The following is a 461,373-nucleotide window of genomic DNA, read 5'->3' as shown; positions in this document are numbered from 1 at the left end:
GCGGTACTGTGCCTCGGGCGAACTGTCGGGCGCCTGCCACGCTGTGTGATAGTGCTCCGCCCAAGAGCGTTTAAAGCTGTCGCTCCAGCCGGCATCTGCCCAGAACTCGGGCTCTTCAAGGTACACGGCTTGTGCACCAGCATCGAGTGCCGCAAGCACGCCACTCGACAGGTAGCGACCGTACGCTTCGCTCGGTGCAATGTAAGGCACCTCTCGCCCGCTATGCAGGATGAGCTTGCCACTTTTCTCCTGCTGCGTTTCGTCCCAATGCTCTTTGCCGTCGAAGTCGCCGCGCAGGTAGGGTGCATACCGGCCCCAGGCCACTCCGGTCATCACGGCTGTTCTGTAGCCGTGCGCCTGCCATGTCCTGATGCGCTGCGCGAGCGTTGGGTCGATGCCATAGACGAGAACAGTGTCGGCACCGATGTTGGTTCTTGGCGACCAGGCGTGGTCTGTCTGGAACAGCAGCGTGCTCGGTGCGTCCTGGGCAGAGCCGCTGAGTGCTCCGGCAAACAAAACAAAGCTGGTAACCAGGCTTGCGCCCCACGTCTTCATACGTGGAAGTTTACCCGCAAGGCTTTCCGGCAAGGTTTTATAGACGGGCAACAAGCGTACCGCAGTGGCAGACTGCCCGCGGCTGGAGCGCTCCGAAGTCGATCCTGCCGAGCCACGAGTGCGGCTTCCTGCGCATTGACGCATCGCTTCTAGCCCGTTAAAGTTGATATAGCTGGATGGTTCCCTTGACGACCGCCAGGACGCCTGTACAGAGCTTTGTACGTGGCGTGTGCCAGCCGGGATCCCATAGCTGGGGGTTACATCGTCCCTGCAAGCCAGCCACGCGCGGCTCCTTTTCTTTCAGTCCATTACTCGAACTGGCCATGTCTACGGTGCGACCGCAGCAGGCTAAAGGAATCTCATGTCCCCATTTCGTCGACCCGGTCGCCCCTCCTCGGCTCGCTTCGTATTTGTTTGCGCGCCCATCCTGATGCTTGCCGCGATGGAAGCGCAGGCACAAACCGCAACCCTGAGCGGAGTGGTTCGGGACCCGGATCAGTCCGTGGTCGGCGGAGCCACTGTGACGCTGGTCGATGGTTCGGGCAAAACGGTGCAGTCCACATTGACCGCAGCCACCGGGACCTACACGTTTTCAGGCGTAGCGTCGGGAACTTACCAGCTGATGGTCCGCAAGGATGGATTCTCCAACGTGACCGTGTCTTCGCTCAACATTGCAGCGGGCCGAAGCATGTCGCAGGATGTGGCCCTGGCGCTCGGCAATGCCAACACGACGGTGACGGTATCCGGCAATGTCCTGGGCACGGCAGAGAACGGCTACTTCGTAGACAGGATGCAAACGGGAGTGATGGGCAATGCGCCCATCGTGAACCTGCCCTACACCGTGACTGTGTTGCCGAGTGAGGAAATTGCGAATACCCAGGCGCGCAGCCTTCGGGATGCCATCAAGTATCTGCCGCTGGTGGCCTTTCAGGAGCAGCAGGGCGACCAGATCCTGCGGCCGGAGACACGCGGGATCCAGGGCAGTGTCGCGCAGAACACGCGCATGGATGGACTCGCGATCGACATCACGGGCGCCAACGCGATGGAACAGTACGACCAGCTCGAAGTAGAAAACGGGCTGGGTGCCTCGATGTATGGACCGGCCAACCCATCTGGCATGTTCAACTTCGTGCTGAAGCGGCCCACCGACGAGCGCACGAATAATATCTCTCTCGACTACGACAACAAGACGATCGGCACGGTGTACGGAGACTTCGGAGGCCGCCTTGGCCCGCACAAGATCTTCGGCTATCGCTCCAACCTGCTGATTGGCGAGGGTGCATCGTATGTGGACGGAAGCTTTCTGCGCCGCAGGCTTGCCGAGTTCGCCTTCGATGTAAAGCCAACCGACAGAACCACTTTGGACGCGCACTACAGCGTCTACGACATAGTTGAGCGCGGATACCCGGGCTGGTTCACTTACGGACTTAACAACGCTGCGGCAAAGGTGAACGGTGTCACACCCACCTTCATCCTGCCTGCCGCGCCTGACCCAACCGTGGTTGGTTTTGGACAGCGCTATGCAGGTGTGAACCTCACCACGCAAAGCGCAAGCGCGCGCGTACTGCACGACTTTTCTCCGGACTGGCATGCGATGGCCGGCGGTCTGTGGCAGAACGTCGAGCGGTTTATCTCGACGGGCGTGAACAACATCACCAGCAACACGGGCAATTACAGCACATCCCTTGCTGACAGCTTCGCGCCGCGCTTCGGCATTGCAAGCGATCTTGGCTACATCACGGGTACCGTGCGCAAGTGGGGGATCACGCAGGACGTTGTTGTGGGCAGCGAAGGCTACAGCTTGGTGCAGTACTCGAATGGCACCCTGCCGCCGGCAGCGAACCTGACACTGGGCACTGCCAGCTTTGCAGCTCCGCGCGTTTACCCATTCCCGGTCCACGGCATCTATCAGAACTCGAACGAGTACCAGTCCGCCGTGATGCATCAGCAGGGCTTCAATCTCGGCGATATGCTGACGCTGCCCAGGCACTTCATTGTCCGGCTTGCGGCAAGCCAGGACTGGATCGGCGTGGATAACAACACCTATCCCGGCCAGGTGCGTGCCAGCGGGTCCAACAAGAACGGGATCAGTCCGTCGGCAAGCGTGCTGTACAAGCCGACTGCCGCGACCACCTTCTATGGAACTTTTGCGAGCAGCCTGCAACAGGGAGACGTCGCACCGGGTGGCGCGGTCAACAAGAACCAGGCGCTCGCGCCGTACCGCAGCAAGGAGTGGGAGGTCGGGTTCAAGAGCCAGGCTGCCGGCATCAACCTGACGACAGACCTGTTCCGGATCCAGCGGCCGTTCGCGAACACAAATGCGGCAAACGTCTTCGAGATCACTGGCCTGCAGGTGAACTACGGGGCCGAGATACAGGCGCAGGGCACGCTTTTTCATCGCTGGCTGGTGGACGGCGGCTTCCAGGCGCTGAACCCGCGCCTCAACGACACGGGCATCGCGGCGACCAACGGCAAGCGCTTTGTGGGCACGCCTGACTATAAGACCAACGTGCTGAGCGAGTACCGCTTGCCGAAGCTCGCGAACCTTGTCGTGACCGGAAACTGGCAGTTCGTGGGCAGGCGTCCGCAGGATGATGCCAACCTGCACTACACGGACGGCTACAACACCTTCGACTTCGGGCTGCGCTATGAAGAACGAATCTTCGGCAAAGCATCGATTTGGAGAGTCACGGCGAACAACGTCACCAACGAACACTATTACTCAACGATTGGACCTGGAGATATCACGGGCACTAACGCAAGCAGCAACACGGCGTTCCTCGGACTACCTCGTGTGTATGCAGCGTCGGTGCAGTTCGGCTTCTAAGTGCTTCGCAGTACCTGACACAAATGCCACCTACTCGGTGGCATTTGTTGTTTGTCGCCGCCAGGTTTGTGGTTTGCTTTCGACACTTTCATCGAATGCGGTGCACGCAGTGTTTACAGGGCTAAGTACACGGCAGCAGCCTAGCCTCGCTGTACTTATGCGTGCAGAGGTCTACACATGTAGGAATGACATGGTAGGCAAATATTACCTACCCGCACTGCCACGAGTTAGACACTTTCCCGAAGCACGGTACCTTGGGGTGGATTCGTGTGTGCATGTGCCGACCGTAATCTTCCTGCATGATTTTGCGCTCAGTACAAAGAGGGAATGAAAGTACCTCTTGTCGCCGCGCTTCTATGCACTGCTACTGGCGCTCTTGGCCAGTACACAACACAAACCCTGCCGAGCATGCCGCTGAGTCAGTTTGAAAGCATGCAGGGCGTCAACGTTCACATGGAGTATGGAGATGGCCTGTACTCGAACTACAAGCAGGTACTCTCCGATCTTCAATATCTGGGCATTACACATATTCGCGATGGAGTGAACTCGCCGGGCTATACCGCCGGGCTTTACTTTCCGGATATCGAGTATCTCCTGGATAATGGCATCTTCGCCGACATGATTATTTCCACGCAGGGGCCTGAGTGCGGCAATCCCTCCAACTCAACCGCCGCGTGCGCACTCCCCCTGAACATGCAGGCGGTCGACACCCTGCTGCAGCACAAGGCGGGCAGTGTTACCTCAGTCGAAGGCTTGAACGAGATCAACAACGAAGCCGGCGTGACCGAAGCGGAAGCACAAGCAATGCAGACCGGCACATACAGCGCGACCAAGGCCGATGCGGGGCTGGGCAAGAGTGTGCCCGTACTCGACTTTACGGGCTTAAACCTGCATCCAGCTGTCTCTCCGGGATCCTTCGACCAGGCGAACATCCATCCCTATCCGAAGCAAGGTGCGGAGCCCGAAGCCACGTTTGAAGAAAACATGACTTATCTCTACAGCGGCAATCCCACGGCAAAAGCGATCACCGAGTTCGGCTATCGCAGTGTTCCGGATGGTGGAGATGGCGTCAACGAATTTGCCCAGGCGGACATGACGTTGAACGGCATTATGGACGCGGCAGCGGATGGTTACTCGTCTATCTACCTGTATGAACTACTGGATGCCTACGCAGGACAGTACTATGGTCTCTTCCACTATGACGATGGCGGCCCGAAGCTGGCTGCGACCTACATCCACAACCTGAATACGGTGCTGCCCAGGGATCGTGCTTCCAACCCGGTGGTCGTGAAGGCGATTGAAGTAGGGTTGCCGGGCACGGCGCGGCAGGTGGCGCTCACGGCGTCGAATGGCGACGTGTACGTCTTCACCTGGAACGAAGTGAACTCGTGGAACGTGGCCCAGCAAACGTACACCAGCCCGGCCATGCTCGGTTTCTACGAGCAGGTCCAGGGGACGTGGTCTTCTGTCACGCTCTTCTCGCCCGCGCTTTCTGGCACGTACGAGGTTCCAATCGCCGCGGCAGGACAGTACCAGGGCAGCAACTACTATTTCGGCTTGTACACCAACACCCCGGTCTGCATGCACTTCCACAAGTAGCCACTCAGCGCCATACGCGCGAGCTCCCCGAAGCAGGGAGACAAGCGATACGACACCTTTGAGAGGCCTGGTGCCTGCGAGCGCTCAGGCCTCTTCCTCCAGCACTGCACAGTCTTCAGGTGGCAGCTTCCCTTCCAGCCTGTCGAGCCATCCCCTGGATCGACTAAGCGGCCACAGGGTCCAGCGTTGCGGCGAGGTTTCCGACAGGAACTCGCAAAAAAGCACCAGCTCTTCGCTGTCGCCACGCAAAGGTACAAGCTTCTCCGCTTCAAGATCCACGCGGGTAATCTCGTACCCTTGATCATCCAGGATGCCGAGATACCAGAAAGCTGGATCATCCAGCGCGCCCGCGGGCAGTGCATTTCGTGGCACCGTCACCTTGGCGATCCACGGAAGGATGCGTTCGGCCCAGTCGACAGGCGGCTCCGCATTTGGCGGCTCCAGCCCGCGCACAGTGGGCAGTTGCGCCTTGCAGAGCCTGAACGAAAGTCCGGCGTACTGCTCATAGTCGGCAAGCGAGCGCTTTGTGCCCAGGCCGAAGCTGTCGACTGGGTTGCCCCGTAGAAGCAGCTGCACCTTGTTTCTGCTGCGCTTGTCTCTGTCGCTCCATCGGCTGCCTACCGTGTTCGCTGCAAAGTTCTCTTCGTTGTGATCGCCCCAGTGCTTGCGCGCATCGTTGCGCAGGTAGTCATGCCATACCAGCGACTCATGCGGGTGGAACAGGTCGTAGCCAGTAGTGAACGCGCGCACCGTCATGGACGATTCTTCTCCCATGAAGTACAGCTCCGGATCATAGGGTACTTCTTCCACGAAGAGGCCCAGGGTGAACAAGAAGCCCGCAGAGAGAAAGCGCGCCCGCACGGGTGCAGAAGGCTTCTCTCCTGCCGGGAACTCTGCCGGCTTGAGCTTGGGGAGACCGTCCGAAGTGAAGGACTGAAATGCGATCATGAGCGGGCTGCCCGCCAGTACTTCCTGCCTGCCGGGAACAAAGGGAGCGGCGTACGTCGTGAGGATGGGGCGCTCGCTGTTCGTTTGCACCATCTCCTCGAGCAGCCGCGTGTCCCAGTGCGTGGCGAAGCGGCAGTGTGAATCAATTTGCAGGAACCAGTCTTCGCCCTGCCACAGCTTCATGATTTCGGCGCGCGCCCAGCAGGCGCCCTGGCTCTCTCGCCAGTCCACATCGAGCACTCGAAAGCGGGGATCGTCGCTATAGGGAAAGGCCGGTTCGTCCGGCCCATGCTGCCAACAGACGCCGAAGCGCAGCAACTCAGGATTGCTGGCTTTCTGCAGGCAATCCTCCACTGTGGGCACCAACTGCAGATCCCGATAGGCAGCGATCGAAACGAAGATGAGGCTGTCTTCATTGTCCATGGCGTGAGCTTCCTTTGCGCTTTCAGGCTAGCAGTTCAAGACGGCCACGGTCCCGTGCCAGGCGACTGCGGGTCAGGTTTCAAGCCGATGAAAGCCCACCGCGTGGATCGCGTGAAGCAGCTCCGGATTGCGCATCGAGAGCGAGCGCACGGTGCCGCCTCGCTGATTCTCGGCCATGAGCATCGTGAGCGCGAGGTCAGACGCAATCACGTCTGAATCGAACCAGTCTGCACGGCCCTCCCCGCCGGGAAGAAAGGCATTGACGAAACCGTAGCGCTGAAAGCATGGCGGATGATGTTCCCGCATTGCTTTGAGTACTACGATGGACTCCTCTGGCAGAAGTGCAAGCGAGCCGCCGGCTGCATGGGGGGCGAGCGTGCCATCCCAGTCGCCGACAACCGGTGGCGCCGCCCATGCGGCATATGCGTGCTGAGCCGTGTCAGAAGCGGAGAAGCCCCAGACCCGTTCATCGACCCAGGGGTAGCGTCCATGTTGCAGCATGCACCAGGTTTTGTGGGCGCGCACGGCGGCAACGGAGTTCTCGAAGTAATTGGAGTGCCCGTCACCGAGGCCGCGCAGGTCGGTCCAGATGTGCAGATATTGGTGAATAAAGAGCGCGCCAAAGCTCGAGATGAAGCGAATGCCTCCATAGTCGAAGGTGTTGCGCTGAATGCCCTGCCATACCCCTGCGGGAATGGGATGGGACGGGGAGCCGATCGCGAGCAGGTACATCAGCATGCATTCGGAGTACGAGTCCCAGCGTGCCTCGAGAAAGCCGGAACCAGGAAGCCAGCCCATGGAAAGCGTTGCAGGCGCACCATGTGCGCGAGTGCGTTGTTGCGGGTAGCCATTGAGCATCCACGACCAATCGACTCGCTCGTAGATGGTGGCAACCAGTGCATCCACCCTGGCCGAGTTGAGGAACTGGCGAGCATGCAGCGCACCGGCAATCAGCAACGCAGTGTCGATCGAGGAGAACTCCGAGTTCGCGGCAGCAACACCGGTAGCGGCATGCAGGTAGTGCGGCAGAAAACCGTGCTCATGCTGCACCTGGTGCGCGATGAAGGCGAGCGTCTGCGCGATGCGCTGCTCGCAGGCAGCGGGTGCAAGATAGCCGTGCTGTGCCGCGACGCAAAGCACACTCAGGCCGAAGCCGGTGGCGGCGATGGAGCCCGTTGTGTATTGAAGGCCGGCGCCGCTTCCGTTTGCCGGCGCACGATCAAACACGATGCCTGTGTCCTTGTGCGCGCGCTCGATGAAGTAGTGCGCACACCGCTCTGTCACCTCATCGAGCAACGTGTGCGCGTGGCTGTCGAAGTTTGTCGGTTGATTTTTAACAGGGGATGCAGGCATGCGCGGCTGTGTGGGCAAGCGGCGCGCCTGCTCATGCGGATTGTGGTTGCATCCCGTTTGCAGGAGGAATGCCGGCGTGGCGGCAAGAGCGGGGAGCGCGCCCAGGGCGCGGAGAACGTCACGTCGCTTCATCAGTCAGTTAGACGCAACCTTGGGCGGGTACGGCCTCAGCGTCGCTCTTCCTGCTGGCGAGTAGATGCACTTTGGTACGCAGCACGATGGGTGGCGTGCGCAGGTGGATCACCTCAGTAATACGCGGACGCGGTAAAGAGATGGCGCCGGCGTGGATGTGGTCGTAATGTGTGGGCATGTTTCCCACAAACCTGTTCTGCCCCAGGCCGCCTGTAGGCGGCGCCATGCGCGCATGGCGCGGCGCCGGCGGTGCCCTCGTGCTGTTGTTGCTGATCGGTGCCCTGCTTGCGATCCCCGGCGTGATGCATGGGGAGAAAGACCCGGACGCAAAAAAGCCCAAGCCAGCGAAACCGCCCCGGGTGCATTCGGTGGTGCTGGGCGGAGCGAAGAAGGTGCCGTACTCGCGCGAAGGCGACCCTGCGGGCGCGCGGGCGGGTGAAAGCGAGTTGAAGCTTCGCCCGCTGGTGGTGGATGGGCGCGTCAAGGAGTGGACCACCGGCGAGGCACATGACGTCACGGACCGATCGTTCGCGGTGCGACGTGCGCTGCGCATCAACGACGCGCTGCCGACCGACAAGAATGAGCACTGGGTGTGGCAGAAGGGGCCGTGGCTGCTGATCGATCGCACCGCCGGTCACATGGTGCCGTTGAAGCTGCCCGACTATGATCCGGCTGTTTCCGAGGTGAGCTGGTTTCGCGACTATGCGGCGTATTGCGGGCTGACCTCGACGGGGAAACAACTGTATGCGGTGGTAGCACAGGTAGCAGCGAGGAAACCGCTGGTGGTTCGCAAGCTTGCGCCATGGGACGGAGCCGCGCCGCACACGGCGGCGGCCTGCGAGCCTGCGACGTGGCAGCGGGATCCGCTGCGCATCACCTTCCAGGCTACCGGGGCGCAGCCTGCTTCGTTTGACCTGGTGGGTGCCTCGGCGGTGCTGGCCGAAGGCGGCGATGCAATTGAGCCGACGGCACCAGGGGATAAAACGCCATAGACGGCGGCTTTCGCATGGTGCGGGTAGGCGCTGTGTTCGCGCGACCGTGTTGTGGGTGGGGCTTCGAACGCGAAGGAGGATGTGCCTCCATTCGGCTGGACCCGGTTCCCTGTTTCATGCGTATCTTTTCATCCCGCTGGAGAGTTTGCCATCCCGCGCAAACCGGGGCGCTGCGCATCTATTGATGCATGCGCTTTTGCCATTGCTGTTGGATCGTCTGCGTGATGAGCGCTGCTGCTGTAACGTCAGGCACGGTACACGCGCAAACCGGTACGATGCCTGCGTCGCGAGAGAGCAGCGGCGGTGGCGCATTGCCGACCGCGCCTAGGGATTCGTCGACTTCCGTAGCTTCGTTTGCCTCACCCGCACGCGCGGGGTTCTTTGCACGATGGGCGGCGTATTACAAAGCAGACTGGCATCCTTCAACGAGCGTGGCTGCTGCGCCTGCACCGGCGCGACGAGGGGCGCCGTCGCCGCTGGACTCCCCGCCGTTTCCAAGCTCCGACTGGTCGTATGGAGGCTCACCGACGATCGGCGAGCCGGACACGCAGAGTTATCCCCTGATGACGGCGATCAACGGAGCACGTTCGAGAACCAAGGCGTATGGATGGGTAGAGCCGACGGTGAATGGAAGCACCTCGTCGGACTCCAATGCGCCGGTGGCGAATGATCCATACGCAAACCGTTTCGAGCTGAACCAGTTCGTGTTGTACGTGGAGCGATTGCCGGACACGGTGCAGCGCGCACACGTGGACTGGGGCTATCACCTGACGGCGCTGTACGGCACGGATTATCGCTACACAACCGACAAGGGCTACCTGTCGCAGCAACTGCTGGACGATCACCATCAGTATGGATTTGACCCAGCGCTCGAGTATGTGGATGTGTATTTTCCGCACGTGGCACAGGGAATGAACGTGCGCGCGGGCCGGTTCATTTCCATCCCGGGGATCGAGGCGCAGCTGGCCCCGAACAACTACGTGTTTTCGCACTCACTGTTGTACGCGGTGGACCCTTTTACCGATACCGGCATCCTGGCGACGATCAAGCTTTCAGACCGGTGGCTTGTGCAGCTGGGACTTACCGCGTCGCATGACGTGGCGCCATGGACACGCGACGCGAAGCCGTCGCTGGACGCGTGTGTGAGTTATACGACGCACTCGGTGAACGACAACATCTACGCGTGTGCGAATGGCATCAACGACGGAGAGTACGCATACAACAACATGCAGCAGTACGACGCGACGTGGTATCACCGGTTCTCAAAGTCGGTGCACATGGCGACGGAAGCGTACTCGATGTCGGAGCGGGACGTGCCGGCGGCCGGGGGTTCGATCGCACCGGAGAAAGGAACCAACGGAGCGGCGTGCCGACCAGGCGCGCAGCGTTGTTTTGCGCCGGAGTATGCGCTGGCCAACTATGTGCAGCGGGAGTTCTCGCCGCACGACTACGTGTCGTTTCGCTCGGACTTTCTGAATGACAAGAAGGGGCAGCGCACGGGAGTGGCCACGCGCTACTCGGAGAACACGCTGAGCTGGACGCACTGGTTTGGATCCACCGTGCAGTTGCGGCCCGAGGTGCGTTTTGATCAATCGTGGGACCGGGCTGCGTACAACAACGGCGCGCGCAGCAGTCAGTTCACCGCGGCATCCGATTTGATCTTCCATTACTGAGACTGGTTGCGAACACGCAGGCGCGAAGGCCGCAATTTACCATCAACATATGGAAGCGATGGAACTGTTGTTGGCAGATGCGGAAAAGGCCCATGGACACCTGTGCGCGGGGCAGATCCTGGGCGTGCGCATGGCGATGCTGGGATGTGCGCGGCTGGGCATCGAAGAACCGCGTGGACGCGACCGCAAGCGGCTGGTGTGCTTCATCGAGATTGATCGCTGCGCCACCGACGCGATTGGCGTGGTGACGGGCTGCCGCGTGGGCAAGCGTGCGCTGAAGCTGCGCGACTGGGGCAAGATGGCCGCAACGTTTGTGGACCTGGCGGACGGCAGGGCCCTGCGCATCGTGGCTACCGAGACCTCGAAGCAGAAGGCGCGCGAGCTTTACCCGGAGATCGAGAACAAGAATCAGCAGCAGATGCGGGCGTATCGCGAGATGCCGGATGCGGACCTGTTCCTGGAGGAGTGGGTCGCGGTGCGGATCGATGCCAAGGAGTTTCCGGGGTACAAGGGCGAGCGGGTGGCGTGCTCGCAGTGCGGAGAGGGTATCTCATACGAGCGCTGGGTGGAGCGGGACGGACAGCGGCTGTGTATGGGTTGCGCTGAGCCAGAGGCGCGCTACTATCAACCGCTTGCGTCTGGCGACGATGTTGGGCGGGGCGATGCGAGCGCGGTAGGCGCACAGCCGGCAGCCGTGCCGGTGCTGGTGCCTCGCTGCGAATGTCCCTAGTGGAGTGAGCGCGGTTTGCGGAAGCAGCCGCCCGCTCTTTGCAACAACCACGGTTTCCAATGAGGCTGTGGCGGAAACCTTGATTCAAGCTTTGTGCGACCCGGAACCAGGACGCGGCTTGCGGACGGCGAGAGGTTTCCGAGGGCTGCTGCAAGCCTGCTGGATATGCACTTCACATGGTGCAGTCAAGAAGGCGCAAAACAGGCGCAAATGTGGCCAAAAATGTGCGCAAATGAGCCCGTTTTGGCGCGTTGCTTTAAACAACGCGAATTCATACTTATGCACCTTTTTCGAGGTTGGTGCATAAGTATGCAGAAAATAACGGATGAGCACTGGGTGAGTCATTTCGGGCGGTGCATATTTATGCGCTGCACAGGATTGCCGCGCCAGGGCGTATAGTGGCGCCCTGCATCGAACGCATGATGGGGTAGGGTGGCAAGCGGCGGGGTGCACGCCGCTGCGGGGTGAGACACGACCGGCCCGGCAGGGTCACGGGATGACCCTGCCGGGCACCGCCTAAGCCCGGGTGGGGGTGGCGGGGGTGTGCGCGGTCCGAGCGACCAGCGCCGGCAAGCCGAAGACTGCGCCCACGACGACCAGGGTGGAGAGCAGGTCGTTGCGATAGAACGGAAGGGCCAGGGTGTAGCAGGCCTCAAGCCCGGCCAGCGTGTGCGGGTACCAGGAGCCGGGCGCAGCCCAGACAGCATAGTTGCTGACCGCGAAGAACGAGGTCGAAGCGAGCACGGCAGAACCGGCGACGCGCGCAAAGCCGGGACGGCCGCGCAGCAGAAGGTAGCCAAGCACGATCACCAGTGCATACCAGGCCCAGGTAAGCAGGTAGCTGTTGAGGTGGAATGGGAAGCCATAAACGACGCGTGTGAGGTAGTAGTCGCCCGCGGCGAGCAGCGCGACGGGCAGGAGGGCGGAAGGCCAGAAGAGACGCGCGGGTCGGCGGCCACCCCAGACGAGCAGCGACGCACCCACGGCGGTGAAGTTCCACCAGGGATGGGGCAGCACGTGGCTGCAGAAAGCAGCGAGAAGAAGGATTACGGGTAACATGGCAGCTCCAGAAGTGGCACCTTCCATTGTCCGGGGTTAGAGGGGGCGGGTCAAGCGTGGATACCACGTTGCCTGGGCGGAAAGGAGGATTGTGGGAACGCTGGTCCACTTAGCGAGCGGGTGGGGCGAGTAAGTACCGGCACTTAGTTGGGAGTGGAGAACGGTAAGGTTGTGTGTGCCCGGGTCGCTCGGTTGGGGGTGCGGGCCGTTGCGTCGCCCACGTCTCCGAAGCGAGACACGGGGCGCACGCGGTGGTGAGGGTGCATAGAAAAGGCGACCCGTGGGCCGCCTTTTCTGCTGACTGCCTGATGCCTGGTGGTCAGGCGGAGGGGCGGATGATGGTTGCAGTGGCTGCGGTATTGGTGGCGCTGCCAGTGGGGCCGACGAGATTGGACTCCGGGGCTTCAGGAGCGCGATGCATGCGGATACGCTTGGCGAGGATGCGCAAGGTGGCCGTGACCGGCACGGCAATCAGGGCGCCCACGACACCGGCTGCTTCGCCGCCGACCAGCACGGAGAAGATTTGCAGGAGGGGGTTGATCTCGAGCGACTTGCCCATGATGCGGGGGGCGCTGATGTAGTCCTGCACGAGGCGCCAGATGCCCAGAAACAGCACCAGCCAGATGGCGTGCGGGTAGCCGGAAAGGATCGCGATGACCACGATGCCGGCAGAACCGACAGCGGGACCGACGACCGGGATGAACTCGAGGAAACCCGCAACCGGGCCAAGGATGAAGGCGTAGGGAACGCGCAGCACGCTGAGCACAACCGTGTAGGCGACGAGGGTGAGGCAGGCCAGGATGATCTGCGCGCGGATGTAGGAGCCGAGCATGACATTGATGTCGGTGACAAAACCTTCGATGAAGGTGCGCTCGTCGCGTGAGCGCCCCAGCGAGATGACGCCTTGCGCGATCTCCTCTCCCTGCCGCAGGAAAAAGATGCTAAGGATGGGGATCAGGATCAGCCACCAGATGTGCTGGGCGGGTTCGGCGATCTTGGAGCCGATGACCTTGCCATAGCCGAGGATGTCGGTGCGATGGCTGACCAGGAAACCCTGGATCTGGTTGACCACGGCGGGACGCAAATGATGCGCCTGGCCGAACTGCTGGATGAGCTGGCCGGAGCCGAGGCGATCCAGGAGAGATGGCAGGCTCATGGTGAGCTCGCGGCTCTCGTCGCCGATGGCCGGACCGGCGATGAAGCCCACGCCGACGAGCACGCCGATCAAGACGGCATACACAACGAGAATGGCGCGGCCACGGCCACGCAGGGGCTTCTCAAGACGCGATACCAGCGGTGCCAGGAAGTATGCGAAGAGGATCGCGAACAGGAACAGCGTCAGGGTTTCGCGCGCGGCGTGCACGAAGGCCAGAACGATCAGAAAGATCAGCGTCGTGGAAAGCACGCGCGCGACGCGGGGGTCCCACAGGTCGTCAAGGAAGGTATGGGTCGTGCTCGGAGTCACACGGTCTTGCAAGGGCATGGAGGATCTCGGGGGGAGCGGGAGTGAAGGCAGGCTGTGGGGAACAGCCCGCCGGGCTACGACTGGTGTGACAAGCGCGACGAAGCCTAGCTCTTGAGGTTGGAGACTGCGTCGGAGACTGCATGCGCGGCCTGGCCGACGCCATCCTTGATGTTGCCTACGGCTTCGTCGACGTAGCCTTCGCTCTCGGTCTGTTCGTCGCCGGTGAGCTTGCCGAAGCCCTGCTTGAGCTTGCCACCGAGCTTGCTGCCGGTACCTGTGACTCGCTGCTTTGTGCCCCAGCTTCCGATGTTGTTGCCGAACTCATCCACATCGTCGCCGGCGTATTGGGGTCCCGGGGTGAGCTGATTGGAATACAGAACATAGGCGGTTGCGCCCAGGAAGGTAACACCAAGAATCCACATGAACTTAGACATTTCGATATGCTCCGTGCGGGTGTGATGCGGCAGCGGCAAGGCTAGATGGCCATGAGCCGCGTGCAATCGGGGATCAACGCTGCCGGCGGCCGTTGATCCATTGCGCAAGGATGGCGCCGTCGCTGCCAACCACCACATAGCCAGACAGAGGCGGAGCGTCGGAGGCGAGCGGGCCGAGGGCAGCGCGGGAAAAGCGCAGGTCGGAGAAGACCACGGTATGCGCGCCTGGCGGGAGTGGTTCGGGGTTGTCGGGCGGTGGGGCGTCGCCGATGTCTTCGATCACGGGCCAGGAGGACCAATCGCCGTACACGCGGCCGAGATAGGAGGCGCGCGCGGCGGTGATGGCCGGGGTGAGGCGCGGGATGGCTGTGACCTCCGCGGGGTCAAGCAGGCCCTCACGCGTGTGCGCGGTGGCGGACTGGTGGGTGGTGGCGGTTGCCGCGATGGTGTGCCAGGTGAAGGGGTTGACCATGACGGGCTCGGCGGCGACGCGGAGCAGGGGCTCATGAGGAGTGGCGGAGTCGTCGCCGCGGGCGGCTGCGTGCTGGGCGTGAACCATGGCAATGGCGCGGGTGTGCTCGTGGGAGCGCACAGCGTAGAGGAGCACCACGAAGCAGAGCGCGGCGATGGCCCATGCGGGACTGCGTGGAGTCGATTGCGGGGCGCGGCGGACCTCGTTGTCGATGAGGCCGAACAAGGCGGGCAGCACGAGTGCGAGCAGCAGGGCGGCGAACAGCAGCGGCTCGAAGATAAAGACGATGCTCCAGGCGTACCAGTGCGGGTTGAAGGGCGCGAAGGGGCGGATGCCGTAGTTGTTGGTGAAGTCGAGGAGCAGGTGGGAGAAGTCGGCCAGCAGCGCGAGAAAGAAGAGCAGCAGCCAGCGCACGGGTTGGGCGGGGGGCTTGCGGCCCAAGCGGCGGCCCAGGGCGGCGAGGCACCAGACGACGCCGACCACGGCGAGGGCCATAAAGGGTGCGCCGACGAGGGTGTGGGTGATGCCGCGGTGGTGGGCGAAGCCGGTGACAGGGCCGCCGAGCGAGAAGAGGACGTCGATGTCGGGCGCCTCGGCGGCGAGGCACATGGTGAGGGTGGCGTAGGCGGTGCGGCGGTTGAAGCCGGAACGGCCAAGGCAGGCGCCGGTGAGGAAGTGGGTAACGGGTTCCATCGTGTGTGCCTCTAAGGATGCACTGCCCGCGCGTGGAGCGGGGGCAAAAGAGTGGGTCGGAGTCGGTAGGATGGGCGAGGAGAAAAAGACCGTGGCGAAATCGGCGGCAAAGGCGGCACAGCAGGTGGGGAGCGACAAACACACAAACACGCACAGTGCGCAGGAGCGGGTGGGCGCGTTGCGCGAGCTGCTGCGACACCACGAGTACCTGTACTACGTGATGGACGCGCCGGAGATCGACGACCTGCAGTATGACGCGCTGATGCGCGAGTTGCAGGGGCTGGAGGGTGAGCACCCAGAGTGGGTGACGCCGGACTCGCCGACACAGAGGGTGGGCGGCAAGGCAGCGGACGGGTTCAGCAAGGTGGCGCACTCGCGGCCGATGTTGTCGCTGGACAACGTGAACAGCGAGGCGGAGCTGCGGGAGTGGGACCGGCGCGCGCGGGAGCTGGCGGGGCCGAGCGCGGATGTGAGTTATGTGTGCGAGTACAAGCTGGATGGCTTGTCGATGGCGCTGCACTTTGGGCCGGGTGAGGAGGGGCAGGAAGAAGGCGGCGCGGTGCGGCTTTTGCGCGGGCTGACGCGTGGGGATGGGTCGGTGGGCGAGGACGTGACGAGCAATGTGCGCACGATCAAGTCGGTGCCACTGGTGATCAGTGCGAAGCAGCGCGAGAAGGCGGGGCTGCCGGAGCGGTTTGAGGTGCGGGGCGAGGTGGTGATGCCGCTCGCCGGGTTTCTGGCGATGAACGAGGAGCGCGAGTCACTGGGGCAGGCGCCGGCGGCGAACCCGCGCAATGCGGCGGCAGGGACGATTCGCACGCTGGAGCCGAACGTGGTGGCGCAGCGGCGGCTGGATTTTTACGGCTACTTTCTGCTGGACCCGGAAGGCGCGCCGCTGCTGCCGACACAGAGTGCTGCGCTCGATGCGCTGACGGCAGCGGGGTTTCGCGTGAACCCGCACCGCGAGGCAATTCGCGAGTTCGACAAGCTGCTCGCGTTTATCGAGAAGGCCGAGGCGAACCGGACGGGGCTGGGCTACGAGATCGATGGCGTGGTGATCAAGCTTGACCAGACCGGGCTGCAGCGTCGACTGGGGTACACGGGCAAAGCACCGCGGTGGGCGGTGGCGTACAAGTTCGCGTCGCGCTTCGCGGTGAGCGTGGTGGAGGACATCAAGGTGCAGGTGGGGCGCACGGGCAAGCTGACGCCGGTGGCGGTGCTGCGCCCGGTGGGCATCGGCGGGATCACGGTGACGCGCGCGACGCTGCACAACGAGGACGAGATCGAGCGGCTGGGGCTGCTGATCGGGGACTCGGTGCGCGTGGAGCGCGGCGGCGATGTGATTCCCAAGGTCGTGGAGGTGGTGGGCGCGGACGGAACGGACAAGGATCACCCGCGGGGAACGCGGCCGTTCGTGTTTCCGGAGCACTGCCCGGTTTGCGGCGCGGAGGTGAAGCGCAGCGAGGGCGAGGCGGACCACCGGTGCGTGAATGCGACGTGCCCGGCGCGGGTGGCGGGCTCGCTGCTGCACTTTGCTTCGCGCGGCGTGATGAACATCGAGGGGCTGGGCGAGGCGGTGGTGATGCAGCTGCTCGAGCGCGGGCTGGTGCACTCGGTGGCGGATATCTACCTGCTCGATGAAGCGAAGCTGCTGTCGCTGGAGCGGATCGGCAAGAAGACCGCGGACGCGCTGCTGGCGGAGATTGCGAAGTCGCGCACGGCGCCGTTATATCGCGTGCTGTATGGACTGGGGATCCGGTTCGTGGGGGAGCGCACGGCGGAGCTGCTGGCGGAGGAGTTCGGATCGATGGATGCGCTGATGGCCGCGACGCAGGAAGAACTGGAGCGCGTGAACGAGGTAGGGCCGCGCGTCTCGGCGAGTATCGCGGAGTTCTTCTCGGAGGAGCCGAATCGGAAGCTGGTGGAGGAATTAAGGGCTGCCGGGTTGCAGTTTACGGCGAAGAAGCGTGAGCGGACCGAGGAGTTGGCCGGGTTGTCGTTTGTGTTGACAGGCACGCTGCCGACGCTGACACGCGAGCAGGCCAAGGAGAAGATCGAGAGCGCGGGTGGGAAGGTCGCTGGGTCGGTGAGTAAGAAGACGAGTTATGTGGTCGCGGGGGAAGAGGCGGGGTCAAAGCTGGAGAAGGCGCAGGAGTTAGGGGTGAAGGTGCTGGATGAGGCTGGGTTGTTGGGGCTGTTGACTTAGAAGCAAGACCCCCTGCGCGGGAGGCGGCCACTTCGTGGCGGGTGATCTTTTCAAAAGCAAAAACATGCCACGAAGTGGCCGCGAGCCGCGCAGGCGGGTTTGTACTTAAGGAGAGCGCATGGGAATTGCGGAAGATCTGGAGCGGATTGCGCGGCAGGAGCGGGAGCTGGTGTTTGCGCGCTTTGACTGGGATACGGCGTGGCGGCTGGGATCGTGGTTGCGGGCTGCGGGTGCGCAGGATGGGTTGCCGATCGTGGTGGAGGTGCGGCGGTTTGAGCAGCCGTTGTTTTATGCGGCGCTTGCAGGGACCACGCCGGACAACGCGGACTGGGTGCGGAGGAAGGTGAATACCGTCACCAAGTTTGCGAGGTCGTCGTATGCGATCGGGTTGGAGTTGAAGGCAAAGGACACGGATTTAATGGCAAAGTATGCGCTGCCGGAGCGGGATTATGCGGCGCATGGAGGGTGTTTTCCGATTCGCGTGGCAGGGGCGGGGATGATTGGCACGGTGACGGTGTCAGGTTTGCCGCAGAGGGAGGATCATGCGCTGGTGGTGAGAGCGCTGTGTGCGGAGCTGGGATTGGGGTATGGGGAGTTGGGGCTGGCGGAGTAGGTTTTCGCTCGCTCGCGGGTCGGCAAGAGGGACCTATAGTAGGGTCAGACGGGTTAATTGCAAGCGCGGTCTTTGAGTGGAGCGGAAGGCCGCGACATCGATCGGCTATGTTTTTTCAAAGCTGTTTACGATGCCAGCCACAAGCTCACTCATCTGCTCCAATGTTTGGACAAGAGGCCAGCGCTTCATAGTGACAGGCTCGCTGATCGCGATGTCAAACGCGATCTTAATATCTTCTTTACCTTCGCAGTTCCATTTCACAATCACAAGTTCGTCACCAACCTTAGTAGGCGGTTGGCAGGGTATGTCAAACCAAAAAGTCTGTGGCTCGACACTTCCCCAACCGCTGGGTGGAGCAGTTTTTTTTAGTTCCCTCTCAATAAACTCGTTGGTCAGGTGCATGCCTATCGTTCCCACCGCAATCATGGGGATTGATACAACGCGGTGTTTGTCCTCGATATCCAGCCTGTGCAATACCCATAGAAGATCATTGCCGCTTTGGTACGGCTTAAACGCATCGATCGCCACTTTATCGGCATCGGACATGCCCGGCACCTTACTACGGGAGTGAGATTCATACTTTGCGAGCGTGTCGCTGATCGGAAAATACACCTTAGAAGTGGGCTCATAGCCATTGCGTTTTACTAGTGCGCATGCCAAGAGATCAAGAGCGCTTCGAAGGTTATGAAGAGCGTCCCCTGCTACTAACGAGATCTCCCGTGGGGGCGCATTGAACTTGTCAACCCTGATCGATGTATGTCCTTGTTGATAGTCGTACCTGCCGACTACGGTGCACGGATCATCGGAAAGAAACGCGAACTTTGCGACTCTCAGATCGCTGATGTGCTTGTTAGCTCTACCAATCTTTAGGTGGGCGTCCGCGATATCTGACATTGGGCCTGAGCTTCTAATTTTGACTGGCGATGCTAACAACTGCTTTGAGGAGCTTCGCCAACCTAGCGGTCAGCCTATGAAGTGCCGCTGGAGAGCAGTCGGCCCACTATATCAATCATTGGTATTGCTCATCGGGCAACTATGATTACCGCTCCAGATATGTCTAGGAAGTCAAGCAAGACCTAGCCTCATTAACGCTAGAGGTTAGCGATGAGCCGCGCATGCTGCTGCAGCCAGTGAGGCTAAGGCCGAGGCGCGAAGTAGCCGGTGCGGGAGCGGACCTGGTAGCGGCGGTCGAGGCAGAAGAGGTAGATGGTGCGGAAGGCGCCGTTGGCGGAGAAGTCGGCGGGCTTGTAGCTGAGGGAGTACTGGGTGCGCAGCTCCTGCTGGATCTGGGTGAAGGAGATGGGCATGTCTTCAATGCGCGTCGGGTAGAAGGCGCGGCCGCCGGTGGCGTCGGCGATCTTCTGGAGGGTATCGTCGCCGCGGTCACGCGAGGGGCTGACGTTGGTGGAGATGGCGTAGACCGAGGTCTCGGCGCGCTGGCACTCCTTGATGGCGTCTTCGATATAGGCGTGGCTCTGGTTGTCGTCGCCGTCGGAGATGACAACGATGGCTTTGCGCGCGGGCTCGTGGTGCTCGGTGGCATCGAGCATCTTGTTGTGGCAGCCGGTATAGAGGGCGTCGTAGAGCGCGGTGCCGCCGCCGGAGTGGAGGCCGTCGATGCCGGTGGTGAGCAGGTCGAGGTTGTTGGTCCAGTCCTGCTTGAAGTCGGGGGTGAGATCGAAGCCTTCGACGAAGGCCTTGTCGGACTTGGGGCGGAGGATCTGGAGCAGGAACTCGTTGGCAGCCTGCTGCTCAAAGGCGAAGCGCTGGCGGATGGAGGTGCTGGTGTCGATGACGATGCCGACGCGCAGGGGCAGGTTGGTGTCCTGCTCGAAGCGGTAGACCTGAGCGGGTGTTTTGCCGTCGTCGAGCAGGGCGAAGTCGCTCTGCTTGAGGTTGTCGATGAAGTGGCCGTGGCGGTCAGTGACGGCGAAGGTGAGGTAGACCTCGTTGACCTGGGAGCGCAGGGTGAAGCCGGGGGCTGCTGCGTTGTCCTGCGGCGCCGGGGCGGCCTGCTGGGCGGCTGGCTGCGGCTGCGTCGCGGCGGGCGTTGAGCTTTGGGCCGGGCTTTGCGGCTGGCTTTGCGGCTGGGTGGTCGCGGGCGTCGCGCCGGGCTGCGTGGCGGGCGTTGGAGCCTGCGCGCAGGCGCGGGGTGCGGGGGCAGCGGCAACGAGCGGGAGTGCGGCAAGGCACAGGAGGGCAAAGGACTTCAGAAGCTTCATCGGCGTGCAGCCATTCTACATTTCGGGGTGTGGGTGGTGTTTTGCGGTGGGGTTGCCGGGCTGGCCAGGTCGGAGTTTGTCTTACCTCGTCTCAGAAGCGAGACATGGGACACCCGGCTGGCTGGTTGTGCGGTTCTGAGGAGAGGCAGCGGGGTGGCCGGGAGTTGAGGGTGGGCGGCCGCGGATCCTTCGCTGCGCTCAGGATGACATGGCTTTGGGAGGGGAGTTGGGGTGGCCACGTCTCGAGTGCGAGACGTGGCTGGGTGGGGATCGGGTGTTCGGGTCTTTCAGTACATGCCGCGAGTGGTCGCCAGCCGCACAGGCGGTTTTGCTTGTGTTCTACTCGGCGGCGGTGTCGGCTTGCTCTTCGGGTAGGGCTTCGAGGTCGGCGAGGAAACCGGTGAGTTCAAGAGGCAGCGGGGCCTTGAAGACAAGCGGTTCGCCGGTGCGGGGGTGGGCCAGCTCAAGCTCGGCGGCGTGGAGGAAGTTGCGCTCGAGCGACAGGGTGTCGAGGGCGCGGCGGCGGCTTTTCTTGATGATCTTCTGGCCGGCTTCGGCGCGGATCTCGTGGGGCGCGCCGTAGAGGTTGTCGCCGACGACCGGGTGGCCGAGTGAGCTTAGGTGGACGCGGATCTGGTGGGTGCGGCCGGTCTCGATGCGCACGCGCAGCAGGGTGAACGGGCCGAAGCGCGTGGAGATGCGGCGATCGACGATGTAGTGCGAGATGGCGGAGCGCGCGCCATTGACGCGCTTGGTGGTCATGCGGGTGCGACGCACGGAGTCGCGGCCGATGGTGGCGTTGATGGTGCCGCGGTCTTTCTCGAGGTGTCCGTGCACGAGCGTGACGTAGGTCTTGCGCATGGCGCGCTCGGCGAACATGGCGGAGAGTTTCGCATGGGTGGTGTCGTTGCGCGCGACCAGAATCAGGCCGCTGGTCTGGCGGTCGAGGCGGTGCACGATGCCGGGACGGAGTGGGTCGCCGCCGCCGGAAGAGAGCGATGCATCCCCGTCGGCGCCGTAGTGATGGAGCAGGGCGTTGACCAGGGTGCCGCGGTCGCGGGCGTTGGGGACTGGCGGAGCGTCGGGGTCGGCGTCTTCTTCCGAATCGTCGGAGCGGGCGCCGGCGCCGGCGTGCACGAGCATGCCGGCGGGCTTGTTGATGACGGAGAGGTCGCCGTCTTCGTAGATGATGTCGAGCGGGATCGCTTCGGGCGTGGCCTTGAGCGGGGGCAGCACGGGCTCGCGGAGCACTTCGACGTGCTCGCCGCCTTCGAGGCGCAGGGAGGGCTTGGCGGTTTCGCCATTGACGAGGACGCTGGACTGCTCGAGCAGGAGCTGGACGCGGGCGCGGGAGACGCCTTCAAGCTGGGCGGTGAGCCAGCTGTCGAGGCGCGTTCCCGCTGCCTCGACCGGCACGGCGTGTTGCGATAAGGCCATTGTTTCAGGGTAGCAGGCGGGCGAAACCGCCTGCGCGGCTGGCGGTCCCTTCGGGACTTGTATTTTCTAAAAGCTCAAAAACTTAACTCTTGTGGCCAGGGCCGTCGATACCGGCGGGCCAGTCGGGCATGTTGGCGGCAGGTGGGGGTGGCGGCGGCGCGGACGGGGGGATGAGGCTATGGTGGGTCATCCAGGCGCGCAGCAGCAGGGGCCAGCCGGCGAGCTCGGGGATGTCGCCACAGAGGCCGCAGCCGTGATTGCTGTAGTCGAACAGGTGCATTTCCACCGGGACCTGCGCGGTTTGCAGGGCGGAGTACATGGCCACGCTGTTGGCGACAGGCACAACGGGGTCCCCGGTAGTGGCGAACAGGAACGTCGGCGGCGTGGCCGAGGTCACGGCGTACTGGGGTGAGAGCTGGTGCAACTGCGCGGGGGTGGGGTTGGGGCCGAGCAGGTTGGTGACAGAGCCGGCGTGGGCGATCGGCGCCTCCATGCTGATGACCGGATAGGACAGGATGGCGAAGTTGGCTTCGCAGCCAAGGCCGGAGAGGCCGGAACCGGGCGCGTCGCTGACATGGCACTGGGTTGCGAGCGTGGCTGCGAGGTGACCGCCGGCCGAGGAGCCCCAGACGCCGATACGGTCGGGATCGATGCCGTAGTCGGCGGCGTGAGCGCGGATCAGACGCATGGCCTGGGCGCCGTCCTGGATCTCGACAGGAAAGGCGTAGGGAGCGACGCGGTAGTCGAGCACAAAGGCGGCGATGCCCTGGGCGTTGAGCCACTGGGCGTACTGGATGCCCTCATGCCCGAGCGCGACCGCGTAATAGCCGCCGCCGGGAATGATCAGCACGGCAGCTTTGGAGGATCGCGTGGCGGGCAGAAACGGGTAGAAGCGCGGGCGGTCTGCCTCGGCATGGCCGAGCGCGCCGGGCGCCCCACCCGGGTACAGAAACACGGGCGCGGGGATCGCGATGCTGGGCGCGGGAGCCAGCGGCGGCGCGGCCGGAGCGGCCTGGGGGCGGAGCTGGGGCGCGGCAAGCATCGCGAACAAGGCAGCGACGGTGAGCAAGGCGGTGTGGCGATATGAAGTGGGTCGAGCGGGCAGGCGTACTGGCTTCATGCGAATAGAGATGCGCCGGCAGCAGAGAGCGAGACAAAGATGGTGGGAAAAGCGGGAACGCGCGGGTAAGGGCAAGACCGCCCACGCGGCTGGCGGTCCCTTCGGGACATGTGTTCTTTCAACACAGGAATCCCTCTATTTGCCCTTAACGAGTAGAAGTCCCGAAGGGACCGCCAGCCGCGCAGGCGGTTTTGCTGGCGTTTACCCCAGGTGTTGCTGCAGCAGTTTGCCCAGGGCGGTCATGCCGTCGGTGATCATCTGCGAGGGGGCACTGGAGTAGGAGAGGCGGGCGTGGTTGCGGCGCACCTCGATGGGGAAGAAGGTGGCGCCGGGAACGTAGGCGACTTTGGCCTCGGGCAGGGCGTACTCGAGCATGAAGCGAGCGCTGTCGAAGCCCTCGGGGAAGGTGAGCCAGGTGAAGAGTCCGCCGCTGGGGTTGGTGTAGTGGACCGAGGCGGGAAAGTGCTCGCGGATGGTGTGGAGCATGAGCGCTTTCTTGTCGCGGTAGGTGTCGCGGATTGTGTTGATGTGCGTTTCGAGGTCGAAGGTCTCGAGCATGAGCGAGATGGCGACCATGTTGAGGGTAGAGCACTGCGAGTCGGCGGCGAGCTTGAGCAGAGCGAGCTTATCGAGCAGCTCGGGCGAGGCGACGGCCCAGCCGAGGCGCAGGCCGGGGGCGAGGATCTTGGAGAATGAGCCGAGAAAGATGACGCGGCCATCGGGGTCGAGGCTCTTGAGCGTGGGGAGGGTTTCGCCTTCGAAGCGGAGATCGCGGTAGGGGCTGTCCTCGAGGATGATGAGGTCGTGCCGGCGGGCGAGCTCCATGAGGCGGAGGCGGCGCTCGAGCGAGAGGGTGACGCCGGACGGGTTCTGGAAGTCGGGCACGGTGTAAAGGAGCTTGGCCTCGGGATGGAGCGCGAGCATGTGCTCGAGCGCATCCATGTCCATGCCATCGTCGTCCATGGGGATGCCGCAGTAGCGAGGCTCGTACGGATTGAAGGCGATGAGGCCGCCGAGGAAGGTGGGGCTTTCGCAGAGCAGGACGTCGCCCTTGTCGATGAGCATGCGGGCGACCAAGTCAAGGCCCTGCTGTGCTCCATGCAGGATCAGGACGTCTTCGGCCGTGCAGGGAACGCCATCGGCGCACATGCGGGCGGCGATCTGCTCGCGCAGGCGGTAGACGCCGACGGTGCCGATGTACTGCAGGGCGAGGGGTCCGTGCTGCTCGATGGCGGCCTGGTAGGCGGTGGAGAAAGCTTCGAGCGGAAACAGGGAGGCATCGGGGTAGCCGCCGCCGAACGACATGACGCGGGGGTCGGCGCCGTAGCGGAAGAGCTCACGGATGGCGGAGGGCTGGACGTGGTCCATGCGTGCGGCGAAGCGATGCAGGAGAGCGGGGGCTGTGTGGGTCTGCGTGTTCATGTCGGGAGCACCGCTTTCTGTCCGCTTATTCCTGAGCAACCGCGTGTGTGGAACTGCCTAGGGGCAGTGTGGCACGACCAGGCGGGTGCGTCCGGCTCGACGGCGGGAAATATGAGGTTATGATCGTCCGGCGCAGGCGCTGCCGGAGGTTTTGCCAGGTGGAGAGCCTGGGATGGCAAGTGTGGCGGAGTTTGCTCGATGGAGTCCCGGGCCGGGTTCGGCGTGGACCTGTTCCATACTGCGCCATGCCAAACCAGCTACATGACGAGGGCGACGCGTTCCAGCTCGGTCTGCATGCAGGCAGTGTCGCACTGGCCACCGTCCATGCGGAGAATAGCGTCGGGCACGAGCCGGGCGTCCACGCCGTAGCCGCGTCCATTCAGAAAGGCTGCCAGAAGTTCGGAAGCCTGGAACGAATCGAGGTCGGCCTGCATGAGGTGGTTGCGCAGGGCACCCAGGTCAAAGCTGTTGAACTTCTCGACGCGTTTCTGTTCTGTCATTGCGTTGTTCGCCTTGTGTGGAGAAGTCGCCTGTGCGCTTGCAACGTAAGAGCACGGAAAGGCTGCTGCTGTTGCCGGGGCCGAGCCGCCTTATTCATGGGACGGGAATATGGGCCCGAGTGTCTACACCGGGCAGGACTGTTTTCGAGAGAACCGCCTAGGCCAGCGAGGCAGACGCAATCAGCACGGGAATGCCGTCGCGCAGGGGATAGCGGCGCTGACAAGCGGTGCACTGGATGGTGGCTTCGGCGGGCTGCGTGAGTGCTCCGTGGCAAACAGGGCAGCACAGCAGGTCGAGAACGGCCGCGGGAACCGGCGCGCGGCGCGCGGGCAGGGCTGAGGCGGAAGGCGGCGCGGCGTTGTGGGCAGGGCGGGGCATGGCTTCTATTCTAGTGAGTGCGAGAGCAGGCAGGAGCCACCTATGTTGAGAGTAGGGCTGACCGGCGGAGTGGGCAGTGGCAAGAGTGCGGTGGCTCTGGTGTGGGCCGAAGCCGGGGTGCCGGTGCTGGAGGCCGATGCGCTTGGGCGCACGCTTATGCAGCCGGGCGAGCCGGTCTTTGCGGCGATTGTGGAAACATTTGGGCCGGGCGTGGTGGACGCGGAAGGGCGGCTCGACCGGGCGGCGCTGGCGCGTGCTGCGTTTGACGGAGGTGGGCTGCTGCAGTTGAACCGGATTGTGCACCCGGCGGTGATTGCGGCGCAGGAGCAGGCGCTGCGACGGCTGGAGTCGGAGGGAGAGCATCGGCTGGCTGTGGTGGAGTCAGCACTGATCTTTGAGGCCTCGGGCGGCTTGGAAGCCCCGACGCCGGCAGGAGCACCCGCGGACGGGGTGGCAAGCGCGGGCGAGGCGACCGTGCCGGGCTGGCGCGAGCGATTTGGGCGACTGGTGCTGGTGGCTGCCCCGGAGGCGATGCGGGTGGAGCGGTTTGCGCTGCGCGTGGGTGGGCCGGAGGCCGGCCCGGCAAGGCGCGAGCAGTTGCGCGAGGATGCGCGGCGCAGGATGCGGGCGCAGATCCCGGAGAGCCGAAAGCGTGCGCTGTGCGATTACGTAATTGAGAATGACCGGACGCTGGTGCTTTTGCGGCGAGAGGCGCTGCGGGTGCTTGCGGCGCTGCGGCAGGATGCGGAGCGGGGTGGGTGAGACCAGATTTTGTGCGGTTGGGCTGGTGACTGGATGCCGTGGAGGATGGATCCTGGCTGGAAACGGGAATGTTTTGGGGCTTCTGCTGATTTTCCGCTGACCAGCATTGAACGGTGGAAGGGCAGAGGCCGATAGGGAGCCTGTGGCGGCGTTGTTTGGATGCCCGTTTGCCGACGTTCTGCGCTCGCACCGGCACCGCTTTCGTGCGCTTCGTTATTGCCTTGGCACTCGGCTCAGCATCGTTTTGGCTGGGGTCCTGGCAGCGGGTCCCTGCTGATAGCGTTTTGTGGAGCCGGTGGTTACCGGGTACGCGGGTGGATCTGTTTGCGGAGCTGTTTTCCTGGGTGAAGATGGAAGGGGAAACATCCTGGGGCGATCCAGGGTCTAACGGTGTGAGGAAGCAAGAGCAATGATGCTGCGACGGTTGTTGGTGACGGTTCTTCTGGTGGGTGGCGTGTGGTACTTCGCCGCCGGGCACTCTTTTCTGCCGGGGTTTTCGCCGGTGGCGCTGCTGCCGGGGCACGGCTCGATGCCGATCAGCCGGTCCACCGCGCCGCTGGTGCTGGAGGAGGTCAAGGCTGCGCCCGAGTATGACGCGGAGGAGCTGACCAATATCGCGGTCTACAAGCGGCTGCTGCCCTCGGTGGTCAACGTGACGTCGACCTCGCTGCAGATGGACTTCTTCTATGGGCCGGTGCCGTCGCAGGGGCAGGGGTCCGGGTTCATCCTGGACCGCCAGGGCCATATCGCCACGAACTACCACGTCATTGCGGACGCCCAGAATATCGAGGTGCAGCTGGCCGACAAGCACCGCTACAAGGCGCGGATTATCGGCAAAGACCAGCGGCATGACCTCGCACTGCTGCAGATCGACGCGCCCAACCTGCAGCCGGTGCTGCTGGCGGAGTCGCATGACCTGGTGCCGGGGCAGAAGGTGTATGCGATCGGTAACCCATTCGGCCTGAGCGGCACGATGACGACGGGAATCATCTCGGCGATCCGGTCCATCCATGGGCCGGAGGGCGGCCAGATCGAGAATGCGATCCAGACAGACGCGGCGATCAACCCTGGTAATTCCGGGGGACCGCTGCTGAACTCGCGGGGCGAGGTGATCGGGATCAACTCGCTGATCGCGACCAATCCGAACCAGTCGGTAGACCAGAGCGCGGGGATCGGCTTTGCGATCCCGATCGACACGGTCAAGGCGGTGCTGGCGGACATTGAACGCTACGGGCACTCGCGGCGGCCTTCGCTGGGGGTGCGCTCTTTGCCGATCGGGCCGGAACTGGCGCAGCAGATGGGGCTGGCGGCGAACTCGGGAATGCTGATTGAGCAGACGGTGCCGGGGGGAGCGGCGCAGCAGGCAGGCTTGCGGGGTGGCTCGGAGCGGGCGTACCTGGGGAACATGCAGATTGTGCTGGGCGGCGACCTGATTGTGGCGATTGATGGGCAGGCCGTGACGGCGGCCGAGGATATTTCGGACCTGATGGACAAGCACCAGGTGGGGGACGCGGTATCGGTGACGTTTTATCGCGGGCAAAGGAAAATGACGGTGCGGGTGACGCTTGGGGAGGCTGGGCAGCAGCAGGCTTAGCTGGCGGCTTGCTCGATGCTGAGGGCTGGTTCGAGAGGCTGCTGCCTGGGCAGCCTAGCTTAGGCGTTGCCTGCCCGGGTGCCTGGCGGTTGTGCTGGCTTTGTTGTGCCCCACGTCTCAGAGGCGAGACGTGGGGCACCCGCTTTTGGGGTGGGTCAAGTCGGGTTGGGAGCAGATGTTGTTCGCTGGAGGGTGGCGGGCGGGTCCGGTAGGCGGGGTCGATGATCAGGGAGCAGTGATCAGGGGACAGTGCGGCGGCGGCGCTGGAGTTTTGAGACGAGCAGGGCTGGAAGCGCGGAGCCGGTGAGGCGCAGAACTGCGAGGCAGATGGCGGCCCAGAGCGCGGCCGTGGCGAGCAGGATCGCGAGCTCGGCCCAGCGGCCGAGTTGCGCGGGCAGGCTGTGGCGTATAGCGAAGAGCGTGCCGGACGAGAGTGCTGCGGCGAGCAGGGTGCGGGCGAGCTCCGCGTAGTCGAGGCCTGCGGCCGGCACGAGGCGACGCCGGTGGAGCAGCAGCGCGAAGACCAAGGCCTGAATGGTGATGCCGAGGTCAGACGCCCAGGCGAGGCCGACCGCGCCGAAGCGGTGGAACAGCAACGCATAGATGGGAAGGCTGCCCAGCACCACAGCGGTCGATGCGGACATGGGCACGAGCGTGTTGCCGGAGGCGTAGAAGGCGCGGGCGTAAATGGCCTGCGACGACCAGAACGGCAGCGACAGCGAGAAGATTGCGAAGTAGAGCCCCATGGCGTCGGCATCGGCGCGGTGGAACGAGCCGCCGCGTGAGTAGAGGTCGACGGCCAGGCCGCTCATGGGAGCAAGGAACGCGGCCAGCAGCAGGGAGACGACCACGATGCGCCCGACCGAGTCGTTGACGGAACGGGCGAAGGGAATGCCATTGTCTTTGCCGAAGAGCGAGGCCAGGAACGGCAGGGAGGCCGCGCCGGCAGCCTGGCCGATCATCTGCGGGACCGAGAACAGCTGCTTGGCGTTGGTGAACAGGGTGACGGCGCCGCGCAGGTGCGAGGCGAAGTAGTTGATGATCCAGATGTCGACGGTGACGAGCGAGACGCCGAGGATGAGCGGCAGGGACTGGCGGACCCAGTAGCGGAGTCCTTCGTTGCGGAAGTCGAGCCGGAAGCGCACGTGCATGCCGAGGCGACGGGCGCCGAGGCCGTTGATCAGGAACGGGCCGAGGATGACGCCGGCGAGTGCGCCCCAGGCGATCGAGGAGACGCCGAGGTAGCGGAACAGCAGAAGGCCGCCGATGATCTGGCCGAGGTTGTAGATGAGCGGCGCGAAGGCCTGCAGGGTGAACTGGCGGCGCGCGATCAGCACCGCGCCGAACATGCCGCCGCCGAAGAAGAAGATCTGCCCGGGCAGGATGATGCGGGTGAGGTGCACGCACAGAGCGAACTGCGCGGGGTCACGCTCGAAGCCGGGGAAGGCGTGCCGGACGTAGGCCGGTGCCAGCAGCTCGGCCACTAGTACGGCCAGCGTGAGCACGATGGACATGGTGGTGAAGACCACCGAGAACGCTTCCTGCCCTTCGGCTTCGCGACCGCTCTCGCGGTAGCGGGTGAGCATGGTCACAAAGGTGATGGAGGCGACGCCGCCGATCAGGAAGTAGGCGACGAGGTCGGGCAGCTGGAACATCGCGTTGAAAGCGTCGGCAGCCGGCGAGCGGCCGAGCACCAGCAGCAGGTACTTGACCCGCACTAGCGAGATGATCTTGGACAGGAAGGCGGCACCGGTGAGCAGCAGGGTCGCGGTGAGGGCCGTGTGCGCGTGGGTGGGCCGCAGCGTGCGCAGAATGGAACGCATCGCGGAGGGCTGAGCCGCCGTGGGTGTGGGGGAAGCCATCGCGTTGATTCTAGCTGGCGCTGGATCGAGGGAGATGCGCCGGATCGTGCGGACCGGGATGGGCTGGCGCTTTCTTCGCGCAACCGGTACCTGTCTGCCTGCTTGAAGGCGCACGGGCTTGAGGCGCTGGTGTTGTGGCGGTCGACTCCGACGGTCGTGCGGCCCTCCCCGATGCTGGTGGTCCTAAGGGACGACGAGCATCGGCCGGTACATAGATCGTGCTGAGAGTGGGTCTCGCGGGAGCCTGGACACGGACGAGGTGACCCGGTGGGTCGAGAGCTTTGGCAGAATGCTGCCGGATTGGGGCTTTGCCTGAGCGCTGCCGGCCTGGCTGGATACCGCGGTTGATGCTCGCTTTGCTTTTCCCACTTCTCAGGTGCGAGAAGTGGGGCATCCGTTTCGGGGTGTTTCGGGCTGAAGTTAGCAGGCTGCTGGCAAGCACTCGGCCTGCAGCCTGCCAGCACTTGGCGAGCACCTCTCAAGCGCCCGGCCAGCGCTCGACGAAACATCTGGCGAGCGCCTGGCGAGCACCTGTGAAGCAATGAGCAAGCATCCCGCAAGCTGCGACTGTGGTGCTTTCCCGGGAATGCCCCAGATATCTAGGGCGTGGCGGGCAGTGTGCCGAGGTAATGCACCAGGGTCTTCAGATCGTCCGCCGTGATCTTGTTTGCGTAGGAAGGCATGGGGTTCGGGATACCGGCGCTGGTTTTTGCCGGCGGATGGGCAATCACGGCTTCCAACTGATCCACATTGAGCCGGGTGCCGACCCCGTTCAACGAGGGGCCGATCGCGCCGCCGTACTTTCCGATCTGGTGGCAGGAGGCACAGCTGTTATCCGCAAGGATGCTCTTGAGATCGTGCACGCCGGAAGCCGACGAGCTGCCCGGACCGGACGATGCCAGGGCAGGCGCCGAGACGGGCATGCCCAGCGGGGTCAGGCGGAAAAGGCCACCCGGTTTGGCGTCCTCGATCATCCACAGGGCTCCGTCGGGTGCGACCTCGACGTCGCGCACGCGGTGTCCCATGGCCCAGCGCTCCGCGACCTGTGCGCCCCCCTTGCTGTCAAAGGTGATGCGGACGAGCGCCTGCGCCGCCAGGGCGCTGGCGAAGGCCGAGCCGTTCCACTGCGGAAACATTGCTCCCTTGTAGAACATGAGATTTCCCGGTGCGATGACGGGAAGCCAGTAGATGACGGGTTTGGCGAGGTCCGGGCGTGTTTCCGGATCAGGAATGGGCACGCCGTTGTAGTTGTGTCCGTAGGAGACGAGCGGCCAGCCATAGTTCTTGCCGGGCGTGACCAGGTTCAGCTCATCGCCGCCGCGTGGGCCATGTTCCAGCTCCCACAACCGTCCATCCGGGGCGAAGGCGAGGCCGTAGGGGGTGCGCAGGCCGGAGATCCAGGTCTCTGCCGGAGTGAGATTGGGACCGGGGAAGGTGTAGGTTCGTACGACCGGGGCCGTTTTGGCTTTCTCCGTGTCCGAGGGCGGATCGATCACGGGCGCCGTAGGGGTGCCAGTTTTGCCGGCCATGGGATTGCCGGGAGCCGGTTTGCCATCGAGGGTGAGGCGCAGGATCTTGCCGAGCGGCTGATTGGGATCCTGTGCCGGCGTCATGCGTTGCCGGTCGCCGCTGCTGAGGAAGAGGTACCGGCCATCGGGGGAGAAGGCGACTTCCGCCCCGAACTGGCCACCCTGGCCGCCTTCACCATCGCGCCAGATGACCTCGAAGCCTTCGAGGCTGCCTGCATTTTTGCCGATCTTTAACTGGGCGCGAGCGAGCGCGAGGCTCGAACCACCTTCTCGCGGCTCGGAGTAGGTCAGGTAGACGTTGTGATCCGAAGCGTAGTGGGGCGAGAGGTAGACGCCCAGCATGCCTCCCTGGCCCTCCCACTGGACATCGGGGGTATTGGCTATGGGTATCTTGGTGCCGTCCTGGCTGACCAGCCACAGGCCTCCGACCTTCTCGGTGATGAGCATGCGCCCATCCGGGAGAAAGGCAATTTTCCAGGGAAGACTCAGCGTCGTGATCTCGGTCACGGTGAAGGGCAGGTTGGGGTCAGACTTCTGCTCGCCTGCGTTGACCTGCGCGGATGCGGCAACGGCCAGCGACAAGCCCGTAATGGCCAGGAACTTCATCATGTATTTGCCTTGTGTCATGCCTTGTGTCATGCCTTCTGTCATGGGTGTTCCTTGTGGCGCGTCAACGCGCAGTCAAAGGTGAGTCGGCTGCCAGGGCATGCGGCCGGCCCAAATGCATGCTCGCTGTTCAGGGTATCGCGTGGAAGCCGGTTGTAACCGGACCCGAGCAACAGCATACGGACGGGGGCCAGGGGCACAGTGGAACGGAGCGAAGCAGGCGCAGAACCTGCGGAGTCCGTCGCAGGCACGGCGAGGGCGCGACCATCCCGGCAGCGGCACACACTCCGATTGTTCGGACAGACCTGCTGTTCTGGCGGGCCTGTTGTTCTGACCGGAGCAGCAAATGAGCCGAAATGCGCTTGCGGTGCGACTTTCGGCAACCTCCGGAGCCCGGGGTACTCTAATGGAGGGTTGAGTGGCGGCACCGCTCAGGATTGTGGCAGAGGAGCGACGCGCGGATGGCAGAGGGGCAGCTTCGGGTGGATCTAGGTAAGTGGGGGCGGCGGCACGTGGCGAATCGCGCCTCGGCAATGCTGCGACCAGGTCTGGCCGGAGCCCTGACGGCGGCCGTGGTTTCGGGCGTGTTGGCTTGCCCGGCGCGGGCGCAGCAGGTGTCGCAATCGAGCAACCCTTCAAGCGTGCAGCAGGGTGCGGGCGGAGCACAAACGGGCAGCACCAGCGGGGGCCAGAACACGGAGCTGCCCGCGGCGCCGACGCCCAGCCCGGCGGGTGACTCCGCATCCACCACGACGACGCAGCAGGGCTCTACAGGCGGCGGGTTCCCGGTGCAGGTGCCGAATACGAGTTCCCTGTTTAACTCCTTCCTTGGTAGTGTGCAGGCGCGGCCTGTGACGCCAGAGGTGATCGCGCTGACGCTGGACGACGCGCTGCGCATGGGCATCGAGAACAACCTGGCGCTGGTGTATGCGAAGCAGAGCGAGGTGCAGCAGAAGGCGCAGCGATCGCAGGTGCTGAACGTGTTGCTGCCCAATATCGATGTGCAGGGGTCCACTGCCCTGCACCAGTTCAACCTGGAGTCCGAAGGGTTTCGGCCGGACATTCTGCCGCAGTTCTCGGCACTGCTGGGTGGCGGCGCGGCGAGCAGCGCGGCGTTTCCACTGATCGTCAAGGTGGACGTGACTCAGGGGCAGGCGAACTTTTCGCAGTACCTTTTCGACTGGGCGGGGTATGACCTGGTGAAAGCGGTGGGTCACCTGGTGACGTCCACGGTGGAGAGTACGGCCTCGTCGCGCGGGCAGGTGGTGCAGAATGTGGGCATCGCGTACCTGCGTGTGATTGCCGCCGAGGGACAGACGGCCTACGACCAGGCGCTGCTGAAGACCGATGCGTCGGTGCTGTACCGCTCGGAGCAGGAACACCAGGCAGGCATCACGGCGAACCTGGACGAACTGCGCTCGCGGGTGCAGTACCAGACACAGCAGCAGGCGCTGATCCAGGATGAGAACACGCTGGCCAAGGCCAAGATCGCGCTAAATCGCAGCATCGGCCTGGCGCCGGAGCAGCAGATTCGCGTGGTGGATGCGACGCCGTTCTCGAACCTTGAAGCGATGAACCCGGAAGACGCGGAACAGCAGGCACTGGCGGCACGGCAGGACCTGTCGAGCAGCCTGGAGCAGGTGCAGTCGGCGGAACTGGAGCGCAAGGCGGCGACGCGCGAGCGGTTCCCGACGCTGATCTTCAACGCCGACTATGGCGTGACGGGGATCTCGGGTGGCGTGTACCACGACACGTGGGCCGCGACCGGGACGCTGAATATCCCGATTTTCCAGGAAGCGAAGTTTCGTTCGGATCGTGACACGGCCGAGTTTCAGCTGCAGAATGCGCGGGCGCAGGCGGGCAATGTGCGCGGCCAGATCCGGCAGCAGGTTAGAAACAGCCTGATCGATCTGCGGGCGGCGACCGCAACGGTGCGCGTGGCGAAGAGCAACGCGGAATTGTCGCAGGTGGCGCTGGACCAGTCGATCGAGAGGTTCCAGGCGGGGATTGAGGACAACCTGCCGACGACCGAGGCTCAGTCAACGCTGGCGCAGGCGCAGGTGCAGTACATCAATGCAAATTTCCAGTTCAACCAGGCCAAGCTGAACCTGGCGCGCAACCTGGGGATGCTGGATGTGAACTTTCACCCGGAATGGCGCGGTGGGTTGCCGACAGCGGTGCTGAGTGACCGCGCAGCGATGGGGCGGTAGCGGCAGCAGTCGCGTAATTTGGCGGCGCACCCCGGGCTTGCGTGGATATAGCAGCAACACTTCGAAACCTGAAGTCGGCCTGGCGCAGAGATGACGGTATATGCCGGCCCTGCTGTTTTGCTTTGCCCGCAGTAAGACTTAATAGAAAGCCTTGTATGGAGCTGAGCTTGTTCAACAGCAGAGTGTGCCGTTTTCTTCTTGTCGCCCTGGCACTTGCCGGGGCTTCGCAGCGTTTGCTCCTGGCGCAGCTTCCGGCGCAGCAGGGCTTGCCGATCCCGGAAGTGGGCAAGATGGTCGACATCCCCGGAGCGCACGAGACGCCCGACCCCAGGATCGATTACAAGATCGTGTTTGAGCTGAACACCGCGGCGGAGAAGCCGGACGAGGTGAACCCGGGGCTCGAGACAGTGGCCGCGCTGGTGAATACGTTTGCGCACTACAAGGTGGGCGCGGAGCATCGGCACTTCGTGGCGATCTTCCACGGACCCACGGTGGAGCTGGTGATGAACGATGCAGCGTATCGCGCGAGCCACCAGGGCCATGCGAACCCGAACGTGAGGCTGATGCAGGAGCTCGCGGCGGCGGGGGTGCAGCTGGTGGTGTGCGGGCAGTCGGCGCTGCAGCACCATATCGATTTGAAGACGATCCAACCGGACGTGCAGCTGAACCTTTCGGCGACCGTGACGCTGATGAACCTTGCCATGCAGGGGTACACGCGGATCGACGAGTAGGACCGTGGAGCCTGGATTGTGTTCGCAGCCTGCCGGGAGTGCGGGCGGGCGCATCCTAAAGGCATGAGCGGCATAGGCAGAGTGTGGAAGCAGGGGACGTTTAGCGCGGTGCTTTTGCTGTCGCTGGGCTCGATGGCGGCGGTGGGATGCTCGAGCAAGGGTGGCGGCGGCAGTTCGAGCGGGGCTTCGTCGGGCAAGACGTCCTCGACCGATGGGAAAACGTACACCGCAGATAGCAAGGGCCAGGCCAAGGGTGGCTCCGGGGGTGGCTCGTCCTCGTCAGGCGGTGGCGATGCAGCAGCGCTGCCCTCACCTGCGGACACCGCCAACGGCAAGGCGTCGGCGGCTTCGGACGCGGGGGATGTGACGGCAGACCGGGGGCAGGCAGTGTTGAACCCTGGCGCGCCGGTTGCGCATGCGCCGGTGGCGAAGCCGGGCGCCAAGGCCGCGCCAAAACAGTAGCAAGCCTTTTCTGGCTTCACGAGGATCGAGAAGCAATGCGGAATACAGAGCGATCGGCTGCGCTGCATGCGCGGGCACAGCGGCTGCTGCCGGGCGGAGTGGACTCACCGGTGCGGGCTTTTCTGGCGGTGGGGGGAGCTCCGCCGTTTGTGGAGCGGGGCGAGGGCGCGTACCTGTGGGACGCGGATGGCAACCGCTACCTGGACTACTTTGGATCGTGGGGCCCGATGATCCTGGGGCACGCGTTTCCGCCGGTGGTGGAAGCAATCCAGCGGGCGGCGGAGCGGTCGACGAGCTTTGGCGCGTCTACCGCCGCGGAAGCGGAGCTGGCGGCGCTGGTGGTGGAGGCGTGTCCGTCGATCGAGATGTTGCGGTTTACCTCGTCGGGGACCGAGGCGACGATGTCGGCGATTCGCGTCGCTCGGGCGTTTACGGGGCGCAAGTACATTGTGAAGTTCGAAGGCTGCTACCACGGACACTCGGACGGGCTGCTGGTGAAGGCGGGCTCGGGGGTGGCGACGTTCGGGATCCCGGGGTCGGCGGGCGTGCCGGAGGAGATTGCGCACTTTACGCTGGCGCTGCCGTATAACGATCTCGCCGCAGTGGAAGAGGCGTTCTCAGCGCACCGGGATGCGATTGCCGCAATCATCCTGGAGCCGGTGGTGGGCAACATGGGGTGCGTGGCACCGGCGGCCGGGTATCTCGAGGGGCTGCGTTCTATTTGTAACCGCCATGGTGCCTTGTTGATTTTTGACGAGGTGATGACGGGATTTCGGCTGGCGTTTGGTGGCGCGCAGGAGCGCTACGGGATTGTGCCGGACATGACGACACTGGGCAAGATCGTGGGCGGCGGGCTGCCGTGCGGCGTGTTTGGCGGGCGTGCGGACATTATGCGCATGCTGGCGCCGCTGGGCCCGGTGTACCAGGCGGGCACCCTGAGCGGCAACCCGCTGGCGATGGCCGCGGGGCTTGCTACTGTTGGATATCTACGGGAGAATCGCGAGGCGATTTATGCGCGCCTTGAAACTGTCACCGCAGCGGTGGCGGATGGCGTGGCGGCGGAAGCAGAACGGGCAGGCGTGGCGATAACGATGAACCGCGTCGGGTCGATGTGGACGTGGTTCTTTACGGAAACGCCGGTCACGGATTTCAGCACGGCGCTCACGAGCGATACCGCGGCGTTCGGGCGGTTCCATCGCGCGATGCTGGAGAGCGGCGTGTGGCTGCCGCCTTCGCAGTACGAGGCTGCGTTCCTGGGGATCATGCACACGGACGAGGATGTGCAGGCGACGGTAGAAGCAGCGCGGAGCGCTTTCGCCAGGACTTAATACCCGTGAAGCTCGCACAGGCACAAGGCCCACGTACACTGCGCGTGGGCTTTTGCTTGTGCGCTGGAAAGAAGCGCAAACCGCCTGCGCGGCTGGCGCCCACTTCGTGGGGAGTGGCTGTCAAAGAAAACTTCAACATGTCCCGAAGGGACCGCCGGCCGCGCAGGCGGTTGTGTGCTGCCGTTTACTGGTCGGTGATGCGGAGGAGCAGCACGCCTTGTCGAGCGAGTGTGACGGGGATGGTGGCAGAGTGATTCTGCGTGCTGAGGGCTGTGGGGGCGGCGATCTGAAAGAGTTTGCTGGCGGCGGTGAGCTGCGTGGTTTGTTCGTTGGAGGGCTGTTGCGGGGAGCCCATCTGCTGCCAGGCGGTGTAGGCATTGCTGTGATCTCGATCGACCAGGAACTGCTGCATGGTGGCGTGGGTGCCGGTAAGCCCGGTGAGGCGGATGGAGACGGTGGCGGGCGGGGCGGGTAGATCGCGGTCGTCGTAGTTGAAGATGAGTACGTCGACTTCCCTGCCCTTGCGGGTGGCGACGGCGCTGAGGTCGGAGCGGGTGTGGGTGGCGCCCTGGAGCATGCTGTCGAGCGGGAGGGCGCCGGTGCTGGTGGCGGGCAGCCATGAGCCGCCGAGCATGCCCCACTCGCGGAAGACGTTGAGCACGGCCTTGTCGATGCCGTTGGTGGCGAGGTCGCGGAAGCCGGCGAAGTATGGCTGGTTCTCAAACTGGAAGGCCCAGGTGACGGAGCCGAGCAGGTTGACGCCGTAGCGCTCCGCGAGCTCGTAGGTGCGTGCGGTGGCCTCGGCGACGCTGACGCCGTAAAGCGGGCCGTTGCGGTAATTGTTTTGGGGATTCTGCTCGATGCCGCAGGCGGCACAGCCTTCAGGGTCGCTTTCGCCCATCAGGATAGGGGTGTGCTTCCACTCGGGGAAGGAAGCGACGGTGCGCATGCCGAAGTCGACGGCGCGGAGCTGGTGGGCGATGTCCATCTCGACGTACTTGCCGGAAGGGCCATTGACGACTTTGGGCTGGCCCTTGGGATGGAAGCTGATGAAGTCGAGGGGTGCGCCGGTCTGGCCGGTGGCGGCGTTTGCGCCGCGGGCGCAGTGCTCGAGGAACTGGCGGAGGAAGGCTTCGCTGGAGGAACCGGGCGTGCCGTCTGCTTTGGGGTAAGGGCCGGTGCTCTCGGGGCCGCCGATGCGGGCATGTGGCAGTGCTTTACGAACGGCTGCGGCGGTGAAGTCATAGAGCCGGTCGTACTCGGCGGGTGAGCCGTGCCAGTAGTCGATGTCGGGCTCGTTCCAGACCTCCCAGAGCCAGGTGTCGACGCTGGAGCCGTAGCGGGCGTGCAGGTGCTCGGCGTAGGCGGTGACGAGCGCGGACCACTTCGCGTAATCCTTCGGCGGGTAGGACCAGCCGGTGAAGACGTTGGACTGCCTGGGGAACTGGTGGCGGTAGGGCTCGGGATGGGTGGAGAGGGCTTCGGGCATGAAGCCGATCTCGACCTCGGGTCGGACGCCGGCGTCGCGGAAGGCGTCGAAGATGCGGTCGGTGATGGTCCAGTCATAGACCGGGTTGCCGTGCGCGTCTTCGGTGTAGGCGTTGGTGGAACCCCACTTGAGCGAGCCAACGCCGTCGCCGGTGGTAAGCAGGTTGTGCACGCGGATGTATGGGGGCTCAGGGCTGAGCGCGGCGAGCTCGTGCAGGAGCTTCTGGCCATTGGGAGTCGCGACGTAGTTGGGCTCGTCGGCACCCCACTTGTTCCAGGCCGGGGCGTAGGCGGCGCGTGGGTGCGCGGTGTCGACGGTGACCTGGATGGGGGTTTGGGCGTGCGCCAACGTGGGAGCAAGGGCCAGGAGGAGGAGTGCGGCCAGCGGCTTCATGATGGCGAGAAGTATAGCGAGTGCTTGGGACAGATCGTCACGGAGCAAAACCGCCTACGCGGCCGGCGGCCACTTCGTGGCTTCTCTTCTCTAGAGTCGGAACGGGCTGCTAGCGTTTGCGTTTTGGTTTTTTGCCGGTGCCTTTGGGGGCGGGGATGCGGCTCTTGGGGGAGCTGGCCTGCATGCTTTTGCGTTTTGCCTTGGTTTTCTTGGGAGGCTTGGGGCCCTTCTTCATGAACTTCGCGAATCTTGACGGGGCTGCGGCTTCTTCCTCGCCGGGGATGATGCCGAACTGCAGGCGCTTTTCGATGGCGTTGACGTGCTCGAGCTGGACTTGCACGGACTGGCCCATGCGGAAGCGTCGGTTCCAGGTTTCACCGATGATCTCGCGGGTGTTTTCGCGATAGGAGTACTGGTCGCCGTCGAGCGCGCCGAGGGACTGGATGGGGACAAGGCCTTCGACGAAGAGCTCGTTGAGCTCGACGAACAGGCCATACTTGGTGGCGGAAAGGATCAGGCCGGTGAACTGTTCGCCGACGTGGCTGGCCATGAAGCGAATCTTTTTCCACTCGACGAGTTCGCGCTCGGCGGCGTCGGCGCGACGCTCGGCATCGCTGGATTCGGAGGCGATGGCGGCGAGCTCGGTCATAGGGATGGGCACGGCGGTATTGGGCAGGGTATGGGCGGAGCGTGTGGGCCGGGGTGTGGACTGAGAGACGTCTGGGGCGCTGGCCTCGCGCTTGTGCCGGGGCGCTCGCTTGTCGGCGTGCGCGTAGGCGTCCTGGCCGTGTACGCGTTGCAGGCCGCCGTCGCCGGCGATGCGGAACTCTTCGGGTGCGCCGGTGCGTGGGGAGCCTTGTCCGCTGATGCCGGAGCGGAGCAGGGCCTTGGAGACGCGGTGCACGATGAGATCGGGATAGCGGCGGATGGGCGAGGTGAAGTGCGTGTAGAAACTGGTGGCGAGGGCGAAGTGGCCCTCGTTCTCCTCGGAATAGCGGGCCTGCTTGAGGGAGCGCAGCATCAGGAACGCGAGGATGCGCTCTTCGGGCTTGCCTGCGATTTTCTGTGCCAGTCGCTGATACATTTGTGGCGTAACCGGGAGGTCTTCCGGCACTTCGTGCGCTGTGCGGTGGGTGGAGCGTGCGCGGTGGTCGCGGCCTGTTTTGTGCTGTGACTCACGCTGCTCGTGCTTCATGGTGAAGCGCTTGACGGGGAGGTTGCCGATGCCGAGCGAGTAGCCGAAGCCGGCGGCGACATCTTCGAAGTCGAGGATGCGCTTGGGGTCGGGCTTCTCGTGGATGCGGTAGAGCGCGGGTGCGTGCTCAGAGAGCCAGGACGCGACCGACTCGTTGGCGGAGAGCATGAACTCTTCGATGAGGCGGTGGGCCCAGTTGCGGATGGAGCGAGTGACGGACTGCATGGCGCCGTGCTCATCGAACTGGATGGAAGGCTCGGGCAGGTCGAAGTCAATGGAACCGCGCTGGTGGCGTTTCTTGTTAAGGAGCCTGGCAAGGCGCTCCATGCGCTGGAAGTGCGGGACCAGCGGGGCGAACTCGGCGCGGATGGCGCGGTTGGCTTCGCGGTGCTCGCGTTTGCGCTGGGCTTCGGCGGCGGCTTGTGCTGCTGCATCGGCTGGCTGCTGGAGCGGGGACAGTGCGAAGCCGGCGTTGCGGTTAGCCACGAGCTCGGCTTCGAGCGTGGCAGTTGCGGTGGGGTCCTGCCCGGCTGTTGCGGCTGCTACTTCGGCGTCATCTGCGTCGCCTTCTTCGGGCGCGATGATCGCAGCGACCTGGGTGTAGGTCATGCGGCGGGCGGAGCGGATTACGCCTTCGCAGACCTCGTAGCCGGTGACGTGGCCATCGGCGCTGATCTGCATGAGGCAGGAGAGCACAAGGCGGTCCTGGTTGGGGCGCAGCGAGCAGATGTCGCTCGAAAGCTCCTGCGGGAGCATGGGAATGGCGCGGTCGGGAAAGTAGACGCTGGTGCCGCGGAGGCGGGCTTCGAGGTCGAGCGCGGTGGCAGGCTGGACGTACTCGGCGACGTCGGCGATGTGGACGTCGAGCTCCCAGGTGCCGTCGGCGAGTTCGCGCACTTCCACGGCATCGTCGAAGTCGCGGGCGGTTTCGCCGTCGATGGTCACGATGGTGCGGTCGCGGAAGTCGCGACGGGCGGCGACGATGGCCGGGTCAAGGTGGGCGACTGAGCGGGCTTCTTCGAGGACTTTCTCGGGGAAGAGGCGCGGAAGCTGGTGCTTGCGGATCACCATCTCGACGTCGACGCCGAAGTCATCCTGCCGGCCCAGGACCTCGGCAACGCGGCCGCGGGGCACGCGGGTCTCGGTGGGCCACTCAGTGACCTCGACGTCGACCACGAGGCCTTCGAGGTCGGGGTACTCGGCGATCTGGAGCTGCGCTTCTTCGCCAAGGACGCGGTGAGGCGAGCGCAGGGTGGCGCGGGGCTCAGGGAGCGGCTCGTCAAAGGGGATCAGGATGGGCTGGGTGAGCTTTTCGTCGAAGGCGACGACCTGGTGGCCGAGCTGGCGTGGATTTTTGGCGTAGTGGAAGATGCCGACGATGGTGGGATTGCGGCGGGTGAGCACGCGCACGATGCGGCCCTGGCGGCGGTCGGCGTCGGCACCGCGGCGACCGGGGGCGAGTTCGACCAGCACCTGGTCGCCGGGCATGGCGCCATTGATTTCCGGTGGCGGGATGAAGATGTCAGAGGCCTGGCCCGAGGACTTGTCGCCCGGGACGCGCACGAAGCCGAAGCCGTCGCGATGAAGGTCGAGGCGTCCGGCGATGAGGTTGTCGCGGGTTTCCGCGCGACGGGCGATGCCCCACTGCTCGCGATCGAGCTTGATGAGCTGGCCGGAGGCGGTAAGGCGGGCGAGGTGCTCGAGCAGCAGGCGCCGGTCGCGGCCGCCGCCGAGGCCGAACTCACGCACGAGCTGCTTGTAGCCGACGCGTGAGGCGGGGGAGCGCTCGATGTGTTGGAGCAGTTCGCGATCGGTCAAAAAAGGCTCCTTGGCAAGTGCTAAAACCGCCTGCGCGGCTTGCGGCCACTTCGTGGTGGGTGGACCGGTAGGGCGTGTTCCGGTCGGCTGGCTGGGCGCATTCCGGGCGGGTTCTGGACGGCTGCTTGTCGCCATTTCGCGGGTAAGCAGGGGATCTCTTCCCGTATCGGGATTGCAGCTCAGACTGTTTTTATCCTAAGCGTTTCAGGGTGTAGCGCCGGGCTGCGCGTGTTCTGGTTTGACTGCCCTGAAGGCGCCTTGACGTGGCGGTTGACGGCGTCGGGACGAGCAGTGCTGCTGCGTTCTGCTGCCGGATGGGGGCGGCGGGGCGAGTGGGTATGTACCGCAACGGCACTCCGTGGGGAGCACCGACAAAGCAACGATGAGGCTGAAGGCACGGGTGTGAAAAGATAAAGCAGCCTGTGCATTTGCGATAGGCTCTGTTTAAGATGCCAACAAGGAATTGTGTTTGCTTGCCGGGCCGGGCGCGGTTGCGCAGCGCATGCCGCGAAAGTGCATATGCTGTGACTGTTCCGCGGTTTACCCCTCAGGCGCTGCCTTGCGAGATACTGGAAGCGACGCGTCAGCAACGAAAGGACATTTAGAAGCAATGTGGAAACCGAATCAGCCAGCGAGCACACCATCCACCCCCAACGAGCCCCTTCGTCCGGCCGCACCGGCAACGCCGGCATTTGAGCCGGCAGCCCGTCCTGCCACAGGCGGCGCGCAGAACGCAGCCGGCGAGCAGGCGACGATCGGCAAGAGCCTGGTGATCAAGGGCGAAGTTTCCGGTTCGGAATCGCTCTACATCGACGGCAAGATTGAAGGCACGATTAACCTGGCCGGCAACCGCGTGACGGTTGGCCGCAATGGCCAGGTCTCGGCAAATATCACCGCGCGCGAGATCGTGGTGCTTGGCAAGGTTCGCGGCAACATGATCGCGAGCGACCGCGTGGATATCCGCTCGGAAGGTTCGCTGACTGGCGACGTAGCTGCCCAGCGCATCTCGATCGAGGATGGCGCCTTCTTCAAGGGTGGCATCGACATCCGCAAGCCGGATGCGGCTGCGAAGCCCGCCGAGCCTGCCAAGGTCACGGTCTAGCCTTTTGCGCTGGAACCACAGAAAGCCCCGGCTCGCGCCGGGGCTTTTTCTGTTTGGCAGGTGCTGCGGTTAGCGGTTGCCGCCTGCGACGTCCAGCGTGGAGCCGTTGACCCAGCGCGACTCTTCCGAGGCGAGAAACACGGCCACGTCGGCCACGTCGTCGGTCTGCCCGAGGCGACCCAGCGGGGTCGTGGACAGCACCAGCTTCTCGAACTCTGAATTTTCGCCCGTGTAGCCTGCCGTGTTGGTGCCCTCGGTCACGATCAGGCCGGGGTTGATGGCGTTGACGCGGATCTTGCGGGCACCGAGCTCCTTGGAGAGCGTGCCGGTAATGGTGTCAACCGCGCCCTTGGTGCCGGCGTAGATGCTGATGCCCGGGAAGACGCCCTTGCTGACCACGGAACTGATGTTGATGATGGAGCCGCCTGCCTCGCCGAAGAGCGGGAGCGCAGCCTTGGTGGTGAACAAGAGACCCTTGACGTTGGTGTTGAACTGGCGGTCGTACTCCTCTTCGGTGATGGCATCGATCGGCGTGGGACCAAAGACACCGGCGTTGTTGACCAGGATGTCGATGGTGCCGAACTGCTTCTTCACCTCGGCGAAGAGGGTGTCAATTTCGGCGACCTTTGCGACACTTGCGCCCACCACGATGGCCTTGCCGCCACCAGCCTCGATCTCCTTCGCCACACGCTCGGCGCCGGCCTTATCGGATGCGTAGTTCACGACGACGCTTGCCCCTTCGCGACCGAGAGCCTTTGCGATGCCTGCGCCGATGCCCTTGGAGGCGCCTGTCACTACTGCAACCTTGCCTGTCAGCTTACCCATGTTCTTTTCCTCATTCTCAGCGGCATAGTTCGACGCCTATCGAATGGATAAGATTGGGATGGATTGGTTGCGAAATGTTTGGGCGGCGCTGTCGCGGGGCCTCTTGCCGGGAGCACAGGCAAGCAGGCTGTGGCCGCGTGACGCGGGCTCGAGAAACAAGCCCGGCGCCGCGCGAACTGGCGGCCTTGCAGGGTCTAAGAGGCGGAGTTCAGGACAAGCGGCCGAGGAAGTGGTCGGCGGTGCGCAGTGCGATGGCCATGATGGTCAGGGCCGGGTTGGCGGGCATGGCGGTCGGGAAGGTGGAGTTGTCGCTGATGTAGAGGTTGGGGATGTCGTGCGAGCGACCCCAGGGGTCGACCACGGAGTTGCCGGGGTCTTCGCCCATGCGGCAGGTGCCGATCTGGTGGGCCATGCGGTTCAGCGTCCAGCGGTCGGTGCCGCCGGCAGCCTCCCAGATCTGGTGCATGAGTTTTGTGGCGTGGTCCATGAGCCGGTTTTCGTTTTCGCCCGCCGTGAAGTGCACCAGGGGCTTGGGCAGACCGCGGCTGTCGAGCTCGTCGGAAAGCTCGACGAAGTTCTGCTCGGAGGGCAGGCACTCGCCGGAGATGCCCATACCGGCGATGTTGGGGAAACTTTGCAGGTAGCGGACCAGGTCAGCCCCCCAAAGGCCGCGACCGCGCGAGACGGAGCCGGCCCAGGCGACGGGCATGATGCCGTAGCTCTGGATGAGGTAACCACCGGCGAAATCGGCATCCTTGGGGCGGATGGGGTCTTCGGTGATGAGGGACGCAGGAAAGCCCTTGTAGGGGCGGGTGTCTTCCTTGAAAGTGCCCCAGATCTGCGTGGAGGGGTGCGCCATGAAGTTGCGGCCAACCTGCCCGGAGGAGTTGGCCAGGCCGAGACGCAGCAGCAGTCGCGCGGACTCGATGGCGCCGGCGCAAAGGAACACGGCCTTGGTGCGCTGGCGAAGCTCCTGGCCGTCCTGCTGGTAGACCACGGCGGTGAGCAGGCCCTGTTCGTCGCGCTCGAGGTCGGTGACAAAGGCTTCAGCACGGATCTCGGCGCCGGCACGGACGGCGGCCGGCAGGTAGGTGACGTCCATGGACGCCTTGGCGCCGTTGCGGCAGCCCTGGTGGCAGTAGCCGCGATTAACGCAGGCGTGGCGCTCCGGATAGTCGGCATGCGGGCCGCTGTAGGCCGCGCTAAGGGCAGCGATAGGCGCGGGAGAATGCCGGATACCCAGGGCGTCGCAACCGCGCTGCATGAGCTGCGCAGGGGCGTTGAGCGGCAGAGCGGGCAGCGGGTACTTACGGCCAGGCTCCCAGGGGTAGTGTTCCGGCCCGGAGACACCGATGAAGCGCTCGACCTCTTCGAAGTACGGCAGCAGGTCGTCGTAGGCCAGGGGCCAGTCGACGCCGATGCCGAAGTCTTCCTTGATGCGCATGTCGCGGGAGTTAGGACGGGGAGCGTACGCGCCCCAGTGCAGCGTGGAGCCGCCGACGCCGGTGCCGGAGTTGTTGCTGCCGAAGGCTACAGGGTTAGCGCCGGTGGTGAGGCGTTCGTCGAGCCAGTACAGGTATTTTTGGGCGACCTCATCGGAGGCGTACTCATCGGGGTTAAGGAAGGAGCCGGCCTCGATGGCGACGACCTTGAGACCCGCCTGCGCGAGGCGTGCAAGCACAGGTGACCCCCCGGCACCGGTGCCAATGATGACGGCATCGACGGTGTCGGAGAGCGGGTACCGCTGCATGGGGGTCTGGGGATCGCGAGGTAGGTTGCCGGTGGTGCTCCGCGCGGCGGTGTGACGCTCCTGGGCTTCGCTTGTGAATGGTGTCATCTGCTGCGGTGTTTCCCCTTCAACTCCCATGCCTCCGTGTTGTTGATGCCGATGCCGCCACCGGCGTGTGCGGGCCAGCCGGCGGGTTCGTCGGCAAAGCCGTCGAAGCCCATAGCGTCCATGGTTGCCGGGTGCGCGACGTACAACTCGGTCGCATCGGCGAGGATTTCCTCGAACCAGCGGCTGCTGTCGAGACCTTCCCACTTTTCTTCGCCGTTCTGAACGCGGTGGAGCAGGGCGTCGGCCCGGTCCTCGGTGAGGTCGACGAAGTGGCGGCGGTGGCGGTGCTGCGCGCTTTCATCGAGCCTGGCCAGGCCTGTGGAGAGTGCCTGCGCATCGGGTGGAAGCGAGGCATAGCGCCAGCCGTTGCCGTGTCCGGCGGCGCGCTGCTGTTCGAGGCGCGCGGCCAGGGACAGTTCGTTGGCACCGGGTGCCCCGTCTTCGTCTTCGGGAAGCAGGCGTGCCAGTACCCTCTCGAGGATCTGGAAGGCCTCGGGCGTGATGCAGGTGGGCTTGTAGTCGGCGGGTGGCCCTTCAAGGCGACGCCGCAGCACGGTGCGGGTGGGCGTCGAAACGCGCGGAGATTTCAGGATCTCGAGTAGCGGGGCGCTGATCCCGCGGGCTTGTGTCGGTGTCTGCGGCATATTCCTCCCCCTGCAGCCGGGCGGCAGGGCTAACTCACAAAGCATGCAACTGTGGGGTCTTGCTCGGAAATCGATGAAGCTTTCAACTCTCAGACGCGCGGCAAGGCCGAAAGGTGCGGATTCTGCGTTGGCCGCATGGAAGAAAATGCCCGAAGGTGTACCGGGCGCCTAACGGGAGACCAGGCGACGACCCTCGATGCGCCATCCGCCGGCGAGTACCTCGGCGATGGCCTGGGGGTACAGGCGATGTTCCTGGGCGAGGATGCGCGCAGAAAGACTGGCTTCGTCATCGCCTGGAAGCACGGGAACGGCTCCCTGCGCGACAATCACGCCGTGATCGAGCTGCTCATCCACGAAGTGCACGGTGCACCCGCTGGTGCGGACTCCGTAGCGTAGCGCCTGCGCCTGTGCGTCAAGCCCGGGGAAGGCCGGCAGCAGCGAAGGGTGAATGTTGAGGATGGCCTGCGGGAAGGCGTGGATGAACTCCGGGGAGAGCAGGCGCATGTAACCGGCGAGGCAGACCAGGGTGACGCCGGACTCCTGGAGCCGCTGGATGAACTCGCGATCCTGCTCGGCCCGGGAGCGGCCACGGGCGGTGATGGCGAGCGCGGGGATCTCGAGGGCGCGCGCATGGGCGAGGCCGGGTGCGTCCTCCTTGTTGGAGAGCACGAGGGAGATGACAGCGTCGGGAATGACGCCGGTATCGATGGCCTCGGCGAGCGCGAGCAGGTTGGAGCCGCGCCCGGAGATCAGCACGCCGAGGCGGTGCCGAGGGATCATGGGCGGGGCTCGCCGGAAGCGGCACGGTAGACCACGGAGCGATCGTTGGAGCGGTCGCTGCGGATGGCCTCGCCGATCACGGAGTAAGGCTCGTCTAGCTTCGCCAGGATAGCCTCCGCGCGGCGCAAACGGGCGGCCGGCACCACGCAGATGAGGCCGACACCCATGTTGAAGGTGCGAAACATCTCGTCCTCCGCGACGGAGCCGAGCTGCTGCAGGTGGGTGAAGATGGGCAGCACTGGCCAGGAGCCATGCCGGACCTCGGCTGCAATGCCCTTGGGCAGGATGCGGGGGAGGTTCTCGGTGATGCCGCCGCCGGTGATGTGGGCCATGCCCGCGACCACGCCCGCCTTGGCCAGCGCCTGGATGGGCTTGAGGTAGGAGCGATGGGTGGCCATGAGCGCGGCACCGGCCTTTGCCTTGAGTGCCGGAACGCGCTGCGAGGCCTTGTAACCGGCGACCTCGAAGAAGAGCTTGCGGGCGAGCGAGTAGCCATTGGTGTGCAGGCCGGTGGAGGGCAGCGCGAGGAGCACATCGCCGGGCTGGATGCCGGAGCCGGTGATCAGTTTCGGGCGGGAGACCGCGCCGATGATGGTGCCGGCGAGATCGTACTCGCCGTCGGCGTAGAAGCCGGGCATCTGCGCGGTTTCGCCGCCGATCAGGGCGCAACCGTTCTCCTGGCAGGCATTGGCGATGCCGGTGACGACCTGCTCGATGACTTTGGGCGCGAGGCGGCCGGTGGCGAGGTAGTCCAGGAAGAACAGGGGCGAGGCACCCTGCACGGCGATGTCGTTGACGCAGTGGTTGACCAGGTCGGCGCCCACGGTCGTGTGAATGCCGAGCTCGAAAGCAAGCTTGAGCTTGGTGCCGACGCCGTCGGCGCTGGAGACCAGGACGGGCTCGGGGAAGCGCTTGAGGTCAAGCTGGAACAGCCCGCCGAAGCCGCCGATGCCGCCCAGGACGCTGCGCGAGAAGGTGGCTTTCGCAAGGGCCTTGATGCGCTCCTTGGCCTGGTCGCCGGCGGAGATATCGACCCCGGCCGAGGCATAGGTAATGGGCTTGCGAGCAGACTTTGCGGGTTGAGAGGGCAAACGAAACCTTTCCGGAAAAAGAAGCCCAGTTTAGCATCGGGGCGCGCAGATGGCACGGGGCTCTCCGGCCCTGCGGTTGGGGGTGCTGTTTGCCGCAGGGTCACAGGCGGGGACCAGACTGCTGTTTGCGTGGGCCTGCCTGCGGAAGGCGCGCCGGGAAGCACGCTTGCGCGCACATGGACGCCGGCCCGGCTACAATATGGTCTGCCGCACCTGCACGTTGCGGAAACCCCTAAACGGGCAGAGGAAAACGAACTGACAATGCGGCAGAAGCACCCTCTCGAGTTCCTTGATTTCTCTTCTTTGACGGCAGCCCTGCGCGCTTCGCGGCATGTAGCCACAGCGTGTGTGATGCTGGCGGGCGCCCTGCTGGCGCACCCGGCGGCGCAGGCCCAGAGCGTACAGGATGCCGCGCCCACGCGGACGACGCTGGTGGCCTCGGCGGTGGATACCGGCATTCGCACCGGCGAGACCTTCACGGCTAGGGTTGCGACCTCCACCGGCACGCCGGTGACCACGGGCACAGTGGACTTTGTGCTGGCCAGCGGCCAGTCGCTTGGCTCGGCGATCGTGGCGGCGGATGGAACGGCCAGCCTGACGGTGGCACAACTGCCGGCAGCAACCACCAAGAGCGTCAGCGGCGGCGGCCAGCTTGCGGTCACGGCCAACTACAACGCAGCGACAACGGCCCTTGCCAACTCGGCTTCTGTTGCAACGGCCGTGGCAACGCCCGCGGCCACAACACAGCTGCCGGACTTTACGGTGACGGCGTCGCAGTCGACGCTGACCGTGACTGCGGGAGCTTACGGCACCAGCGTACTCACGGTGACCTCGGTCGGCGGCTACACGGGATCGATGGAGTTGTCCTGCTCCAACCTGCCGGCGCAGGTGACCTGCGCGTTCAACCCGACGCAGCAGACGCTTACGGCCAACGGCACGTTTGTGAGCACAGTGGAGATTACGACCCAGGCGCCTTCCGGCACGGCCTCGTCGGCGATTGAACGGCACAGTGCGCTGGCAATGGCGATGCTCTTCCCGGGGTCGCTGGTGCTGCTCGGCCTGGCCGGGCGGCGACGCAAGGGATACAAGGGCCTGCAGATGCTTGGCGTGGCCATGCTGCTGGGCGGCGTGGGCCTTGGTCTGAGCGGCTGCTCGCAGCGGTATGACTACCTGAAGCATGCGCCTTCGGTGGCGACGGGCACGCTGCCCGGAACCTACCCGATCAACGTGGCGGTAGATGGCAACGTGGGGTCGTCGGTGAGTGAGCATGACCTGACGATCAGCCTTGTAGTGCAGTAGCAGGCTTTCAACACGCTGGAGCAGAAAAGGCCGGGCCGGTGCCCGGCCTTTCTGCGTTTGCTCGCCGAAGGCGGGGTGTTAGCGCATTGCGCCTGGTCAGCGGCGAGCGCTCGAAAGTTGATCGCTGCGGATCAGGACGCGGGATCGCCAGTGCCGGGTACCGGCGGTGTTGCCTGCATGGACTCGACCAGCGCGATGGCGCCTGCGGCGATCTCCGGGTCATGACCAAAGCCCTGGAACCAGTGCACCGAGGGCTCGCGACGAAACCAGGTGAGCTGGCGCTTGCTGTAGTTGCGGTGGCCCTGCTGCGCCGCCGCGATGGCTGCCTGTTCGCTGAGCTGCCCGGCCAGCACCGCGGCGGCCTCGCGGTAGCCGAGCGACTGCAGGGCGGGGGTGTCGGCACCGTAGCGCCGCTGCAGGGTGCGGGTCTCTTCCAGCAGGCCACTTGCGAACATGTGGGCGGCGCGCTCGTTGAGCCGCTGGTACAGCGAAGGGCGCGGGGGGTTGAGGCCGATGCGGAGCAGGCGAAAGCCCTCGAGCGGGGAGCGGCCGGCGGCAGAGATGGGCGCGGGGCCGACCATCGCCACTTCAATGGCGCGGGACAGCTTGGGGGTGTCGTTGGGATGGATGCGCGCCGCGGAGGGGGCGTCGACACGTTTGAGGATGCGGTGGAGATAACCCGGGGGCTTCGAGGCGGCAGAGGCAGCAAGCCGGGCGCGCAGGGCCGGGCAGCGAGGCGGCAAGGGGGCCAGGCCCTCGGTAAGCGCGCGGAGATAGAGCCCGGTGCCCCCGGAGACGATGGGCAGGCGGCCACGGGCGGCCACGGCTTCGGCGGCCTCGCGGGCGGCCCGCGCCCAGTGGCCGGCGGTCATGGTGCCGTCGGGATCGACGAGGTCAAGCAGGTGGTGCGGAACGGCGGAGCGCTCGGCAGCCGAGGGCTTGGCGGTACCGATCTCCATGCCGCGGTAGACGGCGACCGAGTCGCAGGAGAGGACCTCGCCGCCGAAGCGTTGGGCGAGCAGGAGGGACAAAGCGGTTTTGCCGCTGCCGGTGGGGCCGAGCAGGATCACCAGCAGGGGCAGCGGGGTTGAAGTACCGAAAAGCGTGTGAGGAACCATGGAGGAAGGCTGCCGCGCGTTAAAACCGCCACCAGCCAGCCGGGAAGAGCACGTGCGGCGGCATGCGCACGAGCACCAGGGCGAGGATGGCGGCAGCGAGCAGCAGGAGACCCACAGCCTGGCGGCGCTGGGTGAGCACGGCTTCGGCCTGGCGTGCCGGGTCGCTCAGCCGGGCAGGCTGGCCGGGGTGGAGGGGCTGTCGGGACGGCTGCGGGTGCATCAGCGGATCCCTCCGTTAGCGTCGTTGTAGATGAAGTAGAAGCGGAGTTCCAGGAACGGGCCCTTGAACTCCTTGGGCAGGAACGGGTAGGGACCGGCCCCAACAATGCCGGCCCATGCGGCGCGGTCAAGCGCGACGGTGCCGGAGGGGCCTTCGAGCTTCATCTCGGTGATGGAGCCGTCCTTGAGGATCTTGAAGCGGATCAGCACGCGGCCCTCCTTGGAGATGGGGGGACGGGCGACCTCGGGAATGATGGGGTACCAGGCTTTTTTGGTGGCGTAGATGACGCGCTGAATGTAGGGGCCGAAGTCAACGCCGAGGGTGTCGGAGAGGATGTCGACAGCGCCCTTGTCGGCGGCGCGGCCAGACTGCGGTCCGCCGGGAGCGCCGCCTTCATCGGTGATGGTGCCGCTGGAGCCACGGGCGGCGCGGGCAGCCTGCTGCACGTTGTCCGCGGCGGACTGCGGCGTGGCGAAGTTGGGCTTGCTGGGCTGCGGCCTGGGCGCGTCGACCTGCGCGTTCTGCGCGGGCGGCACCGGGGCCGGTCTGGGCGCGGGCTGCTGGGCCATTTGCGGCGCGGGCGGGGTGGGCGCAGGCCTTGGCTGCGGCGCCGGGGGCAAGGGCTTGGGCGCGGGCGCTGCTTTCGGGGCAGGCGGGGCCGCGGGCGCTTTAGAGGCCTGCGGACGCGGAGCAGGCGCGGCCTTGGCTGCGGGCCGGGGCTGGGTGAGGTTCTTGAGCGCGTCCGGCGGCAGCTGCAGGACGGTCATCTTGTCTTTGCTCTGCGAGGTGGTGCTGTCGCGCACCTTGACGCGCGGGATGTAGCGGGGCGCGAACAGGATGCAGAGGAACAGCACGAAGTGCAGGATCAGCGCGATCCAGATCTTTTCCCGCAGGGCTACGCGGGCGCGCTCGTCTTCGAGGTCCTCGATGACATGGAGCAGGTCGTACTCGCCGGAGTCGCCAATGCGGGGTGGCCGCGCCGAGCGGCGACGGCGGCCGCGAACGGGATCGCGGTCTGGTTGCCCTTCTGTCTCGGGCGGGGTGGGTGGCGATGCTTGGGTCGTCGACATGTATGGGCGAGCGTGGGGTGCGGTGAAATGCAGGACCGGTCCGCGCTGATTCTCCTGATTCTCTCACCTGCTCTACGTGCTTGGACGCGAGAGCCGCGCAAGGGATGTGCCGGATTGCATGTGCGGGGGCACCGCCCGGTCGAGGAAACGGCATTGTTCCTGCGATCGCTGCGGCAAGGGGTGCAGTGGAACAGCAGGGGCAAGGCTGTTACCGGGTCACAGACTGGGCACAGCCGGGTGGAGAGCGCGTCACGGGCCTGGTCACGAGCGGGTCACGCCGGGCTGTGTGCGGGCTTATGAACGTACAATGAAACCCGTGCAGCAAGCCTCTTCATCTCATCCGGCCCATTCTTTGGGGCATTCCTCGGCGCAGTCGCAATCGTCGCCCGCGTCCACTTCGGAGTTCCATTCCTTTCCCGTTTCCGTGATTACCGTCAGCGATAGCTGTGCACGTGGGGAGCGCGTGGACCTTTCGGGACCAGCGGTCGTGCGCATGCTTGAGGCGGCCCGGTTCCCCGTGGTCGACACGTGTGTGATTGCAGACGAGCAGCCCCTGATCGAAGACGCACTGCGCCGCCTTGCCACCCAAAGCCGCCTGGTGGTGACCACGGGTGGTACGGGCCTGTCGGTGCGCGATGTGACGCCGGAGGCGACGCGCGCGGTGTGTGGCCGGCTGCTGGACGGGCTTGCCGAGCAGATGCGCGCCGAGGGCCTGAAGGAAACGCCGTTCGCGGTGCTGAGCCGGGGTGTGTGTGGGCTGCTGGGGGCAACGCTGGTGATCAACCTGCCGGGTTCGCCGCAGGGCGCCGTGTGCTCATTGCGGGCGGTGCTGCCGGTGCTGCCGCATGCGCTGCGGCTGGTGGTGGATGCCAATACGCCGCATCCTGTGCCGCATCCCGCTTCCCATCCTGCGCCCCGTCCTGTCGATCCCACAGGCCACCCGGGCGTGCCGGTGAGTGCGCCGGTGGATGACGAGGGGATCCGTCCGAGTGGCCCGGATACCGTGGCGGAGCCGCTGAGCGACCCGGAGAGCGCAGTTTGAAGCACGTGGGACTGCTGCTGAAAAAGTGGACGCTGGTGTTGCTGGCCGTGCTGAAGCCGCTGGGTTTCTGGGGCGCGGGCGCTATCGCGATCCTGGACTCGAGCACGATCCCGGTGCCCATGGACCTGCTGCTGGCCACCTACATGTGGAACGACCGCGCGCATGCCTGGGTGTACGTGCTGATGGGCGCTGCCGGGTCGGCAATTGGCGGGCTGCTGCCGTTTCTGCTGGGACGCGCGGGCGGCGAACTGTTTCTGCTGAAACGGATCAACCGTGCCCGGTACGAGGCGCTGCGCAACCGGTTTGAGCGGCAGGAGTTTCTGGCGCTGCTGGTGCCCTCGATGCTGCCGCCTCCCACGCCATGGAAGCTGTTTGTGTTTGCGGCGGGCGTGTTCGAAATGCGCGTTTTGCCGTTCATGCTGGCGGTGTTCCTGGGGCGGCTGCTGCGCTTCAGCGTGCTGGCGATTTTGACCGTGAAGTACGGGCCGACCGCGGTGGGCGAGCTGGGCCACCTGGCACACGACCACGCGCACGTGCTGCTGTCGGTGCTGGGGCTCCTGCTGGTGGGGATCGCGGTGTACATGCTGCGCCAGAGCAACTTGCGCAAGGGCGTGGCGAGGGCAGAGCGGGACGGGGAGTTCGAGAACTAGCGCTGCATCGCTGGTTACGGTAACGACGATAATAAGTGAACAGGGCCAAACGGCAGAGCGCATGATGCGCTCTGCCGTTTTTTTGTGCGGATCTGTGCATTGCCTTCCGGCATGCGCTGCGCCGACGGCTGGGGCTAATCGGCGAGTTCCACGGCCCGGGCGGTGCCGGTCATGGTCATCTCCTGGTAGGTGAAATCGGCCCCGGCCAGCGGCTGGCCGCGCAGGGTGAGGTGGTGCGTGGCCTTGATGGCGAGCGTCTGCACCTCCTGCGAGGGGGCGCCCGTGTTGCTGCGCACGATGGGCACCAGGAGCGAAAAGGAGAGCGTGCGCAGGTCCGGCACGGTGTTGAGCAGCACGGTAACCAGTGTGCCGATGGCCGTGGTGTCCGTGGTGATCTGCCCGTCCTTGAAGGTAAAGCTGCCCTCCGGGCCGGTGTAGGACAGGCTCGCTCCATTCGCCGTGGTATTGACGACGACGGGGCCGCCGTGCCGCGGCATGTAGACCACCTGGATGGTTTTCGAGGCGTTCTGGAGCTTGAAGCTGTTGTCGATGACGGTGGAGACCGGGATCGCGGGAACAGAACTGGTCGCGGTGGTTGTTGCCATGGTTGCTCTCCTTGGGATCGGCAGGTTGCCGAATGTGTCGCACTTGGGAATGCGGAGAGGGCGAGAAGAAAGGGCCATGCAGGCTGCCTGGTTTTGCGCGTGCCGCGCTGGGTCGCCCTTTGCGGCTTCGTCGGCCAGGTGTGTTACCTGGGGGTGAGATCGACGTCGAGTAAGCGGCTGGGCGCCATCCGACGGCTCACGGGCTATTGCCGCCTGCTGGTGACCGAAGTGCGCCTGGGCATTTTGTGTGTTTTAAGCGCCGTTGAAAGCAAAAGACTTACAGACCTGAACACTATGCCCCAGAAATGTTGCACGTTGACTTGCGGGGGCATCGGGGAGGTATGCTGGGGCTCGAGAGCGAAGAAAAGGAGAAAGTAAAGAATGGCAGCTTCTTCCCACAGTGCGGTGCTGAAACGCGAGATCGAAGCAAAGCTCGCGGCTCGTATCCCCGGGGCGCTCTCGCCGCAGGCGCAGCAGGCACCCAGGCTGCTGCCCTGTGGCGTGACGGCGGTGGACCGGCTGCTGGACGGAGGGTTGCCGCTTGGGGGGATCAGCGAGCTGACGGGCATGGCGTCGTCCGGGCGCACCTCGCTGGCGTTTGCGCTGCTGGCAGAGGCGACCCGGGATTCGGCATGCGCGTATGTGGACGTGGATGACAGCGTGGATCCGCACAGCGCCGCGGCGGCGGGGGTGTCGCTGCGCAACCTGCTGTGGGTGCGCGTGGCAGCGGGTGCCGGGGATATTGGGCGTGTCAATAGACCGCTGGCGGAGCAGGGTGCGGGACTTGCCGCGACCGGTGCAGGGTTGGCTGGTACGCGGGTGGAGGGCGCGGTAGTGGCGCAGGACCCGGCAAAACCGGCTTCGGTGCGGGCTGGGTTTGCGGGGCATCCGCGGCAGGAGACGAAACAGTTTGACCACGCGCTAAGCAGGCTGATGGTGGAGAAGGCCGAAGCGCGGGCCCACAAAATGCAGGGCACGCCGGGTGCGCCGAACCAGCCGCTGGGGCTGGCGGCTGCGTCGGAAGAGCAGATTCGCTACGACCAGTACAACGCGCGCAAGGCGGATGAGCGCGACCCGATCCACCAAGCGAACCTGCGGTCGGCGGAGCGCGCACGGGAACGGACGGAGGCGCCGCTTCCCTTTCGCGCGGCGGCGGCGGTGCGGCCGTGGAAGCAGCAGGATGTGTCGCAGGGGAAGTCGCAGGGAAAACCCTGGGGCCGGTTGGACAAGGCGATCCGGGCGACGGACCAGTTGCTGCAGTCGGGCGGTTTTCGGGTGGTGGTGCTGGACCTGGCGAACGTGCCGGCGGAGCAGGCGCTGCGGATTCCCGCGGCAACGTGGTTCCGGTTTCGCAGGGCGGCGCAGGAGAGCGATGCCATTTTGCTGCTGCTGACGCAGTCTGCGTGTGCGCGGTCAAGCGCGTTGTGCGTGCTGGACTGCGCTGCCGAGGGTACGGAGGCGAGCGCCGGGTTGTGGAGCGGCTTCTCTAGGACCGCGGTGGTGTCGCGGCAGCGCCTGGGCGGCCCCCTGGGCAAAAAGGCACCGGGACGTGCCACAGCGTGGGCAGCAACGCCCTCGTGGATGCGCGCGGCGGGGCGCTAGGTGGTTTCTCCGCGGACCGCTGCCTCGAGCTTTGCGGCGATCTGCGTGCCGGAGTTTCCGGCGCTGGCATGGCTGCGCGGAGAGCCGCGTGCGGCGGCGGCGGCCGTGATCGAGGGCACGGCGCCGCTGGAGCGGGTTTTCTCGTTTAACCGCGCGGCAAAGGCGCTTGGGTTGACGCACGGGATGAGCAGGGTGCAGGCGGAGACGGCAGGGGCGATTGTGTTGCATGCCCGGTCGGTGGTGGAAGAACAGGCGGCGATGGAGGTGTTGTTTGAGGCGGCGAGTGTGTTTTCGCCGCGCGTGCAGATGGTGGCGTCGCCCGTGAACGGGTATGCGCATGCCAGGCAGCCGGCCGCGGTGCTGCTGCTGGACCAGGCGGGCATGGAGACGCTGTTTGGGGATGCCGCGAGCTTTGCCGCGAAGCTGCACAGGGCATTGCTCGACCTTGGGCTGCCGTCGCACGTGGCGGTCGCGCCCAATGCCGAAGCGAGCCTGCTGCTGGCACGGAGTTATGCGGGCGTGGTGAGTGTGAGCCGGCAGGAGCTGCAGGGGAAGCTGGCCCCGCTGCCGCTGAGCGCGCTGCGCTGCGAAGACGCGACGCTGAGCACCCTCACGCGGTGGGGCATACGCAACCTTGCGGAGCTTGCGGCCTTGCCGGAGGCCGCGCTGGTAAGCCGCATCGGCCAGCAGGGTGCGCGGATCAGGCGCCTGGCGCGTGGCGAGGAAGAGCGCCTGTTTACGCCGGAGGAGCCGGACTTTGTGCTGGCCGAGGAGATGGCGCTGGATGCGCCACTGGAGTCGCTGGAGTCGCTGCTGTTCCTGGTGTCGCCGATGCTGGAGCGCGTATTGCGGCAGGCGGTGCAGCATGCGTATGCGTTGCGCAGCGTGACGCTTACGCTCGAGCTCGAGAAGCTTGCGCCGCACGTGCTGGAAGTAAAGCCCGCGCTGCCGGCACAGAGCCGCGACTTATTGCTGAAGCTGCTGAACCTGAAGCTGCAGGCAGAGCCGCCGCGAGCGGGGATCGTGGGGCTCGCGCTGACGGCGGTGCCGGCGGTGCCGCAGGTGGCGCAGCGCGGGCTGTTCCAGGCGCAGTTCCCAGAGCCGGACAAGCTCGATCTGCTGCTGGCGCGGCTTCGGTCGATTGTGGGCGAGGAGCACGTGGGCTCGCCTTCTTTATGTAACAGTCACCGTGACGATTCATTCGAGATGGGCCTGTTTGCGCCGAGCGCGGACGTGGCCGCGGCGGCAGCAAAACCGTTTGCGCCACGATCGGCGTTGCGACGGTTTCGACCGCCGCAGTTATGCACGGTTTCGCTCCGCGGGGCGGCGCCTGCGCGGCTCTTCTGGAAGGGCGAGCGAATGGATTTGGAAGCGGTGTGCGGGCCGTGGCAGACGAGCGGGTACTGGTGGGACGGGCGACGGTGGGAGGCCAGCGAGTGGGACGCGGTAGTGGCAACGCCGCGACAGGCTTTGCGGCTGCGCCACGAACCCGGCGCATGGTACGTGGCGGGGCAGTATGACTAAGACCCAGGGCTATGTGGAGCTGCATGCGCGCTCGGCGTTCTCGTTTCTGGAAGGCGCGTCGTTGCCGGAGGCGATGACGCAGCAGGCGGCAAACCTGGGCATGCCGGCGCTGGGCATCCTGGATCGCGATGGACTATATGGAGCGCCACGCCTGTACACCACGGCGCAGAAGCTGGGAATGCGCTCGCATGTGGGCGCGGAGATCTCGGTCGCAGAGCTGGGCGGCCAGATGAGACCGGAGGGGTGGCAACCGCACACGATCCCGGAGCGACCGGTGCGCTTGTCGTTGTTGTGCGAGTCGCCGGCCGGGTACCAGAATCTTTCGCGGCTGATTACGAGTTACAAGCTGCTCCAGAAAACAAAGGGCGAGGGCGTGGCGAGTCTTGCGGCGGTGCAGAAGCACGCGGCGGGGCTGGTGTGCCTGACGGGCGGCGAGGAAGGTCCGCTTGCTGCTGCGCTTGCGGCGGGCGGCATGGAGCAAGGACGACGCACGCTGGAGTGCCTGGTGCGTACGTTTGGCCGCGACAACGTGTACGTGGAAGTGCAAAGGCATCGCATCCGCGAGCAGGAAGCGCGCAACCAGGCGGCGGTTGCGCTGGCGCGCTCGATGCAGTTACCGCTGCTTGCGACGAATGGCGCGAACATGGCGACGCCGATGGAGCGCGAGGTGCTCGATGTGCTGAGTACGATCCGGCATAAGTGCACGCTCGATGCGGCGGGCATGCTGCTGCAGCAGAATGCGAACCGGCACCTGGTGAGCGGGGCCGAGATGTGGGATCGCTTCGGGGACCTGCCGTGCGCGGTGGAAGAGACGGGCGAACTTTCCAAGCGGCTGCAGTTTGTGATGAAGGACATGGGCTATCGCTTTCCGCTGTACCCGATCCCGGAAGGCGAGTCGATGGACAGCTTTTTGTGCAAGCGCACGATGGAAGGCGTGGTGAAGCGGTACGGCGCGAAGGGCGATGCGAAGCTGCGCGCCAGGGCGGAGGTGCAGGTCGCGAAAGAGCTGGCGATGATTGCGCGGCTTGGGCTCGCGGGCTACTTCCTGATCGTGTGGGACATTGTGGAGTTTTGCCGCAAGGAGGGAATTCTGGTGCAGGGACGCGGCTCGGCGGCGAACTCCGCGGTGTGTTATTCCCTCGGCATTACGGCGGTGGACCCGGTGGGAATGGAGCTGCTGTTCGAGCGGTTTCTGTCGGAGGTACGCGGCGAGTGGCCAGATATCGATCTTGACCTGCCATCGGGCGGTGATCGCGAGCGTGCGATCCAGTATGTGTACACACGCTATGGGCAGTTGGGCGCGGCAATGTGTGCCAACGTGATTACGTATCGAGGGCGCTCGGCAGCGCGCGAAGTGGGTAAGTCGCTCGGCTTTGACGAGGCAACGCTGACACGGCTGACGCGGCTGGTGGGTTCGTGGGAGTGGAAGGGCCCGACCGATACGATGGAGGACCAGTTTCGCACCGCGGGTTTTGATCTCGCGCATCCGAGGATTGCGAAGTACCTGGAGTTATCGATCCGCATGCTGGATCTGCCGCGGCACCTGGGGCAGCACTCGGGCGGCATGGTGATTGCGCAGGACCAGCTTGCAGCGGTGGTACCGATCGAGCCGGCGAGCATGCCGGGGCGCACCGTGATCCAGTGGGACAAGGAAGACTGCAGCGACATGGGCCTGATCAAGGTGGACCTGCTGGGGCTGGGCATGATGGCGGTGCTGAAGGACTGCGTGGAGCTGATCCCGCGGCACTACGGCGAGCCCGTGGACATGGCGCAGATACCGCAGGATGCCGAGGTGTACAAGTCGCTGTGCCGCGCGGACACGGTGGGGCTGTTCCAGGTGGAATCGCGTGCGCAGATGGCGTCGCTGCCGCGCAACATGCCGGACAGGTTTTACGACCTGGTGGTGCAGGTGGCGATTATCCGGCCCGGGCCGATCGTGGGCAAGATGATGAACCCTTACATGGAGCGCCGACAGAAGAGACAGCCAGTGCGCTACCCGCATCTGCTGCTCGAGCCTGTGTTGAAGCGGACGCTGGGCGTGCCGCTGTTCCAGGAGCAACTGCTGCGCATCGCCATGACAATTGCAGACTTTACCGGAGGCGAGGCAGAGGAGCTGCGTCGTGCGCTGGGCAGTCGGCGGTCGGTGGAAAAGATGCGGGCGCTGGAGATCAAGCTGCGCAAGGGCATGGACAAGAACGGCGTATCGCCCGAAGCGCAGGAGGAGATACTCCAGTCCATCAGCTCGTTCGCACTGTATGGCTTTCCCGAGTCGCATGCGGCGAGCTTTGCGCTGATTGCGTATGCGAGTGCGTGGCTCAAGTTTCACTATCTCGCTGCGTTTACCGCGGCTATTTTGAATAACCAGCCGATGGGTTTTTACTCGGCGGCGGTGCTGGTGAAGGATGCGCAGCGGCATGGTCTGCGGGTGAAGCCGGTGGACGTGCTGCGCTCAAGCTGGCCGTGCACGTTGGAGCAGGAAGAGAATGGCACGCTTTCGTTGCGGCTGGGTTTCTGCTATGTGCGCGGGCTGCAGCGGGTAAGTGCCAACGACATAGAAGCGGCACGCGGGATGCGGGCATTCGCGTCGATGGATGAGCTGGCGCGGCGTGTGCCGTCGCTGAGCCGGGCCAACCTTGCGACGCTGGCGGAGATTGGTGCGCTAAATGTTGTGGGAGTGGCAGTGCATCGCAGGGAGGCGCTATGGCAGGTGGAGCGTGCGGGGCGGCGCGTGGGGCCGCTGCTGGCGGAGCTCGATCGCGATGAAGAGATTGCGTCGCCGCTGCGGGCGATGGCGCCGGAGGAACGAATGATCGCTGATTATGCCTCGACCGGCGTGACCGTTGGACGGCACCCGATGGCGCACTGCCGCGCGCAGTTGCAGAGTTTGCGCGTGGTGTGCGCGGGCGACCTGCGGCGGCTGCGGCACGGAGTAACGACGCGCATTGCGGGCGCGGTGATTGCGCGGCAGAGACCGGGCACCGCGCATGGATTTATCTTTTTGTCGATCGAGGATGAGTCCGGAATTGCCAACGCGATTATCGATCCGGACTTGTATGAGCAGCACCGGTCGCTTGTGACGTATGCGAGGTTTCTGCTGATCGAAGGGACGCTGCAGAATATCGACAGCGTGATCCATGTGCGCGCGAAGCACGTGGAAGAGTTGAATGTTGCGGCAGTGTCGATGCAGTCGCATGACTGGCACTAGGCATCGGGATTTACATGCACACAGGGTTGAGGCAGCGTGGCGCGTGCGCGATGGTAAAGGTTACTGCCCCTGCCGTACCCATTGATCGAGCTGGGATTGTGTTTCCACGTGGCCGCGCATCAGCGCATCGAACAGCGCGCGGGTGCGCAGCGTTGCGAACGGCGCATCTTCGCGTCCGCCCTTGCTATCGTGCGGCAAGCGCACCAGGTAGAACGGGCGGTCGTCGAACCTGCCACCGCCGGAGGCGGCCTGCTCCTCGGGCGTCCACTGCGGTGTGTGCGACCAGATGGTGTTGGTGCGCCAGGAGTGATCGCCCATGATGACCAGAGTGGTGTCACCCCAGGTGTGGTTTTGCTCAAGCATGGTGCGCACGTGCGCAAGGTACTGGTCACACAATGCGAGATTGTCCAGGTAGGTGGCGCGCCCGGAGGTAAAGCTCGTGGTATGGCGGTCGTAGATTCCGCCGGGATGCGGGATGGGCATGTGCAACAGCATGAAGGTGATGGATGGATCCTTGAGCAGCAGATCGCCGTGCGTCACGAGATCGGCGTAGTCCTGCTCGTGGGCTGCACCGGGCTCCTCCACGTCAAGATGCTCCGCATCGTGCCCCGGCCGCGTATGGAAGGACTGCTTCCATCGCTCGAAGTATTGCTCGAGGTTCCAGCGCAGACCGGCGTCCGCGGAGATGCCGCCCGGGAGCGAGTTGCGGCTTTGCCAGTAGCACTTGTCGAGCACGGACGGGAGCAGGCGGCAGTAGGGGTTGTACCAGCCGGCCACGGCTGTGCGGTCGCCCGCATCGAGTGCGTCCTGGAATGCCGTGTCATGCGGGTCGAGCAGGGCCCAGCGGCCGGTGCGCGCATTGTGCAGCAAGGGCAGCGGCTGCGCAGACTGCACTTTCAACGCGTCCACCGGGATGCCGGTGATGTAGGCAGGCAGCACGAGCTGGGTCTGGTCGCCCGCGGGGCGAGCATCGGTAAACACGAGCGACTCACGCGCCAGGCGGTCGAATGTGGGAAGAAGAAGCCCGGGAAAGCGGTGCTCATAGACCTGCCGGTAGGAGAGTTCATCGAGCACGATCCAGACGATGCGCCCGCGATGGCCGGCGGGCTGCGTGGGGCCGTGGTGTAGCGAGATGGAGTCGTTGAGCTTTCGCGCCTGGAAGGAGAAGAGCAGGATCTCCGCCAGCAGCAGCGCGCCGCTAAGCGCGAAGAAGCCGATGAGTGTGGCGCAGAAGCGGCGGACCTGCAACACCCTTCGCGGAGCGCCCCTGCCAGCCAGCAGGAAGGAAGCGGACGCGATAAGCGCGACCACAACAAACGCCGCTTTGGCTGCGAAGGGCACGCCGAAACTGCGCAGGTACCACCAGGCGCTGGCAAGCTTCCAGCAGACCAGCAGCACAAGCTCCAGCAACAGCAGGGTATGCAGAAGCGGACTGCGGCGGGTGACGGAGAGAAGCACCCAGAGCAGCAGCCAGATCCCGAGAAAGTACCCCAGGATCGATGCGAGCACGGCAGCCACGCTGACATGCAGGTGGTAAAAAGCAGCGTGGGTCGGAGAAGCAAACGGCGCCAGCATGTAGAGCTGGATCGCGGCAGTCGCACCGAAAGCGGCGACGCTTGACCGCTCAAACAAACTCATGCGGGATGCCGGATGTAGTGAAAGAGGATGCGCCCGTTCTCGAGCAGGCACTCGCGCTCGACGGCAAAGTACACGCGGAAAGCACTGCGGAACGCGTCCTCGGTGAGGTGCGCGTAGATGGCGTCGCGGCCACGCAGGATCTGCTGAAATTTGGGATCGGCGAGTGGCACCCACTCCACGATGAGGTGGCGCGTGGTGATGGAAGCACACAGGGCCGCGATGCGATCGAGGGGAATCTGGCTGCCGACCAGCAGGTGATGGATCACGGCCAGCATCATGACCAGGTCGAAGTAGCCTTCGCACCGGGCCAGGAACGAGCGCTGCTCGCGGTTCTCCCAACCGATGGCGGGCGTGGGGTGGGCGAGATCCACACACAGCGGCAGGATGCTGAGTTCGCTCTTTGCAAGCGAGGCGGCCAGACGATCCACCGCCTCGAGATCCGTATCAATGGAGATGACCGAGGCGCCGGTTTCAGCGGCAATGCGGGAGTACACGCCGGTGTTGCAGCCGACATCGAGCACGCGCCCGGGCCGGCCGGCGGACAGCACCTCGCCGACAAAGGTGCGCTTCGCCGCGTGGTCGCCCTCGTGATAGTGCGTGGCGGTGCTGGCGTAGTGCGACCAGTTGGAGGCGCGCCGGGCAGGCACGGTGCGGCGCATCTGGGTACGGAGATTGCGGAAAGTTTTGGCGAGCACGTGCTGTGCGAGTTCGGGTTCCTGCGTGGGCGCGGGCCTGGAGCCTCCAGCGTTTCGCTCGGCTGCCTTGCCTGCCAGGAGCGAGGGCAAAGTCACGGCGGTAAGCGCCGGCTGTCGCAGCCGTGCCCCCCAGCCGAGCGCGGCATACACTTCCTCCGGCTCGTAGCCGTCGCGCCGCATCAGCGTCGCAGCAAGCGGCCAGCCCAGTTGCGCGTGCGCGAGCATGGGCAGCAGGAACGTGCGGATGAACTGTCCGTAGGCCAGCCAGATGGGGCTTTGCGGGGCAAGCGGCTCGATCGACAGCAGGTCGATAAAGACCGGCCGCACGCCCTCGAAGAGCACGTTGAGAGGCGTTGCGTCCTTGATGGTCCACCCGTGCTTGAGCAGGTCAGCGGCAAGGTCGAGCGTAAGCTCCGCGGCCTGGAGCCAGAGGTGTGGCGGCCACTCCCATGGATAGGAGATGAAGGAGATGAGCGGATGCTCGAGCACGAGGGTGTTCTTCGTAGCGGCACCATCGGTGGCATCGCCCGGTTGCTGCGGCGTCACCGTTGTGGCGATGAGTCGGCCCTGCTGCACCAGCTGCGCGGCGATAGGTTGATCCAGAAAGCGAAGCACATCCTCGGCGTGGGAAGCGCGCACGCGGCGGACAACACCGTCGGGACGCAGTTCCACACTCCCGGCAGGATCACGAAAGGTGCGATGCGGTGCGGTCGAGGGAGAGAGCACTCTAATTTGTGGGTGAACCCTGGTCCGTGGCGGCGGTAGTGGAGGATCTCCTGGTGAACAGGAGCTTGAGGCGACGACGGAAGTAGAACAGGAGTCCGCTAGCGGCAGCACTGAGACTCTGCACCAGCATGAGACTGGTGCCTGGATCAGCGTAGGCGTGCGCCGTTTTCTGGGCAGTCAGCGTGAGAGACAGGCAGAGTGCCGCACTTGTGGTGAAAGCGAAGAGGCGTCCAGAGAGCGAGGAGTAGGTGCGCAACATCAACCGCCTTCATGTGGAAGAAATGACCGAATGTTCACGACGCAGTAATTGTGGCTTCATCATTATGTGATGGGCCGCGGAGTTAGTCACCTTTTTTATCTCTGCCTTGCGCCTTACTTACAGCAGCTCTCCTTACTAACAGCAGGCTCCTCTGAAAGACGAGGCGACTGCCGCGCCGGACTACAGGCGGCTGGCTACTGTTCAGAAAGAGGCAGAAGGTGGCCTGCGTGGTCCTTACGCCGCAGGAGGCGGTCGCAGCTTTCGCTGAGGCCCAGCAGGTGTAACTGCTTGCCGAGGGTGCGGTAGCGCGCGGCAAGGGCCTCGATGGCTTCAAGTCCCGAGGCGTCCATGATGCGGGCGCTGGTGAACTCAAGGTAGACATCGGCTGGGTCGCCCTGCGGATCGAAAAAGCCGGTGAACTGGGCGGCCGAGGCAAAGAAGAGGCTGCCCTTGAGCCGGTACAGCTTGCGGTCATCGTCGTGCAGCACGGCGACTTCGAGTTCCTGCGCGTGGTCCCACGCGAACACCAGTGCCGCGATCACGATGCCGGCGACCACAGCGACGGCGAGGTTGGTGAACACGGTGATGGTGGTGACGAGCAGCATCACCAGGGTGTCGTGGCGGGGAATGCGGGCCATGCCGCGCAGGCTCTTCCAGGAGAAGGTTTCGGCGGCGACGACGAACATGACGCCCACCAGCGCGGCCAGCGGGATCCGCTCGATGAAGCGGGAGCCAAACAGGATAAAGGCAAGCAGGAAGGTGCCCGCGGCGATGCCAGAGAGGCGACGACGGCCGCCGGCGTTGAGATTGATCATGCTTTGCCCGATCATGGCGCAGCCGCCCATGCCGCCGAAGAGCGCTCCCACGCAGTTGCCCAAGCCCTGCGCCATGGACTCGCGGTTGGGCTGGCCCTCGGTGTCGGTGCGCTCGTCGATGAGGTTGAGGGTGAGCAGCGTTTCCACGAGCCCGATGGTGGCGAGCACGAGCGCATAAGGGAGAATGATGCGCAATGTCTGGAGGTTGAACGGGACGCCCGGGAGATGGAAGTGGGGCAGCGTTCCGCGGATCGAGGCGAGGTCGCCCACGGTGCGCGTATGGACGCCGAGCGCCAGGGCGCAGGCCGTGGTGGCAAGGATGCCGGCAAGGGCGGATGGAAACGCGCGGGTCAGCCGGGGCAGCATTACTGTCACAGCGACGGTGACAGCAACAAGCGCCAGCATGAGCAACAGCGCGGAGCGGTTCATCCAGTGCTGCACGCCGGTGGCCGAGCGCACATGGAAATGCTGCAGCTGTGCCGAGGCGATCACGATGGCCAAACCGTTCACAAAGCCGATCATGACGGGGTGTGGCACCATGCGGATGAGCTTGCCGAGACGGAACCAGGCGAAGAACAACTGCAGCACGCCGCACAGCAGGATGGTGGCGAACAGGTATTGCTCGCCATGCTCGACCACGAGCCCGGCGGAGACGACGGCCATGGACCCCGCGGCGCCCGAGATCATACCGGGGCGGCCGCCCAGCACCGCGGCGACAAGGCACAGGATGAACGCCGCGTAGAGGCCGGTGAGGGGATTTACGTGCGCCACTAGGGCAAAGCCGACTACCTCGGGAACCAGCGATAACGCGGCCGTGAGACCGGCGAGTATCTCAATGCGTGCATTCGAAACTTTCACCCAGATCCTCTGTTTCGCAGGCTTTGCGCATCTTTCATCTTCGCAGAGGAAGGCGAAGGCGCCCGGCTGGAACGAGGGGTGAGGTTTCCTTTGTACCGGGCTGGGCTGGGGGAGCGCCTGCCGACATCAAGCAGCATGGAGCTGCCGGGCGTTGCGTACGGGCCTTTGCGCGCCGGGTCGAGTCACTGGAAGATGGCCGGTGGGTAGCCAGAGATCGCTGCGAACGATCTCTGTCGGGACGCGAGCAGGCGCAGCGAGGGTTTACTTTGTTTTCGGTGGAGCGGGCAGCCAGTTCTGCAGCATGCCGCGCAGGGTTTCGCGCTCCGGGGTCCCGAGGCTGGTGAGGGGCAGCACGTTGAACATGCCTTTTTCCACGCGGGCCAGCACCACCACGTGCTCGCCCTCGCGGAAGCTCTTGTAGGCGAGCCAGGGCTGAAAGCTGTGCGCGCCGTTGGGGCCGTCGAGGTGGATGCCCTCGGGGGAGAGCCGCAGGGTGTCGGGCAGCGAGGCGTCGAGCGAGGCCACGGCCTCGCGGCTGCCCTTGCGGTAGCGCACGTAGGCGGCGCCACCGATGACCACCAGGATGACAAGCCGGACGCCCAGCACGACGGGCGGAATGTGCTGGTGGCGGACGAAGGACTGGTACAGGATGAACACCACGATCAGCGCATAGACGACCAGGCGGGTGTAGGACAGTGCCATGCGTGCGCCGTAGCCACGCGGGCGGATGAAGCGCGTGGCTTCCCGCACCTCGGCTTCGTTGAGCTTGCCTTGAAACTGCATGGTGCCGTTATAGCAGAGGGCGCCTGCCGCCCGGCAGGCGCCCTCTCACAAGAATGCAGCAATGGACCGCGATGGGCCGGACGGAGTGCCTAGCCCCGCTCGATGGCCTCGCCCACGCGGAAGAGGGTGGCCTCGTCGAAGTGCTTGCCCAGCACCTGCACGCCGATGGGTAGGCCTGCTTTGGAGAAGCCGCCGGGCACCGAAAGGCCGCAGATGCCGGCAAGCGACGCGGTGACGGTGTAGATGTCGGCGAGGTACATGGCGAGCGGGTCGTCAGACTTTTCGCCCAGTTTGAAGGCCGGGGTGGGTGCGACCGGGGTAACGATGGCGTCGACCTCGTTTGCAAAGGCTGCCTGGAAGTCCTGCGCGAGCAGCCGGCGGACCTGCTGGGCCTTCTTGTAAAAGGCGTCGTAATAACCGGCGGACAGGGCGTAGGTGCCGAGCAGGATGCGCCGCTTGACCTCGGCGCCGAAGCCGGCGTCGCGCGACTCGCGGTACATGCCGGCGAGCGTGGTGGCGTGGGGGGCGCGCAGGCCGTAACGCACGCCATCGAAGCGGGCCAGGTTAGAGGAGGCTTCGGCTGTGGCGATGAGGTAGTAGGCGGGGACGGCAAAGGCGGTGTGCGGCAGGGAGATTTCGCGGATCTCGGCGCCGGCTTCGCGCAGGCCGTCGATGGCGCGCTCCACGGCTTCGCGCACCTCGGGGTCGAGCCCGGCGGCGAAGTACTCCGTGGGGACGCCGATGCGTAGGCCGTTGACGCCGTGCTCCTCGGCGAGCTGCGCGGCGTAGTCGGGCACGGGCTCGTGGGAGGAGGTGGCGTCGAGCGGGTCATGGCCGGCGAGCACGCCGAGCACGGTGGCCGCGTCGCGCACGGAGTTGGTGAAGGGACCGACGCGGTCGAGCGAGGAGGCGAACGCAATCAGACCGTAGCGGGACACGCGGCCGTAGGTGGGCAGGAGGCCGACCACGCCGCAGAAGGACGCGGGCTGGCGGATGGAACCGCCGGTGTCGGTGCCGAGCGTGGCGACAGCCATGCCTGCGGCGACCGCGGCGGCTGAACCGCCGGAGGAGCCGCCGGGCACGTGGTCGAGCGCGTGCGGGTTGCGCGTGGGGCCGTAGGCGGAGTTCTCGTTGGATGAGCCCATGGCGAACTCGTCGCAGTTGAGCTTGCCGAGTGTAACGGCGCCGGCTTCTTCAAGGCGCTGGACGGAGGTGGCGGTGTACTGGGCGATGTAGTGCTCGAGCACGCGCGAGCCGGCGGTGGCAGGCAGGCCCGTGACGGTGAGGGCGTCCTTGATGCCGACCGGGACACCGGCGAGCACGGGCAGAGTGTCGCCTGCTGCGGCGAGGGCGTCGATGCGGGCGGCCTGGGCAAGGGCGCGTTCGCGCGCCAGTGACAGGAAGGCATGGACGCCGGGTTCACGCCCTTCGTGATCTTCGTCGCGCTCATGAATCGTGCGGTAGCACTGCTCGGCGATGTCGTGCGCGGAGGCCGCGCCGGTGGCGATCGCGATGCGAATGTGCGGGATGGTGAGGGAGTCGGTGCCGAGTGCCTGGTTATCGGTCTGCGCGTCGCTGGACGCAAGGCCCTGGGGGTGGGAGGTGTCTGCTTTGCCGGCTTCAATCATGCCCGTGTGGTTTCCTTCTGGTGGTTCGGGTGCTTGGGGGTCGCGACTGCGCGCGGTGTGTAGAGCCCGGGAGTGAGCGGGCGCTCGTGGCGGGCTAGCGCTCGATCACTTTGGGCACCTGGAAGTAGGTCCCGTCGGTCGCTGGCGCGCCTTGCATGACAAGGTCGCGCGGGAGCGAGGGGCGCGGCTCGTCGGCGCGGAGGCTGGTTTCCGCCGGGGCGTTCACGGTGGCTTCGGTTGCGGACGGGGCGAAGAGTTCGCTGACGTGCGTCAGCGGAAGCACGCCGGTGGTGTCGACCTGCTGGAGCTCGGCGACGTAGCCGAGGATGGAACGTAGATCGCTGCCGAGCCGGTCCAGCTCCTCGGGGGTGAGCGCCAGCGCGGCCAGCGCGGCAACGTGCTCGATGTCGGAGCGGCTGATGGAGCTGGCGGGGTGCTGGGTTTCGGTGGGAACTGCAGGATGCTGTGCGGCTTCGCTCATGGGGCGGGCTCCTCGAGATGGTGGCTGCGGCGGGGAAAACAAGGCGACGGCCGGTGCCCCGGACCGCATGACCCGAACGCAGCTTCTGGCGACCGCTGCCTTGCGAAAGTATAGTCGCTCGCCCTGCGTTTGAAGGCGATACGGGGAGGCGCTGGCGCTGTCGCCCCCGGGACTACTGCACCACGAGCTGTACGGTGGCGATGCGCTGCGCGCCGGGAAAGGTGGCGCTGACGGTGAGCGTGTAGGTGCCGGAGGACGCGGTTCCGCCGCCGGTTCCGCCGGAGCCGCCGATGCTGACGCCGCTGGCGTGGACGCCACAGGCAAGCGGCGTTGCCAGCAGGGCGGCGGTCGCGAGCAGGAGCAGCAAGCGCTGGCGGCGGCGCCGGGGCACCAGCAGCACGGGGCAAAGCAAGGCCACCGCCGCCATGCCGCGATGGGCGTTGAGCCACGACCAGGGTGCAGAGCTGCCGGGAGCGATGGAGCTGTGGGTGCTTGCGGCGGTGGCAGCAGCGGTTGCGACGGACAGCACGATCGAGCCGTCTGCCCCGTTGGCGATGGTGATGGTCTGCGGGTTGGGGGTGCAGACCGCGTTGGCCGGGGCGCCGGCACAGGTAATGGCAAGGCTGCCGGCGGACGCGCCCACCGGCGTGATCTGGAGGTTGTAGGTCGCGGTCTGCCCGGGTGTCACAACACTGGTGGCGGCACCAAGCACCGTGAGTTCGAAGTCTTCGCCTGCGCCGGAAAGCGAGACGGTTAACGGCGCCGCGAGCGTGCTGCTGGTGACGGTGAGCGCGCCGACCCGGTTGCCGATCACCCCCGGGGTGAACACAACACTGACCTGGCAGCTGCTGCCGGAGGTGAGCGTGGCGCCACAGGTGGTGGAGCTGATGGCGAAGTCAGTTCCGGTGGTGGCGAAGGCGACGCCAGTCATGGGGCTTGCGCCCTGGTTGGAGATCGTGACGCTTTGCGGCGGGGTAGCGATGCCCTGAGCGTACGAGCCGAAGTTGAGGCTGGAGGGCGAGGCGAAGGCTTCGGGTGGAGCGTTGCCGGTGCCGCTCAGCGCGATGGACTGGGTCCGCTGCGCGTCTGCCACTACCAGGGTGCCGGTTACCGCGCCGACCGCGGTGGGCGTGAACTGCACGGCGATGGAGCAGGCGAGGTGGCCGCCAAGGCTGGCGCCGCAGTTGTTAGCCGCGGTGAACGGCCCGGTGGTCTGCACGGAGATCTGCGACAGCACGGCCTCACCCGAATTGGTGAGGGTGGCCGAGAGCGCGGCGGAGGCAGTGTTGACAGGAGTGCCGGGAAAGCTCAGCGAGGTGGGGCTGAGCGTGTCCGTGGCGGGGGAAAGCCCGGTGCCGGTGAGCTGGGTTATGCCGGTCGCCGTGCCGTCGGACTCTGTGAAGGTGCCAGTGCGTGTGCCGCCTGCCGTGGGGGTGAAGGTGATGAGCACAGCGCAGGAGGAGTTCGGAGCCAGCTCCGTGCCACAACTCGTGCCGCTCACGGCGAAGTCGCCAGTGACGGACGGCGGCTCGAGTGTGATGGTGGCGGTGCCGACGTTCTCGATGGAAATGTCCTGCGAGGCCGAGCTGGTGCCAACCGCGATGGCCGGGGTGAAGGACAGGGCGGTGGGGTTGAGCACCAGCGCCAGTGCGTTGCCGGTGAGCGCAGCCGACGCATGGAGGCTGCCCGACTGGCTGCTGATGGACAGGGAGCCGGCCTGGGAGCCGCTGCCGGTGGGCACAAACTTGACCGCGATGCGACAGCTGGCACCAGCGCCCAGCGAGGTGCCGCAGGTGTTGCCGGTGATGGCGTACTGCCCGGTGAGCACCGGCACCGCGAGCGTGGTGCTGACGCCGCCGCTATTGAGCAGGGTCAGCGACTGGGCGGCGGAGGTGGTGTTGTCGGCCTGGCTGCCGAAGTCGAGAGAGGGGGGCGAGAAGGCCAGCTGGGCGGCGGCGAGCCCAGTGCCATCGAGCGGGACGGTGGAGGCGGGTCCACCCTCTGCGCTGCTGGTGAGGGACAGGCTGCCGTCGCGGTCGCCAGCCGCAGACGGATTGAAGGCCACGCTGACGGCGCAGCTGCTCCCCGGCGCAAGGCTGGAGCCGCAGGTGCTGCTGGTGATGCTGTAGTCGGAGGATGAAACGGCAGGCGGGTTGATAGAGGCTGCGACGCCGCCGGTGTTGCTGAAGGTGACCGGCTGGGCAGCGCTGGTGGCGCCCACCGCGGTACCGGCGAAGGTGAGCGCGGCTGGCGTTGCGACGAGGGCAGCGGGTGCAACGCCCTGGCCCGCAAGCGCGTCGGTGGCCGAGCCGCCGGCAACCGATGCGGGGAACGTCAGGAGCCCGGGGACGGAGCCCGTGCTGGTGGGGGCGAAGGTTACGTGGAGCAAACAGCTCGCCAAGGGCGCGAGCGTGCTGCCGCACTGGCTGGTGACGCTGTAGGAGGACGAAGTGGACGGCGTGCCGAGCGTCACCGCGGTGCCGCCGGTGTTCTGCACCGTGACGGGCAGGGTGGTTTGCGCGCCGGTGGCTACCGAGCCGAAGGTGACGGGGTTGGGCGTGAAGGTGAGCGCGCCTGCCGTGACGCCTGTGCCGTTGAGCGGCACGGTGGCGGGGCTGCCGTTGTACTGGCCGGACAGGGCGAAGGATCCGGAGGCTGCCCCGGCGGTGGTGGGGGTGAAGGTGATTTGCACGGAGCAGGAAGCGCCCGCGGCGAGGGTGCTGCCGCAGTTGTTGCCGGCGATGCTGTAGCTGCTGCCGGTGACGGTGGCCGTGTTGAGGGTGACAGCGACACCGCCGCTGTTGGTGGCCGTGATGGTCTGCGCGGCCGAGGTGGTGTTGAGCACCACGGAACCGAAAGCGAGGCTTGCGGGTGACAGCGCAACGTTGCCGGGCGCGGCGCCCACGCCGGCCAGCCCGGCCTGCGCCATAGCGGGCGAGCCGTCATTCTGAAGCGTCAGCGTGCCGGTGCGGCTGCCCACAGCCGTGGGGGTGAAGGTGATGGCGACGGTGCAACTGCCGCCGCTCGCGGCAACGGCTGCGGCGGTGGTGCAGGTGCCGCCGCTCACGATGAAATCGCCGCTGGCCGCAAGGCTCCCAAGGTGCACTGCGGTGCCGCCGCTGTTTGTCACACTCGTGGTGGCAGTGCCGCTGCTGCCCACCGCGACTGTGCCGAAGGCAAGTGAACTGGGCATGAACGAGAGCTGGCCCGCGGTGGTGCCCGCACCGTCCAGGGTGGCGACGGCCACGGCTTCCGAGCCGTCGCCGGGCAGGGTGAGCTGGCCCGGGCGATCGCCGGCTGCGGTGGGTTTAAAGACCACCGCGACAGAGCAGGACTGGCTGGGCGCGAGCGAGGCACCGCAGGTGTTGCTGGTAATGGAGTAGTCGCCGGTAGTGGTGGCAGTGCCGGGGGAGATGGCGACGCCGCCGCTGTTGGTCACCGTGACGGTTTGCGCCGCGGAGGTGGTGCCGATCACGGCAGAGCCGAAGGCGAGCGAGGTGGGCGCGAGGGCGAGCGCACCCGGCGCCAGGCCATTTCCGTTGAGGCTCGCGGTGAGTTGGCCGCCTGCCATGTTGCCGGGCACAGTAAGCGTAGCCGAGCGGGCGCCGGGCTTTGAGGGGTGGAACGCGATCTGCAATGCGCAGGTGCTGCCCGGCGCAAGCGTGGCGGCGCAGGTGTTGCCGGCCACCTGGTAATCGCTCGTAGAAGCGGAGGGGATGCCGAGGGTGACGGCAACGCCGCCGCTGCTGGAGATCGTGATGGTCTGCGAGGGCGCCACGGCCCCCTGCGGCGTGTCGGGGAAGGTGAGGGATTGCGGCGCGAGGCTCGCGGCGGGCGGCGGCGCGCCCTGGCCGAAGAGCGCAAGGCTTGCGGGCGTGTTGCTGAAGTTGCCGGCAAGCGTGGCGGTGCCGGTGTACGCGGCGGCAGCCGGAGGTGTGAAGGTGACCTGCAGGGTGCAGGCAGCGCTTGCGGCAAGGGTGGCGGGCGGGCTCGGGCAGGTGGTGGAGGCGATGGCGAACGGACCGGCGATGGAGGATGAGCTGATCTGCGCCGGGTTGCCGCCATTGTTGGTGACGGTTGCGGACTGCGGTGCGGAGGTGCTGTTGTCAGCGGTGGCCGCGAAGCTCAGCGAGGCAGGGCTGAAGGCCAGCAGGGGCGGCGCAGTGCCATTGCCCGTGAGGTTGGCGCTGACGCTGTTGTTGTTGACCAGAAATGAAACGGTGCCGGTGCGCGAGCCCAGTTGCGAAGGCGTGAAGGTCACGGTGAGGGTGCAGGAGCTGCCGACCGGCAGAGTCGCGGGACAAGTGTTGGAAGCAATGGTGAAGTCGCCGGTGATGGTGGGAGCGCCAAGCTGCGCGGTGCTGCCGGCGGAGTTGGTGACGGTGAGCGTCATGGCCGCAGAGGTGGTGTTTTGCTGCTCGGCGCCAAAGGAGAGCGAGGCGGGCGCAAAGGCGACCATGGGCGGCGCAAGGCCCGTGCCGCTGAGGGGTGCGGTGACGTACCCGTTGGTGTTGCCGGGGGCGGGCAGCGTGAACAGGCCGGGGCGGCTGCCGGTAGCGGTGGGCGCAAAGGCGATGCTGACGGTGCAACTGGTTCCGGCGGAGAGGGTGGTGCCGCAGGTGTTGGCGGTGAGTGCGTAGTCAGACGTGACAGATGGGGTGCCGAGCTGCGCGGCGACCCCGCCCGTGTTGCTTGCCGTGATGGTCTGCGCGGCGGTGGTGGTGCCCTGCGCGGTGGAGGCAAACGACAGCGAGACAGGTGAAAGGGAGACCGAAGCCGGGGCGACCGCATTGCCAGAAAGGCTGACCAGGAACGGACTGCCGGTGGCGGCAGCAGCGAGCTGGAGCTGGGCGGTGCGGGCGCCTGTCTGCGTGGGGCTGAAGACGACGGGGATTGTGCAGGAGGCGCCCGAGGCGAGCATACCGGCGCAGGTGCCGCCGCTGCCGAGGGTGAAGTCGGCGCTGTTGGTGCCCGCGATGGCAAGGCTGTTGATCTGCACGGGGGCGCCGCCGGTGTTTTTTGCCGTGGCGGTCATCGCGGCGGAGCTCGAGCCGGTGGTCGTGGTGGGAAAGGTCAGCGTCGCCGGGGTGAGGCTGATCGCGCCCGGGGTGAGGCCGGTGCCGTCGAGCGTGGCGGTAACGGCGCCGGACGGCACGTTGCCGCGCACGGTGAGGGTCCCGGGCCGGTCACCGGTGGTAGTGGGCGTGAAGGAAACGGTGATGGTGCAGGAAGCGCCGGCAGCAAGGGTGGTGCCGCACTGGTTGGTCTGCGCGTAGTCAGAAGGGGTGGTCGCCACCTGCGAGACGGAGAGGGCGGCGGTGCCGGTGTTCTTCAGCGTGAAGCCGGCGGTGGTGGTGCTGGTGCTGCCCACGCCCTGCGCGGGAAAGGTGTAGCTGGTGGGCGACAGGGTCGCGGTGGTGGTGTTGGCTGCTGCGGTGACGCCGTAGGTCCAGATGCCGCGTCCATAGGTGGCGGCCTCGAGCACGGCATTGGAGCCGGAGAAGACAAGCTTGAGGTCGGTGACAGGCGCGTTGGGCAAACCGGAGCCGAGTTCAGACCAGCAGTTCTGCGTACTGCTGGTGCAGGTGCCGACGCTGGTGGTGGAGTAGACGCCGAAATCGCCGCCCACGTAAACGGTGCCGGCGGTGGAGGGGTCGACCACGATGCTGCTGACCGGGCCAAAGGGCAGCGAGTTGGTGATGTTGCTCCAGTGCGCCCCGGCATCGACCGACTGATAGACAACGCCGGACTGGCCGGAAGGGAAGCCGCCGATGCCCACGTAGAGGGTCTTGCCGGTGGCGTCGTGCGGATCCACGGTGATGGCGGAGATAGCCTCGCCGCCGGAGTTGAACTGGGAGCTGGGCGAGGTGCTGGTGACGGGGTTGCGCCACAGGTCGGTCCAGGCAACCATGCCCCCGGCCTGAGGCACGGTGGCGCCGTAGACATGGCCGGCCACGATGCTGCCGCCGTCGAGCGGACCGCCCATGCCGGCGTACACCTGCTCGCCGCCCTGCGGGCTGTTGTAACTGCCGCCGGCGCCGACGGCGCGCAGGGTGGCGTTGCCATCGCAGAAGCTGTCGTGGTCGCCGTCGAGCATGCCGCTGAGCAGGTTGGAGGAAGACCAGCCGCCCGTGGCGGGACCCAGCCACATGCGACAGGTCCCGACGATGATGTTGGCGGGGTTGAGCGGGTCGAGCATCCAGGGCGCGGGGTCGAGGAAGTAGTCGGCATCGTCCTCGATATCGGACCGGTCGATTACGGGTTCGGTGCCGAAGGTTGAGCTGCTGCAGTTGGCGCCGCCCGGGCAGGAAAAGATGGACAGCCCCGGGCCTGCGTCGGCGTACCAGTTGGCGGGCGTGTTGGGGTCGATGGCGACAAAGCTGCCTTCGCCGGTCAAGAGCTGCTGCCAGGCGCCGGTTCCGGCCTGGGCCGCGGCGCTCTCGCTGCCCACCACGCCAAAGCCGCCCATGCCGGCGAGCACCAGTGCCGGGTTCGACGGACTGGCGGCGAAGTGGCTGATCTCGGCCAGCGAGCCGATGCCCGCGTTGAGGTTCTGGAAGTGGCTGCTGTCGGTGCTGGCGCAGGCGGAGCCGGTCTGGGAGACGGTGTCGGAGGACCGCCAGAGTCCGCCGTCATTGCCGAAGTACAGCAGCCCGTTCACTCCGTCTGTGCTGTCGATGGCGTGGATGGAGGGCGCGACCATGGCGGCGGCGCAGGTCTGGTTGTTGGTGGTGTTGCGCCAGGCGCAGCTATTGGCGAGCGAGCAGCGAAAGATGTCTTCGGTGCCGGCGAAGAGGATGGTGTCCTGCTGCGAGGAGACGGCGGACAGGGCAAGGTTGTAGTCGCCTTCCGGGATGGTTCCGTCGGAGGCCTCGATCGCGGTATCGGCGATCCGGGTGCCGAAGGCGATGGTGGAGGACGCGCAGGAGGAGACGGCGAGTCCGCTGGTGGAGCAGACGTCCTGATACAGGCCCTGGTCGAGGTTGCTGATGTCGGTGGTAAGGGCGAAGGTGTCGCCAGTGGTGGGCTGCACGGCGAGCGCCCCGCGAAAGATGGGGCAGGACGAGGAGCCGGAAGCGCCCGGGCGGGTGGGGCAGTTGGCAAGGGTTAGGTTTGCGCCGGGCTGGTTGGCAAGCCGCGTCCAGGTGATGCCATCGGGCGACGAGTAGTAGCCGTGGAAGCGGATGGCCGCGAGGAACAGGCTGCGCTTCGGGTTCCAGACCACGGCGGTGGCAGCGTTGCCGGGCGGCGAGGAGGGCGGATTGGTGGACTGCACGACCTCGTTGGCGCCATCGGTAATGGTGGCGAGATGCCAGGTTTGCCCGGCATCGCTTGAGTAGTACAACCCGGTCTCGGCGCTTGAGGCGAAGCTGGTGTTGACCAGCAGCCCCTCAAGCGACTGCGAGGCGGCGGCGACCACGAAGTTGGTGTTGCTGGTGCCCCAGGCAAAGCCGGCAAAGCCGACGCCCTGCATGCTGTAGTTGATCCCACTGACACCGCTGTCGCTGCTCTGCTGCACCAGGCTCCAGGTGACGCCGCCGTTGGTGGAGCGCAGGATGCCGACCCCGTAGTAGGAGTCGAGCGCATCATTGGGGTCGCCGGTACCGGCAAGCAGCACCTGCGCGTTGCCCGGCTGCACCGTGAGCGCGCCGATCGAGAGCGAAGGCAGGGAGGTGAGCGAGTTGGCGAACACGGCGAGGTCATCCGTGAGCGGGGTAAAGCTGACGCCCGCCGCGGCTCCCGCTGCGTTGGTGCTCTTCCACACGCCGCCGCCCGTGGCCCCGAGATACACCGTGTTGCCGGAGGCGTCATTGGGGTCGACAGCCAGCGAGGAAACGCGGCCGGTGACGAGTCCATAGGCAGCGGTGCTGAGCTGGACCGGACCAGCTGGTTGCCACGCCAGGGTGACGGCATTGGGGGTGGCCGTGGCGGGACTTGTAGCAGCGAGCACCTTGCCCGGCTGTGTGGTGTCGCCCGCGATGTCGCCCTGCGCCGGAGATGCCGATGAAGGCCAGTGCTGGCGCTGTTGTTGTCTGGCCGCGGCCAGGCGGCTGAGTGGCGCATCGCGCTGGGCTGTTGTGCCGGGCGGAAGCGTGCTGCCGATGCCGCGATGCCGAAGAAACGCGCGATCCCGCTGCTGCTGCGCCGCGGCAGGCGTGGTGTTGTGCTGCGGAGGCGTGTCCGCAAGGCGCGCAGCAGGCGTAGGGGGGCGTGCGTCTTCCTGCAGAGGCGCGCCCATGGCGGTGCTGCCGCCTGCGAGCAGGACACACAACAGAGCGACACAGCGGAGCGCAACAACAGCAAACATGCAAAAGCCCTGTGCCACATCGGAGAGTCGCAGCGAGGGCAGGCCTGGTGCGCGCCGATGCAGACACTTCAGAGGTCGTGTGCCGGTCAAAACAATGCAATTGCTCCACTTGCCGAGCAGAACGGCGGTGTGGAGCGCGATGCTGTGTGCGCAGCCAGAGGCAGCCGCGCACAGGCGTGGGAGTTCACTGCAACGAAACGGGAATCTTGCAGCAATTATCCCGAGCGAGCCGGCGCAACGGAACGTTACGGGGGGAGCTGCAGCATTACCTTCGAGGAAGCCCGGGGGAACGCCTGTGCAGGATTCAAAACGGCTGCGCCTGTAGGGCAGGCCGAGCCCCGCAGCCGCTTTGTTGCCGCATCCAAACGGGAAGCACAGGAGCGTGGCATGAAGGCAGTGGTTCTGGAGGAGACGCGCAGGATCGTGGTGCGCGAGGTGAAGGACGCGGAGATCAAGGAGCAGACCGATGTGCTGATGCGGGTGACCTCGAGCGCGATCTGCGGGACGGACCTGCACTTTTACGAGGGTCGAATGCGCGGCATCGAGGGCGGCATCATCGGGCACGAGCCCCTGGGCATCGTGGAAGAGGTGGGCTCGGCCGTGATCAACGTGAAAAAGGGCGACCGCATCACGGTGCCGACGCATATATGCTGCGGGTTTTGCGCGATGTGCGTGGATGGGCACTCGTCGGCATGCCTGACGACCAACCCGGGCGACGCCGGCGCGGCCTACGGCTACCCCAACAAGGGCGGCTACGAGGGTGCGCAGGCCGAACTGCTGCGGGTGCCGCTGGCGGATGCGAACTGTCTGAAGCTGCCGGGCGAGCCGGGCGACCAGTGGGAAGACGACTTTGTGCTGCTGGCCGATGCGTGGACAACCGGTTACCACGCGGCTGCGATCTGCGATGTGGGGCCGGGCGACACGGTGGCGATCTTCGGCGCGGGCTCGGTCGGGCTGCTGGCGGCGTACTCCGCAAAGTTGCGCGGCGCGGCTCGGGTGTACGTGGTGGACGCGGTGAAGGAGCGGCTCGAGAAAGCCGGGGAGCTGGGCGCCGTGCCGATTGACTTCCTGAAAGGCGACCCGATTGAACAGATCAAGGAGCAACAGGGCAAGTGGCGCGCAGGCGGTGCGTTTCGCAACGAAAAGCCGTTGGGCGGAGTGACGTGCGCGATCGATGCGATCGGCTTCCAGGCGCGCTCGAAAGAGGACTACAGCAAGGAAGAGCCGCACTGGGTAACGGAGGCGATTGCAGAGCTGATCAACCCGGCCGGGCGAATCGCGGTGGTGGGACTATGGCCGCCCAAGGACCCGAGTGGCAGCGTGGAGTCGCTGAAGCAGGGCAGGCTGCTGGTGCCGTGGGACAAGCTGTTCGGCAAGAACGTGCGCATCACCATGGGGCGCGACGATGATGAGAAATGGAATGGCAAGCTGCGCGACATGATCCTGACGGGCGCCGCGAAGCCGAGCCAGGTAGTGAGCCACCGGTTGTCGCTCGATGAGGCGCCGGAGGCGTTCCGCAAGTTCGATGAGCGGGCGGAAGGCTTTATCAAGGTCGTGCTGAAGCCGTAACGGTGCCGGGTTCGGAGGGTGAGCGTGAGGGGCGCGTTCTTGAACGCTGCGCCCACGGCAAATTGTCGCGGGCGCAGGCGGTTGTGAACTCTGCTGCATCCAAAGATTTACCCGTACACAGCAGGCCGGAACCCGTTCTGCAGACTTCCACAACGCACCTGTGCAAAAGCAATGATGAAACCGCGTGCCATCGCAGCGGTCGAGGAGTGAACCTGTGCCAACTGATCTGTACACCATGCAGGACCCGACAAAGCAGTACCCGACGCCCAAGTTTCCGCACCAGCCGCAGCCGGTGCCGGGCCTTGAAAGCGACCTGACGCCCAAGGCTGATCACGGGGAAACGAGTTACAAGGGTTCGGGGCGTTTGCCGAACCGCAAGGCGCTGGTGACTGGCGGCGACTCCGGCATCGGCAAGGCCGTGGCGATTGCGTTCGCGCGCGAAGGCGCCGATGTGGTGATCTCGTACCTGCCCAGCGAAGAAAAAGACGCGCAGGACACGATCAAGCTGATCGAGGCCGCGGGACGCAAAGCGTTCGCAATCCCGGGCGACCTGAAGGACGAGGCGTACAACCGGCGGCTGGTGAAGGAAGCGCACGAGAAGCTTGGCGGGCTGGACGTACTGGCGCTCGTAGCGGGCAAGCAGCATGCCGTGAATCACATTGCCGACGTGACCACGCAGCAGCTGGAAGAGACCTACCAGACCAACGTGTTTTCGCTGTTCTGGACCGTGCAGGCGGCGCTGCCGCTGCTGCCGGCCGGGGCGACGATTGTGACGACAGCATCGATCCAGGCGACGCACCCGAGCCCTTCGCTGCTGGATTACGCGCCGACCAAGGCAGCGATTCTCGCGTTTACCCGCGGACTGGCGCGGCAGGTTGCGGAGAAGGGTATTCGCGTGAACTGCGTGGCACCCGGGCCCGTGTGGACGCCGCTGCAGACTTCGGGCGGACAGCCCGACGAGAAGATTCCCGAGTTCGGTTCGGAAACGCCGATGAAGCGTCCGGGGCAGCCGGTGGAGATGGCGCCGCTGTACGTGCTGCTGGCTTCGCAGGAGTCGAGCTACGTGACGGGCGAGGTGTTCGGCGCCACTGGTGGACTGGAAGTCACGGGCTAAGTGCGCCGCGTAATCGGGTGCCTGCGTTGTGAGCGACCGCAGGCACCTCGACCAAGCGCGGGGCGGGAGTTAGCGCGCGCCGAAGGCGTTGCCTTCCGCGATGTTGCGCATGTAGAGCTTGGAGTTGAACTTCCTGCCGGTGGACTCGCGCGACATATAGCGAACGGTGCCGAAGATGGGGCGCTCGAACCATGGGCGGTCGTGCACGCCGCAAATCGCCCAGGCGATGTTGGCGTAGCCGTTGGGATCGCGTCCGTCGAGAAAATACTTATCGTTGAGATACACGCAGTTAGTGAAGGCTTCGGCGGGCGTGGCGCTCCACTCCAGGATTTTTTTGCCCCAGTACATGCGCAGGATGTTGTGCATCCAGCCGTGGTCGACCATCTGTTTCTGCGCGGCGTTCCACATATCGTCGTGGGTCTCGGCACGCTCCATCTGCTGGAGCGTGTAGGGATGTTCGCGTGCGTCGCGGCTGTGCTTCTTGAGTGTTTCGCGCGCCCAGTCCGGAGCGCATTCGATGGAGTCGTACGCGGGCACGAAGCGCACGAAGTTGACGCATAGCTCGCGCCAGGCGAGCACCTCGCCGTAGTACGCGTCGCGGGCCTCGGTCGTGCAATTCCCTTTTTTGACTGCATCTTCAATCGCGCGCGTGATGGTAAGCGGGCCGATGTGTCCGAAGTGCAGCGCGGGCGAGATGCGGCTGGTGCCATCGCGCTCGGGATGGTTGCGCACCGTGTTGTAGTCGCTGAGCTTGTTGGTCACGAAGTCGGCGAGCAGCTTTTGCGCAGCGCGGGTGCCGCCGGTGAAGGAGTCCACGGGGCGCACCGAGCGGTCAAACGGTTCGCCCCAGCCCTCGGTGATGTTGTCGCCGACGTGGAAGCTCGCGAAGTCGTGCGGCCGGTTCCAGGTGTGCTGCGCTTTGACAGGCGATTCGGTGGCAAGAAAGCGTGGCAACTCTACGAAAAACTTCGGCCGGAAATGGTGCGCCGCGTAGAAGTGCTTGGTGAAGGTGTTGGCTGGCACGATGCAGTCCGCATCGACCGTCCAGTACGGCACCTCGATGCGATGCGCCAGCACCTGCCGCCAGCGCTCGGGTTCACGCATGGGGTTCTCATCGGCGACCACCGCGGCAGCGCGCAGCTCGACCACGAGTTTCTCGAGGGCGTTGTGCGGCGGGCGACGCACGATGAAGGCAACGTTGCGCTCGGCAAGATCCTGCTCTGCATCGATGAGGCCCTGCGAAAGAAAGTGATAGTGGCGCCAGTTGGCATGCGGGAAGTTGTTGATGGCGGAGAAGAACGCTACGACAGGCAGGCCAAGCTCATTGCCGAGCGCGATGGCGACGTCGAGCGCCGGGTTATCGATGCCGCGCTGGGCGCGCTGCATCCAGTAGAGAACGCATTTCGCCTCGCGGGGCGGCTCGCCCCCGCGGCGCACAGTGATGCGAGCATTGTCGGCGAGGCGCTGCAGCGCCTCGGGCATGGGGCCGGTCTCGGGGGCGTTGTGCACGGCGGCGCGCTGCACGCTGCGTTCGCCGGCCCTGGCAGCCTTGGCGGGTGCGCTCTGGACCTTGCCCGAGGCGCGACGCGCGGGTGTATCGGCCGGTTTTGCGGCAGGCTGATCCCGGCTGGCCGAGGCCCTGGCTGTTGAGGCTTTGGCCTCTGCATCGGACCGCTTTTTGGCGCCACTTCCGGCTGCGCCGGCGCGCGGTGTTCCCTGCTCTTTCATAGAACCTCTTCCACGTGCGAAGATGCATGCCCGGGCGTATCGGGCTGCGTGTACCGCGCCCTTCGCTGTTTACCGGGCGCAAGCTGCGAGCCGGGCAACAGCCACGGTGGATGATTGCACACGTGCCCACAGGATTGCCGGGCACACAGGGCATACTAGGAGCATGGCAGATGGCCAACGCACTCCTCGCTACGATGCAGCCGAGGCTTGCCGCGCTCTTGCGGCGGCAGACCCGAAGCTGGGCGCGCTGATCGAGCGCGCCGGCCCGTACACGCTGATGCTCAAAAGCCAGCACTCGCCCTTTGACGCGCTGCTCGAAGCGATCGTTTCGCAACAGCTGCACGGCAAGGCCGCGATGGCGATTCTGCACAAGCTGTTGAAGCTGTTCGGCGAGATCCACCCGACGCCGGAGCTCTTGCTGTTGCAGCCGGACGACGCGATGCGGGCTGCAGGCCTGTCAAAGAACAAGATGCTTGCCTTGCAGGACCTGGCGCGCAAGACGCTGGATGGCACCGTGCCTTCACTTGCGGCGATCCGCAGGCTGAGTGATGACGAGATTGTCACGAGGCTGTGCGCCGTGCGCGGCATCGGCGCGTGGACCGTGCAGATGATGCTGATGTTTCGCCTGGGTCGGCCGGACGTGCTGCCGCTGACGGACTATGGCGTGCGCAAGGGGTTTGCGCTGACGTTTTCGCGACTACCTAAATCAAAACCCTTTGACGCGTCGATGCTGGCGGACATGAAGGTGATGGCGCGACGTGGCGAACGCTGGCGTCCGTGGCGCTCGGTTGCGGCGTGGTACATGTGGCGTGCCTGCGACCTTGCGGGCAAGCCGTTTGTGCCACCACCGGTAGCGTGACGCGTTCTGCCTTTCACGAATAGAAACTGACATCGTTACAGTGTGGCCTGGAGGAAAGATGAGCGGCACAGCAACCGGATCGGCGAGCAAGGACGGCAATCGTTACCTTGTAGTGCACGGGCACTTCTACCAGCCGCCTCGCGAAAATCCTTGGATTGAAAGCGTGGAGACGCAGGACTCCGCCGCGCCGTACCACGACTGGAATGACCGCATCACCGCGGAGTGTTACGCGCGCAACGGGGCTTCGCGCGTGGTCAGCACGGCGAACCGCATCCTGCGCATCGTGAACAACTACGCGCAGATCAGCTTCAACTTCGGGCCCACATTGTTGTCGTGGCTGGCCGAGCATGCCTCGCTGACGTACCAGTCGATCCTGGATGCGGACGCATTGAGCGCGGCGCGATTTGGCGGACACGGTTCGGCGATGGCGCAGGTGTACAACCACATCATCATGCCGTTGGCGAGCCGCCGCGACAAGGAGCTGCAGGTGCGCTGGGGCGTCGCGGACTTCGAGCACCGGTTTGGACGCAAGCCGGAGGGTATGTGGCTTGCGGAGACAGCGGCGGATACCGAATCGCTCGAGGTGCTGGCCGAGCATGGCATCCGCTTCACGATCATGGCGCCGAACCAGTGCGCGGCGGTGCGGCCCATAGCTGCGCAATCGAAGACCGGCGAGAAGGCTGCGGAAGACGACGCTGCGGCAGCGGCTGAGCCAAAGTGGCAGCCGACCCCCAATGACTCCGTGGATCCGCGGCACCCTTACCTGGTGCGCCTGCCGAGCGGCCGCTCCATTACGGTGTTCTTTTACGACGGGCCGCGTTCGCGTGCCATTGCTTTTGAACGTCTGCTGGATTCGGGCGAAGGATTTGCGCGGCGGCTTGCGAGCGGCTTCTCAGCGGAGCAGCCCGCGGAGCCGGAACTGGTGCATGTTGCTACGGACGGCGAAAGCTATGGGCACCATCACCGCTTTGGTGAAATGGCGTTGAGCTTTGCGCTGCAATACACCGAGGCGGAGCAGCTTGCGACGGTGACGAACTACGGGCAGTTCCTGGAACTGTTTCCGCCCACGCGCGAGGCGCAGATTGCCGAACCGACCAGCTGGAGCTGCGCGCACGGGGTGGAGCGCTGGCGCTCGGACTGTGGCTGCAACGGCGGCAAGGCCGGGTGGAACCAGCGCTGGCGCGGACCGCTGCGGGCGGCGCTGGATGTGGTGCGCGATGCCGCGACGCCGCTGCTGGCGAAGCTCGGCGCGCAGCTATTCAAGGATTGGAACGGCGCGTGCGACCGGTACATCGAGGTGATTCTGGATCGCGCAGGCGAGCGCCCATGCGCGGCGGAGTTCCTGGAGCGCGAGAGCAGCCACCCGCTCAACAAGGCGGAAGAGATCAAGGCGATGAAGGCGCTCGAGATGGTGCGGCAGATGCAGCTGATGTACACGAGCTGCGGCTGGTTCTTCGACGATATCTCCGGTATTGAAACGGTGCAGATTATCGCCTACGCGGCACGCGCGATCGAGCTTGCGGAGAACCTGTTCGGCAGCAAGGGCGCGGCGATCGAGCCGGCATTCCTGGCGTGGCTGGCAGAGGCGCAAAGCAATGTCGCGAGCGAAGGCACCGGGGCGGATATTTACCGCAGACGCGTCAAGACTCTGGACGTGGGGCTCGAGCAGGTAGCCGTGCATTACGCGATCTCTTCGGTGTTCCGCACGTACAACGAGCATGCCAAGGTATTTGCCTTTGACGTGGCGAGTTGCAGCCAGGGCGTGCAGAGCTCCGGGCGGGGACGGTTGATCAGTGGCGAGGCCGAGATCCGGTCGCGCATCACGCATGAGTGCGAACGCTTTTTCTACGCGGTGCTGCACTTCGGCGATCAGAACATCGCGGCCGGCGTGAAGCCTTCGTATCCCGGCATGCACGAGGCACTGGAGCGGTTCAGCGCGGCGACCAAGGCCGCCATGCTGGGCGCAGATCTGCCCGGGGTGATCCGGCTGTTCGACGCGGAGTTCGGCGCGCGGACGCACACGATCCACTCGCTGTTTATGGATGAGCAGCGGCGCGTGATGAAGCTGATCCTGAACAACACGGTGCTGGAAGCGGAGAACAACCTGCTGCACCTGTATGAAGATCACGCATCGCTGCTGCACTTTTTGAACCAGGCGGATATGCCGCGGCCGGCAGCGCTGACGCTGGCTGCGAACTTCGCGATCAACGTGTCGGTACGGCGCGCGCTCGAGAGTGACCCGGTAGATACGGCGCAGGTGCGCGCGGCGCTGGGCCTTGCCGAACAGGACCATGTCGAGCTGGACCGGCAGCAGTTGAGCTTTACCGCGGACCAGAGAATGCGTCAGGCCATGGCGTTGCTGCTGGAGCACCCGGAAGATCGCGTGCTGCTTGAGAATGCGCTGGCCATGGCGGAGGCGCTGGCGATGCTGCCGTTTCCTGCAGATATCTGGCAGGCGCAGAATATCTGGCACGTGCTGGCACGAAGGCAGCATGACGAGATACAGGTGTGGCCGGCGGATGCGAAGCTGTTCCGCGCACTCGGGGAAACCCTGGGCATTGCGGTGGAGTCGTTCCTGGCTGCGGATCAACCGGCGTAGAAAGGCAGCGTGAGCGAGCGGCAGCCGGGACGCGACGCACCGGGCGCGAGACAGATGGGGATAAGTGGCGTCTGCTAAGCTGTCCCGTGCTGCCGCAAGACACTGCTCAGAAGGCGCGGCGAGGCAGCCGCAGGATGATCACAGATGAAAGTTGCAATTTTCTGCCCCACGGTCTCGGGCAAAGGCGGAATGGAATCCGCCATTCGGAACCTGATGGCCGGCTTTGAAGAGCTGGGGGACGACGTGCGGCTGTTCCTGCTGGGCGGCAGCTTCGATGAGGGCTGGCTCGAGGGCCTGCGGTACCAACAGTATGGCTCGACGCGGGACTCGCGCTGGAAGCGAATGCTGCACTACGCGACGGGGCCGGTGCGCGCGCTGCTGCGCTGGCGGCCCGATGCCGTGATCTGCGCGGACCTGACCACGGTGCAGATGGCTCGACTGGCGCGCGTGGTCACGGCCAACCCCGGCATGCTGATTGCTTCGTGGGTGCACTTTCCGGTGAATGAAATTCGCATGCAGGCACAGCTTCGCAATGTGGATCTCCACCTCGCGGTAAGCAGCGAGACAGCGGATGCGATCCAGAAGCTGCCCTTCGCCAACCAGAAGCCCGTGCACACGATCTTCAACGCGGTGGACCTGCGCGATGCCACGCGCATCGCTCGTCCCGCGTCCACGGTGTTTCTGTATATCGGGCGGCTGAACTACAACGATCACAAGCGCACCAACGACATCCTGGAAGCCGCTGCCGAGCTGCGAGGCACGTGGCGCCTGCGCTTGATTGGAAGCCCCACGCAGGGATTTGAAGAACAGGAAACGCAATTGCGGGAGCTTGCGGACAAGCTTGGCATCAGCGACCGGATCGAGTGGCTGGGCTGGCAGCAGCACCCCTGGAAAGCCGCGGGGGAGGCCACGGTGTTCCTGGCGTCAGCACAGCGCGAGGCCTTCGGGATGGTGCTGGTGGAAGCCGGCAGCCACGGCGTAGCGGCGATCAGCAGTGATTGCACGGGGCCGAGGGACATTATTCGTGAAGGGCAAAACGGCTGGCTGTATCCGGTTGCCGATGTGGACGCACTGCGCGCACGTATGCAGGCGGTGCTGGATGATCCTTCGATCCTGCCGGCGCAGGACGTGGTGCTTGCCAGTGTGCAGCGGTTCTCAGGGCCGGCAACAGCCCAGCGTGCCAAGGATGCTTTTTTGCAGGCGCGGAAGTAAACGGAAGCCGGGCAGCAGGGAGTACCTGCCGCCCGGCTTCTGCCTGCGAGAGCGAGCAGCTTAGCCAAGCCCCAGCGGAGGCAAGGCAGGGCCGCGGGTGGCGTCGAGCCCCGGCATAGCCGGCAACTGCACCGGTCGGCCTGTCTGCGCGGCCTGGTAGATCGCGGTCATCAGCTTTTGGTCCTGCAGCCCTTCGGCCCCGCCGGTGCGCGGCTTTTTGCCGCTGCGGATGCACTCGGCAAAGTGGTCGATCTCGAGCGCGAACTGTTTCGAGGGGTTCTGCGTGTACTCGGACGCGACTTCGGCGATGCCGTCGCGCCGCGACACGGTGAGCTTTTGCCCGCTGTAGTTGAACGCGTCGGCGACATGTGCCACCGCATCCGAGCCCATTACCTGCAGGTCGGCATGCTTGTGCGCGCTGTAACACGAGGTGCAGGAAGCCACGATGCCCGATGGGAAGCGCAGCGTGAAAGAAACAAGATCTTCGACCTCGCGGAAGCGCGGATCATCGGCAGGCGAGTGGGTGGTCGCAGTGATCTCGACCGGCTCTTCACCGGTGACGGCACGCACGGTGTTGAGGCAGTACAGACCGATGTCGGGCAGTGAGCCGCCGCCGGAGAGTTTGCGGATCTGCCGCCACTGGTCAGGCGCGCCCTGGTTCTGCACATTGACGGCGTGGATGGTGCGCACGGTGCCGAGCTTGCCGCCGCGCACCATGTCCATGAGGTAGCGATTGTTGTGCTCGTACTGGATACGGTACGCAACCATCAACTGCACCTTGGCCTTGTTGCACGCCTCGATCATGGCTTCAGCATCGGCGGCGGACACGGTCATCGGCTTTTCGCAGAGCACGTGCTTGCCCAGACGGGCGACTGCCTCGGTGTACTCGCGATGCGTGCTGTTGGGAGTGACGATGTAGACCGCTTGTACCTCGGGGTTGTTGCGCAGCTGCTCCATCGTTTCGTAGGTGTAGGTGGAGCGGATGCCGTACTGCGCGGCGATGGTCTTGGCCTTGGAGTCGTCTCCGCTGATCAGCGCCGTGACGCGGGCGTGCTTGCAGGCAGAGAACGCGGGCAGGATCTCTTCGAGCGAGAGGCGCCCGAGGCCGAGCACAGCGAAGCCGACGCGCGTGTCCGCCGGGTCGGCATTGGGCGGCCCGCCGCCGGGCAGGTCGGTGTCCGCGTGGATCGCCGGAAACTCAACCTTTTTGCCTTCGACCATGCCGCGGTCCACGGGGGCAACGGGCGGGTTGCTCGCGGTTTGTGCACCGGCAGTTGCGGCAGAAGCGAGCAGCGCCCCGGCGATGCCGCGGCCGCCCTGCACCAGCAGGGTGCGGCGGTCGAAAACGCTTTGTGTGGCGCGATCGTGCGCTGATTCCGATTGGGGGAGCGAGGGCTCATCTGCCGGCGTCGTGACATCGGCAAAATTGTGCGCGTCCTTTTTCAACATGCGGGGTTCGATCCTTCAGCAGTGACAGATGGTGATGCTGCTGAGCTTGGATGAGCCAACGCGCTGCGGAGTGCCACCCGGCAGCGCGACAAAGCGCAATCCGGATTGGCGAGATCACCTGCGGAGCTGCCGGGCACGTCCCGGGGGAAGAAGGACGAGATGAACAAGCAGTCGGTTCGACAGACACTGATGGCAATGGCACTTGCAGCGACGGTTTGTTCCAGCGCGGCCATGGCCAGCGCGCAGTATTACGGGCCGCCCCCACCGCCGCCGCCTTACGGAGGCGCCTACGCCGGGCAGCCGTACGGCCCGCCGCCGCCGGGCTACGCGCAGTTTTACCAGGAACAGCCTGGACAGCCCATGCTGGCCGCCCGGCAGGGCTGGGCTGCCGGAGCCTCGCAGGGTGAGAGCGACCGCAACCTGGGTCACAGTTTTCGTCCTACGCACGTGGACACGTTCCGCCATGTGCCGAAGTCGCCGCAGGGCTACAACCGGGACCAGTTTGCCCGCGAGTACCGGGACGCGTTTATCCGTGGCTACCAGCGCGGGTACGGCGGCTAAGAGCTTGGCTGCTGTCCGGCCAGAGGCCCGCGGGACATGGTTCCCGTGGGCCTTTCTTTGTGTGGGTAGCGGGTCGTACAGGGCGGGCTAGCGGCTGCCGGCGGACCTGGCGGCTGCGGTGAAGCGGATCTGCAGTTCCAGCCCTGCGGCGGTGAAGGCAGCCGGGAGAGGCGGCATGGGTGCGGACTGCAGGAGAGCGTTCCAGGCGGCACGATCGAATGCAACGCTGCCGCTCGGGCTGGTGATGCGCAGCCGGTCGACGCTGCCGTCGTGCTTGACGGTGAAGCGGATCCCAACGGCAGTTCCCGTGAAGTCGGGCAATGGGATCGCTGCCTTCGCGAGCGTGTCCTGCCATGTGGGCTTGAGGCTGGTGGTCAGGCTTTTCATGTAGGGGTTGAAGTCCAATCCCTGGGTGTCGGAGAGGACTTCCACCGCGAGCAGCGGTGCCGGTGTCGCGGCCGTATTGCTTTGCTCGAGCTGCACGGGGCCTGCGGGTGTCTGGGCGAGTCCGGCGCTGGCAGGCAGGAGTGCGGCGCCGAAAACTACAGCTATGCGTGCGGTTCTGCTCACTGTCACGGAACTCCCCTCCCGGAACGCACCTGCTGCCTCACTTAGACGCTTGAGGGCGTAAGAGGACGCTCAGGAACGCCAGCGCAATGTGACCGGGCCAGGCATGGGGTGCTTGCCGGAGCCGTCAAGGCGCGCCTGCTTGAGCGCGAAGTACCACTTGGCGGGGCGGTCCGCGTCATCGATGAGCATGAGCGTCGGGTTGTAGCGAAGGCCCTCAGCCTGCTCCACCATGGTTTCCTGGTCCTGCGCCACGAAGCGCTTGCCGAAGAACTTCGCGATGGTGGTGACGCCGGGCACGGCATAGAAGATGTTCCAGGCGGCGAAAACGTCGATGCGGCAGGCACGGGTGGTGGTGGGCGTCACGGTGGTGATGCTGGAGAACCACTTGGGCCCGCAGCGGATGGTCTCGATGCGCCGGTTGGGAAGCTGGAAGTCGATAGTGGTGGTGATGGGCTCGCCGTAGACCCCGAGCAGCTTGTAGGGGGCGGAGTTGCCGGAGGGCGCGTGCGCCGCCATGCGGAAGCCCTCGGGGATGGGCTCGAAGTGCTTCTGTTTCTCGTGAATGGAAGAGGGCTTGCGCCACCACCAGCTCTGGTGCACAAACGGGCCGTGCGCTGGGTCCATCAGGCCGATGATGCCGTGGTCCACGTTGCAGGGCAGGTCGGCAGTGAGGTGCGCGGAGCGGAAGCGGTCGCCGAACTTGGGGGCTTCCGGGACAGGCGGCAGGCTGGCAAGCGGCGTGTCGACTCGGCCGGAGCCGGGCTCGGGCACGTAGACCCAGGCGTAGCCATCGTGCTCGATGCAGGGGAAAGCCGTGCCAAAGATGCGGGTGGGGTCGAGCTTGTCTTCCGAGGTAAGCGAGGGGATGGTGGTGCACTGGCCGCTCACCGGCTCGAACTCCCAGCCGTGGTATTTGCAGGCGAGCGACTCGCCGTTGAACCAGCCGCAGGAGAGCGGAATGCCGCGGTGCGGGCAGCTGTCGCGCATGGCAAAGAGGCTGCCGTCGGTTTTGCGGCCCAGCACCATGGGGATGCCCAGGAGCAGGGTCGTTTTGAGCTGCTTGCCCCCGAGTTCGGCGGAGCGCAGAGCCGGGTACCAGTCGTTGTAGATCAGGGTTGCCGGGGGGCCGAGTCCGGCACCCGAGGCATCCGCTACCTCCCGGGGGCGGTCAGCAGGCGTGGTGAGCTGCACGAGAGGCGTGTTGCTGGAGGAAGTAGCCATGGCTTTGGGGTACGACGTGCGCTCCCTTACTGTATCGCGGTGGGGGCTGTTGGTTGCTTTCCGGCGTGGCGTGAAGGGATGCGGAGCAGCTTGCCGGCTTCGATGCGGAAGCGCTCGCCGCGCCACTCGACGGTGTTGCCGGCAAAGCTCCATGCCCACAGGGCGAGCGCCAGGCAGTCACGGAGCGGCAGCAGCACAAGGTCGCGCAGCACGGCGCGGTCGCCCACGAGGGAGTAACCGATGAGCAGGGCGACCGCCATGCGCGCGAGTAATGCCAGCACCAGGAGGAGCACGGAGAACAGGCTGCCGCCGCTGGCGACCAGGCACAACAGCGCCCATGGCACCGGGTGCGTAAAGACCAGGCCCCCGTAGCTCCAGGCGCGTACGGCGCGCACTGTTCTGGCCCAGCGCAGCTGGTGGAGCCAGAAGTCGCGAAAGCTGTAGGCTGGCACGGCGGTGGAAACGGGTTCTGGGCTAAGGATCACGCGGAACCCGGCGCGGGACACATGCGCGCCCAGGTCATGGTCGTCGGCCAGCACGCTGCACAGCACCTCGAGGCCGCCGGCCGCGGCAAGTGCACGGCGTGAGACCAGCAACGTGGAGCCCAGGCCGAAGTGCAAGCCCCGGTCGGTAAAGCGCGCCGTCAGCACGCCTGCGGCGAAGTCGGTGGCGATGGACAGGGCTTCGAGCCGGGAGCCGAGCGTGGGTCGTTCTACCGGGTGGGTACGTCCGCGGTAAAGGGCGGTGACGAGGCCGGTGGTGGGCTCCAGGAATGGAGCGGCGATGCGGCGCAGGTAGCGCGGCCCCACGGCGATGTCGGCGTCGCTGATGAGGATCAGCTCGTGCCGGGCGTGTGGAAGGAGCTGGGCAAGGTTGCTCATTTTGCCATTGGTACCGAGCACGAGCGGGGTGGCGACGACCTCGATGCGGAGGGCCGGGAACTCGGCAGCCAGCGCCCGGAGCGTGGGCACGGCGGGGTCCTCCAGGGAGTGCACGGCGAAGAGCAGTTCGATGGCTGCCGGGTAGTCCTGCGTGCAGTGGGTGCGGAGTGCCGCGCGGAGGCCGTCGTCGATGCCTTTGACGGGCTTGAGGATCGAGATGGAGGGAGGCGCTGGGTGCTCGGACGGGCTGCGCCGGCTGGCGCGGAGAAAAGCACGCGCGGACCACATGGCGAGAGCGCAGAACAGGATGCCGGCAACGGCGAACAGCGCGGAAAGCAGCACAGTACTGGCGGCGAGGACTTGCACAGTGTCCAGTGTACCGGCGGGTTTCTGCATCCCACCCGCTAGGCTGCGCGTGGCTTCGACGGGATGCTGTTTCGCCCCGAAGCAGGCAGCCGGACTTTTGCGCCCAGCGCTGCTCCAGGAGCTTTACGCCATGCTGCCACTGACCGACCTTGCCGCCCAGACTGACACCGCGCCCGGCGCGGAACAACCGACGCTGGTGCTGCTGCACTTTTACGGCAGCTCGCGGCGCGAGTGGATCGAAGCAGGTGCGCTGCTGCACCGGCACTTCCGCGTGATCTCGATCGATACGCCGGGCTTTGGCGAGGCGCGCGAGGTGCCGGGGTACTCGGTGAGCGAGATGGCCGACACTATCAGCGAGACCATCACAGCGCTGAAGCCGGGGCGGTTTGTGCTGGTAGGCCACTCGATGACCGGCAAAATTGCGGCGGTACTGGCCAAGCGTGGTTTACCAGGACTGGCGAAGCTGGTACTGCTGACGCCGTCGCCGGTAGGGCCGGAGCCGATTGATCCGGAGGCGCGAGCGCGCATGCTGGCACAGGCCGAACCGACGCGCGCGGATGCGGAGGAGTACGTGCTTACCAACAGCAGCCGGAAGCTCGCGCCCGCGATCTTTGAGCGCGCGGTGGAGGACCGGTTGCAGGCGAACCCGGAGGCCTGGCGGTCGTGGATGAACGTGGGCAGCAAAGAAGACTGGAGCGAGCGGGTTACGGGGTTAAGCATCGAGACGCTGGTGATCGCGGCGGCCGACGACGTGTCGCTTGGGCCCAACGTGCAGCGAGAACTGACAATGCCGCACTTTTTAAACGTGAAGCTGGAAACCGTGCCGCAGTGTGGGCACCTGGTGCCGATGGAAGCGCCGCACGAGCTTGCGGAGCTGATTAAGAAGTTCGCGGAGAAGTAAGCAGCGACGAACGGCCTTCGCGCGGGCGGTGCTGTTGCGTGGTAGCAAACATGGCCGAGAGCGAGATGGTCGCTTTCGGTGCGGGATGCTGCAGCACGCACCGGTGTCCAAAAAGTCAGTCGTTCAGCCCTTTGCCGGCCAGGATGAGGGGCGCATACTTCTCCACGCGCGAAGCTCGGGTGGCGGATTGTTTGGCAGCGGCGATCTGGAAGATGTAGCCTTTCTGACGCCCTGGCGTCAGGGCTGCGAAAGCTTTCTGCAAGGCAGGCTCTGTGTCGAGCCTCCTCTGCAGCTCCTCAGGGATCGCGTAGTCAGTGGCCTTCCTGAGCGGAACTTTGGCGCCCGAGGCTTCCAGTTCGATCGCCTGCTCGATGTAGAGCCGGATGGTGGGCTGAAGCTGTTCGACTTCCTCGAGGTTGCTGAAGCGAAGTTGTCGTGGCGCCTGCATCGTTTCGCCGATGCGATGCAGGCATTGCTGCGGGTCCTCGAGCAGGGCGCCTTTGAAGAACAGCAGGGCGATGTACTGGTGGAAGCGCTGGATCAGGACGATGTTCTTGCCATTGAGTGTGTAGCAGGGCTTGCCCCACTTGATCGTTTCCACGAGGCCACAGCCCTGCGCAATCTCCTCGAGCGCGGCGGTCTCCCGGGGGTACTGGTGGCGCGGGTGCTCCATTGGGGGGTGGCGCGGTGCAGGCACGCTTTTGTTTGCAATCTTCGCTGGCATACGAGCCTCGGCAGGCAAGCGGTATCTGCGCGCAGGCTACAACAGAGCGATGGCTGCGGTGAAGGGCTTTTCGCAGGTGTCACGGCGGGAGCTTTACTCGTAGCGAAGCGCCTCGATCGGGTTGAGCGTCGCAGCTTTCCAGGCCGGGTAGATGCCGAACACCAGACCGATCATGCAGGACGTGGAGAACGAGACCACGGTCCAGAGGGTGGACATGCTGGCCGGCAGCGCCGCGATGCTGAGACGGATCGCCAGTGTGACCAGGCCGCCCAACGCCACGCCGAGGATGCCCCCGACCGCGCACAGGGTGACTGCCTCCGCGGTGAACTGCAGCAGGATGCCGTTGCGGGTGGCGCCGATGGCCTTGCGCACGCCGATTTCGCGGGTGCGCTCGGTCACCGAGACCAGCATGATGTTCATGACGCCGACACCGCCCACCATCAGCCCCACGCTGGAGACCGCGATCATGAACAGCACGAGGCCGCCGGTGATCTGACCCCAAAGTCGAACGATGGCTTCCGGGGTGAACACGGCGAAGTCGTCGTCCTTCTGCGTGGGTACCCTGCGCGCGATGCGCAGCACGGTGCGCACTTCATCCTCGACCAGCGCCTCGTTCTTGGCCTCGTCATAGCGAACGGCGATGCCGAGGTCTTTCTGGCCGGGCAACAGCTTGCGGAAGGTGTTGAGCGGCATGTAGGCGATGTTGTCGTTGGGATTGGGGCCCGACCCGAAGAGGCCGGCGACCTTGCCCAGGGTGCCGACCACGGTGAAGATTTCGCCGCGGATGGTGACCTCCGCCCCGATGGCGTTGGTGCCGCCGAAGAGCTTGCTGGTGGTGTCCGCGCCCAGCACGACCACGTTTGCGCGGTGCTCGTTCTGCTCGTCGTTGAACATTGCGCCGGCGACCAGGGGCAGGTTGGAGGTGCTTGAGACCTGGTCCGTGTCGCCCTCGAGGATGGTGTTCTGCACGGACTTGCCGTTGTACTTGACCGACTCCTCGCCGACACCGTACTGGGGGTCCTGGTAGCGGATGCTGGGGTTGACGCTGACGACGTGGGGCAGGGAGCGCATGCTCAGCGCCTCCTCCACGGTGAGGCGCTTGCGGGCCAGCAGTTCCGCGGTGGGCTGTACGTCGATGGGCATGTGGAAGGCCCAGATGGCATTGGAGCCGAAGGAGTCGGCGAAGACCTGCACCTTGTTGTTGAGCCCGGTGATGATGGACGAAATGATGATCACGGTGGCTACGCCGATGACCACGCCGAGGATGGTCAGCAGCGAGCGCATGCGGTTGGCGCGGAGCGAGTCAAGCGCCATGGCCAGGGTTTCGCGAACATTGCTGCGGTTCATTAGGTCGGCTCCTTTCGCATGGTGGCGCGGCCAGGCGCGCGGTTAGCCAGCGTGACTACAGTTCGGATCGCAGGGCTACGATGGGGTCCAGACGCGCGGCCTTGCTGGCCGGGTACACGCCAAAGAAGATGCCGACCGAGGTCGCGACCAGCAGGCCTGCCAGCACCGACCACAGGCTGATCTGCGCGGGCCAGCCGACGGCCGCGGAGATCAGGAAGGACACGGCTGCGCCGCCCGTGACACCGAAGATGCCGCCCAGCGCGGCCATGGCTGCCGACTCCACCAGGAACTGCAGCAGCAGGTCGGCACGGCGAGCGCCGAGTGCCTTGCGGATGCCGATCTCGCGGGTGCGCTCGGTGACCGAGACCAGCATGATGTTCATGATGACCACGCCGCCGATCACCAGCGAGATCGAGGCGACGCCGACCAGCACCATGCTGAAGGAGGCAGTGAGGCTCTTCCAGATATCGACGAGGCTGTTGTTGCTGGCAATCTCAAAGTCGTCGTCAGTACCGGGCTTGTCGCGCCGGAGTCCGCGCAGGATGGCGCGCACCTCGTCGGAGACCTGCTCCATCGAGGCGGGGCCCTTGCCTGCCTTGATCGAGTAGTTAAGCGAGCTGTGGAGGCCGTGCGAGTGCATGTAGGTGGTGAGCGGGATATCGACGTAGTCGTCCTGGCTCTGGCCAAGCATGGTTCCCTGCCGCTGCCCTTCGCCGATCACCGTGTACACATCGCCATCGACGCGGATCTCCTTGCCGATGGGGTCGCCGCCTCCGAGCAGGTGGTCGACCACGTCGTAGCCGGCTACGGCCACGTGCGCGCCGCTTTTCTCGTCCTGCTCCGACAGTTCGCGGCCGGCGATCAGCACCAGGGCGGTCATGGGCTGCATGGAGGGCGTCCAGCCGTTGATCACCGTGGTGGTAGACGCATGGGTGCCGTGCACCACGCGCCCACTGGTGCCAAGCGAGGCGCCGGTGAGCTCGCAGGAGCGGCAGCGGTCGGTCAGCTCGGTGAACTGGTCGAAAGTAAGGTCTTTGCGGCGATTGGCCTTGCGGTAAGTTTCCACGTCGAAGACCACGGACGGGATCTTGCTGACGGTGATGACGTCGGCGCCGTGGCCGCTGATCTTGGTGGCGACATAGTAATTGGCGCCATTGACCAGCGTAATCACGGTGATCACCGAGGCGACACCGATGACCATGCCGAGCAGGGTCAGCACGGTGCGCAGCTTGTTTGCCCAGAGCGATTGCAGGGCGATTCGGATGGATTCAGTCCACTGCATACGGGGGGCGGCTTTGCGCTTGCAGGGAGTGTAGCAGCGGCCGGGCAGCCGGCGATGGGTTTCAGCGCGCGCGGGCTCGAATGGGCACGTTCAACGGGATTCACGCAGGAGCGTGGCAAGGGGACGAACAGGGTGGGGCGGCAAGGCGCAAGCGGACCACACCCGCAGGACTGCCGAGGAAGCAGTCGTACGGGTGGGTGCCGGGAATGCAGGCGAGCAGCCTGTAAGCCGAATTCTGTCTGGACTTGCGTCCGAGACGGCCATTCCTCTAGGCGTGCCATTACTGACACGCTCAAGCAACCTACCCGGAGGTTTCCGCCTGCGTGGCTCTTGCGAGCACAAGCAGGAGCTCCCGTTGGCGCGCCGGGCCGGCACGCACAACAGCCTGTGGAGCCGGGCTGTTGTTCCCTCCCTATTTGGTCTTGCTCCGTGTGGGGTTTACCCTGCCCTCTGCGTTGCCGCAGAAGCGGTGCGCTCTTACCGCACCTTTTCACCCTTACCTTCCGTTGCTTGCGCACCGGCTTGGCGGTATTTTCTCTGTGGCACTGGCCGTCTCCGGGCCTTGAAGCCCGGATCCCGGACGTTATCCGGCACACTGCCCTGCGGAGTTCGGACTTTCCTCTCCCGGTCCCGCTTGCGCGCTTCCGGCAGCGGCCGTCCAGCTGCCCGCAGCTCCATTCTATCCTGCGCCCAGGCCCCGGCCGGGCGGTGCAGGGTGCGGCGATGGAGACTGCGCCCATTCCGTCGACCATGCCCGAGTACCCCGCGGACCCGGGTCGCAGAGCTGGAGGACGTGCCCGCCCTGCAGGCGAGGATTGACCGCTCGATGCGTGCGCTCAGCGCTGGGACTACACCGCGGCACAGATCGAAGGGGCGGCGGGAACGGTGCCGGGGCTGGATACTCAGCTGCTGCGCGACCGGACCTACTTTGTGGCCGAGTGGGTGGGGCAGATCGTGTCCAGCGGGGGCTGGAATTCTCGCGGCACGTTGTGCGGGGCGGATGCGGCGCTCGATCGGCAGGACGCCGTGCTCGACCTCCGGCGGCGGGCGGCCAAGATCCGCGCCATTTTTGTGGACCCGGACTGGGCCGGCCAGTGGCCGGGAAGCCGCATGCTTCGGCATTGCGAGTTGGCGGCGGCCGCGGAGGGCTTTGCATGGGTAGAGATGGGCTCAACGCTGACGGGAGTGCCGCTGTATGCCAGGCGCAGCTACCAGGAACAGCACCGGTTCAGCATCGCGCTCGGAAATGGCGAATCGTTGCCCGTGGTGTTCATGACCAGGCCGCTGCCGGTGGAGCGGGGCGCGGCCAGTCCGGACGCGTCCGCTTGGCCGAGACCTTAACTTTGCAGCATCGAGCGAGGTCAGTCGAGCTTCTTGATCGTGTAGCCGTCTGGGATAGTCAGAGTGAACTGCGTGTCCGGCAGCGGCTGGTTCAGCGTGAGCTTCTGGATCGACAGCACGATCTGGTACTCGTCCACCGGGCGGCGGATCGTAATGGTTGCGGGAAAACGCTGGTCGCCGAAGGTAGCGTACTCGCCGTACACGGCCTGGGTCTGCAGGGTGCCGGTGTCGTCGTAGGTGTCGACGCCGGAGGGCAGCAGGGTAGTGCGATCGAAGTGAATGACCCGTTCGCGGATCATTTCCTGGCTGCCTTCCTTGCGGCGGCCCACGGTGAGCGCGTATTCGGGCACACCGAGCAGCACGTGGGTCACGGGATCCACGCGCGTGGTGGTCTCCATGGTGCGTTCCACGAGGTCTTTGGGGTCAATCTCCCGGATCAGCAGCGTGTCGTAGAAGATGTTGGGGCGCAGGTTCTCGAGCGTGTTGGGCGACGGCCTGGTGATCGCGTTTGCGCCGGTGTAGGCACGGGAGCGCGGCGGCACCACCAGGGTGAAGTTCTTGCCGTCGCTGGCCAGGTCAAACGCGGGCGAGTGCACCACCGGCAGCAGGCCCAGAACGCGCAACTGCTCAGGCTGCTGGAGCAGGAGGTAGCCGCTGAGCGTGGTGTAGTCGGTGACCTTGCCCTTGCGCGCGCCGCCGACCGAAACCTGGAAGCCCACGGAGGCCTTGAGCGTCTGCACCTTGTGGCTGTTGTCGTTGATGCGCTCGACCAGCTCATCGGCGGCAGCGCTCATCACGATGGCAGGCATGCGGGGCTGCTGCACGCTGTGGGTATGCACCAGGCAGCCGGTCAACGCGGGAAGCAGAAGGCCCAGAAGCACCTGGGGCGCCGACCTGGACAGGCGGGATCTGCGAGAGTCGCCACCAGGGGCGAACCAACGGGCATGGGCGAGCAGGCGCAAGCCCTCAGTATACCGGGCGGCCAGTGCAACCCTGCGGGCGCGGCGAGGCTTCACTGGGGTGGGCTGCCGACGGAGTGCCGTGCGGCGCGATAGGCTGCGACGTTGCGCGCGTGCTCGGCGAGCGTGGCGGCGAAGCGGGAGTGCCCCAGCGGGTCGGAGCCGGCAGCGACAAAGTACAGGTAGTCAGTCTGCGCGGGATGGAGCACCGCCGCGAGCGAGACCGCGCCCGGATTGCAGATGGGCCCCGGCGGCAGACCGGCGTACCGGTAGGTGTTGTACGGCGAGTCGAAGTGGAGGTCGGACTGATAGATGGTGCCGCGGTACTGGCCGCGCAGCAGCGCCGCGTAGATCACGGTCGGGTCGGTCTCAAGCGGCATGTTGCGGGCAAGGCGGTTGAAGAAGACGCTGGCGACCAGGGGCCGCTCGGCGGGGATCGGTGTTTCCCGCTCCACCAGAGAGGCCAGGGTCAGGAGGCGGTGCAGCGAGTCGGGGGCCTGGTTCTGGGCCTGGCCAACAGCAGGGTCGGTGCCTGCAAGTCCAAGCGCAGCGGCTTCGAGGCCGAACCGCCGGACCATGGTGCGGAGCATGTCGTCCGGGGTGACGTGGCGGCTGAAGCGGTAGGTCGCCGGAAACAGAAACCCCTCAAGGCTGGTGGCCCTCGGGTCAAAGCGGGTCGCGAACCGGGTGTCGGTCTGCGCGGCATGGAGAAAAGCAGCGTGCGTGCCGAGCCCGGCAGACTCCACGCGGGCCGCTACGTCGAACAGGTTGGCGCCTTCGGGGATGGTGAGCGCCACGGTGTAAACGTCGCCGCGTACCAGGCGGGCATAGATCTCCGTGACCTTGGCCGGATGGTCAAAGCGATACTCGCCCGCCTTGAGGGAGCGGCCACCGGCGAGGCGAAGCACTTCGAGACCGAGTGGGGAGGCGATGATGCCGGAGCCGTGAAGCTGCTCGGCCAGCGCCCGCGTGGTGGTGCCGGACGGGATCTCGACGAAGCGCTCCTGCTGCGGGCCATAGGGCCAGGCAAAGACCCAGACCAGCCAGGCAACGACGCCTAACATCACAACAAGAGCAAGCAAGCGCCGCATATAGGTTGATTCTAAATGCGATGGCGGCGGAACGGCCCCGCGGAGTGCGCATGCCGCCTGGAGGCCGCTGCCAGCCCCGCGCCGCTGTTTTTGCAGGCCGGCGCCTGCCGGCGCGGCGGCGCCGGCAGCACAAGCGCGGGGATGGAATGCGTATAATTAGCTTTCTCACCGCGCTCTCGCGCACACCTTATCAGCAGTCCCGGAAACCACCGCCCACTATGCCTGAACCGATCTCGAACAGCATTCCCGAGCACATCAAGAAGAAGCTGCTGGCAGAAATTCACAAGCTCGAACATGAGTTGGCGCACGAACTCCCGCTGGAGATCAAGAAAGCCGCCTCACTGGGCGACCTGAGCGAAAACGCCGAGTACCACATGGCGAAGCAGCGACAGGAGTTTGTGAATGCCCGGCTCGGCCAGATGAAGAAGCGAATGGGCGAGTTGGCTTTGGTGAATTTCTCCAACATCCCCACTGACCGGGTGGCATTTGGTTCCAGGGTCACCGTGTTCGACCAGACCAAGGACGAAGAGCTGGTCTACAAGCTCGTGACCAGCGAAGAGACGGATGTGACCAAGGGCCTGATCTCGACGACCTCGCCAATTGGCCGGGCGCTGGTGGGCAAGCAGGTGGGCGATACCGCGACGGTGGTGACGCCGAATGGCAAGCGGGACCTTGAAATCCTGAAGTTCACCACCATCCATGACGTTGTGGCAACAGACGAAGCGAGCTAGCGACCAGCCGGCTCCGCAGCAGGTGCGGAGCTGATCAAAACGAGACGATGAGCCTGATGATCCGCAAGACGCGCAGACGCGCCAGTGAACCAAGACGGGCGCTCCCGCGCGTACCGCTGGCGGATGCGCAGGTGGAATCACCACACGCTGTACCCCACGCCAACACCTGGACGGGCGCCTTTGGGCGCGCGTGCGGCGTACTGCTGCAGGCCATTGTGAACGGGCTCGCGCTGACCCGGATTTCCCCCAATGTACTCACCTTTATCGGGCTGCTGATCAACATCGCGGCCGCCGTGCTGTTCGGTTATGCGAACGAGCATAACTTCGTGCGCATGTTCCTGTACGCGGGCCTGGTGATTATTGGCGCGGGCATCTTCGACATGGTGGACGGCCGCGTGGCGCGCCAGACCAACCAGGTAACGGTGTTCGGCGCGTTCTTCGACTCGGTGATTGACCGCTACTCGGATGTGGCGCTGTTTTTCGGCCTGCTGGTGTACTACGCCCGCGGCAACCGGTTTTTCTATGTCGGGCTGGTCGCGTTCGTGATGGTGACCTCGCTACTGGTGAGCTATACGCGCGCACGCGCCGAGGCGCTGATCGGCAAGTGCAAGGTCGGCTTCATGGAGCGCCCGGAGCGTATCGTACTGATCCTGATCGGCGCATTGTTCGCCCGGTTTGGCGTGATGGCGCCGGTGTTGTGGGTGCTGGCCGTGCTGTCCACGATCACCGTGATCCACCGCATCGCGTACACCTACGAAATGACAAAGAAAATTAGCACGGCCGCACCGCCGGCGGCACGCTAGCGGATGTCGACGACGCCGACCCGAAAACAGCCGCTGCTGCTGGTGCATGGGGGAGCCTGGGCTATCCCGGTGGATCTGCGTGAAGCGCATGAAAACGGGGTACGCCGCGCACTTACGACCGGGTACGCGCTGCTGGAGCGCGGTGCCGCTGCAACCGAAGCGGTTGCTGTGGCCGTCTCCGTACTGGAAGATGACGAGACATTTGACGCGGGACGTGGGGCCTTTCTAACGCGCGATGGCGGGGTGCAGCTCGACGCCCTGCTGATGGAAGGCGCGACCCTGCGCGCCGGGGGCGTCGCCTGCGTGGAGCGGCTGCGCAACCCGATCCTGGCGGCACGCCTGGTGCTGGAGCAGAGTCCGCACGTCTACTTTGTAGGCGCCGGCGCGGAAGAGTTTGCGGCTGCCCACGGCATGCCGCTGATTGAAAACAGCGAGCTGGTCATTAACCGAGAGCGGGAGAACCTTGAGCGGGCGCAGGCGCGCGCGGCCGAGGGGCTGGCGGATATCACGTTCTCCGGAGTGCACTCCGAAAATGGCTCGGCGGCGGCCGGGGGCATAGGCGGCGACGCCATGCTGGACTCCCACGACACGGTCGGGGCCGTGGCGCTCGACATCTACGGCAACCTGGCGGCGGGCACGTCCACGGGCGGCACGCTGAACAAGGCGCCTGGACGGGTCGGCGACTCATCGCTGATCGGTTGCGGCTGTTACGCCGATAACGAGAGCGGGGCCGTTTCGCTGACCGGCTGGGGCGAACCCATCATGAAGCTGGTGCTTGGCAAGTGGGCAGTGGACCAGGTGCAGGGTGGTGCAACGCCGCAGGAAGCGGCAAGCGGGGCGATCCGGTACCTGTTCCAAAGGCTGGGCGGCCATGGCGGCATCATCCTGATGGATACGCAGGGGCGCGTCGGGCTGGCGCACAATACCCCGGGCATGGCCTGGGGGCTGGCTGGCGCGGATGGCCTGCGCACCGGGCTGGCCGCGCCGGAGGGCTTTTAGGTGCGCGGCAGCGCCGAACCGAAGCTGCTGCTGGCCTCTGCTTCTCCGCGCCGGAGTCAGCTGCTGCAACAGGCAGGCTTTCAGTTCACGGTGCAGAGCACCGATGCGGACGAGCGAGTACTGGCCGGCGAGGATGCGGTAGCGCTGGCGGTGCGGCTTGCCCGCCTCAAGGCAGAAGCCGCCTCCGCTAGTGCAGGCGTGGTAGTGCTGGGCGCGGACACGGTGGTCGCCGCCCCCAATGGCGAGCTGCTGGGCAAGCCGGTGGATGCGCAGGACGCCGCGCGGATGCTGCGCCTCCTGTCCGGGAACTGCCACCAGGTGGTAACGGGCGTATGCGTGCGCAGCGCGGATGCAACAGCCGGACGGGTCGAGGTCGCGGCCTCGTTAACCTCGGTGTTCGTGCAGACGCTGAGCGACGGCGAGATTGCACGCTATGTCGCAGGCGGGGAGCCCATGGGCAAGGCCGGAGCCTATGCCATCCAGGGACGCGCGGCCCGGTGGATCCGCGCGATCCAGGGTGATTACAGCAATGTGGTGGGTCTTCCCCTGGCGCTGGCGTGCGATATGCTGGCGGGGTTCGGCATACTCCCAGAGTAGCGATCGCAGGTAAGCACACGCGAATCTACAAGTTGCCGTTCTTGGTACACGGCGCAGATTCCTTTTGCTGTGGTTTTTCTGCCACAGGGTTTCGCCCAGCCGCGGCATTAAGCTTTTGTTACGAGCCCTACCCATCGCCCGACTGCGCGGAGCAGAAACCTTGCCCGAAACCAAATTGCTTCCGGATCGAACGCACTTCGAACAGACCATCGCGGCACCCCTGTCCTTTGCGGGCACCGGGCTTCACAGCGATGCACCGGTATCCATGCGGCTGCTTCCGGCGACTGCCGGTTCGGGGGTGGTGTTTCGCCGCACTGACCTTGAGAACTTCGAGATTTCGGCGACCGGCCGCAACGTGGCCAAGGTGTCTTACGCGACCAGCCTGATGCGCCAGGGCGTGCTGATCTCGACCACGGAGCACCTGCTCTCGGCGCTGACCGGGCTTTCGATCGACAACGTCATTGTGGAACTCGACAACCTGGAGCTGCCTATCCTGGACGGCTCGGCGCTGCCCTACGTAGAGGCAATCCGGCAGATCGGGCTGAAACCGCAGCGGCGCCGGCGTGAGTACCTGCGCGTCCTCAAGCCTATCGAAATCCGCGAGGGCAACAAGTTCCTGGGGGTGTATCCCGGAGACGGCTACTCCATTTCCTACGCCATCGACTTCCCTGCCCCGATCGGTTCGCAGCAGCTTGCGATCGATCTAGCCGCGGGGCTGTATGGCTCGGCGATCGCCCCGGCCCGTACCTTCGGCTTTCGTGAAGACGAACAGAAACTGCGGGATATGGGACTGATTCGCGGCGTTTCTGACAAAAACGCGATCATCGTGGCGAGTGGCAAGGTGGCCAATGGCGCGCTGCGCTTCGCGGACGAGTTTGTGCGCCACAAGGTATTGGACCTGATCGGCGATCTCGCACTGGCGGGGCACCAGATCCTGGGGCACGTGGTGGCCGAGCGGGCTGGTCACGCGATGCACACGGCGCTGGTCTCGCGGCTGCTGCGTGACCGCTCGACCTGCGCGTTGGTGACGCTGGCAACCCAGAAGCCGGAATCGCGGCTGGTTGAGGCGGAGATGCCGGGTGGACCCAAGGCGCTGACCCCGGCGCTGGCCTAGCCAGGCGATGGTGGTCGCGGATCCAGTCGCGAGCCTGGCTCGAGGCTATGCATTGCGGCGGCTACACGAACACCAGGCATTGCGGTTTGACCTGCGGCACCAGCTTGCTCCGGGCGCCTAGTTTGCCGTTGCGCGGATCGCGTGCGAAGACCTCGATACAGTCCGAATCCTGGCTGGCGGAAAGAAGCCAACGCTCTGTGGGATCGAGCGTGATGAAGCGTGGCGTTTTGCCTGCGCACGGGGTACGCATCATGGAGTGCAGCTCACCGCTGCGCGCATCGATCGCAAAGCTGTATACGCCGTCGTAGTAGCGATCCGCCGCGTACAGGAACTGGCCCGAGTGGTCGATGGTGAGCTCCGACGATTGGGAGCGACCGGTAAAGCCCGCAGGGATCAGCGAAACCTGTTGCCGGGTGGTAAGCGTTCCGGTGCTTTCGTCCCAGGCCAGCAGGATCACGCAGTTACCCATCTCGGTCACGCAATAGGCCCACTTGCCATTGGGATGAAAGCTGAGGGCGCGGGGACCGGAGCCGGCGGGTGCGTGCCACGCCGCGGGCTCGTGCGGGGTAAGCGTCGCGGTCGCGGCATCGAGCTTGTAGATGTGGATCTGGTCCAGCCCGAGGTCGTTGAACAGGGCAAAGCGGTTGCCAGGCGAAGCCATGGCGCGATGCACGTGCGGGGCATCCTGCCGCGCATGGTCGGGACCGCTGCCGGTGTATTGGAAATGCGAAACGATGGGGCCGATCTCGCCCGCGGTGGAAACCTTGAACGATGAGGCACTGCCGCCGCCGTAGTTGGCACACAGCAGTACGCCGCCGGTGCGGTCGAGGCTGACGTAGCATGTACCACCGCCGCCGGAGGCTTCGCTGTTGATCGGGGTCAGCTTGAAAGGTGGCTGCGAGGCTGTGGAGCCCGGCACCCGGAAGGAAGAAACACCGCCTGACTGCGCACCGTCGAAGCTGTCAGTTTCATTGGCCGCAAACAGGTACTGCTTGTCAGGAGAAAGCGCAAGAAAGGTCGGCATCGGGGTCGCCGTAGCCAGCCCCTGGGGCTGCAACGTACCCGCGTTCGGATCCCAGGTGTAGGCGTACACGCCCTGGCTGCCCTCCACCGTCTGCGTCCCGACGAACAGGGTGTGGCCCGCGGTGGCTTTCGCCACATCCGCCTGGGCAAATGAGTACAAACCACGTCCGAGAAAAGGCACCAGTGCAGCCGCGCCCTGAAGAAAGCGCCGCCGGTTCGGGCTCGAGCGGAACAATCCTGCCTGCGATGCCATGTTGTGTTTCTACGCGATCAACAAGAAGGGTGTCCAGCTTACAGAAGTCAGTTCCGGGTTACTTCCCGAGTACGTGTCGGATTGAGTCACGGGTGCGATTTCGGGAAGCGACCAGCGGGAACCGACGCGGTTAGAAGCCGCCGGCAAGCTCGGCAGCAGCGGAAACCTGCTCGATCCGATGAGTCCGTACATACTCCGCCATAGCGTAGCGGAGGGGTTCGATGCCCTGCCCGCTGACCGCGGAGATGGCATAGAAGGGCAGCTTGCGGCGCTTGGCCATGGCCTGCAGCTTCTTGAGCTTCTCCGGGTTGGCCACGTCGGCTTTGGAGGCGACCACGAGCACGGGCTTGTCGGCCAGGCCGTTGCCAAAGGCGCGCAATTCGTCGGAGATGACCTTGAAGTCCTCGACGGGACTCTCGCGGCCACTGCCATCGGACACGTCGACCAGATGCACCAGCACGCCGGTACGCTCGACGTGGCGCAGGAACTGCACGCCGAGGCCCGCGCCTTCATGCGCGCCTTCAATCAGCCCGGGAATGTCTGCGACTACGTAGCTTTCCTCGTGCGGAGCTTCGCCCACGGTGACCACGCCGAGGTTGGGCTCGAGCGTCGTGAAGGGGTAGTCCGCGATCTTGGGCTTGGCGGCCGAGATGCGCGAGATCAGCGTGGACTTGCCGGCATTGGGGTAGCCGACGAGGCCGACGTCGGCGAGCAGCTTGAGTTCGAGCCGCAGGTGAAGTGCATCCCCTTCGCGGCCCAGTTCGTGCTCGCGTGGCGCCTGGTGGGTGGGCGTGGCAAAGTGCTGGTTGCCCCGGCCGCCGCGGCCGCCATGCGCTACCGTGATGCGCTCGTCAGCTTCGCGAAAGTCATGGATCAGCTCGCCCGTGTCTTCATTGAAGACCGAGGTGCCGACCGGCACCTTGAGGATCACATCGTCGCCATCGCGGCCGGAGCAGTTGGAGCCCTCACCGTGGCGACCGCGCTCGCCCTTGTGCTCCGGGTTGTAGCGGAAGTGGATCAGTGTGTTATGGCGCTGGCTCGACTCCATGATCACGTCGCCGCCGCGGCCGCCGTCGCCGCCCGAGGGACCACCCTTGGGGACGAACTTCTCGCGACGGAAGGCCATGCAGCCATTACCGCCGTCACCGGCTTTTACTCGAATTCGGGTCTCATCGATAAACATTTTGTACTTCCAGTCTAGCGGTTTCGGATATGCTCAGGGCACTTATCCGGACCACGAGTTGTTTCTAAGTTCTGCAGGCGAGCGCTTTTGCCCGCGGATGCAGTGTTTGCGCTGCTTTGAGGCCGCGTCGTGCCTGCTGCCATGCAGTGGCAGGTACCCGGCACATGCAGAGACTTGCACCACCTTTGTGTTACTTCGACATACCCCGACCGGCGATGGAGACGAGCTGCTGACGGTTGGAAGCGCTCGCGTTACGCACTGGGAGCGCCGTTGAAGAACTGTTGCACTACATTCCGCCTTGTTGAGGCGGGCTGGTCGCGTTTCTGGCTGGGAGGACTTTTGCTGGGTGCCGTCCTATGCCCGGGCGGTTTCTGCCCGGGAGCCGGGCCAGGTCTGCTGGAAGCGCAGACCGCCGACCGTGGAGCGATCCGGGGCGCGGTACGGGATCTGCTGGGCAGGCCGGTGCGCGGGGCTGCTCTCTCGGCCCTGGACCCGGCGACCGGGCACACGCTGACTGCGATTTCGGACGAGCGCGGCCTGTTTTCGTTTCAGGCGCTGGCGCCTGGAACCTACCAACTGACCGCGGTGGCCGACACATTTGCCACGTGGCAGACCGATGCCGTGGTCACGGTGGGGACGGTGACCACACTTGAGGCAACCCTGCCGATCGGCTCGTCCGAGAGTGTGGTGCGGGTGGAGGAGGTTGCTCCCGTGATCGACACCGCCACGGTCGCGGTCAGCACGACGCTTGATGCAGGCGCGATCGAGGACCTGCCCAGCAGCACCAGGCGCTGGACGGACTTTGCCCTGCTGACGCCCGCGGTGACGCCGGACGCCTCGGCCGACGGGCTGCTCTCGTTTCGCGGCATCGGCGCGCTGCTGAACAATGCGACGGTGGACGGCGCGGACAACAACCAGGCTTTTTTCTCGGAGGAGCGCGGGCGCACAACGATCGCCTACGCGGTGTCCCAAGCCGCCATCGAGCAGTTCCAGGTGAATGCTTCGAACTATGGAGCGCAGTATGGACGGGCGGCCGGCGGCGTGATCAACACGGTGACGCGCAGCGGCGGCAACAGCCTGCACGGCGAGTTGTTCTTTTATGACCGGAACTCCGCGTGGGGCGCCACCAACGCGTTTGCCAGCAGCACAGCGGTGACGGTGGGTGAAAGCAACAGCGTGGCCACCAGTACGGTGCGCATGCAGAATACGTTGACGCAGGCAGGCGGGTCCGTGGGTGGACCGCTGGTGCACGGCAAGGTGTTCGGCTTCGCCACCTATGACCGCTACCATCACGAGTTTCCGGGCATTGCACGTGCGAGCAATGCCACGAAGCTGTTTGCGACGCCCACGCAGCAGTCGGTGCTGACGCTGGCGGGGCGATTGGGCGTACTGCCGGCGCAGGCGCAGGCGGAGTACAACGGCGTGCTCACCGGACTCGCCGGGCTGCTTGGCGACGTGCCGCGTTCGGCCGATGAATCGTTCTACTTCCCCAAGCTGGACTGGCAGGTGAGCGATCGCACGCATGCCACCCTGCAGTGGAGCCACCTGAACTGGAACTCGCCGAATGGTGTGCAGACCTCGCCGACCGCAACGTACGGCTCGAACTCCTTCGGCAACTCGGCGACCACGAACGACACGCTGATTGGCCGCGTGGCGTACTTCCTTTCGCCCAATGTGCTGAACGAGTTCACGTTTCAGTACGGACGCGACTTCGAGTCGCAGCTCAGCAATGCGCCTGCACCGTTCGAGCAGTCGATCGCCAGCAACATCTACGGCAAACCGCCACAGGTCGAGATCGAGGACTACGGCTTTCGCTTCGGCAACCCTCCCGTGCTGAACCGTGCGGCGTACCCCGATGAGCGGCGCTACGAGGCGGCGGACAGCGTGACCTGGGTGCATGGGCGCCATACTCTCAAGATCGGCTACTCCGCCGATTACGTGAACGACTACAGCGATGCGCTATACAACGCGAACGGCACCTACGTGTATGCCAACGTGATGGACTTCGCGACGGACTACCTGTCGCCAGACCACTGCGACAATGCCACCACCGGCACCGGCGTGCTGCCCTGCTATGCGTACTACACGCAGGGCTTCGGGCCAACCAGTTTCCAGTTCCAATCCGACGATTACGCGGGTTTCGTTTCCGACGAGTGGAAGGCTCGGCCCGGCCTGACGCTCTCGCTGGGACTGCGGTATGAATACGAGCAACTGCCGGATACCAACGCCGCGCTGCGCAACCCGGACATCCCGGGCAGCGCCCGGCTTCCGCATGACAAGAACAACTACGGTCCGCGCGTGGGGGCGGCATGGGATATCGGGGGTGAGGGACACACAGTGCTGCGTGCGGGATTCGGCGTGTATTACGGACGCATCATCAACTCCACGGCCTTTTCTGCGCTGACCGAAACGGGCACGGCCAATGCGCAGCGCTCGTACTACTTCACGCCCCTGAGCACGGGCACGCCGCCCTTCCCTTTTGTGTTTTCAAGCACGCCATACCTGAGCGTTGCGCCGGCAGCGGTGTACTTCGACCCGCGCTTCCAGAACCCGCAGATTGAGCAGGCTGAGCTTTCTCTTGAGCAGAAGATCGGCCGCAGCACCAGCATTACCGCGTCCGGGCTGTTCTCGGCGGGGCGTGAACTGCCGAGTTACGTGGACAGCAACATCGACCTCAGCTCGGCACAATTCATCACCTACACGGTGGTGGACGCGCTGCACCAGGGGCCGCTGCCCGCGACCTACACGACGCGCTTTTACACGGCGCGGCTCAACCCGAACTACCAGCAGATTACGCGCATTTTTTCCGAGACCAACTCGAAGTACATGGCGGGGGTAGTGCGCGCCGACCACGGGCTCTCGCGTGCGCTCGACCTGCATGCCTCATTCACGTATGCGCACACGGTGGACTGGAACCAGAACGCGACGGCGTTCACGGATACCGATGATGTGCTCGACCCGGCCAATCTCGCGCTCGAGTATGGCGATTCGAACTTTGATATTCGCCGGCGATTTACCGGAGGGATGGTGCTGAAGACGCCGCGCAAGATTCAGGGCCGGCTGGGCCTGTTCATGAACGGACTGGAGATGGCGCCCACGGCGGAGGTACGCGATGGCCTGCCCTACTCCATGCAGACCTCGGGATCGATCCCGGCGATGCGGTACACGGATGAGGTCAATCGCAAGGAAGTGCTGAGCGGACTGGGTGCCTCGATCAATGGTTCCGGGGGCGCGGCCCGCATCGCGGAGGTGGGCCGCAACACCTTCCGCTACCCGGCGGTGATCAACGCCAACCTGCGCATCTCCAAGCGTACGCAACTGACGCCGCGCGTGAGCCTCGAAATCCTGGGCGAGAGCTTCAACCTGCTGAACCACCAGAACCTCACCAGCATCGACACGACCGGCTACTCGATTTCGAACTCGAGCGTAGTGGGAACGCCGTCGAAGCTTACCTGGCAGAGTGGCACCGTGGCCGGATCCTCCGAGTTCGGCACTCCGCTGAACGGCAACAACACCAACCTGTACCAGGACCGGCAGATCCAGCTTTCGACGCGTCTGCATTTTTAGCAATCGCGCGGCCGTCCGACTAATTCGTTTACTTCACATTTACAACCCTGTGGCAATCTATCCACAGCCCGAGTTCGCTCCGGCGCGCGTGGGCTGATCTGCGTCCAGCGTCGCCAGGTCCCTCGCACCGCCTCACCGCACCGTGTGCCTCAAGAAGCGCATGTGCCGCCACACCTTCAAGGAGCGCCAAATGCTACGTTTCCATCCGCGTACCAGGGTCACCGCTGCCCTCGTGCTTTCCCTCGCCGCCGTACCGGGCGCCTTTTCCCAGACGACCACAACCGGGGCCATCACCGGCACGGTGCAGGACGCCAGCGGAGCTATCGCGGGCAGCGCACAGGTCACCGTACGCAACAACCAGACCAATGCCGAGATCACGGTAGCCGCCGACTCCAATGGCGTGTTCGATGCCGCACAGCTGCAGCCGGGCCTGTACACCGTCTCGATCCAGGCTCCCGGATTTGCGACGTATCAGGCAACCGGCGTGGAAGTCGCGGTCGGCCAATCCACGACCATTCGACCGATGCTGGCCGTGGCCTCGGCTGGCACACAGACAGTGACAGTTTCGGGCGCCACTCCGCTGATCAACACGGAAACTCCGGATTTCGCCACCAACCTCAGCCAACAGGCCATCGAGAACCTGCCGATCAACGGACGCCGCTGGTCGGATCTCACGCTGCTGACGCCAGGCGTGGTTGCTGATTCAAATGGTTTCGGCCTGCTGTCGGTGCGCGGACAGAGCCCCTTGCTGAACAACGTTGAGATCGATGGCGCCGATGACAACCAGGCGTTCTTCTCGGAGGAGCGCGGCCGTACGCGTGAGGGCTACTCGACGCCGCAGGTGGCGATCCAGGAGTTCCAGGTGAACTCCGGCGTGTACTCCACGGAGTATGGCCGGGCGACGGGCGCGGTGATCAACTCGGTGACCAAGAGCGGCGGCAACCAGCTGCATGGTGAGCTGTACTTCTTCGATCGCGACAACGATTGGGGCGCGAAGAACCCGTTCACCAAGCTGACGACCTTCAACCCGGGCACGGGAAGCACCACGACGATCCAGTACAAGCCGAAAGACTGGCGCAAGCAGTGGGGTTTTGGCGTCGGCGGCGCGCTGATCAAGGACAGGCTCTTCTGGTTCTACACCTATGACGGTTTCCGCCGGAACTTCCCCGGGTGGGCGTGCCATCGAGCCCCGCGGCGTTCTTCCAGGCCCCGGACGCGGCCCTGACGGGCACCACGTGCGCCGCGATCATCACGGGCGCGGGCAAGGTGACGGCCGCAACAGGCAACATTGTGGATGCACAGGCCTGCGTGCTGCAGGCGCGCCTTGGTCTCGCTTCGTATGCAAGTGCAGTCGCGCTGTACAACCAGGACCTGGCGGCGGTGAGCTCCAACCTCGGGGTCGTGCCCCGGTCGGGCGATCAGACCATCAACCTCCCCAAGCTGGATTGGCAGATCAATGCCAAGCATCATGCCAGCTTCCTGTTCAATCGTCTGCGGTGGGACTCCCCCGGGGGCGTGCAGACACAGGCCACCAACACGTACGGCGTGGACGGTTTTGGCAATGACTTCGTCAAGCTCGACTACGGCCTGGCACGACTCGACAGCGTCCTTACTTCGACCATCACGAACGAAGTGCGCTACCAGTATGGCCGCGAGTTGAACGACGAGACGGCGCAGCCAACCAGCGCGTATGACGCGCAGTTCGTGAATGGAACCTCGTACCAGGGCGAACCGCCAAGCATTTCGCTGCAGAGCACCAACGGCTTCACCAGCGGCGTTCCCTACTACTCGTTCCGCCCGGCATACCCGGACGAGCGCAAGTGGCAGGCTGCGGACACCGTGAACTGGGTGCGCGGGCAGCACAACTTCAAGTTCGGCGGCGATATCGTGCACAACTACGACATCGTCAACAGCCTGTCGCTGGCGGCCCAGACACCGAACGGCGGGTACACCTACCAGTACCTTGGCAACTTCTTTGCGGATCTTGCGAAGCCCTCGGGAAGCTGCGGCTCGGGCGCCACGGAATACAACGTCGGCGCGCTGCCCTGCTACAGCACGTACGGTCAGAACTTCGGCCAGGCTGCGTTCGACATCGCGACCACGGACTATGGCTTCTTCTTCCAGGACAACTGGAAGCTCACCCCCAAACTCGTGGTGGACCTTGGCATCCGGTATGACTACCAGTCCGTGCCGGGACCGTACCAGGCATTGATTCAGCCGACCAGCACCTACACCCCGCTCCCGCAGTTCTCGCAGAAGCCGAGCGACAAGAACAACATCGGTCCGCGTGTGGGCTTTGCCTACGATGCGTTCGGCAAGGGCACCACGGTGGTGCGCGGCGGCTTCGGCATGTTCTATGGCCGCATGCTGAATGCCACGCTGCTGGGCGCGTACTCCTCGACGGGCTCGCCGCTGGCGCAGATCGGCGTGACCTTCCGCAACAACCAGGGTGGACCGAGCTTCCCGAGCATCCTGGCACCTACCTTCACGCCGACGGCACTGGCCGCTCCCAATGTGCAGTACTTCGACAAGAACTTCCAGAATCCGCAGGCGCTGGAATATGACCTGACCGTGCAGCAGCAGTTCGGGCCCAGCACGGTGCTTTCGGTGAGCTACCTGGCATCGCTCGGGCGCGAGCTGCCGAACTTCATCAACACCAACCTGATCAACACGCCTGCAGCCAACAACAACGCCGCAAATGGCAAGGGCTACACCACCGTGAACTACACGGTGGCCGGGACAGGCAATTGCGGACCACTCGCCTGCGGAAGCACATATGCCACCAAGGTCTACAACGGCTATGCGAACCCCGCGTTCCAGGCAGTCACCGACATCACCAGCAACATCAACTCCTCCTACAACGCGCTGGTGTTCGAGCTGGCAAACAAGACCAACAAGTACGCGAGCTTTGACCTGAGCTACACCTGGTCGCATGCGCTGGACGACAACCAGAACGAGTCGACGCAGGCCTCCACCAACCAGTTGCTGGATCCGAACGCGCCGCTGTCGTCGCAGTATGGCGACTCAGCCTTCAACGTGCCGAACCGCTTTATCGGCTACGCCACGCTGCAGTACCCGAAGCGCTTCTCGGGGCTGGCGAGCACGGTGCTGGACGGCTGGAATCTGAACCCGATTGTGCAGCTGCAGAACGGCCTGCCGTACAGCCTGGTGACCAGCGGCTATGGTTCCGGGGCAGCTATCCTCGCGGGCTGGGACGGCGCGGGTGCCCCGGCGGCCAGCTCCTACATTCCCGAGGTGGGCCGCAACTCGTTCACGCTGCGGCGTACCGAGGTCTTCGATGCACGCCTGGAGAAGCAGTTCCAGCTGCATGACAAGTACACGCTGCAGCTCTTTGGTGAGTGCTTCAACATCTTCAACCACGAGAACTACACAAGCGCGAACACGACCGGCTACAACTTTGGCAGTACGACGCTGGCAAACTCCGCCACAACGTACACCGGTCCGCAAACCTATACCACCGCCCTGCAGTACAACACCTCGTTCGGGTCGACCACCAACGCGAACAGCAACTATGTCTATAGCCCGCGGCAGGTACAGGTCGCGGCGAAGCTGGTGTTCTAGGACCGTTGCACTGCACGGGGAGTGTTGTTCCCTGTAACAACAGACAAGGCCGGGGGCGACTTCCCCGGCCTTGTCTGTTGTTACAGGCGATAAAATAATCCCCAGAGATGACCGGGCGAAACCAATACGATGTCGCGGTGGTCGGTGCGGGACACGCCGGCTGTGAGGCCGCGATTGCCGCGGCCCGGCTTGGGCTGCGCACCGTGCTGCTGACACTTAACCTCGAACTGATTGCCCAGATGAGTTGCAACCCGGCGATCGGCGGCGTAGCGAAGGGCCACCTGGTACGGGAGATCGATGCGCTGGGCGGCGTGATGGGCGAGGTCGCGGACTCGGTGGGGATCCAGTTCCGGCTGTTGAATACCTCGCGTGGGCCCGCCGTGTGGAGCCCCCGCGCCCAGTGCGATAAGGCGTTGTATCGCACGGCGATGCGCGCCCTGCTGGAGCGGGAGCCCAACCTCGCGATACGAGAAGCAGAGGTCACGGGGTTCCTGTTTGCGGATGCTGCGGGCCAGAAGTTGCCGGCGGATGAGCAGCCGGCGCAAGGTGCGCGCCTGGTGGGGCTACGCCTGCGCGACGGCTCGCTGCTGCACGCGCACGCAACTGTGATCACGACAGGCACCTTTCTGAACGGGTTGATCCACTGCGGCGAAACGCAGATCAAGGCGGGACGGAGCGGGGAGCCGGCCTCGCACAAGCTGGGCGAGTCGCTGAAGGCGCTGGGGCTGCGGAACTGCCGCCTGAAGACAGGTACGCCGCCCCGGCTGGACGGCCGGACGATTGACTGGTCGCGGTTCGAAGAGCAGCCGGGCGACGTGGAGCCGACGCCGTTCTCGTTCAGGACACGAGAGCTGCCGCTGCGCCAGATCTCCTGTCATATCGCGCACACCACGCCCGAAACGATGGAGATCATCCGCAGCAATGTACACCGGTCACCCATGTACTCGGGGGCGATCGAGGCGATCGGGCCGCGATATTGCCCGTCGATTGAGGACAAGGTGGTGCGGTTTCCGGACAAGGCCGGGCACCAGTTTTTCCTTGAGCCCGAAGGGCTGACGACCGACGAGGTGTACGTCAATGGCATGTCGACCTCGCTGCCCGAAGAGGTGCAGAAGCAGATCGTGGCTTCGATCCCAGGGCTTGAGCATGCGGTGATGCTGCGGCCGGGCTATGCCATCGAATATGACTCGATTGACCCGACGGAGCTGGACCGGGCGTTGCGCGTGAAGCGGTTCCAGGGGCTGTACCTGGCGGGGCAGATCAATGGGACGTCTGGCTACGAAGAAGCGGCGTGCCAGGGCCTGATGGCCGGGATTAATGCGGGGCTGGCTGCGCGCTGGTGGCGGGACGTCGCTCATGAGCAGGAGAAGCGGGCTGCGGCGCAGGCCGTGTTTACGCTGGATCGCACGGAAGCGTACACGGCCATCCTGATCGATGACCTGATCTCGAAGGGGACGAACGAGCCGTATCGCATGTTTACGTCGCGGGCGGAGTTCCGGCTGCACCTGCGAATCGACAATGCGGACAGGCGTTTGACGCCGCACGCGCGGCGGCTGGGGCTGATTCCGGACGAACTGTGGGCCGGGTACGAAGCCAAGCAGGCACGGGCGGTGGCGCTGGAGAAGCTGCTGGCGGTGCGTCGTCCCGAAGCGCGCACGTGGGCGGAGTTTCTACAGCAAATGCTGCAGAATGAGCAGGTTGCGAGCGCGAGGCTGGATGGTGCTTCCGCTGAAAAGACCAATGGGCTGACGCTGGAAAATACCGCCGGGCTCACCTATGTGCAGCTTCTGCGCCGGCCCGAGATCACGCTGGAGGCGCTGCTGCCGTTGCTGCAAAAGGACTTAGCGGCGGACGTGGTATTTGCGCCATGGCTCGCGGTCGAGGCGGGCACGCCGGCCGCGGGGAACCGCCGGGTGGAGCTGAAGTCGGTCGAGACCGAGATCAAGTATGCGGGGTACCTGGAGCAGCAGCGGCGCTCGATCGAGCGGTTGAAAGCAGCGGAAGCCCGCGCCATTCCTGAGGATTTCGTGTATGAAGGCATGTCGGGGCTGAGCCGGGAACTGCAGGAAAAGCTGGCGCGGATTCGCCCGAGCACCATTGGGCAGGCGAGCCGGATCCCCGGGGTGACGCCTGCGGCCCTGACGCTTTTGAGCGTGTTTGTGGGTGCAAAACGGGGTTAAATCAGCGTGTTTTTGTGTCGCATTCGCGCTGAAATGTTGAAACTGCTATTCGGACACTGCACCATGCGTTGTGCAAACCGGCCATTTCGGCCGGTTTTTTGTTTTCCCAAATTCGGCACGGGAGTGACCGGTTCTGCGAACCGGCGGGGGAACGCCCGGGAATCTGTGACCGTGGATTGCGAGCGTCGACGCCGGGTGGCAGGGCGTTTCCGGGGTTTGTGCTCGTGGGGCTAGCGTCGTGCGAGTGCGGACTGCTCGTAGTGGAGCAGGAGGTCGGCGGGGTCCTGCCAGACCTCGATGCAGCCGGCATCGAGCAGGTCCTGCCGCTTCCAGCCGCCGCAGGTGAGGCCGATGGTGGGAACGTCGCACTTTCTGGCTGCCTGGGCGTCCCAAGGGGTGTCGCCGAGGGCGATGCACTGGGCGGGTTTGGCATTGACCTTCTTCATAGCCGCGGCGAAGATGTCGCCCTCGGGCTTGGAGTTCTCGGCGTCGGCGCTGGAGGAGGCCTCATCGATGAGGTCGTCCATCTTGACGATCTTGCCGTAGGTACCGAGGTCTTCCTTTTCCGATGAGCTGGCGATGACGATCTGCATGCCGGAGTGCTTGACCTTCTGGAGGAGTTCGCGCGACTTGGAGAAGGCAACGATGCGGGCCATGTAGTCGCGGTGAAAGATGTCCTTGCGGAATTTCTTGATGGACTCCTCGAGCCGCTCCTGGTCGGCCTTGGGGACGAAGATGGGGATGACCTGGTCGCCACCCTTGCCGATCTGCGACCACATCTGGGCGAGGTCGGTTTCGATGCCGAAGTGCTCAAAGGTGCGGCGCCATGCCTCGGCGTGAAGGGCGTTGGAGTCCACGAGGGTGCCATCGATGTCGGTGAGGAGTACGTCTGCCATGCGGGGTGAGATGCCGGGTGGACCGCAGCACGGGAAGGCCGTTGCGTACCGCATCAACATGCGCGCGTGGCGGGGTGCGGGCTGGCCCAGCATGTGCGCGGGCTGCGGAAGGAGCGGGCTTGCGGGTGCAGGGAACTGCGGGACGGCCGGGGCAATGGGTAACCCAGTGCGGGACGAGTCGAGAGGAAGACTGAGGCGCCCGGGAAGCTGCCGCACTGCGGGCAGACGTACGCGCGGGGCTGCGCTTTTGGCTGCAGCCCCGGCGGGGAGTTCCTGTGCTGGCGCGGTGATGCGGGTCGGTTAAACGGCCTTGCGCTGGAAGCTGGGCTTCTTGGTGGGCACCTTGGCGCCCTTGGACTGGGCGGAGAGGCTGGGTGCCCCGGCTGCGGGGTTGCTGCCGCTCTTGAGGTGCGCGGCTTTTTCCTGCAGGGCTAGGAGCTTCTGGGCCTTGCGGCCGAGTCCGCCGATTTTGACGCCGCTTGGCTTGGGGATGAAGTCGGTCATGGAGAGTCCTCCTTGGTTGATTTTCTCACGGTGGGCGGGGTGCGGGCTTGTGGGTGCGGGAGACGTGGGGTGCGCGTTGCCTCTTTTCCAATTTGCGCCAGCGATAACGGAGAGGTGGGTGCCCCATGTCTTGCGCTCGAGTGGTGGGCGCTACGATGCTCGCGATGCCATCGGTCTGGTGCGGTTGCAGCGTGCGGGCGTGCTGTGTTTTGTGACGTTTTCCTGCTCCCAGCGACGGCCGTATCTCGGCATGCCTGAGGCGCGGGTGCTGTTCGAGCGGGCGCGCGAGAGGGTGCGGGTGCGGTATGACTTTTTTTTTGGTGGGGTACGTGGTGATGTCGGAGCATGTGCACCTGCTCCTGGGTGAGCCGCGGGTGTGTTCGCTCGGGACCGCGTTGCAGGCGCTGAAGCTATCTGTCGCTGTGCGAGGTACAGAATGGCTGTTCTGACAGAGAAGGTATTACGACCTCAACGTGTTCTCCGAAGACAAGCGGGTGGAGAAGCTGCGGTACATCCATCGGAACCCGGTGGCGCGTGGGCCGTGCGGTGCGCCTGAGGATTGGGCGTGGTCTAGTTTTTGACACTATGCATAGAAATTGGGAAGCCTGCCGCCCGGTATTGATCCGATCTTTAACAACTCATCAGGATTATTTCTTCTCCTGCTGTAAAACGACACTCCAGCGTTCATCATCTCAGAGAAGGTTGTGCAGTTTTTCACAGCCGAGCAGCTTAACCACCTTCGCTTGGTAGCTTCGTACGACAAGAGCCAGTGCTCTGCAATGTGAGCATCGTCCTCATTAAGCAAGAGGCTCCACGCGTGTTTGTCCAGCACGTTTGCGTCGATAAGTCCGGACGACTCCGCATCTAGAGCGAGAATCGCTACTATATCGTCTTCCATCAATCCTAAGGTTTTCGCCGCTTCAGCGCTGATGGGAATCGACCAAGCTAAAGACGCCCACAGCGCCCATGCAACCTCATTTCCATCGCCCGTTATCGAGTGTTTAGAGATAACTGAGTTCAGAACCTGACCCAATGGCCCTTTAGGAATGCTGTGGCCCCCTTTTGTTGCTACCTTGTGTAATGTTGCCAGCGCGGCGGGCAAAGTCGACGCATCAGCCGAGATCGCGCCCAACACGCAATTACAAAACGCTCCCCACCCTTTTGGGTCAACGTTTTCGTTCTGTACCCTTGCCAGCGCATATCGCAAGATCGGGCTCGCTGGATCGGTCGAGGCTCTCTCGAACGCAGTACTGAAATAGCTTATGAAGTCATTGCGTTGACCGGAGGGGCTCTTCTTGTTTCGAATGACAAATTTGTTCAGGTCAATTGCCCAGCGGTCCTCAAGGCCCAGCGGTAGATCGACTATTTGAGTTTTGCGCGAATTGAGACTTAATTCGAAAGTCGAGAGAATACTCTGAAGTCCGCCCAGCACCGTTTCTGCTTCACTAAGTGTCTCAAATGAAAGCTCGAAATCATCTATGTATCGGAAGCCACATATCTGTGAGCGATAACGATGCAGGAGCTGCTGGTCCACAGCTGCCATCACGATCTCTGCAGTGATATGCGAGATGTCTGGCCCTATGGCTATTCCATGAGTCTGGCCGTCATTCATATACATGTGAAAAAGATCTATGTTATCGCCGAGCGACTTAGTCTTTGCTTTATTTTTTAAAACAGATTTGGAGGCCGCCTTTGAGTGGAGAGCCCAAGGTATCGAATGTGTGTAAAGCGTTGGGTAGAATTGACTCAGGTCTGCCTTCAACAAATACTTGTACCCTCTTCGCTTTAATGCTCGTAGCCTTGATCTTTCACTCAGCCCGTATCTGGACATGATCGCGCGAGGACAACCCCTGGGCGAAAAGGGCCTGGTAGCTGACAACCTCTCCTGTTCCATATGGAGGCTAAGTGCGGGCCAGTTGTCTGACATCAGCTTCGAGCAACCAAAGTAGGGTATGGGGTTGGGGATTTTCAATGTCCGTCGGACCCCTCCAGGACGTGACAAATGATGCGCCACCGGTTTTGTCCAAAGCCTCATTGGCCACAAGTGTCCCGTAGAAGCAGCGAATCGCGCGAACTTCTCCGTGTGAAACGAGGGCGGCAGCTCACGCGGGAAATAGCCCTTTTTTAAGAAAGCACTAAGTGTGGATATGTGGGACCTCCTCTTCTTGTGATGCGAATCTTGTCACTCGCCGCCGAAGGCCAGGTTTTCGAATCTCGTGCATTTGGACAGATATGCCAGATGCACTGAACCGGTCGGACCGTTTCTTTGTTTGGCGATGATGATTTCGGCTTTGCCTTCCGTTTCGGGGTCGGGTTGGCCGTTTTCGTCCTTGTTGTAGTAGCTGTCGCGGTGGATGAAGGCGACGACGTCGGCGTCCTGCTCGATGGAGCCGGATTCGCGGAGGTCGGAGAGCATGGGTTTCTTGTCGCCGCCGCGCTGCTCAGAGGCACGCGATAACTGCGAGAGGGCGATGACGGGGACGTCGAGTTCCTTGGCGAGGGCCTTGAGTCCGCGGGAGACGGCGGAGACTTCCTGGGTGCGGTTCTCGTAGCCCTTTTTGCCGGGCGCGCCGCCTGCGCCGCCGGTCATCAGTTGCAGATAGTCGATGACGATGAGGTCGAGCCTGCCGTGCATCTGGCGGAGGCGGCGGGCCTTGGCGCGCATTTCCGTGAGGGAGATGCCGGGGGTGTCGTCGATGAAGAGCTGCGACTCGGTGAGGCGCTCGAGGGCTTCGGCGAGTTTTTCCTGGTCCTCGCGCGATGTGTAACCCTTCTGGATCTTTTGCTGGTCGACCAGCGCTTCCGACGCGAGCATGCGTCGCAGGAGCGACTCCTTCGACATTTCGAGCGAGAAGACGGCGACCACCGCGGCGCCGCGCACGGCGGCGTTCTGCGCGATGTTGATGGCCCAGGCGGTTTTGCCCATGGAGGGGCGCGCGGCGATGATGATGAGCTCGGACTTCTGGAGGCCGGAGGTCATGCGGTCGAAGTCGGTGAAGTGGGTTTCGAGACCGGTGACCTCGCGGGAGCCTTCGGCGAAGAGCTGGTCGATGGAGCCGAAGGAGGAGCGCACGATCTCGGGAATGGAGGCAAAGCCGCGCTGCACCCCGTGCTCGGTGACTTCGAGCAGCTTGGACTCGGCAGCGTTGAGCACGTCGAGCGCGTCGTCGGCCTGGTCGGCGGCCTGGGTGATGGCCTCGGAGCAGACCAGGATGAGCTGGCGCAGCAGCGACTTGTTCTTGACGATGCGGACGTACTCGTCGATGGAGAGGCGGCGCGGGAGGTTCTCGGTGAGCGAGGCGAGGTAGGCGACGCCGCCGATGGCCTCGGTTTCCTTGTTCTGCGAGAGGATGTCGCGGAGGGTGATGATGTCGACGGCGCGGCCGGAGTCGATGAGCTCAGCCATGCGCATGTAAATGCGTCGATGGGCGTCCAGCGCGAAGTCGGAGGTGGTGATGCGCTCGGCCGCCTCGTTGTAGAGGTGGTTGTCGAGCAGGATGGCGCCGAGGATCGAGCGCTCGGCATCAATGGCGGCAGGGAGGCCGCGCTCGAACTGGATGTTAGGTGTGGTCGCCATACCGCTTCAGGCTACTCTGCGGGATTTCCACCGGCGAAGGCTGGGGGCTGGAAAAGTGGGAAAAGGCGGTACGGAAAGGGAAACCGCCTGCGCGGCTGGCGGCCACTTCGTGGCGGGTGATCGTTGGGGGTTTGGTGGGCCTCTCGTTGGTCGGCAGTGACGACAGCTAGAAGTTCAGGGCGTACTGAACAGCCTGGAACAATTCGGGGATTGCTTCTTTTCCTACCCTTGCTGGATGTGCCAGGCCAAACGCCATCATCTTCTTATTCCGGATAGCGTAGGAGCCATATTCAAAGTGCCTCCCGGGCGGCAAATCGGGGATCTTGGTTATGCCGGCGTGACCCCTATCCAGTTCCTCATCAGTCTCAGGGAGCGCCCGCCAGCCTTTCTTATGGGAATTGCTAAAAACAAAGATTTTGTCAGGCTGATAGCAGCGTAGTGCCTCCAAAAAGCGCCCGCGCCCACGAGCCGCCTGCTCGTCTGTTGGTTCCTTGTACTTGCCGTCTGCCGTAGCGATGCACTCGGGCACAAGGTTGAGAAACACAACTTCTGTCCACAGCTTGTGATCGCGGTTAAACGCTTTCTGGATAATCGCGAAGAATGGAAGATACTTCTGCTGCTCCCTCGCGGCGACCGCTGTCATCAAGATCTTGGTGAAGTCGTCAGTGTCGGCATCCGCTGGATTCCGATAATGCGAATTGCCGATGATCATGTAGCGCTTGCCTTCGGGCTGTTCGTCGTAGAGATCGCCCTTCCAGATTTTGTGTTCAATCACGATTGCTTCTCCTCAGAAATTTGGTGTAGCAACGAGGACAGGAACACGCCACGAAGTGGCCGCCGGCCGCGCAGGCGGTTTTGAAGCGGCTACGGCCGCTTCGGCTAGACGCCGAAGAGGCTGTAGTCAGGGCGGTCGCCCAGGTATTTGTGGCGGAATGCGCGGTAGATGGCTCGGTCCTTGATGAAGAAGACTCCGGGGAGCTGGGTGGGGTCTTCCTTGCCGGGGCCGGCGAAGCCGTACTTCCAGAGGGCGCGCTTGGCAAGCTTCCAGTAGGCGCGGGCGCCGAAGAAGTGGGGCAGCACGGTGCTCTTGAGCAGGTGGAAGACGGGGGCGGTGTAGAGCTTCATCTCGGGGTCGTGGACGCGCTCGGCCGAGCCGAGGCCGTACTTCTCAAACCAGGGGAGAGCGCGGGCGTCGTCGGCCATGTGGACGAAGACGACCTGGACGTTGCGCTTGTCGAGAGCGGGCTTGGCCTTGGAGATGTCGTGGATGGCTTCGCGGGTAAACGAGTCGCCGAAGTGGCGCAAGAAGACGAGCAGGATGGGCTGCTTATCGGCCACATCGAGGAGGGACTTGCCGCTCTGGGTTTTGGTTTCGCTGAAGAGCCGGATCAAGTCCGGGTCGGGCGGCAGGACACCTGGGGGCAGGCCGCTGCGGATCGCTACTTTAGGGGCTGTTTTCATACATCGGTCTCCGGGCAGCCAGGGGTCATTGGCAACATCATAGGATAGATGGCGGTTCGCGGGTGAGCGGGAACCTGCGTAAAATGACCATTAGTTATGCATTGGACACGCAAAGGGACGTTGGCAGCTGGGTGGCGTTCGGCGGTATTGATGGCCGCGATGGTGTTGGCACCGGCGGCACTGATGCCCGTGCAGGCCGCGGCACAGGTGGCGCAGAGCCCCGTGCTGCAGTTCCAGAAGCTGGAAGACGCCTGGAGCGTGGCGCTGGCCAACAAGGACCAGTTTGGGCTGGAGAACCTGCTGCTGCCTACGTTTATCGACATTTCCGCCTCGGGCGCGGTGCTGACGCGTAACCAGGCGATCGCGGACACGCTGAACGGACTGCCGGAGCCGCTGCTGTCGGTGGAGCAGAAGGTTGTGAACGTGCGGGTGGTGAGCGACGTAGCCGTGGTGCAAGGCACGTACATCCTGCGCCTCAAGGACGACCAGAAAACGCGGGACGAGCGTGGCATCTTTACGCACGTGTACCAGCGCTCGCGCAATACGTGGGCCTGCATCAGCGCGCAGCGTACGGCGGTAGTGGACCAGATCGAAGGCGCGAAGGGGCGGGCCACTGCCGCGGAGCCGCAGCGGAAGTCCAACGCGGCGCAACCGTTCCACATCCCGCTGCTGTACAAGGGCGCGCAGCCCAAGCCGGGCGCGACGGCGCCGGCCGGTTCGGGGGATGCACCGGACCCGAGGCCGGGCGTGAATGCCCCGGACGCGACTCCTGCTCCATCGGCTGCACCTGCTTCGGCGACTCCGCCGGCATCCGCAAACCCGCAGCGCTAGCGCATGCGGCCATTGGTTGCCGAGATCCGGCTGGGGGCGCTGCTCCACAACTACAACCTGCTGGAAGCACGGGTCCGCGCGTCGGCAACGCCGCGTGTGCACGCCGGGCTGGTTGCGGTAATCAAGGCGAATGCGTATGGCCATGGCGCAGCGCTGTGCGGTCGGGCGCTGTGCGAGTGGATCGCTGCGCGGTCGGCGGCGGAGGTGGGCGAAAGCTGGCTGGGCGTGACCTCGGTAGAGGAGGCGCTGGAGCTGCGACGGGCGCTTGGGACGCTGCGGCCCCGGGTGCTGGTGATGTCGGGGTTCTTCCCAGGTGAGGAAGGTGCGCTGCTGGAGCGCGCGTTGACGCCGCAGGTGTGGGAAGGCTGGCACCTGTCTCTGCTGGACGCGGCTGCGCGGCGGGCCGGGTGCGCACCTCGCTCCGTGGCGGTACATCTTGAAATTGATACGGGCATGAGCCGGCAGGGGGTGGCGCCGGGCGAGGCTTTGCGCCGGTTGCTGCTGGGGGCCGGGTTTGAAGGGGACTCGCCGCTCCGGATCGAAGGGGTGCTGACGCATTTTTCTTCGCCGGAGGTGGTGGGTGAGGATCGGACGGCCGGGGCGGTGACGGAAGCACAGTGCGGGCTGCTGGCAGCGGCGCTGGAGCAACTGGCGGAAGCCGGGGTAAGGCCGCGCTGGGTGCATGCCGGCAACTCGGTAAACGCGTTTGCCGGGGTGGAGCTGGCCCGTTTGGCTGCAATGGCGGAGAAACAGGGTGCGGCGTTGCTGGTGCGGCCGGGGTTGGCGTTGTACGGGGTGGAGCCGCGGCTGGTGCGGGCGGATGGGGCTGCGGCGGCAGAGGCCGGCAGCGCTGCTGCACTGGAGCCGGTGATGCGCTGGAAGTGCGAGGTGACGTCGCTGCGCGTGGTGGATGCGGGTGCGTCGGTGGGGTACAACGAGACGTTCCACGCGAATGGGCCGACGCGGCTGGCGCTGCTGCCTGTGGGGTATGCGGACGGGCTGAACCGGCGCCTGTCGAACCTAGGGGCTGCGCTGATCCGAGGGCGGCGCGCGCCGATCGTGGGGCGCGTGTCGATGGACCAGACGGTGGTGGATGTGTCAGGGATTGCGGATGTGGGGATTGGGGACGAGGTGGTGCTGCTGGGAACGCAGGGGTCAGGGCGGATCGCGGTGGAGGAGCTGGCGGAGTGGTGCGGCACGATTCCGTATGAGGTGTTTTGCGGGATAGGGGCGCGGGTGCAGCGGGTGGCGGTGTAGGTGGTTTGTGTTTTATTGCTGGGATTGAGGCGCGGGGTTTGGTGGTTCCCACATCTCGGAATCGAGACATGGGGCGCCGGTTGGGTGTTTGGGCCGGCAGTTCTATGCCTTGTGCGTGAGCGTGGGGGGCGGGGTTTGCGGGTTTGCTGACTGGGTCAGGCCGCCAGGAAAGGTGTTGATGCTGAATGAGTGGTACGCGAAGTGGATGTTCCGCTGGGAGACCGAGTTAACCACGCGGGATGAGAACCGGATTGTGCGGCCGGTGGAGTGGGGCTTCGAGTGGCTGCGGGATGCGCTGCCGGCGGCGATTGAGCCGCTCGCCGAGGTGCATGAGGAAGAGCTGACGTTTGCCGAGGCCGAGCGGGCGATGCTGGCGGTGAACGAGGCGATCGTGGCGGACAGCGACTCGTTTTTTGGCTACAGCGCGCCGACGGATTACCGGATCGAGGAGCGTCACCCGGAGCTGTTCCCGACCAATGTGCGGCCGGAGACGCTGGCGCAGGATGCGGAGCTGAAGGCCAGGGCGGCACGGGGCGAGCTGCCCACGGCGGAGTTTCTGCGGTTTACGTCGCCGGTACGGACGCCGTTTCCCGAAAATGACCTGGTCAATGCACGGTGGTACCCGGCGCCCGAGGATCGGCAGACAGGCGAGCAGCCGCGCAAGGCGATTATCGTCATGCCGCAGTGGAATGCGGATGCGTTTTCGCACAATGCGCTGTGCACACTGTTCAACCGGTTCGGGGTTTCGGCACTGCGGCTGTCCAAGCCGTATCACGACATTCGCAGGCCTGCGGAGCTGGAGCGTTCGGATTACGCGGTGTCGTCGAATATCGGCCGGACGCTGGCGGCTTGCCGGCAGGCGGTGGTGGATATCCGGTGCTGCGTGGACTGGCTCGAAGCACACGGATATCGGCAGTTCGGGGTAATGGGCACCTCGCTGGGAAGCTGCTACGCATTTCTGGCGGCGGCGCATGATCCACGACTGGAGGTGTGCGCGTTCAACCATGCGTCAACGTCTTTTGGGGACGTGGTGTGGACGGGGCAGAGCACGCGGCATATTCGTGCGGCGTTTGAGCAGGCAGGGCTGACACAGGAGCGATTGAACGGGCTGTGGGGGGCGATTTCGCCGATCCATTACATGGACCGGTTCCTGGCGACGGCGCGGGAGCGCGAGCGCCGGACGCTGGTGGTGCATGCGACGTACGACCTGACGTTCCTGGAGGAGTTTTCGCTGCAGGTGCTGGAGAACTTCCGGCGGCTGGGGATCCGGCACGAGTCGAGGGTGCTGCCGTGCGGGCATTACACGACCGGGGAAACGCCATACAAGTTCATCGACGGGTGGTACCTCGGCTCGTTTGTGCACGGGGCGTTCGCGGACTAAGGGCTTGTTGGCGGGCATTTAAGGATCAGGGACTTGGGGGTGCGCTTTGGCGCGCCCCCTTTTTGCGTGCGGCTGAGGCGCTAGGCCGGGTGGTGAGGATGGGCACGGCGGCGGATGGCGACGCGCGCGTGCAGTGCCGCGACGCGGGTGCGTGAGCGAGGAGTGGTGTGTGCGCCGGCGGGGCGTCGCAGGGGTTGAGCCGCCGGCTCGGGCAGAGGGGGCAGGCCTGCGACGGCGAGCAGGAGCTTGTTGGCGGCGTTGAAGAGGTTGAGGTGGGTATCGACGCGGCCGTCGGTGGCAGCGAGGAAGACCGCGGTTTGCGTGGCGTGGTTGAGGGCAATGTAGGTGTGGAAGCCGGCGCCTCCGCCGGTTTTCTCCACCAGGTAGGAGGGGTCGCCGGGTGGCAGGAGGTCGATCCAGCCAAGGCCGATGCCGGTGGGCTCGCCAGCGTGGTCGAGTCCTTTCTGGCGGAGGAGCTGGGCCGGCTGGAGGTAGGTGGCCTGGGCGGCGGAGGGCTGCGCAGCGATGGCCGGGGTGTTAGAACCGAGCAGGTATTGCAACCAGATGGCCATGTCGGATGCGGTGGAGTAGAGCCCGGAGCTGCCCGCGGTCTGTTCCGTGGACGTGCAGGGGCCCTGGTCAAAGGCGCCGAGCAGCAGGTGGCTGCACTGTGCCGGGGTGGGAAAGAACGTGGTGTGGTCCATGTGCAGCGGCCGGAGCGTGCGGGTGGCGAGCAGCGCGGCGTACTGGGTGTGGGTGGCCGCGGCGAGAGCGTCGCTGAGCAGGTCAAAACCGATGTTGGAGTAGAGCGCGGCAGTGCCCGGCGTGCTGAGCAGGCGCTGGTTGGGAAGCCAGCTCCAGCGGGTGCGGCGGTCGGGAAAGGTGAAGTGCGGGGTGCCCGCGGGGGCTTCGCGGAGTTCGCGGGGCAGCGCGGCGGTGTGGGTGGCGAGCTCACCAAGGAGGATGGGGGCGTCGCGTGCGGGCACGACGATGCCGGGCGGGGCGAACCGCTGCAGGGGATCGTCGAGGCGCACGGTTTGGTCGAGCACGAGCCGGGTGAGCACGTCGGTGGTGAAGATCTTGGTGAGCGAGCAGAGACGGAAGACGGAGTCGCGGGCGGGGGGCTGGTGAGACCCGGGTGCGGTCTCACCGTAGCCGCGGAGGACCACCTGGTGGCCGTGCACCAGGACCAGCACCATGCCGGTGGCGCCGGACTGCTGGAAGAGCGAGGCGCCGAGGGCGTCGATGGGTGTGGCGGCCGGGACTGCCGGGAGCGGAGCCTGGGCTGGGGTTTGCGCGAGGCAGGAGTGGAGGAACAGGCACAGCGACAGGGCTGCGGGAACGGCGGGGAACAGGGCTGGCCACAGGGGCTTGCGCTTGCGCGACGGGACGAGGGGAGTCATCTTGGCACAGCGTACAAGGATCCGGGAGTGGGCACAGCAGTGCGGGTGTGGCGGAGGCTGCCCGCCGACTCCCGATCGTTTGCGGAGCAGGTCGGGAGTGGCCGGGAGGCGGTGCGGCATCGACGCGGATGCCGCGTGCCTGGGATCAGCGATCAGCGCTCGAGGGATCAGCGATCGAGGGAGTAGGTCACGTGGATCGTGGTGTCTACCTCGACGGGATCGCCGTTGAGCAGGTAGGGCTTGTAGGTCCATTGGCGGACTGCGTCCATGGCGGAGCGTTGAAGCTCCGCGGGGCCGGAGACGACCTTGAGGTTCTGCATGGTGCCGTCTTTGCCGATCACGGCCTGGAGGACGATGGTGCCCTGGATTTTGGCCTTTTTTGCCTCGGGCGGGTAGACGGGGTCGACGCGGGTGAGCACCTGCCCGGCCATGACCTTGCCTGGAACGACGAGCGGCTTGCCCGTGGTAGCCGGGGAGCGTGGGCCGGGCGTTGTGGCGGCAGGGACCTGAACGTCGAGGCTCAGTGCCAGGGCAGAGGCGCAGGTACCGAGGGCGAGCGAGGAGCAGGCGGCCAGGGTGAGGCTCCTGCGCGCCCACCCGATGGGCTGCTTGGGTTGGGTCAGCATGGTGATTCTCCTTTCAAACGCGTTGGCATCGAGGATCCCGATGGCGTGGGGGACGGGGGCTCGCCGGGGCTGCAGGCACAGCGCGGCCAGCCGCAAGAGGGAACGCGCATACTGCTGTTCGCCTGCCGTGGCCGCGGCGGCCAGTTGGTCGCAGAGCATTTCGCGCGTCTCGGTGACACGGCTGCGCGCGCGCCGGGCGAACGGATGGTAGTGGACCGGCAGGGCGAGCAGTTCGTAGAGAAGGTTGAGGGCGAAGTCGCGCCGGGCGATGTGCGCGCACTCGTGCGCCAAGGCGGTGCGGAGGTCTTCGGGCCGGACCCTGTGGGGGAAGCCGACAGGCAACAGGACCATGGGTCGTCGCAGGCCGATCGAGACGGGGCCCGCAATGGCGTGCGAGGTCGCAAGCGCGGGAGCGCGGCGCGTGCCGGCGAGGCCGAAGTGGCGGCAGCAGGCAGCCCAGCAGAGCGCGGCCTCGCCGGTGAGGTGCGCGGGGGTGGCCTCACGCGCGATGGAGCGGACGCGTCCGCTCCGCCAGAGCAGGCGGGCGGCGACATACAGCAGCACCGCTGCGTAGGCCAGGGTCGCGGTAGCAAGCAGGGCATGGGGAAGGCGAAGCTGCTCAAGCGCGAGGCCGGGACCAAAGCTGACGGAGACGTGCGCCCGGGTGCCATGGCCACGCGACCGGGCCACGGCACCAGGCTGCGCAGCCACTGCCACGAAACCGGTGGACAGGCCGGGAGCAGGCACTGCAGCACGGCGCAGCCGACCCAGAGCCGGTGCTCCGCCGCGATGCCCAGGGCACGGATGGGCCGCGCCATCCACGAGGCCGCGGCATACAGCAGCGGCACCTGCCAGAGCGAGTTGCCGAGGTAAGCCAGGAGCCACGTGGACAGCGCGGAGAGAAACGGGTGCGCGAAGGAGAACATCAGGCGCCCTCCTTGTTCCGGTGCTTCTTGTCTTTCCTGTCTTTCTTGTCTTTTCTTTCTTTCTTCTTCTTGTCCGGCTCGGCGAGGGCGTCGGGCGCGGGCAGGATTTCAAGCCGCTCGGCGAGGGCGGCAAGCCGGTCGGGGTCGATCTCGCGGTTGTGGACGAGGCTCATGACGAGTTCCTCGGGGGAGCCGCCGAACATGCGATCGATGAGGTCGCGCACGGCGTGGCCGGAGGCGCGGGCTTCCGTAACGGTGGCGGTGTAGACGTAGGAGCGGCCCGCAAGCGCGCGGGTGAGCTTTTGCTTGCGCTCCAGGATGTTGAGCATGGTCTGCACGGTGGTGTAGGCCAGGGCTCCGCCGAGCTCCTCCTGCACCTCGCCGACCGTGCCCGGTCCGCGCCTCCAGATCGCCTGCATCACCCTGAGTTCGAGCGGGGTGAGCGCGCTTTTCTCCTGCTTCGCCATTCCTGCCTCCTAATTGCTTAGGACATTAGGCCGGCGTCGCGATGCTCGTCAACTAAAAATTTAGGAGTGGCGCGTTTTCGCCTTTTTCACGGGTTAAGGCGCTCGCTCTGAGCCACGGAAAGTTTGCAGCGGATGGTGTGTCTTTGCCACACACCGTGAGGGGGGTGGACGGATGGGCCGGGATGCGGCGCTTTACAATCCCTACATGACTTTCAACCAGACACCACGCACGTTGGCGCAACAGGATCCGGAGATTGCAGCGGCACTGAAGGCGGAGGCTACGCGGCAGCACGAGGGCCTCGAGATGATTGCCTCGGAGAACTTTGTCTCGGAGTCGGTGCTGGAGGCAGCGGGATCGGTGCTGACCAACAAGTACGCCGAAGGCTACCCGGGCAAGCGGTACTACGGGGGCTGCGAGTACGCGGACGTGGTGGAGACGCTGGCGCGGGAGCGGGCCAAGCGGCTGTTCGGGGCGAGCTATGTGAATGTGCAGCCGCACTCGGGCTCGCAGGCCAACGCGGCGGTGATGATGGCGCTGCTGGAGCCGGGCGACACGATCCTGGGGCTGGACCTGGCGCATGGCGGCCACCTGACACATGGGCACAAGCTGAACTTCTCGGGCAAGCTGTACCGGGTGGCGAGCTACGCGGTGTCGCGCGAGACCGAAACGATCGACTATGACGAGCTGGAGCAGATTGCGGAACGCGAGCGGCCGAAGCTGCTGATCGGTGGCGGCTCGGCGTATCCGCGACAGTTTGACTTTGCGCGGATGCGGGCGATCGCGGACAAGGTGGGCGCGAAGCTGATGATCGACATGGCGCACTTCGCCGGGCTGGTGGCAGGCGGCGTGCACCCGTCGCCGCTGCCACATGCCGACGTGGTGACGACCACCACGCACAAGACGCTGCGCGGGCCGCGGTCGGGGATGATCCTGGCGGGTGGCGATGGTGTGGGGGCGCATGGGACGGCTGTGTCCGGGGCGACGCACAACGCAGGCGAGCTGCAGGCGGCGGAGCTGGACAAGCTGGGCAAACTGATTGACCGCTGCGTATTTCCGGGACAGCAGGGCGGTCCGTTGATGCACGTGGTGGCAGCCAAGGCCGTGGCGTTTCGCGAGGCGCTGGAGCCGGGCTTCGCGGGGTATGCGGCGCTGGTGGTGCGCAATGCGCAGGCGCTGTGCCGCGGGCTTGAGGCGCACGGCTTCCGGTTGATCTCGGGCGGCACCGATACCCATGTGGTGCTGATGGACGTGTTTGAGCGGGGCATGCTGGGCTCGGAAGCCGAGGCAGCGCTGGGTGCGGCGGGGATCACGGTGAACAAGAACGCGATTCCATTCGACACTAACCCGCCGATGAAGCCTTCGGGAATCCGTCTGGGCACGCCGGCGCTGTCTACGCGCGGGATGGGCGAGGCGGAGATGGAAGTGATCGCGGGATGGATTGCACAGGCGCTCGATGCGCGCGCGGATGCCGGAAAGCTGGAGCGCATCAAGGGCGAGGTTGCGGAGCTTTGTGAGCGCTTCCCGCTGTATGCGCGGCGGCGGGCGGAAGAGGCCGTGGAAGCCAGGCAGCCGGAGCTGGTGCGGGCGTAGATCGGCAGTCGACGGGGGTAGAAGGCAAAGGGTTCTGCTGCGTGGCGGCAGAACCCTTTCTGTTTGTGTTTGACCAACGGCCGGGCGGCGCGCCGGGTGGGACTAGGGCCCGGCGACAAAGGCCTGGAGGCCGGCGTGCTGCGCGTGGGCTTCGATGGCCTGCTGGATCTGCAGGGCGAGTGCCAGGGCGGCGCGGGCATCGGCACCGGTAACGGCGGGTGCTTCGCTTGAGCGGATGGCGTGAAGGAAGGCCTGGAGCTCGAGCCGGAGGGGCTCTCCCTGCTGGACCGAGGGCTTTTGCATGCCCAGTGTTGGCAGCGAGCTGCCGGCAGCGGGTGCCTCGATTGGGGGGACGGGTGCGCTTGCGGGCGGCTGCACTTCGATCACCAGGAGGTCCTGCCGGGCATAGTCGATGGACAGGTACTGGTGCGGCTGGAAGAAGCGCAGCTTGCGGACGCGCTCGGTAGAGACACGCGATGCAGTGAAGTTGGCGACGCAGCCGGACTCGAACTCGACGCGCACGTTGGCGATGTCGGTCTTGCGGGAAAGGATGGGCAGGCCCACGGCGTGGACGTGGCGCACAGCCGACTGCGCGAGGTGCAGCACGATGTCGAGGTCGTGAATCATGAGGTCGAGCACCACGTCGACGTCGAGCGAGCGCGGAGAAAAAATGCTGAGGCGGTGCGCCTCAAAGAACATGGGGCCGCGCAGCAGGGGCGCGAGCGCTGCCACAGCAGGATTGAAGCGCTCGAGATGGCCGACCATGAGCACGCGCTGGTACTGGGCCGCAAGGGCGATCAGGTCGTCGGCCTCGGCAAGGGTGCTGCTGATGGGCTTCTCCACCAGCACGTGGATGCCCGCGGCCAGGAGCTGGGCGGCGACCGCGTGATGGAGCGAGGTGGGAACGCAGACGCTGGCGGCATCGACGCGCAGGTCGCCGCGTGCGATGGCAGCCAGCATGTCCTCGGTGGAGCGGAACACCGGGACGCCGGCGTCGGCGATGCGGGCGGGGTCAGGATCGACCACGGCGGCGAGATGCAGAGACGGGTCGGCAGCGGCGAGCTCGCGATACACACGCACGTGGTTGCGGCCGAAGGCGCCGGCACCGCAGACGGCCAGGTGGAGAGTGCCGGGGTCGAGCGGGAGAGATGCGAGGGACATTGCGGCGGTGTGCTCCTGGTGTGCGCTGCGCGGCGGCCCGGGCGGCGGCTCCCTTTACGATGCGGGCGGGTCAGCCTATGCAGGCCGGGTGTCTGGGCTGGCGGGAAGCGGCGCAAGGGGCTGGCGCGGTGTGGCGGCGGGGTGTATCAGCCTGCTCATCCGTTCTGGAGCCACACCCTGAAGCCAGACCTTGGAGCCACGCTGTGCGAGCCTGGGGCCGAGCCCTGGGTGACCGGGCAGCGCCGTAGCGACACTGCCCCGGTGAGGCTGCGGCCGCCGGCAGATTACTCGCCCTGGATGGTGGACAGGCAGCGGCTGTAGAGGTCGAGCAGGAGGGTCACCTGGTCCTCAGGCTTTTGCGTGGCCGGGGCGGTGAAGCCGGTGGAGGGGCTGGTGGTGCGGAGGATGTTGGTGGTGGAGGCAACGAACTTGAGCAGGTCGAGTGCGATGTCCTCGTTGCGGCGCACATGGTTGCCGCTGGTGATCTGGTCTTTCTGCGATGCGGACACTGTCTGGTCTGTCTGAGACATGGAAAACTCTCCGAGGGAAAGACCCTCCGAGGCCGATGCTAACAAATCGGCAGGCTTGGCTGCTTGCTAGAGGCGGGTGAGCACGGCCACGACGCGGCCGACAACGAGATCCGCGGGGGAGGCGGCGGGCGGGACGGGCAGCAGTTCCACCGGGTAGTGGAGGGCGTGGGGACGCAACAGGAAGTGCTTCTGCTCAAAGACGAGGAAGCCGAGGTGCAGGGCGCCGCGCACCTCGACGGCAAAGATGTCGTCGGGAGCACCGGTGGGCATGTTGGTGTGACGATCCAGCACCACGATGGAGTTGGGGCGCAGGCGCGGCTCCATGGGAGCGGCCTGCTCGGCGGAAAGGGCGATGGCGACGAAGCGCTCGCGAGCGACGCGGCGGCGACCGTCCTGCGGCCCGTGGAGCTGCGCGAGCATGGCCGGCGGCAGCGTGACATAGGCACTGACGGAGGCTGCCCGGATGAACTCATCATGCATGGCGCTTTGCGACGAGGTGATGGGGATGCCCTGGGAGGGCGAGGGATCAGCTTTTGCGGGCGCAGGAAAAAGCTCAGCGGCGGAGAGACCAAGTGCAGCGAGCACACGGTCAAGCGCAGGCAGGCTGAGTCGCCGCTTATTGCGGAGGAAGTTCGAAATGTGCGGCTGCTGCAAGCCTGTTTTGCGCGCGAGCAGTGAAGCTGTGATCACTCCCCGCTCAATTCTGTCGAGCAATTCCAAGCGCAACCGCTCATGCAATTGCGAAAAATTCATCTGGCGGAAAATGGCACAAAAATGCCGGGAAGCTATGGCTGTTCCCTGACAAAGGATTGCCCAAAGGCAAGTGTCGCCGAACAGATCGGCTGCCGCTCTGTAAGTTGCGAATTCTGAAACTTATTCGCGTAACTAGCGGTTGCTTATAGCGATTGACGCAGTGGGGTGGAGGGGGGGTAGGGTGGGGGTACTTTCACCCGAAGATTGTGCCGGAATGCGCGTGGGACGCGGGTTTTCGTGCATTTCGCGCCCTGGCGCGAAATGCACGCTGCGACGCTCCAGCGGCAGTTCCGGTACAGGAAAAAAAAGTGAAAGAAAATTGTGCGCTCGCCAATATGGTTACCGAAGAAAAGGCGAAATCAGGCTGAACGGGGCGAAGCGGGGGGACTTCCAGAAGCGATTTTGGACTTTTTCAACAGGCCTGCGGAGAGTGTTGCAGTGATTTTTTCGACTTGTGAGGGCAAATGACCTACCAGCGCGTTGATTTGAAGGTGTGCGAGGGATGCGGAACGCTGTGGTTCCGAAAGCAGCAGGGAGCCGGGGTGTACTGCGCACCATGCGTGGATGTTTTGCAGCATTTTCCCGATCCAAAGACGCGCCTGCGACCGGGGCGACCGCCCAAGAAGCAGGCAGGCCGGGTGGGGCTGGCTGAGGGCGCCGGGTACGAGCCGAATGTGGCCGCGGGCGGTGTCCGTTGAGCGGCGGCATGGCGATGCGGGTACCGCAGGTGAGTGCATGGCAAAACCTCCCGGTGGATCCTCGAAAGAAAAAGGGAACGGTGATGGTGCCGATCACATCGCTGGCCTTTTACCGACGGTACACGGAGTTGTTGCTGCGGCGATACATGCAAGTTTCGCTGCGGATGGGCCAGGTGCCGTCGGTGCTTGGCAACTGCATGTTCCGGGGCAAGGTATCGAGCTACCGGGTGCGGAGCTTCGAGGACGCGGTGATTTTTGTGTATGACGTCGACCGGTGCCTCCGGCAGCTGAGCCCGGAGGAGAAGGAGCTGGTGGCGCGGATCGCGCTGCAGGAGTACACGCAGGCGGAGGCGGCGGATTTAACCAAGCAGAGCCTGCGGACGGTGGTGCGGAAGTACGGCGAGGCGATTGACCGGCTCACGGCTATTTTCCTGGAGAAGGAGTTGCTGGAGGTGGGTCCGCTGTACGACGGGCAGTAGCGTGCGTGTGCGTGGGGCCCGAGGCAGGGGAAGTAGCTCCTGCCTCGGGGATGGCGCGGTGGGCGCGGGTGGGCGCGGTGAGGGACGCGCGGACTCACGGAATCTGGGGCAGTCCGGTGCGATGGGGCAGGTGTTTTTGTGCGCAAACAAGTGGGCGCACGGCCGCGCGGCGGCGGTAGAGTGTCGGTGCGCCTCGCGGCGCCTTGCGCACGTTCGCAGGATGAGGAGGGAACCATGGCCGTGCCCGGAAGAAAGTTCGCCGCGGTGGTGTGCCTGTTGCTGGTGAGCCCGCTGGTGGCGGAATACCTGCTGGGCGACCTCCCGATCACGCTGCTGGCGGTGCTGGCGGTGCTGGTGCCGGCTTACGGGGGAGCGGCCGTGCTGGTGCGCGAGACAGCGCGACGCCGGGGCCAGGGGTGGCCGGGGATGCTGCTGCTGGGTGCGGCGTACGGGCTGGCCAGCGAGGGCCTTGTGACGCAGTCGCTGTTCAACCCGGACTACCTGAAGATACACATGCACCTGCTGGACCATGCGTACGTGCCGGAGTGGGGCATTGGCGCATGGTGGACGCTGCTGATGCTGAACCTGCACACGTTCTGGAGCATGGGCGTGTCGATCGCGCTGGTGGAGGCTTTGTTTCCGGAGGAAGCCCATGTGCCGTGGCTTGGACGGGGCGGCGTGGCCCTGGTGGCCGTGGTGTTTGTGCTGGGCTCGGCCGCAAGTTTCGCCATTGGGTGGAAGCAGAACCATTTTGTGGCCTCGGCGGCGCAGCTTGTGAGCGTGGCGGGGCTGAGCCTGTTGCTGGTGGGCGCTGCATGGCTGCTGCCGGTGCGCGGGGCCAGCGCCGGGGCCGGCGGCGTGCCGAGCCCGTGGGCGACAGGAGCGGCGACCTTTGTGCTGGGCATGGGCGTGCTGCAGACGCCGGCCCGCTGGGGCTGGGGTGCGGTATTGGCCATGCTGGCGCTGGACGCGGTGTTCCTGATGCTGCTGTCGGTGTATACGCAGAGGGCAAAATGGGGTGGGCTGCATGCGCTGAGCGTGGCGGCAGCCGGGGCGATGGACTATGGAGTGCGGGCGTTTGCGCAGAAGCCGCTGCTCGGTGGGATCGTGGCCATGCGGGTCAGCAATGCTGTGCTGCTGGTGGCCGCGGTGTGGCTGGTGTGGCTGGGTGCGCGGCGCGTTGTGCGCGCGCGGCAGGCGGCGCAGCAAGCGGCACGACATTTTGGGAGCTGAGCGGGCTCGGGTCCGGGGCTCGGGTCCGGGGCTCGGGTCCGGGGCTCGGGTTGAAAATCGCGAGTGGAAGCATGGCGACTGGGTACGGCCGGTGTTGCCGGGATGGCATGGCTGGCGGCGAGTACAGCGCGGCTGGACGCTGCACCCTTTCGCAGTTTTTTGTGCGCCAACCAGAGCCGCCGGCTTATGGCTGACCAGTGGACTGAACTCTCCAAGAGCTATGGGTGCCTGTCACGGATCATCTGGAATCGATCAGTTCGTGTTGACTGCGATCGAACAGGTCGCGTCGCGTTGATGGGAGGGCGCGTATCGCGACCGGGAGCAAATGTGATTGTGGGCGTGGCGCGTGGCCTTTCAATCGCGGCATGTGCATGAAGGCTGTTCTGCGGATTGCGTTCTGTTGCTTGCTGCTTGCGCCCTGGATCGGGCCGGCTGGGGTGTGCTGAGCGCAGGGGGCTGGGCCGGGGCGTTGGCGGGGAACGGGTGATGCGGGCTGGTGGTCGCAACCTGTTTGTTCTGGAACTCCAACCATCGAAGGGCGTGCTCGCGGGCAGCATGGACGGGCCTGTGAAGCTGACGAATACCAACGGTCGTTTGCGAATATTGGCGTGGCCGTGCGCCACGACCCGGTGGTGGGCGCAACGCTCCGGGGCGGCGTGCTGCACATCACGGTTCGAAGCGCGCGCGACCCCGGCATACCGACAAGTACGCCATGCGGTTGAACCCCGAGGGAGCGTCGGGGCAATGGGACGAGCTGCCTCCGGAGATTGCGCTGGACCCGCTCAGCTTTGACCGGGTTGCCGCCGGGGCGGCGGTGCGGGCGCGGTGGCTGTGTGGGCGCGGTAGCTGCGCCTGCATGGAAAAGGCGATGGCCGAACAGGTTAGTGACGGACTGGCGGTGGCCAATCGTGGGGTGTGCTGGGTATAGTTGGGCGCCGATGCGCAACACACAGAAACTGTCCAACGATCCGCTGCCGAAGAGTCATTACGAGGTGCTGGACGGCCTGCGCGGCGTTGCGGCACTGCTTGTGGTTGCGTTCCACGCCCTTGAACCCAACGACTACGGCGTGCGCTTCCGGCAGATCATCAATCACGGCTACCTGGCCGTGGATTTTTTCTTCCTGCTTTCGGGTTTTGTGGTGGCGTATGCCTACGACGACCGCTGGACCCGCATGGGCCAGTGGGAGTTTTACAAGCGGCGCCTGATTCGTCTGCAACCGATGGTGATCGTTGGCAGCCTGATTGGCGCGGCGCTGTTTTACTTCCAGGGCGGCCCTGCTTTCAAGCTGGTCAGCGCGACGCCAGTGTGGAGCATGCTGCTGGTGATGCTGCTGGGCTGCACGCTGCTGCCGCTGCCGACGCAGCTCGATATTCGCGGCTGGGACGAGATGCATCCGCTGGACGGGCCGGCGTGGTCGCTGTTCTTCGAGTACGTCGCGAACATCCTGTATGCGGTGGGCCTGCGCAAGCTCTCGAACCGGTGGATGGGCGTGCTGTGCGCGCTGTCTGCCGCTTTCCTGGTGCACATGCTGGTGACGGGCGAGGGCGATGTGATCGGGGGATGGGCGCTGAATGCGCCGCAGCTCCACATCGGCTTTGCACGGCTCATGTTTCCGTTTTTCGCGGGCGTGCTGTTGATGCGTTCGGGCTGGCGGCTGCCGATGCGACAGGGCTTCCTGGTGTGCAGTGTTTTGCTGGTGGTGTGCTTTTCGCTGCCACGTTTTGGCGGTCCTGAGCACCTGTGGGTGAATGGGCTGTACGAGGCGTTCTGCATCATCGTGGTGTTCCCGATCATTGTGGCGATCGGCGCGGGGCAGCGGGATGCGGGCAATGTTTCGACGCGGCTGTGCCGGCTGTTCGGCGATATCTCGTATCCGCTGTACATCACGCATTATCCGCTGATCTACATTTACACGGCATGGATTGCGCGTGGGCCGCGCACGCTGGCCGAGCGGGCGGGATGGGGCGTGCTGCTGTGGCTGGTGGCGGTGGCGATGGCGTATGCGTGCCTGAAGCTGTATGACGAGCCGGTGCGTGCGTGGCTGAGCCGGCGCTTTCTGCGGGGCGGGCGACCGGGTGCGACGGTGCATATTCCAGGGATGGACCCTGCGTTCCCTGTGGACGTGCCGCGGGGCTGAGAGTGCTGCAGGATGGGCCCGCTTCCATCGGACGCGGGGTGCGTCAGTGGTCGGAGCGACAGGTGGCCGGAGCGAGGCGCCCCGCGTCCGCCAGGGCCGCAAGAATGGTCGCGATCACAACCTGTGGCTGATTGTACTGAATGAAATGGCCCGAATCGGGGACGACGCGGTTGCGGCTGCACGTGGAGAGGGCAGCCAGACGGTCGTGTCCCGCGCGCCAGAAGCGGTAGTACTTCGCCTGGTCGGCGGGGGTGAAGTCGGACGGGGCAGCCGGGTGACGGCTGGCGGTGAGCACCGTGAGCGGGAGCGCGCCGAGGCTCCCGGGGCGCATGGGGATTTCGCGATCGTTCACCGTAGCGCCGTGGCGTTTGCGAAACGTGCTCTGGAACTCGGACAGGAGCGCCGCAGCATAGGCGGGGCTGCTGTCGATACGGTTCAAGGCACGATGCAGCGCGGAGTCGGCATTGGGCGGCTGATCGAGGCAGGGCGAGGATGCACGCAGCGCGAGGATGCCGGAGCGCACCAGGTCGAGACAGTGCTGCGCCGAGCGGATCCACGCTGCGTTGCCGGCTTCGAGCTCCGCGGCCCTGGCGGGAGCGAGACCGTAGCGGGTGAAGTCCTGCTGGCCGGGAAAGCCCGGGTCGACCAGTACGAGTGCCGCGACCTCGCTGCGATGTTGCTGTGCGAACCGTACCGCGTACATGCCGCCGTTGGAGTGGCCGACCAGAAGCAAGGGTCGAGGCAGAGCGGCGCGCTCGCCGAGTTGATGCAGATCGTCGACGGCATTGTCGACATCGGACCTTCGCCGCGCTGGATCGCTGAAGCCGAAGCCTGCGCGATCGTAAGCGCAGGCAGTGGTATGACGCGCCACGACGGCCTGCACGAAGCGCCAGTCAAAGACACCACCGCCCGTGCCGGACTCAAAGAGGATGGTGGGTGCGCCCGAGCCGAGGCAGACAAGATTGAGTCGGCGTCCATCGCGTAGATAGACCTGTCGCTGTGGCGCGGTGAGCAGACTGGTCGGGACCACGGGTGCGGCAGTGCTGGTGAACGCTGGCTGCACGACCTGTAGACGCGGCGCGGCAAGCAATGCGGGGATGAAGCCGGCTAGCCACAGCGACCAGAGCAGCGCGAACCGCAGGCTTTGCATGGCTCGAGTGTAAACAGCGCCCGTGCCTATGCGGGTGCGCGCATGGAACAGGCGCGGATCGCCTCTTGTGAGTGGGATAGGCGAACGAACCAAGCATCACTTTTGCGGCCGACAGGCGCCACGATGCGGGTAGCATGAAGCATGAAGAAAAGTGCTTCCGAGTCCCTCGGTTCCGCGAACGGCGTTGCAGCAACAGGCGGAGCAAGTCGCAGACAGTTCCTGAAAGTCTCCGGGGTAGTTACAGCCGCGACGTTTCTTGGAAACGATTCCACGGCGATGGCAGCAGCCGAGACGCACATGGATGGTGCAGCGGCGGCAAGCGCTGCAGGCGCGGCCACGGCGAGTCCGGTGGAGCTGGTGAACCTGCTGCAGGGAACGCAGTCGACGCCGCGTTTCTCGCATGGCAACACGCTGCCGATTGCGGCGACGCCGTTCGGGATGGCGCACTGGACGATCCAGACGGACGCGGGGACGCCGTGGTTTTTTCAGCCGTGGAACCGGCGTACGCAGGGGTTCCGGTGCACGCACCAGTTGAGTCCGTGGCTGTATGACTATGGCTCTGCAACATTTTTGCCGGTGTCGGGCAGCGTCACCCCGGACGCGAGCGCGCGGGCTTCTTCGTATATTCCAGAGCAGGCAAAGCTTGCGCCGAACTCTCTCGAACTGTTTCTGCTGCGCTATCGCGCCAGGGTGGAACTGGTGCCGACGACGCGCTGTTCGGTGATCACCGCGAAGTACGACGCGGCGCTGCCGGGTGACACGCCGCGCAAGCCCGGACTGATTATCGACATTCCGAAGCTTGCGGGCGAAGTGCAGCAGCACAAGGAGTCGCGGCGGATCGAGTTTGCGTCGAGCGAGAGCTCGGGTGGCACGCCGGACGGGTTTGCGTGCTACTACGTGGTGGAGTTCGCGGAGGTGTGGGAGAGCTGCGTGGTGGCGGAGCACAAGGATCGCTCGGGCGCGGTGCGGCAGACGGTCGCGGTGTCGTTTGCGCAGGGCGAGCACCTGGAAGCGCGGATCGGGACGTCATTTATTTCGGCAGAGCAGGCGCTGTTCAATCTCGAGCAGGAGGTGGGCAAGGCCGATGCTGCGACGTTGAAGCAGCGTGCGGCGGAGGAATGGAACGGCATGCTGGGGCGCATCGCGATTGAGGGTGCGAGCCTGGAGCAGCAGCGCACGTTTTACTCGTGTCTTTACCGGACGATGCTGTTCCCGCGGACCTTTCATGAGCCGGTGCCACAGGGCTCGGGAGTGCATCATTACTCCGCGTTCAACGGCAAGGTGGAGCCGGGGGTGATGTATGCGGATCACGGGTACTGGGACGTGTATCGCGCTTGGTATCCGCTGGCGAGCCTGTTGTTTCCGGAGAAGCTTGCGGAGATTTTGCAGGCGTGGGTGAACGCGTACAAGGAAGGCGGCTGGTTTCCGCAGTTTCCGGCGCCGGGGTATCGCGCGTGCATGTCGGGCAGCCTGATCGATTCGCTGTTTGCGGACGCGATCGTGAAGAACGTGGGGATGTTTGACCGCGAGGTGGTATTTGCGGGGCTGAAGAAGCACGCAACGCAAGTGGGCGACCCGGACAAGGGGTTTGGCCGCGTGGGTGTAACCGAGTACATGCAGCTGCACTATGTGCCTGCGGACAAGATCGAGCAGTCGGTGGCGGAGACGGCGGATGCGGCGTATGGGGATTTCTGCATTGCGCAGATTGCCAGATCGCTGGGCAAGACGGACGACTACGCGCATTTTATGGAGCGCTCGAAGTACTGGCGCAATATCTATGACACGGAGGTGAAGTTTTTCCGCGGCAAGAATGCGGATGGCTCGTGGCTGGCGCCGTTCAACTCGTTCGTGTGGGGCAGCCCGTATGAAGAGGGCTCGGCGTGGCAGCACCGCTGGGATGCGCCGCACGCGATTGCGGACGTGATGGAGAGCATGGGCGGCAAGGCCGCGGCGGCCGAAGCGCTGGAGCAGATGCTGGCGACGCCGCCGATCTTCGAGGTGGGCGTGTACGGCTCGGAGATTCACGAGATGTCGGAGATGGCGGCGGTGCCGTTCGGGCAGTATGCGCACTCGAACCAGCCGTCGCACCACATGCTGTACCTGTTTGCGCATGCGGGCAAGGCGGAGCGGTTGCAGTTCTGGGCGCGCAGGGTGATGAACGAGCTGTACTCGCCGGACGGGTTTGCGGGCGACGAGGATACGGGCTCGATGGCGGCGTGGTATGTGCTGAGCGCACTGGGTATTTACCAGGTGTGCCCGGCGGTGCCGGAGTACACGTTTGGCAGCCCGCTGTTTCAGCGCGCCACGGTGCAGCTCGCGGGCGGCAAGAAGCTGGTGGTGGAAGCGCCGGGTAACACGCCGGAGACGGTGTATGTGCGGTCGGTGCGCTTCAACGGGAAACAGCAGGCGGGGCCGGTAATTGCGCATGACGCACTGGTGCGTGGTGGCACGCTGGAGTTCGCGATGAGTGCGCAGAAGCAGGGGTAAGTGCGCCTGCTGTTGTTGACGCGGGTGTGTGGGTGAGGGTGGTTTGTGGACATGCGGCTGCGCGTTGCGCGGCCGCATGCATTGGAGGTGTTGCTTGGGCTGGAAGCGTGTGTCGGTGCGTGGGTTGGTGCTGGGCTGGATGGCGGCCGGGCTGGTGGTGGGTGCGCAGACGCAGGGCGCGGTGCAGGACCGTGCGGCGGAGGTGAATCCGTTCATCGGCACGGCGAATGGCGGGAACGTGTTTCCGGGAGCGACGATGCCGTTCGGGATGGTGCAGTTCAGCCCGGAGGCCTCGCCGATTTCGCCGAAGCGCATGATTGCGGCGCCGGGCGGGTATGAGTATCGCGCGACGCAATTGCGTGGTTTCTCGCTGACCAACGTGGAGGGCTGGGGGTGCGCGGGCGGCTCGGGCGATGTGCCGCTGATGCCGACGACAAGAGCAATCGACGCGTCGCCTTCGAAGGATTTCCGCACGAGCTATGCAGCCGGGTTTACGCATGCGGATGAGAAGGCTGTGCCGGGTTCCTACGAAGTGCGGCTTGCGGACGGCGTCCAAGTGAAGCTGGCGGCAGGACTCCGTTCGGGGGCGGCTTCGTTTGCGTTTCCGGAGGGGCAGCCGGCGCGGGTGCTGGTGCGCACGTCGGACTCGGAGGCTGGCTCGACCGAGGCCTCGACGCAGGTGGACGTCGCGACCGGCACGGTGCGCGGGTCGGTGCGCAGCGGTAACTTTTGCGGTTACATTAATGAGGCCGATCGACGCGCTTACTACACGGTGTACTTCGTGGCGCATTTTGACCGCGCGGTCGAAGAGCATGGCGCGTGGAAAGACACCACGTTGATGCCGGGCGCTGCGGAGGTGAGCGGCGGCACGGGGTTCGGCGCGAAGGGGTTTCCCGAGGCCGGGCACGGGTCGGGGGTGTGGCTGGGGTTTGGCAAAGGCGGCGCGGTGCACGTGCGGGTGGGTATCTCGTATGTGAGTGAGGCCAATGCGGAGCAGAACCTTGCCGCGGAAAGCACGAGCGGCGCGAGCGTGGACGAGGTTGCGGCGAAGGCACGGGCTGCGTGGAACAAGCGGCTCGGGCAGATTGCGGTGGAGGGTGGCACGGCTGACCAGCGCACGGTGTTCAGCACGGCGCTGTACCACGCGCTGCAGACGCCTACGACGTACAGCGACGTGAATGGGCAGTATCGCGGCATGGATGGCGCGGTGCACCAGGTGGTGGCGAAGCAGGGCGCGCAGTATGCAAACTTCTCCGGGTGGGATGTGTACCGGTCGCAGTTGCAGTTGGTGACGTGGCTGGACCCGGCGGTGGGCAGCGACATCGCGCAGAGCCTTCTGAACCAGTCGGTGCAGGACGGCGGACGGTGGGACCGGTGGACGCACATGGGCGGAGCGACGCACGTGATGAACGGCGACCCCGCGGCGCCGGCGATTGCGGATATCTGGGCGTTTGGCGGCAGGCAGTTCGATGCAAAGGCTGCGCTGGCGTCGCTGGTGCGTGCGGCGGAGGTGCCGACCGCGCAGGACCTGGATGCGAAGGGCTGCCCGGTGGAGTGCCCCGGGGAGCGGCCTGGCCTCGACCAGTACTTGAAGCTGCATTACATCCCGCTGGGTGCGCCAGCGTGGGGCGCGGCGGCGGATACGCTGGAGGATGCGACGGCGGACTTTGGCATTTCGGCGCTGGCCGGTCACCTGGGCGATGCGGCGACACAAAATCGGTTCGTGGTGCGCGCGCAGTACTGGAAGAACATCTGGAACCCGAGGGCCGCGCCGGATGGCGGCTACTTTATGGATCGCAACGCCGATGGAAGCTGGCCGACCAACGAAGGCGATGACGACAACGACAGCGACCATGCGCCGCACCCGTTTACGCCGGGCACGGGCGCAGGCTTTGTGGAAGGCACGGCCGCACAATATGTGTGGATGGTGCCGTTCAACGAAGCGGGACTGTTTGCCACGATGGGCGGGATGGACAAGGCGCGGGCGCGGCTTGATAAGTTTTTCTATGACGACAAGGGCGCGCCTGCCGTGACCAACGCTGGACCGCTGCATGCGGAGCTGAATAACGAGCCGTCGGTGGAGACGCCGTGGCTGTATGACTTTGCAGGCGAGCCATGGAAGACGCAGCAGCTGGTGCGGCAGGTGCTCGACACGCTGTGGACGAATACACCCAAGGGGATCCCGGGCAACGATGACCTGGGGGAGATGTCGTCGTGGGGCGTGTTCGCAATGATGGGGCTGTACCCGGAGATCCCGGGGCGTGCGGAGTTTGTGCTGGGCAGTCCGCTGTTTGATCGCGTGGTGGTGCACCGGGCTGCGGGCGATGTGCGGATTGAAGCGCAGCGCGGTGCGCAGGGGGATGCAGCGCATGCGTTCTATGTGGACGCGTTGCTCGTGGACGGCAAGCCGAGCTCGCGGACGTGGCTGCCGGAGCAGTTTGCGCTCAAGGGCGGCACGCTGCGGTTTGTGTTGTCGGCAAAGCCAAACGCGCAGTGGGGGACACAGCCCGGCGATGCGCCGCCTTCGTTTGGAGCAGAGGGCGCGGCACAGCGTTGATGCGGGATTGGCCCGGCCGCGAATGCTGATGGGAGCACGGAAAAGCGGTGGTGAGGCTCGAGTGGTACCGAGACTCACCACCGCTTCTTTTGCGTGTGCAGAGTGCGTGCTTACTGGATGGTGACGGGGTGGAGGATCGGGGCGAGGATCGGGCAGAGCAGCGGCTCGAGACCGACCGCTGAGGGAACGGCCAGCGTCATCGAGGTGAAGACAACGTTGCGGTTGTTGGGGAGAGTGATGCCGGTCACGAGCTTGAGCGGGTTGAGCGGGAGCGTGTAGAGGTAGAGGTTGAAGTCCTGCACGTCGGTGGTGCCGTCGTTGTTGTCGCGATAAGCGGTGGAGATGGCGAGGGACTCGTTGGCGTAGCCGGAAAGCGCGGACCAGTCACTGAAGCTCTGGTTGACGGAGTCGACGGTACCGTCGGAGTACTGGATGACGACGGGCTGATCGAGCTGGTCGCCCTGCACGGCGCTGCCCAGCAGTTTGAGGCTGGTGTAGTGCCCGAGCGGGAGAGCGATGGTTTGCCCCGCGCCGTACACCACGTTGGGGACGCTGCTGCCCGCGAGGTGGAACTGTGCGAGACCAACGGCAACTTCTTCGCCGGAGGGCGAGGCGTCCTGCAGCAGGTTGGCGGAGTACGCAGTGCCGCCGCCGTCGTAGCCGCCGTCGACAGGGAAGGTGGCGCCATCGGGATAGATGCCGGTGGCGTTGTACTTGCCGGCGAGGTTGACTTCCTTACCGAGGGGCAGGTCCGACAGGGTGGCGGCGAGGATGACCACGGCGCGGTTGGTGGGCAGCGTCATGCTCTTGACGGTCTTGGCGTTGTTGAGCAGCAGCGTGTAGCTGTAGAGGTTGAACTGGCGAGGGTCGGCGACGCCGGCGGCGGTGTTGCGATACGGCATAGCCACGGCTTCACCTTCATCGACGTTGACCGATGGGGTGAACCAGTCACTGAAGCTGGGGGTTAGCTGCGCCGTGGTGCCATCTGTATACGTGACGGTTACCGCTTGCGCGGACTGGTTGCCATCGATGCCGGTGGCGAGCAGTTGCAGGGCGTTGAAGCGGCCAGAGGGAAGAGCGACGACCTGGCCCGCGCCGTAGACCGCATCCGCAACGTTGGCGGCACCGAGGCGGAACAGCACACCGTTGAGTACGCGGCTGCCGGTGAGCAGCGTGGAGGAGAAGGCATACCCGCCGCCGTCGAGCCCTCCGTCGGTGAAGGCGGTGCCGTCGGTGCGGATGGCGGCCAGGTTGTAGCTCTTTGATAGATCAACCGGGGTGCCGAGGCCGCAGAGGCCGAGTGCCGCGCTGACCGCCACGGACAACGAGGGTACGACGCGGGTGGTGGCGCCAGCGGTGCCGGAGACGTGAAGGAGCGAGCCGCTGGTTGCGGGGGCGGTGGCGCCTGCCTTGAGGGTCAGCGTGCTGCTGGTCGTGGTGGTAGCCGGGGAAAAGCCGCCGGTGACGAAAGGCGGCAGGCTGGTGAGCGCAAGGCTGACGGGAGTGGAGAAGCCGTTGATGGCATCGACCGCAACTGCAGCGGAAGCGCTTGCACCCTGGTTGACGTAGAGCGTGGCGGGCGTTGCCGTGAGGGTGAAGTCAGGCAGCGCGAGCTGGACGTAGGCGGTGTGCGTGATGCCGTTGCTGGTGCCCGTGACGGCCGCGACGAAGTTGCCGCCGGGCGTGGCGGAGGTGGTGCTGATGGAGAGCGTGGTTTGGGCTGAGCCGGTGAGGGTCGTAGTGGCGAGCTCGGCGGTGACACCGGCGGGCGCACTGATGACCTGAACGCTGAGATCGACCGGGGCGGTAAAGCCATTCGTTGGCGATACTGTCACCGTGGTAGTTGCCGATGCGCCGGGTACGAGCTGCAGCGTGACAGGGCTTGCGGAGAGTGCGAAGTTGGGCGCAGCGGCGAGCGATGCGGGCGCGAGCGTGTTGAGCATGGACTGGCCGTCGGGCGTGCCCCAGCCGGTGGTGAGGTCGTAGCCGGGCACAGCCTGGAACATGTCGGGGCTGGTGGTATTGAAGTCGTTGCCGGTGACGATGTCGTGGAAGATGGTGGTGTAGGACGAGCCCTGGCCAAGCTGATAGAAGGTCGGGTTGACGAAGCCGATGGGATTGCCTGCGGCCTGCTCATTGGCGAGCGCGAGGAAACCGGCCCAGCGCGGCGCGGCGAGACTGGTGCCGCCGATGCCGTCCTGGCAGCTGCCGTTGGCGCAGTAGAAGTTGTCGGTGTTGGCTTCCATCGCGATGTCAGGGATGTTGCGGTACGCAGTGGAACCCTGGTTGGCGCTGTTGATGACGGGTGCCTGGTAGGCGGGGATGGGCGATTGCGTGCTCCAGCCGCCGCCGCTGCCGACCCACGCGCTCTCGGACTGCCATGCGCCGCCGGGGCCGGTGGTGACGAGATCGGTGCCGCCGACATCGGTGACGTTGGGGCTGTTGCCGGGGTAGCCGACATCGCCCACGTTGGCGCCGCTGTCGCCGGACGCGATGAAAAGGTTCTGCCCCTGCGCGGCGAGCTGCATGAAGACCTGCTCATAGCCGGGCTCGGTGGAAGGCGTGCCGCCGAAGCCGAAGGAGAGGCTGAGCTGCTTGGCCACGTCGTCGCTGGCGGCCTGCGCAAAGGCGGTGAGCGCATCGCTGCCGGAGCCGTAGGCCTCGTAGATGAGCAGGCCAGAAAGGCCGGGGGCCATGGAGATGGCCTGCTCCATGTCGATCACTTCTTCTCCGTCGTCGCAGCCGGAGCAGACGCCATCGACGTCGAGCAGGATGTTGTAGATCGGCACGTTGAGCGGCTGGTTGACGGCCTTGAAGTAGGCGTTGACGTCGCTGATGTTGTAGGGGCCGAGCTCAACAAGCGCGACAGACTGGCCTGCTCCGTCGAGAGATACACCGGGCGCGTAGGCGGCACGCATGTCGCTGCCGAGAAACTGACCGCTGTCGCCGGAGCCGGTGGTGTTGGCGTGGACGGCGTTGGCGTGCGCGAGCATGGGCTGAGGGAGCGTGCGGGTGCTGAGGCCGACGACGTTGAGGATGGGCAGCGTGGCATCGGCGGTGGGCTCTGCATCGGGCGCGTAGTACTTCGCGGCGGCCGCGGTGCGCTGGTGGAACTGCATGGTGACAGCGAAGGCCTTGTTGATCTGCGTGGGTGTGCCGCGCACGTTGAGCAGCAGGCGGTTGGAGAAAGTTCTTACCACGGTGAAGCCCTGCGATCTGGCGAAGGCGGTGACGCGATCGTAGTCGGCCTGGGTAGGCGCGAAGCGCTCGGCGAACTCGGCCCTGGAGAGATAGCGATGGTAGCTGGGGCTCTTGGGATCCTGCTGTGCGCGCAGAAGCTGCTGCAGCTCGGCGGTGTTGCGCAACGGCAGCGTGATGCCGAAGGGGAGAAGCTGCGAGTCAGGCACGTTGCCGACCGCAGGCTCAGCGGCGGGGGCCGCAAGTTTGCTGGGCAGTGCGCGACGTTGCTGAGCAACGCTGCTCGCCGGCAGCAGCAGCGGCGTGGACAGCAGAAGACTGGTGATGAGGAAGTGGGGGCGGCGCCTGATCTTGTGCAAGGGTGCTCCTGTGCCTGCGTGATTGCTGCGAAAAAAACTGCCTGCGGTGGATGCGACACACCATACCTCAAAATGCGCGCGAGGTCATCAGCAACCTGCAGTGGAGCGCGATCGACGGGCCGTGGCTGGTAACGTTTCCAAGATTGCGGAGATTTGGCAGAATAAAAGCTGCTTATGCGCGCGGATTTCCTTGCGCTCGCAACAGCCGCAACATAAGCTGATCCTGCGCAACCTTGATGCAAGCGGATGCAAGTGTTGGTCAGACCCTGCCTTCTGCTGCGCTTACCTTGAAAGGAATTCATGTTTAATACTCCCCTCAGGCGTACAGCTTTGGCTGCGCTTGTGCTGCCAGCGCTGGCCTCGACCGCGCTCATGGCGCAGACGCTGAACGGCATCAATGGCACGGTCACGGACGCTTCCGGCGCGGTGATCAGCAACTGCCAGGTCGCGGTGACAAATGTGGCAACCGGTGTTGTCACACGCACCGTGAGCAGCTCGGCTGGCTCCTACACGATCCCGAGCCTGGTGCCCGGCTCTTACACTGTGACCTTTACGGCGCCGGGCTTCCAGACCTCTGCGCACAGCGGTGTAACGGTAGAAACGGGCCGCACCTCGAACGTGAACGGCATGCTGACCACGGGCGAAACCTCCACGACGATCGATGTGAAGAGCTCTGCGATCTCACTGCAGACGGATACGCCGCAGGTCGGCGTGACGATCGAAAACAAGGTCGTGCAGGAGCTGCCGGAACAGCTGAACGGACAGGCGCGGCAGATTGACGACTTCATCTTCCTGGCGCCGGGCGTGACGGGCAGCGAGTTCTCAAAGCGCATTTCCGGTGGTGAGGACTTCCAGAACGAAGTGTTGTTCCAGGGTGTGCCGGCGATCCAGTCGGAGACCGAAGGCTTCCAGAGCTACATCAATCCGCCCTTCGAAATGGTCAACGAGTTCCACGTGTCGAGCTCGGTGTTCTCGACGCAGTACGGACTGGGCCAGGGCGCGGTGAACTACAACTTCGTCGGCGGCACCAACAAGATCCACGGCGACGCGTTCGAGATCAACCGCAACAACTACTTCGACGCGCGCGGGCTGGTGCAGATCAACCCGACGGTGCCGGTGGACAAGCAGAACAACTACGGCTTCTCGGTCGGTGGACCGGTGCTGATTCCGCACGTGTATGACGGGCGCAACCGCACGTTCTTCCACGCGAGCTCGGAGTGGTTCAAGTACAACCAGCAGCCCGCAGTGACGATGACGGTGCCGACGGCACAGGCCAAGCAGGGCAACTTCGCAGGGTACTCGCCAATCTATGTGCCGGCGGGCCTGAACTGCGCTGGACTGACAGCCGGACAGCAGTTCCCGAACAACGTGATTCCGCAGAGCTGTATCAGCGCGCTGTCCGCTTCGCTGATTCCGCAGATTCCTGACCCGACGCTGTCGGGGCTGACGAACAACATCAACTCGCAGATCGGCGTGCTGACGACGACGCAGACCTCGTTCGGCTTCACGATCGACCACTCCTTCAACGACCGGCACACGATTCGCTACAGCGAGTGGCGCGACCTCCATAACTCGCCGGCGATCGACAACAATGCCTACTTCAGCAACGAGCTCTCGGGTTTGAAGACCGAGCCGCGTATCGGCTCCGGCTTCTTCCTGACCTATACGGGTTCGATTACGCCCAAGCTTGTGATCACTGCCGGCTTTGGCTGGATGGGCGAGATCAACAACGAGTTCAACGCGCACCAGGGCGTGAACTTCGCGGGTGTGGCGGATGGAACAACGCTGCCCACCATCACCTTTGGCGGCTCTGCTTCAGATGCACCCACGGGCTGGGGCGCCGGCAGCGCTGGCGAGATCAGCAGCATCAACCGCAAGCTTGGGCTGGCGTTCTCAAACAATTACCTGTACACGAAGGGACGCAACACCTTCAACTTCGGGTTTGAGACACGGCGCGCTTACCAGGACGACCACGAGTGCGATTACTGCACGGGCGGCTTCGCATTCTCAAGCCTGACGACCAGCAACGGCAACACCGGATTGACGGGCGCGAACGAGAGCTCGACGGGCAACGCGTTTGCCAGCTTCCTGCTGGGACAGGTGGACAGCGCGAAGCGGCAGCAGGCGTTTGAAACCAAGCTGCGCAATTTCGCGATCTCGCCGTACATCATGGACGATATCAAGATCACGCCGCACCTCACGGTGAATGCGGGCCTGCGTTACGACATCCTGGTGCCCTTCACGGTGGACAACCCCGGCAACGTTGCCTTCCTGGATGTGAACAAGCCCAACCCGGGCGCAGTAGGGCCGAATGGCCCGCTGCTGGGTGCGGCTACCTCGCTGGGACATGGACCAGAGGCAGCAGGGTTCAACCGCGCGGATATCAGCTGGAAGAACGTGGGACCGCGGCTTGGCTTTGCGTACGCGATCAACCAGAAGACGGTGCTTTCGGGCGGCTATGCGATCACGTTCCTGGATGGCGGCGCCTATGAATTTGGAACCAGCAAAGTTGCACTTGATTATGGCAACGTGCTGACGGGCCTTGTGCAGACCACGTCGAGCGGCACCAATGTGCCGGCGTATGGAAGCTGGGATGCGAAGGTGCTAGCCAACCCGGTAGCAACAACCCTGACTGCTTCGCTGGGCAACGGCTCGGGTGAGTTGCATGCATTCCAGAAGAGCGGGATCCGTCAGCCGTACTCGCAGATGTTCGACCTTGGCATTCAGCGGGAGCTGCCGTGGAACCTGTTCGGCGCCGTGACCTATGTGGGCAACCACGGGGTGCACCTGGTCTCGGCACTGAACGACACCAACCAGCTGGACCCGCGCTACCTTGCGCTGGGACAGTCGCTGCTGCAGCCGTGGAACTCTGCGCTCGGCCAGGCGGCACTGAAGACCGCCGGACTGTCGATGTTCAACGGACTTTACGCGCCGTATGCGAACTTCGCCACGGATTTCCCGAACGGGACGATTGCGCAGCAGGCATTGCTGGAGCTGCCGCAGTACCTGGGAACAGAGGACGGCAACACGCTCAACAACTTCGATATGAACGGCGTATCGATTTACAACGCAGTGCAGGCGCAACTGCAGAAGCGCTTTACCGATGGGCTGAGCTTCCTGCTGTCGTACACGTACTCGCGCACCATGTCGAACTCGGATGCAGGTTTCAGCACCAGCACGCCGAACGCCCTGAACAAGTTCAACCAGCGTGCGGAGTGGGCCGTGTCGAGCGCAGACCAGCCGCAGGTGACGGTGTTGAGCGGCGTGTACGAACTGCCGTTCGGTGCGGGCAAGCCGTACTTCAGCGGTGGCAGCCGGTTTATCGCGAACAACGTGGTGGGCGGCTGGCAGGTGAGCGGCACGTTCCAGTACGAAGCAGGAACACCGTTCGGCATCGGCGCGACGGGTTCACCCCTGGCAACAGGTGGCAACCGTGCCAATGTTGTTCCGGGCGCGCCGATCCACCTGAACTACAAGAACTACTACAAGCAGTACACATCGAAAGCACCGGAGCCAGTGTTCAACGTGGATGCCTTTACCGACCCGGGCCGCGTGGCTGTGGGCGATGCAGCACGCAACCAGAGCAACCTGCGCAACCCGTTCAACTCTGTGGAGAACGTCGCGCTGGCGAAGAAGTTCCAGTTCGGTGAGGGCGTGCAGGCCGAGCTGCGGATGGAGTACTTCAACATCCTGAACCGCATGCAGGTGTGCGGACCCAGCGATGCCAACGTCAGCGATATGAACACGGCGGACAATCCGAACGGACAGTTCGGCTACGTAGTAGGACCGTGCCAGGGCAACACGCCGCGCCAGGGGCAGGCCTACTTCCGCGTCTCCTTCTAAAGAAGGCGACCCACCCAACGCTGCAACGCCGAAGAGGGCGACCGGGCTTAACCGGTCGCCCTCTTTCTTTTTTGCCGCGGCGCGTTGGCTAGTGCGAGGGAGGAGGGGCGTTGCGATCGGGAACGTCGGAGGACGCGCCCTGCTGGTGGAGAGCGGCGGTGCGCTGGAACTCGGCGGCTGCTTCGGCGGGTTTGTGCTCCTTCTGGTAGAGGCGGCCGAGCAGGTAGTGCAGCGTGGAGGAGCCGGGTGCAGCGGCGACAGCGGCGCGCAGGGCGTGTTCCGCGTCTGCATCGCGGCCCTGCTGCTGGTACACCTGCGCGAGTGCCTGCAGGGCTTTGGGATTAGAGGGGGAAAGCGCCACGGATTTCTCGAGGAGGGGCAGGCCGCTGCCCAGGTCGCCCTGGGCGCAGAGCAGCTCGCCGAGGTTGAGGAAGGGAAGCGAGTAGCCGGTGGGGTGCGCGGACTCGAGGGCGATGGCGCGCCGGAAGGCGGCGATGGCCTGCGCGGGGTTGCCGAGCATGCGGTAGGCGAGGCCGATATTGTCTTCGGTGCGCGCGCTGCCGGCGTCGAGCTGGTGGGAGGTTTGCAGGGCGGCCAGCGCGTCGGGGTACTGCTCGAGCTTGTACTCGGCGCGGCCGCGGTCGTACCAGGCGAGTGCGTCGTGGGGGGTCCACTGGGTGACGCGGGTGAACCAGTGGTCAGCCTGCGTGAAGTCGCCGGCAACGACGTAGTTGGAAGCGACCACCATGAGATCCGCAGCCTGCGGACGGCGCAGGGTGGCGGCGCGGGCGTAGGCCTGGAGGGAGTCGGTGGGGCGGCTTTCACGGAAGAGGATGTAGCCCAGCAGGTACTGGAGATCGGCGGAGTCAGGTTCACGGGTGAGGGCCGCACGGCACTGACGCTCGGCCTCAGCCAGGTTGCCGGCGCGGAGGAAGGCGGCGATGTCGGCGTGGTCGGAGGGGATGAGCGGGCCGGGGAGGGTCGGGGTGCCTGATGCCTGGGGAAGCGGGGGAGTGGACGGCGGCGGTGCGGAGGGCAGGGCAGAGGAGCCTGGTTGCTGGGTGTAGGCAGCGGATGGAGCGACGAGCTGGAGCGAGAGCACGAGCGTGGTGAGCGAGGGCCGGAGCATTCCGGTTCCATGGTAGCGCCTGCGGCTGGGGATGGCTGGGGGCAGCTGGCAAAGAATCAGCCTCGCTGTTGGGGGGCGGCGAGGCTGCGTGTTGCGGTGGGGGGCGTGTGCCCGGGCAGGTCGGGGCGGGTCGGCAGAGGAGGGGCGGCTGCTTAGGCGCGGGCCTGGCCGTCGTCGTATTCCAGGAAGTTTTCCAGATGGTCCTTGACGGTGGCGTAGCACTCGCACGACCGGGCCTCGAGGCCGGCGATGTCGAGGATCTCGATGTCGCCGCGCTTGTAGGTGATGAGTCCGTCCTGCTTGAGGCGTTCGGCGGCGACGGTGACAGAGGGGCGGCCGGTCCCGAGCATGTCGCCGAGAAACTCCTGCGTGATGTTGAAGCGGTTGCTTTTCACGCGGTCCCTGCAGGTGAGCAGCCAGCGGGCGAGGCGCTCCTGGATGCTGTGCTTGGCATTGCAGCCGGCGGTCTGCATGGCCTGGATGAGCTGGTTTTGCACGTAGCAGATCATCACGGTCTGGAAATGCGGCGAGCGATTGAACTCTTCTTTCGCGGTTTTCAGGGGCACGCGGTAGCCGCGCCCGGGGATCTGCGTGTACACGCGGTTGAGGGAGAGCTTTGTGCCCATCATGGCGGTGATGCCGACGGCTCCCTCGTAGCCGACCATGCCGACCTCGACCTGCGAGCCATCGTCGAAGGTGGTGGTGATGGAGGCCATGCCTGCCTCGATGAAGTAGACGTAGCGGATGGGCTCGCCCATGAGTTCGAGGTCGTACATCAACTCAAAATTTATCGGCTGCGGGCTGAGCCGACGCAAGGTGTCTTCATGCAGGGATTGCAAGAGGAGGTTTTCGAAACGGATTTTCACGGTACGGGCCTCCCAGGATCCTTACGGGCCTGAAGCTTCTGGACTGCTAGGTCCACGATGATCCACCCGAGAAACACTATGCGAGTGTTTTGAACGGATTCTTCTAACTATTTCATATTTTTGTTTCCTGTAAAACAGACATGAAGCCAAGACGCGCCACTCATCTAGGCATGAGCGGTGAAGAGCGCAATGTTGCTGGTGTGGACCCCATCATTGTTGAGGCGACCCGGTTTACCGATGGAGTCATGATTGTTTTTGCGGATGGCAGATATGCTTTTTTCCCCAGCCGCTTTTTGTATGACCACCTGGAAGCGGTGAATGCCGGCCCCGGGCACCCGGGAGACCTGCTGACTGGCTGCGAGTGAGGGGCCACGGGTGTTCGCAGGTATTGCCGGGCCGCGTGGTGGTTGGGCTAGGGAGTGGTTGCTGTCGCGTTGTGAAGCTGCCGCCTGCGTGAGGCGCCTGAGCGTACCGGCCTGTGTGCTGCTCGCGACCTGAGGACCGGTTCGGGCTTGCGGTGTTTTAGGTGTTTTCCCTGGTTGAGGATCAGGTGCGATCCAAGCGGCTCCGGCTGCCGGAAGGGTGCTGCCCTGGAGAAGGCCCCTGGATGCCGAAGCCCGGGTGCGTCAGGGATGTGAGGCGTTTTCGGGGGCAGGGCTTGAGCCTGGCCTGGGAGCGGCTTCGGCCGAGGCAAGGGTGAGTTGCAGGGTGCCGGTGCGGCCGGTTTCGAGGTCAACGACGGAAAGCAGGAGGAAGCGGGCGCCCTTGCGCACGCGGAGTTGCTGGAACATGGGGACGCCGGTGCGGCGGGCCAGGGCAAGCTGCGGGTCGGAGTAGTGGGTGGTGACGGTGTCGATGGCGGAGGAGAGGATATCGCCGTCAGCGTTGTAGGCGAGCACGGCGACCTTGAACCGAGCCTGGTTGCGGCTGGAGGGGTCGTGGGTGAACTCGAGGTCGCCTGCGGTGATGGAGTAGTGGACCGTGAGCGGGATGCCGCCGGTGCCGGGGGGCGCAGGGGCGGGGTCGGCGGCGGGGTGGACCTCGGCGAGGAAGACGATGGGAGGCACGGCAGCGGGTGGATGCGGATCGCCCGCGTCGGCAGGGGCCGAGACGCGTTCGGCTTCGAGGGAACCGGAGGACCTGGGCTCGTCGGCGTAGTAGCCGAGGCGGTACGAGACGTGGAATGGGCCGTCCACCGTGAGGCGGACCTTGTGAAATGCGCCGTTGGCCGCGTAGGGCTCGGGCGAGTAGGTAAGGGTGTAGGCGTGGCGGGCGAGGGTGAGGGCGTTGTCCATCGCCTGGGCAACAGCGTTGGTGGAGTAGAAAGCCTGGCCACCGGTGCTGTTGGCGAGCTCGTCCATGGCTGCCCAGGAGCCGCGCTGGCGGACGTCTTCGCCCTGGGTTACCGGGGAGCCGGTGGGATTGTCCATGTTGGTCGAGTGGGCGCCGTTAATGGTGCCGCCCACGTTAACGACGCCACGCACATCGATGGGGAAGACGGCGACGCGGGCGGCCTCAAGGTTGCGCTGGGTGGAGCGGATAGCCTCCTGCATCTGCCCGAACCCGGGCACGCCACCGGGATCCCCAAGGGGTGTGAAGAGCGGAAAGTTGCCGGCGAGCCAGAGCAGAGATTTACGGCCGGGGTACTGCGCGAGATAGCTGGACAGGGAGTCGAGTGTCGACAGGGCCTTGGAAACGCTCGGAAAGGCGGGCGTAGTGAAGGCGGGGACGCTGTTCTCGACGGCCCGGGCGAGCAGGGCGTGGTCGCTCGTGAGGGACTGCACCATGACGGGTGCACCGTGGCCGGTGGAGCGGAAGACAATGGCCGCGGTGGCGGGCGGCAGGGTGCTGATGGCGTGCAGGGCCTGAACGCGGAGGTACATCTGGTCTTCCACTTCGAGGTTGATGTTGTCGATGAGGAGGACGTTGATGACACGCGAGCCGTTGGACAGGGCGGCGTTGGAGAAGGTGCCGGGAGCCGCGGCCGGGTCAGATGGCCCGGGTGCGGTGGGGGTGGTGGATTCTTCAAAGGTGCGCAGGGTTTGCGGGTGGTTGTCGTCGGAGAGATGGAACGCGGTACGCGGCAGCGCTGCGACTGGATGGTTGTGGGCGTCGGTGACGAGCACGTCTTCAACCACGAGGCGGGTGGTGGAGCGGAGGGTGTAGGGCGCGGCCTGGGGGTCGGCGGGGGCGGACTGCGCAGTGAGCGGCGAGGTGAGCAGTGACGCGAGCAGCGGCAGGACGAGGGCGACGTGGCGCATGGCGATGGCCCTCTCCTCGACGGCCGGTGGTAGAGGGATGCGGGAACGGGGGGTGCATGCTGCCCGGGGAGCGGGGCTGGTCGGCGTCGTTGCGGGCTTGTTCCCGAATTGGTTTCGGTCTGGTTCCGGACTGGTTCCGCGCCATTACCTGGGTGACGCAAAGCGGCGGCATGCGGCGTTGCACTGCCCGGGGGGTGGTTAGGCTGAAGGCATATTTCCGCAGCAATCACAGAGATCGCAGGATTCGCGCGGTTGAGGCAGGCACATGGGTGTTGGTGGGTGGAGAGCACGGCTGTGCGCCGTGATGGGAGCCGTGTTGCTGGGGTTTTGTGCCGCGGGCTGCTCTACAGACGTGGCGTCGCCTGCGCAGAATGCGGCGGCGAGTGCAACGGCTTTGGGGAACTGGTCGCTGCAGCTTGCGGGACCGGATGGCTCGGTGGCGGCGGTGGTGAACATGGGCGTGATGAACGGGGCCGCCGGACTGGCGGCCGTGGCGCACTTTGCGCAGGGTGGCTGCCTCCCGGCAACGACCACGGTGTCGCTGGCGGGGGCCGTGGGGGCTGCTGATGAGCTACAGCTCACCTCGCAGCCATTTGCCGGGACCACGCTGGCGGTAGCGGGTGTGCTGGCAACCGGTGGCGGGAGCCTGGGCAATGCCACCTACGCTTTCAACGGCAGCCCCTGCGCGGGGCTGGCCTCAGGCACGGTGGCGGCGGCGCACTTTGCAGCCATCGCGGGGAACTACGCAGGGAACTTTACGGGCTCGACCGGGGCGGTCACGGCGGTCTCGGCGATGCTGCAACAGGGGAGCGCGCCAGACGGGAACGGGGTGTTCCACGTGACCGGGAATGCGAACTTTGCGAGCAGTGCGTGCTTTGCAACACAACCGACCGTGACCGATTCAACGATTTCCGGAAACTCGCTGGCGACCACGTTTACCAGCGGACCGGTCACGCTGACAGCCTCAGGGACGTTTAGCCAGGATGCCGCGCAGTTGCAGATCACTGCGTGGCAGATTGCGGGCGGGGCGTGCGATGGGACACATGGTACCGGCGTGTTGCAGGAGGCGGGCAACTAGTTCGGGGTGCAGGCGAGCGGTCAAACGGTAACGGCCTGGTAGGGCAGGAACAGGGTAAAGACCGTGCCGCCGGGACGGCCCGGCTGTGACTCGCGGCTGCGCACGGCGAGGGCACCGTGGTGGCGAAGCACGATCTCGCGGCTGACCCACAGGCCGAGGCCGGTGCCGAGATCACCCTTGGTGGTGTAGAAGGCGTTGAAGAGCTTTCCGAGGGTCTCGGCGCTCATGCCGCTGCCGGTGTCGGCAATGGTGATGGAGATGCCCTTGTGCCCGGTGCGCCACTGGGTGGCCTCGCGGGTACGGGCCAGCAGGCGGCCACTTTCACGGATGGCGTCCTTGGCGTTGGCGACGAGGTTGTTGAGGACCTGGCGGATCTCACTTTCCAGGCAGACGATGGAGGCGCACATACGGTCGCGCCGCTCGACCGTGATGCCGTTTCCCACGAGTTGTGAGGCGTAGACGTCGAGCACGGCGCTGAGCAGGTCCACGGGGCGGATGGCCTGGGGCCGGGTGGACTGCTTGTAGAAGCGCAGGGACTGGTTGGTGATGAGGGCGACGCGACGGAGTTCACGATCGGCGTGCTCGAGGAAATAGTCGCGGCGTTCCGCGTCGACTTCGTAGCGGGCGAGGTAGAGCAGGTTGGTGACTGACTCTAGCGGATTGTTGATCTCGTGGGCAATCGAGGCGGCGAGGCGGCCGACGGCGGCGAGCTTCTCGCTTTGCAGCAGGGCTTCTTCGAACTCAACGCGGGCGGTGACATCGCTCTGAATGCCGACGAAGTGGGTCACTGCGCCATCCCGGTTGCGGATGGGGGAAAGGGAGAGTTCATTCCAGAACTGCTCACCATTCTTGCGGTAATTGCGAACCAGGGTGACGGTTTCGCGGCGCGACTGGAGGGCCTCCTGGATGAGGGTGATGCCCGGTTGGTCGCGATCGCCTGCCTGCAGGAAGCGGCAGTTTCTGCCTTCGACCTCTTCGAGGCTGTAGCCGGTCATGAGCTCAAAGGCCGGATTGACGTAGACGAGCGGGGTGTCCGGCAGGCTGGCGTCGGCGATGCTGATACCGCTGGTGACGGAGCGGAAGATCCGGCGGTTGAGGCTGAGCTCGTCCAAAGCGGTCTGGTAGCGGCGAGCGTAGGCACGATGGGCGAACAGAATGACGCCGAGCTGGGCAACTACAGAGGCCGGGCTTTGCGGGAGGGTGATGACGCCCTCGAACTCCGGTGCGCCGGGCTTGCTCCCGCCCTCAGCAGGGTCCGCCGAGGTGGCCGTGGAGAGGGATTGCAGGTCGCGGGTGAGGTCGGAGAGGCGCAGTGGCGCCTCGGCAGGAGCGGCCACCAACGCGACCAAAGCTGGGTGGATCGCTTCGATATTCTCCTCGCGGGTGGCAAATACCTTGCGAATACGGTGCGCGAGGCCGTGGTCTGCAACGAGCAGCTCCATGGTGTGCAGGGAGTCGAGCGCGCCGCCGTGATCGCGAAAGATCGCGTCGTCGTAGGCCAGAATCACCGGCACGAGCTCGAGCTGGGAGCAGACGCTCTCCAGCAGGCGCCGTGCGGTTGGCTCCGCGACGAGAATGCCAAGCGTGGGAGCAGCGTGTCTGGCGTCCATCCTTGCCTCGTGCGCAGGTGCGCGGGTGTGACGGCCGGCTCGACACCGGATGCTGCGCATACCGGGATGCAGCGTGCTACATCCCACTTGAGTGTCTCCCCGCAAAGTAACCGGGGTAAAGTTACCTGCGTACCGACCCTCAACTTTCGTGCCCCTGATTTCTGTAGAACTTTTCGGGCCCACATTCCGATAAGAGGAGCAGCAGCCGGGAACCCTCTCGACTCATGAGGGTTTGGCGGTATCGAGCAGTGATCGCTGTTCCAGAAGTTCGAGTAGCAGAAGCTCGTCTTCGTGGAGGGCATGCGCCTGCTCGGCGATCTCGTGTTCCAGCTGTTGCTTGGCAGCCTGGGTGGTGGTTCCACCGAGATAGGCCTCAAGCACGGCAGGGTGCACGTAGCACTTGCGGCAGACAGAAGGAGTATTGCCGAGCCGCGCGGCAACAGCAGTGATGGCCTGCACGACATTGCGCTTGGCTTCAGCAGCGGTGCTGAAGGGCGCGAACTCACGCAGCGTGACGCAGGCGAGCACGGAGCCTGCCCAGGTGCGGAAGTCCTTGGCGGTGAAGTGCTGGCCGGTGATTTCGCGGAGGTACTCGTTGACCTCGGTGGAGTCGATGGAGTGCGGGGTGCCTTCGGAGTCGAGGTATTGAAAAAGTTCGTAGCCGGGGAGGTCGGAACAACGGCGAATGATGGCGGCGAGACGCCGGTCCTGCAGGTTGATGGTGTGATGCACGCGACTTTTGCCTTGAAAGGTGAAGGTGATGCGGGATCCGTGGACCTCCACATGACGCTGACGCATGGTGGTGAGGCCGTATGACTTGTTTTCGCGCGCGTACTCGACGTTGCCCACACGGATCAGCGTCGCCTCCATGAGGCTGACGATGGTGGCGAGGATCTTTTCGCGCGGAAGGCCGGGCTGCGCGAGGTCATGCTCGATGCGCTTGCGGATGCCGGGAAGTGCACCGGCGAAGAGGGTCATGCGCTCGTACTTGGTTTCATCGCGGTGCTCGCGCCAGCGGGGATGGTAGCGGCTTTGCTTGCGGCCGCGCGCGTCACGGCCAGTGGCCTGGAGATGAGCGTTGGCGCTGTTTGCGATCCAGACGTCGTTCCACGCGGGAGGAAGAACGAGGGACTTGATGCGGGCCAGGGTCCTGGCGTCGCGGACCGGGGTGCCATCGGGTCCGGTGTAGCGGAAGGTTTTGCCATGGCGCCTGCGATGGATGCCGGGGCTCGCGTCGGTGACATAGCGGAGGCCGGCGGCATGGGCGGACTCCTCCGGGTCTGTGATGGGCTCTGCCTGCTCCGGCCTGGTGGCGCGGGGAGTGGTCCGGCGCACTGTGTGCGATTTGGGGCCGCCTCCCTTTGCAGAGCGCCCGACGGCCGCTGCCGCTTTGCTGGAGGGGACTGGTGAGCCTAGGGGGACGTCCGAAAGCTTGCCTGGGGAGGTCGGCAGGTGGTTTGACGCTTGCGACATGGGAGTTTAGGATGCCTGTTCGTTGGGGGGTAGCGCGTGGCGTGTTTTCGTGAGACAGTGTGCGGCATACGGGACCAGGCTCTGCCGGAGTGCGCAGGGTGAGTGCCTGGCGCTGTGCTGATGGCGGCGGATTGCCGGCAGCAAATGAGGGGATGCCTTACTTAGTAAGCAGAGCTATGGCCCGGGGACGCTTCCGGGTGAAGCCTGAATGAAGAAGTTTGCGTCTGATCGAACATTCAGGGATTAGTTCATGAGCTAGCATGAGCGGCAATGACTTAGCACGGCCTCTGAACGGGCTGCTTTTACGAACACGTTCGAGAGTAGAGGGCTGCATCGCTGCGTCCGGCAAAATCCGGCGGCAGTTGGTACAGGCGGGTCCGCGGGTCTATCGCGGCAATTTTTAGGGAGGACGCACACAGTGCACAGCGGTCCGCGACGTCGCACATCCAGCATCGTGACCAGCGACCTGCCACCAAGGCGGGAGGCCTGGAGCGGCGCTACATCCGGAGAGTTGATCGCCGGGCGCGATGAGGCATTTTCCCACCTGGCCGAACTGGCGGCGGGGCTCTGCTGGGCACCGATCGGCATGGTCTCGGTGGTGCTGGAGCCCTGGCTGTACCTGACGGGGGCTTATGGCGTGGATGCTGACCGCGTCCTGCTGGAGCGCAGCCTGGGCCGGCACGTGATGGAGCAGGAAGGCGTGTTCCAGGTCGAAGACGTGGCCGCGCACCCAAAGTTCGCGAAATACCCCGTGATGATGACAGGCAGGATAGGGTTCTACGCCGGGGCGCCGATTCATCTGCCTTCCGGGCAGAAAATCGGTGCGATCTGCGTCTGCGATGTGATCCCCCGGGAACTGAAAGTGTGGCAGGTGCGCGGGCTGAAGCTGCTGGCAGAGCAGACCGATCAACTGGTGGAGCTTCGACTTCGGCAGGCAGGTTGAAGGCGCTGTGACCGCTGTGGTGGCTGCACGCCACCTGCGACGCTAGGGGCGTGTGCGTTGTGGACACGCCCCACCATGGCCCAGACCCGGGGCGCAGGTACCAGTGCGAAATTGTAGGCGAAGACACCGAGGTTGCCGTACGGGAGCCTCGGGAGTTTGTACGGCGTGCCGCAGGTCAGCCCGGGATTGTGGGCCTGCTGGCAACGTCCTTGAGGCTGCAGTGCGCAAGGCGCGAGACCTTGCTGGCCAGACATCGCAACTGCAGAAGAAGATCCGCCGCGATATTGGGAACGCAACGAACCTGCAGCAAGGAAGCACGCTGCCTTGCCAGCGATCGCCTTGGTCGCGGTGGGAAGAGTCAGGTTTGCATTAGGGGAATGCTCGGAGTTGTTAGTGAAGCGCCGAAGTTGCAGACGCTTTAACGTGGCGTTCCTGGCGATGCGCCGGAACTGCAGAAGGAAGCGCGCTGTTTTGTCAGCGAAACGCCGAGTGCAGATGGCAAAGCGCCGAAGTTGCCGGAGGATAGCGTTGCGTCCTTGACAGTGCGAGATATGTAACAAGCTCTTGAGCTGCGACGTAGAGATCACTGCGTAGAGCACCCGCCACGAAGTGGCCGCCAGCCGCGCAGGCGGTTTTAAGTTCTGCTCGTTGCTGCCTGCTTAAGGGCATTGGGCGAGCGTGTCGTTTGGGGCGTTACCGGTGTGCCGGGGTCTGTGGCTGGATACGTTGTTCGGGAACGAGGCCCTGGCCTTCGAGCACGTAGTAGGAATGGTCGACGGCGAGGTTGTGGACTGTTTCCCGGTGGCCCGATGGCCAGAGGATCTCGACGGTGTCGAGCTTGTCGTGGCTGCCCAAGCCGAAGTGCAGCGGCAGGTCGTTTTGTGACAGGTAGCTGCCGCCGCTGCGGACTTCGTCGAGTTGCACGAGGTCGCCGGAAGTAACACGGACGCGCGCGTTGAGCGCGAGGCGGTTGCTGGCGGTGCCTTCGAGCTGGAAGCTGACCCAGTGGTTGCTGGGACCGCCCTGCGGCTGCAGGATCATGGGACCGCCTTCGAGGTTTTCGACGACGAGTTCGAGGTGGCCGTCACGGAAGAGATCGCCGACGGCGAGACCCCGGCTTACCTGCGGGACCTGCAGCGCGGGGCCCACTGCCTTGCTGATGTTGCGCAGGGTGCCGTTGTGCTGGTTGAGAAAGAGCAGCTTGGGCTCTCGGTAAAGGGTGCCGACTGCGCGCGAGTCGACCTGCGGGTAGACGTGGCCGTTGAGCAGCACGAGGTCGGGCCAGCCGTCGTTGTCGAAATCGAAGAAGGCGGTTCCCCAGCCCACGTAGGGCGCGGTAGGGGTCTGGATGCCTGCTTCGGCGGAGACGTCGTTGAACGAGAGCTTGCCGTCGTTGCGGAAGAGCGTGGTGTATTCGTCGCTGAAGTGAGTAATGGCGACGGAGAAGCGGCCGGTGTGGAGGTAGTCGCCGAGCGCGACGCCCATATTGGCCTGCTCGGAGCCATCGTTGGAGAGAGCGATGCCGGCTTCGAGCGCAACGTCAGTGAATTGGCCACTGCCGTCGTTGCGGTAGAGGTAGTTGGGTTCGCCGTCGTTGGCAACGAGGAGGTCGAGCCTGCCGTCGTCGTTCCAGTCGGACCAGACGCTGGTGAGGCCGAAATAGTGGTGCGGATCGTCGACGCCGGAATGGGCAGAGACGTCGGTGAAGGTGCCGTTGCCGTTGTTGCGGTACAGGCTGTCGGGCGAGCCCTGGAGGCCGCGCGGGCCGCACTGTACGGCGATGTCGTGGTAGGTGCAGGTCTTTTTGGAGCCCAGGGCGGGCAGATCCTTGAGGTCGAGCGCGACGTAGTGCGGGACGAAGAGGTCGACGAATCCATCGTTGTCGTAGTCGCCGAAGGCGGCGCCGGTGGCCCAGCCCCTGTCGATGCCGAGGCCGGACGCGACAGTGACGTCGGTGAAGGTGCCGTTGCCGTTGTTGCGATAGAGCACGACGCCGCCGAAGCAGGAGACGAGGAGATCGGGCCAGCCGTCGTTGTTGTAGTCACCGACGACGGCGCCCATGGACCAGCAGGGGTACTCGATGCCGGCGCGCGCGGTGACGTCGGTGAAGGTGCCGTCGTGGTTGTTGCGGTAAAGGGCGTTGCGCGCTTTCACTGCGCCAGTGGGTCCAGCGGCGCTGGACGGCGGGGTCTCGACGTCGGGGGCGTTGGTGAAGTAGATGTCGGGCCAGCCGTCGCGGTCGAAGTCGATGAGGGCGACGCCGCCGCTCATGGAGTCGAGGATGTAGCGCTTGTCGGGGGTGGACAGGTGCTGGAAGGTGATGCCGGTTTTGGCGGTGATGTCGACGAGCTGCGGCAGGGTGGCAGGCAGGGTCGCCGGGGCGGTTGCGGCGGCGGAAGACTGTGCTGCTGTTGTGTGCGCTGCTGCTACCAGCAGTGCGGGCAGCAGCAGGAGGCAGAGCAGGGCGGGGAGCGATCGGCCGTGGGCATGCCTGCCGCTGTGGATGCAGGCCTGAGCGGGCGGGCGCAAGCAGGCGCGGAGCAGTCGCGCTGCGGCGGCGCTCGGGGGCGACGCCGGGCTCATGGCTGTCCGTGTCGGGCGATGGAAGGGTCGGCGGGTTGCGTGGCGGCCGTTTCGGACTCAAGGATGCGGAACTGCCCGCTGCAGTGAAGCATGCTCATGAGATACAGCATGCCATCGAAGTAGCGCTGTTCGCCGACCGGGATGGGGGTACGCCAGAGCTCTTCCACAAAGGCGCGCTCGTTCGCGCCGGGGGTGGCGGCGAGGCCGGCGACGGTGGTGGCCGCGACCATGCCGACGGAGTGGCGGGTGGACAGGGGCTTGCCATCGAGGGTGTAGCGGTCTGCGAAGGTGCTGATGCCTTCCCCGATGAGGAAGCCCTGGATGCGGTCGCTGAGCACGGTCTCGGTGGGGTCCTTGTGCCACCAGCTTGCGTCGACGGACCAGTTGCTGGCGGTGCGCCAAGAGTCATAGGAGAAAGGCACGGGTTCGCCGTGCCGCACCAGAGGGGTCATGTCGAAGTTGCTCTGGTCGGGCGAAAGGCCGGTATGTGGACCGGTGACGGTGGCGAACAGAACGCGGCTCACATCGGCGGCTTTGGACCACCAGGCGCGGTCTTCCGCTGGGCCCCAGTGCGCGAACAGCTCGTAGAAGGCGGGCAGGTGATAGGAGGCGTCGGTGAAACCCGCGCCGACATCGGGCACAAAGCGGACCATGGTGTGCTCTTCCTCGAGCATGGGGCCGGCGGTGGTTTGGCGAGGAGCGGGGTGCGGCGGCGGGGCGGTCGTTGCGGACGGCTTGTGTTCGCCGCGGGCTTCGATGGCGAGGTTGGCCTCGGCCTGCTGCTGCTCGGTGTTGTTGGGGCTGGGAAGCGGGGTCTGGCTGTATTGAAAGGGCTGATCGCCGGGATGGATGCGGAACGGGCCGGTGGCGGTGAGCAATGGATGGTGGCGCATGCCGCGCAGGATGGTATCGGCCTGCTCCTGGTAGTTGTAGATGCCCGCGCCGTCGCCCCAGCGGCGGGCGGCGAACAGCAGCGACATGGCGTAGTACTCTTCGCCGTCGGGCGCGGGCCGGTGGAGCGCGGGGTGCCGTCGGTGTTCATGGACCAGGCGAAGTAGCCGACGTTTGGATTGCCTGGGTCCGTGATGCGCATGAAGGTGTTGGACCAGTTCCAAAGGGCGTCGAACTCGCGCTTGTGGTTGAGCTGGACGGCGATCATCATGCCGTAGCTCATGCCCTCGGTGCGCGCGTCGTTGTTGGCCCAATCGGTGATGTAGGCGAGTGGGCCGTCGGCGTTGGAGCCGGCCTCGAAGTAGACGCGCTCGGAAGTGGCGTCGCCGTGGAAAAGCTGCTGGAAGGCGCGCTCGATTTTGGCGTGAGTTTCGGCGGGAGTTTTGCCCTGCTCGGCGAAGAGGTCGCGGTAGTGGTGGGTGTGGAACGCGCCGCTGCCGTCGCCGGGCAGTGGCGGGATGGATTGCTGCGGGGCATCCTGGTGCGGCGTGGATTGCGCGGCGGCCAGGCTGCCGGCGGCTGGAAGAAGGGCGCCGAGGAGTGCCAGGGGAAGCGCCGGCTGGAAAGCACAGCAAGAGCGAAGCAACATGGACCCCCTACAGCAGTGTTGTGGTCGGGTGGGCGCGGGGTTGTGGAGCAGCACGGCCCTGAGCAGAGGGAACGCTGCGTCGGAGTTGCGTCCCCTGCGTCGCTACGGCCCCTTGTGTCTGGCGCCAGCCCTGTGCGTGATCGTTGGCGCGAGCTGCGCGCGTCCATCGCAGGCGGGGAGCCTGGGGTGGCGTCAAGCAGCAGGGTGACCGGGTGTGTACTGCTGCCAGGGCGGCACCTCGCTCGTCGCGGTACGGCTTGTCATGGTTAGAGGCGCTGCTTGAGTTTCTCAAGGCCTGCGCGCGAAACCTGCACGTCATCTTCAGATTTGCCACCGCTGAAGGCGGCGATCAGGAAGCCGTTTTTGCCCTGGGCAGTGACGCCTCCCTGCCAGCCGAACTCGCCGGTCATGGGAGGACGCACCTGCGAGCCACTGTCCTTGCGGGTGTCGGCCATTTCAGCGGCCTTGGCATAGACGATACCGAGGAGGTTGGAGCCCTTGTCGGTGGCGGAGGGCAGGTCCTTGTAGCGGCCGACGACGACCATCTTGGAGCTCCAGGACTGGAGCGTGTCACCAGGCATGTAGGCGACGATGGCGACGCCGCCGATTTTGAGTTCGTCGGCACGTGCGCGCATGGCGGCAAGGGCTTCATCGGCGATGGGGTCAAACGGAGCGGTGGCGGCGGATTGCGTGGCCTGAGACGGCGCCGGAGCGCTTGCCGGGCCGGACGGCGCGGGCACGAGGGACAGGGTGAAGATGAGAATGAGTGAGATGAGGCTCAAGGCTTGCTCCGTTTGTTCGAGGGCTTTTGGCGCCGCTGGGCGCTGGCGGCTTCGTTTGCCTGCAGACGGACTGTAACAGCGAATGGGTGCGTGCTGCACGCCGCCTCGGTGCGCGGACTGCACGGATACGAGTTGCGGGTGGAGGCCAAGCCAGAGTTTGCTCGGACGGCGTGGTGAGGGGCGCTCGGATGAGTTGTGTGAAGCGAGTGCTTACCGTACGACGGCTGAGGGGGCGCTGGAGCGATCGCTTACTCCGCGACGCCCTTGCCCTCGCTCAGCGTGTAGAAGCGGTCGAGCTTTGTAGGGGGAGTAAGGGTCTCGGAGTGGCCGGAGGGCCAGCGGACTTCGAGCTTGTCGATGGTGGTGGCGGCGCCGAGGCCGAAGTGGAGACGCTGGTCGGAGGAGGAGGCGAAGGAGCCGCCGGCTGTGACATCCATGCGCTGGCGGAAACCGTTTGCCGTGACCCAGACGGTGGCGCCGATGGCGTCGCGCGGGCTGGCGGGCTTGCCGGGCTGCGTGGCAGTGGCGCCGACGAGGCGGAAGGCGACCCAGTGGTTGCTGCCGGGGGCGACGTCGCGGAGCAGGGTGGGCGCGGAGTCCATGTTGTTGAGGACGACGTCGATGTGGCCATCGTTGAACAGGTCACCCGAGGCCATGCCGCGCGAGGGCACCACGACGGCGAGACCGGTGCCCTCGACGGGAGGGACCAGCGAGAGCTTGCCCTGAGTGTTGTGGAACAGCAGCGGGCGCTGGGCCCAGGTGGTGCCCCAGTGCTGCGCGTCGGCCTGCGGGTAGACGTGGCCGTTGGCGATGAAGAGGTCGAGCCAGCCGTCGTTGTCGTAGTCAAAGAAGCCGGTGCCCCAGCCGAGAAAGGGGATGGTGGGTTCGGCGATGCCGGCCTGCTGGGCGATGTCGTTGAAGTTGCCATCGCCTTCGTTGCGGTAGAGCGGGTTGTAGTCGTCGGAGAAGGTGGTGTTGTAGAGGTCGATGCGGCCGTTGTGGGTGAGATCGCCGGCGGCGATGCCCATGCTGGCGGTTTCGCGACCGCTCTCGTTGACGGCGTAGCCGCTTTCAAAGCTGGCGTCGGTGAAGGTGCCGTCGCCCTTGTTCATGTAGAGGTAGTTGGGCGTGGAGTCGTTGGCGACGAGCAGGTCGGGTTTGCCGTCGTTGTTGACGTCGACGAAGAGCGAGGCGAGGCCATAGTAGTGGCCGGTATCGGTGACGCCGGCGTGCTGGGTCTGGTCGGTGAATGTGCCATCGCCGTTGTTGCGGAATAGGTGGTCGGCCTCGCCGGGAAGGCCGCGCGGGCCGCACATAACCTTGACGCCGCGGAACTGGCAGGAGGGCGGCGTGGAGTTAGCGGCGTAGAGCTTCGCGAGCTCGGACATTTTGACGTAGCCGGGAACGTAGAGATCGAGGTTGCCGTCGCCGTCGTAGTCGCCCCAGGTGGCGCCGGTGGTCCAGCCGCCGACGGTGACCCCAGCTTTTTCGGCAACGTCGGTGAAGGTGCCGTCGTGATTGTTGCGATAGAGGCGGTTCGCCCCGTTGTTGGTGACGTAGATGTCGGGCCAGCCGTCGTTGTCGTAGTCGCCGACCACGACGCCGAAGCCCCAGCGGTCGTTGGCGACGCCGGCTTTCGCTGCGACGTCGGTGAAGGTGCCGTCGTGGTTGTTGTGGAAGAGCGCCGCATGGGGCGGGGTGGCTTTGCCGGACTCGGCGTCAGCGGTGGAGCCACTGACGAGGTAGATGTCGAGCCAGCCGTCGTGGTCGTAGTCGAGCAGGGCGACGCCGGAGCCGATGGACTCAACGATGAGGTCTTTTTGCGGGGTACCCATGTGGTGGGACCAGGTGGCGAGGCCGGATTGCTTGGTGATGTCTTTGAAGACGATGGGGCCGGTGGGAACGAAACCGCCAGCGGTGATGGGGCGTTGCTGGCTGTCAAGAATGGCCGGTTGCGCGAGACCGGTGGAGACGCTGCCCTGGCCGGGCTGGGCTTGCGGGTTCTGCTGGGAGCCCATGCCTGCGGGGGCGAAGCAGGCGTGGGGGTTTGTGCCGAGGCGAGGGTGGCGAGTGCAAGCATGGCCAAGGTGCAGAGTGTGGTGCAGAGTGTGGCGGGCGGCCAGAGGGAGACGGCAGGTCTGCACGGCATAGCTCAGTATCTTCGCTTGCGGGTTTGGTGGTTGTAAACATGGCCGGTCGTTGGTAGCGGTGAGTTGGCCCGGGCGTGAGGAGGATGGAGTTTTGTGGTGCCCCACAGCTCAGGGGCGAGATGTGGGGCACCCGTTGTGTTTGCCGCTCAGGCTGTGCCAGCAGCAAGACTGCCGGGTGACTCGCCGCGGGGAGGTGGTAATGGCCCTCGCCCGCCTGGGCTGTGCATGAGGATCAGCGAGGTTTTACGGAGACGGACTGGCCTGAGTAGGTCACCTCCTGATCGGCATCTTTGCTTTCAAGCGGTCCGGCGCCGTGGTTGGCGGCGACGAAGACCACGCGGAATTTGCGGGTGGCGACCATGCCTGGGTAGGTGCCGGTGCGGGCGCCGATCGTGAGCTGGCTGGCGGCGTTGTCCCAGTGCATGGGGATGATGGCGTGCTGGCCTTTGGTGTAGGCGTAGGTGTCGCCGGTGTCTTCGTAGAGCTGGAAGTCGCCGTCGGCGCCGCGGTAGACGCGGAGTTCGATGGGGGCATCGGGCTTCTGGTTGGTGTATTCGATTTCGGGTCCCATGGGCAGGATGGAGCCGGCGCGCACGTAGAGCGGGAGTTGATCGAGCGGGGCGTCGGCCTCGACGTACTGGTTGCCGGGCGTGGTGCTGCCGGTCCAGAAGTCGTACCACATAGGCGAGGCGGGCAGGTAAAGGCGCCGCTTCGTGGCGTCCTGCTCAAGCACGGGGCTGACGAGCAACGCGGGCCCGAACATGAACTGGTCGCCGATGTCGCGGACTTTGGGATCGGTGCGCCAGTCCATCACGAGTGGGCGCTGGATGGTGTAGTCGTCATTGGTGACGCGCCACGCGAGCGAGTAGAGGTAGGGCATGAGGCGGTAGCGGAGCTTGTCGTACTTGAGCAGGATGGGCTCGACGCGGTTGTAGGTCCAGAACTCGTTGTGATCGCGGTGGCCGTGGGTGCGGAAGACGGGGCAAAAGGCGCCGTACTCAAACCAGCGGGCGTAGAGGTCCTGGTAGCCGGGCTCGAACTGGGTCTTGCCGGGGTCGGGCTGGTGGTAGCCGCCGATGTCGGTGGTCCAGTAGGGCATGCCGGAAACGGCGAAGTTGAGGCCGGCAGGGACCTGGTGCTGCAGCGCCCAGTAGCTGGAGTAGACATCGCCCGACCAGGTGGTAGCGCCGACGCGCTGCTGGCCCAGGAAGGCGGAGCGGGTGAGGAGATAGACGCGCTTCTGCTGGTTGTCCTGTTTCCAGTGCTCCTGCACGCCGAGCGTATGGAGGAACGGGAAGATGTTGGTGTAGGTCATGCCGTTGCCGATAGCGATGTGCTTGTCGCGCAGGATGGCGTCGCCGAGGTGCGGCCAGTACTCCTCGGGCTCCGCGCTGTCGAGCCAGAAGGCATCCCAGCCCTGCGCGAGCAGCTTGCCGGCGAGGTTTTTCCAGTAGAAGTCGCGGGCGGCGGGATTGGTGGAGTCGTAGACGTGCGCGTCGGGCACGTCAAAGTGCTGTGCGTGCAGCTGCTGGTAGTTGGTGGAGGTGGGATCGAACAGGCCCCAGACCGAGATCATGGCGTGGATGTGTTCATCGTGGAGTTTTTTCAGGTCGCCGGGAACGTCGTGGTAGTTGTCGTTGAAGACGGGATCGCCCTCTTTCTTCCACCAGAACCAGTCCTGCACGATGGCATCGAGCGGTATGTGCTCGGCACGGTAGCGATTGGCGACGCTGACGATCTCTTCCGTGGAAATGTAACGGTCTTTGGACTGAAAGAGGCCGTAGGCCCAGGCGGGGAGCAGGGGCGTGTGGCCGGTGAGGTTGCGGTACTGGTGGATGACCTGGTCCATCTCGGGGCCGAGGATCAGGTAGTAGTCGATGGCGTTGACGGCGTTGGAGGTGAAGGAGAACTCGAGCGGGAAGCGGTTGTCGGCGTAGGAGAAGGCGGCAGTGTTCCACAGGATGCCGTAGCCCCTGGTGGAGACGAGAAAGGGGATGGCGACATCAGTGTTGTTCTGCGCGAGCTCGACGGTGTTGCCGCGATAGTTGAAGACGCCGCCCTGGTGCTGGCCGAGGCCGTAGAGACCCTCGGTCGCGTCGGGCGAGAAGCGGGCCTGAACTTCGAAGGTGTTGTCGCCGTTGACTTCGCGCGGCTTGTAGGTGCGCGGGAGGTTGCGGCCTTCCTTGAGCAGGGTGGTGCCGTCGGCGAGGGTGTAGGTGAGGATGCCATCAGCAAGCTTGAGCGTGAGGTGCACGGCGCTGGTGGAAAGAGTCACGGCTTCGGGCGTGGTGTCGACGGTGAAGTGTGCGCCGGGGCAGGACTCGGCCGGAGGCAGGATCCAGGGCTTGGCACCGACGTCGCTGGAGCCGGGCACGGCGTGCGAGACGAAATGCAGTACGGAGTCGCGGCAGACGGTGACTTCGATCGACTCGGCGGAGGAGTTGGCGGTGAAGCCGGTGGCGGTTTGCTGAATGGTGAGCTTTGGTGGGGTGGGCGGCGCGCCGGGAAGCTGCGCTTGTGCGCTTGCGGTGGCGAGCAAGAAGAGTGCGGGGCCGAGGGTGCCGCGCTGCAGAAGCGTCGTGAGCGAGCGGTGGCGCGAGGTGAAGCGGGAGACCGGCATGCTGTGTCCTTTAGCGAGGAAGTGACTGATGTTGAGGGGGGTGCTGCCGCGTCAGGGTTGCGGAGCGGGCGACGGAGCGGCGGGCGCCTGGTGCGTGGCTTCGAGGTATTGCACGTAGCCGAGCAGCGCGCCCCAGTGGTAGAAGCGGTCACTGTTGGAGACGTCATCGCCGGTGCCGAGCGTGGCGTTGTAGTTTTCGTGCACGTGCCCGTGGTCGCGCCACTCTTTCAGGAAGAGGTCGTAGGACTTTTGTGCAAGGGCCGCGCGGGCTGCGGGTTCGTTGTAGTTGGCGAGGCCGAGATAGACGAGGTAGTTGAGGGGCCCCCAGATGCGGCCGCGCCAATAGTCCTGATCGGGGAAAGCGGGGTCGTTGCGCGCGATGGAAGGCAGCACCCACGCACCCCAGAACTCCTGCGGGTTGAGCAGGTGTTGCGTGATCATGGCGTGAGCCTGGGCAGGCGTGGCGGTGCGCGAGAGCAGGGGGTAGAAGTTGGTGGGCGAGAGGCGGTGGCTCGGCTGCGCGGTGCGCAGGTCTTTGTTGAGAAAGATCCCGTCGGCGGGGCTCCACAGGGTCTGGAGTGCGCGGGTGTAGCGCGTGCTCCGCTCGCGCAGGGCGCGGGCATCCTGGGGGCGGTGTAACTCGTCTGCGATGGTGGCGAGGGCGTCGCAGTCGGCGATGTACATGCTCATAAGGCCGACGTCGGCGAAGGCGAGCACATGTTTATCGGCGTCGTATGCGGCGGTGTCGTACATGGGGCTGTTGTCGAGGCCGGACTCGAGGATGGCGCCTTTGCCGGTGCCGCGTGAGTTGTCGTCGAGGTTGCCGGGCGGGTTGTTGCCGTCGCTGCCCCAGGCGAGATAGCCCTGGATGTCGCGATGGTCGGCCCACCACTGGTTCCACTTGAGCAGGGCGGGGAAGCACTGCTCTAAAAACCAGAGGTCGTGAAATTTGCGATAGAGGCCGAGGACCGTGATGGCGCCGACCGGGGGCTCGGAGCGATCGAAGCTTTTCCAGTTGCCGCCGCGGGCATAGTTGGGGACGAAGCCCTGGTCGGTGGACTCGCGCAGGGTCTCGATGGTGTCGGCGTAGGCGAGATCGCGGTCGCCGGTCGAAGCCATGGTGGCGGCGAAGAAGGTGTCCCAATCGAAGAGCACGTAACCGCCCCAGTCAACGCTCCAGATGCGACTGACGGGTGAGATGACGCGTTGCGCCTCGGGCTCGTAGATGGTGTCCCAGCCGAGCGTGGTCTGGATCGCGTCGGTGATGGGCTGCGTATCTGGGTCGACAGTGAGGGAGCGGGTATAAGCGTTGTGTTGCTGCTCGAGAATGGCGCGTGCCTCGGCGAGTGAGCGCGGCTGGCCGGTGCTGATGACGATGGGCTGGTTAAAGTCGGCGGCGAAATAGGGCGAGGTGACGGGGAGGGTTGCGCTTGGTTTTGCTACTGTCGCTTTGGTCGTTACAGATTGATCCTGTGCGGCGCAGCTGCAATAGACGCGGATCTCCTTCGAAGGGGTGCGTGCGGCGAGGTAGGTCGGAGTTTTTGTGATGGTACCGGGCTGGTTCCAGAGCAGATCGACCGATATGGCGAGCGTGGGCGGAAGGGCCGTGGTGGTGCCAGAGGGGAGCGGCGTTGCGACGAGCACGAGATCCTGCGGGCCGGAGTGGGCGCTTTCGACGCGCCAGTTGTGGCCGTGCCAGGTGACGCTGAGATCAGTGTAGGCGCCGTCCCAGGCGTGCGGGCCGGGGACAACCTGTTCTGCGTGCGGATCAAGACGGCCGATCAGCGTGTCGCCGAGGAAGGCTTCGCCGGACTCGGTGGTGTTGTGCTTGAGGCCGAGGTGAATGGCGATGCCATCGGGAAGCAGCACGTGCGTGGTGACGCTGTGGACGTCCCAGGTGTTCCAACCCTGCGCGAGGCGTTGTTGCAGCTGCAGATACTGCGGCGACAGGGGGAAAGTGGCGGCGCGGGGCAGGGTGCTGGCCTGCGAAGGCGGCGTGTCCGGGCGCGGCCTGGAGGTAGTAGCGGGCTGCTGGGCCACCGACTGGGTAGCGGCTATACCGGGGGTTATGCCGGCGATGAGCGCCAGGGTAAACAGGTGTGGAAAAACGGCGAATCTGGCGGCAGCATGCATACGTTCATCCGCGCATGTGGCATTCGTGGGAGGGGCAAGATTGCGAAGCGGTGCGCGCCGGAGTGGTTGCTGCCGGCGCGCAGGCTTGCCTGTTGGAGCTTACGCGGGTTTAGAAGTTGCCGCGTATGTGGATCTGGACGCTGCGACCGCCTGTGTACCGTTGCAGTTCTGTCGTGGATTGACCGAACTGCGAGGACGAAAGATCGGAGGTGACGCCAGTAAGGTTAACGCGGTTGAAGAGGTTATAGGCCTCGGCCTTGGCTTCAAGGTTGAGCCGGTTACCGCCGAACCACTTGGTCGTGAACAGCTTGGCCATGGTGAAGTCGAAGTTGTTGTAACCGGGCTGGTCATAGGTATTGCGGCCCAAATTGCCCTCGGTGCCGAGTGCAGGTGTGGGGAAGGCAGAGGCCGGGAAGAGGCCGGTGCGGAACTTGGAGCGGGACTGGCCGGACAGGTGGGGTCCAAAGCTGGGCGTGTTGGGCACGTCGTAGTTGGAACCGTCTGCGTTGTAGTCGCCGCCAGTGTTTGCGATGACCTGGCCAGCAGCGTTGAAGACCGGATTGAAGCCCGCACCGTTGTAGACGGTGAAGGGAAGACCGGTGTGGAAGAGCCAGAGACCACCGGCCTGCCAGCCGCCGAGGATGTTTTTCTCAATGCGGTTGGAGAAGTGGTTGGGCAACGTCCAGGTACCGTCAGTCGAGAATTGCTGATGGATGTCGAAGTCGGCGCGACCGTACTGGGCGTTGAGGTTGCCGTTGAGGATCTGCTGGGTGCTGGTGGTGATGGCGCCGCCATCGAGGGAGCCCGAGTTACTGAAGGTGTCGAGTGCCTTGCCGATCGTGTAGATACCGCGAATGGCGAAGCCGTGCGAGATGAGGCGGGTAAGGGTAGCGGAACCGTAGTGGCCGACAGAGTTGCCATCGGATGAGCCGTAGGTGATGGCGCCGAAGTTGGGGTTGAGGCGCGTGAGCACGCCCTTGTTAACGACGAGATCGCCGCTGAACCGGTTGGCATCCTGGTTAAAGACAGGCAGGTGATGCGCAGTGGAGGCGGAGTAGTTGATCTCCATGATGAGGTTGCTGGCGAACTGGTGCTGCACGCTCAGCGACCACTGCTGGACCTGTGTCAGCTTGTAGTCGGGCGAGTAGCCGCCGACGTTGGCGCGCTGACCCGTGATACCACCGCTGGCATTGAGGGTGACGTTGGCGGTGTTCACTACCGGACAGGCCTCGGTGAAGCCAACCGGCGCGGAGCAGAGCTGGAAGGTCGGCGTGGGCTGACCCTGGTACACGCTGATGGAGGGCGAGTAGTAGTTGGGCAGGTTGCCGGCGGTGATGTCAGTGACGTGGATGTACGGGGGTTGATCGGCAAACACACCATAGCCGCCGCGCAGCGCGGTGCGCCCGTTCCCGAACAGGTCATACGAGAAGCCGACACGTGGCGTGAGATCCCAGATGCTGTGGTCGAGCACATGCGTGTTGGGTGCGAGGTTTACAGTGCCGCTAGCCACGCTGGCGTTGTAGTCGCCGGTACCCAGGTTGAAGTTGGTGAGCGATGGGCTCAGCACCGCGAAGAAGTTCTGCATGCTGTCGTAGCGCAGACCGCCGTTCAGCGTGAGGCGCGGCGTGACCTTCCAGTCGTCCTGCACGAAGATGCCGGTTACGAGGGCGCGGTAGCGCCGATTGTAGGGGGCTTCCTCGTGGGTCAAGAGGCTGACCGGCGTAGCGCTCTGCGAGGTGGCTTCGTCCTGCACGAAGTCGAGGATGTTGTTGAAGTTGTAAGTGGGGCGATCGAAGGCGCCACTCTGCGAATCAACTTCGCGAATGTTGTCCTGCTGAAAGCCGAATTTGATGGTCTGCGTCTTGACGGTGGCGCTGAGCACATCGCGCCAGCCGACGGTCGTCTGGGTGAAATTGCCGGGGCCCCAGTTGGCGAAGCCGGTAAGGCCGGTGACGTTGATGAAGGGGATGGCGTCGCCGGGGGTCGGGAGATCCGAACCGAAGGGACGGATCATGTTGGCACCCGCCTCGTTGAGCAGGTGGGAGTTGAAGGTGTGGGTCCAGTCGATGTTGGCGAAGTCAGAGCTGTTGGCCTGGTCGTAGTTCAGGTAGGCACGGGGCGTGGCGCTGACCGAGGTATCGTAGGTGCGCATGAACTCGGCATACACACGGTCATTGAGGCCGATGTAGTCGTCACCACGCACGCTGTACTGGTAGGCATTCTTTGGAACGGAGTAGCTGATGTTGGCGGTACCGAGGATCGGCAGGTTAGCCGGCAGGTTAGCCGGCAGCGGGAAGTAGCTGGGCGTCTGGGCGATGACCTGGCTGGCGGTCAGCAGGCCCGTGGTGGGATACACCAGAGGCGGCGCAAGCGCGAGTATCTGGGTGGCGAGGTTGTTGGGAAGGTTGGCGGCTGCCCACTGGTCAAAGGCCTGCGTTTCCACGGTATAGGCGCTGGCACTGACGGCACTGGAGCGCAGCACGTCGATGGCCCCGTAGAAGAACAGCTTGTTCTTGAAGATGGGACCACCGGCGGTGAGGCCCATCTCCTGACGCTTGAAGGTCGGCACGGTGCTCTGGAACTCGGTGCGCGTGGTCAGGTTGTTGTTAAGGAAGTAATAGTCGCCGGTGCCGTGGAACTTGTTGGAACCGGACTTGGTGAAAACGTCGACCGTGGCGCCACCGTTTCGACCCTTGCCGGCGTCGAAGTTGTTGGCCAGGATGCTGATGGAGTCGACGATCTCGGGATTGGGCGAGATCGAGGTGCCGCCGGCACGCGAGGGCGTGTCAGTGTAAGCGTTGTCAATCTGGTAGCCGTTCTCTTCCTGACGAAGACCGGCTGCGTTGATATTGATCGCGTACTCGTTCGTGAAGTTATCGGTGGAGTTGGTGCCGCTGCCCGTGACGCCGGGCGTGAGGCTGGTCAGACCATAAACGTTCTGGCCGCCGAGCGGGGTAACGCTGACCGTCTCCTGCGAGATGACCGAGCCAGTGGCGGCAGCTGAAAGGTTCAGGGAGGCCTGAGGCGCGGAGACGATGACCTCGGTGGTCGCGGCCGAACCAATTTTAAGTACCGGCTCGAGGTTGCGGATCTCGCCGACCTGAAGGGTGAGGTTGTTTTCTTTGAACGCGTCGAAGCCCGCTCCACTGATCTGGATGGTGTAGTTGGAAGCGGCAATGGCGTCGATGCGGAAGTAGCCGGAGTCGCTGGTGGTTGCGGTCTTGGTTACGCCGAGGCGGGTGTCCGTGATGGAGACCTGGGCGCCGGAAACAACGGCACCAGAACTGTCGTGCACCGTGCCCTCGATACCGCTGGAGAACTGGGCGAAAGCGGCCGTCCCTCCAAGCAAAAGAAAGAGGAAAAGGGCAGCAGTTCTTGCGATGAAGCGGAAGCGGATCATGTATGGCTCTCCGAGAAAGTCGATGGTACGAAAACGTTTACTGCCTATGTTTACTGGTAAGTCATCAATCAAAAGTTTGAGTCGCGAAAGTAAAGCCCGTCGACTCGGCGAGAACTGTAGGGAGGCTCAAACAGGGATGTCAACAGGAATGTGCATTTTTTTAGTTACGGCTTGAGAGGTGCGTCAAGCCTGAGCGCGGGCGACGCGAGAGCGGCGGACGGAGGGCAAAGCCGACATTGGATTCGCCCGAGTTGGAGGCGCGGGCGAGGTGCGCGGCCCAGTGCGTCCTGCTGCGTGTGGGTGGGCCGTATTTCGGGAGTAACCCCGTGAGGCGCAAGCCCGTTGGCACGAGGTGGCTTGCGGGGCAGGCAGGCATCGCGGCGACATCTTGCTGGTGATCGGTTGGGCTTAGTAATCGGTTAGGGTGCCGGGGCGCCCGGAGGCGCGGAGGCGGTGCTGCCGGCCTCGACGATGCGGTAGCGGAGGCGCCTGGTTTCGTCTTCGCGGGCGTGCTGGTGCTGCTCGGCGACGCGGCCTGCCAGCTCGCGCACGGTGGCGGTGTCGCCCACCTGACGGGAGGCGAGAAGCAGACGGTAGGTGGCGGCTTCATCCGAGGGGTCGATGGCGAGTGCCGCGCGGCATTGCGCCACGGCGGCAGCGGGGTTGCTGTTGAGCATGTCGATCTTGGCGAGCAGGTTGCGACCGGGCAGGAAGCCAGGGCTGAGGCGGACGGCTTTGGCGGCGGCGTCCTTTGCCTCGGTGAAGGCGGGGGTGCCGGGCTTTGCGCCGCTGTCGGCGAGCAGGCGGGCGACGAGGAAGTTGAGCTGCGGGTCCTCGGGGTGGGCCTGGAGGGCTGCGCGGGCGGTGGCGAGGGCCTGCTCGGGGTGGTCGGCCTGGGCCTGGATGATGCCGACACCATAGGATGCGGTGCCGTGCTGCCGGTCGAGCAGTTCGGCGGAGTGGAAGTCGGCTTCGGCGTGAGCGTAGTCGCCCTTGCCGCCGTAAAGCATGCCGCGCGCAAGGAACAGGGAGTAGCTGGTGGGCAGGCGGGTGAGTCCGGAAGAAACCATGTCGATGCCGGCCTGGTAGGACTCGTGCAGCATGCAGAGCTCGGCGAAGCGGACGTAGGAGTCGGGGAGTCGAGGGTCGAGCACGATGGCGCGGCGCAGCAGGGCAACGGACTGCGGGGTGTCGCCGTCCGCTTCGGCGGTGTCGGAGGCGAGCGTGAGGGTGTCGAGGTCAGTGGTGGAGTCGAGCACGGGCGCGAGGGTGGCGAGGGCGGCTTTGTTTTGCCCGACGTGCGCCTGGCTCAGCGCCTGGTCGTAGAGGATGCCGGGGTTGGAGGGGAGCAGGGTGGCGGCGCGCGCGAAGACAGTGGCGGCCTCTGCGTAGTTGCCGGTGGAGAAGAGACAGCCGCCGTAGCGGGTGAGCGAGTCGGGGTGGGTGTTGAGGCTGTCGGAAAGGGCGCGGAAGTTGGGGATGGCAGCAGGGCAGTCGTTGGCACGGGCCTGCTCGAGTGCGAGCATCTCGCGGGCGGTGTTGTCGCCAGGGGCAGCCTTGAGGATCTGCAGGAGCACGGGAATGGCTTCGGGCCTGTGCGCGGAGGTGAGGATCTGGGCCTCGGCCCTGAGCGCGGGCGGGAAACCGGGGGTGATGCGCAGCGCGGCGTGGAGCGCCGTGAGGGCGTGGGGGGTGTCGCCCTTGAGGGAGTAGGCGACGCCCTGGACGGTGGGAAAACGCGGGTCCGCGGGGTACTGGCGGGTGTCGCGGGTGAGCTCGGCGATAGCCGCGTCGTACTGGCCTTGATGGACGAGGGCGGTTGCGGACTTCAGAGCGGCGTCGGGGAGTTCCGCAGCAGGCGCGGGTAGTGCGAGTGCCGCGGCAAGGGCGGCAGGAAGGAAGCACCGGCGGAGGATGGGTCGAGACAGGCGGGTGCGGACAAGTTGTGTCCGCGCACTGCCCTGTGCGTTTGCTGCCGGCATCGTTCGGGAATCGTAGCAGATGGGTGGGTGTGGTGGTGCGGGCGGGTGGTTCCTGATCACGACTGCTGGGTGGGTCGATCAAAGCGGGGAGGTCATGGAAGAACTCTACAGCCTGAGGCGTTGCCGGTTTGCGGTGGGAGCTGAGCCCGGGCGGCGGCAGCGGTGGGCACTGGGTCTTCCGGCTGCGATCTCTTTGCAATGCCGGGATGCCCGAGCTATCGACCTGCCAGACTCGCAAGCCCTGGGGGCGTTGCGCCTGCAAGGCAGATAACGCCAGCAGTCCCGCATGGAGCCCTGGTTCGGCTTGCGGAGCACAGCAGTCTCGCTCACTTATGCAGAGACCAGTAGGTAAACCAGGGCCCGAGATAGAGAAAGCAGGCCAGCAGCAGTGCGAGCAGCAAGCCCAGCCTTGGGATCGAGGCCGGGCCCAGCGATTCAACTTGTCGACTTGAAAGTGGATTGGGAACTTTGTTGACAGGATCTTGCATGGCATCCCTTCAGCGCTGTCGATGCTGACCAGCAGGCTAGGAAGCTTGGTATATGCAGGCTAACTGTCCCTCTTAAACCTGCCTGGGCAACACTACGGCTCCAGCATCTGGGCTTGTGTCTCCAAGCGCCGGCTGCGCCAGTAGTGCCCCCATACGATCCACAGGAACTCGGCGTTGCCGATGCAGTAACGACGCCATAGACGACGGGGTTCCTGGGCAAAGCGAAAGAACCATTCCATCCCGATGGACTGCAGCCACAAAGGAGCGCGCCGAAGCTGGCCGGACAGCATTTCAAAGCTCCCGCCTACGCCCACCGCAACGGGAACCCGGAGAAAGCGGAGGTATTCGTCGATAAAGTGTTCCTGCTTTGGAGCACCCAGGCCGACGAAGACGATGTGGGGCTGAGCAGCCTTGATCTCGGACAGTACAGATTGCAGTTGTTCCGGATCGCGCTCGAAGCCGAACGCGGGACAGCACACACCGGCGACGTGCAACCCGGGATTCTCTGCCTTGAGTATGTGCGCCGTGGCATCCGCAGAGCCGGGCTTGCCGCCGAGGAAGAAGACGCGTAGTCCTTGCGCGGCTCCTGCTTTGCAGAGCCTACCTATGAGGTCGACGCCGGGGGTGCGCTGAATGGACTGGTTGGAAAGCCAGCGCGCCGCCAGCGCGATGGAGATGCCGTCTGCGCACAGAAACTCAGCGCGTCTCAAGCATTCGCGGAAAGGTGTTTCCCGGGAAGAGAGCACATAGAACTGCGCATTAATGGTTGCAACGAGGTGTGTGCGTTCCGAGGTAAAGGCCTTCTCGAGAAGGCTGGCGACTAAGGCGTCGCTCGCATATGAATCCACTGAGATATGCCCAATTGCAACACGTTCCATTTGCGTTCGCCTTCATCAGAGCTCAGGGTGCGTCCATACACCGGGAGCCGCAACAGCAGCACCCGTGTGAACCAGCGATTTCGTGCAGTACACCCGTTCATGGAGGAAGCGGACCTGCATCGATCCGGAGGCGCGCGCTTCATCGTCGCTCGCCCAAGATGATGTTCTGTAAAGCTGGGTAATCTTTTTGCCGGGTTTAAGGCACGGCGAAAGTAGCAGGGAGCTTTTTCGAAGGCAAGTACAAACAAGGTAAAAAGGACCATTGAACGCGGCTGCGTGTGAATATTTGCCCCTGGCACAGCCGGGGTTCCCTTTAGCCCTGCACTGGTAACCAGATGGCGGGGCGCGCGCATTACTGTCGCTGTCTCTATCGGTTACTGCGAGTGTGGCCGTTAGCCAGAGTTACAGATAGTCCGAACTGGAAGCAGGCCGAGAAGCTTCCATGGAGCGATCGCCTGCGCTGTTGGTCGCTCGCGCGGTCGCACGCGCTATGCGAAGCCTGCGGCTTGGGCATTTGTGCGGGGAAAGCCCTTGATCAGGAGCAGGAGTCGTGCGTGCTGCCGGGCCGGTAGTGCGGCGAACTAGCGGACTGCCATCGCATTCAACCTGCGGTTTTCACGGAGCAGCAAGGCGCAGGAAGTGATGAAAAGCGTCCATTCCAGTTGCAGGGAGCCGAGAAGAGAGATTTCGTCGATGTTGATGATGACCGTAAGGACCAAGGTAGTGAAGCACCACTCGATGTACGGTGCACCGCCATCGAGCAGGCAGCGCGCGCCCTGTAACAGTCCGCGGACCAATGTGTAGAGCGCCATGCCGAGACCGACCGCGCCGACATCCAGCCACGTCTCCAAGTAACCGCTATGGGCAAAGCCGGGATTCCAAAGAACCTCTGCTGCGATGACCCCGGACTCACCCGTAAGACCTGTCCAGAAACCGTGATAACCCCAACCAAGCAGGGGCTTTTTCATTACAGAACGGAACACAGCCTGCCATATATCCGTACGGCCTGAGAGTGTCGGGTCTTTGCCGATGGCAACGAAAAAAATCGGAAGCAAGCCATACACGGACCACGCCGCCAGACTGCCCACCACCACAATCGTAAGCAGAAGCGCCAGCGCGTCATAGGAACGAAACTTGCGCTGCAACCAGAAGAAGGCCAGCAGGGCGCAGAAGGCGCCGCAGAGAATCCAGCCTGTACGGGATTCTGTCATGTAGACCACGAACAGGCTCAAAGCGACGTAGACGATGCGCCCCAAGGTGTCGAGCGTGCCACGTAGTTTCTGGAAGAAGACCGGGGCTGCCAGAAACACGGTTGCATAGGCGCAGATGTTTTTATGCAGGCAGATGCCTTGCCACGTAACGATGCCGCTGATCTCGCGCTCGATGCCGTACTTGGGGACCAGAAGCGAGAAGAGGATATTGGCGACGAGGAAGAAGCGGCCGAGCAGGACAAGTATCTCCATCTGCTCGTCCGGATCATAGACTGCGACGAAATAGATCGCGAAAAGGGTGTTGATGAGGAGGTATATGCCGCTGCGGAAGGTCTGCACCGGCATCTGCGACCAGAGAGTAGAGGCGATCGCAAGTACTGGCATCGCCAGGAAGATCTTCATGTCGCGCGAGCCCGCGATTACCTTGTCCTTGTTGCGATAGATGAGGTAGAGCAGGGCGGGAAGGAACAGCACGGTTTCGATGATGCGGCGAAGATCGTCGCCCTGGGTGCGAACAATCTCGAGATTCCGTTCATCCGGCGCGAAGCCTGCGTCGGTTTTCACCCCGGGCGTGTCAAAGGAGAAACCGCCGCTGACAGCAAGGAAGAGCAGCCCGAACAGGACAAGGTACGTGAGGGCGTAGCTGGAAAGCGCCTTGCGCGGGGCGCTGATCGGCGTCGCGTCCACGAGGGAGGAAGGATCCTCAAACGCGGCTTGCGACAGTGGCGCGGAGGCCATTAGTGCACCGCGTAGATGGCTGCCGAACCAGCCTGGGCAAGAATGCCTGGAAGGCCGACAGCGACATTGCGCCAGTTGCTGAAAGGCACATAGAGGATGTCATCCGATTCGAGCGGGATGTCAGGCTCCTTGCCCTTGCGCATCGCGTCCAGAGAGATCAGCGTGGTGGAGTGCTGGCCGTCGGCGGTTTTGCGCACCAGGGTTGTGTGGGCAGGGGAAGCGGTGGGGTGAGCGCCACCTGCAAAGGTCAGCGCCTCAAGCGCGGTCAGCGTTCCATGATTGTCCGTCATGGCATAGGCTCCCGGCTTGTCCACGTCGCCAAGCACGTAGACCAGCGCAGCCCGCGCGACGAAGACGGTGTCTCCTGGATATACCAGGATGTTCTGGTTCAGGGCTTTCTCAGCATCGTTCGTGTTCTGGTAGGTAAGCAGGGCTCCCCCCGCATGGCGCTGGATGGTGATCCGGGAGGACGCGACTTCGGTGAGCCCGCCAGCCTGAGCAAGCACCTCCGGGACGGTACGCGGTACCGGGGAGGCAAGCGCCATGGGAGTGTGGACCTGGCCCAGGACAAAGATGCTCTGCGTTGCAAACTGGTCCACCGCCACCGTGACATGCGGGTGCAAGAGGAAGCCGCCCGTCAGCAGGCGCGTCTCAATCAAGGAGGCGGCCTCGCCCGGCGTCAGTCCCTGGACGGACACCGTGCCGGCGAGAAGCGCGGGGATAGTCCCGGCGTTGGTGACGCGTACATGCTGCTCAAGCTCCGGCTTCTGAAAGACCAGGATGTGCAACTCGTCGCCCGGCCCGATCAGCAAAGAAGCAGGATCCGGCTGCTGCGCGGAAAGCAATGGCGACGCGGATGCAAGGAGCGTCACCAGAAACAAAGCGACAAGGCTCTTATTCACTTTCATCGATATACGTCCCTAACCCTGCGTCTGGGTACTGTAATAGCTATCCGGCTTTCCTGGTACGCCATTCAAAACCAAGCCAAGCCGCGTCGGCGAGGTCGTGGTGAGGAGCCTGATGGCAAGCCGTATTGTGCGGCGACGACCGAAACCGCTGCGAACGACAAAGAGTGAGAAGTCTGCCAGACGGGCAAGCACCAGAGCATCGACGACCGGGATGGCCGGGGAGCCGTCCAGCAGAATGACCTCGTAGCGCTGCCGCCATTCGTGCAGCAGTTGTTCCATGCGTACGGACTCAAGCAGGTCGGCGGGGAACGGAGGGATGGGGCCGGCTGGCAGAACGTCGATTTGTGCGTTGAGCGGGAAAGCACGGATGGCGCTCGGAGCAGCCTGGTCGGCCAACATGGTGGAAAGGCCTTCTGCTCCATCCAGGCCGAAGCGCTTGCCGTGCACCGGCCGTCGCATGTCAGCCTCGACCACAAGCACCTTGCGCCCTTGTTGAGCGAACGCGGCGGCAAGGTTGAGCGCTACCGTGGTCTTGCCTTCGCCGGTGCTGGCACTGGAAAGGGCAATTACCTGGGGAGGCTTGCCGCTATGAGCAAGCAGCAGGGCAGAGCGCAGGAGGCGGATGGCCTCGGAATAGGGGCCCTTTGGGTTCGCGAGGGTCTCGACCGTGCCTTCACCAGTTGATGCCCGGGCATAGCCCTGCAAGCGCGGGAGGCTTGCCAGGAGCGGAACGTCGACGAGCTGTTCCAGATTGGACGCAGTCTGAACACTGTCGTCAAAGCCTTCAAGAACGAAGGCAAGAAGGCAGCCAAGAACGAGACCGGCCCCGGCAGCGCCCGCCACGATGATGGAGCGTTTGGGCTTGGATGGAACGGCTGGCGTCCGCGCCTTGTCAACGACCGTGATGTTCGACGAGTGCATCCCTTCGAGGATGCCCGCTTCCTTGAGCCTGCGAAGAAGATCCTCATACAGCGAGCGGCTCTGCTCTGCTTCCTGCCGGATGATCACGTAATCGATGGTTCGATCGTTGAGGGTATTGGCCGACCGCAGCAGAGCCTCGTGACTTGCACGCGTCTGCTCTTCAGTAATCCTGGCGATCTGGTAGTCCGACGCGGCGCGTTGCGCGATGCGTGCTGTCTCGGATTGAATGGACTGCCGGATGGACTTGAGGGATGCCTCAAGCGCGATCAGGTCGGGGTACTGCGGGCCGTACTCGCTGCGCGCTTTTCCCAGCGCCTGCTCCGTGGCCGACTCTTCCGAGCGCAGACCCTGAAGCAGCGAGAGCGAATTCGCAACTCCTGGCGAAGCATTCGCCATGGTGGTGCCGCTCAGGTTGGAGATGGCCTCGGGGTCGCCACTCTGCACGACGTCGTTGATTGCGCCCTTGAGTACGCGGTTTGACTGAGCCTGCGCGAGGGCGGTGGTGGATTGTTGCAACTGGTCGAGAGTGGAGCTGTAGCTTTGTCCCTTGCCTTGCGCATCCACGTCGCCGGTGGAGAAGATACCGGTCTGCTTTTGCATGGCGACGACCTTGGCCTGCAGTTCTTCATTCTGCTTTCGCAAGTCTGCCAGTTGATCGCTGAGCCAGGCCGAGGTAGCGGCCGTTGCCTGATAGCGGTTCTGAAAGGTGTACTCGATCAGGTCCTGCACCAGCAGATTGACGACCGCGGCTGCCCGAGCCGGATCGCGATCGACATAGCTCACGTTGACGAGTTTTGTGCCAACGATCGGCAGCACCGCCAGGTTGCGGCGAAACACGGCGATGGCGTGGGCAGTCCGCGCAGGCGAGGTTTCGATGGAAGGTCCGCTGCCTTTTGGCGGGATACCAGCCATCCTGTATTCCGGCGTGTGCTCGAGATCGAGCGCGCGGATCACCTGCAGCGCAAGTGTTTCGGACTGCAATATGTTTGCCTGCGTCTGGATGTCGACGCCGCTCTCAAGAGCATCCGAACCGGTGACCGCGCCACCAGCGAGGTTGTCGAGATTGAGCGCATCCGCGCTCTGCTTCTGGACCTGCACCTGGCTGGTCGCCTGATAGTAGCGAGGGCTTATAAGGCAGAACAGAAGAGAAAGGACGATGAGGCCAAAAAAGATACCGAAGATGAGACGTGCCCGACGCTTGAGTACAAGCCAGATATCAAGCAGCGTTAGCGTGCCTTGAGCATGCGGAGCTATCCCTTGTGACAAGCACGTATCCTTATGTTAAGTGTAGATTCCATTACAAAGCGCCCGGAATCTGTGCTGTGGCTACGAAGTATCAATTTAACAGACCTTACCATGGGCAACCCTTTTCAAGGTGTCGATGAGACTTCTGAAACCAGGGTGCCGCAGAATACTTACTGTGACATCAGGTACACATGAAAAGTGCCTGCGCGTGCTGCTGCCGGGACGGTTCCGCGGTTGCAGAGCCGCAGCGCCACTGTTTCATTTCCGGTCAAGTAAGCGTCCCATGTGAAGCTGTCGCCCGGGTCGCCTTCCGCAGTGATCTGCACAGAAACGTTTTGTGCGGGCCGGGTGAGCTTTCGCTGCAGAACCAGGCAGGCACCTGGAGCGACCCTGGACTCGCGACCCGAGATGGCGAACGTGTACCGGGCAGAGCCGGTTTCCTGCCGAGTGGCTGGTTGCGGTCTTGCCACCAGGTCGGTTCCTGTGGCGCCGGACACACATGGGCGTTCGCCGTAAAGCGAGACGCCATACGGCGTGGAGGTGCCGGCATCGATCGGACCTTCCGGCAGAACGAGTTGATGATAGCCGCCTGCGTCCTGCAGGTTGGTGCAGTTGCCGCCGGAGAACGTGGCGTACTTCACGTCTGGTCCAAGCAGATAGCCGGAGCTGCCGGGGAGCAACGTGTTCCAGAAAAAGTTGGTACCGAAAAGAGATGGCGACGCTGCCCGGTCAAACACAAAGCCGTAATGTGCAGGGCTATCCAGCTCAGTGCCGAGCCAGGTGTTGGTGCCGGAGTCGCGAATCTCCAGAGGCATACCGCAACAAGGGTGCGTGTGAACCATCACGTCGCTGGAGGAATTGAGCCACAGGGCCGCGGCATACCCGCTGTCGGGTTGCAGATCGTAGGCGGTGGAATCGGTCCAGTTATCGAGCAGGATGCCGTAGCGAACGGGGTACACGGGGTCATACACCGCAACCCAGGCAGGCCCTTTGCAACCCTGCGCCACTCCTTCTGCGCGTATGGCGGTGATGCGTCCGCGCGCATCGGGACCAGTCTGCCCGCTTGCGTTCTGAATGGTGGCAGCAAGCGGCGGGGTCACAGCACACGGCTCAGAGTGGACGCCATAGCCAATCAGCCAAGCGCGTGTTGCGTGCGAGTAGCCAGTGCCGCCGTCTTCAATCTCAAGTTGCACACTGCCGTTCGAGACGTCGGCGCGAACCCTGGCGCCTGCTCCCTGTGCTGCCCCGGGGGTAGTCTCCAGGTTGGTGAGAAAAGTCTGGAAGGACCAGGCCTCTGCCGGATGCAGGTGGTCGCCAAAGCGGATGCCGTGGTCAGGGCCAGCAGCGCCGCTGCACGTGATGTTGGTAAAGCTTGCGACGTAGACGAGTCCAAGCATGTCCATGCAGGCCTGGGCATTCCCCTGCATCTCGAGGGTGAAATCGTGCATGCGGTAGGTGTTGAGAAGCGCAGGCCGGAGCGTGGGCTGCCAGAGAAATGCCTGGGAGAGTTCACCGACGAGTGTTTCGGGACCATGCGCGCGATGCACCGCGCAGCTGAGAACCAACTGAGCGTCCTGCACGTCGGACCCCGCGATGCTCAAGCCCCCTTGATGATCCGGCGCCTGCGGCAGTACCCAGCCCGCGCCATCGTTGCATACCTCCCACCGTCGCGAGCCCAGGTCGAGGATTGCGCCTTGCCCGTGTGTCGCAACCCAGGATGAGGCTGCTCGAAAGGCTGCATCTGCCTGCGTGATACGCGGAGAGACAGCCCTGTAGTCGCCGACGTGAAAGATGGCGGGGTCGTCCTGCTTGCTGATGGTCTGCGGCATTTGCACGGCAATGCTTTCGCGGGCAAGCATGAGCAAGAACAATCCGGCGCAGAGTTTCAGCAGGGTCGCTGGATAAACCTTGCGTCGCCTCCGCGCGGCTTTCTGGATTACGAGCGCCATGCTCAATATTCTGCAACATTTAAAGTGGGACCCCATTGCCCGGGGTGTTAGATCCGATGGAATGCGGCATTCTGCATCGGCTAAGTCTCGAGCGGTAGAAAGCGCCAGCGCCGGGCGCTCCAGATGTTATGGTGATGCTTCAGTGTGGCCGTTTTTGTAACTCAGATCAGCCAAGAGCAGCAGCAAGACAGCGAAAGGGAACTTCGTGGTTCATCAGAGTCCCCGCATCCTGATAGTGAGTCTCGGCGGAACATTTGGCGGCGTTGAGCACTACCTCACGGGCCTGGCAGGCTTCCTGGAGGACGGAGCGGAGCTCCACGTGCTGACACAGCAACCAGAGTTGCGCCGGAGACTCAAAGCGATGGGCGTGCACGTTCTGCCGATGCCCGAGCTTCCGAAACCGCTTCGGTTTCCCGTCACTGCCCTGCTGCTCCCGCTGATTTTTCTCTACTACGGGATCGACACGCTCCAGTTGAATGGTTACCTCGACACGATTTTTGCTCCCTGGGCGCGTTTGCTTGGCAGACGGGTCATCTGTACCCGGCACGGCACGTTTGATGTCGAGGCTTACCGCTGGTACCGGCAGCCGCACAAGTTTTATCCCAGGTGGCTTTGTCGTGTTTGTTCCAGATTTGCATCGCGCGTGGTGTGTGTTTCTGAAACTGTCAAACAGGATGTGGCGCCCTATCTGCCGGCGCGCATCATCACCGTGATCCGGAACTGGGTGGCCCAGATCCCGCGCATGCACCTGCCCGAACAGGACGGCCGGACGCTGCGCCTGCTCTACGTCGGACGCCTGGAGCGCTACAAGGGCGTCCACCTGATACTGGAAGCGATGAAGCGACTCCACGATGTGGAATTGACGGTGGTGGGTGGCGGACCGGCCCAGGCGGAACTGGAACAGCTTGCTGCCGGCATGCCGGTGCAGTTCGTCGGCTTCCAGGCGGTGCCGGCTCCGTTCTTTCGCGCGGCCGACCTGCTGGTGATGCCGTCGCTTGGCCCGGAAGGTTTGCCATTGAGCCCCCTGGAGGCCATGGCCTACAGCCTGCCGGTTCTGCTCAGTGACCTGCCTGTGCATGCGGAGATCAGCGCAGGGGGAAGCGCCGGTGCGCTTTTCCGGAGTGGCGACGCCGGAGACCTCGGAGAGAAGATCGAGCAGTTGCGCGATCTTTCGACCCGCCAGGCAAGAGCACGACTTGCCCATGCGCTTGTGGAGGAAGAGTTTGGCGCGGAAAAAGCCAGGCAGGCATACCGCCAGCTCTTTGGCGTGAAAGGAACGGCGTGAAGACAGCCCTGATCTTTACAAATAATGTGCTGCCAGCCACGCAGACTTTCATCCAGGCCCAGACCAGCCACCTGGAGCGATACCTACCCAGGCACATCGGGCTCGCGCCCTACTCGCCCTCTCTCCCGGTACATCCCGCTCCTATTCTGCTGACGAAGGACCGATCCGCGCAATCAAGGTTTCGCAAGGAAATTTACAAGCTGACCGGCGTCGCTCCGGCGTTTCACCGCGAGGCGCAGGCGGTTAAAGCATCCGTGCTGCACTCTCACTTCGCGGAAGATGCCGGGCTGGCGCTGCCGCTACAGCGTGCGACTCGCCTGCCGCTGGTGGTTACGCTGCATGGCGGCATCGAGACGCAGCCCGACCAGAAGCTTCGCCGTGAGCTACGCGGCCTGGAATTCCTGGCGCACCGCGCCGAGCTGCAGAAGCGGGCCGCCGTTTTTCTCTGCGTGTCAGACTTTATTCGACGCAAGGCGCTTGCTGGTGGCTTTCCGGCAGCCAAGTGCCGCGTGCATTACATCGGCGTCGACCTGGACTTCTTTGTGCCGTCGGCTGAGCCGCGGGAACGGGACGTGGTTCTTTTTGTCGGGCGCTTTGTTGAAAAGAAGGGAATCGCCTACCTGCTGCGCGCCATGCGCATTGTGCAGACGACTCGTCCGCAGACGCGGCTTGTGCTGCTCGGCGATGGCCCACTGATGGGGTCGCTGCGAGCTCTTCAGCAACAGCTTGGCGTCGAGTGTGAGTTCCACGGGAGCCAGCCTGCTCCCGTGGTGAAGCAGTGGCTGCAGCGCAGCCGGGTGGTTTGCGCGCCCAGCGTAACCGGGCAGGATGGTTTAAGCGAAGGCCTGCCCACCGTGCTGGTCGAGGCGCATGCGGTCGGTACCCCGGTGGTGAGTACCTTTCATGCCGGGATTCCCGAGATTGTGCAAGATGGCCGCACCGGCGTGCTCGTGCCGGAGAAGGATGAGGCCGGGCTGGCCAAAGCGCTCCTCCTGTACCTGGGAGACGACGCGGCGTGGTCCAGCGCCAGCGCCGCGGCTGTGGAGTGGGTTCGCGCATCGTTTGACCTGCGGCGACAGAATGCGGAGCTGGAATCGGTCTACGATGCGGCTTCCGGCACCGGATACCCTGCCATGTAGCCTTCTTTTACGCCCCTCGCATGTGCCAGGCAAAGGGCGGCTGCGTTGCCCCTGTTGGTGAGACGGCAGATCGCCGCACGCGCGACGTCGTACAGCAGGAACATGGCCCAGAGCGCACGCATCTTGTGCTTGCGCATGACGTGACCCATGCCGCGGCCATAGCCCACGGCGCGATCTTCGCCCACATTCCCACTGAGCATGTCCCTGCGTGCGTGGTGCACGAGAAACGCCCTCTTGAAGTAGCCCCGGATGCCTGCATGCATTGCCTGCAAGACGTAGTCCGTGTCTTCTCCGCATGCGAAGGGAGTGCCTGAGTTTGGACCGATGCGCTCGTCAAACCGGATGGCCGCCAGGGCAGGGGTGTTTCGGAAGAAGAGCGTGTGGGTGGCAGACGTACGAAAGACGTTGACCGGCGCGATTTCGCACTCGGCCTGGATCCAGCGATTTCCGCTCGGGATCCCCTCCTTGTCGGTCACACCGGCACCGAGGAATCCATACTGCGGGTGTTGCTCAAAGAACTCGCGGATCTGCTTGAACAGCCCCGGCGAGTACCAGCAATCATCATCTGGAAAGACCAGGATGTCTCCCTTGGCTGCGGCCATGCCCAGGTTGCGCGCCTTGGAGAGCTGGGGGGTTGCGCGAACCACACGGATGTCGAGGCGAGGGCGCCAGACATCCACGACGGCCTGCAAGCGGTCATCCTGATTTTGATCAATGACGATACATTCGACGTCTTCGCCCGTCTGCGCCACGACGCTCTCGAAGAGCTCAGGCAGCGTATGGACTCGATCGTAGGTAGCCAGTATCAGCGAGAATTTAGCCATTTTGGTCCTCATCGTGAAAGTACAGCCAGCAGCGTCCAGTTCAATATACCGAGCGTCCCGTCAGATGCAAGACTGGCAAACGCCGCGCCGTGCCATCCATACCGGGGGATCAGGTACAGATTCAAGCCCACGTTCAGCAGCGCCACAAACACGTCACTGCCTGTGCGGTATCGCTGCAACCCGGAGCCGGTCAGGGCGCTTCCAGCACTCAGGTGCAGGCTGCGGAACATCGGAATAAGGCACAGCCAACGGAGCGCACTGACACTCTCGGCGAAGCCCTTGCCTGCCAGCACAGGGAGCACCGGCGCCAACAGAAACATGCCTGCCGCAAGGACCAGCGCCATCAGGACCGATCGCTTTACAAGGCGCTCTGCATACGTGCGAGCCGCCGCCGGGTTATCGCCGCTGGCAAAAAAGCGCGGAAAAGCAGCAGAAAACAGACTGTAGACCGGCATGGTGCCGATGTCGACGACGCGGTATGCCACCGTGTATATGCCGTTTGCCGCGTCCATGTGGTGATGACTCAGCATGGTCTTATCGACATCGTTGAAGACGGAAGCGGCGGAGCCTGAGAAGGAAAACCCGAAGCCCTCTGTCGCGCGCTGCCGGGCGAGACGCAACGAGAAAGTCGGTCTGCCGAAGGAGCGCTGCACCAGGAACACGGCACTTGCGCTCACAAGGAGTGAAACGATCAACGACGCCGCGGCCCATTGCCGGGCTGTCGCATGATGAAGCGCCAGCAGGAGGGCTCCTGACGCGAGCAGCCGCAGGAAGCTCGTAAGCAGATTCAGGAGAGCGGTGATCTTGAGTTTTTCGTAGGTCTGAAAGACCTGCCCGCAGGCGTAGGCAAGCTGGCGGCAAAAGCACTCGCCGATCGCCACGACTACGATGATCGATGCGCTGCTGCTGCTGACGAAGTGCGACGCGAAGAACTTCAAGCCGAGAATCACAAAGCCGCTCAGCAGAAAGGTCGAAAGGAGGATGTTGCCCCAATAGACCGAGAAGTTCTTACGGTCCGCGGTGACGTAGCGCACAAACAGAGTGCCGGAGCCAAGCGAGCTGAAATTTCCGAGGATTGTGACGAGTGCGATCGCGCCCGCGTAAATCCCGTACTCGACTGTGCCGAGCAGGCGCGCCAGCAGGATGAAGTATGCGGCCTGGAAGACGACATTCAGCCCTTGCCCTGCAAGCATCCATCCTGCATTTCGCGCGAGGGAACTTTGCCTGAGCGTAGTAAGTGGCTGTTGCAGTCGACCGGGCAAGCTTAACTTCATGCGTGCCCCGATGCTATCGGAAAACCGCTGCCCCTCCAAGATTCGACCCCTCTTTGTTGCTTTGGGGGATGTTTGGAGGGGCTGTCCGGTTTGTAACAACGCCTTCAAGTTGCAGCTTTAGTAATGCCAAGTGCAGTACTTCTTGCCCCTTAGATCGACCTGCCAGTGTGCACCATCGCTGGTCGCGGACGGTAGAAGAATGCTGCCGTCTGCGCACGAGAGCTGGGTCGGCATCGCAAGAAGCTGCTTCGACACCTGTGTGACCACATCCCTGTAACGGGGATAGGTCCGCATCGTGAAGCGACCTGCGTTGGCACCGCTCTGCTCAAGCTGAATCGAAAGCATTCCATCTGTGCGGACGACGCCAAAGTCGGCTACTTGTCCTGTGTTCATTCGCGAGTCTGTATTGGGGACAGCCACGGGTGTTGGACTGAAGGTGATTGTTGCACCCGAGTTCGCGACCGTCATGTTGCCGACGATGTAGCGGCCCGTTCCGTCATTGTTGCCGTACAGATTGGCCCGGCCAGTAGTGTCGTACAAGCCAACCCGGACTGAATACACACCGTCTGGCATGGAGGCGGGCAACGTATACTGCTGCACTCCGTCGACGACCCGTTGGCCCACAGTCCAGCTTGTGGAAGGTACAGCAAGCGTGTCACTTGTCGCTGCAACGATGCCGGCGTTGGTCGCTGTTGTGCTGGCGTTCACAAAGTGAATAAACGATTGGTAGCTGTCATTCGGGTCGGGCGTGTATGAGTTCCAGGCAAGCTGAAAGCGGATTGCCCTTGCGCCTGCCTGCGCGAGCACAACCACCTCCGGCGCCGCCAGAGTACCCTCTGAGAGGAGATCTGCCTGGTTCCGGGCGTTCGCGTAGATCGAGTGATCGGTTCGCGCAAGATCAAGCATCATGCCGCCAAGCAGGGCAGAGCCTGCGACAAAGTTACTGCCATAGCCGATCCATCCATACTGGGGCACGGTGATCCCTTGCACGTTCAGCGGCGCTGCCTTGCTGTTCGCGACAAAGGTGTCTCCATTTGCATACTGCACCTGCACGATCGAGAAGTCGTTGGCTTTCGCAGCCGCACTCGCATCGACCCAGGCACCCTGCACGTCATAGCTGATCTTGGTTGCTGTCTGCAGCGCCTCCCGCGCGGCGATGGGTGAGACGAGTCCCTGCTCAAGCAGCGCCCGTGGAACGGAAGACCACAGAGCATCGCTAAGAAACGGCGCGTGTCCGAAAACGATCTCCTGCATGCGATAGGCATCCATTGCGGCCGTGGAGTTCAGTGTGGCACCATTCGCCATCCACCGCTCGTAGAAGCCCATGCCGAAGTTCACCTGTAATGGATGAATGCGGGTGAGATCGAAATCGACGAAGAGTGGCGCCTGCATGCCGTCAGTGATCGGCGTGCTTTCCGAACCAAACTGTGCTTCCACACCGTCGAGCAGCCCGCTCCAGAACCAGTGGTTGTTGCCCTCTCCGAAGATAGGTCCGTTCTCGACCTGGCGCTCATAGGCCCAGAGCGCCGTTGAGGCATCCCGGTAGGTACCGAACATGCCGGCGCCCGGCGCGGAGCCGTCCATGTCGACCCGCCACCAGGGGGTGGCTGACGAGTTGACATCGATGAAGCCGGCAGTGGTCGCGTATGCCTGGTGGATCGTTGGCGATTGCGTTGCCGCATTGGTGACAAACAGGTTGGGCTTGGTGACGAAGGCCTGGACGTTGGTGGTCGGATTGAGCCAGCCTTCGATCTGGGATCCATCTGCCTGTAGCGCGGTGGCGGCCGCTGTATACGCAGGGTAGTTCGGGTAATAGTCGGCGTAGTTCTGGTGTAGCGCAAACAGGCAAGGGGCCTGTCCTGCGGCTGCGCCCACGGTCTTCATGCTGGCGTCGCCGCCCATGGTCGGGTTAGCAGAGTAGTGCGCAGGCAGTTCGTTGTCGTATCCATAACGCTGCCACACGTGCACAATCGCCGCGCAATCAGAGACACCATAGTCCGCGAGTTGCTGCAGAGAGGAGGCTATATCGGCAAACTGGCCATCCTGCACATCAAGAACCAGGCGGCCTGCCATCTGCGACATGTATGGCGAAGCAGGATGTTCCGGATAGGGCAGCACGTTCATGATGTTGGTCGAGACGGCGAACTTCAGCGTCTCCTGCACCTTGTTCATGCTTCCTGTCGTGGTCGCGACATAAGAGGCGGAATTTTCCCAGAAGGTCGTGGCATTGGAAACAAAGGGATCGAGGAAAACATTCACGAACAGGTTGGAAGAATCGACATAGCGGACTGCCTGTGAGTAGTAAGGGATGGATATGTCGCGGCCGCCGAGCGAAGCTGGCCACTGGCTCAAGCCGATCGACGAAATAATGGGAGCATCCGCGGTAATTTTTACAGAGGCAATTGCTCCGTCCAAGAAAGGCGCCAGCGTGACGTGAAGTGTGCCCGCCGGGGAACTGTAGGTGAGAAGCATGGCCGAAGCACCCTGCACACCAGCGGACTGCAGAGTAAGTGCGCCTACAGGAGAGTAAATAAAGCTCGACAGCGGTATCTGGCTGCCAGCGATCGCACCTGCCGAATCTGTCATCTGGAGGGAACCCATGGAGTTTGCAGATCCCGCAGCCGGAGCGCTCCACACGTAAGTGGCTGTCTCTGAGTTAGATGTGTATTTGAGGGTGATGCTTTTTGCTGTCACTGAGACAGTCGATGAAGCCGGCGCAGTTTGAGCTTCAGCGGGCAGATTACAAAGCGCGGCACTTACCACAGCTAGGCAGAAAATACCCGCACCTGCAAGGGCGCGATGGGTTCGGCTGGTTTTTTTCAACTTGTTCCTCATTCCGGTTAGTTAGCCTGCGCCATGCGCATAGGGCTCATCGGACGATGGACGGCTGATACGAGTCTTGAACCCGCACGAAACGCGGGCAAGCGTTTGCGGCCGCTGAGGAACGCCGGGGTAACTACAATCCCGAGCACTTACACTTGTGTGTTAGCTGTTGAGCGTAAGATCGCAGATAAGCGCAGCAGAAAGGGTGGCTAACTACACAGCCGAAGGCTGCACCGAGTTACCAAGATCACGAGACACAAGATTGCTATATGCCACGGCTGAGTGCACAAAACCAGGAAGGGGTTATGCGACAGTTGGGCGACGCCGCTTTTGCCGGGCACGGGGTTTCGTTCGCATCTAAAAGGGTCAAGGGCTCTCAGGCTGGCATTTGCCGGCTTCGAGATTTGACAACAGCGCGGTGACGAGCCAAACGCTGTTGAGCGACACTTCTGTAATTTCCAACTGCGCTTATCACGGCTGCGACACATACTGGCTCGACTGAAGAAATACAGGCAAGGGTGTCGCGAGCGGGAGGGATCCCGTTGGAAATGCGGATTGATCGTGTCAGCGCCAGTTCACTGGTGGTGCGCTGGGTTGCATTGCGCGCGAGTGGCGGTGTTTCTCGAACGGGCAGGCACTGCCTGCCGTGATCGACAGATACAGAAAAGCCGGCAGCTTGTGGCGCTGCCGGCTGGAGTCTCAGGATCCGGTACAGGGTTAGTGGCCGATGACCTCCACGACCTGCTTGTCGGGGGCGGTCCAGGCGGCAGGGCCCTCGTGCTGGAGGGTGTGCTTTGCGTCGTTCCAGTGGAGCCGGGTTGTGGAGCTGGCGGCGTTGTTGCCTGCCTCGTAGCGATAGGTCGTGCCGTCGTCGGTGTAGAGGGTGAAGGTGGAGTCGGCGCCGGGGTAGACGCGGACGGATGCAATGGACTGGGACTGGTGGGTGCTGAGGATCGGGGAGCCGAGCGGAACGATGGAGCCGGCCTTGACGAAGAGCGGCAGCGTGTCGATGGGGGCGTTGACGGTGATGGTCTGGCCGCCGGGGGTGCGTTCGTTGGTCCAGTAGTTGTACCAGTCGGTACCGGCAGGCAGGTAGACCTTGCGACTGGTCGCACCCTGCTCGGTGACAGGGGCGACCAGGAAAGCGGGACCAAACATGTACTCGTCGGGGATGTCGGCGACGTTGGGATCGTCGGGGAAGTCCATGAAGAGCGCGCGGGTGTAGGGCGCGCCGGTCTGGTAGCTCGCGTAAGCGAGTGAGTAGGTGTAGGGCAGGAGCTGATAGCGGAGCTTCAGGTACTTGGAGAGGATGGGCTCGGCCTGCCTGCCGTAGGACCACACCTCGTTGTGGTCGCGCTCGCCGTGGGCGCGCATGATGGGCTGGAAGGCGCCCCACTCGAACCAGCGGACGAAGAGTTCGGGGTAGTCCTCGTAGTTGCCGATGGTGCCGCGCACGTCAGAGCCGTCGATGAGCGGGCGGTGCGATGCGTGGTAGTCGGCAGGGACGGTGGGGGAGAAGAAGCCGGCGATGTCGGTGTCCCAGTAGGGCATGCCGGTGGCGGTGAAGTTGAGGCCGGTGGGGATGGAGCGCTTGAGCATGTCCCAGGTGGAGACAATGTCGGAGGACCAGAAGATGGTGCCGTTGCGCTGGGCGCCCAAGTAGGCGGCGCGGGCCAGGATCATAACGCGGCGGCTGTCGCCGAAGTCGCGGCGGAAACCTTCGTAGACGGACGCGGTGTGGAAGAGCGGGTAGACGTTGTAGAAGCGGTCGCCAGAGCCGACGGAGAAGACGTCGCCAGAGGGATCGATGTCGGGCTCGGTTTCGTCGAGCCAGAGGTAGTCGAAGTGGTCGGGCTTGATGTAGCGGTCGCGAATCTGCTCCCACCACCACTTCGCGGCATCGGGGTTGGTGGTGTCGATATTGGGGCCGATGGCGTCTTTGAAGCCGCCGAAATCTGGCGTGCCGTCGGGCTTGTGGATGAGCCAGCCCTTGCTGCGCAGCATGTCGTAATAGCGGGTGCCGGGGGCGAAGTGGGGCCAGACGCTGAGCAGGGTGTCGACGCCCATGGAGTGGAGCTGGTCGTTCATGCCGGCGGGATCGGGCCAGCGAGCGGGGTCAAGATCGAGCTCACCCTGGCGGGTCATGTTGAGGAAGTCGACGACCAGGACGTCGAGGGGAAGGTTGCGATCGCGATAGCCCTTGGCGACGGCGAGGGCCTGCTCCTGCGTGGGGTAGATGGCCTTGCTCTGGATGTAGCCGTAGGTGCCTTTGGGCAGGAGGTGGGTGGTGCCGGTTAGCTGGCGGTAGCCCTGGTAGACGGAGTCCATGGTGTTGGTAGCCGAGTTGGTACCGGCCGCGGCATCACCGGCGATGACGAAGAAGGAGACCCGGTCGCCGATCTCGGAGGACCAGGTGTTGAGCTGGTTGAAGCCGAGGTTGATGGTTGTTTTTGAGGGGTTATCCCAGACAAAGCCGTAGCCGCGGGAGGAGACCATGAAGGGAACGCAGACGCTCTGGCCGCCGGGGGCGACGTAGTCGTGCCAGCAGCGGATCTGATGGTCGCGCAGGTCCAGGAAGCCTCCCTGCTGCTGGCCGAGACCGTAGTAGTGCTCGCCTGCGGGCGCGTCAAAGGTTGCGGCGACGCGGTCGCCTTCGTCGGTGGTGTGGTTGGCGTGGTTGGCGTGTGTGGCGGCCGGGTCGGGCTTGTTGGGGGTCATCGACCAGGTGCGCATGGTGAGCAGCGACTTGCCGGCCGGGGTGGCGACCGAAAGGACGTCATCCGCATGACGATTGCCGGAGCCGCCTCCGCCGCCGAAGTAGTGTTCGCGCAACTGGTTGTTGAGGTCGTCGAGCGGCATGCGTTTGGGTTCGAGTGCCGGGGAAGGGTGCTCGGGGGATAGCTGGACGACGAGCTGGGCGGAACGGAAGACCTCGTTGCCGGCAGCGTCGGTGGTGTGGGTCCAACCGGTCATGGATGGTGCGCCCACGATGCCGTAACCGGGAGGCGTGGCTGCCATGCTCTTTTGCCTGGAAAGTGTGACGCGAATGATGTTGGGGGCGTAGGGCTCGAGGACGATGGTGCGCCGGTCGCGATCGAGAGTGAACTGTGTAGCCTGCGCGAGCAGGTGGAGCGGGGCCGCGGCGGCGAGTACGAAGAGGAGCAGCGGGATGGCGCGGGAGAGTGCCGGTGCGTTGCTGCCGGACTGGTGAAACAGTCGCAGCGCGGTGAAGAAAGGCTGGCTCTTGGATCGCAGTGGCATGCACGCTCTCGATGGCGAGATTGGTTCGGTGCGGGCGCGGGAGCGGCTCGCGGAACGCCACGAATTGTAGGGGCAGGGTGTTTGGGGTGTCAAAGCAGGCGAGGCGCGGGCACGCTGGCTGGTCGGCGTGCGCAACTGGCGTCGTCACTGTTGCAAATTGGCGCGGGCGCGACGGAAAACAGTGGGCCCCCTGAGGGGTGGGCAGGTGGCCCGAGGGCGCCCGATGATTGGCGCTAGAGCGAGGCGCCCTCGCGACGCTCACGCTGCGCCGTGGCGTTGTCCCAGTCGGTCAAGGCGACGACGGTGGCTTCGGCGATCGAGTTGAGCTGGAAGACGCGGGCGGCCCGGGTCTCAGCGAAGCCGAAAAGCACGGGGATGAGCCAGGAGCCTGCGGCGAAAGCCGTGTCCATGGTGCCGTGGGTTTCGAAGGGAATGAGGGGTTGCGCGCCCAACTCATAGTCGGTGAGGAGCGACTGCGCGAGGATGAAGCCGCCGGTGGTGAAAGCAGCAGCAGCGGCACGCTTGTTGGTGCGGCGGCAGAGCAGGCCGACCGTGCAGAAGAAGGCGACGTGCGCGTAGTCGATGATGCCATGGGCGAACGGGCTGATGACCCGGGGGAGTGGGGAGGATGTGGCCCTGGCAGCGCGAGCGGTGGACGCGGGCATGATGAGGTCCTTCTGAAAATGGAGGTGCTGATGGTGGGATGCCGGGAGGTGCCGGGGTGCGTGCCTTGCTAGGGCAGGTCGGCGGTGCTGATCTGGGGCTCGGGGACGGTGTCGGCGGGAATGAACAGGGAGAACACGGTACCGGATGGTCCAGGGGCATTGGCGAGGCGAGTGGTGGAGCGGACCTGCAGTCGACCGCCGTGTTTCTCCACAATGCCGAGCGAGATCCAGAGGCCTAGTCCGTTGCCGTTGTTGCCCTTGGTTGTGTAGAAGGCTTCGAAGATACGGGCGAGCACGTCAGGGGGCATGCCGTGACCGGTGTCGGCCACCGTGATCCGGATGCCGGGCGTGCCGGTGCGCCAAAGGCGGGCGCGGCTGGTGCGCAGCAGGAGGCGGCCACCGGTGCGCATGGAGTCGATGGCGTTGCCGATGAGGTTGTTGAGAACCTGGCGGAGATCGCTCTCATAGCAGAGCACGGGAGTGGCACCGCGCTGCTGCCGGATGAGCTCGATGTGGGAGTTGGCCAGACGCCCGGTGTAAAGAAAGATGGCCGAGTCGACCAGCACGTCAGGAAGAGCGCAGCGCGGGCGGGTGGACTGCCGGTGGAATTGCAGGGTCTGGGTGACGATCTGGGAGACGCGGGCGAGCTCCTGATCGGCCTGCTGGAGGCGCTCGCGGACCAGGTCAAGGTTGTGCCCGGGCTGAGCCAAGCTGTGCTGGGCGATGTAGAGCAGGTTGGTGATGGCCTCGAGTGGGTTGTTGATTTCGTGGGAAATGGACGCGGCCAGGCGGCCGACGGCAGCGATTTTCTCGCTCTGGATGAGGGCGGCTTCGGCCTGCTTCTTGGTGGTGAGGTCGGTGAGGAAGACGGCGATCTGGGCAGAGGCTTCGGAGCTGCCATCGGCAGCTTCAAGGGCAATGCCGGAGATCTGCGAAGCGTCGGCCGAGGTGGGGATGACGGTGGCGCCGAGAAGCAGGGGGATGAGGTGGCCGTCGCGGGCGCGGTATTCCTTCTCGTAGGGCTGGGCGACGCCGGTGGCCTCGAGCTGCTCGATGGCGTGCTGGTCGAGGTCAGCGTAGCCGGCAGGCGTGAGATCGCTCCAGCGGACCTGGCCATTCTCGACATCGGAGCGGCTGTAGCCGAGCAGGCTGAGCAGCGTGGGGTTCATGTAGGAGATGCCGCCGTGCATGTCGCCGATGAGGACGCCGACGCTGCTGTTGTCGATCAGGGTGCGGAAGCGGGACTCGGAGCGGCGCAGGGCGGCTTCGGAGCGCTTCTGCTGGTCGATGTCAGAGATGGCGACGACCGCGCCGGTGACAGTGCTGTTGCTGTGGAGGATGGGTGCGGCGGCGAGGCGCACCCAGGCACGGGTGCCATCCCCGCGCTGGTAGAGGTAGTCTTCGGGCGGCAGGGCGTGGCCGGACTTGAGCACGCGGGCGAGTGGATATTCCTCGCCACGCACGCGACGGCCGTCGGGATGAAACGCGATCCAGTCCTCATGTGCCTCGATGCTTTCCGAAGCGATGACGGGATGGCGGAAGATGGCTTCGACGGAGCGATTGCCCAGAATGATCCGGCCGTGCTCATCGCAGAGCACGATGCCCACGGGGAGGTTGTCCAGAATGGCCTGCAGGGTCTCGCGTTCGCGGGCGAGCTCGGAAAGAGCGCTGTCGCGCTCGAGCAGGGCGTCGCGGACCTCATACTGGCGCTTGCGGGCGCGCACCGCAGCCTGCACGCTGCTGATGAGGTTGGCGGTGCGGATGGGGCGCTCGAGCAGCACGGGGGAGGTAGCGGCCAGCAGGGACTGGATGGACTGGGGGAGCGACACTTCGCGACCGGGCCGCGTGAGGATGAGCAGGGGCGGGTCAGACCAGGCGGGCTGGATAGCGATGAGTTCGGCGAGCTGCCGGGCGAAGGCGGGCGTGAGGGCCTCCTCGGCAATGAGCAGGGGACCGACGGGATCGGGGCCAAGGGATGCAAGCAGCGCAGGCAGATCCGAACATGCTTCAGCATGCAGACTGCCCTGCCGGAGCAGCTTCACGATAAGTTCTGCGTCGCGACCCGTGGGCGCAAACACGCGTACAGCCAGGCACATGAGGAAGCGTCCTTAAGGGAGTGCAGAGTGGTCCGTGGGGACGGGCTTACTTCTGATGCTCCTGCAGGTTTGGGATGCCGGAAAGCACGCCGCGGAAGCCGCTGAGCGGTTCGCCTACCTCGATGCCATTTGGACCGGAGCTGAATTCACGCAGCGAGCGCTCATGCTGGCCGACGCGTTGTTTGAGCACGGAGACGACGCGGCGGATCTGGCCGCTGGCCTCGAAGTAGCGGAGCAGCACCACAGTATCGGCGAGGTAGGAGACATCCACGTCGGTGTGCATGCTGCCGACCAGCCCGTGCTGGGTCATGGTGATGAAGGTGATAAGGCCCTTCTGATTGAGATAGGCGAACAGCTCGTGCAGGTGGAGGGTGAGATCGCGCTCGCCGGGCATGGCGTTGAGATAGCCGTTGAGGCTGTCGATGACGACCACGCGGGTATCGAACTGTTCGACGTCACGGCGGATGCGCCAAGCGAGCTCGCCGGGGAAAGATCGGCGGGGTCGACCTGGAAGATCGCCAAGGTGCCGCGATCGATCTCCTGCTGCACGTTCATGCCCAGGGCATGGGCGCGATCGATGGCGATCCGGACGCCTTCGTCGAAGGCGTAGACGATGGAGCGCTCACCACGTTGAGCGGCAGCAAACGCGTACTGCATACAAATAGAGGACTTGCCGCAGCCGGTGGGGCCTACGACCAGAGCCGAGGAGCCGCGAAGGATGCCGCCGCCGAACATGGAGTCGAGGGTGGGGAGTCCGCTGGAAAGTTTATCGGGCGGGAAGGCGGCTTCATGTTCGGAGGCAACAAGGCGGGGATAGATGCAGAGGCCGCCGCGAATGATGGTGTAGTCGTGGAAGCCCTCGCGGTAGGCGGAGCCACGGAGCTTGATGATCTCGGCATGGCGGCGGGTGGCTCCGTAGGAGCGCTGCACCTTTTCGAGATGAATGACGCCGTGGGCGATGCTTTGAAGCTGGCGATCGGAGCCTTCGGCCGAGCGGTCGTCAAGCAGGAGCACGGTGGTGTCGCGACCGGCAAAGAACTGCTTGAGCGCGAGGAGCTGCCGGCGGTACCGCATCATGTCGGAGGCGAGCAGGCGCAACTCGGAGAGCGAGTCAATGGCGAGGCGCTGTGGCCGGCGCTCATCGATCAGCAGTGTGAGCTTGCGGACAGTCTCGGCGAGTTCGACTTCGCTGGGGTGAAACACGGTGTACTGCTGCTCGGGCGAAAGGCTGGCTTCGGCGGGGACGAACTCGGCGATCGGCAGATGCGCGAGGTCCCAACCATGCGAGCGGGCCGAGGCCTGGAGCTCAGACCTGGGCTCGGAGAGCGTGATGTAGAGCGCCGACTCGCCGTTACGGACGCCTTCCATGATGAATTGCATGGCAAGCGTGGTCTTGCCGGTACCCGGGTCGCCTTCGATGAGGTACATCTGGCCGGAGGGAAGGCCACCGAAAAGAACGTCATCAAGGCCGGGAACGCCGGTGGAGATGCGCGCGGGTTCAAACGGCTGCGCAGGTGCGGTGCTGGGAGAGGACGCCATGAATTCCATGTTCTCACTGTGAGGTCGGAACATGGTGATGCGATGAAATTTGCAGGGTGGCCTTGGTACCGCGACGTTTGGTGTAGAGGGGGTGGAACGAGCCGGCGGGGTGGGTGCCCCACACCCCGAAAAGGGTGTGGGACGGACATCAGGCACTGGGGGGCTGAGATCGCTCGCTGGCGGGCAGATCGTAGTTGAACATCCAGGGGATGCCGAACTGGTCGTCGAGCATGCCGAAGCGGGCACCCCAGAAGGTGTTCTGAAGGGGCATGGTGACGGTGCCGCCGTCGCCGAGAGCGGCAAAGAGCCGGTCCTGCTCGGAGGGCGATTCACAGTCGACGGAAAGCGCGACGGAGCGGCCGGCGGGCACGGCGCGGTCGGGCGGACAGTCGGAGGCCATGAGGTCAAGGGCCGGGGCGGTGAGCTTGGCGTGCATGACGAGCGGAGCGACGGCGGGGTTCTGCTCGCCACTCTCGGCGTAGGTGGAGACGTGCACATGGGCGCCGAAGGCTTCCGCGTAGAACTGCACGGCGCTGCGGCAGTTGCCGTTGAACAGCAGGTAGGGGACGAAGGCTTTCATAGGAGGTCGCTCCGGCCCCGTAGGGGAATCGCAGGGCGCAATGGTTGGGGTGCGGATGGATGGCGGGGTCGCCTGGCGAGCCGGAGCGACAGCGCAGGATGAAAGCGCGGAACAGGGCGCGAACGCAGACAGCAGCGCCGGGACGTGGGAAGTGTACGCCGCGGCCTTTTTTGGGCGCCAGCAAAAAGCAGCCCGGGAGTCGATGACGGCTATGCTACGGGAAGCGCGCTGTGCGCCGGGAAAGAGGGACCGCTGTGCTGCCGCATCCACGCATTCACCTGCAATCGCTGATCTCGGTACTGGACTTCGCAGGCATTGCGGTGGGCAGTATTGGCGGTGCGCTGCATGCGCGGGAGCATGTGCGCTACGAGTACGACATTATTGGAGCGTTTGGACTGGCGCTGTGTTCGGCGTTGGGCGGCGGCATTGTGCGCGACGTGCTGCTGGGCGTAGGGCCACCGCTCGCGCTGGTGGATGTGGGCTACCTGTACACGGCGCTGGGCGCGGCAGCGTGCACCCTGCTGCTGGGTGCGCGAATCGGCAAGCGGACGCAGCGGGTGCTGCTGTACGTGGACGCGGCGGCAGTGTCGCTGTTTGCGGTGGCGGGCACGGCGCGGGCGGAGGCGTTTGGTGTGCAGTGGCTGCCGGCGCTGATGCTCGGGGTGACCACGGCGGTGGGTGGAGGATCGTTGCGCGATGTGCTGAGCGGTACCACACCCAAGGTCTTTGAGCGCGGGAACTATTATGCGATTGCCGCGGCCGCAGCCGCGGGTAGCTACCTGTTGCTGGACTGGCTAGACCTGCCGGACGCCTGGTGCGTGTCGGCAGCGGCGCTGATCGGCTTTACGCTGCGGATCTTGAGCATGCTGCTGAACTGGCGGACTGGTGCGTTGCGGGAGACTGAGAGTTCCGTTCAGTAGGCGCGAGCGATCATTGCTGACGCGCGGGTTGCCGATACATGTCCGGATTCGGAGCGAAGGCTTAGGTTGCCGCAGGATTGCACAGGAATTGTATGCACGCGGGTAGAGTGGAAATAGTGGCTGTGTTCGAAATGAGGCAGCTGTGCGGGACTGGCACTGCGTCGCCAAAAAGATTGTGGCTTTGTGGCACTGTAATTCGCACGCATCGGTAGAGTGGTATTAGAGATCGACTGCAAAAGGGAAGTGCCCTCCGGGGCTGCTTCCCTTTTTTTGTTTCTCTGGCTGGTTCTTTTTTCTGGATGGTGCGAGTGAAGACAAAAGCGCAAGGGGATGCGGAGCAACAAAAGGCGACGGGGGCGGTAACGCGAGGGACGCGTGGAACCAGAGTACGAACGCGGTGCAAGGGTACGCGCACCGCGGAGGAAGAAGTGCAGGCGCAGGTGGTGGCGGCGATGCCCCAGATTGTGAAGGCTACGGTGGCGAAGGCAAAGGAAGGCAGCCTGATCCATACGAAGTGGCTGTGGGGCGTGATGGAGAAGAACATGCCGCGGCAGACTACCGCTGAGCAGCAGCGAGCCAAGGCAAGCCTGGCGGAGTTGTTGATGGAGCAGTTGCCGGGTGGTCTCGGCGGCGACCAGGCGATGCAGGTGGACGGTGCGGCGCAGATGGCAGGCGGCTCGGAAGAATAGAGGCGCCGCGTGTTTGTGCGTGTTGTTGTTTCAGTTGCGTGTGGGTGTGCGTGGCCCTGGGTCTTGCAGGGAAGACCCAGGGCAGGGCGGGCAGGAATCGGGGGTTGGTTGTGAGGTTAGGTAGCCAGCAACGACTTGGAGAGCAGATGAAGAGCCGGAGAACTTGGTTACGCCTTGCGGTGGCGCAGGGTTTGCTGTTGGGGTTGCTGCTGGTGAGTGGGGTGGTGCGGGCGCAGGTCGCAACCACTACCGTGCAGGGCACGGTGTACCGGGCGGATGGAACCCCGGCGCAGGGGACGATGCTGGTGAGTTGGCCGGCGTTTGTGACGGCGGCGAACCAGGCGGTCGCGGCGGGGAGCCTGACGGTGGCGCTGGGCAGCGACGGATTCGCCACGATGCAACTGGCGCCGAACGTGGGAGCGAGCCCTTCGGGCACGTACTACACGGTGGTGTATCACCTGGGAGATGGCGCGGCGAACCGCGAGTTCTGGACAGTGCCGGCGGCGGCTACCGCGACGATCGCGAGTGTGCGCGCTGAGCTGGAGCCATCGATGATGGCGGTGCAGAGCGTGAGCAAGAGTTATGTGGACAACCTGGTGGCGACGATCGCGCCCACGGTAGGGAATTTTTTGCCCCTGGCAGGTGGCAGCCTGGCGGGACCGTTGACGTTGAGCGCGGATCCGACGGCGGCTTCCCAGGCGAGCACGAAGCATTACGTCGATACGGCAGTGGCGACGGCGGTGCCGCTGAGTGGGGGCATCGTGACGGGAACGCTGGGGATGGCGAACGAAATTGCGAAGCTGCCGCGGGTGGATGTGCGGGCAACGGACTTTGCCGGCGGCGCGGATCCGACGGGCGTGAAGGACTCAACGGCGGCGATCCAGGCGGCGATTGCGTTTGCACTTACGCAGGCGCCTTCGAACCAGAACAACTACCCCGCGGTGTATGTGCCGCCGGGCCACTACAAGATCAGCGGAACGCTGCGGATGCCGGGGCAGATGCAGTTGATCGGCGATGGCAGGAGCGGGGCGATTCTGCAGCAGACCGATCCAACGGCATCGCTGATCACGGTTTACAACAGCATTAACTGCTCTACGTATAGCTGCTATGGCGGCGTGGAGAACCTGACGCTCGAGGGCACGGGCAAGGCGACGGCGGGCACGCTGCTGGAGTTGAACACGGGCTGGTTTACGCTGCGCAACCTGCACTTCTTCAACAACGGCGGACGCGGGTTGCAGATGAACGGTGGCTCGGAGCGCGTGGCGACGTATGACCTGTCGTTTTACCAAGTGCGCTGGCCGCTGATCATGGGCGGCGATTCCAACGAAGACTACTTCTACAACACACACATTATTGAAGCGGGGCAGACGGCGGACAACGGCAATGGCCAACCGATCGTGGGTCACTGGTGTTACTCGATCAACTGCACGAACGGGCAGTTTGCGGCAGATGGAACCACATCGAGCCCTACGACGATTCTGCCGGATCCACGTGGGCAGATCCATATTGATAAAGCTGTGAACGTTAGCTTTATCGGCGGCTCGGTGAAGTCGACGTGGATGCTGTCCGGGGTGAAGATCTGGTCGGGAACGGTGGTGCGGTTCCAGAACTTCTACCACGAGGAAGAGTACTTTGGCGGAAGCACGGTGCTGTCGACGAACCGGGCGTACATTGTTGGCGGCAAGGGCGAGCAGACGTTCCTGACGGGCGCATTGAGTGGAACGGGCTTGACGGCGACGGTGAACGACCCGAGCTGGATGCCGCAGGGGTTTGGCACGGCAGCGGATGCAACGGTGAATGACGGGAATTACCACCCGTACGTGATCCTGCCGCAGGATTACAACCGCGCGAGCACCGCGGCCTCTGCGTATGTGAGCGGGCTGAACCAGAACCAGTACGAGATTGTGAATGCCGAGGGCTTTACGCCGGATGGCATTATGCATCTGCAGCCGGGCGGCCGCAACAACGGTGGTAGCGCACCGGCGGGAACGGTGTGGCCGGCGGGATCGGTGGTTGAGGAGTACTCGTCGGGCGGTGCGTCGCTGGAGATGGATGGCGTGCATATTAACCAGGTGCAGGGGCCGCAGACAGCGGGCGGCTGGCAGGCAGCCTGTAACCAGACGACCTCCAATGCGTGCGGCGAGGTGATTGTGGGCTACATGCCGGACGTGCAGAGCCCGACGAGTACGCCGGCAACGAACAAGGTGGGCTTTTACGCGCCGCTCAATGACCCGAACGACCCGGTGAATGGAGCCACGGCTTACCTAAAGATGCGGCACATGGAAATGTTCAGCAACGGCAGCAACCCGGCGGTGGGCATGGTGGTTGCGGAGCACCGGGCGGCTATCGAGATTGAAGGACCGATTGACCCGGAGCGAGTGGAAAGCCAGGCGGCGGTGCAGTACCAGACCAGCGGGCAGCAGGTGAGTATTGCGGGCGCGACGGGTGGAAGCGTGGTGTTTGCGCCGACATACCCGAACGGCGTGGCGGCGGTGAACCTGTCGATGGCGGATGGCGAGATACTGTGGGACTCGGCGCGCGGGGTGTACCACAAGCACACGTCGGTGTTTGGTCCATACCAGCAGTATGGGTCGTACATGAACGGACTGCAGTACCAGAACCTGTACTGCCTGTTTGATACGCCGGTGACGGATGGTGGACACGTAGCGAACCGGTTCTGTACCGGAGGCGGCCCCGGCAATGCGAGTGGCAGCGGCACGCAGTACGGACCGGGCATCGAGTACGACTCGTATAACGGGTCGTCCTGGGTGAATATGTTCAAAGTCACGGGCCAGGGCACAGGCTCCATGACAGCGAGCGTACCGGCACAGTTTGGAAGCAGCCTGGCGGTGACCGGAGCGGTGACCGCGGGCGCGGCGGTGTCGGTGACGGGCAACCTCTCGGCAGGCGGGAACACATCTGTCACTGGAACCGGCACATTTACAGGGCTGCTGACTGCGAGTGGCAGCGCACGTGTCGGAGGCGCGCTGACGGCGAGCAAGGTGAACAGCACCGTAACCGTGGATGGATTGACGTACACGACCCTGAACCAGGCATGGACAGCCGCGATTGCGGCGGCAACAAGCACAGGCAGGAACCAGACAATCTGGTTGGGACCTGGAGCCTACCCGGTGACGGCGACGATGACCGAGCCAACGAACGGGGCGTGTGTGAGCGTGATCGGATCCGCAGGAACCACCGTGGGGTCTGATATTACCTCTACGGCCACAACGCTCACGGTGCCGGCAGCATTGAACGGAGATGTGTTCCTGCTGGGCAACACCACACTCACCGAGGGCTGCACGTTCAAGGATTTGAACGTGCTGGCAGGGAAGAATGCAACGCACGGCTTTGAGTTCCAATGGGCGCGCGGTTTACTGCTGGACACGGTGGCCGTAAACGATACGACGGCCGAGGGGATCCTGCTGGGGGAGACGAGCGGTACGCACCAGATGAATTCGCTGCTGAGCAACATAACGGTGAGTTACTCGAGCGCGGCGTTTACCCCGGCAACGAGGCCGGCGTACGGGGTGCATCTGCAGAAAACAGCGATCGACTCTGTGATGCACACGGTGCTGGTGCGCAATGCCCTGACGGCGGCGGTGTGGAACGAGGGCACGGGCAATACGGGCTGGGCGATCCACGGGTTCGGGTATCCGTACACGTGCACGACGGCACCCTGCTCGAACACGGCAACCGCCAGCACAGCGGCGAATGCTTCGTATGCGACGAACTACGTGGTGTACGACACGGGAGGCGCCGGATCGACGTGGACGGACACGTATGCGGATTCTCCGGCGGTGTCGGCGTTTTACGTCGGGGCCAACGGCGTGGAGATTCATGGCGGCCACGTGCAATGGCCGGAGCTGACGAGCTTTCCTGCGGCAAATTTCGCATCGGTCGCAGCGACGGTTACGAATGGACTGATGATCGGAGATGTGAGCTGCCTGGGAATGTCCTCAAGCGTGAACTGGATCAACTATGCCAGCGCATCGGGGGTGCCGCCCGTGAACGCGAGTGTGCATCACCTGACAGGCTGTGGCAATTACTACCAGTCACTGGAGCCGGCAACGACCACGGGCTTCAGTGGAGGCGGCGCAAGCAACAATGCACCGGGCAATGGAGCGGTGTCGGCGGTGTGGGCGGCGCCAAAGGCGGCGGCAGCCACGTACTCGGCATACAGCGCGCAGGAGTACACGGGATACCTAGGCGACCTGTTCGACGGGCACATCGCGGGGCAGATGCCGTTCTTCAACATTACGTACCAGGGCACGATCAAGTCTGCGGGGGGCCTGGCACTCTCTACCGTGTTGAACACGGCGACGACGCTGACGCTGACGACGGCGAACAAGAACGTGATCGCCAACGCGGCGAGCGGGGCGCAAACGATCACGCTGCCGAGCTGCTACACGGCGATGGCGGACAAGGCGTCACCGACGGGCCTGGAGCTGACGGTGGTGAAGTCTGATACCTCGACGAATGCCGTGACACTGGCGACGGTGAGCGCGCAGTTGATTGATTACCAGGGAGCAACGGCGACAACGCTGGTGATCGGGAGCGCGGGCAAGCGGAGCCTGGTGTGTGGGCCGGACTCGAACTGGTACGCGTACTAACAGCGGCAAAACACAACACAGGAGAGGTCACGATGAAGGTTTACCAAGCGAAGGATGGTGTGGTGCGCACAGTGGAGGTTCCGGCAAAGGCCGGGGCGCAGGGTGTGGGACGGGTGGAGAACCACGGCGACGCGATGCGTGCGCAGGGTGTTGCGGTGGAGCCCGCGCGCGCAGTAGCACCGGCGGAGCAACGCCGGGATGAGAACGGCCGCTGGGTTTAAGGAGCCCGGGGTTTTGGCTGAGAGTGGAGCAGCAAATTGCCAAGTGTTGCCAAGGAGGCAGCAAGCCATGGATGTGATTACACCCTTGAATGCGGCGCAGACCCTGAGGCAGGAAGGGCAGGCCCGGCACGAGTCGTACCTGCTGCGGGTGCTGGTGGCCGTGGACATCGCGGCGAACGTTGCGCTGGGCGGCCAGGAAGACGAAACCATCTCGACGAACACGGCACTGATGGCAAGGAAGCATGAAGTGCTGGGGGTCGTAGTGAGCCGCATGCTGAACCTCTTTCAGCCGGACCATGGCGCGAAAGCCGCGGCAGGGGACCTGGAGAGGGCGCAAGCGATGACAGCGAAGCTGACGGCGAGCGGCGTGGTGCACGTGGAGTAGGCAGGCGCATGGTCCGGCGGGAGTGACATCAAGCCACGGGTGGGAGAAGAGGGCAGATGGGTGTGCAGGACGATCTGGACGAGCTGGTGCGTTATGGGCGGATGCTGGATACGCGGCCACGGGCGCTTGGCGGACGATCCGTGGCGGCGTTCTTAGCGGAGTCGCTGCTGCGGGTGCGGGGACGGGACGGAGTGGTGGTGCGACTTCGTCCCAACCAGGCGCAGGAAGCGTTTGAGCAGCGCCGTGGGCAGCGGAACGTGGTGTTGAAAGCGCGGCAGATGGGCATCAGCACGTGGGTGTCGGCGCGGCTGTTTCTGAAGACGATGACGGTGCCAGGCACGTTGAGTGTGCAGGTGGCACACACGCAGGATGCCGCAGAGGCGATCTTCGGGATGGCGCATCGCTTTCTGCAACTGCTGCCGGAGTTTTTGCGGGAGGGAGCGCTGCGAACCTCCAAGGCGAATGCGCGGGAGATTTATTTCCCGATGCTGGACTCTGGGTTTCGCGTGGAAAGCGCGAGTGATGAGAACGCGGGGCGTGGGCTGACGATCACCAACCTGCACTGCTCGGAGGTGGCGCGGTGGCCAGGCGATGCGACGGCGGTGCTGCAGGGGCTGAAGGCGGCGCTGGCTCCCGAGGGAGAGCTGGTACTGGAGTCGACGCCGCAGGGAGCGCAGGGGTGCTTCTGGGAGGAGTGGCAGCGAGCGGAGGAGACAGGCACGGTGCGGCACTTCTTTCCCTGGTGGTGGGAGCGCGCGTATGTCGCCGATGCGGTCGCAGAAGAGTCGCTGGACGAGGACGAGCGGCGGCTTTGCGAACAGCATGGATTGACGATGCGACAGATCGGATACCGGCGGCGGCTGCGGGCAGGGTTTCGTGAGCTGGCCAGCCAGGAGTTTGCCGAGGATGCGGAGAGTTGTTTTGCGGCAAGCGGGGACTGCGTGTTTGAAGTGACGGCGATTGATGCGCGGCTGCGGGAGATCGGGGAACCAATGGCGAGGCGGCAGCATGGAGCGCTGCTGGTGTGGTTGCCGCCGGCAGAGGGCAGGAAGTACCTGATCTCGGTGGATACGGCGGGCGGCGGTGCGGGCGGCGACTACTCGGTGGCACAGGTGGTGGAGATCGCTTCGGGCCTACAGTGCGCGGAGTTGCGGGCAAAGAAGACGGTGCTGGAGATGGCGCAGGCAGTGGCCACGCTGCACCGGGAGTACAACCTGGCGTGGGTGGTTGTGGAACGCAACAACCATGGGGCCGGGGTGCTCGCGCACCTGAGCAGCATGATGGACGAGCGGCGGATTTATCGGCAGGGGGCGCGCGTGGTGACGCAGCAGCATGCGTTTACCGGAGCGAAGACGGCGGTGCGGCAGGGCGGGCAGGAGGGGTGGCTGACGTCGTCGTCGTCGCGGCCCGGCATGCTGGCGATCCTGGGCGCGATGCTAGTGGAGCAACCGGAACTGTTCCAGAGCGAGCGGCTGCTGCGGGAGTGCCGGAGCTTTGTGCGGCTGCCGAACGGCAGGACAGGGGCGCAGAGTGGCGCGCACGATGACTGCGTGATGGCCATGGCGATCGCGATGGCGGTGCGGCCGGAGTTGATGGGGTACCGGGCCTAGAGCACGGCGCGATGCAAGGCGCAGAGGCAGCGGCTGATTGATTTGCTATTGGCGTATATTTTGTCTCGCAACGGTTGCACATAGTTTGCGGTGAAGTTGATAGCCTAAGAACAGTGGGGTTCCTGTGCGTGCAACGGTGGCGTATAAGGTGGTGAGGCTGGCTTGGCAGTGACGGCATTGCAGCAGATCAGAAAGATGCGGGGCGGCGCGCAGAGCCACCTGATGCTGGGCTCGGATGGGCATGCGTACGTGGTGAAGTTTCAGAACAATCCGCAGCATCTGCGGGTGCTGGTGGGGGAGATGCTGGGCACCAGGCTGGCGGCGGCACTGGGACTGACGGTGCCGCACTGCGACGTGGTGGAGGTGTCGGAGTGGCTGATCGGGCAGACCCGGGAGTTGACCCTGGATCTGCGCGACCAGGTGACGGAGCCCTGCCGGGCGGGGCTGCAGTTCGGTTCGCGGCTGGTGGGTGGCCTGATGCCGGGGCAAACGGTGGACTACCTACCGGAAACGCAGCTGGCCGAGGTGAAGAACCTTGCCGAGTTTGCCGGGATGCTGGTGCTGGACAAGTGGACGTGCAATGCCAATGGACGCCAGGCGGTGTTTCATAAGCGACCACGGCAGAAACGCTACGAAGCGACGTTTATCGACCAGGGATACTGCTGCAATGCGGGCGACTGGACGCTGAACGATGCACCGCTGCGCGGGGTGTATGCGCGCAACCTGGTGTATGCCGGGGTGACGGGGTGGCAGAGTTTCGAGCCATGGATGAGCCGGCTGGAGAAGCTAGATCCGCAGGCGGTGTGGGGCGTGGCGGAGGGGATTCCGCCGGAGTGGTATGGCGGGGCGATGAGCGAGCTGGAGCAGCTGGTAGAACGGCTGCTGGAACGGCGTACGCGGGTGCCGGAGCTGATCGGGGCATTTCGGGAGTCGAGCCGACAGCCATTCCCAAACTGGATGCGGGGCGAAGCGGAGATCAAGAAGAGACTGTTCGTGGAGCCGCGGTGGACGATGTGAGAGCAAGGGTGTGGCGGCTGTCAAGGGCTGCACCGGCATGTGTTGAGTAGTTCCCTGCGAAGCGGCATCGAGGTGTGAAGACGTGAACGGGCGCAAGCAGTGCGAGTTCTTCCTGGTACGGTATGTGCCGGATCCGGTCAAGAACGAGTTTGTGAACATCGGGGTGCTGCTGCGCGAAGCAGCGGCGGCCGGGGTGGTCAATGCGCCCATGCTGCGGTTTACGCGGGACTGGTCGCGGGTGCGCTGCGTAGACCCGGAGGCCGATACGGAGATGCTTGAGGGGCTCGAAGGGGAGCTGCGGGCAAGGCTGCTGGAAGGCACGCAGGACGGGATGAAACCGGTGCTGGAGGTGATCGAGGATTCGTTTTCAAACATGCTGCAGGTGACGGAGGCGAAGGGCTGCCTGGCGGAGTCGATGATTGCGGAGATCGAGTCGCTGATGCGCGTGTACGTGGAATCGCGGAAGCGTGAGTCGGTGCGGCGACAGAGCGGGCGCGCCAAGATCCAGGGCGCGATGCGGCGCGGGTTTGAGCAGGCGGGGGTGTGGGAGTTGATGCGGAAGCGGATCGCGGCGTCGACCTACACAAAGCCGGGAGACCCGTTGCGGATCGACTGTGGATACCGGCCGAATGGAGTGATCCGGATGTTTCACGCGGTGTCGCTGGAGAGCGAGACGGAGCTGGCCAAGGTACTGGCGTTCTCGATGCCGGCGATCCGCCAAGGCGTGGCGCGAGTGGAGGGGGCCACGCTGGAGATGACGGCAGTGGTGGAACCACTGCGCGAGGTGCGGGCAGGGGAGGATGGCGAGGATGATGTAACGGCGCACTACCGATTTGCCGTGGAGACGATGGAAGCGCAGCAGATCCGGGTGATGACCACGGCAGACATGGGAAGGATGGCGCATACAGCGCGCCAGGAGATGCTGCGCGAGTAGAGCAGGCACGGCACCGCGGGGCAGCACAGCATTGCTGTTGCGAAATTCTGCTGAGCATGACGTGTCACAAGGGTAAGCGTTTGCGGGTGGTCGTTTGGTTGAAGGCTCCTGCGACGGGGTGCGATCTGCGACGAGGTGTTTTCGCCGCGGGCGAACGGTTCGAGATTTCAGAGGTTGGTGCAGCAGGCAAAAGCGGTGTGGCCTTTAAGGCCACACCGCTTTTGCTTGCCCGAAAGAAGGGGGACGATGTGGGGCTAGCAGGAGCGGTGCGGAGATTGTGGAGCGGGCAGAGCTGGGAGGCACAGGCGCAGCGCAGGTCGGTAGCGCTTCCAGCGTTGTTGCAGCCATATGGGGCAGTGAACAGGGCGCTCCCCAAGAGTTCGCCGGCTGCGCTGCGGCGCTTTGCGGAGACGCCAGTAGCGCGCCGCGCGATCAACGTGATCAAGGACCGGATAGCGAGCCTGGACTGGCAGGTGCGGCTGAAACGCTCGGTGCGCCCCGAAGACGTGGAGAACCTGGAGGAGAAACTCGGAGCGCTGCGGAGGGCACTCGAGGAACCCAATGCGTCGGACTCGTTCCGCTCCCTGCTGGAGCAGGTGCTGGAGGATGCACTGGTGGGTGGGTTCGGCGCAATCGAGATGGAGCTGACAGGAGACCAGACGCAGCCCTTCCGGCTGTGGGCGGTGGACGGGGCGACGATCGAAATCAATCCGAAGTGGGATGGCGAGCCTGGCTCGGCGCGGTTTGCACAAAGAACAGGCCTGGTGGGCGAGAGCGGCCAGGTCATGCTGGCCGACGACGAGTTGATGTATCTGCGCATGAACCCGCGCACACATACGCCGTTTGGGCTGGGCCCGCTCGAAGTGGCTTTCGAAACGATCAACAGCTTTCTGGCGGCGCATCGGTATGCGGGCAGACTGGCGAGCAACGCGGTGGTGCCGTATGCGCTGTGGATGGGGGAGACCACGCCGGAGCAGCAGGATCGAATGCTGCGCTGGTGGCAGGACGAGATGGAAGGCACCGGGCGGGTGCCGATCCTCAGCACCGAGCAGCAGCCGCAGGTGCTGCGCTTTGCCGCCGGCACGGATGCGGACCTGCGGCTGAGCTGGCAGGAGTTCCTGATCCGGATGGTGGCGAATGCGTTTGGCTTGCCACCGATGGTGCTGGGGTTGGAGCAGGATGTGAACCAGTCGACGGCAGACGCGCAAAGCAACGAACTGTTCCGCTCAGCAGTGGTGCCATTGGCACGGCTGCTGTGCGAACACGTGACACGCGATCTGTTCGCCAAGCGGCTGGGATGGCGCGAGTTCGAGTTCGTGTTCAACGAACTGGAAGCGCCGAACGAGCTGGAAATGGTCGAGATCCAGACGCAACTGCTCGCCGCCGGGGTGCTGACGGTGAACGAGGTGCGAGCGATGCGGGGGCTGGCGCCGCTGGTAGCGGCAGCGACGCCGTAAGGCTCCGACCAAGCGCCTTGCGGGAACACCTGTGTGAAGGAGGAGGCGGTAGAGGACGCAGACCGTCGGGAGCGAGCGGGCGACTGTTGCGGTCGGCCCGGTGCGCCAGCGGCCAGGCAGTAAGGCAGGAAGAGTTGCGGAATGGAATGGGAGACAGGATGCGATTGGAAGCCATGGGGATGAGGGTTCCAGAGGTGGCGGGCCACCCGAACCGTATTGCGTTTGAGGGGGTGCTGACCACGGTGGATGAGCCAAGCACGCGGGCCCCGTCCGGCGCGAAAGGACACAGGGTGGTGTTGACCAGCCAGGCTGCGAAGGAGGCACTCCCTTCGCTGCTTGGTATGGCCATCGGATTTACACCCGAGTATGACGGGCACGATGTGAGACGCAAGTGCGGACTGATTACGGAGGCGGACGTCGTGGGACGCGAGTTGCGCGTGGCCGGCTATGTATATGGGCGCGACTTCCCGGAAGTGATTAAGCAGCTGGAACTAAGCGCCGTCGGCAGCATGGGCATGAGCTACGAGCTGGCAGAAGCACATGTGGAGGATCTGCTGGCAGACGTGTGGACCGTAACACGCGCGATGTTTACCGGGGCGGCAGTGCTGTTGCGGGATAAGGCCGCTTACGGCGGCACGTCGTTTCGCTTGTTGCGGAACAGATGCCGAACCGGCAGCCTGGCCGCGGCATATGAGTCTGCTGGTGGCGACGGGCTGCCAGCGGGGGTGCGTGAAGGATTGAGCCTTGGCCAGAGAGGATATGGAGCCTTATGGAGCTGAATGTGACCGAGACATTGCAGGCATTGCAGAACGCAATGGCAGAAGTGCTGACGGCCGTGCGAGCGCTGGAGAGCCGGCTGATACCGGCGGAGGCGGCACCCACAGATGCTGCCGAAGGTGAGGTTGCAAAGATCACCGCCTCGGTAGAAGGCGGGACTGGTTCGCTCGCACAGCACAGCGTTGCACTCGCGCTTGAGGAGCGGGCAGCCGGTGTGGAGCAACGGCTGAAGGCAGCGGAGAGTGCGCTGGCTTCGCTTGAAGCTTCAAGCAACACCACTAAGAGCCTGGGTGTACGCAAGACGCTGCCTGTAGCCACGGTGCAGCTGCTTGCGAAGCAGGGCATCGAGGGAGGCGACATCGTGGACGTGAAAAGCCTGGATGCGGCGCTCGCAGGGTTGAGCGTGGAACACAGGATCGCGGTGAAGTCGCAGATGTTGCGCACAGGCACGCTGACGCCCTAGAGCGCAGCGGATGAGGCTGACAGCAGCCAAAGATTGTGGGCAAGCTCGCAGGCAGGAGCTTGCAAGTGCTGGGGAATACAACCGCCCTGATGGGCATGGAGACGAAACATGAAGGCGAATTTTCTGGAGATCCACTCGGCAGCTGACTACATCGGACCCGGCGCAGTGGAAGTACCGCTGTATCAGAGTGAGATCACAGACATCGTGCGGCGTCGCGGCCCCTTTGGGCAGCGGATCCGCCAGGTACCGGCGACCGGGCATCCGTCCCGCTTCTTTGAAGAGACGGCGATCCCGGCCCCTGGAACGGCTGGTTTTGTGGACCCGCGCAACATTACCGCCCCGGTGGTAACGCCGACGCGGGTGGAACGCTCCGTTCCGCTGAAGGCGATTGTCGCCCAGCTCTCCTACAACCTCTTTGATATGGAACTGGGTGTACAGCAGAAACAGTTTGCATATTTGCAGGCCAAAGACCTTCTGGATACCGTGGATGGCGTGTTGCGGACGCACGACGTAGCGCTGTGGAACGGCTCGGATACATCGCTGACGGCACCGACGACGACGCAGTACTACGGCGCGGCGGCACAGATTGCCGCAGGCGGGAACAGCGTGACGATCGGCACCAGTGCTTCCATCACGGACGGGCTGAAATCGACCATCGCCCAGATGGTGTCGAACTCCGGCTTCGAGGTGCGACCGACGGCTATCTACGCAAATCCGGTGCTGCTCGACCTGCTGGATCGCGAGATGAAGTCAGAGTTCAATGTTGTGTTGAGCACCAAGGAGGTCTCGGCCGGACTTACCGTGAAAACACTCTCGACGCAGGCAGGTGAGATTCCGTTGATTCATGACTGGACTTTGAGCTACACCGGAACGCCTGGTTCGGGCTCCGCAGTGCTGCCAGCTTACATCGTGACGGAGGACATGATTGAGTATCACTGGCTCGGCGATCCGAGCGCCCGCATCTTCCAGCTTGGAGTTCCTGGTTCACTGGCTTCGCAGTATGTGGTTGCGAAGTTCGGAGGCGTGGTTGTAAAGGGAGCGAGCTACGCGCATGCTCAGGTCCTGGTCGATCGATAGCCATGGCCGAAGGTAAAAACGGGGCTACCCCTCAAAGGGCAGCCCCTTTTTTCATTGTCAGTGAGTGAGGGCGATTTTGCCTGAGAGGAAGTGGCATGGGATATTTGCAGCCTACCGAGTACGAGAGTTATGGGCTATCCGCGGACACAACCGATGACTGGATTACTGTCGCATCTGCCCTGATGGAGGCTTATTGCCGGCGGGCGAGCCTCGCGGTGGCGCAGTATACGGAACGCCTGCGCATCACAAGCGGAGCGCAGGCCGTTCGTCTGACGTATCTGCCACTGGCTGCCGCACCACCTGGGAGCCTGCCGTTCGTATCGGTTCAAGCGCGTTACAGTCATCCACGCCGAGGCGAACTAGCTGATAACTGTGGTGAGTTGTGGCAAGCGTTCTCGCTTCCCAGAAGTTGGGTTGCCCTTGATCCTGCGAGTCTTGACTGGACCCCTGATGGCGAGATCACGCTGCCCTGCAGCGTGCTGGGCCTGGCCTTTAATGAGCTGGCAGTGACATACACCGCTGGGCTGAGTGTGATTCCTGACGCAGTGAAGAGCGCCTGCGCCCTGATTGTGAAGAGTGCACAGAGCACGCCGAGCATGAACGTGAAAACCAACCGTGTGGATATGTTGCAGGTGCAGTACTTCTCAGACCAACTGGTAGACAGCACAGTGAAAACGCTGTTGCGGCCGTGGGTCGCAAATCGATTGGGGTGACAAGTGAGTGACGCAAGTGTACGCAACCAGAGTAGCGCCGGGCAGAGATTGGCAGACTCGTTGCTGCGCGCAACCGGCGGATATACCGCGCTCTTCCGCATACCTGCGGCAGTTGGTGACAGCACCGATGCCGCCCAACTTGGCCTGAACATACCGACTTACCAAGACTTGTCTGTTGCGCCTGTGACTTTTCGAAGAACGAGGCCGGTCGTGGCCGAGAATCAGCGCACCAAGTATGAACTGCTGGTTTCGGCGTCTGCCGTCGCAGACCAAGTGACACTGCTAGACCTAGTTTCTGCGGATGCCTTGTTTTCTCTTGTGGCAAGCGTAAATGTATCCGGGATGATCCTGCTGGTAGAAGAGTGGGCCAGTTCTGTGTCGTTAGGCGAACCGATCATGTATCGAATGTTGCTGCGAGAAGCAGAGCCCCAACCGGCGCTGCAAGAAGGAAAGGGGGCATAGTGCAAGACGCTCAAGACAGTTTCTACATAGCTCTGCGAGATCGCCTCCTCGCCTTCAATCCAAACAGGGTTATGACACTCCGAGCAGTGAAGCGCCCCGGCATTTTGGTGGAGGCCTCGGAAGCCCCGGTGAGCGAGATGCAGAACGACATTTTCGTACTGCGCTGGAGCGGACTTAGCGTTCTGCACAACTTACCACGTCCCTTAGTGAGCATGACGTGTGAGATTCGATACGCGACCAGCGGCAGCCAGGCCTACGCCGGGCTCGATCGCGGCAGAGCTCTAGCGGAAATGGACCGCGAACTCATGCACATTCTGCGTCCGCTCAGATCACCCAAGCTGTCCTTTAGCAGCACTCCGGCTATAGCCCTGCAGACGCAGGTCTTCTGGAATGTGCCGGAGTGGGGTGTGCTTGAAACGGAAAGAGACCAGATGCTTCGAACGGTGACGGTCACGGTCTTCTCGTTTGAAGAAAAGGGGGAGGCATGAGCAGCAGCATCTTGCCGAGCTCCTCGCTGCCACTTATCGCGTCGCAAGTGCGCGCTTATTTCGCGCCCGTCAACCGAAGTACCGGCACCCCAACGCTCTTTGATCCAGCGGTTAACAGCGCGTGGAACACAGGGGCACCACCCTCGCCATGGATTGACCTTGGGTATATTACGGAATTCACACGCACCTCCGAGAGCACGCTGCTTGACGTTTACACTGGCGTGCCAAGCACGTTGCAGATACAAGCGAAACAAAAGATAGCGGCTTCGGTTGCGTTTCGGTTTGCAAGCTGGAGCAAGCTTGCGATGGCGCTGGCGTCGGGCTCGCAGCACATGAACGTGGTAGCGCCGGTGAGTAGTGCCTCAGCAGCGATCGCTTCTGGTGCCAAAGGCATTGCTGCGGTAGCCCTTCAGAGTTCATCGACTGGCACTTTGCTTTACCCGTCATTGTCGATGCCCAGCATTCAGGCTGGAAGCCTGGTGGTCGTCGATGTGGATTACACGACGCAGACAGGGTTTGTAGGCAGCGCGGTGAGTGGAGGCTACGTCCCGAACGTTGCCGCCGTAGGAAGCGATCCTGATTACGTCCGTCGCATTTCGTTCAATATCAGCAGGGTCGCAGCATTGACTTCGGATGGAGGCTTTTTGCTGGCATCTCCACTCCTCGCAGGGGCCCCTGCAGCGTCGATGAAAATGCAGCCCGTGCTGGGTTTTGTTGATCGTGAGGGAGGCTCATTCTTCCAGGAGTGGTCTGCACTGTTTCTCTACGAAGGAGTGCAAGGAGACAAGCTATTCCTGCACTATCCAAGGCTCCAGGCCAGTCAGGGATCCAGTGAGTCCATCGTCGGCATTGCATCGGCGCTCGACATGGTATCTCCACTTGGCAGATATGTTGCTTTACCGATTGTGGACGGGAACGACAACGAGCAGTGCGTTTGCTATCGCACCTATATTCCCGCTGCAGTAGCAGGTGCGTGAAGGAGAACTCATGCAGATTTTCATTGACAACCAAGATGGGAAGGGCCTGCAGGACTACACTCCTTACCTCCACTTCGCTGAGCAGGCAGAGATCAAGAAGGCGCTGAACAAGCCAAGTGTCTGCGTGTTCTCTCTTGTGAACGGCGGAGAGGGTGTAGGTCTGCCGGCAAGGAATAGCCAGGTCGTGGTTGCGAGTGCAGCGGGAACGACACTGTTTTCCGGTTACATCATCGAGAACCCAGCCTTAAAAGCGATCGGTGACCTGAACGCATCCTCTTGCTATGTTGCACAGTTCTCTGCTCTGAGCAATGATTCGTTGTTGGACGGCGTCGCGGTGACCACGCAAAACATCCTTGTCGGCGCGTCCATACAGCAGCAGTGGAACACACTTGGAGGGATCGGCACCAGCGCGGCAGAGATCTCAACCACCGCAGACAAGGCGGTGAACAGCAGGGTTGAGGTGCTTCAGGGGCAGCGGTGGACTGAAATTGCAGCCTCAGTGGGAGCAACATCGCGCAGTGTGTATCGCAGCACCTCCGCCGCAGGTATAACTGTTACCTCGCTAGGGGAGGTGAGCCATGCAGTCAGGTCGGATGATCCAGGCTTGGTGCTCAAGCCAGTCGTAAATCCCAGCGGCCCTTGGCTGAGCGAGGATATAACGCTGTGCGGTCGGGAAGAGCCAACGGCCTTTGTCACGGAAGTGTTCGTGGCAGATGGAGTCACCGCAACATATCAACTAAGCGAAGCCCACTTCACACCTGTGGCGCAACAAGTGACAGCTATCAGTGACCTGTTCCAGGGAACAAGCCTGGATCCTGGTGTTTGGGTACTGTCGGATCCGGGGGCACATCTTGCTTTGACTGCCGACGGCCTCACGTGTTTAGGAGGGACGGGCAGGAGTGCAGAGGCGACGGTAACTGCAGTCCAGAACCTGGAACTTGGTGGAGCTATCACGCTGACGGCCGGAGGTGTCGCCTTTCAGGGGGGCGGCTCTGGCTTGCTGGTCGGTCTTTATGCAGGTGCACCGCTGGTGGCCAATTGCATCGTGGGCTATGAGGTCAACACGGCAGGTGCTGTCAGCAGCTTAACTCCAGTCGTGCAAGGGGTAAACGCAGGCACAACATTCACAACCGAGGTTGGGCATCTGTACACCTTGAGAGTTCGCTTGTGCTGTGCGGAAGTGGAGAGAGCACGGCAGTCCTACTTTTATCTCGATGGGACCGGCTTGGGTCAGCTTGGCGGCAACACTGTCCTAGCAGGCGCGAGGGTCGAGTTGGAAGTGCAGGACGTGACAGCGGGTACAGCGGGCGCGAGCATTTTGCTGTACTCAGGCGTGGTGGCTCAGATGGCACCATCCTGCACCTTCGCTCCACTAAGTAGCGGGAGCCTCGTCTGCTCTGTAAAGAGCGTGTCGTGTCAACAAGGGAGTCCGCTCTGGGTCGCTGTCGGCTCCGGAGAAGCCTCGGCTATGTCAAACTATCTGGCGACCGCGGTGGAAGGCGGCTCCGCACAGATCTCTACGGGCGGCACACTGACGTTTTACCCGGCAAACGTTCCTGCGACAGGGCAATTCATCTTTGTTAGCTACAGATTGCGGGAGAGAGCAGTCGCGAGGCAGGCACTTACTCTAGATGGGCAACCGGCGACATCGTCCTGGATCGGCACGGTAGAAAAGCCGATAGCATGGAGCCGATCGGACTGCGAGAACGCTGCCGCTGCGCTGCTTAAAACTGCAGTGAGTTCATCCGCGGCGTTGCAGGGCACTTACACGTTTTCCGGTTACCGCGCGACTGACCTGTTGCCAGGTGACGCACTCAGCATAACTGGATGCGGACCTACTCTCGGCGCGTTTCTGACGAGCGTGACAGTGCGACTGATACCCGCGCATCCAGAGATCCTGCAGTACGAAGCAGAGTTTTCAAACGACACCGTCGAGAACTTCAACATAAGGGTGCTGGAGGAAGTTCCGGAAGGTGTCCGACTCCCAATGACTGCAACATCGATAGCGGAGGCGCTGCCGAGTTTGAACACGCTGTCGATTCTGAGCGTAAGTGGCTCACTTCTGACTGTGGATACCGGTGTGAGCGCTGAACAAAGCGGAGGGTTTGAAGTGCGGCGACGGGATAATACATTTGGTCCGGGATCAGACTCGGACCTCGTTCTTCGCTCCAGCACCTCCACCATTGCAATACCAAGAAGCGCGCCTGTCGAACAGTACTACATTCGACAATACGACGGCTCTGTGCCGCCTAACTATTCTCTGTACTCAGCTGCTGTCTTTCTCAACATACCTACATCGTGAGGTGTTATGGCTTTAGTTTACTCTCCGTTCTCGCCAAAGACCGGCTCACACTTGTTCCTGAACGGCTTTGCGTTCCTGTGGTTTTTCTCCGCGGCAGTCAGTTCTCTGGGCCCACCTCGCAGCACAAGTGCGCCTTGGTACCAGTGGTTTTACCGATTCCTTCATCTTCTAGCCGCCAACCTTGATCGGGCTGGTCTGCTGACGGGTATGTCGATCGAACAACCAGAAGAGGCAGTACAACTGAGCACGAACGAAAGGACATCCTGAGCATGGCAAGCATCCTTGTAAATCTGGAACATGGCGTTGAAGTGGCAGCAACGGACATTCTCACATTCCTGACTGCAACGCAAAGCTCTGCACTGCAGCTAGAGCCAGGCGTGATTGCGGCCCTGGGTGTTCTGCTAGGAGCGACAGAAACGGCGTTAGCGGAAGTAAACCAGGCCGCTGCGACGCCACTGAATATCTCCCTTGACGTGGCGACATTTCGCTCTCTGGAGACTGTCTGGCCGGCCATAGTGAGCTTTGCCAAGGCAGTCGGCATCAAGCTTTAGAGGGCCGCCTCATCTAGTGCGGAGCCTATAATCTCCAGATGAAAAGGGCTCCGCTCGTCGGTGTGGTTATGGGAAGCAAAAGCGATTTTGAAATCATGAAGGGTGCGGTCGAGCTTCTTCGAGAACTCTCGATCCCCTTTGAAGCAAAGGTGGTCTCGGCTCATCGGACGCCAAACCTTCTTTTTGAATATGCCGAGACGGCCGCAAGCCGCGGCTTGCAGGTGATCATAGCGGGCGCAGGAGGAGCAGCTCATTTGCCAGGGATGCTGGCTGCAAAGAGTTCGCTCCCCGTGCTTGGAGTTCCGATCGCTGCAACTACGCTGAACGGCCTGGACTCCCTCTTGTCCATCGTTCAGATGCCAGCGGGTGTTCCCGTCGGAACGCTTGCGATTGGAAGCCCCGGCGCTGCGAACGCGGCCTTGCTTGCGGCTCAAATTTTGGGCTTACATGATCCTGAGCTTCGACAAAGGCTGACCTCAAGGCGAGCCGCGCGAGAACAAGAGGTTCTTGGGCAGGAGCTTCCGCTATGAGAAAGCCCATTCTTCCTGGTGCCACCATCGGCATACTTGGTGGGGGCCAGCTAGGCCGCATGATGGCGATGGCCGCTCGCTCGCTCGGTTATCGAGTGCAGGTCATGGATCCAGATCCATCATGCCCAGCCAGATTTGTCGTGGACAGCTGCTTTGAAGGTTCTTGGTCCGACGCGAAGGCCGCGAGCAATCTGGCTCGAGGCTGTGATGTCGTGACATTGGAGATAGAGCAGATATCGCCCGAAAGCCTCCTAGCGGCCCAGAGCTATGCTCCCGTGCGGCCGGGCCCCGCATTGATGGGGATTGTGCAGGACCGCCTCAAACAAAAAGCGTGGTTGGCCGGCCATGCGCTGCCTGTTGGTCGCTATGCCGCGGTACGCTCGCTACCAGAGCTCAAGATGGCAGTCGAGACGCTGGGTCCTAACATCTTCCTGAAGAGTGCGCACGGAGGGTATGACGGGCGGAGCCAGGAGAGACTTACAGGCAGCTCAAACAAGGAAGTCGAGGCGGCGTGGACATCCCTTGGAGAGCAGCCTTGCGTTGCAGAGCAGGGGCTTGCGCTGCGCATGGAGATTTCCGTGATGGTCGCTCGATCGCCCAGCGGCGAGATCCGCGTCTTCCCCTCCGCAAGAAATCATCATGAAAATCAAATCCTGGTTTGGAGCGTCTTGCCTTCCAGCATCTCGGACGAACTTGAACTCCGCGCGCAAGATCTCGCTAGGTCCATAGCGGAGGGGCTTGCACTGGAAGGTCTGGTTGCCGTGGAAATGTTTGTTACCGAGACCGGCGACCTGCTCATCAATGAGCTGGCTCCGAGACCTCACAACAGCTACCACGCTAGCGAGCGAGCCTGCTCTACGAGCCAGTTCGAACAGGCGATTCGTGCAGTATGCGATCTACCCCTTGGGGAGGTAGACATAGTCAGACCTGCTGCCATCGCAAACCTGCTGGGGGACCTGTGGCAGGAGCACGAACCCCGCTGGGACCGAGCTTTGGCAATCCCTGGGGTGCACCTGCATCTCTACGAGAAACACCAGCCACGCAAGGGACGAAAGATGGGGCACCTCTCGTCCACAGGGAGCACTCCCGAGCAGGCTGTAGAGCGGGTTCTGGAAGCGCTGGCACAGCTGTAAGCTTGGAGGGCGCGTGATGATTAGGTCATCACGCGCGCCTTCCTAGCCGATGTCCTCACTCCAGGTTTCCAGGTACTTCTTTACTTCTGCCATGAACTTGCCGGCGTCCGAACCATCGATGATCCTGTGGTCGAAACCAAGTGTTAGGTGAATGACCGAGCGAATGGCGATGGAGTCAATCCCGAGCTCATCTGTAACTACAGTTGGCTCCTTAAAGAGTCCGCCGATGCCAAGAATGGCACTCTCCGGCATATTAATGACGGGCGTTCCGAACTGCTCCCCATAGATTCCGGCGTTGGTCAGCGTGAAGGTGCTCGTGCCCACCTCATCCGGCTTCAACTTCTTGCCACGAGCTCGTTCCGCGAGATCAGCAATGGCGCGTGCCACGCCCAGGAAGCTGCGCTCCTCCGTCTGCTTGATCACGGGAACGATCAGACCCCAGTCCAACGCAACGGCGATGCCAAGGTTCACATTGCTGTGGTAGCGAATGGCATCCCCTTCAATCGAGGCATTCAGGATCGGCATCTTGCGAAGCGTTGCCGTCACGGCGCGGGCGATGAACGGCATGTAAGTCAACTTCACGCCATTACGCTGCTCGTACTTGCTCTTTTCCTTCTCGCGAAGTCTCACAATCCGCGTCATATCGATCTTGAAGACGGTATGAACGTGCGCATTGGTGCGCTTTGACTCCACCATGCGCTGCGCGATTATCGAGCGCATCTTGGTCATGGGAACGAGCTCGCCCACCAACGCGCTGGAGCTCACAGGCGCTGCTGCCGGGGCCGCCTTGGCAGGTGCAGACTGAGGTGCAGACTGCGGTGCAGCGACGACTGGCGGAGGTGTTGCAGCAGCCGGCTGTGCCGTGGCTGTCCCGGCCCGACGCTCCAGGTGACCGAGTACATCGTCCTTGGTGATTCTGCCGGCGGAACCCGAGCCTGCAACCTCGCGCAAATCCAGCTCATTCTCTTTTGCGATCTTTCGCACCAGCGGAGAAGACCGAAGGCGCTCTGCCGCGCCCGCTGTTGTCGACTGCTCCGTGGCAGCCGCAGGCTCAGTGGCTGTCACCGTCGGTACGGGTGATGGCTTACCCGGCAACGCGGCTGGCGCGCCCTTGGCAGGCTGAGCAACCGCTCCGGTCGCGGCGGCGCTGCCAATCAGCGCAACGGTGGTGTTTACCTGCACTGTCGAGCCCGCTTCTGCCTTGATCTCCTGCAGCACGCCTGCCACAGGTGCGGGAATCTCGGCGTCAACCTTGTCCGTCGAGATCTCAAACAAGGGCTCATCGCGCTCGATCTTGTCGCCAACGTTTTTCAGCCACTTGGTGATGGTCCCCTCAAAGATGGACTCGCCCATCTGCGGCATCACGACTTCCGTGGTGCTGGTCTCGCCGCCTGTCTTCTGGGGTTCTGCCGGCACCGAGTCAGCCTTGGCTTCGCCGACTGCCGCCGGCGTGCTGGCCGCTGCTCCGGCCTCTCCAATCACAGCCACAACCGCATTCACCTGCACGGTCGCGCCTGCCTCCACTTTGATCTCCTGCAGGGTTCCAGCCACAGGCGATGGAATCTCGGCGTCCACCTTGTCCGTCGAAATCTCGAAAAGAGGCTCATCCCGCTCAACGGTATCGCCCGGCTGCTTCAGCCACTTCGTCACGGTACCTTCAAAGATTGACTCGCCCATCTGCGGCATCACTACATCGGTCGCCATGTACACCCTCTCCCACCGGCTCGCGTTCGGTTGCAAACACCTCAGTGTACGGTATGCGCATAGCTGTTGGCTGCTTACAGCCCTCACCTGCGAGTACCGCCGGGCACCATTCTGTCCAGGCCCAAACGTTCTCGGCGCTTTCACCATCTCACTGCAGGTGCGAGGAGACAAAACAGCCTCGCCGCCGGAGCTTGCATGAGTCTCTTCAACGCCTTTTCTTCTCTCGTCGGCCAACTCGGCAGCGAAAACACGGCTCAACCATCCGCCGAGCAGCACACCGCAGCCACCCAGGCGCTGGTGCAGCAATTCAGCTCTCAACCGGGCGGCCTCTCGGGCCTCCTCAACCAGTTTCGGCAGAACGGCATGGGCGGCCACGTTGACTCATGGCTTGGCTCGCAGCCCAACCAGCCTGTACAGCCACAGCAGGTCGAGCAGACACTCGGGCCAGACATGCTGCAGAACATAGCTCAGCGGGCAGGCATCTCGCCGGAGGTTGCCAAGCTGGCCCTCGCCACCGCGCTGCCCATGCTCATCTCGCATCTCTCCAACGGTTCCGGGCAGCTTCCTGCCCAGGCCAACCAAGGCGGCGGACTTGCCGGTCTGGCAGAGAGCCTCTTCTCGCGCGCGGTCTGACCCAAACCACACACCCAACCACCCCCGGGAGAACCCAAGCCATCATGGCCGATCTACAGCAGCTCAAGACCAAGTACGCGCCCGTCCTCGCACTGTTCCCGCACTTCGCCCCGCAAGGCGCGCAACTGCAGGACGCCTCCCTTGACGGGGACAAGCTCCTCCTGAAGGGCTCCGTACCTTCTACGGTGATCGCCAACCGCGTATGGGACGTGATCAAGCAGGTGGACCCGGCGTTCAGCGACCTCCACCATGAAATCGCCACCACCGGCGGCGCAGAGCAGCCCTACACCATCGCTGCGGGCGACAACCTCTCCAAGGTCAGCCAGTACTTCTACGGCTCCGCCAGCCACTACGAAAAGATTGCCCAGGCAAACAACATCAGCGATCCCAACAAGATCCATGCCGGGCAGCAGATCAACATCCCCGTTCTCAGCTAGTCTTCAAAAAAGCAAGGCGGCTCCGCGCACCACGCGGAGCCGCTTCACGTTCACCCGCCAACTTAAACCAGGGCCGTACCCGCAAGCTCTTCCAACACGGTCAGGGGCGCATGCTCCGGCGCTACCTGGGCGGCACGACTCACCAGGAAGGTCTGCTCCAGCGCATACTGCCCGGCCAGCACCGCGTGCGGCACTGTGTCCGTAAACACCATCCAGCTCGACCCGGCCGGGAACCGCAGCCGCTCCGTCGGCGCATCTTTCTGGAAGCTGTCATTCTCCTTCAGGTAGTTGTGGAACCGCATCATGAAGTCGTCATAAGGCGTCCGCTTCACGCTGGGCAGCGCCGCGCTCAAGCCCACCGCACGCGCCAGCCCCTTGGCCGTCCGGCTCACCGCTGTGTCCGGCCGTGGCGCAATCGCTGCCGGCGCAAACTGCCGCACCAGCTTCTTGAAAGGCTCGCCCACCACCCAGTCGCGCGTGCGCTCCGGGTGAATGTTGTTGAAGAACCGCAGGATGCGTGCCCCACCGGTCGGACGCGTCGGGAATGCGTCCGTATGCAGCAGGTCGTTCCGCTTGCGCACCGGCAGGTTCCGGTTCTGCTCCTCCTGTGGACGAAAGCTGGCGTAATCCCGCTGCAGGCAGCCTTCGTAAGGCTCAAGGAAGCTCTCCACAAACGTTGCCGCCGCCTCCGAGTACCCGCGCATCACCGAGCGCAGCCTTGTCGCCGTCGCGCTGTCGCTCGCACTGGCATCCAGTCCGCTCAGAACATCCGCCGCGGGCTTGTACGCAATGTTCTTGTGCAGCGACGAATCTGCCTGCTGCTGTCCCAGCAGAAACGCGATATCCTCTGCCCGCAAGCGCACCGGCGAATGCGGAAAGTACAAGATGGCGCCAGCCTCCAGCGCCGTGCACCAGTCCCGCTTCTGCAGGGGCCCTGACTGCCGTGCCGCTGCCAGGCTGATCTCAATCACTGCCATATCTACCTCCGCGCAGCACAACTGCGCTGTCCGGCTCGTTGATCCACTTGCCTGCTGCGCCCTTCGGCTCTATCGCAGCACAGCCTCGATCTCACCCAGTCCCCACTCGAGGTCTTCACGACTGATCGTGAGCGGGGGAGCCAGCCGGATCACATTCTCATGCGTCTCCTTGCACAGCACGCCACGCTGTTGCAGCCGCTCACAGAAGGAACGTGCCGGGACATTCAAAACGATTCCCAGCCACAACCCGCGTCCACGCACATCCACCACGTGTTCGCTCCGCAATGCCTTCAGCCTCTGTAGCGCATACGCCCCTAGCTCAGCCGATCGCTCCGGCAGGCGCTCGTCCACAATCACTTGCAGCGCCGCTCGGGCCACCGCGCACGCCAGCGGGTTGCCGCCGAACGTGCTGCCATGGTCGCCCGGCCGCAGCACGCCCAGGATCTCCCGCGACGCCAGCACCGCGGAGATGGGATAGAACCCGCCCGACAACGCCTTGCCCAGGATCACCATGTCTGGCTGAATGCCTTCATGCTCAAACGCGAACAGCTTGCCCGTCCGCCCCAGTCCAGATTGGATCTCGTCCGCAATCAGCAGCACGTTGCGCTCGGCGCAGATCGCCGCCGCCTCGCGCAGGTAGCCCTCGGACGGCACAATGATCCCTGCTTCCCCCTGTACGGGCTCCAGCAGAAACGCGCACGTATTCTCCGTGATCGCGGCCCGCAGTGCCCCGGCATCCCCGAACGGCACCTCGCGAAACCCCGGTGCAAACGGCCCGAACCCGGCCTTGTACTGTGCCTCGCTCGAGAAACCCACCACCGCGATCGTGCGCCCATGAAAGTTGCCGCCACACACCAGGATCTCGGCCTGTCCGTCGGCAATGCCCTTGCGCACCACGCCCCATTTGCGGGCCACCTTCAGCGCCGTCTCCACCGCTTCCACGCCAGAGTTCATCGGCAGCGCCATGTCAAAGCCGGTGAGGCGGTGCAGCGTCTCCAGCAGCAGCGGCAACTGGTCATTGCGAAAAGCGCGCGAGGTCAGCGTAACCCGGTGCGCCTGCGCCAGCATTGCCGCCAGGATCGCCGGGTGGCAGTGGCCCTGGTTCACCGCGGAATACGCCGCCAGAAAATCCAGGTAGCGCCGCCCCTCCACATCCCACACCCAGCTGCCCTCGGCACGCTCCACCACCACATTCAGCGGATGGTAGTTGTGAGCGCCATACTGCTCTTCGAGTTCGATCAGCTCGGCAATCGACCTCGGCGCTGTTACCTGCATGAAGCCTCTCTCTCGGCCGGTGCGGCCGCGCCATCCCTGCCAGTGTAGTGCGAGCCCCGGGCTTCTCCTACCCCTTCCCACCCACTGCCATCCGGAAACACGCGGGCTTGCACACCCCGTGCAGCAATCCGCGCACCCGCACCATGCCTCGCAAGGCGCCAGCCCCGGTGACGCAGGCCGCAAGCCTGCTACGCCTGGGAGGTCTGAAGGATCTGGCGGTAAAGATCTGCGCGTCGCCCCAGCAGCAGGGAAGAGCTTCCCATCCGGCACTCGCCGTGGCAGCTATTCCCGGCAGCATGCACCATCCCGTCAGCTAAAATCAGGGGATGGCCACCCCAGCACAACGCGACCTGCTTCCCGCCGGCGAGGCCGCTCGCGCCACCATCCTTGCCTCGGGGCGCAACAGCCTCCGCTACGGGGTCTTTGGCGAACTCGACACCACCGCCGATACCCTGCAGCGCATCGTCGAGGCCGTGCCCGCTGCCGTCGCCGGCGCCATGCCTGCCCACGCCTTTGTGTTCGTTCCCCTGGCCATCGGCGAAACGGCGCATGCCCGGGACACCGAGATAGCACGCGTTCACACCGCCGACTTCGCCGACCGCGCCATCTGCCATCGCACCGTGCCGATCGAAGGCGACACCTTCACCTTCATTTCCACTCGCCTCATGCAGGACCGCTTCGCCCTGGCCTTTGAGTTGTTCATCAACGTCGGCCACCAGTTTGTCGACGCACTCACCGCCGCTAAAACCCCCTTGCCCGAGCGCTTCACCGCGCTGCTGTGGTCGCAGGCACGTGCCGATGTCCGCGGCGAAACCTCGCAGGATGCTTACGAGGCACGCAAACGCGCAATCGAGCGTGCCCCCGGCGACCCCACGGCAAGCCTGCTCTCCAGCCCCTCGAACGCCACCTCCACGTACACCGCAAACAGCACCGCAAAAGATGACCCGGCCAAGCCCGAAGCCAGCCAGTCGCGTGAAGCCGCCGAACCGGCGCTCCCGAAAACCGCCGCCGAGCACCGCACCCGCTACTTCGAGGCTGCCTTCGCCGACTCCCTCGCCATCTACATGCTTTCGCTCGCCATCGACCTCGACTACGCCGACCTCCGCGAACGCGAGTACCCGCTGCTTGCCGTCCCCGCCCTGGCCGACCGCCTCCGCCTCATCGCCGAGCTTTACCCCCCGCCGCCCGGCTACGAGTTCGCCATCCGCTACCGTCGCCGCCACTAACGCCGGCACGCGTGCCCTGGAACTCACCAGCAACCCCAGACAGCCGGGCGCCAGGTCTCGATTCTGAGCCGTGGGAACCGCACAACCTTGCACCCCTAAGCCTTGCCCCCGACCGACCTTCTTCTCTCAACCTGGAGAACTACCCCGCAGGCGAAGGGGCGCAGTGCCGCCCGCGCTCACCCCGGCAGGCTCCCACGTCTGACCTGAACCCCTCGCCCGGAAACGTAGTGGCATCAAGCCCGCCCGCAACCCCTGAGCCAAAGCCCCTGGCCTCAGGTCTAGCATGGTCCTATGACCGACCGGCCCCAACCGCTTACCCTTCCCGACAATCCGATCCAGGCCTTCGACCAGTGGTTCGCCGAAGCCGGAACCAGCGAGCCTAACGACCCCAACGCCGCCGCCCTTGCCACCGCCACGCCCTCCGGCGCACCCAGCGTCCGCATGGTCCTGGTCAAACAAATCGACCAGCGCGGCTTCTGCTTCTTCACCAACGCCCAAAGCCAGAAAGGCACTGAGCTCGCCGCCAATCCGCAGGCTGCTCTTTGTTTTCATTGGAAGTCGCTGCGTCGGCAGGTGCGCGTCGAAGGCTCCGTCCTCGACCTCCCCGACGCCGAAGTCGACACCTACTTCCACAGCCGCGGTCGCCGTTCCCAGCTGGGTGCAGCCGTGTCGCAGCAAAGCCGTCCACTCGCCTCCCGCGAACAGCTTGAGCAGGAGGTCCAGCAGTTCACGGAAGCCCACCCCGGCGAGGTGCCACGCCCGTCGTATTGGCGCGGCTACATCCTGGTTCCCGCGGCCATCGAGCTCTGGATGGACGGCACCGACCGCCTCCACAACCGCTTCCGCTACACCCGCGACGCCCAAAGCCCATCCGGCTGGACCCGCATCCGCCTTTACCCGTAGCCACGGGCGCTTCGCCCCAGGCAGTGACTCCCCGGGAGCGACAGGCGGTGCGCTGGCAGCGCTGCCGCCCACCGCGCACACACAAAGCCCTCCAGCGCAGGCCAGGCTCCTCAACCAGCAGGCCGGCACAGGCGCCCGCCATACCGCACCCACCCACACAAAACAAAAGGCAGGGAAGAGGGTCGCTCTTCACTGCCTTCCGTGTTCCGAGCTCCGGCACAGCGCGTACCTGCCGCGCCCCTGTCGTGTTCCCGCCTCAACCCAGCGCCGGGCGTTTACTTCTTCTTGCCCACCGGCGAAGCCTTGGCCATCCGCGCGCCCATCTTTTGCGCATCTGCCTCCGACATGAACTTGCCATTCTTGGTCTTGCCATACACCGCGTCGTCCTTGTGGTAGACCTTGGTATTCAGGTTCACCCACACCATGCCCTTAGCCCTGGCATCGGCAACCTGCGCATCGGTCGGCAGGCCGGCAGCCGCCGCACTCTTGGCTGGCGCGGGGCCCTTGCCGTTCGCCGCTGGCGCATTCTGGGTGCCGGGCATCCACGGCGCAGCCAGGGCCGACGACCCCGCCATGATCACCGCGCCCAGGGCAACCGTCGCTGCCACACCTGCAAGCCGCCGCAGCGACATACCTTGATTCAACCGCTCTTGATTCCACATAACAATCTCTCCAGGGATGCAACAGTCCCACGCCTTGGGCATGGGGTCAATGGTTCCAATACAGTCCGGCGTTGACGCGCATCGAGCGCGCCTCCGCCGGCTTCCAGCTTCAATGGATGCCAAAATACTCCCCCGGCTCTTCGGGCACACGCAAATCCCTCCCCGCTTCCACACATTTCGCGCAGCGGCCGCCGCCCTGCACCAACGCTAAAATAGCCACACATGATCGCCCATCTGCGCGGCACGCTGTTCAGCAAGACCCCCGGTTCCTGCATCGTCGAGTGCGCAGGTGTCGGGTATGACGTTGCCATCTCCATCCCCACATACTCAAGCCTGCCGGATGCTCCCCACGGCGGCGCCGCGGCCGTCTCCCTCTACATCCACACCCAGGTACGCGAGGATGCGCTTTCCCTGTTCGGCTTTCTCGATCTCCTCGAAAAGCGCCTCTTTGAACGCCTCATCACGGTTTCCGGCGTCGGTCCACGCCTCGCGCTTACCATCCTCAGCGGCCTTTCGGTCTCCGCCACCATCGACGCGATCCGCGCGCAGGATCATGCCTCCCTTTGCCGCATCCCCGGCGTCGGCAAGCGTCTTGCCGAGCGGCTTGCCGTGGAGCTCAAAGAGAAACTCGATGACCTCGCCACACCCGCGCCGTCCGGCAACGCCACCACTCCCGCTCCCACCACGCCGGCGGCAGAGGACGTGCTCTCCGCCCTGCTCAACCTCGGCTACAACCGTCCCGCCGCCCAAAAAGCCCTGGACAATGCACTCACCCGGGATCCGTCCGTAGGTGAGCACTTCGACACGCTCTTTCGCGCAGTGCTGCTGCTCATCCGCTAGCGAGCCTCAGCCGGCGCCACGCCCACGCCCACGCGGTAAAAGTCCATACGTAGCCCGGCTGCCCGCGCAACAAGCGCCCACACCCTTGCGCCCGGTCCGCACGCCCCCCCAAAATGCAACAGCGTCGCCCTCAGGCGACGCCGTGTACCCACCGGCCAGATGCACCGCGCGAAGCATGCACCGTGCCCCCGAACGTTGATCCGTATGTTGATCAAAAAGCCAGAGCCTGCGCGAGCCACCAGCTTCCACAACCCGCCTGCTGCCTTCCAGCCCATGGGCGGGTACCGAGCCAGCTATCAGCCAGCGCTGACCCGCACCGGGCTCTTCACGCTCTCGCGCACGGCAGTGGCGAAGTTCTTCATCACCTTCTGTTCCGCGACGGCTTCATTCACCGCACCCGCATTGCCATAGGTCTCTTCCGGAATCCGGTACAGGATCCGTCGCACCACTTCCACACCCTGCATGTAGGCGTGATCCTGGTTTGAGATCTCGTATCGCCACGCGCCAAAACGGCCACGGCTGTACACCCCGGCACTTTCCAGCAGGGGCTGTACCTCGCTCAGCAGCGTATCCCGCCCAAGGAACGGAACCGGGTACCCATGCTCGATCGTGTACTCCCAGGTTGAGATCACCTCGGTATTGGCCTTGCCCAGCAGCCCCATGCGCACCAGGCTCTGCTGTACCTCGGCCCGGAGCGCCTCGGCCGAACGTGCCGGCACCGATCCAGGCTCGCTTACTTCGCACAACACGGAGTAGCAGCCCTCGGGTCCATTGCCCTCGGCCACTGTCATCGGGAAGTTCACGCGCCAGAACGGCATCTCCGCACTGGTCACCTGGCACGAGTGCAGCCCGGCGTAAGCGTGCGGCATCGAGCCGCGCACACCAAAGCCGAACAGTCGCGAGCGCGCCTTGACCAGCTGGTCCGCTTTGGCCCGAAACTCCTTGCGCTCTGGAATCGAGCGCAGCAACATATCCAGCGGCATCGTCGAAATCAGCTGCTCCCACTGCACCGTCTCGCCTGTGCTCAGCAGCGCCGTTTTATCTTCAAGCGAGATCGACACAATGTGCGTTCCCAGCTGGATATTCTCATCCGGGATCGCCCTGGCGATTGCCGACCAGATCGCTCCTGAGCCGCCCTTGGCCGGGTACGTCACCTTGGTCTCAGGTGTCCAGCCCAGGTCGTCGGTGCCTGCAAGCAGGTTCCGCAACATCCGGCCCATGTCCATGTCGGCAACATTGCGCACCGTGGACCCCGAGCGATGGCGAGCCCACACATCGGTAAGCTGCGCAGGCTGGTGTGCCCACTGTTTCTGATTCAGGGGCTGCATCAGCAGCTTGGTCACGTAGTGGCCAAACCGTGTCTGCAGGTACCTGCCCATGTTTCCATCGGCAGCCCCGCGCACGTGTGCCTGCTCCTCTGCCTGCGCGCCGCCGGTGCCCCGTGTGCGAAACCGATGCAGCAGCACGCTGGCGATCGCTCGCACTAGGCGGTGCAGCGGCAGCCGGTGCAGGTTTCGCTGCGCCGGGTACGGAAGAAAGCAGCCGTCTACATCGACGCCACGCTCCGGCACCGACGACGCCCACTCCAAGGGAAGCCCTCGCAGCAGCTCCGCGAAGCGCGCGTAGTGCTTGTGTGGAAACAGCACGTGCCCACCAAAATCAAAGGTGAATCCCTGGGCCGTGGTGCGGGACTGTGCCCATCCACCCGGCGTGCTGCCGGGGTCGACCAGCAGAAAATCTGCCGTGCCCCCCGGCTCCGCATCCAGCAGTTCCAGGGCGGCGCCTAGTCCACATGGCCCCGCCCCCGCAATCAAGACCCGGACTGAGCGCATTAAACGACACTCCATGCACGCGGCGTGGTCTTGTTGCCGGTATGTTTCACGGTGTTGACCGGCATGGTCATCTGCGCGGCCATCTCCACCATCAGGCTCAGGTCCATGCGTACCGGCGCAAACGCCTCGCAGACGCCCTGGTAATGCGGCCATGCGCGATGGCGCCCCGCTGCCTCGGCCCACTCCACCGTCCGCACGCGCTCCCGCTGGGAGGCATGCGCAAGCAGGCTCTGCACCTTGAGGTCCCAGACGCCGGCGATGTCGATCTTCAGGGACGCGCCAAACTGCAGCGTCGATGGCCCCTCGAAGAACAACACGCTCGCATTGCGGCGCGCCGCCGAAACCAGCGAATCACTCAGCACGCGATGATCCGCATGCGAGTCCGTGGGAGCGTGTGTCAGGATCAAGTTGGGCTGATGCAGTTCGAGCTTGGCTTCCAGGACCTCGACTGTCTGGCGCCCCGCCATCGAGCCATCCGGCAGATGCCCGAAATCCAGTCCAACGTCAAGAATGCTCGCGCTGATGCGCTCCTCGTCCAGCCGCAGCTGCGGGTCTCCCCCCAGTTCGCCGTCCGTCATCGTCAAAAATGTCACATGCCACCCGGACTTGCGCAGTAAAACCGACAGGCCCGCTGCCCCTAGCGCACAATCATCCGGATGAGCGCCAATCACCAGTGCTTTGTTTGTTTTCGTCATCGCCCTTGGGTCCTTTACCATCTGTCCCACCATCAGAAAAGCTGTTCTCTCGTTCCGTGGGTAGCTGCTCTATCGGCAGCCCTTCCCGTTTCATGAGCGAGAACCGTGAGGGGGAGTCTGTAAGTGCCTCACGGCGGCTGCTTAAGAGATACTGGGTTTTGAGCGGTTTGGACCGAAATGGTCACAGCTCATTGGTAAGTGGCGGCCATGTTACCGTGCAATCTTTGCGTTGAACCCCTGCCCGGTTCGGCCTCTCTGTGTAATCCGTACTCGCTTCTTTCCCCATGCGCGTAACCCTGGACCTACCCGCCCAAGGGGGTCGCTCGGCCCGGAACTCCGTCTCCGGCACCCTGAAGCGAGGACAAAAGTAATGAAAATGCCCACCAAACCCGGAAAAACCCTGTAAAACCCAAAGAAATCTCGCGAAAGCCGCACAAACACTGGTTTTTTATTGACAATGGGGCAGGCAAACCGTGAAGGTAAAGCCCGGAACAGCCCTGCGGGACCCGCGTCGTTGTTGGACGAATCCAGTTGGCGCCTGAAGCTTAAGCAATTTTCAAGGAGAACTAACATGGCAACTGCACTTACAAAAACCGCCCTCGTCCGCCAGATGGCCGAAAAGCTTGAGCTGACCAGCAAGCAAACCGTCGCCTTCTTTGACCTGCTCGCGGATACCGCCGTCAAGGAAACCAAGAAGAACGGCGTCTTTGTGATTCCTGGACTCGGACGCCTGGTCAAGGCCGAGCGCAAGGCACGCACCGGCCGCAATCCGCAGACCGGCGAGGCCATCAAGATCAAGGCCAAGACCGTGGTGAAGTTCCGCATCGCCAAGGCCGCTAAGGACGCGATCGCGCCCGTCAAGAAGGTCGCCGAGAAGGCTCCCAAGGAAGAGAAGTAGCTACCCGGCTGTAAGCCATCGCGGGGCAGGTGCCGGGCGTCCCGCCGTGCACCTGCCCCGCACATCACGCCTCGCCGCCATGCCGCCAGGAGCGATGAGGTCGGGGCACGCAGCCCCGGGGTTTGTAAGCCCTTCGGCTTCTGTGCTCGCGGGGAACCACTCAGCCGCGACGCTGCTTCTTCCCGAACCTGCCCGCTCCACCTGACGCGACACCGCCTGCTCCGCCATCCCTGGCGACCTTAAGCTCACCGTGTCTCCAGGCGCGTCTGCGGCTCCGCGTGCAGAGCCTGTCCCTGCTCCACGCATGACAAAAATGCGGATCACCGGCGTACGGCCGGATCGACTCCTGCGGAGCATACGTGCTGCCCTCGCATGCTCCGCCATCATCCACCCGGCACAGTCACGCACCCTGACATGGATCAGCCCCAACGGATCGTCAGCTTGCCACGCACCAAAGTCGTACAAGCCCCGCACGCGGTTGAGGTGATGTTCCGGTACCAGCGATACCGTCGCGATGCCCACGTGGAGGCGACAGGAAGGCGCCTCGAGAGGAGCACACACTCCGCTCGGCCACGAGGGGCAAGCATGGGCATGCGGCCTCGCACCTGCTCCGGCACACAACATCGCATATCCGCCCGGCAAGGAAAGGTCGTAAACCCTACAGCGCCCACGCCTGCAGCGCCCCTACGCCTCCAGCGCCGCTCGCAGAACCCCGCCGGCCTGCTCGAGCCGATCGCGGGCCGCACCTGCTGAAATCCCCAGCCTCGCCATGACCGTGGCGGTCTTGACTTCACCATCCGCCTGCAGCAGAGCCTCGCGGGCCTCTTCCCGTGCCAGCCCCGTCAGCTCCGCTACGATCCGCTCCGCGCGATCCCGCAGCTTGGCGTTGGTTGGCTGCACGTTGACCATCAGGTTGCCATGCACATAGCCGAGCTGGCACAGCGCGCCCGTCGAGATCATGTTCAGCACCAGCTTGGTCGCGGTACCCGCCTTGAGCCGCGTCGAGCCCGTCACTACTTCTGGTCCCGTGGCTACCGTTATCGGCAGCTCCGCCGCTTGCTCCACCGGCGAACCCGGCACGCAGCTCACGCCTACCGTGAGGGCTCCCAGCGAGCGCGCCGCCCGGAGCGCACCCAGCACATACGGTGTGCGTCCGCTTGCCGCCACCCCGACCACAACGTCCAGCCGGCTGACCCCGCGCTCCCTGACCACCGCGGCTCCCTGTTCCGCGTCATCCTCCGCACCTTCCACCGCATGCCGCAACGCCCGCTCCCCGCCTGCGATCAGGCCCTGCACCATCTCTGGCGGGGTATGGAACGTCGGTGGGCATTCCGAGGCATCCAGCACCCCCAGGCGTCCGGAAGTGCCCGCGCCCACATACAGCAGCCTCCCGCCACCCCGCAGACGCTCCGCCGCAGCTTCCACGACACTGGCAATCGCTGGCAGCACCGCGCCCACGGCAGCCACCGCCTCACGATCCGCAGCGTGCATGGCTTCCATCATGCCCAGTGCGCCGAGCGCGTCAAACTCCGCAGTCGCCGCATTGCGGCCTTCTGTCGGCAGCAGCGCAAGAGCCTCCTGCGCCACAACACTCATTTGTTCATCTCTCCGCACTGCAATCCCTTCCTGCTCCATGCACCAGCCCGCTCCGTTGTCGAACCGGGCGCGCAATCAGCGCACCGTCAGCCGCTCAATCAACCCGTCAAAGTCCTCCAGATCGCTGTACTCGATCACCACGCGACCACGGCCCTTTTTGTCCTCGATCCAGACCCGCAACCCCAGGGTCTCCTGCAGCGACTTCTCCATCTCGCGCACGTTCGGGTCCACCGGCTTGACCGGCTTGTGCTTTTCCTCTCGGCGCTCCGGGTTCAGAATCCCCTTCACGAACGTCTCGGCCTGGCGCACGCTCATGGCCAGCACCTGGATCTTCTGCGCGGCACGCATCATCTGCTCGGGGCTTTCCAGCGACAGCAGGGCACGCGCATGCCCAAACGACAGGCCGCCAGCCTCCACCACCTGCTGCAGCTCCGCCGGTAACCGCAGCAGCCGCAGAAAGTTGGACACCGAGGCCCGATCCTTGCCGGTACGGGTCGCAATCTGCTCCTGTGTCATGTGGAACTCGCGCCCCAGACGTTCAAATGCCCGCGCCTGCTCCATGGCGTTCAAATCGGCACGCTGCAGGTTTTCGACGATGGTCGCCTCCATCGCCTGCGTGTCGTTCATGGTGGCAACGATCGCCGGCACGGTGGCCTTCTCCGCTCGCTGCGAGGCAAGCCAGCGTCGCTCGCCAGCGATCAACTGGTACCGCCCTCCCTGAACCGGCCGCACCAGGATCGGCTGGATCACTCCAACCGCCCGGATGGAACTCGCCAGCTCCTCGAGCGCGGCCTCCTCAAAGCGTGTGCGCGTCTGGTAAGGGTTGCGGTCGATCTGGTCGAGCGCGATCTCAAGCGCCTTGCCCGCTGGCGGAGCCGCCGCCTGTGCACCCGGCTCGGCGGGCGCTGCCTCCACGATGCGTGGCGTTGCCTTGGGCAGCAGCGATTCAAGCCCTTTCCCAAGTGCCCGCCGCTTGCTCTTTGCTTCCACTCCTGCTGCTGCGTTTACCACCATCCACCCCCATTGCTGGCCGCCTGCGCATTGCGCCTGCCGGCTGTTCGGTCCCATCCTGCGCTGCCTGCCCGCGCGAGCCTCAGGAGTATGGCCAGAAGCGCACTTCCCGCGTGCTCTTCGCCTTGGCCGTGGGTTTGCGCACCTTGATCCCGTTGCGCCGCATGATTTCGGCCGCAAGATCCCGGTATGCTTCGGCCCCGCGCGACCGCGGGTCGTAGAGCAATACTGGCTGGCCATAGCTCGGGGCCTCGGCTAGCCGGATGTTGCGCGGAATCGTGGTTTTCAGCAGCTTGTCACCGAAGTGTTCCTTGATGTTGGCCGTGACCTGCTGCGCCAGGTTGGTCCTGTCGTCATACATCGTCAGGAGCACCCCCTCGATCTCAAGCTTCGGGTTCAGCTCGGCCTGCACGCGCTCGAGCGTATGCAGCAGCTCCGAAATGCCTTCCAGCGCGAAGTACTCAGCCTGCATCGGCACCAGCAGCGCATCCGCGGCCACCAGGGCATTCAGCGTCAACAAGTCCAGCGCCGGGGGGCAGTCGAGCAGCACAAAAGCGTGCGCCTCCCGTGCTTCCACCAGGGCATCCTTGAGCTTCTGCGCACGCCGCTCCTGCTCCATCAGCTCCACCGTGGCGCCTACAAGGTCCTTGCTGGAGGGGATGAGCTTCAGTGCCGGGATCTCGGTCTGCAAAGCAGCATCGGCAAGCGCGGCGCCATTGACGAGTACGTCATACGTTGAGAGACGTTCCTCGTCGCGGGCAAAGCCGAAGCCACCTGTGGAATTGCCCTGGGGATCGACGTCGATCAGGAGACAGGACAGTTCTTCCAGTGCCAGAGCTGCTGCGAGGTTGATAGCGGTCGTCGTCTTCCCGACGCCGCCTTTTTGATTCACGATTGCTAAAACTTTTCCCATGCAGTTCCGAGCATAGGTTCATCTCGGCCGTTGAGCAAATGTTCCACGTGGAACACGAGCGATGCGGGCTGATGGAGCAACTATCAGGACAACCGGGCTTCAGGCACCTTAACGGCGCCGTGTGCTGTACGCTGTGCTCGCGAGCTGAGAACCGCAGCAACTCGCAGGCTTATTCGACTCGACTGTTTGCCGATGTTCCACGTGGAACACCCCGCATCAGCCCTGAAGAACGCGGGCCACTGCGACAATCCCTTGCTCCGTGCCCTGCAATGCGATAGAAGGTCTCCATGCCACTCTCTCGATGGTCGGTGCCAGCTCCGCAAAAGCTGCGCGGGTCGTCATCACCACCAGCCAGCCGCCCGGCCTGAGCAGTGCTCTTGCCGCCTTGGTCGCCAGCTCCATGCGATCGACCGCACGCAGTGTCACTAGGTCGAAGCGGGCGGCAGCAGGCAGCTCCTCGACTCGCCCGGCATGTACCTGCGCGTCGCCAACCACGTCCCGGCAAAGCTCCTGCAGAAAGGCCGCCTTCTTGTTCTGCGACTCTGCCAGCAGCACCTGCAGACCCGGGCAATCAAGCGCGCACAGCGCCCCGGGAAAACCTGCGCCCGATCCGTAGTCCAGCAGACGTCCCTGCTTCACCGGCAGGCTACGGGCGCACTGCAGACCCTCCCCGAAGTGCCGCACGACCATTTCGGCCGGTTCGCGGATGGCCGACAGGTTGGTGCGCGCATTCCACCGCAGCAGCAAAGCCAGGTAGTCCGCAAGGCGTGCTGCCAGTTCCTGGGACACCACCACGCCCGAACGCTGCTGCAGGAGACTGGCGATCGTCTCAGCAGACAGCGATGCCGGTGGCTCGGCAAGCAGATCGCGTCTCAACTGCGTGGCAGGTGCCATCGGGCAGCTGCCTCCAGAAAGGCCGAGAAGATCGCGCGGGAAGGCGCATCGGTGCGGAACGACCGCTCCGGATGCCACTGGACCCCAAGCAGGAACTGCTCGTTCGGCGTGGTGCCCTCGAGCGCCTCGATCACGCCATCCGGAGCGGAGCGCGCAGCGACCCGCAGCCCGTCTCCCGCACAATCGATTGCCTGGTGATGGCTGCTGTTGATCACCGGCGCTGTTTCCGCCGCGAAGAAGGCACGCAGCAGGCTAGCCCCGGGCTCCAGCACCAGCGAGTGCTGCAGCGGGCCGGTGTCTGCTGCAGGGGAATGGGGAGATCCCGTGTCGAGGTGCTGGGCCAGGCTGCCGCCGCGCCATACATTCATCATCTGCAGGCCAAAGCAGACGCCCAGCAGCGGCTTGCGGAGGTGGAACGCATCCTGCAACAACAACTCGTCCGTGGCCTCGCGCGCGAGGTCCGGCGGCGCCGTCTCGGGCTGTGCCTCCTGGCCGTACTTCTGCGGATGCACATCTGCCGGGCTGCCCGGCAGCAGGATCGCCTGGCACGATGCAACGAGTTTGGCAGTCTCGGCCGGCTCCAGGCCCAGTTCTATCCGCACCGGGGTGCCACCGGCGGCCTGGACGGCCTCGGCATACTGTGGCCAGCAGCGTTCGTTGTAGGCGGTGTCTGTGTGGGTGGGTACCGGGATGGCGACACGGAGCGCCCGGGCGGCGCCCTCTGCTGGAGTGGTCATGCGCGCCGACCCGCCCGGGCCGCCTTGGCTCTGTTCATCGTGTACATGCCCTGATCATACCGGCGTCTTGCGGGGCGCAACAGGGCCCCTCCTGCCCGGCAAGGCAGGATCCCTGCCCTTGCGCTCAGGCTGACGCGACCGGATCTACGGGCACAAGCCGCTCGCGCCAGGAGTGCGTGAAGTAGAGGGCCTCGATCGCGCGGGCAAGCTCTGCCGTGAGTGCATCGACCTCGCGAGCGGTGCGGCCCTCAGTCGAGATCGGCTCACCCACCGCCAGCACCACCGGGACGGGGTAAAAGGTCTTGCTGTGCATCGGCAGCAGTTCGTGCGTGCCGATCAGCGCCATGGGGATGATGGGCACCTGGGCGCGAATGGCCATAAAGGCCGGCCCATTGAGGAAGTCTCCAGGCACGCCTGTGTGGGTCCGGCCACCCTCGGGAAAGATAAACAGAGGTAGCCCGGCCCGCAGCGTCTTCACTCCTCCAGAGAGTGAGGCGATCGAAGCGCGTGGATTACCCACATTGACCGGGATCTGCCCGGAGCGTTCCAGGTGCCAACCGATGAAGGGAACCTTCCACAGGTTGTGGCGGGCCACGATGCGGAACTGGAAGGGCAGCGCCGAGAAGATGGCAGGCGTGTCCATGTAGGAGAGGTGGTTGCAGGCGTACACCGCGACCGGGGCCTTGTGCAGGTTCCGCTCGCCATCGATCGAGAGGGAAGCGCCCGCGAAGAACATCGAGAGCCGGGCCCAGGCCTGGGCGATGCGGTGCTGGCGCCTGCCGTCCTTTTCAAAGCAGGAGGCGAGCAGCGAAAGCGAACCGCAGACTGCCGTTCCGGCCAGGAACAGCGGGGTTCGAACAAGAATGGAGAGGATGCGCGAGGACAGGGGCGGGGGCGAGGGGCGAGGCTGCAGTGGGCGCGGCATGAGCGCTTCCAGAGTAGCGCGGTAAGGGATTGGCTCCAACTCCGTCGGGAGGGCCACGAATGTTCCACGTGGAACATCCGCAGATACAAAGCGCCTTGGACCTGCCATGGTCCTCACCCGGCGCGGCCTGCGACAGTCAGCAGGCTAAACCGCGCTCGGGCAGCTGGCTGGTCCTACTGCCAGTCATGCAGCTGGCCCATCCACTCGCCCAGCAGCGCGATGGAGCCGGCCAGCACCACCAGCCCGTGCCCAGGTGTTCCCGCCTGTGCTGCTGACAGGGCGTCTGCCGACGAGTGGAAGGTCCGGTACAGTGCGCCCGTAGGTATAGCCGCAGCCACCAGGGAAGCGAGCGGGGCGGCCCTTGGCCCATCCGCGCGCGTGAGCAGGACTTCGTCAAAGATCGGGAACAGTACCTGTGCCAGTTCCGCGATTTCCTTGTCGGCCATGCAGCCGAACACGAGCGTGCGCGGCCCGTCGATTGGCAGCGGAGACAGGGCGGCGCGCAGTGCCCATGCCCCGGCCGGGTTGTGCGCGGCGTCCAGGAGGATCGGCGCATGATGGTGCAGCGCGGCTGGTGGCAGACGCAGCTCCAGCCGGCCGGGCCACGCCGTGTTGCGAATGCCCGTCTCCATTGCCTGCAGGCTCAGCGCGAAGCCATTGTTCTGGTGCAGGGTGACCGCGGTGGCAAGCGCCAGGGCGATGTTGCGCTGCTGGTGTCCACCGGCAAGGGGCGAGTCGACCGCGAGGCTCTGTCCAACAAACGGCCCTGCGGGCAATGACAGGCTGTACTGGTTGCGAAGCATGGCCCGCAGGCTGGCGCCTGCCGTCGCGTGGGATGCGTCGTGCGAGCGTAGGGGCAGGTAGTCGGCTGCATTCACGGCTTCAAGCTGAAGCGGCACTGCCACTTCGCCGATTGCCTGGTTTGCCTCTGGGTGTTGTGGCAGGGTCACCAGTACGCCGCCCGCACGCAGAATGCCGGCCTTTTCGCGTGTGATGGCAGCGATGGAGTCGCCGAGCCACAGGGCGTGATCGAGCGAGATGTCTGTAATGACCGAGACGAGCGGCTCGACGACGTTGGTCGCGTCCAGGCGTCCGCCGAGGCCTACTTCCAGTACCGCGATCTCTACCGGGCGGCCTCCAGGGGTTGCCCCTTCCAGTGCCTGGCTCGCAGTGGCGTCCCCTGCGAAATGCAGGAACGCAATGGCGGTGATCGTCTCGAAGAACGAAGGCGTATGGGGCAGTGAGCCAGAGGCGACCAGCAGCGTCGCTGCCGCCTCAACGCGCAGGAATAACACCGCCAGGGTATCGGCGGGGATCATCTCGCCATCGATCCGGATGCGCTCGTACACCTGCTCAAGGTGCGGCGAGGTGTACAGGCCGACCCGATGGCCGGCCGCCTGCAGGATCGAGGCCAGCGTCGCCGCAGTCGAGCCCTTGCCGTTGGTGCCGGCGATCAGCACTGCCGGGAAGCGCCGCTGCGGGTTGCCCAGCGCGGCAAGCAGCGTGTGCATGTGGGCGAGCTCGAACTTGCGGCGGGGTACGCCAGCGGCGGGTGGTGTGAGCTCGCCACCCAGGGCCATCAGGCGATCGAGAGGAGTGGAGGAAGCATCGGGAACGGCGACGTTAGACATAACGCTCTTAGTCTAGCGGGGCGATTGGGCTCTTGAACTGTCGCACGGCAGTGCGGGCCCTTGATCCGGAGCAGACAGAAGTCTGCGTACTGCCGGATGCGACACCAGGGGGAACGCGCTCGGAATCCTTGCGCGGCCCGGGCACACCGCAGCCCGGGTATGAAGACGCCAGCGGGCGGGAAGGAGGACTCTGGACAAAACCCGGCAATGCCGGAAGCGCAGCGCGTTGGCCGCACTTCCAGCACCGCGACTTCTAGCGGGTGGGCAGCATGAAGTCGAGTGCGCGGATCAGGAAAGATTTGAGCTCGCGGCGAGGCACCACGGCATCAAGCATCCCGTGCGCCTGCAGAAACTCCGAACGCTGAAAGCCTTCGGGCAGCTTCTGGCGAATGGTCTGCGCAATCACGCGCGGACCAGCGAAGCAGATCAGCGCACCCGGCTCGCCGATGTTGAGGTCGCCCAGCATGGCGAAGGACGCGGTGACGCCCCCGGTAGTCGGGTCGGTCAGGATCGAGAGGTAGGGCAGACCTGCCTCATCAAGCTTGGCCAGCGCGGCTGAGATCTTGGCCAGTTGCATCAACGAGGCGATGCCCTCCTGCATACGCGCCCCGCCGGAAGCGGAAACGATCAGCAGGGCGCATTTCTCTTCGAGTGCGCGGTCCACGGCACGGGCGATGGTTTCGCCCACAACCGAGCCCATGCTGCCGCCGTTGAAGGCGAACTCCATGACGGACAGAACCACGGGGTGGGGGCCGATGCAGCCGCGCGCATTCAGGATCGCGTCGCACAGCCCGGTGGCCGCCTGCGCCTCGGCTAGCCGCCGGGTGTAGGGCTTCAGGTCCACAAAGTGCAGAGGGTCGGTGGAGCGCAGGCCGCCGTCTACCAGCTCAAAGCCGGGTTCCAGCAGGGTCTCAATGCGGGCACTGGCACCCATGCGGAAGTGATGATCGCATTTGGGGCACACCTGGAGGTTTGCCTCCACGTCCGCCTTCCACACGGTCTGTTCACAGCCTGGACACTTGATCCAGAGGCCCTCGGTGCGAACCGTCTTTTCGCCGTCGATTTCGATGCCGGATTGTTGCCGCTTGAACCAACTCATTGTGTCCGTTTGGGGCCTTTCCTAGCGCGCACTCGCTCTGCACAGTGTAACTGGATGGGTTGGTGCGCGCAGAGTGAAGGCCGGGTTCACCAGCGATGCCTGCGAGCGCCGACAGGGAGCAGCGGCGGCTAGTACTCGATGCCGCGCTGCGCCTGGATGCCGCGCTGGTAGGCGTGCTTGCGTTCCTGCATCTCGGTGACCGTATCGGCGATGGCGACGAGCGACGGGTGGGCGTTGCGGCCGGTGAGCAGCACATGCAGCAGGGCGGGCCGGTTGGTGAGCGTCCGGGCCACGGCTTCGGGGTCGAGCAGACCGTAGCCAATCGCATAGAGGATCTCGTCGAGGATGATCATGTCCCACTCGCCGGACTGGATGGCGCGCTCGGCCTCGGCCCAGGCCTCGTGGATCAGGCGCAGGTCTTCAGGGTCTGTTTCCGCGCCGCCGACCTTGATAAAGCCGCGGCCCATGGGACGGATCTGGAAGTTGTCGCCCAGGGTGGCGGCTGCGTCGAGTTCCCCGTAGTGCCAGGAGCCCTTGATGAACTGCAGCATCAGCACGCGCATGCCGTTGCCGGCAGCGCGGAAACCGGAGCCCAGGGCGGCAGTGGTCTTGCCCTTGCCGGCCCCGGTGAAGATCATCACGAGGCCCTGGCGACCGCCCAGGCTGGCGATATCGGCTGCGGATTCAGCTGGGGTCTCGCTCGCGCCTGCAGGGGCACTGAAGCTTACGGGAGTACCCGGCACATGGCCGGCGTCGAATGCATCGGGAAACATGCCAGCATTCTATGCTTCCGCACCGGCGGGGAGTGCGGGCCCGGCGCATCGGTTGCCGGGAAACAAGGGTCGGGTCGGGCAGCCCACGCGTAAGGGGACATCTCGGGTGTGGAGCGGTGCCATCCCTCCTGTAACGAGCCCGGATGAGCAGGCTGGATGCCGGGGCGAAAGCGGGGAGTATGCGGGCAAGCAATACGGTGGGTAAGGGGTTTGTGGCGGGAGCCGTGGGTGGGCTGATCGCGACGGTGGCCATGGATGCATTCCAGAAGCTGTCACTGGAAGCGACGCGCAAGGCGGAGGATGTGGCCGAGGGTGGCCACCGGTACACCCGGCAACAGGAAACGCAGCTGAGCGGCTACCAGCAGGCGCACGAGGACACGGCCGAACGGTTGGTGCAGGCGGTGGGTGGCGGCAGCCTCACGCGGGCGCAAAAGCAGGTCGCCGCGCCGGCGACCCACTACATTTTTGGCGCACTGTGCGGCGGCGTATACGGAATGCTGGCCGAGCGCTGGAAGCCTGCCTCGTTCGGCTTCGGCACGGCGTTTGGCGTGTCGCTGTTCCTGGGTGCAAGCGAAGCGGTGCTGCCGTCGCTGGAGCTTGTGCCTTCGCCGCTCGAGACACCCCCGCTGCTGCACGTGGGCGGCCTGGCGGCGCATGCCGTGTATGGTGCGACGACAGAAGGGGTGCGGCGACTGGTGCGCGGAGCGCTGTAGCGGCGGCTAGTGGCCGCCATGGTACGGGTGGCCGGCCAGGATGGTGCAGGCGCGATAGAGCTGTTCGGCGAGCACGACCCGGGCCAGCTCGTGCGGCAGCGTCATGGGGCCAAGCGAAAGCAGCGTGTGTGCTCCGCCCTGGGCTGCTTTCCGGGTTGTCTCGCTCCAGCCGTCTGCCGGGCCGATGGCGAACACCAGCAGTTGCGTGGAGTGGAGCTTGTGCGTGTCGAGCAGCGCGGCCAGCTGTTCGGAGGCAAGCTGGCGGCCGCGGGGGTCAAGCAGCACGGTGACCGGGTTGGTGCGGCCCCTGGCGCGGGCGAGAGCGTCGAGCAGGGCGGCCTCGGAGCGAAACACGGGGGCCTCGATCGGCAGGTAGGGCGCGGTGCGCTCAAGGTACTGGTCCAGCAGCTGCTGCGCGGGGCCGGTGCCAGGGCGTGGGGCGATGGAGGCGAGCTGGAGTCTCATGCGGGTGTGTGCTTCATTACAGCAGGTCTGGATGGGGTGGGTCCGTGTGGAATGAGAACGGCTTGCTGGTGTTTTTGTTCCTGTGGTGGGGGCAGGATGCGGGGCCAGCTGGGGATGTGTTTCGGTTGATTTGGGGCTGTGCAGGTGCCTGGAGGGCGCTCGGGAGGTGCCGGGGAACCGCCAGGGTGTTAGGGAACCGCAGATCCTTCGCTTCGCTCAGGATGGCAAAGGGTGACGAGTTTTGGGATAGCAGGATTTTGGATGACAGGATTTAGGTCTGCGGTGGGCAAAGACTGCTTGAAGTGGGATGTGCGTAATGAGATCGACTGGAGGTGGCTGCTGTACGGGGCGGAGCGCGGCGCGCTAAGACCGTCGCCCTGGCATGCGGGTGGTTGAGGCGTGCGCGTAAGCGCGGGACGGTCAGGGACGCGGGCGCTGGAGTTGCCACTCGAGGTGAGCGCGCACCGTGGGCCACTCCGAGTCCAGGATGCTGTAGACGCAGGTGTCGCGGCGCGTGCCATTGGGTGCGAGCATGTGGTTGCGCAGGATGCCGTCGAGTTTTGCGCCGAGGCGCTCGATGGCGCGGCGGCTCTGGTGGTTGAGGAAGTGGGTGCGCAGCTCCACGGCGATGCAGCCAAGCTGGTCAAAGGCATGCGTGAGCAGCAGCAGCTTGGCCTCGGTATTGAGCGCGGTGCGCTGGACGCGCTGCGCGTACCACGTCGAGCCAATCTCGACGCGGCGATTGGGGAGATCCACGTGCATCAGGGTCGTCATGCCGACCGGCGTATCTGTCGCCGTGTCGATCACAGTTAGTGGCAGCATGGCAGCAGCAGCCTGCGACGCAAGCCTCCTAAGAATTTCGGAGTGCATGGCTTCGGGCGCCGGGGCAGTGGTGTACCAGAGCTTCCAGAGCTCGCCGTCGCGCACGGCTTCTGCCAACGCGGGCGCGTGCTCTGTGAGCAGGGGAACGAGGCGGACGGCGCGGCCGGAGAGCACCACAGGCTGGAGGGGCTGAAGCGGCCGTACGGGCTGGATGGGTGCGATCGGGGCGGACACCCACACAGTGTAGTGCCGGGTGGAGTGCCGGGCGTACTCTATGGGGCGCTGTGCATCAACCGGATGCCGCGTGTCGGGTTCGGAGCGGCGAGTACGGAGTGGCGAGTACGGAGTGGGCGGTGCGGAGTGGTAGATATAGGGCGACGTGGGCGGGGTGCAAGGTGGCGGCCGCAACTGCCGCAAGGCGGGGAAAGGGCCTATCCATGGGGCGCGCTGCCCGAGACAACCCGGCTTTCGCCCGATAGTTGCGCGGCGGAGCGCAACCGGAATTGAGCCTGTCGCTTCGAGTTTCTGCTCATTCTGCGCGGCAGTGAAGCGTTGCCGGCGCATCTCTATCTAAGTAACAGAGGGTTAATCAAGATGCGGAAGCTTACATCCACTCTTTTGCTGTCGTTGGTGGCCGCATGCACCACTGCCTATGGGCAGAACAATGCGAACCCGGCGGTGCCGGGAACTTTGAACTATGTGGAAGGCCAGGTATCCATCGATGGCCAGGCGATGTCGCAGCGCTCTGTGGGACAGGCCAACGTGGAAACAGGACAGCTGCTTGAGACCGGCAACGGCAAGGCGGAAATGCTGCTGACGCCGGGCGTGTTTCTGCGGCTGGATAACAACAGCGCGGTGAAGATGGTGTCGCCCAGCCTGACCAATACCGTGGTGGAGCTGGACCATGGACGCGCCGATGTTGAGGTAGACCAGCTGTACAAGCAGAACCACATCGCGATCAACCAGGATGGGGAGCAGAGCCTGCTGGTCAAGGGTGGTCTGTACGAGTTCGACGCCCGCAGCCACAAGCTGCGCGTGTTTGACGGCAAGGCCGCGGTGTTTCAGAACGCCGGCAGCAGCGGCGGTCCGAGTGACGCCGAAAAAGCCGTGGTGGTGAAGGGCGGTCGCGAGCTGACGCTTGGCGCGGAAGACCTCAAGACTGTCAGTTTCGATAAGAAGCAGTCCCAGGATGAACTGTACAACTGGAGCAGCCTCCGGTCGGAGTACCTGGGCGAGGCCAATGCGTCGCTGGCGGCGAACTATGCCGGGGTGGATGGTTTCGCGGGCGGCTGGCTGTGGAGCTCGGGGCTGTACGGGTACACGTGGCTGCCGGGTGAGGGTGCGTTCCTGAGCCCGTTCGGGTACGGGTTCTACTCGCCGTACTACCTGTATGGCGGCGGTGGGTACTTTGGCCGCGGCGGGTACGGGTATGGCCGGGTGGGTGCACGCAGCGGCTATGCCTCCGGTGCGGTGCGCTCCGGGTCGCTTGGCGCCGGGTTGCATGGCAGCGCGGGCGGCTTCCATGGCGGTGGCGGTGGTGGCGGCGGACACCGGTAATCGGGTGGTTGTTGGAACAGCAGGAGCCGGACGGGCAGATACCTCGTCCGGCTTTTCTGTTTGTGCGGCTGTTGGACGACGCCATGGCCCTTTGGCCACTGCTGATGCCTGCTACGGGGTACGCAGAGTGGGCGGTGCCTTCTGGCTTACAGCAGAAGGGCTGTACGGCAGAAAGATCACAAACACGGTCCCCCGGAATGCGGCCTGCTGTGAGCTGCGCACGTGCAGGAAACCCTCATGCCGCAGCACGATGTCCCGGCTGAGCCAGAGGCCTACGCCGGTTCCGTTTGCGCCCTTGGTGGTGTAGAAGGCTTCGAAGATCCGGTGCAGGGTGGCGGCGCTCATACCCGCCCCTGTATCGGCCACGACGACCCGGACGCCGGGCCGCATGGTTCGCCAGCAGAACGAGGCGTGCGTGCGGATGTCTAACCGGCCGCCTTTTGCAAGGGCGTCGACCGCGTTGCCGATGAGGTTGGTCAACACCTGGCGGATTTCGCCGTTGAGCGCAAGGATGGGACGGTCCTCCCGCAAGCGCTCCACGACCTCGATCCGGCTGTTGCGCAGGCGCGCCTGAAAAATGAGCAGCACTTCGCGGACGAGCTGTGCGAGGCGCACCTCGGTGGGCACGGTGGACTGCTTGTGAAAGGAAAGCGTCTGGCTGGTGATGATGGCGATGCGGTGCAGTTCCTGCTCGGCCATTTCGAGCCAGCGCGAAAGCTCGGGCTCGGTAGCCCGCTGCCTGGCGAGGTACAGCAGGTTGGTGACCGACTCCAGGGGGTTGTTGATTTCGTGCGCGATGGTGCTGGCGAGCCTGCCCACAGCAGCCAGCTTCTCAGTCGTGCGCAGCGCCTCCTCGGATTGCACGCGGCTGGTGACGTCGCGCAGGATGAGCGAAGTGGCCATCCAGGTGTGGGCGCGGTCGAACACAGGAGCCGCGGAGATCTCCACGTGGCGCAGATCCTCGCCCACGCCGATTTCGGTCTGGAGGGTAGATCCCCCTTCCTGCAGAACCAGCAGGGCAGCGAGATCCTGCCGCCAGCGACCTTGGGCAAGCGCCACGACGGGCCGGGAGATTGCCTGCTGCAGGGTGAGACCAAACAGGCTTTCGGCTGCGGGGTTGAGCGTAGTGACGCGCCCCTTGATGTCTGCGATGACCACGGCATCGAACGCCGACTCGAGGATGGACGACAGGAAGCGGTCCGAGATGACGAGTTGGCGCATCTGCCCCGCATCGACGGAGGGTGTGGGCGCGGCGATCCGGGCATTGAAGCGGTCCAGAGTGGTGCGGATCGCCTTGCGCTGGTCAGCCCGCTGGAAGGCAGTGCCCAGCACGCGCAGAAGTTGCGCTGACTCCGCTGCGACGATGCTGGAGTGCGCGCCAAGCCGCGGGGTGCGACCGAGGCGCAGGCGCAGGGCTGGCTCGTCCGCCTCCGGGCAAACCAGAACAAGCTCGCTGAGGGGTTGCCGCTCGACCGCGCGCCGGGCCACGGCGAGGCTGTCCGGTATGCCGGCATCGACGACCACCAGGCGTACGCTGTCGCCTGCCGCGTCGAGAGCTTCAAGCAGACCTCTGGCGTCAGCGAAGACGTGGAGGGTCGCCTTGAGCTCGGCGGCAAGCAGGGTGAAGGCCCGGGCGAACTCGGCTGCGGGTTCGGCGGTGCCGAGCAGGACCGACCTGGCTCGACGTGCCGCTGCCGCTGCTGCTTCTGCTGGGTCCAGAGGTTTCATTCGCTTACAGGATGGGAAGCCCGAGCACTGCGCGGCCGGTCCAGAGCTTCAGAATGTTGGTGGTGGGCGCCATCACGTGGCTCGCCCGCGCGTCGCGCAGCAGGCGCGGCAGCTTGCCGTTTTCGCCGTAGCCGCTGCCGCCGCAGATGGACATGGCCTCGTTGCAGATATCGACCGCGGCTTCGCCGGCGATCGCCTTGCTCGACAGGATGTAGGTGAGGGCGGCAGGGTCGCCCGCGTCCCCCATGCGTGCGGCCTTGTAGACCATCTGCCGTGCCTGCTCCACGCGAAACCACAACTCGGCGATCCTGGTCTGGATCACCGGGGCATCGGACAGGTACTCCTGCATGGGTGCATACTGCCGGTTCTGCGTCCGCTCGACCGCGATCTGCAGTGCGGCCTGGGCGATGCCGAGATAGGTTCCTGCCATGGCGGTCAGAAAATACGGTGCAACCACTTCAAACACGAACCATATCTGGTCGCCCTCGCTGCCGAGCAGGGCACGGCGCGGCACGCACACATCGTGGAACTGCACGGGGCTAGAGGCATTGCCGCGCATGCCGAACCCGCCCCATTTCTGGTCAACCCGCGCGCCCTCGTTGTCTGCATCGACCACGACGCAGGTAAACTCGCCACTTTGCTGATCGTTCTCCTCCTGGTTGCGGCAGGAGACGACATAGGAATGCGCGTGCCCGGCATTGGTGACCCACTGTTTGACGCCGTGAATCCGGTACCCGGCCTCGTGGGAGCTGAGAGCGGTTTCAGGCAGGTAGAAGTGCACGCCGGAGCCGCTTTCCGACAGGGCCAGCGTGGTGATGTGTTCACCCCGGGCGATGGGCCCGAGGTATTTTTCCTCATGGTGCGGCGTTGATTTGGCGGCGATCACGGCGGTGCCGACGCTGTGCATGCCAAAGCACATGGAAGACGACGAGCAAGCCTGGCCGAGCTGTTCTGTTACCGCGATCAGGCCAGTCAGGCCAAGGCCGAGGCCGCCGAGCCTGTGCGGCACATGCAGGCCAAGCAGACCTGCTTCCGCCAGCGCGGTCATCGTGTGGACGGGCCACATCTGCTCTTCGTCCACCTGGTGCGCCACGGGAGCAGCTACGTCCTGTGCGATGGTGCGCGCCTTGCGCCAGAGTTCACTGAGTTGGGGGGAGGAGAACTCTTCGGGAGCTTCGGCGAGATCCATGCTTTGCGGTATCCAACCGCCGGTGGTGCAGGGGTAAGGCGTTCTGCGGGACGTGGCTGCCGTGCCGGCTGCCAGGGAGACGTAAGCCGCGCTGATCGAGCTGGAACAGCCTGTCCTGCTGCCCGGAGGCTCTCGGGTGCCGGAAGTTGCCCAAGCGGTTTACCCAGTATGGAGGGCGTCTTTTGCCGTCGTCCACCCCGGGTGGTTGGTGGCGGGACGGAGGTAACCCGTTCGCGGAACACTGCAGACAAGCCGGATGCCCTGCGGGAGCGGCGGCGTGCAGGCAGAGCCAGCGCGCCACCTTTCCGATCATCCTCATCAGGCTGCCTCGGCCTGGGTGATTAGCTCAGGCTGCGGACTCGGCCTGCTCCTGCTTGAGGCTGGCGATGTCGATGACATAGCGGAAGCGGACTTCACCGTCTTCCACCATGTCGTAGGCGTCGTTGATCTGCTGGATGGGGATGATCTGGATGTCGGGGCCGATGTTGTGTTCGGCGCAGAAGTCGAGGATCTCCTGGGTGTCGGCAAGGTTGCCGATGAGCGAGCCCGCGACCGACTTGCGCTGGCCGGCGACCTGCATGTTGTTGACCGGCGCGAGGTTGTCGAGCGCGCCGACGACGACGATGGTCTTGTCACGCTTGAGCAGCGGGATGAACGGGTTGAGATCGTGCTTCTCGGGGATGGTCGAGAGCAGGAAATCGAACGATCCCTTGTGCTCGGTGAAGGCGTCCTTGTCGTCTTCCATCACGCCGGTTGCGCCGAGCTTCCTGGCTTCTTCGAGCTTCTCCTCGGAGCGCGTAAAGAGGAAAACCTCAGCGCCGAGGGCCTTGGCGATCTTGGCTGCCATGTCGCCGAGGCCACCGAAGCCGATGATGCCGACCTTGTCGCCGGCCTTGACGCCCCAGTGCTTCATGGGCGAGTAGGTGGTGACTCCGGCGCAGAGGATGGGCGCGGCGACTTCGGGCTTGAGGCCTGCGGGGATTTTCAGGACGAAGTCTTCAGGCACGACGATCGAGGTGGAGTAGCCGCCGTAGGTGTTGTCGCGGCCGTAGGTGTTGGTGCCGGTGGGCGAGACCTTTGCAGGCTGCATAGGGCCGTTGTAGGTGGCAAGCCAGGAGTTGGGGCCAGCGCAATAGTTCTCTTCGCCGGCTTTGCAGGCTTCACACTCGCGACAGGAGTCGATCATGCAGCCGACACCGACCAGGTCGCCAACCTTGTGCTTCGTTGCGGCGGAGCCCACGGACGCGATACGACCGACGACCTCGTGCCCGGGCACGCAGGGATACACGGTGTTGGACCACTCGTTCTTGGCCTGGTGAATGTCGGAGTGGCAGACGCCGCAGAACAGGATGTCGATTTCGACTTCGTTGGGCTTGGGCGCGTCGCGCTCGAACTCGAGGGGCTTGAGCTTGGAGAAGGAGTGCTTGGCGGCGTAACCGAGTGCTTTCGTCATGGTGGGGCGGACTCCTGGGTGTTGGCGATGGCGCGAATGAGGATGTGGCAGGCGCGGCAAATGGCCGGGCGCCGGATACCGGAACCTATATGGACGGTTGGATGCGCCGGAGGCTCAAGGTCGCTGGCCTGCATGCGCAAGAGCGCGTGATCGTTTTCGATCCTGTCAGCGCTGAGCTGGTGGCCAGGCGCGCGAGATAACTGCCGCCGGGGCAGAAGGCGCTGCTATGCTGCTCGAACTGAACAGATGAGGGTCTATGCGGAGAGTGGTTGGCGGTACGGGTTGCGGAGTGGTGCTGGGATTTGCGGGATTGCTTGGACTGGCTTCCATGGGCGTAGCCCAGAAGAGCGTGGTGAAGCCGGGTGATGGAACCCGGCAGGCGTCGGCAGCCATGCCCGAGGCGGTGGACCTGGGGATGTATGCGCGGATTCGCGACGAAGGCCTGAACCACTCGCGGGTGATGGAATATGCCAGCGCGTTGAACGATGACATTGGCCCGCGGCTGACGGGCTCACCGGGAATGGCCAGGGCGAATGCGTGGACGCGCGATACGCTGACGGCGATGGGCTGCGCGAATGCGCACCTGGAGGACTGGGGCGAGTTCGGCATGGGCTGGGAGCAGGAGGCGAGTTCGCTGCGCATGGTGTTGCCCGCGCCTGGAATGTTTATCGCGCAGGCGGCGCCGTGGTCGCCCTCGACCGTGGGCGCGGACGGCAAGCCGGGACCGGTGCAGGGCGAGGCGGTGCGGATCCATATCGACACCGGCAAGAATGCGCCTTCACTTGAAACGCAGATGGCCGAGTACAAGGGCAAGCTGCGCGGCAAGGTGGTGCTGCTGGGCAACACCCCGGAGCTGGGCGAGGTGGACAAGGCGCTGGTGGATCGCTACTCGGACGAGGAGTTGGCGAAGCTCGAGGTGGTGCCGCTTGGGCCGGTGTCGGAGTATGCGGGGCTCGATGACTACTTCATCAAGGTGATGGTGGAGCGCGAGCGACTGGGCCAGATGCTGAAGGATGAGGGCGTTGCGGCGGTGGTGGTGCCGAGCTCAAACGGCTCGAAGCATGGCGGGTCGGGCGGAACAATCTTTGACGACTCCAACTCGAACTTTTCGTGGTTCTCGTACCAGCGGGCGCATGCGACGCCATTGCCGCTGCTGGTGGCCTCGATCGAGAACTTTGGCCGCGTAGCGCGGCTGCTCGATGCCAAGGTGCCGGTGACGCTGGCGGCGGACGTGGACGCGAAGTTTACGGGCGACCACGAGCACGGGTTCGACACGATTGCGGAGATACCGGGCACGGACCCGCTGTTGAAGGACCAGGTAGTGATGGTGGGCGGCCATCTTGACTCATGGGCGAGTGCGACGGGCGCGACGGATAATGGCGCGGGCTCGGTGGTGGCGATGGAGGTGATGCGCATTTTGCTGGCGCTGCATGTGCAGCCGCGGCGCACGATCCGCATTGGCTTGTGGAGCGGCGAGGAGCAGGGCATTTTTGGCTCGGCGGGCTACGTGGCGCAGCACTTTGGCACATTGACGCTGGGTGGCAACGCGAAGCTGCCGGACTTTGTGCGCGAGCCGAGCGGGCCGCCGGTACTGAAGCCAGAGCAGGCGAAGCTTTCCGGGTACTTCAACCTGGACAACGGCTCGGGCAAGATTCGCGGGGTGTACACGCAGGGCAATGCGGCGATGGCGCCGATTTTTACGGAGTGGATTGCGCCGTTGAAGGACCTGGGCGTGTCGACGGTGACAAACGCGAACACGGGCGGAACGGACCACCTGAGCTTCGACGCGGTCGGCATCCCAGGGTTCCAGTTCATCCAGGATGCGCTGGACTACGACACGCGCACGCACCACTCGAACATGGATGTGTACGAGGGGTTGCGGGCGGATGACCTGCGGCAGGCCGCGGTGGTGGAGGCGACGTTTGTGTACAACACCGCGATGCGGGATGCGATGCTGCCGAGGAAGGCGACGCCGGAGTACGGGGAGCGTAAGGTGGTGCAGTTTCCCGGGGCGGTGAAGTAGCGCACCTTGATCCCGACGAGCTTAGCCGCGAGCTACCAGGCGGTGCCGAACTTAGTTGCAATTGCAGGAACGAGGTTTATGCAGGCTGGAAGGTACTTAGTGCTGATGCTTCTTCTTGTGCTGCCTGTGCATGTGGTGCCGCTTTGGGGACAAGTGGCGGCCCAGCAAGAGCAAGGGCCGCTACAGCAGTCGGGGAGTGGCAAGCTATGGACGGTGGGCAAAGATGGGGTGACCCAGCCGCAGATCATTCACAAGGTCAACCCGCACTACACCAAAGAAGCGAAAAGACAGCACATTGTGGGTGCTTGCACGCTTGAGTTGACAGTGGATGAGCGGGGCCTCGCTCATGATGCAACGGTGATCCACTCCCTCGCAGAAGGTCGCCCGGAGGATCAGAGAGCTGCGGCAGCAAGTCTGGATAGCCAAGCCATCGAGGCTATCCAGCAATACCGCTTCAAGCCATCCACGAGGGATGGCCTGCCGGTTGCCGTGCGGATCCGGGTCGAAGTGAACTTCGGCCTCATTTTCTAGCGTTGCAATACCTGCTCGCTCGTCTGTGCTTCTGCGCTTTGTCACGCAACTGCCTGTCTGAAGGGGAATCCATGTCGAAGATCGCTCACTGCTTCTTTTTTGTAACGTTTGCTGTTGCATTTTCGCTTGGCTCCATGGCACACGCGCAAACCGGCGTGCCGGCAGCGCCGCAGTATCCTGCGTACCCGAGTGAGACGCCGGTCGCGTTCAAGGCGCCGACCGCGGGAATGGATTACGAGCGGCGCGAGGTGATGATCGCGATGCGGGATGGTGTGAAGCTCCACACCGTGATCCTTGTGCCGAAGACAGCGACGGCCGCGAAGCATGCGGGGCTGCTGCTGACGCGCACGCCCTACAGCGCCGATGTGCTGACGGCGAATGCGCCGAGCCAGCACCTGGGCACGACGCTGTGGGGGTATGACAACGCGGTCGAGACGATCGTGGAGGGCGGGTACATCCGCGTAGTGCAGGACATTCGCGGCAAGTACGGCAGTGAAGGCGACTTTGTGATGAACCGGCCGCAGCACGGGGCGCTGAACCCGACGCCGGTGGACGAGTCGACCGATACGTACGACACGATTGACTGGCTGGTGAAGAACGTCCCGGAGTCGAACGGCAAGGTGGGCGTGCTGGGCATTTCGTACGACGGCTACCTGTCGCTGATGCCGCTGATTCATCCGCACCCGGCGTTGAAGGTCGCGGTGCCGATGAACCCGATGGTGGACGGATGGATGGGCGACGACTGGTTCCACAACGGGGCGTTTCGCCAGCAGAACCTCGCTTACATTTACGAGCAGACAGCGACGCGCGACAACAGCGCGAAGTGGCTGCGGAGCAACTTTGACGATTACGACATGTTTATGCGCGCGGGCTCGGCGGGAGCGCTGGCAAAGGAGCGCGGCATGGACCAGATCGGGTTCTGGAACAAGGTTGCCGAGCACCCGGCGTACGACGCCTTCTGGAGCGGGCAGGCGGTCGACAAGGTACTGGCCGCGGAGCCTTTGACGGTGCCGACGATGGTGGTGTCGAGCCTGTGGGACCAGGAGGATATCTACGGGGCGATGGCGGTGTATCGCGCGCTCAAGGACAAGGACCCGCAGCACCAGAAGCTGTTTCTGGTGATGGGGCCGTGGCACCACGGGCAGGAGATTGAGCCGGCGAGTTCGCTGGGCGCAATTTCTTTCAATAGTGATACGGGTTTGTACTTTCGCGAGCAGATCCTGGCGCCGTTCCTGGCCCGCTACTTGAAAGACGATGCGCCGGCCGCGGAGGTTGCGCCGGTGATGGCGTTTGAGACCGGGACGAATGTGTGGGAACGGCTGCAAACGTGGCCGTCTGGTTGTGCTGGCGGGTGTGCGCCGAAACCGACGCCGCTGTACCTGGAGGCGGGAGCGAAGCTGTCGCTGGGGACGAAGACCCAAAGCGCAGGGTATGACGAGTTTGTGTCGGACCCGGCGAAGCCTGTGCCGTACCGCGCGCGGCCGAGCCAGCCGATGGGGTATACGCCCGATTTGTCATGGGTGCGATGGCTGGTGGACGACCAGCGCGAGGCGAGCGGGCGCACCGATGTGCTGACGTACACGGGCGAGGTGCTGGACAAGCCGGTGAAGATCAGCGGAGAGCCGGTGGTGCACCTGACTGCCTCGACGAGCGGCACGGATGCGGACTGGGTGGTGAAGCTGATCGATGTGTACCCGGACGAGGTGGCGGGCGATCCGCAACTCGGCGGGTACCAGTTGCCGGTGGCGATGGATATCTTCCGAGGGCGCTATCGCGAAAGCTTTGCGGAGCCGAAGGCGATCGAGGCGAACAAGCCGCTGCCGTACCAGTTCGCACTGCCGACGACGAACCACGTGTTTCTGCCGGGGCACCGGATCATGGTGCAGGTGCAGTCAAGCTGGTTTCCGCTGTATGACCGCAACCCGCAGACGTTTGTGTCGAATATCTTTTTCGCCAGGCCCGCGGATTACCAGAAGGCGACGGAGCGGGTGTTCCACGGAAGCTTTGTGGAGCTGCCGATAGTGCCGGCGGGCAGGTAGCGCGGGGCGATTGCGCGGGGTTAGTGGTTGAGCAGAACGATCCCCGCGTTGAGGTAGATCGCGAACAGGGTCCACGCGAGGTACGGCGCGAGCAGCCACGCAGCCAGCGGCCGGATGGTGCGGAAGGGGCGCATGGTGTAGGCGATCGCTACGGCAAGCAGCACCGCGTCGACCAGCGCAAAGGCGAGGGAGTGCAGGCGGAAGAACACCGCGCTCCAAGCGAGGTTGATCAGAAGCTGCACACCCCACATGCGCAGGCCACCCGAGCGGCAGGTGGAGACGCGCGTGCGCCAGGCGAGCCAGGCCGCGACCGCCATGCACAGGAAGAGCACGGTCCACACGGGCGCGAAGAGCCAGGCAGGCGGGGCGAGCGGCGGCTGGTGCAGCGTGGGATACCAGGTGCGCACCTGCGGCAGGGTGAGTGCACTGGAGATGGCGGCAACAGCGAAGGTGGCAGCAAGGAAGCCGACAAGGGCGAGCGCGCTCTGAGCGCGGGTGTGTCCCGGCATGGGGTTGAGTATGCGCCGGGAGCGCGCCCGGGGGCAAGCTGTGCGGCTTGCCCGGGGGTGCGTGCGAGTGGAAACGTTGCTACTGCGGACGCGGGCCGGATGGCACGTGGTCCTCGAGGTAGCGCACGATCAGGGTGTAGACGTGCGTGGAGGTGCCGGGGCCTTCATAGATGCCGTGGGTGCGGTTGGGGTAATCCATGAAGTCGAAGGGCTTGCCGAGCTCGATGAGCTTGTTCTCGAGCAGCTCCGCCCCCTGGTAGTGGACGTTGTCGTCGCCGGAGCCGTGAACGATGAGCAGGTTGCCGGCGAGGCCGCCGGCGAAGTTGATGGCCGAACCGTCGTGGTAGCCCTTGGCATTGTCCTTAGGCAGGCCCATGTAGCGCTCCTGGTAGATGGTGTCGTAGCGGGTCTGGTCGGGCACGGAGGCGACGGAGATACCGGTCGAAAAAAGGCCGGGATTGCGGAACATCATGTTGAGCGTGTTGGTGCCACCGCCGCTCCAGCCCCAGATGGCCATGCGCGTGGTGTCAATGTACGGGTGTTCGCGGGCGAGCTCGCGGATGCCCTCGGCCTGCTGCTGCGTGGAGAGCACGCCGATGGAGCCGTAGCCTGCCTTGCGCCAGGCGCGGCCCCTGGGCGCGGGCGTGCCCTGGTTGTCGAAGGAAACCTCCACGTAGCCTTCGCCGGCGATGAGCTTGCGCAGCGAGCCGTCCCAGCGATCCTTGACGATGGCTCCTGCCGGCTCGCCGTAGACCTCGACGAGCACGGGGTATTTCTTGGACGGGTCAAACCCGGGCGGCAGCGTGATGGAGGTGCTGAGGTGAACGCCACCGCTGACGGGCGTCTCGGAGAACTGCTCAGAGACAGCGCCGGTGAGCGCGCGGGCACGCTCGGCGAGGCCTGCGTTGGCTTCGAGCGTGCGCACGACGCGGTGCGTGGGCAGCTCCACCAGGTCATAGCGCGGCGGGGTGGTTGCGCTGGAGAAGGAGTGGATCGCCCACTTGCCATTGGGAGAAACATCGTAGGAGTTGGTGCCGGTATCGGCAGCAGGTGTCACGCGCTCGGGCGTGCCCGTGCCATCGAGACGGGAGCGGAACAGGTAGGCGCGGATGGGGTCGTCCGGCGAGGCAGTGAAGTAGAAGAAGCCGTGCTGCTGGTCGACCGAAACGGGCGAGATGATGTCGGCGGCGAAGTTGGTCAGGAGCTTTGGCGGCGCGCCGGTCGCGGAGAGGCGGTAGGCGTGACGCCAGCCGTCGCGCTCGCTCATCCAGAGGAGGTCCGGCTGAGTCGAGACGGCGTCGGCGTGGCCGCGCGACAGCCAGTTGTAGCGGTTGGCGAAGCGGGTCTCCGCCTCCACGTCGAGGAAGGCTGCGTCCTTGTCTTCAAACATCGAGTGCACGGCGCCGGTGTGCGGGTCGGCGAGGTACAGGTGCTCATCATTCTGCAGGCGGTTGATGGACTCGACCAGGAGCTGGCCGGAGTTGGCCGCCCAGTCGAGGCCCGGGATGTAGTTGCCGCGCGGGTCGCCGGGGAGCTGCACCCAGACGGTAGCCCCGCCCTGCGCGGCAACGATGCCAGCGCGCACGGCGGAGTTCGTGGTGCCCACCAGCGGGTACTTGTAGTGGAAGGTGGTGGGGTAGAGCGCCTTGGTGTCGTTGATCAGCGTGTAGTCGCCCACCCCGGACTGGTTGAACTGCCAGTAGGCGATGGACTGCGAATCGGGGCTCCAGCGGAACGCGTCGCGGATGTCGAGCTCTTCTTCGTTGACCCAGTCGGAGGTGCCGTTGATGACGTCGGGGGAGCCGTCGGTGGTGAGCGCGCGGACCTGGCCGGTGGCGAGGTCTTCGACGTAGATGTTGTTCTCGCGCACGAAGGCGACGGAGCGGGCATCGGGCGAGAACTTGGCGAACATCAGGGTCGAAGGTTTCGCGGCGGGGTCAAGCTGGGTGAGCTTGCCGGTGGCGAGATCGAGCACCCAGTAGTCGCCGCGGGTGTTTTCGCGCCAGACACGCTCGGAGTTGGTGAAGACCAGCAGGTGCTGCTTGTCGGCGGACCAGGTGTAGTCGTTGAGGGAAAGCGGCTTTGCGGCACCCGCGGGGGTGAGCTGCCGGGCGGAGACGAGCACGGAGCGCCTGCCGGTGGCGGTGTCGTAGGCGACGAGGTCGGAGGCATCCTGATTGCCTTGGGCAGGTTCGAGCACAGAGTAGCGTTCGCCTTCGTCGAGCCAGCGGCTTTCTTCGGGGGACTTCGCGTGGAGCTTTGCGTCGGTCTGCCCGGTGTGGAACTTGCTCAGAAACGCGGCGGAAGGGTGAGCGCCGAAGGCGACCGGGCTGGGCGCGGTTGCAGGGGAGACGGCCTGGGCGCGTGCCGCGGGAAACAGTGCCGCACCCGTGGCACACACTGCGACTGCTGTCGCGGAACGGAGGAGAGCGAGAAGACCGAAGGACGCCATGTTGGAGCAAGTGTAAAGGCATGCCTCGGGATTGCCACTGCGGAACTGGCTGGAAGCAAATGCCGTTGGCTGGGCTGCACCGGCAGGCGGTATTCTGGGAGCTGCTATGAGTGACCAGGGACAAACAGTGGAATCGGTAGACGCGGGCAGCATCGCCAACAACATCAAGGTACAGCTACCGGACGGAGCCGTGCGCGAAGTGCCGGCGGGAACGACGCCGCTCGACATTGCCATGGCGATCTCGCCACGGCTGGCCGCGGCGGTGGTGGTGGCCAAGGTGCGGCCGCTGCGTGCCAGCGAGCAGGCGGCGGAGCGCGATGCAGCCACCGAAGCCGGCGTGACCGAGGCGGCGATGTATGGCGCGGAGGATGCGGCGGCGGAGCGACTGGTGGACCTGAAGGCGCCGCTGCACGAGGACGTGGCGCTGTCGCTGCTGAAGGAAAATGACGCGGAGTCACTGCGGGTAGTGCGGCACTCGGCCGCGCACGTAATGGCGACGGCGCTGCTGGAGCTGTACCCGGAGACGAAGCTGGGGCATGGTCCGGCGACGGATGCGGGCTTCTTTTACGACGTGTACCGCGAGCAGCCGTTTACTCAGGACGACCTGAAGCGCATTGAGGAACGCATGCGCGAGGTGGTGGCGCGCGACGAGCAGTTTGTGCGCGTGGAAGAGCCGCGCGACAAAGGCCTGGCCGAGTACGCAGCGCAGGGCGAGTTCATGAAGGTGCACTTCATCGAGCGCTTCACCAAGCCGGGCGACGAGATCTCGCTGTACAGGAATGGCGCGTTTACAGACTTCTGCCGCGGACCGCATGTGCCTTCGACAGGGCGCGTGAAGGCGTTCCGCGTGATGTCGCTGGCCGGCGCGTACTGGCTGGGCGATGAGCAGAACCCTCAGTTGCAGAGGATCTATGGCACGGCGTTCTTCTCACAGAAGGAGCTGGACCAGCACTTTGTGCAGCTGGAGGAGATTGCCAAGCGCGACCACCGCGTGATTGGCAAGCAGCAGGATTTGTTCTCTATCCAGGAGCTGGCGGGGCCGGGGCTGATCTTCTTCCATCCCAAGGGCGCGACGATTCGTAAGCAGATGGAAGACTGGATGCGGGAAGAGTGTATCCGTCGCGGTTACGAACTGGTGTACACGCCGCACGTGGCCAAGGTGAACCTCTGGCAGACCAGCGGTCACGAGGGCTTTTACGCGGCCAACATGTTTACGCCGATGGAGCTGGACGACGCCGACTACCGGCTGAAGCCGATGAACTGCCCGTTCCACATATTGATTTACAAGAACTCGCCCAAGAGCTATCGCGATTTGCCGGTGCGGTATGCGGAGCTGGGCAACGTGTACCGCTACGAGCGCTCGGGCACGATGCACGGGCTGCTGCGGGTGCGCGGCTTTACGCAGGACGATGCACACATCTTCTGCACGCCTGCGCAGATTGAAGACGAAGTGGTTGCGTGCATCGACTTTGCACAGAGCGTGCTGACCACGTTTGGATTTACGGACTTCAAGGTCGAGCTTTCGACGTGGGACCCGAAGGATCGCGCGAGCTGGGCCGGCTCGGACGAGAACTGGGCGCTGGCGACAAGTGCGTTGAAGCGCGCATTGGAGCGCAAGGAGATTCCATATCGCACGATCCCGGGCGAGGCCGCGTTCTATGGGCCCAAGATCGATATCAAGCTGGTGGATGTGCTGGGGCGCTTGTGGCAGTTGTCCACGGTGCAGTTCGACTTCAACCTGCCGGCGCGGTTCGAGCTGGAGTACGTGGGCGAGGATGGCGAGCGGCACCAGCCGGTGATGGTGCACCGTGCGCTGTTCGGCTCGGTGGAGCGGTTCTTCGGCGTGCTGATCGAGCACTTTGCCGGGGCGTTCCCGCTGTGGCTGGCCCCGGTACAGGTGGGGCTCGTGCCGATCTCGGAGCGGCATCTTGGGTATGCGCAGGAGGTAAAGGCGCAGCTCGAGATGGCGGGGTTGCGGGTGGAGCTGGATGGACGCAACGAGAAGATGAACGCCAAGATTCGCGAGTTTACGGTGCAGAAGGTGCCGTATGTGCTGGTGATGGGCGACAAGGAAGCCGAGGCGGCGGCGGTGAGCGTGCGCACGCGCGGCAAGGGCGATGGCGGGTCAGTGCCTTTGCTGGAGTTTATTGAGAAGGCCAAAGCGCTGCTGGCTACGCACTCGACTGAGTTGTAGCAGGCTGCTGGGACAAGTCCCCTGCGTGAAGAGCGGATCGGGCCGGGTGGGGTGCTTCCCACGTTTCAGAACCGAGACATGGGGCACCCGGTTTCGTGCTGGCCCTGCAGGGCGTCTGCGGTGGCGCGGCCTGAGCTGTAGATAGAACAAAGAGGGGGCACTCATGAAGTGCCCCCTCTTTGTTGGTGATCGCCGCGGTGCTGCCGAGGCGGAGATCGCCCGGGTTAGTGGGGGCGCTCTCCGCCGCCATGCGGGGCTTCCTGGTGGGGCTGCGGCGCGGTGTGCTGTGGTTCTGCCTGGCGCTGTGGTTGTTGCTGGCGTGGCTGTTCCTGGCGCTGCTGCGGTTGTGCCTGACGTTGCTGGCTTTGTTGCGGCTGCGCCTGGCGTTGCTGTTCCTGGCGCTGTTGCATTTGCTGCTGGGCCTGGCGTTGCTGCGTTTGCTGCTGCTGTACTTGCCGTTGCTGCTGGACCTCGCGTTGCTGCGCTTGCTGTTGCTGGGCCTGGCGTTGCTGGTTCTGCTGGGTGCGGGCCTGCTGCTCGCGTTGTTGTGTTTGCTGCTGCTGGTTCTGCTGTGCTTCCCGCTGCTGGTTGCCGGGCTGCTGTGCCCGGTTGTTCTGGCCGGCGCGCTGTTGCTCCTGCGTGTTGCGCTGGGCGCTCTGTTGTGCGTTCTGCTGGGCGCGCTGGGTGTTCTGCTGCCTTTGCTGCGCGCCACCGATACCCTGGATACCCTGCGCGCCCTGCGCGGAGCGTCCCGCGGCATTCTGTTGCGGGCGAGCGCTGTTCTGCTGGATGCCGTTCTGCTGCGCACGCTGCGCGGGGTTCTGGGTGCCAGCGTTGCTGGTGCCCGGGCGGGCGTTGATGCCGGCGGGCCGTTCGAACCCGCCCTGGTTGGACACCGGGCGAAGTCTGGCTTCGGACGGGGTGGCCACGGTGCGTCCCGCGATGGAGTGCGCCGCGGTGAGCATCTGCGGACGGCCGCCGTTGCCCGCGAACTGGGCGCGGTTGTTCATGGCCTGCAGGGTGTTCTGGCGCTGCGCGGGCAGGGCGGCGAAGTGCTGCTCGCGCCCGGCTGCCTGCTCGTAGGCGGCGGGCCGTGCATCGATGCCGCCGCGGCCTCCGTTGAAGGAGACGCGACTCACGTTGTTGTTGAAGGTGACGTTGTGCTCGTAGGTATTGCGCACGATGGTGGTGTTGATCCGCGTCACCGACCGGTTGTAGTAGAAGTTGTTGTGGTTCCAGTAGCCGCCTTCGTAGCCGTGGCCAAAGTAGCCGAAGCCGTAGGCGATGCCGCCGTAGTAACCGATGTGCGAACCCCAGTACCCGTGGTGGAAGCCGTAACGGCCGCCGTCATAGCCCCAGTAGCCGGGGGTCCACAAGGCTCCGACAAAGGGTGCCACGACCCATACCCCGGGCACCCAGTAGTAGCCGGCCGGCGCGTAGTTCCAGTAGCCGGGGGTCCAGAGATAGTTGTCGCCGGGGCAGGGTGGCTGGTCGTACTCGGGCAGCTCGGGCGGAGGCTGCTGGGCGTAGGTCACCTGGCTGTAGTCGGCATCGTCGTAGCCGCTGGCGGGGTCTGCGTACTCGTCGGCGTAGCTGCCGCCGGTGTTGGCAGGAGCACCCGAGTAGCCGGTGTCTTCAGGGGGCGGTGGCGGCATGCTGCTGCCGGAGTACGCACCGGATGCGCCGGACTGCGCGGGAGCCCCGGCATAGCTGCTGGCACGCGGCACGGCGGGCTGCGTTGCGGAACCGGCAGGTGCGGAGCCGTACTGCGCGGCGCCGCTCGTGCTGTCATTGGCAGTGCCGTTGACCGGCGCGAGGTTGGCCGCGGCCGGATCGTTGCTGTCCGGCATATCCTGGTTGGCCTTGTGGCAGCCAGGAAGTGTGAGCAGAGTGGCCAGGGTTCCAAAGCTTACATACCGCCATGCTTGCGTGCGCATGAGTGATCTCCCGGTGGTTACGATGCGATTGTAGAGACACGTACGGCAGGGGTTAGTTGTTTTCGCCGGTGCAGACAGGTACGGGAGGGCGACAGATGCGGGTGTGGGTAGCGGGGCATGGCGGGTTGCTGGGCACGGAACTGGTGGAAGCGCTGCGCGACACGATGGAGGTCGTCACAGCGCCGCGCGATCGCCTGGACCTGCGGGATGGCGCGGCGGTGCAGCGCTGGCTGGAGGAACACCGGCCGGATGTGGTGGTGCTGGCGGCGGCGCGGGTGGGCGGGATCGCTGCCAACCTGGCGGCGCCGGTGGCGTTCCTGGTGGAGAACCTCGCAATCCAGAACGCAGTGCTGCCGGCGGCGGCGGCGAGCGGGGTTGCGCGGCTGGTGTGCTTCGGCTCAAGCGCGATGTACCCGGTGGCAGCACCGCAGCCACTGGAGGAGCACAGCCTGATGAGCGGGCCGCTGGACGCGGCACTGCGTCCGTATGCGCTGGCCAAGCTGGCCGGGATGGAACTATGTGGCGCGCTGAACCAGGAAAGCCGGGCGCTGGGGCGTCGCCTGGGCGCACTGTGCGTGGTGGCGCCCAACCTGTACGGGCGGCGCGACAGCTTTGCGGAACGCGCCACCATGCTGCCGGCGCTGCTGCGGCGAGTGGCGGAGGCACGGCAAGGCGGGGAGCACCGCCTCGCTGTGTGGGGCACAGGACGCGCTCGACGCGAACTGCTGGCGGCCTCGGAGATGGCGGAGGCGGTGCGGTTCCTGCTGCGGCTGGACGAGACTCGATGGGAGGCGCTGCTGCGGGTGGGGGAGTGGCCGGCTCTGAATGTCGGCGCGGGCGGCGACCACTCGGTGGGCGAGATTGCGATGGCCGTGAGTGCGGCAGTGGGCTGGGAGATCGAGATTGCCTGGGATTCGAGCAAGCCGGAGGGCATGTTGCGCAAGCTGCTGGATACAAGCAGGATGGATGCACTGGGCTGGCGGTCCCGGCTGCCGCTGGAGCAGGGGATCCGCAGCATGTACGAGGCGGCACGCGCGGATGGCCGGCTGCCGTGAATCGAGCGCGCGGGCGGGGTCATCTGTGATGATGAGCACTGCGCACCTTCAGACCTCAGAACGATGGAGTGGTCCACCTATGTTGAAAGTGTTGAAAGCGACACAGCGAGCCGGGCTTCTTGCCCTGACCGGCACCCTTTTTCTCGGCTGCCACAGCAGCAGCAACCCGCCCGCAACCCAGTCGGAAACGCAGCCGCAGCCTCAACCCCAGGCGCAGGTGCTGCCTCACGCGCATATCTTTCCCGAGGTGAGCGCGGCGCAGGGCGACATCGATGCGGCACTGAAGACGGCCGCGGCCGAGCACAAGCGGGTACTGCTGGACTTTGGCGGTGACTGGTGCCCCGACTGCCAGGTGCTGAACGTGTACTTTCACCGGCCGGAGAACCAGCCGCTGCTGGACCAGAACTTTGTAGTAGTGGAAGTAAACGTGGGGCGGCATATCGACGAGAACCTCGCCCTGGGCGCGAAGTACGGCGTGGACCTGAAAAAGGGCGTGCCGGCGCTGGCGGTGGTGAGCGCGAAGAACAAGGTGATCTACGGCCAGAGCGGCGGCCAGTTCTCCAACATGCGGCGCATGGAGCCATCGTCGGTGCACGACTTCCTGGACCAGTGGAAGCCGGGGCGCACCGCTGCGGGGGCCGCGGGCGAGTAACGCACACGCTCGCAGCGTTTGGCCGCGCAACTCCGGGCGCCCCGGCTTAGGAGCGGGGCGCTCCTTGTTTGCACGCACGGCTGGTGCCCGCCTGAAACTTTGCGCAGGCCGGAGTGCCTCCGCAGCCAGCAGGGTGGGCGCGCCGGGCATCGTATGACGCGGGGGTGTTGCGTGGACAAGATTGCTGTGCGAGAAGACCAGGTGGTCCCGATGGATGCCGTGGCGCCCAATGTGCGCGGGCTGCGCATCGCGTTTGTGAACGTGTTTGCCGTGACGCATGCGGACGGCAGCTGGACGCTTGTGGATGCGGCGGTGCCGTTCACGGACGGCATGATCCGGCGGTGGGCAGAGCACCACTTCACCCGGCCACCGAATGCGATCGTCTTGACCCACGGGCACTTTGACCATGTGAGCGCCGCGCCTTCGCTGTCCGAGACATGGAAGGTGCCGGTGTATGCGCATGCGCTGGAGTTTCCGTACCTGACGGGCGAGCGCGAGTACCCGGCGCCCAACGTGGGAGCGGGGGGCGGCATGATGAGCCTGCTTTCGCCGCTGTATCCAAAAGGGCCGGTGAACCTGACGGGGCGGCTTGTGGAGCTGAGCACGGGCATGAGCCAGCTGATGCCGGGGTGGGAGGTGATCCACACGCCCGGACATACGCCGGGACACTGCTCGCTGTACCAGGCCAGTGATCGCACGCTGCTGGTGGGCGATGCGTTCTGCACGACCAAGCCGGAGTCGTTTTTTGAGGCGTCGATTGCGCAGGCCCCGGAGCTGCATGGGCCGCCGGCGTACTTCACCTCGGATTGGGCGGCCGCGCAAGCCTCCGTGGAGCGGTTGTCCGCGATGGATGTCGCGGTGGTCGCGCCGGGGCATGGCAAGCCACTTGCGGGGGAGGATCTTGGCGCGGAACTGCGGCTGCTGGCTGCGCGTTTTCGCGCGGTGGCGGTGCCGGAGAACCGGTTGAGCAGCGTATAGCGGAGTAGGTGAATTGCAGCGTGAGGCAAGGCCGGGGTGTGCTTACCCGGTCTTGCCAGCGCGGGTTTCTATCTACCCGCAGGCTGACTCTCTCGGGCCGGGACAGCGGACCACCAGTTCGCTGGTGGGCGCGCGCGCCGGGCTTTACAATCGAGGCACCGGAGCGGCAGGCATTGCCGCTCCGCAAGGGCCTATAGCTCAATCGGTTAGAGCAGCGAACTCATAATTCGTTGGTTCCAGGTTCAAGTCCTGGTGGGCCCACCACTTCTGCTCCGTACACAACACAAGGCTCCTCCCGAGAAACAAAGCACGCGCTGTCGCGGGCCGCACCGTGCGAGCGTTTCGATCGCGCCGGGGTGGCTGTGCACGCGTGCTTCGAACGGCCTATTTCGCCGGGATGCGGGTCAGCGTGGCCAGCACGACGTCGTTGGTACGCATGGGAACGGAGACGAGTAGTTGCCCATCCGCACTGGAGCGGACGACCTTGTTTTTTTCCGGCCGATCGGCGGTCAGCTTGTTCAGCCTGGCGAGCTGTTTTGCGCTGAGGTCTTTCGGGAAGCCCATCCGGATGTAGGCCGACCAGGCGTCGTTCGCCTGGTACCCGGTGCGATGGATCGCGAGACGATAGCTTGTGCCCGGTGCCAGGTGCTCGAGATGCAAAGCGACGGGAGCCGATGGCTGCGACGGCAGCAGCTTTGTGTAAAAGGGGCGGTTGCTTACGCTCTGCTTCGGCTGCTGGAAGTCCCACAGGACGGCGCTGATGTCGCCGCCGCGCACTGCGAGCATGGACTGCGGGTCGCTCGAGGGGAGCGCATTGCCCTGCAGCGCGTGTAGGTACTTGTACGCGAAGAAAGCGGGCTTGCGAATGCCATCGCGGTTGAGCAGTCCGAAGCCGCCTTCAAAGGCCGCGGTGGGTGGGCCGGGTTCTTCAAACAGGTCGGTGTAGGTCCAGTAACTCATGCCTTGCAGGAGGCCCTTGCTCGCCTTGAGCTTGCTCAGGATGTACGGAGCGCTGATGTAGGAGTCGTGCACCACGTCTCGCGGGGTGTAGCTGGTGCTCCACTCGGTGAAGTAGACGGGCAGCGCGGGAAACGCCGAAGCGGTGACCTGCTCCCGCACGTGCCGCACGTCGCCGACGATGGCATCGGGCGACGGCGAAAGCTTTGTGTCGCTCTTGCCATGCTCATCCAGAAAGCCGCCGTCGACACCGTAGGAATGGGTGGAGACGAAATCGACCGCGGCGCCGCTGTGCCGGACGTGCGCCAGGAACTCCGGAACCCAGGCAGCGCCCGCGGTCGCCGGGCCGCCCACACGCAGCGCGGGATCGATGCCCTTGATGGTGTTGGAGGTCTGGTCGAAGAGATTGAAGTACGCCTGCTGATCGCCACCTTCCCAGAAACCGGAGAGGTTGGGCTCGTTCCATACTTCGAAGAACCAAGACTGCACTTCCTGCTGGCCGTAGCGCTGCTCGACATGGCGGATGAAGGCGTTGACGAGGGCATTCCACCCGGCAGGGTCAGGGTGCGAGGTGTTGCCTTTCCAGTAGAAGATGCTGTTCGCGGAGGTGGCCAGCGCCCCGGGGGTGAAGCCGAGCTCCACAAAGGGCTTCATGTGCAGGGCCAGCAGGTCGTCGTAGAGCTGATTGATCCTGGTCCAGTCGTAAGTGGTCTTGCCGTTGTCGACGTGCACCACGCCCAGGACGTCGTGAAAGATACCGTGGAAGCGCAGATAGCGAAAGCCAAGCTCGTCGGCGACCAGTTTGAGCTGTGCCTGGCTGTCGGGGCGCAGCAGAGTGCCGGGGTAATCGGACCCCACCGAGAGATCAAAGAAGCGGTCGACGGGAGCGCCCGCGTTCTGGACGTCGACGACGATCGATCTTTGTGCGGGCTGCTGCGACACGGCGGCCAGTGGGAGTGCAACAAGCGCGGTGGCAATCAGCCGGGCCGCCCCGCGGGTGGTGCATGCAGTCAGTTTCAAGCGCTGCTCCGTTCTCCGGTGTGACACGCGAGCCTGCGCAGCATGGAGCCGGCGGGGGCGGGCGTTGGTGTGAATCGTTGCCGCAATGAGGCGGCGGGAACAGGCTGAAACCGCGCGCGATCACTTCTGCGTTAGCTTGCCATCCTCCACGCGATATCGCAACGGCGCGGCAGGAGCGAGAAGCTCCGCACCGATCCAGGGCTGCATTGCGAGCGGCTGCGACGCGGTGTGCGGGAAGGGCAGGATCGCGCGGGTCGCGAGTGCCGGCTGGTCAGGGCGCGCGTAGGGGGCCGTCTGCGGGCGACCGCCCCGGCCGTCTGGACCGGCGCCCATACCGGCGAACGGAGGGAGCTTGCCGGCGATGAGCGAGGCGGGAGCCCTGCCATGCTCTACCCACGCCATGAGCGGCGTTAACGTATCGAACTGCTGGAAACCATCGCCGCCACCGCAGTGCGCCATGCCCGGCAGCATGAAGAGACGCAGGAACTGATCGACCCTGTCGCTGCCGAGATCGCGCTGCACGGCGGCGAAGTAGGCCACGGAGATCATGGGGGCGATGGAGGTGTCGGACCAGCCGTGGTACATGAGCAGCTTGCCGCCGTGCGCCGCGAACGGGCGCAGGTCGGTGTCGGTTGCGTCGTTCAGCCCATGCAACTGGATGGCGCGGTGGAATTGCTCAACCGTGAAGGGGTAGTTTGCGGCGGTCGCGTCGGCCGGTGTGGCCACGGGGAACACGACCGGGGCCATGGAGGCGAGCATGCCGGTGCCGGGGGAGTGTGCCGGGCCTTGTTGCTGCGGGGGCGGCCCGTGGGGGAGGTCCGTCGTGGTTCTGTCGCGTCTGTGACCTGTCGCGGAGCCCTGCGGCGGAGGACCGCTGCCCGGCATGCCGCCGCCCCACTGCAGTTCGGAACCCGGCTGCCAGCCACCGGGCAGAAAGTGGTGGCCCGCGGTGTCGGTGGGTCCCATGTAGAGCTTGCTTGCAGCCGTCCATTGCTCGGGGGTGAGGCAGGCGTTTGCTGCGGCAGAGTGTGCGGAGCACAGCACCCATTGCGGATCGACTTTGCAGGCGCGCGGGTCTGTGAGCAGGCCGTCCTTGATGCCATCGAGCAGGTCGCAATGGCGGATCACGGCGGCATGCAGGCTCTGGAGCTGTGCGCCCTGGAGGATTTTCGAGCCATCCGCGCGGGTATTGGCGGCCTGCGTCCATGCGTGGTTGAGGCTGTTCTGCACCTGGAAGTACATGGCGGGAGCGCCGGCGGAGATGCCGTCGAAGTCTTCAGGGAAGCGTTGCGCTTCCATCATGGCTTCGCGGCCGCCGTCGGAGCAGCCACTGAAGTAGGCGAAACGGTGCGGCTGGCCGTAGTAGGCACGGATCAGGGCTTTCGCAGCGAGCGCGGTGAGGTGGTTGGCGCGGTAGGCGAAGTCGATGCGCTTCTGTGGGTCGGCGGCGAAGTTGCTCTCGCCGGGGGCGCCCATCTGCGCCTCGTGGCCCATGTCAGTTGCCGCCACGGCGAAGGCGCCGTTGAGGGCGGGGGCGCAGGTGCCGGCGTTGCCGATGCTGGCGTTGATCATGCCGCACAGCCCGCCGCAGCCGGTCTCGAGCAGGCGCTGGGTCCAGTGCTCAACGGGGAGATCGACTTCCAGGTGGATCGCGGGCGCGATCACGCCGGTGACGTGGCAGAAAGGGCCCCTCGGCGTGCTTACGGGAGCGGCGGCAAGCGCGACATCCACGCCGACCGCGTCGCGCAGCGCAAGGCCGGCGAGGGAGGCGCAGTCGACCACTGGCCGGACTACCGGGAGGTCCATGGGGAGGTCTACACGGGCTTCTGGCAGTTGGCGGGCGTGGCTCATGGGCACCGCACAGAGAACTATGCCTAGGGCGGAGCCGATGAACCTTAGCCACCGGAGCAACCGGGTGCTTCTGCTTTTTGCCGCCATGGTGGGTCTCCTGTGGGTGCGCACACCTGCGCGATGTGGGGTGGGCGCCGGGTGGCGCGCAGATTTAGCCGACTGCCTCGCCGAAGATGCGCAGGTAATTGCCCCTGCCGATTTTTTCAATCTCGCCGGAGGTGAAGCCGGTCTTGAGCATGGCGTCGACCACGAGGAAGTAGAAGCCGGCCCGCTGGTTGACCCAGGCTCCGTTGGTGGAGTCGCCGACATGCGGGGGCTGCTGCGCGGCGTGGTCGGGGGCGGCCGGAATGAGTTTCGTGTCCGTGCCGATGCAGACGTGATCCACGCCGATCACGTCGACCATGGCCCGGATGTTTGTTGCGTACTCGAGAGGAGTTTTGGAAAGACGGGTCCAGACGCCGACGGCTCCGCCGCGGTCGGCTACCATCCTGGCCTGGGCCTTGCCGATGAGCCGGGGGCGCATCATCTGTGCCATGCGCGCGTCGCTGCCCGGCTGCGTGTCGAGGCCCGTATGGGAGATGAGCACGGGACGTCTTGATTGCTTCAAGGCCATCTCCGTGGTCTGCACGTTGGCATGGGCAAGATCGACCAGGATGCCGAGCCGGTTGCACTCCTGAATGACCGAGGCACCGAACGCGGTGAGTCCACCGAGCCTGGGGACATTGGTATACACGTCTCCCAGCGGAACCGTGGCGTCGCTGTCATGCAGCAGCCCGAGGTGTCTCAGGCCGCGCCCGTACGCCTCCTCGACGCGCTCGAGGTGACCCTCGAGAAAGTGCGCGCCTTCCACTGCCTGGATCACCGTGGGCTGACTGTTCCGGCGTGCCGCAGCAAGATCTGCCACCGTGAGCGAACGCTTCATGCCGTTGTGCTGCAGCTGATGGTCCATCGCCGCCAGAGCGTTGAGAAACCGGCCATAGGCGTCGCCCGGCTGATAGTCGGTCGCAAACGTCATGCAGATGGCCGAGAGGCCCGCGCGCTGCATTTCGCCCTTGAGGTCGAGATCCGGCCCCAGCATCCCGGCGCCGGTCAACGGCACGTCGATGTGATTGTGGATGTCGATCCCGCTGGTCTCTGCGGCGATGCGCAGGGTGCGGGGATCGAGTGCGTCGCGCTGGCTCCACGCGGGGCGAGCGCCCCCGAGGGCCGCGGCGCCTATGGCCATCATGGCCGAGGCAACAAACTGGCGTCTGGAGCAGGTACCGGTGCCAACCTTCAATCGTCGCTCCCCTGCAACCACCTGTGTGGGTGACTGCCAGCCACTTTGTGGTGACTGCATCCAGTCTCACACTCGCCGATGCTTTATGACGAAAGCTCCGGCCCTGGCTTTACAGATGCAACTGGGTGACACGGCCGCGATGCCGCTGTGCATCGGCGGCTGACCGAGGTACTCCGTCCGGCCCGCAGGACGCCGGGAGCATAGGACGGGCGCTAGCTTGCGGGCGCAGCGCTCCGGAGCAGCGGCCGCGCTCCTGGCTCGGCAGCCGTGCATGGCGGGCCAAGCGGCGCCTTGCTTCGGACGAGGTACTGATCGCCCCACTGCTGCATGGCGAAGATCAAGGGCCGCAACGATTCTCCCGCGTTTGTCAGCGAGTACTCCACCTTGGGTGGCACCACCGGGTAGACCTTGCGTGCGATCACGCCGTCGGCTTCGAGCTCACGCAGCTGCGCGGTGAGAATGCGCGGGCTCAGCTCCGGCTTGAGCCGCTGGATTTCGCTGAAGCGCAGGGTGCCCGCCGTCATGAGGTGGTAGAGGATCACACCCTTCCACTTGCCGCCGATGACTTCAAGACAGGCTTCTACTGAACAGCCAGTCCCGGGTGCGTACGAGTTGTAGCGTCGCTTGGCCATGACACTATCCCAAATGTGAGTATGCAAGTTCCTGGTAAGTATAGCCAATAATGAAGCTCGGCAGTTGGCTGTCGCATCCTGATAAGGCGTGACGGGGTTAGGGCGTGGAACACGCGTGCCTGCGATCAGCCCTGCGCGAACAAGGAGAACACCGCATGCCCGGTTTGTTTGACCAGTACAGCCTCAAGAGCGCCACCCTGCGCAACCGCATTGTTGTTTCGCCCATGTGCCAGTACATGGCCAGGGAAGGCGTGGCGAACGAGTGGCATCGCGCGCACTATGCCTCGCTGGCGCGCGGGGGCGCGGGGCTGGTGATCGTGGAAGCGACGGCTGTTTCGCCGGAAGGCCGGATCACCTGGGGTGACCTTGGCTTGTGGAACGAGGAGCAGGCCGCGGCGCTGGCGCCGGTGGTGGCGGACATCGTGAAGGCCGGCGCGGTACCGGGTATCCAGATTGCGCACGCGGGCAGAAAAGCATCGGCGAACCTTCCCTGGGAAGGCGATGACCACATTCCTCTGGGCGAGGCCAATGCGTGGAAGACGCTGGGCCCGTCGGCGGTGCCATTCGGCGCCGGCCTGCCGCGCGTTCCTGAAGAGATGAGTCTTGAGGAGATTGCGCGGGTGCAGGCGGATACAGTCCGCACAGTGTGCCGCGCGCGTGATCTCGGGTTCCAGTGGCTGCAGATGCACTTCGCCCATGGATACCTTGCGCAGAACTTTTTCTCGCCCCACTCCAACAAGCGCACGGACCAGTATGGCGGCACCGCGACGAACCGCGCCCGCTACCTGCTGGAGACGTTGATCGCCGTGCGCAAGGCGTGGCCGGAGGATCGGCCGCTGACGGTTCGCCTGGGCGTGGTGGAGTTTGATGGCGGCGACGAGACCATGCTGGAGGAGTCGGTGGCACTGCTCAGAAAGATGAAGCAGGAAGGGCTTGATTTCGTCGATGTCTCGATCGGCTTCAACACGCCCGAAGCCAAGGTGCCGTGGGCGCCCAACTTTCTCGCGAACCTTGCACAGACTGTTCGCAGGGAGACGGGCCTGCCGGGCACCACGAGCTGGTATATCTCGGATCCGCGGGAAGCAGATGCGCTGATTCGCGAAGACAAGATCGACCTGGTCACGCTGGGGCGGCCGCTGCTGGCGGAGCCGCACTGGCCGTATCGTGCGGCCCAGGCGCTGGGGGTCGAGAACCCGGCCTGGGCGACGCTGCCTCCTGCGTATGCTCACTGGCTGGCTCGGTATCGCTGAGCCTCAGCCCGCCACGGCTTTTTCTGATCCGTTTCAAGAGCAAGAGGAGCAACGATGAGCGACATTCTTTGGCCCGAGAAGTATCTGCCGGGCACGACGGATAATTTCGTTTCCAACGAAGTGATTGTGAAGGGACTAAGTGCCTCCACGGTGTGGCCTTTTCTGAGCACGGCCACGCTGTGGCCCACGTACTACAGCAACGCCACCAAGGTGGGCTTCGACCATGGCGCCGGGCCAGAGTTGAGCCAGGGTGTGCGCTTTCGCTTCACAACGTTCGGCCTGGACGTGGAAGCGGAAGTGATTGAGTACGTAGCGCCGGCACCGGGCCAGCCCGCGCGCATCGCGTGGCGTGCCTGGGTCGACGGACCGGAAGACGAAGCGCTCGATGTGTTGCATGCGTGGCTGCTTGAAGACCTGCCGGGTGGCCGGGTGCGCGTGCTGACGCAGGAATCGCAGATCGGCAAGCCTGCCATCGGGATGGCACAGTCTAAGCCCAACCCCATGCTGAACGCACACCAGGACTGGCTCGACGGACTGGTGCGTGTCGCGGCACAGCAGGGAACGAAGTAAGTGCACGCACGCCGCGGCGGCAAGCGCGGGTGCGTCCTGCTCCTCGTGCTGGCAATCGGGCACAGCGCCTGGGCTCAGCAGCAGCGTCACTCGGATACCTGGTCGGGACAACAGCAGTCGCAGTCCTGGGCCACGCAGAAAGTTGCCCGGTCGCTTCGACACGGCGAGTGGACGCAGATTGTGCGCGGCGGCCGCACGCTGAAAGCGTTTGTGATTTTGCCGCAGACCACGCGCAAGGCGCCGGTGGTGATTGTGGCCCACGAGGTTTCTGGACTTACTGACTCGACGCGCAACACCGCTGATGAGATTGCAGCCATGGGGTACATCGCGATTGTTCCGGACATGCTTTCCGGACGGGGTCCCACGGTGGAGACGTCGGTTCGTTCGCGGACTCACGCGTGACCTCGCAAGCACTTACCGGGCTGAGTGACGAAGCAGTCGCCAACGACTTTAATGCGTGGGCCGACTATGGCCGCTCGCTGCCAGCCTCTGACGGCAGGTTCGCCGTGGTGGGATTGTCGTGGGGCGCGGCGTTCCGCTATGCCACCAAGACGCGTAGCGACCTCAAGGCCGTGTTCGTTTTCTATGATGTTGGACCGCGCAGATCCATGTGCCGGTGTGCGGCTTTTACGGAAGCAAGGATGCCCGGGTGATGGCACGCTTGACGCGACGAGGGCAGAGATGAAAGCAGCCGGGAAGCGGTATGAGCCGGTTGTCTATGAAGATGCCGATCATGCCTTTATGCCTTTATGCCTTTATGCGCGTGGGAGAAGACCCCGCAAACAGCAACGTGGCAGATGCGGCGGCATACCGCGCTGGCCTTGCACGTTTGAAGGCGTTGTTGAAAGAGGTCTTCCCATGAACGCGCGCGGCGCTGTTTGCATCAAGGGAGACCGTCACCCTGTCTCGTAAAAGACAAATAGCTCCACCAGGCACTACAAGGAGAAACATCATGGATCTAGGTTTGCGTGGAAAGCGTGCGCTGGTAACAGGATCGACGGCCGGCATTGGACTGGCGATTGTGAAAGCTCTTGCTGCTGAGGGCGCAACAGTGTGGATCAACGGCAGAACGCAGGAGCGGGTGGACGCGGCCCTGAAGGAAGTACAGGGCGAAGCCCGCGGAGTGGTGGCTAACCTGAGCCAGGCTGCCGGCTGCGATACGCTGTTTGCCGCGGTGGAGGAGATCGATATCCTCGTCAACAATCTCGGCATTTTCGAGAACAAACCCTTTCTCGATATCGACGATGCGGACTGGCTTCGCTTCCTCGAGACCAACGTGTTGAGTGGCGTGCGCGTTACGCGTCATTACCTGCCGGCGATGTTGAAGCAGCAGTGGGGGCGCATCCTGTTTATCTCCAGCGAGAGCGGGGTGCAGATCCCCGAGGAGATGGTGCATTACGGCGTCACCAAGGCTGCGCAGATTGCGCGTGCGCGGGGTATTGCCGAGACGATCCCTGCGAGCGGTGTCACTGTAAACAGCCTGCTGCCGGGGCCCACGGAGAGCGAGGGCGTCAGCACGTTGATTGCGAAGACGGCAAAGCAGAAGGGCATCAGCACGGACCAAGTCGAGAGCGAGTTCATCCGGGATGTGCGACCCTCCAGCCTGATCAAACGCCTTGCCAAGGTTGAGGAAGTTGCTGCCATGGCGGCGTATCTCTGCAGCGAGCAGGCGAGCGCAACCAACGGCGCACCGATCCGCGTGGATGGCGGCGTGGTGAAGAGCGCTTACTAGCACTGCGAAGCGAGCGTGTTGTCGCGCTGACACCCCGGGTGGCGAGTCTGCATGCCCCGGGATGGCAGGTGTATTTGCTTTTGCCGGAACCTAGCGACCTGGCAGCGTTGGTTACAGGCGCGGCCAGGTTTCAAGAGGCATGCTGCCTTCGCCCAGGAAGGGGCGGCCACGCTGCCGCTGATTTGGCCGAGCGGTTCCTTGTGCGCCACTAATGCTGTTCCATATACAGGTGATGCAGCTTGTGGGCGCCCCGCCTTGGACGATCCGAAGCGTGCTTCGGCTGCGCACTTGCAGCGTATGCAGTGGCGCTGCCTGAGAGCCTGGGCGATCGCACCTGGCGAAGCAGTTGCTGCCGGGCTAGCGAGACAGCGGAGCCGCTACCGGCGCTGGACGCTTGCGGCCTTTACGCACCACGAACATGACGACGCCGGTGATCGCGAGCACGGCTGGAGCGATGCCGAGCAGTACCCAGAGAAACTTCACAGCCACGCCACCCGGGCCCTCGCCCGCGAATGAGCCAAAGTGCAGTGCGAAGAAGTATTGAATGATCCGGCGACTGGGCGGCTGCTGGTTCGTATCTTCATGACTTAGGAGTGCGCCGCTCCGCGCATCGAAGCTGACGCTTACGAGGCTGGAGTACGGGGCCGACCCGACATAGTAGCCCGTCACGTAGTAAACGCTGCTTTTTGGAGAGGCAAGCGACAGGTAGCCGGGCGGAGCATTCTTCGGGAGTAAGTCGGTGGCCCGCGCGAAGGCCTGGTCCACACTCAGCATGCGGGGCTGCGATGGCAACCCGCTGACCGCATGCGCGGGCAGGCGCTTCAGAGCGGCGGCAGGATGGCTGAATGTCAGTGCGTCCATGACGGCGATAACCGGTGCAGGAAATGCGAAATAGAACCCGGTGATGCTGAGCAACAGCAGCGGCAGCGCGACCCAGAAACCTGTGACCGTGTGCAGGTCGTAGTTGAGGCGCTTCCAGCGGCGATGCGGGCGAAACAGCAAGGCTGAAAACCAGCGGCGCACGCCGGGCCACCAGAGCACGAGACCGGTGAAGCAGAGCACCGCCAGTGCGCCCGACATGCAGCCACTTACCAGCAGCCCTTTGCTGCCCGCAAGCAGGTAGAAGTGCAGGTTGCTGAGCCACCCGAGAACACCGTCGAAGCGCATGGTGTCGGCCAGTACGAGACCCGTGTAGGGCTGCACAACGACGGACCGGTAGTTAGCCGAGAGAGCGCCCGTGGCGGGTCGCAGCATCAGCGTAAGCGGCTCATCGCTGCTGAAGCCGCGCAGCGCGGAGACACGCCAGCCTGGGCGATCGTGCTCCACGACCTGGATGATGGAGTCGAAGGACGCACGTTGCCCGCCGGGGGTGATGTGGAACAGCGCCGGGCGCTGTGCGCGCTCGATCTCCTGCTTGAAGACCAGTGCGCTGCCGCTCAGGCCGATCACGATGGCGTACAGCGTGACCGCAAGACCCAGCCACAGGTGTACCTGGAACACGGCACGTCGCAGCCAGAGCCGTTGCGGGCTGCGCCACCAGCTTGGCTGCGAGGAGTGGGTTTGCCGCGTCGGTCGCTGCATCAGAAGTGCAGTTTGAGTGCAACCTGCATGGAGCGCGGGCCGCCGACCTGGTACAGCGCGCTGAGTCCTCCCAGCTGGTTGTTGAGCGTGTTGTAGGTCTGGCCGAAGAGCGCGGGACCGGAGGAAAGCGTGTTGTAGATGCTGCCGTAGATGGGGTGGTTAAAGACGTTGTATGCCTCGGCCCTGAACTGCACCCCAAGTCGGTCGTGGATGGGAAAGTCGCGCCGCAGGGTGAGGTCTGTCTGCACTGCGTCAAAGCCGCGCGCAATGTTGCGGCCGGCGTTGCCCTCACCGGCGACGGCGGTAAAGGCGGCGGGGTTGATCGTGCGGCCGCCCGCATACGCATCGCTGCGCAGGTACAGCGGCTGATCGGGATTGCGATCGGGATGGAAGTTCGCGGTCACCCCGGTTGTGGAAACAACGGAGCTGCCATCGAGCACATCCACCGGTAGCGCGCTGCGCACCGACTCGCGGAGGTCCATGGCCCAGTGCCTGAGTGCGTAGGCGAGCAGGGGATTGTTGTAGCGGCCGCCCAGCTCGAAGCTACCGGCTGCCTGCAGAGAGTGACGGATGTCGTAGTCGGAGTTGGCGCGCTCCTGCTGATACACGACGAGGTTGGACGTGTCGTCATCGAGGGCGTGCGACCACGTGTACGAGGCGAGGAACTGCACGCCGCGCGAAAGCTTGCGGTTGAACTTGATCTGGAGAGAGTTGTAGTCCGAGCTTGCGCCGCCGGTGGTGACGTAGAGGCCTTTTCCCTGGGAGAACGCGGTGTTGCCGAGTGTCTCCGGGTCGTAGAAACGCTGCACCAGCAGTCGCCGGCCGGCCGAGGCGACGTAGTTGATGTTGAGCGACTGCTTGTCGCCCAGTGCCTGCTCGAGCGCGACGTTCCACTGGCCCGTGTACGGAGAGTTCAGGTGGGGATCAAAGGCGTAGATAGGCGCGTTGTACGGAGCACTGGCCGACGGCACAGGCGTGGCCTGTACCTGTGCGGAGGTGGCCGGGAAAGGCGCCGAGTAGGACGCGAAGCCCGTGGTGCCGATGCCGTAGTAGCCTTCCGCGCTGAGGGCGACGCCGGTGTCGTAGAACACGCCCCCGCCGGCCCGCAACACCGACTCGTGCCCTGGCGTCTGGTTGAGCTGGTACGCGACGCCGACCCGCGGCCCGAAGTTGGCGTAGCGAGTCTGCCAAAGGGGCGTGCCTTTGGGCGCAGCCACCGTGGTGGCGAGGTTGGTGATCTGGTCGGCGGTATACGGGGTGTTGCCGTTCACGTCATTGGGTGGCGGGTTCAGATCCCAGCGGACGCCGGCCGAGACGCTCAGCCTGTCGCTCACGCGCCACTCGTCCTGTGCGTATGCGGAGAACTCCAGTTGGCGCGCCTTCATGTTGATGTCCTGCGTGTAGACATACAGACCGTCGGGGTTGTTGCCGAGGATCGAGGCGGCGCTGTAGAAGAAGCCGACCTCCCAGAGCGGAGGCAGGGTTTCGCTGGTGATGAGGCGGCGGTAGTCGACGCCATATGTCAGGGTGTGGCGATGCAAGGTCTGGGTGAAGGAGTCCACCACGTTGACCTGGCGCTGTCGGTTGGACTGCGGCTCGATCAGGTAGTAGGGATAGAGGCCGTAGAACATGAAGAACGTCATCCAGTCGCCATTGGTTAAACCCGGGGCGGAGCTGATGGCCAGGGGTGTGGCGCCCCCGAAGTTATCGATGGAGCGGCTCGACTGGTAGTCGTTGCCGGTGACCCCGACGCGGAACTCGTTCGCGAGGTTGTGCGTGAGGATGCTGTCTGCGCCGAGCACCACTGTCTTGACGTTGCGCACCGTGCCATTGACCTGCGCGAGGTCGGTCGGTTGCCGGGAGACGCTTTGCGAAGGCACGTCGCTGTAGCGGCCAAAGATACGCAGACGCTCCGAGAAGCTGTGATCGATGCGGATGCTGGTGGTGTCGAGCCGGCTGGGAGCGGAGTAACCAACGGTCAGGTACGCAAGCCCGGCAAGGTCAGGGTTGGCGCAGCCGGTGAAGGCTCCCGTGCAGCCGCCAAGGTCTGGAGAGGTGCTGACCGGGAAGGCGTTGAGGAATGGCTGCAGTGCGGCTGGAGCGCTCGCGCGCAGGGCCTGGCTTGGCACTTCATAGAGAGTCGCAGCGACCGGGTTGGTGAGGCGAAGACCTTCATAGGAGAAGAAAAAGAAGGTCTTGTCGCGTCCGTCATACAGCTTGGGAATGCGCAGGTAGCCGCCGAGGGTGCCGCCGAAGTCGTTCTGACGCTCAGGGAGCTTGGTGGTGTCGAACACATTTTTCGCGTCAAGCGCGTCGTTCCGCAGGAAGTCGAAAGCGGTGCCGTGCCACTGGTTGGTTCCGGAGCGCGTGCTGAAATTGAACTGGCCGCCCGGTGTGCGGCCATACTCGGCCGCGTACGACGAGGTGGAGGTGCGGAACTGCTCCAGCGCATCGATCGAAACGATGCTTTGCGTCGTGCCAAGTGCGGACTCCTGCGGAGTAGACCCGGAGAACCCCGCGCCGGGGTAGCCCGCGGTGGACACGGTGGCGCCGGTGTTCGCGCTGATGCCGTCGATGGTGTAGTAGTTAGCCTCGGTGCGCTGCCCGTTGACGCTGATCTCGCCGCTGGAGCCAACGCCCTGCGAAGGGACCACGGAGGTGCCGGGCGCAAGGGTGATCAACGACTGGAAGCTGCGGCCGTTCAAGGGAAGGTTCTCAACAAACTGCCGGTTAATCACTGTGCTGACCGTGGCGTCCGAGGTGATGATGCCCGAGCCCTCAGCGTTGACCTTGACCGTATCGCTGGCCGAACCCACGGACAGGGTGACATCCTGCAGCAGCTTCGCACCCACGTCGACGTTGACGTGAGGGAACTCTTCGCCACGAAACCCCTCGGCGCTGACCTGGATCGTGTAGAGACCGCGATCGAGCGTGGGCAGGCTGTACAGGCCGCCCTTGTCGGTACGCGTGGTGAGCACCTGCCCGGTATGTTCATTGACGATGTTGACCTGCGCGCCAACGATGACGGCGTGCTGCTGGTCACGCACAGCGCCCGAAAGCTGCGCATCCTGTGCGAACACCGGGACAGCGAGACTGCTGCAGAAAAGAACAAGAGCGCTTGAAGTTCTCATAACGAACCGCCTGACAGATTTCCCGGGAGCTTTGGGCGGCGGCAAAGACGTTCGCTGGCTCGCGGGTGGTGGGTATTGGCTTTTTGCAGTGCGTCGCCTCAGCACGGCCGCGGCACCTTGCACCTTTTTGAATATACGACAAGATCGATCGGATTCCGGAATACAGTGCGTTCCGAGGGGAAGAGATGGGCACGTGCTGTGGGTGGGGTTGAAGCTTGTCGCGGCGAGGGGGCAGGCTGCGGGGGCGGTTTATCAAGTCCCGCAAGGGCTGCTGCGGAGTCACTGCAGTGAGTCCCGCGCCGGGTGGGTTTCACGGTGGGCGGACTTCCCGGCCTGTTGCCCGGGTGCTCCGGGCCGCATAGGGCTCACGGGAAGCGTGGGCCAGCACGTGACGGCTGCTTTTTGCTTTGACGGGAGAGGCGCTTACTCGCCGATGAGGTGCAACACGATCTCTCGCCGATGCGGGCGCACCCGATGCTCGAAGAGATAGATACCCTGCCACGTGCCCAGCGCGAGCCTGCCACTTACCAGAGGGACCGATAGTTGCACCTGCGTCAGGGCAGTTTTCAGATGGGCGGGCATGTCGTCCAGCCCTTCCGAGTCGTGCTCGTATGGGCCGTCTTCAGGCGCGATGCGATTGAAGTAGGCCTGGAGGTCAACGCGAACGGTGGGATCGGCATTCTCCTGGATCAGCAGCGACGCCGAGGTGTGGCGGCAGAACACGGTCAGGAGGCCGGTCTGCAGCTGCTGTTGCCGCACCCACTGGCTGATGACCGATGTGCACTCGTAAAGCGATTGGCCGCGCGTGGCGACTTCAAAGGTATGGACGGACTGCTTCATGGCTCGCTCCTTGCCTATCGGAGATGCTACAGGGCGGCGTTGTTTTTGGAGAGCAGCGGGGGAGACTGGATGGGCTTGGGACTCGGCCGCATGCAGTCGATGTGCTGTGAGAGAGAGGCTTCCCGAGCTCGCCCACGCATGCCGGGAGGACAGGTGGTGGATGGGTGCCACTGCTGCAATGCATCCGCCACTCGATCTGTTGCCGACGCAATGCGAGGGGAGCGCTCCTGCGCTCTGCAGCCCGGGTGTTGATTCGCGGTGCAGATGCGCCCTGATGCTTTGCCCCTGGTTGTGGCAGCCACACTCGCGGAAGCCGTGCACAGTGCTAGACTTGCGACATGCATCCGCATGTCGTCGCAACCACTTACGACGCTTCGCCCGACACTCGTCGGAGCACGCTGGTTCTGCGCTCGCGGACCAATCGCTGTTGTCGCTAATCCTGCAACGCTGCTTCCCCCACTGACTACTCACGTGCTTCGCAGGACCTGTGTTTGTGCGAGCTTCGCAGGCGGCATTGCCAAGCCGACCGGCTTCGTGCAGATCCACGCCGATGGCGTTCTGTTGAAAGGCATGCACCGAAAGAGAGGTAGCTTTGAACCGACGCGATTTTATCGGGCTTTCCGCTTCCGCAGCACTGGTAGCCACGCACAACAATGCAGAGGCAAAGACGGGGGCGGCTTCATCCTCGCGGCCCAACTTCCTGTTCCTGATTGCTGACGACCTGATGTTCCGCACAATCGGCGCCATCAATAATCCGGAGGTGCACACCCTGAATATCGATCGGCTGGTGCGCTCGGGCTGTCACTTTACGCACTGCTTTCACCAGGGCTCGTGGACAGGCGCTGTGTGTGTCGCCAGCCGGACCATGTTGAACACAGGGCTGAGTACCTTTCATGCGAACCGCGCGGACTCCGCGAACCAGGCGAGCGACAAGCCGGCATGGGGCCAGACGCTGCGGGAGGCCGGGTACGACACCTTTATCACGGGCAAGTGGCACCTAGATGCGGTGACGCTGCAGCGCTCGTTTGCAGAGCAGGGACCGGTCGCGCCGGGCTACCTGCCGTCGACGCCGGACATGTACAACCGGCCCGCGCCGGGCAACCACTGGGACCCGGCAAACCAGGCGCTCGAAGGACACTGGCTGAAGCGTGGTGTGTGGCTGAACCGTCGTGGCGACGAAACGATTCAACACTCGAGCAGCCTTTACGCAGATGCCGCCGTGGATCATCTGCGGGGCGCGGTTGCGAAGCGCGATACGCCATTCTTTATGTATGTCGGATTCAACGCGCCGCACGATCCGCGCCAGGCGCCGCAGGAGTTCCTCGACTTATACCCACCGGACAAGATCGCGATTCCACCGAACTATCTGCCGGAGCACCCGTTCGACCAGGGAGACCACAGGACGCGCGACGAGTTACTGGCGCCTTTTCCTCGGACACGCGAGGCTGTGCAGGAGCAACGCCGCGAATACTACGCCATCATCTCGCACATGGATGCGCAGATTGGCCGCATCCTGGATGCGCTGGAAGCCTCGGGTAAGAAGGACAATACCTATGTGATCCTCACCGCGGACCATGGCCTTGCGGTCGGCGAGCACGGATTGATGGGCAAGCAGAATCAGTACGAGTGCTCGATGCGCATGCCGTTGATCATGGCGGGGCCGGGCATTGCCGCAGGCAAGCGCGTGGACGAGATGGTGTATCAGCACTCGATGTATGCGACCACGTGCGATCTCGCGGGCGTCGCGATCCCGGAGCACGTGGAGTTTCCTTCGCTGGTGCCGATGCTGCGCAGCAATAGTCCGCAGCCGATCTACGATGCGATGTTCGGGTGGCTTAACGTTCTGCAGCGGTCCATCCGTACCAAGCAGCACAAGCTGATTTTCTACGCGCACCTGAAGCGCTACCAGGTTTTCGATCTCGAAAAGGATCCGTGGGAGATGCACGACGTGGTGGATGACCCCGCCTATGCGGAAGTCAAGACGGAGCTGATTGCCACGCTCAAGAAGACGCAGCGGGACCTTGGCGACACCATGGACATTGATCATCCGCAGCCGGTGGGCGCGGGGAACAGCTACTAGCTGGAGGCACGGCGCAGGCCGTTGGAGAATTGCATGCTTGGTAAGTTTCATCGCTTCTCGGGTCCCTTCGTTCTGGTTGCGGCTTTGCTTGCGGCCGCGCTGCCTGCGCGTTCCCTGCTTGCGCAGGCAGCGACGGGCGAGTTCAGCATCACGCTTGCCGACCCGTCGGGCGCGATCGTTCCCGGCGCGGAAGTCACTATTACCGGTGCGGATACGGGTGCGGTGGTGCGCGTGCTGCGCAGCAGCGATCACGGGATTGCCGACGTGCCGCTGCTGCAGCCGGGCCGCTATAACGTCCACGTGGTTGCGCCAGGCTTCAAGGCCTTTGACCGTAATGCCATCACGGTCTCAGTAGGCAGCGTGATTTCACTCGACCTGAAGCTGGACCCGGGCGCGGTGAGCGAGACCGTGACCGTGACGGGCGACGCGCCGCTGGTCGAGGATAAGTCGGACACGATCTCGCAGTTGATCAGCAACAAGCAGCTCACGGATATTCCGCTGAACGGCCGCAACTACCTGGACGCAGCAAACTACATCCCGGGCACGGTGCCCACTGCAGCGGGCCGCGATAACTCCTTTACGGCCTACGGCAACACCGGCCTGCAGAATGCATTTCTGCTGGATGGTGCGCGCAACGTGAACTACCTGCGCGGACTGGATAACCTGCAGCGCGACATGGTGCGGCCTCCGCTCGATGCACTGCGCGAGTTCACAGTGGACACCAGCAACTTCTCCGCGCAATACGGCGCGGCTGCCGGCGGTATTGTGAACGCGATCACCCGGAGCGGCACCAACCAGTTCCACGGCTCGGCTTATGACTTTGTGCGCAACGACCACGCCGATGCGCAGAACTACTTCGCGACCACCAAGCCGCTGCTGGTGCGCAACCAGTATGGCGGTTCGCTCGGTGGTCCGATCCTGCGCGACCGCGTGTGGTTTTTCGCTGCTTACGAAGGCGTGCATCAGCGCGACGAGACCACGGGGACTGCGACGGTGCCGACGGCGCTGGAGCGCATCGGCGACTTTGCCCAGTCGCCAAGCGCCGCCAAGGTCACGCCGATTTACAACCCGGCAACCACGGTAGGCACGGGCACTGCGGCAACCCGCGCGCAGTTCGCGGGCAACATCATTCCCACGGCTCAGATCAACAGTATCGGTGCGGCACTGGCGCAGTTGTACCCGCTGCCGAATGACCCGGCGCTGGGGCCAAACATTTATCGGCGCAACGCGCCGGACCGCATCTCGGTGGAGAATGGGATCGCGCGCGGCGATTACCAGATGTCGGCCAAGGACGCGTTCTTTGTGCGCTATGCGCACCAGGTGACGACCACCGCGAACGAGGCGATCCTGCCTGCGCCTGCTTCAAACCCGGGCCAGTCGGTGGTGAACTCACAGGGCATCGGCGTTGGCTACACGCGCATTCTTTCCAACACGCTGATTGACGAGTTCCGCTTCGCGTGGACCACCACAGGCATCGACTCCGGCGGAACGGCGGCACGGGATGAAGTAATTACGGGCTCGCTCGATCCGGCGGTCACGACGGGCACACCGCTCTTTAACGTGTCTGCGTACACCGGCCTGGGCGGCCAGGCACCGTGCTGCGGCAACAGTCCGTTGAATAAGACTTCGGGCGTGTTCGACTTTGCCGATAATCTCTCCTGGTCCGAAGGTCAGCACCAATTACGATTTGGCGGCGAAGTGCTGCTGATCCGTCCGAGCACCTTTGCTACTTCGAACGGCCGCTCGACATTCGGTTACACGGGGGTCTTTACGCAGAACCCAGGCGCACGCGGTTCATCGGGCAATGCCGTGGCTGACCTGCTGCTGGGCGACACCGATACGCTCACCACTGGAACGGTGGCGCAGAACCAGGAGCGCGAGTACGGCTATGGCTTCTATGCCACGGATCAGTGGCAGCTTACCAACGCACTGACCGTGAACTATGGGCTGCGCTACGAGTACAACGCACCTTCGATCGAAACACAGAACCGGATGGGGAACTTCATTCTCGACCCCGGATCGCCCCTGTACGGCCAGCTGATCTTCTCGGGCGACGCGCGCCTGCCACGCTCCCTCATCGTGCCGGATCGCAACAACATTGCGCCGCGCATTGGCCTTGCGTACCGCGTGCCCAACGTGAAGGACATGACGATCCGCTCGGCGTACGGCATCTTTTATGCGCAGGACGAAGGCACGGGCGTGACGAACCGGCTTACCAGCAACCCGCCGTTCTTTGGCTACGGCGCTGTGACTACATCGAGCGACCAATTGAACCCGGCGACCGGTTTTGTGCTTTCTCCGGATGCCACGATTGCCCGGCCTGCTGCGATTGCCTCGTCGTCGTTCGTGCTGAACCCCACAGCGACGTCCACTTTGGTGAGCTGGCCTACGCACTTCAAGACGTCTTACGTGCAGCAGTGGAGCCTGAGCGTGCAGAAGCAGCTGCCATGGGATGTGCTGTTCGAGATCAACTACGTGGGCAACCATGGCTCGCAGCTGCTTGGGCTGGGCCAGGGCAACCAGCCGACCGTGCTGAACAGCACCACGGTGAACTCGCGCCGGCCGCTGGCACAGTACACAATTGCGCCGGTGAAGACAGTTGGTAACTGGAACTCGAGCCAGTACGAGGGCATCTCGGCAAAGCTTGAGAAGCGCTATGCCAAGGGCTACTCGTTCCTGAACTCGTTTACGTATGGACACGCCTTTGACCTGCAGAACCCCGCTCTGGACCTGTGCGATACCTGCGGCGTCGGCGACACCATCCAGAACAACTACGACCGTGCAGCGAACTATGCTTCGTCGGACAACGACGTGCGTTTCCGCTACGTGCTCACGGGCATTCTTGAGCTGCCATTCGGAAACGGCAAGCCGTTTCTGAACCATGCATCGGTGCTTTCGACCATCGCCGGCGGCTGGGCTGTCTCGCCGGTATACCAGTACCAGACGGGGCTGCCCTTTACCGTTGGGATGAGTTATGACGCGGCGAACGCGGGCACGCTGACGCGGCCCACGCAGGTGTGCAATGGCAACCTGCAGGGTGCGGGCACGACGAGCGAATGGTTCAACACGGCCTGCTATGTGAACACGGCCTCGTACACCTTTGGCAATGCCAGCCGCAACGGCCTGCGCGCACCGGGCATCAACCAGCTCAACCTGAGTGCGCAGCGCAACTTCCATGTTCCCAGGCTGAGAGACTCCCGGCTCAACATGCGATTGGAAGGCTTCAACGTGCTAAACCACCCGCTGTTCTCTGCGCCAGGGGCCACGGTTGGCAGCGCGTTGTATGGCGTGATCTCGTCGGCGGCAGCACCGCGGCAGGTGCAGGTCGCGGCGCGGTTGACCTTCTAGCCCCTATGCAGTCACTCTGGAAGCTCCCTGCATGCACCCGGGGGGAGCTTTCCCTGGAGCAGTCTTGGCCCTGCTGATCAATCAAGATTATGTCGCAGATGATGTGTTCTTCGCCGAGTTTCAACATCTTGGCGGCCTCAACATCGACCCCCGGCACCCCGGGGCGCAGCATGAGACCAGGACGCTGCGGCAGCTTGCGGAGAGGCGCGTGGCCAGCTCTGTGCTGCTGCGCCAGCGCGCCCGTGCGCAGGGGATAGGTGTTACTGCCGCTGAAGTGGAAGCGCGCAGGCAGGAGCAGTGGGGGACTTCAAGCGCCTCGGTGTGCGGCGCCGGCGTGTGGAAGGCGATTGGCGATCACCTGCTGGTAGAGAAGTACTGCCAGTGGGTCACGCGGCACGAGCCACGCCCGTCCCGCGCCGAGGTGGAGGATTTTTACCGCAGCCATCGCGAACAGTTTCGCGTGGAGGAACGCGTGCGGGTGCAGCAGGTGATTCGCAACATTGAGCTGCCACAGGACGAAGCGGCTGCCGAAGCAGCGATGCTGAAGGCGGAGCAGGAGCTCGCTGCAGGGAGGCCGTTCCGCGAAGTCGCGGAGCGCTACTCTGACTGTGGCGGCAGGATTGATCTGGGCTGGGTTGCCCGTGGCGAGATGGTGGCCGCGTTTGAAGATGCGGTGTTCGCTATGGCGCGCTCGCAACGTACCGGCATTTTTCGCACAGTGTTCGGGCTCCACCTCGCCATTGTGCTCGAGCACCGGCCGGCCGGCTACCAGCCATTTGAGGACGTTCGGATGGCGCTGGCGAAGCAGATGCTGGAGCGACGCAGGGAGCAAAGGGTGCAGGCGGAGATTGCGGAAGCGTTGCGCACAGCGACGATCACCGTGGCGCCCGAAGCGAAAGCAGAGGAGTTAGCCTGATGAAACCAGCCGCAACGCAACCGCCACCATGCTGCGTCCCGAGCAAGGCACGAGCGGAACGCCTTGTGCTGTCGACAGAGCGCTCGCAGGCAAGAACGCGGGCCACCACAGGCGCAACCGACGCGATGACACTGTTGCCCGGCGGGGCCTTTCGCATGGGGACCGCACTGGCGTCGGGCTTCCCGGCTGACGGCGAGGGCCCGGTGCGCACTGTCCAGCTCGACCCGTTTTATATTGATACCGCTAGTGTTACGAATGCGGCATTCGCACAATTTGTTGAGGCAACGAACTACCGCACCGAGGCAGAGCATTTCGGCTGGGCCTTTGTGTTCGTCGGCGACCTCGTAGACGCTGCGTCCCACGCGCAGTCCGTGGCTGGCGTGGAGTGGTGGCGTCGCGTGGATGGTGCAGACTGGGCGCATCCGGAAGGTCCTGGGACGGACGTGAGTGAGCGTGCGGAGCATCCCGTGGTGCAGGTCTCCTGGAACGATGCGGCGGCGTTTGCTGCGTGGGCGGGCAAGCGGCTGCCCACCGAGGCGGAGTGGGAGTACGCGGCGCGCGGCGGCCTGGACCAGAAGCTTTACCCCTGGGGCGATGAGCTGACACCGGGCGGCGTGCATCGCTGCAACATCTGGCAGGGCACGTTCCCTTTGCACAACACGGCAGAGGACGGCTACGCGGGCACGGCGCCGGTGCAGGCTTATGCGCCGAACGACTTTGGTTTGTACTCCATGACCGGCAACACCTGGGAGTGGTGTGCGGACTGGTTTCACACTACGTTCCATGCAGATGCTACGCGCGTGAACCCGGTGGGGCCGCCGGATGGAACGGCGCGGGTGCTGAAGGGCGGCTCGTATCTTTGCCATGCGTCGTACTGCAATCGTTACCGGGTGGCAGCGCGCTCCTCAAACACGCCTGACAGTGCGACGAGCAATCTCGGTTTTCGCTGCGCGCGCGACGTGGAGCACGCGGCTGCGATAGAGGCTGTGCACACGCCGGAGGGGTGAACCATGCCGAAGCAGATCGTCGTAGTGGGCAGCATCAATCTTGACCTGGTAGCTTCTGTCGAGCGGATGCCGGCCGAAGGGGAGACGGTGCCGGGTGAGAGCTTTGCGATGCACTCCGGCGGCAAGGGAGCAAACCAGGCGGTTGCCGCGGCGCGGTTGGGTGCGGATGTGCACATGATCGGCCGTGTGGGCGATGATGTGTTCGCGCCGCAGTTGCTGCGCGACCTGACCGAGGCGGGCGCGCATACAGACTGTGTGCGCGTGGCGCCAGGGCCATCCGGTACCGCCGTGATTACAGTAAGTGCGCACGGCGCTAACTCGATCATCGTGATCTCAGGCGCCAACGACCAGTTGCAGCCATCGAGCCTGGACGAGCACATGGCCGTGATTCGCGAGGCTGCGATCCTGCTGTGCCAACTCGAGATCCCGATGGAAACGGTGGAGTATCTCGGCACGCTGGCGGAGCGATTCCAGATACCGCTTGTGCTCGATCCCGCGCCTGCCCGTGCCCTGTCGTCTCGCGTGCTGCGCAATGTGACGTGGCTGACGCCGAACGAGAGTGAGTGCGCAACCCTGCTCGAACATCTCGGGCACGGCGCCGACGCGGACATGCGCAGCGAAGCTGCAATGCAGGCAGCGGCGGATCAACTGCTTGCCCTAGGTGTCAGAAACGTGATCCTGAAGCTGGGCGCGCGCGGCGTGTTTCTGCATGGGCGAGACGTTGCGCCTGTGCTGATCCCGCCGTTCCACGTGCATGCGGTCGACAGCACGGCGGCAGGGGATGCTTTCAATGGCGGCTTTGCCTACGCGCTTGCGCATGAGGGCATGGCGCCTGCTGAAGCTGCTCGCTTCGCCTGTGCGGTTGCGGCAGTCTCGGTGACACGCGCGGGGGCGCAGCCATCCATGCCGACCCTGGCTGAGGTGAAGGCACTTCTCTAAGTCTGCTAGTTGGCTGCAGACAACGCGGACCAGCTTTGCTGCGGGCGTTTGTTTTGCACCACGCATTCTTTGTCATGCGGCCCGGCGCGCTGCTTAGCAGGCGCGCCTGCGGCAGAGTTCTCTCGGCTCTTTTTCCATGCGTAAAAAGTGAGTGTGCGCGAGAAACATCACCGGCAGTTGCGGGTCTTTAGAGAGCAGATGTGGCAACCAGCCACCAGAAGGGTCGCATGCTCAAGAGGCTCGCTGTACTCACGCTTTTCTCTTCACTTTTACCTGTTGCTTCTCAAGCCCAGGTCGTGGTGCGCGTGGCACCGCCCCCACCGATTGTGGAGCACTACGGACCACCGCCGCGGCCCGGGTATGTATGGGTTGGCGGCTTCCACCGCTGGGATGGTGGCCGGTACGTGTGGACGCCGGGCCACTACGCGCTGCCGCCGCACCCCGGCGCGGTGTGGGTGCGGGATGGCTACTATCCGCATGGCGGAGGGTACCGCTATCGCCACGGCTACTGGCGCTAAGGCGTTGCCGCGAGGAGGTGCTCCTGCGCAGAACACTTCCTCGCGCTGCACATCAGACGAGTTAGCAGGGTGGCGCGTGGCTTGGTACAAACCCAGCAGTAAGTGCCTGCTCGCATGGCGCGCTCTTTATGGCGACGGCGCCCGTGCATAAGTTCGGCGTCAGGGATTCTCAGGCCATTGGTGACGCGGGTAGCGGCGCATGAGTTCGCGACGCACCTGCGGGTAGAGACGCTCCCAGAATCCTGCGAGATCGGTTGTGGTCTGCACCGCGCGCTGGTTGGGTGCGAGCAGGTGCACCACGACCGTTGTTTGCGCAGGCCCGACGCGCGGGGTCGTGCGCATGCCGAAAAAGTCCTGCAGGCGCGAGGCGATCCACGGAGGCTTGCCGCGCTCGTACTGGATGCGGAGTTCGCGGCCGCCCTGCAGCCGGAGCGATTTGGGAGCCAGCGATTGCAGACGCTGTGTGCCCAGGGATTGCTCAAGCATCGGCAGCAGCTTCGTGGCGACGCGGCGCAGATCGGCGAAGCTGCGAAGACCGATACAGAGCTCGCGCAGTGCCTCCGCGACAAGCGTGTCGGCGAGGGGCAGGCCGGCGAACTCCGCGCGGGCGCGAAGGTTCTCCAGGGCGATGGCGTCCACAAACAGCTCCAGTCCGGCGTCGAGTGCCTTGCTGCTGAGCATCTCGGCAACCGCGTCCATGTCGGGCCGAAGGTCCTGCGATTCTTCCAGGACGAGCGCGTCGTACAGCAGAGCACTGGTGGCCTCGACGCGTTCGGCTGTCCTGTTCCATGCAAGGCGCTGCTCGGCGCGCACGCGGTCCGGGAAAAGATCAAGCAGCCACTCGGGCTCGATGCGCGCTGCCATGCGCACCAGGGGCAGCGGGTTGTCGCTGCGGTCTTCCACCTCGAGGGCGACCATGAACTCGTACGCAGGCGGGTTCGACGACTCGCCGGCAAGGTCCGCGGAGATGCCGCTCGACAGAAGCACCTGCCTGCCGGCACGGACGCGTGCCACGCGATCGGGGAAGCCGGCGAGCACTGAGATCAGCAGCGCATCGTCGCCGCCGGGAACGGGCAGGCTGCCGTCCTGTTTGTGGCGAAGCAGGCGGCGTAACTGCGCAGCCTGCTGCAGAACGCGCGGCTCCTGCGGAGACTCGATAGCTTCAAGCAGGTCTGCTTTTGCGCTGCGCACACCCGAGCCAAGCAACGCGGCGGCAAGGCAGCCTCTTTCGCTGCGGTTGCGTTTTTCTGCTTCAACCAGCATGCGGGCGAGGCGCGGAGCCACAGGAAAGCGCGCCAGGTAGCGGGCCTGCTCTCCTGCTGCACCTAATCGATCGAGCAGCGCCTCGGCCTGCTGCATGGACGCCTCGGGCGGCGCGTCAAGCCACTCGAGCTGTGGACCTGCCTGAGTGCTATGTGTAACTGCGGAAGGGACAGAACGGAGCGCCAGGCAGAGCTGGGCGAGGTCGCTGCGCAGGATTTCGGGCGTGTCGCGCTCGGGGCGTAACAGGAAATCTTCGTGAGGGTACAGGCGCACCACCGTGCCGGGGGCAGTACGGCCGGCACGACCGGCGCGCTGCGTGGCAGACGCCTTGCTGATGCGGCTCACCGTCAGGGCAGGGATACCGGTCCACGCGGAGTACGTCGCGAAGCGCGCCAGCCCGGAGTCGATCACCGCGGTGACGCCCTCGACCGTGACGGAGCTTTCGGCAACGTTGGTGGCGAGGATCAGCTTTTGACGCGACTGCGGGGTGATGGCGAGATCCTGCTCGGCGGTGGACAGGTCGCCATGCAGCGGCACCACGAGAAGGTTGGCACGCGTGGCGAGTGGCGCACATTCGCGCATGGTCCTGCGGATCTCGGCTGCGCCGGGAAGAAACACAAGCGTGTCGCCGCTATGCCCTTCGGCAAGCAATGCCTCTGCCGCGCGGCGCACCTGCACGTGCAGTGGATCAGCGGAGTGGGTCTGATGCCGTATGGTGAGCGGGAACACGCGGCCCTCGGACCGCAGGATGGGACAAGCGTTTTCGCCGTTGCCCAGGTAGCGTGCGATGGGCGCGGCATCGAGCGTGGCGGACATCACGATGAGCAGGAGACCCGGGCGGGTGCGCTGCAGCCGTTTGAGCAGGGCGAGAGCTAAGTCGCTGTCGAGATGGCGCTCGTGAAACTCGTCGAGCACAACGGCATCCACACCGCGCAACTGCGGGTCGGTCAGCAGCCGTCGCGTGAGGATGCCCTCGGTGACGAAGCGCAGCCGCGTGCGCGGGCTGATTGCCTCTTCAAAGCGCACCTGGTAGCCCACGGTCTCGCCGACGGACTCGCCGAGCTCCGCGGCTACGCGCCGTGCGGCCATGCGCGCGGCGATCCGGCGTGGCTCGAGCACGATGACGGAGCCAGCGACCAATGCAAGCAGCGCAGGGGGCACGCGCGTGGTTTTGCCTGCGCCGGGCGCGGCCTCGATCACAAGCGTGGGCACGCGTTGGAGCGTGCTGCATATGTCGGGGAGAAGGGCGTCGATCGGCAACACGGGCCGACGAACAGCAGGGATGGGTGTGCCACTCACTGGTGTGATCGGAACATGCGGGTGTGCGGGCGTCAAACTGCGCGCAGCGGCAAGGCGCCGGGCCGGGCGGATGCAGTTGCCGCGAGAGAGCTGGAGGCGCGGCAGGCGTTTGTTGCTTCGAGGGGCCTGCGTTTATTGAGGAGGGGAGCCGGGGCCGGGCTGCGGCTGCGCGGCAAGCCAGCTCTCAAGGATGACCACGGCGGCCACCTGGTCGATGATAGCTTTACGCTCCCGGCGATCGTGCCCGGCCTGGTCCAGTATTTCGTGCGCGGCCACGGAGCTCAGGCGCTCATCCCATAGCTGCACCGGCACTGCGGCGCGCTCTCGCAGGTCCGCCGCAAAGACTTGAACCTGCGCAGCCCACGGACTCTGGTCGCCGGACATGTGCAGCGGATTGCCGACGATCACGGTGGTGATCTCGTGTTTGCGGATGAGCCGCTGCAGGTTGCGGAGGTCTTCGCCGCGGCTGCGACGCCAGATGGTGAGAAGCGGCTGCACGGTGTAGCCGAGGGGATCGGTGGCCGCGACGCCGATGCGCACCTTGCCTACGTCAAGAGCCATTACCCGGCCGGTCTGCATGGGCCCAGTGTACTGCGCGCGGGGTCGCTGGACAGGCAGGGCGGCGCAGTGCTTTGAGTGTGGCCTGCGCGTGCTAAACCCAGGCAGAGACAAGACGCACCGCAGCGCCGCGTGTGGCGAGCCCGTCGGCCCTGTTGGCGAAGAAGCGGGCGTTGAGGGTGGCGGTGTCCAGGTCCTCCACGCGGCTGAACCCCTGCAGCAGCGCGGCCATGGTGACCGGGGTCCAGCCCTGCTGAAAGGGCTCGGCTGCAGCCGCGACACGGGCCGCGAGGGAGTCATGCTGCTGCTGCTCCTCGAGGTCCAGGGCTGCGCGGGGCAGGCGGTAGTCCAGAACGATGCCGCTGCCCGCGCCTTGGGCGCGCACCAGGTGGAGCACCTGCTGCAAGGCGGCAGCCTCAAGGTACGGCGCGACCCCGAGCATGGAGAACAAGGTGGGCAGGTGCGGCTGCCAGCCCGCAGCGGTGAGTGTTGCGGCGAGAGCGGGATCTGCGAGGTTGGCGGGCACCGACACCCGATGGGGTTCCGGCAGGCCGGCGGCAGCGGCCAGTTGTTGCTTCCACTGCTGCATGGGCAGCTGGTCCATCTCCCAAACGTGCAGGCCCGGGTGAGGGTTGCGCCAAGCAAAGGTATCGAGCCCGGCGCCCAGGATGCAGTACTGGCGCAGCCCGGAGGCACAGGCGGTGGCGAGCTGCTGCTCGGCATACACGGAACGCGCCACGGCGAAGGCACGCAGGGCCAGCGACCACGGGCGTGCGCGGCTGCCCGCGCCAGGCAGCGGCGTGCGGCGCAGAGCGTGCGCATGCTCCGAGCCAAGCAATGGCACGGCAAACGGGTCATGGAAGACCAGGGGGCGGTCGTAGAGCTGGTGCGCTGCGCGTCGCAGGGCTACGTGCAGCGCGCTGCGCGCGATATTGCTCGCGGGCGGGTTGGGGGCCTGCTGCGCCGCGGCCGGTTCGTGCGGGGTTCCCTTGCGCATGAGTCTATTGTTCCTTGTTTATCGTTCGATTTTGGGGAGCATGCGCAGCGCTCGGGCAAGCGAGTGCGAAGAGCGGCAAAGCCGAGATCGATCGATACCGTTGGCTGCGGATTACGAGCCGGTGACTCTGGTTTGCACTTTCGCCTTGTATTCGCCTAGACTCTGCTCATGGCTTTTCATGGAGCAACTACACGCACAGCCTGGGTCGTTCGCTGCAAGGGCTGCCAGCGGCCCATTGCGGCCGGCGCCACGTCACAGCCGCAGGCCGCGGTGGCGGTTCGTTGTCCGTTGTGCGGAGAGCATCGCCAGTATCTGCCGGCCGAGGTGTACCGGGGCCGCATCGCGTTTGAGCTGATTCGCGGGGGCAAGGCGTAACTACCAGTTGGCCAGTGTGGGGTGCAGCTCTGCCGGGGCGTCGAGGGCGAGCACCTGCCGCTCGAAGATGCGGCCGAACATGCGAGCGACGTTGAGGCCTACGCTCGCGACAGACAAGGGTGCTGGTTGGCTTGCGCCTTTGTTGATCGAGGTTGTCGTGCCAAAGCTGGCTTCATCTGCTTCATCCGCAAGGTTGGTGACCGTGCGGTCCGCGATGCCGCAGGGCACGATCAGTGCAAAATCGCGCAGGTCGGTCGAGACGTTGAGCGCGAAGCCGTGCGAGGTGATGCCGCGCGAGACGTGCATGCCAATGGCGGCGAGTTTTTTCTCCGGGATGGAGCCGCCGGGGATGGTCCAGACGCCGGTGCGGCCGGGCACGCGCATGGCACGCACGCCGTATTCACCGGCCACGCGGATGAGCACCTCTTCAAGCCTGCGCACGCAGTCGACGACGCCCATGCGAGCGCCGGTCTCAAGGAAGTGGGTGCGCAGGTCGAGGATGGGATAGCCGACCAGTTGGCCAGGGCCGTGGTAGGTCACGTCGCCACCTCGTTTGACAACGTGCAGGGCCACACCCCGCGCCGCGAGCTCGGCTTCGGAGGCGGTGATGAAGGTGCGGTCTGCGTTTCGCCCAAGCGTCAGCACTGGCGGATGCTCCAGCAGCACCAGCACATCGCCGATGGCGCCGGTGCGACGCAGCTCCACCAGCTGCTCCTGCAGGTGCAGGGCGCGGGGGTAGTCCACCCGGCCCGGCGTAAGAAGCGTGAGGACGTCGCTCATTGAGGAGTCTTCCGAGGGTTTGCGGCCAAGCCTGGTGCGTAGCGGCTGGGTATTGTCATCGATTGCACAACGGAAAGGTCCGGCACAAGGCCGGACCTTTCCGAACGGCCGCGCGCCGGCCTAGACGTTGATGGCCAGGCCTTCCACTGCGCCGAAGCCGTCGAGCATGGCTTCTGCGAGGGTGGGGTGCGCGTGGATGGTGAACATCAGCTCTTCCAGCGTCGCTTCGAGGGTCATGGCGACCACGGCTTCTGCAATCAGTTCGGTTGCAGAAGGCCCGATGATGTGCACGCCGATAACTTCGCCATACTTTGCATCGGTGACGACCTTCACGAAGCCTTCATGCGAGTTGATGATCGAGGCCTTGGAGTTGGCAGAAAAGGGGAACTTGCCCACCTTGATGTCCAGGCCTTTTTCGCGTGCCTGTGCCTCGGAGAGGCCGACGCTGCCGATCTGCGGCTCGGTGTAGGTGCAGCCGGGGATGAGGTTGCGCTTGACGGGCCGCGCGTATTTGCCCGCGAGCTTGGAAGCAACGACGATGCCGCACATGGCGCCTACGTGCGCGAGCTGCGGCAGGCCGGCGACGATATCGCCGATGGCATACACGCCTTCGATGCCGGTGGCCATCCACTCGTCAGTCTGGATGAATCCCTTCTCAAGCTTGATGCCAGGCAGCGTTTCGAGCCCGATGCCGTCGGTACGCGGGGCGCGACCTACCGCCACCAGGACCTTTTCAGCTTCCTTGACGACCTGTTTGCCCTGCGCATCGATCCACGTGACCCTGGCACCGGTAGCAGTCTTCTCGACCTTTTCGACGCGTGCGCCGGTGTGAACGTCGATGCCGCGCTTGCGGAAGGTCCGCTGCAATTCCTTGCTGACTTCTTCGTCTTCTGCCGGAACGATGCGGGGCAGGTATTCGACGATGGTGATCTCCGCGCCGAAGGAGCGGAAGATGGAGCCGAACTCGACGCCGACCGCGCCCGAACCGATGATGATCATGGACTTGGGCACTGCCGGCATGATCAGGATTTCGTTGTTGGTCAGGATGTGATCGCCGGGCTCGATGCCTGGCAGCATGCGGGCGTCGGAGCCGGTGGCGATGACGACGTTCCTGGCCTTGACTTCACCCTTTTCGCCGACGCCGTTGGAGGCCTTGTCGATGGCGATGGTGTGGATGCCGTCCCTGGCCGGGCCGGTAAGCTTCGCCTGGCCACGCACCACGGTGACCTTGTTCTTGCGCATCAGGAAGTCGAGACCCTTGACGTGCTTGGTGATGATGCCGTTCTTGCGCTCGAGTACCTTGCCCCAGTTAAGGGTGGGCTTGCCGATGCCCTCGATGCCATACTCCGCGGCGTTCTCGACGAACTCGTAGATCTCGGCATTGAAGAGCATGGCCTTGGTGGGGATGCAGCCCCAGTGCAGGCAGGTGCCGCCGAGTTTGTCTTCGCGCTCGAGCAGCGCTACCTTGAGCCCGTTCTGCCCTGCACGGATGGCCGCCGTGTAGCCGGCCGGCCCACCACCAACGATTGCTACGTCGTACACCGTCTGCTCCGCTGCCACACCGCACCCCGTTTTCTAGTTTGCCGGCACAGCCTAGAGGCCGTCGCCCGCGACACACAATTCCTGATTCTACGCCTCGCGACGCGACGGGCTGCCTCGCCCGATGGGGCCGAGGCAGGGTCCGTATTCAATGATCCGGCGGGTGCGGGCTGGGAACGGCCCGCACAGCACAACCAGCCAGAGCGGCTAGCTGACGATGTTGAAGGGCGTCGCGGCGGTGGCAACCTGCCGCGAGGGGCGCGCGCCGGTCTTGAGCTTCCTCCACGCCTTGCCCAGCCGGTCCGACCCCATGAAGAGGTGTCCAGCGGTGAGCGGGCCGATCACCTTGTAGTGGCCGACCGCTGCCAGGCCCATGCTCGCGATGCAGCCGCACTGCGAGCAGTCCGGGTCGCCGCCGAACTGGCACGGGGTGATCTGGGTGGTCAGGTCGGCGGAGATGGTCTCCGTGGTGCGGGCGAAGATGCACTCCTCGGGGCTGTTGGGCGGCGAGGCGATCTCCTCGATGAGCCCCTTGGCCATGTCGAGCTTGGGGTAGCGGGTACGCAGCTCGAGCAGGTCGGCCATGACGGAGGCCCGCTGCGCCGGCGAGAGGATCTCGGCGTCGGTGGCGCCACGCTGGGGAGTGAAGAGCGAGAACCAGACCTTGGCGATCTCCGGACGGGGCGTCCAGAAGGCCAGGAACTCGTCCAGGTAGCCGGGGCGCGAGGCGATCTGCGAGGTGATAGTGGAGTGGATCGTGACCTTGGCGCCGGCGATGTTTTTGAGGATGCGCTCGTACGTCGCGGGCTTGCGGCGCTCGTCGTGCTCGGGCTGCAGCCCGTCGATGGAGACGACGACGTTGAGCTTTTTGTAGGTGTGCTGCCACTCCGCCGGGACGACGCGGAAGGCGCTGGTGACCACCTGGGTGTGGATGCCGCGGGCCTCAAGCTCCGGCAGCAGCCGTTCCACCTCGCGGTAACGCACGAGCGGATCCCCACCGACGATAGACAGGTGAAGCGGCTTGCGGTCATCGACCACGGTGAGCACGTTGCGCACCAGGTCGTCGCCCTTGAAGTCGGACAACTGCTTGAGTTGCAGATCGCTGTTAAGGTGAGCTGCCTCAAAGGCATAGCAGCCGGGGCAGCGCAGGGGGCATTCCTTGGTGATCTCGATGGAAAGAGAGGGTGCTCGACCGGAGAGGATGGAGGACCAGGCGTGCAGGACTTCAGAAGTTTTCATAGCTTCTCCACTGACTTTGACGCCGAGGGTTGCATTCGGCAGGTCGTAAGGAAGAGCGCGGGCGGAACAGAGAGACAGCGCCCACACAGGAAGCGATGGTACGGATCAGATACGGAGCATTGTGCCGAGCTGGGAACCCGTACGGCGCACCGGGTTCTCCGGGGAGAACGCGAGCAGGCAATGCCTTGTATGTCGCTGCGCCGGACCGTGCCTGCGCACAGGCTGCATAGCAAGCGGCGATGACTGCATGAGGGGCTGGGCCAGAAGAAGCGACAGAAGCACAAGCGACAGCGCGGTGAATAGCCCGAGTTCCAGGTCCTGACCGCCGTGCAGAAAGCGATCCCAGTTCCATAGATGTTCGGATAAGGGCATGAGAGCGAGCACAAGCCCGGTAAGCAGCAACAGCAGCCGGCTCGCCAGCAGTGTTGCCTGGCTGATGTCGGTAACAATGCACAACTGGGACCGGCAGATGCGGCTCTTTGGGATCACTCGAATGATCCTACTCTCTTGGCTGCGGCGAGATAGAGGATCGTTGCAAATTCTGGCCAGCGGACTACAGTGCTCTTGATTGAGGAACGGAGACTGCGGAGAGCATGCTGCGGCTGCTCGCTACGACCCGACAGGGTTGAACCCCTTAGAATGGAAGCCACATGCCCGACGATCGAACCAACTTGGCACCCCCGGAACAGCTATCCTGGCAGGCACTGCTGGACTCGGCAGGCGAGGGCATATGGGGCGTGGACCTGGATGGCCGCTGCACGTTTGTGAATCGCTCAGCACTGGCGATGCTCGGCTACGAGGACGCATCGGAGCTGATCGGACGCGAGATGCATGCGATGGTCCATCATCATTACCCGGACGGCAGCGTGTATCCCAGCGCAGAGTGCGTGGTCTATAACGTGTTCCGGAAGTCCCATGCGGTGAAGAACTACGTGGATCACCTGTTTCGCAAGGATGGTTCGCTGTTCTGGACGGAGTTGTCGGCACAACCGATCGTGGACGGGCGCGACGCGGAAGGTGGCGGGGGCGTAGTGCGCGGAGCGGTGGTTACCTTTCGCGATGTGACACAGGCACGACTTGCCGAAGCGGCACTGCGCAGAAGCGAGAAACTGGCGGCCGTGGGTCAGCTGGCCAGCTCGATCGCCCACGAGATCAACAACCCGCTCGAGGCAATCACAAACCTGCTGTACCTGATTCGTACGTCGACCTCGCTCGAAGCGGTGCAGACCTTTGCCACCGTTGCCGAGGCGGAGCTGGCCAGGGTTGCGGACATCACGATCCAGACGCTGCGCTTTCATCGCCAGCAGAGTGCGGCCGCGCCCCTGGACCTGGCCGAGACGATGCGGTCGGTGCTGCGGCTTTACACTTCGCGCTTCACTGCGAGGAAGATTGAAGCGAAGCTGAAGCTCGGCACGTTGCCGACCGCGCTCCTGTTTGAAGGCGAGATTCGCCAGGTGCTGAACAACCTGCTGCGCAATGCCTACGATGCCATGGCCCGCGGAGGCTCGATGCACGTGCGGATTCGGTCGGCGGTGTCGCCCCGGAGCGGCAGGCCGGGCATTCGGATCACGGTGGCGGATGAAGGCACGGGTTTTTTGCCCGCGATGCGCATGCACCTGTTTGAACCGTTCCACACCAGCAAGGAAGCGACAGGAACGGGGCTTGGTTTGTGGATCTCCAAGGGGATCGTGGACAAGCACCAGGGAACGATCCGTATGCGCAGCCGCCTGGAGACAGAGTGCCGCGGCTCGCATGGCACGGTGTTTGTATTGTGGCTGCCGTTACAGCCGGAATCTCCGGCTGATCCTGCGAAACCGCGAGCAACGTAAGCGTCGCAGGCACCGGGATCAGGCGAGAGCTTTTGCTGCGTCCTTGGCGAAGTAGGTGACGATGAAACCAGCGCCGGCACGACGCAGGCCCACGAGCGACTCCAGCATGGCCCGTTCCGGCTCCAGCCAGCCCCGCTCGAAGGCAGCCTTGAGCATTGCGTACTCTCCGCTGACCTGGTAGGCGCCGATGGGCACATCGAAGCGGTCACGGGCGGCGCGGATCACATCGGCGTAGGGCATGGCGGGCTTCATCAGGATCATGTCCGCGCCTTCGGCAAGGTCGCCCTCGATTTCGCGCATGGCCTCGAGCAGATTGGCTCCGTCCATCTGGTAGGCACGTCGGTCACCGAACTGCGGGGCGGAGTCTGCGGCTTCACGAAACGGCCCGTAGAAGGCGGACGCAAACTTGGCAGCGTAGCTGAGGATGGGCGTGTTCTCCCGGCCCGAGGCATCGAGGGCTCGACGAATGGCAGCGACGCGGCCGTCCATCATGTCGCTGGGGGCGACGATATCGGCGCCAGCCCTGGCGAGCGAGACGGCGGTGCGGGCCAGGGGGATGAGGCTGAGGTCGTTGTGCACATGCTGTTCTCCATCGATGGCATGGAGCACGCCGCAGTGGCCGTGCGAGGTGTACTCGCAGAGACAAACGTCGGCGATGAGGACAAGGCTGCGGAGCGCGCGGTTGCGCTTGAGGCGGGTGAGGCCCTGCTGCACGATGCCATCCTCGGCCCAGGCACCGGAACCCTGCTCGTCCTTGCTTTCCGGCAGTCCAAACAGGAGCAGGCCGCCGAGCCCGAGACGGGCCGCTTCCTCCGCTTCCTTTTCGGCTTCATCCAGGGAAAGGTTGAAGACTCCGGGCATGGAGCTGATCTCGCGTCGGACCCCTTCGCCGGGACACAGGAACAGGGGATAGATGAGCTGCGAGGGAGCCAGTGCCGTTTCGCGCACCAGTGAGCGGAGCGCGGGGGTCTGGCGCAGGCGGCGCATGCGAAGGAATGGCGTGTCCATGACTTTTATTTTATGACTCTGCCCCTTGAGACTCGGGCGTGCCGGTGGCCGGGATGCGCTGCCATCGGCACGGGCGGCGACCGGGATCAATAGCCTGGGTGTGCCGCTCTCTGGCGAGGCGGCAGGTAGCCCCGCTCGGCGCATCCACACACCGTATGGCGACACAGAAAAAGGCAGATGTGAAAAAGCAAGTGGAAGCACCGGCGAAGAAGACGACGCCCAAGAAAGAGCCAGCCAAGAGCGCAGCAAAGGGTCCTGCAAAGAGCCCGGCCGAGCGGGCGCCTGCGCAGCCCAGGCTGAAAGATCCCAAGGGCGGATTGACTGCCGCGGGGCGCAAGGAGTTCGCGGAGCGTGATGGTTCGCAGCTGCGGCCGGGAGTAAAGGGCCCCGCGGACACCCCGGACAAGATGAAGCGCAAGGGATCGTTTTTGACCCGGCACTTTACCAATCCGCGCGGGCCGATGGTGCGCGAGGGCGAGCCCACGCGACTGGCCCTCTCTGCCCATGCCTGGGGCGAACCCGTGCCGAAAACGGAGGCGGAAGCAAAGCAGCTCGCTGCCAAGGGACGCAAGCTGCTGGAGCAGTACCACGCGGCCGTGGAGGCCACGGGCGGCAAAGCCAAGACGGCGAACACGGGCGGCAAGGCGAAAGCCCGGAGCTCGGGCGGCCGGGCGGCCAGCAAGACCTCGGCGCGCAAGGCGGCAGCCAAAAGGGCCGGCAGGTAGACCAATGCGGGCCTGCCGTATGCCGCGGCGGCAAAGCTTGATGAAGCCAAGCCGGTGTGCGGTCGGGTGTGCGCCGGAATCGCTGGACCGGGTCTGCCAGCGGCTACGATAAAGGTGTGTCTTCTTACCCTGTCCAGAACAATTTCGCTGCGGCCCCGATCCTGACGCCGGTTGTGGCACCGCTCGCTGAGTTTGCCCGCACCACGCTCGAGTGGGGACGACTGCTGCAGCTACTCGAAGCCTATGCCGCGTCGGACCTGGGGCGCGAGTGGCTGGCGACGCTGGTACCTTCCGGCGACCTGGCGTGGATCGATCGGCAGCACGCGCTGGTGCAGGAAATGCAGCTGCTGCTGGCGGAGGGTGTGCGCCCAACGCTGGCGGGGTTGAGCGACCCGACGCAGCTGCTGGCGAAGTCGCGGCTGACCGGGGCAGCGCTCGAGGTGGAGGAGATCCGGACGCTGCTGTCGCTGGCGGACGCGGTGTCTTCCTGGGCAGGAACGATGCGCCACCCGCCCGACCGCTACCGGGATGGTGGCTTGCCGGGTCTCCGCGCGCTGACGGAACCAATTCTGTCGGCTGACCTGCGTCCACTGGTGGAGTCGATCCAGGGCAAGCTGCTGCCGGACGGCACGCTTGCCGATTCCGCGTCTGCCGAGCTGGGGCGTATTCGCCGTGACATCGACCGGCAACAGCGCACGATTGAGACTTCGTTGCGGTCGGCTCTGCGCCGGTTGAGTGAGGGTGGCACAGCACAGGACGAACTCATTACGATTCGTGGCGACCGCTTTGTGATCCCGGTGAAGGCCGAGGCGAAGCGCAAGGTTTCGGGCGTGGTGCATGGGGCTTCGTCGTCTGGGCAGACCGTGTACCTGGAGCCGCTCGAGACGATCGAGCTCAACAACGACCTGGTGCGCCTGTTTGAAGAAGAACTGGCCGAGATCCACCGGATCTTCCTGGCAATGACGGCGCAGCTTGCGGCACAGGCACACCTGCTGGTGCCGGGTGCCGGGATCCTGGCAACGGTGGAGACTCTGCTGATCCGCGCACGCTTTGCGCAGGAATACGATGCGGTACGGCCGCGGTTCACGACCGGGCCCGGGGCGGAGCTGCGGCTGGTGGCGGCGCGGCACCCGCTGCTTGAGCATCGCCTGCGCGAGTCTGCCACTGCTGGTGCGAGCGGCCGCAACGACGCAGAGGACGACGACGGGGAACATGTTGCTGCGACGACCGCGACGCGACCGCCGCAGATGGCGAAGATCGTTCCGCTGTCGATCGTTCTGGAAGCGGACCGGCGGCAGTTGATTATTTCCGGACCCAACACCGGCGGAAAGACAGTGGGGTTGAAGACCACGGGACTTCTCTCGCTGATGGCGCAGTCCGGCATCCCGGTGCCTGCCTTTGAGGCGACACTGCCGGTGCTCACGGCGGTACTCGCGGACATCGGCGACGCGCAGTCGATCGAGCAGAACCTTTCGACGTTTTCGGCTCACATCACCAACCTGAACCGCGTGAGTTCGCTGGCGGGTGCGGCGACGCTGGTGCTGATCGATGAAGTGGGTTCGGCGACTGACCCGGATGAAGGCTCGGCGCTGGCGGTTGCGATCGCGGAACACATTCTGCATACGGGTGCGTGGTCGATTCTTTCGACCCATCTCACGTCGCTGAAGATCTACGGGGAGACGACGCCCGGGGTTGTGAATGCGTCCGTGGGGTTCAATGCAGAGACGCTGGCGCCCACCTACGAGCTGCGACAGGGCGTGCCGGGGGCGTCGGCAGGCATCAACATCGCGCAGCGGCTTGGGCTGGCCCCGGCGATCGTGGAGCGCGCCCGTGCGCGAATGACGACGCAGGCCCTGGACATCGGGGCTTTTTTGGACCGGCTGCATGCCGAGATCGCGGCTCTTGGCGAAGAGCGCATCACCCTGCAGGCGGAAGAGAAAGCGCTACGCAAGGAGCGGCACCGGCTCGAGACCGAAGGCATGCAGGAGATGCGTGCTCGCACGCGCGAGCTGGAGAACGAGCTGAACACGACGCTGCGTGAGCTGGAGACCAAGTCAAAGGAAGCGGTGCAGGCGATCGAGGATCGCGCCGCACGCGAGAAAGCCGCAGCGGAAGCAGAACGGCGCTCGGCCCGGCTGCGCCGCGAGTTCTCAGAGAAGTTCACCGCGCAGGTACGAAGCCGGAAACCCAACGCGATGCAGCAGGCCGCAGCACAGGTAGCCGCGCACCAGCGCGACCCTCGCACCGCGGGCCTAGGCGACACCGTGAAGTTGAGGATCGGGCAATCCGGGCGGGTGACGCGGGAGATCGACAGCAACACGCTCGAGGTCTCGATCGGCAGCATGAAGATGCGCGTGCGCAGGACCGATGTCGCCGCCATCCTTGTTTCCGCACAGCCTTCCGTGGCTTCGCCCACACCGGTGGAGGCAGCGAGCGGCAAGCGCAACATCACCGTGCGCACCTCCGCCGGAGACGAGGACGAGCTGCGCTCGAGCATGCGTCACGAGATCAATGTTATCGGGCTTACCGCGGACCATGCCGAGGACGAGGTGCAGAAGTTTATCGACCAGGCCTTTTTGTCAGGGTTGCAGCGGGTGCGGGTGGTGCATGGCACCGGTATGGGTGTGCTGCGCCGGACGCTGCGGGCTGCGCTGGCTCGACATCCGCATGTGACCGGAGTGACAGAAGCCGACCAGTATGAAGGTGGCCAGGGCGCGACCATCGTGGAGCTTCGCCAGTAGCGATGGAACACCCAGTTTCCGACTAAGTGCTTCGCGCCCTTCGCGCCCTTGAGGGAGTGCGAGCCGATGCAGCGCCACGTTGCGTATATGCAACCGCAATCACTACATAAAGCTGTTCTTTCGGCTGCTGCCGCTGGCATCGTACGTGGATGCCATCAAGAGAATGGGCTTCTGCGGGATAAGTTGCAAACAGGAAAGCCCGGCTGCGTAGCCGGGCTTTCTGCTGCTTGCTTGTGTGGGAGCTTACCGGTCTCTGCCTCGGCGAGGCTGGCGGTAGTCATTGGCCAGGGCGCGTGCCGATGCACTCGGCAAGGCCCGGTCCAGGGTCCTGGTGATGATGAAGAGGGCGGCTGCTTCTGCCAGAATCGCGAAGGCCAGGATCGCCCAGTTCGAGGTTGGCCAGTGGGAAAAATCAACTTCCCGAAAAAAGCTGAACCACTCAGCAGACACCAACACCACGAAGGAGAGAGCGAACAGAACGATGAAGCGGAGTGTCACGCTGGATCCTTTGGGCTGGAAGGTTAGAGATCAGATGCGCATGGGCATGATGATGTAGCGGTAGCGGGTGTCATCCTGCGCATCTTCCGGGCGCATCTGCCCGGCTGACTGTGCATCCTTAAATTCCAGGCGAACTTCCCCGGAGTTTCCTATGGCCTTGAGAAAGTCGAGCAGGTACTGCGAGTTGAAGCCAACCACGATGGGATCGAAGTTGTAGGGTGTCTCAATAATATCTTCGCTCTCGCCTGCTTCGTTGGAAGAAGACGAAATACGCAACTCATTCTGTTCCAGACGGATCTTGATCGCGCCGGAGCGCTCGTCGGCGAACTGGGCGACGCGCTGGATAGAGTGCTGCAGTTCCTCCGAGCGAACCACCATGAATTTGGTGTTGTCGCGTGGCAGGACGGCTTCGTAGTTAGGGAAGTTGCCGGAGAGCTTGCGGCTGGTGAGCACGCGGCTGCCTACGCGGAAGTAGAGCTGGTGCTCGTCATCGGCGAAGTCGATCTCGGTGGCGTCGGTGTTGCCGAGCAGGCCCTGCAACTCCTGCAGGGCTTTACGTGGAACCAGGATCTTGCGCTCGCCGGTGATGTTCTGCAGGTTTTCGCCTGTTTTCTCGATATGTGAGAGGCGGTGTCCGTCGGTTGCGACCATGGCCAGCGACTCGGCCTTGAGGATCAGCAGGGCGCCGTTGAGGGTGTAGCGCGACTCCTCATTGGAGATGGCGAAGATCGTCTTGCTGATCATGCTCTTGAGCGAGGTCGCGGGGATCCGGGTGCCGGTGCCGACGGGGAACTCGGGAACCTGGGGGAAGTTAGCACGGGCCATGCCGACCATCTTGGTGTTGGAGCGGCCGGCGCGGATCTGGACCCAGTGATTGTCCATCAGCTTGATGGAGACTTCTCCGTCGGGCAGCAACTTGATGTAGTCGTAGAGCTTGCGTGCCGGGATGGTGCAGGAGCCGGCCTTTTTGACCTTGGCGGCGCAGGCGGTGCGCAGGCTCTGGTCCAGGTCGGTCGCGGTGATCTGGAGGCGATCGTCCACGGCCTCGAAAAGGAAGTTCGAGAGGATCGGGATGGTGGTCTTGCGTTCCACCACACTCTGCGCGGCGGTGAGTTCACGCAGGAGCTCTGCGCGGCTCACAGTGATCTCCATCACGGCACTGTTGGTCGCTGTGCTCGCGCCAGAACCCTCAACGGTCAGCAAGGCTGCCGACTCTGCACCCGGATGTGTCTCCTGCTCCAACCCTATTTCTGCCATTCTGAGCCCCTTTTACCCGCCTGCCGGTCCACTGATCCATTCCCTAGCCGCAGACCAGTGACGAAAGCATTGTCGCTTATCACGGCGCACGCTGCACCTCCATTCTATGGGGCGGCGGGATGGGACGCCGATTCTTGAAAAAGCCATACGTGATGAGGGAAACAGGCAGGACTCCCAGACCGGGGGTCGTCAGGGTTGCGGAGGCTTTGATCAAGGAACAGGGGAAAGCCCGTCATTTATTAAGGGAGGGTTTTCCGAGTTTTCCTCAGGTAAGGGACCGGATGTTGTAGGTTCACGAGCCAGGGCAAGAGCGCGACTACTGTTTTTAGCTCTTCTCTTTTCAAATCTTCTAAAAAACAGGAGCAGTAACCGTTCGGCGAGGAAAAGAGGAAATCTGGTCCAGGCAGGGAAAATACGGGACCAGATGTATGTGCCCTGTTTTCCATAACCTGTGCACAAGTATCTGCAAAAGCAGGACAACCGGTGACTGGTGAGCAGTGCCGACACTGGTCTTCCTCGTTCCTCACAAGACAGTTGCCGCCCCGTGTGCAAATCATGCCGGCGAAAAGGAAAAGCAGGACGGACACGGATTTGAAGCGCCGATGGAATGAACCTCTTTTCCACTGCGTACCGGTTCTCCACATTTCCTTTGGGTGTGCAAAAGCCCCGGGCAGGAATGCCACGGGGCCTCTTGGGATGTTGCAGCAGAAGAGAGTGAAGGGGTGTGAAGCGAACTAGTGCACGCCGCCGAGGGTGATACGGGTGCCGAACCGGGCAAGCTGCGGGGTGCCAAGGGTGCGAATCGGGGTCCGGCCGACGTCGATGGAGCGGTCGAGCAGGTTCTCCACCGAGCCGTAGACCTCCCAGCGCTGGTGAAAGGTGTGCGAGGCGTAGACGTCGACCCGCGTGAAGCTGTGCAGGATGTAGGTGTTGGCGTCGTCGTCGTACTGGTGGCCGCTGGAGCGAAGCTGCAGGCTCAGCAGGCCGATGCGCCGCTGCGAGGCTGTGAGCTGGAGAGTGCCGGTGTTGCGCGGCACCTGTGGGATCCAGAGGCCGACGAGCTGGGGCTCGGGTACGAACCTGGTCACGGTTGCGCGGGCGAACTGGTAGCCGCCTGCGAGCTCAAGCCAGCTGGCCGGATGGAGTGTGCCGTCGAACGAAACGCCGCGGCTGCGGAGCTGGCCCAGGTTTTCGCGCATCAGCGTGGTGGCCGTGGGGGTGGTCTTGAGCGTCAGCGCGGTGATGGGCCGGTTGACCTCGGACCAGAAATAGCTGGCGCGCCAGCTGGCGCCGAGACGCCGGATGCTCTGCCCGGAGACCCCGGTTTCCCAACCGGTGGTGCGCTCGGCGCGCAGGCTGGGATTGGCCAGGGTGGTCTGCTGGCCCACCTGGCCGGTGCGGTACAGCTCGTTCTCGGTGGGCGCTCGGTAGGCACGGTACCCGCTGGCGCTCACGGCCAGGCCATTGCCGAAGCGACGGGAGATGCCCAGGCGTGGGTCGAAGATGGTTTGCACGATGGAGGGTTGCGGCGCCCGGGTCCCGGTGGCAAGGGTGTAGGTAGCGGCGTCCACATTCTGGAAGTGATCTAGGCGGGCGGACCCGCTGAGGAGCCACGGACCGGGCGTCCACAGCAGCTCGCCATAGGCGCCTTCGTCGGTTTGCCGGGCGGTGGTGCTGGTGGCGGGTGTTGCGGAGGAGGTGGGGCGCTCGATGTCTTCGGCGCGGATGTCGCGCACATCGGCCCCGGCAAGGGCGACCAGCGAGGTTGCCAGGGCGCGCTTCCAGCGCAGTGCGGCGCCCAGCTCATCGGCTGGGTTGTTGGCGTTGCGGGTCAGGGTTTCGCTGGCACGGCCTGTTGCGACAGAGGAGAAGTTCTGCCGGAAGTGCTCAGTGCTGCCCCAGCCGCGCAGTTGCCAGTCGGAGCCCCACTGCTGGCGGTCGAGCCCGGCGGCGTAGCGCCAGAGGCGGGTGGCGTTGTTGGTGAGCGGGGTGCCGTTGTGGCGCAGCTCGTTGAGCACGTTGCCACGGAGCCACACGGCATCGCCGGAGCCGGCCTCGCCGAGCGTGCGCTGCAGCAGCACCAGGGCGTTCTCCGCGTGGACATTGGAGTTGACGTCGACCGGGCCGCGCAGGTTGGGCGCGACCAGGGTGTAGCCGTCGGTGCCGATCAGTTCGGCGGCGGTGAGCGAGCTCCAGCGGCCGGAACTGGCGCGGAGTCGCGCGCCATTGTCGTTGAGGGCCTCGGCGCCGTAGCCGCTCTCAAGCACAAGCTCAGGCCTGGGGAACGGGCTGGTGCCGGTGGGCAGGAAGAGCGGCTGCGTGGTGATCTGGACGGCGCCGCCGACGGCACTCGATCCATACAGGTCGCTGACGCCACCGCGCGCCACCTCGATCTGGCCGATGGCGAGGCTGGGGATCTCCTCCCAGTGCACCCATCCGCCATAGGGGTCGTTCAGGGGGACGTCGCCGAGCAGCACCAGGGTGCGGCTGGCGGCGGTGGAGCCGAGTCCGCGAAGCGAGACGCCTTCCGTGGTGGGGTTGGCAACGAGTGAGGAGGAGCGCCGGAACAGGTCAAAGCCGGGGATGGTGCGCAGCTTGCCGTCGAGGCCGATGGAGGAGGCGCGTTGGAGCTGGGTATCGGTGAGCACACGGCTGCTGGTCGGCGAGTCCAGCGCGGCGACGGGCGAGCGGAAAGCAAGCACGTCGACCTGTTGTGTAACGGTGTCGGTAGCCGGTGTTGAAGGCGCTGGCTGCCCAGCTGGCTGTTGCGCCGGGAGTGCCATGCACGCGGCGATGCCAAGCGATGCGAGCAGCCAGAAGGGACGCGCGGGAAATCGGCTATTGGCTGAGTCGGTCGATGGGTGGGGACGGTTCAGGGATAGATCCTCTGACTGAAACGGCTTCATAACTCTCCTGCAGGTGTGGTGCCAGCGGGTTCGAAGTGCAGGCGGCAGCGTGCTTCGTATGCTTCCTGTGCCCCGACCAGGACGGTGGCGCGGCTGTGGCCGAGGCGCTGCGAGTGAACGGCCGGTGCCCCGCAAATGGTGCACACGGCTGAAAGCTTGGAAACATCGTCGGCGAGCGCCATGAGCTGCGGCACCACGCCGAAAGGCTCGCCGGCAAAGGTCATGTCGAGGCCGGCAACGATGACGCGACGGCCGTGCTGGACCAGGCTCTGGAGCAGGGGTACGAGATCCTGTGCGAAGAACTGGGTTTCGTCGATGCCGATGACCTCGGCAGGGTCCTGGGAAAGCGCGGCCTGCATGGCGTGCACCGTCGCAACCGGGGTGGCAGCCCGGACCTGCTGGCTGTGCGAGGAGATGCGCTCCGGAGCATTGCGGGTGTCGAGTGAGGGCTTGAAGCATACGGTGTGGAGTCGGGCGATCTCGGCGCGTCGCAGGCGGCGCATCAGTTCTTCGGACTTGCCTGAAAACATCGGACCGGTGATGACTTCGAGGCGTCCGGGGCCGGGCGCGCGCCGGGGATGGCCGGCCACGCTGGTGATGGGTGCAACTGGCGCGGGTGGGTTGAAGAGGGGGTCGGGCAGCCGCTCCGCCCCGCCCGGAGGGAGTGTCACCAGCAGGTCGGCAATGGTGCGCCGCAGCGTGGGATGGACCAGGGTCGGGCAGATCTCAGCCAAGGGGGCCAGCACGAAACGGCGGCAGTGCAGCTGCGGGTGAGGCAGCGACAGGGTCGGGGTTTCGAGGCAGACCGGCTCGATGAAGGGTGCAATGCTAGGTGACTCGCCCGGAGCTGTCTTCTCCAGGAGGAGCAGGTCGAGGTCGAGAGTGCGCGGACCCTTGTGGATGGTGCGGGTGCGCCCGAAACGCTGCTCCAGCGCGAGCAGGCCTGCGAGCAGCAGGTGCGGGGCGAGGTTTGTGTCCAGCACTGCCACGGCATTCAGGAAGGGGGGCTGATCGGCGACGGGGCCGACCGGGTCGGTGCGCCAGAGGTGGGAGGTCGCAACCACGGTACCCAGCTCGCCCAGTGCCTCGCAGGCGCGGGTGAGGGTTTGCACGGGTGTGAGCGGAGGGGCGGAGGGTGGCGCGTACGGCACATTGCCGCCCAGCCCAAGGTAGGCGCGCCATGTGCCCGAACGATCGGGCAGCTTGAGGTGCATACAGGCATTCTAGGGTGCGGTTGCGATGTGGCAGCATGAGCGATCCTCGGCCGATCATGGGTGAGGGCGGAGCCTTGTTGGAACCTCGTCGCGGCGCATGGCGGCGCATTGGTGGCACGTGGTCAGCGCTTAGCCAGCGCATAGCTACGGGGGTGCACGGTGGGTGCACGCGGCTTTGCGCTGGCCAAGCCTCGGGCTCCACGGTGCCGGCGGAAGCGATGCATACAATTGGCCCATGCGCTACGCGTTCTTTGGCGGCTCGTTTGATCCACCGCACCTAGGCCACCTGCACATTGCACGCGTTGCGGCAGAGCGGATGCGGCTGGGCCGGGTGCTGCTCGCGCCGGTAGGCAGGCAGCCGTTGAAGTCGCACGAGGCGGCGCCTTTTGCGGACCGGATGCGCATGCTCACGCTGCTGGCCGAGCAGTCGCCGGGGCTTGAGGCCTCGGCTATAGACGCCCCTCTTGACGCGCGTCTCGACGCGTCCCTCGGTACGCCTCCTGCTGCGCCCCTGGCCGGGCCAAGCAGCCGACCGAACTACACGGTGGATACCCTGGCGCGGCTGCGTGCGGAACTGCCGCAGGGCGCGACACTGTTTCTGCTGGCGGGCGCCGACTCTTTTCTGACGCTTCCGCGCTGGTATCGCCCGGAGGCGCTGCTGCAGCCTGCGGAACGGGGCGGGCTGCTGACGGCGTGGATCCTGGCCGCACGTCCGGGCTTTGCCCTGGAGTCGCTGCAGGCTGCGCTGCCCGCGGGATACCTGCTGGGCGATCAGCAGGAAACAGTGGGACCTGTGCTGACCCGGCAGGTGTGGGACGAGCAGGGAAAGGAATGCACCCCGCTGCACTTATTGCCGGACCTGGATGACCCGTCCACGGCTACGGAGATTCGCGAGGCGTTTGCACGCGCACAGGATGCTCCCCACCTGCTGCCGGCCGTTACGCAATACATTCGCGACCACGGGCTCTACCGCGTGCTAGGGTAAACGGGTGCCAATTTCGTCTGAAACCCGCGCCATGGTCCTGCTTGCCGCAGAAGTTTGCGAAGAAAAGAAGGCGACCAATACTCGCATCCTGGAGTTAGACCAGGTAGATGCCGGCTTTACTGACTTCTTCCTGATCACCTCGGGCAGCAACACCCGCCAGACGGGTGCCATTGCGGATGACATCGAGCTTCGGCTCAAGCGCGAGTTCGGGGCGTATGCCAAGTCCGTCGAAGGCCGCCGCGCCGGCGACTGGATCCTGCTGGATTACGTGGACTTTGTGGTCCACGTGTTTACCGAGGAAACCCGCGAGTTCTACGACATCGAGCGCCTGCGGAAGTCAGCACGCGCGGTCGATACGGCGGAGCTGGCGGCCGCGCTGCGCGAGAAGACCGAAACCGTGCGGAAAAAAGCCTCTGGCAAGGCTGTAGCAAAACGACCGGAAACCCTGGAAAGCCGCGCGATTGCTGCCCGCGATGCTTCGCTTGCCGAGCAGGCAGAGCAGTTTGCCGGGCCGGCCAAGAAGGCCGCGAAGAAAGCCCCTGCGAAGAAAGCACCCGCCAAAAAGGCTCCGGCCAAGAAGGCGGCGGCCAAGAAAGCGCCAGCCAAGAAGGCCCCCGCCAAGAAGGCGCCGGCAAAGACTGTGGCCGTCAAGAAGGCGCCGGCGAAGAAGGCAGCGGCGAAGGCCGCACCTCCTGCGGCTGGCAAGCAGGCAGCCAAGGCTGTGGACACCTCGCTGAAGGCCCTGCCGAGCGGTGCGCCCGCGAAGCTTCTGAAGGCACCGACCAAAGCAAAATAGCCGGGAGTACACTGGGCGGCGCGACCGTCCAGTGGTGTCGCCCGAGGCAGTCGTTGCGCCATGATCGTTCATAACTTTGCATTTCGATGGCAGCCCGGGGTCACCGGGGAGCAGAAGCAACGTGCCGCGGAGGCGATCCGCGCACTGCAGAGTGCGATCCCGGAGGTGCTGGCCTTATACGTCGGCACCAACGTGTCGCCACGCGGGCAGGGTTATGAGTTTGGCGGGTCGATGCACTTTGCCGACCTTGCAGCACTGGAGCGCTACAACCAGCACCCCGCGCACCAGGCGCTGCTGGGCTGGCTGATGCCGCTGGTGGAACCCCTGGAAATCGACTTCGAAGCTTAGCGAGCAACAGAGACTGCGAGCGCCTGCGACACAGCCCTGCTGTTGAAGCGGCGTTCACTGCTTCGCAGGACGGGGCCTGTGGCGTTTCGCGCATCCTAAGCTCACCATGTCGAGCCTGCCCCGCATCCATCCCCTCATGTTCTTTGTGCTGATCGTCGCCCTGCTTTTTGCCTGCAGCTACATGGGCTCGTGGATCCGTGACCGCAATGCGGAACGTGCGGCGCTGCACTCAAGCACCTTCAAAACGCTCGAAGGCGCTTTGCTGGCTCTGCTTGGGCTGCTTCTCGGTTTCACCTTCTCCATGGCAGTGTCGCGTTACAACGACCGCAAACAGGGCGAGGTCGCGGAGGCGAATGCGATTGCCTCGGTGTGGAACCGCACGGCGACCCTGCAGGAGCCGGCGCGGACCAAAGAGCAGGAGCTGCTTCGCACGTACACCCAGGTGCGGCTCGGCTTTTTAAACGCGGGCACTTCGCAGCAGCGCATCTATGACGACCTTGCCGAGACGACGAGGCTGCAGTCGAGGATCTGGAGCATTGCGGCGGCAGACGCGGAACAGCATCGCGATCCTGTGTCCGCGGCGTATCTCGCGTCGCTGGATGAAGCTTTTGCAACGGTAGAGCGGCGAACAGCGGCATATGAGAATCGCATCCCGCTGACTGCCTGGGCGCTGCTGTTGTTTATCGGCGCGGTCTCGAGCGGGCTGGTCGGGGTTGGTATTCATCGACGTTCGCGCCTGGTGCGCCTGCTGCTGCCACTGGTAGTGGCGGCGGCGTTTGCGCAGACGCTGGACCTGGACAGCCCGAGGGCTGGGCTGGTGAAGCTGAAGCAGCGCAGCATGGACCGGGTGGCCGCCCAGATCGCAGGGCCACTGCCTGAGCCGAGCGTTCGCTGACGGTCCTGCTGGAATGTCCACCTGGTGGCCGTGCACAGAACGAGGCAGCAGCACTGGTGGCACAGTGCTGCTGCCAGGGTGAGGCGCGGGTTAGTACAGCAACTTCAGCGCGAACTGCACGATGCGTGGTTCAAATGTGCTCGAGACGACGCCGCCACTGGTGGGCGTGCCGCCGGTAAGCGCGCCGCCCGCGTTGAACGAGGACAACGTGCCACCGAGACCGCTTGAGGGCAGGTAGAGGTTGGTGTGGTTGAAGAGGTTGTAGAGCTCGGAGCGGAACTCCACCTTGACGCCCTCGATCGGCGTGTCGAACTTCTTGTTCAGATCGAGATCGGTTTCGTTGAACATCGGCGTGCGCCCCGGGTTGCGCGAGGCGTTGCCGAAGGGGCTGAGCAGCGTGGTGCCCTCGCGGGTAGCGGGGAGGCTGAACGCGTTGAGGTTGACGTACTGGATGTAGCCGGTGCCAGCAGCCTTAACGGAGCGGCCCTGCGTGATGGGCTGGTTGGGAACGATGTTGGGGCGGTACTCGTTGGCGCCGCGGTAGGTTGCGGAGATTTGCTGGGAGACGGCGGTGGCGCTGTTGGGCGTGTAGGTGAGGTTGAATGGAGTGCCGGCCTGCGCGGTGTTGATGACACTGGCCTGCCAGCCGCCCAGCAGAGCCTGCATGGGACCTCGCGCGTTGGTGAGGAAGGGTCGCCCGTGGCCTACGGGCAACTCGTACACAAGGCTCGTGACGTCGGCAACGGGCAGGTTGTAGTCCGACTGCGAGTAGTCGGCGGCAATGTTGTTGCCATCCTGAGGCGACGGCGTATTGCCTTCGAGCGAGGCACTGGCGTTGTCGAGCGAGTGTTCCCAGGTGAAGGAGTTGAGCAGCGTGAGGCCGCGCTCGGACCGCTGCTCGTAACGCACCTGGAGAGAGTTGTAGTTGGAGATGAAGCCGTTGAGCGCCTCGGTGATGTCGCTGGGCCAGTTGCCGAAGGTGCGCGCGAAGTTGTTGGAAGGGTTCTTCTGGTTGGCGTTGAGGAAGCCCTGCAGCTTGAGGCCGTGATTGCCGACGTAGGCGATGTCGAGAACGGTGTTCTTGGCGAGCGTCTGCTGAAGGCTGAAGAAGTAGCTCTCGACGTAGCTGTCGCGCGTGTTGCTGGGCACGTAGGTGACGTTGTCGGTCGCGGAGTTGAAGACAGTAGCGAGGGTGCCGGGAAAGCCCTGGTCTGCCGTGGCGTAGCAGGTGGGCGTGGACGACCCGACGTTGACAATCTGCGCGGGCAGCATCGCGCAGTGATTGGCAGCGGTAGGGGCTACCTGGTTGACCGAAGCGAACTGCGCCTGCGGTGCGTTGATGGCGAGGATGTCGCCTGAGCCGGCGCGCGTGTAGTGCACGTAGCTGGTACCGAAGCCCCCGCGCAGAGCCGTGCGCGGCGTAGGTGCGAAGGCAAAGCCGACGCGCGGGGCAAAGTCATTGAGATCGGGGTGGATCAGCGTGTGGCCATACACGCCACCGGCGGTGATCGGCGTAATGCCGTTGCCTGCTACCGCGCCGGGCGAAACCGTCAGCAGCGTCTGCGTGGTGGGATCGAAGTCGGAGATGTAGTTGTGCTGCTCGGAATAGGGCGAACCATACTCCCAGCGAACGCCGAGATTGAGCGTAAGTCGCGGGCTGACCTTCCAGTCATCCTGTGCGTAGCCGCTCACGAGGGTCTGGCGCAGGTGCGCGACGAAATAGTTCGCGAGCGAGTAGTTGCTGGTGAGGCCGAACAGGAAGTCCGCCCAGTAGTTGTCGGTCACGGCGGTGTTGCCCACAGCGCTGTAGCCGCCGCCATAGGTGAACGATCCATAGAGTGGATTGTTGTCGTTGACCGCCATCCATACATGCTCATACTCGGCACCGAACTTGAGTGAGTGGTGGCCCAGCACCCAGGTGTAGTTCGCCTTGGGATCAAGAAGCGAGGGGTTTTGCCACTGGGGGTTGGTGCTCTGCCGGCCAAAGCCGGTAAAACCGGTGACCGCGGTGGTGGGAAGGCCGCCGGCGACGACCGGATTGGTTGGAAGGCCCGGGATGGCGAAGGCGTTGTCACCGATCGACAGCGAGTACTTGCCGGCCTTGGTCCGGGAGATGCCGAAGCGTGCATCGAGGATCTTGTTGGCGCCGAACAGGTGCGTGTAGCCGAGGGCGACCTGCTGATCCAGGATGCGGATGCTGCCGTTGGACTGGCCGTCGAGCGGGAGCGGAATCGGCGCAAAGTTGACGCCGGTCTCCTTGCGATCGCTGATGCGCAGGAACCATGAACTGGCCGGGCTTTGCGTGTAGTCGAGGCGGAGATCACCCTTGTCGGAATTGTCGGTGAACGGGACCTGCACGGAGTAGTCGTTCTGGTTGAGGCCGGTAGAGGCGAGGCCGTTCTGGGGCAGTCCCTGGATCTGGCTGAAGTACGAGAGCACCTGCCGGGATAGAGGGTTGATGGCGGCGGTGGGTATCGGCGTGTTGGCAGCATAGGTGACACCGGTGAGCGGGTTTCTGACCGGCACCACCAAGTCGCCGTTGAGCTCGTTCTGCGTGGGCAGGGTGAGTGCGCTGAGGGGACGCAGCACCTGGCGGAAGCCTTCGTAATCCAGAAAGAAGAACAGCTTGTCCTTGAGGACAGGGCCGCCGATATTGCCACCAAACTGGTTGCGATTGAAGGTCGGCTTCTGGAAGGGCACCTCACCGGTCGGACTCACGATCTCAGGTTTGAAGTAGCCTGCGGCGTTGAGAACGGTGTTGCGGAAGAAGTCGTATGCCGTGCCGTGAAAACGATTGGAGCCGCTTGACGATGCGACGTTGATGGTCGCTCCGGAGGAGCGTCCGTATTCCGCGCTCTCGTTGTTGGTGACGACGCTGAACTGTGCAACGGAGTCTGGCGGCACCGCGATGATCTGGTTGTCAAAACCCTGGTTGCTCTCGCCGTAGGAGTTGTTGTCCATGCCGTCGAGCAGGAAGTTGTTGAAGATACTGCGCTGCCCGTTGACGTTGTAGGAGCCGGCGCGCACGAGCGAGTTGATCGAACTGGTGGTCGCCGCGGAGGGCGCCTGGCGTACGCCGGTGACGAGCCCGAGCAGGTCAGAGTAGTTGCGCGTGACGAGTGGCAGGGCTTCGGACTGGTACTGCGTGATGGTCTGGTCACGCTGGCTGGTCTCGGTTTCGAGCTGCAGCGACACATCGCTTACTTCGATGTTGGTAGCCGTGGAACCCGCGTTCAGCGAAAGGTCAATGTGCTGGCGCGCGCCGACGGAGACCGTGATGTTTTGTGCGACGGCGCTGGAGAAGCCCGGTGCGCTGACGGTGATGCGGTAGCTGCCGACGCGCAACTGGGGCACGTCGTAATCGCCGGACCCGCCGGTTGTTGCTTCAGCATGCGCCGCGGTGGCCTCGTTGGTGACAACGACCTGCGCCCCGGCGATAGGTGCGCCACTGCTGTCCCGGATGGTGCCGGTGAGGCTGCCGTTTTCGTACTGGGCATAGGCAAGGGGAGTGACCAGGACGGTGGCGAGCGCCAGTCCCGGGAGAGCAATGGAAGCTTTCGTGAACATAGCTCGACGATAGAAGCAAGCACGTGCCGGTAGGTTGAAGAGTCCGTGAATCGCGGCACGTGCCCATGGCTTGCTACTGCAGGGTCTACTGGTTCACGGGCACCATGGGGTACAGCACGCCGCCCTGTTCCCACAGCCGGTCGGCACCCCGATCGATGCGCAAGGGCGAGTCCTTGCCGAGGTCGCGATCAAACATCTCGCCGTAGTTGCCGACGGACTTGATGACCTGTGCGCCCCATTGATCGTTGATGTTGAGCAAGGATCCGCTGCCGAGTTTGTGCCCCAGCAGTTCGTGGATCTCGGGGTCTTCGCTGCTTGCCATTGCGTCAACGTTGGACCGCGTGACGCCAAGAGCCTCGGCGGCAAAGAGTAACTCCACGGTTGCGTTCACGATTGCGGCAAACTGCGGATCCACACTGCGATACGCGGGCGCAAGAGGATCATGACGGAACGTGTCGGCGAGGATGGTGTAGTTGGCGGACTGCGCGCGATTGATAGCGCGGGTGTTTGCCAGCTGCGATACGTCGCCCGCGAGGCCTGCGCAGTTGCCGGTAAAGAAGGCGGCTTCCATTTCGCCTACCTCGGAGAATGGATACCAGATGTAGGAGATATGTTTGCGCGCGGCATAGGTGCGCAGGCCTGCTTCACTCTGGCTGGTGATCACGAAGCAGATTTTTTTACCGGCGAGATCAGCGGCGGAGTGGACCGCGGCACTGTTCGGAACCATCAGGGTTTCGCCATCGTGAAAGGTGACGGGCGCGAAGCCGAGTCCCTGCGCGGTGTTGTTGAGGCTCGGGCTTGCGGAAGCGAGCAGGTCGAGGCGGCCTTCCTTGAGAGCCTTGACGCCGGCGGGCTCATCCGGAAACACGCTGATCGTGAAGTTGGCACCGAGGCCCAGGGTTGCCACGGCTGCGGCCTTGCAGAGGTCGAGGTCGAAGGCGGCGCGATTGCCGTGGTCGGTGGCGCGGGAGTAGTCCTCCTCTTCCTTGATGACGCCGCAGGCAAGCGACTTTGCCGTGTGAATGCGGTCAAGAACAGGACCGGCAAAGGCGGCGTGTGTCGCCAGGAGTGCAAGAAGGCCGAGAGACAGGGTCTTGAGATAAGCCATGGAAGCAGGGTTCTCCAGAAAAGAAGGGAACCAGGCGAACCTGGTTCCCGGGATCGTGCGAGGCGCGTTGTGGAGCTTACGGGGTCCAGGTGCCAGAGGTCGGGATGCCTGGGTCAGAGCTCGGACGCGGGTTGAAGTCGGCCGGCACATTGTTGGGCCTGCCTGTATCGGTCGGCGTGATGTTGAGCAGTTTGCAGCCGTTGTTGCCGCCCTGCGGGAAGGTGTTGATGAGGCTGGGCGAGATCTGCGCGTACTCCGCCGGCAGCGCCGGCGCGGTGCCGAGCAGGCGGTTATTGGAGAATGCGCTGAACATGTTGCCGACGCCGGAGACGCCAGCGTCCGCGGGTCCTAGGTACGCCTGACCGAACATCGTCAGACCATCCTTGCGCGCCTGCTTCTCGTCCGGCAGGTTCGCCAGGGGTTCCAGTCCGTAGAGCAGGTCGATGAACTTGATGATGGAGGAGTGCTCGGCTGCCTCGTGGTCGATGGCGTGCGCAGCGCCGTAAGGCGAGATCAGGATGGTGGGGATGCGCGGGCCCTGGTCAAGCGGCTCGCCGTAAGGGTCGTAGCTGCGGATGATCTCGGGCGCGTGGTCGTACTCGCCATCGGTTTCATCGTAGGTGATGATGATCGCGCTCTCGGGCCAGTACGGGCTCTGCGTGATCAGGTTGACCTCGTCCGCAACCAGCGCGTTGGAGATCTGCAAGTCGGAGTAGCCCGGGTGATCGTCGTTGCCGTTGAACACGGTGGCGAGCCTGGGGTTGGGATCGACCGGCGTGAGGCCCTGGATGTTGTTGTAGCCGCCACGCACGTAGAACACACCGCCGTCGGCAGGCAGGCGCTTGTTGAAGACGTCGATAGCGAAGTCGGAGAGACCGTGCATGTGCGCGCTGACGTCGGGATTGTTGGAAATGTAGCCGAAGTACTGCGGCGCGTTGTGGTGCTGGATGTAGTCAGCGTGCGACGCGGTGGACGTGGTGTCGTTGAACTCGTGATCGTAGCCCTGCTGGTACCAGCCCCAGTTGGTGGGCTTGACGCCGTTGCCGGCGATCTCGGTGATGTCCTTCTCGACATCGGACAGGTCTGTGTCAGGCTGCGTATCACCCTGCACGGTGGTCTGGATCTGCGAACCCATGAATGAAAGGGGCAGCGTGGCAAACGTCAGGTTGATTTCAGGCGTGCTGGACGGCGCCATCGAAGGCTGGTGCGGCGAGCCGGTGGTGTCGAGCTGCGAACCCCAGTAGGGATCGCCATCGCTGACGACCGGAACGCCATTGCCGCTGATGGAACCCATGGCGAGCGTGCTCTCGTTGGGGTGCTTGACCCACTGCGTTTCACCGGACTGCCCGGCGATCATCGCGAGCGCATTCGGGGTGGATGCGGAGAGCACGGTCTGGTGGAAGTTGTCGAACAACGCGAAGCGGTCGGCGTAGTTCCACATGATGGGGGCGGCATCGCAGTCCACGTGGCCCATGACGAGCTCGCCGGTCTGTTTCTTGGCGAGAGTCGGAAGAGCGGAAGGCTTGCCGTTGGTGATGGTGACGCCTTCTTCGGTGATGGCGTAGCCGTCGTTCTTGGTCACGCCGCCCTGCACGTCGATCTTGGTCTCATACGCAGTGTGCGCGTGATTGACGGAGTCGGTGTCCTGCGGATAGATCGGCACGGGGTTGCCATTCACGTCCGTGACGGTGGTCGGGATCTTGAAGGCGGAGATGGTGCCAATGGTGCCGTCGGTGTTAACCAGCGGCTGTGTGAGGCCGGGCGTTTCCGAAGCCGGCTGCGAGTAGAGCCCGACCGCACCCGGATAGGTGCCGAAGTAGAAGTCGAAGGAGCGATTCTCCTGGAACAGAACGAACACATACTTGATGTGCTTCTGCAGGAGGGCGAGCTTCTGCGCTTCTGTCAGCTTCGCTTCCTGCGTAGGCGTGATGACGTACTTCTGCACCGCGGCGCTGGAGGGGGGAGCGATCGAGACACCCGCCGTGCCGGTGGTGCTGGTGGCGCTCTGCGCGAGCAGAAAGCCAGGCTGAAGAAGGCCCAGTAGCGCAGCCGACGCACAACTCTTTTTCCATCCCTTGTTAGCCATGACCCATCCTTGCTGGTTTTACGTTGGCTTGCCGGACCCACCCGACGCTGTCGGACGAACATGCCGCGACTGGCCGGGCAATCGCAATACGCATTCAACCTCGTGCTTGTGACAGGGAAGTAAAAAGCTCGAGCTCCCGTGCGGTTTGTCCCCTGCACCTGGTTGGTGCGTGGGAGGAGGGCGTGGAACGGGTACGAAGAGCGTGAGTAAGGGGAGTATGGGAGTTGCCGAAGGACGCACCCCCGGGTTGGGGATACGTGTCGCGGTGTGAGGTGAGATAGCTCTCCCCGTGGCACTTGCAACACAGCTCCGCGCCTGTTACTTTCTTCAAAGCGTTGTTGTTGTACCTCTGGAAACGACGAGTTGCAGTAACAAACTTTATGCGGTACATTAAAGAAGTTGCTGGTGAACGAGCGGCAACGAAGTGGTTCCAAGCGGTAAGCGGTAGATTTGGAAAGGCTCTGAGGTTGGGCTGTAAGGCCTGACGAAAGCTGTTGAGCATGACGCAGCCAGGGCGTTCGACGGCACCTACGAGGTGCCCAGAAGGTTTTTCCTTCCAGTGCGAGCTCTCCATTAGCAGGTAGTGGTCGTTTTGGTAAGAAGGCCTAGAGGCCGATTGTTCTGCTTGCTCGCTGTTTTGAGGAGAAGCGGAGCAGGATGATCTTTCAAGTTGTGCCAAGTTTTGTGCGAGTAAGTAGCATTTCTTGCGGGTGGCCTTGGGTTGTGGGCGCCGGGTTCGGGAAGCAGCGCAGGCGGGTGTGGATGCTCCGCGGCGTATGTGGCTGAGCTTGTTTCTGGGCAGTGTTGCTGTGGTTACCGGTAGCAGTGGTAAGCAGCAGCCTGAAGAAACAAGTTGACACCAACCGGACAAGCCTGTAAGGTTAAGAAATGCGCTCACGAGCGCAGCAAGTTCGAGGACACGCGAAAAGCTGGTTGGAGCTGCCCTGCAAGGGGCGGTGAAGAGCAGGCCGAGTAACGGATCCCGATCCTAGCGACCCACTCAGGTGGTCTTCGCTTTGATCTTTGACAATCAGGTTGAACATGCCAGTCGTGAGAACAGACCGAGTTTGGTTTGATCATTCTCACAGTATTAAAGCCGGTCACGTTTTCGAGCGTGGCAGGCCGTTGCCTCTGTTCTGCGACCTCCGTCGCAGACAAGCAACACAGGATTTAAACGAGAGTTTGATCCTGGCTCAGAATCAACGCTGGCGGCGTGCCTAACACATGCAAGTCGAACGAGAAAGGGACTTCGGTCCTGAGTAAAGTGGCGCACGGGTGAGTAACACGTGACTAACCTACCCTGGAGTGGGGAATAACTTCGAGAAATCGAGGCTAATTCCGCATAATACCTACGGGTCAAAGGAGCAATTCGCTCTGGGAGGGGGTCGCGGCAGATTAGCTAGTTGGCGGGGTAATGGCCCACCAAGGCAGTGATCTGTATCCGGCCTGAGAGGGCGCACGGACACACTGGAACTGAAACACGGTCCAGACTCCTACGGGAGGCAGCAGTGGGGAATTTTGCGCAATGGGGGAAACCCTGACGCAGCAACGCCGCGTGGAGGATGAAGTCTCTTGGGACGTAAACTCCTTTCGATCGGGACGATAATGACGGTACCGATAGAAGAAGCCCCGGCTAACTTCGTGCCAGCAGCCGCGGTAATACGAGGGGGGCAAGCGTTGTTCGGAATTATTGGGCGTAAAGGGTGCGTAGGCGGCCCCGCAAGTCCTGTGTGAAATCTACAAGCTTAACTTGTAGCCTGCACGGGAAACTGCTGGGCTGGAGTATGGGAGAGGTGAGTGGAATTCCTGGTGTAGCGGTGAAATGCGTAGATATCAGGAGGAACACCTGTGGCGAAAGCGGCTCACTGGACCATAACTGACGCTGAGGCACGAAAGCTAGGGGAGCAAACAGGATTAGATACCCTGGTAGTCCTAGCCCTAAACGATGATCGCTTGGTGTGGCGGGTACCCAATCCCGTCGTGCCGTAGCTAACGCGTTAAGCGATCCGCCTGGGGAGTACGGTCGCAAGGCTGAAACTCAAAGGAATTGACGGGGGCCCGCACAAGCGGTGGAGCATGTGGTTTAATTCGACGCAACGCGAAGAACCTTACCTGGGCTCGAAATGTACAGGAATCCGTCGGAAACGGCGGCGTCTCGCAAGAGACCTGTATATAGGTGCTGCATGGCTGTCGTCAGCTCGTGTCGTGAGATGTTGGGTTAAGTCCCGCAACGAGCGCAACCCTTGCTACCAGTTGCTACCATTTAGTTGAGCACTCTGGTGGGACCGCCTCGGATAACGGGGAGGAAGGCGGGGATGACGTCAAGTCCTCATGGCCTTTATGTCCAGGGCTACACACGTGCTACAATGGCCGGTACAAACCGTTGCAACCCTGCGAAGGTGAGCTAATCGGAAAAAGCCGGCCTCAGTTCGGATTGGAGTCTGCAACTCGACTCCATGAAGCTGGAATCGCTAGTAATCGCGGATCAGCATGCCGCGGTGAATACGTTCCCGGGCCTTGTACACACCGCCCGTCACATCACGAAAGTGGGTTGTACTAGAAGCCGGTGAGCCGACCCGCAAGGGGGGCAGCCGTCCAAGGTGTAATTCATGATTGGGGTGAAGTCGTAACAAGGTAGCCGTAGGAGAACCTGCGGCTGGATCACCTCCTTTCTAAGAGAGAACGTTGTGGCGCCTGTGATACGTCCTGCGAATGCAGGCTGCGAAAGCAGCGTATCCGGTGGTCACACACCTCATCTGCAGCGCGCAAGCGTGAGCAGATGAGAGCCTGAATCAAGCCATCTCTGCTTGGTCCTGACCTCTGCACGATGGTCATCGGCGGCTTAGCTGCCGAGCATGTTCAACCTGGTCCTCGAAACTTTTCTCGAGTCCTATTGCGCAGGTCTTCGGTTTCCATATGCAAGTATGGGCTGAATCGCCCGGCGCAGCCGGGCCTGTAGCTCAGTTGGTTAGAGCGCACCCCTGATAAGGGTGAGGTCGGTAGTTCGAATCTACCCAGGCCCACCACTTACCAGATGTATCAAGGGGCTGTAGCTCAGCTGGGAGAGCACCTGCTTTGCAAGCAGGGGGTCAGGAGTTCGATCCTCCTCAGCTCCACCAACACGCTCGAGAGCTGTTTGAAGTTTGCAGCCAGCTTGGTTAGATCAGGCGTGGCTTCAATCTTTGAACAGAGACTGCCGGGTTCGCCTGGTAGTTGAAGTTCATGCCCACAGGGGCGACGCACCTGGCAACAGGGAATGCGTTTGGATGTTTGACAACGAAATCGATTGGGTAAATACATACAAGGCCGAGCAACGGCTTACCCGCTGCACCAGGTTCGCCTGGGGGCAGATGGGGAGTGTTGTTCTGGTTGAGTGTCTTTAGGATATGTGGTCACATACGGGCTCGTACCCGGTGATGATCGCAGGCGAATTACACATAGAATGCAGTTGTTATGCCTGCATGGAGTTAATTCTATGGTCAAGCTACTAAGGGCGCACGGTGGATGCCTTGGCAGAAACAGGCGATGAAGGACGTGGCAAGCTGCGATAAGCTTCGGGGAGCCGCACACAGGCGTTGATCCGGAGATTTCCGAATGGGGAAACCCACGTGAGTAAACCTCACGTATGACCCACTGAATACATAGGTGGGATCAAGCGAACTCAGGGAAGTGAACCATCTCAGTACCTGAAGGAAAAGAAAGAAATCTCGATTCCGATAGTAGTGGCGAGCGAACTCGGAATAGCCCAAACCCGTTTCATTTCGGTGACACGGGGGTTGTAGGGTCCGCAACAGTAGAGTTACCAATCTGGTCGGTAGTCGAAGTCCTTGGAAAGGGACACCATAGGGCGTGACAGTCGCGTAGACGAAACTGATCCAGACTCGAAGCGGATACCTGAGTAAGGCGGGGCACGTGAAACCCTGCTTGAATCCACGGGGACCATCCCGTAAGGCTAAATACTCGTTTCTGACCGATAGTGAACCAGTACCGTGAGGGAAAGGTGAAAAGAACCCCTGTGAGGGGAGTACAAAGTACCTGAAACCGTGTGCCTACAAGCAGTGGGAGGACTATGCCCGTAAGGGAATGTCTGACCGCGTGCCTATTGCATAATGAGCCGGCTAGTTATTCTTGTCAGCAAGGTTAAGCGTGAGCGAGCCGAAGCGAAAGCGAGTCTGAAGAGGGCGTTCAGTTGGCAGGAATAGACGCGAAGCGGGATGATCTACCCTTGGCCAGGTTGAAGGTAGGGTAAAACCTATTGGAGGACCGAACCGGTGTTTGTTGAAAAAAGCTCGGATGAGCTGAGGGTAGGGGTGAAAGGCTAATCAAATTCCGTGATAGCTCGTTCTCTCCGAAATAGCTTTAGGGCTAGCCTCGGGTGATTTGCGGTGGTGGTAGAGATCTGGATGGACTAGGGGGCTTTCCGGCTTACTGAATCCAACCAAACTACGAATGCCACTGACAACCAGCCCGGGAGTCAGACTGTGGGGGCTAAGCTTCACAGTCGAGAGGGAAACAGCCCAGACCGCCTGCTAAGGTCCCAAAGTTACAGTTAAGTGGGAAAGGAAGTCGGAACGCTCAGACAGCCAGGAGGTTGGCTTAGAAGCAGCCATCCTTTAAAGAAAGCGTAATAGCTCACTGGTCAAGCGGTCCGGTGCCGACAATACAACGGGGCTAAAACTGTACACCGAAGCAACGGATGCACACCTCTCAGGTGTGCGTGGTAGGAGAGCATTCTCAACAGCATTGAAGTCCGACTGAGAAGACGGATGGAGCGTTGCGAAGAGACCCTGCCGGCATAAGTAGCGATAACGGAGGTGAGAACCCTCCGCGCCGAAAGTCTAAGGTTTCCTGAGGAAGGTTAATCCGCTCAGGGTTAGGCGGTCCCTAAGTCGAGGCCGAAAGGCGTAGATGATGGAATTCCGGTTAATATTCCGGACCTCCCAACATTCGTTTGACGATGGAGAGACGCAGAAGGATAAGCAGGGCCCTCTATGGCTATAGGGCTTGATACGTGTAAGGCGGTTCACTTAGGCAAATCCGGGTGAGCATTAACGCTGAGACGTAAAACAGTAAGGCGTATGCCTGAAAGCTGCTGATTCCACGCTGCCGAGAAAATCTTCTAAGGAGAATCGTTGGGAACCGTACCCCAAACCGACACAGGTAGACGAGGAGAATATCCAAAGGCGCTCGAGTGAAGGCTTGTTAAGGAACTCGGCAAATTAGACCCGTAACTTCGGGAGAAGGGTCGCCCCGTTAGCGTGCAAGCGCGAGGGGGCCGCAGTGAAACGCGTACGGCGACTGTTTAACAAAAACACAGGTCTCTGCAAAGTCGAAAACGACGTATAGGGGCTGACTCCTGCCCGGTGCCGGAAGGTTAAAAGGAGAGGTTAGCCGCAAGGCGAAGCTTTGAATTGAAGCCCCGGTGAACGGCGGCCGTAACTATAACGGTCCTAAGGTAGCGAAATTCCTTGTCGGGTAAGTTCCGACCTGCACGAATGGAGTAACGATCGTACGACTGTCTTAACGAGTTGCTCGGCGAACTTGTAGTACCGGTGAAGATGCCGGTTACCCGCAGCTAGACGGAAAGACCCCGTGCACCTTTACTACACCTTAACTATGAATTATGACCCTTGCTGCGCAGGATAGGTGGGAGGCTTTGAAACCAGGCTTTTGGGTTTGGTGGAGCCAACGGTGAGATACCACCCTGTGAGCGTTGTGATTCTAACCTGCTCCCGTGATCCGGGAGAGGGACATAGTTAGGCGGGTAGTTTGACTGGGGCGGTCGCCTCCTAAATTGTAACGGAGGCGCGCGAAGCTACTCTCAGACTGTTTGGAAATCAGTCGTCGAGTGCAAAAGCATAAGAGTGGTTAACTGTGAGACCTACAAGTCGAGCAGATGCGAAAGCAGGCTTTAGTGATCCGGTGGTTCTGTATGGAAGGGCCATCGCTCAACGGATAAAAGGTACGCCGGGGATAACAGGCTGATCGAAGCCAAGAGTTCATATCGACGCTTCGGTTTGGCACCTCGATGTCGGCTCATCGCATCCTGGAGCTGTAGAAGGTTCCAAGGGTTAGGCTGTTCGCCTATTAAAGCGGTACGTGAGCTGGGTTCAGAACGTCGCGAGACAGTTCGGTCCCTATCTGCTGTGGGCGTAGGAGATTTGAGGAGGGCTGTCCTTAGTACGAGAGGACCGGGATGGACGAACCTCTTGTGTTCCAGTTGTCCTGCCAAGGGCACGGCTGGGTAGCGAAGTTCGGTTGTGATAACCGCTGAATGCATATAAGCGGGAAGCACGCTCCAAGATGAGATCTCCCTGAAGGGCCCAGGAAGACCACCTGGTTGATAGGTTGGAGGTGGAAGCGCAGTAATGCGTGCAGCTGACCAATACTAATCGCCCGTTCGGCTTGTCCATAGAATTAACTCTGTGCAGTTCTGCTGCAGCTAGAGAACATTCAACTGGCCTTGTACGTTCAGGTTTTCAGAAGTGAAGATTACAACCCAATCGATTTCGTTGTGAAACATTCCGGACTGCTCGGTGAAGATGACACCGGGCACTCAATCGCGGGTCAGACCGCTTGAGTCAAGGTCCCAGGTTTACCGGTGACAATACTGCAAGGGTCCCACCCGTTCCCATCCCGAACACGGAAGTTAAGCCTTGCAAGGCCGATGGTACTGCGCGCGCAGGTGCGTGGGAGATTAGGATATCGCCGGTAATAACTTCAACAACAAAGCCCATCCCCCCAAGGATGGGCTTGTTTCGTTGCTGGGCGGCTGAGGAAATGTTCGGCAGCTACGCTGCACGGCAGTAGAGTTGCGGCTGCTAAGTGGTTGAGCTCTTTCTTTTTAGTTCGTGTGGCAAGGAGGCTATGTATCGACGCTTAGACAGATGGCTCTAGACTTCTGTACGAAACAAAAGGGATCACAGCTGAGCTGTGATCCCTTTTGTTCGTTTGCCCACCTCTACGAAGTAGAGCGGCGCACAGGCTTGGTTTCCAGCACCTGCTTCTCCAAGGCCTCGTTAAACTTGGGTCCAGTTGTGCGAGCATCCTGCCCTTCCTCGATGACGGCGCGCATCCAGTATTTGCCCTGATCATCGAGTTCAATGCCGTGTGTCTCGCGCTCGAAGCCCGGAAACCGCTTGCCGAACTCCTCCATAGCCAAGATCAGCTTGACGACCGGGCTCTCCGCATCGCCGAGACGCTCGCCGGGCATGCTCATGGGGATGCCCGGCGGATAGGGCACCAGCATCACGGCGGCGATGCGCCCAGCCATTTCCCGGAAAGGCACCTTTTCCGTCCGGTTGCGCAGGAGCTTCTGGTAGGCCTGGGCAGGGGTCAGCACCGGATCGAAGTCCTCGTCGCAGGCTGCGTTAACCAGCCCGGAGAGGTTCAGCTCGATCATGGCGGCATGCATCTCGTCGCTGAGTTCGCGCAGAGTCACATTGCGGTAACGGGCGGGGTACTTGGTCACCAGCTCGGGCATGGCCTCGATCAGTGCAGCGTCGGTGTCGTAAAGGCGCTTGAATTCGAAAAGGTTTTCGAGCAACGCCCCCCACTTCCCCTTGCTCGTGCCGACGGAGAACAGCACCAGAACGGTGTAGTCGCCGGTGCGTGCAATCTCGACCCGACGTCCGTCAAGAAATTCGGTGAGGATCGCACCAGGAATACCCCACTCCTCGACCGTGCCCTGCGCGTTGACGCCCGGCATTAGAATGGTGACCTTGGTCGGGTCGAGCATGCAGTACTCGTCTTCTATGTCTGCATCCTGGTAGCCGTGCCAGCTCTCTCCCGGCTTCAATGTCCAGCAGCTCGAGTTCGTGATTAGCAGGCGATCTGGCGCTTCCTCGAGCAGGTGCGTCTCGCCGGTTTCGGGATCCTTAACCTGTTCCGGCTGGAAGAGCCGGAAGAACCAGCCGTCACCATTGGACTCCGCGGCGCGCAGACGATGCGCGACCGAGGACATTGCTTTCCGAAAGCTGATGGCGTCCTGGATGGTCTCGTACATCAGCGTGTGGCCGGCCGGCTCGTCCATCATTGCGGCCGCGACATCCAGCGAGGCGATCAACGGGTAGAACGGCGACGTCGTGCCGTGCATCATGAACGATTCGTTGAACTGGTCGAAATCCATCGGGGCACGGTCACTCAGCTTGACGTGCACCATGGAGCCCATGGAGAAGGCGGCCAGCATTTTATGGGTAGACTGCACGGCAAAAATCGCAGGCCGGTTCGGCATCTCATCCGGAACACCCATGGCATAGCGTCCGCGGTAGATCTCGTGGAACTTCGCGTAGGCATACCAGGCTTCGTCGAAGTGCACGCGCGGTACGCTCTGCGCCAACTCACTTACTACCTTGTTTACGTCGTAGCAGAGCCCGTCATAGGTGGAGTTGGTGACGACGGCGTAGGTTGGGACCTGTGAGGGCGCGTCCTTGGTGAACGGGCTCTTAGCGATCAGCTCCTGAATCGACTCCTGGCTGAAGCGGCGAAGCGGAACCAGCCCGATCATGCCGTAGCCGTTACGCGTGGGCTTGAAGTACACCGGTCGCGCACCGGTCACGGTGAGTACGTGCGCGATGGATTTGTGGCAGTTCGCATCCGCGAGCACGATATCGTCCTGCGCGATGACCCCATGTCCAACGATCTGGTTCGAGGTGGAGGAGCCGCCAAGAACGTAAAACGTCCAGTCCGCGCCAAAGATCCGGGCGGCATTGCGCTCCGAGTCGCCGGGCGGCCCGATGTGGTCGAGCCATGAACCAAGCGGCGCAGTGGAGATGCCGAGATCGGCACGGAGCAGGTTCTCGCCAAAGAAGCGGTGGAACTCCATGCCAATCGGGTGCTTCAGGAAAGCCACGCCGCCCATGTGTCCGGGTGCGTCCCATGAGTAGGCGCCCTGATCGGTGTACTTCTTCAGCTCGCGGAAGTAGGGCGGCAGAAGCTGCTCATGGTAACGCTCCACTGCGAAGTCTACGCGGTTGGCGATAAACGCCGGCGTGTCGCCGAAGAGATGGATGTATTCATGTACCTGCCGCACGACTTCCAGCGGTAGTTCACTTACCAGGGTGCGATCCGCAATCAGGAAGATTGGAATCTTCTTGTTGCGGCGGCGCACCGCGCGCAGGATCTGCAGGGCTGCGCGTTCATCGAACTGATTGTCGCCCTCGAGATCCCAGTCCAGCAGGATCGCACTATGCGAGGGATCAGACATCACCAGGGAGAGACCGTCTTCTGGTGTAGACGTACGAACGACTTGATAACCTTCTTCGCGAATCGCATCGACCAGGCGTTCCATGGCTCGATCCGAGACCGAATCCGTGCCGCCCAGTTCGCTGGCGATTAACAGTACCCAACGACCTTCATTCATACATCCATGCTATGCCCTGCAGGTGAATAGAGCGTGGCGAGAGCGCACGCTGCCTTTGAGTGCGTACGTTGCTGGTCCTGTGGGAAGCGGCTGCGGCCATAAACAAGGCCCGACAATGAGCGCCGGGCCTTGGGAGGTCAAACATGATGATCGTTGCGTTAGGCGACGGTCAGCTTCACGTCGATGTTGTTGCGAGTCGCATTGGAGTACGGGCAGACCTCGTGCGCTTCATGCACCAGCTTCTCGGCTTCGGCATGTTCCATGCCGGGGATGTGCACCTCAAGTGCGACATCTACGCTAAAGCCCTTCGCTCCGCCGGTGCGCGGTCCAAAGGCCACGCTCGAGTTGATCGAGGTGTCGGCCGGGAGCTCGATCTTGCGGGTGCCTGCAACGAACTTCATCGCGCCAATGAAGCAGGCAGCATAACCGGCCGCAAACAGCTGCTCCGGATTAGTGCCATTGTCTCCGCCGCCCATTTCCTTGGGGAGATCGAGCTTGACGTCGAGCTTGCCGTTGTCGGACTTGGCGCTGCCATCGCGGCCGCCGGTGGCTACCGCATGCGCGGTGTAAACGATCTTTTCAAGAGCCATGCTTTGTGAAACTCCTCTTCTTATGAACTTCATGCCATTGGAGTCGGGAAACAGGGAACGGGATTCCCCGACAGGGCTTCCGCCTGATGATCTCACCAGAAACACAGCAGTAGGTCGGAGTGGCTCCAGTCAGCGCGTGGCCGAACCAGACCGTGCGAACCAGTAGTAGCGCCGGAAGCAGTTGCTGCAGCGCACCGGGCGCAACGAGACCATGGCGAACAAGGGATCGAACGGTGCGGACTCCGCAGATGTGAACACAACGGAGGAGCAAAGCGGGCAGGTGTGTTGCGTCCAAAGTACATGGGGCAGCATCATTTTTCGGCTGGTGCCGGAAGTCCCCATACGTGCAGCCCTTTCTGGTAAATGCCGGGGCGCGATCCCGGCTCACCCCGTAGGTGAGGCAGCTCGGAGAACTGCAGAAAGCGCAAGACCCTCAGGCGGCGTATCCCGGACGGTGCGTTGATGCTCGGTCTCATCGGGAAAGCAGGCTCACCGCGACAAGCGCTTGTGACTACTGCAGTTGCTTGCCGGGTGGAGGCTTGGGAGCTTTTCCCACTGGCGTGTTTGCACTGGCCGTGCCAGCGGCCAGCTTTTCCCTGGCGTTAATGGCATAGACAGAAGCGGCAGGTCGTCGAAACTGCTGCTTCGCAGCGGCATCCGGCGACTCCTCCGCGGGGCGGCTCCGCGGTCGAAACTGTAGCAGGTTGGAACGGGGCTCCGAGGGAGCATTCTCCAAACCATCTGTTTCACGCATGCCATCTCCTGTGTTTCTGTTGACTGCTGGAAGAACTCGTCTGCGGGGAACAACATTGTTTCCGTGGCCAAGAGACTGGGCCATTGCCACGAGCATACGCTCTTCACCCCTGATTTCGCAGGGGATCGCGAGCAGCACTGCGCAAGCCTGCAGGGGAGACATGGTCGATGGAGTGACTGCTGCCGACAACTCAACGAGCCGGGGGCACCTGGGAGCGGCCACCGGTGAGGGCGATCCGCAGCAGGACCTCCGTGATGCGGTAGGCGGCCTTTACCGAGCCTTGTAGCGAGCCCGCCACCTTGGACACGCCGCCCCGTCGACAGCGGCAGGTGGTCGGCACTTCCAGGATGCGCAGACCGGCACTGGCCGCTTTCATCTGCATTTCGAGATTCCAGCCGTAGGTCATTTCCTGCATCCGCATGCGCTCGAGAGCGCTTCTTGTGATGGCACGCATCGGCCCCATGTCGGTGTAGCGAACGCCGTACAGCAGCCGCATGGCCATGCCGGCGAGCCAGCCCGCGAATACCTGCGATACCAGCAGGCTGCCGGGCTCCCGCGCGCCGCGCAGCCTGGATGCGATGACGAAGTCATATGCCCCGGCAAGCACGGGTGCGGCAAGCAGGGCGATCTCGGCGGGCACGTCGCTCCCGTCGCCATCCAGGAACACCAAAACATCTGAGCTTGAGACAGCGCTCGCCGCGCCGGTCGCACAGGCCTGGCCATAGCCGCGTCGAGGCTCCCAAACAACCCCTGCGCCGGCTGCCCGCGCCTGCGCGGCCGTGTTGTCCGTGCTGCCGTTATCCACCACGATGCACTCCCGCAACAGCGGCCACGGCATCTCGCCGACGACGCCGGCGATGGAAGCTTCCTCGTTGAGCGCCGGGATAATGACGCTGATGCGTCCCGTGGGACTTCCTGCGCAATTGCCGGGGTACTCTGCCTGTTCTGTCATGACGAGCTCTCCTGCAGGCTTGCCGCCGATTGAGGCTCGTGTTGCGCAACCGGTGGCAAGCAGTCACGGAGCCGACGCCACCCGGGCAGTGCAGCCAGGCGTGAGCCAGCGGCGTCGAGCACCAGCAGGAGCACGAAGCCACCGTAGAGGAAGGTGTTCATGCGGTAGAGCGGCTCGCCCGGCATGCCCAGGCGCGTGGCGAGCATGTATGTCACAGCAAGTACCAGGTAAAAAGCCGGTCGCCATGGCCAGAGCGTGAGAAACGGCAGCAGCCATAGAAAATACCAAGGGTAGTGCGGGGAGAAGCAAAGGTTCATGGTCGTGGCCAGCACCAGTCCTCCCTGGATCGCTCCGGTGGCGGAGCGTCCCTGCTGGAAAGCCCACCAGGCGCAGGCCACCAGCACAATGCAGCAGACCGCCAGGTAGTGGGTGGGGGCGAAGCTCACGTGGAAGGTGCGCTGCATCCAGGCCAGCGGAAAGTAGCGGGTGCCGGAGTCGAGACCTTCTTCCCGTGCATACGCCGGCAGAAAACCGAGAACGCCTCGACCCACGCTCAGGTAGGGCAGGTAGCCCCCGACCAGCAGCGCGGCAAACAGCAGCGCCGGGGCGACCAGCCTGCGCTGCACCAGTGCGGGAAGCAGCGCTGCCGGGTACAGCTTGATCAACGCGGCCGCACCCAGCCACCCCGCGGCGCGCAGCGGCCGGCCGCGCAAACGGGCCAGCAGTGCCAGCGCAATCGCGGTAAGCGCCGCAGCATCGATATGGCCGCTGCTGCCGATCTCCCATATACACACCGGGTGCCATGCATAGAGCAGCACACGCTCGCGCGGGAGCCGCAGCAGGGCCAGGCACTGCATCAGCGCCCAGCAGGTCAAGCCTTCCAGGCCGACCAGTGCGAGCTTCATCCACGGCACTGAAGCCTGCACGCGCGTGATCAGCAGGAACAGGAACTGCGCGCCGGGCGGATAGATGGTGTGCGCATACTCCCGCCGGTTGATCGATGGGTAGATCGCCGCGTCGCGCAGAAAGCCGAGGTGGCTGTCTGCCGGGATGTAGCGGAACGGGTTGATGCCTGCCGCCTGCACCATGCCGTCCCAGACATAGCGGTACACGTCACTCGACAGAAAGGGGGGCGCTGCCACGGCGAACAGGCGCGCGGCAAAGGCTGCGAGCAGGATCAGCGGCAGGGTCCAGCGATTGGTGGGCGAGCGCTCCACCAGCGCAATCGCGCCGAGGTACAACATCAACTGCCCGAAGACGCTTTCGCTGAAACCATGCACGAAGTGGTGGAACTCGTGCACACCGGTGCGGGTCAGCTCAACATACACAATGCCAAGAAGAGCGAGTGCCGCGTTGGTGAGCCATGCGGATCGCGCTCTCTGCCGCTCCGGTGAGGCTGTGTCGGCGATCCACGGAGCGTGGACGGTCGCGTCAGCCACGAGCATGTGGCACATCCTCCTCGCGCGGTCCGCCATGCACCGGCGCAAGCGACTCAAGCGTTTGCAGCAACTGCCGCGTGTGTGGCGCCTCGTACCCACGCGGCACAAGCGGGTCGCCGGCAAGCTCTCGCTGCAGGCGATCCAGGGAATGCGCATCATCGACGTCGTACCAGCGAGCCAGGTGGATGAGCTGCACGCCTGCTTCGTGCGCACGCTGCTCCGTCTCGTCGGCCACGTGCGCGGTACTCCAGGTGATCTCCTCAAACAGGCGTGGCTGCGGCTGCGCGAGCCCCAGCAGGTAGTAGCCGCCATCCTCCGAGCGCCCCAGCACCGCGACCTGCCCGCCAGCTGACCCCAGCAGGATCTCGGCTGCCCGCACGTACTCCGCTGTCGGCACGGTGGGGCTGTCGGAGTCGATCAGGCAGACGGCGGAGAAGCCGCACAGGAAAAGATCATTTGCTGTGGCAGAGAGCCGCTCGCCGAAGCCGTCGCCGCGCTGCGGGAGCAGCAGGGTGTGCTCTGGCAGGATGCCGATGAATGCGCTCTCCTGCCCTGCCGGCGTGTAGGACACGACGCAACTGGCTGCGCTCTGTTGGGCCGCCGCCCCGAGGCTCGCCAGGGTGTCACGCAGAAACGCCGCATTGAGCAGTGCGGCTTCGGTGGGCGTGAGCGGCGGGCTCAGCCGAGTCTTGACTTTGCCGGGCACGGGGGCTTTCGCCATGACCGCAAACGCGCACCGGCCATGCAGTGACTGCAGGCGCTGCATCGGGTCCAGAATCTTAAAAGGAGGTGTGCTCATAAAGCCTTTTGGCAGAGTGCGTACTGGTAGCGTCGATCGCGCCAGAGCTGCACCTCGCCCCATGGCTGCCCGTGCGCCAGCGTTTGCAGCTCCGCGCCGCTCAACACGGCGCACTCGACCGGCACACTCAGGCACGCAGGGCGCCCGGCGATCCTGTCGGCTGCGCGCATCAGCCAGAGAGGCAGGGAGGTGCGCAAAGGCGAGATCGGCTCTGCGATGAAGAAGATGCCTCCGGGACGCAGCGTGCGGAACACGGCCTGCATCACGGCCTCGCGCTGCACGTGCAGCAGGATCAGGAAAAGGCGGGAGGCGATGGCCGCATCGGCCACATCGAGAAAGTCGCCGAGGTGTTGCGCGTCGCCATGGCGGAAGCAACAATTCGGAAGCTTGGCGCGTTGCGCCTGCTGGCGCGCATGGCATAGCAGGCGCTCCGAGGTATCAACCCCGAGGGCCTGTACCGCGGGGAAGCGGGCAGCCAGCCGGCGCGAGTAGAAGCCGGGGCCGCAGCCTACTTCAAGCAGCTGGATGTTGAGGCGGGAGCCAAGCAGAGGTTGAAGTGCGGAGGCGATCGTGTCGGTGTGGTCAGCAAACAGGCGTTCGCGGCAAAGCGAATAGATCCACCAACATCGATCGAAGACTGGATCCGCGGATAACTGCGAAGCGCTTGTGCTCAAGGGCCATTCTCCCTGCAATCTCTACCTTGGGGCACCGAGGCCGCAGCCACCAAACAATCGGCGCGTGCTTCGATCACATCAAAATGCACGCCTGCGACGGCCAGTGGAAACTGCTTCGCCGCTGCACCGATCCGATCGCTACAGTGCTTCCGTTTACCGTGTCGCTGCTTCGCACCCACGATACAGCAGCCGCGCATGCCCGTGGGACATGCGTGGCGCACTTCCAGCCTGCACCAGTTTCAAGCGGGGTCTTTGTAAGGTCTAAGCGCGCGGACTGCTCCGATCACGTCGCGACACTGACCCAGGCAGGAGCGATCAATCACTGCCGTGCCAGCCATAACTCGTGACCAGCTTTCCGTGCGCATCGACGAGCAGCAGCGCCGATCGGCCAGCCTCCAGTGTGCCGGCCAGCGTTGCGCCGCTGGCGGTATCCCGGAAGGAGACATGCGCTGTTTCGGTCTCCGACGTTAGAACATACAGGGTCGCCCCCGCGAGCTTTGTGGGGCAGATCAGGATGCCTTGATTTTTCAAAGGAGTGGTATAGGTGGGCCGGACGCCGGCTGCTCGCAGCGCATAGGCGTACACGGCCGCAATCGAGTCCAGGTTCTCGTTGAGCTCCAGCGGATAGGCAGAGAACAGCACCTTGCCCTGACCCAGCGCGACCTCCGTCCAGCTCCGGTTGCCGGGCAGCATGGCCCGGTCGAGGATCGTCGTCTTGAGGCCACCATAGACCAGCGGCAGGTCCCCGGCGGGCGAGTGCAGCGTGGTGTCGCGCTCGAGCAGCGGCTCCAGAGTGGCTGCGATCCCGATGGACGAAGCGCGCTCCACCGCGTGCATGTGAGGGTCTGCGCTGAATGGACCAGAGATCAGCAGCACCGCGCCCGCTCGCACCCGCGATTCGATGTCGGCCCAAGCTTTGTTGGACAAGCCCGAAGCTGACGGCAGGAGGATCAGCTTCGGCGTGCCGAGCATATCCGTCTGGTACTCGCCGACCGCGTACGCCTCAACCCGGTTGCGCTGGTACAGCACGCGCACCGCGGTCTGCTGTGCCTCAAGGGCCTGCGCGTTGTGCACGGAAAGCTGCAGGGATTGCGGCAGCACGAGCGCGACGTCCGGCAGCGTCATGCGGGTGGCGTACGGGGCGGCCTCGGTCGCGAAGCGTCCCATCGCGCGCATCATGCCCTGCCAGGTTTTGGCAGAGCCATCGCTGCGTTGCATGCCGAAGTCCACTTCGCGGTCCCAGTCCCACTGCACCGCGCCGGACGAGCCCGCGGCAAAGCCAAGCGCCCACTTGCGCTCCTCGAGCGCGGTGCCCGTCAGCTCGTCGTAGCGCCAGCTGCCGTCCGGGTTCCACGCGGGCTGGTAGCCGGTTTCCCCCGTGATGTTGGGTAGCCCGGGCCGCTTGGCGGCCACCGAGTCCCAGAGCAGTGCGCTGTCCTGCCAGTAGGTGTGATTGGTGGTAAACGCGACGCCGCTGGTGGCGTAAAACTGGTTCAGCAGGCGGTCTGTCACGCCGCCCTCGTCCTGCCCTACATTCACCAATTGATTGCTGCCCGCGCCGCGAATCGTGGCGATCATGCCGCGCACCCAGCCGGCAAACATGTCCTGCGCGAAGAGGTTGTAGTCGAGCGCGCGCACCTGGTTGTCGTCGCCATAGCGATCGTAGGTGAGGTTCTTTCGCTCGGGTAGCGGGACGCTGTCCCAGCTGCCGAGCGCTTCCGGCGTGACGCGCCAGGCGTCTGCGAGTCGCGGCAGCGCGCTGTAGTGTGTCTCGAGCCACGCATGCCATGCCTCTATCTCCGCAGGGTCGTTGTTGGGCACGTTGCCGTGAAAGATCACGCGCGGGTTCGAAAACGAAGGCTCGTTGATCAGGTCGTAGGAGAGCCACGGCACCCGCGCAAAGCGGTTGACGATGGAGCGCACGTACTGCTGCTCGGCACCCACGGCGCGCTTGTCCAGGTACGGGTTGGGCGGCGTCAGTTCCGGGCCTGCGTCGCTGGCAGACTGTGTTGGCTCGCCCGACTTCGGGGAGAAGGCAAAGCAGGTGAAGTTTACGACGATGTTGTGGCGATGTGCGGCTGCGAGGAATGCCTCGACGTTGCGCAGAAAACGCTCGTTCACTTCACCCGTCGAGGGCTCCACAAACTTTGCATTCGACATCCACACGCCGGTACGCACGAAGTTCACGCCGTGGCGCTGCATATCGGCAAAGTCGTTTTCCCACACCGCGGCGTTGCGCGGCCCGGAGAAGTCCCATCCATTCGCCTCGGTGGAGAAGTAGTTGGTGCCGACCGGGAAGAACGGCTTGCCCCCGAGGGAGAGAAAGTCGCCGTGGCTGGCCAGAGCTTCACCATTCTCGAGCGCGCTTCTTTCTTCCACCACGAAGCCGTTCTCTGCGAACTCCTGCGGCGCTTCTGCGCCTGCCGGGGTCCAGGTGGCACGCACGGTGTACACGCCGGTGCTCATGGGCTTCTGGAAAGGCACGGCGGCATTGGACGTGGCATCAGATGTTCCGCCGCTGCCAAGCGCCAGCTCCGCCTGGTCCACCACCCTGCTATTTGCGTCAATCAACGACACCCTGGCTTTTCCGGCAATGCTGCCGTGTGCGTGGCGCAGGTGCAGCCACAGCATGGGCCGCTCACCCGGGCGAAGGGCCGAGTACTGCGCTTCGATCGTGAAGCTGGTGGCGCCTGCTTCGGCGTACCGCGCCGCGCTGGCAATCAGGCTGCGCCCGTTCGTTGAATCCCAGAAGCCCGGCTCCGGCTGGAAGGGAAGTGCCACAATGCGGGCGCCCTTGTGATCCGACACGATCACGGGCGCCGCGATGTGCGTCCCGTCCGCAGAGTCGAGATAGCCCAGCCCCTGCAGCCGGCCTTCCTCGACGAAGACCTGCCTTGGCTGCACCGCCACATCGCCCAGGAACTGGTAGCCCGGCCGCCATGCGAAGTGGTTCGGCCCCTCGCCCAAAGGTGCTGCGTAGGTATGTCGAAAATCCAGCAGCCGGCTGTAAGTGTCCTGCGGTGCCGCCTCGGTGAAGCGAGGGCCGCCGCCTGCGCTATCAGCCGTAACCGGCACCCGGAGCGGCTGGCCACCGAGCCACAGCAGGCTGCCGCCTGCTTGCAGGTAGTGGTTCATTGCGGGCCACGCCGCGGCCGGGAAAGCCGAACCATAAGGCATTACGAGCAGGCTTGCGCCTTCGAGCACCGCGCCCTTTTGCAACTCGTCGAGCGTGGCAAAGGTGGAATTACTCCCGAGCGCGGCAGCAAGCGTTGCCTGCGCAACAGGTTCGCTCTGCACGATAGGGAAGCCGGGTTGTTGGAAGACCACGACCTTTGGGACCGATTGCGCTGAAAGCGCTGTGGTCATCGCACAAGCCATCGCGCCCAGCAGGCAGGACGTACGCATACAAACCCTCACGTGGAACACTGCGTGCATGCCGAGCCCCAGACCCTGGTGACAGGTGCTGCTGCGATTCGGACGAAGATTGAAAAGCTGCGGCGTGGCCGGACGTTGGAGTGCGCCACGGGCCTGCGCAAGCGAGTCACCAGTGAAGTCACAACACCCGGCGAAGCAGATTATTTCGCCTGCCGCGCGATCAGGCAGGCAAGATAGCCTGCGCCAAAGCCATTGTCGATGTTGACCACTGCGATGTTGGGGGAACAACTGTTCAGCATGCCCAGCAACGCCGCGATGCCTCCAAGACTCGCGCCGTAGCCGACACTCGTGGGCACGGCGATTACGGGCGAGGCAACCAGCCCGCCGATCACGCTCGGCAACGCTCCTTCCATGCCGGCACAGGCAATCACGACGTCGGCTGTGCGCAGCACCGGCACCTGCGCCAGGAGGCGATGCAGCCCTGCCACCCCGACGTCGGTCACGCGGGTCACTGCGGCTCCGTAGAGCTCCGCCGTAAGGGCTGCTTCTTCGGCAACCGGAAGGTCGCTTGTGCCCGCGCAGACCACCGCGATATGGCCGTCGCGCTGCTCGCGGCCGTCCGTGGCTGCGAGCGTGATGCAACGGGCGAGCCGATGATACGTGGCAGAGGGTGTAACTGCCTGCGTGGCTGCGGCATGCGCCTCCGTGGCGCGGGTGGCGAGCACGGGCACGCCGGTCACCGCCAGCCGGGCAAAGATGGTGGCTACCTGGTCAGGGGTTTTGCCTTCTGCATAGATCGCCTCGGGCATGCCGGATCGGAGCGAGCGGTGATGGTCGATCCGGGCGAAGCCCACGTCTTCAAAGGGCAGGCTGGTCAGGCGGTCGGCAAGCTCCGCCTCGGTGCTTTCTCCGGACTTGTAAGCACGCAGCAGCGCGAGCAGCACTTCACGCTGCATTGAGTTCACCGGCTGCCAAGGGTGCGCAGCGGGATCTCGCAGGGGCGAGGTATCGGAATGCAGCAAGTGCCGCCCCTGGTCGACTCAACCTGGAGCTTCCAAAGCCGCGAAACAAATGGACGGGCAAAGACATAGACGGAGCTTACTACGGCGACTGGACGCGTTGTTTGAGGCTCACGCCAGCGCATTGCAGTCCGAACCTGTGCAGGTGCGTCCCGATTTGGGATTGCGACCGGCGCAAGCACACCGAGAACTGAACCGGATGGGCTTTGCGGACGATAAGGAGATAGCGGCATGCAAACGGGTCGCAGCAGTAAGCAACGGTGGACAGTACAGGAAGGTGATGTGCGATGGATGTGCTCCTGGTAGACGACAGCAGGACAATGCGATTGCTGGTGCAGAGGGCTCTCCGCCAGGCAGGCTTCCGCAGCCTGGTCGTGGGCGAAGCTGCAAACGGTGTGGAAGCTCTGAAGACGCTGGAAACGGAACGGCCGCGGCTGGTGTTGTCCGACTGGAACATGCCGGAGATGTCGGGCATCGAGCTGCTGCAGAACCTTCGCAGCAGCAACAACATGGTTCCCCTTGGCTTTCTCACTTCGGAGGCCTCGGCGGAGATACGCGAGTGCGCGATGGACAATGGGGCAAGTTTCCTGATCAACAAGCCGTTCACCCCGGAAGATGTGCAGGCGGCTTTGAACCCGATCCTGGGAGGCTGACGATGAAGGAGCCGACGGCTTTCTCGCTTTCCAAGTTGGTCTCCTCCCTGGTAGGACGCGAGGTCGCGTTTGCCCTGGTGCCGAAGCTCGACAAGCCGGCAGCCAAGCCGATCTACGGCACCTATGCCGAGGTTCCGGGAAACCAGACCCTGGTTGTTCGTGCGGAGCTCGCCATGCTTGGAACCCTGGCGGGCTACCTGGTGGGCCTGCCGGAGGATACGGCCATCGAGCGTGCATCGTCGCGGCCGATGGACGAGACCCTTCGCGACGCGATCCACGAGTTGCTCAACATTTTTGCTTCCGGACTTAGCACCGAGCACCGAGTGATCTTCCGCTCCATGACGGATGACCTGCTGCTGTGCTCTGGCGAGGCCCTGGATGTGATTCGCAAGCCCGAGCGACAAAGCAACTACAGGATCTCTGCCGATGGCAAGGCCAAGGGCACTCTAAGTATCCTGAGCTGCTATTAGCGCAGGTATGGTGCTATGGGAGCAGGTCACACTGGTTCTGGCGTTCTGGCGTTCTGGCGTTCTGGCGTTCTGCGAGGTTGCGAGCCGCAAGCCGCAAAAACCAGGCGTGACGCGGTGCGCGGAATTGCTCCAAAAGGCGCCTGCACTTTGGCCACATGGCTGCAGCCCGCGCGACCCCTTGTGAATGCTGCACGTGCATTCGCGTTCATCGTGCCTGGCTAAGTTGGTGGTTAGGCTGGGCGTATGTCTCGCGCACTAGCCAACGCTGAATCGGCAGGAAGGTGCGTTCCAGAGTCGCCGAGTCCGAGGTCCGGCCCATGAGGTCTTCTGCTTCTCTGAGAAGCACAGCATCAGCGGGCGACTACCGCGCAGCGAGCTTTCAAGTTCCGGCCCGACACACATCCGTGGCTGTGCGCTGCATTTACACTCTGCTTCCGATGATGAGCGTCGACACCGCTGGGGAGCGCATAACCAGGGGCTATAAAGAAAAGTTATCTCCCTTAAATCACCGGCGCCGCCGAGATTTCATAGATTCTGATCCGGCCCGATAACGGCTCCTTATAGCGCTCATCAGCACACGGAAGGCGCTCAGTTTTTCGCTTGCGGACGTGACCAAAGTGTCCCTAATGTGACGCATGGAAACTAGACAGCGCCGCACTTCAGCCCTTCAAAGCTTCGCTGGCATTCTCCTTTCCCGTGTGCTCAGGCTCCCGAACCTTGCCACAACCCATCGACTCCGAAGTGCAGGCACCGCCGGTCTTTTGCTGCTTGTCGCGTCGAGCGCCCTGGTCGCACAGACGTTTCGCGGCAGCATGGATGGCACGGTCACGGACACGACCGGGGCTATGGTCGCAGGCGCGCAGATTGAAGCGGTCGATGTGGCGACCGGCATCAAGCACGACACGGTCAGCTCCAGCAGTGGCGGATTCTCTTTTTCGGATCTCCCGCTCGGCGCTTACACGGTAACCGCAACCGCAACCGGCTTTGCAACGGTCAAGGTAGACAAGGTTCCAGTCTCGGCAGGCGCAGCCTATACGTTGCCTATCAAGCTGAGCGTTGCGCAGGCGGCGGAGACGGTAGAAGTTAATGCGGCGGCGCTGTCGCTCGACACAACCTCCACGACCCAGACGGCTGGTGTCGGTGGGAAGTCGCTGCAGGATACCCCGATGAACGGCCGCGACTTTACCCAGTTGATTATTCTCTCGCCGGGATTTTCAAACGCAGGCGCGGGTGGCTACGGCTCGCTGAACGGCACACGTGCCAACCAGATCAACTGGCAGATCGACGGCATCGACAACAATGACCTTTGGCATAACATCCCGGCGGTGAACCAAGGCGGGGTGTCGGGCATTGCCGGCGTCATTTTGCCGATCGATGCGGTGGACCAGTTCTCGGCGCAGACGCAGGCCGGCCCGGAGTCCGGCCGCAACCCCGGGGGCAGCGTAAACCTCTCGCTTAAGGCCGGCGGCAACGATCTGCACGGCAGCGTGTACTACTACAACCGCAACGAATTCTTCGGTGCGACGAACCCGTTCACCGCGCCGGTGAAGCAGGAAGTTCGTAATTACAACTATGGCTTCTCGGCGGGCGGCCCTTTCATCAAGGACAAGTTCTTCTGGTTCACAACGTATGAGCACCAGCGGTTCACTATCGGGGTGCCGGACCAGGCCACGGAGCCTTCGACGGGTTACCAGACGGCAGCGCTCGCGGCACTGGCCAAGTACGGCATTGCGGTGAACCCGGTGTCGCAGCGACTGCTCGCCACACTCTGGCCGGCCGAGGCCACTGGCAACCTCGCGACCAGCCAGAATAACTACACAAGCACTACGCCCGAGTCGGGTTACAGCTACGACGGGCTGGTGAAGCTGGATTACACGATCAACGAGAAGAACACGCTGAGCGCTCACTGGTTTGTGGGCCAAGGCAACCAGATCGCTCCGGTTGGTTCGGCGCTGTACTACTACTACGAAGTCGCGCCGATCCACGTGCAGAACTACGCCATTGTGTATAACCACGTGTTTACGCCGACACTGACCAACCAGGTGCTGGCAGGCGTGAACTACTTCAACCAGGTCTTCAACGACTTCAACAACAGCTTCGACACGGCTTCCCTGGGACTGGTGACCGGTTCGACGCTTCCCGGCGCGCCCACCATTTCAATCAGCGGGTTTGACCCGGTGGGTGAAACGCCGCCAGAGGGTCGCAACGACATTACCGGCCACCTGACGGATGACCTTGCCTGGAATGTCGGCAAGCACCAGATGAAGTTCGGCGGCGAACTGCGCAAGGCGCAGCTTGACGAGTTCTACCATCGCCATGCGCTGGGCAGCTTTACCTTTGACGGCTCACAGGGCCCCGTGGCGAACCCAACGCTCACCGGCGACACCTACGGCACGGGGGATCTGCGTGTCGACGCATTGGCAGACTTTCTTGCAGGGCGCGTGCAGACTTCGTCGATTGCGCTCGGCGATCCGGACCGGCAGGTCTTCGTCAATACGCTTGCGTTTTTCGGACAGGATGAGTGGCAGCTCAGTCCCAGGCTCAACATCAACTACGGTCTGCGCTGGGACTATGAAGGGCCGCTGCACAACCAGTACAAGAACCTGTCGGTGTTTCGCCCGGACCAGGGTGGCGTGGTGTACCAGGGCGCAGGGATCGACAACCTGTATGACCCTTCGTACACAAACTTCAGCCCGCGCGTTGGGTTCTCCTACCAACTCTCGCAGCGAACCGTGCTGCGCGGCGGCGCCGGCCTTTTCTACGACACGCCGAATCTGAACCCATTCCTCGATAACCGGCCCGGCAACGGAGCGCCGAACGGGGTCGAAGGAAATCCTGGGGGCACGGACCCGGTTACCACGGCTACCAGCGGCGGGTACACCATCCAGGATGGGGTGAACACCTTCCCGGATGCCCTCGCTTCCGACAGTATCTTCTCGATTGCAAAGAACTTTGTGCCCTCGCATAACTTCAACTTCAACCTCCAGCTGGAGCAGAGCCTGAGCAGCAAGGTCATAGCGCAGGTCGGCTATGTGGGCACAGAAGGCCGCCACCTGCTCTCAATCCTCGACATCAACCAGGCGGCGCCGGGCGTTTATGCAACCACGGCTGAGCAGAATGCCACGCGGCCGTACTACGCGCAGTTCCCGAGCTACACGTTCATCAACCAGATCGAGAGTATCGGGACCTCGAACTATAACTCGCTGCAAGCGACGATCCGAGCATCGGGTATTCATGGGTTTACCGCGCAGGCTTCGTATACCTGGTCACACAGCTTCGACGAGGTGACCGCATATCGCGGAGCGCTGCCGCAGGACAGCACCAACTTCCGCGGCGACTATGGGCCCAGCGACTTCGACAATCGCAACATCTTTGTCGGGCTGGTCACCTACGAACTTCCCGGCTCCGCCCGCTTCAAAAACTTCACCAAGGGCTGGGAAGTCAACAGCCTGATGACGTTCCACAGCGGCCTGCCGTTCTCGGTGTACAGCTCGAGCGATACGTCGGGTACGAGCGACGAGAACCAGCGCGCAAACGTCGTTCCCGGGGTCGATCCGTACGCCGGCTACCGCAAGGGCGCAGTGGGCGCCAACTGGCTCAACCCCGCGGCGTTTGTGGATGCGCCGGCGGGCACCTTCGGCAACTCCGGCCGCAACGCCTACACGGGACCCGGCTTTGGGGACGTGGACTTCTCGGTCTTCAAGAACACGCCGATCGGTGAGCGCGTTTCGACGCAGTTCCGGGTGGAAATGTTCAACCTGTTCAACCGGACGAACTTCGCTTCGCCTTCGGCCAACGAGAGCTTCAACAACCCCTCCTACACCTACGACAATGCCCTCGCGCTTTCCACCACGATCGGCAGTGCGAATGGAGCGCCTGGTATCGGAGCAGGCGAACCGTTCAACACGCAGTTCGCGTTCAAGATCATCTTCTAGACCGGCGCGTGTTTGAAGCGTCTGTGGGTGCGGCCGTATGGCGCGCACCCACTCTTGTCGTTTTCCCCAGCAGCAGCAATCCATGGAGTCGGTGAATGGGTGTAAGTCGTAGAGAATTTTTGACCCGCGTAGGGCAAGCGGGCGGTTTTGGTGCAACGTTCCTGACGATGCAGGGCATGGGTTTGCTGGGAGCGCCGCGCGTGGCGGCTGCCGAGCCACTGCGCATTGCTCCGGGCGAAGGCAATGGGCACAAGGTCGTGGTGCTGGGCGGCGGGATCGCCGGGCTGGTGGCCGCGTATGAGCTGCGCCAGGCGGGCTTTGCCTGTACAGTGCTCGAGGCGCGCGAGCGCCCGGGCGGCAGAAACTACACCGTGCGCGGCGGCGACAAGGTCGTGCTGGAGGGCTTCGACACGCAGACCTGCGGCTTCGACCAGGGCAATTATCAGAACGTCGGCCCGGCCAGGCTTCCATCCATCCACAGTACGATCCTCGGCTACTGCCGAAAGTTCGGAGTGGAGCTGCAGGTGGAGGTCAACACCAGCCGCTCTTCAATGCTGCAGAACGATGCTGTGAATGACGGCAAGCCCATGGTGCAGCGCGAGGTGATCAACGACACGCGCGGCCACGTGAGTGAACTGCTGATGAAATGCGTGAGCAGCGGGTCGCTCGACCAGGAAATGTCCGGCGAAGACAAGCAACGGATGCTGGCGTTCCTGCGCTACTACGGTCCGCTTGATGAAGCCGGCAAATACACCGGCAGTGATCGCGCGGGCTACAGCAAGCCGGCGGGCGCGGGCGACGATGCCGGCGTGTTGAGCAAGCCGATTGATATGCATACGCTGCTTGCGGAGGACTTCTGGCAGGGCATCCTGTTTGAGGAAGCCTTCGACATGCAGGCCACGATGATGCAGCCGGTGGGTGGGATGGACCGGATCCCGTTTGCATTTGCGAAGGAATTGGGCGACATCGTGCGGTACAGCTCACCGGTGTCCGAGATACGCAAGACGGCCAGCGGCGTGCGCGTGAGTTACAAGCAGAACGGAAGCACCCGGACGATTGAAGCGGACTACTGCATCTGCGCGCTGCCGCTGACACAGCTCAAAAAGATCCCGAATGACTTCTCAGCGCCTTACAAGCGCGTGGTGGAGCAGTGCACCTACGCGCATGCGTACAAGGTCGCATGGGAGAGCCGGCGTTTCTGGGAGCAGGACTACAACATCTACGGCGGACTGGAGTTCGTCACCACCGGTTGCAGCCCGATCTGGTTTCCGTCCGCGGGGATCTTCTCGCCTCGTGGCGTGCTGGTAAGCGGCTACACCGATGAGCGCTCTACCCCTTTCGGCAAGCTCAGTATGCAAGCCAAGTTCGAGGAGAGTCGTAAGTCGATCGAGCGGCTGCATCCGGGCCATGGCAAGGAGCTGGAGAAGCCGCTGTACATGGGCTGGGGCTACTCGCCGTTCAACGAAGGCTCGTGGATCCAAAGCTACGCACCGGGCGAGGAGCGTGCACCGGGCGCAGCGATGTCGCGCACCAGCGGCATCGCGCATCCTGCTGCCGCGAAGACCGGCACCAACTCCGGGTACGAGACGCTGATCCAGCCGGATGGACCGATCTACTTTGCAGGCGACCATGTGAGCCACCTGGTGGGCTGGCAGGAGGGCGCGGCGCTGAGCTCGCTGCGCGCCGTGCAGATGATCGCGGACAGGACCAGGGCCGCGAAGCTCGCGACCCCACACCTAGCGGCGGCGGCACAAGCATAGAGATGGCAACGCGAGGCGAGATACCGATGAAAGCAGCAGCAAAGGCAGGCATGAAGAAAATGAAGTGGAACCTGGTGGCGCTGGCCATGTTGCTGGGCGGCGCGACCATCGCGTCGCAGGCGCAGGTCGTGGTGAAGCACCTGCAGCCGAATGAGAAGAGCCCGATCGCGAACGGCGTGTGGGCAGGGGACACGCTGTATCTCAGCGGCCAGCTTGCTTCGCCCGTAACGCCGGCAGACCCGGCCAAGGGCACCGAGGCGGTCTATGGCGACACCAGGACGCAGGCACTCTCGGCACTGCAGAAGATCCAGGCGCTGCTGAAAGAACAGGGCCTCGATATGAAGGATGTCGTGAAGATGTCGGTGTTCCTTGCCGGCGATCCGGCCAAGGGCGGAAAGCTCGACTTCCCCGGGCTGCAGGCCAGTTACACGCAGTTCTTCGGCACAGCCGACCAGCCCAACAAGCCTGCCCGCTCCGCCTTCCAGGTCGCGGCGCTGGCGGCCCCGTGGGCGCTGGTGGAGATCGAGGTGATCGCTGTGCGGTCGAAGTAAGTCATTTCCATGCGAAAGCAAAAGCCCGCGCTCACACGCGGGCTTCTTTGCGCAGGTTGCCGTGCGCCTTCAGGAGAGCATGCGGCTGCGATTCTGCCCGGGCATCGGTCCGGTAAATGCCACGGCAGGCGCGCTCATCACTTTCTTGAACGCGGTCTGGAACTGCGCCATGTCGCCTGCTGTGCCCACGGTGATGCGCACCGAGGTCGGCATGATGGGCCATACGCGGCCGATGTAGACATTCTCCGAGGCCATGGCGGACATCACGGCATGCCCAGGCCTTCCCGTATCGATCATGAAGCAGTTGCTCTCAGATGGGATGAACTTGTAGTTGTTCGCGGTGAGCCACTCAAAGGTCTGCGTCCGGATCTGCGCATTGATCGCTTTTCGCTGTGCAATGATCCCCGGGTCCCGAAGGCTTGCGGTGGCTGCCGCAACCGCCATGATGGGCATCGGGTTCATGCCGTAATACGCGATCTTCGCCAGCAGGTCGGGCCGGCCGATCGCAAGGCCACACCGAATGCCTGCCATCCCGTAGAGTTTCGAGAAGGTGCGCAGCACGATCACGTCCTTGTCGGCCTTGACCAGGTCGATGGCCGACGCCGCATCCGAAAAGTGGATGTAGGCTTCGTCGATCAGCAGGATGGAGCCGGCAGGCTTGTTGGCCAGCGCGTACTCGATCTGCTCTCGGGGCGTGGTGGTCCCGGTGGGATTGTTGGGATTGCAGATGTAGAAGACGCCACCCATGGGCGCGGCAGCGAGCATCGCCTTTGCATCGTGCGCGTGCGTCGGCGTGAGCGGCACCTTCTTGACTTCGGCACCATTCAACGCCGCGGCGAGCATGCCTGCCTCGTAGCCGGGATCGCCCGTGACATATGCGCGGCTGGCCGAGGTAAACGCCAGCACGGAGTAGTGCAGCGGCTCGCTCGAGCCGGCGTACACCGACACGTACTCGGGCTTCAGGCCCTCCTGCGCGGCAAATATCTCGGCGAGCTTGCCGGTCAGGTCGCTGTCATACCGGCCGCCTTCCGGGATCAACCCGCTGATGCTGGTGCAGGCAGCGGCACACGGACCCAGGGGATTCTCATTGGCATCGATGCGAACCGATCCGGCCGGGTCGGCCTTGCGCGGTGTTCTGCGCTGCGCCATGGCCAGGTGTGCCTCGGACAGCAGCGGCAGCGTCGCGACCGCGGCGGTACCAGCAGCAGCGGTACGTAGGAAGTTGCGTCGTGAGATGGGCATGGTGGTGTCTCCTGCGGCTGCTGATAGACCCCGGCAGCGGCAATAGTTGGGCCGTGCGTAGAACGCCTGCGAAACAGCGCAGCGCCCGGCGGTGACGCGAATCTTTCCGCATCGTCAGCCTAGAGCGCAGTGTGCCCGCCTACAAGGGCGAAAGCCACCCATAAACAAGACTTGTAATGCGCATAAGCACTGCCCATGCAGTGTTGATCGGGGTCGTCGTGGCCAGGAGCGGTCAGAGCGACGGGGGCTGCAGACTCTGTACCCCAGGCCGGCAGACCCCGGAATCCACCCCGCCGCCGCCGACCAGGAGGGCAGCACGTGCGCAGCCGACAATCGGTGCTTGGTAAGATCACCGGGCATGCCCATTTCCTCCACGCCGTCCATCGCTGCAGCTCCCGGCTCCTTGTTGCATATACGCGATCTCACTGTTCGTTTCGGCAATGCGCCGCGGCCAGCCGTGGATGCCCTGTCGCTGCAGATTGCTCCCGGCGAGTCGCTGGGCCTGGTGGGTGAGTCGGGGTCGGGAAAGTCGGTGACCGCGCTGGCTGTTCTTCGGCTTCTTTCGGGCGCCAGCGCCAGCATTCAGGGTTCCATCCGGTACACCGCGCAGCAGGGCACGCACGAGATCCTGACGATGCCAGCGGAGCCCCTGCGCCGGTTGCGCGGCCGCGAAATCGCCATGATCTTCCAGGAGCCGATGACCGCGCTGAACCCGGTGATGCCGGTAGGCAGGCAGATCGGCGAAGCGCTGCTGGCGCACCAGCCCGGGATGCCGCGGCGGGCCGTGGCCGATGCCGTGCACGCCGCCATGGAGACCGTGGCACTGCCCGACCCGGTGCGGCGATCGCGCGACTACCCGCACCAGTTTTCAGGAGGCCAGCGGCAGCGCATCCTGATCGCCATGGCCATCATCAACCGTCCTCGATTGCTGATCGCCGATGAGCCGACCACCGCGCTGGACGTGACCGTGCAGGCACAGATCCTGGAGCTGCTGGCAAAGCTGCGCGAGGAGTATGGCCTGGCAATGCTGTTCATCTCGCACGATCTCGCCGTGGTGTCGCAGGTCACCGAGCGGGTCGCGGTGATGCGCCACGGGCTGCTGCTGGAGCTGGCGCCCGTGCGGACGCTGTTTCAGAATCCGACGCACCCGTACACGCAGGCGCTCCTGCGCGCCATCCCCACCATGAAGACGCCGCTGGACCAGCCTTTGGCCATGGTCTCCGCCGATGCAGGCTGGCGCGAGGGAGTGCTCGAGGAGCAGAGCCCCGCCCACTGGGTACGCTCCTTCTAGGCAGGCGTATCGCCCGGCTCCGCGCAACCGCAACTTGCACAATCGCTGGAGCGGAGTACGCTAGTCCGGGTAGATCATGCGCGCGCTTATTCTTTCCGACATTCACGCGAACCTGCAGGCCCTGCAGGCAGTGCTGGCCCAGGCCCCCCCGCACGATGTGGTGTGGAACCTGGGCGACATCGTCGGCTATGGCGCCAACCCGAACGAGGTGATTGATGCCGTGCGTCCCCTCGGCACCACGTTTGTGCGCGGCAACCACGACCGTGCCTGCAGCGGCCTGACCGATGTAGACGGGTTCAACCCGGTCGCAAGTCGCGCCGCAAAGTGGACACAGTGCGTGCTTTCGTCCGAGCACACTGCGTGGCTGCGGCACCTGCCGCAAGGGCCCGTGATGCCGGCCGGTCCGGTGTCCGCCGATGTGCCCGCAAACGGCGCCGCAGTGCGCTGCGCGCATGGTTCGTTGCTGGACGAAGACGAGTATGTGCTGAGCGCACGGGACGCCCTGCACTCGCTTACCGGCGACGGGGCCGCGATCAACTTCTTCGGGCACACGCACCTGCAGGGTGGTTTCGCGACCGATGGCGAGCAGTGGTACCGTTTGGCGCCGGACTACTTTACGCGCGACACGGCCGAGACCTGGGAGCTGCAGCTTTCAAGCGGCGCGCGCTACATGCTGAATCCCGGCTCCGTGGGCCAGCCGCGCGACGGCAACTGGCGCGCTGCCTTTGCGATCTATGACACGGAGCGGCACACGGTGCTGTTCTGCCGTGTGCCCTATGATCTGCGCTCGGCCCAGGACGCCATTCTGCGGGCAGGGCTGCCGGATCGGCTTGCCTCGCGCCTCCGCGACGGCCGCTAGCAGACAGAGCCGGCGGGGATCTTTTGCGACAATAGGCAGATGGCCGCAACACGCTCCCCTGCTCCCGCGGTCGGACTCGACTTCGGTACGACCAACAGCTCCATTGCCCGCATCGCCGCCGATGGTTCGGTGGAACTGGCACAGTTCCCGACACCCGGCAGCACCACCGCGTCCTTTCGCTCGCTGCTCTACTTCGAGCAGGAGGCGAGTGCGAAGCCGCAGGTGCGCTCCTTCGCCGGGCCCTCCGCCATCGAGCACTACCTCGCGCCTGAAGACAAGCATCGCCGCCTCGTGCAATCGCTCAAGAGCTATCTGCCCTCACGCAGCCTTACCGGGACCGAGGTGTTCGGCCGCCGCTACACGGTGGAGGACATGCTGGCCCGCATCCTGCGCGACCTGCGTACGGGCGCCGAGGACGCCTTTGGTGCACCGATCGATCGCGCCCTAGTAGGCCGTCCGGTACGTTTCGTGGGCGCGGAAACAGAAGAGGATGCGCAGTTCGCCGTGGCGCGCCTCGCGGACGCCTGCCATCGCGCCGGCTTTGCCGAGGTGCAGTTCGAGTACGAACCGGTCGGCGCCGCGTGTGCCTACGAGGCCACGCTCGACCATGAAGAGCTGGTGCTGATCGGTGACTTCGGTGGTGGCACAAGCGACTTCTCGCTGTTGCGGGTAGGGCCTTCGATGCGCGACCGCGACAGCCGGGAGCGGGTTCTGGGCACCAGCGGCGTGGGGCTCGCCGGCGATGCCTTCGATGCCAGGCTGGTCCGGCACCTGGTGTCCCCGGCGCTGGGCGCAGGCTCGCTCGAGCGTTCAGGGGGCAAGCTGTTGCCGGCTGTGCCTGCATGGATCTACAGCAACCTGGAGCGCTGGCATTACCTGTCGTTTCTGCGTACGCGCAACGTGACGGAGATCCTGAAAGGCGCCATGGCCCGCGCGCTCGAGCCGGAAAAGATCGAGGCGTTGCAACTGCTGATCGACGAGGATCTCGGGTTCCAGCTCCATGGGGCCGTGCAGCGGCTCAAGTACCAGTTGTCGCAGCAGGAGACAGCAGCGTTCGGCTTCGACGAGGCCGGGCTTCACCTGCACATCCCGGTGGAACGCGCGCAGTTTGAAAGCTGGATAGCCGACGACCTGGTTGCGATTGAGAACGCCGTGGACGGGCTGCTCACGCAAACCTCGACCGCACCGGCAGACATAGACCGCGTTTTTCTCACGGGTGGTACGTCGTTTGTGCCGGCGGTGGAGCGCATCTTCACCAGCCGCTTCCGGGAGGGCAAGGTCGCGCGGGGCGAGGCGTTTACCGCAGTCGCCCACGGACTTGCGTTGCGCGCCCGGCAGCTGTTTTAGGCTGCCGGGGCACGCAATGCGCTAGGCGTTCTGCAACTGGGGCACGTTGGTCGCGACAGGCCAGTCGGTGTAGCCATGCTGGTCGCCGCCGTACCACGTCTCCTTGGGTGCATCGGCGATCGGCGCGCCTGTGCGGAAGCGCTCCACCAGGTCCGGGTTCGCGATGAAATCGCGGCCAAAGCAGACCAGCTCGGCCTTGTGCTCATCGAGCAGCTTCTCCGCCATCTTGAGGTCCAGCGCGTTGTTGTCGATGTACGTGCCTGTAAAGCGCTTGCGCAGGGCTTCGAAGTCCACCGCGTTGCCCGGTACTTCGCGCGACACGTACGCGGTGCCCTCGACCACGTGCAGATACACAATGCCGAGCTTGGCGAGCTCCTCAACGTAGCGCCCGTAGGTCTCGTTCGGGGTACTGTCAAGCGGAGTATTGCCCGGCTGGGTGCCACCCGGGGTCAAGCGCGTGCCCACGCGCGCAGCATCGCCAAAGCCGTCGATCACCGCGGCAGTCGCCTCGAGCGGGAACCGCAGACGGTTCTCAATCGAGCCACCATACTCATCGGCACGCAGGTTGGTGCTATCGCGCAGGAACTGGTCCAGCAGGTAGCTGTTTGCGGAGTGGATCTCCACGCCGTCGAAGCCTGCCTCCCTGGCGTTCCGCGCAGCCTTGCGGTAGTCGTCGAGGATGCCCGGTAGCTCGCTCTTGTCGAGAGCCCGCGGGGTTACGTGATCCTTCATGCCCTGGTTGGTGAAGGCCTGGCCTTCGGGCTTTACCGCGGAAGGCGCCACCGGCAGTTCGCCGTTGTGCAGATCCGGGTGCGAGATGCGGCCCGTGTGCCATAACTGCAGGAAGAACAGCCCGCCGGCCTTGTGCACGGCCTCGGTGACAGGCTTCCAGCCTTCAACCTGCGCTTCGCTCCAGATGCCGGGAGTCTTGGCATAGCCACGCGCCTGCGCCGAAATATTGGTCGCCTCCGCAACGATCAGGCCTGCACCGGCGCGCTGGGCGTAGTACTCCGCGGCATACGTTGGGACGACGCCTTCATCGTTGGAGCGCGAGCGAGTAAGGGGGGCCATGACAATCTTGTTTTTCAGGCTGAGGGGGCCAAGCTGGTAGGGCTCAAAAATTGAGTGTTGCGACATTCGGACAGGTCCTTCGACGAGGGATGTGCGCCGGGACATCCCGATACGCTCTATGCAGAGATGCGCCTGCGGGAGCTCTCGATGCGACGTGCAGCCGCCCGGGGGAAGGCGGAGCACGCTTATATGAGGGTTTGTTGAGCGGATAAAGCTGGATGGTTTGTGCCATCTTTGGTCTCTCTCGTAACTGCACCTGTCTCAGCCAGCCTATGAGGCAGGGCCAAGAGGCTCGATGAGGTGCGCGCGTCGAGGGTGCGGTACACTCCGGGAAACCTGCCGGTGAATGCTTTTCCAGGAGCTGTGCCCTGCCGCCCATCGATCTGAAAGCTCCTTCTTCGCGCCGCCTTTTTCTGCAGCGAGGCGCTGCCGGTGTTTTCGCAGCCGCCCTTGCACCCGAGCTCCTGCCTCTCGATGCGCTGGCACAAAGCGGTGCTGATGCGACAAAGCCGGCTCTTCCTCCCGGGGCCCCCCGGCCTTCGGCACGGCGCCCGCGGCAGGTCCGGAGGTCTCAACTGAGACCTTCGCCCAGGCTGAAAAGCTGGTGGAGGTTGAACTTACAGCGAAGGACCGCGCCGAGGCAGCGGGCAACTGGCGGCAGGCGATGGCGCCCCTGCTGGAGCGCCGGGTCGGGCCGCGGGTGGTGCCACTGCCGGAGACCATCGCGCCTGCCACGGTCTGGACCCCCCTCCTGCCGGGCGAGCAGCTTGCCCCGGCGGCCCCGGGCACGGGCTTCCAGCCCAGCAAGCCGCTCGATCGGCCGCTTCCTTCGAGCGACACCGAGATCGCTTTTGCAAACGTGGTGGAACTGGGTGCCTGGATCAAGAGCCGCAAGCTCACCTCGGAGCGCCTGACCCGGATTTACCTGGAACGCCTGAAGCAGTTCGATCCGCAACTGCACTGTGTCATCACCCTTACGGACGGCCTTGCGCTTGAGCAGGCGCGCAGGGCTGATGCCGAGATTGCGGCCGGGCACTATCGCGGCCCATTGCACGGCATCCCGTGGGGCGCCAAAGACCTGCTCGACACCGCAGGCATCGCCACCACCTATGGCGCGGAGCCGTTTCGCAATCGCGTCCCCGCCGAAGATGCCGCGGTGGTCAAGCGGCTGCGGGAGGCCGGCGCTGTGCTGGTGGCGAAGCTTTCGCTGGGCGCACTTGCGCTGAACGATGTCTGGTTCGGCGGCCAGACCATGAACCCATGGAACCTGCAGGAAGGCGCAAGCGGGTCCAGCGCCGGTCCGGGCTCTGCCGTTGCTGCCGGGCTCGTCGGCTTCGCGATCGGCTCGGAAACCGGCGGCAGCATCGTGAGCCCCAGCATGCGGTGCGGCGTGTGCGGTCTTCGTCCCACGTTTGGCCGCGTGGCCCGGACCGGCGCCATGACGCTCTGCTGGTCACTCGACAAGCTGGGACCCATGGCGCGCGGGGTCGAAGACACCCTGCTGGTGCTCAACGCTATCAGCGGTCCCGATGCCGGCGATGTGTCCAGTGTGCCGTCGACACTGGAGTTCAACGCGGGGCGGGCGGTGCGGGGCCTGCGCGTCGGGTACGTCCCTAAATGGCTGCAGGAAGCTCCGGCAACCGAAGTGGATCGCGCCGCGTTTGCCATGCTGGAGAAGCTGGGCATGCAGCCCGTCCCGGTCACCCTGCCGGACTGGCCCTATGACTCGCTGCAGGTAATCCTGTTCGCCGAGGGCTCGGCGGCGTTTGAAGAGCTGGTGCTGTCGCACCGCGTCGATGAGCTCAAGATGCAGGTGCCGGATGCGTGGCCTAACTCGTTCCGCCAGGCCCGGTTTCTTTCAGCTGTGGACTTCGTGCAGGCAGACCGGATGCGTCGCCGCGTGGCGCTCGAGATGGCCCGCATCTTCCACGATGTGGATGTGCTGCTGGTGCCGTCGCTGCGCGACGAGATGCTCACCATCACCAACTTCACCGGGCACCCCTCGCTCACCGTGCGCGCCGGGTTTGTGGAGATTGCGGAAGCCCGCAGCGACTGGGCGCCCGATCCCGCGCATCCGCTGCCTCGCTTTGCGCCGCCGCTCCGGGTGCCGCATGGTGTGACTTTTATCGGCCGACTCTTTGACGAGGGCACGATGGTCAGTGCAGGCCTTGCACTTGAGGGAGCCCTGCATGTCGCCGATGCGCGACCGAAAGGATTTTGAACGATGCGTACCTGTTTCCCCCGTTTCGCAGCAGCGCTTGCTCTTGCATGCGCTGCAGCCTCCCTTGTTGCCGGCAGCATGGCAGCAGCCCAGCAGACACAGCAGAAAACGCTCGGAGTTCCGCAGGCGGCGCATGGCACCGAGTACGACGTCAGCAAGTATCCAAACGGCGTGTCGGCCAGTTACACCGCGCATGATTTCCAGTTTGCCGATGGCGAGAAGCTTGCCGAGCTGCGGCTGCACTACGTCACGCTGGGCACACCACACCGCAATGTGCAGGGGCACGTCGACAATGCGGTGATGATCCTTCACGGCACCGGCGGCTCGGCCGAGCAGTTCCTCGGCGCAGGCTTTGCCGGGGTGCTGTTCGGGCCGGGGCAACTGCTCGATGCGGCCAGATACTACATCATCCTTCCCGACTCGATCGGCCATGGCGACTCGTCCAAGCCGAGCGACGGCCTGCACATGCGCTTTCCCAGGTACGACTACGACGACATGGTGCGGGCGCAGCACGTGCTGCTGACCGAGGGGCTGCATGTGGACCATGCGCGCCTGATCCTCGGCACCAGCATGGGCTGCATGCATGCCTTTGTCTGGGGCGAGGCGTACCCCGCGTACGCCGACGCGCTGATGCCCCTGGCGTGCCAGCCGGTTGAGATCGCGGGCCGCAACCGGATGACCCGCAAGATGGTGATCGAGAACATCGAGAGTGACCCGACGTTCCATGGTGGCGAGTACACCGCCGAGCCAACCGCCGGCCTGCGCGCGGCCGAGGAGATTGTGCTGCTCATGGGCTCGAGCCCCTTGCAGATGCAGGAGCACGAGCCGACCCGGGACGCAGCGGACCAGTACCTCGACAAGATGCTCGACAGCCGGGCGGCCACGCTGGACGCGAACGACATGATCTACCAGTTCGCGTCGTCGCGGAACTACAACCCATTTCCAAAGCTCGGCACGATCACCGCGCCGCTGCTCCAGATCAACTCCGCCGATGACTTCATCAACCCGCCCGAGCTGCACATCGCGGACCGGGACATCCACCTGGTGCCGCATGGCCAGTTTGTGCTGCTGCCGATTACCGAGCAGACACGGGGACACGGCACCCACACCCTGCCGGCGATCTGGCAGGGCTACCTCAAGCAATTGCTCGATGCGTCCGCCGCCCCTGTAGCACGGTGAGCGGGTGCCGGCCGCCAGGCACTACGGCTCCGGCGCATGCCAACTGTGTGCGCCTGAAACAGCGGTAACGGCATTGCTGGCGCAAGACGGGTCTTTTGCTTAGACTTGGCAGCGGCGCGCGCCCGCTGTTTGCGGGCGCAGCAATGCGCCGCAAAGGGGCAGGTCGCATGGCGAGCAGGATCAAAATTTTTGGAACCCGAACCAGTGGGTATGTACTCCTGGCACTCACAATTGCCGGTTTTTCGGCCTCCGGCGCCAAGGCGCAGACCACCGTGGCCCAGCAGCGCAAAGCGGCGGCGCAACAGAAGGCCATCCTTGCTTCGAAGCCCTGGATGGACAAGAGCCTGTCGCCCGACGAACGCGCCGACCTCCTGCTCAAGGAGATGACGCTGGACGAGAAGCTGAGCCTGCTGCATGGGAATGGCATGGCGCACGGCGGCAACTGGCAGATGCCCCTGACCGCACAGTCGAACGGCGGAGCAGGCTACATCGCGCCCATCGCCAGGCTGGGACTGCCCGGGGTGGACATGTCGGACGCTGCGTACGGCGTGCGCTCCTCAGGTGAGAATGGCCGGTACTCCACCGCGATGCCCAGCAACGCCGGCGCTGCCGCGAGCTGGGACCGCCATGCCGCCTACGAGTACGGCGCGCTGATTGGTCGCGAGCTGCGCGCACAGGGCTACAACATGACCCTGGGCGGCGGCGTGAACCTCACGCGCGAACCACGCAATGGCCGCACTTTTGAGTACCTGGGCGAAGACCCGGTGCTGGGCGGCACGCTGGTCGGTCAGCTGATGACCGGCGAGCAGGCGCAGCACGTGATCGGCGATATCAAGCATTACGCCATCAACGACCAGGAGACAGGCCGCACCCTGGTGAATGCCGTGATCTCCAAGCGGGCCATGCGCGAAGGCGACCTGCTTGCGTTCCAGATCGGCGTACGCGATGCGCAGCCCGGGGCGGTGATGTGCTCGTACAACCGCATCAACGGCGACTACGCCTGCGAGAACGACTACCTGCTGAACCAGGTGCTCAAGGGCGACTGGAAATTCCCCGGCTTCGTGCTGTCGGACTGGGGCGGCACGCACTCCACGGTAAAGGCGTCGCACGCAGGCCTCGATAACGAAGAGCCGATCGACGAGTACTTTGGCCCGGCCATGAAGAAGGCCGTGCAGGCCGGCCAGGTCTCCGTGGCGGAGATCGACGGGCACGTGCACCGCATGCTGCGCTCCTACTTTGCCGACGGCATCGTGGACTACCCGGTCGAGCGGGGCGTGATCGACGTGGAGCACGATCTCGACGTTACCCAGCAGGTGGAGGAGGGCTCGATCGTCCTGCTCAAGAATGAAAAGAACATCCTGCCGCTGGAGAACGCGAAGGTTCGCTCTATCGCCGTCATCGGCGCCCATGCGGATGTGGGCATGTTGTCGGGCGGTGGCTCCGCGCAGGTGGACCCGCCGGGTGGCAACGCGATTGCCCCTCCGGGCCAGGGCACCACGCACTGGCAGGACCACGTATGGTTTCCGACCTCGCCGCTGCGGCAGCTCGAGAAAGCCATGCCCGGAGCAAAGATCGCGTTCAACGCAGGCGACGACCCTGCTGCCGCGGCAGCCGCGGCGAAGCAGGCAGATGTCGCGATCGTGTTTGTGCAGCAGTGGGAGAGCGAAGGCATGGACCTGCCGACCCTGGGGCTGCCTGACAACCAGGACGCACTGGTAGAGGCGGTCGCCGCGGCAAACCCGCATACGGTCGTTGTGCTGGAGACTGGCTCACCCGCGCTAATGCCATGGGCTGGCAAGGTCGAGGGCATCGTGGAAGCCTGGTACAGCGGCTCGCGTGGCGCAACCGCGCTGGCCAACATTCTGACCGGCGCGGTGAATCCATCGGGCAAGCTGCCGAACACTTTCCCGATGAACGATGCCGACCTGCCGCACGCCACGATTCCGCCGCTGCCTGCGGAGGATCAGGGGCAGGGAACAAGCGCGGTCGCCGGGGCAGCGCATGTTTCGACTTACACCACCCACTACGATGAAGGCCTCAAGATCGGCTACAAGTGGTACGACGCGGAGCACAAGCCGGTGCTGTTTCCATTTGGCTACGGGCTGTCGTACACGACGTTCGGCTACTCCGGCCTGAAGGTCACCGCGGGTGAGAAGCCCACTGCAACCCTGACCGTGAAGAACACGGGCAAGCGCGCCGGCGCCGAGGTGGTGGAGCTGTATGCCATGCTGCCTGCCTCCGCGCAGGAGCCGCCGAAGCGCCTGGTCGGCTTCGACAAGGTGATGCTGCAACCGGGTGAGAGCCGCACGGTCACCATTGATGTGGATCCGCTCTTCCTGTCGGTGTATGACGAGGCCAGCAGCACCATGAAGGTCGTTCCGGGAGCGTATACCTTTGCCGCCGGCGGCTCGTCGCAAACGCTGCCGCTGAAGCAGGAGGTCACACTCAGCGGGACAAGGTAGTTGTTCTGATTCGGGTGCCGTGCGGAGTGCATCTCTGCACGGCAGCTGCGCCGGGCAACAGGCCGAAAGGGAATACAAGCCGAAGCACAGTGGCGTATACACTGGCTCGTAACATGGCGATTCCTCTTCACCGCTCCGTATCCCTGCTTGCCGCTGCGACGTTTGTGCTCGCGGCCCCACTGCTCGCGCAAACCATGCCGCAGCCCCAGCCTCAGCCGGACCCCATGGTGCCCGCAATCGCGGAGCCTGTCGACAAGCCGTATGTCGGCCCCGTCAAGCTGATGGTCGACCTCAGCGACAATGCGCGCCGTGTGGCCACCGTGCATGAAGAGATTCCGGTTGCAAAGGGCGCCAAGGAACTGGTGCTGCTCTACCCGCAGTGGATCCCCGGCAACCACTCACCCACAGGTCCGATCTCGAAGCTCGGCGGCATTGTGACCACCGTCGATGGAACGCGCGTGCAGTGGGTGCGCGATCGCGTCAATGTGTACGCCTTCCACGTGCCACTGAACGCGGGCGCAAAGTCTGTCGGGCTGGACTTCCAGTACCTGTCGCCGGTCAAGCGCGCCGAAGGCCGCATCGAGATCTCCAACGAGATCGCCGACCTGGAGTGGAACGAGGTCGTGATGTATCCCGCCGGCTACTTCGCCCGGCAGATCCCTTTTGACACCACGCTGAAGCTGCCCGAGGGCTGGAAGTACGCCACGGCGCTTGAGACTGCCTCGGCGGACGGCGCGACCGTGACGTTCAAGCAGACGCCGCTCAACACGCTGGTGGATTCGCCACTGTACGCCGGCGTCAACTTCAAGCGCGTCGACCTGTCGCCCGCGCCGACCGACATCGTGCACCTCGACGTGTTCTCCGACAAGGCAGAAGACCTCGAGATCACCCCGGACGAGCTGGCCAAGCACAAGCAGCTCGCGCTTGAAGCGGACAAGCTTTACGGCTCGCATCACTACGACCACTATGACTTTCTGCTGCTGCTGAGCGACAAGGTTGGCGGCGTGGGGCTCGAGCATCACCAGTCCAGCGAAGACGGCCACGGCCGCGACTACTTTACCGATTGGGCTGCCGGTGTAGGCGGCCGCGACCTGCTCGGCCATGAGTACACCCACTCGTGGGATGGCAAGTTCCGCCGGCCGGCTGACCTGTGGACCGCGAACTTCAACGTGCCGATGCGTGACGACCTGCTCTGGGTCTATGAAGGCATGACCCAGTACTTCGGCAATGTGCTGACCGCACGTGCCGGCATGCGCACCCCGGAAGAAACCCGCGATGTGTTTGCGCGCGTTGCCGCTGGGTTCGAAGTAAGCCCGAGCCGCGAGTGGCGCCCGCTGGTGGACACCACCAACCAGCCCACCGTGTCGCAGCGCTCGCCGGTCACCTGGGTTTCCTGGCAGCGGCCCGAGGACTACTACACCGAAGGCGAGCTGATCTGGCTCGACGCCGACACTAAGATCCGCGAACTCACCAACGGGCAGAAGTCGCTCGACGATTTCGCGAAGCTCTTCTACGGCGTGTACAACGGCAGCTACGTCACGTTCACCTACCACTTCGAAGATGTGGTCAAGGCGCTCAACACCGTCGCTCCGTTCGACTGGGACGGCTTCCTCAAGACGCACGTGTATGACCTGCACCCGGCGGTGCCTGAGGATGGCTTTACCCGCGGCGGCTACAAGCTGGTGTACACCGATAAGCCCACCGCGTGGATTGAGAAAGCGCAGACCGCTGCCGGCTATGCTGACTTCTCTACCTCGCTTGGCTTCACGATCGGCTCTGCGCGCGGCGGCAACAGTGGCGGCGGCAGCATGGTTGGCTCCGTCTACTGGAACAGCCCTGCGTTCAAGCTGGGCGTGACGCCCGACATGGAGCTGATCTCCGTAAATGGCACCGCGTATGCCCCAGCCCTGCTCAAGAAGACGATCCTCGACGCGGAAAAGGACAGCAAGCCGATCGAGCTCGTCTTCAAGCGCGAGGACAAGTACCAGACGCTTGCCTTCGACTACCACAAGGGTCTGCGCTACCCGTCGCTCCAACGCGTGGAAGGCACCCCCGCGCGGTTCGACGACATCCTTGCCCCAAGCAAGGCACCGATGCCCAGCATGTAAGACGGGAAAGGGAGTGGCCGTAAACCGCGTGCGCGGCCACTCCGTTGCTTTTTAACCTGGCCTTGCATACCAGCGCATTCGTTCGTACACCTGAACACACAGGAAGCCGCCATGAAGTGGCCGCAAGCCGCGCACGCAGTTTAGACTTTTTTATGCTTCGTGCCCTGGTCGTTCTCGCTGCGTCTGCGCTTTTGTCTTTCCCCTTGCATAGTCAATCTGCCTACGACGTGGTGAACCCGATGGTTGGCACGGGTGCCGAGGGACACACATTCCCCGGCGCGGTTGTGCCGTTCGGCATGGTGCAGTTAAGTCCGGATACGTCCATCCATCCGTTCAATCACAGTTACAAATGGGCTGCCGGCTACCGGTACGAGGACACAACGATCCTTGGCTTTTCCGCGACGCACTTTTCCGGCGCGGGCCACTCGGATCTTGGCGACTTTCTGCTGCAGCCGATCGCCGGCGACGTGGCGCTCGAGCCGGGCGATGCGACGACGCCGGGCTACCGCTCGCACTTTTCGCATACTGACGAGGTGGCGCACCCTGGCTACTACGCCGTCACGCTCGACGATTACCACGTGCGCGCGGAGCTGACGGCGACGCAGCGTGTCGGGGTGAGCCGCTTTACTTTTCCGGCGGACAAGCCTGCGCACCTGCTGCTCGACATGCGCTCCTCCATCTATAACTACCCGGGCAAGGTCCTGTGGTCGCGGGTGCGTGTGCATACGGATGGAACGGTGACCGGTATGCGCGAAACACGCGGCTGGGCGCCGGGGCGGCAGCTTTACTTCGCGATGCGCTTCTCCGCACCACTCACTGGCCACGCGCTCTACGACAAGGAGCCCGAGGCTGTGCCGTACCACGGCTTCAAGGGACCGGGAACAACGCCCGAGGACACGCAGTCGATCGAAGGACGGGGGCTGGAGGCCGTGCTGTCATTTGGCGCCTTGCACGCGCCGCTCACGGTAGCCATGGCTATCTCTCCCACGGACGAAGCGCACGCGATCGCCAACCTCGATGCCGAGCAGCCGCACCTCGATTTTGACGCCACCCGCGCCGCCGCTCGCGCGACCTGGGAGCGTACTCTTTCGGTGATTGATATCGCGGCCGACGCCGACACGCGCAGCAACGTGTACACCGGCCTCTACCATGCGCTGCTTGCGCCCTCGCTCTCGATGGACACAGACGGAAGCTATCGTGGGCCCGACAACCAGGTACACGTCGCGAAGGGTTTTGATTTCGTCTCCAGCCTGTCACTCTGGGATACGTTCCGTGCCGAGCAGCCGTTGATGACTATCCTGGAGCCGCGTGAGCGCACCGAGAGCCTTATGCAATCGATGCTCGCATCGCAGGTGGAAAGCCCCTTCGGCATTCTGCCGATCTGGCAGTTCCAGGGCATCGAGACCTGGTGCATGATCGGCTACCACGCCGTGCCTGAGCTGGCGGACGCCATCGGCAAGGGACTCAACAAGCCACAGGCCGAAGAGGCCCTGCACGCCATGGTGGCGAGCGCGGACTACGCACCCTACGGCAACATCGGCGCGTACCTGAAGCTCGGCTATGTGCCGGTCGATCATGATGCCGAGGCAGCCTCCAAGACCGTGGAGTATGCGTTCGATGACTGGACGATCGCCGAGACGGCGCACCGGCTTGGCAACGAGGATGTCGCAAACCGCTTCCGCAAACGTGCGGAGAACTGGCGCAACGTCTTCAACACGCAGGATGGCTTTGTGGAGCCGAAGCTCGCGAACGGCCAGTTTCGCGTTCCCTTCGATCCGGCACGCGCGGGCGAAGCATCCGGCTTTACGGAAGGAAACGCCTGGCAATATTCGTGGTTCGTGCCGCAGGATGAGCAGGGCCTGATCCAGACCCTTGGTGGCGACAACAAGCTGATCGCCAAGCTGGACGCAATGTTCGATCAGCACGTGGACCCGAAGCAGTACGCGGACGTGGAAGATATCGCCGGCATGATCGGGCAGTACATCCACGGCAATGAGCCGAGCCACCACCTGCCCTACCTGTATGTGTATGCGGGCCAGCCGTGGCGCACGCAGGAGCGTCTTGCGCAGATCGTGGCGTCGCAGTATCGCCCGACGCCGGATGGGCTCGTAGGCAACGATGACCTGGGGCAGATGTCGGCTTGGCTGCTGTTTACGTCGCTTGGTTTTTACCCGGTCACTCCTGGTGCAAACCAGTATGTGCTCGGGCGCCCGTTTGTTGATTCCGCCACGCTGCACCTGCCCAATGGCAAGCAGTTCCGGATACTGGCGGATCACTTATCGCCGCAGAACCGGTATGTGGGGCGTGTGCTGCTCAACGGCAAGCCGCTTGAGAAAACATTCATCACGCAGGAGGCGCTGATGGCCGGTGGAGAGCTGCGATTCGAGATGCAGGCCGCGCCGGAGAAGAAGTGGGGCGCGAGTGCAGCGAGCCGGCCCTACTCCATGTCGAAAGATGGATTCCTGCCGTAAGTCGCTCGCCCTAGTGCAAGGCTGAAAAGTCGCAGCCCCGCAGTTGCATTAGCTGCGCGGCTGAAACGAAAACTCGACGCGACCTTCCTTGTTGAGCACCAGCGCTGCTTCAAACGGCCGGCCTGCCTTGGACATAAACCCGGTGAGTTTGCCGGTATGTCCATCGCGGCACAACGCGGCGACGTCGACCTCGCTCAGCGGCCGCCCCGCCACGGTGCGCCAGATGGAGAAGCGGCAATTTGTCTCCGTGAACTGGGAGCAGCCATAGAACTTCGCATCTTCACTGCGCAGGACGATTGAGCCCACCTTGCAAACAGGGCAGGGGATCGGTGCGCTTTCGGTGGTTGCCGCGCCTGGGGCCTGCTGCTTACGAGGCTTGCGTACAGGGGCGTCGGCGGGAGCAGCTGTGGCCTTGCCCGTGCGCGGGGTCGGTCGCTCGGTGCCCACGCCGGCAGTGGTTTTGCGGGTGCTCTTCTTTGCTGTCTTCGCTTTGGGTGGCAGCTCCGCCTCCCGCACAACGGCAGCGGCGGGGCGGCCTGCGGATGCGGGCGTGCTTGAGGGCTTCCAGATTGGAGCGCTACCCGGGGGCGCGGCCATCCTTGGCGCCCGGCTCAGCGCCAGCAGTTCACGCTGTAGGCGCTCATCGGCAGCACCGACCACAGACAGGTACTCCGCCTTGCCTTCGGCAATGTCGTCGAGCTGCTGCTCGAGATCGCGGGTAAACGCGTACTCCACAAACGAGAAGCGCGTGATGAGCGCGTCCACCACAACCATGCCCAGCTCGGTCGGTCGCAGATACTTTCTGTCGTCTTCGAGGTAGCCGCGCGTCTGCACGTTCTTGAGAATCGCCGGGTACGTGGAAGGGCGGCCGATTCCCATGCTTTCGAGCTTTTTGATGAGCCCTGCCTGCGTGTAGCGTGGCGGTGGCTGGGTCTTCTTGTGTAGCACGCGCCCGGTTTCCGCGCGCGGCTCCGCACCGACAGCAAGCACCGGCACCTTGCCGCAGCTTTCCCCGTCGCGCGCATCTTCGTCCTCATCCGCGTCGTCCTTCGCGGTGAGTGCCTTCCACCCGGGCACGACCAGCACGCGGCCCTCTGCCTTGAACGTGAACCGCTCCTCTCCCGCGGCAGGCTGCGGGGGAGACTGCAGGCGCGTGGTGTTCACGCTCCACTCGGCGTCGGCAAGCTGCGACGCGACAGCACGCAGCCAGATGAGCCGGTAGAGCTGCTGCTGCGCGGGGTCATCGCCGGCCTGCTCGCTTTCAAAGTGCGTCGGGCGGATGGCCTCGTGCGCTTCCTGCGCGTTGCCGCGTGCGCGCCAGGTGCGTGCGCTGGGCGGCAGCGGCAGCGAGCGCTTGGCCGCGAAGCCGCGTACCTCTTTCAAAGCCTCCGCGCTGAAGTTCTGCGAGTCGGTCCGGTGATAGGTGATCAGGCCGGCTTCGAAGAGACGCTGCGCCACTTGCGCGGTGACGTCGGGCTTCCAGCGCAGCTGGATGCTCGCCGCCTGCAGCAGCGTGCTGGTGGTGAAGGGTGGCGGCGGAGGCTGCTTTGCTATGCGGTTGGCGGAGGTGAGCACGATGCACGCGCGGCATGCCGCGGCGCGGGTGGCAAGTGCTTCGTCGAGGATGTAGCGCGCCTCCGGCGCCTCGTTTTCCTCATTCGCCTTCGCCGCGGCTGTGGATTTCTTGAGAAACGGTGCCGTTTCCCATTGGGCACGCCAGCTGTTGCTGTCGAAACTCAGCTCCGCGCCAAAGTGACGCACTTCCACAAACGCATCGATCTCCCGTTCGCGGTCGACCACCATGCGCACGGCCGGGCTTTGCACCCGGCCCGCGCTCAGGCCACGCCGCGCCGTCTGGCGTGAGAGCACCGGCGATACCTGGTAGCCCACCAGGCGATCGAGCACCCGGCGTGCTTCCTGTGCGTGCACCAGGTGGCGATCGACCGAACGCGGCTGCGTCAGGGCGCGACGGATGACGTCGGGTGTGATCGCGTCGAAGGTGACGCGCTGCGCGCCCTTGAGCTTGAGCGCCTCGGCTAGGTGCCAGGCAATGGCTTCGCCCTCACGGTCCGGATCGGTGGCAAGGTACACGACGTCGGCGCGTGCGGCGCGCGCGCGCAGCGTCTTCACTACATCGGCTCCGCGACTGCTGAGCTCGTACTGGGGCTGGTAACCGGGCATGGTGATGCCCAGCTCCTTTACCGGCAGGTCGCGGATGTGGCCGACGCTCGCGGCAACGTCCCAGCCTGCACCAAGAATGTCCTTGATCTTCCGGACCTTGTTGGGGCTTTCGACGATCATCAGGTTCACGGCAGATCCCCTGCTCAAGAGTAACGCGGTGGCCGGTCACGAGTTACAGGCATTGCCGATCCGGGCGACTCGCGGAGCATGCACCTGGCCGCCCGCAGAATGTCGAGGGGAGCCGGTACAATTGCGGAGATCAGCTTGCCAACAGAGCCGTCCATCGCGGGACGCATGCAAGTCCTCAGTTCCTGCTCTCTTTGCCGAACGCTGCGGCGCGGCCTTTGCCCTGGAACTACCCTGATAGGAAACGACGTCTGATGCACTTGTGGAATGACTACGAAGGCACGATCCTGGCCGGACAATGGACGCTCGGCCGCCTGCTGCGCACCGAAGGCCGCAGCGCTCTTTTCGCCACGACCAAGAGTGACGGCAGCCCGGCGGTACTGCGGCTGACCGAAGCGCTCAACGATCAGGCTGTGTTGCGCGCCCGCTACCAGACCATCCAGGCCGCGGGCGATCGCTACCTGGTCGCCGTTGAAGGTTTCGGGGATGCCGAGCTTGATGGCGCGCCACTGAGCTATGCGGTGCTTGAGCCCACGCAGGAGAGCCTCGCGGAGATCCTGGCACAGCGCCCGCTTTCGCCCGAGGAGACGTACGAGGTCGCCGTGAGCGTCGCGGGCGGACTCGTGGCGCTCCACGCGCAAGGCCTTGTGCACAGCCTTGTAGAGCCCGAAAGCGTGCTCGCTGCTACCGATCGCATTAAGCTCAGGTCGGATTGCGCGCGCCCGGCGCCATCGGACGAAGATGCCCTGCTCGAAGGAGCAGTGACCCAGCAGACCGACGCGTTCGGACTGGCCGGAATCATCTACCAGTCCCTGACCCAGGGACGCTTGCACGATGCTTCTGACGCGCTGGCTCTGCCGGAGCCATTTGCAACGATCGTTCGCAACACGGCACGGGGCAGCTGGGGTGCGCGCGAGATCCAGGAAGAGCTGACTCGCCCTGCGCGTGCCGCAGCCGCGCCGGTACCTGTGCCCGCGCCGGTTGCACCCGCGGTCGCAACCAGCGTACCGGTCGCGTCCGCAGAAGCCGCTTCTGTAGAGAGCGCGGCCGTGACCACCCAACCGTTCAGCAGCCGGTCCAGTGTTGTGGCAGACACCACGCCTGCGTCGGGCAGCAGCTGGAGCGAACCGCAGCCGGTAGCGCCCGGAAGCCGTCGCGGCGTATGGATCGGGATTGGCATCGTGATCCTGCTGGCACTGCTGTTCCTGCTGTTCCATCACGGTGGCAGCAGCCCCAAAGCGGCTGCACCAGCCAGCCAGCCGACGGCCGTTTCTCCGGCCCCTGTGCCGACGCCTGCAAGCGCCCCGGTGCACAAGGTCGTGACCCCGGCAGCGGCTACTGCCGCGGCTCCAAAGGTCGCTCCAGAGACAGCGCCAGTGGTGCCCGGCGGCAAGGTCTGGCGCGTGATCGCCTACACCTACAACCGGCGCGACGAGGCGAGTCACAAGGCCGCCATCATCAACGACCATTACCGTGGCTTCAACGCGGAGGTATGGAGCCGGACCGGGCAGCGCCCCTTCCTGGTGACGATTGGCGGCGAGATGACACGGCAGCAGGCGTTTGTGCTGCGCGAACGCGCCCGTCGAGCGGGGATGGCGCGTGATGTGTATGCGCAGGACTACGCACGTTAACCCACGCCGCTTGTTGCGCCGGGCAACGTACGGCAAGTCTCACACCGCGCCGTAAAGGTCGCAGCACAGATACAAACAGGATGGCCGCCTTCTTTATCGAGGCGGCCATCCTGTTTTTACGTGTCAGGCAGTGGGGAGCCCGGCACTCCGGTAGATCTGCATCATCAGCTCCATGTCGCGCAACCCTTCTTCTCCGCTCATTTTGACCGGCTTGTCATGGGTGATGCAGTCGGCAAAGTAGTCTGCCTGCATCGTGAACTGCTGCGGGTCATGGATGGCCTCGGGCAGGTCGATCTCGTCGTGCCCCTTGCTGCCATCGGCTTTGGCGACCTGCGCTTTCATGTGGATGCCCTGGTAGGCAAAAGCGGGTGAGAGCTCGAGCATGCCCTTGGAGCCGAACACTTTGTATGCGCCGTCCATGTTCGCGCCATAGCTGGTGGAGCAGGTGGCGGTGATGCCCGATGGAAACTTCATCGTCCAGCCGACATTTTCCTCCACCTCGTTGAAACGGCCATCGTGGTCGATCACCGAGGCGTAAGCCGACAGCACCTGCGGCTCTTCCCCGGTCAGGTAGCGGCAGGCATTGAGCGAGTAAATGCCCACATCCATCAGCGGACCGCCGCCCGCAAGCTTGCGGTTCAAGCGCCACTCGCCCGGCTGGATGTTGAAGCCGTTGGCGCTCTGGATCGCCTGCACCTGCCCGATGGCCCCGGAGCGGATCAGCTCAATGGCCTTGAGATTCACGGGTTCCAGCTGGCAGCGGTACGCGATCATCAGCTTGCGCTTTGCCGTGGCGCAGGCTGCGATCATTGCGCGCGCGTCGGCAACGGAGGTGGCCATCGGCTTTTCGCATAGCACGTGTTTGCCCGCCCTGGCAGCGCGAATCGTGTACTCCGCATGCATGCTGTTGGGCAAACCGATGTACACAGCGTCAATGGCAGCATTGTCGCGTATGCGGTCGTACTGCTCGTAGGTGTACACCGCCTCGGCAGGTACTCCGTACTGCTGCGCAAGCTTGTGTGCCTTGTCGGGCGTGCCGCTTACGAGGGCAGACACCTTGCCATGCTGCGACTGCAGCAGCCCGGGCATGAAGTGGTCCACGGAGATTCGTCCGAGTCCTACGACGCAATAGCCGATCCGGCCGTCGCGGGCGCTTTGCGGGCCCGGGCTTTGCGCAGTTGCCCGGTTTCCCGGGAGCAGGCTGGCGGCGGCTGAAAGGCCCGCCAGCTTGGAAAAGTCACGACGCGAGTAGAGCATCTGGTGGAGTCTCCGATGGGCTGTGATGGAGGAAATATTTCGCACAGGCGCGGTGTGCGTGCAGCAGTTTGGATCGTTGGATGGTGAATCAATACATCGCGGCGATCACAAACCGCCCTGCCTGCTCGTTCTGGGCTCGGTGCCATTGTGCACGGCCGCCCGGTGTTGTGGGAAGCGAACCAGCGCCGGACCGGCCCCGCATCATTGGTCGCGGGTGCGTGTTGGGGCGTGCTGTCAGATCGTGATAAATCTCCCTCCCGCATGCATGCAGCAACGCGCTATGCTGGTGCGTCCTCGGCAGCAACGACGAGGTTGAGAAAGATACGGAGGGCCATGGCGCGCAATACGGCACAGCAAACCGGCAAGGCCGCTCCCCCACGCGGCGGCGTTCCGCTTGCTTCGAGCGAGACGGCCCGACACATGAACCGCGATGTCATCCTGGAGCTGATCCGCCGGCACCAGCCTGTCTCGCGAGCAGACCTTTCCCGCCTGTCCGGGCTCCAGCGTTCCACGGTCTCGCTGATCGCGGAGCAACTGATGGGTGAACGCTGGGTGCGCGAAGGCGCCGTAGCGCAGTTGCCCCGGGGACGGCGTCCCACCTTGCTTCACCTGAACGAGGAACTTGCCCTGCTGGTCGCCGATGTGCACCCGGGGCATGCCGAGCTCGCAGTGGTTGCTCTGAATGGGACGTTTGTTGAGCGCAAACAGCTTTCGCTGCGGGCAAGTCCCACGTCCGCGATCCGGCAGATCGGCAACGAGATGCTGAAGATGCGTGCGCGGCACCCTTCGCTCACATTTGAGGGGGTCGGCGTTTCGCTGCCGGGGCGCGTTGATCCTGCCACGCAGGAGTTGATCTTCGCTCCAAACCTGCGGTGGCAAGGCCAGCCCATCAAGCAGCTTCTTGAAAAAATGACCGGCCTGACGGTTGAGCTTGAGAACGGCGCCAATGCCGCGTTGCTGGCCGAACTGTGGCTGGGCAACCTCCACGGGGTGTTAGACGCCGTGCTGGTCAACATCTCGGAAGGCATCGGCACCGGGCTGCTTGCCAACGGGCGGCTGGTTACCGGGCAAAGCGGGATGGCGGGCGAGTTCGGCCACGTGCCGCTCGACCGCGAAGGCCCTCGCTGTGGATGCGGGCTGCAGGGTTGCTGGGAGGTGTTTGCCTCGACGGAAGCCGCGTTGCGCTATTACCGGAAGGGCAATGGACATGCGCCGCCTGCGGGTTCACAGGCGCTGACATTTGCGGAGTTGCTGCGACTGGCGGAACAGGGTGAGCCCGCCGCGTGCGCCGCAATCACCAGGCAGGCCCGTGCGATCGGGTGGGGACTCCGCGCTGTGAATGCCGGGCTCTCCCCCGAGGTCATCGTGGTGGCGGGCGACGTTGCCGAAGCGTGGGAGATGTACGAGCCGCATGTGCAGCAGGAGTTGTCTGCGTTGGCACTCGGCGCGGCGCGTGCCCCGCGCCTTATGGTCGCCCGGGAGCGTGGCACCACGCGGCTGCACGGGGCAGCGGCGATCGTGCTGCAGCGCAATTCGCTGTTTCGCAGCCATCCGCAGCGATAACAGGACGCAAAGCGGGGCAGGTGGATCACTCGCAAACATAGTTTGAATCGTGCACAATCTTCTGCAGGCGGATGCAGTCCGCGAAAGCAGGTCCAGCAAAATGATGTCCCGTCCGAAACCGAACCGGTCCAATCCACTGAACCATGCCGCGCTGCCTTCCATCATCGCCCTGCCACTGGCGCTTGCCTGCTGCGGAGCAATGGCGCAGACGCCGGGCAGTGCTGCTCCGCTGGGCAGCGCTCCTTTCAAGAATGCGTCGCTGCCGATCGCGCAGCGGGTGGATGACCTGGTAGGCCGCATGACGCTGGAAGAAAAAGCGGGCCAGATGGTGGACGAGGCTCCGGCGATCCCTCGGCTCGACATTCCTGAATACAACTGGTGGAACGAGGGACTGCACGGGGTTGCGCGGTCGGGTTACGCCACCATGTTTCCGCAGGCCATCGGCATGGCCGCTACGTGGGACCGGGAGCTCGTGGGGCAGGAAGCAAATGTGATCGCAACCGAGGCACGCGCCAAGTACAACCGTGCCATCGCGGAGGGCAACCACGGGCGCTATTTCGGCCTGACCGTCTGGTCGCCCAATATCAACATTTTCCGCGATCCCCGTTGGGGCCGTGGACAGGAGACCTATGGGGAAGACCCATACCTGACCGGCACGCTGGGTGTCGCGTTTGTGCGCGGACTGCAGGGCACCGACGCGCGGTATCTGAAAGTGGTCGCGACCCCGAAGCACTTCGCCGTGCACAGCGGGCCGGAGAGTGAGCGGCACAAGTTTGACGTGACGCCCTCACCGTATGACCTCGAGTCGACGTACTTCCCGGCCTTCCGCGCCACCATTGTCGATGCCAAGGCCGCTTCGCTGATGTGCGCCTACAACGCGGTGGATGGCACCCCGGCCTGTGCCAACACGATGCTGCTGCAGAAGACCCTGCGCGACGCCTGGGGCTTCAAGGGCTTTGTCACGTCGGACTGCGGCGCCATCGATGACATGTACCCGCAGAGCTACCCGGACCACAACACCCAGAAAGATGCCGAGCATGCTTCGGCCGTCTCGGTGCTGGCGGGTACCGACACCAGCTGCGTGCCCACGTACAAGCACCTGGTCGAAGCGGTGCACGATCACCTGATCGCGGAGAGCGCCGTGGATACGGCGGTGAAGCGGCTGTTTACGGCCCGCATGGAACTGGGCATGTTCGACCCGCCGGCCATGGTTCCCTACAACAGCATTCCGTTCAGCGAGGACGACAGCGCGGCGCATCGCGCGCTTGCGCAGAAGGCAGCGAGCGAAGCCATGGTGCTGCTCAAGAACGATGGCACGCTGCCGCTGCGTTCCGGCGTGAAGACGATCGCGGTTGTAGGCCCTAACGCCGCCTCTCTGATTGCGCTCGAAGGCAACTACAACGCCATCCCCTCGCACCCGGTTCTGCCGGTGGACGGCATGCTGCAACAGTTCCGCAACGCCAGGGTGGTGTATGCGCAGGGCTCGCCGTTTGCCGAAGGCATCGAGCTGCCCGCACCGCGTACGCTCTTCACCACGCTCGACGGCAAGCAGGGTCTGCTCGGTGAGTACTACGCCGGAACCGAGCCTGCCGGCACGCCTGTGCTCAAGCGGGTCGATGCGCAGATTGATTTCGATTGGAGCCATGCCAGCCCCACGCCCGGGCTGCAGCGCGACGGCTTCACCGTGCGCTGGAGTGGAAACATCACCGCCCCGAAGCCGGGGACTTACCAGTTCGGAATCAAGGTAGGACGCTGCGGCGAAGGCTGCGGCGACAAGAGTGCCGCGGAGCGTGAGACCGAACGCATCGTGGTCACGGTCGATGGCAAGCCGGTGGACACGGCAAAGCACACAGCAGGCGGCGATCAGTATGACTCAATCCTGCCGGAGATCGACCTGGCGCTTGCCGACGCGAAACCCCATGCGATCACCATCGAGTACCGGCACCTGGGCAAAACCACGCCCGCCGGCATCTCGCTGCGCTGGGTGGCCCCCACTGCAACCGAGCTGGATGAAGCCGTGGCCGCCGCGCGGCAGGCCGATGTGACGGTGGCATTTGTCGGGCTGCAGTCGGAGCTTGAGGGCGAAGAGATGCCGGTGCACGTGGAAGGGTTCGCGGGCGGCGATCGCACCGCGCTCGACCTTCCGGCGGCACAGCAGAAGCTGCTTGAGTCCGTGGCTGCGACCGGCAAGCCGCTGGTCGTGGTCTTGATGAATGGAAGCGCGCTCGCGGTGAACTGGGCGGCGGAGCACGCCAACGCGATCGTGGAAGCCTGGTACCCGGGCGAGGCCGGGGGCACTGCCATTGCGCAGACGCTTGCGGGAGTGCAGAACCCCGGCGGCAAGCTGCCGCTGACCTTCTACGCGAATGTGGACGACCTGCCGCCGTTCAATGAGTACTCGATGAAGAACCGCACCTACCGCTACTTCGCGGGCAAGCCGCTCTACCCGTTTGGCTTCGGGCTCAGCTACACGCACTTCGCTTTTACCAACATGAAGCTGTCGAGCCAGAGCGTGGCCGCAGGCCAGCCGCTGACGGTGGAAGCCGACCTGAAGAACACGGGAAGCGTTGCCGGGGATGAAGTTGCGGAACTGTACCTCACACCGCCCCGGACGGAGATCTCGCCCAGGCTGCAACTGATCGCTTTTGACCGGGTCCACCTCAACGCCGGGGAGTCCAGGCATGTACGGTTTGCGCTGGATCCGCGGCAGCTCAGCACAGTCAATGCAAACGGGCGGCGCGCCATGGTAGCCGGCCAGTACTCGCTCGCGCTGGGTGGTTCGCAGCCGGCGGCTGGAGGCGCGGATTCCAACGGGCCGGGCCTGACCGCGCAGTTCAGCATCACGGGCGAGCAGGAGCTGCCGAAGTAGGGTCGAACGCGCGTACCGGCGGAAGTGCGGCGAAGAGTGGTCAAACACTAAGCTGACAGGGCTCTGGCCTGCGAGCCCTGTCAGCGATTCGGCTACTTATCGGGTTCCGGGTGCGGCGCGGTGAAGTCATGGCAGCATGGCTTCTGCGCCGGCTTGAACTCCATGTACTCGATGCGCACACCATCCGGGTCAAACTCGTTGAGTTGGTATTTGCCATCGCGGCCCATCTGCTTGGCCTGCTGTCCCTCCGGCGGAAATCCGCGCTTCTGGAAAGCGGCCACGACCGGATCCATAGCCACAACACCGAGCGAGAAGTGATCGGCCACGCCAATGGCGTGATGGCTCGGGTTAGGTGGATTGTTCAGCATGTATTCCAGCCAGTCCGTACCATCCGGCACCTGCAGTGAGAAGAAGTCGGTCTTGTTATCCTTCATGCCGCCGGTCCAATACAGTTTGAAGCCCAGGATGTTTCGGTAGAACTGGTCCTCCGCCGGGGCGGACTTCACGATGAAGCCGGCATGGATGATGCGCCCGGAGATGCTGTCGACAGGCTTTGCGCCGTGCAGCCCGCCAGCCGGGCGCTGCACAAACTCGATCGCGTTTCCTTCCGGGTCCTTCACCAGAAAGCGCTGCTCTCCGTCGCGGAGCCTGTTCACTGCGTCAGGCACAGCCACACCTTTGCTCTTGAGGTACATGCGCAGTGCTTCGGCGTTGGTGGTGGCGAAGGCTACGTGTTCCAGCGCGAGCTCGGACGGCGACTTGGCGGGGTGCACCTCCACGGTCTGCCGAGGGTCGCCGTAAAACCGCACCCCGTCGGCGAACTCGGGCGAAGCAACGGCGGTCCAGCCGAGATAGTGCGTGTAGAAGTGGCGCGAGGCCGCCATGTCCTGCGTGGCGATGGCGACATGCGCGATGCCGGTGATGGGGGGGCGTTGCGGTGCGGGCGCAGCCAGCAGGGTGGTTGCGGGCAGCAGCAGCGCCAGCGCAGCCGGGACAAAGCGGAGTCGATCGAAAACAAACATGGAAGCAGCCTTTCGGAGGAGATCGTGCTTCCCGCTGGATCGGTCCGACTTTCAGTTGCGGAACACGGTCGCAGAAACAAGCACGGAGTTTATAGCAGGTATGATCCACCCCGGGCGAACCGGCGTCGTCCGGCAGCGCGCGCTGCGGACCTCGCGCGCACTGCGAGCAGCTTGCTGGAAAGCTCCTGAGCAGGCGTGATCGGTCGCTGGTTGCAGGCGAGATACCGGCTCGTACCCACGCCCGAGATTGTTATCGGGGCTGCGCCGCGAGAGGGCTGGGGCGGTAGACGGTGGCAGCATCCGCGGTTCCGGTCTTTTTCACCGTAATGGTGCCGTCGGCGGTGGCTGTTGCCTCAATCCGGTTTGCTGCATCACCTTCCCCATCGTGCAGGTTCGCGATATGCGCGGGCTCCGTGTTGTGCGCGGGACCGCCCTCCTGCGAGAAGTGCAACTGCCAGAGCGCGGGCTTCGAAGGGGCGCCGGCGACAACCCCAAGCACGCGCGGCGAGCCCCCCTTGCGCGCGCCATTGTCCATGATGGCGACCCTTGGCGCCACTGCGTCGACCAGTGCCGGACTGGAGCTTTGCTCGAAGCCGTGATGCGAAACGATGAGCAGGTCCACCTTGCCAACCTTGTTGACTGGGCACACCAGCGGGCGTTCCTTGTCCCAGGTGAGGTCGCCAAGATCGAGGATGCGCAGTTTGCCCCACTCGATCAGGATCCCGAGCGAGCGCGCATTCTCGGTAGTGTCATTTGCGGGCACATCTGCAGGGCGCTTGCCATCCGCTGCGCCGCAGAAGGGATTCGTCGCGCCGGCACCGGGCAGGGGATTGCCGATGAGCACGCCGTCGGCGCTGAGCACCGTGGCGCGAGGCGCACCCGGGGCATTCCAACCGGGCAGCAGTTCCCCGGGCCGCATGATGCGGTGGCCGTACTTTCCCGATGACAGCAGCTTCTGGTACGCGTTCCAGCCCGCAACGGTGGCCGGGTCATTGAACTCGCGGTCAGGGCCATGATCGAGAAACATGCCAATCGGAAAACGCGCCGCGAGTTGCGGCACTCCGCCCACGTGGTCGGTATGGTAGTGCGTGATCAGCACGGCATCGATGCGGGTAAGACCGGCAGCCTGTGCGGCGGAAACAATACGATCGGCGTCGCGTCCCGCGTTGCCGGGCCATCCTGTATCGATCAGCAGCGAACGCCCGGCCGGCGTCACAAAGAGGGTCGCCTGTCCACCCTCCACGTCGATGAAAAACATGCGGAGGCCGTCATGCAGCGGGTGCGTGGCGGATGCCGCAGTGGGGGTTGTGCCTGGTGCAGGCAGCGCGGCACCGAAGCCCGGTGCTGCGCAAGCCGCGGTAATTAAAAAAGCTGCGCAGGCTGCGCGCACAACGCCTTTTCTCAGAAGCAATGTTTCCAGCAAGCTTTGTCCCTCCACAGAAGTCCGATTCCAGCGATCCACACAGCGCGACCGTCGATCAGAAGCAACCCTACCACCAACCTGGTTTGACGATCGCAGTCAGTGACACGTGCTTCGGCGCGCAAACCCATTCGCACCGAAGCAGAGATGTTTCCGGCGCCAAGCGGCTACTCCTTTTCGCTGACAAACACCACAGTCGTCAATGCAGGGATGGTGGCTGAGCCCTCTTTGCTGTTGAAGGTGCTCTGCTGCACCGTCGCATCTGAGGACGCCTGCTGAACAGGGTGCAGGTGAAGCGCCATGCCCTGCAGGCTGCTGTCGGTGTAGGTGAGGGACGTGTTGGCAGCGTTGAAGAACACAACGATGTGATGGGCGTCTCCGTAAGCGTGCCCGTGATCGTCCAGCTTCATCACGATCAGTCCGGGAGTCTGGCTCTGTCCTGTGTTGAGGAAGCTGAGGTTCTGCTGCACCTCGTTGAAGGTGGCCATGCGGAACAGTCCGCTGCTGTAACGGATGCGCAGGAACTCCTGGAAGGCCTGGGTTGTTGCTGCGAGGGACGTGGGCGTTGCCTCAAGCGCTGGATTGGCAAGCAGCGGCTGCATCACCGGCCACTCCGACTGGTTTTGACTCGCGATCGGCAGGCCGGTGCCCCAGTTGTTGCCCTTGCCGCTCCAGTCGATCTTGTTGAACCAGTCGCCGGAGTCGTAGGAGTTGTTGTCCATGTCTTTCGACCGAAGCAGGTCATCGCCGCCATGGAAGAAGGGGATGCCCTCGCCGAGCGCGATAAGGCTCATGGCAAGGACCTGCCGGCGAGCGCGCTGCCCGATGGTGTCTCCCTCTGCGGATTTGAGCTGCACGGCGTCGAACAGGTCCTGGTTGTCGTGCACCGAGCAGTAGTTCACGTCTTCAAGCGGAGTCGCGGTGTAGCCTGCCGGCTGACCGCCGTAATTGAGCTGTGCCCCGGTCGTGGTCTGCCCCAGGTAGTTCTGGAAGGTGTAATCCCGCAATGCCCCTGCCAGGCTGAGACGGATAAGGTCCGCGCCCTGCAACAACGTGGTGCGCTGATCGCTGGCTGCCGTGTTCTGGTTGGTGTAGCTGCTCGAATCTGTAAGCAACCCGGTGGCAAACCCCTGCACCTGCTCGGCCGTGCCAAAGGCATTGCCGCCACGTACGGAGTCGCGCATGCGGTCATTGAAGCTGCCGATGCCGGTGCCGTAGAGATTGATCTGGCTGGCGTTGGGTCCGATGGCGTTATTGGCTGCCTCGGCAATCTGGAATCCTTCCCCGTAGACATAGATCTTGCTGCCATCGATCCCGTCGCGCTCAACGGTAAGCGCGTCCAGGGCATTGCGGATGTCCACCATGTTGTAGACAAAGTGCATACCCATCTCATCAAAGCGGAAGCCGTCGATCTTGTACTGCTTCGCGTTGAGCAGCAGGGTGTCGATCATCAGCTTTTCGGTCATCTGGTGTTCGCTTGCGATGTCTGCACAACAAGAGCCGGTCTCGAGTACACCGTTTGCATCGAGGCGATGGTAGTAGTTCGGTACGAGCTCATCGAGGTTAGCTGATGGGTCCTGCCCGCTGGCCGAGGTGTGGTTGAATACCACATCCTGGATCACGCGCAGGCCAGCCAGGTGCAGGCCCTGCACCATCGCCCGGTATTCCAGCACGCGGTTGTCGGGGTTGATCGCGTACGCACCTTCAGGCGTCATGTAGTGCACCGGGTCATAGCCCCAGTTATAGGCGTCCGTGCTTTGCACCGCAGTGACGGCCTGCTGCTGCTGTTCAGAGTCGGGCGGGTACTGTGCGAGGTTGCCGGTGGTTGTCCAGGTGCTCTTGTCCTCGTTCACGCTTGCGAAGTGGAAGCTCGGCAGGATGTGCACTGCCTTGAGCCCGGACAGGGCAAGGGCGTGCAGATGGCGCATGCCGTCGCTGCCCTGGTCGGCAAACGCATCGTAGGTGCCGCGGTGGCTGGCCGGCACCGTGCTGTCCGCCACGCTGAAGTCGCGCACATGCAGCTCGTAGATGCTGGTGTCGAGGATGTTGTCAAGACGCGGCGAAGGGGAGAAATCCCAGAGTGCGGGCTTCGTAGTCTCCGAGGCAAGATCGGTAATGCGGCTCATCGTGCCGTTGAGCGACAGATCGACCGAGTACGGGTCCGTCGTGGTGTTGGTCAGGATCGCCTGCTGCGCCGCCACGTAGACCCGCGCCTGCAACTGGTAATACCTGCTTCGCCACTCGATCGGGACACCCGCGCTCCAGACGCCATTCTGCTCCTGCATGGCGATCGTCTTCGCCGGGACGGTATCGGTCGGCTCGCGGAAGAGCAGCAGCGAGAGGCTCTGCGCCGTGGGCGCCCACACCTTGATCTGGATCGGGTAGGTGGGCGATTCCGCACCCTGCAGAATCGAGTCGGGGGTGATGCCATGCGGGATCACAACTCCCAGCGGGCCGGCATACGCAAGCAGCGCATCGAGCGCTCCAAACGTCTGCACGCCGGTGGTGTACTTCAGTGTGCCGTCGGCAGCGGTGGCGGCGACTTCAAGCTGGCTCTTGAGTGCCTGCCGTACGGTCGCCGGATCAATCTGTACGGGCAACTTGAACAGCGCGTAGCCGGCAAGCTGCGGGAAGCGTGTGAGCTCCTGCTGTGTGAGTGTGCCCGAGAATGGCGTCAGCGCGATTCTGGTGCCGCCGGTGAGCCCGGTCGCGGTGATCTGGAGGCCGGCCGTCGGACTCGCGTTCAGCGTCCAGGTGTAGCCGGACTGCGCGTATTGCGGCTGCACCGCAATGGTGGTGGCGTCGATCCAGTAGCTCTGCAGCTGGTTGAAGGGGCCAAGCAGCAGTTGCGCCGGGGCCGGCTGTTGTGGAAACACATCCACATCGCCTGAAATCACCCAACCCTCCGGCTCCTGCGGGATCTGCAGGTACTGGTTGGGCCCGGGATCCTTTACGCCTGTAGTGCAGTTGTGAATGATGAAGCCAAGCTGCCCGGTCGAGACGCCCACGTCAAAGTAGGGGCCATAGCTGTCGTAGCCGGCGTAGTAGTCCTCGGTCGAGCAGAAGGTGCCGGACGGATCCGTTGTCGTGCCGAACGGGTAGAGGCTCCAGTTGGCATAGTTGCCGTCGGGGCGGTAGTAGTGGATGCGGGCGTGATTCGCGGGGATGGGGCCATCCTGACCGATCGTGGGCCGGTGATTCAGCATGATGTCGCTGCCCGAGAGCTCCCAGAACTCGTTGCCCTGGGTAGCGGGATCCACATGCTCGTCAGGTCCGGGGTCCTTGGTGTTGCCAATGTGCAGGATCAGCCCGACGTCGGCGGCACCTGTGGTCACACCCACGTCGAAGTACGCGCCGAAGCTGTCGGTGCCGGTCACCGGCACAGGACCGCCGGCGAAGTTGTTCGGTTCGGTCGTGTCGCCGAAAGCATAGACCGTCCAACCGGTGTAAACCCCGTCCGGGCGGAAGTAGTGGACCCGAATCTCGCCTGCTGGGATCGGAGGCTCGGTCTGCGCGGTGGCGGAATGCGTCGCAGCCAGGGCAAACAGCGCAGTGGCGAAACAGAGCGTAAGGAGCGGACGGAACAACTTCATGCCAGAGGCCTCCGGAATTGCCGAAGCCAAGTCAATGGCATGGACACGACGGTCTGCAAATCAAAATTGGCACATTGTTGGTTCACCAGCTAAGCCGCTGCACGTCAGCGGTTTAGCTGGTGATCTGCAACAGCGGGAGAGACCGGGAGGATGTCTAGCCAGAGCGGGGTGCGTTCAGGCAGCAGCCTTGGGGCGCAACGGTGCCCGCAGCAGGGCTGTCACCAGGACCGTTTCAAGCCGGCCTGACGCGCCCTGCCAAGGCTGAAGCTTACCGAATGGGCGCGGCAGCCATGAAGGCGGCAACGTGGTCGTTCAGGAACTTCTCGTCCGCCGGGCTTGCGCCCGCGCCCGCCGGGTGGCCCCAGAGCGAAGGAATCGGCAACAGTGTGCAGTGCGGAATGAACTGCGCTTCGTAACGAGCGTCTTCCACGGGGAAGTACAGATCAGTTGCGGACGGCATGTACAAGACCTGCGCCTTGATTGAACCGAGCGCAGCGTCCACGTTGCCGTTGAATCGGCCCGTGTGCCCGACGTCGTTGCTCTCCCAGGTACGCAGTTGCAGGATCAGGTTGTTGGCGTCGGCACCAGGGATGAAGTGGGTGCGGTAATGCTCGATGACCTGGCGCACGTCAGTATATTTCGGATCCTCCTGCCGCCACAGCTCCTCGCGCCACCACTGCTGCGAAAAGAGCCAGCCGGTCCACATCAGCGAGAAAGCTTCGATCCCCTGGGCGGGTTCGGCCTTATAGTCACCGCCGGCGAAGGATGGGTCCGTGGTGATCGCGGTGATCTGCCCCTCGTTGCGAACGATGCCATGTCCGTAGGTCTTGGCCGTGCCGGAAGTCGCGATGATGCGATCCATGTAGTCCGGGTAGCTGACGGCCCATTGGAACGCCTGCTGCGCGCCCATGGAGAAGCCGATTACTGCCTGGAGGTGCTTCACGTGCAGCTGTTCCGCCAGCACCTGGTGCACTGCCTCCACGTTGTCCCGGATCGTCATGACCGGAAAGCGCGGGCCGTGAAAGGGCTCCGGCGTATTCGAGGGTGAGGACGAGCGGCCATTGCCGAACAGCTCGCTGGTGACCAGGAACAGTTTGGTCGGATCGAGCGCCTTGCCCGGGCCGATGAGCCATCCGTAGCCGTGCATCTCGGCCATGTAGTGCGACGGCAGCAGCACCACGTTGTCGCCGGCAGCGTCCAGGTGTCCATAGGTGCCGTACACAATGTGCGCTTCGGGCAACACCGCCCCGCTTTCGGTATGGAAGTTGCGGATCACGTACTCGTGCTGCTCCGGCTGGGGCTCTGTGGCCGCCTGCTGGGCCATTGCCTTCTCAGGCATACCGGTGACACCGCAGCCCACGACGCAGCCCAGCATGAGTGCCGCCGGACGAAAACACTTCAAACGGAATGGAAGCAACATCAGCGTGCGCCCTCCTGGGCGGCATTTGAAGCGAGTGGAGGAAAGAGCGGCGGCGGCTCACGGTGATGTGTCGCCTGCTCGTAGCTGTAGGCCAGGCGGATCAGTGGTCCTTCACTGAACGCGCGTCCGAAGAAAGTGAGGCCGGCAGGCAGCATGCCGTGGGTGAACCCCATGGGAACCGTGATGGCGGGAAAGCCGGTCTGCGGCGACAACACCTGGCTGTTGTCTCCCGCAGGGCTGGTTATGTCGCCCACCTTGCGGGGAGCATTGCTCCAGGTGGGGTACACGATGGCATCTAGATGGGCGCGATCCATCGCAGCAAGCACCGCGGCGCGAAACGCGATCTTGGGCGGATCGTGGTACACGTCGGGGCACGGCGCTCGGCGGTCATCGGGTGCCGGCTTGGGGTTAACGGCGTCATGCATCTGCTCGGCGATGTAAGGCAGGTACAAGCCGGAATCCACAATGGCCTGCAGGTCGCGATAGGGCGCGCCCGGATGTCTGGCGAGGTAGTTGTTGAGGTCGGAGGCGAAGTCACCACACCACAGGTCTTTCGTGAGGCTTGCGTATTCGGGAATCGTGAAGGGGTCGACCAGCACGGCTCCCTGCGCCTGGAGTTCGGCGAGCGCGCTCTCCGTCACTGCCTTGACCTCGGGGTCGGTCGTGGGGGTGTCGAAATACTGCCGAAAGACGCCGATGCGAGCCCCGCGCAGTGCGTGCGCTTCAAGAAACTGTTTGTAGTCGAGTGCAGGGCGTTCCCTTGCGAGTTCCGTGACGGGGTAAGACGGGTCCGCGCCGGCCACTGAGGTGAGTAGAGTCGCGGCATCGGCGACACTGCGTGCCATGGGACCGCCGACGTCATTGTTCGCGAACAGCGGAATGATGCCTGCGCGGCTGGTGAGCCCGATGGTAGGACGGATGCCGACCAGGTCGTTATGCGAGGACGGACCGCGAATGGAGTTGCCGGTATCGGTGCCGAGACCCACCTCGGCCAGGCTTGCCGCCACTGCCGCAGCGGTACCACCGCTGGAGCCGGCGGGTACGCGCGCCAGGTCATAAGGGTTGCGCGTAATGCCTGCGATGGAACTGGCCGTCACATAAGGGCTGAACGCCCACTCGGCCATGTTGGATTTGCCCAGGATGAGAGCGCCGGCTGCCCGCAGCTTCGCGACCATGGTGGCGTCTGTGGCCGGCTGAAAGCCCCGCATCGCAAGCGAACCACCCGTGGTCTGCAGCCCGCGGGTGTCGTAGTTGTCCTTGATGATGACGGCGACGCCCGAGAGCGGCAGCAGCCGGTGCGAGTGGGCAAGGTCGCGGTCGCACCGAGCTGCGTCGGCGAATACCTCGGGGTTGCGGGTGACGATGCTGTTGAGCGGACCCACCGGCTCATCATCCGGATGGCTTGCCCTGGTTCGGCTTGCCTGCGTCCCAGGCACCTGCTGGTCATAGGCATCGATTCGCGCGAAGTAAGCCGCCACAATCGCGCGGCAGCTTGTGCGGCCAGCAAGCAGAGCAGCCTGCGTGGCTGCGATGGTTGTCTCCGTCACGTCAAAGTGAGCCGGCTGGGGGTGTTCTGCGGCGGAGTGCTGGCGTGTGCAGGCAGCGTAGCAAACAGCATAAGCAGCAGGAGCAGCGAAGTCGGCAGGGTCAGCAGTCGCATGGCGGTGTGTTTGATTGATAGCACGGCCTGCAGCGGATGGCTGCAGCGGCGCTGTCAGCGGATTTCGCAGGGGACACAACGGGCTCATCGGGCGCGCGTTACCGCCCGAGCAAGATTTGGCTTCAGCCCTGAACGCTTTGACCCCTTGCGCCGATAGATGAAACACCTGGGACGGTAGCAGCCAGCTTGTTCTCCATTGGAAGGGCACGACACATACATGTTTTCCATTATCGGCATCCTGCTTGTCTTCGGCGCGGTTATCGGCGGCTTCCTTATGGAGAAGGGGAACCTTGCCGTCCTGGTCCAGCCGGCCGAGCTTGTTACGATCGGCGGCGCGGCGCTGGGCACCATGCTGGCCGCTAATCCCACGCACATTTTGAAAGGCATCGCCGGGGGACTGGTGGGCGTCGTCGGCGGTTCCAAGTTTCCGCAGCAACGCTACCTGGACACCCTGAAAATGATGTTTGATCTCTTCACCAAGGCGCGCAAGGACGGCATGGTCTCAATCGAGGGCGACATCGAAGAGGCCGACAAGAGTGAACTGTTCAAGAAATATCCTGTCTTCCTTAAGGATCATCATGCGCGGGCGTTTGTTTGCGACACCCTGCGCATGGCTCTCACTGGCGGTGTCAGTACGTTTGACGTGGACCAGGTGATGCAGCATCTCGATGACATCGGATCGATCGGGCGCGGCATCGCCATCGCGTTTGTGGCTACCCTGTACGGCGTGGGCCTGGCGAACCTGGTGCTGCTTCCACTGGCAGGCAAGCTGCGGGCGCATGCGCGCGAGATGCACCTCCTGCGTGAAAGAACACTGGAGGGCGTGGCCTCGATGGTGGAAGGTGCCAGTCCACGCGCACTTCGGGAGAAGCTGGGAGTGGCCACGGCGGAGCGCGCCCCGTCGCCCATCGCGCAGGTCAAGGCAGCGCGATGAGCACGCTGCCCGCCGCCACTGCGCGCGAAGGGCGCAGACGTCGCACGCGGTACCAGGTGTTGATCTCGCATGAGCGCTGGCTGGTGTCATATGCCGACTTCATGACATTGCTGTTCGCCCTGTTCGTGGTGCTGTTCGCCGCCACGCGGCACAGCGCCGAGGGGCTTGGCCGGCTGTCGGGTGCCATCCACTCCGGGTTTGGAGGCAGGGAAGGAAGCCCGGTGCGCGGCACTGCCCAGGGCAGCACGCATGCGGCTGTGCCCGCACCTGCACTCAGGCTGAACACTGCGGTGAGCGCACCGCCCGCGCCGACCGGGCAGCTCTCCGACAGCGACCTGGATGTGCTGTCTTCAGAGCTTGGCACGGTGCTGGGCGCCTCGATCCAGAAGCACGAAGTGGACTTGGCGCGCACGCCGGAAGGGCTCGTGATTTCCTTCGAGGAGCTCGGTTTTTTTCACTCCGCTGAGGCAAACATGATGGCGGACCAGGCGCACCTGGTGGTGCAGGCGGGCGCGATCCTGCGAACGCATGACCTCACACTGCGCGTGGAAGGCCACTCGGACGATCAGCCGATACACAATGCGTTTTTTGCTTCGAACTGGGAGCTTTCTGCAGCGCGTGCCATGACCGTGCTGCTGCTGCTGGTGGACCAGGCGCACTACGACCCGACGCGTTTGTCCATGGCGGGCTACGGCCCCTACCGGCCGCTGGCCGCAAATGACAGTGCTGAGGGCAGGCAGCGCAACCGCCGTGTCGACCTGGTGGTGGTGCGCGCACAGCAGCCAGGCGCCGCTTCGATGGCACATGCTTCTGAGCAGGCAGGACCGATCCCGCGGTGAACGCACCGTGAATGCGTGGTGAATGCATGGTCTGGCGGCGGCGGTGTCTGCATCTGATGGTGTATGGCCGAGCCCGCCCAGCAACCCGTTCCGCACCCGCTGCCAGTTCCCATGCGCTGGATGGACAGCGAAGCAGCCCGCACCAAGTTTTTTGCAGACCTGAGTACCGCGACGGCACCCACCCTGCTCTGTGACTATGACGGGACGCTTGCCCCGTTTCAGCAGGACAAGATGCAGGCGTATGCCTATCCGGGCGTGCCGGAGCGACTGCTCGCCATTGCGGAAGGACCGACGCGGCTTTGCTTTGTTTCGGGCCGGCCAGCCCGCGAACTGATCCTGCTGTTGCCGCTCGCCGCGGACGCGGAGATCTGGGGCATGCATGGCCGCGAGCACCGCGTGCCGAATGGCACGGACGAGGGCGACTACTCGCTGATGGAGCCATCGCAGGAACAGCGGGCGGCGCTGGATCAGGCGCAGGCGACGCTGAAAGCCGAGGGGCTTGCCGCACTGGTCGAGCGAAAGGCGGCAAGCCTTGCCCTGCACTGGCGATCCTTAGAATCCACCGGGATCGACCGTGCCCGGGCACAGGCTGACGCTGCGTTCAAGCCCCATGCGGGGCATCACTGCCTGGCGGTTCTGCCGTTTGATGGTGGCCTGGAGTTGCGTGCAGAAGACCAGACCAAGGGGCATGCGGCGGCAGCGCTGCTGGCAGGATCCAATGCCCGGCATGCTGCTTTCCTGGGAGACGACACGACGGACGAGGATGCGTTCCAGGTGATGCGTGCACGCGGGGGCTGGGGCTGCTGGTGCGCGAACCGCCCCGGGGTTCGCATGCTTCCTTCTCGCTTCGACCGCCCGAAGAATTGCTCGGCTTTCTGGACGGCTGGCTCGAGGCCCTATCGGTAACTGGCGGCAAGAACCGGTAACTCATACACTAGAAAGCAGCCCCTTACCTCATGAAGCGAGACCTCATCATCCTGTCGAACCGTCTTCCTCTTTCCTTTGAAAAGGGAGAGAAGGGTCTCCATGCCAAGCAGAGCAGCGGAGGGCTGGTCACTGCGCTCGAGCCATTGCTGCAGGAACATGGAGGCATTTGGGTCGGTTCTGCGGGCACGGAGCAGGACCCCGAACACCAGAAGCAGATGCGCGAAGAGTTGAGCGTGCTGGCTCGTCAGCACCACTACCGGTATGAGCCAATCACGCTCACGCTGGAAGAGCAGGCGAAGTTCTACGAGGGTTTCTCGAACGAGATCATCTGGCCGCTGTTTCACGACCTCCAGTCACGCTGCAATTTCGACCCGTCGTACTGGGAGTTCTACCTGCAGGTGAATGCGAAGTTCGCCGAGTGTGTCAACAAGATCTCCAAGCGCAATTCATTGATCTGGATCAACGATTACCAGCTGATGCAGGTGGCGCCTCTTCTTCGTAAGAAGCTGCCCAAGGCCACGCTGGTGTTCTTTCTTCACATTCCGTTTCCGCCGCCCGATATTTACGAGAAGCTTCCGTGGGGCAGGCAGGTGCTGGAGTCGCTGCTGTCGCACACACTGATCGGTCTGCAGACGGCGCGCGATGTGAGGAATTTCATCGCGTGTCTCAGCGCTTTCCTGCCCAAGATAAGCGTCACCCGCGCGGCCGGCGGCCACCGGATGGTGCAGTTCGATGGCAGGCGCACGGTGGTCGGGGCGTTTCCCATCTCGATTGATTTCGAGGATTTCGAGCGCGGCTCAGATTCGGACGATGTGCGCCGGCGGGCTTCGACGCTGCGCGCGCAGCAGCGCAACGACATGGTCACGATCCTGGGCATCGACCGGCTCGACTACACCAAGGGCATTCCCGAGCGGCTCAAGGCCTTCGCGCTGTTTCTGCGGCAGCACCCGGAGCTGCACCGCAAGACCTCGCTGATCCAGATCGTGGTGCCTTCGCGGGAGTCCATCCCGGGCTACCAGGTTTTGAAGGCGGAGATCGAGCGACTGGTGACGCAGGTGAACGGGGAGTTCGCGGAACCTGGCTGGGTGCCGATCAACTACATCCATCGCGCGCTGCCACGCACAGAGCTGCTGGCCCTGTACCGCACTTCGCGCGTGGCCTTCATTACCCCACTGAAAGACGGGATGAACCTGGTCGCCAAGGAGTACATCGCGTGCCGGCACGAGAATGACGGCGTGCTGATCCTGAGCGAGTTTGCGGGTGCGGCGACCGAGTTGAAGGTGGGGTCGCTGCTGGTGAACCCGTATGACCAGAGCGCCGTGGCCAATGCGCTGGCGGAGGCCGTCACCATGGACGAGGCTGAACAGCGCCGCCGCATGACGCGGCTCCGCAACCAGGTGCGCAAGGCCAACCTCGCCACGTGGCTTGAGACTTTCATGGCGCAGGCCGAACCACCCCACGAGGATGCAGCCACTGCTTAGCGCGGCCTCAACTGAAATGCCGGCAGAGGTGAAAGCCCCCGACCGGCATTTGCCTATATCGCGGACAGTTACATCTTTCACTGGGAACTGGCTTCGTTCCGCAGCGACTGGTTCTTCACCCTGGCGGTTGCGCTCTGCCTCGTGGTGGGTATCGCCATCGGGCATCCCGCCGGCGGCATGATCGCGGCCGGCGGCGCCATGACAGCGGGATTCGGCGCCAAGCAGAGCATCGATAACTCGCCGCTGCTGCCCATCATCTTCGTCTCGTTCGGCATGGCCTTCTGCACCTTCATTGGGGTGGTGGCCGGCCATAACAGCTGGGTGCTGACGGTGCTGGCGACGCTGTTCGGGTTTGGCTATGGCATGATGTCGCGCCGTGCGGCCGGCTATAGCTGGGTGGGGCAGCAGTGCGTCGTCACGCTGCTGGTCGCCTCGGCGTTTCCGTCGTCGCCGGAGCAGGCTGCGCAGCGCTCGGCACTGATCTTTGCGGGCGGCATCATCCAGTTGCTGTTTTCGGCGTTTCTGTTCAAGGCATTCGGTGAGCTTGGCGGCCACGTGCGAGCACTGGCCAGCTACGTGCGCTCAGAAGAACTCGCTCTACGCCGTACCTACCTCACCGCAGTCCTTTCGCTGCGGCACCGCCAGATGCGGAATTCAGCGCTGCCTTATGCCTGCCGGCTGGCGGCGGTGCTGGCGATCTCGACCGAGATCTACCACCAGTTGCATTTTGAAAGCGGCTACTGGATCCCGATGACGGCGCTGCTGGTGTTGCGGCCGGGCATCGCGGACACGGCCAGCCGCGCGATTGCCCGCACCGTGGGCACGCTGGCGGGTGGCGTGCTTTCCAGCGTTTTCCTGGTGTATGTGCATCCGTCGCCGTATGGACTGGCGGTGCTGGTGGTGTTGTTCACCTGGTTGTCATACGGCGTGAACAACGTGAACTACGGGCTGTTCTCGCTGTTTCTCACCTCGTACATCGTGTTTTTGCTGTCGCTGAACCACATTCCCGGGGCGGAGATCGCGCATCGCCGGTTTGTCTGCACCATGGTGGGCGGCGCAATCGCGCTTTCTGTGCGGCTGTTCGTGATCCGGCTGCGCAACAAGCAGGATCAGGAGTCCATTCAGGTCCTGCTGCAGAAGGGTTCCGTGGCGACCACGGAACCCGCGCGCTAGCCCGAGCCGAGCGTCGAGGGCTGGCGAGAGTGTTCGTGCAATCCGCGGGTGCGATCTCGGATGTGCCTGCATCCAATGTGCTGATTGAAGTTCCACGCAGAGGAGCGCATTATTCATGGCTGACACAGCCCCCCAGAATCCCGAAACACTGTTGATTGCCCACGTCACCGCCCACCTGATCGACGGTGGAAGTTTTGAGCTGTATCCTTTTGTGGATCCCAAGGACGTGAAGAGCAAGGTGTCCGAGCTGGCGGAGGGCTGGGCCGGATCCGGCTTTCTGTTGCGCGGTTCGCGGCTGGTGCCGTGGCACCAGGTGAAGCTGCTGGAGACGACCTCGGTGGAGGAGATTACGCGGCAGGAGGCGCAGCAGCGCTTGATGACGTGGCAGGCCGAGGACCAGTTGCGCGCGGTGCAGAACTTCTGGAAGACCAAGGAAGAGACCAAGGAAGACGGCGACAAGAACGAGAAGGGCGAAGGCAAGGGCGAAAAAGGCGGGGAGTAGTCGCTTGGCGACTCGCAAGGAGTTCGCGGTATTGCGGTGGGTCGCTAGGGCGGTGGATTTGGGGTGGAGACACCGCGGATCCTTCGCGTCGCTCAGGATGACGCGTGTTTCACTTCAGGTGACACGGTTGTTTGCCCGGAGTGAGACTTTCAATTTGGCGGATTTCTGCGCGCTTCGAAGCTGAAGGCCGCCGCTCCATGCCGTTTAGGTTGAGGGTTCGTTCCCAGCGGCCACGGCAACAGGAAAGGGGAAGGCCATAGGCCTTCCCCTTTCCTGTTAGATCGCTCAAGCCTGTCGACGAAGGCTAGAGTTCAATGTTGACGAGGCCCTCGGAGACGCCGGGGTGGTTGCTGCGGGTCTGGGGCGAGCGCCAGTGGTCGATGTACGAGATCTGGTGCACGCAGGACACAGTGCAGTGCGGCGCGCAGCCCTTTTCGGTGATGTACTCGCGCTTAATATCGGCCTTGGTGTACTCGGCGACGGGGATGCCGGGGAAGCCGCGCTTCTGCGAACAGTAATGAACCAGGCCGTCTTCGCACACGTAGAGGTAGCGGGCGCCGGCGCGGCAGCGCCAGTCGTTGGGTTCGGCGTTGGCGATGGCTTCCTGAAACTTGTTGAACTTGGAGTAGTTGGTCTTCTTCCAGCCGCGCATCTCGGCCCACACGCGCCGCTCTTCGCCGCCGAGCGGCTTGAGCTGTCCGTCGCCATCGTGGATGATGCCGATGGTGGAGGTAAAGCCTAGCTCGATGGCGCGGCGGCCGATGGTGATGGCGTCCTGCGGATTGGAGATACCGCCGCCCACGACCGAGTTGATGTTGACGTGGAAGTCCGCATATTCGCGCAGCATCTCGAGCTTGCGGTCCAGCACCTTGAGGCTCTTTTTAGAAGTCTCGTCGGGCATGATGTTGTCGATCGAGATCTGCATGTGGTCGAGCCCGGCGCGGTTGAGGCGCTCGATCCGGTCGGGCATCAGCAGGTAGCCGTTGGTGATCATGCCGGCGATCCGGCCATGGTGGCGGATGCGGGCGATTACCTCATCGAGCTCAGGATGGGTGAGCGGCTCGCCGCCCGAGATGGTGATGATGGAGGTGCCGAGGCGCGCGAGCTCGTCGATGCGACGCAGCATTTCGGGCAGAGGCGTCGGCTCGGAAACCTTGTCGTACTCGTTGCAGTAGGTGCAGGAGAGATTGCAGAAGCGGGCCGGCACGATCTGCGCCATGACGGGGTGGTTCTTGGAGAGCAGGGCGTGACCAACGGTGGCGAGCTCCCGGATGCGGCGGGTCGCTGCTTTCCAGCGGCGACGCACGGGATACTTCGGCGCGGGCACGCGGCCGGTCTTGAACACAGGCACCGACGCGGCAGTGGCGGAGCTTGCGACCGAGGGCGCCGTATCAGTACGTACCGGCGCTGGTGCGCTTTGAAATTGCTGAGACATCCCTTGTATTTGAACACATGGGCCGTGCTGTCTGGGCCGTCGGGCTTGCCGGGGCATGGCGGCTCGCGCTGTGGCAGAGAGCCGCGCCCAGGAGGGGAACACGCGGGCGGCAGCGAAGTGCCCGGGCGGCTAGAACTTCTTGCGCTTCTCGGGCAGGAGAGTCAGGATGAACTCCCGGTGGTCGCGCAGCACTGCCAGCGGAATGGCGTCACCCTTGCCAATACGAATGGCATGCGCCAGGGCGCTGCGGCTGTTGACCGGGCGGTTGCTGGCGCGCACGATCACGTCGCCCGCGGCCAGGCCTGCGTTGGCTGCCGGGGAGCCGGCGTTGACCACGGTGACAAGCAATCCGCCGCGGGTATGCACGCCGAAGAATTCGGCCAGTTGGGGGTCAACGGGTCGACTTCGAGGCCGGTGTAGGTCGAGCCGGGAATCAGGGCGTCGAACAGCGTCGAGGTGATGCCACGCGTGGGCGCGGGGGACATCAGCGACATGGGAGGCGAAGGGTTCGTCGCGTCGGACGAGAGGGGGGTATCTGCCAGGAGAGTGGAGCCGGGCGGGGTGTGCAGGTGGCGGGTGAGCGCGGACTGCGCGACCTTGTCCTGGTCGCCGAGTAGGACGGAGTAGGTCATCTCGTCGTCGCGGCGCCGCACCCGCAGCGTGATGGTGTCTCCAGGCTGGAAGTCGCGCAGGCGGTGACGCAAGGCTTCGACCCCGTCGACCCCCTGGCCGTTGAGCTCGAGGATGACGTCTTCGGGACGGAGGCCGGCAGCCCACGCGGGCGCATCCCGGTCGACCGTGATGATCATGGCGCCCATGGCGCCGCGCCGATGCAGGCGCGTCGCCTCGGCCGCATCGAGGTCGCGGAGACTCACACCGAGGTAGCCGGGACGCCGCAGTACATGGAAGGGAAGCGCGGAGTGACTGCTCTCCTGTGCTGCCGCGGCGCTGGCTCCGCCATGCACCACCCTCGCCTGCGTGGCCGGGCAATGCAGGGCCAGCACGGCGACTACGGCGACCAGCGAGAGAGTCATCCAGGCCGCGCAGCCTGGGATGTGAGGGTCTCGGCAGTCTGCGACCGGTGTGCTGCCGCCGCGGCGCGGCCGCAGCACAGGGACCGTGGGAGAATCGAGCAAGCATCTGCGCGGTTCGAACGGCTCGAGCGAAAGCTCTGATTGGAAAGCTGACTGCAGTGGTCTTGCTCCCTGCCGCAAACATGGTGCATGTTGCCGAAGTCCCGTGCCCCGGTTCTGGGGGCAGCTTCATGGAGACTCTCACACACCCGACCATGCCTGCTACGGGTTGGACGTTGCATGGCGGGCAAATGTAGGCGGAAAGTCCCGGTATGCGGGGAACGGCCTGGTGCTTTTACTGGATCTGCGGAACGTTTTTCAGCGCGTTGAGGGAAGCGGAGCGGATGGACGGATCTCCGTCCTGGTTGGCGACCGTGTGGAGCACCTGGCGGACACTGGAATCCACGTCCACCGGCTGCAGCAGGCGCACTGCTTCAATCCGCACGGTGGCGCTGGGGTCGCTCATCAGCGCGGCCAGCACCGCATCGCGTACTTCCATGTCCTGCGTGATAAATGGCTGGAGGCCGGCCAGCGCCTCGCGCCGCACCTCGGGGTACGGTCGGTTGCCAGCACGTTGAGCAGGGCGTTGCGCACGGGCACAGTGCCGCATAGGGTGACGCCGGCGCAGTTGCCCGAGAGCAGGTTGACGGAGGCGTTGCGGACCTGGGGATCGGTGCCGTTTTCCGTTGCTGCCATGAGCAGCTCGCGAATGGAAGGATCGTCGGCCGGGGCGGTCAGCACGTCGGGCACGAGTCGGTCGTAGCGGATCTCGACCATGCCGGTCTCGGGATCGCGAGCCACAGCGCTCACATCGGCGACCACGGACGGCACCTCCGGGGTGGGCGGAGCAAGGAGGTACCTCACCTCTTCGGCGGTATGCGCGGACTGGCCAGCCTTGTATCCGCCGTAAGCGCCGGCGATGACCCCTGCCAGCAGGATGGCCGAGGACAGGGCAGGCGCGGCGCGCAGGCGTCCGGCGGTGAAGGAGACCTGTTGAGACAGGCGCGCCCAGAAACCCGAGCACTCGCACGAATCAAGCGAAGCGTCGAGCCGCATGCGGGACCGGGCCAGCAGGGTGGCGGAGGGTTCGGGGCCGGCTTCATGGGCGAGGGCGCGGAAAAAGGCAGTGGTCGCCGCGAGCTCGGCCTGGCAGGAGCGGCAGGTCGCCAGGTGCGCGGCGAGCGCCTCGCCCTCGGGCCGGGCCAGTGCGCCCAGGTCGTAGCTGGCGGCGGCCTCGCCTGGGTGGGGCATGCTGCCCGGGGCTGGCTCTGCGAGGGTGGGATCGACCAGGAGCGCACAGAACAGCGCGTCATCGGAGAGTTGTTTGTTGAGCTGTGTCAACTCCGAGAGCTCAGATCCGGAAAGCCCGGCTTCAGGAAACCCGGCGGAAAGCCGGGTTTCACGAAACGGTTCGTGGTGCGCGTCGCCGTACGGCTCCGGATGTGCGGACTCGGCCGAACGCGGGGAACCGGCCCAGGCCGTGGCCGTCTCGGATGCCGGCTGCGGATCGCTGCCGGTCATGGCGGCAAGCGCAATCAGGCGCTGCGCCATCTCGCATGTCATCCCTGCGGACTGTTGTTGCTGCTTCACGCGCTCTCCAGAAAGTACTGCCGGTAGAAGTGCGCCGCTGTTGTGGCACAGCTGACGCCTTGTGCGGGCTCCGCGCCCGAGGTTTTAACCGTGCATTTCAGCAAGCTGCAGGCGAAGCTTGCGGGTGGCGCGAAACAGGGTGTTTTTCGCGGTCTCCTCGGTGGTCTGCAGCATTTCGCCAATGGCGCGGAGCTTCAGCCCCTGGTAGTGCTTGAGTTCGAAAACCATGCGCTCGCGCGGGGTAAGGCGGCCCAGGGCTTCCTGGATCTTCTCGCCGAGCACCTTGCGATCGAGTTCGCGCGCGGGGTTGGCGCCGGAGCGGTCGTCGGAAACATTGCCGAGGAGGTCGAGCTCCTCGCCGCGACCATCCAGGACTACGGCCTGCTCCTCGCGGCGCGACTTGCGCCGGCGCAGGTGATCGAGGCAGAGGTTGGTGGCGATGCGATAGATCCAGGTGTAGAAGGAGCACTCGAAGCGGAAGTTGCCGAGGTACCGGTAGGCCTTGAGAAAAGCTTCCTGGTGAATGTCCTGCGCGTCCTGCTCCGAGCCGGTCAGGCGCAGGGCGAGCCGGAGAATGGCCTGGTCATACTGGCGGACCAGCGCGTCAAAGGCAGCGCGGGAGCCGGCCTGCGCTTCGCGGATCAGCATGATCTCGGCCGCGCGACTGGCTTCGTCCGCCAGGGTCTGTGCCGGGGCCGCCTTCGCAGAAGCGCGCGATGCGGGGAGTGCGATGGAGGGGAGCCTAAAGGCGTCTGCTGCGGACATCGGGCGACTTCTCCGGCCAGCGGTACTGCTGGCAAATGGTGAGACGCTTATGGGAACCCAAGGTGAGCGCAGAAGTTTTGCTTTTGGGTCGCGGGGGGTGGGGCGGCGCTACCTGCTTTCGAGCGAGCCCTCGGTCATAAAGCGCTCCATGGCCTGCATGGCGCAGCCCTGGCCGCACAGGTGGTACATGTCGGGGTTCTGGCTGTCAGCGCGCGACCACCGCATCAGCGTGAAGCGCTGCTCGCGCAGCAGATCGTCAATGCCGTCTGCTTCGAAGCAGGGTACGGAGCCCACGGCGGCCATCCACCAGTGGTTGGCTTCGCCCTTGGCCTTGCCGCAGATATCGCAGGTAAATGAAACGTCCCAGACCATACACGCCTTTCCTTCACCAGCAGGTCCTACGGTAGCGCCAACCGGAGCAAAACGCATTAAGATAAGCCAAATCCCGCCATTACCCCTCGCTGGAGGAGAATAGCCCTTGGCCACACACGATGAGCCTGTGCTGCACTGCCCCACCTGCTACTCGACCAAGTTCAACCTGTCGCGCCCCCGGCCGGAAGACCGGCTGCAAATGCTCGCCTTCCGGTATCCGGTGCGCTGCAAGAAGTGCAATGCGCGCACATTTGCAAGCCGTGCCTACGCAAAGTACCTGCGCAAGCTGGGCAAGACGTCTCCGCTGGAGTCCACGGAAGTCGAATAGTCTGCATTTTGCCTGAAGATGCGGCGCGAGTTCCACACTGCCGCAAACGATGCGGTGTGCGTGGTTACCCAGGTGATGGGAAAGATGCCGCGCAGGCTGGAGATGCCTGGAGATTTCGCGTGCGATGGAAGCCGGAGATGGAATGGGACGCTCCCGGGTGGGAGCATCGTAATTACAGGAAAGAAGCCGCACCATCAGATTGGTCGGGACGGGCAGATTTGAACTGCCGACCCCTCACACCCCAAGCGAGTGCTCTACCAGGCTGAGCCACGTCCCGACAGGGGCTTCTTCCAGCCCTGAGTGTACACCAGCCCGGCCCTCGGAAGCAGCCCTGGTAGAGCAGTGGCCGGTGGCGTTATTTCGTGGGTGGTACGTAATCCTGCGGCAGGGCCGAGCCTTCGCCGAAGAAGTATCCCTGCATCTGTTCCACCAGGAACTCCTGTGCCTGCGGGGTCCAGGGCTGCAGGCGGTATTCGTTGAGGATCATCTTCTGGTGCTCGACCCACTCGCCCCAGGCTTTTTTGGAGACGCTGTTGTAGATCTTGTGGCCGAAATCACTGTCGAACGGCGGCTCGTCGAGCCCTTCCATCTCCTGCTTGTAGCGCGCGCAAAAAACCATGTGTGCCATGGGTCCCATTGTAAGCGGGCGCGCAGGCGCGCAGCCGGTTTACAGCCGGATTCAACCAGGTTCCGCCAGCGGCATTGGTTAAGGGGCAGACCTGGCGCTCAGCGCGATGGGGCTGGCCACCACTCGGTGATCGGCACGAACTTGTAGTTCGCCGCCTGGCCGCGCTCGAGCAGGAAGCCCAGGGCGGAGACGGTGCGGGCCCGCTCGGCACGCAGGCCGTCCGGGCCGCCGTCGTGCAGCAGGATGGTCGAACCCTTGCCTGCCTTGCGGTTGGCGCGGATGTTGCGCTCCACCGACTTCATGATTTCCTTGGGCGGCCGGCCGGAGCGCCAGTCGAAACCCATGCTGTTCCACATCACGGTCTGCATGCCGAGCTCGCTGGCCACGCGCATCACCGCGGGGCGGCGGCTGCCGTAGGGCGGCCGGAAGTAGCGGATGGGGGCGCCCGTGATGTCCTCGAGCACGGCATTGCAGTCGCGCAGTTCGCGCTCGATCTGCTTCGCGCCCAGGTACACCAGCTTGCGATGCGTGAAGGTATGGTTGCCGATCACATGACCCGCCTCGGCCACCTGACGCACCAGCCAGGGCAGCTCCCGGGCGTACTGGCCCACCATGAAAAAGGTGGCACGGACCCCGGCCAGAGCAAGCTTTTCGAGCACTTCCTGCGTGTAGCGGTCGTTGGGGCCGTCGTCGAAGGTAAGCGCCAGCTCGCGGCCATTGGGACCGTCGACGAGCGTTTTGCCCATGATGTGCGAAGTGGACCACTGGGAGCGAGCCCAGCCTCCTGCCACGGCGGCGACCGCGATGCCCGCGCCGGCGAGTTCTGCTGCGACCGTCATGGCACCCAGTGTACCTGCGTTGAGCGCATGGAATGGAGCCCGAAAGATACCGGAAACAATTTTCCCGTTTTTGCAGAGTTTCGCTTAATATTCGCCTTAGCTGCCGAGCGCCTGGCAGCGCTGCTTCAAGTCCCGACCCGGAATGACCAGGAAAGCGAGCCTCATGCCGAAGCGTAGCGAAGTGAAAAATGCCGCCGATGTGTACCAGAAGCACCTGTTCTCGGTGGGCGGTGAGAAAGAGCTCGAGACAGCCATAGTCACCTGCGAGCCGCTCCAAAGGGTGGAGGCGGCGCAGTCGCCAGAGCAGGAGATTGGACCCGCGGTTGAGACCCTTGCCGACTTTGTGCCCGAACCGCTGGTTGAGCAGGTGTTCGTGGCCGAGCGCAAGCTGCCGGTGGCTGCGGATCGCAGGTGGGTGGTGCGGCGCGACGAGTGGCAGGCGGTGCGCGGGGGAGCGCAGGCACCACGGCGCATTGTGGTGGAAGGGCCGCTGCGCGTGGGCAAGTCGACGCTGGCCCGGCTGCTGTCCGAGCGCATGGGCGCTAGCCACGTATCGGAGCCGGAGAACAACCCGTTTCTGCCGCGCTTTTACCAGGGCGAGCCGGGCATGGCGTTCGCCACCCAGATGTGGTTTCTGCGGGAGCGTATTGCGCAGCTAAAAGCCGCGTCGCTGCTGGGCGGCCCGGTGGTGGCGGACTACATGCTGGAGAAGGACAAGCTGTTCGCGTACCTGAACCTGTCGGACGCGGAGCTTGCGATCTACAAGGACTTCTACGCCGCGCACGCGGTGCAGACCAGGCCCGACCTGGTGGTGTACCTGCAGGCCAGCCCGGCGGTGTTGCTGGAGCGGCGGCGGCGCAAGGGTGTGGCCGAGGAGCAGGGGCTCGACGAGGCCTACACGGCGCAGGTCTGCGAGGCGTATGAGCACTTCTTTTCGCGCTACACGGGGAGCCGTTTGCTGGTGGTGGATACCTCGGCGATCGACTTCGTGCACAGCGAGAGGGAGCGTGAGCTGCTGCTGGACCGGATCCTGGCGCCGGTGCATGGGCGCGAGCACTTTGCGCCGCTGGGGCATATCGCTTAACGACCGGGTTGGTCGCTTGTGAGCAGGTGCTTGAGCCGGACTCCCCCAAAGTTGCTCTGCCCGGAGTGATGCCCCTCGGCGCCGCACGCACATCGCGAAGCCCCTCATTTAGGCTTGGGGCAGGGCTGCATCCTGATTGCCTGGGAGCGGCACCTGGAGCGTTCTGCATGAGTCTTACTGTTCCGCGCGATAGGGCCCCCGGGCCGAATTTCGATCCACAACCTGTCCCGCAACAAGGTGCGCCGCTGGATGCGGCGGCCGGCGTTGCGCCGTCGCTTGCCAAGGTCACGTTTCCCCTGCTGGCAGGGAAGAAGCGAGCCGGCACCCCGATCACGGCATTGACTGCCTATGACTACCCTTCGGCTCGCCTGGTGGATGAGGCGGGCATCGACCTGCTGCTGGTGGGCGATTCTCTGGGTATGGCGGTGCTGGGCTATGACTCCACGCTGCCGGTGACGCTGGACGAGATGTTGCACCACACGCGCGCGGTGCGGCGTGCAGTGCGGCGCGCGCTGCTGGTGGCCGATATGCCGTTCGGCACGTACCACGCGGACGAGACTGAGGCGGTGCGCAATGCCACGCGGTTCGTCAAGGAAGCGGGCGCCGAGGCGGTCAAGATTGAAGGGGTACGCCCGGCGCTGGTGCGCCGGCTGGTGGACGCGGAGATCCCGGTGGTGGCGCACCTTGGACTGATGCCGCAGGGGTTGAACCGCATGGGCGGATACAAGGTGCAGGCGCGTACCGTGGATGCGGCCGAGGCGCTTCTTGCGGATGCGCTCGCCATGGAAGCGGCCGGCGTGGCGCTGCTGGTGCTGGAAGGGGTGCCGCGCGAGGTGGCGGCGCAGGTGCGCGAGCGGCTGCAGGTGCCGGTGATCGGCATCGGCGCGGGCCCGGGTTGCGACGGGCAGATCCTGGTGCTGCCCGACATCCTGACGCTGACGTTTGCGCCCGCGGCGAAGTTTGTGCGGCGCTATGCGGATGTGGGCGCGGTGATGCGCGGGGCGATCGAGCGGTACGCGGAGGACGTGCGCGCCGGCAGCTTTCCGTCGGACAGTGAGAGCTACCACCTGTCGGCGGCGGTGAGCGCCGGCTGGGATGAAGCCGTGAAGGAGCGGGAGCGGTGATGCGGATCTGCCGGACAATTGCCGAGGCGCGGGCAGCGCTGGGGGAGCTGCGGGCGCGGCATCGCGCGCTGGAGTACGGGCGCAGGCACCGGGAAGCGATGCTCGAGGACCGGCTGGCCGGTCCGCCGGAGATTGAGCCTGAAAAGGCGGCACAGGGTGCAGGGCGGGAGTCTGCGGAGAAGCCACGAGGTTCGGGAGCAGGGTTGACCGGCGAGCCGGTTTCCGGGCTGCAGCTTGAGGGAACGGCGAGCGTGGGTTTTGTGCCGACGATGGGCGCGCTGCACGCGGGGCACCTGTCGCTGGTGCGTGCGGCAAATGCGGCAAATGAAATCGTGGCCGCCTCGATCTTTGTGAACCCGCTGCAGTTTGGCCCTTCTGAAGACTTCGCCAGGTACCCGAGGACGTTTGCAGCGGATTGTGCACTGCTCGAGGAGGCCGGCGTGGACGTGCTGTTTGCCCCGGAGCCTGCGGAGATGTATCCCGGGGGCTTTGCGACCGCCATTGACGTGGGGCCGGTGGCGACGCGGCTGGATGGCGCGTCGCGGCCGGGGCACTTCACGGGAGTGTCCACGGTGGTGGCGAAGCTGTTCCTGATTGTGCAGCCGGAGCGAGCGTACTTCGGACAGAAGGACGCGGCGCAGGTAGCGGTGTTGCGGCAGATGGTGCGGGACCTGGCCCTGCCGGTGGAGCTGGTGGCGTGCGCGATCGTGCGCGATCACGATGGGCTGGCACTCTCTTCGCGCAACCAGTACCTGTCCGGGACGCAGAGGCGCGAGGCGCTGGTGCTGTCGCGGTCGCTGGAAGCAGCGCGCGGGGTGGTGCTCCAGGATGAGCATGGGGCTGAGGCCGTGCTGGCGTCGGCGCGGGCGGTGCTGGACGGCGAGCCGGGGTTCCGTCTCGACTACCTTGCGCTGGTGGATCCGGCGACTCTTGAGCCGGTGCGGCACGCGGCCGGGGCGCTGCTGGCGGTGGCCGGCTGGGTCGGGACAACACGGTTGATTGATAACGTGCTGTTTTAGCGCTGGAGGTTGGGCTTGCCTGGCGCTTTTGCGCGTCAACGGGGCTTGGTCCTGCGTTCGTGCAGATGGCTGCGGCCAGGAGTGCACGAGCGCACGCTTTCGATCTCTGACTTTTTCGATACCGTTGATACGAGAACATGTGTCGCGGCAAGGGCGCGAGCAACGTCAATGCTGGCTTGTGTGCGGCCCACGTCTCCAAGGCGAGGCCTGTCGGGCACCCGATGTTCATGCTGGGCGCGACGTATTTCTGCGTGCTTCTACGCTGTGCTCCTGCTGCCTGCACGCGGGCCGGAGACGTGGGGATTGCCGCGGTAGTGGAAGCGCAGGAGTCGGTCGACGGCTTTGCGGATGCCGATGCGGGGCGTGCTCGCGATGTCGGGAATGGTTTCCGCCTCCGCCTCCGGCGCCGGTTCGAGGAGCTGGAGCAGGCTGGCGGGGTCGAGCAGGTCGACGCCATTGAACAGGGTCCGGGTGATGGCGAGCGCCTGGCAGAGTCGGCCCGGGCCGCTCGCGAGCAGGCGGGACGGGGCTTCGGGAGCCAGGGCGCGGAGTCGGCGCATTGTGTCGAGGCCGCGCACCGGCTCGAGGGCGCGAATGAGCACGCAGCCGGCGTGGCCCGCAGGTTCGCAGCTGACGTTGAGGCAGGAGTGCATGCCGTAGATAAAGTAGACGTAGGCGTGGGCGGGCTCGTCCCAGAGCACGGCGTTGCGCGCGGTGCGGCCGGAGGCGGCGTGGGCGGCGGGGTCGTCGGAGCCGAAGTAAGCCTCGGTTTCGACGATGCGGCCGGCCAGCAGTTCGCCGGTGCCGGGGAGCCGGCGCACCACGAGCTTGCCGAGCATGGCCTGCGCAACATGGTCAGGTGGGTGCAGGAAGAGGCTGCGGGGGATGGGGCTGGTACCTGGGAGCTCGATGGCTAAATGGTGCAAGTTTTCGTACTGGAAGGGCAAGTCCGGGTTGTGCAGACATGAGGCAGGCAGGGCCTGATCGAGCGCGGCAGTAGCTGAGCCTGTGGTGATCGCTCCAAGGGTGCGCCCTGGTGGGCTTGTGCTTTCGATGGCAGGCGGGCTGGGGCGCTTCTTTGTCATTGCATGTACTTGCTGAGCAGGTTCATGGCCGGTGCAGGCGCGGGTCGCCCTGGTGGTATTGGGGCGCGGCCGTTTCAATTCGACCGGCTACCCCGCGCCTCTGGCGTTGTTGCGCTCTCCATGCGTGCTGGTCGGCAGCGCCGACACCGGGTCGCCACCAGTCGGCCTACTGCCGTCCGCTCAGGCCGTCTTGAGGGCGGCGAGTACTTCCTGAGCGTGGCCTTCGGGTTTGACCTTGGGAAAGATCTTCGCGAGGGTGCCGTCGGGGGCGATTACAAAGGTGGAGCGCTCGATGCCCATGACCTTTTTGCCGTACATGTTCTTTTCCTTGAGCACGCCGAAAAGGTTGCACACCTCGGCGCCGGTGTCGGCGAGCAGGGTGTAAGGCAGCTCGTACTTGGCGCGGAACTTAGCCTGCGCCCTGGGAGTGTCGCGGGAGATGCCGAGCACCACGGCGCCGGCATCGATGAGCTGCTGAAAGGTGTCGCGGAAGCCGCAGGCCTCGATGGTGCAGCCAGGGGTGTCGGCTTTGGGGTAGAAGAAGAGCACGACGGGCTTGCCGTGGAACTCGGCGAGGGTGCGGGTCTGGTCCTGGTCGTCCTGCAGCGTGAAATTAGGAACAGGGGCGTTGAGTTCGAGCAAGGGCAGTCTCCTTTGGCCGTTTAGGGGCGGGCGCAGGGGTCGGAACGCGCCTGGTTCTGCGTGTCGGACGGCTTGTTTTCGTCCAGCTTTACGTCTCGTTTCGCGTCTCGTTTGTTGATACGCGAACCATGGGTCGGCAGCAAGCGCGGGGCAGAGCGTCTCCAGGGAGATTCGATGCGTCCAACGAGGGGAAATGGCTGAGCAACGACAGGCAGGACGAGGACGGATGCGCGACGCAGGCAGGCAGGCGCTGTGGCTGCTGCTGTTGCCGGCTGCCGCGCAGGCGCAGTACGTGGGCAAGGTGGGCCAGACCGCGGAGCGCAGCCCCACGCTGCGGGCTACCGCGGTGTACGAGTTTACGGGCACGATGACGGCGCCGAGCGCGAGCCGCCTGGTACCGGTGGTGGTGTGGGATGGCGTGGCGTTTCAGCCCGGCGGGCTCTACCTGGCGAGGCCGGAACCACTGGCGGTGGCACCGGGGACGCAGTACGTGCTGGAAAAGAGCGGGGTGCCGGCGGGCCTGTTCAATCTGGCGTCGGCCGGTGAGCTGAACGGGGCGTGGGTGGGCCTGGGACGGTATGCGGCGGAAGCTCCGCCAGCCGCACCGAAGAAGCTGGCCGCGTCGAAGAAGCTGCCGTCGCTAACGGGCGGCACGGGCAGGGGGCGTGCCGAGGCGGCCGGTGCGGCCGACGAGGGTACAGGACCGGTGTTGCACCGCAAGACCGGGAGCGAGGACGGCAGCACGGCGGGGAGCGGTGCCGGGGGGCGAGTAAAAGTACGTCTGGAAGCGGGAGCTCAACGGCTGGTGCTGGATCGGCAGGCAGCACGGGAACTCCTGCGGAGGGCGGGAGCGACAGCGGCAATGGGCCCACGCTGCACCGGAGGGATACGGCGAGTGCCGGAAGCCCGGGCACATCGAGTGGGAGTGGAGGCACTGCGGGAGATGCCAAGGCTGACTCCACGGCGACACCGGCGCCGGACCCGGATCGACCGACGCTGCACCGCAAGGACGACAGTGGAAGTACGAGTTCAGGCACCGGCTCAACAGGAAGCAGCAGCCAGGCTGGAGCGGAGGATCCGGACCGGCCTACGCTGCACCGCAAGAGCGACGACAGCGGGGATGCCGCAGGGGCGAACGGCACGGCTGGCAGCGCCTCGGGTTCAGGCCCGGTAAAGAGCAGCAGCGATGACCCGGATCGGCCGACGCTGCACAGTGCGCATGCGGGCGGCGCGGCGCCGGCGCCGGACGCGGATCGCCCCACGCTGCATCGGCATGCGGAGGCGGACGCGGCCAGTGCCGAGCCGGATCCGGACCGGCCCCACCTGCGCTATGGCGCGACGGGCGATGCCGGCGGGCGCGTACAGCCGATTGCGCTGCTGAAGACGGACGCGCACACGGTGAGCGAGGGCAGTGGAGCGGGAGGGCCGATGGTGGCGCAGGTGGTGGCGGTGTCGGACGTAACGACGGACGAGCCGCATCCGTTCCGGTTTGCTTGGCCGAGTGCGGGCGCGCAGGCGGATGCCGAGGCCTCGATGCATGCGCTGGCACTGCGCGCGCTGGCCACGGCGGCCAGGGCGACGTTTGGACCCGCGGCAAAGACCGACCAGGCGCTGCAGCAGGCAGCGCAGGCGGCCGAGGCGGCAAGTGCTGCGCGTGCCAAGGCGACGGCGGCGCAGGGTGGGCCGGGTGCTGCGGCGGCTGGTGTAGCTGCCGGTGCGGCGCCCGGTGCAGCGTCAACCGGCACTGCGAGAACAAGGGCGGCCGCCAAAGCACGGGCAGCCAAGGCGGTCGCGGCAGTGGCTGACCCGCTGCGGGATGAGCAGTTCAGCGCGTTTGAGCTGAGCTATGGAGCGGGCGCGACCTTTGTGTACACGGCTCATACCGATGCGTCTGGGGCCGATCGGCGCTACGTGGTGGTGATCGCACAGCCTGATTTTTACGGCAGGCCGCATGCGGTGTTTACCCAGACCACGCGTGGCGACATGCTGGGGCAGACCCCGGCGCTTCGGCTGGTGGATGCAGTGGACGCGGATGGAGATCACCGGGCAGAGCTGCTGTTCGATGCGCTGGGGAATGAGGGCGCGGGATCAGGTAGCGCGGTTGAGAGAACTGCTGCGACCACTGCCGCAAGCGGCACGGAACGGCAGTTTGCCTTGTATCGCGTGCTGGCAGGGCGAGCAACGCTGCTCTATGCGAGCAACCCGGCGATGCAGCCCTAGCCCGCAGCTCCAGGCATAAGTGCTGTGAACCACAGTGGTAATCCATCTGGCGCATCGTGGTGGCAGACCGCGGTGACGAATGATGGCGCACGTCCGGGCGCCATTGCCTGCGCAGCCGGGATGCCCGTGCTTGCAGAGCAAACGACCCGTGGAGCATATTGGCCGGGAATGCCGGGTTCGGACGAAGTCATCGGGCGGGTAAGATCGCGGCAGGAGATTCAGGAATGGATGTTGTTGGAAAGACTGCTGCCTGGTGTGCGCTTGGCTTGTGCTGGATCGGCGTCACGGGATCCATGGTTGCCGAGGCGCAGCAGCCAGCCCCGCTTCACTACGTGTGCCATCGCACGGCGACGCCGGTACACATCGATGGAAAGCTGGATGACACGGCATGGGCCAGTGCGCCATGGACGAGCGACTTCGTGGACATCGAGGGAGCGGGCAAGCCGGTGCCGCGCTTTCACACACGCGTGAAGATGCTGTGGGATGCGGACTACCTGTATATTGCTGCGCAGATCGAGGAGCCCGACGTCAAGGCGACACTCACGCAGCATGACTCGGTGATCTTTCACGACAGTGATTTCGAGGTCTTTGTAAAGCCGCTGCCAGCCACGCCGAGCTACTACGAGTTTGAGATCAATGCGTTGAACACGAGTTGGGACCTGTTCCTGCCGAAGCCCTACAACCAGGGCGGCAGGCCGGACAACAGCTGGGACATCGCCGGGCTGCAGACGGGTGTGGCGGTACAGGGCACGTTGAACGATTCCAAGGATCGTGACCGTGGATGGACAGTGGAGATTGCGTACCCGCTGAAGGCGTTTGCGACGCGGCAGAGCGTGCCGCCGCCGGTGCCGGGCACGCAATGGCGCATCAACTTCAGCCGGGTCGAGTGGAAGGCGGGACAGGCACACGAGGACAACTGGGTGTGGTCGCCGCAGGGCGTGGTGAACATGCATGTGCCGGAGCGCTGGGGCTTTCTGGAGTTTGCTCAGTAACCATGGGGCAGTTGTGGCAGGCCGTGCCCCCGGCGCGGCCTGTGCTCTGCTCATGCGCGTAGCCCCGTGGATTGAGTGGGATTCTGCCGGGCGCGGGTTGACCGCCTCTCAATCGCTGCTGTTGTGCAGGCTGTCGACGACCTGCCGGGCGCTTTTGCCCTGCGGGGAGCGCGCGCCGTGTGTGGCTCGATCGGTGCCGCCGAGCCTCGCGCTTTGCCGGTGCAGCCCGGCCCATGAAGCCCAGAGAACGAGCACCAGCGCCAGCATGGCCAGCGCGATCTCGCTCGGATAAAGTTCGTTGATCCTGATTCGCATCGTGGCATCCCTGTGGAAGCGACGGCCGCACCGGCTTGTGCCCTGTGCGTTCAGCGTCACGATCCATCCACATCCAAACCGGCGATCATTATGCCCACAGGAGAGGTGCCCGTCCATGCCCGGATTTGGTGCAGCCGGGCCACGGCGATCCCGGCGCGTGCGGGCGGCATCTATGCAGGTGCGGACGTGTGTGTACAGGGACGGCGCTGTTGTTGCCTGAAGGCGACAGCTGCAATCGCCAGGGTGGACGCGGGTCGCCGCTGACCGTTGTATTTGTAACCGTACTCGATCAGGTTGTCGCCTGGTGGTCTCTCAAGGAGTGTGCTTCGCTGTGTCATTGACCCATATCCAGGAACACGTAGACCTGATTGCCAAGCACGAGCAGGAGTTCCTGGCCAAGCGGACCAGGACGGAGCGCATTGGCGATTCCATTGCGGCCTTTGTGGGGAGCCTCGGTTTTGTGAGCATCCACGTGCTGCTGTTCGTGGTGTGGATCGGGCTGAACACGCTGCCCGTGCCGCACGTCGCGCATTTCGACCCGGCACCGTTCGGGCTGCTGGATACGATCGTGGCGCTCGAGGCGATCCTGCTGGCGAGCTTCATTCTGATGCGGCAGGCGCGCATGAGCCGTCGGGCCGATGAGCGCGATCACCTGATGCTGCAGATCCTGCTATTGACCGAGCGGGAGATCACGGCGGTGCTGGGGATGGATCGTAAGATAGCGGCGCAGATGGGGCTGGAGCGGGCGGCAAATGCGCAGGAGGTGCGGGAGCTAAGCGAGCAAATCTGCATCGACGACGTGGCGCAGACGATCAAGGAAAACCTCACCCCGGGCGAGTAGCAGAGCGCTGCAGGCCCAGGCGGCGCGACGTCATCCGGCGGAATCCGAACCGAAGCATCGAGCGTTTATGCGGGTGCGCGGGGTGAGTCGACCGGCCGCATGCACGTGTCGATTTCGCGGCCGATTGCGAGTGGTAAGTGCAACCGCCCGCGGGATTGCGCCTCTTAGCAAACAGTGAGGTGTGTGACGCCCTCGCCGGGAGGACAAACAAGCATGAGTTTTTTAGCGGAAGTTGCCGGGCATTATCTGCCGTACAGTGATGCACTGGAAACGATTGAGCCCGATGAGCACGAGACATTTGAGAAGATTGCGCAGTTGATGGGCCATGGCGCAGATACCGTGCACGCCAAGTACAAGCGGCCGGTGCGCATCTCGCATGCCAAAGCGCATGGAGTAGTGCGGGCGAAGTTGAGGGTTGCGCAGGAGCTGCCGCCCGAGCTGGCGCAGGGATTATTCGCCAAGGCTGGCCGCGAGTACGACGTGATCGTGCGGCTGGCGCACACGCCGGGCGAGTTACTGGATGACCGCAAGGTATCGACGCCACGCGGCATCGCGATGAAAATACTGGGTGTGCCGGGCGAACTGCTCCAGTACCCAGGCCAGGAGAACGGCGCGGGCGCGGCGAACCAGGACTTTGTGTTCGATACGGGCAAGGCATTTATTGCACCGGGAGCGAGGAGCTTTCTGCAGGCGTTTAAGCCGAATGCCGAAATTGCGCCGCACCTGTCGGACACGACCAAGGGCGTGGTGAGCGATCTCTCTCGCGGCACCAACGCGGTGTTGCACGCGGTGGGGTTGAACAGCGGCAAGCTCGACTTCTTCGGGCATCCGTTTCTACACCCGCTGAGCGAGCAGTACTACTCGCAGACGCCCTACCGCTATGGCACGTACGTGGCAAAGTTCGGCATTTTGCCGACCACACCGGGACTGCTGGCACTCGACAACCAGGCGTTTGAGCCCAAGGATGAGAACGGATTGCGGACGGATGTGCGGGAGTTCCTGGCGCAGCATGACGCGGAGTACGCGTTCTGCGTGCAGCTGGCGACCGACGCGGAGAAGATGCCGATCGAGGATGCCACGGCCGAGTGGCCCGAGGATGTGTCGCCGTATCGGCAGGTAGCGAGCCTGGTGATTCCGCGGCAGGATGCGTACACGCCGGAGCGCGCGGCGTACGTGGAGGGGTTGTCGTTCAGCCCGGCGCATGCTCTGGCGGCGCATCGTCCGCTTGGCTCGCTGAACCGGGCGCGCCTGTATGCGTATACAGTGCTGTCGGCCAAACGGCGCGAGGAGTTAGGCGCTGCCAGGCGCGAGCCGGCGTCGATTGACGAAGTGCCTGCGTAGTTATTCGGAGATCGGCGGCAGTAAAGGGCTCGCATCGCGCGGGCCCTTTTTGTTGCGCGGCGCTGCAGCTGTGCGCTGAAGATTGGCCGCTGCGTCCTCTGGCCTCGTGCTAGGGTGATTCGCAGTTCTGCGCGGCCATTGTGGGTGGTTGCGAGACTGCAGGCGGCGGTGCTTCGGTGGCTGGTTTTGTAGGCGATTTCAGGAGCTAAGGATAAACGCATGATGGGACGAATGGCAGGCAGGCGGTTGTGCAGGGGCGGTGTGTTTGGACTAGGCGTTTTGTCACTCGGGATGCTCGGAGGTTGGTCCTGCGCCGTGGCGGCGGCCGCGCCGCTGTTGCTGCGGAATCCTTCGCTGAGCCAGACGCAGATCGCGTTTCTATATGGCAATGACATCTGGCTGGTGGCGAAGGAAGGCGGTGAGGCGCGGCGGCTGACCTCGGTTAACGCCGTGGATGCAGGCCCGTTTTTCTCGCCGGATGGCTCGGAGATCGTGTACTCGACCAGAGAGCATGGGCTCGAAGACGTGTACTTGGTAGGCGCATCGGGCGGAGTGCCGCGGCGGTTGACCTGGAACGCCATGGGCAACGAAGCCGTGGGCTGGACGCCGAGTGGCAAGGATGTTTTGTTTGCCTCGGCGCGCACGAGTTACTCAGATTTTCCAAAGCTGTTTCGTATGCACGCGGATGGCACGGGATCGCCCGTGGCGTTGCCGCTGCCGAGCGCGGACCACGGCAGCTACTCGCCGGACGGCAACACGCTGGCGTATGTGCCAGTCGCGCAGTGGCAGGCAGCGTGGAAGCATTATCGCGGGGGGCAGACCACGCCGGTGTGGCTCGTGAACTTGCAGACGCTGGACCTGGTGAAGATACCGAGGGAGCATTCCAATGACTCGCACCCGGTGTGGGAAGGGAGCTCGGTGTACTTCCTGTCGGACCGCAATGGCCCGGTGTCGCTGTTCCGGTATGACACTGCGGACAAGGCCGTGGAGCAGGTGGTCGAGAACAAGGGCTTCGACCTGAAGACGCTGAGCGCGGGGCCCGGCGCGCTGGTGTACGAGCAATTCGGCTCGCTGCACCTGTACGACCTCACAAGCAAGCAGGAGCATGTGGTGCCGGTGATGGTGCGCGGCGACCTGCCGGCGCTTGAGCCCGCGCTGCAGAAGATCGCGGTGGGCGAAGTGCAGAACGTGTCCCTGTCGCCGACCGGCATGCGCGTAGCGGTGGAAGCGCATGGCGAGATCTTCACGGTGCCTGCGGAGAAGGGTGACACGCGCGACCTGACGCATGCGCCGGGCTCAGCGGAGCGGGACCCGGCGTGGTCGCCGGACGGCAAGTCGATCGCGTACTTCTCGGATGCTTCGGGCGAGTACCAGCTGATGATCCAGGAGCAGAGCGGGCTGGCGCCGGCGAAAGTGATCGACCTGGGACCGGGGGCCTCGTTCTACTACAGCCCGCACTGGTCGCCGGACTCCAAGCACATCGCGTTCTACGACAAGCACATGGTGCTTTGGGTGGTGGACGCAACGGGCGGCAAGCCGGTCAAGATCGACCAGGGACTGCGGGGAAGTTTTGGTACGAGCTTTGAGATCACGTGGTCGCCGGACTCGAACTGGATTGCATACACGCGCGACCTCGAGAACGAGCAGCATGCAGTGTTTTTCTACTCCATGACAACGCACCAGGCGACGCAGATCACCGATGGGATGAGCAATGCGGCGTCGCCGGTGTTTGATCCGAACGGGAAGTGGCTGTACTTCCAGGCATCGACCAACAGCGGCCCTTCAAATGCGGGCATTGACCTGTCGTCGCTGGACCAGGCGACCAACAGCGGCGTGTACGTGGTGGTGCTTGGCAAGGATGGTGCATCGCCGGTGCCGCCTGAGAGCGATGAGGAAGGCAAGGACGACAAGAAGAAAGCAGACGCCGACAAAGACTCTTCAAAAGGAGATGACGGAAAGGACGCGAAGGCCGGGGATAAGAGCACTGACAAGGCAGACGACAAGGCCGGAGACAAGGACAAGGCTGGCGAGAAGAAGGACGACAAAGCCAAGAAGACCGAGCCGACCGTGATTGATCTCGCGGGGATCGGCAACCGCATCCTGGCGTTGCCGATTCCGCCGCGGAACTACGGCGGGTTGTGGGTGGGCAAGACCGGTGTGCTGTACCTGGCGGAGGGTGGGCCGGTGGGGCGCGCTTCGGAGAACGGAGGCACGCCGATTCGCTCGCTCTGGCGATTTACCACCGAGAAGCGGCTCACCGAGGAGATGCTGGGCGGCCTGGACGCCTTCGAGGTGACGTTTGACGGCGACAAAGTGCTGTACGGGCGCGGCGAAAACTGGTGGATCGTGCCGGCAGGCGACCTGAAGCCGGGCTCGCCGGATGCGGCACCGGGCAAGCCGGTGAACAACGGCGGCATGGTGGCGGTGGTGGACCCGCGTGCGGAGTGGCGGCAGATGTATCGCGAGACATGGCACATTGAGCGCGACTTCTTCTACGACGCGCACCTGCATGGGCTGGACCTCGCAAAGATCGAAGCCAAGTACCAGCCGTACCTGGACAACGTAGCCTCGCGTGCGGAGTTTACCTACCTTTCGAATGAAATGCTGGGCGAGATCGAGATCGGGCACATGTTTGTGCGGCCGCCGCATGCGCCGGAAGACGCGCCCAAGCCGGGCCTGCTGGGTGCGGACTACGCGGTGGACGGCGACCGGTATAAGTTCGCCAAAATCTACAACGGGCAGAACTGGACGCCGGGATTGCGTGCACCGCTGACGGTGCCGGGTGTGCAGGTGGAAGAAGGAGAGTACCTGCTGGCGGTGAACGGCCGCGAGCTGCACGCGGAGGATAACCTTGAGAGCTTCTTCGACGGCACGGCGGAAAAGCAGACGGTGCTGCGCGTGAGCAGGAAGCGCGATGGCAGCGATGGACGCGATGTCACGGTGGTGCCGACGGCCTCAGACCACGGGTTGCGCAACCTGGACTGGATCGAGAGCAACCGCCGCAAGGCAGGTGAGCTGTCGGGCGGCAAGGTGGCGTACATCTACATGCCGAACACGGCGGGCGCGGGCTATAGCAACTTTAACCGTTACTTTTACGCACAGCTCGACAAGCAGGCAGTGGTGCTGGACGAACGGTACAACGAGGGCGGACTGATCGCGGACTACGTGACGGACGTGCTGCGCCGCGTGAGGATGAGCGGCGCGATCGAGCGCGACGGCAAGCCGATGCAGGACCCGGTGGGCGCGATCTTTGGGCCCAAGGCGATGATCATCAACCAGTCGGCGGGCTCGGGCGGCGATGCGATGCCTTGGTACTTCCGCAAGGCCAACCTGGGCACGCTGGTCGGGACCAATACATGGGGCGGCCTGGTGGGCATTGGCGGCTACCCGACGCTGCTGGATGGGGGCAGCGTCACGGCGCCCCGGTACGCGATCTACGGGCTCAACGGCGCGTGGGAGGTAGAGGGCCACGGCATTGCGCCGGACGTGGAGGTCGAGGACCTGCCGAAGGACGAGGCTGCGGGGCACGACATGCAACTGGAGCGCGCGGTCGCTGTGGTGGTGCAGCAGTTGAAGGAGCATCCGGTGAGCGAGCCACCGGTGCCGCCGTACCCGAACTATCACCTGCATGACGATGTGGGCAGCGGGCACTAAGCCGGTTGGTGCAGATGGGCGCAAAGGGCCGCGGCTTCGTGCGGTCCTTGCGGGTGTTTGCGCTCCGCTGGCGGCCCCGCGCGGTGGTTGACCGTGACGGCGCGTGCGCTGTTGGTCGTGGCGCGGCGAGCATGCGCGATTCCCAATGAGCCGGCAGGCGATTAGAGTAGCGGCATGTCGAGATTGTTCCGCGCATTCACGTTGTTCGCTTTTGCTGCTGCACCCGCGTTGCTGGCTGCCCATGGGGAAGCACAGCCTGTGCACCTCACGGTGAACGGGTTGAAGGACCCGCTGGGGATTGATACGGCACAGCCTGCGTTGTCGTGGCAGAGCGATGCGACCGCGCGCAACTGGAAGCAGGCAGCGTACGAGGTGCTGGTTGCCAGCACGCCAGAGAAGCTGCGTGCGGGACAGGCCGATGTGTGGGACAGTGGACGCCGCGTGGGTGCGCGCTCCGTGGATATCGCATACGGGGGACCAGTCCTGCGCTCGCGCGAGCGCTGCTACTGGCAGGTGCGCGTGTGGGACGCGCAGGGACACTCGGCGATGGCGACAGAGCCGGCGGTGTGGGAGATGGGGCTGCTTTCCCCCGCGGACTGGCAGGCACAGTGGATCAGGCGGGAAGACCCGCGCCAGGCAAAGGCAATGCAACAGATGCAGTGGCTGTGGCTGAAGGGCGGCGACGTGGAGCACGTAGCGCCGGGCACGGTTGCTGAGTTTCGCACGACCCTGCATATCGATCGGCTGCCGCAGGAGGCGAGCCTCCACGTGTTATCGGGCGGCGATTTCGCGGCTACCGTGAATGGGGTGCGGACCGGTCACAAGGAAGCGTGGGGCTCGTTCGACCAGGAGGAGATTGGCGACCGGCTGCACGTGGGTGATAACCACATCGTGGTCAAGGTGGCGGCGCCGGGCGGCGACCCGGGCACGACCGTGCGCATGGCGATGGCCGCGGCGGTGCAGGTGGGTGGCAGCGGGGCGGATGCAGATCGCTGGCTGGTGACCGGGGGCGAGCGTTGGGAAGCGCGTACGGTGGTGCCGATGGAAAAGTCCGCGCAGGCCGCTGCGCCCGGGCCGGAGCAGAAGCCGGTGATGGGGCCGTGGCAGGCGGTCAAGGTCGTAGGCCCGCTGGCGGAGCAACATTTCGGCGTAGGTACGGATCGCTCTTCGCCAGCGCCGACGCCCGATCGGATCGTGTCGAGTGCTTCCTTGCTGCGGACGGATTTCACAACGCATGGCGCTGTGGCGCAGGCGCGCCTGTACATCACGGCGCTGGGCAGCTACCGGGCCACGGTGAATGGGCAGCCGGTGAGTGACGCCGTGCTGACGCCGGGCTTTACGGATTTTCGCAAGCGCGTGCTGTACCAGACGTATGACGTGACCCGGCTGGTGCAGAGCGGGGCGAACGTTCTGGGCGCGGAGCTTGGAGCCGGTTGGCATGGCAGCCCGCTGCTATGGTCGGGCACGCGGCTGTTCCCCGGGGCCGACCGTTTGCGCGCGCAGCTGGAGCTGCAGTATGCGGACGGCACGCGGCAGGTCGTGGTGAGCGGCCCGGACTGGCATGCGGCACCTGCGCCGGTACTCGCGGCGGAGATTTACGGCGGCGAGACGTACGATGCGAGACGGGCGCTCCCAGGCTGGGACACGCCGGGCGGAAGCGGCGCAAACGAGCAGGATGCAAGGCAGTGGAGCAACGCGGTGGCCGACCCTGCTGCCGCGGCGATCACGGTCAGTGCGCAACCGGACCTGCTGATTCGCAGGCAGCTTACGGTGACGCCCACAGGCATGACGCAGGTGATGGCGGGTAAGGGCACAGACGCTGTGACAGATACGGTGTTCGACATGGGGCAGAACATGGTGGGCGCGGTGCAGTTGAGGGTGCAGGGTCCGCGCGGTACGACGGTGCGGCTGCGCTTTGCCGAGCGGCTGAACCCCGACGGTACCGTGTACACGGAGAACCTGCGCGATGCCGATGCCACCGATACCTACATCCTGTCGGGTGACGGCCAAGAGCTCTGGACGCCTCGTTTCACCTTTCACGGCTTTCGCTACGTGGAGGTTTCAGGGCTGCCGGGCGCACCCAGCCTCGAGACGCTCGAGGGCCAGGTATGGAACAGCCTGCCGGCAAAGCCTGCGATGGAGTTCTCCTCGGCGAGCGACCTGTTGAACCGGATGGACCAGTTGGGGCTGTGGGGGCAGCGTGGAAACTTTGTGTCGATCCCGACGGACTGCCCGCAGAGGGACGAGCGGATGGGCTGGATGGGCGATGCGGGCGTGTTCTGGCGGACCGGTGCGTATAACTTCGACACGGACGCGTTCTCGAACAAGTACATGCAGGACGTGATCGATGCGCAGGATCCGAACGGGGCGTTTGCGAACATTTCGCCGGACCTGTTGCAGGGCGTGGAGCACACAGGCGCGCCGGGCTGGGGCGATGCGGGCGTGCTGGTGCCCTATGCCACGTGGCTGCAGTATGGCAATGCCTCGCTTGTGAAGCGCTCGTGGCCGGCGATGGAGCGGTGGATGGATTTCATCCTTGCCAGCAACCCGGACTTCGTGCGCAAGAACAAGCTGGGGCCGAACTACGCCGACTGGCTGGCACCCGATCCACACACGCCGGGTGACCTGGTAGGGACGGCGTACTGGGCGATCGTTGCGCAGCAGATGCAGCAGATGGCCACGGCGATCGGTCGGCCTGCGGATGCGGCAAAATACGCGCGGCTGTACCTGCAGATCCGCAAGGCCTACCAGGCTGCGTATGTGCACAGTGACGGCACGGTGGCAGGCGACACGCAGACCGGGTATGTGCTGACGGTGTACGCGGGGCTGGCGCCGGAGGCTATGCGCAAGGGGATGGTGAACCGGCTGGCGGCCAACATCGCCGCGCACGATAACCACCTGACAACAGGCTTCCTGGGAACGCCTTTCCTGATGACGGTGCTGGATGAAGGCGGCCGCACGGACGTGGCGTACACACTGTTGCTGAGCACGACCTACCCGTCGTGGGGCTACATGGTGAGCAAGGGAGCGACCACGTGGTGGGAGCGCTGGAACGGCGACACGGGTGACCCATCGATGAACTCGTACAACCACTACTCGTTCGGCTCGGTGATGGCGTGGGTGTACCGCAGGGCAGCGGGAATTGACGTGGACCCGAAGGACCCGGCGTTTCACCACATCTTGGTCAGCCCGCACCCGGATGCGCACCTGCCGCAACTCCGGGCCACGTACCAGTCGGTGTATGGCGCGATCACCACGGACTGGAGCCTGGGCGCGGAGGGTTTCCGACTGCGCGTGGTGGTGCCGCCGAACACGACGGCGACAGTGCGCCTACCGGAAGAAGCGAGCGGCGCGCTGGAACGCAATGGCAAACATGTGAACCTGCAGCGGGTGGACGGGTTGCGGCAGGACACGGTCGGGTCCGGCGTGTGGGAGTTTGCCGCGGCAGCGGGTGGCCGCGTGGTGCAGTAAGGCGACGGGTGTTTTTCCGCGCGATGGAAAGTGTAGTTACCGAGGGGCGACCGGGACAGGATCCATTCACCCGGCGCCGGGCTGTTCCGGCGAAAATGAGAGTGTTGTCCTTCGCAGACGCAGCGCGAAAAGTGACAGCAGGAGCCTATGCAGAACCCGAAGTCCACGATCCTGTTCATCGACGACGACCCTACACTGCGCATGATTGGCAAGCTCTTGCTCGAAAGCCAGGGCTACGAAGTGGTTTGCGCCGAGGGCGGCCAGCAGGCCATGGCCATCCTGGAAAGCCATTTGCCGGACCTGATTATCTCTGACCTGCATATCCCCATGCCGGCGGGCGGTGAGCTGTTGCCGGCACTTCGTCGCGAATACCCCGCAATCCCGGTGGTGGTGGTCTCGGGCGACCCACGCATCGCCGACGGACCGGAGATGCTTTCGTTGCTGGCAGATGCGTGCTTTTTAAAGGGAGCGTACCGGCCGCCGGAGTTGTTTGCGATGCTGGCGCGCCTGTTGCAGAGTCCCCCGGTGCGACCCACAAGGCCCCAAGCTGAGATTGCGCCGCCTGCGGCCTCCGGCGAGGGTAGCAAGGGCCCAGCCGGCATTGTGCTTGGGGGGCTCTCCCAGGCCAGGCCGTAGCGAAGCCTCCAGCTTCTTGTGAGGCGCACGGTTCTCTCCGGGCTGCCAATGGTTGAGTTTGTTGCTGCCAGCGCCAGCAGACGGCATGGGCTGATCGCGTAGGCAACGAGCGTAGTTGCAAATTCGACCTGTCTGGAAGCGTCATGCGGACTGGTCACAGGCAGGCCGGTTGCGCATCGAGACAGCAAAAGGCCCGGCTTTATCGCCGGGCCTCTTGCATTGCTTCTGTGCTGGCTAGAACTCGTACTTAAGCGCGAACTGAATCTGCCGCGGGTTGTAGTTGGCGGAGGTGCCGGTGATGGTGCCGATGTTATTGGGAGTCACGGTGTAGACATCCGGGTTGGCAGCGGAAGGCGTGACCTGGATCGTGTCGTTGGGGTTGGCAAAGTTCGTGACGTTGGTGATGTTGAAGCACTCGGCTCGGAACTCGATCGTGGACTCGTGCACAACCGGGAAGGACTTGAAGAGCGAGAAGTCAACATGGCGGTAATCAGGGCCGTGCAGCGGGTTGCGCTGCTCAGAGCCAAGCGTGCCGGAGAGTTGCGGTGCGAAAGCGGTCGCATCGAAGAAACGTTCGATGCTCGGGTTGTCGACCTTTGCGCCACGCAGCATGTTGGGACGACCCGCGGTTGCGGCATTGGAGGTGCCGGATATGCCCTGCGAGGTGATCACGGTAAAGGGCTGTCCCGTTGACCATGCGAGCAGCGTATTAGCCTGCCAGCCTTTGCCTGCGGCAGCGGCGATGCCGTGCAGGTTCTTGCCAAAGGGCAGCTGGTAGTTGGCGGTGACCACTCCGCGCTGGCGGATGTCGAGATCGCTGTTGCCGTACTCAACACTGCTGAGCTGGGAAGGGATAGCACCGTAACCGTCATTGACTTCGTTGGAGAAGCCAAGCACGTTGTCGAGGGCATGCGCATAGGTGTAGTTGGCACCCACGGTCAGGCCCGCGGTGGTGCGTCGCGTGAGCTGGAGCTGAAGTGCGTTGTAGGAGGACGATCCACCGCTCTGGTACTGCCCGATGTTCTGTACGCCGGGCAGCTGGGCGTAGAAGGGACGCAGCGTGTTGTATACCGCGGCAGGCGTGGAGCCCTGCTGCGCGGCCAGCGTGTTCAACGTGGAGTTTGACACCAGCGCAGGCGCGTTGCGGTCATTGGAGATCTGCGCGAGATGCCGGCCCAGCACGCCGACATAGCTGGCCTGGAAGACGTTGGCGCCGAAGGACTTTTCCACCGTGAGGTTGAACTGCTCGGCGTAGGAGGTGCGGAAGCCCGGATCCACCACGTCGTTGATGTTGCCGGTGGGATTAGTCGCGCTCTCTGCAACCGGCAGCGGCACACCCTGGAAGAAGCGGGTAGGCGCGACGCCGGTAGCCGGGTTGACCGGGCAGGCGCCGTTGTTGCAGTTGTAGTTGGATACGAACGGCTGCGCCTTGAGTGACGAGTTGGACGTGTAGTTTTCCGGGAAGTAGGACATGCCGTAGCCGCCGCGGAGAACAAAGCCGGGAGCCGGGGTCAGGGCGAAGCCGATGCGCGGCGCGATGTTGGTCCAGGTGGGGTTGAGGCCCGCGTACTGGTTTGTGCCATTCACGTTGGCGAGGATGATGGTGCCGGTGGCGGGATCGAAGTTGGAGAGCGCGTTGTGTACCTCGGTAAAGGGCGTGAACACGTCGTAGCGCACGCCGATGTTGAGCGTGAGCTTGGAGTTGACGTGCCAGTCATCCTGCGCAAAGGCGCCGGGCTCCCACGTGCGCCAGTGCGGCGGAATGATGCTGGTGGAGCGCTGCACGCTCTGGAAGTTGCCCTGCAGCAGCGCTGCAAGCCCGTTCACGTCGCCCTGCAATGGATTGAAGGTGTAGTCTCCGTTGCCGTAGTTGTTCTGCGCGTTGGTGGCCTGGCGACGGATGAGATTCGCGCCAAATTTATAACTATGCGCACCACGATTGATGGTGACCGAGCCGTTCTCCTGAAAGGTGTTGTTGATATCCACGATCGGGATAAAGGCGCCGTCGCCGAGATCGGCAAAGCCGCTGACGCTGGTGGGCGCAAGACCGGAGGTGGACTGGTCGATGTTGATGCCGGGCTGGCCGAACGCCGTATTCACCGCGGTGCCGTAGTTGAGAGGCACCGACTGGTTGTTGATCCGTGTATAGCCGAAGCCGAGCTGGAGCAGCACGCTTGCGTTGAAGGTGTGCACGTAGTTAATCTGCGCGTTCTGCGCATCGTCCTTGGCGGTGCCATAAAAGTTGAAGATTGCGCCGCCAGGGGCAACGTTGACGCCAGCCACGGTCTGGTTGGGCAGCAGCCCGGGGTTGGTGGAGGGTACGCGGTTGTAGGTGTAGCGGCCGAAGATCAGGTCCTTGGCGCTGTACTGGTAGTCGACGCGGCCGTCCGCAGTGTCAGAGGTGAGAGAGGTGGTCGGCGAGGAGACGTACGCATCGGAAACGCCGGGCACGCCGCCGGTGGCCGAGTTGGATTGCGGGTAGAGCAGCGCGTAATCCAAACCGACGGGATCAACGCCGCCATTGGCAGCGTTGGGTCCCGTTGTGTCGCCGCCGTGGGCGAGCGCGAGGATCTGCGCGGCATCGCCGCTGTGGAGCGCGTTGTACTCTGCCGCAGTCGGCACCTGGCTGACGGTGGGATTGGTGCCGCGGATCTGGCGCAGACCTTCGTAGTCACCGAAGAAGAAGAGCTTGTCTTTGAGAATCGGTCCGCCAATGGAAGCGCCGAACTGGTTCTGCCGCAGCTTGGGCTTGGGCAGGTGCGCGCCGAACTGGAAGGGATACGCGTCGAGCACGTCGTTGCGGAAGAACTCAAACGCGGAACCATGCAGGGTGTTGCTGCCGGACTTGGTGATGACATTGATCACGGCGCCGGCGGTGCGCCCTGCCTCTGCGGTGTAGGTGTTGGTCTGGATATTGATTTCGCGGATGGATTCGATCGAAGGCCGGATGCCGATGGTGCCGATGATGCGGTCATTGTTGTCCAGTCCATCCACCAGTTCATCGTTGAGAATTTCGGACTGGCCGTTGGCGGAAACAGACGAGGTCTGGCGGCGGTCATCGGGACGCGCGCCGCTGGTGAGGCCGTTGCCCGGGCCTTCGTTCGCGCCGGGCACAATTTGCGCGAGGTTGATGAAGTTACGCCCGTTGAGTGGGAGATCCTGCACCTGCTGCTGCGTCACCAGGGTGCTGAGCACGGAGTTATCGGCCTGCAGCGCCGGCGTCTGCCCGGTCACCTGCACGGTGGTCGCTTCCGAGCCGATCTGCAGCTTGGCGTCTTCACGCGCGCGGTCGCCGACGGCCACGTTGACCGAGGGGATCATCAGCGTGTTAAAGCCGGACTCCGCTACCTGGAGCGAGTAAGTGCCTGGGCCCAGCTGGGAAAAGGTGTAGTCGCCGGAGGGTCCGGTTTGCGCGGTGCGCTTTTCGTTGGTGCCAAGGTTGGTGAGCGTGACGGTGGCATTGGGAATGGTAGCGCCGGTGTTGTCCGTGACTGTGCCGGTCACATCCCCGGTGGTTGCCTGTGCCAGCGCGACGGGAGAGGTGGAAAGCAACAGCGACCCTGCGACCAGAGCCACGCCCATGCCAAAACAAACACGTCGCTCCACTGCCTCGGAAAAGACTGCAATCCTGCTTTTGTGACTCATCGGATGTCCTCGGTGCGGGTTCACCCCTGAGTGCTGGGGTTTACTATCGCGAGCCGGAGAGTACATCCAGCCTTGAACGTATGGCAAATGAGTTATAAGTCGCTCTGGCTGTGCAGTGGTGTTGGTGTGTGAGCAGCGTCGCTGTCCATGGAGCACTTGCAAACCACGTTGTTTGCCGCGTAGACTGCGCTCCGCAGCAGTCTGCCCTAAGGCGCTTCGATGAAATGGACTTAGGCGGCTTCGGCCGCAGATAAGAGCATGATTGGATACAAGAGGTGAAACGAACCACATCGCATTACGGGGCTCACTTAGATAAGTGCAGCGGATACTAGCGACCCGCTGCATCTGCAACGTATGCAGAGGTGCGCATCGTTTTTGCCATGCTGGCATTCAGCAGAAGAGCAAGGTCAGTGGAGCGATGAAAGCGAGAGCTCCACGCGGCCAGATCAATGGGGCGGCGCAAACGGCAGGAACAGGGCAAAGATCGTGCCGTTGCGGAGTGGCTGCTGTGAGGTGCGGACCATGAGCCGTCCGCGGTGCCGGTCGATAATCTCTTTCGAGATCCACAGCCCGAGCCCGGTGCCGCCGATGCCCTTGGTGGTGTAGAAGGCTTCGAAAACGCGCTCTGCCGTGCTGGCGGACATACCCGGGCCGGTGTCGGCGACGACGATGCGCATCCCCTGCCTCCCGGTGCGCCAGTCGGTGGCCTTGCGGCTGCGTAACAGCAGGCGGCCACCCAACGGATGCATGGCGTCGATGGCGTTGCCGATGAGATTGCTGAGCACCTGGCGGATTTCGCCGTCCATGCAGAGGATAGGGAAGTCCGGGCGCTTGCGCTGCTCCACGGCTATGTTGGAATTCACGAGCTTGCCCTGGTAGACGGAGAGCGCGCTGTCAATGAGTTCGGAGCAGCTGGCGGTCGACGGATTGGTGGACTGCTTGTGAAAGCGGAGTGTCTGGTTGGTGATGACCGAGACGCGCCTAAGTTCGCGCTCGGCGATCTCTACATACTCGCGCTGCACATCGTTCGTCATGGTGCGCAATAGGTACAGCAGGTTGGTGACCGACTCGAGTGGATTGTTGATCTCGTGAGCGATGGAGGACGCGAGCCTGCCCACTGCGGCGAGCTTTTCGCTTTGCAGCAGGGCTGCTTCCGAAAGCTTGCGCTCGGTCACATCCATGCTGATGCCGATCAGGCGATTGGGCATTCTCCCCGGAGAGAGAATGGCCCTGGCGTGCGCGTGGATCCAATGCACGGAGTTGTCGGGCCAGCAGACGCGAAACTCCGCCTGGAACTCGCCCGTGCCCTGCAGTGTCGCGTCGAGAGCGGCTGTAACGGCTTCGCGATCCTCCTCGTGTACATAGCCTGCAAGTTGTGAGAGGCAGGTAAGTTCCTCGGGTGGGCGGCCATAGATGATGGCACTGCCTTCGCTCCACAGGAAGCTTTCCGCGGCAACATCCCACTCCCACGATGCGATCTTGCTGTGCTGCTGCGCGAGCCGCAAACGCTCGCTGCTGTTGCGTAGTGCTTCATCCTTCTGCTTCTGCTCAGTGACATCTTCAACGATGGCGAGGATGCGACGGGCGGAGCCGGGCTGGCCCACGACGCGCCCCTTGGATCGGATCCAGCGAATGCCGTCGGCGCGCACGATGCGGTATTCGAGCTGGTACGGACGTATACCGGCGAGCGCTTCGTCGAAGTGGATGGCGGCGCGGTCGGCGTCTTCGGGATGGATGAACTGCAGCCAGTAGTCGATGGTGCCCTGCCGCACGGGAGCATTAAGGATGCGCTGCGTGGTGGCATCGGCGATCAGAACGCCCTGCTCGGTATCAAAGGACCACATGCCGAGCTCGGCAGATTCCATGGCGAGTTGCAGCTGCTCTTCCCGGCGGGTCAGTGTCTCTTCCGACTCCTTGCGACTGGTGATATCTAAGACGATGCCGAGGAATCGGACCGGTCCACCGTCAGGTGAGAGCGTGCAGCGGCCCTGCGCCTGCACCGAGCGCCAGGTTCCATCGGCACGGCGCAGCCTGTACTCGACCGAATACTCCTCGCCGGTACGCGTGGCATTGCGAAGCTTCTTCATGACCAGAGGCAGGTCTTCCGGGTGCATGTTGCGGGTAAACGCTTCAAGCGAAGTGCCGCTGCTGGCCTCCGCGGGATCGACGCCAAAAGCGAAAGCCAGGCCCTCATCGGCATAGAGCCGTTGGTTGGGCATGTCCCAGTCCCAGCTGCCCAGGTTGTTGGCAGCATGCAGCGCCATCTGGAGTCGCTCGGTGAGCAGCGCGCGCTCCTCCGCCTCGGCATGCTGCACGCTGACATCGCGGAAAAACACGACGATGCCGTCCTCGGCCGGCTGGACCTCGGTGCGGAGCCACACGTTGAGAGGCGCGGGGTAAAAGGCTTCGAAGAGACCGGGCAGCTTCTGGTCCATGGCGCGGTGGTAATGCTCCACAAAGGGCGAGCCGGCGAAGACGGCAGCGGGAAAACTTTCCCAGTGATTTTTCCCGAGCACATCGCCACTGGGCACGAGCATCTGCCTGGCACGCTCGTTGAGATAGGTGATGCGCCACTGGCGGTCGATGTAGGCGACACAGTCGGTGGTGACCGCAAGCACCTGGTTGAGGCGGGCAGCGGTGGCGTCACGCTCCTGCTGCAGGTGTTTCTGCCCGGTGATGTCGCGGAAGAAGATGATGATGCCATCGGCCGAGGGCATGGCCTGGATTGCGAGCCACATGTTGAGCGGCGCGGGATAGAACGCTTCGAAGCCGGAGGGTACCCCCTGATCCATGGCGCGATGGTAGTGCTCGACCCATGGAGAGCCGGGGAACAGGGAGTCGGGGAAACTCTCCCAGTGATTTTTGCCGAGCACGTCGCCGCTGGCACTTACGAGTTCGCGCGCGCGCCGGTTCAGGTAGCGCAGGTTCCATGCGCGGTCGAGCGTGGCGATGGCATCAGACGATGCGTCAAGGATCTCCGCCTGCCCGGGCGCTAATAACGACTGCGCTGCGGGGACTGGCAGAGAGGTGGGGTCGCCGTTCATTGCCCCTAGCTTGAGGGGCAGCCGCAGCAGTGTGCAAGAGTACCGGCGTGCGTGCGCGTCAGGGTGGGTGCAAACGGCACGACGTCGCGCACAGGCGCGCACACTCCCGCGCAGGTGAGGGTGCGGCCGACGGAAGCGATCGTCTCGGGACGTCTGGAATGATGGGGTTCAATTGTGCCAAGAAGGCAGTGCGGCCTTGCGCCAGGGCCTGCCGGGCCGTGAGCTAGCACGCTACACTTTGTTTGATCGCCCGCAATGCCAGATACGAGCGCTGTATGCCGGCGCGGGTCGGAAACAGGAAAGGAAACGACGTATGAACAGAACCAAACGCAATCGACGCTTCACAAACGCACGTGCCGCAGCATGCACCGCGCTGTGGGCCGCTACGCTGAGCGGGCCGGGTCTGCAGGCGCAGGAGCATCACGAGCAACTGCAGCAACTGGTAGAGTCGCTGCCCGTCGCGGACCGCGCGGTGATCGACAGGCTTGGAGATCTGAACAAGTTTGAGGCGAAGGAGTGGCATTATCACGCGGGTGACCTGCCGCACGCGGAGTCGACGAGTCTGGACGACGCAGGCTGGCAGGTGGTGCAGCCCGGGAGCGAAGCGCCCGCGGGTGCCGTGTGGTATCGCCGCTGGATCGAGGTACCGAAGAGCCTGCACGGGTACAGCCCGGCGGGCACCGTGATCTCGTTCCGCTTCGAGGCAGACGCCGAGCGCGACGTGACGCAGATTGTTTACTTCAACGGACGGCGGGTGGCGCTGGGCGCTGACCTGGAACCTGTGGTGTTGTTCGACCACGCCAAGCCGGGCGAACGCATCCTTGTGGCGGTGAAGCTGCTGCAGACGGACGGGCCGAAGAAATTTGTTAATGCGCGGCTGCACGTGGAGTACGCCGAGAACAGGCCAAGCCCCGGCGACCTGCGCGACGAGGCGTTGTCGGCACTCGCATTGATCCCGACGCTTTCGAAGGATCCGGCTGCCGATCGTAAGGTAGTGGACAAGGCACTCAGCGCGATCGACGTGCATGCGCTCGATGCATCGGCAGACGCTGTCACAGGCGCGGGGCAGGATCGTTTCGATGCTTCGCTGCGTACGGCTTCGCAGACGCTTGCCGCGCTGCGCCCGATGCTGCAGCAGGCGACGTTCCACGAGGTTGGCAACTCGCATATCGATGCAGCATGGCTGTGGCCGGCGACCGAGACCGTGGACGTGGTGCGGCGCACCTTCGGCACCGCGGCGCAGTTGCTCAACGAGTACCCGCAGTACACCTACACGCAGTCAGCCGCACAGTACAACGAGTGGATCGCGGAAAAGTATCCTGAGTTGAACGACCAGATCAAGCAGGAGATCAAGGCCGGCCGCTGGGAGATCGTCGGCGGCATGTGGGTTGAGCCTGACCTGAACCTGCCGGACGGCGAGTCGCTGGTGCGCTCGATCCTGATCGGTAAGCGCTTCTATATGAAGCAGTACGGCGTGGACGTGCATATCGGGTGGAATCCGGATTCGTTTGGCTATAACTGGCAGTTGCCGCAGATCTATAAGAAGTCGGGCATCGACACATTTGTGACGCAGAAGATGGAGTGGAACGACACCAACCAGTTGCCGTTCAAACTCTTCTGGTGGCAGTCGCCCGATGGCAGCAAGGTGCTGACGTACTTCCCGCATGGCTATGGCAACCAGTCGCTGGAGCCGCTGCGTCTTTCGACGGACTTTGCCACGGCCCGCAAGCAGGCGCCAGGGCTGCCCAGCATGCTGGACCTGTATGGTGTGGGCGACCATGGTGGAGGACCCACGCGCGCCATGCTCGACCAGGGCATGCATTGGGCAAAGCCAGAAGCTATCGCGCCGAAGATGGAGTTTGGCACGGCGGACAGCTACTTCAAGCAGGTGCGCCCGATGATTGCCGCCGACTCCAAAACGTGGAACTACGCTGCGCTTGGACAGGGCGCCGGCTATACCTATCCTGCTGCTCCTGCGGCTGGCGCGATCAACATTCCGACGTGGAATGACGAGTTGTACCTGGAGTACCACCGCGGGATTTACACCACGCAGGCCAAGCACAAAGAGAACATGCGCAACAGCGAGATCGAAACCCTCGACGCGGAGAAGTTTGCTTCGCTGGCATGGCTTGGCGGCAGTACGTACCCCACCGACACGTTTACCGATGCGTGGAAGAAGATTACGTTCAATGACTTCCACGACCTCGCCGCGGGTTCGGGTATTGGCGTGATCTATCGCGATGCGCAAAAAGAGTTCGACACGGTCCGCCAGGAAACAGGCGAGATCGCCGAGGCCTCTTTGAAGACGCTGGATGCGCAGGTGGATACGCGCGGCAAGCAGGGTGTGCCGGTGCTGGTGTGGAACCCGCTCGCCTGGAAGCGCTCGGAGGTCGTCAGCCTGGATGTGCAGATGCCCGAGGCGACGAGTGACGTGTCTGTTGTCGATGCGGATGGACACGTGGTGCCGTCGCAGATAATCGCCAGTGATGCCAAGACGAATGGCTTCCGGTTGCTGGCACGCGCCGAGGGAGTGCCTTCGCTTGGATACACGGTGCTGCACGTGGTGCCCGGCAAGCGCGACTTCGCAAGCGATATGAAAGCCGATGGGCTCACGATCGAGAACGACGCGGTGCGTGTGCGCGTCGACAAGGCGACGGGCTGCATCACGAGCCTGTTTGACAAGAAGGCGCAGTTCGAAACATTTGCGCCTGGTGGCTGCGGCAACGAGTTGCAGGCGTTCACCGATAAGCCGAAGGACTACGATGCGTGGAATATCGACCCCGGCACCTACGATGTGGCGCCGACGCTGATCCACAACGTGGACTCGGTGGAACTCGTAGAGCACTCGCCTATGCGCGCGGTGATTCGTGTGAAGCGTAAGTGGCAGGCCTCGAGCTTTACGCAGGAGATCGCGTTGTATGCCGGTGCGGACCACGCGCTGGTGACGACGGACGTGGACTGGCGCGAGCGGCACATCCTGCTCAAGGCAGCGTTCCCGCTGGCGGCTACGAGCGATCACGCGACGTACGAAATTCCGTACGGCTCGATCGAGCGACCCACGACGCGTAACAACAGCTTCGAGAAAGCGCGCTTCGAGGTGCCGGCGTTACGCTGGGCCGATGAAGGCGATGGGAAGCATGGCTTCAGCCTGCTGAACAACTCCAAGTATGGCTACGACGGCGTGGGCAACCTTCTGCGGCTTACGCTGCTGCGTTCGCCCACGTCGCCGGACGCTGAGGCAGACCAGGGCATGCAGCACTTCTCGTATGCGCTGTATCCGCACGCAGGCGACTGGAAGCAAGCGGCAACGGTCGAGCATGGCTACAACATGAACTATCCGTTGATGGCGACGCAGGTAGCGCCACACACGGGCAGCATGGCAGCCACGCATAGCTACGCGTCTGTGGATTCAGCCGACGTGATCGTCACCGCGATCAAGAAGGCCGAGGACAGCAACGCGCTGATCGTGCGTATGTACGAGTCCGCGGGCAAGGCTGCGCAGGTGCATGTGACGCTGCCGCCCGGTGCCACTGGCGCTTCCATCACCAACCTGATGGAGAACGAGAGTGGCGCTGCGGTGCCGGTCAGCGCGGGCGTTGCCAGTGTGTCCATTCACCCGTACGAGATCCTGTCGCTCAAGGTCGAGTACGCGCACTAAGAAGGGCTCTTCTGCTGCAAGACAAAAGCGGCCGCCCTGCGACAGGTGCGGCCACTTTGTTTTGGAGAGGAAAGGAATGGTACACGCGCGGCGTACCTGTGCGCAGGGTGCTCTTGACGCAGCGCGCACAACAGTGGCTGCAATCGCTCATTTCGCAACGCTGCCGCAGTGCTTCTGTGCTTCTGTGCGAGAGGGTTCGCGCGAAGCTGTCGTTCAGGGGTCGCGGTACTGGCGACGTCGAAGCTCACGCACTGCCTGCTCATGGCCCTGCAGCGCAGCCTGCCGGGTCCAGTGGCGCGACTGGGTGTAGTCCGGCTCAACGCCCTGGCCGATCGCGTAAAGATAGCCGAGCTGGAACTGTGCCTCGGCGTTGCCGTGCTCGGCTGCCTTGCGATACCAGGCAGCTGCCTCGGTGTAGCTGCGCGCTACGCCCTGGCCAAAGTAGTACAGGTCCGCGAGCTTCTGCTGGGCCTCCGGGAAGTTCTGGTGGGCAGCCAGGCGGTACCAGTGCGCTGCTTCCACGTCGCTCTGCGCAACGCCTTCGCCCTTGCGGTACATAAGGCCAAGGTTGTACTGGGCCCAGGCAAGCTGGCTGTATGCGGCGCGCTGGCACCACGCAAAGGCCTCCGCGTAGTCGCCGGCTGCGTAGTAGCGAAAGCTCAAGTTGGCCTGTGCGTAAGCATGTGCCTGCTCGGCGGCCTTGCGCTCCCAGTGGGCAGCCTGGGCATCGTCCTGCGGCACGCCCTTGCCCTGGTCGTACAGGGTGCTGAGCAGGTACTGCGACTCGGCGTGGCCGTCTCCGGCAGCGAGCGCAAAGCTTGCCGCGGCTTCGGCGAAGCTACCGGCGTTGTACAGGGCCGCGGCCTGTGCGTAGTGCGCGTTTGCCGCGGCACTGGCAGCATCGCGACGCCCGCGCGCAAAGATGCCGGAGCGCGCGGAGTGCAGCGAAAGCCCCGCACCCGTGGCGACATGCTGCAGGCCCGGCGTGGTGTTCGACTCGGAGTTATCGGCCATGGGCACGGATCTGGCGGTCAATGCGTTCGAAGCGATGCTGGGCGTCGGCGATCTGCTCGCGCAGGTTGGCAGCCAGCTCGATAAGCAGGTCGCGATGCTCGCGGGCGGCGGCCTCGGCGTCGAGGTGCAGCTGGGCGATCTCGCCGGCAAGCAGTGTGTGCCGCTCGGCTTCAAGATTGTGGATGTCGCGCTCCGCGTGCTGTACCTGGCGCGTGAGCCGCACAAGCTCGGCTTCAGTGCCTTCGCCGGCGATCGTGGCGTTGATCTCGCGGTAATCGTCCAGCAATGCCTGCAGGGCGTCGGCGTCGCCCCGTCGGTAGGCCTGGTTGGCGCGCGCCATCAGCAGCGTAAAGTACGTGCGCTCGGCGTCGTCACGCGCAAAGTCAGGATGGATGCGCTTGGCAACATCGCGGAAGAGGGTCTTGAGGCTAGGCGGTGGATCGAACTCCTCGGCTTCGATCGCGTGGCCAAAGGCAGCGTCATGCGTTTCCTGCGCGCGCTGGCGGACCTCCTTCGCATGTTGCCGGGCGGATTCTGACTCGTACAGATCGACCTCGCGCTCGGCAATGCGGGCTTCCAGTTCGTCGAGCTCTGCATAGAGCACGCCTACCTGGCGCAGATACCTGCCTTCGAACGAGGTGAGCTGGGCGCGCAACTGGGCAAGCTCCGCCTCGCGTTCAGCAAGCGTGGTGCGAACGGTGGCAAGGTGCGCGCGCTTGTGCAGGAGTACAGCGGGCGTTGGCTGGAGGATGATCTCGGCTGGCATGCGGCGGCTCGTAGGCAGAGCTTGTAGTTTAACGGAGCGCGAGCCCTCGCTGGAAGATCCGATGCGGATCGTACAAAAGCAAGAGGCAGCGCTGCCTCTTGCCAGGGGAGCGCTGCCTCAATCTGTTTGCCGCACCCAAACTATGCATGGACGCAATGACGCTACTTCGCGGTGGCCGCATCCTTGTCGACCTTGAAGCGGTAAGTCAGCTGGAAGTAGGCAAGCGTCAGCGGCGCGCGGTGGCTGGTGCTGGTCATCACGTAGCCGGGGAAGAAGTGACCCAGGCCGACGTTGGTCACGAGCGACTTATGGAAGATGTACTTCGCCGAGGCGTCGAATTCGCTGCCGATGCCGTCGTGCGCGAAGCCGGCGGTGGGTGCCGTTACAACGCTGGCCGCGCTGCTGCTGTACACGCCGTCGCGCGTGGAGGCCACGTGCAGCGAACTGCCCTGGAAGAGCAGCAGGAAGTTGGTTGAGGGCGCGAGCGAAAAGTTGAGCCGGTCCTGCTTGATGTTCTGGAAGCCGAACAGGTCAACCAGGCCGAAGGCATTGTGATTGGAGGGGTATTGCTGGTCGTAGGTGCCGATGCGCTGGGCATTGGTGTGAGGGTTGCCGGTGGCGTAGTCGTACTCGCCCTCGATGTGCGGCTTGAGCGGCACGGTACCGATCGCGTAGCCGCCGCGGATGATCGCGGCTCCGGCATGGATCGAGTCGTTGCTGTAGCTGCCGCGCTGCAGGTCGCCGGTGCCGGAGGAGTCAAAGCCGAAAGGCAGCTTGGTCTCATAGTAGCTGCCGAAAGTCACCTCGGTCTCGGTGCCGGCGATCTTCTGCTGGCTGGTCACGCGGGGCACGGCACGCACCAGCACGAAGGGGGCGATCGTGGTCTTGGGGACCACCGTGGTGAGGTTTGCTTCCACTCCGTGGAAGGTGAGCCCCGCCCCATGCGTGTCGAGGCTGGTTGGGTGCACAGTCACGACCGAGGTGCTGAAGATGTCGACGCGGTTCTTGTCGCCGACGCGCAGGTTGAAGCCATCCCAGGTGCGGCTGTTGTTGGTCCAGTCGCTGATACCCACCACGCGCTCGTCGCCGAACTTCAACTCCTGCCGCCCGGCGATGAACTGCAAAGGCTTGTAGTGGAAGTTGAGATAGCCCTGGCGCAGATCAAACACATCGCGTTGGTTGGCCGCAACGTCGCGCAGGGGCAAGCCAAGTGCATGCGTGTCCTGGAACTGCAGGTAGCCGGTGAGCCAGGAAAGCGGCCGCACCGTGAGGCCGCCGCGTGCGCGGGTCAGCACATACATGCGTTCTTTGTCGTTGACGTAGTTCAACGCGGTCTGGTCTTCGAGACGGCCCCGCAGCTCCATGTCGATCGACATCCAGCTGGGCAGCGTGTGCCACTGCAGCGGCTGCGGCACGCCTTCTTTCTTTGGGTACATCTCGCGCTGCGCAAGCGCCGGCAGTGCGGCGAGCAAGGCAAGCATGGCAGTCGCACAACGCAACATCGAGGGCATGGGGGAACCTTTCGGAATCAGGAAAAGTGAAAGGAGCCGGCCTGCGGCAGACTCCTTTCTTCACAGCGTGTTGCGGCAGCACTTACTCGGGCGTGATCACGGCTTCCTTCTTGTTGATCTTGCCGAGGAACTCTTCGCCTGTGCCGAGGTGCTCATTCACCAGCCGCGAAGGCGTGTGCGCGAGCCACTCGCCAAGCGAGATGTCCTGGTACTCGGGCGTCGGGAAGATCTCCAGGAAGACCAGGTCCGTATCGCCGGTGTTCTCGATGTAGTGCGGAGCCGACTTGTCGATGTAGCCGACGTCGCCCGCGTGGAAGTCCATGGTGCGTGCGTGACCACCGGCGGCAAACACCGTCATGCGGCCCGTGCCCTTGACGTAGTACTGCCACTCGTCTTCGTTGGGGTGCCAGTGCAGCTCACGCAGGCCGCCGGGCTTGAGCGTCACGATGGCCGCCGCGATATTGCTGGCCGGGAAGTTCTTGCGATCGACGATCTTGACGCTGCCGCCTGCCGTGACCTTGGTGGGCTGCATCTTGCCGGTGAAGAACGCGAAGCTGTTCGGCACGGGCCCGGTCTGTGCATAGACCTGCTTCTTTTCCTCAGCGAGCGGCCGAGGCAGGTCGCGCTGGAAGATGAAGAGTTCACGCTTCGGCACATTGGCAAATGTTTCTTCCGTGGTTGCGAAGTTCTTCGCCAGCACGCTCTTGGGCGTGTGGTGGAGCCAGTCGGTGAGCAGGAAGGTTTCAAACTCGTTGAAGTTGCCATCGTCGAACGCCAGCAGGAACTGGCAGCCATCGGGGCCGAGACCCTGGATGGAGTGTGGAATGCCGCCGGGGAAGATCCAGAGATCGCCCTCGTTCACGTCTTCCACAAATGCGCGGCCCTGCTGGTCCACAGCGGTGATGCGTGCGCTGCCGGCCGTCATAAAGGCCCATTCCGCACCTACGTGCCAGTGCAGCTCGCGAATGCCGCCCGAGACCAGGCGCATCTCTACGCCGGCCATCTTCTTCGAGATCGGCAGATCGCGCACCGTGACCTGGCGCGTCCACCCGCCTTCTTCAATGCGCTTGTGCGCAAACGAGAACGGGTACTTGAACGGAGGCTGACCGCCCGAGTCCGTCATCGGCGGATATGCCGAGTCCATCTCCATCGCGTCGAGTGCCTTGGTGTCAGGCCCGGGCTGACGCTCGTTTACGCCGGTGTGCGTGTCGCCGTTTTTATCCGCAGACTGCTGTGCGGCTGCCACCAACGGCAGGCTTGCTGCAGCGGCCAACAAAGCGGAGCTACGCTCCAGGAATCGACGCCGGCTCAGACCGTCGTTGCTGTTCTGCTCTTCCATGCTGCTGTCCTCTTTCCACAACCCACACCAGAAACGGTCTTTCTGTTGGCTTGGCGGTGAGCGTGCTTGTTACTAGATGATAAATGGAAGCCTTGGCAATATCTGTTCCTGGCCTTCATCCTGCGATACGGTGCGGCGGGTTCTCGCAGCTAACAGACGTGGAAGATTATGCGTCTGCCGCTGTTACTTAGCCAACATACTTCCGGTGTCGGTAGGCTGAAGGAGCTTTCGCTCGCAATAGTAACCCGGAAAATCATTTCAGATCGCTCAATATGCCATAACGGCGCTTCACTTCCGGTGGTCACCACGGCGGCCGAGCGGGCGGGGCTGAGGCTGGAGCAGGAAGGCCGCACTGCTTCGCCCAGCGCGTCTTTGGCGGAATGACAACGGCGCAAAGAGCACGCGGTCAAGCCTGAGCGTCCAGCATCGCGTCCCGGACTCACTTGCTATCGGAAATCGAGTTCTGCATCCGCGCGAAAGGCGGCAGAGCCTTGGAATGGCGCTATCGGCTCGCGGGCAATGTGATGGCGTAGAGATTGCCTGTACCAACCCGGGGCTTGATGAGCGGCAGGTTGCCCGGCGTTAACCCGCTGAAGAAGAAATTGTCGATCGACGGAAGCCCCACCTTGAAGAGATCCGCAACGGGCTGAGCCGGGACGGGTGCAGACTCGGGACTCGTCTTTCCATGCGCTGGCTGGCCCACCTCTTGCAAGGACACACGCATGATTGCTGAATCTGCCCGCTCAAATGCATGGAAGTACAAAGCAGTGCTGTCGGTGCTCCACACCGGGTCAGCAGCTCCTCCGGTAAAGAGCGTTCTCCAGGTGTGGGTTGCACAGTCAAAGACCGCGAGTCGCGTCTGGTCCCGTGAGAGGGCCGCGATGAACCGACCGTCAGGCGACCATCTTGGACTGAAGAGGTCCTGTGATCCGGGAATGGCGGAGATCTTCTGTGTCCTGAGATCGAGAACCTCAATATCCTGCGCACCATTCTCTTTGCCCATCAGATCGGCTTCACGACCGAAAACAATGTGCTGCCCATCCGCCGACCAGTCAGGGTCGGCAAGGTTCCGGTTGTCGCTCAGGACTGTATGAACGGCGCCTCCTTCAGCGCGTACTTCTTCTACCTTCCAGGTTTCTCCAGGCTTCCGCGCCATCAGCAGAAGCTCCTGCCCATCGGGCGACCACCGCGCCAGGTACACCTCAAAATCATCGCCTGTCAGCCGCAGCAGGCCTGATCCATCGCTGCTCCGGGCGCGCCACAAGCGGCCGCTCACATCGGTCCAGGCCACCCATGCACCATCCCTGGAGTAGCTCACACGCTGTGCCTGCGACAAAAAATGCGGTGCGGGCACAAACATGTTCTTCTGCCTGTCCAAAATGCGTGCCCCGCTTGGTTCGGAGCTGCCAAAGGCGTACACCGTACGCGATTCCCGGCCCGGCAGCGGTGAGGCAAAGCGCAAGGGCCCGTTCGTCAGCTGGATCGGCGCATCATGCGCCCCGACGCCGCGCTCTGCCCACAGGTTGCTGCTGCGCGCATCGGAGGCCTGAAAGACAAACAGATCGCCGGAAGGTGTCCACGATCCGCAGCACAACGACGCCTTCTCCAGCCCCGGAAACCGGAGAGGTCTGGGGTGTCGGTCAGCCGCGTCGAGTTCCCACAAGGATGATGTGTGGGTTACGGGGTCGAGCAGCGTGAAACGCAGCGTTCTGCCGTCCGGAGACCACCGGAGCCAGAAGGCGCGCCCTGGCAGCGAAGCATAGGGCGAAGCCGTTTCGGTTCCCAGTGACAGCACGCTGAGTTCGTCGCCGGCTGCATACAGGATGCTATTGTTCTCACCCGGCATCCAGACGGCGTCATGCGCCAGCACTTCACCTATCCGGATAGCCCCGGCGCCCGAGGTGGGCACCACCCAGAGGGGTTGCTCCGCGGCGCGGTTGCGAAGATTGCGCACCAGCAGTTCCGAGCCATCATGCGAAATATCCGTGAGAACGCCCGCACCGAGTTCATCCGGCATCTTCACCGGCTCCATCTGGGAGCCTCCGGTATCAAGGGACGTGATCTGTGATCGACCGTCAACCAGGGTCGGCGCATAAATGCGTGGACCGTCCGTCTCAAGCGTAAGGATGGTCTCGGCGTTTGGCGGCCCCGCGTAGATGCTGCCGTCATTCGTAAGCTGTTCAATACGCGCCGGTGTGACGGGTTGTGCCTCATGCAGGGCAAAGTAGGTTCCGAGTGACGAGAGCGCTGCGATCGCGAGAGCAGCAAGTGCCAACCACCGCGGCAGAGGACGGGGTGCGGCAGCCCGGGTGGGCAGCGTTGCATCCGGTGCCGCGGGGAACGTCAGCGGGCTGCCGGATGACGCACGGGACCATTCTGGTATGTCGAGAGTGGTATCCCTTGCCAGCGGGCGGTGTTCTCCCGGAACGTTCATCGGCTCCGGGACGACCTCTAATCCGGCTCCGGGGTAGGCGTCCAATCCCGTTTTGGGTGTGCTCAGGGTTTCAACGGGTTCGCGGGGCCGCAGTTCTGCTGCGGGGGCATGCGGATTATCAGTCTCTACGGTGACTGGTGCGATAAACCGGTACCCGCGGCGCGCAAGTGTCTCGATGTACAGCGGGTGGTCTGCGGAATCTCCCAGGGCTTCGCGCACCTTGTTGATGGCACTTGCAATCCCACGCTCGAAATCGACGTTGGTGTTCGCTCCCCAGATCTCATGCTGGAGTTCTTCGCGGCTCAGGATTTCGCCCGGCCGGGCCAGCAGCGCGGCCAGAAGTCGAAACGGCTGGCCCGCGAGCCGGACACGCATCCCGGCCTTGCGAATTTCGCCGGTGCTGAAATCCATTTGAAACACTCCGAACGAGGCTCGTGCCCGCCGCAGCTCAACGTCCATACCGGTCCCTGTCTCCGCGCCGATTCTACGCCGAGGCTGAAGCACAGTGACACCCCGTCGTAACCCATTCAAATGAAGCCGTTTGCCCGGTGAACAGGAAAATACTTGAAAGTAGGAGCGCGGCTATTGCTTCTATGCGCACGCGAGAGCGATGGTTCGCCACGACAGACGGGAAGCCACAGGGACGCCAGGGAAGTGAAGAGCGCCCGCTGCGACCATGGTCTGCACATTTGGAGGCACTCTTGAGCGGATCAATTACCAAAGGAAACATGCTTTGCGGCGCGGCACTTGCCGCGGCGGTCTTGCTTGCCAGCCCGATACCGCGCGCCCTGGCGCAGGCCGACTCTGGAAGCATTGTCGGCGCGGTGACGGACGTATCCGGTGCGGCGATCTCGGGCGCAAACGTCACCCTGGTGAATGGAGCCACCGGCTTCAAACTGACAGGCACAAGCAATTCCAGTGGTGAACTCAACATCCCAGCTGTGCCGCGCGGCACGTACCTGGCGACCGTCACCGCCCCGGGCTTCCAGACACAGACCGAGTCTGTGACAGTGACCGTCACAACGAGCCTTACGCTCGAGTTCAAGCTGGCCCCGGGTGAAACCACCACGAGCGTGCAGGTCTCCGGAGCAGCCACCCTGGTGGATACCTCGGACCCGAGCCTGGGCGAGACGATCGAGGGCAAGCAGATCACGCAGTTGCCCCTGAACGGTCGCAACGCGCTGAACCTGGCCCTGCTGACCCCGGGGGTAACGCAGGGAGCTTACGGCGAGCCAGGTAACGACCCCGCGAACCGCAATGGAGAAAGCGGGGGCTCTGCCCTTTCCGTTAACGGCATCCGGCCGCAGGCCAACAACTTCCTGCTCGACGGCGTGGACAACAACGATGGCCTGCAGAACATCGTGCTGTTCTTCCCCAACGTGGAGGCCACGCAGGAGTTCAAGGTAAGCACCAGCATTGCGCCGGCGCAATATGGGCGTGCCGGCGGTGCGCTGGTGATCGCGTCAACGCGGTCCGGCACCAACAGCATCCATGGCGCTGCGTTCGAGTTTTACCGCAGTGGCAAGTTCGACTCCAACCCGAACTACCAGTTCCTTGGCGCACCCGCAACCCCGAACCCGGCGTACAACCGGAACCAGTTTGGCGGCGCGCTCGGCATGCCCATCCTCAAGAACAAGCTGTTCCTGTTCGGCGACTACTCCGGCCTCCGCGAGTCGCTCCCGGGTAATGCCTCGTACATCACGGTGCCGACGGCGCTGATGCGGCAGGGCAACTTTACCGAACTGCTGAACCCGGCGACGACCTACAACGCGTTCGACACGCTGTACCCGGCGTGCTATCCAAACGCGGCGACCCTGAACAACAACCCGGCGGCCAACAGCAAGGGGCAGATCTTCGATCCGCAGACCTGCGCACCCTTTACCGGCAACATCATCCCGCAGGGCCGCCTGAACACGGCCGCGGTGAATTACCTGAATGCCTTCCCGGCGCCCACGCGTACCGATCGTGTGCTGCAGAATTACCTTTCGCAGCAGCAATCGGCGATCAAGTACAACACCTTCGACACGCGCCTGGACTGGACGCCGACCGCCGCCGACCAGTTCTTCTTCCGCTTCTCGTACGACAACTCGGTGAACGGGACGACTTCCCAGCTCGGCCTCAGCCTGCCCAACAACGGCGGCACCAGCTACGTGCACGCCCGTGGATACGACCTGGGCTACACGCGCGTGATTTCGCCCACAATGGTGAACGAAGCCCGTATCGCTTATAACCGTGACAACTACGGCTACCAGCCACCGAACTATGGTGAGAACATCTCTGCCAACCTGGGTATCGTCAATGCCAACCGGAACCAGGAGACCACGGGTGGCGCGCTGATTGGCGGCAGCAATGACCAGCTCGAGTACAGCGGCGACTACGGCCTGTTTGCCGTGCCGCAGAACATGATCGAGGTGACGGACACGCTGAACTTCCAGCTCGGCAAGCACTCCGTGCATGCCGGTGGCACCTTTCTGCGGCGGCAGGTGAACTTCTTCCGGCCCATCGACGGCAAGGGATTTTTCGCAATTGCCTACCACGGCTCCGACTTCACAGGGTTCGAGGACAGCGAACTCCTCGTTGGCGGCGTGGACAACTACGGCATCGGCGCGCAGAACGGCTACTTCGGCGAGGTGAGCCAGGAAGACGGGCTGTTTGCCCAGGATGACTGGCGCGTAAACAGCCGGCTTACATTGAACCTTGGTATCCGCTGGGACCTGCTGACGTGGCCGTATGAAATGCACAACCAGCAGGCGGCCTTCGACATACAAAACGGCACGGTGCTGCTTGCCGGGCAGAACGGTGTGCCGCGCGCCATCCGCAATCAGAACCCGCTGAACTTTGCACCGCGCGTCGGCTTTGCCTACGCGCTTGACGCTGCAGGGCGAAGCGCCCTTCACGGCGGTTACGGTATCTTCTACTTCCCGGATTATGGCGGCATCAGCAACCAGTTGGGCCAGCAGCCACCATTTGGTGGCAGCGCGACGTACTACGCCCGGAATGGCTACTGCATCACTTTTACCGGGCAGACCTCGGTGGGCGCTCCATTTACCTGCCCCGGCTATACCAGCGGAACGGCCGCGGTCACGCCTTTGCCTGCGCCAGGCTTTCCTAACTTCAACCCGCTGGCTCCGCCGCAGGGCATCGGCGGCCTTGCCGTCAACCGCGACGACAAGCACAGCCGCATGCAGGAGTACAACCTGCAACTGCAGCAGCAGTTCGGCAAGAACGATGTGGTGAGCATCGCCTACGTGGGTACGCACGGCGACCGCCTTTCAACCTACTACACGTACAACCAGTACAACTTCGGCACCACCGCGCTGCCCTTCCCGAACCTTGGAGGGATCTCCTACAACGCGTACCAGGGCATCTCCTGGTACAACGGGCTGCAGACGCACCTCGAACACCGCCAAGGCAATGCGCTGCTCACCGCCTCGTACACCTGGTCGCACTCACTTGATAACTCGCCGGATGCTTTCGGCGCAGGCTCCGTGGTCTCAAGCGCGCAGGACCCCATGCTTGAGTACGGCAACTCTCTACAGGATCAGCGGCATATCTTTGCGGGCTCAGCGGTGTACAACTTTCCGTTCGGCAGGGGCGAGAAGTACGGCGCGAATGTGAACCATGCGGTCGACCTGGCGATTGGCGGCTGGCAGGCTAACCTCATCGGCCTCTTCCAGAGTGGGCAGCCGTTTGATATCTCCACCGGCGTCAACAGCCCCGGTAACCGCCCTGACCTCGTGAAGCCGATCAACTATCCGAAGCAGATCTCGGGGCACTGGTTCGATCCCACTTCGTTCTCCGACAACATCCCGCTGCAAAGTGTAAGCGGCACGGGTGTGTACACGCGCGTGGGTACACTCGGACGCGACCAGCTGTATGGTCCGGGGTATCGCAGCATCAATCTTGGCCTGCAGAAGAACCTGCATCTGACCGAACGGTTCACAATGGAGTTGCACGGCGACGCGTTCAACGTTCTGAACACGCCGCAGTTCACCAATCCTAGTGCGAGCGTTACGGGCAGCAACTTTGGCCAGGTTGTGGGAACGAGGTCCAACTCCAACCGCCAGATTCAGCTGGCCAGCCGCCTCACTTTTTAGTGCGGCCTGATCGAACACAGCAGCGTATGTGTCGGTGGGGCGTTTGCCCGCGCCGGCACATACGCCGTTCCTCGCTTTCAACCCGATAGGAAATCACCTGCATGTCGCGCTTTCAACCACTTAGCATCAGGCTTCGGACCGTCACTGGTCGCGCCGAACAGATTCGTTCCGTCTCCACCACGCTGCGCGCCCTGTGTCTTGCCGCCCTGCTCCTCTCGGCATTGTCTGCAGGGAGAGCTACGCCCGCGCAAGCACAGGATGACCCTTCCGAAGTCATCGCAAAGGCCGAAGCACCCTCGAGCCCCGCGTGGCTCGACGACGCGGTCATCTACGAGATCTTTACGCGCTCGTTCTCTCCGGAAGGAAACTTCCACGGCATCACGGCGCGGCTCGACGCACTGCAGAAGCTCGGCGTCAACGTGCTGTGGATCATGCCGGTCTCGCCTACCGGCACAGATCGCCGGCTCGGCAGGCTGGGTAGTCCCTACTCGCTGCGCGATTACTATGCGATCGATCCCGCGTACGGCACCAAGGCAGACTTCACAGCGCTTATCGAGGCCGCGCACCAGCGGCATATGCGCGTGGTGCTTGACATGGTCGCGGACCACACCTCCTGGGACAGCGTCATGATGAAGCATCCAGAGTTCTACCAGCACGACAAGTCCGGCAAGATTATCTCGCCGCACGGATGGAACGATGTGGCCGGGCTCGACTATGCCAATCCCGCGCTGCGTCAGTACATGAACGATATGTTCGTGTACTGGCTGCAGACGTTCCATCTCGACGGCTTTCGCTGCGACGCCGCCAGCTTTGTGCCGACTGACTTCTGGGAGCAATTGCGTCCCAAGCTTAAGGGCATTCGTCCGGATGTGCTGCTGCTGGCCGAGGCGTCGAAGCCGGAGTTGATGCGGAGCGCATTCGACCTCGATTACGGTTGGCCGCTGCTGGCAACGTTGAACCGCGTGATCGAACAAGGGCAACCGGCCACCTCGATCCAGGAGGACATCGCCGAGCAGGTGAAGAAGTTCCCGGTCGGTACGCGGCACATGCTGGTCAGTGACGATCACGATGAGCGGCGCGCGACTGTTCGCTACGGCATCCATGGTGCGCTTGCTGCTTCTGCCCTGGTCTTTACGCTTCCCGGTGTGCCGATGCTTTACAGCGGGATGGAGGTTGGCGACGCGACCGAGTCCGGCGGCCCGGAGTTGTTTGACAAGGTCGACGTCGATTGGAGCGCGGCCGCGGAGTTTCGCAATGTGCCCCGCTTCTACCAGGCGCTGCTCGCGTTGCGCGCGAGCTCACCGGCGCTGCGCCAAGGCAGTCTGACATGGCTGCACAACTCCGACGAGCAGCACGTGGTCACCTTTCTCCGCAGCACCGCAGGGGAGACGGTTCTTGTGGCGGTAAACCTTTCCAACACCCCGTTTCGTGGATCGGTCGAGGTGAACTCTGAGACGGGAGCAGCCACCTGGCAGCAAGTACCGCTCGATCAGTCGCTCGACAAAAACAAACCCAACGAGGTAAACGCGCTGCCCGCGCTCTCTCTTGACGCGTTCAACGTGCGCATCTTCCGCCATCTGGATCCTTCAGCGCGATAGGCCGTCGAATGCAGCCGGCGATGAAGTGGCCAGGTCGTGCGTCGGCTCACTGAACGGGAAGATTTCGCCGGGGGCCGTTTATCGCGGAGCGGCACGCCAGTCTCACCGACACGGCCGTGCCTGGTAATGTCCGGCGAGTCAGGAACATGGACCATCGTGGTTGCAGGCGCGCCTCGCCCGAGGAGCGCCTGGGCGAGGCGAAGCGCCAGCGCCGGGAAAGAACCCCAATTACTTCAGTTACGACAAGTTAAGAATTGTTACATATCTTTTTTTCGCAATCACGGGGCCTGCAAATACCTTCAGAGAACCGCTCTGGTGTGAGTGAGCCAGGCTTGAGGGTTCCGTGCATCGCTTTTTCTATATCTCGGATGTATTACCTGTTATAGCTGCGCGGTGCCGCATGGATCCTACTCCAGCGGCTGCTCACGGCACATACGCGAGCTTTCAAGGTGTCCGGGTCGCGGTGTGCGGGCTGGTCGCTTTAGGGCTTGCGCATGCAACAAGTGGGGCCGCCGCTTTGCGGTTCCATGCGGCAGATATGTTTTCTTCCGAACAAACCAAGGCACTCACCCCGAAAGCCACTGGTTCCTTCCCGCGCCTGCATGCGTGCTGAGGTGCACACGCACCCTTTGCAGCTTCGAGCTTTGCCCTGGCAGGGGCGGAACGCTGCACCGAATGCTTCACCAGCAAGGTCCAGGTCTGCGCATGCGGTATGTCCCGGGTCTTCTGTTCCAGCCTGTATCTGCCAGAGCCTGTAGTTCGTCCCGACCCTGATCTTCTTTTCCACTTTGTCTCGAGGTATGCATCGATGTTCAGCTTTTCCGGGGTCGTGCGCCCAGCGTTCCGCAGTCGCCGTGTTATGCAGTCTGTGTTGCTCGTCCTGTTCACAGCGGCCGGCGCGGAGCACGCGGCCCGGGCTCAAGCCGCATACGGCGGTGCCACCATACCGGTCGGCAGCGGATTCTCCAATCCGGCGGAGGTAGCCGTAGACGCCAAAGGCGATGTCTTTGTCGCGGACACGATGCACAGTGCCGTGAAGGAGATTGTGGCCGTCGACGGAGTGGTCAGCGCCAGCTCCGTGGTGAACGCGATCGGCAATGGCTTTTCATCGCCGCAGGGCGTGGCTGTGGACGCGAGCGGCAACGTGTTCGTCGCGGATACCGTAAATGACGCGGTAAAGGAAATCCTCGCGGACAGCAATGGTGCGGTCAGTGCCAGCTCCACCGTGATCACGATCGGCAACGGATTTTCGCGTCCCTTCAGTGTCGCCGTGGATGCGAGCGGGAATGTCTTCGTGGCAGACTTCGGGAACAACGCGGTGAAGGCGATTCTGGCGGACGGCAATCACGCGGTAAGCGCGAGCTCCATCGTGGTGCCGGTCGGCAGCGGGTTCCTAAGTCCTGCAGGCGTCGCAGTCGATGCCAACGAGGACGTCTTTATCGGCGACACGGGCAACAACGCCGTGAAAGAGGTTGTGGCGATCAACGGGGTGCCAAGCTCCACGCCTGTCACGGTTGGCAGCGGGTTTTCGTCTCCTGCAGGCGTTGCCGTGGATGGGCGTGGCGATGTCTACGTTGCGGATTTCGGCAGCGGCTCGGTGAAGGCGATTGTGGCCGTCGATGGAGCCGTGGACGCGAACTCTCCCGTGATCGCCATTGGTCCAGGGTTCGTGAGTCCTTTTGGCGTCGCGGTCGACACGAGCGGCAATGTGTTCGCGGCGGATTATGGCGGCAATGGTGTAGACGAGTTTCTTTCGGGAACGCAGCAGTTCCCCATGACCGCGGTGGGCAGCACAAGCAACGCTCTGACCGCGTACTTCACATTCAGAAGCGCAGGGACGCTGGCATCTTCGCCGTACGTGGTGCTCACTCAGGGCGCTCAGAATCTTGACTTCAAACCAGCGCCGGCACAGGCGGCCGATGCCTGCGTTGCCGGCACCCCGTATAACGGCGGCCAGGTCTGTTCCGTGGCCGTTGTGTTCAGTCCCACGAGGCCTTACCTGCGCAGGGGCGCGGTGCAGTTGATGGGGGCCGACGGCAGCCCTATCGCTACCTCGCTGCTGCATGGCACGGGTACTGGTCCGCTGGTGAACTTTCTGTCAAATGCAACCGCAACGGTGACATCTGGAATTCAGCAGCCTGGCAGCGTCGCGCTGGATGGGGCAGGCAATCTCTTCGTCACAGACACGGTGAACAACATCGTGAAGAAGGTTGCGGCAGGGAGTGGCGTGGTGAGCACCGTCGCTACCGGCTTCTCGTTCTCGCAGGGAACGACCGTCGCCGGCATCGCAGTGGATGGCAGTGGCAACATCTTTGTCGCCGACACCTATCACGATGCAGTGCAGGAGCTTGTGGCGGTTAACGGTGTGGTGAACACAGCCTCCAGCATGATCACGGTGGGTAGCGGTTTCTCAAGGCCTTTCGGGGTTGCCGTGGATGGCAGCGGCAACGTTCTTGTTGCCGACGAAGGCAATGGTGCGGTGAAGGAGATCGTAGCGATCAATGGCGTCTTGACGTCTCTCGTCAACACCGTTGGCAGCGGATTCCAAAGCCCGGCGGCCGTCGCGGTGGATGCAAGCGGGAATGTGTTCGTTGCAGACTTTGCAGTGCCTGCCGTGGACGAGATCGTGGCGGTCAATGGCGTGGTGAACGCGAGGTCGGTGGTCACGCCGGTCGGCAGTGGATTCGTGGTGCCTGCAGGTGTCGCCGTGGATGGCAACGGGAACGTCTTTGTGGCGGACTTCGGCCTGAAGGAGGTTGAGTCGATCGTGGCAGTGAACGGGGCGGTTGGCGCGAACTCCACCGTAACTGCCATTGGAACCGGCTTCAGCAATCCCTCCGGCGTAGCCGTGGATGGGGATGGCAACATCTTTGTCGCGGACTTCAACAATGGTGCGGTGAAGGAGATCACGCTTCGTACTCCGCCTTCGCTTGCGTTTGCTGCCACAGCGGTGGGCAGCGTCAGCAGCGACAGTGCGCAGACCGCGGTTCTGTTCAACCGGGGCAACGCGCCGCTGACCTTTACTGTTCCTGTGGCGGGCAACAACGCGAGCATCGCTGACAACTTCACGCTCGACAGCAGCAGCAACGGAGCCTGCCCGCTGATCAGCAGCGGTGGTTCCACGGCAACGTTGGGAGCTGGTGCAGTGTGCACGCTGCCAGTTTCGTTTGCGCCGACCGAAGCGGGCAACATCTCCGGAACGCTCGCCATCACCGACACCGACCTCAACTCTGTTGCAGGGGTGACGCAGGTCATTCCGCTGAACGGTCGAGGCAATGCCGAATCGCCCATGGTCTCTGTGGCAAACGCCACGATCACGTACGGCACGGCCAGCACTCCGCTGACCGCGTCCATCAGCTTTACCGGCACAGCGGCACCCTCGGGCGCGGCCACGTTCATGATCGACAGCGGCATCGCCGTACCCGCCATGTGCACGGCGACAGCCAGTTCCGAGACGTGCACGGGGAACTACGACACCTCCACCCTCGCCGTAGGCACGCACGCGATCACTGCTTCCCTCGCGGCAGACCTGAACTACACGGCAGCCAGTGGCGCTGGTACGCTCCAAGTGACCCACGGGACGGCATCCGTGTCACTGGGGAACCTGAACCAGACCTATACTGGCTCGCCACTGCAAGCGACGGCGACCACTACGCCGGCCGGCCTAGCGGTAAGCCTCACGTATGCGGGCTCGGCGGCGGTGCCTACTACTGTGGGCACCTACGCGGTCGTGGCGACGGTCAACGATGCGAACTACACGGGGACAGCCACGGGCACACTGGTCATCAGCAAGGCCACGCCCGCCCTGACCTGGCCGACGCCTGCTCCCATCACGTACGGCACGACACTCTCCGCCGCGCAGCTCGATCCCTCGACAGGGGTGGCGGGAAGCTTCAGCTACAGCCCTCCTATTGGTACGGTGTTATCGGCGGGCGCGCACACCCTGACGGCGACCTTTGTGCCCAATGATGCGACCGACTACAACACCGCCTCGACAACCACAGTGGTCACCGTCACGCAGGCAAAGCCGGCGCTGACGTGGTCGATGCCAACGGCCATCCCGTACGGTACGGTCCTTAGCAGCACGCAGCAGGATGCCACATCCCCTGTGGCCGGCAGCTTTACTTACAGCCCCGGCCCCGGCACCAGGCTTTCGGTGGGCACGCACACCTTGACGGCCAGCTTTACGCCGACGGACACGGCTGATTACGCAACAGAAATTGTAACCACAACGATCGTCGTGCAACAGGCCAAGGCGATGTTGACCTGGCCGATGCCTCCTGCAATCGATGCGGGCACCGCACTCACCAGCGCACAGCTGGATGCTACGTCCACGGTACCCGGCAACTTTATCTACAGCCCGCCCATCGGCACCGTGCTCGCCGCAGGCACGCACACGCTGACGGCAAGCTTTACGCCGACGGATGCCGCTGATTATGAGGCGGCGACGGTGATGACGACGATCGTGGTGAACCCGGCGAAGCCGGTGTTCACATGGCCGGTGCCTGCGGCCATCGTCTATGGCACGCCACTTACCAGCACGCAACTGGATGCCAGCTCAACGGTACCCGGCACCGTTCACTACAACCCGTCTGCTGGTTCTGTGCTCGCAGCGGGCACGCATATCCTGACGGCTACCTTTACGCCTGCGGACCCGGCAAGCTACAGCGCGGCCACCACCACGGTGACACTCACGGTGAACCAGGCGTTGCCCGTGCTCACCTGGGCGCCCCCGGCTGCGATCGGCTACGGAACCCCGCTGTCGAACGTGCAACTGGATCCCAGCGCTTCCGTGGCGGGCAGCTTCAGCTACAGCGCCCCCGCGGGTACGGTGCTGGCGGTCGGAGCGCACACTGTAACCGCAACCTTTACGCCCACCGACGCGGTTGACTACAAAACGAACACAGCGTCCGTCGTGATCAACGTAAACGCGGCCACGCTGGTCGCGAAAGCCAACAACGCAAGCCGCGTGTACGGAACGGCGAACCCTGCGTTTACCGGGGTGGTCACCGGGGCGAACGCGGCCAACAACTTCACCGAGAGCTTCACCACCACGGCGACTACAAGCTCCGACGCGGGTAGTTATGCGATTGTGCCCAGCGTCATGGGCAGCGCACTCAGTGATTACACCGTGCAGACAATCAATGGAACCCTGGCGATCACCAAGGCTCCGACCACCAGCACGATCAGCGCGAGCGCCTCATCCATCACGCCGGGCCAGGCGGTGGCACTTGCTGCGGCCGTAGTGTCGAGCACCACGGGGACACCCACAGGAACAGTCTCTTTCTACAACGGCGCAACGCTGCTGCGGACAGTCACGCTGAACAGCGGCGGCATTGCGCAGCTGAGCACGCAGCTGGCGAGCGCGTCCACTGCGTCCATCACGGCAAAGTACTCGGGAGATCAAAACTTTCAACCCAGTGCCTCGGGCAGCACCGAGGTTGCGGAGGCGGCCCAAAGCTTCACCTTCACCAACGCTGGGGCCAGCTCGTACACGGTTGCAGCAAACGCGGCAGCAACCTACAACTTTGCACTGGCACCGGTGTACGGAGCCTACCCGCAGGCAGTGACCTTCACGGTCACGGGTCTGCCGGATGGCGCCACGGCGACCTTCACGCCGCAAACCGTCGCTGCCGATGCCGAGGCCACCACAATCGGTATGACCATCAAGACGGTGCGAGCCGCGAAGACCACGGCCGCAAACCAAGGGTCGTCGTCCGGGCTGGGGAGGTTCGGAGCAGGGCTCGCCGGGTCCGGGATGGCGCTGGCAGCGGTCCTGCTGCTGCCCGTGCGGAACAGGCGCAGGCTGCTGCATTCGTTGCACGGAAAGACGCTGGCGTGGGTGCTCGTGTTGTCGGGCATGGCGGCCGGGTTATGCGGCTGCGGCTTGACCTTCACAACAGCTCCGCGACCCTACACGCTCACTGTCACCGCGACCAGCGGAACACAGCAGCGGAGCCAGGTCGTGACGCTGACCGTGCAGTAAGCAGCGCAGCGATAGGTCGGGCTCCCGAAACGGTGGACGAAGCCGCTGCTTCGCGACGCGTTTGAGAGCCTTCGCGCCATGAGTTCTGGTGCCAAGGACCCTTTGATCAGGAGCGGAGAACCCTGGGGTCCATCCGCAGCTGCGCTTTTGAACGTACCCATGCTGTAACTGGAGAAAGCCACCCGGCTGGGGTGGCTTTGTTGCTTGAGTCGCTTGATCCGCGTCCGCTTGAATGGTGGGGAGAGGATTCGAACCTCAGACCCCCTGGTCCTGAAACTGAGGAGTGTAAACCGTAAGTGCCTGACCCTGGAGTCGCTTACATGCCAGAGAAATCCACTTCGATGTAGGCCCAGCAATACCGAAGCTGCACTGATTGGAGCAGCTCCGGAGCACCTCTCGCTTTCATCAGCCTTTTTAGCGATCAAGAGAGCCGAGATTCTGACAGCCACGCGAATCATCCATGTGTTGTCCGCACGCGGGCATAAGCCAGCGCGCCCGACCGCCACACAAGATGCGCTTCTCACGCTTGGGAAGCAAGACTTGGAATATGTACCGAGCGGAGCAGGCGACACGTTGCGCAAAGACCGCAGCCCAGTTGACACGGAACAGCTTCCGCCCTATTCTCGGCGAAAGGCAACGGACAAGATGATCTGGTTCCCACAACAACCCGTTCTGGCTACTACACTCGGCCTCCGTCCTGCCGCCCCCTGTGGCGGTTGTTGTTCCTGTCCTCGCTGATCCCGCACTCCTCCTATCAATCAGTCCGAATGTAAGCCCGTTCTGTGCGTGTCTTTCGCCGCTAGGAACAGGCTGCTTTTGCTCCACCAGACCCGGAGGAAGAGTGTCCCTTCAAAAGGCTTTTCTTGTCCTTGCGTTCGCAGGTCCGGCTCTCGTCGCCCGGGCGCAGGTCGATAGCGGCTCCATTAGCGGCACCGTGGCCGATGGCCAGCAACAGAGGCTTGCCGGCGCAAGCATCGTGCTTCATAACGAAGCTACTGGCGCTGACCGCACCCTCACCTCAGGTCGCAACGGCGACTTCAGCTTCTCCCCGCTAGCCATCGGTACCTACACACTCACCGTGCAGGAGCCTGGCTTTGAACAGTCTGTAAAGACAGGCATTTCAGTCACGGCCCAGGCCACCCTGCGCGAAGATCTCGTTCTTGAAGTAGGCACGCTCAGCCAGACCGTGAAGGTCGCGGCCGGTACTCCCCAGCTCGAGGTCGAGAGCTCCTCGCTCCAGCAGCTGGTCAGCGAACGCAGCATCAACGACCTGCCGCTCAATGGCCGCAACGCCACGTTCCTCGCCCAGACCGCGCCCGGCATAACGAATTCGCAGGCGGACTCGCGGGGACTTGCCGCGAGTGGGTCCTTCAGCGCCAACGGCGCACGCCGCGGCCAGAACGACTACCTGCTCGACGGCATCGACAACAATGCTGCCATCGCCGACTACGTCAACCAGACGCAGTACGTCATCATGCCTCCGCCCGACGCATTGCAGGAGTTTGTCGTTCAGACCAGCAACTACTCGGCCGAGTTTGGCCACTCTGCCGGAGCGGTGCTCAACGTCTCGAGCAAAGCAGGTGCCGACCAATTCCACGGCGACGCCTGGGAGTACCTGCGCAATGACGTTCTCGACGCGCGCAACTATTTTGCTACAGCCGCTGCCAAGCCTGCCTATCGGCAAAACCAGTTCGGCTTTGCTGTCGGCGGTCCTGTCGTGATTCCAAAGCTCTACAACGGCCATGGCCGTACCTTCTTCTTCTTCGACTACCAGGGAACACGCATCGCGCAGGACGCGAGCAAGGTGGTCACTGTGCCGACGGCGGCAGAACGCTCCTCCGGGTACACCAACCTGCAGGATCTGATTACTCTTCAGACCGGCACCAGGACCGACACGCTGGGCAGAATCTTTCCGGTTGGTACGATCTTCGATCCAGCGACGAGTCGGGCAGTCACTGCAGGGAAGATCGACTCGCCCAGCGGTCTCGTCGCTACCAGCACCGGCTACACTCGTGATCCTTTCTACGCGGGCGCGCTCCGGGGTCAGAGCAACTTCACCACTCCTGCCCAGAAGGCGTTGCTCAACAAGCTCCCAGCCACGCGCCTGAGTCCATCCGCAATTCAGCTGCTGAACCTATTCCCCTCGCCCACAGCCGCGGGTATCACGAATAACTACACGTCGTTTCCCACAGTCACGAACAACAGCGACGGCATCGACTTCCGCATCGACCAGCACTTTACCGACAGCGACTCCGCCTTCGCCCGCTACAGCTATCTCGACACCGATCAGCTCAATCCTGGTCCCTTTCAGGGCATCGCGGACGGGCAGGCCAGCCGGCCCGGTAACGGCGCGACCCAGGCCCAGAACGTTGCGGTAAGCGAGACCCACATCTTTACGCCCCACGTCGTGAACGAGGCACGCTTTGGCTACAGCCGCGTGTCGGATATTCGTCGTCAGCCCTACGCCAACCAGCTTGGCATTCCCGCCGAGTACGGCATTGGCGGTATTCCGCAGTTTGCGGGCAACGGTGGCCTGCCGACGCTCTCCTTCGGCACGCTTGCTGGTCTCGGTCAGTCCGGCTCCTTGCCCAGCAACAAGGCGAGCGACATCACGCAGGCTTCCGACAACGTGACCATCTCGCTTAGGCAGGACACCCTGCGTACCGGTTTTCTCTACGAAAACATCTTCTATCCCACGTCCACCCCCTCTGCCGCGCGCGGCGCCTTCGGCTTCAATGGCATCTACACCTCCGTCGTGAACCAGACGGACGGCTCCACGGACCGCGCGCAATTCCTCCTCAACCCGGGCGCGACTACAGTCACTGGTGGCCTCAGCAACGTGGGCGGGGCAAACAGCGTCAGCGCATCCAGCTTCCCGCCCATCAGCAATCTGCACCGCTGGTACACCGGCGCCTATCTGCAGGATGACTGGCGAGCTACCGACGCCCTCACCCTGAACCTCGGCCTGCGCTGGGAATACTACGGCGTCCCCACAGAAGAATCCGGTCGCCAGGCCAACTTCGTGCCGGGCCCCTCGGATCCAGCATTGGGTGCCAAGTTCTTCATTCCGGAGCGGCAGGCGGCAAATGTGCCGCAGGCTTTTCTTAGCCTGCTCGCGAAGGACAACATCGCCTTCGTACCGACGACCAACAATGGTTTGGGTACAGCGCAGCACACGAATTTTGCTCCACGCGTAGGCTTCGCCTACCAGGTGAACCCGCGTACCGTTATCCACGCCGGCTTCGGCCTCTTCTACGGCGGGTATGAGAACTACGGTCTCAGCGCGAGCCCCGCCGCTAACTTCCCCTTCAATATCGCCACGAGCTACTCCGCGGCCAACGCCGTCACACCACTGACGGCAACGAACTCCATAGGCACGCTGGGCAACGGCCTCACCAACGTCCCGCTCAGTGCAGACGGAGCAAACCTCTCCAGCATCACGCTACTCGGCCGTCAGTACACATGGAAAAGCGCCTATGACGAGGCGTTCAACGTGCAGCTGCAATATCAGCTCACACCGACCACGGTCTTGAAGCTTGCGTATGCAGGCTCTCTGTCGCGCCACCTGCAAACACCCATCAGTACAAATACGTTGGGCGCCGTGCTCCCTGCGAATGCCAACGCGCAGACAAACAGCTTCTTTCCGGATTTCGCCCGCGGCGGTACCTTCATCACGCCCGAAGGCGCAACCAATTACAACGGCTTGCAGATCGATGTAACTCGACGCTGGGCACGCGACATGCTGCTCGACGCGAACTACACGCGGTCGAAGTGCCTGGGCGATGCCCGCGATCAGCTCGATAATGACATCGGCGCCTACCGCGCTCCTTATGTCCCGGGAGCAGGCATCGGTTTCGATTACGGTCGCTGCGACACCGACGTCCGCAACATCTTTCACGCAAGCGGCACCTACGAGCTTCCCTTTGGCCGCGATCACGCCTTGCTCACACATGGCGCAGCCTCTGCCATCGCTGGCGGCTGGTCGCTGCAGGCCATCGCTGTCGTGCAGGATGGTCAACCCTTCACCGTAGCGTGCACCACGACCACGGCCGCAGGTCTCGGCTGCAATGCTTTTACGGTGCCAGGCCAGAGCCTCTACTCGCATGCACACCCCGTCGCGCAGTTCCTCAATCCCGCAGCCTTTGCCAATCCCGCTGCTACCGCCACTGGTCTTGCCGCGCTGGGTGGTTCCCCGACGCAGGTCAGTGGACCGCCGGACCGCAGGCTCGATGCATCGCTCTTCCGCCAGATCCCACTGTTCGAGCAGACGCGACTGGAGCTACGCGCCGAAGCCTTCAACGTCACCAATACGCCGAACTTCGCCAATCCCGGCAGCCTGACGTTTACCTCGCCATCTTCCTTCGCGTCCATTACAAGTACGCTGACAAATTCACGACAACTGCAGTTTGCCGCCAAGCTTTACTGGTAGGAGCCTCCATGTCAGACAACGAAAGCCGAAGGGCCTTTCTCAAGGGAACAGTGGCCGCTGCTGCTGCCGCAACGCTCCCTTCCGCAAGTGAAGCGCAGCCAGCCCTACCTGCTCAGCCAGCGACGCAGCCGAATATCGTGCTCTATCTCGCTGACCAGTTCCGCTGGGACTTTGTCGGCGCCAATGGTCGCAACGGCTCCACGCAAACACCGAACATCGACGCGCTCGCTGCCCGCGGCAAGAACTTTACCCAGACGGTGACCAATCAACCTGTCTGCGCTCCATCGCGCTCTGTGATTTTCACAAGTCGCTATGCCACCGAAACTGGCGTATGGCACAACGGCCTCGCGCTTGATAAGTCACTCCCGACCCTTGCAGGCGAACTCCGCAAAGCAGGGTATAGTGCGAACCTGATCGGCAAGTGGCATCTCGCGCTCGAAAATCCCGCGCAGGGTGGCAGCTCTGGTCCCGTAAAGGCCGATGACCGTGGCGGCTTCCTCGATTTATGGGAAGGTGCAAATGCCATCGAAAACACCTCGCATCCCTATGAAGGAACCATCTGGGATAGCGACAATCAACCCATCGCTTACAAGGACGAGTACCGGGTCGACTTCCTTACCGATCGCGCCGAGCGCTTCCTTCGCGAGAAACAAAGCAAGCCATTCTTCCTGTTCGTCTCACAGCTCGAGCCTCATCAGCAAAACGATATGCACCAGCCGATCGCTCCGAGAGGCGCGGCTGCCCGCTACGTGAACTCCACCGTTCCTGACGACCTTCGTGCACTGCCCGGCACCTGGCAGGCGCAATTGCCCGACTACTACGGCTGCATCGAGTCGATCGATCAATCGGTCGGCCGCATCCGGCGTGTCCTCGAAGAAGAGCACCTCGCTGAGAACACCATCTTTGTCTTTCTCAGCGATCACGGCTGCCACTTCATGACGCGCAACCAGGAGTACAAGCGCAGCACCCACAACAGCTCGATCCGTGTTCCGCTCATCATCGATGGTCCAAGCTTTCGCGGCACGCAACAGGTGCCTGAACTCGTGGGTCTGATCGATCTCGCACCGACACTTCTCGAAGCCGCGGGTCTTCCTGTTCCGCCTACCTGGAAAGGTCGCAGCGTGCTGCCGCTCCTGAACAATCCGGACGCCCGTCAACACTGGCCGAACGAACAACTGATTCAAATCAGCGAGTCGATGACGGGCCGCGCGGTCCGCACACCAGACTGGACCTACTGTGTCGCTGATCTCTCAGGGAACACAAAGCAGCCGGCGGCCCGGAGTTACAGCGAATATCAGATGTACGATCAGCGCGCTGATCCAAATGAGTTGGTGAATCTCGCGGGGAGAAAGGAGTACCGCGTCAAAGCCGACGAATTGCGGGAGCAATTAAAAAGGCTGTTAATCACAGCCGGAGAACCAGAGCCCGAGATCCTGCCGGCGAAGTTATACCCGTGAGCAGGAAGGTAGCTAGAACGCCGAGCTGCTGAGGCATCGAAAGGATCATATTGTTTTTGACGGCCGCCTTCACTCTCCGGATGATGGCCACGACCAGCCCGGCAGGATCGACTTCGAGCAGCAGAGCTTTGACGCACAAGGTTGGACCGATCTGCCTGGTCCCGCAGGCCCTGTGCGCAGGGACCGGATGGAAGAGCGGATAGCACCTACATACCAACGTGAGAAAATCAAGTTTGTGGAACGATCAACGGCTTCGCAGGATCCCCAGGAACTGGCCCGTATCGCGAGAGTACAAAGCTTCTCGGTCCTCGACTCACTCCCAGAGCAGAGTTTTGAGGACATCACTTCGCTTGCTTCGTTTATCTGTGGGACGCCGATCTCTCTCATCTCCTTCGTGGATGAGAACCGCCAGTGGTTTAAGTCAGAAGTTGGCCTGGGAGCAAGGGAGACTCCACGCTCACAAAGCTTCTGCGCGCATACCATCCCAACCAAGGAAACCCTGGTAGTCGAGGATGCGCAACTTGATGCTCGCTTCCGAGGCAATCCGCTGGTCTTGGGAGACCCGAACATTCGCTTCTACGCAGGTGCTCCTATCCTGCACGGTGGCCATGTTCTCGGCACCGTCTGCGTGATCGATACGGTCCCGCGAACGCTCTCTTCGAAGCAGCTATCCGCCCTAGAAGCACTCGCCCGTCAAACCTCAGTCCTGCTTGATCACCGCAAAGCATTGATGGATGCCGCCAGTGAAGCGAAGCGTCTCAGCGATACCAGAGAAAACCTCCGCGAGAGCGAGTTGCAGATGACGCTCGCGGCCGAGGCAGCTGGGATCGCGGCCTGGTTCTTTGATCCCGCTCGCAACATCGTCGGCGGCGACGCGAAGATGAGAGAGCTTTTCGGGGTGGCAGATGGGGAAGGGCCGGCGGAAGAGTGGCTCCAGGCCATCCATCCAGAGGATCGAGAACGGGTAGGCAGGGAGTTCGCAGATGCGATCAATGGTAAGCCCTACGACAGCGAGTATCGCGTCGGAGAAGGTGCCTCTGCATGCTGGCTTCGGGCGAGAGCGCGAGTCCTCATGACTGCAGGGCAGCAGCGAATGGTGGGGATCTGTGAGGACATCACCCAACGCAAGCTTACAGAAGAGTCTCTTGCGCGCACTGCGGAGCGGCTCAGCATTGCTCAGGCTGCGGGGCGGGTTGCGACCTGGGAGTGGAACCTCGCCACCGGGGATCTCCTGTGGGGGGCGGAGAGCATGTGGGCTTACGGGCGTCCTGCGGCTGAGATCAGCAACGTGCAGAGTACGTTGAATTTTCTTCATCCTGATGACGTTGCCGAAGTGCTCGAAAGTCTTCAACCGGCACTGGCTGGAACGGGCGAGTACAAAGCAGAGTTCCGAGTTCTTTGGCCAGATGGTTCGACGCACTGGACTCAAGCGTTCGGGAAGCCGGTGCTATCCCCAGCAGGGAAGCCGGCTGCCATCATCGGCTTCAACATCGACGTCACCGACCGGAAGTCGGCTGATGCTGCGCTGATCCGTGCCGAAAAGCTGGCTGCCGTCGGCCGCTTAGCCTCGACCATGGCGCACGAGATCAACAACCCGCTAGAGGCGGTCACCAACCTCCTCTACCTGGCGCAAAGTGCCGAAAGCATGCACGAAGCGAGACAGTTTTCTCGAAACGGCGGACACGGAACTGCGAAGAGCCTCGGCCATCACCAACCAGGCACTCCGATTTCATAGGCAGGCGACACGTCCACAGACCATCACGTTTGAAGAACTCATTGCTGACATCCTGGTCGGACGGCGAAGTCGCATCACGAACTCGCACATTTCGGTGGATCAGAAGGATCGAACAACGCGGCCGGTGGTCTGTTTCGAAGGGGAGATCCGTCAGGTGTTGAGCAACCTGATCGGGAACGCTATCGACGCTATGCATGGACGAGGCGGGACGCTGTTCCTCCGCGGTCGAGATGGTCGGCACTGGCGAACAGAGGCGCGAGGGATGGTGATCACGATCGCGGATACTGGGACGGGTATGTCCAAGGAGACGCAAGCCAGGCTCTTTGACGCTTTCTACACTACGAAGGGCATTGGGGGAACAGGACTCGGTCTTTGGATCAGCAAGGAGATCCTGGATCGTCACGATGGACGAATTGCCGTGCGCAGTAGTGAGCGGTTGGGGCTCTCAGGCTCAGTCTTCAGCGTCTTCCTGCCATACAGCCGCACGTCGATCGACCTCGCTCAGGCTCGAGGCGATGGTTAGAGACTGTGCCCCGGTTGATCAGGTGCGCGTGCAAACGGAACAGTGAGTCCTTATTCACCTAGGGGCCTGCTTGTAAGTACCGCAGATCGAGACGCTACCCGCATGAGCAGTACGCGCGGACTAGTGTGACTACGGCGGCCATCCCAGAGCACGCTCGACCGGCGTGATATCGCTCTCTCCCGAAGTTCGGATTGCCGCTGTGCATGTAAGCCACGAGCCTGCGATTGCGAAGCGTGTGATCTCCCTTCTCTTCAACACCGAACCTCTGGCGTGATCAGTCGGCTACCATCGGCAGTGCTTTCCCACCATCCATCGCGCACCACTACCACGGGTGCACGAAGCAAGCATGTCCTGGATCATCGGCACCAGCCCAACGTACTCGACGTTCAAGTTCTCGCCGCTCATAGTGGGCCACTGCAGAGGTGTACACGTAGGACAGCCCTCTCTACTCACGGGCATGACCGGCGTGCACCCGACACGAAGATCGCGAAGACAAGCAGCCAAACCACACCTCCTTGCCGCTTCGTCTGCCGTGTCTAGATCCTCTTGATTTAGGCTGGCGCGTCGCCTTCGCGTGATGTGATCGACCCGGCTTTATATCGACGAAAAACTGCTGGCCCAAGTCCGTACCCATTCAACCAACATCCTCAAGCGCCAACTGCACCCTGCTGAAGGAGGCAGAGCATGTGAACGGGGCAACAGGGGACTAAAAAGCCGGCAGTCACGCCTCCCGGCAGTTCCGGGACACGCACCTGAGAAACCGCACTGGGTGTTTTGAGGGACTATGCAAGTGCGGGACTGGGCACGCGAACGAGATGATGTCGGACCGCTACAACAGGGACCGGGAGGACCTCGCGTTGCGCCGGGAGTGGGCGGAGAAATGCGGTGTCGGTTTCACATTCCCTGGGGTGTACCGAACGTACCGAAAAAAGCCACCCTGGATGGGGTGGCCTGTGTTACCTAAATCGTTTGTTTCGTAATAGCTTAATGGTCGGGGAGAGAGGATTCGAACCTCCGACCCCCTGGTCCCGAACCAGGTGCTCTACCAGGCTGAGCCACTCCCCGATCCGTGTGTTCGCACATGAAACAACGCTCCTGGTAGGGCGTTGGCGAACAGTTTCGAGTGTAGCAGAGCTACGGCTCAATTTGAAGTTGGACCGCCAGGGGAGAGTGAGCATGGGTCTCACTCCCAGCCCGCACTATTTTGCTAGGGCAGAGGCCACGATACGCTTCCGGGCGTTGCGGGGAGCTGTCGGATGTGAGCTCCCCGGGGTGCAAGAGCGTCGAAGCTAGGCGGCCTTCTCGAACCCGTCGCAGCCGCTGACCGGGGTCACGCGCAGGTGCAGGCCTTCCAGCTTGGGGTGGCCGCAGTCGGTCACCAGGGTTTCTGCAGCCTGGTGGGTGCTGAGAATTTCCACCAGCTGAGGTCCCTTGTTGTGCTCACCGAAGTGGGTGCAGAGCCCGCATTGTCCTTCATTCACTGTAACCATGTCATTGCCCTCCGTATGGATCATTAAGACAGCTTGAGTATGCGCGCGAGTTGTCCGGAAATGGAAGAAAAAAGAGGGTTAAATAGAACAAAATACAAGGCTTATTGCCGCTAAAGGCCGACCGTATTGATCGCTGATTGAGGCCTTCCAGCGTCTAAGTGATTCAGCGCGTAAGGGGTAAGATGGCGAGACATCCAGTCGCATATGGGTCGACTCGAGCTGCGCCTGAACCACATTGGAACTACCCGGACTTGGGCTTACCCCGTGGCGGCGGAGGAAGAAAGGCACCATGCGCAGTTTTGCGACACTCGATCTTCGCGACAGCCGGGTTCTGGATGGGGGCCTCGCCACCGAGTTGGAGCGCCATGGCGTCGCGACGGCTGGTCCGCTGTGGTCGGCACGGGCGCTGGTGGAAGCACCCGGAGTGGTGCTGGCGGTGCACCGTGCGTACCTGGAGGCCGGCGCCGACATCCTGCTCACGGCGAGCTACCAGGTGTCGTCGATGGGGTTTGCAGCCGAGGGCCTTGGGCCTGCCGACGCTCAGCGCGCTGCGGCCGACGCACTGCGGCGGTCGGTTGCGCTGGCGGTGCAAGCCCGCGCGGGCCGCACCGGCATTCTGGTTGCAGCCTCGCTCGGCCCCTATGGTGCGGCGTTGGCCAATGGAGCGGAGTTCCACGGCAACTACGGGTTTGCCAGCGAAGCAGAGCAGCACGCGGTGTTGGTGCGCTTTCACGCTGAGCGGATCCGGGTGCTGCTGGGCACCGAGGCAGACCTTCTCGCATTTGAGACGCTGCCCTCGCTGGCCGAAGCGCGGGCGATCGTGGAAGCGCTGGCCGTGGTGGCTGGCGACGCGCCTTCCGCCCAGCCGGGCGCGTGGCTTTCATTCTGCTGCCTTGATGCCGCGCACACGGCGCATGGCGAGCTTCTGCAGGAGTGCGCAGGTTTTCTGGGCGGAGTGCCGGCGGTGCTGGCAGTGGGCGTGAACTGCACCGCTCCCGCGCTGATCGGGCCATTGCTGCAGGCCCTGCGTGCCGGCACAGCCAAGCCATTACTCGCGTACCCAAACTCTGGCGAGGGTTGGGATGCAGAGCATCGCTGCTGGACCGGTGTGGCCGATGTGCAGGGATATGAGTCGCTGGCGCGCGATTGGTACAGGCAGGGTGCGCAGGTGGTGGGTGGGTGCTGCCGCACAGGGCCGGACCACGTGCGTGCCGTACGGCGTGCCGCGGTGGCTGCTGCCGATTAAGATGGGTGCGCTGGCAGGGGCGGCGGAGCGGCGGTGTCATCCGGCATTCACGATGCGTGCGACAATGAGCGCAGCGCCATGGCTCAAACTGACCCCTTCGAAGCCCCTGAAAACGCCCTTCGCGAGACCCCCCAGCCAACCACCATCACGGCTGCACTCCTGAAGCAACACTCCATCACAGACGACGAGTACGCGCGGATCGAGACTGCAATGGGCCGCGTTCCGTCACTCACCGAACTCGGCATTTACTCGGTCATGTGGAGTGAGCACTGCTCCTACAAAAGCTCACGTGTGCATCTCAAGCGCCTGCCGACACAAAGCGCGCGCGTGGTGCAGGGTCCGGGCGAGAATGCCGGCATCATCGACGTGGGCGACGGCTGGGCCTGCGCGTTCAAGATCGAGTCCCACAATCATCCGTCGTACATCGAACCATTCCAAGGTGCGGCGACTGGTGTGGGCGGCATTCTGCGCGACATCTTCACGATGAATGCGCGGCCTTTCGCCGTGATGGACTCGTTGCGCTTCGGACCCCTGAGCGAGCAGCCGATCGGCGCGCTTGAAGACGGCCATACGGCTGGCGCCCACGACAGGGTGTCGGATGCGGCGACGATCCGCAAAAACCATTCCGTGATGGAAGGCGTGGTCGCCGGTGTTTCACATTACGGCAATTGCTTTGGCGTGCCCAACCTGGGTGGCGAAACGCGGTTCGAGCCCTGCTACTCGGGCAATCCGCTGCTGAATGCGTTTGCACTCGGCCTGGTGCGGCTGGACGAGATTTTTTATGCCAAGGCGACCGGTGTCGGGAATCCCGTGATTTATGTCGGCGCCAAGACTGGTCGCGACGGCATTCACGGCGCGACCATGGCGAGTGAAGAGTTCAAGGAAGGTTCCGAGCAGAAGCGGCCCAATGTGCAGGTGGGCGACCCCTTCATGGAGAAGCTGCTGCTCGAAGGCTGCATCGAGGCGATGGCGACGGGCGCCGTGCTGGGCATCCAGGACATGGGCGCAGCCGGGCTGACGTGCTCGACCTGCGAGATGGGCGCGCGTGGCGGCGTGGGCGTGGAGATAGAACTGGACCGGATTCCGCAGCGCGAAACCGGCATGAACTCGTACGAGATCATGCTGTCGGAGTCGCAGGAGCGCATGCTGCTGGTGGCCGAAAAGGGCCGCGAGGGCGAGGTGCTGCAGGTGTTCGCCAAGTGGGGGCTCGACGCGGTGGTGGCCGGCGAAGTGATCGCCGAAAACCGCATGCGCGTGCGGCACCATGGCGTGCTGGTTGCCGATCTTTCCAACCAGAGCCTGACAGATGACGCGCCGGTCTACCACCGCCCCGTGGGTGAGTGGATAGCGCCGGTATCGCGCACCGCACCCGCTTCCGCAATGGAGCGTGAGGACTGCGCGGGCGCGCTGCGCCTGCTGCTGGGCGCCAGCAACATCTGCTCCAAGCGCTGGGTGTACGACCAGTACGACTCCATGGTGCAGACCAACACGGTGCACGGGCCGGGCGCAGAGCAGGGCCTGATGCGCATCAAGGGTACGGAGCGTGGTTTAGCCATGGCGCTCGACGGCAACGGCCGCTGGTGCTACCTGGACCCGAAGCTCGGCGCGCAGCATGCAGTGGCGGAAGCAGCGCGCAAGGTGGCCTGCACGGGCGCGACGCCCGTAGCGGCGACCAACTGCCTGAACTTCGGCAATCCGGAGAAGCCCGAGATCATGGCGCAGCTTTCCGCAGCGATCGACGGCATCGCGGAAGCCTGCACTGTGCTTGGCACACCGATCACCGGCGGCAATGTCTCGCTCTACAACGAGACGCGCGGCGAAGGCATTTACCCGACGCCCGTGCTGGGCATCGTGGGCATCCTGGAGAAAATCGGCAATGCGGTGGGTTCCGGGTTTACAGAGCCAGGCCAGTCCGTGCTGTTGATCGCCCCTGCTTCTACCGCAACGATCGAAGAGCGCATGGAAAGCTTTGGCTCGTCAGAGTATGCGAAGACGGTGCTGGGCGAGCTGTGGGGCACGCCGCCCGCTCTTGACCTTGCCGTAGAGGCGGCGCTGCACAAGGTGCTGGCGACGCTGGCCGAGCAGCGGCTTGTAGCAAGTGCGCGCGATATCTCCGATGGCGGCATCGCCGTTGCGCTGGCCGAGGGCTGCTTTGAGCGTGGCATCGGCGTACAGGTAGACCTGCCGGAAGGCGCGGACCTGCCGGTAGCGTGGCGACTGTTCCACGAGGGAGCTTCGCAGGTGCTTGTGAGCTGTGCGCCGGAAGCAGTCAAGGCGGTGCGTGCCGTGGTGACCGCTGCTGGCGGACTGGTGCTTGATGCGATTGGAACCACGGTGACGGGGCAGTTCACCCTGGCGGTAAACGGCACTACCGTGGTGGATGAACCAGTGACAGGGCTGCGGCATCGCTGGGATGTGGCCCTTGAATCGATGCTGCACGAGGTGACGGCGTAATGGAGAAGCGGGTGCTGGGCAGTTTGCTGATGGAGGGTACACCGGATGCAACCACGCCGGCAGAACGCGCAGAGCTTGCCCGGATCCAGGGCACAGACAGCGCGAGCCATTACGGCGTGCGCGAGCCTGGTGATGGCTTCATCGACGAGTGTGGCGTGGCCGCGGTGTTTGGACATCCCGAAGCCGCGCGCCAGGTCTATTTGTCACTGTATGCGTTACAGCATCGCGGGCAGGAGTCGGCAGGCATCGCTGCCGCTGATGGCAACAGCCTGTCCAACATCAAGGGCATGGGCCTGGTCGCCGACATCTTCACGGAAGATGTACTCAAGAAGCTGTCCGGCAGCATGGCCATTGGACACACGCGCTACTCAACCACCGGCGACTCGGCACTGCTGAATGCGCAGCCGATCCGTGTGGACTCGACCAAGGGCCTGATCGCGATTGCGCACAATGGCAACCTGATCAACCTTGGGAATCTGCGCACAAAGCTCGAGCGCAAGGGCGCGTTCTTTCAGACGACGAGTGACTCCGAGATCATCGTGCAGTTGATTGCGCACTCGGAAGAAGCGACGCTGGTGGATGCGATTGCGGACTCGCTGCGGCAGGTGGATGGCGCGTTCTCGATCGTGATGATGACGCGCGATCGCATCTTCGCAGCGCGTGACCCGCGCGGCTTTCGGCCGCTGTCGATGGGGCGCATCACCAATCCCGACGGCCCCGACACGATCGTGTTTGCTTCAGAGACCTGCGCGTTCGACCTCCTGCATGCCAAGTACGAGCGCGACGTGGCGCCGGGCGAGCTGATCATGGTGTCGGAGGACGGTGTGACCTCACGGCAATATGCCTCGGGCATTCCGCAGGCCTCGTGCATTTTTGAGCATGTGTACTTTGCACGACCTGACTCGCGTATCTACGGCCGCTGGGTGCAGGATTCGCGCGAAGCGATGGGGCGCCAGCTGGCGCGCGAGTCGCACGTAGACGCGGACCTGGTGGTGCCCGTGCCGGACTCCGGCGTGACTGCGGCGATCGGCTATGCCGATGAGTCCAAGCTGCCGTTCCGGTTCGGGCTGATCCGCAACCACTACGTGGGTCGCACGTTTATCGAGCCGGAGCAGAAGGTGCGCGATTTCGGCGTGCGGCTCAAGCTGAACCCGGTGCGCAACCTGCTCGAGGGCAAGCGCATTATCCTGATCGACGACTCGATTATCCGCGGCACCACGAGCCGCAAGATTGTGCGCATGGTGCGCGCGGCGGGCGCCAAGGAAGTGCACCTGCGTATCTCGTGCCCGCCGACGATTTCGCCATGCTTTTACGGCGTGGATACCCCGAGCAAGCGCGACCTGATCGCGGCCAATAACTCGGTCGAAGAGATCCGCCGCTACATCGAAGCCGACTCGCTTGCCTACCTTTCGCTTGAAGGTGTGAAGCATGCGGTGGCTGGCGATGAAGGCGGCAAGTACTGCGTGGCATGTTACACGGGCGAGTATCCAACGCAGTGGGTGGATGTGGACGAGATCCTGCCGGCGCCCGCGCTGCGCGCCTAGCTCGCCTGGTGCTCCCCGGGCGCGGCATCCTGCTCGCGCCCTGCAGGCTTCCGCCCTCCGTTGAACGTGCATCCACCCTAGACAGAGATATCGGTGCACCAATGCTGGTGCAGCGTGCCGGCAGTAAGCCCGGCTCTCGATGGAGGGATCGCATGGCAAAGTACGGACCCAAGGCGCAGGCGCTGGTAAAGCAGGAGATCAAGGCAATGGAGTCCGGCAAGTTGCGGTCGGGCTCGGGCGCCAGGGTCACAAACCCGAAGCAGGCGATTGCCATCGCGCTCTCGGAGGCGCGGCGTGCAGGCGCGAAGATGCCGCCGCCGCCGGCGGGAACGGCTTCCGCGGATAAATCCACGGCAAAGAAAACCTCCGCGAAAAAAGCTCCGGCGAAAAAGAGCGTCACGAACAAGAATGTGACGAAGAAGCCCGCCGCACGCAAAGCCGCCGCGAAGAAGGCGCCGGCGAAAAAGACCACGGCAAGAACAGGTGTGCCCGCGAAGAAGTCCGTAGCGAAGAAGGGCACGGCGCGGGTTGCAGCCGGCGCGCGCGGAACGGTTGCCAAGAAGGCATCGACCGTGAAAAAGACACCGGCAAAAAAGAGTACCGCGAAGAAAACAGTTATTGGGAACACGCCCCGCAAGAAGGCAGATGTGAAGAAAGCCTCAAGCCGGTAGGCAGCAACAGGACGGCTTTCCACAACAGGCAAAAGCCGCGAGCCTCTCAGAGGCTCGCGGCTTTGTTGTGCGCGCTCAGTGCCGGCGCAAGCGGTTCGGCCGGGCGCTTACGAGGACTTCGGCGTAGAGGAAGTGCTGCTCCCGGAGGCCGGCGTGCTTGCGCTTCCGCTGCCACTGGCAGGCGCGGACGAGCCGCTGCTCGATCCTGTGCCGGAGCTGCCCTTGCCCGAGTCGCTGGAGCCACCGCTATTGCTCGTGCTGCCCGCGTCTGAACCGGAACTCGACGGGGATCCATTCGGGGATCCGCCCTTGCTGGAGCTGCCGCCCGACTTACCGTAGTCCGTCAGGTAAAAGCCGGAGCCTTTGAACTGGATCGCAGGCGCGGAAAGCAGCCGCTCCACGGGACCCTGGCACTTGGGGCATTCCTTCTCGTCTGGTGCGCTGAAGCTCTGGATCTTTTCAAACACATGTCCGCACGCGGTGCAGCGATATTCATACAACGGCAATGGGAAACCTCGTCGGAAAAAGCCTGTCTTGATTGTAGCGGAGCGCTGCAGCGCGGGTGGTCTGGGCGCGCCTTTGACGGTTACCGCAGTCCTGCAGGCGCGGCTGTTGCAGGCTGGCTGCGATGCAGCGGGGAGCATCCCTTACGTGGCGATAATACGCCCACTGTAGCGTGGGCATCATGAAGACACGTCGCACCTTTCTGGCCGGGGCTTTCTCAACGAGCGTGGCGTTTGCGGCAGCAACCGCAGTGGAGCCCGGGGTGAGCAAACCGGCGACGGAGCCGCTGCTCGCCAGCATGCAGGCAAGGTTGCAGGCAGCGCTGGGCGACGCTGCCGTGGCGGAGGAACTCGCGCCGTTGCTGCTGGACGTGGGTTCAAGTGGCAGGCTGCCACGCGCCCTGCTGCGAGTTTTGCCTCGATCGTGGTGTACGATTTCGGCAACCGCCCGGCAGCCCGCGGCGAACCGCATTCTCATCCAGAGCCCGGCCCCATCAACCAGATGCTTGCCGACGCCGTGCTCCAGGTTGCCCAGCATTGCGGCGGCCCCGTGTACGCGCAGTGGGAGATCGCAAAGCTGCTGAAGGGGAAACATCCGGATGTATCGGCCATCGAACCGGTGGTTGCTGCCGACGGCACCGTGACCTACCTGAGCACTGACGGCGTGGCGCAGGCCGTGGTGGCGCTGGCGAACAGGCCCGGCGCACGCAAGCTGGGCACGGTGTGCGTGGTCGCGCATCGCGACCACAGCAAGCGTTGCGTAGCCACCTCGAAGGCGCGGGGCATGGATGCTGCCGTCGCCGCGGAGGTGGCGCTGCCGGCCGCGTACGATGCCGAATCCGGGCAGCCCTGGACGCGCAGACGCGACCTGTATCTCCTCCATGACATGGCTGCCCGGTGGATGCAGCTCCGCGCGGACCGCATCGCGGCTGCGTATCCGCAGGGTTAACCAGCAGGCTGCTACACGACGAGGCGCGACGCATACACCTGCTGCGCCGCGGCGAGAGCCTGCCCGAGAGCGAAGCCCGGCGGCTGTATTTCCACGGCCACGACCTGCTCCAGTGCCGCGATCAGCGCGAGTGTATCGAGTGGATCGAGATGGCCGGCATGGGCGATGGAAAACAGCTTGCCCTTGAGCGCGGCCTCGCCATTGCCGACGTCGATGCCAAAGCGGCTGGCGAGCGCATCCACCAGCACGCCGGCGTCGAAGCCATCGGGCGCGCGCACGGTCGTCACGGCCGTGGAGGGCGACTCGAGCGCGAACAACGCGAGACCCATGGCCTGCGCAGCGGCGCGCATCATCAGGGCGCTGGTTTCCGCGCAGTGTTGCCATGCCGCGAGACCAGCCAAGTGGTCGCCGTGGCCAAGTGCAGCGACAAAGTCGAGCACCGCGCCGAGCGCGGCCAGCAGCGAAGTATCGGGCGTGTACGGCAACTCGCCTGCGCGTGCGTGCCGCCGCGCCTTGCGCAGGTCAAAGTAAAAGCGCGGGTTAAGCGAGATATCCATTGCGTCCCATGCGCGCTCGCTGGCCGAGACAAACGACAGCCCCGCAGGTAGCATCAGTGCGCCCTCGCTCGCGCCGATCAGCAGGTCTACGTCGCGATCGACGGCGTGGACGTCGAGCATGCTGCCGATGGCGTCCACTACAAGGAGCGCGCTGGAGCGCTGCGCGCGCAGCAGCGCGGCCACTGCCTGGACCGGGTGTGCGACGCCGGTGGAGGTTTCCGTTGCCTGCATCAGCACGGCGCGGTGCTCGATGCGCAGCGCCTGCTTCACGGCGTCGATTGCGAATGTTTCACCGGGTGCCGCGGTGACCACGTCCACATCGCACCCGTACGTACGTGCGAGCGCAGCCCAGCGCTCGGCGTAGCGGCCGGCCGAGAGCACCAGCACCCGGTCGCCGGGCGAGGAGATGTTGCTGATGGCCGCTTCCATGGCGCCGGTGCCGCAGCAGTTGAGCAGCAGCACGTCCTGCCCGGTAGCGAGCAACTGTTTGAGCCCGCTGAGCACGCGCGAAACCAGCGCCCTGCACTCCGCGGTACCGGGCTGCACATCAGACAGAGCCATGGCGGCGCGTGCACTCGGCAGCAGGGTGCTGGCGCCAGGGATGAAAGAACGGGTCTTTTGCAGCGACATGGAGGCGCAAACCTTTCAATGTGGAATCAATTGCCAGTTGAGATGGCATGTGCCGGCGAAATGAGCTCACAGGGCCGCCACCTACAATGGAGGTGCGGACGCAGATGCAGGATGTTGGACCACCTGAGCGCCTGTGATGTTGCCGCCTGCCGGGAAACAGCGGGAGCGACACAAAGTCGCCGAGGGTGTATTCGGTTTCATAACGATCCTGCTTGCGCAGAAAGAAATCCAGCAACAAGGGAGCCACGAAGATGACCGAGAGCGTAGGGGAAGTACCGGTACGAGCCGAGCTGGTGAAGCGCATTGACACCGACGTTGTGGGGGCAATGAAGGCACGCAACAGCGTGCTGCTGGAGACGCTGCGCATGGTCAAGGCAGCGCTGAAAAATCGCGAGATCGATAAGCGCGAACCGCTTACGGAAGCCGAAGCGCAGGCGACGCTGACGACGCTGATCAAGCAGCGGCGCGAGTCGATCGAGCAGTTCACCAAGGGTGGACGCCCGGAGCTTGCCGAGAAGGAAGCCGCAGAGATCACCATGATCGAGGCGTACCTGCCGCAGGCAGTAGGCGAGGCCGAGCTGAAACCACTGATCGCCGGGGTCCTGGCCGAGCTCGCAGCGGGCGGCATGTTGATGAACGCCAAGGCAATGGGTCCGGCGATGAAGGCCGTAAACGATCGCGTCAAGGAGCTGCAGCTGCGAGTGGATGGGCGGCAGGTCAGCGAGTTTGTAAAGGCCGGGCTGGCGGAGCCTGCGAGCTAGCGCGCGAAACGCGGCTTGGCTGTTTTGGAGTGCTGAGCATCCAAAAGGAGAGAAGACAGGGCTCGCAGGCGCGAGCCCGTTTCCGTTAGCGCCGCGCGGGCAGGATGCGGACGAAGGTGCCTTCCGGCAGGGTTCCTTCCACCAGGTGCACCACCCCGTTCTTGACGAAGCCGGTGACCTCCTTGAGCGGCTCGTGCGGCGGGAGCGGCAACGTGCCCTGAACCCTGGACGCCGGTGTCGTAGCGGGTGTGCCTGCAGCGGATTTCTGGGGACCTGCCACGGGCGTCTTAGGCGCCGCTGCCGGTGACTTCGTCGCCGCCGCCGAACCTGCGGAAGGACGTCCCGCCGGGCCCTTGCCGGTGCCCCGGTCCATAGCTTCGTTGGCGAGCCGGTCGGCTTCCTTGTTTTTGCCGCGCAGCACGTGCTGCATCTCAAAGCGGCCCAGCTTGGCCACGCGACGCTTTGCTTCTTCGTAGAGCGGTTTGAGGTCAGGGCTCTTGACGCTGTACTGGCCCTTCATCTGCTTGACCATCAGCTCGGAGTCGGAAACGACGCGCAATTCACGCGCGCCGTGGGTCACCGCCCAGTCAAGCGCGGCAAGCAGGCCGGAGTACTCGGCCACGTTATTGGTGCGGATACCGATAAAGTCACTGAGCTCGGCCAGCGCCGAACCGTTCTCTGCCTGAATGAACACGCCAAACCCCGCGGGCCCTGGATTGCCGCGGGAACCACCATCACAAAAGGCCGTTACCCGGCCCTCGATTGCACCATCTGCCATGGAGACCAGTGTACCGGGCGTCCGGCAGTGATCAGGAGGGATCGGCGTCGGCGCCCAGAGGGGGCACCGCAGCCGGCAGTTCCGCCGTCCCCGGTGCCGCGTCGGGCTGCTGCGCCTGTGGGGGGCCGTCCAGCAGATGGAGCAGCTCCTGCAATCCAGCACGCACGTCGCGAAGGCGAGCACGGGCGCTGTGTTCCGTAGTTTCCGCGGGTGCGGGTGCGGGTTCGGGCGCGAGCTCGGGAAGCGGGGCAAGTGGCAGCTCCGGCTGCAGGCGCAGCCGCGCCGGTATGGCTGCTTCATCGGCCAATACAGTCTTGGCGCCCGCGATGGTGTAGCCCGCTTCATGCAGCAGATGCTTGATACGCAGCGCCATCTCCACGTCGCGCCGACGGTACAGGCGCTGGCCGGTGCCGCTTTTGCCGGGGCGCAGCTGCGCAAACTCCGTCTGCCAGAAACGCAGGACGTAGGTGGGCACGCGGCATAACTCGGCAACCTCGCCGATGCGAAAGTACAGCTTGTCCGGAATATCGGGGGCGGCAACAGGGAGGGCAGAGCCTCCCGGCGAGCGAGAGGCGTGGGCCGTGTGGTGATCAGGACCGCCGCCACGCTTTGCCATAGGCACATGTTGCGGGCGCCGGAGCTAAAAGGGACCGCAACACGGGCAGTATAGCGGCGCTGCCAGGCGAAACGCCGGGTTTTCTTTTTAGAACCAGTCACTTGCGTGCTGGTTACCCAACGGTCGCCGCTGTGTGTCGGGCGGCCCTGGCGCTGGCGTGCGACGGGCGGCGCGGCCCTCGCGAGGCCTCTGCACGTGGCCCTCGGCGCTCGCACTGTCCGGAGAGTCCACCTCTAGTGCACCTCCCGGTTCGCTCGATCCGGGCCTGCTGGTTTACCGAGCGGCAGCAGAGAAAGCAGAAGAGCAGCGCCGGAAAACAGCATAGGGCGTCCCCGAAGCACGCCCGTCCTGCTCCTCGCAGTGCGCTGCAAATCCAGGGAACGAAAGCCTGCTGCGGCGCGTATCTTGTTGCGTATCTCATTGCACCGACTATCCGCGTTCGCTGTGTTGCGCCGCGGCGGGGCTGTGGTCGGGATATCCCTGCGGAACCAGCGGCGCCGGGGAACAGAGAGGATGGACGGATGAAACGATCGACGCATGGCACGATGGCAGGGGTGCAGAAGCCGGTCGCGGCAGCACTGGCGGTGGCAGGGCTTCTGGTGTTTGCGGGCTGCTCTGTCCGCGTGAACAAGGATAAC

Annotated in this window: 330 protein-coding genes, 5 tRNA genes, 3 rRNA genes, 1 other RNA gene and 3 pseudogenes (2 of these 342 cut by a window edge); 163 read left to right on the top strand and 179 right to left on the bottom strand. The window is 64.0% G+C overall.

Features of this window, described 5'->3' with window-relative positions:
• Positions 1 to 555, bottom strand: partial view of a hypothetical protein gene (locus D1Y84_RS08545; protein ID WP_124848137.1) — the start only. The gene continues 1,671 nt to the left of window position 1, outside the view; the window shows 555 of its 2,226 coding nt (coding positions 1-555); the start codon lies at positions 553 to 555; the stop codon falls past the left edge of the window.
• A gap of 361 nt (positions 556 to 916) precedes the next feature.
• Between D1Y84_RS08545 and D1Y84_RS08540 the strand changes: the two genes are divergently transcribed.
• Both D1Y84_RS08540 and D1Y84_RS08535 read left to right on the top strand, forming a co-directional pair.
• Complete coding sequence (locus D1Y84_RS08540) at positions 917 to 3,382, top strand: TonB-dependent receptor (protein WP_124848136.1); 2,466 nt, start codon at positions 917 to 919, stop codon at positions 3,380 to 3,382.
• Positions 3,383 to 3,709: 327 nt separating this feature from the next.
• Positions 3,710 to 4,981, top strand: coding sequence for a hypothetical protein (locus tag D1Y84_RS08535; protein WP_124848135.1), 1,272 nt, complete (start codon positions 3,710 to 3,712; stop codon positions 4,979 to 4,981).
• 84 nt (positions 4,982 to 5,065) lie between these two features.
• On the opposite strand, the gene D1Y84_RS08530 is transcribed toward D1Y84_RS08535, so the two are convergent.
• Together D1Y84_RS08530 and D1Y84_RS08525 are read right to left on the bottom strand one after the other, a co-directional pair.
• Positions 5,066 to 6,352 (bottom strand): GlcNAc-transferase family protein, encoded by a 1,287-nt coding sequence (locus D1Y84_RS08530; RefSeq protein WP_124848134.1) that lies wholly within the window; start codon positions 6,350 to 6,352, stop codon positions 5,066 to 5,068.
• Positions 6,353 to 6,424: 72 nt separating this feature from the next.
• Positions 6,425 to 7,837, bottom strand: a complete 1,413-nt coding sequence (locus tag D1Y84_RS08525) for a glucoamylase family protein (RefSeq protein WP_124848133.1) — start codon at positions 7,835 to 7,837, stop codon at positions 6,425 to 6,427.
• 176 nt (positions 7,838 to 8,013) lie between these two features.
• Here D1Y84_RS08525 and D1Y84_RS08520 point away from each other — a divergent pair, with 176 nt between their 5' ends.
• The 3 genes from D1Y84_RS08520 to D1Y84_RS08510 all read left to right on the top strand — a co-directional run bounded on the left by D1Y84_RS08520 (position 8,014) and on the right by D1Y84_RS08510 (position 11,232).
• On the top strand, positions 8,014 to 8,829 hold the full coding sequence (locus D1Y84_RS08520; RefSeq protein WP_124848132.1) for a hypothetical protein: 816 nt from the start codon (positions 8,014 to 8,016) through the stop codon (positions 8,827 to 8,829).
• A 224-nt stretch (positions 8,830 to 9,053) separates the two neighbouring features.
• Positions 9,054 to 10,502, top strand: a complete 1,449-nt coding sequence (locus tag D1Y84_RS08515) for an outer membrane beta-barrel protein (RefSeq protein ID WP_124848131.1) — start codon at positions 9,054 to 9,056, stop codon at positions 10,500 to 10,502.
• A 58-nt stretch (positions 10,503 to 10,560) separates the two neighbouring features.
• Positions 10,561 to 11,232: an FmdE family protein gene (locus D1Y84_RS08510; protein WP_233581282.1), complete on the top strand. Its 672-nt coding sequence runs from the start codon at positions 10,561 to 10,563 to the stop codon at positions 11,230 to 11,232.
• A 516-nt stretch (positions 11,233 to 11,748) separates the two neighbouring features.
• Here the strand turns inward: D1Y84_RS08510 and D1Y84_RS08505 are convergent.
• The 4 genes from D1Y84_RS08505 to D1Y84_RS08490 all read right to left on the bottom strand — a co-directional run bounded on the left by D1Y84_RS08505 (position 11,749) and on the right by D1Y84_RS08490 (position 15,493).
• Entirely contained in the window at positions 11,749 to 12,291 is a 543-nt protein-coding gene (locus tag D1Y84_RS08505; protein WP_124848129.1) for a DUF6580 family putative transport protein, read from the bottom strand.
• Positions 12,292 to 12,610: 319 nt separating this feature from the next.
• Entirely contained in the window at positions 12,611 to 13,774 is a 1,164-nt protein-coding gene (locus D1Y84_RS08500; protein WP_124848128.1) for an AI-2E family transporter, read from the bottom strand.
• Between the two features lie 86 nt (positions 13,775 to 13,860).
• Positions 13,861 to 14,190, bottom strand: coding sequence for a CsbD family protein (locus D1Y84_RS08495; RefSeq protein WP_199726379.1), 330 nt, complete (start codon positions 14,188 to 14,190; stop codon positions 13,861 to 13,863).
• A 73-nt stretch (positions 14,191 to 14,263) separates the two neighbouring features.
• Complete coding sequence (locus tag D1Y84_RS08490; protein ID WP_124848127.1) at positions 14,264 to 15,493, bottom strand: metal-dependent hydrolase; 1,230 nt, start codon at positions 15,491 to 15,493, stop codon at positions 14,264 to 14,266.
• Between D1Y84_RS08490 and ligA the strand changes: the two genes are divergently transcribed.
• Both ligA and D1Y84_RS08480 read left to right on the top strand, forming a co-directional pair.
• Positions 15,480 to 17,561: an NAD-dependent DNA ligase LigA gene (gene ligA, locus D1Y84_RS08485; protein ID WP_233581562.1), complete on the top strand. Its 2,082-nt coding sequence runs from the start codon at positions 15,480 to 15,482 to the stop codon at positions 17,559 to 17,561. The genes D1Y84_RS08490 and ligA overlap by 14 nt on opposite strands.
• Before the next feature lie 118 nt (positions 17,562 to 17,679).
• A complete protein-coding gene (locus D1Y84_RS08480) occupies positions 17,680 to 18,174 on the top strand; it encodes a heme-degrading domain-containing protein (RefSeq protein WP_124848125.1) in 495 nt (164 codons plus the stop codon).
• 105 nt (positions 18,175 to 18,279) lie between these two features.
• Here the strand turns inward: D1Y84_RS08480 and D1Y84_RS08475 are convergent, their stop codons facing one another.
• From D1Y84_RS08475 to D1Y84_RS08445, 7 genes are all read right to left on the bottom strand, one after another.
• Positions 18,280 to 18,720: a hypothetical protein gene (locus D1Y84_RS08475; protein WP_124848124.1), complete on the bottom strand. Its 441-nt coding sequence runs from the start codon at positions 18,718 to 18,720 to the stop codon at positions 18,280 to 18,282.
• Positions 18,721 to 19,310: 590 nt separating this feature from the next.
• Positions 19,311 to 20,396: a VWA domain-containing protein gene (locus D1Y84_RS08470; protein WP_124848123.1), complete on the bottom strand. Its 1,086-nt coding sequence runs from the start codon at positions 20,394 to 20,396 to the stop codon at positions 19,311 to 19,313.
• Between the two features lie 339 nt (positions 20,397 to 20,735).
• Entirely contained in the window at positions 20,736 to 21,833 is a 1,098-nt protein-coding gene (locus D1Y84_RS08465) for an RluA family pseudouridine synthase (protein ID WP_124848122.1), read from the bottom strand.
• A gap of 82 nt (positions 21,834 to 21,915) precedes the next feature.
• A complete protein-coding gene (locus tag D1Y84_RS08460; protein WP_124848121.1) occupies positions 21,916 to 22,953 on the bottom strand; it encodes an alpha/beta hydrolase in 1,038 nt (345 codons plus the stop codon).
• A 201-nt stretch (positions 22,954 to 23,154) separates the two neighbouring features.
• Positions 23,155 to 24,375 carry a PLP-dependent aminotransferase family protein gene (locus tag D1Y84_RS08455; protein ID WP_199726378.1) on the bottom strand — a complete coding sequence of 407 codons (1,221 nt, stop codon included), beginning with the start codon at positions 24,373 to 24,375 and terminating at the stop codon, positions 23,155 to 23,157.
• Between the two features lie 257 nt (positions 24,376 to 24,632).
• Positions 24,633 to 24,875, bottom strand: coding sequence for a hypothetical protein (locus D1Y84_RS08450; protein ID WP_124848120.1), 243 nt, complete (start codon positions 24,873 to 24,875; stop codon positions 24,633 to 24,635).
• A 157-nt stretch (positions 24,876 to 25,032) separates the two neighbouring features.
• The gene (locus D1Y84_RS08445) at positions 25,033 to 25,254 is read right to left on the bottom strand and encodes a Trm112 family protein (RefSeq protein WP_124848119.1); all 222 of its coding nucleotides are present in this window, start codon (positions 25,252 to 25,254) and stop codon (positions 25,033 to 25,035) included.
• A gap of 42 nt (positions 25,255 to 25,296) precedes the next feature.
• Here D1Y84_RS08445 and coaE point away from each other — a divergent pair, with 42 nt between their 5' ends.
• Both coaE and D1Y84_RS08435 read left to right on the top strand, forming a co-directional pair.
• Positions 25,297 to 26,016, top strand: a complete 720-nt coding sequence (gene coaE / locus D1Y84_RS08440) for a dephospho-CoA kinase (RefSeq protein WP_124848118.1) — start codon at positions 25,297 to 25,299, stop codon at positions 26,014 to 26,016.
• A gap of 409 nt (positions 26,017 to 26,425) precedes the next feature.
• Positions 26,426 to 27,610: a S1C family serine protease gene (locus D1Y84_RS08435; RefSeq protein ID WP_124848117.1), complete on the top strand. Its 1,185-nt coding sequence runs from the start codon at positions 26,426 to 26,428 to the stop codon at positions 27,608 to 27,610.
• Between the two features lie 239 nt (positions 27,611 to 27,849).
• Here D1Y84_RS08435 and D1Y84_RS08430 read toward each other — a convergent pair whose 3' ends face one another.
• Together D1Y84_RS08430 and D1Y84_RS08425 are read right to left on the bottom strand one after the other, a co-directional pair.
• Positions 27,850 to 29,472 (bottom strand): lipid II flippase MurJ, encoded by a 1,623-nt coding sequence (locus D1Y84_RS08430; protein ID WP_124848116.1) that lies wholly within the window; start codon positions 29,470 to 29,472, stop codon positions 27,850 to 27,852.
• Positions 29,473 to 30,071: 599 nt separating this feature from the next.
• Positions 30,072 to 31,652 (bottom strand): PQQ-dependent sugar dehydrogenase, encoded by a 1,581-nt coding sequence (locus D1Y84_RS08425; RefSeq protein ID WP_158615392.1) that lies wholly within the window; start codon positions 31,650 to 31,652, stop codon positions 30,072 to 30,074.
• A gap of 416 nt (positions 31,653 to 32,068) precedes the next feature.
• Between D1Y84_RS08425 and D1Y84_RS08420 the strand changes: the two genes are divergently transcribed.
• The 4 genes from D1Y84_RS08420 (at position 32,069) to hemL (ending at position 36,338) form a co-directional block, all read left to right on the top strand.
• Positions 32,069 to 33,817 (top strand): TolC family protein, encoded by a 1,749-nt coding sequence (locus tag D1Y84_RS08420; protein WP_124848115.1) that lies wholly within the window; start codon positions 32,069 to 32,071, stop codon positions 33,815 to 33,817.
• Positions 33,818 to 33,984: 167 nt separating this feature from the next.
• Positions 33,985 to 34,548, top strand: coding sequence for a DsrE family protein (locus tag D1Y84_RS08415; protein ID WP_158615391.1), 564 nt, complete (start codon positions 33,985 to 33,987; stop codon positions 34,546 to 34,548).
• Positions 34,549 to 34,629: 81 nt separating this feature from the next.
• Entirely contained in the window at positions 34,630 to 35,010 is a 381-nt protein-coding gene (locus D1Y84_RS08410; RefSeq protein ID WP_124848113.1) for a hypothetical protein, read from the top strand.
• A 35-nt stretch (positions 35,011 to 35,045) separates the two neighbouring features.
• The gene (gene hemL / locus D1Y84_RS08405) at positions 35,046 to 36,338 is read left to right on the top strand and encodes a glutamate-1-semialdehyde 2,1-aminomutase (protein WP_124848112.1); all 1,293 of its coding nucleotides are present in this window, start codon (positions 35,046 to 35,048) and stop codon (positions 36,336 to 36,338) included.
• A gap of 184 nt (positions 36,339 to 36,522) precedes the next feature.
• Here hemL and D1Y84_RS08400 read toward each other — a convergent pair whose 3' ends face one another.
• Both D1Y84_RS08400 and D1Y84_RS08395 read right to left on the bottom strand, forming a co-directional pair.
• Positions 36,523 to 38,268 (bottom strand): beta-xylosidase, encoded by a 1,746-nt coding sequence (locus D1Y84_RS08400; RefSeq protein WP_233581281.1) that lies wholly within the window; start codon positions 38,266 to 38,268, stop codon positions 36,523 to 36,525.
• 61 nt (positions 38,269 to 38,329) lie between these two features.
• Positions 38,330 to 41,233, bottom strand: a complete 2,904-nt coding sequence (locus D1Y84_RS08395) for a ribonuclease R family protein (RefSeq protein ID WP_233581280.1) — start codon at positions 41,231 to 41,233, stop codon at positions 38,330 to 38,332.
• A 610-nt stretch (positions 41,234 to 41,843) separates the two neighbouring features.
• Here D1Y84_RS08395 and D1Y84_RS08390 point away from each other — a divergent pair.
• Positions 41,844 to 42,335 (top strand): polymer-forming cytoskeletal protein, encoded by a 492-nt coding sequence (locus D1Y84_RS08390; RefSeq protein WP_124848110.1) that lies wholly within the window; start codon positions 41,844 to 41,846, stop codon positions 42,333 to 42,335.
• A gap of 69 nt (positions 42,336 to 42,404) precedes the next feature.
• Here D1Y84_RS08390 and D1Y84_RS08385 read toward each other — a convergent pair whose 3' ends face one another.
• The 5 genes from D1Y84_RS08385 to purM form a co-directional block, all read right to left on the bottom strand.
• Positions 42,405 to 43,160, bottom strand: coding sequence for an SDR family NAD(P)-dependent oxidoreductase (locus D1Y84_RS08385; protein WP_124848109.1), 756 nt, complete (start codon positions 43,158 to 43,160; stop codon positions 42,405 to 42,407).
• A 208-nt stretch (positions 43,161 to 43,368) separates the two neighbouring features.
• Positions 43,369 to 44,997, bottom strand: a complete 1,629-nt coding sequence (locus D1Y84_RS08380) for a GMC family oxidoreductase (RefSeq protein WP_233581279.1) — start codon at positions 44,995 to 44,997, stop codon at positions 43,369 to 43,371.
• Complete coding sequence (locus D1Y84_RS08375) at positions 44,994 to 45,641, bottom strand: gluconate 2-dehydrogenase subunit 3 family protein (protein ID WP_158615390.1); 648 nt, start codon at positions 45,639 to 45,641, stop codon at positions 44,994 to 44,996. Before D1Y84_RS08375 ends, D1Y84_RS08380 begins: the two co-directional genes overlap by 4 nt.
• Before the next feature lie 168 nt (positions 45,642 to 45,809).
• Entirely contained in the window at positions 45,810 to 46,421 is a 612-nt protein-coding gene (purN, locus tag D1Y84_RS08370) for a phosphoribosylglycinamide formyltransferase (protein ID WP_124848107.1), read from the bottom strand.
• Positions 46,418 to 47,512, bottom strand: a complete 1,095-nt coding sequence (gene purM, locus D1Y84_RS08365) for a phosphoribosylformylglycinamidine cyclo-ligase (protein WP_124848106.1) — start codon at positions 47,510 to 47,512, stop codon at positions 46,418 to 46,420. Before purM ends, purN begins: the two co-directional genes overlap by 4 nt.
• Before the next feature lie 261 nt (positions 47,513 to 47,773).
• On the opposite strand from purM, the gene D1Y84_RS08360 reads away from it, so the two are divergent.
• Positions 47,774 to 48,811, top strand: coding sequence for a hypothetical protein (locus tag D1Y84_RS08360; RefSeq protein WP_124848105.1), 1,038 nt, complete (start codon positions 47,774 to 47,776; stop codon positions 48,809 to 48,811).
• 131 nt (positions 48,812 to 48,942) lie between these two features.
• On the opposite strand, the gene miaA is transcribed toward D1Y84_RS08360, so the two are convergent.
• The 3 genes from miaA to D1Y84_RS08345 are packed head-to-tail and all read right to left on the bottom strand — an operon-like array spanning position 48,943 to position 51,219.
• The gene (miaA, locus tag D1Y84_RS08355; RefSeq protein WP_124848104.1) at positions 48,943 to 49,929 is read right to left on the bottom strand and encodes a tRNA (adenosine(37)-N6)-dimethylallyltransferase MiaA; all 987 of its coding nucleotides are present in this window, start codon (positions 49,927 to 49,929) and stop codon (positions 48,943 to 48,945) included.
• Positions 49,930 to 49,948: 19 nt separating this feature from the next.
• The gene (locus D1Y84_RS08350; protein ID WP_124848103.1) at positions 49,949 to 50,149 is read right to left on the bottom strand and encodes a hypothetical protein; all 201 of its coding nucleotides are present in this window, start codon (positions 50,147 to 50,149) and stop codon (positions 49,949 to 49,951) included.
• Entirely contained in the window at positions 50,149 to 51,219 is a 1,071-nt protein-coding gene (locus D1Y84_RS08345) for an energy transducer TonB (protein ID WP_124848102.1), read from the bottom strand. Before D1Y84_RS08345 ends, D1Y84_RS08350 begins: the two co-directional genes overlap by 1 nt.
• A gap of 118 nt (positions 51,220 to 51,337) precedes the next feature.
• Between D1Y84_RS08345 and D1Y84_RS18900 the strand changes: the two genes are divergently transcribed.
• Together D1Y84_RS18900 and D1Y84_RS08335 are read left to right on the top strand one after the other, a co-directional pair.
• On the top strand, positions 51,338 to 52,261 hold the full coding sequence (locus D1Y84_RS18900; protein WP_370245737.1) for a MogA/MoaB family molybdenum cofactor biosynthesis protein: 924 nt from the start codon (positions 51,338 to 51,340) through the stop codon (positions 52,259 to 52,261).
• A 5-nt stretch (positions 52,262 to 52,266) separates the two neighbouring features.
• A complete protein-coding gene (locus tag D1Y84_RS08335; protein WP_233581561.1) occupies positions 52,267 to 52,911 on the top strand; it encodes a YqaA family protein in 645 nt (214 codons plus the stop codon).
• A 134-nt stretch (positions 52,912 to 53,045) separates the two neighbouring features.
• Here D1Y84_RS08335 and D1Y84_RS08330 read toward each other — a convergent pair whose 3' ends face one another.
• A complete protein-coding gene (locus D1Y84_RS08330; RefSeq protein ID WP_124848100.1) occupies positions 53,046 to 53,516 on the bottom strand; it encodes a hypothetical protein in 471 nt (156 codons plus the stop codon).
• A 381-nt stretch (positions 53,517 to 53,897) separates the two neighbouring features.
• Here D1Y84_RS08330 and D1Y84_RS08325 point away from each other — a divergent pair, with 381 nt between their 5' ends.
• The 3 genes from D1Y84_RS08325 to D1Y84_RS08315 are packed head-to-tail and all read left to right on the top strand — an operon-like array spanning position 53,898 to position 59,847.
• Positions 53,898 to 55,118, top strand: coding sequence for a recombinase A (locus D1Y84_RS08325; RefSeq protein WP_124848099.1), 1,221 nt, complete (start codon positions 53,898 to 53,900; stop codon positions 55,116 to 55,118).
• Positions 55,119 to 56,642, top strand: coding sequence for a DNA polymerase Y family protein (locus D1Y84_RS08320; protein WP_124848098.1), 1,524 nt, complete (start codon positions 55,119 to 55,121; stop codon positions 56,640 to 56,642). It begins immediately after the preceding gene.
• Complete coding sequence (locus D1Y84_RS08315) at positions 56,635 to 59,847, top strand: error-prone DNA polymerase (protein WP_124848097.1); 3,213 nt, start codon at positions 56,635 to 56,637, stop codon at positions 59,845 to 59,847. The genes D1Y84_RS08320 and D1Y84_RS08315 overlap by 8 nt, the downstream gene beginning before the upstream one ends.
• Before the next feature lie 60 nt (positions 59,848 to 59,907).
• Here the strand turns inward: D1Y84_RS08315 and D1Y84_RS08310 are convergent, their stop codons facing one another.
• The 8 genes from D1Y84_RS08310 to D1Y84_RS18705 form a co-directional block, all read right to left on the bottom strand.
• The gene (locus tag D1Y84_RS08310) at positions 59,908 to 61,485 is read right to left on the bottom strand and encodes a sulfatase-like hydrolase/transferase (RefSeq protein WP_124848096.1); all 1,578 of its coding nucleotides are present in this window, start codon (positions 61,483 to 61,485) and stop codon (positions 59,908 to 59,910) included.
• Positions 61,482 to 62,819 (bottom strand): bifunctional 2-polyprenyl-6-hydroxyphenol methylase/3-demethylubiquinol 3-O-methyltransferase UbiG, encoded by a 1,338-nt coding sequence (locus tag D1Y84_RS08305; RefSeq protein ID WP_233581278.1) that lies wholly within the window; start codon positions 62,817 to 62,819, stop codon positions 61,482 to 61,484. Before D1Y84_RS08305 ends, D1Y84_RS08310 begins: the two co-directional genes overlap by 4 nt.
• A gap of 88 nt (positions 62,820 to 62,907) precedes the next feature.
• A complete protein-coding gene (locus D1Y84_RS08300; RefSeq protein ID WP_233581277.1) occupies positions 62,908 to 63,165 on the bottom strand; it encodes a hypothetical protein in 258 nt (85 codons plus the stop codon).
• Between the two features lie 194 nt (positions 63,166 to 63,359).
• Entirely contained in the window at positions 63,360 to 64,838 is a 1,479-nt protein-coding gene (locus D1Y84_RS08295) for a SulP family inorganic anion transporter (RefSeq protein WP_124848094.1), read from the bottom strand.
• Between the two features lie 261 nt (positions 64,839 to 65,099).
• Positions 65,100 to 65,621, bottom strand: a complete 522-nt coding sequence (locus tag D1Y84_RS08290; protein ID WP_124848093.1) for a hypothetical protein — start codon at positions 65,619 to 65,621, stop codon at positions 65,100 to 65,102.
• Between the two features lie 89 nt (positions 65,622 to 65,710).
• Positions 65,711 to 67,249 carry an Asp-tRNA(Asn)/Glu-tRNA(Gln) amidotransferase subunit GatA gene (gatA, locus tag D1Y84_RS08285; RefSeq protein WP_124848092.1) on the bottom strand — a complete coding sequence of 513 codons (1,539 nt, stop codon included), beginning with the start codon at positions 67,247 to 67,249 and terminating at the stop codon, positions 65,711 to 65,713.
• A gap of 94 nt (positions 67,250 to 67,343) precedes the next feature.
• On the bottom strand, positions 67,344 to 67,730 hold the full coding sequence (gene gatC, locus D1Y84_RS08280) for an Asp-tRNA(Asn)/Glu-tRNA(Gln) amidotransferase subunit GatC (protein ID WP_124848091.1): 387 nt from the start codon (positions 67,728 to 67,730) through the stop codon (positions 67,344 to 67,346).
• Positions 67,731 to 67,902: 172 nt separating this feature from the next.
• A complete protein-coding gene (locus D1Y84_RS18705) occupies positions 67,903 to 76,038 on the bottom strand; it encodes an S-layer family protein (protein ID WP_124848090.1) in 8,136 nt (2,711 codons plus the stop codon).
• A gap of 387 nt (positions 76,039 to 76,425) precedes the next feature.
• Between D1Y84_RS18705 and D1Y84_RS08270 the strand changes: the two genes are divergently transcribed.
• Positions 76,426 to 77,607 carry a glutathione-independent formaldehyde dehydrogenase gene (locus D1Y84_RS08270; RefSeq protein ID WP_124848089.1) on the top strand — a complete coding sequence of 394 codons (1,182 nt, stop codon included), beginning with the start codon at positions 76,426 to 76,428 and terminating at the stop codon, positions 77,605 to 77,607.
• Between the two features lie 214 nt (positions 77,608 to 77,821).
• Positions 77,822 to 78,721: an SDR family oxidoreductase gene (locus D1Y84_RS08265; RefSeq protein WP_305000442.1), complete on the top strand. Its 900-nt coding sequence runs from the start codon at positions 77,822 to 77,824 to the stop codon at positions 78,719 to 78,721.
• 69 nt (positions 78,722 to 78,790) lie between these two features.
• On the opposite strand, the gene D1Y84_RS08260 is transcribed toward D1Y84_RS08265, so the two are convergent.
• Complete coding sequence (locus D1Y84_RS08260) at positions 78,791 to 80,449, bottom strand: deoxyribodipyrimidine photo-lyase (protein ID WP_233581276.1); 1,659 nt, start codon at positions 80,447 to 80,449, stop codon at positions 78,791 to 78,793.
• 163 nt (positions 80,450 to 80,612) lie between these two features.
• On the opposite strand from D1Y84_RS08260, the gene D1Y84_RS08255 reads away from it, so the two are divergent.
• From D1Y84_RS08255 to D1Y84_RS08245, 3 genes are all read left to right on the top strand, one after another.
• The gene (locus D1Y84_RS08255) at positions 80,613 to 81,308 is read left to right on the top strand and encodes a DNA-3-methyladenine glycosylase (protein ID WP_124848088.1); all 696 of its coding nucleotides are present in this window, start codon (positions 80,613 to 80,615) and stop codon (positions 81,306 to 81,308) included.
• Between the two features lie 58 nt (positions 81,309 to 81,366).
• Positions 81,367 to 83,907 carry a DUF3536 domain-containing protein gene (locus tag D1Y84_RS08250; RefSeq protein ID WP_124848087.1) on the top strand — a complete coding sequence of 847 codons (2,541 nt, stop codon included), beginning with the start codon at positions 81,367 to 81,369 and terminating at the stop codon, positions 83,905 to 83,907.
• Between the two features lie 144 nt (positions 83,908 to 84,051).
• Positions 84,052 to 85,119 (top strand): glycosyltransferase, encoded by a 1,068-nt coding sequence (locus tag D1Y84_RS08245; RefSeq protein ID WP_124848086.1) that lies wholly within the window; start codon positions 84,052 to 84,054, stop codon positions 85,117 to 85,119.
• Between the two features lie 60 nt (positions 85,120 to 85,179).
• Here D1Y84_RS08245 and D1Y84_RS08240 read toward each other — a convergent pair whose 3' ends face one another.
• A complete protein-coding gene (locus tag D1Y84_RS08240) occupies positions 85,180 to 86,568 on the bottom strand; it encodes a Gfo/Idh/MocA family protein (RefSeq protein ID WP_124848085.1) in 1,389 nt (462 codons plus the stop codon).
• A gap of 159 nt (positions 86,569 to 86,727) precedes the next feature.
• Here D1Y84_RS08240 and D1Y84_RS08235 point away from each other — a divergent pair, with 159 nt between their 5' ends.
• Positions 86,728 to 87,129, top strand: coding sequence for a hypothetical protein (locus D1Y84_RS08235; RefSeq protein ID WP_124848084.1), 402 nt, complete (start codon positions 86,728 to 86,730; stop codon positions 87,127 to 87,129).
• An 87-nt stretch (positions 87,130 to 87,216) separates the two neighbouring features.
• Here the strand turns inward: D1Y84_RS08235 and D1Y84_RS08230 are convergent, their stop codons facing one another.
• The 3 genes from D1Y84_RS08230 to hpnI form a co-directional block, all read right to left on the bottom strand.
• Positions 87,217 to 87,705: a TonB family protein gene (locus D1Y84_RS08230; protein ID WP_124848083.1), complete on the bottom strand. Its 489-nt coding sequence runs from the start codon at positions 87,703 to 87,705 to the stop codon at positions 87,217 to 87,219.
• Positions 87,706 to 87,768: 63 nt separating this feature from the next.
• Positions 87,769 to 88,920 carry an aromatic ring-hydroxylating dioxygenase subunit alpha gene (locus D1Y84_RS08225; RefSeq protein WP_124848082.1) on the bottom strand — a complete coding sequence of 384 codons (1,152 nt, stop codon included), beginning with the start codon at positions 88,918 to 88,920 and terminating at the stop codon, positions 87,769 to 87,771.
• A gap of 26 nt (positions 88,921 to 88,946) precedes the next feature.
• Positions 88,947 to 90,167, bottom strand: coding sequence for a bacteriohopanetetrol glucosamine biosynthesis glycosyltransferase HpnI (gene hpnI, locus D1Y84_RS08220; RefSeq protein WP_233581275.1), 1,221 nt, complete (start codon positions 90,165 to 90,167; stop codon positions 88,947 to 88,949).
• A gap of 130 nt (positions 90,168 to 90,297) precedes the next feature.
• Here hpnI and D1Y84_RS08215 point away from each other — a divergent pair, with 130 nt between their 5' ends.
• Positions 90,298 to 91,068: an alpha/beta fold hydrolase gene (locus D1Y84_RS08215; RefSeq protein ID WP_158615389.1), complete on the top strand. Its 771-nt coding sequence runs from the start codon at positions 90,298 to 90,300 to the stop codon at positions 91,066 to 91,068.
• Between the two features lie 115 nt (positions 91,069 to 91,183).
• Here D1Y84_RS08215 and D1Y84_RS08210 read toward each other — a convergent pair whose 3' ends face one another.
• From D1Y84_RS08210 to rnpB, 4 genes are all read right to left on the bottom strand, one after another.
• Positions 91,184 to 91,765: a YdeI family protein gene (locus tag D1Y84_RS08210; protein ID WP_158615388.1), complete on the bottom strand. Its 582-nt coding sequence runs from the start codon at positions 91,763 to 91,765 to the stop codon at positions 91,184 to 91,186.
• Positions 91,766 to 91,885: 120 nt separating this feature from the next.
• Positions 91,886 to 93,139, bottom strand: a complete 1,254-nt coding sequence (locus D1Y84_RS08205; protein WP_124848078.1) for an ABC transporter permease — start codon at positions 93,137 to 93,139, stop codon at positions 91,886 to 91,888.
• A 55-nt stretch (positions 93,140 to 93,194) separates the two neighbouring features.
• Positions 93,195 to 94,421, bottom strand: a complete 1,227-nt coding sequence (locus D1Y84_RS08200) for an ABC transporter permease (RefSeq protein WP_124848077.1) — start codon at positions 94,419 to 94,421, stop codon at positions 93,195 to 93,197.
• A 208-nt stretch (positions 94,422 to 94,629) separates the two neighbouring features.
• Positions 94,630 to 95,091: RNase P RNA component class A (gene rnpB / locus D1Y84_RS08195), an RNA gene on the bottom strand.
• A gap of 215 nt (positions 95,092 to 95,306) precedes the next feature.
• Between rnpB and D1Y84_RS08190 the strand changes: the two genes are divergently transcribed.
• Positions 95,307 to 95,762, top strand: a complete 456-nt coding sequence (locus D1Y84_RS08190; RefSeq protein WP_233581274.1) for a GNAT family N-acetyltransferase — start codon at positions 95,307 to 95,309, stop codon at positions 95,760 to 95,762.
• A 20-nt stretch (positions 95,763 to 95,782) separates the two neighbouring features.
• On the opposite strand, the gene D1Y84_RS08185 is transcribed toward D1Y84_RS08190, so the two are convergent.
• Both D1Y84_RS08185 and mltG read right to left on the bottom strand, forming a co-directional pair.
• On the bottom strand, positions 95,783 to 96,643 hold the full coding sequence (locus D1Y84_RS08185) for a DUF4292 domain-containing protein (RefSeq protein WP_124848076.1): 861 nt from the start codon (positions 96,641 to 96,643) through the stop codon (positions 95,783 to 95,785).
• Between the two features lie 131 nt (positions 96,644 to 96,774).
• A complete protein-coding gene (mltG, locus tag D1Y84_RS08180) occupies positions 96,775 to 97,812 on the bottom strand; it encodes an endolytic transglycosylase MltG (RefSeq protein ID WP_124848075.1) in 1,038 nt (345 codons plus the stop codon).
• 218 nt (positions 97,813 to 98,030) lie between these two features.
• Here mltG and greA point away from each other — a divergent pair, with 218 nt between their 5' ends.
• From greA to lpxC, 5 genes are all read left to right on the top strand, one after another.
• On the top strand, positions 98,031 to 98,543 hold the full coding sequence (gene greA / locus D1Y84_RS08175) for a transcription elongation factor GreA (protein ID WP_233581273.1): 513 nt from the start codon (positions 98,031 to 98,033) through the stop codon (positions 98,541 to 98,543).
• A gap of 47 nt (positions 98,544 to 98,590) precedes the next feature.
• A complete protein-coding gene (locus D1Y84_RS08170) occupies positions 98,591 to 99,346 on the top strand; it encodes a CDP-alcohol phosphatidyltransferase family protein (protein ID WP_233581272.1) in 756 nt (251 codons plus the stop codon).
• A gap of 3 nt (positions 99,347 to 99,349) precedes the next feature.
• The gene (locus D1Y84_RS08165; RefSeq protein WP_124848074.1) at positions 99,350 to 100,345 is read left to right on the top strand and encodes an isoaspartyl peptidase/L-asparaginase; all 996 of its coding nucleotides are present in this window, start codon (positions 99,350 to 99,352) and stop codon (positions 100,343 to 100,345) included.
• Positions 100,346 to 100,942, top strand: a complete 597-nt coding sequence (locus D1Y84_RS08160) for a nucleoside triphosphate pyrophosphatase (RefSeq protein WP_233581271.1) — start codon at positions 100,346 to 100,348, stop codon at positions 100,940 to 100,942.
• Positions 100,943 to 101,102: 160 nt separating this feature from the next.
• The gene (gene lpxC, locus D1Y84_RS08155) at positions 101,103 to 102,056 is read left to right on the top strand and encodes a UDP-3-O-acyl-N-acetylglucosamine deacetylase (RefSeq protein WP_233581270.1); all 954 of its coding nucleotides are present in this window, start codon (positions 101,103 to 101,105) and stop codon (positions 102,054 to 102,056) included.
• Positions 102,057 to 102,117: 61 nt separating this feature from the next.
• Here the strand turns inward: lpxC and D1Y84_RS08150 are convergent, their stop codons facing one another.
• Together D1Y84_RS08150 and obgE are read right to left on the bottom strand one after the other, a co-directional pair.
• A complete protein-coding gene (locus D1Y84_RS08150; protein WP_124848073.1) occupies positions 102,118 to 103,332 on the bottom strand; it encodes a lactonase family protein in 1,215 nt (404 codons plus the stop codon).
• Positions 103,333 to 103,462: 130 nt separating this feature from the next.
• The gene (gene obgE / locus D1Y84_RS08145; protein WP_124848072.1) at positions 103,463 to 104,515 is read right to left on the bottom strand and encodes a GTPase ObgE; all 1,053 of its coding nucleotides are present in this window, start codon (positions 104,513 to 104,515) and stop codon (positions 103,463 to 103,465) included.
• Between the two features lie 339 nt (positions 104,516 to 104,854).
• On the opposite strand from obgE, the gene D1Y84_RS08140 reads away from it, so the two are divergent.
• The 4 genes from D1Y84_RS08140 (at position 104,855) to mnmG (ending at position 113,844) form a co-directional block, all read left to right on the top strand.
• Positions 104,855 to 108,082: a TonB-dependent receptor gene (locus tag D1Y84_RS08140; protein ID WP_158615387.1), complete on the top strand. Its 3,228-nt coding sequence runs from the start codon at positions 104,855 to 104,857 to the stop codon at positions 108,080 to 108,082.
• A gap of 190 nt (positions 108,083 to 108,272) precedes the next feature.
• Positions 108,273 to 109,307 (top strand): carboxypeptidase-like regulatory domain-containing protein, encoded by a 1,035-nt coding sequence (locus D1Y84_RS08135; RefSeq protein ID WP_158615386.1) that lies wholly within the window; start codon positions 108,273 to 108,275, stop codon positions 109,305 to 109,307.
• Positions 109,259 to 111,664, top strand: a complete 2,406-nt coding sequence (locus D1Y84_RS08130; RefSeq protein ID WP_124848069.1) for a TonB-dependent receptor — start codon at positions 109,259 to 109,261, stop codon at positions 111,662 to 111,664. Before D1Y84_RS08135 ends, D1Y84_RS08130 begins: the two co-directional genes overlap by 49 nt.
• Positions 111,665 to 111,771: 107 nt before the next feature.
• Positions 111,772 to 113,844 carry a tRNA uridine-5-carboxymethylaminomethyl(34) synthesis enzyme MnmG gene (mnmG, locus tag D1Y84_RS08125; RefSeq protein WP_124848068.1) on the top strand — a complete coding sequence of 691 codons (2,073 nt, stop codon included), beginning with the start codon at positions 111,772 to 111,774 and terminating at the stop codon, positions 113,842 to 113,844.
• A gap of 230 nt (positions 113,845 to 114,074) precedes the next feature.
• Here the strand turns inward: mnmG and D1Y84_RS08120 are convergent, their stop codons facing one another.
• From D1Y84_RS08120 to D1Y84_RS08090, 6 genes are all read right to left on the bottom strand, one after another.
• A complete protein-coding gene (locus D1Y84_RS08120; protein WP_124848067.1) occupies positions 114,075 to 114,740 on the bottom strand; it encodes an HAD family hydrolase in 666 nt (221 codons plus the stop codon).
• A gap of 300 nt (positions 114,741 to 115,040) precedes the next feature.
• A complete protein-coding gene (locus D1Y84_RS08115; protein ID WP_124848066.1) occupies positions 115,041 to 115,244 on the bottom strand; it encodes a hypothetical protein in 204 nt (67 codons plus the stop codon).
• Positions 115,245 to 115,827: 583 nt separating this feature from the next.
• Positions 115,828 to 117,075, bottom strand: coding sequence for an RNA-directed DNA polymerase (locus D1Y84_RS08105; protein ID WP_255424341.1), 1,248 nt, complete (start codon positions 117,073 to 117,075; stop codon positions 115,828 to 115,830).
• 351 nt (positions 117,076 to 117,426) lie between these two features.
• Positions 117,427 to 118,821, bottom strand: a complete 1,395-nt coding sequence (gene dnaB / locus D1Y84_RS08100) for a replicative DNA helicase (RefSeq protein WP_124848064.1) — start codon at positions 118,819 to 118,821, stop codon at positions 117,427 to 117,429.
• A 166-nt stretch (positions 118,822 to 118,987) separates the two neighbouring features.
• Positions 118,988 to 119,596, bottom strand: coding sequence for a hypothetical protein (locus D1Y84_RS08095; RefSeq protein WP_124848063.1), 609 nt, complete (start codon positions 119,594 to 119,596; stop codon positions 118,988 to 118,990).
• 104 nt (positions 119,597 to 119,700) lie between these two features.
• Positions 119,701 to 120,282 carry an AhpC/TSA family protein gene (locus D1Y84_RS08090; protein WP_124848062.1) on the bottom strand — a complete coding sequence of 194 codons (582 nt, stop codon included), beginning with the start codon at positions 120,280 to 120,282 and terminating at the stop codon, positions 119,701 to 119,703.
• A gap of 120 nt (positions 120,283 to 120,402) precedes the next feature.
• On the opposite strand from D1Y84_RS08090, the gene D1Y84_RS08085 reads away from it, so the two are divergent.
• The 3 genes from D1Y84_RS08085 to D1Y84_RS08075 all read left to right on the top strand — a co-directional run bounded on the left by D1Y84_RS08085 (position 120,403) and on the right by D1Y84_RS08075 (position 123,751).
• Positions 120,403 to 121,113: a DUF4440 domain-containing protein gene (locus D1Y84_RS08085; protein ID WP_158615384.1), complete on the top strand. Its 711-nt coding sequence runs from the start codon at positions 120,403 to 120,405 to the stop codon at positions 121,111 to 121,113.
• A gap of 3 nt (positions 121,114 to 121,116) precedes the next feature.
• The gene (gene alr / locus D1Y84_RS08080) at positions 121,117 to 122,370 is read left to right on the top strand and encodes an alanine racemase (protein WP_124848060.1); all 1,254 of its coding nucleotides are present in this window, start codon (positions 121,117 to 121,119) and stop codon (positions 122,368 to 122,370) included.
• Between the two features lie 178 nt (positions 122,371 to 122,548).
• On the top strand, positions 122,549 to 123,751 hold the full coding sequence (locus D1Y84_RS08075) for an alpha/beta hydrolase family protein (RefSeq protein WP_124848059.1): 1,203 nt from the start codon (positions 122,549 to 122,551) through the stop codon (positions 123,749 to 123,751).
• A gap of 80 nt (positions 123,752 to 123,831) precedes the next feature.
• Here the strand turns inward: D1Y84_RS08075 and ampH are convergent, their stop codons facing one another.
• The 3 genes from ampH to D1Y84_RS08060 form a co-directional block, all read right to left on the bottom strand.
• The gene (ampH, locus tag D1Y84_RS08070; RefSeq protein WP_158615383.1) at positions 123,832 to 125,154 is read right to left on the bottom strand and encodes a D-alanyl-D-alanine-carboxypeptidase/endopeptidase AmpH; all 1,323 of its coding nucleotides are present in this window, start codon (positions 125,152 to 125,154) and stop codon (positions 123,832 to 123,834) included.
• 167 nt (positions 125,155 to 125,321) lie between these two features.
• Positions 125,322 to 126,470 carry a M56 family metallopeptidase gene (locus D1Y84_RS08065; protein ID WP_158615382.1) on the bottom strand — a complete coding sequence of 383 codons (1,149 nt, stop codon included), beginning with the start codon at positions 126,468 to 126,470 and terminating at the stop codon, positions 125,322 to 125,324.
• A 235-nt stretch (positions 126,471 to 126,705) separates the two neighbouring features.
• Positions 126,706 to 127,173: a BlaI/MecI/CopY family transcriptional regulator gene (locus D1Y84_RS08060; protein ID WP_124848056.1), complete on the bottom strand. Its 468-nt coding sequence runs from the start codon at positions 127,171 to 127,173 to the stop codon at positions 126,706 to 126,708.
• Positions 127,174 to 127,345: 172 nt separating this feature from the next.
• On the opposite strand from D1Y84_RS08060, the gene glyA reads away from it, so the two are divergent.
• Positions 127,346 to 128,764, top strand: a complete 1,419-nt coding sequence (gene glyA, locus D1Y84_RS08055) for a serine hydroxymethyltransferase (RefSeq protein WP_305000441.1) — start codon at positions 127,346 to 127,348, stop codon at positions 128,762 to 128,764.
• A 102-nt stretch (positions 128,765 to 128,866) separates the two neighbouring features.
• Here glyA and D1Y84_RS08050 read toward each other — a convergent pair whose 3' ends face one another.
• The 3 genes from D1Y84_RS08050 to D1Y84_RS08040 all read right to left on the bottom strand — a co-directional run bounded on the left by D1Y84_RS08050 (position 128,867) and on the right by D1Y84_RS08040 (position 131,145).
• Positions 128,867 to 129,925 carry a Gfo/Idh/MocA family protein gene (locus D1Y84_RS08050; protein ID WP_124848055.1) on the bottom strand — a complete coding sequence of 353 codons (1,059 nt, stop codon included), beginning with the start codon at positions 129,923 to 129,925 and terminating at the stop codon, positions 128,867 to 128,869.
• A 284-nt stretch (positions 129,926 to 130,209) separates the two neighbouring features.
• Positions 130,210 to 130,455 (bottom strand): hypothetical protein, encoded by a 246-nt coding sequence (locus tag D1Y84_RS08045; RefSeq protein ID WP_233581269.1) that lies wholly within the window; start codon positions 130,453 to 130,455, stop codon positions 130,210 to 130,212.
• Between the two features lie 66 nt (positions 130,456 to 130,521).
• A complete protein-coding gene (locus D1Y84_RS08040) occupies positions 130,522 to 131,145 on the bottom strand; it encodes a helix-turn-helix domain-containing protein (protein ID WP_158615381.1) in 624 nt (207 codons plus the stop codon).
• Between the two features lie 844 nt (positions 131,146 to 131,989).
• Here D1Y84_RS08040 and D1Y84_RS08035 point away from each other — a divergent pair.
• The 4 genes from D1Y84_RS08035 to D1Y84_RS08020 all read left to right on the top strand — a co-directional run bounded on the left by D1Y84_RS08035 (position 131,990) and on the right by D1Y84_RS08020 (position 135,756).
• Positions 131,990 to 132,385 carry a sigma factor-like helix-turn-helix DNA-binding protein gene (locus D1Y84_RS08035; RefSeq protein WP_158615380.1) on the top strand — a complete coding sequence of 132 codons (396 nt, stop codon included), beginning with the start codon at positions 131,990 to 131,992 and terminating at the stop codon, positions 132,383 to 132,385.
• Positions 132,386 to 132,619: 234 nt separating this feature from the next.
• On the top strand, positions 132,620 to 133,618 hold the full coding sequence (locus tag D1Y84_RS08030; RefSeq protein ID WP_124848052.1) for a hypothetical protein: 999 nt from the start codon (positions 132,620 to 132,622) through the stop codon (positions 133,616 to 133,618).
• 712 nt (positions 133,619 to 134,330) lie between these two features.
• Positions 134,331 to 134,546 carry a hypothetical protein gene (locus tag D1Y84_RS08025; protein WP_124848051.1) on the top strand — a complete coding sequence of 72 codons (216 nt, stop codon included), beginning with the start codon at positions 134,331 to 134,333 and terminating at the stop codon, positions 134,544 to 134,546.
• Positions 134,547 to 134,556: 10 nt separating this feature from the next.
• Positions 134,557 to 135,756 carry an acyltransferase gene (locus D1Y84_RS08020; protein ID WP_124848050.1) on the top strand — a complete coding sequence of 400 codons (1,200 nt, stop codon included), beginning with the start codon at positions 134,557 to 134,559 and terminating at the stop codon, positions 135,754 to 135,756.
• A gap of 43 nt (positions 135,757 to 135,799) precedes the next feature.
• On the opposite strand, the gene D1Y84_RS08015 is transcribed toward D1Y84_RS08020, so the two are convergent.
• Positions 135,800 to 136,906, bottom strand: a complete 1,107-nt coding sequence (locus tag D1Y84_RS08015) for an alpha/beta fold hydrolase (protein ID WP_124848049.1) — start codon at positions 136,904 to 136,906, stop codon at positions 135,800 to 135,802.
• Positions 136,907 to 137,047: 141 nt separating this feature from the next.
• Between D1Y84_RS08015 and D1Y84_RS08010 the strand changes: the two genes are divergently transcribed.
• Positions 137,048 to 139,393 carry a GH92 family glycosyl hydrolase gene (locus tag D1Y84_RS08010; protein WP_124848048.1) on the top strand — a complete coding sequence of 782 codons (2,346 nt, stop codon included), beginning with the start codon at positions 137,048 to 137,050 and terminating at the stop codon, positions 139,391 to 139,393.
• Positions 139,394 to 139,487: 94 nt separating this feature from the next.
• Positions 139,488 to 141,950, top strand: a complete 2,463-nt coding sequence (locus tag D1Y84_RS08005) for a GH92 family glycosyl hydrolase (RefSeq protein WP_233581268.1) — start codon at positions 139,488 to 139,490, stop codon at positions 141,948 to 141,950.
• A 110-nt stretch (positions 141,951 to 142,060) separates the two neighbouring features.
• Here the strand turns inward: D1Y84_RS08005 and D1Y84_RS08000 are convergent, their stop codons facing one another.
• Complete coding sequence (locus D1Y84_RS08000) at positions 142,061 to 145,507, bottom strand: S53 family serine peptidase (RefSeq protein ID WP_124848047.1); 3,447 nt, start codon at positions 145,505 to 145,507, stop codon at positions 142,061 to 142,063.
• Between the two features lie 300 nt (positions 145,508 to 145,807).
• Between D1Y84_RS08000 and D1Y84_RS07995 the strand changes: the two genes are divergently transcribed.
• Positions 145,808 to 149,350, top strand: coding sequence for a TonB-dependent receptor (locus D1Y84_RS07995; RefSeq protein WP_124848046.1), 3,543 nt, complete (start codon positions 145,808 to 145,810; stop codon positions 149,348 to 149,350).
• 88 nt (positions 149,351 to 149,438) lie between these two features.
• On the opposite strand, the gene D1Y84_RS07990 is transcribed toward D1Y84_RS07995, so the two are convergent.
• Positions 149,439 to 150,479 (bottom strand): lipopolysaccharide assembly protein LapB, encoded by a 1,041-nt coding sequence (locus tag D1Y84_RS07990; protein WP_124848045.1) that lies wholly within the window; start codon positions 150,477 to 150,479, stop codon positions 149,439 to 149,441.
• Positions 150,480 to 150,631: 152 nt separating this feature from the next.
• Positions 150,632 to 151,345 carry a Crp/Fnr family transcriptional regulator gene (locus tag D1Y84_RS07985; protein WP_233581267.1) on the bottom strand — a complete coding sequence of 238 codons (714 nt, stop codon included), beginning with the start codon at positions 151,343 to 151,345 and terminating at the stop codon, positions 150,632 to 150,634.
• Positions 151,346 to 151,485: 140 nt separating this feature from the next.
• Here D1Y84_RS07985 and D1Y84_RS07980 point away from each other — a divergent pair, with 140 nt between their 5' ends.
• The gene (locus tag D1Y84_RS07980) at positions 151,486 to 151,710 is read left to right on the top strand and encodes a hypothetical protein (RefSeq protein WP_124848044.1); all 225 of its coding nucleotides are present in this window, start codon (positions 151,486 to 151,488) and stop codon (positions 151,708 to 151,710) included.
• A 261-nt stretch (positions 151,711 to 151,971) separates the two neighbouring features.
• Here D1Y84_RS07980 and D1Y84_RS07975 read toward each other — a convergent pair whose 3' ends face one another.
• Positions 151,972 to 153,606, bottom strand: a complete 1,635-nt coding sequence (locus tag D1Y84_RS07975) for a VWA domain-containing protein (protein WP_124848043.1) — start codon at positions 153,604 to 153,606, stop codon at positions 151,972 to 151,974.
• A gap of 316 nt (positions 153,607 to 153,922) precedes the next feature.
• Here D1Y84_RS07975 and D1Y84_RS07970 point away from each other — a divergent pair, with 316 nt between their 5' ends.
• The gene (locus tag D1Y84_RS07970; RefSeq protein ID WP_124848042.1) at positions 153,923 to 154,684 is read left to right on the top strand and encodes a hypothetical protein; all 762 of its coding nucleotides are present in this window, start codon (positions 153,923 to 153,925) and stop codon (positions 154,682 to 154,684) included.
• 20 nt (positions 154,685 to 154,704) lie between these two features.
• Here D1Y84_RS07970 and D1Y84_RS07965 read toward each other — a convergent pair whose 3' ends face one another.
• Positions 154,705 to 156,294 carry a nitrogen regulation protein NR(II) gene (locus D1Y84_RS07965; protein ID WP_124848041.1) on the bottom strand — a complete coding sequence of 530 codons (1,590 nt, stop codon included), beginning with the start codon at positions 156,292 to 156,294 and terminating at the stop codon, positions 154,705 to 154,707.
• Between the two features lie 222 nt (positions 156,295 to 156,516).
• Positions 156,517 to 157,629: a DNA topoisomerase IB gene (locus D1Y84_RS07960; protein WP_233581266.1), complete on the bottom strand. Its 1,113-nt coding sequence runs from the start codon at positions 157,627 to 157,629 to the stop codon at positions 156,517 to 156,519.
• A gap of 592 nt (positions 157,630 to 158,221) precedes the next feature.
• Here D1Y84_RS07960 and D1Y84_RS07955 point away from each other — a divergent pair.
• The gene (locus D1Y84_RS07955) at positions 158,222 to 158,710 is read left to right on the top strand and encodes a GAF domain-containing protein (protein ID WP_124848039.1); all 489 of its coding nucleotides are present in this window, start codon (positions 158,222 to 158,224) and stop codon (positions 158,708 to 158,710) included.
• Positions 158,711 to 159,403: 693 nt separating this feature from the next.
• Here D1Y84_RS07955 and D1Y84_RS07950 read toward each other — a convergent pair.
• The 13 genes from D1Y84_RS07950 to D1Y84_RS07885 form a co-directional block, all read right to left on the bottom strand.
• The gene (locus D1Y84_RS07950) at positions 159,404 to 161,239 is read right to left on the bottom strand and encodes a CRTAC1 family protein (protein WP_233581265.1); all 1,836 of its coding nucleotides are present in this window, start codon (positions 161,237 to 161,239) and stop codon (positions 159,404 to 159,406) included.
• Positions 161,240 to 161,289: 50 nt separating this feature from the next.
• Complete coding sequence (locus D1Y84_RS07945; protein ID WP_124848037.1) at positions 161,290 to 162,273, bottom strand: glycosyl hydrolase family 8; 984 nt, start codon at positions 162,271 to 162,273, stop codon at positions 161,290 to 161,292.
• An 826-nt stretch (positions 162,274 to 163,099) separates the two neighbouring features.
• Entirely contained in the window at positions 163,100 to 163,615 is a 516-nt protein-coding gene (locus tag D1Y84_RS07935; protein ID WP_124848036.1) for a hypothetical protein, read from the bottom strand.
• A 248-nt stretch (positions 163,616 to 163,863) separates the two neighbouring features.
• Positions 163,864 to 165,633 carry a CRTAC1 family protein gene (locus D1Y84_RS07930; RefSeq protein WP_124848035.1) on the bottom strand — a complete coding sequence of 590 codons (1,770 nt, stop codon included), beginning with the start codon at positions 165,631 to 165,633 and terminating at the stop codon, positions 163,864 to 163,866.
• A gap of 364 nt (positions 165,634 to 165,997) precedes the next feature.
• A complete protein-coding gene (locus D1Y84_RS07925) occupies positions 165,998 to 168,385 on the bottom strand; it encodes a TIM-barrel domain-containing protein (protein WP_124848034.1) in 2,388 nt (795 codons plus the stop codon).
• Positions 168,386 to 168,436: 51 nt separating this feature from the next.
• Positions 168,437 to 170,518 (bottom strand): trehalase family glycosidase, encoded by a 2,082-nt coding sequence (locus tag D1Y84_RS07920; RefSeq protein ID WP_124848033.1) that lies wholly within the window; start codon positions 170,516 to 170,518, stop codon positions 168,437 to 168,439.
• A 109-nt stretch (positions 170,519 to 170,627) separates the two neighbouring features.
• Positions 170,628 to 173,918 carry a TonB-dependent receptor gene (locus D1Y84_RS07915; RefSeq protein ID WP_124848032.1) on the bottom strand — a complete coding sequence of 1,097 codons (3,291 nt, stop codon included), beginning with the start codon at positions 173,916 to 173,918 and terminating at the stop codon, positions 170,628 to 170,630.
• 419 nt (positions 173,919 to 174,337) lie between these two features.
• Complete coding sequence (locus tag D1Y84_RS18660) at positions 174,338 to 175,900, bottom strand: tetratricopeptide repeat protein (protein ID WP_124848031.1); 1,563 nt, start codon at positions 175,898 to 175,900, stop codon at positions 174,338 to 174,340.
• Positions 175,901 to 176,480: 580 nt separating this feature from the next.
• The gene (locus D1Y84_RS07905) at positions 176,481 to 177,266 is read right to left on the bottom strand and encodes a WecB/TagA/CpsF family glycosyltransferase (RefSeq protein WP_124848030.1); all 786 of its coding nucleotides are present in this window, start codon (positions 177,264 to 177,266) and stop codon (positions 176,481 to 176,483) included.
• Positions 177,267 to 177,847: 581 nt separating this feature from the next.
• Complete coding sequence (locus tag D1Y84_RS07900; RefSeq protein WP_158615378.1) at positions 177,848 to 179,164, bottom strand: O-antigen ligase; 1,317 nt, start codon at positions 179,162 to 179,164, stop codon at positions 177,848 to 177,850.
• 50 nt (positions 179,165 to 179,214) lie between these two features.
• A complete protein-coding gene (locus tag D1Y84_RS07895) occupies positions 179,215 to 180,123 on the bottom strand; it encodes a polysaccharide biosynthesis/export family protein (RefSeq protein WP_124848028.1) in 909 nt (302 codons plus the stop codon).
• A gap of 12 nt (positions 180,124 to 180,135) precedes the next feature.
• On the bottom strand, positions 180,136 to 182,310 hold the full coding sequence (locus tag D1Y84_RS07890) for a polysaccharide biosynthesis tyrosine autokinase (RefSeq protein WP_124848027.1): 2,175 nt from the start codon (positions 182,308 to 182,310) through the stop codon (positions 180,136 to 180,138).
• Positions 182,311 to 182,459: 149 nt separating this feature from the next.
• Positions 182,460 to 184,238, bottom strand: coding sequence for a hypothetical protein (locus D1Y84_RS07885; RefSeq protein ID WP_124848026.1), 1,779 nt, complete (start codon positions 184,236 to 184,238; stop codon positions 182,460 to 182,462).
• Between the two features lie 205 nt (positions 184,239 to 184,443).
• Here D1Y84_RS07885 and D1Y84_RS07880 point away from each other — a divergent pair, with 205 nt between their 5' ends.
• Positions 184,444 to 185,523, top strand: coding sequence for a glycosyltransferase family 4 protein (locus D1Y84_RS07880; RefSeq protein ID WP_124848025.1), 1,080 nt, complete (start codon positions 184,444 to 184,446; stop codon positions 185,521 to 185,523).
• Complete coding sequence (locus D1Y84_RS07875; protein ID WP_124848024.1) at positions 185,520 to 186,662, top strand: glycosyltransferase; 1,143 nt, start codon at positions 185,520 to 185,522, stop codon at positions 186,660 to 186,662. The genes D1Y84_RS07880 and D1Y84_RS07875 overlap by 4 nt, the downstream gene beginning before the upstream one ends.
• Here D1Y84_RS07875 and D1Y84_RS07870 read toward each other — a convergent pair.
• The 9 genes and pseudogenes from D1Y84_RS07870 to D1Y84_RS07835 form a co-directional block, all read right to left on the bottom strand.
• Entirely contained in the window at positions 186,623 to 187,486 is an 864-nt protein-coding gene (locus tag D1Y84_RS07870) for a glycosyltransferase family 2 protein (RefSeq protein WP_158615377.1), read from the bottom strand. The genes D1Y84_RS07875 and D1Y84_RS07870 overlap by 40 nt on opposite strands.
• 8 nt (positions 187,487 to 187,494) lie before the next feature.
• Positions 187,495 to 188,760: a flippase gene (locus tag D1Y84_RS07865; protein ID WP_124848022.1), complete on the bottom strand. Its 1,266-nt coding sequence runs from the start codon at positions 188,758 to 188,760 to the stop codon at positions 187,495 to 187,497.
• A 117-nt stretch (positions 188,761 to 188,877) separates the two neighbouring features.
• The gene (locus D1Y84_RS07860; RefSeq protein WP_124848021.1) at positions 188,878 to 191,361 is read right to left on the bottom strand and encodes a hypothetical protein; all 2,484 of its coding nucleotides are present in this window, start codon (positions 191,359 to 191,361) and stop codon (positions 188,878 to 188,880) included.
• A gap of 939 nt (positions 191,362 to 192,300) precedes the next feature.
• Positions 192,301 to 194,844 carry a TIM-barrel domain-containing protein gene (locus tag D1Y84_RS07855; RefSeq protein ID WP_124848020.1) on the bottom strand — a complete coding sequence of 848 codons (2,544 nt, stop codon included), beginning with the start codon at positions 194,842 to 194,844 and terminating at the stop codon, positions 192,301 to 192,303.
• A 233-nt stretch (positions 194,845 to 195,077) separates the two neighbouring features.
• Positions 195,078 to 195,509, bottom strand: coding sequence for a hypothetical protein (locus D1Y84_RS07850; RefSeq protein WP_124848019.1), 432 nt, complete (start codon positions 195,507 to 195,509; stop codon positions 195,078 to 195,080).
• A 68-nt stretch (positions 195,510 to 195,577) separates the two neighbouring features.
• Positions 195,578 to 197,605, bottom strand: coding sequence for a PAS domain S-box protein (locus D1Y84_RS07845; RefSeq protein WP_124848018.1), 2,028 nt, complete (start codon positions 197,603 to 197,605; stop codon positions 195,578 to 195,580).
• A gap of 46 nt (positions 197,606 to 197,651) precedes the next feature.
• Positions 197,652 to 198,038 carry an ATPase domain-containing protein gene (locus D1Y84_RS18655; RefSeq protein ID WP_255424340.1) on the bottom strand — a complete coding sequence of 129 codons (387 nt, stop codon included), beginning with the start codon at positions 198,036 to 198,038 and terminating at the stop codon, positions 197,652 to 197,654.
• A gap of 131 nt (positions 198,039 to 198,169) precedes the next feature.
• Positions 198,170 to 199,033: pseudogene (locus tag D1Y84_RS07840) on the bottom strand (ATPase domain-containing protein); the annotation flags it as partial.
• 259 nt (positions 199,034 to 199,292) lie between these two features.
• Positions 199,293 to 199,724, bottom strand: a complete 432-nt coding sequence (locus tag D1Y84_RS07835) for a VOC family protein (protein WP_124848017.1) — start codon at positions 199,722 to 199,724, stop codon at positions 199,293 to 199,295.
• A 254-nt stretch (positions 199,725 to 199,978) separates the two neighbouring features.
• On the opposite strand from D1Y84_RS07835, the gene D1Y84_RS07830 reads away from it, so the two are divergent.
• The 20 genes from D1Y84_RS07830 (at position 199,979) to purK (ending at position 221,043) form a co-directional block, all read left to right on the top strand.
• On the top strand, positions 199,979 to 200,644 hold the full coding sequence (locus D1Y84_RS07830) for a trimeric intracellular cation channel family protein (RefSeq protein ID WP_158615375.1): 666 nt from the start codon (positions 199,979 to 199,981) through the stop codon (positions 200,642 to 200,644).
• Between the two features lie 452 nt (positions 200,645 to 201,096).
• Positions 201,097 to 201,333, top strand: coding sequence for a hypothetical protein (locus D1Y84_RS07825; RefSeq protein ID WP_124848015.1), 237 nt, complete (start codon positions 201,097 to 201,099; stop codon positions 201,331 to 201,333).
• 146 nt (positions 201,334 to 201,479) lie between these two features.
• Positions 201,480 to 205,946: a glycosyl hydrolase family 28-related protein gene (locus D1Y84_RS07820; protein ID WP_124848014.1), complete on the top strand. Its 4,467-nt coding sequence runs from the start codon at positions 201,480 to 201,482 to the stop codon at positions 205,944 to 205,946.
• Positions 205,947 to 205,978: 32 nt separating this feature from the next.
• On the top strand, positions 205,979 to 206,167 hold the full coding sequence (locus D1Y84_RS07815; protein WP_124848013.1) for a hypothetical protein: 189 nt from the start codon (positions 205,979 to 205,981) through the stop codon (positions 206,165 to 206,167).
• Positions 206,168 to 206,234: 67 nt separating this feature from the next.
• Positions 206,235 to 206,552: a hypothetical protein gene (locus D1Y84_RS07810; protein ID WP_124848012.1), complete on the top strand. Its 318-nt coding sequence runs from the start codon at positions 206,235 to 206,237 to the stop codon at positions 206,550 to 206,552.
• A 56-nt stretch (positions 206,553 to 206,608) separates the two neighbouring features.
• On the top strand, positions 206,609 to 208,162 hold the full coding sequence (locus tag D1Y84_RS07805) for a terminase (RefSeq protein WP_124848011.1): 1,554 nt from the start codon (positions 206,609 to 206,611) through the stop codon (positions 208,160 to 208,162).
• Between the two features lie 168 nt (positions 208,163 to 208,330).
• Positions 208,331 to 209,179 (top strand): HipA family kinase, encoded by an 849-nt coding sequence (locus D1Y84_RS07800; protein ID WP_370245807.1) that lies wholly within the window; start codon positions 208,331 to 208,333, stop codon positions 209,177 to 209,179.
• Between the two features lie 82 nt (positions 209,180 to 209,261).
• Positions 209,262 to 210,113, top strand: coding sequence for a DUF3037 domain-containing protein (locus tag D1Y84_RS07795; protein ID WP_124848009.1), 852 nt, complete (start codon positions 209,262 to 209,264; stop codon positions 210,111 to 210,113).
• 356 nt (positions 210,114 to 210,469) lie between these two features.
• Positions 210,470 to 211,570 carry a phage portal protein gene (locus tag D1Y84_RS07790; protein WP_233581264.1) on the top strand — a complete coding sequence of 367 codons (1,101 nt, stop codon included), beginning with the start codon at positions 210,470 to 210,472 and terminating at the stop codon, positions 211,568 to 211,570.
• A 179-nt stretch (positions 211,571 to 211,749) separates the two neighbouring features.
• Complete coding sequence (locus D1Y84_RS07785; RefSeq protein WP_199726377.1) at positions 211,750 to 212,349, top strand: hypothetical protein; 600 nt, start codon at positions 211,750 to 211,752, stop codon at positions 212,347 to 212,349.
• Complete coding sequence (locus tag D1Y84_RS07780) at positions 212,340 to 212,810, top strand: hypothetical protein (protein WP_124848007.1); 471 nt, start codon at positions 212,340 to 212,342, stop codon at positions 212,808 to 212,810. Before D1Y84_RS07785 ends, D1Y84_RS07780 begins: the two co-directional genes overlap by 10 nt.
• 108 nt (positions 212,811 to 212,918) lie before the next feature.
• Complete coding sequence (locus D1Y84_RS07775) at positions 212,919 to 213,887, top strand: hypothetical protein (RefSeq protein WP_124848006.1); 969 nt, start codon at positions 212,919 to 212,921, stop codon at positions 213,885 to 213,887.
• Positions 213,888 to 213,982: 95 nt separating this feature from the next.
• Positions 213,983 to 214,600, top strand: a complete 618-nt coding sequence (locus tag D1Y84_RS07770) for a hypothetical protein (protein WP_124848005.1) — start codon at positions 213,983 to 213,985, stop codon at positions 214,598 to 214,600.
• Positions 214,601 to 214,648: 48 nt separating this feature from the next.
• The gene (locus tag D1Y84_RS07765; protein WP_124848004.1) at positions 214,649 to 215,062 is read left to right on the top strand and encodes a hypothetical protein; all 414 of its coding nucleotides are present in this window, start codon (positions 214,649 to 214,651) and stop codon (positions 215,060 to 215,062) included.
• The gene (locus tag D1Y84_RS07760; protein ID WP_124848003.1) at positions 215,062 to 215,550 is read left to right on the top strand and encodes a hypothetical protein; all 489 of its coding nucleotides are present in this window, start codon (positions 215,062 to 215,064) and stop codon (positions 215,548 to 215,550) included. The genes D1Y84_RS07765 and D1Y84_RS07760 overlap by 1 nt, the downstream gene beginning before the upstream one ends.
• A complete protein-coding gene (locus tag D1Y84_RS07755; protein WP_233581258.1) occupies positions 215,547 to 216,527 on the top strand; it encodes a hypothetical protein in 981 nt (326 codons plus the stop codon). Before D1Y84_RS07760 ends, D1Y84_RS07755 begins: the two co-directional genes overlap by 4 nt.
• A gap of 10 nt (positions 216,528 to 216,537) precedes the next feature.
• Positions 216,538 to 218,829 (top strand): hypothetical protein, encoded by a 2,292-nt coding sequence (locus D1Y84_RS07750; protein ID WP_124848002.1) that lies wholly within the window; start codon positions 216,538 to 216,540, stop codon positions 218,827 to 218,829.
• A gap of 269 nt (positions 218,830 to 219,098) precedes the next feature.
• Positions 219,099 to 219,380, top strand: coding sequence for a hypothetical protein (locus D1Y84_RS07745; protein ID WP_124848001.1), 282 nt, complete (start codon positions 219,099 to 219,101; stop codon positions 219,378 to 219,380).
• A 38-nt stretch (positions 219,381 to 219,418) separates the two neighbouring features.
• Positions 219,419 to 219,910 carry a 5-(carboxyamino)imidazole ribonucleotide mutase gene (gene purE, locus D1Y84_RS07740; protein WP_124848000.1) on the top strand — a complete coding sequence of 164 codons (492 nt, stop codon included), beginning with the start codon at positions 219,419 to 219,421 and terminating at the stop codon, positions 219,908 to 219,910.
• Positions 219,907 to 221,043: a 5-(carboxyamino)imidazole ribonucleotide synthase gene (gene purK, locus D1Y84_RS07735; RefSeq protein ID WP_124847999.1), complete on the top strand. Its 1,137-nt coding sequence runs from the start codon at positions 219,907 to 219,909 to the stop codon at positions 221,041 to 221,043. The genes purE and purK overlap by 4 nt, the downstream gene beginning before the upstream one ends.
• A 42-nt stretch (positions 221,044 to 221,085) precedes the next feature.
• Here purK and sucB read toward each other — a convergent pair whose 3' ends face one another.
• Positions 221,086 to 222,747, bottom strand: a complete 1,662-nt coding sequence (sucB, locus tag D1Y84_RS07730) for a 2-oxoglutarate dehydrogenase, E2 component, dihydrolipoamide succinyltransferase (protein WP_124847998.1) — start codon at positions 222,745 to 222,747, stop codon at positions 221,086 to 221,088.
• A 195-nt stretch (positions 222,748 to 222,942) separates the two neighbouring features.
• Here sucB and D1Y84_RS07725 point away from each other — a divergent pair, with 195 nt between their 5' ends.
• Positions 222,943 to 223,380: a YidB family protein gene (locus tag D1Y84_RS07725; RefSeq protein ID WP_124847997.1), complete on the top strand. Its 438-nt coding sequence runs from the start codon at positions 222,943 to 222,945 to the stop codon at positions 223,378 to 223,380.
• Positions 223,381 to 223,424: 44 nt separating this feature from the next.
• Positions 223,425 to 223,817: a LysM peptidoglycan-binding domain-containing protein gene (locus D1Y84_RS07720; protein ID WP_124847996.1), complete on the top strand. Its 393-nt coding sequence runs from the start codon at positions 223,425 to 223,427 to the stop codon at positions 223,815 to 223,817.
• A gap of 62 nt (positions 223,818 to 223,879) precedes the next feature.
• Here D1Y84_RS07720 and D1Y84_RS07715 read toward each other — a convergent pair whose 3' ends face one another.
• The gene (locus tag D1Y84_RS07715; RefSeq protein ID WP_124847995.1) at positions 223,880 to 224,794 is read right to left on the bottom strand and encodes a Kdo hydroxylase family protein; all 915 of its coding nucleotides are present in this window, start codon (positions 224,792 to 224,794) and stop codon (positions 223,880 to 223,882) included.
• Between the two features lie 69 nt (positions 224,795 to 224,863).
• A complete protein-coding gene (gene rocD, locus D1Y84_RS07710; protein ID WP_124847994.1) occupies positions 224,864 to 226,069 on the bottom strand; it encodes an ornithine--oxo-acid transaminase in 1,206 nt (401 codons plus the stop codon).
• Between the two features lie 326 nt (positions 226,070 to 226,395).
• On the opposite strand from rocD, the gene D1Y84_RS07705 reads away from it, so the two are divergent.
• Complete coding sequence (locus D1Y84_RS07705) at positions 226,396 to 227,295, top strand: hypothetical protein (RefSeq protein ID WP_124847993.1); 900 nt, start codon at positions 226,396 to 226,398, stop codon at positions 227,293 to 227,295.
• Positions 227,296 to 227,586: 291 nt separating this feature from the next.
• Positions 227,587 to 228,198, top strand: coding sequence for a pyridoxamine 5'-phosphate oxidase (gene pdxH, locus D1Y84_RS07700; protein ID WP_124847992.1), 612 nt, complete (start codon positions 227,587 to 227,589; stop codon positions 228,196 to 228,198).
• Between the two features lie 275 nt (positions 228,199 to 228,473).
• Here the strand turns inward: pdxH and D1Y84_RS07695 are convergent, their stop codons facing one another.
• A complete protein-coding gene (locus D1Y84_RS07695) occupies positions 228,474 to 228,860 on the bottom strand; it encodes a hypothetical protein (RefSeq protein WP_124847991.1) in 387 nt (128 codons plus the stop codon).
• 222 nt (positions 228,861 to 229,082) lie between these two features.
• Between D1Y84_RS07695 and ruvA the strand changes: the two genes are divergently transcribed.
• On the top strand, positions 229,083 to 229,700 hold the full coding sequence (ruvA, locus tag D1Y84_RS07690) for a Holliday junction branch migration protein RuvA (RefSeq protein ID WP_124847990.1): 618 nt from the start codon (positions 229,083 to 229,085) through the stop codon (positions 229,698 to 229,700).
• Between the two features lie 296 nt (positions 229,701 to 229,996).
• On the opposite strand, the gene D1Y84_RS07685 is transcribed toward ruvA, so the two are convergent.
• Both D1Y84_RS07685 and D1Y84_RS18895 read right to left on the bottom strand, forming a co-directional pair.
• Positions 229,997 to 231,532: an NAD(P)/FAD-dependent oxidoreductase gene (locus D1Y84_RS07685; RefSeq protein WP_158615374.1), complete on the bottom strand. Its 1,536-nt coding sequence runs from the start codon at positions 231,530 to 231,532 to the stop codon at positions 229,997 to 229,999.
• A 350-nt stretch (positions 231,533 to 231,882) separates the two neighbouring features.
• Positions 231,883 to 232,227 (bottom strand): annotated as a pseudogene (locus tag D1Y84_RS18895) (PIG-L deacetylase family protein); the annotation flags it as partial.
• Between the two features lie 571 nt (positions 232,228 to 232,798).
• Between D1Y84_RS18895 and D1Y84_RS07675 the strand changes: the two are divergent.
• Positions 232,799 to 233,125 carry an HU family DNA-binding protein gene (locus D1Y84_RS07675; RefSeq protein ID WP_124847987.1) on the top strand — a complete coding sequence of 109 codons (327 nt, stop codon included), beginning with the start codon at positions 232,799 to 232,801 and terminating at the stop codon, positions 233,123 to 233,125.
• Positions 233,126 to 233,809: 684 nt separating this feature from the next.
• Here the strand turns inward: D1Y84_RS07675 and murQ are convergent.
• The 9 genes from murQ to cobO all read right to left on the bottom strand — a co-directional run bounded on the left by murQ (position 233,810) and on the right by cobO (position 242,704).
• Entirely contained in the window at positions 233,810 to 234,721 is a 912-nt protein-coding gene (gene murQ, locus D1Y84_RS07670; RefSeq protein WP_124847986.1) for an N-acetylmuramic acid 6-phosphate etherase, read from the bottom strand.
• 75 nt (positions 234,722 to 234,796) lie between these two features.
• Positions 234,797 to 235,711 carry a ParB/RepB/Spo0J family partition protein gene (locus tag D1Y84_RS07665; RefSeq protein ID WP_233581252.1) on the bottom strand — a complete coding sequence of 305 codons (915 nt, stop codon included), beginning with the start codon at positions 235,709 to 235,711 and terminating at the stop codon, positions 234,797 to 234,799.
• 103 nt (positions 235,712 to 235,814) lie between these two features.
• Entirely contained in the window at positions 235,815 to 236,645 is an 831-nt protein-coding gene (locus tag D1Y84_RS07660) for a ParA family protein (protein WP_124847985.1), read from the bottom strand.
• 216 nt (positions 236,646 to 236,861) lie between these two features.
• On the bottom strand, positions 236,862 to 237,539 hold the full coding sequence (gene rsmG, locus D1Y84_RS07655) for a 16S rRNA (guanine(527)-N(7))-methyltransferase RsmG (RefSeq protein ID WP_124847984.1): 678 nt from the start codon (positions 237,537 to 237,539) through the stop codon (positions 236,862 to 236,864).
• Complete coding sequence (locus D1Y84_RS07650) at positions 237,518 to 238,276, bottom strand: gamma-glutamyl-gamma-aminobutyrate hydrolase family protein (protein ID WP_124847983.1); 759 nt, start codon at positions 238,274 to 238,276, stop codon at positions 237,518 to 237,520. The genes rsmG and D1Y84_RS07650 overlap by 22 nt, the downstream gene beginning before the upstream one ends.
• Positions 238,277 to 238,400: 124 nt before the next feature.
• A complete protein-coding gene (locus D1Y84_RS07645; RefSeq protein WP_124847982.1) occupies positions 238,401 to 239,201 on the bottom strand; it encodes a 1-acyl-sn-glycerol-3-phosphate acyltransferase in 801 nt (266 codons plus the stop codon).
• 173 nt (positions 239,202 to 239,374) lie between these two features.
• The gene (locus D1Y84_RS07640; protein ID WP_124847981.1) at positions 239,375 to 240,832 is read right to left on the bottom strand and encodes a folylpolyglutamate synthase/dihydrofolate synthase family protein; all 1,458 of its coding nucleotides are present in this window, start codon (positions 240,830 to 240,832) and stop codon (positions 239,375 to 239,377) included.
• Between the two features lie 253 nt (positions 240,833 to 241,085).
• Positions 241,086 to 241,931, bottom strand: a complete 846-nt coding sequence (gene accD / locus D1Y84_RS07635) for an acetyl-CoA carboxylase, carboxyltransferase subunit beta (protein ID WP_124847980.1) — start codon at positions 241,929 to 241,931, stop codon at positions 241,086 to 241,088.
• Positions 241,932 to 242,059: 128 nt separating this feature from the next.
• Positions 242,060 to 242,704, bottom strand: coding sequence for a cob(I)yrinic acid a,c-diamide adenosyltransferase (cobO, locus tag D1Y84_RS07630; RefSeq protein WP_124847979.1), 645 nt, complete (start codon positions 242,702 to 242,704; stop codon positions 242,060 to 242,062).
• A gap of 143 nt (positions 242,705 to 242,847) precedes the next feature.
• Between cobO and D1Y84_RS07625 the strand changes: the two genes are divergently transcribed.
• Positions 242,848 to 243,417, top strand: a complete 570-nt coding sequence (locus tag D1Y84_RS07625) for a DUF1440 domain-containing protein (protein ID WP_124847978.1) — start codon at positions 242,848 to 242,850, stop codon at positions 243,415 to 243,417.
• Between the two features lie 6 nt (positions 243,418 to 243,423).
• On the opposite strand, the gene D1Y84_RS07620 is transcribed toward D1Y84_RS07625, so the two are convergent.
• Entirely contained in the window at positions 243,424 to 243,882 is a 459-nt protein-coding gene (locus D1Y84_RS07620; protein WP_124847977.1) for a 23S rRNA (pseudouridine(1915)-N(3))-methyltransferase RlmH, read from the bottom strand.
• A 420-nt stretch (positions 243,883 to 244,302) separates the two neighbouring features.
• Positions 244,303 to 244,938: a GNAT family N-acetyltransferase gene (locus D1Y84_RS07615; protein WP_233581250.1), complete on the bottom strand. Its 636-nt coding sequence runs from the start codon at positions 244,936 to 244,938 to the stop codon at positions 244,303 to 244,305.
• Positions 244,939 to 245,298: 360 nt separating this feature from the next.
• Between D1Y84_RS07615 and D1Y84_RS07610 the strand changes: the two genes are divergently transcribed.
• A complete protein-coding gene (locus tag D1Y84_RS07610) occupies positions 245,299 to 246,261 on the top strand; it encodes a hypothetical protein (protein ID WP_124847975.1) in 963 nt (320 codons plus the stop codon).
• 111 nt (positions 246,262 to 246,372) lie between these two features.
• Here the strand turns inward: D1Y84_RS07610 and D1Y84_RS07605 are convergent, their stop codons facing one another.
• The 3 genes from D1Y84_RS07605 to D1Y84_RS07595 all read right to left on the bottom strand — a co-directional run bounded on the left by D1Y84_RS07605 (position 246,373) and on the right by D1Y84_RS07595 (position 250,631).
• Positions 246,373 to 247,989 carry a nitrogen regulation protein NR(II) gene (locus D1Y84_RS07605; protein ID WP_124847974.1) on the bottom strand — a complete coding sequence of 539 codons (1,617 nt, stop codon included), beginning with the start codon at positions 247,987 to 247,989 and terminating at the stop codon, positions 246,373 to 246,375.
• 4 nt (positions 247,990 to 247,993) lie between these two features.
• Positions 247,994 to 249,178, bottom strand: a complete 1,185-nt coding sequence (locus tag D1Y84_RS07600; RefSeq protein WP_124847973.1) for an acyl-CoA dehydrogenase family protein — start codon at positions 249,176 to 249,178, stop codon at positions 247,994 to 247,996.
• 346 nt (positions 249,179 to 249,524) lie between these two features.
• Positions 249,525 to 250,631, bottom strand: a complete 1,107-nt coding sequence (locus D1Y84_RS07595) for an NAD(P)-dependent alcohol dehydrogenase (RefSeq protein ID WP_124847972.1) — start codon at positions 250,629 to 250,631, stop codon at positions 249,525 to 249,527.
• Between the two features lie 256 nt (positions 250,632 to 250,887).
• Here D1Y84_RS07595 and D1Y84_RS07590 point away from each other — a divergent pair, with 256 nt between their 5' ends.
• The 3 genes from D1Y84_RS07590 to D1Y84_RS07580 all read left to right on the top strand — a co-directional run bounded on the left by D1Y84_RS07590 (position 250,888) and on the right by D1Y84_RS07580 (position 255,224).
• Positions 250,888 to 252,654, top strand: coding sequence for a M28 family peptidase (locus D1Y84_RS07590; RefSeq protein ID WP_233581248.1), 1,767 nt, complete (start codon positions 250,888 to 250,890; stop codon positions 252,652 to 252,654).
• Between the two features lie 6 nt (positions 252,655 to 252,660).
• Positions 252,661 to 253,185: an energy transducer TonB gene (locus tag D1Y84_RS07585; RefSeq protein ID WP_148092685.1), complete on the top strand. Its 525-nt coding sequence runs from the start codon at positions 252,661 to 252,663 to the stop codon at positions 253,183 to 253,185.
• 71 nt (positions 253,186 to 253,256) lie between these two features.
• Positions 253,257 to 255,224 carry a CocE/NonD family hydrolase gene (locus tag D1Y84_RS07580; protein ID WP_124847970.1) on the top strand — a complete coding sequence of 656 codons (1,968 nt, stop codon included), beginning with the start codon at positions 253,257 to 253,259 and terminating at the stop codon, positions 255,222 to 255,224.
• Between the two features lie 20 nt (positions 255,225 to 255,244).
• On the opposite strand, the gene D1Y84_RS07575 is transcribed toward D1Y84_RS07580, so the two are convergent.
• Positions 255,245 to 255,733: a TspO/MBR family protein gene (locus tag D1Y84_RS07575; protein ID WP_124847969.1), complete on the bottom strand. Its 489-nt coding sequence runs from the start codon at positions 255,731 to 255,733 to the stop codon at positions 255,245 to 255,247.
• Between the two features lie 79 nt (positions 255,734 to 255,812).
• Positions 255,813 to 258,134 (bottom strand): S9 family peptidase, encoded by a 2,322-nt coding sequence (locus D1Y84_RS07570; protein ID WP_158615372.1) that lies wholly within the window; start codon positions 258,132 to 258,134, stop codon positions 255,813 to 255,815.
• Positions 258,135 to 258,291: 157 nt separating this feature from the next.
• On the opposite strand from D1Y84_RS07570, the gene thrS reads away from it, so the two are divergent.
• Positions 258,292 to 260,379: a threonine--tRNA ligase gene (gene thrS, locus D1Y84_RS07565; protein WP_233581246.1), complete on the top strand. Its 2,088-nt coding sequence runs from the start codon at positions 258,292 to 258,294 to the stop codon at positions 260,377 to 260,379.
• Between the two features lie 224 nt (positions 260,380 to 260,603).
• Here thrS and D1Y84_RS18140 read toward each other — a convergent pair whose 3' ends face one another.
• Entirely contained in the window at positions 260,604 to 262,316 is a 1,713-nt protein-coding gene (locus tag D1Y84_RS18140; protein ID WP_233581244.1) for a hypothetical protein, read from the bottom strand.
• 95 nt (positions 262,317 to 262,411) lie between these two features.
• Between D1Y84_RS18140 and D1Y84_RS07555 the strand changes: the two genes are divergently transcribed.
• The 4 genes from D1Y84_RS07555 (at position 262,412) to D1Y84_RS07540 (ending at position 265,265) form a co-directional block, all read left to right on the top strand.
• Complete coding sequence (locus D1Y84_RS07555) at positions 262,412 to 263,371, top strand: NAD-dependent epimerase/dehydratase family protein (RefSeq protein ID WP_124847967.1); 960 nt, start codon at positions 262,412 to 262,414, stop codon at positions 263,369 to 263,371.
• Between the two features lie 79 nt (positions 263,372 to 263,450).
• Complete coding sequence (locus D1Y84_RS07550) at positions 263,451 to 264,023, top strand: thioredoxin family protein (RefSeq protein ID WP_124847966.1); 573 nt, start codon at positions 263,451 to 263,453, stop codon at positions 264,021 to 264,023.
• Positions 264,024 to 264,194: 171 nt separating this feature from the next.
• A complete protein-coding gene (locus tag D1Y84_RS07545) occupies positions 264,195 to 265,001 on the top strand; it encodes an MBL fold metallo-hydrolase (protein WP_124847965.1) in 807 nt (268 codons plus the stop codon).
• A 187-nt stretch (positions 265,002 to 265,188) separates the two neighbouring features.
• A tRNA-Ile gene (locus D1Y84_RS07540) sits at positions 265,189 to 265,265 on the top strand.
• A 120-nt stretch (positions 265,266 to 265,385) separates the two neighbouring features.
• On the opposite strand, the gene D1Y84_RS07535 is transcribed toward D1Y84_RS07540, so the two are convergent.
• The 4 genes from D1Y84_RS07535 to D1Y84_RS07520 form a co-directional block, all read right to left on the bottom strand.
• Positions 265,386 to 266,978 carry a beta-xylosidase gene (locus D1Y84_RS07535; protein ID WP_124847964.1) on the bottom strand — a complete coding sequence of 531 codons (1,593 nt, stop codon included), beginning with the start codon at positions 266,976 to 266,978 and terminating at the stop codon, positions 265,386 to 265,388.
• Positions 266,979 to 267,098: 120 nt separating this feature from the next.
• The gene (locus D1Y84_RS07530) at positions 267,099 to 268,829 is read right to left on the bottom strand and encodes a tannase/feruloyl esterase family alpha/beta hydrolase (protein WP_158615371.1); all 1,731 of its coding nucleotides are present in this window, start codon (positions 268,827 to 268,829) and stop codon (positions 267,099 to 267,101) included.
• Between the two features lie 151 nt (positions 268,830 to 268,980).
• Positions 268,981 to 270,108 (bottom strand): dipeptidase, encoded by a 1,128-nt coding sequence (locus D1Y84_RS07525; RefSeq protein ID WP_199726376.1) that lies wholly within the window; start codon positions 270,106 to 270,108, stop codon positions 268,981 to 268,983.
• A 212-nt stretch (positions 270,109 to 270,320) separates the two neighbouring features.
• Entirely contained in the window at positions 270,321 to 270,740 is a 420-nt protein-coding gene (locus D1Y84_RS07520; RefSeq protein WP_124847962.1) for a helix-turn-helix domain-containing protein, read from the bottom strand.
• Between the two features lie 155 nt (positions 270,741 to 270,895).
• On the opposite strand from D1Y84_RS07520, the gene D1Y84_RS07515 reads away from it, so the two are divergent.
• From D1Y84_RS07515 to D1Y84_RS07495, 6 genes are all read left to right on the top strand, one after another.
• On the top strand, positions 270,896 to 271,990 hold the full coding sequence (locus tag D1Y84_RS07515) for an NADH:flavin oxidoreductase/NADH oxidase (RefSeq protein ID WP_124847961.1): 1,095 nt from the start codon (positions 270,896 to 270,898) through the stop codon (positions 271,988 to 271,990).
• Between the two features lie 54 nt (positions 271,991 to 272,044).
• Positions 272,045 to 272,560, top strand: coding sequence for an SRPBCC domain-containing protein (locus D1Y84_RS07510; RefSeq protein ID WP_124847960.1), 516 nt, complete (start codon positions 272,045 to 272,047; stop codon positions 272,558 to 272,560).
• Entirely contained in the window at positions 272,561 to 272,962 is a 402-nt protein-coding gene (locus D1Y84_RS18650) for a dienelactone hydrolase family protein (protein WP_124847959.1), read from the top strand. It abuts the gene before it with no gap.
• The gene (locus D1Y84_RS18645) at positions 272,959 to 273,213 is read left to right on the top strand and encodes a dienelactone hydrolase family protein (RefSeq protein WP_124847958.1); all 255 of its coding nucleotides are present in this window, start codon (positions 272,959 to 272,961) and stop codon (positions 273,211 to 273,213) included. Before D1Y84_RS18650 ends, D1Y84_RS18645 begins: the two co-directional genes overlap by 4 nt.
• Positions 273,214 to 273,278: 65 nt before the next feature.
• Complete coding sequence (locus D1Y84_RS17900; RefSeq protein WP_158615370.1) at positions 273,279 to 273,422, top strand: hypothetical protein; 144 nt, start codon at positions 273,279 to 273,281, stop codon at positions 273,420 to 273,422.
• A gap of 90 nt (positions 273,423 to 273,512) precedes the next feature.
• Entirely contained in the window at positions 273,513 to 274,292 is a 780-nt protein-coding gene (locus D1Y84_RS07495) for an SDR family NAD(P)-dependent oxidoreductase (protein WP_124847957.1), read from the top strand.
• Positions 274,293 to 274,649: 357 nt separating this feature from the next.
• On the opposite strand, the gene D1Y84_RS07490 is transcribed toward D1Y84_RS07495, so the two are convergent.
• The 3 genes from D1Y84_RS07490 to D1Y84_RS07480 all read right to left on the bottom strand — a co-directional run bounded on the left by D1Y84_RS07490 (position 274,650) and on the right by D1Y84_RS07480 (position 279,844).
• Positions 274,650 to 275,873 (bottom strand): PepSY domain-containing protein, encoded by a 1,224-nt coding sequence (locus tag D1Y84_RS07490; protein ID WP_124847956.1) that lies wholly within the window; start codon positions 275,871 to 275,873, stop codon positions 274,650 to 274,652.
• Complete coding sequence (locus tag D1Y84_RS07485) at positions 275,873 to 279,004, bottom strand: TonB-dependent receptor (RefSeq protein ID WP_124847955.1); 3,132 nt, start codon at positions 279,002 to 279,004, stop codon at positions 275,873 to 275,875. Before D1Y84_RS07485 ends, D1Y84_RS07490 begins: the two co-directional genes overlap by 1 nt.
• A gap of 423 nt (positions 279,005 to 279,427) precedes the next feature.
• Positions 279,428 to 279,844, bottom strand: coding sequence for a secondary thiamine-phosphate synthase enzyme YjbQ (locus D1Y84_RS07480; protein WP_124847954.1), 417 nt, complete (start codon positions 279,842 to 279,844; stop codon positions 279,428 to 279,430).
• A gap of 592 nt (positions 279,845 to 280,436) precedes the next feature.
• Between D1Y84_RS07480 and D1Y84_RS07475 the strand changes: the two genes are divergently transcribed.
• From D1Y84_RS07475 to D1Y84_RS07450, 6 genes are all read left to right on the top strand, one after another.
• Entirely contained in the window at positions 280,437 to 281,924 is a 1,488-nt protein-coding gene (locus D1Y84_RS07475; RefSeq protein WP_124847953.1) for a sulfatase-like hydrolase/transferase, read from the top strand.
• A 33-nt stretch (positions 281,925 to 281,957) separates the two neighbouring features.
• Positions 281,958 to 285,272: a TonB-dependent receptor gene (locus D1Y84_RS07470; protein ID WP_124847952.1), complete on the top strand. Its 3,315-nt coding sequence runs from the start codon at positions 281,958 to 281,960 to the stop codon at positions 285,270 to 285,272.
• 64 nt (positions 285,273 to 285,336) lie between these two features.
• Positions 285,337 to 286,188, top strand: a complete 852-nt coding sequence (locus D1Y84_RS07465; RefSeq protein WP_158615369.1) for a peptidyl-prolyl cis-trans isomerase — start codon at positions 285,337 to 285,339, stop codon at positions 286,186 to 286,188.
• 125 nt (positions 286,189 to 286,313) lie between these two features.
• Entirely contained in the window at positions 286,314 to 287,195 is an 882-nt protein-coding gene (locus tag D1Y84_RS07460) for a formylglycine-generating enzyme family protein (protein WP_233581243.1), read from the top strand.
• 3 nt (positions 287,196 to 287,198) lie between these two features.
• Positions 287,199 to 288,134: a ribokinase gene (rbsK, locus tag D1Y84_RS07455; RefSeq protein WP_124847949.1), complete on the top strand. Its 936-nt coding sequence runs from the start codon at positions 287,199 to 287,201 to the stop codon at positions 288,132 to 288,134.
• Positions 288,135 to 288,334: 200 nt separating this feature from the next.
• On the top strand, positions 288,335 to 288,652 hold the full coding sequence (locus tag D1Y84_RS07450) for a hypothetical protein (protein WP_233581241.1): 318 nt from the start codon (positions 288,335 to 288,337) through the stop codon (positions 288,650 to 288,652).
• Between the two features lie 159 nt (positions 288,653 to 288,811).
• On the opposite strand, the gene hrpB is transcribed toward D1Y84_RS07450, so the two are convergent.
• The 7 genes from hrpB to D1Y84_RS07415 form a co-directional block, all read right to left on the bottom strand.
• On the bottom strand, positions 288,812 to 291,178 hold the full coding sequence (gene hrpB / locus D1Y84_RS07445; RefSeq protein WP_370245806.1) for an ATP-dependent helicase HrpB: 2,367 nt from the start codon (positions 291,176 to 291,178) through the stop codon (positions 288,812 to 288,814).
• Positions 291,179 to 291,346: 168 nt separating this feature from the next.
• On the bottom strand, positions 291,347 to 291,775 hold the full coding sequence (ruvX, locus tag D1Y84_RS07440) for a Holliday junction resolvase RuvX (protein ID WP_233581238.1): 429 nt from the start codon (positions 291,773 to 291,775) through the stop codon (positions 291,347 to 291,349).
• Between the two features lie 91 nt (positions 291,776 to 291,866).
• Positions 291,867 to 292,769, bottom strand: a complete 903-nt coding sequence (locus D1Y84_RS07435) for a class I SAM-dependent methyltransferase (RefSeq protein WP_124847947.1) — start codon at positions 292,767 to 292,769, stop codon at positions 291,867 to 291,869.
• A gap of 375 nt (positions 292,770 to 293,144) precedes the next feature.
• Positions 293,145 to 293,924 carry a lipoyl(octanoyl) transferase LipB gene (gene lipB, locus D1Y84_RS07430; RefSeq protein WP_124847946.1) on the bottom strand — a complete coding sequence of 260 codons (780 nt, stop codon included), beginning with the start codon at positions 293,922 to 293,924 and terminating at the stop codon, positions 293,145 to 293,147.
• A 120-nt stretch (positions 293,925 to 294,044) separates the two neighbouring features.
• Positions 294,045 to 295,484: a dihydrolipoyl dehydrogenase gene (gene lpdA / locus D1Y84_RS07425; RefSeq protein WP_124847945.1), complete on the bottom strand. Its 1,440-nt coding sequence runs from the start codon at positions 295,482 to 295,484 to the stop codon at positions 294,045 to 294,047.
• Between the two features lie 186 nt (positions 295,485 to 295,670).
• Positions 295,671 to 296,702: a radical SAM protein gene (locus D1Y84_RS07420; RefSeq protein WP_124847944.1), complete on the bottom strand. Its 1,032-nt coding sequence runs from the start codon at positions 296,700 to 296,702 to the stop codon at positions 295,671 to 295,673.
• A 105-nt stretch (positions 296,703 to 296,807) separates the two neighbouring features.
• Positions 296,808 to 297,191, bottom strand: coding sequence for a hypothetical protein (locus tag D1Y84_RS07415; RefSeq protein ID WP_124847943.1), 384 nt, complete (start codon positions 297,189 to 297,191; stop codon positions 296,808 to 296,810).
• A gap of 161 nt (positions 297,192 to 297,352) precedes the next feature.
• On the opposite strand from D1Y84_RS07415, the gene D1Y84_RS07410 reads away from it, so the two are divergent.
• Complete coding sequence (locus tag D1Y84_RS07410) at positions 297,353 to 298,531, top strand: nitrogen regulation protein NR(II) (RefSeq protein ID WP_124847942.1); 1,179 nt, start codon at positions 297,353 to 297,355, stop codon at positions 298,529 to 298,531.
• A gap of 18 nt (positions 298,532 to 298,549) precedes the next feature.
• On the opposite strand, the gene hemB is transcribed toward D1Y84_RS07410, so the two are convergent.
• Complete coding sequence (gene hemB, locus D1Y84_RS07405) at positions 298,550 to 299,539, bottom strand: porphobilinogen synthase (protein ID WP_124847941.1); 990 nt, start codon at positions 299,537 to 299,539, stop codon at positions 298,550 to 298,552.
• Between the two features lie 179 nt (positions 299,540 to 299,718).
• Here hemB and D1Y84_RS18135 point away from each other — a divergent pair, with 179 nt between their 5' ends.
• Together D1Y84_RS18135 and D1Y84_RS07395 are read left to right on the top strand one after the other, a co-directional pair.
• Positions 299,719 to 300,264, top strand: a complete 546-nt coding sequence (locus D1Y84_RS18135) for a DUF6321 domain-containing protein (RefSeq protein WP_199726375.1) — start codon at positions 299,719 to 299,721, stop codon at positions 300,262 to 300,264.
• Between the two features lie 116 nt (positions 300,265 to 300,380).
• Positions 300,381 to 303,005: an endonuclease MutS2 gene (locus tag D1Y84_RS07395; protein ID WP_233581232.1), complete on the top strand. Its 2,625-nt coding sequence runs from the start codon at positions 300,381 to 300,383 to the stop codon at positions 303,003 to 303,005.
• A gap of 243 nt (positions 303,006 to 303,248) precedes the next feature.
• Here the strand turns inward: D1Y84_RS07395 and D1Y84_RS07390 are convergent, their stop codons facing one another.
• The 4 genes from D1Y84_RS07390 to D1Y84_RS18405 form a co-directional block, all read right to left on the bottom strand.
• Positions 303,249 to 303,503 (bottom strand): hypothetical protein, encoded by a 255-nt coding sequence (locus D1Y84_RS07390; RefSeq protein ID WP_124847940.1) that lies wholly within the window; start codon positions 303,501 to 303,503, stop codon positions 303,249 to 303,251.
• Positions 303,504 to 303,533: 30 nt separating this feature from the next.
• Complete coding sequence (gene dnaN / locus D1Y84_RS07385; protein WP_124849990.1) at positions 303,534 to 304,655, bottom strand: DNA polymerase III subunit beta; 1,122 nt, start codon at positions 304,653 to 304,655, stop codon at positions 303,534 to 303,536.
• Positions 304,656 to 305,494: 839 nt separating this feature from the next.
• The gene (locus D1Y84_RS07380; protein WP_124847939.1) at positions 305,495 to 307,666 is read right to left on the bottom strand and encodes a TonB-dependent receptor; all 2,172 of its coding nucleotides are present in this window, start codon (positions 307,664 to 307,666) and stop codon (positions 305,495 to 305,497) included.
• Positions 307,663 to 308,880 carry a thymidine kinase gene (locus tag D1Y84_RS18405; protein WP_124847938.1) on the bottom strand — a complete coding sequence of 406 codons (1,218 nt, stop codon included), beginning with the start codon at positions 308,878 to 308,880 and terminating at the stop codon, positions 307,663 to 307,665. The genes D1Y84_RS07380 and D1Y84_RS18405 overlap by 4 nt, the downstream gene beginning before the upstream one ends.
• A gap of 235 nt (positions 308,881 to 309,115) precedes the next feature.
• Here D1Y84_RS18405 and D1Y84_RS07370 point away from each other — a divergent pair, with 235 nt between their 5' ends.
• The 4 genes from D1Y84_RS07370 (at position 309,116) to D1Y84_RS07355 (ending at position 311,904) form a co-directional block, all read left to right on the top strand.
• Positions 309,116 to 309,865, top strand: coding sequence for a nicotinate-nicotinamide nucleotide adenylyltransferase (locus tag D1Y84_RS07370; protein ID WP_124847937.1), 750 nt, complete (start codon positions 309,116 to 309,118; stop codon positions 309,863 to 309,865).
• A gap of 4 nt (positions 309,866 to 309,869) precedes the next feature.
• Entirely contained in the window at positions 309,870 to 310,661 is a 792-nt protein-coding gene (gene rsfS, locus D1Y84_RS07365; protein ID WP_199726374.1) for a ribosome silencing factor, read from the top strand.
• Between the two features lie 60 nt (positions 310,662 to 310,721).
• Entirely contained in the window at positions 310,722 to 311,009 is a 288-nt protein-coding gene (locus D1Y84_RS07360; protein ID WP_124847936.1) for a Dabb family protein, read from the top strand.
• Positions 311,010 to 311,115: 106 nt separating this feature from the next.
• Positions 311,116 to 311,904, top strand: coding sequence for a hypothetical protein (locus D1Y84_RS07355; RefSeq protein ID WP_124847935.1), 789 nt, complete (start codon positions 311,116 to 311,118; stop codon positions 311,902 to 311,904).
• 90 nt (positions 311,905 to 311,994) lie between these two features.
• Here the strand turns inward: D1Y84_RS07355 and D1Y84_RS07350 are convergent, their stop codons facing one another.
• The 3 genes from D1Y84_RS07350 to D1Y84_RS07340 all read right to left on the bottom strand — a co-directional run bounded on the left by D1Y84_RS07350 (position 311,995) and on the right by D1Y84_RS07340 (position 318,665).
• The gene (locus D1Y84_RS07350) at positions 311,995 to 315,471 is read right to left on the bottom strand and encodes a TonB-dependent receptor (RefSeq protein WP_124847934.1); all 3,477 of its coding nucleotides are present in this window, start codon (positions 315,469 to 315,471) and stop codon (positions 311,995 to 311,997) included.
• 85 nt (positions 315,472 to 315,556) lie between these two features.
• The gene (locus D1Y84_RS07345) at positions 315,557 to 316,579 is read right to left on the bottom strand and encodes a transporter substrate-binding domain-containing protein (RefSeq protein ID WP_158615368.1); all 1,023 of its coding nucleotides are present in this window, start codon (positions 316,577 to 316,579) and stop codon (positions 315,557 to 315,559) included.
• 76 nt (positions 316,580 to 316,655) lie between these two features.
• Complete coding sequence (locus D1Y84_RS07340) at positions 316,656 to 318,665, bottom strand: phospholipase C (RefSeq protein WP_124847932.1); 2,010 nt, start codon at positions 318,663 to 318,665, stop codon at positions 316,656 to 316,658.
• Between the two features lie 1,170 nt (positions 318,666 to 319,835).
• Between D1Y84_RS07340 and D1Y84_RS07335 the strand changes: the two genes are divergently transcribed.
• The 5 genes from D1Y84_RS07335 (at position 319,836) to rrf (ending at position 325,379) form a co-directional block, all read left to right on the top strand.
• A 16S ribosomal RNA gene (locus D1Y84_RS07335) occupies positions 319,836 to 321,337 on the top strand.
• Positions 321,338 to 321,614: 277 nt separating this feature from the next.
• Positions 321,615 to 321,691: transfer RNA gene (locus tag D1Y84_RS07330), tRNA-Ile, on the top strand.
• A gap of 17 nt (positions 321,692 to 321,708) precedes the next feature.
• Positions 321,709 to 321,784 (top strand) — tRNA-Ala (locus D1Y84_RS07325).
• A gap of 358 nt (positions 321,785 to 322,142) precedes the next feature.
• Positions 322,143 to 325,078 (top strand): 23S ribosomal RNA (locus tag D1Y84_RS07320).
• A gap of 184 nt (positions 325,079 to 325,262) precedes the next feature.
• Positions 325,263 to 325,379, top strand: a 5S ribosomal RNA gene (gene rrf / locus D1Y84_RS07315).
• The 16S, 23S and 5S rRNA genes sit together here with 2 tRNA genes alongside, the layout of an rRNA operon.
• 247 nt (positions 325,380 to 325,626) lie before the next feature.
• On the opposite strand, the gene D1Y84_RS07310 is transcribed toward rrf, so the two are convergent.
• The 9 genes from D1Y84_RS07310 to larB form a co-directional block, all read right to left on the bottom strand.
• Complete coding sequence (locus D1Y84_RS07310; RefSeq protein WP_124847931.1) at positions 325,627 to 328,026, bottom strand: Orn/Lys/Arg decarboxylase N-terminal domain-containing protein; 2,400 nt, start codon at positions 328,024 to 328,026, stop codon at positions 325,627 to 325,629.
• Positions 328,027 to 328,184: 158 nt separating this feature from the next.
• Positions 328,185 to 328,616, bottom strand: coding sequence for an organic hydroperoxide resistance protein (locus D1Y84_RS07305; RefSeq protein ID WP_124847930.1), 432 nt, complete (start codon positions 328,614 to 328,616; stop codon positions 328,185 to 328,187).
• A gap of 511 nt (positions 328,617 to 329,127) precedes the next feature.
• Positions 329,128 to 329,370, bottom strand: coding sequence for a hypothetical protein (locus tag D1Y84_RS07300; RefSeq protein ID WP_124847929.1), 243 nt, complete (start codon positions 329,368 to 329,370; stop codon positions 329,128 to 329,130).
• A 190-nt stretch (positions 329,371 to 329,560) separates the two neighbouring features.
• Positions 329,561 to 330,322, bottom strand: coding sequence for a glycosyltransferase family 2 protein (locus tag D1Y84_RS07295; protein ID WP_199726373.1), 762 nt, complete (start codon positions 330,320 to 330,322; stop codon positions 329,561 to 329,563).
• Positions 330,319 to 331,767: a glycosyltransferase 87 family protein gene (locus D1Y84_RS07290; protein ID WP_158615367.1), complete on the bottom strand. Its 1,449-nt coding sequence runs from the start codon at positions 331,765 to 331,767 to the stop codon at positions 330,319 to 330,321. Before D1Y84_RS07290 ends, D1Y84_RS07295 begins: the two co-directional genes overlap by 4 nt.
• Positions 331,754 to 332,560, bottom strand: coding sequence for a TIGR04282 family arsenosugar biosynthesis glycosyltransferase (locus D1Y84_RS07285; protein WP_124847927.1), 807 nt, complete (start codon positions 332,558 to 332,560; stop codon positions 331,754 to 331,756). Before D1Y84_RS07285 ends, D1Y84_RS07290 begins: the two co-directional genes overlap by 14 nt.
• Positions 332,557 to 333,234 (bottom strand): class I SAM-dependent methyltransferase, encoded by a 678-nt coding sequence (locus D1Y84_RS07280; protein WP_158615366.1) that lies wholly within the window; start codon positions 333,232 to 333,234, stop codon positions 332,557 to 332,559. The genes D1Y84_RS07285 and D1Y84_RS07280 overlap by 4 nt, the downstream gene beginning before the upstream one ends.
• A gap of 315 nt (positions 333,235 to 333,549) precedes the next feature.
• A complete protein-coding gene (locus D1Y84_RS07275) occupies positions 333,550 to 336,600 on the bottom strand; it encodes a beta-galactosidase (RefSeq protein ID WP_158615365.1) in 3,051 nt (1,016 codons plus the stop codon).
• 209 nt (positions 336,601 to 336,809) lie between these two features.
• Positions 336,810 to 337,565 carry a nickel pincer cofactor biosynthesis protein LarB gene (larB, locus tag D1Y84_RS07270; protein WP_124847924.1) on the bottom strand — a complete coding sequence of 252 codons (756 nt, stop codon included), beginning with the start codon at positions 337,563 to 337,565 and terminating at the stop codon, positions 336,810 to 336,812.
• A 350-nt stretch (positions 337,566 to 337,915) separates the two neighbouring features.
• On the opposite strand from larB, the gene D1Y84_RS07265 reads away from it, so the two are divergent.
• From D1Y84_RS07265 to D1Y84_RS07245, 5 genes are all read left to right on the top strand, one after another.
• Positions 337,916 to 338,281, top strand: a complete 366-nt coding sequence (locus D1Y84_RS07265; RefSeq protein WP_124847923.1) for a response regulator — start codon at positions 337,916 to 337,918, stop codon at positions 338,279 to 338,281.
• A 2-nt stretch (positions 338,282 to 338,283) separates the two neighbouring features.
• Complete coding sequence (locus D1Y84_RS07260; RefSeq protein WP_124847922.1) at positions 338,284 to 338,751, top strand: hypothetical protein; 468 nt, start codon at positions 338,284 to 338,286, stop codon at positions 338,749 to 338,751.
• A 761-nt stretch (positions 338,752 to 339,512) separates the two neighbouring features.
• Positions 339,513 to 342,686 (top strand): TonB-dependent receptor, encoded by a 3,174-nt coding sequence (locus D1Y84_RS07255; protein WP_158615364.1) that lies wholly within the window; start codon positions 339,513 to 339,515, stop codon positions 342,684 to 342,686.
• Positions 342,687 to 342,805: 119 nt separating this feature from the next.
• Positions 342,806 to 344,446 (top strand): flavin monoamine oxidase family protein, encoded by a 1,641-nt coding sequence (locus tag D1Y84_RS07250; protein ID WP_370245732.1) that lies wholly within the window; start codon positions 342,806 to 342,808, stop codon positions 344,444 to 344,446.
• 26 nt (positions 344,447 to 344,472) lie between these two features.
• Positions 344,473 to 344,997 carry a RidA family protein gene (locus D1Y84_RS07245; protein WP_233581231.1) on the top strand — a complete coding sequence of 175 codons (525 nt, stop codon included), beginning with the start codon at positions 344,473 to 344,475 and terminating at the stop codon, positions 344,995 to 344,997.
• Between the two features lie 69 nt (positions 344,998 to 345,066).
• Here the strand turns inward: D1Y84_RS07245 and D1Y84_RS07240 are convergent, their stop codons facing one another.
• Entirely contained in the window at positions 345,067 to 346,239 is a 1,173-nt protein-coding gene (locus D1Y84_RS07240) for a pyridoxal phosphate-dependent aminotransferase (protein WP_124847919.1), read from the bottom strand.
• A gap of 358 nt (positions 346,240 to 346,597) precedes the next feature.
• Between D1Y84_RS07240 and D1Y84_RS07235 the strand changes: the two genes are divergently transcribed.
• From D1Y84_RS07235 to D1Y84_RS07225, 3 genes are all read left to right on the top strand, one after another.
• On the top strand, positions 346,598 to 347,530 hold the full coding sequence (locus D1Y84_RS07235; protein ID WP_124847918.1) for an ABC transporter ATP-binding protein: 933 nt from the start codon (positions 346,598 to 346,600) through the stop codon (positions 347,528 to 347,530).
• 76 nt (positions 347,531 to 347,606) lie between these two features.
• Positions 347,607 to 348,389 carry a metallophosphoesterase gene (locus D1Y84_RS07230; RefSeq protein ID WP_124847917.1) on the top strand — a complete coding sequence of 261 codons (783 nt, stop codon included), beginning with the start codon at positions 347,607 to 347,609 and terminating at the stop codon, positions 348,387 to 348,389.
• 39 nt (positions 348,390 to 348,428) lie between these two features.
• Positions 348,429 to 349,736, top strand: coding sequence for an Hsp70 family protein (locus D1Y84_RS07225; protein WP_124847916.1), 1,308 nt, complete (start codon positions 348,429 to 348,431; stop codon positions 349,734 to 349,736).
• 21 nt (positions 349,737 to 349,757) lie between these two features.
• Here the strand turns inward: D1Y84_RS07225 and D1Y84_RS07220 are convergent, their stop codons facing one another.
• Positions 349,758 to 350,873, bottom strand: a complete 1,116-nt coding sequence (locus D1Y84_RS07220) for an alkene reductase (protein WP_124847915.1) — start codon at positions 350,871 to 350,873, stop codon at positions 349,758 to 349,760.
• A gap of 538 nt (positions 350,874 to 351,411) precedes the next feature.
• Between D1Y84_RS07220 and D1Y84_RS07215 the strand changes: the two genes are divergently transcribed.
• The 5 genes from D1Y84_RS07215 to D1Y84_RS07195 all read left to right on the top strand — a co-directional run bounded on the left by D1Y84_RS07215 (position 351,412) and on the right by D1Y84_RS07195 (position 361,248).
• Positions 351,412 to 353,028: an amidase gene (locus tag D1Y84_RS07215; protein WP_233581229.1), complete on the top strand. Its 1,617-nt coding sequence runs from the start codon at positions 351,412 to 351,414 to the stop codon at positions 353,026 to 353,028.
• Positions 353,029 to 353,106: 78 nt separating this feature from the next.
• Positions 353,107 to 354,207, top strand: a complete 1,101-nt coding sequence (locus tag D1Y84_RS07210; protein ID WP_124847913.1) for an alpha/beta fold hydrolase — start codon at positions 353,107 to 353,109, stop codon at positions 354,205 to 354,207.
• 167 nt (positions 354,208 to 354,374) lie between these two features.
• Positions 354,375 to 356,669 carry a glycoside hydrolase family 3 protein gene (locus tag D1Y84_RS07205; protein WP_124847912.1) on the top strand — a complete coding sequence of 765 codons (2,295 nt, stop codon included), beginning with the start codon at positions 354,375 to 354,377 and terminating at the stop codon, positions 356,667 to 356,669.
• Between the two features lie 113 nt (positions 356,670 to 356,782).
• Positions 356,783 to 358,777, top strand: a complete 1,995-nt coding sequence (locus D1Y84_RS07200; RefSeq protein WP_124847911.1) for a M61 family metallopeptidase — start codon at positions 356,783 to 356,785, stop codon at positions 358,775 to 358,777.
• Positions 358,778 to 358,929: 152 nt separating this feature from the next.
• Positions 358,930 to 361,248 (top strand): GH92 family glycosyl hydrolase, encoded by a 2,319-nt coding sequence (locus D1Y84_RS07195; protein ID WP_124847910.1) that lies wholly within the window; start codon positions 358,930 to 358,932, stop codon positions 361,246 to 361,248.
• Between the two features lie 48 nt (positions 361,249 to 361,296).
• Here D1Y84_RS07195 and topA read toward each other — a convergent pair whose 3' ends face one another.
• A complete protein-coding gene (topA, locus tag D1Y84_RS07190) occupies positions 361,297 to 363,549 on the bottom strand; it encodes a type I DNA topoisomerase (protein ID WP_233581559.1) in 2,253 nt (750 codons plus the stop codon).
• A gap of 260 nt (positions 363,550 to 363,809) precedes the next feature.
• On the opposite strand from topA, the gene D1Y84_RS07185 reads away from it, so the two are divergent.
• Positions 363,810 to 365,186, top strand: coding sequence for a hypothetical protein (locus D1Y84_RS07185; RefSeq protein ID WP_124847908.1), 1,377 nt, complete (start codon positions 363,810 to 363,812; stop codon positions 365,184 to 365,186).
• Between the two features lie 123 nt (positions 365,187 to 365,309).
• Here the strand turns inward: D1Y84_RS07185 and D1Y84_RS07180 are convergent, their stop codons facing one another.
• Positions 365,310 to 366,443, bottom strand: coding sequence for a Gfo/Idh/MocA family protein (locus D1Y84_RS07180; protein WP_124847907.1), 1,134 nt, complete (start codon positions 366,441 to 366,443; stop codon positions 365,310 to 365,312).
• A 333-nt stretch (positions 366,444 to 366,776) separates the two neighbouring features.
• Between D1Y84_RS07180 and D1Y84_RS07175 the strand changes: the two genes are divergently transcribed.
• Together D1Y84_RS07175 and D1Y84_RS07170 are read left to right on the top strand one after the other, a co-directional pair.
• On the top strand, positions 366,777 to 368,006 hold the full coding sequence (locus tag D1Y84_RS07175) for an ROK family protein (protein ID WP_124847906.1): 1,230 nt from the start codon (positions 366,777 to 366,779) through the stop codon (positions 368,004 to 368,006).
• Positions 368,007 to 368,109: 103 nt separating this feature from the next.
• On the top strand, positions 368,110 to 370,875 hold the full coding sequence (locus tag D1Y84_RS07170) for a glycoside hydrolase family 3 C-terminal domain-containing protein (RefSeq protein WP_233581226.1): 2,766 nt from the start codon (positions 368,110 to 368,112) through the stop codon (positions 370,873 to 370,875).
• 92 nt (positions 370,876 to 370,967) lie between these two features.
• Here the strand turns inward: D1Y84_RS07170 and D1Y84_RS07165 are convergent, their stop codons facing one another.
• The 5 genes from D1Y84_RS07165 to D1Y84_RS07145 all read right to left on the bottom strand — a co-directional run bounded on the left by D1Y84_RS07165 (position 370,968) and on the right by D1Y84_RS07145 (position 379,877).
• Positions 370,968 to 371,897: a VOC family protein gene (locus D1Y84_RS07165; protein WP_124847905.1), complete on the bottom strand. Its 930-nt coding sequence runs from the start codon at positions 371,895 to 371,897 to the stop codon at positions 370,968 to 370,970.
• 250 nt (positions 371,898 to 372,147) lie between these two features.
• On the bottom strand, positions 372,148 to 373,155 hold the full coding sequence (locus D1Y84_RS07160; RefSeq protein ID WP_124847904.1) for a ComEC/Rec2 family competence protein: 1,008 nt from the start codon (positions 373,153 to 373,155) through the stop codon (positions 372,148 to 372,150).
• Between the two features lie 329 nt (positions 373,156 to 373,484).
• Positions 373,485 to 376,910 (bottom strand): pullulanase-type alpha-1,6-glucosidase, encoded by a 3,426-nt coding sequence (gene pulA / locus D1Y84_RS07155; protein WP_124847903.1) that lies wholly within the window; start codon positions 376,908 to 376,910, stop codon positions 373,485 to 373,487.
• Positions 376,911 to 377,178: 268 nt separating this feature from the next.
• The gene (locus D1Y84_RS07150; RefSeq protein ID WP_233581224.1) at positions 377,179 to 378,330 is read right to left on the bottom strand and encodes an alpha/beta fold hydrolase; all 1,152 of its coding nucleotides are present in this window, start codon (positions 378,328 to 378,330) and stop codon (positions 377,179 to 377,181) included.
• A complete protein-coding gene (locus D1Y84_RS07145) occupies positions 378,330 to 379,877 on the bottom strand; it encodes an amidase (protein ID WP_233581220.1) in 1,548 nt (515 codons plus the stop codon). The genes D1Y84_RS07150 and D1Y84_RS07145 overlap by 1 nt, the downstream gene beginning before the upstream one ends.
• A 330-nt stretch (positions 379,878 to 380,207) precedes the next feature.
• On the opposite strand from D1Y84_RS07145, the gene D1Y84_RS07140 reads away from it, so the two are divergent.
• From D1Y84_RS07140 to D1Y84_RS07115, 6 genes are all read left to right on the top strand, one after another.
• A complete protein-coding gene (locus tag D1Y84_RS07140) occupies positions 380,208 to 380,924 on the top strand; it encodes a motility-associated protein (protein ID WP_124847901.1) in 717 nt (238 codons plus the stop codon).
• Positions 380,921 to 381,763: a flagellar motor protein MotB gene (locus tag D1Y84_RS07135; RefSeq protein WP_124847900.1), complete on the top strand. Its 843-nt coding sequence runs from the start codon at positions 380,921 to 380,923 to the stop codon at positions 381,761 to 381,763. Before D1Y84_RS07140 ends, D1Y84_RS07135 begins: the two co-directional genes overlap by 4 nt.
• Positions 381,764 to 381,826: 63 nt before the next feature.
• Complete coding sequence (gene otsB / locus D1Y84_RS07130; protein WP_124847899.1) at positions 381,827 to 382,669, top strand: trehalose-phosphatase; 843 nt, start codon at positions 381,827 to 381,829, stop codon at positions 382,667 to 382,669.
• Positions 382,670 to 382,719: 50 nt separating this feature from the next.
• The gene (locus tag D1Y84_RS07125; RefSeq protein WP_124847898.1) at positions 382,720 to 384,171 is read left to right on the top strand and encodes a trehalose-6-phosphate synthase; all 1,452 of its coding nucleotides are present in this window, start codon (positions 382,720 to 382,722) and stop codon (positions 384,169 to 384,171) included.
• 144 nt (positions 384,172 to 384,315) lie between these two features.
• The gene (locus tag D1Y84_RS07120) at positions 384,316 to 385,344 is read left to right on the top strand and encodes an FUSC family protein (RefSeq protein WP_124847897.1); all 1,029 of its coding nucleotides are present in this window, start codon (positions 384,316 to 384,318) and stop codon (positions 385,342 to 385,344) included.
• Positions 385,345 to 385,459: 115 nt separating this feature from the next.
• Positions 385,460 to 385,846 carry a hypothetical protein gene (locus D1Y84_RS07115; RefSeq protein ID WP_124847896.1) on the top strand — a complete coding sequence of 129 codons (387 nt, stop codon included), beginning with the start codon at positions 385,460 to 385,462 and terminating at the stop codon, positions 385,844 to 385,846.
• A 304-nt stretch (positions 385,847 to 386,150) separates the two neighbouring features.
• Here D1Y84_RS07115 and D1Y84_RS07110 read toward each other — a convergent pair whose 3' ends face one another.
• From D1Y84_RS07110 to D1Y84_RS07085, 7 genes are all read right to left on the bottom strand, one after another.
• A complete protein-coding gene (locus D1Y84_RS07110) occupies positions 386,151 to 387,281 on the bottom strand; it encodes a radical SAM protein (RefSeq protein WP_124847895.1) in 1,131 nt (376 codons plus the stop codon).
• Positions 387,282 to 387,410: 129 nt separating this feature from the next.
• A complete protein-coding gene (locus tag D1Y84_RS07105; RefSeq protein ID WP_158615363.1) occupies positions 387,411 to 387,617 on the bottom strand; it encodes a PDZ domain-containing protein in 207 nt (68 codons plus the stop codon).
• Positions 387,563 to 388,315, bottom strand: coding sequence for a S1C family serine protease (locus D1Y84_RS07100; protein ID WP_124847894.1), 753 nt, complete (start codon positions 388,313 to 388,315; stop codon positions 387,563 to 387,565). Before D1Y84_RS07100 ends, D1Y84_RS07105 begins: the two co-directional genes overlap by 55 nt.
• Positions 388,316 to 388,649: 334 nt before the next feature.
• Positions 388,650 to 388,901 (bottom strand): HEAT repeat domain-containing protein, encoded by a 252-nt coding sequence (locus tag D1Y84_RS07095; protein ID WP_158615362.1) that lies wholly within the window; start codon positions 388,899 to 388,901, stop codon positions 388,650 to 388,652.
• Positions 388,820 to 389,944, bottom strand: coding sequence for a hypothetical protein (locus D1Y84_RS17895; protein ID WP_158615361.1), 1,125 nt, complete (start codon positions 389,942 to 389,944; stop codon positions 388,820 to 388,822). Before D1Y84_RS17895 ends, D1Y84_RS07095 begins: the two co-directional genes overlap by 82 nt.
• 84 nt (positions 389,945 to 390,028) lie before the next feature.
• Entirely contained in the window at positions 390,029 to 390,709 is a 681-nt protein-coding gene (locus D1Y84_RS07090; RefSeq protein WP_124847892.1) for an RNA polymerase sigma factor, read from the bottom strand.
• Positions 390,710 to 390,817: 108 nt separating this feature from the next.
• A complete protein-coding gene (locus D1Y84_RS07085; RefSeq protein ID WP_124847891.1) occupies positions 390,818 to 391,081 on the bottom strand; it encodes a hypothetical protein in 264 nt (87 codons plus the stop codon).
• A gap of 106 nt (positions 391,082 to 391,187) precedes the next feature.
• Here D1Y84_RS07085 and D1Y84_RS07080 point away from each other — a divergent pair, with 106 nt between their 5' ends.
• Positions 391,188 to 391,409, top strand: coding sequence for a hypothetical protein (locus D1Y84_RS07080; RefSeq protein WP_124847890.1), 222 nt, complete (start codon positions 391,188 to 391,190; stop codon positions 391,407 to 391,409).
• A 200-nt stretch (positions 391,410 to 391,609) separates the two neighbouring features.
• Here D1Y84_RS07080 and D1Y84_RS07075 read toward each other — a convergent pair.
• From D1Y84_RS07075 to D1Y84_RS07065, 3 genes are all read right to left on the bottom strand, one after another.
• Positions 391,610 to 391,686: transfer RNA gene (locus D1Y84_RS07075), tRNA-Pro, on the bottom strand.
• Between the two features lie 78 nt (positions 391,687 to 391,764).
• Positions 391,765 to 392,037 carry an oxidative damage protection protein gene (locus D1Y84_RS07070; RefSeq protein ID WP_124847889.1) on the bottom strand — a complete coding sequence of 91 codons (273 nt, stop codon included), beginning with the start codon at positions 392,035 to 392,037 and terminating at the stop codon, positions 391,765 to 391,767.
• Positions 392,038 to 392,135: 98 nt separating this feature from the next.
• Positions 392,136 to 392,876, bottom strand: a complete 741-nt coding sequence (locus D1Y84_RS07065) for a polysaccharide deacetylase family protein (protein ID WP_124847888.1) — start codon at positions 392,874 to 392,876, stop codon at positions 392,136 to 392,138.
• 163 nt (positions 392,877 to 393,039) lie between these two features.
• On the opposite strand from D1Y84_RS07065, the gene D1Y84_RS07060 reads away from it, so the two are divergent.
• The 3 genes from D1Y84_RS07060 to panC all read left to right on the top strand — a co-directional run bounded on the left by D1Y84_RS07060 (position 393,040) and on the right by panC (position 396,103).
• Entirely contained in the window at positions 393,040 to 393,960 is a 921-nt protein-coding gene (locus tag D1Y84_RS07060) for a deoxynucleoside kinase (RefSeq protein ID WP_124847887.1), read from the top strand.
• Positions 393,961 to 394,127: 167 nt separating this feature from the next.
• Positions 394,128 to 395,084, top strand: coding sequence for a 3-methyl-2-oxobutanoate hydroxymethyltransferase (panB, locus tag D1Y84_RS07055; RefSeq protein WP_124847886.1), 957 nt, complete (start codon positions 394,128 to 394,130; stop codon positions 395,082 to 395,084).
• On the top strand, positions 395,084 to 396,103 hold the full coding sequence (gene panC / locus D1Y84_RS07050) for a pantoate--beta-alanine ligase (protein ID WP_233581219.1): 1,020 nt from the start codon (positions 395,084 to 395,086) through the stop codon (positions 396,101 to 396,103). Before panB ends, panC begins: the two co-directional genes overlap by 1 nt.
• Before the next feature lie 257 nt (positions 396,104 to 396,360).
• On the opposite strand, the gene D1Y84_RS07045 is transcribed toward panC, so the two are convergent.
• The gene (locus tag D1Y84_RS07045; protein WP_124847885.1) at positions 396,361 to 397,188 is read right to left on the bottom strand and encodes a DNA-3-methyladenine glycosylase; all 828 of its coding nucleotides are present in this window, start codon (positions 397,186 to 397,188) and stop codon (positions 396,361 to 396,363) included.
• Positions 397,189 to 397,368: 180 nt separating this feature from the next.
• Complete coding sequence (bcp, locus tag D1Y84_RS07040; protein ID WP_124847884.1) at positions 397,369 to 397,830, bottom strand: thioredoxin-dependent thiol peroxidase; 462 nt, start codon at positions 397,828 to 397,830, stop codon at positions 397,369 to 397,371.
• 193 nt (positions 397,831 to 398,023) lie between these two features.
• Between bcp and D1Y84_RS07035 the strand changes: the two genes are divergently transcribed.
• On the top strand, positions 398,024 to 399,004 hold the full coding sequence (locus D1Y84_RS07035; RefSeq protein ID WP_124847883.1) for a hypothetical protein: 981 nt from the start codon (positions 398,024 to 398,026) through the stop codon (positions 399,002 to 399,004).
• Here D1Y84_RS07035 and D1Y84_RS07030 read toward each other — a convergent pair.
• Complete coding sequence (locus tag D1Y84_RS07030) at positions 398,992 to 399,225, bottom strand: hypothetical protein (RefSeq protein ID WP_124847882.1); 234 nt, start codon at positions 399,223 to 399,225, stop codon at positions 398,992 to 398,994. The genes D1Y84_RS07035 and D1Y84_RS07030 overlap by 13 nt on opposite strands.
• 33 nt (positions 399,226 to 399,258) lie before the next feature.
• On the opposite strand from D1Y84_RS07030, the gene D1Y84_RS07025 reads away from it, so the two are divergent.
• Together D1Y84_RS07025 and D1Y84_RS07020 are read left to right on the top strand one after the other, a co-directional pair.
• Positions 399,259 to 400,050: a hypothetical protein gene (locus D1Y84_RS07025; RefSeq protein WP_124847881.1), complete on the top strand. Its 792-nt coding sequence runs from the start codon at positions 399,259 to 399,261 to the stop codon at positions 400,048 to 400,050.
• 224 nt (positions 400,051 to 400,274) lie between these two features.
• Complete coding sequence (locus D1Y84_RS07020; RefSeq protein ID WP_124847880.1) at positions 400,275 to 401,042, top strand: carbohydrate-binding family 9-like protein; 768 nt, start codon at positions 400,275 to 400,277, stop codon at positions 401,040 to 401,042.
• A 108-nt stretch (positions 401,043 to 401,150) separates the two neighbouring features.
• Here D1Y84_RS07020 and D1Y84_RS07015 read toward each other — a convergent pair whose 3' ends face one another.
• Positions 401,151 to 401,357, bottom strand: a complete 207-nt coding sequence (locus D1Y84_RS07015; protein ID WP_124847879.1) for a hypothetical protein — start codon at positions 401,355 to 401,357, stop codon at positions 401,151 to 401,153.
• Between the two features lie 331 nt (positions 401,358 to 401,688).
• Between D1Y84_RS07015 and D1Y84_RS07010 the strand changes: the two genes are divergently transcribed.
• The 5 genes from D1Y84_RS07010 (at position 401,689) to D1Y84_RS06990 (ending at position 411,300) form a co-directional block, all read left to right on the top strand.
• A complete protein-coding gene (locus D1Y84_RS07010; protein WP_124847878.1) occupies positions 401,689 to 402,198 on the top strand; it encodes a DUF1003 domain-containing protein in 510 nt (169 codons plus the stop codon).
• A gap of 213 nt (positions 402,199 to 402,411) precedes the next feature.
• Positions 402,412 to 403,539 carry a catalase family protein gene (locus D1Y84_RS07005; RefSeq protein WP_124847877.1) on the top strand — a complete coding sequence of 376 codons (1,128 nt, stop codon included), beginning with the start codon at positions 402,412 to 402,414 and terminating at the stop codon, positions 403,537 to 403,539.
• Between the two features lie 219 nt (positions 403,540 to 403,758).
• Positions 403,759 to 407,193: a S41 family peptidase gene (locus tag D1Y84_RS07000; protein WP_233581218.1), complete on the top strand. Its 3,435-nt coding sequence runs from the start codon at positions 403,759 to 403,761 to the stop codon at positions 407,191 to 407,193.
• 174 nt (positions 407,194 to 407,367) lie between these two features.
• The gene (locus tag D1Y84_RS06995; protein ID WP_124847876.1) at positions 407,368 to 410,664 is read left to right on the top strand and encodes an alpha-L-rhamnosidase; all 3,297 of its coding nucleotides are present in this window, start codon (positions 407,368 to 407,370) and stop codon (positions 410,662 to 410,664) included.
• Positions 410,665 to 410,811: 147 nt separating this feature from the next.
• Complete coding sequence (locus D1Y84_RS06990) at positions 410,812 to 411,300, top strand: response regulator (RefSeq protein ID WP_124847875.1); 489 nt, start codon at positions 410,812 to 410,814, stop codon at positions 411,298 to 411,300.
• A gap of 234 nt (positions 411,301 to 411,534) precedes the next feature.
• Here the strand turns inward: D1Y84_RS06990 and D1Y84_RS06985 are convergent, their stop codons facing one another.
• The gene (locus D1Y84_RS06985) at positions 411,535 to 414,945 is read right to left on the bottom strand and encodes a TonB-dependent receptor (RefSeq protein ID WP_158615360.1); all 3,411 of its coding nucleotides are present in this window, start codon (positions 414,943 to 414,945) and stop codon (positions 411,535 to 411,537) included.
• Positions 414,946 to 415,391: 446 nt separating this feature from the next.
• Positions 415,392 to 417,989 (bottom strand): PAS domain-containing protein, encoded by a 2,598-nt coding sequence (locus D1Y84_RS06980; RefSeq protein WP_124847873.1) that lies wholly within the window; start codon positions 417,987 to 417,989, stop codon positions 415,392 to 415,394.
• 313 nt (positions 417,990 to 418,302) lie between these two features.
• Here D1Y84_RS06980 and D1Y84_RS06975 point away from each other — a divergent pair, with 313 nt between their 5' ends.
• Entirely contained in the window at positions 418,303 to 421,647 is a 3,345-nt protein-coding gene (locus D1Y84_RS06975; RefSeq protein ID WP_124847872.1) for a glycoside hydrolase family 38 C-terminal domain-containing protein, read from the top strand.
• 213 nt (positions 421,648 to 421,860) lie between these two features.
• Here D1Y84_RS06975 and D1Y84_RS06970 read toward each other — a convergent pair whose 3' ends face one another.
• The 5 genes from D1Y84_RS06970 to D1Y84_RS06950 form a co-directional block, all read right to left on the bottom strand.
• On the bottom strand, positions 421,861 to 422,682 hold the full coding sequence (locus tag D1Y84_RS06970; protein ID WP_233581216.1) for a tetratricopeptide repeat protein: 822 nt from the start codon (positions 422,680 to 422,682) through the stop codon (positions 421,861 to 421,863).
• Positions 422,651 to 423,427, bottom strand: a complete 777-nt coding sequence (locus D1Y84_RS06965) for a hypothetical protein (RefSeq protein ID WP_124847870.1) — start codon at positions 423,425 to 423,427, stop codon at positions 422,651 to 422,653. The genes D1Y84_RS06970 and D1Y84_RS06965 overlap by 32 nt, the downstream gene beginning before the upstream one ends.
• 161 nt (positions 423,428 to 423,588) lie before the next feature.
• A complete protein-coding gene (locus tag D1Y84_RS06960; protein ID WP_233581214.1) occupies positions 423,589 to 424,938 on the bottom strand; it encodes an alginate export family protein in 1,350 nt (449 codons plus the stop codon).
• 82 nt (positions 424,939 to 425,020) lie between these two features.
• Positions 425,021 to 426,277, bottom strand: coding sequence for a cupin domain-containing protein (locus tag D1Y84_RS06955; RefSeq protein WP_124847869.1), 1,257 nt, complete (start codon positions 426,275 to 426,277; stop codon positions 425,021 to 425,023).
• A gap of 502 nt (positions 426,278 to 426,779) precedes the next feature.
• Positions 426,780 to 429,122 carry a winged helix-turn-helix domain-containing protein gene (locus tag D1Y84_RS06950; RefSeq protein WP_158615359.1) on the bottom strand — a complete coding sequence of 781 codons (2,343 nt, stop codon included), beginning with the start codon at positions 429,120 to 429,122 and terminating at the stop codon, positions 426,780 to 426,782.
• A 290-nt stretch (positions 429,123 to 429,412) separates the two neighbouring features.
• Here D1Y84_RS06950 and D1Y84_RS06945 point away from each other — a divergent pair, with 290 nt between their 5' ends.
• The 7 genes from D1Y84_RS06945 to D1Y84_RS18890 all read left to right on the top strand — a co-directional run bounded on the left by D1Y84_RS06945 (position 429,413) and on the right by D1Y84_RS18890 (position 448,536).
• A complete protein-coding gene (locus D1Y84_RS06945; protein ID WP_233581212.1) occupies positions 429,413 to 432,808 on the top strand; it encodes a carboxypeptidase-like regulatory domain-containing protein in 3,396 nt (1,131 codons plus the stop codon).
• Between the two features lie 101 nt (positions 432,809 to 432,909).
• Positions 432,910 to 434,406, top strand: coding sequence for an alpha-amylase family glycosyl hydrolase (locus D1Y84_RS06940; RefSeq protein WP_124847867.1), 1,497 nt, complete (start codon positions 432,910 to 432,912; stop codon positions 434,404 to 434,406).
• An 859-nt stretch (positions 434,407 to 435,265) separates the two neighbouring features.
• Positions 435,266 to 440,392: an MBG domain-containing protein gene (locus D1Y84_RS06935; RefSeq protein ID WP_158615358.1), complete on the top strand. Its 5,127-nt coding sequence runs from the start codon at positions 435,266 to 435,268 to the stop codon at positions 440,390 to 440,392.
• Positions 440,393 to 441,233: 841 nt separating this feature from the next.
• The gene (locus D1Y84_RS06930) at positions 441,234 to 444,821 is read left to right on the top strand and encodes a TonB-dependent receptor (RefSeq protein WP_124847865.1); all 3,588 of its coding nucleotides are present in this window, start codon (positions 441,234 to 441,236) and stop codon (positions 444,819 to 444,821) included.
• Positions 444,822 to 444,829: 8 nt separating this feature from the next.
• The gene (locus tag D1Y84_RS06925; RefSeq protein WP_124847864.1) at positions 444,830 to 446,278 is read left to right on the top strand and encodes a sulfatase-like hydrolase/transferase; all 1,449 of its coding nucleotides are present in this window, start codon (positions 444,830 to 444,832) and stop codon (positions 446,276 to 446,278) included.
• 187 nt (positions 446,279 to 446,465) lie between these two features.
• Entirely contained in the window at positions 446,466 to 448,013 is a 1,548-nt protein-coding gene (locus D1Y84_RS06920) for a GAF domain-containing protein (RefSeq protein ID WP_124847863.1), read from the top strand.
• Positions 447,913 to 448,536: a sensor histidine kinase gene (locus tag D1Y84_RS18890; protein WP_124847862.1), complete on the top strand. Its 624-nt coding sequence runs from the start codon at positions 447,913 to 447,915 to the stop codon at positions 448,534 to 448,536. Before D1Y84_RS06920 ends, D1Y84_RS18890 begins: the two co-directional genes overlap by 101 nt.
• A gap of 988 nt (positions 448,537 to 449,524) precedes the next feature.
• Here the strand turns inward: D1Y84_RS18890 and D1Y84_RS06910 are convergent.
• Positions 449,525 to 449,601, bottom strand: a tRNA-Pro gene (locus D1Y84_RS06910).
• A 224-nt stretch (positions 449,602 to 449,825) separates the two neighbouring features.
• Positions 449,826 to 450,026 (bottom strand): hypothetical protein, encoded by a 201-nt coding sequence (locus D1Y84_RS06905; RefSeq protein ID WP_124847861.1) that lies wholly within the window; start codon positions 450,024 to 450,026, stop codon positions 449,826 to 449,828.
• Positions 450,027 to 450,315: 289 nt separating this feature from the next.
• Between D1Y84_RS06905 and mmuM the strand changes: the two genes are divergently transcribed.
• From mmuM to D1Y84_RS18400, 5 genes are all read left to right on the top strand, one after another.
• On the top strand, positions 450,316 to 451,272 hold the full coding sequence (mmuM, locus tag D1Y84_RS06900) for a homocysteine S-methyltransferase (RefSeq protein WP_124847860.1): 957 nt from the start codon (positions 450,316 to 450,318) through the stop codon (positions 451,270 to 451,272).
• A gap of 78 nt (positions 451,273 to 451,350) precedes the next feature.
• Positions 451,351 to 453,726, top strand: coding sequence for a phosphoribosylformylglycinamidine synthase subunit PurL (purL, locus tag D1Y84_RS06895; protein ID WP_124847859.1), 2,376 nt, complete (start codon positions 451,351 to 451,353; stop codon positions 453,724 to 453,726).
• Between the two features lie 29 nt (positions 453,727 to 453,755).
• Positions 453,756 to 455,270 (top strand): amidophosphoribosyltransferase, encoded by a 1,515-nt coding sequence (purF, locus tag D1Y84_RS06890; protein WP_124849979.1) that lies wholly within the window; start codon positions 453,756 to 453,758, stop codon positions 455,268 to 455,270.
• Positions 455,271 to 455,422: 152 nt separating this feature from the next.
• Positions 455,423 to 455,941: a DUF6496 domain-containing protein gene (locus D1Y84_RS18120; protein ID WP_199726372.1), complete on the top strand. Its 519-nt coding sequence runs from the start codon at positions 455,423 to 455,425 to the stop codon at positions 455,939 to 455,941.
• A gap of 78 nt (positions 455,942 to 456,019) precedes the next feature.
• On the top strand, positions 456,020 to 456,280 hold the full coding sequence (locus tag D1Y84_RS18400) for a hypothetical protein (RefSeq protein ID WP_233581602.1): 261 nt from the start codon (positions 456,020 to 456,022) through the stop codon (positions 456,278 to 456,280).
• Positions 456,281 to 456,306: 26 nt separating this feature from the next.
• Here the strand turns inward: D1Y84_RS18400 and D1Y84_RS18395 are convergent.
• Positions 456,307 to 456,585: pseudogene (locus tag D1Y84_RS18395) on the bottom strand (FmdB family zinc ribbon protein); the annotation flags it as partial.
• A 283-nt stretch (positions 456,586 to 456,868) separates the two neighbouring features.
• Here D1Y84_RS18395 and D1Y84_RS06875 point away from each other — a divergent pair.
• Entirely contained in the window at positions 456,869 to 457,393 is a 525-nt protein-coding gene (locus tag D1Y84_RS06875; protein ID WP_199726371.1) for a hypothetical protein, read from the top strand.
• An 11-nt stretch (positions 457,394 to 457,404) separates the two neighbouring features.
• Here D1Y84_RS06875 and D1Y84_RS06870 read toward each other — a convergent pair whose 3' ends face one another.
• Complete coding sequence (locus D1Y84_RS06870) at positions 457,405 to 458,580, bottom strand: alanine--glyoxylate aminotransferase family protein (protein WP_124847857.1); 1,176 nt, start codon at positions 458,578 to 458,580, stop codon at positions 457,405 to 457,407.
• 251 nt (positions 458,581 to 458,831) lie between these two features.
• Here D1Y84_RS06870 and D1Y84_RS06865 point away from each other — a divergent pair, with 251 nt between their 5' ends.
• Positions 458,832 to 459,341 (top strand): GatB/YqeY domain-containing protein, encoded by a 510-nt coding sequence (locus D1Y84_RS06865; protein WP_124847856.1) that lies wholly within the window; start codon positions 458,832 to 458,834, stop codon positions 459,339 to 459,341.
• A gap of 85 nt (positions 459,342 to 459,426) precedes the next feature.
• Here the strand turns inward: D1Y84_RS06865 and D1Y84_RS06860 are convergent, their stop codons facing one another.
• Entirely contained in the window at positions 459,427 to 460,119 is a 693-nt protein-coding gene (locus D1Y84_RS06860; RefSeq protein WP_124847855.1) for a ribonuclease HI family protein, read from the bottom strand.
• Positions 460,120 to 460,150: 31 nt separating this feature from the next.
• Positions 460,151 to 460,735, bottom strand: coding sequence for a MerR family transcriptional regulator (locus D1Y84_RS06855; protein ID WP_124847854.1), 585 nt, complete (start codon positions 460,733 to 460,735; stop codon positions 460,151 to 460,153).
• A 521-nt stretch (positions 460,736 to 461,256) separates the two neighbouring features.
• Here D1Y84_RS06855 and D1Y84_RS06850 point away from each other — a divergent pair.
• Positions 461,257 to 461,373 carry the start of a hypothetical protein gene (locus D1Y84_RS06850; RefSeq protein ID WP_124847853.1) on the top strand. It continues 555 nt past the right edge of the window, so only the first 117 of its 672 coding nucleotides appear in the window; its start codon is at positions 461,257 to 461,259; its stop codon lies beyond the right edge, outside the window.

It is taken from the genome of Acidipila sp. EB88, from assembly GCF_003858395.1.
Classification (GTDB): domain Bacteria; phylum Acidobacteriota; class Terriglobia; order Terriglobales; family Acidobacteriaceae; genus EB88.
Note: the sequence above shows the minus strand (reverse complement) of the source record. Positions and strands in the feature narration are given on the sequence as shown.

Bases quoted from the DNA above. Each gene is read 5' to 3' on its own strand.
- D1Y84_RS08540 (WP_124848136.1), top strand. From the start codon at position 917: ATGTCCCCATTTCGTCGACCCGGTCGCCCCTCCTCGGCTCGCTTCGTA.
- D1Y84_RS08535 (WP_124848135.1), top strand. From the start codon at position 3,710: ATGAAAGTACCTCTTGTCGCCGCGCTTCTATGCACTGCTACTGGCGCT.
- D1Y84_RS08530 (WP_124848134.1), bottom strand. From the start codon at position 6,352: ATGGACAATGAAGACAGCCTCATCTTCGTTTCGATCGCTGCCTATCGG.
- D1Y84_RS08525 (WP_124848133.1), bottom strand. From the start codon at position 7,837: ATGAAGCGACGTGACGTTCTCCGCGCCCTGGGCGCGCTCCCCGCTCTT.
- D1Y84_RS08520 (WP_124848132.1), top strand. From the start codon at position 8,014: ATGTTTCCCACAAACCTGTTCTGCCCCAGGCCGCCTGTAGGCGGCGCC.
- D1Y84_RS08515 (WP_124848131.1), top strand. From the start codon at position 9,054: ATGAGCGCTGCTGCTGTAACGTCAGGCACGGTACACGCGCAAACCGGT.
- D1Y84_RS08510 (WP_233581282.1), top strand. From the start codon at position 10,561: ATGGAACTGTTGTTGGCAGATGCGGAAAAGGCCCATGGACACCTGTGC.
- D1Y84_RS08505 (WP_124848129.1), bottom strand. From the start codon at position 12,291: ATGTTACCCGTAATCCTTCTTCTCGCTGCTTTCTGCAGCCACGTGCTG.
- D1Y84_RS08500 (WP_124848128.1), bottom strand. From the start codon at position 13,774: ATGCCCTTGCAAGACCGTGTGACTCCGAGCACGACCCATACCTTCCTT.
- D1Y84_RS08495 (WP_199726379.1), bottom strand. From the start codon at position 14,190: ATGTCTAAGTTCATGTGGATTCTTGGTGTTACCTTCCTGGGCGCAACC.
- D1Y84_RS08480 (WP_124848125.1), top strand. From the start codon at position 17,680: ATGGGAATTGCGGAAGATCTGGAGCGGATTGCGCGGCAGGAGCGGGAG.
- D1Y84_RS08475 (WP_124848124.1), bottom strand. From the start codon at position 18,720: ATGTCCGATGCCGATAAAGTGGCGATCGATGCGTTTAAGCCGTACCAA.
- D1Y84_RS08470 (WP_124848123.1), bottom strand. From the start codon at position 20,396: ATGAAGCTTCTGAAGTCCTTTGCCCTCCTGTGCCTTGCCGCACTCCCG.
- D1Y84_RS08465 (WP_124848122.1), bottom strand. From the start codon at position 21,833: ATGGCCTTATCGCAACACGCCGTGCCGGTCGAGGCAGCGGGAACGCGC.
- D1Y84_RS08460 (WP_124848121.1), bottom strand. From the start codon at position 22,953: ATGAAGCCAGTACGCCTGCCCGCTCGACCCACTTCATATCGCCACACC.
- D1Y84_RS08455 (WP_199726378.1), bottom strand. From the start codon at position 24,375: ATGAACACGCAGACCCACACAGCCCCCGCTCTCCTGCATCGCTTCGCC.
- D1Y84_RS08450 (WP_124848120.1), bottom strand. From the start codon at position 24,875: ATGACAGAACAGAAACGCGTCGAGAAGTTCAACAGCTTTGACCTGGGT.
- D1Y84_RS08445 (WP_124848119.1), bottom strand. From the start codon at position 25,254: ATGCCCCGCCCTGCCCACAACGCCGCGCCGCCTTCCGCCTCAGCCCTG.
- coaE (WP_124848118.1), top strand. From the start codon at position 25,297: ATGTTGAGAGTAGGGCTGACCGGCGGAGTGGGCAGTGGCAAGAGTGCG.
- D1Y84_RS08435 (WP_124848117.1), top strand. From the start codon at position 26,426: ATGATGCTGCGACGGTTGTTGGTGACGGTTCTTCTGGTGGGTGGCGTG.
- D1Y84_RS08430 (WP_124848116.1), bottom strand. From the start codon at position 29,472: ATGGCTTCCCCCACACCCACGGCGGCTCAGCCCTCCGCGATGCGTTCC.
- D1Y84_RS08425 (WP_158615392.1), bottom strand. From the start codon at position 31,652: ATGACAGAAGGCATGACACAAGGCATGACACAAGGCAAATACATGATG.
- D1Y84_RS08420 (WP_124848115.1), top strand. From the start codon at position 32,069: ATGGCAGAGGGGCAGCTTCGGGTGGATCTAGGTAAGTGGGGGCGGCGG.
- hemL (WP_124848112.1), top strand. From the start codon at position 35,046: ATGCGGAATACAGAGCGATCGGCTGCGCTGCATGCGCGGGCACAGCGG.
- D1Y84_RS08390 (WP_124848110.1), top strand. From the start codon at position 41,844: ATGTGGAAACCGAATCAGCCAGCGAGCACACCATCCACCCCCAACGAG.
- D1Y84_RS08385 (WP_124848109.1), bottom strand. From the start codon at position 43,160: ATGGGTAAGCTGACAGGCAAGGTTGCAGTAGTGACAGGCGCCTCCAAG.
- D1Y84_RS08380 (WP_233581279.1), bottom strand. From the start codon at position 44,997: ATGACACCATTCACAAGCGAAGCCCAGGAGCGTCACACCGCCGCGCGG.
- D1Y84_RS08375 (WP_158615390.1), bottom strand. From the start codon at position 45,641: ATGCCGCAGACACCGACACAAGCCCGCGGGATCAGCGCCCCGCTACTC.
- purN (WP_124848107.1), bottom strand. From the start codon at position 46,421: ATGATCCCTCGGCACCGCCTCGGCGTGCTGATCTCCGGGCGCGGCTCC.
- D1Y84_RS08360 (WP_124848105.1), top strand. From the start codon at position 47,774: ATGCGGCAGAAGCACCCTCTCGAGTTCCTTGATTTCTCTTCTTTGACG.
- miaA (WP_124848104.1), bottom strand. From the start codon at position 49,929: ATGGTTCCTCACACGCTTTTCGGTACTTCAACCCCGCTGCCCCTGCTG.
- D1Y84_RS08350 (WP_124848103.1), bottom strand. From the start codon at position 50,149: ATGCACCCGCAGCCGTCCCGACAGCCCCTCCACCCCGGCCAGCCTGCC.
- D1Y84_RS08345 (WP_124848102.1), bottom strand. From the start codon at position 51,219: ATGTCGACGACCCAAGCATCGCCACCCACCCCGCCCGAGACAGAAGGG.
- D1Y84_RS18900 (WP_370245737.1), top strand. From the start codon at position 51,338: ATGTGCGGGGGCACCGCCCGGTCGAGGAAACGGCATTGTTCCTGCGAT.
- D1Y84_RS08330 (WP_124848100.1), bottom strand. From the start codon at position 53,516: ATGGCAACAACCACCGCGACCAGTTCTGTTCCCGCGATCCCGGTCTCC.
- D1Y84_RS08325 (WP_124848099.1), top strand. From the start codon at position 53,898: ATGGCAGCTTCTTCCCACAGTGCGGTGCTGAAACGCGAGATCGAAGCA.
- D1Y84_RS08315 (WP_124848097.1), top strand. From the start codon at position 56,635: ATGACTAAGACCCAGGGCTATGTGGAGCTGCATGCGCGCTCGGCGTTC.
- D1Y84_RS08310 (WP_124848096.1), bottom strand. From the start codon at position 61,485: ATGAGTTTGTTTGAGCGGTCAAGCGTCGCCGCTTTCGGTGCGACTGCC.
- D1Y84_RS08300 (WP_233581277.1), bottom strand. From the start codon at position 63,165: ATGTTGCGCACCTACTCCTCGCTCTCTGGACGCCTCTTCGCTTTCACC.
- D1Y84_RS08290 (WP_124848093.1), bottom strand. From the start codon at position 65,621: ATGCAGTTTCAAGGCAAGCTCAACGAAGCCGAGGTGCGGGAAGCCACG.
- gatA (WP_124848092.1), bottom strand. From the start codon at position 67,249: ATGATTGAAGCCGGCAAAGCAGACACCTCCCACCCCCAGGGCCTTGCG.
- gatC (WP_124848091.1), bottom strand. From the start codon at position 67,730: ATGAGCGAAGCCGCACAGCATCCTGCAGTTCCCACCGAAACCCAGCAC.
- D1Y84_RS18705 (WP_124848090.1), bottom strand. From the start codon at position 76,038: ATGTTTGCTGTTGTTGCGCTCCGCTGTGTCGCTCTGTTGTGTGTCCTG.
- D1Y84_RS08270 (WP_124848089.1), top strand. From the start codon at position 76,426: ATGAAGGCAGTGGTTCTGGAGGAGACGCGCAGGATCGTGGTGCGCGAG.
- D1Y84_RS08260 (WP_233581276.1), bottom strand. From the start codon at position 80,449: ATGAAAGAGCAGGGAACACCGCGCGCCGGCGCAGCCGGAAGTGGCGCC.
- D1Y84_RS08255 (WP_124848088.1), top strand. From the start codon at position 80,613: ATGGCAGATGGCCAACGCACTCCTCGCTACGATGCAGCCGAGGCTTGC.
- D1Y84_RS08250 (WP_124848087.1), top strand. From the start codon at position 81,367: ATGAGCGGCACAGCAACCGGATCGGCGAGCAAGGACGGCAATCGTTAC.
- D1Y84_RS08245 (WP_124848086.1), top strand. From the start codon at position 84,052: ATGAAAGTTGCAATTTTCTGCCCCACGGTCTCGGGCAAAGGCGGAATG.
- D1Y84_RS08240 (WP_124848085.1), bottom strand. From the start codon at position 86,568: ATGTTGAAAAAGGACGCGCACAATTTTGCCGATGTCACGACGCCGGCA.
- D1Y84_RS08235 (WP_124848084.1), top strand. From the start codon at position 86,728: ATGAACAAGCAGTCGGTTCGACAGACACTGATGGCAATGGCACTTGCA.
- D1Y84_RS08225 (WP_124848082.1), bottom strand. From the start codon at position 88,920: ATGGCTACTTCCTCCAGCAACACGCCTCTCGTGCAGCTCACCACGCCT.
- D1Y84_RS08215 (WP_158615389.1), top strand. From the start codon at position 90,298: ATGCTGCCACTGACCGACCTTGCCGCCCAGACTGACACCGCGCCCGGC.
- D1Y84_RS08205 (WP_124848078.1), bottom strand. From the start codon at position 93,139: ATGAACCGCAGCAATGTTCGCGAAACCCTGGCCATGGCGCTTGACTCG.
- D1Y84_RS08200 (WP_124848077.1), bottom strand. From the start codon at position 94,421: ATGCAGTGGACTGAATCCATCCGAATCGCCCTGCAATCGCTCTGGGCA.
- mltG (WP_124848075.1), bottom strand. From the start codon at position 97,812: ATGCGGCGCTTGCTTGCTCTTGTTGTGATGTTAGGCGTCGTTGCCTGG.
- greA (WP_233581273.1), top strand. From the start codon at position 98,031: ATGCCTGAACCGATCTCGAACAGCATTCCCGAGCACATCAAGAAGAAG.
- D1Y84_RS08170 (WP_233581272.1), top strand. From the start codon at position 98,591: ATGAGCCTGATGATCCGCAAGACGCGCAGACGCGCCAGTGAACCAAGA.
- D1Y84_RS08165 (WP_124848074.1), top strand. From the start codon at position 99,350: ATGTCGACGACGCCGACCCGAAAACAGCCGCTGCTGCTGGTGCATGGG.
- D1Y84_RS08150 (WP_124848073.1), bottom strand. From the start codon at position 103,332: ATGGCATCGCAGGCAGGATTGTTCCGCTCGAGCCCGAACCGGCGGCGC.
- obgE (WP_124848072.1), bottom strand. From the start codon at position 104,515: ATGTTTATCGATGAGACCCGAATTCGAGTAAAAGCCGGTGACGGCGGT.
- D1Y84_RS08135 (WP_158615386.1), top strand. From the start codon at position 108,273: ATGCTACGTTTCCATCCGCGTACCAGGGTCACCGCTGCCCTCGTGCTT.
- mnmG (WP_124848068.1), top strand. From the start codon at position 111,772: ATGACCGGGCGAAACCAATACGATGTCGCGGTGGTCGGTGCGGGACAC.
- D1Y84_RS08120 (WP_124848067.1), bottom strand. From the start codon at position 114,740: ATGGCAGACGTACTCCTCACCGACATCGATGGCACCCTCGTGGACTCC.
- D1Y84_RS08115 (WP_124848066.1), bottom strand. From the start codon at position 115,244: ATGACCGACTTCATCCCCAAGCCAAGCGGCGTCAAAATCGGCGGACTC.
- D1Y84_RS08105 (WP_255424341.1), bottom strand. From the start codon at position 117,075: ATGTCCAGATACGGGCTGAGTGAAAGATCAAGGCTACGAGCATTAAAG.
- dnaB (WP_124848064.1), bottom strand. From the start codon at position 118,821: ATGGCGACCACACCTAACATCCAGTTCGAGCGCGGCCTCCCTGCCGCC.
- D1Y84_RS08090 (WP_124848062.1), bottom strand. From the start codon at position 120,282: ATGAAAACAGCCCCTAAAGTAGCGATCCGCAGCGGCCTGCCCCCAGGT.
- alr (WP_124848060.1), top strand. From the start codon at position 121,117: ATGCGGCCATTGGTTGCCGAGATCCGGCTGGGGGCGCTGCTCCACAAC.
- D1Y84_RS08075 (WP_124848059.1), top strand. From the start codon at position 122,549: ATGCTGAATGAGTGGTACGCGAAGTGGATGTTCCGCTGGGAGACCGAG.
- ampH (WP_158615383.1), bottom strand. From the start codon at position 125,154: ATGACTCCCCTCGTCCCGTCGCGCAAGCGCAAGCCCCTGTGGCCAGCC.
- D1Y84_RS08060 (WP_124848056.1), bottom strand. From the start codon at position 127,173: ATGGCGAAGCAGGAGAAAAGCGCGCTCACCCCGCTCGAACTCAGGGTG.
- glyA (WP_305000441.1), top strand. From the start codon at position 127,346: ATGGGCCGGGATGCGGCGCTTTACAATCCCTACATGACTTTCAACCAG.
- D1Y84_RS08050 (WP_124848055.1), bottom strand. From the start codon at position 129,925: ATGTCCCTCGCATCTCTCCCGCTCGACCCCGGCACTCTCCACCTGGCC.
- D1Y84_RS08045 (WP_233581269.1), bottom strand. From the start codon at position 130,455: ATGTCTCAGACAGACCAGACAGTGTCCGCATCGCAGAAAGACCAGATC.
- D1Y84_RS08035 (WP_158615380.1), top strand. From the start codon at position 131,990: ATGGTGCCGATCACATCGCTGGCCTTTTACCGACGGTACACGGAGTTG.
- D1Y84_RS08030 (WP_124848052.1), top strand. From the start codon at position 132,620: ATGGCCGTGCCCGGAAGAAAGTTCGCCGCGGTGGTGTGCCTGTTGCTG.
- D1Y84_RS08025 (WP_124848051.1), top strand. From the start codon at position 134,331: ATGCGGTTGAACCCCGAGGGAGCGTCGGGGCAATGGGACGAGCTGCCT.
- D1Y84_RS08020 (WP_124848050.1), top strand. From the start codon at position 134,557: ATGCGCAACACACAGAAACTGTCCAACGATCCGCTGCCGAAGAGTCAT.
- D1Y84_RS08015 (WP_124848049.1), bottom strand. From the start codon at position 136,906: ATGCAAAGCCTGCGGTTCGCGCTGCTCTGGTCGCTGTGGCTAGCCGGC.
- D1Y84_RS08010 (WP_124848048.1), top strand. From the start codon at position 137,048: ATGAAGAAAAGTGCTTCCGAGTCCCTCGGTTCCGCGAACGGCGTTGCA.
- D1Y84_RS07995 (WP_124848046.1), top strand. From the start codon at position 145,808: ATGTTTAATACTCCCCTCAGGCGTACAGCTTTGGCTGCGCTTGTGCTG.
- D1Y84_RS07990 (WP_124848045.1), bottom strand. From the start codon at position 150,479: ATGCTCCGGCCCTCGCTCACCACGCTCGTGCTCTCGCTCCAGCTCGTC.
- D1Y84_RS07980 (WP_124848044.1), top strand. From the start codon at position 151,486: ATGAAGCCAAGACGCGCCACTCATCTAGGCATGAGCGGTGAAGAGCGC.
- D1Y84_RS07975 (WP_124848043.1), bottom strand. From the start codon at position 153,606: ATGCGCCACGTCGCCCTCGTCCTGCCGCTGCTCGCGTCACTGCTCACC.
- D1Y84_RS07965 (WP_124848041.1), bottom strand. From the start codon at position 156,294: ATGGACGCCAGACACGCTGCTCCCACGCTTGGCATTCTCGTCGCGGAG.
- D1Y84_RS07945 (WP_124848037.1), bottom strand. From the start codon at position 162,273: ATGTCGCTGCTGTTCGCCGCCCGCCGCTGGGGCGACGGCGCGGGCATC.
- D1Y84_RS07930 (WP_124848035.1), bottom strand. From the start codon at position 165,633: ATGGGCTCCCAGCAGAACCCGCAAGCCCAGCCCGGCCAGGGCAGCGTC.
- D1Y84_RS07925 (WP_124848034.1), bottom strand. From the start codon at position 168,385: ATGCCGGTCTCCCGCTTCACCTCGCGCCACCGCTCGCTCACGACGCTT.
- D1Y84_RS07920 (WP_124848033.1), bottom strand. From the start codon at position 170,518: ATGCATGCTGCCGCCAGATTCGCCGTTTTTCCACACCTGTTTACCCTG.
- D1Y84_RS07915 (WP_124848032.1), bottom strand. From the start codon at position 173,918: ATGATCCGCTTCCGCTTCATCGCAAGAACTGCTGCCCTTTTCCTCTTT.
- D1Y84_RS18660 (WP_124848031.1), bottom strand. From the start codon at position 175,900: ATGCCGGCAGCAAACGCACAGGGCAGTGCGCGGACACAACTTGTCCGC.
- D1Y84_RS07905 (WP_124848030.1), bottom strand. From the start codon at position 177,266: ATGGAACGTGTTGCAATTGGGCATATCTCAGTGGATTCATATGCGAGC.
- D1Y84_RS07895 (WP_124848028.1), bottom strand. From the start codon at position 180,123: ATGAAAGTGAATAAGAGCCTTGTCGCTTTGTTTCTGGTGACGCTCCTT.
- D1Y84_RS07885 (WP_124848026.1), bottom strand. From the start codon at position 184,238: ATGGCGCTCGTAATCCAGAAAGCCGCGCGGAGGCGACGCAAGGTTTAT.
- D1Y84_RS07870 (WP_158615377.1), bottom strand. From the start codon at position 187,486: ATGGCTAAATTCTCGCTGATACTGGCTACCTACGATCGAGTCCATACG.
- D1Y84_RS07865 (WP_124848022.1), bottom strand. From the start codon at position 188,760: ATGAAGTTAAGCTTGCCCGGTCGACTGCAACAGCCACTTACTACGCTC.
- D1Y84_RS07860 (WP_124848021.1), bottom strand. From the start codon at position 191,361: ATGGGTTCCCTCCAGATGACAGATTCGGCAGGTGCGATCGCTGGCAGC.
- D1Y84_RS07855 (WP_124848020.1), bottom strand. From the start codon at position 194,844: ATGCCACTGCGATCCAAGAGCCAGCCTTTCTTCACCGCGCTGCGACTG.
- D1Y84_RS07850 (WP_124848019.1), bottom strand. From the start codon at position 195,509: ATGCCCGCGTCCACCGCTCGCGCTGCCAGGGCCACATCCTCCCCACTC.
- D1Y84_RS07845 (WP_124848018.1), bottom strand. From the start codon at position 197,605: ATGTGCCTGGCTGTACGCGTGTTTGCGCCCACGGGTCGCGACGCAGAA.
- D1Y84_RS07835 (WP_124848017.1), bottom strand. From the start codon at position 199,724: ATGAAAGCCTTCGTCCCCTACCTGCTGTTCAACGGCAACTGCCGCAGC.
- D1Y84_RS07825 (WP_124848015.1), top strand. From the start codon at position 201,097: ATGCCCCAGATTGTGAAGGCTACGGTGGCGAAGGCAAAGGAAGGCAGC.
- D1Y84_RS07820 (WP_124848014.1), top strand. From the start codon at position 201,480: ATGAAGAGCCGGAGAACTTGGTTACGCCTTGCGGTGGCGCAGGGTTTG.
- D1Y84_RS07815 (WP_124848013.1), top strand. From the start codon at position 205,979: ATGAAGGTTTACCAAGCGAAGGATGGTGTGGTGCGCACAGTGGAGGTT.
- D1Y84_RS07810 (WP_124848012.1), top strand. From the start codon at position 206,235: ATGGATGTGATTACACCCTTGAATGCGGCGCAGACCCTGAGGCAGGAA.
- D1Y84_RS07805 (WP_124848011.1), top strand. From the start codon at position 206,609: ATGGGTGTGCAGGACGATCTGGACGAGCTGGTGCGTTATGGGCGGATG.
- D1Y84_RS07785 (WP_199726377.1), top strand. From the start codon at position 211,750: ATGAGGGTTCCAGAGGTGGCGGGCCACCCGAACCGTATTGCGTTTGAG.
- D1Y84_RS07780 (WP_124848007.1), top strand. From the start codon at position 212,340: ATGGAGCTGAATGTGACCGAGACATTGCAGGCATTGCAGAACGCAATG.
- D1Y84_RS07775 (WP_124848006.1), top strand. From the start codon at position 212,919: ATGAAGGCGAATTTTCTGGAGATCCACTCGGCAGCTGACTACATCGGA.
- D1Y84_RS07770 (WP_124848005.1), top strand. From the start codon at position 213,983: ATGGGATATTTGCAGCCTACCGAGTACGAGAGTTATGGGCTATCCGCG.
- D1Y84_RS07755 (WP_233581258.1), top strand. From the start codon at position 215,547: ATGAGCAGCAGCATCTTGCCGAGCTCCTCGCTGCCACTTATCGCGTCG.
- D1Y84_RS07750 (WP_124848002.1), top strand. From the start codon at position 216,538: ATGCAGATTTTCATTGACAACCAAGATGGGAAGGGCCTGCAGGACTAC.
- D1Y84_RS07745 (WP_124848001.1), top strand. From the start codon at position 219,099: ATGGCAAGCATCCTTGTAAATCTGGAACATGGCGTTGAAGTGGCAGCA.
- purE (WP_124848000.1), top strand. From the start codon at position 219,419: ATGAAAAGGGCTCCGCTCGTCGGTGTGGTTATGGGAAGCAAAAGCGAT.
- purK (WP_124847999.1), top strand. From the start codon at position 219,907: ATGAGAAAGCCCATTCTTCCTGGTGCCACCATCGGCATACTTGGTGGG.
- sucB (WP_124847998.1), bottom strand. From the start codon at position 222,747: ATGGCGACCGATGTAGTGATGCCGCAGATGGGCGAGTCAATCTTTGAA.
- D1Y84_RS07725 (WP_124847997.1), top strand. From the start codon at position 222,943: ATGAGTCTCTTCAACGCCTTTTCTTCTCTCGTCGGCCAACTCGGCAGC.
- D1Y84_RS07720 (WP_124847996.1), top strand. From the start codon at position 223,425: ATGGCCGATCTACAGCAGCTCAAGACCAAGTACGCGCCCGTCCTCGCA.
- D1Y84_RS07715 (WP_124847995.1), bottom strand. From the start codon at position 224,794: ATGGCAGTGATTGAGATCAGCCTGGCAGCGGCACGGCAGTCAGGGCCC.
- rocD (WP_124847994.1), bottom strand. From the start codon at position 226,069: ATGCAGGTAACAGCGCCGAGGTCGATTGCCGAGCTGATCGAACTCGAA.
- D1Y84_RS07705 (WP_124847993.1), top strand. From the start codon at position 226,396: ATGGCCACCCCAGCACAACGCGACCTGCTTCCCGCCGGCGAGGCCGCT.
- pdxH (WP_124847992.1), top strand. From the start codon at position 227,587: ATGACCGACCGGCCCCAACCGCTTACCCTTCCCGACAATCCGATCCAG.
- D1Y84_RS07695 (WP_124847991.1), bottom strand. From the start codon at position 228,860: ATGTGGAATCAAGAGCGGTTGAATCAAGGTATGTCGCTGCGGCGGCTT.
- ruvA (WP_124847990.1), top strand. From the start codon at position 229,083: ATGATCGCCCATCTGCGCGGCACGCTGTTCAGCAAGACCCCCGGTTCC.
- D1Y84_RS07685 (WP_158615374.1), bottom strand. From the start codon at position 231,532: ATGCGCTCAGTCCGGGTCTTGATTGCGGGGGCGGGGCCATGTGGACTA.
- D1Y84_RS07675 (WP_124847987.1), top strand. From the start codon at position 232,799: ATGGCAACTGCACTTACAAAAACCGCCCTCGTCCGCCAGATGGCCGAA.
- murQ (WP_124847986.1), bottom strand. From the start codon at position 234,721: ATGAGTGTTGTGGCGCAGGAGGCTCTTGCGCTGCTGCCGACAGAAGGC.
- D1Y84_RS07660 (WP_124847985.1), bottom strand. From the start codon at position 236,645: ATGGGAAAAGTTTTAGCAATCGTGAATCAAAAAGGCGGCGTCGGGAAG.
- rsmG (WP_124847984.1), bottom strand. From the start codon at position 237,539: ATGGCACCTGCCACGCAGTTGAGACGCGATCTGCTTGCCGAGCCACCG.
- D1Y84_RS07650 (WP_124847983.1), bottom strand. From the start codon at position 238,276: ATGACCACTCCAGCAGAGGGCGCCGCCCGGGCGCTCCGTGTCGCCATC.
- D1Y84_RS07645 (WP_124847982.1), bottom strand. From the start codon at position 239,201: ATGCCGCGCCCACTGCAGCCTCGCCCCTCGCCCCCGCCCCTGTCCTCG.
- D1Y84_RS07640 (WP_124847981.1), bottom strand. From the start codon at position 240,832: ATGTCTAACGTCGCCGTTCCCGATGCTTCCTCCACTCCTCTCGATCGC.
- accD (WP_124847980.1), bottom strand. From the start codon at position 241,931: ATGAGTTGGTTCAAGCGGCAACAATCCGGCATCGAAATCGACGGCGAA.
- cobO (WP_124847979.1), bottom strand. From the start codon at position 242,704: ATGTTTCCCGATGCATTCGACGCCGGCCATGTGCCGGGTACTCCCGTA.
- D1Y84_RS07625 (WP_124847978.1), top strand. From the start codon at position 242,848: ATGAGCAGGCTGGATGCCGGGGCGAAAGCGGGGAGTATGCGGGCAAGC.
- D1Y84_RS07620 (WP_124847977.1), bottom strand. From the start codon at position 243,882: ATGAGACTCCAGCTCGCCTCCATCGCCCCACGCCCTGGCACCGGCCCC.
- D1Y84_RS07610 (WP_124847975.1), top strand. From the start codon at position 245,299: ATGCGGAAGCTTACATCCACTCTTTTGCTGTCGTTGGTGGCCGCATGC.
- D1Y84_RS07605 (WP_124847974.1), bottom strand. From the start codon at position 247,989: ATGAAACCTCTGGACCCAGCAGAAGCAGCAGCGGCAGCGGCACGTCGA.
- D1Y84_RS07600 (WP_124847973.1), bottom strand. From the start codon at position 249,178: ATGGATCTCGCCGAAGCTCCCGAAGAGTTCTCCTCCCCCCAACTCAGT.
- D1Y84_RS07595 (WP_124847972.1), bottom strand. From the start codon at position 250,631: ATGACGAAAGCACTCGGTTACGCCGCCAAGCACTCCTTCTCCAAGCTC.
- D1Y84_RS07590 (WP_233581248.1), top strand. From the start codon at position 250,888: ATGCGGAGAGTGGTTGGCGGTACGGGTTGCGGAGTGGTGCTGGGATTT.
- D1Y84_RS07580 (WP_124847970.1), top strand. From the start codon at position 253,257: ATGTCGAAGATCGCTCACTGCTTCTTTTTTGTAACGTTTGCTGTTGCA.
- D1Y84_RS07575 (WP_124847969.1), bottom strand. From the start codon at position 255,733: ATGCCGGGACACACCCGCGCTCAGAGCGCGCTCGCCCTTGTCGGCTTC.
- thrS (WP_233581246.1), top strand. From the start codon at position 258,292: ATGAGTGACCAGGGACAAACAGTGGAATCGGTAGACGCGGGCAGCATC.
- D1Y84_RS18140 (WP_233581244.1), bottom strand. From the start codon at position 262,316: ATGCGCACGCAAGCATGGCGGTATGTAAGCTTTGGAACCCTGGCCACT.
- D1Y84_RS07555 (WP_124847967.1), top strand. From the start codon at position 262,412: ATGCGGGTGTGGGTAGCGGGGCATGGCGGGTTGCTGGGCACGGAACTG.
- D1Y84_RS07550 (WP_124847966.1), top strand. From the start codon at position 263,451: ATGTTGAAAGTGTTGAAAGCGACACAGCGAGCCGGGCTTCTTGCCCTG.
- D1Y84_RS07530 (WP_158615371.1), bottom strand. From the start codon at position 268,829: ATGAGCCACGCCCGCCAACTGCCAGAAGCCCGTGTAGACCTCCCCATG.
- D1Y84_RS07520 (WP_124847962.1), bottom strand. From the start codon at position 270,740: ATGGCCAAGCGACGCTACAACTCGTACGCACCCGGGACTGGCTGTTCA.
- D1Y84_RS07515 (WP_124847961.1), top strand. From the start codon at position 270,896: ATGCCCGGTTTGTTTGACCAGTACAGCCTCAAGAGCGCCACCCTGCGC.
- D1Y84_RS07510 (WP_124847960.1), top strand. From the start codon at position 272,045: ATGAGCGACATTCTTTGGCCCGAGAAGTATCTGCCGGGCACGACGGAT.
- D1Y84_RS17900 (WP_158615370.1), top strand. From the start codon at position 273,279: ATGAAGATGCCGATCATGCCTTTATGCCTTTATGCCTTTATGCGCGTG.
- D1Y84_RS07495 (WP_124847957.1), top strand. From the start codon at position 273,513: ATGGATCTAGGTTTGCGTGGAAAGCGTGCGCTGGTAACAGGATCGACG.
- D1Y84_RS07490 (WP_124847956.1), bottom strand. From the start codon at position 275,873: ATGCAGCGACCGACGCGGCAAACCCACTCCTCGCAGCCAAGCTGGTGG.
- D1Y84_RS07485 (WP_124847955.1), bottom strand. From the start codon at position 279,004: ATGAGAACTTCAAGCGCTCTTGTTCTTTTCTGCAGCAGTCTCGCTGTC.
- D1Y84_RS07480 (WP_124847954.1), bottom strand. From the start codon at position 279,844: ATGAAGCAGTCCGTCCATACCTTTGAAGTCGCCACGCGCGGCCAATCG.
- D1Y84_RS07470 (WP_124847952.1), top strand. From the start codon at position 281,958: ATGCTTGGTAAGTTTCATCGCTTCTCGGGTCCCTTCGTTCTGGTTGCG.
- D1Y84_RS07460 (WP_233581243.1), top strand. From the start codon at position 286,314: ATGACACTGTTGCCCGGCGGGGCCTTTCGCATGGGGACCGCACTGGCG.
- rbsK (WP_124847949.1), top strand. From the start codon at position 287,199: ATGCCGAAGCAGATCGTCGTAGTGGGCAGCATCAATCTTGACCTGGTA.
- ruvX (WP_233581238.1), bottom strand. From the start codon at position 291,775: ATGGCTCTTGACGTAGGCAAGGTGCGCATCGGCGTCGCGGCCACCGAT.
- D1Y84_RS07435 (WP_124847947.1), bottom strand. From the start codon at position 292,769: ATGCGCAAGGGAACCCCGCACGAACCGGCCGCGGCGCAGCAGGCCCCC.
- lipB (WP_124847946.1), bottom strand. From the start codon at position 293,924: ATGAGCGACGTCCTCACGCTTCTTACGCCGGGCCGGGTGGACTACCCC.
- D1Y84_RS07420 (WP_124847944.1), bottom strand. From the start codon at position 296,702: ATGAAAACTTCTGAAGTCCTGCACGCCTGGTCCTCCATCCTCTCCGGT.
- D1Y84_RS07410 (WP_124847942.1), top strand. From the start codon at position 297,353: ATGCCCGACGATCGAACCAACTTGGCACCCCCGGAACAGCTATCCTGG.
- hemB (WP_124847941.1), bottom strand. From the start codon at position 299,539: ATGGACACGCCATTCCTTCGCATGCGCCGCCTGCGCCAGACCCCCGCG.
- dnaN (WP_124849990.1), bottom strand. From the start codon at position 304,655: ATGGAGATCACTGTGAGCCGCGCAGAGCTCCTGCGTGAACTCACCGCC.
- D1Y84_RS07380 (WP_124847939.1), bottom strand. From the start codon at position 307,666: ATGAAGCCGTTTCAGTCAGAGGATCTATCCCTGAACCGTCCCCACCCA.
- D1Y84_RS18405 (WP_124847938.1), bottom strand. From the start codon at position 308,880: ATGCACCTCAAGCTGCCCGATCGTTCGGGCACATGGCGCGCCTACCTT.
- D1Y84_RS07370 (WP_124847937.1), top strand. From the start codon at position 309,116: ATGCGCTACGCGTTCTTTGGCGGCTCGTTTGATCCACCGCACCTAGGC.
- D1Y84_RS07360 (WP_124847936.1), top strand. From the start codon at position 310,722: ATGATCGTTCATAACTTTGCATTTCGATGGCAGCCCGGGGTCACCGGG.
- D1Y84_RS07355 (WP_124847935.1), top strand. From the start codon at position 311,116: ATGTCGAGCCTGCCCCGCATCCATCCCCTCATGTTCTTTGTGCTGATC.
- D1Y84_RS07350 (WP_124847934.1), bottom strand. From the start codon at position 315,471: ATGTTCACGAAAGCTTCCATTGCTCTCCCGGGACTGGCGCTCGCCACC.
- D1Y84_RS07345 (WP_158615368.1), bottom strand. From the start codon at position 316,579: ATGGCTTATCTCAAGACCCTGTCTCTCGGCCTTCTTGCACTCCTGGCG.
- D1Y84_RS07340 (WP_124847932.1), bottom strand. From the start codon at position 318,665: ATGGCTAACAAGGGATGGAAAAAGAGTTGTGCGTCGGCTGCGCTACTG.
- D1Y84_RS07310 (WP_124847931.1), bottom strand. From the start codon at position 328,026: ATGAATGAAGGTCGTTGGGTACTGTTAATCGCCAGCGAACTGGGCGGC.
- D1Y84_RS07305 (WP_124847930.1), bottom strand. From the start codon at position 328,616: ATGGCTCTTGAAAAGATCGTTTACACCGCGCATGCGGTAGCCACCGGC.
- D1Y84_RS07300 (WP_124847929.1), bottom strand. From the start codon at position 329,370: ATGCGTGAAACAGATGGTTTGGAGAATGCTCCCTCGGAGCCCCGTTCC.
- D1Y84_RS07295 (WP_199726373.1), bottom strand. From the start codon at position 330,322: ATGACAGAACAGGCAGAGTACCCCGGCAATTGCGCAGGAAGTCCCACG.
- D1Y84_RS07290 (WP_158615367.1), bottom strand. From the start codon at position 331,767: ATGCTCGTGGCTGACGCGACCGTCCACGCTCCGTGGATCGCCGACACA.
- D1Y84_RS07285 (WP_124847927.1), bottom strand. From the start codon at position 332,560: ATGAGCACACCTCCTTTTAAGATTCTGGACCCGATGCAGCGCCTGCAG.
- D1Y84_RS07275 (WP_158615365.1), bottom strand. From the start codon at position 336,600: ATGACCACAGCGCTTTCAGCGCAATCGGTCCCAAAGGTCGTGGTCTTC.
- larB (WP_124847924.1), bottom strand. From the start codon at position 337,565: ATGCAGCGTGAAGTGCTGCTCGCGCTGCTGCGTGCTTACAAGTCCGGA.
- D1Y84_RS07265 (WP_124847923.1), top strand. From the start codon at position 337,916: ATGGATGTGCTCCTGGTAGACGACAGCAGGACAATGCGATTGCTGGTG.
- D1Y84_RS07260 (WP_124847922.1), top strand. From the start codon at position 338,284: ATGAAGGAGCCGACGGCTTTCTCGCTTTCCAAGTTGGTCTCCTCCCTG.
- D1Y84_RS07245 (WP_233581231.1), top strand. From the start codon at position 344,473: ATGAAAGCAGCAGCAAAGGCAGGCATGAAGAAAATGAAGTGGAACCTG.
- D1Y84_RS07240 (WP_124847919.1), bottom strand. From the start codon at position 346,239: ATGCCCATCTCACGACGCAACTTCCTACGTACCGCTGCTGCTGGTACC.
- D1Y84_RS07235 (WP_124847918.1), top strand. From the start codon at position 346,598: ATGCCCATTTCCTCCACGCCGTCCATCGCTGCAGCTCCCGGCTCCTTG.
- D1Y84_RS07230 (WP_124847917.1), top strand. From the start codon at position 347,607: ATGCGCGCGCTTATTCTTTCCGACATTCACGCGAACCTGCAGGCCCTG.
- D1Y84_RS07225 (WP_124847916.1), top strand. From the start codon at position 348,429: ATGGCCGCAACACGCTCCCCTGCTCCCGCGGTCGGACTCGACTTCGGT.
- D1Y84_RS07220 (WP_124847915.1), bottom strand. From the start codon at position 350,873: ATGTCGCAACACTCAATTTTTGAGCCCTACCAGCTTGGCCCCCTCAGC.
- D1Y84_RS07210 (WP_124847913.1), top strand. From the start codon at position 353,107: ATGGCAGCAGCCCAGCAGACACAGCAGAAAACGCTCGGAGTTCCGCAG.
- D1Y84_RS07205 (WP_124847912.1), top strand. From the start codon at position 354,375: ATGGCGAGCAGGATCAAAATTTTTGGAACCCGAACCAGTGGGTATGTA.
- D1Y84_RS07200 (WP_124847911.1), top strand. From the start codon at position 356,783: ATGGCGATTCCTCTTCACCGCTCCGTATCCCTGCTTGCCGCTGCGACG.
- D1Y84_RS07195 (WP_124847910.1), top strand. From the start codon at position 358,930: ATGCTTCGTGCCCTGGTCGTTCTCGCTGCGTCTGCGCTTTTGTCTTTC.
- topA (WP_233581559.1), bottom strand. From the start codon at position 363,549: ATGATCGTCGAAAGCCCCAACAAGGTCCGGAAGATCAAGGACATTCTT.
- D1Y84_RS07185 (WP_124847908.1), top strand. From the start codon at position 363,810: ATGCACTTGTGGAATGACTACGAAGGCACGATCCTGGCCGGACAATGG.
- D1Y84_RS07180 (WP_124847907.1), bottom strand. From the start codon at position 366,443: ATGCTCTACTCGCGTCGTGACTTTTCCAAGCTGGCGGGCCTTTCAGCC.
- D1Y84_RS07175 (WP_124847906.1), top strand. From the start codon at position 366,777: ATGGCGCGCAATACGGCACAGCAAACCGGCAAGGCCGCTCCCCCACGC.
- D1Y84_RS07170 (WP_233581226.1), top strand. From the start codon at position 368,110: ATGTCCCGTCCGAAACCGAACCGGTCCAATCCACTGAACCATGCCGCG.
- D1Y84_RS07165 (WP_124847905.1), bottom strand. From the start codon at position 371,897: ATGTTTGTTTTCGATCGACTCCGCTTTGTCCCGGCTGCGCTGGCGCTG.
- D1Y84_RS07160 (WP_124847904.1), bottom strand. From the start codon at position 373,155: ATGTTTTTCATCGACGTGGAGGGTGGACAGGCGACCCTCTTTGTGACG.
- pulA (WP_124847903.1), bottom strand. From the start codon at position 376,910: ATGAAGTTGTTCCGTCCGCTCCTTACGCTCTGTTTCGCCACTGCGCTG.
- D1Y84_RS07150 (WP_233581224.1), bottom strand. From the start codon at position 378,330: ATGTTGCTTCCATTCCGTTTGAAGTGTTTTCGTCCGGCGGCACTCATG.
- D1Y84_RS07140 (WP_124847901.1), top strand. From the start codon at position 380,208: ATGTTTTCCATTATCGGCATCCTGCTTGTCTTCGGCGCGGTTATCGGC.
- D1Y84_RS07135 (WP_124847900.1), top strand. From the start codon at position 380,921: ATGAGCACGCTGCCCGCCGCCACTGCGCGCGAAGGGCGCAGACGTCGC.
- otsB (WP_124847899.1), top strand. From the start codon at position 381,827: ATGGCCGAGCCCGCCCAGCAACCCGTTCCGCACCCGCTGCCAGTTCCC.
- D1Y84_RS07125 (WP_124847898.1), top strand. From the start codon at position 382,720: ATGAAGCGAGACCTCATCATCCTGTCGAACCGTCTTCCTCTTTCCTTT.
- D1Y84_RS07115 (WP_124847896.1), top strand. From the start codon at position 385,460: ATGGCTGACACAGCCCCCCAGAATCCCGAAACACTGTTGATTGCCCAC.
- D1Y84_RS07110 (WP_124847895.1), bottom strand. From the start codon at position 387,281: ATGTCTCAGCAATTTCAAAGCGCACCAGCGCCGGTACGTACTGATACG.
- D1Y84_RS07100 (WP_124847894.1), bottom strand. From the start codon at position 388,315: ATGACTCTCTCGCTGGTCGCCGTAGTCGCCGTGCTGGCCCTGCATTGC.
- D1Y84_RS07090 (WP_124847892.1), bottom strand. From the start codon at position 390,709: ATGTCCGCAGCAGACGCCTTTAGGCTCCCCTCCATCGCACTCCCCGCA.
- D1Y84_RS07085 (WP_124847891.1), bottom strand. From the start codon at position 391,081: ATGGTCTGGGACGTTTCATTTACCTGCGATATCTGCGGCAAGGCCAAG.
- D1Y84_RS07070 (WP_124847889.1), bottom strand. From the start codon at position 392,037: ATGGCACACATGGTTTTTTGCGCGCGCTACAAGCAGGAGATGGAAGGG.
- D1Y84_RS07065 (WP_124847888.1), bottom strand. From the start codon at position 392,876: ATGACGGTCGCAGCAGAACTCGCCGGCGCGGGCATCGCGGTCGCCGCC.
- D1Y84_RS07060 (WP_124847887.1), top strand. From the start codon at position 393,040: ATGCCGAAGCGTAGCGAAGTGAAAAATGCCGCCGATGTGTACCAGAAG.
- panB (WP_124847886.1), top strand. From the start codon at position 394,128: ATGAGTCTTACTGTTCCGCGCGATAGGGCCCCCGGGCCGAATTTCGAT.
- panC (WP_233581219.1), top strand. From the start codon at position 395,084: ATGCGGATCTGCCGGACAATTGCCGAGGCGCGGGCAGCGCTGGGGGAG.
- D1Y84_RS07045 (WP_124847885.1), bottom strand. From the start codon at position 397,188: ATGACAAAGAAGCGCCCCAGCCCGCCTGCCATCGAAAGCACAAGCCCA.
- D1Y84_RS07035 (WP_124847883.1), top strand. From the start codon at position 398,024: ATGGCTGAGCAACGACAGGCAGGACGAGGACGGATGCGCGACGCAGGC.
- D1Y84_RS07025 (WP_124847881.1), top strand. From the start codon at position 399,259: ATGGTGGCGCAGGTGGTGGCGGTGTCGGACGTAACGACGGACGAGCCG.
- D1Y84_RS07020 (WP_124847880.1), top strand. From the start codon at position 400,275: ATGGATGTTGTTGGAAAGACTGCTGCCTGGTGTGCGCTTGGCTTGTGC.
- D1Y84_RS07015 (WP_124847879.1), bottom strand. From the start codon at position 401,357: ATGCGAATCAGGATCAACGAACTTTATCCGAGCGAGATCGCGCTGGCC.
- D1Y84_RS07005 (WP_124847877.1), top strand. From the start codon at position 402,412: ATGAGTTTTTTAGCGGAAGTTGCCGGGCATTATCTGCCGTACAGTGAT.
- D1Y84_RS07000 (WP_233581218.1), top strand. From the start codon at position 403,759: ATGATGGGACGAATGGCAGGCAGGCGGTTGTGCAGGGGCGGTGTGTTT.
- D1Y84_RS06995 (WP_124847876.1), top strand. From the start codon at position 407,368: ATGTCGAGATTGTTCCGCGCATTCACGTTGTTCGCTTTTGCTGCTGCA.
- D1Y84_RS06990 (WP_124847875.1), top strand. From the start codon at position 410,812: ATGCAGAACCCGAAGTCCACGATCCTGTTCATCGACGACGACCCTACA.
- D1Y84_RS06985 (WP_158615360.1), bottom strand. From the start codon at position 414,945: ATGAGTCACAAAAGCAGGATTGCAGTCTTTTCCGAGGCAGTGGAGCGA.
- D1Y84_RS06980 (WP_124847873.1), bottom strand. From the start codon at position 417,989: ATGAACGGCGACCCCACCTCTCTGCCAGTCCCCGCAGCGCAGTCGTTA.
- D1Y84_RS06975 (WP_124847872.1), top strand. From the start codon at position 418,303: ATGAACAGAACCAAACGCAATCGACGCTTCACAAACGCACGTGCCGCA.
- D1Y84_RS06965 (WP_124847870.1), bottom strand. From the start codon at position 423,427: ATGCCAGCCGAGATCATCCTCCAGCCAACGCCCGCTGTACTCCTGCAC.
- D1Y84_RS06960 (WP_233581214.1), bottom strand. From the start codon at position 424,938: ATGCCCTCGATGTTGCGTTGTGCGACTGCCATGCTTGCCTTGCTCGCC.
- D1Y84_RS06955 (WP_124847869.1), bottom strand. From the start codon at position 426,277: ATGGAAGAGCAGAACAGCAACGACGGTCTGAGCCGGCGTCGATTCCTG.
- D1Y84_RS06950 (WP_158615359.1), bottom strand. From the start codon at position 429,122: ATGGATTTCAGCACCGGCGAAATTCGCAAGGCCGGGATGCGTGTCCGG.
- D1Y84_RS06940 (WP_124847867.1), top strand. From the start codon at position 432,910: ATGTCGCGCTTTCAACCACTTAGCATCAGGCTTCGGACCGTCACTGGT.
- D1Y84_RS06935 (WP_158615358.1), top strand. From the start codon at position 435,266: ATGCAGTCTGTGTTGCTCGTCCTGTTCACAGCGGCCGGCGCGGAGCAC.
- D1Y84_RS06925 (WP_124847864.1), top strand. From the start codon at position 444,830: ATGTCAGACAACGAAAGCCGAAGGGCCTTTCTCAAGGGAACAGTGGCC.
- D1Y84_RS06920 (WP_124847863.1), top strand. From the start codon at position 446,466: ATGGAAGAGCGGATAGCACCTACATACCAACGTGAGAAAATCAAGTTT.
- D1Y84_RS06905 (WP_124847861.1), bottom strand. From the start codon at position 450,026: ATGGTTACAGTGAATGAAGGACAATGCGGGCTCTGCACCCACTTCGGT.
- mmuM (WP_124847860.1), top strand. From the start codon at position 450,316: ATGCGCAGTTTTGCGACACTCGATCTTCGCGACAGCCGGGTTCTGGAT.
- purL (WP_124847859.1), top strand. From the start codon at position 451,351: ATGGCTCAAACTGACCCCTTCGAAGCCCCTGAAAACGCCCTTCGCGAG.
- purF (WP_124849979.1), top strand. From the start codon at position 453,756: ATGGAGGGTACACCGGATGCAACCACGCCGGCAGAACGCGCAGAGCTT.
- D1Y84_RS18120 (WP_199726372.1), top strand. From the start codon at position 455,423: ATGGCAAAGTACGGACCCAAGGCGCAGGCGCTGGTAAAGCAGGAGATC.
- D1Y84_RS06870 (WP_124847857.1), bottom strand. From the start codon at position 458,580: ATGTCGCTGCAAAAGACCCGTTCTTTCATCCCTGGCGCCAGCACCCTG.
- D1Y84_RS06865 (WP_124847856.1), top strand. From the start codon at position 458,832: ATGACCGAGAGCGTAGGGGAAGTACCGGTACGAGCCGAGCTGGTGAAG.
- D1Y84_RS06860 (WP_124847855.1), bottom strand. From the start codon at position 460,119: ATGGCAGATGGTGCAATCGAGGGCCGGGTAACGGCCTTTTGTGATGGT.
- D1Y84_RS06855 (WP_124847854.1), bottom strand. From the start codon at position 460,735: ATGGCAAAGCGTGGCGGCGGTCCTGATCACCACACGGCCCACGCCTCT.